This window comes from Limnobaculum zhutongyuii, from assembly GCF_004295645.1.
Classification (GTDB): domain Bacteria; phylum Pseudomonadota; class Gammaproteobacteria; order Enterobacterales; family Enterobacteriaceae; genus Limnobaculum; species Limnobaculum zhutongyuii.
Genome location: NZ_CP034752.1, coordinates 922,742 through 1,384,114, shown reverse-complemented (window position 1 = coordinate 1,384,114; position 461,373 = coordinate 922,742). Strand labels below are relative to the sequence as shown.

Genomic DNA, 461,373 nt, shown 5'->3' with positions numbered 1-461,373 from the left:
GTCTACTTTGTTCACCATCAGTTGCCGGTGACGATTCCGATTATTCTGGCGGTAGCCGTTACCCACTTTATTGCACAACGCTGGTGGGATAAGCGCGAAGGTTTCGTGTTCAATCAGGAAACGCTGGATAATATTGACCATAACGATCACAGCCGTCCGCCACTTATCTATGCATTATTGCCGGTGGTACCTTTAGTTTTGATTATTGGTTTCAGCCCCATCTTCCATTCCCACATCAAGATGGATGTCACCACGGCGATGATTATCAGTACTATTGTGGCCTTAGTGTTTGAGTACTTCAGATTAAAGAGTGCTAAAGCGGTAATGGACAGTTTTATGCTGTTCTTCGAGGGAATGGGTAAACAGTTTGTTCTGGTGGTTTCACTGATTGTGTGTGGTGAAGTCTTCGCCAACGGTTTACTGAAAGTCGGAGCAGTCGATACGCTGATTACCGCGGCGCAGAATGCAGGCTTCGGAGTAGGGGCGATGATCATTGTCATGAGCTTCATTCTTGCTCTGGCAGCGTTCCTGATGGGGTCCGGTAATGCAGCGTTCTTCTCCTTTGCGGCCTTAACACCTAAAATTGCGGCCTTCCTGAAAGTAGACGTGGTAACGCTGATTCTGCCAATGCAGATTATGACCAGCTTTGGGCGAACGGTTTCACCCATTACCGCTGCTATTGTTGCTATCGCGGGTATCGCCAACGTTTCTCCATTCCAGGTGGTAAAACGCACGGCAATTCCGATGGCAGTAGCGGCGATCGTTAACCTGGTAATGACCTTTATTTACCTTGGGTAACTATTTCAACCGATGTTACAAACTTGTATTAAAGGCGACTTATTAGTCGCCTTTTTCGTTTTCAGGAAAAAGTCTTTCTTAATCGCCTTATTGGCTATACGAATATCTGGCTGAAAGCTATGCTTACCAAAGGCCGTGTGGCGAAAAGAAGCAACACTAATATTTCCAGGATGTACCAGAAATGTTTCATGATGTGCGGAGTGTCAAAGAAAAACTTCTGTTACAACGGTGGTAAAAATATCTATTTCTGTCAGAATAGCCGCTTGATTGAGTTCAGTTATTTTTATGCTGACTCGATTTAGTTAGGTCGAGCAGTTTTATCTCTGTTTTGTGATTTGTATTAGTAAATGTTTGGTTGATGTTGACAAATTGTTGTAAAAAAGAGTAAAACTCCACGTTAATCATTGCGTAAGACAATGAAGCCCAACCAAGGCGCAGGCGTTTTATTTTTCCTTTTAATTGTCGTAGTCATCGGATTGGCTCTCCTGAGAACAAGCCGGTAAATACTATTTTTTCTAAGAGTAGTAAGAGCATATGCCTACAAGCACTGAAGTTTTCGCCCATAACTGGGCTTTTGCCGTATTTATTGTTATTGCGTTGGGCCTGTGTGCCTTCATGCTCACCGCCGCCTATTTCCTGGGTGGTCGTGCCAGAGCAAGAACCAAAAATACGCCATATGAATCAGGTATCGATGCCGTAGGGTCCGCACGTTTGCGCCTCTCTGCTAAATTCTATCTGGTTGCCATGTTCTTCGTTATCTTCGATGTTGAAGCCCTTTATCTGTTTGCCTGGTCTGTTTCTGTACGTGAAAGCGGCTGGATAGGTTTCATCGAAGCAGCCATTTTCATTTTTGTTCTTTTGGCCGGATTGTTTTATCTGGTGCGCATCGGTGCATTGGACTGGACGCCACAGCGTTCCAAACGGCAGCTTAAGAACAGCGCAAAAATTCCCAGTAACTTGCAGTAACAGCGAGGCTTGAAGATGAAATATACGCTCACTCGCGTAGATCTCGACGGTGAAAACGATCGTTATCCTCTACAAAAACAGGAAATTGTCACCGATCCCCTGGAACAGGATGCTCAAAAAGGCATCTTTATGGGCAAGCTCGATACTGCCCTGAATGATGTCGTTAACTGGGGGCGTAAAAACTCGCTCTGGCCTTTTAACTTCGGTCTGTCCTGTTGCTACGTTGAAATGGTAACCTCGTTTACCGCGGTTCATGACGTTTCTCGCTTTGGTGCGGAAGTACTGCGTGCTTCTCCGCGTCAGGCCGACTTTATGGTGGTTGCCGGAACCTGTTTCGTCAAAATGGCGCCGGTTATTCAGCGTCTGTACGATCAGATGTTGGAACCTAAATGGGTTATCTCGATGGGTGCGTGCGCCAACTCTGGCGGCATGTATGACATCTATTCCGTAGTACAAGGCGTTGATAAATTTATACCGGTTGATGTGTATATTCCCGGTTGTCCGCCGCGTCCGGAAGCCTACATGCAGGCACTCCTGTTATTACGTGATTCTATCGGTCAGGAACGTCGTCCGCTCTCTTGGGTGGTTGGCGAGCAGGGCGTGTATCGCAAAGAGATGCAGTCAGAAAAAGAACGCAAGCGCGCTGAGCGCATTGCCGTCACGAATCTGCGCACCCCTGACGAAATTTAACTTTAGCCAAAGCACCTGCCCGTTAATGCGGGTGTTTTAGCAACAGAATTTTATTTGAGTAATGAGCGGCGAAAACAACTATGACAGAACCGATGACGCAGGCGAGCGACCAACCCGCCTGGCAAACACGGGATCATCTCGATGATCCGGTAATAGGTGAACTGCACAACCGTTTTGGGCCAGACGCCTTTACCGTTCAGCCTACCCGTACTGGCGTGCCGGTGGTGTGGGTTAAACGTGAACAGCTTCTGGAGGTAATGACCTTCTTACGTAAGCAACCCAAGCCCTATGTCATGCTATTTGACTTGCATGGTATGGATGAACGTTTACGTACTCACCGCAACGGTTTACCGGCTGCGGATTTTTCCGTTTTCTACCACCTGATTTCTGTTGAGCGTAATAAAGACATTATGCTGAAAGTCGCTCTGGTGGAGAACGACCTGCATGTGCCGACCGTGACCGGCATTTTCCCTAACGCCAATTGGTATGAGCGTGAAACCTGGGAAATGTTTGGTATCACGATTGATGGCCACCCAAACCTGCGTCGTATCATGATGCCGGACACCTGGGAAGGGCATCCGCTGCGTAAAGATTATCCGGCGCGTGCGACAGAATTCGATCCTTTTGTCTTAACCAAGGCCAAAGAAGATCTGGAGATGGAATTACTAACCTTCAAACCTGAAGAGTGGGGTATGAAGCGTGGAACCAAAAATGAGGACTTTATGTTCCTCAACCTGGGTCCTAACCATCCATCTTCTCACGGTGCATTCCGTATCATTATGCAGTTGGACGGTGAAGAGATCGTCGATTGCGTACCGGATATCGGTTACCACCACCGCGGTGCAGAAAAAATGGGCGAGCGCCAGTCATGGCACAGTTACATTCCTTTTACTGACCGTATTGAATACCTGGGTGGCTGTATCAACGAAATGCCTTATGTACTGGCGGTTGAGAAGCTGGCAGGCATCGAAGTTCCGGACAAAGTGAAAACCATCCGGGTGATGCTGTCTGAACTGTTCCGTATTAACAGTCACCTGTTGTATATTTCCACCTATATTCAGGACGTTGGTGCGATGACACCCGTGTTCTACGCCTTTAGTGACCGCGCCCGTATTTATGACATCGTTGAAGCTATTACCGGTTTCCGTATGCACCCGGCCTGGTTCCGTATTGGCGGTGTCGCTCACGACCTGCCAAAAGGTTGGGAGAAGCTGCTAAAAGAATTCCTCGACTGGATGCCGAAGCGTCTTGACTCTTATGTAAAAGCCGCGCTGCAAAACACCATTCTGAAAGGCCGTACCGTTGGTGTGGCTCAGTACAGTGCAGAAGAAGCGCTGGCCTGGGGTGTGACCGGTGCCGGACTGCGCGCAACGGGTATCGACTTTGATGTGCGTAAAGCGCGTCCATACTCTGGCTATGAAAACTTCGAGTTTGAAGTGCCTGTCAGCTATAACGGCGACTGTTATGACCGTGTGATGCTGAAAGTGGAAGAGCTACGCCAGAGCCTGCGGATTCTGGAGCAGTGTCTGAATAACATGCCTGAAGGGCCGTTTAAAGCAGACCATCCACTGACTACGCCTCCACCGAAAGAGCGTTCATTGCAGCATATCGAAACCCTGATTACTCACTTCCTGCAAGTGTCCTGGGGTCCGGTAATGCCAGCAAACGAATCGTTCAGCATGGTGGAAGCCACCAAAGGGATCAATAGCTACTATCTGACCAGCGACGGCGGCACCATGAGCTACCGTACCCGGGTTCGTACACCGAGCTATGCGCATCTGCAGCAGATCCCGTCCGTCATTCGTGGCTGCCTGGTATCAGACTTAATTGTCTATCTGGGTAGTATTGATTTTGTTATGTCAGACGTGGATCGCTAGTTATGACCGATAAAGAAATTTTCACGCTGAGTGCGGAAGAGCTCGAAGCCATTGAGCACGAGAAACACCATTACGAAGATCCGCGCGCGGCATCGATTGAAGCACTGAAGCTGGTGCAGAAGAAACGCGGCTGGGTTCCTGATGGTGCCATTGGCGCAATTGCTGATGTATTAGGCATTCCTGCCAGTGACGTAGATGGTGTGGCCACCTTCTACAGCCAGATTTATCGTCGCCCGGTTGGCCGTCATGTGATTCGCTACTGCGACAGCGTAGTGTGTTATATCAATGGCTATCAGGGAATTCAGGCAGCGCTTGAGAGAAAGCTGGATATCAAGCCGGGCCAAACCACCTTTGATGGACGTTTCACCCTGTTGCCAACCTGCTGTTTAGGTAACTGTGACAAAGGGCCAAGTATGATGATCGATGAGGACACTCACGAACATCTGAAACCGGAAGATATTGAGAAACTACTGGAGCAATATCAATGAGCGGGCCAACATTTTTAGGTACTCAACGTATCCTGACGGAAGAGCAACATCCTCTGACCTGGCGCCTGCGAGCTGACCAGCAGCCGGTATGGTTTGATGAGTACCGTAGCAAAAGCGGTTATGTCGGTGCGGAAAAAGCCCTGAAGGGAATGGCGCCGGATGATGTGGTTTCTACTGTCAAAGACTCAGGCTTAAGCGGTCGCGGCGGCGCAGGTTTCTCCACGGGTCTTAAGTGGAGCCTGATGCCGAAAGACGAAAGCATGAATGTCCGTTATATCCTGTGTAACGCAGATGAGATGGAACCGGGCACTTATAAAGACCGTCTGCTGATGGAGCAACTGCCTCATTTGCTGGTTGAAGGTATGCTGATTGGCGGTTTTGCTCTGAAAGCCTATCGCGGTTATATCTTCCTGCGTGGTGAATATATTGAAGCAGCCGACCATCTGCGTCGTGCCATCGAAGAGGCAAAAAAAGCCGGCTTCTTGGGTAAGAACATTTTAGGCAGTGGATTTGATTTCGAACTGTTTGTTCATACCGGTGCAGGGCGTTATATCTGCGGTGAAGAAACCGCATTGATTAACTCGCTGGAAGGCCGTCGTGCTAACCCTCGCTCTAAGCCACCATTCCCGGCCACTTCCGGTGCATGGGGTAAACCAACCTGCGTAAATAACGTAGAAACCCTGTGTAACGTGCCTTCTATTGTTCAGCATGGTCCTGAGTGGTATCGCGGGCTGTCTGCCGGCAAGAGCCAGGATGCAGGAACTAAACTGATGGGCTTCTCTGGTCGGGTGAAGAATCCGGGCCTGTGGGAGTTACCTTTCGGGATTACCGCGCGTGAACTGCTGGAAGATTATGCTGGCGGTATGCAGGATGGTTTGAAGCTGAAAGCCTGGCAGCCGGGTGGAGCAGGAACCGATTTCCTCACTGATGCACATCTCGATTTACCAATGGACTTTGCCAATATTGCAAAAGCCGGTAGCCGTTTAGGTACCGCGTTGGCGATGGCCGTTGATGACAAAATTAGTATGGTTGGATTGACCCGCAATCTCGAAGAGTTCTTCGCGCGCGAATCCTGCGGCTGGTGTACGCCATGCCGTGACGGTTTACCGTGGAGCGTGAAAATTCTGACCGCACTGGAAAAGGGCGAAGGCCAGCCGGGTGATGTTGAAACCATTGAGCAGCTGTGTCGTTTCCTGTCGCCAGGCCACACTTTCTGCGCACTGGCGCCGGGAGCGGTTGAGCCGTTACAGAGTGCGATTAAGTATTTCCGTGAAGAGTTTGAAGCGGGTATTAAGGTGAAAACCTTTAATAACCTGAATCCAATCGCCGGGATCCAGCCAAACCTGTTGAAGCAGCGTTGGTAAGCGTCATTGATATATAAAGAAACGACGACGATCCGGGAACGAATTTTTTAAGTTATATGCCCGCTGTTGCGGGCTACAGGAAGCATGCTGACTATGGCAACGATTCATGTAGACGGCGAAGAATACGAAGTTGATGGTGCTGAGAACCTGCTGCAGGCATGTCTCTCACTGGGCCTCGATATTCCTTACTTTTGCTGGCATCCGGCGCTTGGTAGCGTCGGCGCTTGCCGCCAATGTGCGGTAAAGCAGTTCCAGGGGCCTGATGATAAACGCGGGCGTCTGGTTATGTCATGTATGACACCGGCATCTGACGGTAGCTATATTGCTATTGAAGATGAAGAAGCCAAAAAATTCCGCGAAGCCGTCGTGGAGTTCTTAATGGTAAACCACCCTCACGACTGTCCGGTCTGTGAGGAGGGCGGAAACTGTCATTTACAAGATATGACCGTTATGACCGGTCATAGCTTCCGCAAATATCGCTTTAATAAGCGTACGCACAACAATCAGGAGCTGGGGCCTTTCATTAACCATGAAATGAACCGCTGTATCGCCTGTTATCGCTGCGTTCGTTATTACAAAGATTATGCGGGCGGTGAAGACTTTGGCGTATATGGTTCCCATGACAACGTGTACTTTGGGCGTCAGGAAGACGGCACCCTGGAAAGCGAATTCTCCGGTAACCTGGTGGAAGTCTGTCCTACCGGTGTATTCACCGACAAGACTCACTCTGAGCGCTATAACCGTAAATGGGATATGCAGTTTGCCCCAAGCATTTGCCAACAGTGTAGCGTCGGCTGTAATACCAGCCCGGGCGAACGCTATGGTGAATTGCGCCGCATTGAGAACCGTTACAACGGTACGGTAAACCACTATTTCTTATGTGACCGCGGTCGTTTTGGCTACGGTTACGTTAACCTGAAAGATCGTCCACGCAGTCCGCAGCAGTTACGCGGTCAGGACTGGATTCACCTGAATCCGGAACAGGCGATGGAAGGTGCCGCAGACGTACTGCGTCAGTCTAAGAAAACCATTGGTATTGGTTCACCGCGTGCCAGTCTGGAAAGTAACTATGCGTTACGCCAACTGGTTGGCGCTGAGAACTACTCCAACGGTATTGAAGCCGGCGAATTAGCCCGGGTTCAACTGATGCAGAAAGTGCTGCGTGAAAGCGGTTTATATACCCCTTCACTGCGCGAGATGGAAGGCTATGATGCGGTGCTGGTACTGGGTGAAGATGTCACTCAAACTGGTGCGCGTATCGCTCTGGCACTGCGTCAGGCAGTGAAAGGCAAAGCTCGCGAGATGGCGGCTGCCCAGCGCGTTGCCGACTGGCAAATTGCTGCGGTACAGAACATTGGTCAACATGCGAAATATCCGCTGTTTGTGACCAATATTGATAGCACCCGTCTTGATGATGTTGCTGCCTGGAACTACAGCGCTTCCGTTGCCGAGCAGGCACGTTTAGGTTTTGCCATCGCACACGGCATCGACAGTTCTGCGCCAGCGGTAGCGGATTTACCGGCATCGTTAAAAAGCAAAGTGGACATCATCGTTCAGGCGCTGTCCGGTGCCAGAAAACCATTAATCGTTACTGGCAGCGGTGCTGGCAGTGAAGAAATTATTCAGGCAGCAACCAATATTGCACTGGCTCTGAAAAAGCAGGGTCTGGAAACCGGTATCACCTTTGTTGCGGCAGAAGCTAACAGCATGGGTGTGGCAATGATTGGTGGTAGTTCCATCGATGATGCATTGACTCAAATCGAAAGTGGTGAAGCCGATACCTTAATCGTGATGGAGAATGACTTATATCGTCATGCTTCCAGAGCGCGAATTGATGCGGCACTGGCCAAAATTGAAAATCTTATCGTCGTTGACCATCAGCGTACTGAAGTGATGGATAAAGCAACCCTGATTCTTTCTGCGGCAAGCTTCGCAGAAAGTGACGGTACGCTGGTGAATCAGGAAGGCCGTGCTCAGCGCTTCTTCCAGGTTTATGAACCTTCGTTCTACGATAAAGATGTTGCTCATAAGAGCTATATTCTGGAAAGCTGGCGCTGGCTGCATTCGCTGGACAGCGTGTATAACAGCCGTCGTCTTGACTGGACGCTGTTGGATCACGTGGTTAGCGCGGTGGCTCAAGAGTTCCCGCAACTGGCGGGTATCGTTAACGCCGCACCGGATGCGTCATTCCGTATTAAAGGTCTGAAAATTGCCCGTGAACCTCACCGTTACAGCGGTCGTACCGCAATGATGGCTGATGTCAGCGTGCATGAAAAACGTCAACCTCAGGATAATGACACTGCGTTTGCTTATTCAATGGAAGGCTATAGCGCACCTGAAGCCGATCGTCAGCAGATTCCGTTTGCCTGGGCTCCGGGCTGGAACTCCCCACAGGCGTGGAACAAATTCCAGTCTGAAGTGGGCGGGAAATTGCGTTCTGGCGATCCGGGTGTGCGTCTGATTGAGAAAGCGGAAAGCGGCGAACTGGCCTATTTTGATGCGGTAGTGAATGTAGCCGCTAACGGCGAAAACAGCTGGCAGGTAGCGCCTTATTACCACCTGTTTGGCAGTGACGAAATGTCACAGCGTTCCGATGTGATTCAGCAACGTATGCCAGAGGCTTATGTGATGTTGAATCCACAAGATGCCGCCAAACTGAGCGTCAATGTTGGTTCTGTCGTGGCGTTCAGCTGCGAAGGCTCCGACCTGAAGCTGCCGGTGAGAATCAGCGATGCGCTGGAAGCAGGTTTTATTGGTCTGCCTCTGGGCTTACCGGGCATTTCTCCTGCTCTGGTTGGCAAGCGCGTTGACAACCTGAAGGAGACGACGGTATGAGTTGGCTGACTCCGGAAGTGACGGATACTCTGATTGCTATCGGTAAAGCAGTGGTTATCCTGCTGGTAGTGGTAACCTGCGGTGCACTGATGAGTTTCGGTGAACGTCGCCTGTTATCTCTGTTTCAGGATCGTTATGGACCAAACCGCGTAGGGCCGTTTGGTTCACTGCAAATCGTGGCAGACATGATTAAGATGTTCTTCAAAGAGGACTGGGTTCCCAACTTCTCTGACAAGATGATCTTTACTCTGGCACCGATTATTGCCTTCAGCTCAATGTTACTGGCTTTCGCTATTGTACCGGTTACTCCAACCTGGGGTGTATCTGACCTGAATATCGGTATTCTGTTCTTCTTTATGCTGGCGGGTTTAGCGGTATATGCGGTGCTGTTTGCCGGTTGGTCAAGTAACAACAAATATGCTCTGTTAGGTGCCATGCGCGCCTCGGCGCAAACCCTGAGCTATGAAGTGTTCCTGGGCTTGTCGCTAATGGGTATTGTTGCAGTGACTGGCTCGTTTAACATGCGCGACATTGTAGAAGCACAGGCTGACGTCTGGTTTGTTATTCCTCAGTTCTTTGGCTTTGTCACCTTTGTGATAGCGGGCATCGCAGTATGTCACCGTCACCCATTTGACCAGCCGGAAGCGGAACAGGAGCTGGCTGACGGTTACCACATTGAATATTCCGGTATGAAGTTCGGTCTGTTCTTCGTGGGTGAATACGTCGGTATCGTAACCATTTCTGCCTTAATCGTGACGCTATTCTTTGGTGGCTGGCAGGGGCCGTTCTTACCACCGATTGTGTGGTTTGCACTGAAAACCGGCTTCTTCATGATGATGTTTATTCTGGTGCGGGCATCATTGCCTCGTCCACGTTATGACCAGGTGATGTCTTTTGGCTGGCGCGTTTGCTTGCCGTTGACGCTGTTGAACCTGCTGGTTACCGCAGCCATCATTCTGATTAAAGCGCAATAAGGGAGAGATAACCATGACATTAAAAGAGTTAGTGGTTGGTTTCGGTACCCAACTGCGCAGTCTGTGGATGATTTTCCTGCACGCGTTTCATAAGCGTGACACGAGAATGTACCCGGATGTACCTATTTACGTCCCGCCTCGTTACCGTGGCCGTATTGTTCTGACCCGCGATCCTGACGGAGAAGAGCGTTGCGTAGCCTGTAACCTGTGTGCGGTTGCCTGTCCGGTTGGCTGTATCTCGCTGCAAAAAGCGGAGATGCAGGATGGCCGTTGGTATCCGGAGTTTTTCCGCATTAACTTCTCACGCTGCATTTTCTGCGGCATGTGTGAAGAGGCTTGCCCGACTACGGCCATTCAGCTAACGCCAGACTTTGAAATGGCTGACTTTAAACGTCAGGATCTGGTGTATGAAAAAGAAGATCTGCTGATTTCTGGTCCGGGTAAATACCCTGAGTATAGCTTCTACCGTATGTCCGGTATGGCGATTGACGGCAAGGGTAAAGGCGAAGCGGAAAATGAATCTAAACCAATCGACCTGAAAAGTCTTTTACCCTAAAGGAGCGGAACGTGGAAGTTGCATTTTATATTTCAGCGGCCATTGCCGTTCTGGCAACGCTAAGGGTGATTACACATACCAATCCGGTGCATGCGCTGCTGTTTTTAATCGTCTCGCTGCTGGCTATTTCCTGCGTGTTTTTCTCGCTGGGAGCCTACTTTGCCGGTGCGCTTGAAATTATCGTTTACGCCGGGGCCATTATGGTGCTGTTCGTGTTCGTGGTGATGATGCTGAATCTTGGTGATTCAGTCACCCATCAGGAGCGTGAATGGCTGAAACCTGGCGTATGGCTTGGCCCTGCGGCACTGTGTCTGGTGCTGTTAGTGATCCTGTGCATTGGTATCTATAGCGCAGCGGGTCAACCTATTTATGGGGATATGGTAGACGCGAAACGAGTAGGTGTGAGCCTGTTCGGTCCTTACGTTCTTGCCGTTGAACTGGCTTCTATGCTGCTGTTAGCAGGTCTTGTTGTTGCTTACCACTTAGGTCGTGAGAACAAGAGTGCTGAAGCGTCGATTAACAAAACGGAGGAACAAGCATGATCCCATTGGAACATGGTCTGATACTGGCGGCGATTCTGTTCGCGCTGGGTCTGGCCGGGCTGCTGATCCGTCGTAATTTGTTATTCATGCTGATCAGCCTGGAAATCATGATCAACGCCGTAGCGTTGGCGTTTGTAGTGGCGGGTAGCTTTTGGCAACAGCCGGATGGACAGGTGATGTACATTCTGGTGATTAGCCTTGCAGCGGCAGAGGCCAGTATTGGTCTGGCGCTGTTATTACAGCTTCATCGTCGTCGTCAAACCCTGAATGTCGACTCTGTCAGTGAGATGCGCGGATGAACCAGAACCTACTATATCTAACAATTTTGCTACCGCTGCTGGGCTTTTTGCTGCTGGCATTCTCCCGCGGTCGCTGGTCTGAGAACACCTCTGCTACGGTGGGTGTGGGTTCTATCGGTCTGGCAGCTCTGGTTACGGCGTGGATAGTTTATAGCTTTGTCTCTCAGGGCAATCCGGCAGAAGTATCTCAACAGGTACTCTGGACCTGGATGAAAGTGGATAACTTCGATATCAGCGTGACGTTAACGCTGGATAGCCTGTCGGTCACTATGCTGTCAGTGGTGGTAGGCGTTGGCTTCTTCATTCACCTGTATGCCTCATGGTACATGCGTGGTGAAGAGGGGTATTCCCGTTTCTTTGCTTATACCAACCTGTTTATCGCCAGCATGGTGGTTTTGGTACTGGCCGACAACTTACTGCTGATGTATCTCGGCTGGGAAGGGGTAGGGCTGTGTAGTTACCTGTTAATTGGTTTCTACTATACCAATCCAAACAATGGCGCAGCGGCCATGAAAGCCTTTATCGTGACCCGCGTGGGTGACGTGTTCCTGGCCATTGGTCTGTTTATCCTGTTCCGTGAATTGGGTACGCTGAACATCCGTGAGATGCTGGAACTGGCTCCGCAGAAATTTGCCGCAGGTTCAACGGCGCTGAACTGGGCAACCCTGATGTTAGTGGGTGGTGCAGTAGGTAAATCAGCACAGTTACCGTTACAAACCTGGCTGGCCGATGCGATGGCGGGCCCAACACCGGTTTCTGCTCTGATCCACGCCGCGACCATGGTTACCGCGGGTGTCTATCTGATTGCCCGTACTAACGGTCTGTTCCTGCTGACGCCAGAGGTACTGAATCTGGTGGGTGTTATCGGTGGTGTGACATTGTTGCTGGCAGGTTTTGCAGCACTGGTTCAAACCGATATTAAACGTGTTCTGGCCTACTCAACCATGAGTCAACTGGGTTACATGTTCCTGGCGCTGGGCGTACAGGCATGGGACGCAGCAATCTTCCACCTGATGACTCACGCTTTCTTTAAAGCGCTGTTATTCCTGTCATCCGGCTCGGTGATTCTGGCTTGCCACCATGAGCAAAACATTTTCAAAATGGGTGGATTACGTAAGAAGATCCCTCTGGTGTATGTTTGCTTCCTGGTGGGTGGTGCCGCGCTGTCTGCATTACCAATGGTCACTTCCGGCTTCTTTAGTAAGGATAAGATCCTGTTTGAAGCCTATGCATCAGGCCACTTTAACTTAATGCTGGCAGGTTTAGTCGGGGCATTCCTGACCTCGCTGTATACCTTCCGCATGATCTTTATTGTGTTCCACGGTGAAGAGAAAACCGAAGCGCATTCAGTTGGTGGGATTTCCCATACTTTACCGCTGGTGGTGCTGCTGGTGTTATCAACCGCTGTGGGTGCTTTCCTGGCGCTGCCGCTGGACGGTGTGTTACCGGTTCGCGAATGGCCGGAAGAAGGCAAACTGATGTTAGAGATGATCTCCGGTGGTGTGGCGATTGTTGGTATCTTACTGGCGGCGGTGCTGTACCTTGGCAAACGTCAACTGGTTACCAGCATTGCACAAAGCGGACCGGGCAAACTGCTCTCTACCTGGTGGTATAACGCGTGGGGCTTCGACTGGCTGTATGACAAGGTGTTTGTTAAACCTTATCTGGCAGTGGCGAAGTTGTTACAGCGTGATCCACTGAACTCTCTGATGAACCTGACGGCGATGTTTGTCCGCTTATGTAACCGTACGATGGTAGTCAGTGAAAATGGTCTGTTGCGCTGGTACGCCGCGTCAATGGCTTTGGGTGCAGTGGTCGTATTGGCTCTGTTATTGTGGGTTTAACTGAATAACTTAACAAAAGAAAAATTTTGTAGTTTTTCAAATAAAGCTTATTCAAATAAAGGACATAAAACGCCATGCTACTACCTTGGCTAATACTTTTACCCTTTATCGGCGGCTTCCTTTGCTGGCCGAGCGAGCGCTTAGGTAAACAAGTGCCTCGTTATGTTGCGCTGATATCGATGGGGTTAACGCTGGTTCTCTCCCTGTATCTGTGGATGGAGAGCGGTTTTACCGTCACTTCTCCGCAGAACATGTGGCTGGCTGAACCATTCCGCGTAGACTGGATTCCAAGCCTTGGCATTCAGATCCATCTGGCATTAGATGGTCTGTCACTGCTGATGGTTGTATTGACGGCTTTTCTGGGGCTGCTGGCTATTCTCTGTTCATGGACAGAAGGTCAACGCTCACAGGGTTTCTTCCATTTAAACCTGCTGTGGATTCTTGGCGGGGTGATGGGGGTGTTCCTGGCGGTCGATATGTTCCTGTTCTTCTTCTTCTGGGAGATTATGCTGGTTCCGATGTACTTCCTGATTGCTCTCTGGGGGCATAAAGGATCTGACGGTAAAACCCGCATTAGCGCAGCGACTAAATTCTTTATTTATGCGCAGGCCAGCAGCCTGTTCATGTTGATTGCCATCGTTGGTCTGGTGTTTGTTCACTTCAAAGCCACCGGTGTGATGACCTTCAACTATGAAGACTTGCTGAATACGCCAATGTCTTACGAAGTGCAGTTCCTGCTGATGCTGGGCTTCTTTATCGCCTTTGCGATGAAAATGCCGGTAGTGCCACTGCACGGCTGGTTGCCGGATGCTCACAGTCAGGCACCAACCGCAGGTTCTGTTGACCTTGCCGGTCTGCTGTTGAAGACCGCTGCTTATGGTTTACTGCGTTTCAGTCTGCCGTTCTTCCCGGAAGCGTCTCATGCATTTGCGCCAATCGCTATGTGGCTGGGTGTGTTGGGGATCTTCTACGGTGCATGGATGGCGTTTGTTCAGACCGATATTAAACGTTTAATCGCTTACACCAGTATTTCCCATATGGGCTTTGTGATGATCGCTATCTATAGCGGCAGCGTATTGGCTTATCAGGGTGCGGTGGTGCAGATGATTGCTCACGGTCTGTCGGCTGCCGGTCTGTTTATCATCAGTGGTCAACTGTATGAGCGCCTGCATACGCGCGATATGCGTGAAATGGGTGGTCTGTGGAAGCGTATTCGTTATTTACCAGCGCTGTCGCTGTTCTTTGCCGTAGCGACGTTAGGTATGCCGGGAACCGGTAACTTCGTTGGTGAATTTATGATTCTGTTTGGAAGCTATCCGGTAGTTCCGGTTATTACCGTGGTGGCAACGTTTGGTTTGGTATTCGCATCAGTTTACTCACTGGTTATGATGCAACGTGCTTATTACGGTGCACCAAAATCTGATAAACCAATTGCAGGCATGAACGTGCGTGAGCTGTCCATGGTGCTGTTACTGGTGGTGTTGCTGGTACTGTTAGGCGTTTACCCTCAGCCGGTTCTGGATACGTCACACTCTGCGGTGAGCACCATTTCTCAATGGTATAACGCTGCGGCTTCCGTATCTCCAGACATGTCTATAGGAAAGTAAATCGCCATGACACTAACTGCACAACATATGCTTTCTCTATTACCGCTGTTAATCGTTGGATTGACCGTGGTGGTTGTGATGCTGTCCATTGCGTGGCGACGCGATCACTTCCTTAATGCAACGATTACGGTTATTGGCCTTAACGTTGCGCTGCTTTCGCTGTTTATTGTTGCACAGCAACCGGCAACGGATGTGACCCCGCTGTTACGAATCGATGGATTCTCAATCTTTTTCACCGCACTGGTGCTGCTGGCTAGTCTGGCAACCTGTACCTTTGCTTACCCATGGCTGAGTGGCTACCCGGATAATAAAGAAGAGTTTTATCTGCTGGTGCTGATCGCTGCATTGGGTGGGGTGGTATTGGCTGGTGCTAACCATCTGGCATCGCTGTTTATTGGTATTGAACTGCTTTCACTGCCGCTGTTTGGTCTGGTGGGTTATGCCTATCGCCAGCGCCGTTCACTGGAAGCGTCCATTAAATATATGGTGTTGTCTGCTGCAGCCTCTTCATTCTTACTGTTTGGTATGGCGCTGCTGTATGCGGGAACCGGTGGCTTGTCCTTCGCCGATCTCGGTCACAGCATGAGTGATAAAGTGCTGCATCAACCGTTGTTGATTGTTGGTCTGGGTATGATGCTGGTTGGTTTTGGCTTTAAGCTGTCGCTGGTGCCGTTCCAACTCTGGACGCCGGACGTTTATCAGGGTGCTCCGGCTCCGGTATCAACCTTTTTGGCTACCGCCAGTAAGATTGCTATCTTCGGTGCACTGGTGCGGATGTTTATGTATGCGCCGGTGGCTGATGGTGAGTCGGTTCGTACCGTATTGGCGATTATTGCCTTCTGTTCCATTCTGTTTGGTAACATTCTGGCACTGACCCAAAGCAACATTAAGCGGATGCTGGGTTACTCTTCTATCGCTCATTTGGGTTACCTGCTGGTAGCGCTGATTGCGGTTCAGGGTCATCAGTTATCAATTGAAACCATCAACGTCTATCTGGCCGGTTATCTGTTTGCCAGCCTGGGTGCGTTCGGTGTGGTCAGTCTGATGTCCAGCCCGTATACCGGCCCGGATGCTGAGTCTTTATATGCTTATCGCGGTCTGTTCTGGCATAAGCCAATTCTGTCTGCGGTGTTAACCGTGATGATGCTGTCTCTGGCCGGTGTGCCGATGACATTGGGCTTTATTGGTAAGTTCTATGTTATCGCAATCGGTGTGAGCGCTGACCTGTGGTGGTTAACCGTTACGGTAGTGGTAGGTAGTGCGATTGGTCTTTACTACTATCTGCGTACCATGGTCAGCCTGTATCTGGAAGCGCCGCAAGAGCGTCAGCGTGATACGCCAAGCAACTGGGCGTTAACCGCCGGTGGTGTGGTGGTTCTGCTGTCGGCATTATCGGTGCTGTTCTTCGGTCTGTATCCGGAGCCACTGATTAAGCTGGCACGGTATGCATTTCCGATGATGTAATAGTTTGTTGTTTTGAGAAAATACCGGCGATTTTGGCCGGTATTTTTCATTTATAGGTATCAGTTTCAGTGGATATTCCGACCGTAAAGGCTGTGAGAGTATATTGACGTTGTGCCCGGTCGGAAAACCATCAGTACTTGGCATTAGCGAGCATCGGGCATAGATTTCCTAGGGGCGCTTCGTTGGCTTACGCCAAGTCGACCCCAACGGCAATCTCTCCCGATGTTTGAATTTGCTGATAGCTCAAGACCAAGTGATAGTGGAACATTTTTTATCTGATTTTCGATTCAATCCACCGTATAATCCGTTGTTTTAAGTTTTATCTCCGAGAGGTTGTAGTGAAGCAAATATCTGAACTGGTGACGCAGCTGCATAAGCGCCTGCAAGAAGTTGCTCGCCCGGAACCAAGTCGGGAGCGTATTACCGTTTCCCTCACGCTTCAGCAACGTACCTCGTTACTCAGCTGGCTTGCGGCTCAGCCAGTTTTCCCACAGTTTTACTGGCGTCAGCGTGATGATTTAGAAGAGGCGGCGGTATGTGGTGAAGTGATCCGTTTTAATGATGCGGATTCTGCCCGTCAGTTTTTGATTTCTAATAACGTCGCCGATATGCGTATTTGGGGGTTGAATACCTTTGATCAGGTAGAAACGCCGTCATTAAACACGCCCAAAAGTGCATTGTTCCTGCCTCGTATTGAGCTGTTGCGGGATATAGATGGCGGTAAGCTGGTGGTGAACCTTTACAGTGAGACCTCGCTGGCTGACGATGTGGCTATTGCACTGAAAAGCATTGAGCAGTTAACTACCTCCAAACCGTTACCGGTACTTAATGTAACGGTCAATTCAGTACAGCATCAGCCAGAAAAGCAGGGGTGGTGCGATCTGTTAAATCAGGCACTAGCCGCTATTCAACAGGGGCAGTTTGAAAAAGTGGTGTTGGCGCGTAAATCAACATTATCACTAAATGAACCGCTAAATCCGGCAGCTTTTCTTAATGCCAGTGAGAAAGTTAATCACCATTGTTTCCACTTTATGATGCGGATGGATGATAAAACCGCATTTTTGGGTTCGTCTCCGGAATGCCTGTTTTTGCGGGTTGACCAACATCTGACTACCGAAGCGCTGGCGGGTACGGTGGCCAGTTCATCGGATAACCAACAGGCTAAACAACTGGGTGACTGGTTAATGCAGGATAAAAAGAATCAGCATGAAAACCTGTTGGTAGTTGATGATATTTGCCAGCGGTTGCAAGGCGGTATTCTGGCCATTGACGTTCTGCCTGCGGAGATTGTTCGCTTACGTAAGGTGCAGCATCTGCGTCGTTGTATTCATGCGGAGCTGGCGGTGGCTAATGATGCAGACAGTCTGCAACGGCTACAGCCAACGGCGGCAGTAGCCGGGCTTCCTCGTGAACCTGCCCGTCAGTTTATTTTGCAACATGAACCCTTTACTCGTGACTGGTACGCCGGTTCTGCCGGGTATATCTCTTTAAACCAAACCGAGTTCGCTGTTTCTCTGCGTTCTGCTTTGGTGGAAGGTCGTAATATCCATCTGTATGCCGGAGCCGGTATTGTCGCGGGTTCTGACCCCGAGCAGGAGTGGCTGGAGATAGAGAACAAAGCGGCGGGATTGAGAACGCTGCTGGAAGAATAAAGGGTGAAGCCATGAAATATTCAGCACTGGAATTGCGTTTTCCTCCACCGATTATCTTTGTTATTTCTCTGCTGATTATTGGCTTAATTAACGGGTGCTTTCCGTCATTCAGAATGGAATCTGCTCTGATGCTGGTGTTGTCCGGCTTCTGCTTTCTGGCGTCCGGTATTATTGGATTATCCAGCCTGGCAATGTTTTATCGCCAGAAGACCACAGTAAATCCCATTAATGTAACTTCGGCCACTACTCTGGTTGATACTGGACTGTATGCTTTTTCTCGTAATCCGATGTATCTGGCATTGGCTTTATTGCTGCTGAGTATCTGTTTCTGGTTGGGAAATCTGCTCGGATTGGTGGGGGTTGTGTTGTTTATTGCGTTTATCACTCGTTTTCAAATTATCCCGGAAGAAAGGGCTCTGTCTGAGATTTTTGGTGAAAACTATCAGCGTTATTGCCAACGTGTGCGGCGTTGGTTGTAATTTTTTTTTATCCATTTATTTTTTTGTCACATTAATCAGGTAAAAACAACGCGTTTTGTGAACAATGTCAAAATCTACGCGAGTAGATTTGATCTATCTACGCGGGTAGATAAACTTTGCAGCATAACGAAATGATTGAGTATCCTTAGTAATAGGATTGGTCAAATCGTTAGTTATATGGGCAAGCAGCACGCCGGATTCCGGCTGTTAATCTGTATTACACAGGGGATAACGAATGACAATAATAAATAGCTCTGAGTCATTACCTCAGGCTTCGTCAGAGATGACGGCGGCCGATGAGAGGCTGACAACGCAGGAAGGGCGTAAAGATTTCTGGCGGGCGACGTTTTCATGCTGGTTAGGAACCACCATGGAATATGCCGATTTCGCACTGTACGGGCTGGCGGCAGGTATCATTTTTGGTGATGTCTTCTTCCCAAATGCTACTCCGGTTGTGGCGCTAATCTCCAGCTTTGCTACCTATTCGGTGGGCTTTATTGCCCGACCTATTGGTGCGTTGTTGTTTGGCTGGTTGGGGGATCGTAAAGGACGTAAGTTAGTGATGGTGATTACTATCACGCTGATGGGGGCTTCAACCACCCTAATTGGCCTGATACCCAGTTATGCCACTATCGGTTTGTGGGCTCCGGGTTGCTTAGCCTTTCTGCGTTTTATGCAAGGGCTGGGGGCTGGTGCAGAACTTTCCGGTGGTGCCGTGATGTTGGGAGAGTATGCTCCGGCTGAGAAACGTGGTCTGGTATCATCAATCATTGCTCTGGGCTCTAACAGCGGTACTTTACTGGCGTCTTTAGTATGGTTGATTGTATTGCAGATGGATAAGCAGAGCTTGCTGGAGTGGGGATGGCGTATACCGTTCCTGTCCAGTATTTTGATTGCTGCGGTTGCGCTGTTTATTCGTCGCCATATGCGTGAAACACCGGTATTTGAGCGTCAAAAACAGGTTCTGGAAGAGCAGCGTCGTTTAGCCATGGAGAAAGGGCATCAGCAGGTTGCTGAGAAAGATACCCGTAGTTTCTGGAAACGTACCAAAGCCTTCTGGATTATGGTTGGTTTACGAATTGGTGAAAATGGACCTTCCTATCTGGCTCAGGGCTTTATTATTGGCTATGTGGCGAAAGTTCTGATGGTTGATAAGTCAGTACCCACCATGGCAGTATTTATCGCTTCATTGCTGGGCTTTTTGATTATTCCACTGGCCGGGTGGCTATCCGATCGGTTTGGTCGTCGAATTACCTATCGCTGGTTTTGTATTTTGCTGGTTCTGTATGCGTTTCCGGCCTTTATGCTGCTGGAAACCCGCGAACCGATTATTGTGATGATTACCATCATTGTTGGTATGGGACTGGCGTCACTGGGCATCTTTGGCGTACAGGCGGCATGGGGCGTTGAGCTGTTTGGTGTCACTAATCGTTATACCAAAATGGCGGTGGCTAAAGAGCTGGGTTCTATTATGTCGGGCGGAACGGCTCCGCTTGTGGCTTCGGCCATGCTGTCTTATACCGGTCACTGGTGGCCGATTGCGGTCTATTTCGTGTTTATGGCGGGTATCGGTTTAGTTGCAACCTTTTTTGCGCCGGAAACTCGGGGTCGCGACCTTAATCTGCCAGAAGATGCAATATAGCCTGATGTGTGCCGATTAATTCCCGACAAAATGATATGTTATTGTCTGAGTTGGGTATTTTTCCGGGACCAGGTTCGGTATCCTGTATAAAAGTCTGATAATCATAGTTATTTTTATCTGCCAGGCAGATTAAGTGAGTAACGCAGTGTTGAATCAACATTCTCGCCGCGTAACGCGTTCCGATGTGGCACGTGAAGCGGGGACATCGGTTGCCGTGGTTAGCTATGTCATCAATAACGGGCCGCGTCCGGTTGCAGAGGCAACCCGCGAGCGCGTGTTAGCGGCGATCAAGAAAACAGGATACCGGCCAAATGGCATTGCCAGAGCCTTAGCATCGGGAACCACCCGAACTTATGGTCTGGTTGTGCCAAATATTTCTAACCCATTTATTTCTTCAATGGCACATGCTCTCCAACAGGAGGCATTCACCCACGGTCAGGTATTGCTATTAGGGGATGCAGGAGATGACCGCCAACGCGAACTGGAATTAATTAATAATTTGTTGCACCGTCAGGTGGATGGATTGTTGTATACCAGCGTTGACCGTCATCCTTACATTGAGCTGATTCAGGCCAGCGGTACGCCATTTGTGATGCTGGATCGGGTCGACCCGGCACTTAAGGTAAGTGCCATTCGCGTAGATGAAAAAGCCGCGGCGTTTCAGGCGACCTCGCATCTGATTGAACACGGCTATCGCGATATTGCCATTATCTGTGGGCCGAGGGAGATGCTGAATACGCAGGATCGTATTAATGGCTGGCGTGACGCGCTGCAACAGAACGGTTTAACGGTTAACGAGCAGTGGATTTTCTCTACTGATTATACCCGAGAGGGCGGCTATCAGGCGGCAGAGCTAATGCTACAGGGCAAACTTCCCAGAGCTTTATTCGCGACCAACGAATTACAGGCCCTGGGGTGTTTACGAGCCCTGTCCGAGCGTTCTATTTCTGTACCTGATGAGCTGGCGCTGGTGTGCTTTAACGGTACCGTTGAATCACAATTTAACGTGCCTTCTTTAACCACTGTTCGTCAACCGGTGAGCAAAATGGCCAAAGCGGCGATTGAGATGCTGAAGAATTGGAATGATTCCCCTAACGTACAAGAGTTTGCCTTTGAGCTACAGATAGGCGAATCCTGCGGGTGTTCGTCACAGCGAAGGGTTCACTCGACTAAACTGAAAAGATAATTATGCGCTTAATAATTGATTGTGATCCGGGAAATGGTGTGGTCGGTGCCAATGTTGATGATGGTCTGGCTCTGGCTTTAGCCATTGCTGCACCGGATATTTCGCTGGAGTTGATTACTACGGTTTCTGGCAATACCCCCAGTATGGTGGGTTTTTCGGTGGCGCGTGCATTAGTAGAGCGTCTGGGGTTGAATATTCCGGTACGTCGGGGTGCTTCACAGGCATTGGTTGAACCGGCAGGCCCATGGCGGGATAAGCTGGATCATGGTGCAGAACGCAGCGGTCTGACTAACCTGTGGCAACAGGTACCAACGTTGCGCATGGCGGATTATGAAGCCCCGTTAGCAGCCCATGAAATTGGCAAGCTGATTTGCAGCAACCCCGGTGAAATTACCTTAGTGGCTATCGGACCATTAACCAATATTGCTCATGCTATCCAGCTCTATCCGGATTTGGTTCACCATGTGGCTGAAATTGTCATTATGGGCGGCGTATTTAATGTTGATGGGTATATTAAAGATACTAACTTTGGTGTCGACCCGGAAGCGGCCCATGTGGTATTGACCAGCGGTGCTAATATTACCCTGGTTCCTATGGATGCCACGGTACAAACGCAAATGCTGCATCAGGATTTAGATAAAATAGCGGAAATCGATACGCCGCTGTGTCACTTTCTGGTGGAAACCATACGACCATGGATGGATTACTCCATTCAAACTCGGGGTCTGCCCGGCTGCTGGATCCATGATGTTTTAGTGGTTGCCTGGTTGTTGGATCGCAGTGTGGCTACCTATACTTCTCGTTATGTTGATGTGGCACTGGAAGGCGTATTAACTCGCGGCACGACCTGGCAGCGGGATCCGCATAATCTTCGCTTAGATGTGGGTATCGCACCGGCACAGGGTAAACCGGTTACCGTGCTACAATCAGTTGATAATCAGAAGCTGTTGTCGATTATTCATCATAACTTGAATCATTATCGTTAATTCAACTATAAGCCTGAGGGCGTCGTCATCTGCGCCTTCTATTGCTATTTTTAAAGATTAAACAGGTGGTTTATTACATTCAATAAACAGGAGCGTTCTTCTGAAATTGAATAACAGGAATTTGCTATGCTGACCTTGCTTCATTTGCTCTCCTCTGTGGCCCTGTTAGTTTGGGGAACTCATATTGTTCGTACCGGTGTGATGCGGGTGTTTGGTTCCGATCTGCGTCGGATACTGAGCGCCAGCATTCAGAAAAAATGGCGGGCATTTATCGCCGGAGTAGGTGTAACTGCGCTGGTGCAAAGCAGCAATGCCACCGCATTATTGGTGATCTCTTTTGTCTCTCAGGGGCTGATTGGTTTAGCGCCAGCACTGGTGATTCTGTTAGGGGCTGATGTGGGTACGGCACTGATGGCGCGAGTGCTGACCTTCGATCTCTCCTGGCTATCGCCGCTGTTGATTCTGTTTGGTGTGATTACTTTTTTAAGCCAGAAGAAAACCCGTATCGGGCAAGTGGGCCGGGCTGGTATTGGACTGGGGCTGATTTTGCTGGCTCTGCAACTGATTGTCATTTCAGCCGAACCCATTACTCAGGCCAGCGCAGTACGGGAGGTTTTCTCCTCTCTGGCTGGTGATGCCGTTTTAGCGTTATTAATTGGCGCACTGTTTGCCATGGTGAGTTACTCCAGTCTGGCGGCAGTATTGCTAACCGCCACGCTGGCCGCCACCGGGCTGGTACCACTTAATATTGCGCTGTGTATTGTCATTGGTTCTAACCTGGGCAGCGGTTTCCTGGCTTTGCTTAGCAGCCGTGGGCAGGGGGCAACGTCACGACGTCTGGTATTGGGCAGTCTGCTGTTTAAGATTATTGGTTGCGTGCTGGTGGTGCCGTGGATTGCCGTACTGACTCAATGGCTGCGTCAGTACTCACTGCCTGCTGCGGAAGTGGTGATCTATTTCCACGTATTGTACAACCTGCTGCGCTGTATTTTGATGTTGCCACTGGTTAATCCAATGGCCCGTCTTACCACGCGCATGATAGCGGAAGACCCTGCAATAGCAGCTCAACTAACCCCTCGCTATCTTGACAGTGCGGCATTAGATACGCCATCGCTGGCGCTGGCCAATGCGGTACGGGAAACTCTGCGTCTGGGGGATGTGGTAGAGCAGATGCTGGTGGGCTTTAATGAAGTGTTAGCAGGGAATCAGCAGCACCGCCGTGAAGTGGCTCATTTGAAAGATGAAACAGATATGTTGTACGGTGCGATTAAGCTCTATCTGGCAAGACTGCCGCAAGAGAGTTTAAGCACGGTCGATTCCCGCCGTTGGGCCGAAATTATCGATACTGCGGTAAATCTGGAACAGGCAGGCGAGATTATCGACCGTATGACCTCTGAGGTATCCTCTAAATCGCTGGGAGTGCGCAAATCTTTTTCTTTAAAAGGCATGGAAGAACTCAATACCCTGTATTTACGTCTGGTTAAAAATCTGGACTTAGCCATGTCGGTATTTCTGTCCGGTGACATTGATAATGCTCGTCGCCTGCGTCGCGCCAAGCATCGCTTTCGCCTGCTGAATCAGCGTTACTCTTTGGGGCACGTAGAGCGCCTGCATCATAAGAATCTGCAAAGCATGGAGACCAGCTCACTGCATATGGGCTTACTGGCGGATATGAGAAGGCTTAATTCGCTGTTTTGCGCAGTGGCTTATTACGTGTTGGAAGTGCAGGATGAAGAGAGTCACTCTGATGGAGACGCAGGGGTAACTAACTAACAGAACTGTCAGATTTGTCAGTGATGGTAAAGGTTTGTCGAGGCCATTGATTCAATAGTGCTAACTGGATAATTTGTGGGAAATTTCTGTTTAATCAACGTCCCGTAAGTTAAAGGAATCGCTATGAACGTTAATTATCCGACGGCCTATGAAGTGGGCGATGTGGTATTTACCTGTATTGGCAATTTGCTGTTTCGCCAGGTTTCTGCCGCATCGGCATGCTGGAGTAACCACGTAGGGATTATTATCGGTCATGATGGCAAGGATTATATTGTGGCGGAGAGTAAAGTTCCGCTGTCCCAAACCACCACGCTGACTAAATTTGTTTCCCGTTCCGTTGATGGACGCTACGGCGTTCGTCGTCTGGAAGGGGATTAACCGAGCAACAAAAGCAGTCGCTGGTTGAAAAGGTGCCTGAACGTTTAAAAGTGCTGTATCACACCGGCTTTAAATATGAGTCCTCCCGCCAGTTTTGTTCCAAATTCGTGTTTGATCTTTATCGTGAAGGCTTGTCTATTTCGATAGGAAAAATTGAAACCTTTGACGCACTGCTCAGTAGTAATCCCGATGCGAAGCTACAATTCTGGCACTTTTGGTTTTTAGGGGCGATACCCTGGGATCGTAAAACCGTAACGCCAGCCAGTTTATGGTTCTATCCAACTCTGGTCCCTGTGTTTAACAGTCACCCTGATGCGAATGAAACCGAGCCTGACTGGTATTATCATTAAATTATTAATTCGTACTCTATGGATCGGAGATACCCGCCTTGGATAAAGATAACCAGGCCTCATTTAATGAGGTGATGTTATTTGTCAGAAATGAAGTTAGCCAATTTATTGACGCTCATCCCGGAGAGGTGTTCTCCGCGTTTGCCTTTGACTGTAACATTTGGGAAGGTGTTGAACTGAATTTATGCCTGACGACTCAGGGTTATCTGAATGAGATCCTGCATTACTATCAGACGGGTGCGCGTAAGGACTATTATCAGACAGACGAAGGTATTTTAAGCCTTAAATACAATACCGGGGACTGGAAGTATCAGTGTTTTAGCAGTATGAATTGTGTGGAAGACGAGGATTACCGCTATTTTGATACCAATGATAAACAGGAAAAATATCAGTACTGGATGAATCTGTTAGCACAAGTAATGAATGAGTTTTTGCAAACCCCGGAATATGCGGCTATTCCCAAGCTGCTGGATTTCAAAGTGTTGGTCTACGATCATGATGAAGATCCGGAAAGCAGTGAACTGCGGTTAACGGTTTTTGGCGATCGGCCTGCATTTCGTTTAAATTAGCGATGATTTTAGTCATCTGTAATCACCTGAAACTAAATGTATCTTAATGTTTCTGAACTTCCTCTATTGCCATAATTCATAACAATCATGCTACAGGCCAGACGGTTGAAAGGTTGCCACAGAGTGGGGATTAACTTAAAAATCAATACGTTTGCTGACAAACCCGCGCCATTCGGGCATTTCATTGTCGCCACTGCATGCTTAGTGTAATATATGTGACCATTATGGATTCTATTTTTCAGTTAAATCAATAGATTAAACTGATCTTCGGTGAACTCCCCATGTCGATAAGTGTGTTTAACCGCCGTTGGGCGGCAGTGCTATTAGAAACATTAACCCGCCACGGGGTTCAACATGTATGTATTGCACCGGGTTCCCGATCTACCTCTCTTACGCTGGAAGCGGCGGCTAACGCCAAAATAACCTGTCATACCCATTTTGATGAGCGCGGCCTTGGTCATCTGGCTCTTGGTATCGCTAAAGTTACCGGTCAGCCGGTTGCGGTGATTGTGACTTCCGGTACGGCAGTGGCAAATTTGTATCCTGCATTGATTGAAGCCAGCCTGACAGGGGAGCGTCTGGTTTTACTGACTGCCGATCGTCCACCTGAATTAATTGATTGTGGTGCTAATCAGGCCATTCGTCAGCAGGGTATTTTTGCTGACCATCCGGGTCAATCACTGTCATTACCCCGACCTACGCCAGATATTTCAGCCGCATGGCTGGCCTCAACGCTCGATCAAGCGCTAAGTGAACAGAAACAAGGGGCATTACATATTAACTGCCCGTTTGCAGAGCCGCTGTATGGCGGTGATGCTTCTGCCTATGCTGACTGGTCCAAAACCTTGGGCGACTGGTGGCAAGGCGATAAACCCTGGTTAATCAGCGATAACCAACGCATGGTGACACAACAGCCGGATTGGCCTCAGTGGCGGCAGCGTCGTGGTGTGGTGGTTGCGGCGCGCATGGGGGCAGAGCAGGGCGAACAGGTAGCCGCCTGGGCTAAACAGTTAGGCTGGCCCCTGCTAGCGGATGTGCTCTCCAGTAGCGGACAGCCATTACCCTGTGCGGATTTGTGGCTGAATAACCCCAAAGCGCAGGAGATACTGGCACAGGCAGAGATAGTGGTGCAATTTGGTGCCAGCCTGACGGGTAAGCGTATGCTGCAATGGCAAGCCAGCTGTTGTCCAAAAGAGTATTGGTTGATTGATAATATTAACGGGCGTTTAGATCCGGCGAATCATCGTGGTCGCCGTTTGGTGGCTGACATTAGCGAGTGGCTGAAACTGCATCCGGCAGAAGCCCTACAACCATGGGCTGACCAACTTACTATCTTAGCCACTCGGGTACGCGCTCATGTTACCGAATCTCTGGCACATCAGTTTGGTGAAGCGCAACTGGCTTGTCATTTAAGCGAGCTGTTGCCGGTAAACGGTGTGTTTTGGGCGGGTAATAGTCTGATTGTGCGGCTGATCGATGCATTGGCACAGTTACCGGCAGGCTATCCGGTATACAGTAACCGTGGAGCCAGTGGGATTGACGGTTTATTTTCCACTGCCGCAGGGGTTCAACGTGCGGCTGACAAGCCGATGCTGGCAGTACTGGGCGATATTTCCGCGCTGTACGATTTAAACTCTCTGGCGTTAATGAAACAATGTACTGCTCCGGTGGTATTGGTGGTGGTGAACAACGACGGTGGTTCGATTTTCTCACTTCTGCCAACGCCGGAAGCGGAAAGAGAACGTTTCTATCGCATGCCGCACGGCATAAACTTTGAGCATGCTGCGGCAATGTTTGGTTTAGCCTATGCCAATCCGAAAAGCTGGCAGGCGGTAAAACAAACCGTAGACGCTCACTGGCAACAGGGCGGAGTTCTACTGTTGGAATTACAGGTAGCTCCACACGATGGCGCTGAAACATTGCGTCAGTTAGTTAACGATGTGGTGAACTTCTGATGTTGGCAGTAACCCGTTATCCATCGGCTGCGGCAGATAACCATCAGCCCTGGCTGGTGTTTCTTCATGGATTACTGGGTGACAGGCAGGATTGGGGTAGCGTGTTACCTTATCTTAATCGCTGGTCTTGTCTCACTATTGATTTACCCGGCCACGGCAAGTCGCAAGATATTAGTGTTAACGGTTTTGAGCAGTTAAGTCAGCAACTGACTGAAACCCTGTTGGCCTGTAATATTAATCGCTATATTCTTATTGGTTACTCTCTCGGTGGTCGCGGTGCGATGTATCATACCTGCTTTGGTGAGAGTGATGGATTAGTCGGGCTGGTGGTCGAAGGGGGAAACCCAGGACTCAGTTCTGAATCGGAACGACAGGCGCGTTTACAGCATGACGGCCGCTGGGCTGAACAGTTTCGCCAGCAGCCGCTGTCAGAGGTGTTAGTTCAGTGGTATCAACAGCCGGTGTTTGCCAATCTGAGCGATCAAAGCCGCCAGCAGTTGATTTTGCGCCGTAGTCATAATCGTGGTGATAATGTGGCACAAATGCTGGAATCGACGTCGTTGGGCCGTCAGCCCCAAGTGGGCGAATTGTTAAATACGCGGTTGATACAGCGAAATATACCTTTTTGTTATCTCTGTGGTGAACAGGACGCAAAGTTTCAGCAAATTGCGCTTGAAAATCACTTTCCGCTGCGTATTGTAGCCGCAGCAGGTCATAATGCACATTCGGCGAACCCTGAAGGTTTTGCCGCACAGTTGCTTACATTTTTGAAGGAATGCTAATTATGCTTTATCCAAGTGAACAGGAACTCTACGCACCTATCGAATGGCAGGATTGCTCTGAAGGATTTCAGGATATTTATTACCATAAATCAGCCGACGGTATTGCAAAAATTACTATAAACCGTCCTGAAGTGCGTAACGCATTCCGTCCTCTGACCGTGAAAGAGATGATTCAGGCGTTAGCCGATGCCCGCTACGACGATCATATCGGTACTATTATTCTGACCGGTGAAGGTGATAAGGTGTTCTGTTCCGGCGGTGACCAGAAAGTGCGCGGCGATTACGGCGGTTATAAAGATGACAGCGGTACTCACCATCTGAACGTGCTGGATTTCCAACGCCAGATTCGCACCTGTCCTAAACCAATTATTGCCGCAGTCGCCGGTTACTCCATTGGTGGCGGTCATGTATTGCATATGATGTGCGACCTGACTATTGCCGCAGAAAACGCAATTTTCGGTCAGACTGGTCCTAAAGTCGGTTCTTTTGATGGCGGCTGGGGCGCTTCTTATATGGCTCGCATCGTTGGTCAGAAAAAAGCCCGTGAAATTTGGTTCCTGTGCCGTCAGTACAATGCTCAGGAAGCGCTGGATATGGGACTGGTTAACACCGTAGTTCCTGTTGCTGATTTAGAAAAAGAGACGGTTCGCTGGTGTCGTGAAATGCTGAGAAACAGCCCGATGGCGCTGCGCTGTCTGAAAGCGGCTCTGAATGCTGACTGTGATGGTCAGGCAGGTCTGCAAGAGCTGGCCGGTAACGCCACCATGCTGTTCTATATGACTGACGAAGGTCAGGAAGGGCGCAATGCGTTTAATGAGAAACGCCAGCCGGACTTCAGCAAATTTAAGCGTAATCCATAATGCGTAAAGTCGAACTCTACCGTTTTAGCCTGCCGATGGAGGCAGGGGTGATTCTGCGCAATCAACGGCTAAAAACGCGCGATGGCTTGCTGGTTTGCCTGACAGAGAATGGCAAACAGGGGTGGGGAGAGATCTCCCCATTACCGGAGTTTTCTGAAGAGACGTTGGAAGAGGCGGAAGCCGCTACACTGGGCTGGTTACACAGTTGGGTTAACGGCGAACAGGCGTTTGAAAGCGCACTGCCTTCCGTGGCTTTTGGTTTGAGCTGTGCGATGGGGGAGCTGTCAGGCTTTCTGCCGCAAAAAGCAGATTACCGCAAGGCACCATTGTGTAATGGCGATCCGGATGAACTGTTTGCCGTATTGGGCGCCATGCCGGGCGAAAAAGTGGCAAAAGTTAAAGTCGGCCTGTACGAAGCAGTTCGTGACGGCATGATTGTTAATCTGCTGCTGGAAGCCATTCCTGATTTGAAACTGCGTCTGGATGCCAATCGCAGCTGGACTCGTGCGAAAGCCGATGGTTTTGCCAAATATGTACAGCCTCAGTTCCGGGATCGCATTCAGTTTCTGGAAGAGCCTTGCAAAACCCGCGATGAATCTCGCGATTTCTCCCGTGAAACAGGCATTGCCATTGCATGGGATGAGAGTGTACGTGAAGCTGACTTTGTGGTGGAAGCAGAGCCAGGCGTTGCGGCGATTGTGATTAAACCAACGCTGGTGGGTAGCATTCAACGCTGCCATATGCTGATTGATCAGGCACACAAAGCAGGTTTAATTGCTGTTATCAGCTCATCGATTGAAACCAGCCTTGGTCTGACCCAGTTGGCAAGAATGGCCGCATGGCTGACACCGGATACCATTCCGGGGTTAGACACGTTGTCACTGATGCAATCGCAGTTGGTACGTCCGTGGCCTGACAGTGAACTCCCTGTGCTGGATGTTGATGCGCTGGAAGTGGTATGGCGTCGTTAACTTCAACGGTTTTTAGTCATTGGCCGTGGCAGCAGTGGGCAAGTGAACAGCCAAACGCCACGGCAATTATCAGAGAACAGCAGTCGGTCAGTTGGCGATGTTTAGCTGACGAGGTTAATGCCCTTTGTAACCTGTTTTATCATCATGGTGTTCGAGCCGGGCAGGGCGTAGCGTTGAACGGCAAAAACAGTCCTGAACTGTTGTTAGGGTATCTGGCGATCTTACAGCTGGGTGCCCGAGTTTTGCCGCTCAATCCTCAATTACCCGACGCATTACAGGCGCAACTGCTGCCGATCCTGAATATCGATTGGGGTTGGAGCAGCCATTCTTCGACGTGGCCGGACAGGGTTAAATCACTACCTTCATTCAGTATCGAGCAACTCTCCGTCAGCAATTTTGATACTCAATTGATGGCTGACTGGTCATCAGCACAGTCATTAACCATGACGCTAACTTCCGGTTCCAGTGGACTGCCAAAAGCGGCGGTACATACACCACAAGCCCATTTAGCCAATGCCGCCGGGTTGTTACAGCGGATGCCGTTCGAATCAGGTGACAGTTGGTTGCTCTCCTTACCGCTGTTTCATGTTTCCGGACAGGGGGTAATATGGCGGTGGTTGCAAAAAGGTGCCACTCTGGTGCAGCGTAATATGCACCCTTTAGATCGGGCACTGGCTGGCTGTACTCATGCTTCACTGGTACCAACTCAGCTTTGGCGTTTGCTGGAACAAGATGCCGATAAGTTAGTGCTTAAGCAGGTGTTGCTGGGGGGAGCATCTATTCCCGTTGAGTTAACCGAACGCGCACAACAGGCAGGAATCAGTTGCTGGTGCGGATATGGCATGACGGAAATGGCCTCTACTACTTGCGCCAAACCCGCCGACGCCACCGCTGGTGTAGGTGTACCTTTACCCGGCAGAGAATTACAACTGGTGGATAATGAAATCTGGCTGCGGGGTAGCGGTCAGGCGCTGGGTTACTGGCAGCAGGGCGAAATTCGGCCACTAAGCGACAGCCAGGGCTGGTTCCATACCCGCGATCGCGGTGAGATGCGAAACGGTGAGTTGTATATCTGCGGGCGTATGGATAACCTGTTTTTCAGCGGTGGGGAAGGCATTCAGCCGGAAGACATTGAGCGAGTACTGATATCCCATCCTCTGATTGAACAGGCGTTTGTGGTGCCGGTTGATGATGTGGAGTTTGGCCAGCGTCCGGTGGCGGTGGTTGATGCATTACCGGGGCTGGATTTATCTCAATTATCCGCATGGCTGGAAGGTAAAATAACCCGTTTTCAGATCCCGGATAGTTACTATGTTTTGCCTGCGGAGTTGAAGCAGGGGGGAATTAAGATCTCTCGGTTGGCGGTGAAGGAATGGGTTAAGTCGCTGAATAATGAGGTGGTGAAGTAGATTGGGCGGTTAATCAGGCGTATTTGTATTGATTTATCCTTGAGCTGAAATTCTGATAACCGTTATATGCCAGGGCGAATTAATGAACGAGAATCAAGCATTAGAAAAACTGTTTGAAGGTGTTGTTCCAGAAAGGTTCAGGGAAGTCCTCGATTTAGTTGAAAAGCATTCAGCACAATTCCGAAGAATTGGGGATAGAAGTGGCTTTAATCTTGATGCCGGAGCCTATGGCGTAATTCAGTTTACCCAAAGGTCTTTAGCTCAAATGTGGATTTTTGGCTTTGCATGTCTCGATTCCCTTCACTGTTATTCAGCAGTAATTGAACTAGCCTGGCGTTATAGTTTGAAATTCGATCTTAATGTGATCGAGGTTCTGTCAGAGCAGAAAGAAAAATATGACTGCTTTTCCAGAATCATTAAGTCTATAGAACAGTTAAACAACGCTGAAAGTGAAAACGATTTTGATTGGCCTGCTGTAATTCCCCAACCAGAAGAAGGAAAGCCTGAAAATATGGAACAGGCTGCCGTGTTCGATCTCGTTCTAATGGCGGGTGCGTATGTATTTCTGCATGAATTAAAGCACGTAATTTTTCAATCTGAAGGCAATGCTCCGGAAGATCCTCATGAGGAAGAAATGGCATGTGATTTTTTTGCTTCCCATATGATGTTGTCAAAAGTTGACGATTACTCAATTACAAGTGGTTATCCTGCAGATAAAGTGAGAATGAAGAGGTCGGCTGGAATAGCTCTCGGTAATGTATTTCTGGCTGTTGTTACACCTAAGCATAATTTAGGTGGAACGATAACTCATCCTCCAATTCACCAACGTTGGTCAGTCACTTTAGGAGAAATAGATTTAGAAGAGAGCGATAATTATTGGCTATTTTTTGCCTCGTTAGCGATTGCCTTAATAAAATATAAAGAAATCGATTTCCCACCGCAGCTTGTGACTAGTTATAAACAGTTAGCAATATCGTTAATTGAAGCGCTTGAAAAGGGCATCTGACAAATTGAACATTTGTATAGATTAATTGCTATTCTACATTTCGATGACCAAGGCATAGCTGTCCTATACCACTCTTAGACAACCAATAAATCTAACAATAATCCAACGATACTCAACTTAAATCATCCCGCCACACCACTTCCCGCCAGCCTCGAACGCTATTAATAAATCCGATCTTCTGCGCCTGTTGGAACTGTGCTTTGGTCAGAATCGCTTCCCGAATGGCTCCTGCCTGCAATAATGCCTGTCGTTCGGTTCCCGGCAAGAGACCACAAGAGATTGCCGGGGTTAGCCATTGTCCATCAATCAATAAAACCACATTACCATTTACAAACTCGGTGATTTCATCCCGCTGGTTGTATAGCAAAAACTCGTTGTCCAACGTAGCCGCAGGGTAGTGATCCCGCAGGGTGGTTTTATGGTAAAGCAGGTTATTATCGCTATGTACTGCAAAAGGAGCCCAGTTGGCGATCAATGGCTGAGTTAATGGTGTAATCGGATCACAACTTAGCGTTGCCTCACCGTTTTGTTCCAACAGCAGGCGAACTTTATATTCCCCTTGTTGGTAGCCAGTGGCTAACTGCTGTAACTGTTCTGTCAGCTTGTCGGCATCAAGCACAAAGTTAAAATAGCGGGCAGAAGCGGATAAACGTTTAAGATGCAGTGTTAACAGATGATAATCGCCATCCTTTAACAACAGGCTTTCCAGCAGTTGTTTGGGCAGAGTAACACCGCGCAAAACCTCGGCCTTGTTAATCACTTCCTGATACTCATTTTCTGCGGTGGAATCCCAGGTGATACCGCCGCCTACGCCATAACGGGCGATGCTTTTCTCGGTATCGATAATCACCGTGCGAATTGGAACGCTAAACAGGGCTTCTTTATCTGGCGTGATATAACCGATGGCCCCACAGTAGACTTCCCGGGGCTGTGGCTCAAGTTGAGATATTAAGCGCATCGTGCTGGCTTTGGGCGCTCCGGTAATTGAACCACAGGGAAATAGTGCGCGGAAAATATCGGTAAGGCTGGTTTGTTGACGCGTCTGAGCGCTAATGGTTGAGGTCATTTGCCAGACGGTAGGGTATTGTTCAATATCAAATAGCGCAGGTACTTTTACGCTACCGGCAATCGCCACCTGACTGATGTCGTTGCGTAGTAAATCAACGATCATCACGTTTTCTGCCCGATCTTTTTCTGAGGTTCTTAGCTGTTCCTGACGCATCAGATCGTCCTGAGCATCCAGACCTCTTTTAGCCGTTCCTTTCATTGGCTTAGCGGTGAGCGTACCCTGACGCCAGTGAAAAAACAGCTCCGGCGAAGCGGATAAAATTTTGAAACGGCCGATATCCAGACAGGCGGCATATTCAGCCTGCTGGGCGCTAAGCAGCTGCTGATAAAGTCGATAGTAGCCCTGTTCGCTGCACTCAGTGACTTCAGCTTCCAGTCGAATGGTGTAATTGGTTTGATAAGTATTACCCGCCTCAATTTCTGATTTGATGCGCAGAATTGCCTGACGGTATGCCTCTGTGGAGGTAGCCGGTTGCCATTCCGATAAAATATTCTCGAATAACTCTTCGGGGATATCAGAGGAGTCGTCAGTAAGTGGTTGCTGATACAGACCAAACCACAATAGCGGCATATCTCCCTGCGGTGGCGTTTGGTAATAGGACTGGAATGCAGCGGCGGCTTCATAAGAAAGATATCCGGCAGCGTACAGGCCGCTGTCTACGGCTTGCTCAACCTCTGCCAGCTTTGCTGTCACTTCACTGAGCTCAGAAGTAGTAATGACTTTTAGCGGGTGCTCAAACAGTTGAACCTGACGATTAAAATCAAAGCGTAATTTCATATCAGGCTCCTTCACTGGTGTAAGTGGTTACAAATTGCTGCAACAGCTTCAAACCACTTTCGGTCAGAATCGCCTCCGGGTGGAATTGTACTCCCTCAATTGGCCACTGTTTATGGCGCAGTCCCATAATAATACCGTTATGGGTTATCGCCGATATCTCCAGTTCTGGCGGCAGAGAAGAGGGCTCCACCATCAGAGAGTGGTAACGGGTAACCTGTAACGGGCTGGGAAGATGGTCAAACAGCGTACGGCCATCATGGGTAATTAATTCGGTTTTGCCATGGGTTGGCACCGGGCACTTAACAATACGTGCACCAAATGCCTGAGCAATTGCCTGATGACCAAGACAAACCCCCAGTAACGGAATGGCACCGGCAAAACTGCGAATTACCTCCAGCGTAATACCGGCATTCTCTGGTGTTCCGGGGCCGGGAGAAAGAATAATCGCCGCAGGCGCTAAAGCGGCGATTTCATCGAGCTGCAACTGGTCATTCTTGACGATCCTCACATCAGAATAAGACTGACAAAGATAATCGAGCAGGTTATAGCTGAAAGAGTCGTAGTTATCGATGAGCAGAATCATAAGTCAGGTATACCGCTGATGGCAGAAGGGCGAAGGGGTTATTCTAACCGATAGAGAGGGAATGGGAAGCCTGAAAAAGAAACCCGCCAGATTGCGCCAGCGGGTTCAGAGAGTCAGACTTGATTATAGCGCTGATGGCATTTTTACCATTTGACGTTAACGCCTACCTGACCACCCCAGGATTTATTATCCCGATCGTCAAGGGATTTGCTGTAACTACCGGCGGCAGAATATCCCATGCTGTCATTGTATTGATAGTTGGCGCCAACGCTGACTTCCGCCCAGGTACCGTTGGACGGTTGTTTCAACGTAGTAGAGTGTTTGCCGGTTTTATCCACGGCGTAGGTGGTGGCATCCCCCATAAACTCATGCCACACGTCGGTTTTTGCCCAGGTTCTCAGGTAATGGGGTTTGCTATCAGTATCCTTAGCTAATGACCAGTCACGGTTGACAAGCAAACCGGTGCGGGCACGCAGAGAATCATTTTGTTTAAAACTGAAACTACCGTGGTTGTCTTTGGCATCATCAAAGGAGATATGTTGGTAGGCCAGCTGTGCCTGTGGTTCCAGAGTGACGCCGTTATTGAAGTTAAAGGCATACCCACTCTCTACGGAGCCTAAAACACCGACACCGTTAGTGGAGAAGGTTTCGCTATGCTTTGAGGTCGCATCCACATCGTAGTAGGTGGTTTGTAATACGGTATCGGTATACCAGCTTTGTTGCCCCTGATGGGTCCAGTAGAGTCCGAGGCTATAGGCTTTAGTCACGGTTGATCCGGCATCCTGCCCACGATCGTTATTAATATCGGTTTCGGTATCACCGTAGCCGAAATAGACACCAGCGCGGTCCATGGATGAATCAGCGCCTTCACGACGGTAAATATCATGACCTAGCTGAATTCCCGACAGATAGGAGTCATATCCGGCACCGTTTTTCTCAATATTATTAGAGCCATGTTCCGTCTTCTTACCAATAATACGTCCCCAGGCTTCCGGAATATAATCAGAACTATCGGACCTGGTCTGTGCCTGTGTCTGAACGACCTTAGGTGTACACATGCCGGAAATCAGCAGTTCGACTTCCTCTTTTGCCGTCAGTCCCTCTTTTTTACAGGCATCGCCACCACTTTGCACGATTTGTGCCGGAGGTGGTGTATTGCGAGCGTGTTGTGGCCCCAGACGGGTGTCCAGAGAGCCTAGCATGGTGTAGGCATAGTCGTTGGCCACCGGGAAGACCGTTGAAGCCAATACGACCTCAGAACGGTAGTCAGTATTCAGATACCAGTTATTATTTGCCGTGTTGTACTCCAGCTCATAGTCCGATACCCCGAACAGTTGACGACCGGTGGAGAGTTGGAATGCGCCTGCGTCAGAATTACTCAGGCTTTCAACCACCAGGATTTTATTTTTTGGTGCGAGGGCTGTGTTTTCACCAAGATGATTGATTTCAACGGTGGTTGGTCCGCCGGTTCCCAGTCGCGCTGAGTCGACCACCATTACGTCTGAAAACAGTGATTTCCCTTTGTCATCGGCCTTCATATTGGCAACAACCCGACCACCGTTAGAGACAAATACGCCACCGCCATTTTTTCCTGGTGTGTGTCCTCCGGTAATCACCAGTGAGTTACCGGCACTAGTGGTTCCATCAGTCAGGTCAATCACTCCTGAATGGTCAAAACGTGTTACTCCCAGCATTTGTCCCTGGGTGAGAGTATCGGTGTTGGCATAACTTGAAGTGAGGTCTGCCGGTACATAAATTTCATTCGCACTGACCGGATTAATCGCATAGTTGGCGGAGTTTGCCAGAACTAAGGTTCCCTGGTTAATAAAGGTATTATTGCCGCCGTTGCCCATATCCACAGAGGCAATACCCCAACTGTCGCGTAATCCATCCCGATTGCTGTCAGAATAGTTACGCAGCAGGAAACAATTGTAGTTGTTGAGGGTGTTGTCAGCAGAACCAAATTGGGCCGAGCCGGTGAGTTGGTTATAGTTATTGATCGTGGTCTGTCCCGCGTTGGCGGTTGAGTAAATAACCCGATCGCTGATTGCATCAACCACACCATAGTTATTTACCGTCAGGCGAGTTTTCTCGCTGGAGACAGCACTACCAAGACCAATACCAAATGAATTACCACCGTGTACCATGGCGGTTTTTCCAATGTTGATATTACCGGTACCGGATAGCGACATGCCAATACCGCCAGCACCGTGTTCTGCATTGATAAAACCGTTATTGAAATTGATTTCTCCGACAGTTTTAGTATTACCCGTCGCTAAGTCATCAACCCAAATACCCACCCCCGTTGGCGTAATATCAGCAGATACCGGCGAAAGGGTGATGATCCCCGAATCGTAGGTTACGCTGGCTTTACCATTTGCACCGGTTGCGGCATAGATACCGTGATGGGTGCCCTCAGCGGAGCTTTGTCCGGCGTTAATCTGGTTAGTCGCCTGTACCGTTACGTTACCGGCTGCGGTGGTAGCCTGTATCCCGCTGCCGTCTGTGGCATTGATGGTTCCGGTATTACGTACCAAAAAGCTGCCAACAGGGCCGCTGCTTTCAGCGTACATACCGTGGCCCTGTGCGTTAATTTGACCCAGATTATCCATCAGCAGGCTCTTAGCTATCTGACCCTGAGCAGGCGCTAACTGAGCGCTCATACCACGGCTGCCGTCACCCAGCGTATCTATAGTGCTTTGATTTAGCATTTTGATATCACCGGTGTTGGTTTCAGCATGCATACCGTGAGCGGAGATACCGTTGGTCACCACGGCGGCATTATTATCAAGTCGACTGGTGCCTGCGTTTGACAGGGATGCAATGCCATGGCCGCCATCACCATAGGTGATAACCTGACTGTTGTTGATCGCTGACAGGTTGCCGGTATCGGTTTGGCCGAAAATCCCGTAGCTCTGAGCACCGTATGTGGTGACGCTACTTTGATTCACTGCATTGCTGATTCCGCTTTGACTAAGGGCAGCGACGCCGTAGGCTGATTGTCCATGGGTGGTGACAGTCGCAAGGTTAGTAGCCAGCGCAGAGCCAGTATCGGTTTGGGCAGAAATACCGTAACTGCTATCACCATAAGTTGTGACGTTGCTTTGATTGAGCGCCTCACTTTTTCCGCTCTTACTGATGGCACCAAGGCCATTGGCTGACTGTCCGTGAGTGGTTACATTGCCCATATTGAGCGCTAATGCGCTACCACTCTCGGTTTCAGCACGCATACCGTAGGCATTGTCACCTTCGGTAGTGATAACCTGCATTTCCAGATTGAGAGATATCGCCTGAGCCAACTGACTAAAGGCTGACAGGCCATAAGCATTATTACCGTAAGTGGTGACGGTGTTTTGGTTTTTCGCCAGCGCGGTGCCTTTGATATTCGAGGCATGAACACCAATGGCACCCTCTCCGTGGGTAGTGACCTGAGCATTGTTGATTGCTTCGGCACTATTACGTTGGCTTACCGCGCTTAAACCATAGCCATCAACACCAAAGGTTTCTACGTTTAGCTGGTTATAGGCCAGTGAGTCTCCACTTTCGCTTTCGGCGCTGACGCCACGAGCACCAGTACCATGAGTGATGACACTTTGGTTATTGATTGCCTGAGCATGGCTGGTTTTGCTGAAAGCGTGAATACCGTAGCTGTAATCACCTTCAGTTTCGATAGTGTTATCGTTTTGCGCCAGTGCATCAAGGTTACTGCTGGCCGCCAGACCGTGGCTATTATTACCGCGAGTAATAATGCTACCTGTGGCTTCGTTGTAGGCGTATGCCTGACTATTTTGGGTAATGGCATTGACGCCATAGGCGTTATCGCCACGGGTTTCGACATTTCCCTGATTGACCGCCTGCGCAACGCCTTGAGTACTTTCTGCATTTAATCCGTTGCTACCATTACCGGTGGTCAGAATTGAGTTTCTGTTGAGCGCATCGGCGCTGCTCTTACTGCTTAATGCGCTGACGCCATAAGCATTGTCACCATGGGTTTCAACCGTTCCATCATTAACGGCTAAGGCCTCAGCATTAACGCTGTAGGCATGTAAACCGTAGCTGCCTTTACCGTAGGTTTTAACTTCCGCATTATTATCATTTTGCACTACGGCGGTGTCATCCTGACTATAGGCGCTGACGCCGTGGGAATTTTCTCCGGATTTTGCCAAGATAACGCCGCCGGCGATTTCACTACCGGTAAGGATATTTCCTTTGTTGATAGCATAGGCTTTGTTGTGCTGGCTTTGAGCATTTAGTCCATCGGCATTATTACCCGCAGTGGTGATTGAACCGAGGTTTTCTGCCTGAGCTTCCCCATTGGTACTGCGGGCTGAGGCACCATTAGCACCGTGGCCGGAAGTGACTATCTGATTTAAATTGCTGACAACGGCCAGCGCCTGATAGCTTTGAGCCAGCAGGCCGTGAGCGTTATTTCCCTGAGTGTGGATAATACCGGTGGTGTCATTGAGTGCTGCCGCTTTCGCATCTTCACTAATGGCGCTGGCGCCATTACCCCCATCTCCAGTGGTCGATATGGTACCGGAGTTAATGGCTACTGCTTCTTCATGTGTACTTTGAGCGTAGGCGCCGTGAGCATCAGTCCCTGCCGTGTTGATGGTAGCATTAGCTTCATTGATGGCATTGGCTTTTCCATATTGACTGACCGCATTCATGCCATTGGCATTATCGCCCTGAGTGGTTATTTTTCCCTGATTGGTGGTGCTGGCCAAAGAGGTAAAACTGAACGCATTCATTCCATGAGCAGTATCACCGGCAGTTTTTATTTCACCGGTTGTGGTGTTAATTCCCACGGCTGTATTGAATATGCTGGTGGCATTAGCACCATGAGCCTGCCAGCCGTTGGTTTCAATTGAACCGGCATTACTGACCGTAGCTTGAGAGGTCAGGCTGAAAGCGAGCAGACCCTGGGCCAGCGCACCCTGCGTGGTAATACTGGCATTTTCCTCATTGGACGATTGTGCGGTAGAAAATAGCGATATTGACTGAGCTCCCATTGCACCCAGGCCGCTGGTAGTGATGTTGCCCTGATTGATTGTCGTTGCCGTATTAATAAGGCTCACTGCGCTTAATCCAGACCCAAAAAGACCATTGGTGGATATGGTTCCGCTGCTGGTGTTAATCGCCTGAGCGCTGGAAAGCACACTAACCGCGCTGGCTCCATGGCCGAAAACATCGAGCACACCGGTTGAAATCTCTCCGGCATTCTCTACTGACGCTGAGCCCAGAACACTGACTGCACTCAGACCATGGCCGAAGGGACCATTAACTGAGATTTTACCGGTTTCACTGTTATTGGCTGTTGCACTGCTTAACAGGCTAAAAGCGCTGGCTCCGTGACCGAAGATATCAAGCATACCGGTGGATATTTCCCCGGCATTTTCTGCGGATGCAGACCCAACAATACTGACTGCACTCAGGCCATGGCCTAAAGGCCCGTTAACCGAAATATTACCGGTTTCACCGTTAATGGCAGAAGCATTACCCAGCAGACTGAAAGAACTGGCGCCATGCCCCAGAATATCCAGTACGCCGGTGCTGACTTTACCGTGGTTTTCTGTTGTAGCGCTGCCAGCAATGCTGATAGCACTGACACCATGTCCTAACGGACCGTTAAGATTAACTTCAGCACCTTGTTCATTGGTTGCTTTAGCATTACCCATAATGCTAATAGCACTGGCACCGTGACCTAAAATGCCCAGTATGTTGGTTGATACTTTGCCGCTGTTTTTAGCCGTAGCATCGCCCATGACGCTAATCGCACTGGCTCCGCTGCTGAATGCACCATTCAGGCTGGCATTACCGCTATTCTCTGCAGTAGCGCCGCCGATAATGCTAATGGCGCTGGCTCCATGACCAAAAATATTCAGAATATTGGTAGAAACATCGCCGCTGTTTTTAGCGGATGCGTTACCAAGGATGGAAATCGCGCTGGCTCCACTACTCAGCGGATCATTAAGTTGAGCATTGCCGGTATTTTCTGCCGTAGCACTGCCCACAATGCTGATAGCGCTGGCGCCATGACCTAAAATATTCAGCAGATTAGTAGAAACATCACCACTGTTTTTAGCGGAGGCATTACCGAGAATGGATATGGCGCTGGCTCCGCTACTCAACGGACCATTAAGTTGAGCACTACCGGTATTTTCTGCGCTAGCGCCGCCCATAATGCTGATAGCGCTGGCTCCGTGACCAAATACGTCCAGAATATTGGTGGAGACGTCACCGCTGTTTTTAGCGGAGGCATTACCGAGAATAGAGATTGCACTGGCACCGCTGCTCAACAGGCTATTAAGTTGAGCATTACCAGTATTTTCTGCGGTAGCGCTACCCATAATGCTGATAGCACTAGCGCCATGACCAAACACATCAAGAATATTGGTGGTGACTTCACCGCTGTTTTTAGCGGATGCGTCACCGAGTATGGATATGGCACTGGCTCCGCTGCTCAACAGGCTATTTAGGTGAGCACTTCCCTGGTTTTCTGCGGTAGCGCTACCCATAATGCTGATAGCACTGGCTCCATGACCGAAAATATTCAAAATACCGGTAGAGACATCACCATTGTTTTGGGCCGTTGCACTGCCAATAAGCGCCATGGCGTTTGCACCACTACTGAGTGGTCCGTTAAGGCTGGCATTACCATAGTTAGTGGCACTGGCGCTCCCCAGTAAACTGATGGCGCTGGAGGCGTGATCAAAAATACTGAGTGCCGGGTTAGATACATTATTATAGTTAGTTGAACTGGTATCTAACAGGCCGACTTCCCCCAGATTGATAAATCCCAGATCCAGATTAATACCCAGCAGTCCGGGGGCCGCAGCATATTGCTGATTTTGAGGTGCTTCTGTAGCCGCAACGTTTTGAGCACTCAGATAAGTGCTGTTTGAAGATATACTGGATGAAGGATTCTCAGCAATAGTTTCGAAAGAAAATAGACTACTGGTGATAGCAATAGCTAATGTTTTCTTTAAATGATAATTAGACATAATTAGGTTCCATCCTAAACTATTAATTATTCAATATGGTTATCAATATGTGTTGTACGTATGTGTTGTTTTTTATGTTAAAGCTTTTATTGATTAAGTAATTAAATAATAAAATTTATGCTTAAATTTGATATTAAATACACGTAAAAGCCCTGTTTTAGCTGCTTGCGGCCTTTTTTTGGTTTCTGTTAATTTGAAATAATAACTTTGTGGATATTGAATTGAAAGTTAAATGGTGAAGAGTTTGTTTTATATTGATGATTATTTATTAATATTAAAATATTACTTATTTATTTATATAATTTGATAATCCAAGCCTTATTTTTTAATTTTAATTTTTATTTAATATATCTGAGGTGACTATTTTTGAGTGAGTTGTTGCTTGCTTTTGCTTATTATTGTTATTTATTGACTATTCAATACCTCTATAAAAAGACCCCCACCATTTGGTGGGGGTCTTATCTTCCGGTCAAAATCCAGGGATATAAACCCACGGATTATTTAGAGACTGAGTGAGTTATTTCATCTTTTTCAGCGCTTCAATAACGCCATTCCCATAGTCCGGATGAACTTTGGTAAACAGGTCGATTTGACGCTGACGAATGTTTTCCGGAACTTCACAGAGCTCTCCTGCAATACGCTTGAACATTCGTTGATGTTCTTCTTTGCTTAGCAGGTTAAACAGGGCGCGTGGTTGGCTGAAGTAATCGTCGTCTTCACGATGATTCCAGTGGTCAGCTGCACCTTCTAAAGTTAGCGGTGGTTCGCTAAAGTTTGGTTGCTCTTTAAATACACCAAAGCTGTTTGGCTCGTAAGTTGCGCCGTTACCGCTGTTGCCATCGATACGCATAGCACCATCACGATGGTAGTTATGGAATGGGCAGCGAGGGGCGTTAACCGGGATTTGATGATGGTTAATGCCTAAACGGTAACGATGAGCATCACCATAGGAGAACAGACGACCCTGTAACATTTTGTCCGGAGAGAAGCTTACGCCTGGTACCACGTTGGCCGGGTTCATCGCAACTTGCTCAACTTCAGCAAAGTAGTTATCCGGATTACGATTCAGTTCCATTACACCCACTTCAATCAGTGGTGCATCTTTATGTAACCAGACTTTAGTTAAGTCAAACGGGTTGTAAGGCAGTTTGGAAATTTCATTTTCCGGAATGATCTGTACAAACAGCTTCCAGCGAGGGAAGTTGCCGGCCGCGATGTTGTCATACAGGTCACGCTGTGAGCTTTCACGATCTTTACCAATCAGCGCTTCGGCTTCCTCATCCATCAGGTTCTCAATGCCTTGCTGGCAGCGGAAATGGAATTTAACCCAATAACGTTGGTTGTCTTCGCTGATAAAACTGAAAGTATGGCTGCCAAACCCATGCATATTGCGGTAAGACTTCGGTAGTCCACGGTCACTGAAGTCGATGGTTAACTGATGCAGAGATTCAGGTAACTGAGAGAAGAAATCCCACTTATAGGTTGGGTTACGCAGGTTAGTATGTGGGTCGCGTTTTACTACGTGGTTCAAGTCCGGGAATTTTAACGGGTCACGCAGATAGAAAACAGGGGTGTCGTTACCCACCAGATCCCAGTTGCCTTCTTCGGTATAGAATTTGATGGCAAAACCACGAATATCCCGTTCTGCATCGGCTGCACCGCGCTCACCGGCTACGGTAGAGAAGCGAACAAACAGATCGGTTTTTTTACCAATCTCAGAGAAAATTTTAGCGCGGGTATATTTGGTAATGTCATGTGTCACGGTAAAAGTACCGTAAGCACCGGAACCTTTAGCATGCATACGACGCTCAGGAATGACTTCGCGGTCAAAGTGAGCTAGTTTTTCAAGGAACCAGATATCCTGTAACAGCATCGGTCCTCTTGGTCCTGCGGTCATTACATTATTGTTATCAACTACCGGCACACCAGATGCCGTGGTTAGTTTCTTATCGCTCATCACGTTCTCCTGTTAAACATCAAAAAATTATCGTCATACTGACACAGAGCTAAAAACACCACTTCTTGGTTCTGTCACTGTTACTGCTACTATTAGTAAGGTTATGAGCCCAATATAGCCAATTGATACTACCTATTATGGTTATCAGTGTAGCCAATATATAAAAGTCGTGAACTTAACCGGTGTCATAAAGATATCGACAAATTTATAGCCGAGCCTTGCTGTACGGGCATTCTGTCGCCAATGGCGTTTAAATTGGATGGTTTTAATGTGTTGTGAACGTTTAATTTTTATAGAAGCTAAAACATAAAATTATCTTCTGTAAGCTTTTAGCCACGATTGGCATCATCATGGAGCCAAACCTGTATGATTAGACCATTGCTGTACTGTTTTAGTAAGAGGGATGTCAGGTGGTTATTTGTTTAAAATCAAAATTATGTCAATTAAAACTGTCAGTCTCACTATTTGTATTTCAAATAGTTAATTAAGGTTATTACTATTTTTTATTTGAGATAGAAGCCCCAAATTTTGCATTAAATAAAGAACTAACCACTATTTAAAGCGGTTTTAAGTTAATAATAAAAGCTGGGAAGCTGAGTAAATATTATTGTATTGATGGAGGGAGCATGGGCTTACAAGATCATGGACCTGATGCCGAGGTGATTTTCAGATTTAATGGAACGAGAAAAGGGCCCGCCTATAGTGGTTATCGCCCGGATCATTTAATTAAGGATGACTACCTGACCTGCGGAAAGCATGAATATATTGAGCCAATTATAGCGCTGCCGAATTCAGAGGTTCTTGGCACCATTACTTTTATGTCGCCCTCCAGTTATCCTCATTGCTTGTGGCCCGGAAAGATTATTACTTTTCAGGAAGGCCCTCATATTACGGGAACGGTGGAAATTATTAACATTCTGAACCCGCTGCTGGATGCCCAGCGACAGGATTAGTATTGTACAGATCTACTTGTAAGGGATATAAAAATGGGCTATCAGCACTGACTGATAGCCCATTTTTTAATAAGTTAACTCATGTTGATAATTACGTCTGCGGCAACCAGCCAAACACAATACCAAACTGAATCAGAATAATAGCGAAGCCAAAAGCCAGGGCAAGAAACAGCCCTAACGAACCGCCGGGAACGCGGTAACCGCCTTGATTTTGTTTACGGGATTGCATAACCAACATGGCCGGTAATAGCAGAGCCAGAATAGATAAGGCAATAGCCGCATAACCCAGCGCCATAATGAAGCCTTTCTGATAGAACAGGGCAAACATTAAAGGTGGCAGGAAGGTAATCAGCCCGGTTTGCAGACGGCCGGAGGTATTGTTAGCACGCTTAAACAGATCCGCCAGATAATCAAACAGCCCCAGCGCAACACCCAGGAAGGACGTCGCCAGTGCCAGAGCAGAGAACAGACGCACGGATATTTCAACGCTTGGGGTGTTTACCACTTCTTTAACTGCTTGCAGTAAACCATTTAAACCCGATTCGGCGGCAATAATACCCACAAAGGTGCTGGAGCTGATCGCACCCAGCGTTGCCAACTGCCATAAAATATAAGCAATCAGTGGGATGGCGCTGCCGATAATAAAGATTTTGCGTAGTTTCGCCACATCGCCATTCATATACTTAACAATGCTTGGGATACTGCCGTGGAAGCCAAAAGAGGTGAAAATCAACGGAATCGCCGAAATCGCAAGGCCTTGTTCCAGCGGTAATGTGGTCAGGTTAACTGCCTGTACGTGTGGGATCATCAGGGACAGCATGATCACCAGAAACACAATTTTTGCACTGAACAGGATGCGGTTAATCAGGTCAACGGAGTGAGTACCAATGCAGACAACGCCACCACCAATAATAGCGAACAGCAAAGGGCCTGAAACCGGAGGAAGATCCAGTCCCATAGAATCTTTCAGGCTGACAAACAGTAACTCGCCACCGCCGCTGATATAGGCAGCTACTAAGGCATACATCAAAAACAACATGGCGAAACCGGCAAGAAGATGGCCTTTAGCCCCCAGATAACGTTTAGCCAGAGTGCCAAGCCCATCATCAAAATGGCTGTGCTGATAAACTTCCACCAACAGCAACGCGGTGTAACACATCATCATCCATAAGATAACCAACATAGCAAAGGTGACGCCAAAACCGACGCCTGCCGCTGCCAGAGGCATGGCTAACATCCCTGCACCGATAGTGGTACCGGCAACGATAAATATACTACCCAGAGTGCGATTCCTCACACGGACCTCGATTTCTTTTAGTTATGTTAATCGGCTAGATAAGCACCAGTCAGGTGGCACTTTCTTATTACACAGTCATCAAAAACAGACGACGACCGGAAGACGAAGGTAGGGTATGTGAGATGAATGTGGGTGTCAAACTATTGATACGAAGTGTAATTTTATCTTTACATAAACTCACCAATTTGATTTAAATTTGGTCAGGGTGTCGGTTCTATCATCGTATTCGCTGCAATAATCTGGCTGTGCTATTTTTAGCTGATAAGCAGGTTCATCAGGCGTAACATAGTCGATATTATTTGCAGAGAATACAAAGAATAACCATAAACGGGAGTCATCGGATGTTAGTGGTAGAAATGTTAAGTACGGGAGATGAAGTTCTTCATGGGCAGATCGTGGATACCAATGCCGCCTGGCTGGCTGATTGCTTCTTTCAGCATGGGCTACCGCTCAGTACGCGAACAACGGTGGGTGATAATCTCGACAGTTTGGTAGATGTTTTACTGGAACGCAGTCTGTATGCCGATGTGTTAATCGTTAATGGTGGATTAGGGCCAACCAGTGATGACCTGAGCGCCCTGGCAGCGGCTACCGCCGCCGGTGAATCTCTGATTGAGCATCCGGAATGGATTGCCTGTATGGAGAGCTATTTTGCCGCTCGGGGCCGGGTAATGTCTGACACTAATCGCAAACAGGCAATGATTCCTGAGAGCGCGGAACTGGTTGATAACCCGGTGGGCACTGCCTGTGGTTTTGCGCTAACCATTAATGACTGCCTGATGTTTTTCACGCCAGGTGTGCCATCAGAGTTTAAAGTCATGGTTAACGATCAGATCCTACCACGTTTACGCCAGCGCTATAGTTTACCGCCATCGCCGCTCTGCTTACGTTTAACCAGTTTTGGCCGTACCGAGAGCAGTCTGGCTCAACAATTTGATGTCCTGACTCTGCCGGAAGGTTGCGTGATGGGCTATCGTTCTTCTATGCCTATTATTGAACTAAAGTTGACCGGTCCAGAAAGCCAGCGTCAGGAGATGTTAAGAAACTGGCAGATGGTTAAGCAAGGGGTTGAGGAGAACCTGTTGTATGAAGGGACGGAAGGGTTGCCGACCATTATTTCTCGTCAACTGATGGAACGCGGACTAAAGGTTGTACTGAGTGAGCAATTCAGTGCCGGTCTGCTTAGCTGGAATCTGTTTTCAGCTCAGGCCCCAATTATTCAGTCTGAAGTTAGGCCTTCAACTGAAACACTGAGCATTGAACGGTTACTGGAAGAAGCCAAACGAATGGCAACACAGCAACAGGCAGATATCAGCATTGCTATTGGATCTCGTCATGATGAGTGTTTGTCACTGGCGCTGGTCACTCCGAATGGCGGCTATGCTCAGCGTGTACGCTATATGCCTCGTAATCACAGTATTAAAGTTCAGCAGGATGTGAGCGTGACGCTGGCGCTGGATATGCTGTCGCGCTGGTTTAACCAGCGTCATGTTTTTGGCAGCTATGAGTGGTTGGAACAGGTGGAGACGTTAGCGCATTAGGTCCGGTAATATCCCGCTGTAAAATGCGAACGGCGGGAATTTATCCGTTATCCAAATTCTTGGGCATATTATTTTTTAAGATACTCCAGAACAGTTCCGCCGTTTTGTTCAGACGGGTATCCATTCGATATATGTAAGCCTGAATAGGAACGGTGAGTTCAGGCGTATCCAGACATACCAGTTTTTTCTCTTTTAGTTCGTCGACTACCGAATAGATAGGTAGCCAGGCGATACCGTGCCCATCCAGCGCCATATGCTTTAACAGTTCACTCATCGAGGACATAAATAGCGTGCGTGGCGCTATGGCTCCCACTTCTCCCAGACGACGATTCACTAAGCGCCCCATATAAGAAGCGCTGGTGTAGTTTAACAATGGTACTTCCGGCTGATAGATATCAAACAGCGGTTTGCCTTGCGCATCGGCAGCACAGACCGGATACAATTCAGATTCAAACACCTTCAGGCAGCAGAAGGGGGACTGCATCAGATCTTCATCGTAGAACGAGATAATAAAGTCACTTTTTCCTTCACGCAGAGTATTAACCACCTGTACCACATCAATGGCTTCAACATGATAAACAAATTCTCCGCCGTAGTCTGACAGTGAATGAACCAGTTTAGGGAGTAGCGTCAAAGACAGAGAGTGGGCTGCGGCAATTTTGATATTAGGAATACTTAATAAGTTATGACCGGAAAGCTCGCTAAGATTGCATTCTAACTGTTGAAGCAGGCTGCGGGTTTGGGAATGAAATAACTTTCCTTCTTCCGTTAACTGGAGAGGGGTCGTGGTGCGATCAAACAACTCGACGCCAATCGCTGACTCCAGCGCTTTTATCCGACGGCTAAAAGCCGGTTGCGAAATGTTTCGCTGTTCAGCGGCATGAGAAAAATGACGACAGGCTTCGAGGGTTAAAAAGTCATACAACCATTTTGTCTCTATATTTTTCATATTATCGCCTGCTGCATGATTAATTTTTTAATCGTTAATGTGTTTTCTTTGTTAATTAATTTCAGTTATTGTTATCGTTAATCTATTTGATTTTCACGATGTCGTTGTCATTTTATTATTATTGCTCTCTTTTTAGTATTAGTAGCTGATTAATACTTAAATCACCCATGGTTATTTGTATTTTGCATAGGCCCTTCGTTTTTAACATCAGGCTGATAATGTAATGATAAGTATCAGACTTGATGCTATGGGGTTCTGTGTCCTTATACTGGCATTAAACACCAATCTACGCCATAGCAAAAAAACAAATTGTGACCTGTCTTGATGCAGATTTTGCATCATGCCATACATACTTGCATTTCTCTTATTTGAATACACCTGATAAATATTGTTCATCAAATTCCGGGCTAAAGAAATATTAGCCATTAGTGTAAAAGATAAATAATAGTTAATAACGTTAAATATTATGGGTAACAGGTAATTCATCCATGTTTCCCCGTAATAATTAATTAAAGTTATTAAGGGGTGTTCATTGTGAAAGGTTTAATTGGTGTATTAGGTGGAATGGGGCCAGCTGCCACCGTTGATTTATTTAATAAGTTTGTTACTTATACGGCAGCGCATAACGATCAGGAACATATTCCATTAATTATCTCTTCTATTCCCGATATTCCGGATAGAACTGAAGCATTAATGCACCATGGAAAATCACCCCTTCCGGTGATGCAGGATTATTTGAAAAGACTCGAAGATGCAGGAGCTGAATGCATTGTTATCCCTTGTAATACTGCACATTATTGGTTTTCAGAGCTAAAAAATGCTTGTCATGTAGACATGCTAAGTATCGTTGAAACCACGATGAAAGAAGTTATTGCCTCAGGTAAAAAAAAGGTGGGATTATTGGCAACCAATGCCACTTTGTATATGGGATTATATCAAAAAAGTATTGAAGAACTGAATTTTGAATGTATCAGGCCGGATGAAAAGAATCAGATTAAAGTGATGGAAAGCATATATGCTTTAAAGTCTGGCGATAATCAATTAGCCGAATTTTTAATGAAAGAGCAAGCGGAACAGTTATTTGATCAAGGAGCTGAAATAATTGTTCTGGGTTGTACCGAAGTACCAGTAATACTCGCAGATGAAGTAAGAAATAACCCAAATAAATATATTGATTCAACAGGATCGTTAGTGCGTGCCGGAATTAAATGGTACGAAAATCGCGTGGGTAAAAATAACTTATTAATTTAATAATAACTAATTAATTAATCATATTGTCGGTCTGGTAAATAGTATCGACAAAATAATAACACATCGAATTATTTATAATTATCAATGGCAAATAATTGTCTATTGGAGCCTGTTATGGTTTGGTTAGAAATTATTGTGGTATTAGGTGCGATATTTTTTGGTATTCGCATGGGCGGGATTGGAATCGGATTGTGTGGGGGCCTGGGATTAGCCATATTAACCTTAGGTTTTGGATTATCGATCGGTTCACCGCCGGTTGACGTTATTCTGATTATTATGACCGTGGTAGTGGCTGCTTCGGCACTACAGGCCGCCGGTGGGATGGATTATTTGGTTCGGGTTGCCGGGGCATTTATGCGGCGCAATCCTAAATATATCAATATTATCGCTCCAATAATTACCTGGACCATGACCATTATGGCGGGGACGGGATTTATTGTTTTCTCAACGTTACCTGTTATTGCTGAAGTGGCAAAAGAGTCCGGTATTCGGCCTTCCAGAACGCTGGCGGGTTCTGTTGTGGCTTCTCAGATAGCCATTTCCGGTTCGCCAATCAGTGCGGCAATGGCAGCAATGCTGACCATTATGGAAGGTAACGGCATTACCTTTATTCAAGTGATGGCGGTATGTTTACCGGCATCATTTGTGGCAGCGATGGTGGCGGCTTTTATTGCTTCTCGTCAGGGTTGCGAACTTGAAGATGATGAAGTGTATCTGGAACGTTTACAGCAAGGTTTGGTACGTAAATACGAAGAGAAGAAAGGGAGGATACCAAAGGGGCGAAACTGTCTGTTGGTTTGTTCCTGCTGGCAACGGTAGCCATTGTTGTTCTGGCAGCCTTCCCACAACTGCGTCCGGGATTCGATATTGGTAAACCAATGGGAACCAGAGACATCATTATTATCTGTATGATGAGTGCCGCCTGTCTGATGGTGGTATTTTGTAAAACCTCAACCACCTCTATTGTTTTAGCGCCAACTTTTAGAGCGGGTATGAGTTCGGTAGCGGTTATTCTCGGTATTGTTACGTTGGGAACCACCTTCGTGGATGCTCATATGGTACAAATCAAGGAGATTGCCGGTGACGTATTGGCTCAATATCCAATGTTGCTGGCATTAGTACTGTTTGGTACCTGTGCACTGCTTTATTCTCAAGGGGCGACTACGCCGCTGATTATTCCACTGGCGGTGGCGTTGGGTGTTCCTACCTGGGCTATTCTTGCATCTTATGTGGCGGTTACCGGGGTATTCGTATTACCAACGTATCCGACGTCACTGGCTGCAATGGAGTTTGACACCACGGGTACGACTCGGGTGGGCAAATATGTATTAAACCACCCATTTATGCTGCCGGGGCTGGGTGGTATTGTCGCAGGTGTTGCTTTTGGCTTTATGCTGGCACCGATGGTGGTATAACCAATAAATCTTCTGTTTGTATCCAATTGAAATTAAAACACCGTGTAACAACGGTGTTTTTTTTATCGAAAAAGTGTGGAAATTTGATGTTAACTACGGAAATATTCAAATCACTAAACTATCATGCTGAAAAACTTAATTTTTAATTTAAGAAATAGGAGGAAAGGTGAAAGGAATCGGGATGTTATGTACCGGAGCGATCGGTTTTCTGCTGATGGCCTGCGTTGCTAAACCTGAGGTTTCTGCTTTATCACCCACGGTACCGGAAGCGGAAGAGGCGGTAAAAGCAGCATTTTTGCAAGATGCACAAGAGAACAGCACACCAATGGCCATGGATATGGTTAAAACCGATATTAGCCGGATGCATGTCACTGCCGTTGATGATTGTGAAGTTCAACAAGATGAAACTCTGATTTGTAACGTTTACTCTGATTTTCAGCCGGAAGGTTCTGACGAGGTTCGCAGCAATCTGGATAAGATTGGCTTTATGAAATCGGAAGAGCAGTGGGTAGCGATGTTGTTTGAACCATAAAAATGGCCTGTCTTAGACAGGCCATTTCAACTTTAGACATAACAAAATACTTAAAGCTCAAAATCACTCAAATCGTCAGCATTAACTTCAGAGTCAATCTGACCAACCAGATAAGAACTTACTTCAACTTCCTGAGGGGCTACCTGAACGTTGTCAGAAACTAACCAGGCGTTAATCCACGGAATTGGGTTGGAGCGGGTTTCAAATGGGAGTGTCAGACCAACCGCCTGCATACGAATATTGGTAATATATTCTACATACTGGCAAAGAATATCTTTGTTCAGACCAATCATAGAACCATCACGGAACAGATAGTCCGCCCACTCTTTTTCTTGCTGAGCAGCCAGAACAAACAGGTCGTAACATTGCTGTTCGCACTCTTTAGCTATCTCTACCATTTCCGGATCGTCATTGCCGGAACGCATCAAATTGATCATATGCTGAGTGCCGGTCAGGTGTAGCGCCTCATCACGGGCAATCAGTTTGATGATTTTGGCGTTACCTTCCATCAGTTCACGCTCAGCGAAGGCGAAAGAGCAGGCGAAGCTAACGTAGAAACGAATGGCTTCCAGCGCATTTACGCTCATCAGACAAAGATAAAGCTGCTTCTTAAGCGCACGTAAATTAACGGTAACCGATTTACCATTGACCTGATGGGTACCTTCTCCCAGCAGATGGTAGTAATTAGTCATGGTGATCAAGTCATCGTAATAACCAGAGATATCCTTGGCGCGCTTCAGGATCTCTTCGTTAGACACGATGTCATCAAACACAATCGCCGGATCGTTAACAATATTACGGATGATATGAGTGTAAGAACGTGAGTGAATAGTTTCAGAGAAAGACCAGGTTTCTACCCAGGTTTCCAGTTCAGGAATCGAAATCAGCGGCAGGAAGGCAACGTTAGGGCTGCGGCCCTGAATAGAATCCAGCAAGGTTTGATATTTCAGGTTACTGATAAAAATATGTTTTTCGTGGTCAGGCAGTGCCTGATAGTCAATACGATCGCGGGAAACGTCAACTTCTTCAGGACGCCAGAAGAAGGAGAGCTGTTTCTCAATCAGCTTTTCAAATAGTTCATGTTTTTGCTGGTCATAACGCGCGACGTTAACCGGTTGGCCAAAGAACATAGGTTCTTTTAGCTGGTCGTTCTTAGTCTGTGAGAACGTAGTGTAGGTATGAGGCATAATATATCCCTGTGATAGGGGGCAAATGCCCCCTGAAAATGATTAAATCTTACATGCGCCGCTTTCGCAGCCATCATCTTCTTGCTTAGCTGGCAGTAAATCTTCCTGAGAATCCTCGGCACCATCACGGGTGTTTTGGTAATAGAGGGTTTTCACGCCGTATTTATAGGCGGTCAGTAGATCTTTCAGTAGCTGTTTCATTGGTACTTTGCCGCCCGGGAAACGGGTTGGGTCATAGTTGGTATTGGCAGAAATAGACTGATCGATAAATTTCTGCATTAAACCAACAAGATGCAAGTAACCATCGTTGTTTGGCATATCCCACAGCAGCTCATAGCCATTGTTCAGTTTTTCATAGTCAGGTACGACCTGACGTAAAATACCATCTTTTGATGCTTTGATACTGATATAACCACGCGGTGGCTCAATGCCATTCGTCGCATTGGAGATTTGCGATGAAGTTTCAGAAGGCATTAGGGCCGAGAGCGTGGAGTTACGCAGGCCGTGAGTTTTGATACTCTGGCGTAGTGCTTCCCAGTCATAGCGCAATGGCTCATTGCACAGGGAGTCCAGGTCCTTCTTGTAGTTATCAATGGGCAGAATGCCCTGAGCATAACGCGTTTGATCAAACCACGGGCATGGACCCTGCTCACGAGCCAGTTCGTTAGAGGCTTTCAGCAAATAATACTGAATAGCTTCAAAGGCTCTGTGAGTCAGACCGTTTGCGCTGCCATCGGAATAACGAACGCCATTTTTCGCCAGATAATAAGCATAGTTAATGACGCCAATACCCAGAGTACGACGACCCATTGAACCAAGTTTAGCCGCCAGAATAGGGTAATCCTGATAGTCCAGCAGGGCATCCAGAGAGCGTACTGCCAGAGTTGCCAGCTCTTCTAACTCATCCAGGCTGTCAATAACACCCAGGTTAAAGGCAGAAAGCGTACAAAGGGCAATCTCGCCGTTTTCATCGTTAATATCGTTCAGCGGCTTGGTTGGTAGTGCAATTTCCAGGCACAGGTTTGACTGGCGTACAGGTGCAACAGCCGGATCAAACGGGCTATGGGTATTACAGTGGTCAACGTTCTGAATGTAGATACGACCGGTTGAAGCACGTTCCTGCATCATCAGAGAGAACAGTTCTACTGCTTTAACCTGACGCTGGCGAATGGATGAATCAGCTTCATATTTTACATACAGACGTTCAAATTCGTCCTGATCGGCGAAGAAGGCATCATATAGCCCCGGAACGTCAGACGGGCTGAACAGCGTAATGCTTTCGTTTTTCACCAGACGTTGATACATCAGTTTGTTTAACTGAACGCCGTAGTCCATATGACGAACGCGGTTTTCTTCTACGCCACGGTTATTTCTTAATACCAACAGACTTTCTACTTCCAGATGCCATAACGGATAGAACACCGTTGCTGCACCACCGCGTACGCCGCCCTGAGAGCAGGACTTAACCGCAGTCTGGAAGTGTTTATAGAATGGGATACAGCCCGTATGGAATGCTTCACCATTACGGATTGGGCTACCCTGAGCACGAATACGTCCCGCATTAATACCGATACCGGCACGTTGAGAAACGTATTTCACAATGGCACTGGAGGTCGCGTTAATGGAGTCCAGACTATCGCCGCACTCAATCAATACACAAGAGCTGAATTGACGGGTAGGGGTACGAACCCCCGCCATAATTGGCGTAGGCAGTGAAATTTTAAAGGTGGAAATCGCATCGTAAAAACGTTTTACGTAGTCAAGGCGAGTTTCGCGTGGATAACGGGAGAACAGACAGGCCGCTACCAGAATATAGAGGAACTGAGCACTTTCATAAACTTCACCGGTAACGCGGTTTTGGACCAGATATTTACCTTCCAGCTGTTTAACTGCTGCATAGGAGAAGTTCATATCACGCCAGTGGTCAATAAAGTCATTCATCTGCTCAAACTCTTCCTGAGTGTAATCTTCCAGCAGATGCTTATCGTATTTCCCTTTCTCAACCATGCTCTTTACGTGAGCATAGAGTGCAGGCGGTTCAAACTGGCCATAGGCTTTCTTACGCAAATGGAAGATAGCCAGACGAGCTGCCAAATATTGATAGTCCGGAGAATCACGCGAAATTAAGTCCGCTGCAGCACGGATAATCGTCTCATGGATGTCAGAAGTTCGGATACCATCGTAAAACTGAATGTGTGAACGAAGCTCAACCTGAGAAACGGAGACGTTGTGCAGACCTTCTGCAGCCCAATCAATGACCCGATGAATTTTATCGAGATTAATGCGTTCCTTGCGACCATCGCGTTTAGTGACTAATAGACTTTGATTCATAGCGTAATACTACCTTTCCGTGAGAATTTATGGCTTACACCAGCATGGGTAAAAGGTTTAAGGTGTAATTGCACGATAAAAACACAATATATAGTGGATGTTGTGTGCATGAGCTACAAGATAGTGGTCTATGAGGTTTTTTGCAAGTGAACAAAACAGGGAGTTTTTGTGGATAACTTTTGGGATAAGCGCGCTAAGTTCCCGTCTGGTCTTAGGTTATTATGATATTAGATGGTAAATAAATTTTTAACGGTTTGATGTAAAAATTTTTCAAACCGTTGTTTTCTTAAGCAGTCAAGAAATAAAAATGAGTTATGCAGAAAATATGTTGTTTAATAACCCTGTAACATTAGTGGTTATACCGCAGCTTCATTAGTGCAGTGCAGCATATAGTTCACATCAACATTACCGCCCAGCTTAAAGGTCTGTAATAGCGGATTATAGTGGAGCCCGGTAATGTGGCGATCGCGAAGCGTGGTCGTGTCGACCCAACTAATCAATTCCGAAGGGCGAATGAACTTATTAGCATCATGGGTTCCTTTGGGCACCATATTCATCACATATTCAGCGCCCACCACCAGCATTAACCAGGCTTTGGTATTGCGGTTAATGGTCGAGAAAAATACGTGGCCACCCGGCTTAACCAGCTTTGCACAAGCTCGAATAACCGAGGCAGGGTCGGGTACGTGTTCCAGCATCTCCATACAGGTTACGATGTCGTAATGACCCTGATTCTCCAGCGCGTGGGCTTCAACGGTTTGTTGAACATATTCGACAGGAACACCACTTTCTATGGCATGCAGACGGGCCACTAACAGGGGTTCCGAACCCATATCTAAACCGGTAACGTTAGCACCTTCTTTGGCCATACTTTCAGAAAGAATACCGCCGCCGCAGCCAACATCGAGGATTCTTTTACCAAAGATGCCATCAGCGCGTTGTTGAATGTAGTCCAGACGTAATGGATTAATTTGATGAAGGGGCTTAAATTCACCTTCGAGATCCCACCAGCGTGACGCTACGGCTTCAAATTTAGCAATCTCTTTCTGGTCAACGTTTTCTGATGAGTGCATAGGAGTTATCCAACAATTCGCTACAGGGCTGGCAATTATACATGAGTTTATCGTGAATGGGCTAGGTTGCATCGGGAGTTGATGCTTTTCATCACTAAGTGAAATCTATTTTGCATGAACGATTAAGCTGCCTTTTCTGGTGCAACACATGACTGGGGCGGCTGAGGGAGCAGCAGGAATAAATTAAACGCTATCATCTATACTTTTCGGGCAAGATAACGTGGTGAAAATTAGAAACAAGCCGCGAGATATGATATAATTTTGCACCTTTTCCGGGCTGATAATACATAGAGGGATAGCGGCTCCATGAGCGACCTTGCCAGAGAAATTATGCCGGTCAACATCGAAGATGAGCTTAAAAACTCATATCTTGATTATGCGATGTCCGTAATTGTTGGACGCGCATTACCAGATGTTCGAGACGGCCTGAAGCCAGTACACCGCCGCGTATTGTTCGCTATGAACGTACTTGGTAACGACTGGAACAAACCATATAAAAAATCGGCGCGTGTAGTTGGCGACGTAATCGGTAAATACCACCCACACGGGGATAGCGCGGTCTACGATACCATCGTTCGTATGGCCCAGCCGTTCTCATTACGCTATATGCTGGTTGATGGTCAGGGGAACTTCGGTTCTATTGACGGCGACTCAGCGGCGGCGATGCGTTATACCGAAATTCGTATGTCTAAAATGGCTCACGACCTGTTGGCGGATCTGGATAAAGAGACCGTTGACTTTGGGCCTAACTACGACGGAACAGAACAGATCCCTACGGTATTACCAACCAGAATTCCTAACCTGCTGGTTAATGGTTCTTCTGGTATCGCCGTTGGTATGGCAACCAACATACCACCTCATAACCTGGTGGAAGTCATTAATGGTTGTCTGGCCTTTATTGAGGATGAAAATATCAGTCTTGAAGGGCTGATGGAACACATCCCAGGTCCTGACTTCCCGACGGCAGCCATCATTAATGGTCGTCGCGGTATCGAAGAAGCTTACCGGACTGGCCGCGGTAAAATTTATATTCGTGCTCGTGCAGAAATCGAAGTTGATGAAAAAAGCGGTCGTGAAACCATTCTTGTTCACGAAATTCCTTATCAGGTGAACAAAGCTCGGTTAATTGAAAAGATTGCCGAGCTGGTAAAAGATAAAAAGGTTGAAGGCATCAGCGCACTACGCGACGAGTCTGATAAAGACGGTATGCGAGTTGTGATTGAAGTTAAGCGCGACGCGGTAGCGGAAGTGGTGCTGAATAATCTGTATTCACAAACTCAGCTTCAGGTCACCTTTGGTATCAACATGGTGGCACTCCATCAGGGGCAGCCAAAGCTGCTGGGCCTGAAAGAGATGCTGGAGGCGTTTGTTCGCCACCGCCGTGAAGTGGTTACCCGCCGGACTATTTTTGAACTGCGTAAAGCGCGTGAACGTGCACATATTCTGGAAGGTCTGGCTATCGCATTAGCCAACATCGATCCGATTATTGAGCTGATCCGTGCCGCAGCAACGCCAGCCGATGCAAAAATGGGTTTGTTGGCACGTCCATGGGAACTGGGTAACGTTGCTTCAATGCTTGAGCGCGCCGGTAACGATGCGGCTCGTCCTGAGTGGCTGGAACCAGAGTATGGTATTCGTGATGGCAAATATTACCTGACCGAGCAACAGGCTCAGGCGATCCTTGAGTTACGTTTACACCGTCTGACCGGTCTTGAGCATGAAAAACTGCTGGATGAGTATAAAGAGCTGCTGACACAAATTGCTGCACTGCTGTTTATTCTTGAAAGCCCGGAACGCCTGATGGAAGTTATCCGTGAAGAGCTTGAAGCGATTCGCGATCAGTATAACGACCCTCGCCGTACCGAGATTACTGCTAATACTGCCGATATTAATATTGAAGACCTGATTACTCAGGAAGATGTGGTTGTCACCTTGTCCCATCAGGGCTATGTCAAGTATCAACCGCTGTCTGACTATGAGGCTCAGCGTCGCGGTGGTAAAGGTAAGTCAGCGGCACGTATTAAAGAAGAAGACTTTATTGAGCGTCTGTTGGTGGCTAACACCCATGACACTATTTTGTGCTTCTCCAGCCGTGGTCGCCTGTACTGGTTAAAAGTTTATCAATTGCCAGAAGCCAGCCGTGGTGCTCGCGGTCGTCCTATTATTAATATTCTGCCGTTGGAACAGGATGAGCGTATTACCGCCATTCTGCCGGTACGCGAATATGAAGCTGGTCTGAATGTCTTTATGGCTACCGCCAATGGTACCGTGAAGAAAACTCAGCTGACCGAATTTAGCCGTCCACGCAGTGCCGGTATTATTGCCGTTAATCTGAATAAGGGTGATGAGCTGATTGGTGTTGATTTAACTGATGGCACTAATGAGATCATGCTGTTCTCTGCCGAAGGGAAGGTTGTTCGCTTCCTGGAAGAAGAGAAACTGGAAGATGGCACCATTAAAGGCGTGCGCCCAATGGGCCGTACCGCTGCCGGTGTACGTGGTATCAAACTGAGTGATGACGATCGCGTTGTTTCTCTGATTGTTCCACGCGGCGAAGGTGAAATTCTGACGGTAACGCAAAACGGCTACGGTAAACGTACCGGATTGTCTGATTATCCTACCAAGTCTCGTGCGACTCAGGGCGTAATCTCCATTAAAGTGAGTGAGCGTAATGGTCGTGTCGTAGGTGCGGTTCAGGTCGATCAGTGCGATCAGATTATGATGATTACTGATGCTGGTACTTTGGTTCGTACCCGCGTATCAGAAGTCAGCGTAGTGGGTCGTAATACTCATGGTGTTACTCTGATTCGTACTGCAGAAGACGAGAATGTTGTGGGCTTGCAACGCGTTGTTGAGCCAGAAGAAGATGATGATGAAAACATCTGCGGTGATGAAAACACCGAAGACATGCCAAATCAGCCATCGGATGATGCAACACCGGAGTCTGATGAAGAATAACCCTAGGGTTAGCCTCTTTTAACAGATAAAAAGCCCCCAATTTCTGATAAAGATTTGGGGGCTTTCTTTTTATTGATAGGCTTCAAACCAGTCTTCTGCACTTTCCCAGGTTTGTTGTAATATTTCAGTGACCAGCTCTTTATCGGTTTTCATCCCGCCCAATACGGTCACATCGTTAGCGCTACCACGCCTAACTCTGACGCGAACATCGGCAAAATGGCACCGCAGACGTTTTTCCAGCTCTTCTTTTAATGCGGCTTCTGCTCCACCCGGTAACGGATCTTCTTTGCGAATAGAAATTTCAACTTGCATTTTGAACCTCAGTAGCATCCATATAATACTGTATATATATATAGTATATTGAGGCAAATTTGCAATGCAACGGAAATTTTTTGTGGAATAGCTCCGGATAACAAAAAAATTGGTTGATAGCTATAGAAAGGCTGTAATAACAGGTGGTTATTCGAGGGGGAAGAAACTTGTTATGATGAATTAGCGACTAAATATCAGGAATATAAAAAATGGAATTGAATAAAAGAGTAGTGCCATGGCTGTTTACCGCACTTTTGCATATCTTTGTTGCACCCATACTCTGTGTTTTGATTGGTTGTATCATTTATGAGTTTCCTGATATTGGTGAAGCGCTGGTGGGCTTTCTGGGATTCGCCATGATGGTCGTTCCGCTGTTTGTGGCTTTTTTATTTGGTCTGATACCTTTTGGACTGTTGGCAATTCAAACTGGCTATATGCTGAGGGAAGGCTGGCCGTTTCATTGGGCCTGCTTGTGTAGTTTGTTATCCGGCGCATTTATCGGCCTTGTTGCCCCGATGATCGCTCAATCTACACCAGATGAAATGAATGGCCTGTTGATTTTATCGGTTAGTTTAACCGCCGGAATTTGCTATTGCGCCTGTTTTTGGCGATATAAGTCAAAATTACTTGTTACTGACCCTCAATAAAATCAAAAAAATAACCCGCTCTCTGGCGGGTTTTTTTGCATCTGAACGATGGAATAATAATCAGGCTCGAGCCTGGGACTCTTCTCGTAAAATGCGGTATAGCTCATCTTTAAGGCGTAATTTTTCCTTTTTCAAGGTGGCTATTTTGTCGTTAAGACTATTTCCACTCTGGGATTGCAAACGAAGGATTTCGTGGTCGAGGTCGTTATGTTTATCAAACAATGAATGGAAACGAGGGTGGGTTGTTTTAAGCTGAGTGATTAAATCACGGTACTCTGGAAACATAGTACATCCCTATTGTTAGCCTAACCGAAATTTAATTATACGAGTTCAAATAGTGTGTAAATCAGAGGGCGGTCACATAGTGAGCGGATGATGACGACAATTTAAAAAATGGCAGTCAGGACGACGACGGGCAGGTGCTTTTTTTACCGGCTGCTAAAATTGAAATAGTCATAATCCCCGACAGATACATGAGGCGTGCGATGAAAAGAGATCTTGAACTATTAGAAGTCATTTTATCGAAAGTTGAACAGCAACCGCAGGGCGCTCCATTTATTACCAATAAGGACTTTCCAAACCGCGATCCAGCGTTAGTTGCGGCTCATATTCAACTGTTATGTGATAAACACTATATTATGGCCGCACAGAATGGGGATGATAAATGGTCAATTTCACGTATTACTTTTGATGGATATGATTATCTGGAATTGCTACGGGAGAGTACGCTGACCTGATGCCTGTATTTAGTTTCTACATTTAAGCAGGGAAGGGCGCATCAGGCCGTATATATTGCCGCTTTCTCTGCTTCCCTCCAGAGATAAAAGACAATCACAAACATCAATGATGCGGCCCCTGCCCACTTAATTTTTTTAAATCAGTCAGTAATGCATTAATACTCTGGTAGGGAATAGCATTAAGGGTTTTCAGCTTACCTTTTTCGACAATGCCAAGCATATGCCGCCCGAACTCGCCATAAATAACCAATCCATCTGGTGGCAAAGTGGTAATGTCACCATCGTAGACAGTGATGGTAATCCCCTCATATTCAATAATATCCATAGGTCATCCCCTTTGTGCATCATCCGTGATGAATGAATAAAGCGACGCATTGGATACATGAATTAAATTGTAGCTGTGATTGTTTTCCTGAGGGATGTGATGAACGGTATAAATTGTGAGAGAAAATTACATGCAAAAAATAGTGAGTTTTAATAGGCGTATCAGAAATAGCTCGGGAAGTGATATTATTTGCTGTGATTACTGTAGTTCATATAATCAAAGTCAGAATTTATAGGTTTTAAATAAACTTTAACAAGGAAAGTTGATGATAAAATACATTGGCGTTTATGCTATCGCTCTTATCGTAATGATTACATCGGGCTATGTGTTTGGTAGCCGCTTTGAGCTCACGACGACTTTTATTAGCCTGACGTCGACGGCGATTGCCAGCTTGATTGCAGCGTTAATGTTTGCAAAGGGTAAAGCAAGAAAGCCTGTAAAAAAGGAGTGTGCTGTTTTTGCACTGACTACAGCTCTGATACATGCTCTGTTTCTTTTCCCTGTTTTCCTGATGGCAGAAAAGATAGGGCTACTATATTTTGATGGTTTTTCTGAAATGATCAAAATGAGCGTTCAATTTCTGATCGTATCAATCATTATAAATCCGGTGGTGTTTTATATTTTCACCCCTTCGCCGCTTAACAAAGTGGATTAATACGGTTTGAACAGGGGTTTGATAACCCTATTTTGTTATCAATAAATGCAGGCAATAAAAAAACCAACCATAGCAGGTTGGTTTTTTATTGGAATAATTTGGTCGGCACGAGAGGATTTGAACCTCCGACCCCTGACACCCCATGACAGTGCGCTACCAGGCTGCGCTACGTGCCGAAACTGGTGATTAATACTACCGTTTCTTGAATCTAATGCAAGACCCGGACGTTACGTTTGCTTTAGTTTTAATCAGTTAGCCATAAAACGCTTAACGTCAGTCAGTACTTGCAGCAGCAATGACAGGCTTGGTTTTTCTTTGTCGATCTGCTTAAAGTTAGCGTCATAGGCTTTATAGCGGCCATTAGCATTGATCAGGATAGTCTCATCTGGCGTAATGACCACCAGCTGTTTTGCATCGCCGGCGGTTACCCAAGGGTAACGACGCTGAGCAGTAAACAGGTCTTCACCCTGAGTGTAGGTGCTGGTGGCATTTTTAACATGCAGCAGCCGTTGCATCAGGGTAGCCATAATGTCGGTATGACCGGTCATTTTATCAATTTTTTGTGTCGGAGTTCCTGGCCAGTGAATAACTAGCGGAACCTGAAGCTGATAGCGGCTATAGTTTTGGCCAAAACCCTGAACGTTTTGATTCGTATCATTAAACTCAACGCCGTGTGCTGCAGTGATAACCACCACCGTTTTTTCTAACAAACCTTTATCAGAGATGGTTTGCATCACGCCGTCGATTTGTTGGTCTATGTCATTGACAGAATTACGATACTTGTTGATAAAGTCCGCAGGCGCTTTATTGGCGTTCGCATTCAAAATGCTATTGTTACTGTACTGAATATAAGAGAACCATGGAGTATTCCCGTTGGGCATATTCACCCATTCCTGCCACTGTTCCGTGGTTGCACTGTTGCTTTGAGCAACGGTTGGCGGCAAGGTAAAGTCAGATAACAGGGCCTGACGATAGAGTGGGCTTTTGAATCCGGATGCGGAGAATAAACCAAACTGATAGTTTTGCTGGCTTAATGCGGTAATCAGAGCGGAAGACTTTTTACTTGCCAGAATACTGTCAATATAGGTAGGTGATATACCGTAGAACAGGCCAAATAATCCTGTGTCCTGCATATTGCCGGAGCTGTAATGGCGAGTGAATTGAACATTGTTATCAGCCAGTGCTGACAGCTTTGGCATATCATCTTTCAGATTTTGATTACGAATACCATCCACTACGATCACTAATAAATTGTAGTTGGTTGCGCTATCGTTATAGCTCAGTTTGGCCAATGGGTATTCAATTTCAACGGCTTCAGGATTACCTTGTTGGGTCAACTTATCCTGATAAGCCTGGGCATCCAATAATCCATGTTTTTCCAGAAAACGACGGGCGGTCATTGGATAAGACAGCGGTAAATTTGCCCGCTGCATGGTAATCGGTCGATAGAAGTTAGCATCCGCCCAAATATAAGCCATATGGGTAAAGATAAAAGCGGTAATAAACAGCGCGGCTAATGGTTTACCGAATTTTTGCCGGTTCAGGCTGCGTAATTTCTGCCAGCTCCAGGTACCAAACAGTAGTTCAATCAAAAAGATGACAGGAATACAGATAAACAATAACTGCCAGTCACGCACCAGTTCGGTTTCATCTGGATTAATCAACAAACCCCAAACGGTAGGGTTAAGGTGCAAACGAAAACGGAAGAATACTTCGGTATCAATAAGTAATAGCGTGAGTCCGGCAGTCGCCAGAATGGCCGAAAGTACTCTCATCAGCCGCTGTGACATAATAATAAATGTCAGCGGAAACAGAATCAGAAGGTAGACGGCAAAGGTGATAAAACCGAAGTGCCCCAGCCAGCTTACCAGCGCATAAACGCGCCCCAGCAGGGTGCCGGGCCAGTCGGTAATGAACAAATAGCGGCTGCTCAGTACCAGGCTGAGAATAATATTAAAGAGAGCGAACCAGTGCCCCCAGCTAATCATCTGGGAGACTTTCTCTTTATATTGCTGACGGTTTGTCACCATATTCACTTTTGGGTAAACAAATTAATGGGCTTTATCATCTCTGATTGAAGCCTGTAAAGCCTCAATAAAAGATCGGACGATAGCAGGCCGGGCCGCAGGGGCAACGCTGGTATTAATCAGGTTGGTTACCATGTTACCTAAAACCATCAGAGAAAGGTCGGTAGGTGTCTGATTCTTTTCCAGAACATGAACCAATTCGCTTAATAACTTTTCTACCAGTTCATCACTGTAACGGGAAGCTTGTGGCATAAATTTGTGCTTAGTGTATTTATCAGGTGATTTAATGGCGTCTATCTTACCGTATCGATTGATTATTTTCTGTAGTTTATACAGAAAATCTTGTTTCTCTTCCGCGATTTTGCGAGGAAGTGCGAATAGTACTGCTTCAAATGGTGAAACAACAACCCTATAAATTATATAGTCTATAACGCGTAAGGATGCGAAGCATTTGGCTGTTGACAGATTTTGTTATGACACTGAAAGACGGCTCCTGCTATTATATTCCCATTATCACTGGGCATTTCAGTACAGTGCATATTCAGTCGTACAGAGGAGTCGTTATGAGTCTGGATCTTGACCAGATCGTTTTACATCAGTTGATTAAGCGTGATGAACAGACGCTTGATGTTGTGTTGCGTGATTCTCCATTAACCAATAATCAGGCCACAGAAGAGATGGTGGCTGAGTTGCATCGGGTCTATAGCGGAAAGAGTAAAGCTTTTGGGCTATTTAACGCTGAGAGTCAGTTTGCCGATGCACTTAAAGGTTGTCGTAAAGGGGAAGCGAGTTTTCTCGATTTTACCCGCAATAGCACTGAAATGTTGCGTAACGAATTAGCCAAATACCCCTTTGCTGAAGGCGGTATTGTGGTGTTCTGTCAGTATCGTTATCTGGCCGTTGAGTATTTATTGGTGGCGGTACTTACCAGCTGTAGCAGTATGTTGGTTAATGAACAACTGGATATTTCGACGACACATTATCTGGATATCGACAGGGCTGATATCGTTGCCCGCATTGATTTAACCGAATGGGAAACTAATCCTGAGTCGGTCCGTTATTTGACCTTTCTGAGAGGGCGGGTTGGCAGAAAAGTATCTGACTTTTTTATGGATTTTCTGGCGGCCAGCGAAGGTCTGGATGCTAAAGCGCAAAACCGTGGGCTGCTTCAGGCAGTAGATGATTATTGTGCTGAAGGTCAGCTGAATAAAAATGAGCGTCAGTCATATCGTCAACAGGTCTATACCTATTGTAACGGGCAACTGCAATCCGGTGAGGAAATTGCCATTGATGAGTTGGCAAAAGAGTTGCCGACCGTTGGTGAGAAAGATTTTCGTCAGTTTACTAATGATAATGGCTATGAGCTGGAAGAGCATTTTCCGGCAGACCGCAGCACGCTGCGCCAACTGACCAAATTCTCTGGTAGCGGTGGTGGAATTACGCTGGGCTTTGATGCGTTGCTATTGGGTGAAAGGGTATTTTGGGATCCGGCAACGGATACATTAACCATTAAAGGTCTACCGCCAAACCTGCGCGACCAGCTTCAACGACGTTTAAGCGGTGGAGATAATTAAGCGCTGATTCAGAGCCATAAAAAAACGCCGCTATGCGGCGTTTTTTACGTTCACTGCCGAATATCAGCAGCACTCATGACCGTTGGCAATTAAGCGCGAACGAAGTCGATATGAGCGAATTTTGGTTTGAACGGGTGACGTTGAGCAGCCTGGATTTTAACTTTAGCTGACTTGCCGTCGATAACCAGAGTCAGAACTTCTTCATAGAAGCCTGGTTTGGTTTGCATATTCATCAGAATATCTTGATCCAGAGCGATAGCTACTGGCTTCTCAGTTCCACCGTAAACGATAGCTGGGAACTTGTTAGCATGACGCAGGCGGCGGCTCGCACTCTTTCCCTGCTCGGTACGTACTTCAGCATTAATAGTAAACATTTTATTTTCTCTTAAAGAAATTAACTCCCGTTACAGGCGACCCAGCAACGAGGTGAGTGATCTGCTTATAAAGCGGACGGGATTCTAACGGAATTCACCGGGGACAGCAAACAAAACCGTTATTTTTACAGTTCATTGGCCCGACGATAGCGGCCCTGATAGTCAAACATCTTTTCGCGCACTCGCCAAAACTCGCCCCGTAAATAAGCGATAACAAAATCTGGATGACGCAGCCTTTCCTGCTGACGAATCACATCGCTGGCATTATTCCAGAGGAAAGGAACTCCGGGGGCCCGTTGATGAGGGCGAATAAATAATTGCTGAAAGGCGGTTCGCTGGGCCGGTGTTTTTAGCCGGAAGCGTTCCGTTACATCGGCTCCATCTTCATCGTAATAGGTGATGCTGAGCCATTCGCCTTTATCATCCTGCCCTCGTTTGAGTTGCATTCCACTACAGCGAAGTACTCTGGCATTTTTCAAACGTAAGGCATCTTTCAACATATCGTCAGGGTCCACCAGTATCGCCTGACACTGGTGACAGCGTCTTGCCGCGATATCGTTTTCTGCACCGCAATGAGGACAGGTTTTAAAACGGAATCGATAGTCACACTGTTGCCGATGACCTTCATCATCTTCCAGAATGCCCTGACAGCGACGACCAAAGTGCTCGATAATTTCCCCTGATGGCGTGCACTTTCCCCAGAAAGTATTGGCAAAACCACAGCCCGGACAAAATACCTGTACCGGCTGACTGTCGCTTTGTGGCCGACTGCTGCCCACTTCTGGTGTAAACAGGTCATAGGGGTTACCGGCATAGTCAAGTATCAGACAATCTTCTTTTCCTGGCGAGAGGCGTAATCCGCGGCCAATGATTTGTTGATACAGGCTGATTGACTCTGTAGGGCGCAGAATAGCAATCAGATCCACGTGTGGTGCATCAAAACCGGTAGTGAGTACCGCAACATTCACCAAAAAATGCAATTTTTGCTGTTTGAATTCATCTATCAAACGGTCTCGTTCATCCCCCGGCGTATCTGCACTAATAAAGGCAGCACGACCGGCAGGAAGCAAGCCATATATCTCTTTGGCATGCTCAACGGTAGCGGCAAATATCATTACCCCTTTACGCGTTTGGGCGTACTCCATAATCTGGCTGACGATATGGGGTGTAATTCGCTGCTGCTGTTTTAGCTCCCGATTGAGGTCTACCTCGCGGAACAGGCCATTACTGCTGGCTTCCAGACGGCTGAAGTCGTATTGGACGATGGGCATATCCAATCTTTCTGGCGGTACCAGAAAGTGATGTTTGATCATGTAGCGTAACGGCAGTTCATAGATGCAATCGCGGAACAGACAATTTTCATCACCGCGGATCATGCCGTGATAGTGATATTGGTAGATCCATCCCTGACCCAGTCGATAGGGGGTAGCAGTTAATCCTAACAGACAGAGTTTGGGATTTTGCTGACGTAAATGACCAATAATTTGTTGGTACTGACTGTCGCTGTCGTCACTGATACGGTGACATTCATCTATAATCAATAAAGAGAACGAGTCACTAAATGCAGCTAAATTTCGGGCAACGGACTGAATACTGCCGAATACCACTTTGGCGGAACTCTGTTTTTTATTTAATCCGGCAGAGAAAATATCGGCATCCAGTCCATAGGCGCAATATTTAGCGTGGTTTTGGGCAACCAATTCTTTGACATGCGCTAATACCAGTACTTTTCCCCGAGCCAGCCTTGCCAGCTCGGCGATCACCAGACTTTTTCCTGCACCCGTAGGCAAAACGATAACCGCCGGTTCCTGATGGGTGCGAAAATAGTTCAGGGTAGCCTCAACGGCTTCCTGCTGGTATGGCCGCAGTGTAAAAGCCATTAGTGATTGCAGATTTTATCAAAGTGGGTGGTAAAGCCACTGTCGGCGGGAATGAATTTACCTTTAGACGCTAAAAAATCAACCAGTTCAGCGGCAGTTAAATCTTGCTTTGAACAGGTATGAAAACGGGCATCGCTACCAAAACGTTGGTTGATGGCTTCAATAAGACTGGCAGTGGAATAGGGTTGTTGGGATGCAATCATCATCTCTAAAACCTGGTGACCATGAACAGAAGACATTTTTTCTCTCTTAAAATATTAACCATAAACTGAGCATATTATGCCTTTAGCGGCTATTGAGGGCGAGTGTTTATACTCAGGTTTGGTATACTGCACCGCCATTTCAACATCAGGTATTTATTGCATGCGTTTGGATAAGTTTTTGTCACAGCAGTTAGGGATCAGCCGCAATTTAGTGGGGCGGGAGCTAAGAGCCGGTCTGGTAACGATTAACGATGAAATCGTTAAGAGCGGTTCTTATAAAATTCAGCCAGAGGATGAAGTCGCCTATGACGGTAATATTCTGGTACAGCTTACCGGACCTCGTTATTTCATGCTGAACAAGCCTGAAGGATATGTCTGTTCCACCGACGATCCGGTAAATCCGACTATTATCTATTTTATTGATGAGCCGGTGGCGGATAAGCTACATGCAGCAGGGCGTCTGGATATGGATACCACCGGGTTGGTATTGCTGACGGATGATGGTCAATGGTCGCACCGGATTACTTCGCCACGCCATCACTGCGAAAAAACCTATCTGGTTACTCTGGAACTTCCATTGGCGGACAATACCGCCGAGCTGTTTACCGCCGGAGTTCAACTTCACGGTGAAAAGAACCTGACCAAGCCAGCGCAGTTGGAGCCGGTTGATGAAACAACCGTTCGTTTGACCATTTCAGAAGGGCGCTATCATCAGGTTAAAAGGATGTTTGCCGCCGTCGGTAATCATGTTGTGGCGTTACATCGTGAACGTATTGGCAATATCATTTTAGATTCGGATTTAGAACCGGGAGAATACCGGGCGTTGACTCAGCAAGAGATCGATAGCGTCGGCTCTACCCGATAAACGGATTTGCACTATGGTTCTGGTTGGCTATTGCCAATCAGAAGATCGCGACATGAACTAATAGGTTAATAGCGGGAGATTATTCTGCGTGTCTAATCCTGTATCACAATCAGATCCTCAATCATCAACAACTATGCCACCGGGCGTTTCTAAACGCTGGCTGATCTTTATTCTCGGCCTGCTGTCTATGCTGATGCCGCTGTCCATTGATATGTATTTACCGGCGATGCCGGGTATTGCGGCGGACTTTGGTGTTGGTGATGGTATGGTCCAACTCACCTTAAGCGCCTACATTATCGGTTTTGCTATTGGTCAGCTGTTTTACGGTCCAATGGCCGATAGCCTTGGACGTAAACCGGTCATCATTGGTGGGGTGTTGGTATTTTCTGTTGCCGCTGCGGGTTGTGCTTTATCACAGAGTGTAGAGCAAATAATTTTACTGCGCTGCCTGCATGGTTTGGCGGCGGCATCTGCCAGTGTAGTGATCAGTGCCTTGATGCGGGATATGTTCAGTAAGGATGAGTTTTCTCGCATGATGTCTTTTGTGACATTGGTGATGACGATTGCTCCTCTGATGGCGCCGATTATCGGTGGTTTTTTACTGGTGTGGATGAGCTGGCATGCCATTTTCTGGGTACTCAGTGCCGTCGCGTTAGTTGCTGTAGTGATGGTGAAATTCTGTATTCCGGAAACCTTGCAGAAGCAGAATCGACAGACGTTTAACTTTATGACCACGCTGCGTAATTTTGCCTCGTTATTTCGTCATCGTCGGGTTATCAGTTACATGCTGGCCAGTGCATTTTCATTTGCTGGTATGTTCTCTTTTTTAAGCGCCGGACCTTTTGTTTATATTGATTTGAATGGGGTATCGCCACAAAACTTTGGCTATTACTTTGCTCTGAATATTTTTTGTCTGTTTATTATGACCACCATTAATAGCCGCAATGTCAGACGATTGGGGGCCGCAAAAATGATACGCCTGGGCCTGACGGTTCAATTTGTTATGGGCATGTGGCTAGTGTTTGCTCAGCTGACAGGACTGGGGTTCTGGGCCATGGTGGTTGGTGTGGCGGGATATATGGGATGTATCTCAATGATCTCTTCTAATGCGATGGCAATCATTTTGGAAGACTTCCCTCATATGGCAGGTACGGCGGCTTCACTGGCGGGAACCTTGAGGTTTGGCGTAGGTGCGGCAGTGGGTGGAATACTGGCGTTAGTCACCTCTCAATCGGCCTGGCCGATGGTTATCTCAATGGCATGCTGTGTTATTGGCGCGGTATTTTTCTATTGGCGTTCTCTGGCTAAAAGTACACATTAATTTAACTAAAGTTTAAAAATCCCCCCCCGATCAAATGCCGCCACGATGGCGGCATAACCAATGCAAGACCTTTAGTGACGCTCGCGTATTATTCACTCTGTATTTATTTTAATTGAAAATTATTTTTAGAAAAATTAACACCAGACTTATGCTTAATAAAACATAGATATATTGGGGTATTAGTCGGTAAATTTTCTTAAAGAGTGTTTATGGTTGCTTTTCTTGATGTAAAGCTGAAACGATATTGAGGTTTATCAAATAAGCGAAAATTATTTATACAAAAACCGCATAATAAGGGCTTATGCTCTTTACCATGTGAGGAATTTGTGAAAAAATTGTATATTGTTTACAGTCACGTCGAGTGAGTACTATGAAGCTATCTGTTCTTCAGCGTTTACCTCAGTTCTACCATTGGTATGCCGGAGAGATAGGGAGCAGGGTGGAGCCCGCACTATTACCTGAATTATCGGATAAAACAGATAATGACGATAGCCTTATTGGTTTGAAGCTTCTGAGTTATCCCGATCGTCAGGCGTGGGAAGTGATGCATAAAATTAGTCAGTACCTGAACGGAATTGGTATTGAAAATAGCATCATAGAAAATGAAGGGGAACCTTGTCTGTTTATAAACTCTCAGGATGAGCCAATTGCACTATGCCGTTTGAAAAATATAGGTATTGCCATCGCTGATTTTATTCCAGTCAATCCTTCTTTTTAATTACCATCTTACTGCCCGTTTCTCTATACATCTTTGGTTAACTGAAGGTTAGCTGTCTGCTGTTAGTGAGAGTCTTCCAGCAGATTTTGTGTGTAGGGATGTTGTGGTGAATCAAATACGGTTTCACACTCTCCCTGCTCAACAATTTCCCCTTGGCGCATTACAATAATTTGATGGCAAAGCGAACGAATCACCTGTAAGTCATGGCTGATAAACAGGTAGGTTAGCTGATGTTGTTGTTGTAGCTTTTTCAACAACTCCAGAATTTGCGCCTGTACCGAACGATCCAGTGATGAGGTCGGTTCATCAAGGATCAGCAGTTCGGGTTGCAAAATCAGCGCTCTGGCAATCGAAATCCGCTGCCGCTGTCCACCAGAAAATTCGGTTGGATAGCGATGGCGGGTGGTCGGATCTAGTCCCACTTCCTGCATGGTGGCGATAACTTTTTCTTCCCGTTCCTGAGGTGTGAAGTGATGATGTACTTCCAGACCTTCAGCAATGATTTGGCTGATACTCAGGCGAGGGTTAAGGGCAGAGAATGGATCCTGAAATACAATCTGGATTCGACTGCGGTAAGGCAGCATTTGTCGCATATTTAATTTATGCAACGGCTGGCCATCAAACCAGATCTCGCCCTGAGATTTTAACAGGCGCAGTAGTGCCAGCCCGGTGGTGCTTTTCCCTGAGCCTGACTCACCAACCAGCCCCAGGCTTTCACCTTTACGAATATTGAAGCTAATACCGTTGACCACGGTATTATCGATTTTAGGTCTGAACAGACCGGCATTACGGGGGAAACCGATAGTCAGGTTTTTTATCTCCAGTAAGTTACGGTTGTTTTCCTGTGCCGGGAAAGGGCGACCTTTAGGTTCCGAATCCAGTAATTTTTGAGTATAGGGATGCTGAGGCTGGCTAAATAGCATGGTACGAGAATTTTGCTCAACCAGTTTTCCCTGACACATCACCGCTACGTTATCTGCCAGTTTGCGCACGATATTCAGGTCGTGGGTGATAAACAGTAAACTCATGTTCATCTCTTGCTTGAGTTCTTTCAACAGCAGCAGAATCTGTGCCTGAACCGTGACGTCCAGTGCGGTAGTTGGTTCATCGGCGATTAATAGCTTGGGTTTAGTCAGAATTGCCATGGCGATCATTACCCGCTGACGTTCTCCCCCGGAGAGCTGATGCGGATAGGCACTGAGACGTTTTTTAGCATCTCTCAGTCTGACGCGTTCAAGGACTTCAACAATCTCGTCTCTGGCGGCTTGCTTTCCCATACCGCGATGAATCAGCAGAACTTCAGACAGCTGTTTTTCAACGGTATGTAATGGATTGAGAGAAACCATGGGTTCCTGAAAAATCATCGAAATGCTGTTACCTCGATGATGGCGTAAAGTTTTATCATCCGCGTGCAGCAATGATTCACCATTAAACAGGATATTCCCTGTTGGGTAGACCACCGGTGGGGTAGGCAGCAGGCGTAAAACTGACAGGGCGGTTACGCTTTTTCCTGAGCCGGACTCACCTACCAGCGCCATGGTTTCACCTGCGGCCACCTGCAAAGAGATCTGGTCGACAACCCGATTTTCCTGACCGTTTTGTCTGAAGGCGATGCTCAGGTTTTGAATATCCAGTATTGGCGTAGTGGTCATATTAGTAGGCCTTAGCAGGGTCGAATGCATCACGAATAGCTTCACCGATAAAGATCAGCAGGGAGAGCAGCAGCGCCAGAACGATAAAACCGCTGATACCTAACCACGGTGCCTGAAGGTTATTTTTGCCCTGTAGCAGTAATCCACCTAATGAAGGGGAGCCCATCGGCAGGCCAAAACCCAGAAAGTCGAGAGAGGTTAGCAGGGTAATCGATGCACATAGCGTAAACGGTAAGTAAGTCAGGGTTGCTACCATGGCATTAGGTAGGATATGACGGCCCATAATGATTCGGTCTTTCACCCCCATGGCTCTGGCGGCTCTGACATAGTCAAAATTACGGGTGCGCAGAAACTCAGCCCGCACAATGCCTACCAATCCCATCCAACCAAACAGTACGGTGATGGCTAATAGCCACCAAAAGTTAGGCTGAATCACGCTGGACATCAAAATAATCAGGAACAGCGTGGGCATACCAGACCAGACTTCAATCAGCCGCTGGCCGACTAAATCAATCTTACCACCGTAATAGCCTTGAGTGGCGCCAACGGCAATACCTATCAGGCTGGAGATCAGCGTTAGCGACAGGCCAAACAGAATCGAGATGCGAAAGCCATAGAGAACATTAGCCAGTACATCCTGCCCACGGTCATCGGTTCCCAACAGATTAGACGTTGATGGCGGAGCCGGAAAAGGGGAGGGACTCTGGAAATTAATGGTGTCATAGCTAAAGCGAATGGGGGGCCAGATTGCCCAACCATTGCTATCAATCAGGTTAACCAGATAAGGATCGCGGTAATCTGTCTTGGTATTAAATTCTCCACCAAAAGTGGTTTCACTATAGTTAACCAAAAATGGTGTATATAGCTCACCTTTGTAGCTAACCAACAGCGGTTTGTCATTGGCAATCAATTCAGCAGCCATACTGATGATAAACAGAATGGCAAAGATCCATAGTGACCAATAACCGCGGCGATTACGTTTAAACTTAAGCCAGCGGGCCTGATTGATAGGGCTTAATCTGCTCATCCGCGTGCCTCAAAGTCAATTCTTGGATCAACCAATGTATAGGTGATATCGCTGATGATGCTTAACACTAAGCCAATCAGCGTGAAGATATACAAGGTTCCGAACATGACCGGATAGTCTCGTTGCAACGTCGCATCATAACCCAGTAACCCCAGCCCGTTGAGAGAGAAAATGACCTCAATCAGCAGCGAACCGGTAAAGAACATGCCAATAAAAGTGGCCGGGAAACTGGCAATTACCAGCAGCATGGCGTTTCTGAACACATGACCATACAGGATGCGTTTTTCTTCCAGACCTTTAGCTCTGGCAGTGGTGACATACTGTTTATGAATCTCATCCAGAAAGGAGTTCTTTGTTAGCATGGTCAGAGTGGCAAACCCACCAATGACCGTAGCCAGAACGGGCAATACGATATGCCACAGATAATCGGTAATTTTGCTATACCAGGGCAGGCTATCAAAATTATTAGAAACCAGACCACGCAGAGGGAACCAGTCAAGATAACCGCCTCCGGCAAACACAATAATTAACAAAATGGCGAACAGAAATGAGGGAATAGCATAACCAATAATAATCAGGCTGCTGCTCCAGATATCAAAAGCCGAACCGTTACGAACCGCCTTTTTAATGCCCAGAGGAATTGAGATAAGGTAGGTAATTAACATGCTCCATAACCCAAGGGTAATAGAGACCGGCATCGACTGTTTGATTAATTCCATCACCGATGCGCCACGAAACAAACTGTCACCAAAATCAAAGCGGATATAGTTCCACAACATCTCAAAGTAGCGCTGGTGCAGGGGTTTATCGAAGCCAAATCGTTTTTTAATGGCTTCAATAACTTCCGGATCAAGCCCTCTGGAGCCCTGATACTGACGATCGCCAACCGGCACCTGACCCATTTTAGCTCCACCGGTGAGATTAGGGCCGGAGCCGCCGCCAAAGCCGCTTTGATGTCCCAGTTCAATGGTGGCAATCGCTTGATCTACCGGTCCACCAGGCGCAATTTGCACAATAAAAAAGTTGAGGGTAATAATGGCCCACAGGGTTGGGATTAGTAGCAGTAGCCTGCGAAGTATATATCGGGTCATTCAGGCTCCTTAGCGACGCTGTTCGGGTAAATGGGCGGCTTTATTCACGTCATACCACCAGGTATCGATTCCCAGCGAGCTTTTCGGCCTGATTTCCGGCATAGAGTATTTATCCCAGTAGGCGAATCGGTCGTGATTGGAATACCACATTGGTATCATCAGATGATGCCAGGTCAGTACTCTGTCTAACGCTCTACCCAGAGACAATAATGGTTTTTCTTGCCCCTGATAGGTAGCGATAAGCTGGGTTAGCTCATCTACGGCAGGATCGCTAATTCCCGGTCTGTTATAAGTAGAGTTAATGTATGCGGAGTTCCAGAGGATCATCAAGGTGACTGGGGAAGGATACTCCATGGCGGAGTAACGCTGTGGGATCATATCAAAGTCACGAGAGCGTAAGCGGCTGACAAACTGTGAACTGTCGACATAGCGTGCTTCCATCTTAATGCCTAGTTTAGCCAGATTTTGCTGGAAGGGCAGAACATACATGGCATTACTTTCCATGCCACTTTGTAGTAATAATTCAAACGTAAATGGTTGACCGGTCTGGCTGTTGATCAGTTCTTTATCTTTGATTTCCCAGCCTGCTTCTTTTAATAGTTGAATTGCATGAAGCAGGTTTTTTCGACTATAACCGGAGCTATCGGTAACCGGTGGCTGGTAAGGATGGGTAAACACTTCAGCAGGGATTTTATCCTTCAGTGGTGTTAACCATGCCAGTTCATCTTTATCAGGGAGTCCGGTAGCGGCATAAACCGTATTTTGAAAGTAACTGCGCGGTTGCTGATAGGCGCTATAAAATAGTGCTTTATTCATCCAGTGAAAATCAAAAGCCAGCGTAATGGCTTCGCGTACTTTGGGGTTAGCGAAAATCGGTCGCTGAATATTAAAGGAGAGCCACCGGGTATCTTGTGCTGCCTGATTTTCCCAATCTTTTTTCACGATATAACCCAGGTCAAAGTTCTTGCCCTGATATTGGGTCGCCCACTTTTTTGGGGATGATTCAACGCGAAAATCATAGGCCCCGGCTTTAAATGCCTCTAACGCAACATTATCGTCCAGATAGTAGTCGTAACGTATGGTATCGAAATTATAGCGGCCTTTATTAACCGGCAGATCGGCAGCCCAATAGTTATTTACACGTTTATATACAATATATTGGCCCAGCTTATAGCTATCAATAGTATAAGGACCGCCGCTAAGAGGCGGTGCGTTTAACGGCTCGCCTAAATTGTGCTGTTGCCAGAATTTTTTTGAAAATACCGGCAGACCACCCACTAAGCCAAACATTTGCTCCCGATCTGGCTTTGGCAAATCAAAGCGCACGACAAGTGGTGACAGGGCCGTCACTTTGACCCCTTTATATACGCTGCGAAACTGTGGTACGCCTTCGGTCATGAATTTTTCAAAGGTATATACCACGTCTTCGGCGGTAATCGGCGTTCCATCCTGAAAACGAGCCTGAGGATTAATCTGAACTTCCATCCACTGATAGTTATCAACGTAACGGGCTGAGGTAGCGATAAGCGGATAAAGGCTGTTGATCTCATCTTCTGAAGAAGCAAACAGCGTATCACTGAGTCGTTCACTGCCATCCAGAGGATTACCGCGTAGCGCATAACGGTTGAAGTTATCATAAGTGCCGATAGCTGCGACGGTCAGTTGGCCCCCTTTAGGGGCCAGGGGATTGGTATAGTCAAAATGTTGGAAATTATCCGGGTACTTAGGGGAACCGATAAGCGAAAGAGTGGTTCCCTGTTTGATGACTGCTTGTTTATCTTCAGCGTAACTATCGGGGGAGGCGAATAGTGATGCAATACTTAAAATTAACAGAAGAGATGAGGTTGTAAGGTTCTTCCATTGATTTGACTGCAACATATTCATAAAGATTTCTGCTCAACATTAAGACCATGAGTTGTGCCGCTGACATTTTTAGCCTGTTAGTCAGACGGTTTCACAGTAGATGATACAAATTATCTTTTAGTATATAGCATGTTATTGAGGTGTGCGATAAAAGGGATGCTGGCAGAATAGGGAATCAAAACCGGTAGAACAATAGATAGACAAAAACCTGAGCTGAATAAATATTCAGCTCAGGTTTTTGATAGCGGATTAACCTTTGCTCAGGATACGGCGAGCCTGATGGTAACGCGTATTCCAGTATCGATCGTTCAGACTGGAAATCATCACACCACTGCTGGTGGACGCGTGTACAAAGTTATCGTTACCGATATAAATTCCAACGTGACGGCCAGTAGAGCCGGAACGGAATAGTACGATATCGCCAGGACGCAGTTTTTCGCGCTTAATTTGCTGACCTACGTTTTGTTGCATTGAGGTTGAACGCGGAAGCGCTAAACCAAACTGCTCACGAAACGTGATCTGAACAAAACTGGAACAGTCAACGCCGCTTTTATTAGTACCGCCCATGCGGTAGCGAACGCCTTTCCAGCCTGCGTATTGATTAAGAATCTTTGACTTAATGTCAACGTTCTTAACCATGGATTCGAATTCATCCTGAGTAGATTGTAGTGACAGTCCTTGTCTCTCATTTTGTGCCTGAGCATGCTTTGAATTAGATGCTTCAGCCGTTGAGGAGAGTGTGCCACAGCCAGATAACATTACGATTGCGGCTACGGCAGGCGCTAATCGTAGAACGTATCTCAGAATCGGTTGAGATTTGACCATTTTTGTGGAATTCCCGTGTAGTCCTTAACGACACCGTCGTTATAAAAAAGTGATTTACATGATCCGCCGCACAAGGCGTCAGATACTAATTTTTAACTGGCAGAAAGAGCAAAAGAGACTCCTGACATTGCCAATAGTACGCAATGCGCACGCACAAACGTTGGGAAGACTACTTGATTCGCTGTTTGATTGCGAGTTTTTTCTATCAGGAAAGCGTGCCAGAGCACATTTTTCGATCCCTGACGATCCGTTAAACCGGCAGCTAAAATAGCCACCGGCCTAAGTATAGTGCTAATTTCCTGGTTTGCCTTTACCGGGGATCGATCGATTGATGAAATTGATCGTTGCGTCGCTGGCTGGGGTTAATAGCCACCAGCTTAAACCAACGCAAGCCATACTTAATGCTCCGACATAAATATCGGTAAACCAATGAGCGCCAACCATAATTCTTGGCAGAGAGAAGATGATGACATAGCCAACGGCGATGCAAAACGCCCAGCGGGTAAAGTAGCGCAGCATAAAGGCGGCGTATATCATTAACATTAAACCGTGGTCTCCCGGGAAGCTATCCCGAGAAGAGTCCTTGGTTGGAATACCGGATAATTCGCTTACCCGATTGATATCCGTGAAGGTTAGCGTTGGGCTGGGACGCTCAACCGGTAATAAACGACCGGACTGGTTGAGCAATACCGCAGTTAATAACATCACAATACCCATGATGATCATCCAGCGTTTACCCGCAGCATCTTGTTTAACAAAGAAATAGAGAAAAAGTAATCCCATTGCTAAAAGGGATACGCTATCGAAGGCTCGATTATTGGTAATAGCCACCAGTTTTAAGAAACTGCTATTGGTCGCCAAATGCTGATTAAAGTAGTGAAAAATAGAAGAGTCGATTGGAAACCAGAAACCGTGGTTTTCTGGTAGATACCAAGAGAGGAATAAACCTATTCCAAATACATTTAACAGCAAAATTGCAGGGAGATTACGCAAACCCATCAAAATACCTTCAAAGTTAACCAATTAAAAATTTTGTTAAATAAATAGCATAGAATCTGTCTGGTGCTACAAATGGTCTGTTACAACATGTTAAATTCGTGCTTTTAGTAATGAGCTTTGCAGTTCATTCCACGGAGCATCACTGGTATGAATTAGTTCTACCCGACTATCCAGTGGCGCAACCGGTTGGGTTTCAATTTTAAAATCGAAGCCCTGGCGGTTAAAAATTAGCGTCCCTTCCGGGATACGCATAACGCCTTTAACACGCTCAACGGGGGAGAGGCGCACCCAATCAAGTAACTCTGCCGTTGAAAAACAGGTTTCGCCATCAAATATCCAACCACAGCTGGTATACCCCTGACCCTGATTCAGCGCCCGTCGCCATCCCTGATTTCCCGGTAAACTCAATGCTGCCAAACCGTTAGGCTTTGAGTGACTATGATGATGCGGACTGTCCGGTAAAGATTGCTGATTAGTGCGTTCTGTATTTAATAATGCACTGTCAATTTTTCCCTGTTCAATCAAATACAGGGGGCGGTTTAGCGGGTCCTGATTATGCCATTGGGTTAATGCAGCATTATCTTGCGGGCTATAGGTGTCAGATTTATTCGCTAAAATAATATCGGCAGCGGCTAACTGATCACGGAAGTTATCGTTTTCCAGGTAGCGAGGCTCAGAGAGCTGACGAGCATCAAGCAAACAGAACGTGGCTTGCAGCGTTAAAAAAGGCTGATAAACCTCAGAGGTTAGCAAACTCAGAATTTGTTTAGGGTGCCCCAATCCGGTCGGTTCGATTAGCAGACGGTCTGGTTTGTTCTGCTTTAACAACATGTTCAGACCCACTTGCATTGGCAATCCATTCACACAACACATACAGCCGCCTGGTATCTCTTTTAACGTAGCGCCACGATTAGCAAGCAGCGCTCCATCAATGCCAATTTCACCAAATTCGTTAACCAGAATGGCCCAGTTTTCATTTTCTGGTTTTTGCTGGAGTAAATGTTGAATGGTGGTGGTTTTGCCACTGCCGAGAAAGCCAGTTATGAGGTTAACGTTTGTCACAGAGAAGATGCCCTAAATTGAATGCATGAGAATGATAAGTAATGTGTGTGAAATAATCGAGAGATTATTAACACATTGCAGGCATGGATGAGCAAATGCAGCTATATCTTATAGGAGAACATTTGCATTAGCGTAAATGTTCGATCGCTTGTTATCCGTTCGAGCGTTGTAAATCATAACACATCGTTAATCGTCGATATAAGCAGGGCTCTTTGGTATCGAATGGATATGAATAATATACGGTGGGGAGATAACGGCTAAAGGTTCATGATAAGTAAACATGAGACTGGAGATATTGTGTATGAAATATCAACGCTGGTTTTTAGCAAAAGCAGGTTGGATATTGATTGCATGGACAGCGTCGTTATCAATGGCATCTGCAAGTGACGGTGGTCGCATTATTTTTACAGGTGCAGTAGTAGAAGAAGGATGTCAGCTTTCCAGCAGCCGGACTGAGGTTGTTCAAAGCTGCAATCGAGATAATCAGGTAGTGAAAAGTCATTTAGCAATTGGCAATATTGGGCAAAGTACTATGCTGATGCCGGCTAATGGTAACAATAAAATGAGTTTTCGCTGGATTGATAAGTCGAAAGGATTAGCGGTAACGGAAATCGAGTATAACTAATAATATTCGTCAGTTACTCAAGATTTATCTATGGATTTGAATTGAATAACGCCATCACGGTAATGTGATGGCGTTATTGTTTGTCTGTTAGTCGGCCCGGCCCATATAACGATGCTCAGGAATATGGATACGGATTTTTTCTCCTGAATCCAGATATTCTGGTACCTGAATAACCAATCCGGTACTCATCGTCGCCGGCTTGTTACGGGCACTGGCTGATGCACCTTTGATACCCGGAGCCGTTTCAATAATTTCCATATCAACGGTTTGTGGTAATTCCAGGGCAATAACGCGTCCTTCAACGGTTAATACCTGGATGCCAGGCATGCCACCTTCCGGAATAAACAGAAGCTCTTCTTCAATCTGCTCTTGCTTAAAGATATAAGGCGTATAGTCTTCATTATCCATAAAGACGTATTCGTCACCATCAATATAAGAAAAGGTAACCTGACGGCGGCTCAGGTTGATTTCTTCAATAATATCATCGCCTTTAAAACGTTCTTCAACTTTCAATCCGGTAACAATATCGGAAAAGCGCATTTTATACAGGGTACTGGCACCACGTGCACTTGGACTCTGTACTTCAATATCGCGTACCAGCAACATTTTACCGTTGTGGTTAACCGCCATACCGCGTTTTATCTCATTAGCTTTTGGCATAAAAATGACCTGTTCTCACTGATTAAATGACTGGCGACAAATTACTCGTGACGGATAAAACAGGCAAGCAGAATTCATCGTAAGAGAGAAAAAATCGCGGGGAGGAAAAGGCATCAGAAGCTGACGTGTTGTTTCTGATGCCAATAGGCGTTATTCGTAAACCGGGAGCAGGTTTAAGGTTGAGGCCACGTGAGCCACAATATTTATCAGGCCGAACAGAATAACGAAATAAACCATAACATTACCGCCAGGGGCATGGTAAGTCGCCTGTGGGAATTTTTTACGGCTGGCCCGAGCCAACATAGCCGGTACGATAACGGCCCAAATGGTTGCCGCCAGACCGGCAAAACCGATGGCATACAGGAAGCCATCAGGGAATAACAGAGCCGCTACTGTTGGTGGTACAAATGTCACCAGCGCTGATTTAGTGCGACCGGCTGGAGTATCTTCAAATTTAAAGAAGTCAGCAATGTAATCCAGTAACCCAAGGGAAACACCAAGGAAAGAACTGGCTAATGCCATATAAGAGAAGGCATTTAGCAGTTGCTTCACTAATGGGGTAACCACACCGTTATCTAGCTGGGCTAACAGGTTACCAATATTTCCGCCTTCAGCAATCACCTGCTTAAAGCCTGAGCGAGGAATATTGCCCTGAATAACGTACTGCCATAACAGGTAGATAACCAGTGCGATAAGGGTCCCAATCAGTAGGCTACGCACCACAGATTTTGCATCCTGATGGTAGTATTTGGCCAATCCAGGAATATTGCCGTGGTAACCAAACGATGCCAGTAAATAAGGGAATGCGGCTAATGCATAAGGCAGATATTCGGCATTGCTTTCATTACGGTTAAACAGAATTTCTGGTTGAACCTGAACAAACATATCGCTGACAGAGAAAACAAAGGTAATGACCATTCCGCCGATCAAAATAGTATTGATGCGGTCAACGGCTTTGGTGGATAACCAGACAATAAAGGCGACCAAAATAGCAAACAGCAATCCGGCCATGGTCTGGTTGATACTAAACACAGAAGTCAACGTATGGCTGATAATTGAACCACCGGCAGAGATGTAGGCATAGGTCAGAATATAAAGCACAAATGCAACCGACAGACCATTAATGCTATTCCAGATATTGCCTAACAGGCTTTTTACCATGGTATGAAAACTGGAGCCAACCGGGTAGTTAAGGTTGGCTTCCAGCAGCATCAGCCCGGACATAAACATACAAAACCAGGTATAAACCAGCATCAGGGTTGAACCACTGAACCAAACGCCAGAAGTGACAATAGGTATAGAGAACATACCGGCACCGACAGCGGTTCCGGCAATAATCATCGCGCCACCAAATACAGAAGGGCGTTTAATTGGCGTTGTTTGGGACATGTGTATGCTTTCCTGATTGGGTTATATTTACGTACTAGTCAAATGATACGTACTTGTATGCTTTTGTAAACAACTATTTCTTCATAATCCGTGGTGATAATGAGGGTAGTTATGGGAAGGAGAACTATTTTTGTCGCTGCCACGGTAAATAGCTGGTTATCGTCACGGCGTACTGCTATGGTCAGGCACCAGAATCGTTGATCGCGGATCGTTAAGATGGAATGTCGCACGGGTTGCGGAGCATGCTGTATCGGATTATCAATATCCAGTCCTATTCCCGGCATGCCAGACGGCAAACCGGCAGATATTCCCTGCATTCATCTCGATGAATCTTTTCGTTGTAAAATTTTCCATCATCCCGAACGCCCCAAAGTGTGTGCACAGTTAAAGCCCCGCGAAGATATGTGTTTTTCCAATAGAAATGACGCGCTCCGCTATTTACAGCAGTTGGAAATACTCACCTCACCTTAGTTGTTGTTTGCAGTGTTTTGCATCATGAGTCTCAAATATTCGGGGAATAATAGAGCAATTGAGCAAAAATAGCGCTAGAATCACCTGAAACGATCCACCAGCTGAAAACAGGGAAACGCATCTGCGTTTTTTGCTTTTCTGACGGTGTTGAAAAGCGGAACAGAAGCAAAAAAGAAGAAATAGATGAACAGACGTGTAGCAACCATAACCTTGAATCCGGCTTATGACTTAGTTGGTTATTGCCCAAATATTGTCTTGGGTGATGTCAATCGGGTTCGGACGGCAGGGTTACATGCGGCCGGTAAAGGCATTAACGTAGCAAAAGTACTGAAAGATCTGGGTATTGATGTCACCGTTGGTGGATTTCTTGGCAAAGAGAATCAGGATGGTTTTCAGCAACTGTTCAGTGAATTGGGGATTGCAAATCGATTTCAGGTGGTACCAGGCCGTACTCGTATCAACGTTAAACTGACAGAAGCCAGCAATGAAGTTACTGATTTCAACTTCTCTGGTTTTGAAGTTTGCCAGAATGACTGGCAGCGTTTTATGGCTGATTCCCTGTCATGGCTGGGGCAGTTCGATATGGTGGCAGTGAGCGGCAGTTTACCTGCAGGTGTCGATCCTGAATCATTTAGCGACTGGATGCGCCAACTGCGCAGCGTTTGCCCATGCATTATTTTTGATAGCAGCCGTGAGGCTTTTGCCGCCGGACTAAAAGCATCTCCGTGGTTGGTTAAACCGAATCGCCGTGAGCTGGAGATCTGGATGGGACGCCCATTGCCGACATTAGAAGATGTGGTTGAGGCAGCCCATGCATTGCGTGAAGATGGCATTGCTCATGTGGTGATATCTTTGGGCGTAGAAGGGGCATTGTGGGTTAATGCTTCCGGAGCCTGGCTGGCAAAACCACCAGTTTGTGAAGTAGTTAGTACCGTAGGCGCAGGCGACTCAATGGTTGGCGGTTTGATTTATGGTTTGCTGATGCGTGAATCCAGCGAACATACTTTACGATTAGCGACGGCGGTTGCGGTGCTGGCGGTGAGTCAGAGTAACGTTGGCATTAAAGATCGCATGCAGCTGGCATCAATGATGTCGCAGGTTGAGTTGAAACCGTTTAACTGATGATATTGATTAAATAAGTTATGCCATAGTGTTAGCGAGTTTAGTCAATTAGCATCTATGTCTATTCCAGTCGTAAAATCAGCGGCGCTTATATTGACTTTGTGCCCGATAGAAAGACCGGCAGTGCTCAGCTATTGAGTGCGCCGGGCCTGATGATTTAGAGCGTAATGAAACACCTTGCGGTGTTTCATCTTTCGGGCCACTGCAAGCACTTTTCAAACAGCCTCAGCCACTTTCTGTTGGCTCTTTAACCAAGCTATTTCATCTTTCCAGATATCCGGATTAATGGTTTCCAGAATCAGTGGAATATTATCAAAACGTTCATCACGCATAATGTAGCTGAAAACGGTTTTGCCGATATTTCCTTCACCCAGACTGTTATGGCGGTCAACCCGGCTGCCAAACTCGCTTTTAGCGTCATTCAGGTGCATGCCACGCAGATAATTAAATCCAACGATATCGCTGAAACGAGTAAAGGTTTTCTCACAATCGTCTTCAGTTCGCAGGTCATAACCTGCCGCAAAAGCATGACAGGTATCAATACAGACACCAACCCGACTTTTATCTTCAACATCATCAATGATGGCGGCCAGATGTTCAAACTTAAAACCTAAGTTACTGCCCTGACCAGCGGTGTTTTCTATTACAGCAACAACGTTTTGGGTTCGGTCTAACGCAATATTAATAGATTCAGCTATGCGTTTAAGGCATTCATCTTCATCAATCTGCATCAGATGGCTGCCGGGGTGAAAGTTCAACAACGTCAGGCCTAACTGTTGGCAGCGTTCCATTTCATCAATGAAGGCATCACGGGATTTCTGCAAGGCCTCTTCTACCGGATGGCCAAGATTAATCAAATAGCTGTCATGAGGTAAAATTTGAGCGGAGCTATAGTGATATTGCTCGCAAGCACTGCGAAAATCAGATATCACCTCTTCGGTTAGTGGTGCCGCTCGCCACTGGCGCTGGTTTTTGGTAAACAGCGCGAAGGCGGTTGCCTCAAGCTCATGGGCTCGGATAACTGCCTGATCTAATCCACCAGATGCACTAACGTGTGCGCCAACAAACTTCATATCTATTCTCCTGTATTGCCAGCCAATATTATCTCACACTTTAGGTAGCAACATCTATTAACAACTAATTAACGTTAACAGTAAACAGACAATCGGTTAAAGACCAAGATGATGAATGGCAAGATTAATAAGTGCGCCTCCCGCGATTAGCCAGACAAATAGCAGTGTGGCAAGTAATAGCGGTTTGATCCCCGCCTGGCGAATAGCGCTGAAGTGAGTGGTGAGTCCCAGTGCCGCCATTGCCATAGAGAGCAAAATGGTATCCAGGTCGATAAGGGTTTTTACTGCCACATGAGGAAGCAGATCCAGAGAATTAAACCCGGCAACCACGATAAACAGTACGGCGAACCAGGGAATCACGATAGCGCTTTTTTGTGCTGCCTGTGATGAGGCACTTTTCTCACTGCGATTGAGATAGCCGGAAAGTAGTAATAAGAAAGGTGCTAGCATCATAACGCGGATCATTTTGACAATGACTGCACTGTTGCCTGCATCGTCAGAAATGGCTCGACCAGCGGCCACGACCTGTGCCACCTCATGAATCGTAGAACCAATATAAATACCAAAGTCGTTATCAGAAAATCCTAACAGGTGATATTTCATTTCTAACTGATACAACCATGGATAAAGAAACATGGCGATAGTGCCAAAGATGACGACGGTTGCAACGGCCACCGCAACCTTACTGGATTCTGATTTAACGACCGGATCTGCCGCCATAATGGCTGCGGCACCACAAATACTGCTGCCTGCACCAATTAGCAGGGTGGTTTGCTTATCCAGACCAAAAAGATGTTTTCCCGCCCAACAAGCCAGAAAGAAGGTAGAGATCAGAGTAAGGGCATCAATAATAATACCACTGGTACCAACATCGGCAATTTGCTGAAAGGTCAGGCGAAAGCCATACAAAATGATACCCAGTCGCAATAATTTCTGTTTGGCTAAATGCACACCGGCGTCGCAAACAGAAGAGATGGCAGGGTAGACAAGGTTACCTAATACCATACCAATCACAATGGCCAGCGTTAAGGCACTGAGTCCCATCTGAGCGACTGCTGGTTGGTTTGCCGCATATATAGAGAGTAAAGTGATGGCACCAGTCAGTAATAAACCCGGCAACAGTGGCGTTGCTGATTTAAACATTGAAGGTTTTACCGTAGATAAATGACTCTGTTGCATATATGACGACCCGTCTGACAGTGAATAGGCTTACAAAAATAAAGTAATTGGCTATAAAAGAGAAATTGATTATATATTTATAACTAATCGAAATAAGTGGTAAGGAGCAGCAATGCACATCACCTTGCGTCAGCTTGAGATATTTGTCGAAGTGGTAAAAAGTGGTTCAACTACTCAGGCATCTTCCGTTTTAGCATTGTCACAGTCAGCGGTGAGTGCCGCGCTGGCGGATTTGGAAAAACAACTTGATGCCGCGTTGTTTGATCGCGTGGGCAAGCGATTGGTGGTAAATGAAAATGGCCGATTGCTCTATCCTAAGGCGCTCTCTTTATTGGAAAGAGCGATGGAGGTTGAGCGGCTTTTTCAACAGCAAGATGGCGCGTTGCGAATTGCAGCCAGTACCACCATTGGCAACTATATGTTGCCGGAGATGATTGCCACTTATCGTCAGGATTTTCAGTCCACACCGCTGGAGTTGATTGTCGCCAATAGCCGGGAAGTGATTCAGCTGGTCTCTGACTTTCGCGCGGATCTGGGGTTAATAGAAGGGCAGTGTCATAGCCCTGAACTGATATCTCGTCCATGGATGAGTGATGAGCTGGTGGTGTTTGCCGCGGCGGGACATGCGCTAGCCCAAAAGCCTGTGACAATAGATGACCTGATAAATGCACCATGGATATTACGTGAAGCTGGATCAGGTACCCGCGATGTGCTGGAACATAACCTAATGTCACACTTACCCGGAGCCAGACCCATATTAGAGCTGGGTAATTCCGAAGCAATTAAACACGCGGTTCGCCATGGTATTGGTATCAGTTGTTTGTCGCGCAGAGTCGTCGCAGAGCAGTTAGAAAGTGGTACTCTGGTTGAGTTAAAGATTCCGTTTGCTCCTCTTGAACGCAGGCTATATTTGATCTATCACCGTCAGAAACATATTTCTGCCAGCTTGCTACGTTTCTTATCTTATTGTCGGGTTGAGCCACATATACTGGCAGATATTCAACTATCTGATTAAATAATCATCAAAAACGTATTATAGGGTTTTGCTAATAAGATCTTCAGAATTATGAATGAATCTTATATTGAGAGGTTTGATGTTATCCCGCGATCTATCCTTTGCTACAATCGCGCTCTTTTTAGTAACAGACAAGCAAATAGATAGGTTAAGAATGGCTCTGGTCGATACAAAAGATTCAAAGGAAAAAAACGTGCCGGGATTGCGTCGGGTACTGAAAGCGCGTCATTTAACAATGATTGCCGTCGGTGGTTCGATCGGTACCGGTTTGTTTGTGGCATCCGGTGCGACTATTGCTCAGGCAGGTCCTGGCGGTGCACTACTTTCCTATGCGCTGATTGGCCTGATGGTTTATTTCTTAATGACCAGTCTGGGTGAGCTTGCTTCTTATATGCCAGTTTCTGGTTCATTTTCTACTTATGGTGCCAAATATGTTGAGCCAGGCTTTGGCTTCGCGCTGGGCTGGAACTATTGGTATAACTGGGCAGTAACCGTTGCTGTTGACTTAGTTGCTGCTCAATTAGTGATGCAGTATTGGTTCCCAGAGACGCCGTTTGGGTTGCCAAGTTGGATCTGGAGTGCGCTGTTCCTGAGTTTAATGTTCTTACTGAATTACATCTCAGTGAAAGGATTTGGTGAAGCCGAGTTCTGGTTTGCTCTGATTAAAGTGGTTACGGTAGTGATCTTTATTGGTCTTGGCTTGCTGATGATTTTTGGCATCATGAAAGGTGGACCAACTTCAGGCTGGCATAACTGGACTATCGGTGATGCGCCATTTGCCGGTGGTTTCTCGGCCATGATTGGTGTGGCCATGATCGTTGGCTTCTCTTTTCAGGGAACTGAGCTTATTGGTATCGCTGCGGGTGAATCAGCCGATCCAGCGCGTAATATTCCACGTGCTGTACGTCAGGTATTCTGGCGTATCCTGTTATTTTATATTTTTGCGATTCTGATTGTCAGCGTATTAATTCCTTATACTGACCCGAGTCTGTTACGCAATGATGAAACGGATATTAGTGTGAGTCCGTTTACGTTGGTATTCCAACATGCAGGTCTGTTATCTGCTGCGGCAGTGATGAATGCGGTTATTCTGACTTCGGTGCTTTCTGCCGGTAACTCTGGTATGTATGCTTCTACCCGTATGCTGTATGCTTTGGCTGCGGAAGGTAAAGCACCAAGGATTTTTGCTAAGTTATCTGCTGGCGGTGTACCGCGTAATGCATTAATAGCCACCACGGTTGTGGCAGGACTTTGTTTCCTGACCTCAATGTTTGGTAATCAGCAGGTTTATTTGTGGCTGTTGAATACTTCGGGAATGACAGGTTTTATTGCCTGGTTAGGTATTGCTATCAGTCATTACCGCTTCCGTCGTGGTTATATTGCGCAGGGACATTCACTGGATGCATTGCCATATCGTTCAGGCTTCTTCCCATTAGGACCAATTTTTGCTTTTGTATTGTGTTTGATTATTACTTTAGGGCAGAATTACCAAGCCTTCCTGGAAGACAATATTGACTGGGCAGGTGTTGCGGCTACTTATATAGGTATTCCGCTGTTTTTGGCAATTTGGTTTGGATATAAAATAATTAAAAGAACAAAATTTGTCCGCTATAAAGAGATGGATTTTCCCAAAACAGAAATCCGGGAAGAGTAATTAGTAACCATTATATTTAAGAGCGGCGTATTATACGCCGCTTTTTAGTAGAGATAGTCATCAGGATGTATTATTACTTTTGCGAATAAAACTCCAAAAGTGTGATCAACTTATTTGATGAATACTATATTCATATCTCTTTTCACGGTGTTATATTAAACTGTGCTAAGATTGGATAGGTTTCGCTTTGGCGAGGTTGTGCTGCTTTTCGTTTTGTATCTTTATTTGTAACCAGAACGATCTGAAGTTGTTTAGCGATACTCATTTTATTGCTTGCGTTATATGCGATCGACCTTGGTTTGTATCATGCGATACATCTATAATTTATAAAACTGCAATCAATTTTTTAAGGTAACAGATTGATGAAAAGAACATTGATGTTGGCCGCAGTAGGGCTGGTCCTTATTAGCATCAACGGTTGTGCGAAGTTCGAAAAAAAGAACACCCAACAGGCTAATAGTAACGAACAGTCGTATAACCAGCGTTTTCAGGGATGCCTTGTTCGTTTGGAGACATTAAAGAAGCTTGATTTTAACAGCTATAATCAAAGCAAGATGATGATGGACTCAAACATGGAAACGGCAACCAAGTATCTTGCTATGCGTTCAACATTGGGACCGGATACAGTGAATGTCATGGATAGCGTTTATCAGGCGAAACTTGCCAGAACCTGTCAGCATATTGATGGACAAATCTACTCATTATTGTTAGAGCAAGCGGACAGGAAATAATAGCTATGTTAATTAAACGTTATCACTGTGCATTGATTCTAAGCGTTTTAACACTAATGGTGACGGGTTGCGTCGACAAAAAACAAAACGATGACGCATCTTCTGCATTTGGTCAGCCAATCGATCCTTCGCAACAGAATATGTTAGGTGGTCTGCAGCAATATCTTTCTCAAATTCAAAAACAGGGAAATGCAGGCGACCAGATGGCTCAACGTCGGATGGGTGACATTCTTATTGCATCAGGTGAAAAAGCTCAGGGTCTGGGATGGATTAAGTCTTCAGCAATCGGTGGTAATGTTGATTCTCAGCTTCAACTGGCGGATATGTATGCGAACGGCGTAGATATGATGCCTAACTATGATGAAGCCTTTATTTGGTATAAAAAAGCCGCTGAGCAGGGTAATGCTCGTGCTCAGGGAGAAGTCGCTTCAGCCTATTTAAATGGTAAGGGTGTTGAGTTCAATCTGGAACAATCCATTTATTGGGATAGTCTGGCAGCCAAGCAAGGTATTGCTAACTCTCAGAATAACTTGGGTGCTGCCTATACTCATGGTGAAGGTGTTCCACAAGATCCGGAACAAGCCGTTTACTGGTATACCAAAGCTGCTAATCAGGGCGTTACTGAAGCACAGTTTAACTTAGCGGGTTCTTATTACTTAGGTCAGGGCGTAGCAAAAGACGATCAGCAAGCTTATGCCTGGTATGCGACCGTTGCTAAATATGGTGACAGTGATATTGCTGGTACTGCCAAAATGGTAATGGAAAAACTGACGCCGTCTCTGAGTAAAGAAGGTAAGCTGGCTTCCTCCAAGAGTCTGGCTCAGCAATACATTTCAATGTATTCACCAACAAGAAAAAATTTAGTTTTTACTGAATACTGATACTGTTTCAGATAGGGTCGGAAAGCCTGTATTGTCATTTAATGGATAATATAAGTTTTTCGGCCTTATTGTTTTAATTTGATACCTGCTGATAAATTCCTCTCGTTTATTCCCCACGCTTTTACTCTGTATGACTTATCTCTCCCTTTTAGTATCCCTTTGGCTTTTATGATTGATAATCATTCTCTTTTGCATTATTGTTTGCATCTTTGAATCTGTAGGGAAGAGGCATCATCTATGAAGCAACTTAATCATTCTCTGGCAAAACGTTTTAGTCTGTCCTTATTATTAGGCAGTTCGCTGTTATTCAGTGCGGGTGCATGGGCTGAAACTATTACCGATATAGCCGATCGTAAGGTTGAGCTCCCGAAGAAAGTCGATCGTATCTTATTGGGTGAAGGCCGCCTAATTTATGCTGTTGCGCTATTAGAGGGTGATAAGCCTCTGGACCGTATTGCTGGCTGGCAGGGTGATTTCCGTAAGCTTGATCCCCATACTTATGCTGCTTATAAAGCAAAATTCCCTGAGATTGATAAAATTCCTTTAATTGGTAACACCACCGCTGAAAGCATCAGTCCGGAAAAGGTTCTGACGCTTAAACCTGATGTCGCTATCTTTGGTTTGTCTGGTCATGGTCCGGGCCGTAGCAGTGAGCTGGTTACTCAGTTAGAAAAAGCCGGTGTACCGGTTGTATTCATTGATTTTCGTACTGCACCGCTGAAAAATACAGTGCCAAGTATGCGTATCCTCGGCAAAGCTTTGCAACGGGAAGAGCAGGCGGAGCGTTATATTAAGTTCTATCAGGATAACGTGGCTAAAATCACCAATGTCACCAAAGATATTCCTGAAGACCAAAAGCCAAAAGTCTTTATTGAGTTGAAAGCGGCTACCGCAGAAGATTGTTGTGGTACGGCAGGAAACGGTAATATGGGCGACTTTATTGATTTAGCCGGTGGCGCTAATATCGCTAAAAATTTATTACCGGGTGCCTTAGGTACCGTTAACCTGGAAAAAATCATCGCGACTAATCCGGATGTTTATATTGCCAGCGGTGCTCGCGGTGCAGATGCCAAAGGACCGGGTGTTAAACTGGGTGCGGATGTTTCCTATGATGTGGCTCGTGCAAGTCTGGAGAGCGCATTGAAACGTAAGGGCATTGATACGTTACCAGCGGTAAAAGAGGGTAGAACTTATGCCATCTGGCACAGCTTCTATAACTCACCCTATAATGTTCTGGCTATTCAGGAATTCGGTAAGTGGTTCTATCCTGAAAAATTTAAAGATATTAATACTAATGAGACCATGAAGACGCTGTATAAAGACTTCCTGGCCATTGAGCCAACAGGTACCTACTGGGTAGGTGCTGTCGGTGAAAATAATAAATAATCTATAAAGCAGCAATGGTTGTCATTGAATGAGCATAAGTAGCAATTCGGCAGTAAAAGCTAATACCCCGGCTGAAGTGGGTGTAATGGGTCGTTATCATCGCATTTTGCGTAAGCGCTTGATGATTTTAGCCATCGTTTTGCTGGCAATTATTGGATCTCTTGTGCTTGATTTTATCATGGGGCCTTCGGGCCTCACGATAGCAGAACTGTGGCAAACATTGTGGCATTCTGAAACGGTTGATGCCGGAACTCAGGTTATCGTTTGGGATATTCGCCTGCCTTATGCCCTGATGGCAATAGTGGTAGGAATGGCTTTGGGTTTGGCTGGTGCAGAAATGCAAACCATTCTGAATAACCCATTAGCCAGTCCCTTTACTTTAGGGGTTTCCTCTGCGGCTGCTTTCGGTGCGGCGCTAGCTATCGTATTGGGGATTGGTATCCCCGGCATTGATCCTCAATGGTTTATTTCTGCCAATGCGTTCATTTTTGCCTTACTGGCAGCGTTTATGCTGGATGCGGTAACTCGCTGGACAAGGGTTGCCACCTCGGGTGTCGTGCTGTTTGGTATTGCCCTGGTGTTTACCTTTAATGCATTGGTTTCCATGATGCAGTTTATCGCATCTGAAGATACGCTTCAGGGACTGGTTTTCTGGACGATGGGAAGCCTGGCGCGAGCAACCTGGATAAAATTAGGCATTCTGTTAGCGGTGTTCCTGGTTCTGTTCCCATGGTCAATGATGAACGCCTGGAAACTGACGGCGTTAAGATTAGGTGAAGACCGGGCAATCAGCTTTGGTATTGATGTTCGTCGTTTACGACTGACGACATTGCTGCGTATCAGTATGTTATCTGCTTTGGCGGTGGCATTTGTTGGGCCGATTGGTTTCATCGGTCTGGTTGCACCGCATATTGCCCGTCTGATTTTTGGTGAAGACCATCGCTTTTATCTGCCAGCCAGTGCTTTAATTGGTGCGTTGGTATTATCGATGGCCTCTGTAGCCTCTAAAAACTTGATTCCTGGTGTGATTATTCCGGTTGGTATTGTGACTTCATTAGTGGGTGTTCCATTCTTCCTGAGCATCATTTTGCGCCACAGAGGGCAGGTATGATGACTGGTTTACAAGCGAATCATTTTAATGCGGGTTACCCGAGAAAAAAAATCATCACTGACCTGTCGATCCCTGGGTTATCAAGAGGGGAAATTACTGTTCTGTTAGGTCCTAACGGTAGTGGTAAATCGACCTTATTACGTTCTTTTGCCGGATTGAATCACGCGACCGGTGAACTACTGCTGGATGGTCAGGATTTAATGAAACAGCCTTTTGCCCAACGGGCGAAAAGCGTGGTTTATCTGCCTCAATCATTGCCTGCCGGAGTGCATCTGCATGTGCTCGAATCTATCGTGGTTGCTCAGAGAGCTTCCGGTGGTAGCCATACAGAAAAAGGCGAAGCCGAAGTAATGGCACTGTTGCAACAGCTGGGTATTTCTCATCTGGCATTGAGCTATCTGGATCAACTTTCAGGTGGGCAGAAGCAATTAGTTGGCTTAGCCCAATCTCTGATTCGCCAACCGTCACTATTGTTGCTTGATGAACCATTAAGCGCATTGGATCTCAACTATCAATTTCATGTCATGGATTTGGTACGCAAAGAGACGATTAAACGCAATATCATCACGGTAGTGGTGGTTCATGATATCAATATCGCTTTGCATCATGCGGATCATGTTCTGATGCTGCAAAATGGCAATCTTATTGCTGATGGTAAACCTGACGAAGTGATCACACCTGAAAGCCTGGCGCAAGTTTACGGGGTTCGTGGTCGTATTGAACGCTGCTCTCAGGGGCGTCCACAGGTATTAATTGATGGTTTAGTCGAACATCCAATATATTGAATGCGTTAGTTGTTTATATTTTTGTTAAAAGTTAGATAGCGGTCGCAAAAAAACTTTAATCCCTTCGTAACGCTAATGATATTAATTATCATTAGCGTTCTTTTTTATTTTGTATTTACATTTATGGATGAAGGGATGAACACAAACACATTTAAATTTAATCCAATAAAATATGCTGGATTTTGTCTTCCGCTATTGGGGCTGGTTACTACACAGGCGGTAGCTGAAGAGAATGATAGCGGTAATGTAATGGTGGTGACAGCCTCCGGTGTTGAACAACGCTTTAAGGATGCGCCTGCCAGTATTTCTGTTGTGACCTCTGAACAGTTAGAAAAAGAGATGGGAACGGCATCAACCGATCTTGCCGATATTCTTGAACGCGTTGCAGGGGTAAGTAAAGCCATTGGTACTGACGTTAGTTCCGGTATTCAACTGCGCGGTATGCCTGCTTCCTATACATTGTTACTGGTAGATGGAAAACGTATTGGTTCCAGTAACGGCCTCAAGACCACCCAACAAAACTATTTTGATGATATTAACTGGATCCCAGTTGAATCTATTGAGCGCATTGAAATTGTTCGAGGCCCAATGTCTACGCTATATGGTTCTGATGCCATGGGTGGGGTAGTTAACATTATCACTAAAAAGAACAATAAAGAGTGGAACGGCGCTTTAACTATCGGTACTCGTCAGCCAGAAGATTCTAAAAGTGGTGAGACTACGACTTATACCGGTAGCGTTGGTGGCCCATTAGGCAATGGTTTTACGTTACGTATGAATGGCTCATGGAATAAACGTGATGCGGATAAAACCGATACCAGTGCTTTGCGTTGGGGGAGTGGTCAGGAAGGTAAGAAACGTTATAGCTATGGTGCAGATTTAAGTTGGGATATCACAGATAACCATCAGGTAAGTATTGGTACATTACAGGGAACGGAAGAGGGTATTCCTGGCGAGACTCTGGATGGTGATGAAGTTGGTTTACGTGGTATTTCCAAGCTGGAACGTGAAAACTATTCCGCCGCTTATCGTGGACTATTTGATTTTGGTAGCGTCAGATTAACCGCTTATGAGAATAAATATAAAAACTCAGCCAGCGATGTGCCGGTGATTTCAGGGGGAGCACTGGTAGGGACTGAAGATACCAAAATCCGAGGCAAAGATAAGATTATTGAAGGGGATATCAATCTACCTTTCGAGCTTTGGTTACCACACAATGTCACTATTGGTGGCCAGTGGATGAAAGAAGAGCTCAACAACCCAAGATCGATGGGCACCAATAAATATGCTGCCGCTTCTTATGGCAAACATACCGGAGAGGCAACCAGTAAAGGCGTATTTGTTGAAGATCAGATTGGGTTATTAGACGATCTGACGTTGACGCTGGGGGTTCGCTATGATGATACCGAATATGGCGATCAAACCACACCAAGAGCCTATCTGGTTTATCAGGCTAATGATTATTTGACATTGAAAGGCGGATATTCAGAAGGCTTCAAAGCGCCAACGATACGTCAGGCCAGTCCAGGTTTTGTTGAAGAGTCAAAAGGCGCTGGATGCAATGGTTATGCAGACTATACCGGTGGCGGCTGTTATATCGTCAGTAATGGCAATCTGAAGCCTGAAACTTCCGAAAACTGGGAAGTTGGTGCATTATTTAATTATGAAGGATGGGATGCAGGCATCACTTTCTTTGATAGTCGTTTCAAAAATAAATTAGCTACTGCGCCAATTGGCTATATCACCGGAGATAAATCGGGTCGTTACTGGTTAGAACGTGTGAACCTGGATTCCGCCAGAACTCAGGGCATTGAAGGTAATCTGAATATTCCTCTGATCAGTGAGCCAAAAGGCCAGTTCCTGCAGAAATTAACCTTACGTAATAACTATACCCGTATGATAAAAGCAGAGGACGATCAGGGTGTGATGCTGGTCACTACGCCTAAATTCACCAGTTATTCATCACTGGACTGGAGCGTAACGCAAGATCTTGATTTCTCATTCAGCGCTCATTATTACGGAAAAATGTTAGGCTTAAACAATAAAGCCGATCAGGAATCTCGCGGTAGTACTGCAACTGCGCGTATCAGAAATTCCTACACGCTTTATGGTTTATCTGGCCAATATAAGATAACTAAGAATTTCCGTTTTAATGCCGGTATCGATAACCTGTTCGATAAAGATCTTGTCTCTTCTGAGCCATCAGGAAGTGCTTCATCCGGTAATAACTATTATGTTCCTGGTAGAACTTACTACGCTTCAATAACGGCTTCATTCTGATAAAAGCAACCCGTTAACATGAAAAGCCGTGATAATTATCGCGGCTTTTTTACTGCTCGATCCTCCTGGTTCTCATCTGTCACTTTAATTCCTTAGTATTAACAATGTTAATTTAAATGTGTTTTTTTGTATCATTTTATTGATAATGATTATCATTTGTTTTAATGTGTTCACCCCATCAATCACATCGTATTTTTGAGATAAGTGGAAATTAATAACCATAGAATTCTAATGGGTATGATGGTGATGTGGTTTTTCTGGAATAGTGAGCATTTAATTCTAACTGTAAATAATAATCATTATAAAAAATTATTATCATTACCAATGGTAGAGGACTTAGATGACCAGGTTAGTGCTTAATCCAATGATTCGGGCAGGGATATTTGTACCAATTATATTTACCAGTACTTCGGTGTTGGCGGCGGAAGGTGACACTATGGTGGTAACGGCTTCAGCCGTGGAGCAGAACATCAAAGATGCGCCAGCCAGCATTAGTGTTATTACCGGTGAAGATTTACAAAAGAAACCGGTGCAAAATTTGAAGGATATTTTGCAGGAAGTACCGGGTATTCAGTTAACCAATGAAGGAGATAACCGTAAAGGTGTCAGTATTCGTGGACTGGATAGCGGCTATACGCTGATTCTGGTTGACGGTAAACGTGTAAATTCCCGCAATGCGGTGTTTCGCCATAACGATTATGACTTAAGCTGGGTTCCGGTTAATGCGATTGAACGCATTGAAGTGGTTCGTGGGCCAATGTCTTCACTGTACGGCTCTGATGCCTTGGGCGGTGTCGTTAATATCATTACTAAGAAGGTGAAAAAGAGTTGGACCGGTTCGGTCAGTGTTGATAGCACTATTCAGGAAAACCGAGATAAACGCGACAGTTTTAACACCAGTCTTTATGCCAGTGGGCCTTTGATTGACGATCTGCTATCGGTGAAGACCTATGGTAATTTTGCCCACCGGGATAAGGATAAGCCGAATAAGTCGGCAACCAGCGCCACTGGAATAACCGGGGCTATTGAAGGCTATAACAGCCGTGATGGTAATGTTGAATTCTCTGTCACACCCAATGACGACCATGAATTTCTGATGAACTACGGCTTTGACCGTCAGGACAGAGAGTCGAATTCACTGGATAAAACGCGTCTTGAGCGTCAAAACTATGGCCTTTCACATAATGGCCGCTGGGGATTTGCCAGTTCAGAATTGCGCTTTTATGGCGAGAAGATTGATAACTACACTACGCAAAAGCTGACATCGGAAAGCAACTCACTGGATGGTAAATTTATTCTGCCGATTGACGCTATTAATCAAACCATGACCTTTGGCGGTGAACTACGTCGCGATGAGTTAAAGGATCCAGTGAACCTGCAGGGAAGTGGCTCCACCTCTACCAAACAGCATGCACTGTTTCTGGAAGATGAATGGCGTATTTTTGATAATCTGGCACTAACGGCAGGAACCCGGGTCGATGACCATGAAGATTATGGTGACCACTGGAGCCCAAGAACCTATCTGGTATATAACGCAACCAATACAGTCACCTTAAAGGGTGGTTGGGCGAAAGCGTTCAAAGCACCTTCACTGTTACAGCTAAGTCCGGACTGGCAGTCTAACTCTTGTAGAGGGTCATGTATTATTTCTGGAACGCCAGACCTGAAACCAGAAACCAGTGAGAACTATGAACTTGGTGTGTATTATGCCGGAGATGACGGCATTCTGGATGGGGTGAGCGGCAGCGTTACGGTATTTGAAAATAATATTGAAGATATGATTAACATATCACGTACTGCTAATAAGGCGGATGCGGTCAATTATCCTAACTTTATTGGTCTTGACCCGACAACGGGCAAACCGATGTTTGCTTACTATAACGTAAATAAAGCGCGGGTTCGTGGAGTTGAAACCGAGGTGGCCGTTCCAATTAATGACGTCTGGAAAGTACGGTTAAATTACACCTATAACGATGCTCGCGACTTAAGCAACGGCGGCAATAAGCCACTGAAGGAGCGTCCATTCCATACCGCAAACGGTACGCTGGACTGGAAACCAACCGATGACTGGTCTTTCTATGCTTCAGCTAACTACACGGGTAAGCAACGTTCCATTACGCCAGCGGTATCTACTCCTGGGGGGTATGTGGTTTGGAACACCGGGGGAGCATATCAGGTAACGAAAAACCTGAAATTACGCGCCGGAATATTAAACCTGTTAGACAAAGAACTGGATAGGGATATTTACAGCTATAACGAAGAAGGTCGCCGTTATTTTGTGGCTGCGGATTATTCATTCTGATGTTATTGCTTAACTGAGTATTCAAATACCGAAGACTCAGAATTTTTCGACCGGGCAGGGGTAATATGAGTAATTGCTATTTACGGTGGAAATATTCTTTGAAGAGAAGGTAGAAATAATAAGGGCTATGAAATTTCATAGCCCTTATTTTTACACTGGAAAAGTTACTTAACCGACATTCCCGGTTGAGCGCCGCTATCCGGTGTTAACAGGAAGATATCGTTACCGCCAGGGCCTGCTGCCATGACCATGCCTTCTGACACGCCAAAACGCATCTTTCTTGGTGCCAGATTAGCCACCATCACCGTCAGACGGCCTTCAAGGGCTTTCGGGTCTGGATAGGCACTCTTGATACCAGAGAATACCTGGCGAATTTCACCGCCTAGGTCCAGAGTCAGGCGTAGCAGTTTGTCTGAACCTTCCACTTCTTCGGCCTGCTTGATTAACGCCACGCGCAAATCAACTTTAGCAAAATCATCAAAAGTAATGGTTTCAGCAATCGGCTCACGGACCTGTCGCTGCTGCTTTTGGCGCACCAGACTGCATAGCCTGTAGATCGGCTTTGGATGATTCAACCATCGCATCAACCTTATCACTATCAATGCGGTTAAATAGCGCTTTGAATCCGTTAACTTTATGACCTGATAACGGTTGTTCAATCTCATCCCAATGCAGTTCTTTATTCAGGAACGCTTCTGCACGTTCAGTCAGTGATGGCAGAACTGGTTTCAGATAGGTCATCAATACGCGGAACATATTGATACCCATCGAGCAAATTAGTTGCAGATCTTCATCCCGGCCTTCTTCTTTCGCTACTACCCATGGTGCCTGTTCATCAACGTAACGGTTAGCAATATCGGCCAGAGCCATAATTTCGCGAATCGCTTTGTTGAATTCACGCTGGTCATAGTATTCAGCAATGGTTTTTGCCGACTGGATAAAGGTTTTGTATAGCTCAGGATCGGCCAGTTTTGTGGATAATTGACCATCAAAACGTTTATTGATAAATCCGGCATTACGGGAGGCCAGATTAACCACTTTATTCACGATATCGGCATTAACGCGCTGTACAAAGTCTTCCAGATTGAGATCGATATCATCAATACGGGAAGAGAGCTTCGCCGCGTAGTAATAACGCAGACAGTCTGGATCCAGATGCTTCAGATAGGTACTTGCCTGAATAAAGGTACCGCGCGATTTAGACATCTTAGCGCCGTTAACCGTGACATAGCCATGTACAAACAGATTGCTTGGCTTACGGAACTGGCTGCCTTCCAGCATGGCTGGCCAGAACAGACTGTGGAAGTAGACAATATCTTTGCCGATAAAGTGATAAAGCTCGGCATCGGAACCTTCACGCCAGTATTCATCAAAACTTAAATCATCACGCTTGTTGCACAGGTTTTTAAATGAGCCCATGTAACCAATTGGCGCATCCAGCCAGACATAGAAGTATTTGCCCGGCGCATCCGGAATTTCAAAACCGAAGTAAGGGGCGTCGCGGGTGATATCCCACTGTTGCAGACCGGTATCAAACCACTCCTGCATTTTGTTCGCCACTTGTTCCTGCAAGGCACCTGAGCGAGTCCAGGCCTGCAGCATTTCCTGAAACGCAGGCAGATCAAAGAAGAAGTGCTCGGTTTCACGCATTTCTGGTGTTGCACCTGAAACGACAGAGCGCGGATTAATCAGCTCTGTAGGGCTGTAAGTGGCACCACAAACTTCACAGTTGTCACCGTATTGGTCTGGCGCTTTACATCTGGGGCAGGTGCCTTTTACAAATCGGTCCGGCAGGAACATTGATTTCTCAGGATCGTACAGCTGAGAAATGGTACGGTTTTTAATAAAACCGTTAGATTTTAACCGACCATAGATAAGCTCGGATAACTCACGGTTCTCTTCACTGTGTGTGGAGTGATAGTTATCGTAACTAATAGAGAAGCCTGCGAAATCCTTCTGGTGTTCAAGGCTCATCTCATCAATCATGCTCTCAGGGGTAACACCAAGTTGCTGAGCTTTCAGCATAATAGGTGTGCCGTGGGCATCATCAGCACAGATAAAGTTAACCTGGTGTCCACGCATTCGCTGATAACGGACCCAAATGTCTGCCTGAATATGCTCGAGAATATGACCGAGATGAATTGAACCGTTTGCGTATGGTAGCGCACAGGTCACCAGTATTTTTTTCGCGACTTGAGCCATAGTTAGTGTCTTATCTTTGTTAAGTGGAATGAATGGGAACCATTGATGTTAACTGATTGAATCACACACGGCTAGGTGCTATTTCCTTCTGATGACGATAATTTTTGATTGAGTGCAGGCATTGCTTCTTTTTTATGGATGAAACACTTTGTTGGAGGGGGAATAACTGCTGAACAAGGTTACGTGTTTTTATTCGTCATCTGTTATGCTAATAGGCAGTATGAGTCGCCATGCATGTATAGTCATGTTTGTCGTAAAACTAGCTGATAATAAAGAGGAGTAGGGATGAACCAACAATCCCAAGGGTCAGTGACGCCAGAAGCATTAAACCAACAGGTTACAGAGCTGCTCGCTACGTTCACCCATCCAACACTAAAGAAAAATTTGAGCCAGCTTAAAGCTCTTCATCACTGCGCAATGTTAGATAACGTATTACATATCGAACTGCACATGCCGTTTGCCTGGAAAACCGGGTTTGAAGCGTTAAAAGCAGAAAAAAGTGCTGAGCTGATTAAAGCCACTGGTGCCGCTTCGGTTGAATGGCGCCTGCATAATAACGTTGTCACTCTAAAACGTGCTAACGATCAGGCGGGAGTGAAAGGCGTAAAAAATATTATTGCTGTGAGTTCCGGTAAAGGTGGCGTGGGAAAATCCAGTACCGCGGTAAACTTGGCGCTGGCGCTGGCAGCCGAAGGTGTCAAAGTGGGCATTCTTGATGCTGACATTTATGGTCCTTCAATTCCAACCATGTTAGGTACGGCCAATGAGCGTCCAACCTCGCCGGACGGCGAGCATATGGCTCCTATTATGGCCCATGGTTTGGCAACTAACTCCATTGGTTATTTGGTGGAAGATGGGAATGCCATGGTATGGCGTGGGCCAATGGCCAGCAAAGCGTTGTTACAGCTGCTGCAGGATACCTTATGGCCTGATTTGGACTATCTGATCATTGATATGCCGCCGGGAACCGGTGATATTCAACTGACTCTGTCGCAGAACATTCCGGTGACGGGAGCGGTTATCGTTACTACTCCGCAGGATGTTGCATTAGTCGATGCGATGAAAGGGCTGGTGATGTTTGAGAAGGTTCACGTTCCGGTGTTGGGTATCGTTGAAAATATGAGCATTCATATTTGCAGCAATTGTGGTCATCAGGAAGCTATTTTCGGCACCGGTGGCGCAGAGAAGCTGATTGCTAAACACGGTAGTCAACTGTTAGGCCAATTACCGCTGCATATCACTATTCGTGAAGATCTGGATCGCGGTCAACCAACAGTGATTTCAAATCCGGACAGTGAATTTAGTGAACTGTATCGCCAGGTTGCGGCTAAGATTGCTGCGGAACTCTACTGGCAGGGACATACCATTCCATCTGAAATTAATATCAGAACCATGCTGTAATTTACCGCTTGTTTGAGATATCCCGGTGTTTGTTTTGGTGCCGGGATATTTCTGTCAAAATATTTTCTGTTTTTATCTCCACTTCATTTATGACGCCAGAGACGACATATTGCCGTTTTCGCTGGATAATAAAGCACCTGTTAGCGGAGTCCCGCTATTATTAAAGGGATACTCTGGCAAACTGATGATAATATATCGAGATTATTGGTTTTAATTATTTGAAATCATAGCAAGTACTGACGCGAAGCCACTAAAGCACAGGAGAGTTACCGCCATGAGATTATGCGATCGGGATATTGAAGCCTACCTTGATAGCGGCAAGCTTAAAATAACGCCCCGTCCGCCTGTTGAGCGAATTAATGGTGCAACCGTTGATGTTCGTTTAGGTAATCAGTTTCGCGTATTTCTTGGGCATACCGCCGCCTATATCGATCTGAGCGGGCCAAAAGAAGAAGTCTCGGCAGCTCTTGAGAAGGTAATGAGCGATGAAATCAATCTGACAGAGGATGAGCCTTTTTTTCTGCATCCGGGCGAGTTAGCTTTGGCCGTTACGCTGGAATCAGTATCGATTCCTGATGATATTGTCGGCTGGTTGGATGGGCGTTCTTCACTGGCGCGTTTAGGGTTGATGGTTCATGTTACCGCTCATCGAATCGATCCCGGTTGGCAGGGCAAGATTGTGCTGGAGTTTTATAATTCAGGTAAATTACCGTTAGCGTTGCGTCCGGGTATGGTAATCGGCGCATTGAGTTTTGAACCGTTGAGTGGGCCAGCCGCCCGGCCTTATCATCGTCGTGAAGATGCAAAATATAAAGGGCAGCAGGGCGCCGTAGCCAGCCGCATTGATAAAGACTAACTTATTAATTTGATGGATTAAATGTGCTAACCGTTGGGGACAGTATTCCATGAGACGATTCTTAACCACATTGGCGATTATTCTGGTAGTCGTTGTTGCCGGAATGACAGCGCTGATTTTATTGATTAATCCGAATGATTTTCGTGATTACATGGTGAAAAACGTCGAGGATAAAACCGGCTATCAGCTAAAAATTGAAGGGGACCTGCGTTGGCACGTTTGGCCTCAGTTAAGTATTCTGGCCGGACAGATGAGCCTGACAGCACCCGGTGCTTCTAAACCGATAATTGGTGCTGAGAATATGCGTTTGGATGTTGAGCTGTTCCCCCTGTTATCTCACCAGTTAATTGTTAAAAACGTGGTGTTAAAAGGCGGCGTTATTCAGCTAATTCCGGAAACGCAAAGCCAAAAATCACAGGATGCACCGATTGCTCCGGCAGGTACTCACGCGCCTAAGTCTCCGGCTGAATCAACAGCATCAGACTGGTCCCTTGAGTTAAGTAAGGTAAGAATTGCAGATAGCCTGTTAGTCTGGCAGCGTAGTGAAAACGATATTATCAATGTTCGGGATATTAATCTGACGCTTACCCGCACCGATACCCGTAAAGCAGATGTTACTGCCAAGGCGCGCATTAATCGCGACCAGCGAGAATTAAGTTTTTCACTGGATGGTGGACTCAATCTGAATCACTTTCCACAAGGGTTAGAACTGGCAGTTAATAGCCTTGATTATCAGTTGCAGGGAGCTGATATTCCAGTGGAAGGCATTCAGGGTAATGGTAGCTTTAATCTGTCTTATCTTAGTTCACCACCGGGCATGAAAATATCCCCGCTGGCGTTAACCTTTAACGGGAACCATGTAACCGCCGATATTTCTGCGACACTGGATGACACCCCGGTTTACACGCTGGCAGTGAAAGCAGATTCGCTGAATTTGGATCAGCTTTTTCCTCAGGCGGTAACTAAAGATAATAATGAAGAGGGAGCAATAGCCAGTGCCAAAGAAACGCCTGCGCCCGTGACGTCTTCTGCCAATGGATTAAGCATTCAGCCTGATTTAAGCTTTTTAAAGACCTTTAATGCTCAGTTGGATCTTGAGGTTAATAATCTGGTTTATCACGGTGTTCCAGCCAGCTCGGTTGTGATGAAGGGAAGCAATCAACAAGGTAAAGCAGTGATTGATTCTTTGCAGGCGGTTATTGCTGGTGGTTCTGTTAAAGCGACAGGAACCGTAGATGCAACCTCTGCGGTTCCCCAGATTACTGTTAAACCCACGATGCAGAACGTAGCGTTGGGGGATTTGCTGAAAACGCTGAATTATCCTCAAACCTTAACCGGAACAGTAACGGCTCAGGGTACTTTCAATAGCATAAATAGTAATTTCAATGATTTTGAAAAAGGCTGGCAAGGATATGCACATATCAATATCAATCAGGCCCGACTGCACGGGCTCAATATCCAACAGCTGATTCAGCAAGCGGCTTCCCGTAGCAACAGTGATGTGAAGGGAATGGAACATTATGAACGCTATACGGAAGTGAAAAATCTGGTGGTTGATACCGTTTTCAATCAGGGGCAACTGAAAGTGACCCGAATGAATGGCGCATCAGAGCTATTGACGGTAGCGGGAACCGGTGTATTGAACCTGCCTGCTAAATCCTGCGATATGAGATTAAATATCAAGGTAACGCAAGGCTGGCAGGGCAAGTCTGATATTGTCTCATTGCTGCAAAAGAGTGTGATTCCTTTACGCATTTATGGACCGTGGAACAAGCTGAACTATCAGTTGAACGTAGAACAAATTCTGAAAGACCAGCTGAAAGGGGAAGTGGGTAAAGCGATCGACAAGTGGCTGGATAAGAATAAAGACAAGCAAGAGAGCAAAGACATTCAGAAGCTGTTAGAAAAACTAAGATAACGATAAAAAAAGAAGGCGCATTATGCGCCTTCTTCATTTGTTCAGAGTAGGGTGTTTGTTAAGCGTTACTCATCTTCCAGTTCTGGTTCTGCCAGTGAAGTAATTCGAACCTTCAGAATACGGTGGCTGTTAACTTCCAACGGTTCATAAAGCCATTCACCAATTCTCACCTGTTCGCCCACGCCCGGGATATGCTGGGTATGTTCCATCAACAAACCGGCTAAAGTGTGATATTCGCGCTTCTCTTCAATTTCAATTGGAATATAAACCACCAGATCGTCCAGCGGCATATAGCCGTTGGCAATCCAGCTGCCATCAGCCTCATGTTGAATATCATGGCGAGCATCGATATTTTCACCATCAACAGGCAGATTACCGGCGATGGTTTCCATAACATCGGTCAGAGTAACAATACCTTCCACTGAACCAAATTCATCGACCACAAAAGCAAAGTGTGTTTTAGCTTTACGGAATTGTTCCAGCGCCATGAGTAAGGATACGGTTTCCGGGAATATCAACGGTTGTTTAATCAGCGAGCGGATATTTAAGTCCGGATGTTCTAAATGATGCTTTAGCAAATCATTAACGTGCACCACACCTAACGGTTCATCAACGGAACCATCTTCCGTTACCACCATTCGCGTATGCTGGTTTTTGTGTAGCAGCTGGCGAATGGTCTCTTCCGGCTCACTTAAATCCAGATTTTCAATATCATGACGAGAAGTCATGATACTGCCAACAGAGCGCTGAGCCATGCCTAATACACGTTCGATCATGCGACGTTCTTGTTGGTTAAACAGCCCGTCATCTTCTTTCGTATCGGCAATCAGATTTGCACTATAGTTATCCAGCTCGGCATCTTCGTGTTTTCCACTCAGCATACGCAGAACAGCTTCTGCAGTGCGCTGGCGTAGTGGACGGCTGGACGACAGATATTTACGGCGGTTGGCTATTGATAGTTGGTTAAATACTTCAATCAGAATAGAGAAACCAATCGCGGCGTACAGATAACCTTTCGGAATATGGAAGCCAAATCCGTCTGCTACCAGGCTGAAACCAATCATCAGCAGGAAGCTAAGACACAAAATAACGATGGTTGGATGTGCGTTTACAAAGCGTGTTAGTGGCTTACTGGCCAGTAACATCAGACCCATGGCGATACAGACGGCAATCATCATAACGGCCAGATGATCGACCATACCAACCGCGGTAATCACTGAGTCTAATGAGAATACGGCATCCAATACCACTATTTGCGCAACAACCGCCCAGAATTTGGCACCTTTTTGCTGGGTTTGATCGTCGTGGTCTTTCCCCTCTAACTGCTCATTCAATTCCATGGTTGCTTTAAACAGCAGGAACAGACCACCGATCAACATGATCAGGTCACGTCCACTAAAAGGATGTTCAAGCAGGTGGAAAAGCGGCGCGGTTAGCGTAGCAAGCCAGGAGATACTGGCAAGTAATCCCAGGCGCATCACTAATGCCAGAACCAAACCGACAACGCGTGCGCGGTCTCGTTGATGTTTAGGGAGCTTGTCAGCCAGAATGGCTATGAAGACGAGGTTATCAATACCCAGAACGATTTCGAGCACAACCAACGTTGCGAGGCCGGCCCAAATTGTTGGATCAGCGATCCATTCCATAAGTCAGGTGGTTACCTTCAGGTTACACAGCACATGCTGCTCGAATAATTGTATGGTGTAAACGCGATGACGACAATAATTTATGTCATTGTAAATCATAGCAGAAGTTAAAAAGTCTATTAATGTGGGACATTTTTCCTGTTTTTCGATAATAATCACTGGGTTTTATCACGCATAAATCACCATGAATTCATGGTAAAACCTGTACTAAAGCCAAACACTAACAGTAATAAGTTTAACGCCAGCAATTTCTGCAATAGCAATTTCTGTCGTACCAATTGCAACTTTGCTGGGGTATCATAATTGTTATGAATAAGTTGTTCACTTGTTGTTATTTTAACGGGTGGATTTGTCCGGTCAGCCAGGAGTTTTTATGTCTAAACAACAAATTGGTGTCGTTGGAATGGCGGTTATGGGCCGCAATTTGGCGTTGAATATTGAAAGTCGCGGTTATTCCGTTTCTATTTTTAACCGTTCCGGCGATAAAACCGATGAGGTTATTGCTGAGAATCCGGGTAAAAAACTGGTTCCTTGTTATAGCGTAGAAGAGTTTGTTAACTCGTTAGAAACCCCTCGTCGTATCTTATTAATGGTAAAAGCCGGTGAAGCAACGGATAAAACCATTGAATCGCTGAAGCCATATCTGGCTAAAGGCGACATATTGATTGATGGTGGTAACACCTACTACAAAGATACCATCCGTCGTAATAAAGAGTTATCCGCAGAAGGTTTCAACTTTATTGGTACCGGTGTGTCCGGTGGTGAAGAAGGGGCATTGAAAGGCCCTTCAATTATGCCTGGTGGGCAAAAAGAAGCCTATGAGTTGGTCGCGCCAATTCTGGAAAAAATCGCGGCCAGAGCCAACGGTGAGCCTTGTATCACTTATATCGGTTCAGACGGTGCCGGTCACTATGTCAAAATGGTGCATAACGGTATCGAATACGGCGATATGCAACTGATTGCAGAAGCTTATTCGCTGCTGAAGCAAGCGGTTGGCTTGTCTAATGCTGAACTGGCAGAAACCTTTACCGAATGGAATAAAGGCGAACTGGACAGCTATCTGGTAGAAATTACGGCTGATATCTTCCGTAAAAAAGATGAAGACGGTAACTATCTGGTAGACGTTATTCTGGACGAAGCAGCACAAAAAGGTACCGGTAAATGGACCAGCCAGAGCTCGCTGGATCTTGGCGTTCCATTATCGCTGATTACCGAGTCGGTATTTGCCCGTTTCCTTTCGGCGTTAAAAGACGAACGTGTTGCAGCTTCTAAAGTATTAACCGGTCCAAAAGCTCAGGCGTTTAGCGGTGATAAAGCAGAGTTTGTTGAGAAGGTTCGTCGTGCACTTTATCTGGGTAAAATCGTTTCTTATGCTCAAGGTTTCGCTCAACTGAAATCAGCTTCTGATGAATATAACTGGGATCTGAATTACGGTGAAATCGCTAAGATTTTCCGTGCCGGTTGTATTATTCGTGCTCAATTCCTGCAGAAAATCACGGATGCCTATGCTGAGAATGGTCAAATTGCCAACCTGCTGCTGGCCAGTTACTTCAAGAAAACAGCCGATGAATATCAACAGTCGCTGCGTGATGTCGTAGCCTATGCGGTACAGCATGGTATTCCAACGCCAACCCTGTCAGCGGCTATTGCTTACTATGATAGCTACCGTGCGGCAGTATTGCCTGCTAACCTGATTCAGGCGCAGCGTGACTACTTTGGTGCGCATACTTACAAGCGTACTGATAAAGAGGGTGTGTTCCATACCGAATGGATGGAATAATTGCTTCTTCAGTGAAATAAAAAAATCCGGCCTGGTCCGGATTTTTTATTGATACTCAATAATACAGAAAACTATCTTTTCAGTAGCAGATCGCGCTCGACTTACGTACTATCGTAGGCAGCTTTTATGATTCAAAACTGTTTATTTATTAAGTAAGGGTACTATGATGGAAAACGCTAAACCTTCATTTCAAAATGTGCTGGAATATGTACGCCTGTCTCGCCGTAAAAACAAACTGAAGCGTGAAATTGTGGATAATGAGAAGAAGATCCGTGACAACCAGAAACGCGTACTGCTACTGGAAAACCTGGGCGAGTATATCAAGCCAGGTATGAGTATTGAGGATATCCAGGCCATTATCGCTAATATGAAGAGCGATTATGAAGAGCGTGTGGATGAGTACATTATTAAAAATGCAGAATTGTCTAAAGAACGTCGTGATATTTCACAGAAAATGAAAGCGAAATCAGACGTTAAATAAAAGTTTATATCAGCCGATTATCAAAGCGAGATATAATTATTATTCGGATAAGCCCTCGAAATATTGAGGGTTTATTTTTAATGAAATCAATGAGTAAGATTAAAGTCTATTTTTTATCGGATATTTTTGATATATTATTTCTGATAAACCATCCTTAATAGAACTTATTTCTTACTAATAATAGTTTCTATTCCTCTGATTAAATAAATCAATTTTTAATTTTATGAATATATTCTCTATTGTTATCACTCTAATTTTAATTTGCTGTAAGTGAAAGTGGCTAATAATTTATTTAACGAATAAATATAATGAATCAAGCTAAAACAAATAATTCCATAATGATATTATTAATTTGATTAATTATAGTAATCAAATTAGTTACCTATTAAGCTAAATGTATAATTAAATGTACTTTAAGGGAATATAAATGCGTGAATTAAGCAGTAGTGAAATGGATGCAGTGAACGGTGGATGGGCGGCAAATTTTAGTGATGTGGTGGAAGGTGCTCTATGTGGTTTTGGTCAGGGTAGCCTGATTGGTTTTGTTGGTGGAGCCAAAGTAGGCGGTGAGATTAGCGGTATTTTAGGGCTTGGCCTTATCAGCTCATTAGGGGGAGCAATTATGGGAGGACTCATTGGTTCTTTTGCATTTCTCGGTGGAATGGTTTTAGGTAAGGATGAAATTAACGAACTGGCGAAAGAATATCGCGACGCTTACACGAGCTATTAATATTTGAGTTTTTAATTTGTATTTAACAGAGAGCATTGCTCTCTGTTTTTTTAATAAAAAAGCCATCTTTATAAGAGATGGCTTTAATATTTAACAGGGTAGAATAATATTAGTTGTTACGAATATACTCATCCATATCACTTTTCAGGTTATCAGATTTGGTTCCGAAGATAGCCTGAATACCTGAACCAGCAACCACCACACCGGCAGCGCCTAAACTTTTCAGCTTATCCTGATCTACTTGTGCAACATCTGCTACGCCAACGCGTAGTCGAGTAATACAAGCATCCAGATTAGTGATGTTACCTTTACCACCGAATGCGGCAACCAGTTCACGAGCCATATCGGTACTACTACCGCTGGCAGTTTCTACTGCAGAATCATCTTCACGGCCTGGCGTTTTCAGGTTCAGCTTGACGATAGCAAAGCGGAAAACCACATAGTAGAACAGGGCGTATAGAGGACCAAGGATAAAGAACATCCAGCCTTTGGTAGACAGGTGATAGAACAGAGTGAAGTCGATAGCACCGTGAGAGAAGGTCATACCGTGCTTAACGCCCAACAGGATAGTAATGACATAAGCTAAACCTGCTAATACCGCATGGATAACATACAGAACCGGAGCAACGAACAGGAAAGCAAACTCGATTGGTTCAGTAATACCAGTCAGGAATGAAGTCAGGGCTGCTGAAACCATGATCCCGCCCACTTTAGCGCGGTTCTCTGGTTTAGCCGTATGCCACATAGCTATTGCCGCTGCAGGTAAGCCCCACATTTTGAACAGATAACCACCGGCCATATTACCCGCAGTTTTATCACCTAAAAGGTAGCGTTGGATTTCACCCGTGATCCAGCGACCATTTTCAGCTTTACAGGCAGCTTCGCTGGCGATTGTTGTTACAATCTTACTATCAATAACGCAAGCCTGGCCTGCTTCATAGAAGAAAGGAACGTTCCAGATATGGTGTAAACCAAATGGAATTAATGAACGTTCAACTACGCCATAAATACCGAAGGCTAAAGCAGGGTTTTGGTAAGCGGCCCACTGAGAGAATGAACTGATGGCATTTCCAATTGGAGGCCAAATAAAGGAAAGCACAATACCCAGAGCAATACAGATGAAGCCAGTAATGATAGGGACAAAGCGCTTACCGGCAAAGAAACCTAAATAATCAGGTAACTGGATACGGTAGAAGCGATTAAACAGATAACCGGCCAGGCCACCAACTAAAATACCGCCCAGTACACCGGTATCAATTTTGGCAACGCCCAAAACTTCAGCCATTACGTTTAACGTTGCAGCCATAATGCCATATCCGACGATAGACGCCAGACCAGCAACACCGTCGTTATTGGTAAAACCAAGCGCTACACCGACAGCAAATAGTAGAGGCATCTGTTCAAAGATAGAGCCACCAGCCTGCTGCATTACTTTAGAAACAATAGTTGGTAACCAGCTAAAGTCAGCGGCACCTACACCGAGTAAAATACCGGCAATAGGTAACACTGATACTGGTAACATCAGTGCTTTACCGACTTTTTGCAAATTTGCAAAGAGATTTTTAAACATGGAAAGTGCTCCAGGATAACGTCTGTTTTAGTCAGGACGGTTTAAGAACAATGAGTCTGAATTTCAGGTCAGGGTATTTATTTCATAGCGTAAAATAAATACCTGGGACATAAGGTGATAGTTGTCACAATTTCTTAAAATTGTGTAAATATCGAACATAACTCAGTCACTATAAGCTATTTGGTTATTTTTCTAACCCTATAAAATCTATATAAAAATGAGATTAATGTGTCATAAATAGAGTATGAATAAGTATAGTCGCTGTAAATTTACTCGTTAAAAAAACGGGGGGAAAATAATCTTTTTTTGACTAAAAAGGGAATGGAAAAATTGCATCGTATTTAAGAGTTGCTAGCTGGCTGATTTTGTTATGAAAAAAAGATAATTTCATATGTATAAAAAAACAGTATTGACAAGCTTTTATAAAGGGTTAGATTGGTCTGTAACGCAGGCGCAATCAACCTTTCAGGTGATTTTGTAACGCTGGCGTTTGGTCTAAAAAACGCGATAAGGGCCTCGTAGTTAACGCATGTTAATGAGAAGAAGCCGCGATTTGGGTATCAATAATTGTCATTGCGGCAGAAGTCGGGTCACGAAGTTTAAAGTATCATCGCGTGCCGGGAACGAAAGGGCGCGTGACAGTTTCAGACTGATGATGAATTGAGAACCTGTTGCGTAGGTGGTGTACTGAGTTAGTTGAACCCAAGAAAACAAACTAACTTAATAGTTTAAATGTGCAGAAAATTATAGTGTTTCGGTCAATAAATCGGAGGGATTTTTAGCTATAAATACTTAATTTTTCTCTTATGTAAAACGTGTACATCTAGTTTTTAGTAGTAACGATCTGTTGAAGTATTAATGTTTAACTCACAATTTGTTTTACCCTAAAGCCCTGGCTAACTTTGGTCAGGGCTTTTTCATATCATAAATTCAAATAATGTTAATAAAATCATGTCATTATCCGTTGTTGGCAGTAGCTAATGTAATCTGTGCCGATCATTTTTTGATTGATATCATTAAGCATATCAATGAAACAGGCTAATTTAATTTTATTATTTAAAACAAAGTGGTGGTTTTTATGGCTTACCTGATATTGACGTTAGCGGCTATTTTTTGGGGAGGAAACTATGTCGTAGGTCACTTTCTGGTAAAAAATGCCGATCCGATCATTCTTTCTGAAGCCCGGTGGGCCATCACCGGGATATTACTGATGAGTCTTTATTGGCATCAAGTAAAAGCAAACAAGACAAAAATTAAAAACGCTATTTTTGTTATCCTGTTTCTGGCCATCTTTGGACAAGTGCTGTTTCCTTTAACTCTCTATATAGGTTTGCAATACACTTCTTCATTGAATGCGGCGATTTATATGTCCGCAACGCCATGTATGGTGTTACTTATTAATAAATTGATTTTCAAAGATAATATTACGCTAAATAATGTGATAGGGGTGTTGTTGAGCCTGATTGGAGTTGTCTATCTCATTTTAGAAGGGGAGGTGACAAATATTGAAGCTTTCCACGTGATGAACGTTGGTGATTTATGGGCTATGGGATCGGCACTAAGCTGGGCATTTTATTGTTCATTTCTGCGATTAAAAGATAAATCTATCTCTGGCAATGTTTTCGTTGCCGTAAGCTCTTCTCTTGGTGCAATAATACTCATTCCGGTGATGATGTTTTATATGGTATTCAATAACGTTGAGTTTGATGCTCAACATTACGTCAATATGAGTTTTATTGTGGGATTGCTGTATTTGGTTATTTTTCCGTCGTGGTTGGCCTATGTGTTCTGGAATAAAGGAATACAGGAGATCGGTGCAACTCGTGGAGAGGTCTATACCCATATCATCCCACTTTCTGGAGGGATATTAGCCATCCTGTTCCAGAATGTTCAACTGGAGTGGTTCCATGTTATGAGTGCGATGTTTATTGTACCTGGTATCTATCTGTGTTCTAAAAAAGTCAGGAAGAACTGATAGTTTTTGATATGACTAACGCTGTTATTTTTAATATTACTTAACTGTAGACAAAATGAAATATGAAATTTCTATTATACTCTTTGTTTTCTAAGGCTATTTTTCTGGTTTTTTCTTATTAAGTAGTGGCTGATACACGCTTTTGGTATTAAATTTATTTAATATCTCAATCCTATTTTATGTTGTTTTTTTGTTCTTTTAAAATAAAAATTAAGTAATTTACAACGCTTATGTGGAAATTTATATTTTTCATATTACTATCTATTTTTTTTAAGATCTGACTTACCATTTCCTTGTGGTGGTTAATGTTATTCTCTTCTGTTTTATTTTAACTTATTGTTGTTCAATTAATTAATAACTATTAATCGATTTTTTTGGTTTCATTTTTTATATAAATGTATTTTATTTTTAATGCGATATGGTTTTGTATTTTGTTTGTTTTATTCTTAATTTATTAAGTAATTTTTTATTTTTATTAATGTGTTAAATCTTAAATTAAATTAATTCCATTCAAAACAATCGGATGTAATTATTGTTAATTATCTGTTTAAATTCTTATGAACATGTCACGGGTATTGAGTTCCAAATTTTATATAGTATATTTCAACTGTCTTGAATTGATTGGTTGGTGAGTTTTTAAAACGCATTAGACTTTTTATTTTAATGGCGTCAAATATTAATATTCGAATAAAAATTGATTTTAGGCGGTTGGTTTTATACTAACCGACGGAACTCAATTATCTTAAGCGAATAAACAGGGAATGACATGGGGTCATGTCATAAATAGAAATGCATAAAATGGTTTACCATTTAATATGTAAAGGAAAATAGTATGAAAAAATATGTTATTTTTTCCACCGCTTTAGCTTGCACAGCTTTAAGTCCAATTGTTTTTGCTGAAGATGGTAAAGTCAATTTTAAAGGTACAATTTTGGAGTCAGCTTGTACTGTTGAAAGTAGCAGCCAGAATTTGGATGTTAATTTAGGTCGAGTTTCTAAAACTGTGTTTACTGCAGCAGGTGATACATCTTCGCCAATGCCATTTAGCTTGAAGTTAGAAAACTGCCCTACAGATGTTCTGACATCAGGTGTTGCTGTCCGTTTTGAAGGAACAACCGTATCTGGAAAAACCGATATTCTGGATATTACCGGTGGCGCTGCTGGTGTAGGTGTTCAAATTAAAGATAAAGCAGGTCAAAAAATTGTGTTAGGTTCTGAGTCTACAACTTACACCCCTCTTGTAGCTGGAGATAATACACTGGATTTTACTGCTTATTATGTATCAACCAGCACAACAGTTACGGCTGGTGCTGCTAATGCAGTAGCAAACTTCACCATTATTTATCCTTAATAATCAGATAAAACATTTCATAACTTAGTTAATAAATGAAAGTAAGGTCAGGAGAGTAATGCTCCTGACCCATCTTTACATCATTATTATTCAGGAATAATAAATGAAAAAAAGTATAAAACTATTAATAGCGACCTTGTTGATATCACTGAGTGGTATGGCTTATTCCGGCGTGATTATTGGTGGGACTCGTCTTATTTATGATGGCGGAAAAAAAGAATCCACAATTAATATCAGTAATCCTGATAATTCGGCTTATTTAATACAATCCTGGGTTGATAATCAGGACGGTGTAACAGAAAAAGCCCCCTTTGTTGTTACTCCACCATTATTTCGTTTAAATGGTGGTGGGCAAGAGAATGTATTACGCATTGTTAGAGCGGGTGGTGATTTACCACAAGATAAGGAATCCTTATTTTGGCTAAATATTAAATCAATTCCCTCTGCCGATAAAAAAGAGAATTCATTACAAATTGCAGTGAAAACGCGAATTAAATTATTTTATCGCCCCAAAGAATTAAGTGGAACTCTGGAAGAGGCTGCTCAGGAATTGAAATGGCAGCGCGACGGTAATGGTTTTAGCGTCACCAATAACTCTCCTTATTATATAACTTTTTTCACTATAAAGATTAATGGTTCCACCATTCCTGATTCTACGATGGTTGCTCCCCATTCCAGTACAAGTTTTAAATCATTAGCAAAAAATTCAAGTGGAAAGCTGAGTTGGCAAATCATCAATGACTATGGTGGTGTCAGTAAAACCTATACCGGAAACCTCTAAACGAATGGATTGATATCCATATATTGCCAGAAATTAAAGTTGGCGGGGTAAAAGTCATGTCTGAACAATGGAGTAATGTGTAATGAAAAGGATAATTAATAGACGCTCTAAAGTTATTGGTTCTTGCGGTTTCAGGCTGACATTACTTGCTTTTCATCTTGCCTTGTTGCTGGGAAATATTCATCAGGTTTGTGCTGAAGAGTATTTTAATCCGGCTTTATTATCTTTGGATAAGCAAGAACTAGCGGGTACCGATCTCAGCGTTTTTGAACAGGATGGTCCACAGGCGCCAGGTCAATATCGGGTTGATCTCTATCTTAATAATGAGATGGTGGAATCATTAGAGATTGATTTTCAGTTACAGAAAGATCAAGACGGAAAACAAACTCTGTTACCTTGCCTGAGTACCGGAATGCTTGAAGGATTGGGGGTCAAATCTGGACTGATTCCATCCACTAAAGATGACACTCAATGTGTCAATTTGACCCAAATAATTCCTTTGGCATCAACTGATTTTAATTTCAGTCAACAGCGCTTAAATTTAAGCATTCCTCAGGCTGGACTGAACGCTCAGGCACGCGGTTATGTATCACCTGACAAATTAGATCAGGGAATTAGTGCACTTTTACTGAACTATAGCTTTAGTGGTTCTAACAGCCGGATTAGTGACAGTAGTGCTCAAGATAGCAGCAATTATTATTTGAATTTGCGTTCGGGGCTTAATGCAGGGGCCTGGCGTTTGCGTAATTATTCAACCTGGAATCGGGATAGTGATGGAAATGATAAATGGGATTCCATCAATACTTACGTACAGCGCGACATTATTCCACTGAAAAGCCAGTTGGTTATCGGTGATAGCTATTCATCCAGCGATATGTTTGACAGCGTGCCTTTTCGCGGTGTTCAAGTCGCTTCTGATGATGATATGTTGCCCGATAGTATGCGTGGTTATTCCCCGGTGGTCAGAGGTATTGCCAATACCAATGCGCAAATCACTATTCATCAAAATGGTTATCAGATATATCAAAGCTATGTTCCTCCTGGCGCATTTGAAATCACCGATCTGTTTTCAACGACCAGCAGTGGCGATCTTACCGTTACGGTAAAAGAAGCGGACGGCACTGAACAGAATTTTACCGTGCCTTATGCGGCGGTTCCGGTCTTACAAAGAGAAGGACGTTTTAAATACAGTATTACTGGTGGGGAATACCGTTCTTCAAATTCAGATGTGGATAAGAAAGCGTTCGGTCAGTTAACCGCTATTTATGGTTTGCCGTGGAATACCACAATTTATGGTGGGACGCAGATTGCCAGTAATCAATACCAGTCTTTGCTATTCGGTCTGGGTAAAAATATGGGCACCATAGGAGCGTTGTCAATTGATGTGACTGACTCCAACGCTTCACTTAAAGATCAATCCAGCCAGCAGGGACAATCCTGGCGGGTACGCTATAACAAAAATTTTGTTGAAACCGGAACCAATTTTGCACTGGCAGGATATCGTTACTCCACATCAGGTTTTTATACCCTACAAGAGACGTTAAACAGTTATACCGGCAATTACGAAGTTGGAAATAGTTTTTACGATCATAAGAAAAGTCGTTCTGAGCTGATGTTAAGCCAACATCTGGGCAAAGTGACAGGTAGCCTATCGGTTAGTTTGATAAATGAAGATTACTGGAACGATCGGCGTAACACTCAGTCTGCCAGCATAGGCTATAGCAACAACTGGAACAGTATCAGCTATGGAATGAATTATACCTATAGCAAAAACAGTGCGGATAGTAACGGCGATAAAACCAATAATACCGATCAGATTTTCTCTTTAAATATCAGTGTTCCGCTAGATCGTTGGCTGTCCAATAGCTACGCCAATTACAGCCTGAGTAGTAGTCGCCATGGCAAAACTACAAATACCGTAGGTTTAGGTGGTACTGCGCTGGAAAATAATAACCTTAGTTATAACGTCAGTCAGGGATATACCAGTCAGGGCGAAGGGAGCAGTGGTAATGCTGGCGTGGATTATCGGGGAAGATATGGCAGGGTTAATGCTGGTTATAGTAACGACTCAAATATGCAACGGTTGAACTATGGGCTGGAAGGCGGCGTATTAGTGCATAGCGATGGCATTACTTTATCCCAATCACTGGGAGAAACGGTCGCGTTGGTAAAAGCCCCTGATGCTGATGACGTTGGTGTGACTAACAATACCGGCGTTCGTACCGACTGGCGTGGATATGCCGTCGTTCCTTATATGACGCCGTATCGCAAAAATGTAGTCACGCTGGATACCAGCTCTTTTGCCGATGATGTTGATATGACAATAGCCAGCCAAATGTTAACGCCCACTCGGGGCGCAGTAGTGCGTGCCGAATATAATACTAACGTCGGACAGCGGATGCTGATTACGTTATTACAGAAGGATAATCTGCCCGTTCCCTTTGGTGCAGTCGTCGCTGTGATGGGCGATAAAAAGAGTCAGGCGGGGATAGTTGGTGAAAATGGTCAGGTCTTTATGACCGGAATGGAAGCTAAAGGGCAACTGAAAGTTAAATGGGGTAATTCTTCATCTGAACAATGCTCTGTTGGTTATAACAATACGCAAGATACCCCTGAAACGGGAATTTATATGCTGAATACGGTGTGTGAATAGCGGTATGAATCGTAATTGTGATTGGCAAAATTATTGTTTTCAGTAAAGCAGTGTATGACGTTTAACAGGGAAATCAGACATGATGAAGACCAAATTTAATTGGCTAAAGTTATTATTTATTTTGACACTCGTTGGTCAGGATGGATGGGCAGAAAACGTAACGGTAAATATTCAGGGGCGAGTGTTAGCTTCACCCTGTGTGGTTGATACCGCAGTCCAGAGTGTGGATTTTGGCAAAATGTCAGCCCTCGATCTCCAGCAAGCGGGATCGTATTCTCCGGCAATTAAGAATTTTAGAATTACTGTTAAGGATTGTCCCGAAAGCACAACCTCCGTAACCGCTCAATTCTCTGGGCTACCTTATCCGGATGATAATTCGGGATATGGCAGTACGGGAAGCGCACAGAATATCGGTATAAAAGTGATACCGGCAAACTCAGTCTGGAGTGATAACTCTTTGTCACCAGTGGATGGGCGTTGGATTAAAGGTGTTTCATCAGTAACACATTCAGCCGATTTTGATTTTCTGGCTCGTGTTTATAGCGCTACTGGAAATGCAACATCAGGCAGCATTTCTGGTGCGATGTTGGTTACTTTTATATATGACTGATATTTATATAAATAATAAAAATATCGCCAGAGAGATAACGATACATAATAAAGTGTTAAGTGGAATATTAATATGAATCATAATGTTTATTGGCAAAAGGCAATCTATACCCTTTTGTTGCTCATTTCAGGGCTATTGTGTAGTGCAACAGCCAGTGCTGATTGCCTGTTCAATGATACTGGTAGAATTGATGGTACCATCAATTTACCGGCAACTATTTCAGTAAAAAGAAATGTTCAGCCGGGAACGACCATTTGGGATAGTGGTTGGTACAATACTGGTTCAACATCAATCAGATGTAATGAAAGTGGAAATAAGAATCGTATTGGTTATGAGTCCCCAATGACATCCGCTGATGGTTACAGCGGAGTTTATGTTACCAGCAATCCTTCTGTTGGCGTAAGGATAAGCTATTCAAATAACTCAAATACTTCAGGTGCACCTAAAGGGTATTATCCTCAGGTTGATATACCGTTTTCTCCTAATTTTCTTATTGGTACGACTTATACGCCAACATTTATGTATCGCGTAGAGCTGGTAGCAATTGATACTATTCAACCCATAGCCGTTACTATCCCTCAATCAGGACAGTTTGTTTATTATTACAGTAGTTTATTAAGCTCACGGTTTTTTATCGCAGGTACCACGAATATTGCGGTGCAGTCTTTAAGTTGTAATACCACAACGCCTAATGTTCCGGTCTCACTTGGAGACGTTTATGCGGGAACACTTAATCAAATTGGCCCAACAAGCACTGAAAATACCTTTAATGTTGATTTTAACTGTACCGGAAATGAAAGCGCTAAAATTGCGGCAACGTTGGAAGGTGTGCAGAGTACCGATGTGGGTGATGATAGTGTATTGGCATTAACTAATGAAGGTTCACCGGGAGTCGCTAGTGGTCTTGGCGTTCAAATACTTTATAACTCACAGCCATTAAGACTTAATCAGCCAATTGAGCTGGTAAATTCGGCGTTGACCACGGAACGAGTGACATTCAAAACTCGCTATTATCAAACTCTGACAAAAGTGATGCCGGGGCAAGCAAATAGTGTCGCTATTTTGAATGTTACCTATGAGTAACCATGGGTCGTTAATTTTATAAACCAAATTAACCAGGCTGAGGGCAGAAGTAGTCAGTGGAGTTAATTGATTAATGGTGACAGGGATGTGAATTAACGAGTTGTATCGCAGTGATGATAATCAGAAAGCAAAAAGCCCGCTAAAAAGCGGGCTTTTCTAAATATGGCTCCTCTGACTGGACTCGAACCAGTGACATACGGATTAACAGTCCGCCGTTCTACCGACTGAACTACAGAGGAATCGTGTGAACAGGGCGCATGATATCTGCCATTGCTAACACTGTCAACCGCTCAACATGGGAAAATAGCGCGTTTGCTTATACTTCGCCCAAAATGCCAGGTAATCGCTTCTGTTTTAGTCAGTTAGTTCAACTCTTGTTCATATAAATAACGGCAACAGTATCAGTCTTGCTGACATTATCGAACATATTCCTGCTCAGATTATATTTTTTAGATAAATTCTGTATTTAGCATAACTTTAGTCAGAAATAATATAAACTTAAGTTATCTTTAGCTAAAGATATGGTTGTTCACGGATAATGTCAGTTATTGTGTTGGTGTATTCAATATTTTTGATAATCCGTGAGTACTCTGAGTCAGGCAAACAGTAAGTGGTGAAATAGGTGCGGTTATTAAACTCAATCTCTTTAAAACTGATTGTGACATCGCTGTTTTTCTTCATATTAACCATCATGTTTGGTTTAGCCGTCTTTTTACAATACCGCAGTGAAAATCGTATCTTCGATAGCCTTAGCGACAAGCTGATTTCTGCTCATATCGAGTATGTTCACACTAATTTGTTTAATTTCCTGAAGGTACCCATACAGGCGAATGCCTCAGTTGAGATGACAATGCAAGAGCTATTGTCGGGGAGATGGCCAATCTGGATGAGTTTGAATCTCCATTGAAGGCGACTATGCAGCGAGTGTTCCCTTATTCCCCGCAGCTTAGTCTGGTAGCATTCGGTGCAGTGAATGGCGATTATATTGGCGTTAGCCGTGAAACTATTACCGATACTTATACGTTAATTTTAAAAGATAAACGAACTCAGGGTACCCTGAATTTCTATTCAGGTATGGATACCAAAAGTTCAATCATCAAAACCATAGATAAATACGATCCCCGAACTCGTCCCTGGTTCCGTGAGGTGAATACCAGTCGAAAGCCATCCTGGACCAGAGCATATTGGGATCTGGATGCTATCAGAGGCATTAGTATTTCATACAGCAGTCCTGTTTATGATATGGATAATCGCTATGTTGGCGTGGTATCAAGCGATATTAAGTTAAACAGATTTAACCGCTATCTGCAGCAGATCCCTAATTTGGGTAATGGGGTTATTTTTATTGTTAACGATAACAATGAAATTATTTCTCACTCAACAATAGAAAAACCGATTCTCAGACCAGAGAATAATCTGCCAGAACAGGAGCGTGCCCACCTGTTAACGCCAGAAAATAGTGAGAGTGCCATTATTCGCACCATTGCACCTTACTTATCTCATCCAGAACGTAGCAAAATGACCTTAAGTATCGATCGTGAAATCTACTACGGACGGATTGTCTCTTTCGGTAAAGAGTTAGGGTTAAATAACTGGCGTATTGTCGTTGCCATACCTCAAAGTGATTTTGTTGGTCAATTGAGTGATGAAAGAAAAACTACCTTCAGCATGATTTTTGTTATTTTTTTGCTGGGCGTCACTATGGCCTGGTTCATTCTTTCCCGAGTCACTAACCCAATTCAATATGTAGCCAGGCAGGCACGCCTGCTCGCCGGGCAAAAATGGTCTCCGGCACATCAATCTCGCTTTGAATTAAAAGAGATTAAGCAACTGAATGATGCCTTTAATGATATGTCATCGACGCTATCAACGGCATTCTCACGACTGGAGCATCAGGTTTATTATGATTCTGTAACCGGTTTGCTGAGTAAGGAAGGGCTACAGAAACAGCTTCAGGTATTGAGCATTCAGGAGAATGCTACGGTTTGGAAAGGTCTGATATTGCTCAGTCTGGATAATATTAATGCAGTGAATAATAGTCTTGGTTATCAAAAAGGCGAGGCTTTGCTGTGTGAGTTTGTTAAACAACTACAAGCCATTGTTCCTCCCCGGACATTATTAGCCAGAGTTAACGATATTGAGTTTGCCGTTTGTTATCCGGAAGGCTGTGGTTCTGAGAAAGCAGAAGATGAGATCGCCCGTTATGTGCATATTTATATCAACTCCCAAGGATGTGAGAGTGAACATCTATTATTTGCGGGAAATATAGGTTTGGTTAAAGAAGTCTTTGATGACCAAACGTTAGCGGTGATTTTAAGAAATGCCTCTGTTGCCCTGGAAGCAGCGAGAAAAAGAGGGGCTGGCGCTTTTGAAATTTATCGTCCGGAAATGATGAGCCGGGCGGTTGAAAATACTCAGATGCTAGCGGAACTCAATCAGGCCGAGTTAAATCAGGAATTGAGAGTCTATTTCCAACCGATAGTTGATTTACACAATCGCAAGGTTATAGGGGCTGAGGCGCTAATTCGCTGGCAGAGTAAAGCCTATGGCATGGTTCCCCCCTATATATTTATTCCACTGGCAGAAGAGTCGGGTTTAATTTTGTCGATTGGGCGCTGGGTATTGAGAGAATCCTGTCGACAACTGGCATTAAAAATAGCCTCCGGGTGGCCCGCCGATTTTAATATTCATATTAATGTCTCTGTCAGACAACTTTATCAGACTGATTTTTATAATCTTATTGTGGTAACGTTAAATGAATTCCAGTTGTCGGCCGGTAACCTGACGATAGAGTTAACGGAATCTATTTTGCTTGAGAAGGGCACGATTATCAGTGAACAGTTGGGGCGAATACGTGCATTGGGGGTTTCTGTCGCTATTGATGATTTTGGTTCAGGTTTTTCCAGTCTCTCCTATTTGCATCGTTTACAGTTCGACTGCCTGAAAATAGACCGGGATTTTGTTAGCGGTATTCTGGACAGTGCCAGAAACGAGGCAATCATTTCGTCCGTGATTCGCTTAGCGAAAGGGTTGAACGTTCCTCTTATTGCAGAAGGCATTGAAACCAAGGAAGTCGCTGACAGGCTCTATGAATTAGGTTGCCCGAGAGGGCAGGGATACTATTTTGGTCGCCCAATCCCGCTAGATGAATGGCAAACCCCGGGAGCAGAGAAGCAAATACAAAGCTGAAAAGCAAAAGGCCCGCTAAATAGCGGGCCTTTCTAAATATGGCTCCTCTGACTGGACTTGAACCAGTGACATACGGATTAACAGTCCGCCGTTCTACCGACTGAACTACAGAGGAATCGTGTGAACGGGGCGAATCATATCCATCTCTATTCAGGCTGTCAACGCTAAATTACTAACTTCAATTTGAGTGTTCATCAACTGAACAAATTGACGCGATGTTAGACAAAAATGACTGAATAATTCACGTGGTTATTTATCGGATAACACTTTTTTTAAAGTACTTTTAGCAGCAAAATCCCAATTGCCTTTATATACCAGATCGTCAATAACCCAACTATCATTTTGCTTAATCATTTTGATTTCATCAGCCCAGTGAAGAATATCTTTGCCTTGTTCTGTTCGGGTAAAATTAGCCTGTAAAGTCACGTTATTGGCACTGGGTAATACTGGAATAGAGGGGATATCAACAGATGTAGGGCCCTCGAACAGACTGGAGAATAGATCGCCATCGATCAGTGATGGTTTTTCATCAGGATGTTGCTTAATTTCATTCTGCTGTCGTTTTTTGGCATCTTCCAGCGATTGGTAGAGTTCTGTACTTATATAAGGTTTGAATGTAGTCAGTTGCGTATCAGTTGGAAGGCCTGCACTACCGTTAGCAAAGTACTGACTATAAAATTTTTGTGCTGTCATCGCCGGGTCATTAGAGCCATAGTGATGGCTGACGGTTGTTTCGGTCACTACACAACCGGCTAATGAGAAAGTAACTAATACACCGCATATTATTGATAACCAATACTTCATTTATACCTCTCACTTTGTCATTATTCATGCCTTATGACTAGAATATGTCCAGATTAACCCGTTTCAATGATAAGTATAGAAGAGCTTCTTCGGTTTGATACTGGCGATATTAGGTAAATGAGCAATGATATTGGGTCAGTAAACCGTGATTTAATCTAACCGCTTCTTCCCAATAGTAATGACGAAAATGTAGTAGAAAACAATAGTGTTGTAACCGGATTATTGGATGTTGTTCTTTCGAAATACGGTCGACTGGAACAGATTTATCTTTGATAGGTTCAGGTTTATTTAATCAGAGGTAGTAGCGAAGATAGAATAAAATTTATATAAGGTCACTATATAATAGCGGTATTTTTATCAATATACGTTAATAGTTATTTCATGATTAAAATTAAGTGTTGGAGGGTTTCTATCAGGCAATGATATATCTCTTTATATTATGCCTTATATCTATATGTTTTCTTATTATCATGAATATGTAACTTTAAATAAACCTTGTTACATAGTATTTACATATATCTCTTCATATATTGTATTTAATATGTTAGTTACGCGATTGTGAATATATACCAGAACGGCTTGATAAAGTGTACTTATTGGTAGTCCATTAGCTATCTTACGGAGATAGCTAACGCTAAACCATTATCGGGCTTACTAAATACATATAAATTATAAGTGTAAATAAGCACACTTAAGTCTTGGCCAGCTTATGGGCATAGCAAGCCAAATAAAGATAAATAACGAATAGCAATTCTTAATTTATTAAATAAATTATTTGACCTGAGACCAGATAGTTTTAGGTACTTTACCTAAGTCAAATAGTTTACCAGCTACTAATTCTGCACGGCGATGATCGGCAGCACGATACATATTAGCTAATACATTATTATCCACTAAAGAATAATTTAATTTATCATAAAGACGCTCTAAGCTATCGTGATTAGAGCATTTGCGGAACATCATTAAATAATCAATATCGCTCATTATATTTTACTTTAATTGCAGACTGAATTGAATGGTAGCCCAAGCGAGCTAAACTAGCATAAGTGAATGTTACGTTAGGTTATAAACTGCTTGGTGAATAATATTATACCAGAGTATCAACGGCATCATCCCGTTGACGCATATATAATAGTATGTCGGCAGAGAATGAACAAGCGTTTATAGTATTATTATTCTCTGCCGATGAGGGTTAGTAACTTAAACTTAAAATCTTTCGGACTTCAATTACTGAGATATCTTTATGTTCTCCCAGTGGTAATAAATTAAACCTTTTTAAATAGTTAATTGCTTCTTCAATTGCTGATTCAGGGATCCCGTAAGCTCTAAGATAAGTCGGAAGTCCCATATTTTCGAAGAATTGGCGAGTAAGCGTAATAGCACTATTTATACGCTCTTCTTCCGATCCTTCAGTGAGTTGCCATACTCTTTCTGCATATTGTAGTAGTTTTAGCCGTTTATTTTCTCTCTGCACGTCTAATACCGCAGGAAGAAGAATGGCTAATGTTTGAGCATGGTCAAGGCCGTGGTGGATAGTAAAATAGTATCCGATACGATGTGAAGCCCAATCTTGCGGTACACCGACGCCAATAAGACCATTAAGGGCCTGAGTAGCACTCCACATGATGGCCGCTCTGACATCGTAGTTTTCAGGCTCTTTTAGGGCTTTAGGGCCTTCTTCAATCAAGGTTAGCATTAGTCCTTCAGCGTAGCGGTCCTGAACTTTGCCATAGACTGGATAAGTCAAATATTGTTCGGCAACATGAACAAAAGCATCCACCACACCATTTGCCAATTGTTTGGTTGGAAGCGTGTAAGATTTTCTTGGGTCAAGAATAGCAAAGCGTGGGAAAAGTAACGGGTGTTTATGACTTAATTTAGCGTTGAGCGCCGTATTACTAATTACGGCTGTGCCATTCATCTCTGATCCAGTTGCGGGAAGGGTCAATACACATCCAATCGGTAATACTTGCTTTAATGGCGCGTTGCTAATCCACGTTTCCCAGGCATCCCCTTCAAAGTAAACGGCTGCGGCAATAAATTTCGTGCCATCGATGACTGAACCACCGCCAACCGCAATCAGATAATCTATTTTTTCCGCTTTTACAATCTCAACCGCTTTCATTAAGGTATCGTAATGGGGATTCGGTTCGATGCCACCAAACTCAATATATTTTCGTTTTCCCAATGATTGAATCACTTCATCAATGGTGCCGAATCGTTTAGCACTTCCGCCGCCGTAGGTAATAAGTACTTTGGCATCTTCAGGTAATTGAGTACCAAGATCTTTGATACGTTCAGTACCAAACATAATGCGAGTTGGGTTGTAATAATCGAAGTTAAACATATTCAGCACCATTGATTGTTGTCGTCAGTGATATGTTAATTCATATTGAAGCGTTCCATTAAAAAAAACGCATTAAATAACAAATCAAAATAGGTTGAGGCTTCAGGTTATTTAAACAGGATAAAGCTTAATACTGATTTCTTCCTATGTTTAGCAGTAGTTTTGTTTTTAACAAAAGGAATGACATATTGTTATCGATATCCATGTTAAATGCTAATGGACGATTTTAATGTGAAAATATACGGTGAAATAGTCAGAAGGCGTTCACAGACATCAGCGAATAAAAAAGTGATAAAAAAATAGCCAACCCGGAGGTTGGCTATAGATAAGCTATTTGCTATCGGTAACAACTATTTCAGGAATACGCCGCCTGAATCCCCCAGGCGCTGTTCGTTAGCCGCTGGTTTGGCTTTTGCCTTAGGTTTGGTTGACGTTGTCTTTTTGGCGGCAGGGGCTTTATTTTCACTCGGTAATGGCGCTGCTAAACGGGCAACGGCGCCTTTCTCGATAACATCGATCTTACCGCTTTCAACAATACCGTAAGAGATTTTGTCTTTAATGGTAGTGATCAGAATGGTCGCCACTTTCTCTTCAGCTGCACCCAGTACTTCCCCGGTATCCGGATCGACCAGTTGCTCACCTTGAGAATAGATATCAAAACGGTCACCGTCATAGACCATGGCTTCACCACGGTTGATAACGATCTGTCCGTTAGTCACTGCAACTACTTTGGCCGGTGTCAGCTTATTGACAATTTTATCGGCAATAACATCACTGATTTGCTTGCGGGCGGTTTCAATATATCTACCACCTTGTTCGAACACGCTGGAATCAGACCACTGAATACCATGAGTCGCTGCTTCCAATAATGAATAGCGTACGGTCACTTTCGTTCTGTGGGAGCTGCTAACGTCAAACTCGCCGGTTAAATCAACGCTGGTGACTTTAGTTGTGGTTTTTACACCGGCTTCAGTCACATTGATAACCAGAATATAGTCAGCAAGCAGGGCAGTTTGTCCTACGCTGGCGGCGTTATCTGAACGGCCTTCCAGCATTTTCTCTTCTTGAGCAAAAGCTTTTTCGTTGGTAGCACTGCGATCCAGCACGGTAAAACGCTGTGACTGTACGATGCGGTCAGTGATTTCCTGGCGAAGGGTATTCGCAAAGGCAGAACGGCTGCGGTTACCTGTAGTAATAATTGCTAAACGGTCACGTTGAGAAGATGCCTGTGAAGTTTTACGCTCAACTTTATCAACTTCAACAGTCAAGACAACGGTACAGCCTTTAGCATCACAATCACGGGTTTTGACTTTATATCCTTTAACGATACCCGCGCTTTGCGTGTTGATTTGAGCACTCTGACCTGCATTGACGGTAACATCACGATTACTGTTTGCTGCAGCGTTAATGTTGATATTTTCAGTATAAGTACTGTTGCCTTTCTTATTACTCAGAAAGGAATCATCTTTGTTTTGGTCGTCCTGAACGCTGGTACCTTTAACATCACCACTCGCATCACTTTTATCATTGATGCGAACATAGTTTCCAGCACGTTCTGACTGTGTTGAAACGGTCATTCCATTAACCTGACGAACGGCATCAGCCAACGCGGCATCAACTGCTTTTTCGTAGGTTTCACCGTATCCTTGTGCTTCAACGGTTTCAATTTTTGCATAAGCAGCAGATGAAAACGCGAAAAAAGCCACAAGTACCAGGATCCATTTTTTCATTCGGACATCCCTAATGGATTAAGTTGGTTTTGTAATGCTACCGTTCGAAGAAACCAGCAGCATTACGCCATACAATCATTACCAGCTGGCAGTACGGTTGTCGCCACGCTTGATGATTGGATATTCTTTTTCCCAATAGGCTAAACCATCGTCCAGATTGGTCAGGGTTAGCTGGAAATAGTACTCAACCTGTTGAGTACTGGAATTTACACGTTGATTCTGTTGAATGATCTTACCGGTTAAGGAGAAATCAGGAGCGATAACGCGTCCATCTTTCTTCACGGTTTTTTGGTTAACCATTTTTGACTTACGCAACTCACGAACTTTGCGGGTCATTTCATCTTCCGGACCATTAGCGTTAATGGCAGTGGTAACCACGAAACGCCCAGAGTTTAACAGGCTGGTACGAATTTTTTTGGTTAACTGATCGGTATCGATACGCTGATCGGTATCATTCACAATACCGGTTACGGTTAACACATAACGACCACCCTGAGGATGAACCAGCAGGTCAGAACTTAACATGTCATCAACCATATTAGTTGCTGCCATTTCAAAATCTTTGTAATCCAGTCCCATAACAGCAACGCTGTCATTTTTGCTGTCAACGTAGTAGGCGCCTTGTTCAGCACAGCCAACCAGAGAGAAAGCAACAGCCACAGCAAGAAGCGTTTTTTTGTTTAAAATTTTCATCATGAAAGTTCTCAATACAGTTTAATGATTAGAATGATAATTCTGCCTGTAAAACAGGGCTAGATAGCGTTTTTACTGGTTAACAAATTGACCTGTGGAACCGTATTCGCGTTCAACGCCCTTACATAAACCACCACCGGCTGAGGCGTTGCTGGTAAATCTACCTGAATCGCAGCGCCACCTGATGGATTAATCTGAAGCTGCCCATCTTTTGGCCATTTCACATAGGTTACCTGAAACTCGTAGGGTAAGGTATGCCAACTGCGAATATCTGCCTGTGTAGTGACCGCCTGAGCGATGCCAGTAAGAGCACCAAGTAATCTGACAGTCTTATTATCAGAGTTTCTCATCGAAGCCTGTGCGGCGGTTTTCAGTACTGCACGGGTCAACTCTTTGATCAGAATACCGGTAAATTCCGTTTTAAATTCGCCCTGAATAATTTTATCCATATTGGCGAAGGTTTCCGTTTGTCTCCCTCCGTTAACTGAAAGATAAGGATACGCCGGACTACCTGATTCAAGCACTGGTAATGCCATACCGGTATACACGACACGGCTGGTTACCAAAAATAATGGCAGATCGATACGACGTTCTACTTTATGAGCAGCAGTACCATTTTCAAACACAACCCAAACGCCCGGAGCAACTTTACGACCGGCATTAGCAAGGTTGAGATCGGCACGGATCTGCTTGCTACGGGTCAGAGCATAAGCCCGTTTCAGGCTCTCTTTGGCTTTATTCAGATCGGCAGCACTTTCATTATTAATTAAAAAGTACAGACCATGCAGGTAGAGCGACGCCGGATTGATATAACCGTCATAAGGAGCCCATTTAGCGACATCAACGCCTGAATCTCCCAGCCTTTCCATTGCACCAGAGTAAGTTTCGCCGAGGTTATTACTCTTCACGCTGTCTTTTTGCGCATTAATCTCTTTAGAGAAATATTCAGCCGCCCGGCGCTGGCGATCGTCTACCCGGTTCCACTCTACTCGGGCATCATTAAAATTAGCCTGCTGCCAAAAATTTAATGCTTTGTACGTGTTAACCATTACGCGGTCATATACCCTGGGGGTATAACTCATAATGTTATCGTTAACCACCATCGAAGCTGCCTGACTAAATCCGGATGCCGCCAGATTTTGTGTCTCATTTTCTTTAATTAGCGTTTCGCTAGTATCAAAAACTTTGGTTGAACGGTCCAGCTCGGTGTTCATTCGCAATAAAGCGCCGGCTTCAAGGGACCACAATAGCTCAGTGGCAATATCAGCGTCAGAAGAGACGCCTTCTTCCAGTGCAATTTTCTGTGCTAACTCGAGTTGTCCTTGCGAAAGCGAGTAGTCAAAGTTTTGACGTGATGGCGGATTCGAACAGGCAGCCAACGTGAAAACAATACCACTACAAAAAATAAAGCGTTTGATTTTATTATTCATATTATTTCTGTTGTATGGAGAAAGTCACGGGATTGCATAACAGGCATAATTAATCGAAGTGATATGCAATCATTGCGCAGTGTGATACTTCCTGTGTTTCGAAGTATATCTGCCTTTTTATGGGGGGGAAACTGAAAAGCCAGCTCCCAGTTTACCTCTTCCATTCCCCATGTTTTCCCTTGTTTCATCATTAACTAAACCTTTGCCAAAGCCGGTTAAACTCTTGCTGGTAAAAGGCTAAGAGCGTTGGTGAGTCAGTTATAAGAATATTCTCATAGTTATATTGGGATGCGCTTCGGGTCCAGTTAAAACTGCCGTTGAGCAAGTAGCGATTATCAAATATCGAAAACTTGTGATGCATATGGTACGGGCTATTATCCATCACAATTGAAATGCCTTTGCGCTGCAGATATTCAATATCACTGCCATCATCTTCAGATTTTTCATTATCGGTAATTATTCTGATCTGAACCTGACGTTGATGGGCTGCCAGAATGGATTCGGTAATGATATCGTCGGCGATAGTAAACACACAGATATCAACGTTTGATGTGGTTTGAGCCAATATTTCACAGATTTTTTTCCGGCAGGCATCTCCCGGTGAAAAACAGGCTGAAGAGGTTACTTTTTTGCGCTGGTTGGCGATATCAATGGTTTTGATCACCATTTCCAACCATTTTAATACCGGCTGTAGGTTTTCCGGCGCGGTATTTAATTGAGCCCGAACTAAATCAAAAGCACGATTACGCATAAACCCGGATTGCTCCGTATCCAGAACCTGACTTAATTCTCTCAGTTTTACGCGTTCGCCCTGACTTAACGTTAAATCCGCCAGAGTGCTTTCAAGGTAGTGTTCGAGTTCTTTATTATCCATAACCTTTTTTATCCATAAATCAATGAGATAAGCAAATAAGGGTTACTCACAAAAGCTTATGTATTCGAACGAAATTGCGGTGTATTTTAATTATTTTAGTTTCGAACGAGACGCCAGTATAAGGCGCTGATAGTTTGCGGTAATCAGACCGTAAAATAAAGACGTTAATGTCAAAATTGTTAGCTAAAACCAGAAGATTAGTTTTTTTGATGGAAAAGGTATAAGAGTGTGTTGTGATAATACCAGCCCGATAGGACTTTAGGCATATATTCGTCCTGAAATATGGTTTTATTAACCTCTTTATAAGGTTAAGGGGTGTTTGTATTATTGGTAGGAATAAGTTTTCGGGTTAGTAGTGCAAAACAGAGTCCAGCTACAGCCCCTGCAATATGGCCTTCAGTGGAAATATCCGGATCGCCAGGCAACAGACCAGAAGCCAACCCACCGTAATAAAGCAGAATTAATATCGCGTAAACAAAGTCGAGTAGTTTTCTTCGGGTAAATGCGTTTGCCAGCAATAACATCCATAAGCCAAATATCCAGCCGCTGGCACCAATATGAATAGCACTACGGGCAAAAATCCATACCAGTAGCCCGCCGAATAAAATAATAAAAGTGCTGGCAATAGCATAATAACGTACCGAGTGCGTTAATAATAAAGCACTCAATATAAGTAATATGGGTAAGTTACTTAATAAATGTTCCCAATCCCGATGTAAAAAAGGCGAAAATAGAATACCTAATAGCCCCTGAGCTGAGCGGGGGAGAATACCAAAATGGTTCAGAAACCCGCCTGTCAGAGAGTTTACCAGTTGTAAACCAACCAGAATGACAGTTATCAGGCTCAGGATTTTAATCCGCTGTTGTATCCACAGTTTCACTGTTGTTTTAATTCCTTAACGCCTGAACGCTTTCTACCAGATCGGCCAGTTGTGCAACAACTCGTCCACCTATATCGGTATTATCGCCGCCTAATGATTTATTTCTCATAAAGTCATGCTTAATTTGAACCCAGCGTTTTTCTTCTTCAGGAGACATCATATCGCGAATTTCAGCCAGTTTTAGCAGGTTTTCCTCTGCACCATTGGTTAGTAGTTGTGCTTCACCCAAGTAGTGATCGTCGATGATTCGACGTATTTCAGCCGGGTTCAGAACGGCTGAAATTTTCTCACTAAGCTTATTCATATTACGGTAGCTACCCTGCAGTTTGAACGCAGGTTCGGTGCGGTATTTATCCGATTGAGCGGCGCTGGCAATGTATTGTTGATTCACTTTTAGTACTACGTCACGCATGGCCATAATGCGTTCGAGAATAGCGACAATCTCACTGATTTCAGCTTCACTATATTGGTGACTAAGGGAATTGCTGGTGAAGGGCTTACCCAGTGCTTTATCAACCAACAGATAGAGATCGTTCATATCCCGCAGCGCCATTGGCGCCAGAACCGGATTAGAGGTCAGGCTGTTTTCGATATAGCTGAGAGCGAATGCCTCTTCCATACCACCCAATACTTCACCCAGATTATAAATATCAGCACGGTTTGCCAACATATCAGGGATTTTGAATACATCACCGGACTCGGTGTAAGGGTTACCGGCCATCACCACACAGAACTTTTTACCACGCATATCATAGGTTTTAGTCTTACCTTTCCAGACACCTTCAATACGTCGGGTTCCGTCACATAATGAGATGAATTTCTGTAAAAATTCCGCATGAGTATGTTGAATATCATCAACATATAACATCACGTTATTTCCCATCTCCAATGCCAGATTGAGTTTTTCTAACTCCTGACGAGCGGTAGCGTTAGGTGCCTGCTCCGGATCCAGTGACAGAACATCGTGGCCTAAGGCCGGACCATTGATTTTCATAAAAATCAGACCCAGACGGTTAGCAATATACTCCATCAAAGTCGTTTTACCGTAACCCGGCGGGGAGATCATTAACAGTAACCCCATCAGGTCAGTTCGTTTACCTTCACCAATGGCGCCAATCTGTTTTGCCAGGTTGTCGCCAATGATGGGCAAATAAACATCATTAATCAGTTTATTACGTACGAAAGAGCTGAGTGGGCGCGCTTTAAACTCATGTAAACGCAGCTCACTACGTTGCTGATTTAGCACCTGCTGTCTGACCGATTGATAACGCTGATAGGCGGGAATAAATACCTTACGCTGATAGCGCATACGGCTGAAGTAATCATCCAGACTTAGGGTTAGCGTCTGTTGTTGAATGCGCGGATGTTCTCCCATCAGATCGCTGACGCTGAAATGCAGATCAACTTCACTAAAGCGGGTGACGACTGATTTATCCAGTAACATAAGCACTACGGCTTCCGGGATATATTCAGTTAGTCCCAGATACTCTGGTAGTGTGCAGAGGCCTTTTAGCCAGTTTTCTATCAGGATCCAACGTTGGGATAAACGGTTGCCCAAATTTTGCTGTGAGTGATTAAAGTCACTCCACATATGGGCTTTTTCTAACTGAGCCTGTAACCCTTCTGACAGGGTACGGGCATATTTGCTAAAGCTGAACTCTAACGGCGTTCGCCCCAGAATCAGGCTAAGGTATTCAGCCGCCTGTGACTGCTGATATGACTGACAGGGAATAGGGTACTGTTCCAGAAACAGGCTAAGCTCTGCTTCTATTTCTGCCTGTAGATCCAACAGACCTGCATCGCTGCGAAACAGCTGCTTGATATTCAGACTGGTACGGGCTCGTTCTGGCCACAGAGCAGGTAATTCTTCTGAATATTTATGTTGCCATAGCAAAACGGCAAGGCTGCGGGCTAATGGATTAAAACGTAACAGATCGGCGCTTTCTCCAACCGGCAGTAGCTTGCGCAGAATCGCAACTGCATCATGATCGTGAATTCCTTTTTCATATCCCTCTTTATAACGAGGGGATGCGAAATCACGTACGGTTTTCTCCAACATTTCTGGCTGATTTTGCTGGGCTTTCAACAGGTCGAAAGTCAGGCCATCCTGCTCTTTACTGGCTGCATAGATCAGAGAATAAGCAAGATATTCAGCGCGATAAACTTCCGGCGACTCGGATTCAATGGCGATATTCCAGTAATCTTTCAGCGCTTCTAACTCTGAACTGTCGATAGGCTCCTGATAATCAGTACCGGTCAGATGCAGGTAAAGCTGTTCGCCCCGAGGCAGGATGGTGAGATCTAATTCCTGAGTATTGACGCTGAAACGATGACGTGGCCCCAGTTTGATAACACTGCCACCATCTTCAAAAATTTCTGATTTATCGCGCAGGCTGCGTATTGCCTGATCCCGTGCAGCTTTAAATTTGGCGTCAATATCGTCGGCTTTAACGCTGTCTTTCAGTTCCCGCAGGCGTTCAATAATCTCACGGGTTTTCAGCGATAATGGGTCGGCAGCAAAGAAGGCGTTCAGTTCATCCAGCGTCAGGAATTTAGCCGTTCTGCGCCGCAGGCTGTCTAACAGACGTTCAGCGGCGACCTGAAGGTTTTGTGATTTACGTTGGCGCTCATCCAACAACGATTGTTTATGCGTCTCGAAGGTTTCCAGCAGCTCTTCGCGTTTGCTAAGAATATCACCAAGAAACTCTTCCTGACCGCTGAACTGGCTCTCCAACTCTTCCAACTGAACCAGCAGGCGTGAAAGTTGCTCATCACAGCGTTCTGGGTCTGACGCCAGCGTTAAGGCATTGGTGATTCCCTGACTGAATAATTTAAATTGAGCGCCAAACTGTGCAACCGACTCAACAGAACCTTGTTCTTTACGGCGCTGCTGAAGACGAGCCCGGGCCTGATTCAGGCGAGCATAAATCTCTGAGATAGACTCAATAATACCGGTTTGCTGAGTGGTATCTTCAAACTTCAGTGAAGCCATCAGATTGGATAGCATATCCAGATCGGCAGACATTTTATCCATGCCCGCCAGCGGTTCATTGAGTTGGGCGCTGTTACGTGCTTCCTGAGTCTGTTTCTCCAGCTCTTGCAACTGTAAGGTGAATGGCTGTAGTGCTTTTTCGCTGGCGAGAAACTCTGCTGTAGCAAGTGAAATTCGCTCCTGACTGACGGTCAGTTGCTGTTCCATCTCATCCAGACTGGCTAAATCAATATAGCGATAATCGCGTAGGGTGATCAGGTGACCGCGTTGTACGTTCAGCTCATTTAGCGCATCAACAAACTGTTGGGCATTAACCCAGCTGTCCGGCAGCATGGCTGACAATAGCTGTTTCTGACGGCTGGTCGCTTCATTCATTGCCCGGGAAGACTGACGGCGAATGCTTTCTACTTTTTCATATTCGTCCAGTACCAGCTCACCGGTATTAGCAATCTCTTTCAGCAGAATGGAGGCATGCAGGCTATGTTCATCGTTCAGCCAGTAATAGATATCGATTAATCGCTTAGCATCCAGACAGAGTTTTTCATACAGCTGAGAGGAGATTTGCTGTTGTTCTATCTCTCGGGCGATGTGGTATAAATCAGAAATACCACGCACCAGTTCAGCATTACCGATACGACCAAAAAAGCTGTTTTTTGCTGGCTGAAGGGCAGCATACTCATCAGAATAGAAGGGGGTTTGCCAGACCTGCATTGGATGAATGCGGGTTGGTTCATCCGATTGCCCTTCAAATAGCACCATGCGGCCATCTTCCAGCATGGCATAACCATGACCGAATAAGGGGTTCTGCAGCTTACGTTCAATCATGTTGTAATTGAACAGGGCGATGCGGCCAAAGTTTGGTTCGTAAAATATATACAGAACATCTTCACCATTAGGTGAACGACGGATACGGCGAAAACGCATACCGGTCATTGGCTGATCGAAGGTTTTGTATTCACCGTTTTGCAGATAGTAACCGCCGGGGAAAATAATGCCGTGATCTTCCGGCAATTGAATACAGGCTAAACCTATAGCATCAATACGCTGAGCGGTTTGTGTCAGGGTGTTATACACCAGATAACGCCAGCTATCTTCCCGGTAGGGTAGGATCTTCAGCAGAATCAGACTGCCGGTTTGTGCGTACTCAATTTGAGCATCGTCCAGCGACTGAGTTTTATCCAGCACGGCCTCACGATAGATACCTAGGCCATCTTCGGTATTATTTTCACACTTGATCGTCAGGTCACCACCAATGGTTTCAACAAACACGGTATCCAGAATATTCATATGTGGATAACGGCCATTGACGGTATTTTCACGGGTAGTTTTATGCCATTCGAAGTCGTAGGCTGGCGGCAAAGCGATATCCCGTTCGCCGCGATTGTCGATATACTTAATCTCTTTTTTATCGCTGGAAATGGACCAGCGGAACACCCGAATATCGGTGATGCGCTCACCAATCTGGAAGCTTGCCAGAAGCTTACCGTCACGCTCTACCAGCTGTAATAACTGGGTGTTTTTATAATAGGTATACAGCTCATTGAAATCCTGAACAAAGCTGGTGATATTCAGGAAAGTTCCGGTCAGGGCAACGGATTCTACGTCATATTCACCGTTTTGCTCGGTTAAACGATACAGAGAGAAAACGTCTTCAATTCGGGTTTCTTTTTTCAGGCCAATAAATACGTTATAGCCAAACAGCAACCATTCACCAACGCGCACAATATCACGAGCAACGCAGTTATTTTCGGTACGAATGCGGATTCGACCGATAATATCCATCTGGCTTTTGCCAAATTCAGCCAGGCGCCGCTCGTTGAGGGTCCAGGCTTTTTCATGCAGTTGCTGGCCCTGTTCAGATAAACGTTTACGTAAAATATCGTAGGCACCACCTTCAGCGACGGCGTTATCCAGTAATTCCCGATCTCGATTATTCACTTGGTTATCTGACATGGCGTTTAACGTTCCCTTGATCAATGTTTGCTTGCGTCGCGTTAGTCACTGTTCCGTATGATGGCAAACGTCCTGTAGGGTGAAGCGCCATTATAGAATTCGGAGAAATTAACTAAGATAAATCGATTAAATAAACGGCTTATCTTAGTTAACGTTAAAAAATAACTGGCTACCGTAAATACTACGGTAGCCAGCCTGATTAATTACTCTTCAATAGAGCGAGAGCCTGGTGTAACCGTCGGTAGATTTCTGGCCGCGGTGAACTGCTGAATTAAATCGCGAACTTCCGGATTTTGCAGCAGACTTTCCAGATCCAGCTTTTGTCCTTCTTTGCTGCTCATCAGCTTTTGAACCACGTCTTGTACCAGTGGGCTCTTATCGACTACGCCATTAATGGCTTTACCAACGCTGAGCACTTTGGAGAAGGTATTAAAGAAGCTACCGTCACCACCCACGATATCAATATTGGTTTTGCTTAATGCCGCAGCCAGAACATCGGCCTGCTCTCTGGCGATCTCTTTATTTGCAGCAATAGAGGCCATTGCCTGCTCGAAGTGTTTTTCAAGCTGCATACGGAACTCTTCGTGCTCGCGAGCGGTAGTATTAAGGTTACCCATAGCGGTAAATTTATCGGTCAAACCATCTGCTTCAGCTTTCAGGCGCTGACGAACGACTTCTGCCTGTGCTGAACCTAACTGGCCTTCACCCCGGGCTTGTGCTGCCAGTTTCTCTTCCAGCACTTTAGCATCCGCCAGGCCCAGCTTCTCTTTGGCCAGCGCCTGTTGTTCATCACCGCGAGCCTGAGCCGTCAGTTTCTCTTCCAGTACTTTGGCTTCTGCCAGACCTTGTTTCTCAGAGGCGGCAGCCTGAGCTTCCTGAATACGAGCCTGTGCCAAACCTTTTTCCTGATTACCACGCGCTTCGGCCAGCAGTTTTTCAGCGGTGACATTAGCCTGCACTAAGCCTTCTTTCTCTTCAGCTTCGGCCTGAGCCTGACGAACCCGCGCTTCAGCTAAGCCCAGAGCCGCTTGTTCCGCTTCAATACCTTCAGCCATACGTTTTTTGGCTTCGGCCTGTTTCGCGGCGGCTTCCAGTTCAGCCTGAGCCATGGTGCTGATTTCCAGCGCTTTGTGTTTGGCGCTGTTTTCATCTGCTTCGGCTTGCTTAACCTGGCGCACCAGCTCTTGCTCGGCTTCTGCCTGTGCCTGAATAATGGTGACTTGCTTCTGACGGTCAGCATCAGAAACCATACGAACTTCTTTAATACGTTCTTCTTCCTGAGCGACGGTCTTTTCTACCGCGACACGTTCACGAATAACGTTGGCAATATTCTTCCGCTCTTCTTCCAGCGCTTTCTCTTTTTCAATACGCTGTAACTCAACTTCCCGCTCACGGGAGACGATTTCCAGATCTTTCGCGCGAGTCACTTTTTCGATTTCAATGGTGACGGCACGAGTACGGTTTTGCTGTGCAACTTCAACTTCACGCAGGCGGTTCTCTTCGCGGATCTCGATTTCTTGCTGAGTTTGAATACGAGCCTGCTCCGCTTTTAAACGCTCTTCTTCTTTTACACGCAGAGTTTCAGCCGCTTCGCGGGCACGAATACTTTCGATTTCACGCTGTTGGCGAGCTTCCGCATCAGCCTGCTGGCGTTCAAGTGCCAGGCTGGCTTCGCGGGTTTCCACGTTTTTCTTTTTAATCGCCAGTTCCTGATCGCGCTCTTTCTGGTTAGTTTCGATATTGTGAATGGCGGTAATTTCAGTAATTTTACGAATACCTTCGGAGTCGAAGATATTATTTGGATCAAGGGAGCTTTTCGGCGTTTGTTCCAGATAGTCAATGGCGACATCTTCTAATGCATAGCCGTTCAGATCTTTACCGATAACGTCTACGATACGGTCGCGAAAGTTCTGGCGATCTTCAAACAGTTTTGCCAGTTCAAACTGCTTACCTACCGTTTTTAGCGCTTCAGAGAATTTGGCGCTAAACAGGGTACTGACTGCCTGATGATCGGAAGCCCGATCGACACCAATGGCTTTAGCAACTTTTAATACGTCTTCAGTCGTTTCATTAACCCGCAAGTAGAAAGCGACAGTAATGTCAGCACGCAGGTTGTCTTTACAGATCAGGCCATCTTTACCGCGACGGTCAACTTCCAGCGTCAGTAAAGAGATACGCATAAACTCTTTCTTGTAGATAACTGGGTAAACTAACGCACCAGTGAAGTGAACCTTCGGCTGTGATGACATATCGTTGACGATCAGAGCTGTTCCTTGTGGCACTTTGATATAAAACGCTTTGAACAGTCCAAACAGGCCCAGAATTGCAACAATAATCACTGCAACAATGGTTAAGAACGGCATTAGTTCTGCCATAGCCATAGGTGTTTCTCCATGTTATTCAGGCTGTTGACTGGTTAATTACCGTCTCACGTGGCCTTAAGTTACTTTTGTTCATCCCTGAGTTGAGCAGGGGATTTTTATACTACTGATTAGATACAATAAACTGGCACAAGAAATGCACAGGAATCCAATGGATAAATAAGATGTTCCTGTAACAGGTTATTAAGATGTTTTCTGTTTTATAGCCGATTAAATTCAAGTTCGCTGACGACGTGATAACTGTTGGTTGCTGCGTCGTAACTGATCAACACCACGCGATCTCCTCTGGCAATGTCGGCATCTTGCGGTGCTCGAATTTGCAATATCAGACCGGCGCCGCCGTCTTCCATCAAGGCTTCTCCACGCTGTTCGGTTACTACGGAAGAACGCACTTCGGCAACTTTGCCAATCAGATTTTTAACCCCTTGCCCCTGTTTCATTTTGGCTAATTTGGGCTGTAAAGGTCTCAACAGAAAAGAGGTGACAAGCAGGGCAATAAAACCGATGAGAAACAGCGCTATGGTTCCCAGCAGATAGCGGAGAATGTCTGTTTCAATAAAACGCAGCATCAGATGGACAGTGAAATAACTGAGTAGCCAGCCGATTAAGGTAATGAAGGTGATAATGATAGTAAGGGGAATACCCGCCAGACCGAGTTTAGTCATCCAACCCGCCATGCCGGAAATATCACCGGCATCAATATCGGCGTCGATACCATCAATATTGAGAATGTCGATATCCAGCAGGCCAAAAGAGGCGCATATCCAGTAAAACAGGACGATAAGTAACAGGCCGCTGAAAATAATAACCGGAAACGTTAAACAGTTTTGTAAGAAGAGCGTCATTAGAGTCCTTTCTCAAACGGTGGCGATTACAAAATTGCCCTAAGTAAATCAGGTTTCAGCCTGCTTTGGTAGCTAAAATAGAGGCTTTTTTGATATTTATCGCAACAAAAAAAGAATAGCATCTCATATGTATCCGAATTGGTTGGATACTCTTCTGAATACAAGGTGTTAAAGATAGAAAAAGTTAACTTATTAAAAGATAAAATATTATTTTATACTATCGGCTAAATGTTAATGGTTAATGTAAAAGGTCAGGTTATGTTCAGGTACGGGCGTGTTATCTATTTTCTTATGCTATTTGTGATAGCAGGACTGTTTTCAGGCTGCGGTTCTGTTCACGAGCGCGGAAATTATTGGGTAGATGACAGTCATGCCGCGTTGGGTAATGAGCCTCGGGTTAATTTTTTGATTTTCCATTATACGGCGGAAGATGAAGCGAACTCATTAACCGTGCTGACGGGAGAAAATGTCAGTGTGCATTATCTGATCAATCCGCTGCCGGATGAGATATCGGGTAAACCCGTCGTGTTACAGCTGGTACCTGAAGATCGTAGAGCCTGGCATGCCGGGGCCAGCTTTTGGCGTGGTCGAATGAATTTGAATGATACTTCGATAGGAATTGAATTAGTTAATCCGGGCTATCACAAGGTGGGTACTGAACGGCGCTGGGAGCCCTATACCGATGAACAGATTGCGTTACTGATTACGTTATCGGATGACATAATCAAACGTAATCAGATTAAGCCTGAGAACGTGCTGGGGCACAGTGATATTTCTCCTCAGCGTAAGGTTGATCCTGGTCCGCTGTTTCCATGGCAAAAACTGGCACAGGCGGGAATTGGCGCGTGGCCGGATGCCAAACGAGTCACTCACTATCTGGCTATTCGTCAATTGGAGATAACTACTGATATTGCCGTACTGCAAAATAACCTGAATCGCTATGGTTATCAGGTACCTTTAACTGGGATGTTGGATGATGAAACCCGCAGGGTAGTAAAGGCATTTCAGATGCATTTCCGTCAGGCTGACTACTCAGGTATTCCGGATGCCGAAACCTTAGCTATTCTTGATGCTTTGTTAGAAAAATATCGCTCCTGATGAGCTGCCGCTTCGGAAAAGAAGCGGCAGACAGGATTAAGAACGATCTTTTTCGGTGTCAGACTGCTTATCTAACTGTTCAGCCAGCCAGGCGATTCGCTTTGCCATTCCTTTAAATATGAACAGATGAGCAGGCATCATCACAAACCAGTACAGTAGTCCACCGAAGCCCGCAGGGTGCCACCAGGCGCGAACGTCCAACTCTCTGAACTGTTTATTATCATTGATACTCAGTGTTAACCGGCCTAGTCCGGGAGCTTTCATGCCAAATAACATGGCTAACTGACGCAACGGTTTGATGGAAATAACTCGCCATGAGTCAACGTGGTCGCCTATCGCCAGTTGTTCCTTATCCGGCCTGCCATAGCGTTTATCTCCTCCAATCAGATCGTCCATCCAGCCACGGATATTCCACAGATAGTTTGCGTAGAAGTAACCATCTTTGCCGCCAATCTGTTGAATAACCTGCCACAGGCTTTCTGCACTGGCCTTGGTTTTTATGCTATAGCCAGCATGTTTAGGATAGAAAGCATAGCCAGGCCGCCAACGAGCTCTGGCTTCGGGGTCGTATCCCCAATCGGCAGAGTTTACCGCTGACTGCTCTTTATGCATGGTACTGATAACGGCTTCATCATAGTTGATCAATTTTTGTGGAATCAGCTGCTGTAAAGGCTCGGCGTCTGCCGGTAGGTTATGTTTTAAACCTTCAATCAGGGCCTTAGCGGTAGTGGTTGGAACAGTGGTAATCATATTCAACCAATATACAGAAATCAGCTGCGTTGGCAGTGGAATAGGGATAATCCAGCGTTTTTTGGCGGTGATTTTAATAAAGCGCTCAAACATATTCTGGTAGCTGATGTATTCCGGTCCGGCAACGTCAAAGATTCGGTTTTCTGATGAAGGATAATTAATAATTTCAGATAAATAGACCAGCAAGTTTTCCAACGCGACTGGTGACGATTTGGAGCGAACCCAGCGTGGCGGCGTAAGAATTGGCAGGCTATATACCATGTCGCGCATCACTTCAAAGGCGGCAGAACCAGCACCAATGATGATTCCTGCTCGTAGCTCAGTTACCGGAATGCCACTGTCACGTAATGTATCACCGGTGATTTGGCGCGCCAGTAAGTGTTGAGAAGAGACACTCTCTTTCGGCTGTATGGCCCCTAAAAAGACAATCTGTTTTACCGCGGATTGTTTTAAGGCCTGTTGCAGGTTTTGCGCGGCCATTTTTTCGCTATACAAAAAGTCAGCTTTTTCGCCCATGCTGTGAACCAGATAGTAGACCACATCAATGTTATCCAGTGCAGGAGCGATAGTTTCTGGTTTAAACAAATCGACATACTGGCAGTTAACATTAGGGATTTGCTGCTCTTTCAGCCACTCAATACGTCGTGCTGCCGCAGTGACATGATGCCCCTGCGCTGTCAGATAGGGGATAAGGTTTTGCCCGATATATCCGCTGGCTCCGAGGATTAATATACGTTGTGGCGTCATAGCGTGGCCCTGATATGTTTTTATTAGGTTAATAAATTGTTATCTGTTGTGAAGGGTAGCATAAGAAAGAAGAAATAGTTAGATTTTCAGGGGAATAGCAAAAACTAAGCGCTGGGTGTGGTGTTACAAAAAGGTGCTTGAAAATGGATCGCCAGCCAGAATCTAAAGTATTAATACTCTGTGATCTGACCGGCTATAGAGGGATATTATTGATAGCCCAAAATATCAGGCTACTTCAACATCTCCGGTTAACTGACAACTACAGGCCAGCACATAACCTTGGGCGATTTCATCTTCCGTCAGGCTCATTTGGCTGGTGGTGGTGTAATGACCTTTAACGATGAGGGTTTTGCATGAACCACATACCCCGGAACGACAGGCGGCAATAACCGGTACTTTATTTTGTTCCAGCGCGTATAGCAGGGTGGTACCTACCGGTGCAGTAAACTGCTGGTTAGTGTGAACCACCGAAATATTTAGCATTGGTTCATTACCGGTAATGCACTCGGCAGCAGTATGAAACTGTTCTTTATGAAAACGTTCACGGCTGACGCCTAACGCATAGCTGATAGCTTCTACCTGCTCCATATAGACCGCAGGGCCACAGGTCATGACGGTACGGGCATTAATATCACTGACTTTTTCAGCGATCAGTTCTTGTGAGATGCGACCAGACAGATAGCCCTCATTTGCCTGATGTTCAGCCATCAGATACAAGGTAAGTTGACTCGGATAACGTTGAACTAATTGCTGCCACTCCTGAGCAAATATCACATCTGCCGGAGTTCGCACATTATAAAAAACAATCAGATTGCTTTCGGGTTGATTGGCCAATAGCCAACGAGTCATTGACATAATTGGCGTCACGCCGCAGCCACCGGCCAGCATCAGATAACGTTTGTCTGTTACTTTAGCGCAGGTAAACTCGCCCTGAGCGTCAGAAAGCCACAGGGTATTGCCGGGTTTGACTTCCTGAGTTAACCAGGTGGAACCTTCACCTCCGGGTAATGTACGCACGGTTAAGGTAATGAATCGGCTTAATCCGGGAGACGAAGAGATAGTATAGGCTCTGAGGGTACTGTCACTATTGCGAATACTAACCAACGCATACTGGCCGGGAAGATAGGGATAGAAGTCCTGCGCAATGAGTTCCAGCGTCCAGACATCGGCGGTTTCTTGCCGGATACTGTGTATCTGCATAGCATTAGGACAAAGAGTTGTTGGCATTGTCATACGGTAAACTCGATTTATAAGGTGGAGGTGAGAAAGCTCACCTCCACGGGGTAATGACGAATCAGGCAGCCAGAATTTCGTTGATATCTTGTTCTACAGTAGTAATAGAACGCATACCAAAATTCTCTTTCAGTACGTTTAACAGGTTATCCGTCAGGAAGCCCGGAGCCGTTGGACCGGTGTAGATATCTTTAACCCCCAAAGCTAGCAAGGTCAGCAAGATGACGATAGCTTTTTGTTCAAACCATGAAAGTACCAGTGTCAGCGGTAGATCATTGACGGTACAACCCAGTTTTTCAGACAGCTTAACCGCCAGCATGATGGCTGAATATGCATCATTACATTGACCGACATCCAGTAAACGAGGCAACCCTTCCAGTGTGCCAAAGTCCAGTTTGTTAAAGCGGTACTTACCACAGGCCAGCGTCATAATCAGGCAATCTTGTGGCACGCTGCGGGCAAAATCGGTGTAATAACTACGTTCACCGCGGCTACCATCACAGCCACCAACCAGGAAAACATGGCGCAATTTTTTCTGTGACACTAAATCAATCACGGTATCTGCGGCATTGAGCAGAGTCTGACGACCAAAGCCAACGGTGATTAAGTGTTCGATTTCGCTATAAGGGAAACCTGCCAGTGACTGAGCCTGATTAATGATGGCGCTGAAATCATCACCTTCAAGATGTTTTGCACCCGGCCAGCCAACAATGCTGCGAGTCCAGATACGATCAATGTAATTACCCGGATTAGGGTCGATAATACAGTTTGAGGTCATCACGATAGGGCCAGGGAATTTCGCAAACTCGGTTTGCTGATTTTGCCAGCCGCTGCCGTAGTTACCCACCAGATGCTTATATTTGCGCAGTTCAGGATAGCCATGAGCTGGGAGCATTTCTCCATGGGTATAGATATTGATACCGGTGCCTTCTGTTTGTTGCAACAGCATTTGCAGGTCTTTCAGGTCATGACCCGAAATCAGAATCGCTTTACCGGCAACCGATTTAACGTTAACCGATGTTGGCGTAGGATCGCCATAAATGCTGGTTTCACCATGGTCAAGGATCGCCATGATTTTGAAATTCATTTTGCCAATGTTCATGGCGTTATCCAGTAAGGTGGCCATATCCGTTGGATTGGTACCTAACCATGCCATTAATTGATGATATTCAGCATAAATCTCATCATCATACTGGCCGAGAACTAACGCATGTTCCATATAGGCTGCAGCACCTTTCAGGCCATACAGACACAGCATACGCAAGCCGTGAATATCGTCACCAATTTCAGCTTTATCTTTGTTTAGCGCAAATTCAGTAGCCTGCTGCAAAATAGCTGGCAGAGTAGCAGCCAGTTGCAGGTTTGCCATTGGGTGATCCAGTTGCAGGTTGCTATCAATTACACGGCAGCGGTTGGCCAGAGATTCACGCAGGATAATGGCATCGCGGGCGTAGCCAATAATACGGTCAGATTCAAAGTTAACGTTAGTTAAGGTAGAGAAGAAGGCTTTTGGCGCAAAGGCATCAACATGGTGGTCGATAATGCCTAAATCCCGCGCTTTTACTGCCCATGCTGACAAGCCTTCCAACACGGCTACCAGCAAGTCTTGCAGGTCAGATACTTCAGCTGTTTTTCCACACATGCCTTGTGCATAAGAGCAGCCATTGCCGGCAGGGGTGCGGATCGTTTGTTCACATTGTACGCAGTACATAATCATGACACCTTTATAAATTGTATTTTAAATTCATGTTTATCATAAGGCGATGCGCTAAAGTTAAAAAGGTATTTTAAATGCAACTTTAGGTGTTGTTGATTTAAATCAAAAAACATTAAGTCTGAGAACAGTTTCGTCCACTAATAGTACAGTGTATATATATGCAGTTGTGCGAGTGGCCGAGCAAGAGGCGCTAGGGCGAGCGCCTCCTGCACCTCCGCGCCTCCGCACCTGAATTCAGGTCGCTTAGGCGACTTCCTTCCTCCTTCGTTCAGCTTTAACGCACCGGCACAGAGCCGCTCCCGGCGTCGCTGTGCCTCGAGCAGCATCCATGCTGCTCGTGCTAGCCTCTCTCAGTCGTCAGCTGAATTCCAGTGCTCCTGAAGGTCAAAGGATTGAAGGTCAAGAGCAACTTCAAGGGATACTTTAAGGAGCAGCAAAAAATGCCATCAACACCGGGGCCAGCAAACTAAGAATAAATCCATGTACGATTGCCGGGGGGATCATTTCAACGCCGCCGCTGCGTTGCAGTACCGGGAGGGTGAAATCCATGGAGGTTGCGCCACAAACGCCCAAGGCGGCGGAAGGACTGGAACGTACCAGAGTGGGAATTAGCATAATAGCTACCAGCTCTCTGGCGAGGTCATTAAAGAAAGCGGCGCTGCCGAGTACCGGACCAAGAGAGTCGGTAAGTAAAATACCCGACAGGGAATACCAGCCGTAAGCCGAAGAGATAGCCAGCCCATTTTTTATGGGTAAACCAAGTAGCAACGCCGCCAGCGCACCACCAGCTAATGCGCTGATAGTGACTACCAAAGCAATCACCATACCGCGTTTATTCAGCGTGATCTCTTTTAGCGTCATGCCACTGTTTCTAAGCTGAATACCCACCAGTAATAGCAAAAATATCAGCGCAAATTCGCTGGCTTGAGACGCGTAAGTAAACCAACTCCACTGGCTCAGTCCTAACAAAAAGCCGAATACCACTACCCCACAAAGCTGTAATGACTCAAGGGCCATATGAAGACGAGAAGGGAGCTTTTCCTGACGGTGATTATTCTTCCAGGGCCATTGTTTATCTAACAGCTTTAGAGCCAGTACATTGGCAGTAAAAATACAAACAAAAAATACGCCGGCATACAGAAAGATCATCTGCAAGTTAGCACTCAGGTTATCGAGAAACGCCAGACTAATGCCCATAAAAAATAGAATGACATATACCATCGCGCTTAACAGACGGTTGATACGCCGTAGCAGAGGCAGATTTTTGACTGGTATCAGATAACCGATAACCAGCGGTAGCAGAATAATAATAAGACCTGAGTACATAATATATTGGTAGTAAGCTGTCTGATTTCATTTGGTTTTTAGTTAACGAATTTATACGCTAACTAAAAGTGTGGGGGGAGTAAAGGGCCATTTACACAAGAATTAAACGATGAATCATTGCTATTCAGCCAGTTATTTTCATCGAGTTAATAGTTTTTGGCGTTGGCTAACATATAATTATCTTGTTACTCAGTAAATTATAGGTAAAACAAAACACGTTCTGCCGCTGGCTAAGAGAGATAATATGTATTTAGAGCGCGTTGAAATAGTAGGATTCAGAGGAATTAATCGCCTGTCGCTGACGTTGAATGAAAACGTGGTGTTAATTGGTGAAAATGCCTGGGGTAAGTCAAGCCTGCTGGATGCATTAACGCTGCTCTTTTCTCCCGGTAGCGATCTTTACTCTTTTAAGTTGCAGGATTTTCATTATCCGATGGGTAATGAATCGTCTCGTCAGGACCATTTGCATATGGTTCTTACTTTTTGTGCCCGGGAAGTCGATTCCCCGGATATGCCTAAATTCCGCAAGCTCTCTCCGTTATGGGTAAGAGGTAATGATGGTTTGTCTCGTATTCTCTATCGCCTGGAGGGAGAGGTTCAGAAAGAGGGGAATGTCATCACTAACCGCTCTTTTCTGGATGTCGCGGGTCATGCAATGGAACTGGGACATGTCGATGAATTAGCCCGGGAGATTGTTCGCCTACATCCGGTACTGCGATTACGGGATGCCCGCTTTGGTCGACGTTTCCGTCAGGAAACCGCGCAGTTGCAGGAACAGGAAAATGAAGCCTTAAGCCAGGAATTAGCCCGACTGGCGGAGGAGCTTGAGTGTAATCCTCAAAAGTTAAGTAATAAAGATTTGAAGCAAGGATTACAGGCGATTCATGCTTTACTTAAACACTATTTCATTGCGCTGAATGCCAAAGAAAGTAGCGAAAATATTCGCTACAAGGATGAGAAGTACCGGCATAACACGCAACTGTGGCAGTCGTTAAACTATCTGAATCAGCTTATTTCTGAACCTGAAAGCCGCAATATGCGCATGATTTTATTAGGCGTATTTTCCACGTTAATTCAGGCCAGAGGCACGGAAAACTTGGATGCTAAAGCAGTGCCTTTATTGCTGATTGAAGATCCTGAAAGTCGATTACATCCGATTATGCTATCAGCCGCCTGGGGATTGCTCAGTAACCTGCCTCTGCAAAAGATCACTACCACCAACTCAGGGGATTTGCTTTCTCTGGTACCTCTGGAAAGCGTTTATCGTCTGGTTCGTCAATCCAATCGGGTTGCTGCGTTTAGAATTGAATCCGGTGAGTTAAACATTCAGGAGCGTAGACGTATTTCATTTCATATCCGTTTAAACCGGGCTTCTTCACTGTTTGCCCGTAGCTGGCTGCTGGTGGAAGGGGAAACCGAGGTTTGGTTATTGACTGAGTTGGCTCGCCAGTGCGGATATCACTTTGAAATGGAAGGGATTAAGGTAATCGAGTTCGCTCAAAGTGGTTTACGACCCTTATTGAAATATGCCAGCAAGATGGGAATTGAGTGGCACGTGCTGGTAGACGGTGACGATGCCGGTAAAAAGTATGCCGACACGGTTCGTTCATTTATTAATGGTGGTGGAGACAGCGATCGGGAACGCCTGACTCAATTACCGGCGCTGGATATGGAAAACTTCATGTTCAAAGAAGGGTTTAGCAACGTTTATTACGATGCGGCAGGAATTCCTTCTAATGTTCATATGCCAATGCGTAAAATTATCAGTAAAGCGATTCAACACAGTTCTAAACCCGATCTGGCTATTGAGGTGGCTGAACGGGCAGGGCAACTGGGAACAGAAAGTATACCCCCGCTACTAAAGCGTATGTTTTCTCGTATTTTATGGCTGGCTCGAGGCAGGGCGGGTAATTAAGTTTTATTTATCACTTTAACGGTCTGAACGCAGTATGAATGGTTAATATTTCAGCGTTCAGGCCGTCATTTTGTATCCAAATGTTATTTTGTGTGACTTTCCTTTTTTACTTCCACTGCACAATATCCCTCAGTAACGAACTTTTTATTGCTTTAACAGGTCAAAACATTTTGATTATCATGCGATAAAAAGTCATTATTCAGTAATAGCAGTAACGGAAAAATCTGTGTACTGCCTGACGGTATATCCATAGATATATTCTTGCTCTGACAGCCAGAGCAATCTCAGATAGCGGTAATTGGGTCGGTAAATCTCGGCTCTACCGACGAAGTCAGGGGTGGTTTCACGTATAATCACCATTCTTTTATTAACTCAGGCAAACTATCTGACAGATATCCCATCAGGGTAAGTACCAGAGTAAAACGGCATGTTGGAAATGAATAATTTACGCGATTGGCTAAGCTTGGAAGAGCTGGCCGACTCAGAATTAGATGAGAAGCTGAAACAACCACCTCCGATGTATCAGGTTATACTGAATAATGATGACTATACGCCGATGGAATTTGTGGTGGAGGTGTTACAGAAATTCTTCTCCTATGACATTGAACGGGCAACACAATTGATGTTAGTCGTTCATTATCAAGGTAAGGCAACGTGTGGAGTCTTTACTGCAGAGATTGCAGAAACGAAGGTAACGCAAATTAATCGCTACGCGCGAGAGAATGAGCATCCATTGTTGTGTACGTTAGAAAAAGCCTGAAAAGGTCATTTATGTGGAGGTGCCCATGCTTAATCAAGAACTGGAACTCAGTCTCAACATGGCGTTTGCTACAGCCAGGGAACAGCGTCATGAATACCTGACCGTTGAACATCTGTTGCTGGCGTTATTGAGCAATCCGGCAGCGAGAGAGGCACTTGAAGCCTGTCAGGTAGATATTGTCGCGTTACATCACGAACTCGAGTCATTTATTGGACAGAATACCCCTCATTTACCTGAGGGCAGTCCCGAGTCTGAAACTCAGCCAACCCTGAGCTTCCAGCGGGTGCTGCAACGGGCTGTATTCCATGTTCAGTCATCTGGCAGAACCGAAGTCAGCGGCGCTAATGTGCTGGTGGCTATTTTTAGCGAACAAGAATCCCACGCGGCCTATTTACTGCGTAAACATGATGTCAGCCGTCTGGATATTGTGAACTTTATTTCTCACGGTACCCGTAAAGATGGTTCACAGGATGACATTGGGCCACAAGGCTCTATTCCCAGTGAAGATGAGCAAACCAGCGCAGAAGACCGCATGGATAACTTTACCTCTAATCTGAACCAACTGGCTCAGAATGGCAGTATCGATCCGTTGATTGGTCGGGAACTGGAGCTGGAACGTACCATTCAGGTTTTATGCCGCCGTCGTAAAAACAACCCACTATTAGTCGGGGAGTCCGGCGTTGGTAAAACCGCTATTGCCGAAGGACTGGCATGGCGGATTGTTCAGGGTGATGTTCCGGAGGCGGTAGCAGATTGTACCGTGTATTCTCTGGATATTGGCTCATTACTGGCTGGTACCAAATACCGTGGTGATTTTGAAAAACGCTTCAAAGCGCTTCTGAAACAGCTTGAAGCAGATAAAAACAGCATTCTGTTTATTGATGAAATCCACACCATTATTGGTGCCGGTGCGGCGTCAGGCGGTCAGGTTGATGTAGCAAACCTGATTAAACCGATGCTTTCCAATGGACGTATTCGGGTGATGGGTTCAACCACCTATCAGGAATTCAGCAATATCTTTGAAAAGGATCGTGCACTGGCACGCCGTTTCCAAAAAATCGATATTACTGAGCCGACCGCAGAAGAAACGGTGCAAATTCTTACCGGGCTGATGCCGAAGTATGAAAAACACCATGACGTGCGTTATACCGCTAAAGCGATTCGCGCAGCGGTTGAGCTGTCGGTGAAATATATTAACGACCGTCATCTGCCGGATAAAGCTATCGATGTTATCGATGAGGCAGGAGCCTATTGCCGCTTAATGCCAGCCAGCAAACGTAAGAAGACGGTCAATGTCAGCGATATCGAAACCATCGTTGCCCGTATTGCCCGCATTCCGGAAAAAACCGTTTCGGCTAATGATCGTACCGTATTGAAAACCTTAGCTGAACGCATGGGCATGATGATTTTCGGTCAGGACAAAGCGATTAATGCTTTAACTGAAGCCATCAAAATGAGCCGTGCAGGGTTAGGCGATGAGCGCAAGCCGGTAGGTTCGTTCTTGTTTGCCGGCCCAACCGGTGTGGGTAAAACCGAAGTTACCGTGCAGCTGGCAAAAGCGCTGGGCGTTGAGTTGCTACGTTTTGACATGTCTGAATACATGGAGCGTCACACCGTCAGCCGTTTGATTGGTGCGCCTCCTGGCTATGTAGGTTTTGACCAGGGTGGCTTACTTACCGATGCTGTGATTAAACATCCTCATTCGGTTCTACTGCTGGATGAGATTGAGAAGGCCCATCCGGATGTGTTTAACCTGCTATTGCAAGTGATGGATAACGGTACGCTGACGGATAACAACGGTCGTAAAGCCGATTTCCGTAATGTGATTCTGGTGATGACCACCAACGCAGGGGTTCAGGAAACTCAGCGCGAATCTATTGGCTTTAAACGTCAGGACAATCGCACTGATGCAATGGGTGAAATCAAACGTCTGTTTACACCGGAATTCCGTAACCGTTTAGACGGAATCATTTGGTTTAACCATCTGTCTGAGGAAGTGATTCAACTGGTGGTAGACAAGTTCATTGTAGAACTGCAGGCACAGTTGGATGCCAAAGGCATTTCTCTGGAAGTCAGTCAGGATGCTCGTCACTGGTTAGCTGAAAAAGGCTACGACAAAGCGATGGGGGCCCGTCCAATGGCCAGAGCTATTCAGGAACATTTGAAGAAACCACTAACTAATGAACTGTTGTTTGGTTCTTTAGTGAACGGTGGTTCAGTCAGTGTAACGCTGGATACTCAGGCAAATGACCTGGCTTATCGGTTTGAGAAAATGAAAAAACCGAAAATTGAGAAGGCCGTTCAGTAATCCATTAACCGTAAATAAAACGCCCTTGCCAACAGGTAAGGGCGCAGGAGATTAACTCCAACGGGTTCCGCAAGATGAATGCGGAGTACCGTTTATTAACGGCTACGGAAGATGATGCGGCCTTTACTCAGGTCGTACGGGGTCAGTTCGACAGTGACTTTGTCACCCGTCAGAATGCGGATATAGTTTTTACGCATCTTACCGGAGATATGGGCTGTAACCACGTGACCATTTTCCAGTTCAACGCGGAACATTGTGTTAGGCAACGTATCTAAGATCGTGCCTTGCATTTCAATATTGTCTTCTTTGGCCATCGAATCCTCTAGGTGTAACTACCTTAGTTTTTAACCGGCAAGATAATGCCGAAAAACGAGCAAAGAGTAAAGGACAGAGTGTAAAGAAAAGCAGGTTAAGCTGCTTTATTTTCACTCTGTTGGCTCATCATATGATGTTTTCAACGCAAATATTGAGGAGCCCAACAGGCCGGAGAGAGTGGCTGTTGCCGTAATTTGTATAAAAATTGTAAATAATCTGAGCGGGGGATCTCAGTCGCTCCCAATGACTCAGTATGGGGATTTAAAATCTGACAGTCGATTAATTTACCACCGTGGCGGATAAAATGCTGACAGAATACATATAAAGCCAGTTTGGATGCGTTAGTTTGCCGACTGAACATTGACTCACCACAAAATAGTGAACCTTGTTCAACACCGTACAACCCTCCCACCAGTTCCTGCTGATCCCATACTTCAACAGAATGTGCCACTCCCTGCAGGTAAAGCTGAATATAAGAACGCTGGATGGATGGATCAATCCAGGTTCCTTCATCTCGCTCATCGGCACAGGCTTCAATCACCTGATGAAACGCGGTATTTATCGTTACACTCAGGGATGTCTTATTAATAAACTTCATCATGCTGCGACTAATATGCAACTGTTCTGGTACCAGAATGGCCCGAGGATCGGGTGACCACCATAATATTGGGTCGTCAGGGCTGAACCAGGGAAAAATGCCATTATGATATGCATTCAGTAATCTCTCCGGGGAGAGGTCGCCACCCAGTGCCAGTAATCCATTAGGATCTTCCAAAGCATAGTCTACCGGCGGAAAATCGATGGAATCTGGCGATAGCTGAATCAGCGGCATAATAACGTATAACCTATCAAAAATTATCTCTCGGGATAATTATCAGACAAATAACAACGGCCGCTAGTTTAGCAGAAATGGGCGAGAGATAGGACAAATAGATTTCCGAACGGGAAAAATGACTAATTTTACCATTACGTAAGCATTGTATAATGCCCGCCAGCAACAAGTTATCGCGCATAATGCAGCAGGATATCGTCACAGAATTTAGGTGTGGAGCACCGAAGCTGAGGTTACAAGTGGGACTGCAATATAAATTGATTCAGACATTGGTGGCCGGGATGCTATTGGCTATTACCCATGTTGTCAGAGCCGGTTCGGATTCGGTGATGTCGACTTATACACCGGATTTGAAAACAGAAATCATCCGTATGTATTGGCTTAAAGAAGATGGAACGCCCTATAAAACCATCAATAATCTGCTGGATACGCAGGGGAAGAGCCGAAAAATTCATATGGTAATTAACGGCGGGATTTACAGTAAGAGCTATCAGCCTGAAGGGCTCTATATTGAGAAGGGAAAGGTGCTGAGTAAGCTGAATCGACAAAAAGGAAAAGGTAATTTCTTCATTCGTCCGGGCGGTGTATTTTCTGTGCGTAATGGCGTTGCACGTATTGATACGCTGGAAAAGTTTCGTTTAACACCAGTAGCGGATTTTGCCGTACAGTCTGGTCCGCTATTAATTAACAAAGGTGTGGTTAATAACAAGTTTAGCAATGCTTCTGAATCCCGAAAGATTCGACACGGTGTCGGAATAACAGACCAGGGAAAGGTGGTGTTTTTGCTCAGTAATCAGGCGATGAGTTTTTATGATTTTACTCACTATGCCCGCGACCAACTGAAGATAAAGGACTTACTCTATCTGGACGGCAGTATTTCTAAAATGTATACCCCTGAATCGCCGGTGTATTACCAACCTTACCCTTATGTCACCATGATTACCGTTGAGGCAAAATGACTCCCCGGCGACTTACCGGGGAGTGTGAGTGGGGAGATTAGCGTTGGTGAAAACGGTAATACTGACCTTGTTGTTCCAACAGCGTTTGATGTGTTCCTTGTTCAATAATTTGACCGGCATCCATCACATAGATTCGATTCATTCGTTCTAATCCTGACAGGCGGTGAGTTATCAGAATAACGCTCTTATGCTGACAGTGCTCTTTTAACAGCGTCAGAATCTGATGTTCGGTATTGGCATCCAATCCCTCAGTGGGTTCATCCAGCAGTATTAGCGGAGCTTTATGCAACAGTGCTCTGGCCAAACCAATGCGACGTTGTTCACCACCAGAAATTTGCCGACCACCTTCACCTATCCACGCATTAAGTCCATCCTGTTCCAGTAAAGCATCAAGACCTACTTTAATTAGCGCAGAAGTGAGTTGTTCGTCGCTGGCATCCGGAGCGGCCAATAATAAGTTGTCACGTAACGTAGCGCTAAAGATATGAACACGTTGGGTAACCACCACCATCATTTCCCGCAGTGTGGCTTCATCATAGTCGGCCAAAGGACGGTCGTTAAGACGAATAGTACCTTGTTGTGGGTCCCAGGCGCGGGTTAATAGTTGCAGCAGGGTGGACTTGCCACAACCGGTACGACCCAGTAGGGCGATATGCTCGCCGGATTGCAGGTTCAGTGAAACATTCTTTATTGCCGGGAAAGGCTGCTTTTCATAGGTGAAGCTTACATTATCCAGTGACAACGCAGCTTGCTCAGTGAAAGCTGTCTGATGATGTGGAAAGGTGACTTCCGGTTTTTGCTCAATTAACTGATTAACGCGTTCAGCAGAGGCCATCACCTGACCTAAATGCTGGAAGGCTCCGGCAACGGGAGCCAGTGCCTCAAAGGCAGCGAGAGAAATAAATACAAACAGGGCGATAAAGGCACCTGGCTGAGGATTATCACCAATACCGTCTGCTGCCATCCAGAGAATAAGCACAAATGTTAATCCAGATGCCACAATCATTAGCGACTGCAATGAGCCGGCTAATGAGGCCTGCTGTTTCTGCCGTTCTAACCAGCGAAGCTCGATCACATCCAGTTTTTGGCGAAAGGCCGTCAGAGCACCAAAAATAACCAGCTCAGACTGTCCCTGTAGCCATGAAGTGAGTTGCCCACGATAGTCACTGCGTAATGCAGTTAAATCGGCTCCAATAGGCTTACCGGCCCGATAAAAGATAGCCGGAATGGTGAACAGCAACACCAACATGATCAGACCAAGCGTAAGTGCCAGAGAGACATCCAACCAGCTCAAACCAAATGTCACCACCATGATAACGACAATAGCGCTGACCAGAGGCGAGATAAGCCGTAGGTAGAGGTGATCCAGTGTCTCTACATCTGCCACCAGTCGGTTAAGCAATTCAGCCTGACGGAAACGGGCGATACCGGCAGGAGAAAGTGGCATTAGCTTCTTAAACGTGAAGGTTCGCAGGTGAGCCAGAACACGGAAAGTGGCATCGTGGCTGACTAAACGCTCCGCGTAACGACCGGCAGTACGAAAAATGGCAGAACCGCGTACTCCGGCAGCCGGTAACATATAGTTAAACAGAATACCGGCAATACCAGCCAGTGCAGATGCAGCCAGAAACCATCCTGAAAGGGTTAACAGACCAATGCTGGCTAAAATAGTGACAATAGCCAGTACGATACCTAAAGAGAGACGAAACCAATGACGGCGATACAGAGCTAAAAATGGTAATAACGTTTTCATTTTCAGACCTCCGCATTTCGGTTGGACATCAGTGTAGCGAACGTGCCACCTGATTGATTGAGCGTCATAAAATCTCCCCGTTCAATGATTTCACCTTTATCCATCACCCAAATCTGATCGTACCCTTCAAGATCTTCAAGACGGTGAGTGACCAACAGAGTGGTCTGGTGGGATGAGGCTTCATTTAAAGCACTCATCACCAGACGCTCACTATTGGCGTCGAGACTGGCCGTAGGTTCATCCAACAGTAATAAGTGACAGGGTGATAATAACGCACGGGCAACGGCAACTCGCTGGGCCTGACCCACAGATAATCTGGCTGCCTGATCGCCAATTATGGTATCCAGTCCATCGGGAAGTTGTGTCACAAATTCATCAATATAGGCACGCTGTATTGCCAGCTTTAGAGCCTCATCGGAGGCCTGTGGATTCGATAATAAAATATTTCCACGCAGCGTTTGTTCCGGCAGGTGAGGGTTTTGCCCCACCCAACTGAGATTAGCTCGCCATGAGGCAGGACGAAGGGAACTCAATTCAATATCGTTGATGGTGATCGAACCCTGATAGGGTAAAAATCCTAATAACAAATTAAGCAGAGAGCTTTTACCTGCGCCACTGTGCCCGACAATGGCGATACGCTGGTTGGGCGTTAGGATAAAGTTGAGTGGACCAGCCAGACTTTTTCCCTGAGGGGAGAGGATATACAGGTCTGTTGCTTTAATGGTGATCTGGTCACATTCGGCTAAATCTTGAGTACCTTCACCGTTAGACTGTGTTGATTCTGACTGCAAAAAGGTTTGCAGAGATTCTGCGGCACCAATAGCCTGTGCTTTGGCATGGTAATAGGTTCCTAAATCCCGTAGCGGCTGGAAGAACTCCGGTGCCAGAATTAATACCAGGAATCCGGCAAATAACGTAACCGGTAAACCGTATGAGCCAAAATTTAGCTCTCCCAAATAGGAAAAACCAAAATAGACGGCGGCAACGGCAATCGAAACGGAGGCAAAAAACTCTAAAACGGCAGAAGAGAGGAAGGCCAGCTTTAACACATCCATGGTGCGGGAGCGAAAGTCTTCTGAAGCCTGTGCGATTTGTTCGGTTTCTGCTTCAGCCCGATGGAATAATCGCAATGTTTCCAGCCCCTTTAAGCGGTCAAGGAAGTTACCGCTTAGACGCGCCAGTGCAATAAAGTTACGCCGGTTGGCGTCTGCAGCCCCCATGCCAACCAATGCCATAAACATGGGGATAAGTGGGGCAGTAGCGAACAAAATCAGACCGGCTGTCCAGTTTATCGGAAATACTGCAGCCAGAATTAGCAGAGGAATCATCACCGCTAACATCATTTGAGGCTGATAGCGGGAGTAGAAATCCTGCATATCTTCAATTTGTTCAACAATCATGGTGGCCCAGCTACCTGCGGGTTTTCCCTGAATCCAGGCTGGACCAAGTTGTTCAAGGCGATTTAACACCTGACGACGAATGTGTTGACGTATTGCTGCGCCATACATAAAACCAACCCGCTCACGAAACCAGGCCAGCACTGCACGCAGCACGATAGTAACCACAATCAACAGGAAATAGTTAATTAACTCATTGCGGGGGATATTCTCGATAATCAGAGAGTGCAGCAGGGTTGCCAGTAACCAGGCTTGCGCAATAATTAACAATCCGCTGAGTAGTCCTAACAGGGTTGATATCCGTAACCAGCGCTGAGCCAGAATACCCTGAGACTTTAACCAACGTGTTAATTCACGTTGCCGTACCTTATTCATATTAGACATAAAATGTACTGGTTCTGATAACTAAAGTTGGGCCTAGGATACCATTAGTATCCATGAAACAAGAAGGCGGCCATGAGCCGCCTTGTTATGTTGTGTCACACTTTCAGATCACACAATAGCTATTAATTGTTATTTAACGTCTCAAGATAACGTTCGGCATCCAATGCAGCCATACAGCCACTGCCCGCAGAAGTAATGGCCTGACGATAAATATCATCGGCTACATCACCTGCTGCAAACACGCCCGGAATGCTGGTTTGAGTCGCATTTCCATGACTGCCTGACTGTACTTTCAGATAACCATCTTTCAGTTCCAGTTGGCCAGCAAACACTTCTGTATTCGGACGATGACCGATAGCAATGAACACGCCGGTCAGCGTTAACTCTTCGGTGACGTGAGTTTTGACATCTTTCATACGAACACCGGTAACGCCCATGTCATCACCTAATACTTCATCCAGCGTTCTGTCAGTATGCAGAATGATGTTGCCGTGACGAACTTTTTCCATTAACCGATCAATCAGTATTTTTTCTGCTCTAAAACTGTCTCTGCGATGAATCAGATGAACTTCTGCTGCGATGTTAGAGAGGTATAGCGCCTCTTCAACCGCAGTATTACCACCACCGACAACGGCAACTTTCTGGTTGCGATAGAAGAAGCCATCACAGGTTGCACAGGCGGAAACACCACGACCTTTAAACGCTTCTTCTGAAGGTAAGCCTAAATATTGGGCAGAAGCACCGGTAGCAACAATTAATGCGTCACAGGTGTACTCTTCACTGTCACCAAACAGACGAAAAGGTCGGGTTTGTAAATCAACACGATTAATATGGTCAATAATGACTTCAGTATTAAACTTCAGTGCATGTTCACGCATACGCTCCATCAATGCCGGGCCGGTTAAGCCTTCAGCATCACCAGGCCAGTTCTCAACATCGGTTGTTGTGGTTAATTGTCCACCCTGTTCAATACCGGTAATGAGTACAGGGCTAAGGTTCGCCCGGGCACCATAGACGGCTGCGGTATAACCTGCAGGACCAGAACCTAAAATAAGTAATTTACAATGTTTGGCCATGGCCATAATTCCTCTGTAGAAGTGAGGTCGGAAGATACATGCGATTGTAAGGAAAATAACGCATTAAAAAAAGTTATTAGCTACATTGTTACCAATCGCTGTGATAGCTTTTATCTATTAAAAATTGGTTTTTAGATTAAAAATGAAGCTGAAACGGATTTTTATAGAGAATTGTGCTTTTTTTTACTCATTTGCTTTGACAATAAGGTAGCTATTTGCGAAAACATTATTCTGTGATTACGCTGGTAATTATATTAATAAAGCAATGGTGCATAGATAAATTGGCAAGATGATAGATACATACTCTTTATTTATATAGATTGACCGCATAATACGATATGTTCAAATGCTAGTTTAGCGTAGAATTGTGGAACTTCGCGGATCACAATAGTGGTATGTTTTAGGTTGTTAGTTTTAGTTAATCCAGTTGATGTAATGCTTCGTTATTGTATGAAAAAGATAGCGAGAAACTGCCCGGTGGCAGATTTACCTGGTAACTACGAGATTGGCCTGAACGGAGGCGCCAGATATCTTTTGGATAGATAATGGTGTATCAGAAACAAGGAAGATATTGAGAGAAAAAAAATGGTAGACAATAAAAAACGCCCTAGCAAAGATCTTGATCGCATTGACCGTAACATTTTGAATGAATTACAACTGGATGGTCGCATTTCCAACGTTGAACTGTCAAAACGCGTTGGCTTATCTCCAACCCCATGTCTGGAGCGCGTACGTCGTCTGGAAAGACAAAAATTCATTCAAGGATATACGGCGTTATTAAATCCACATTATCTGGACGCATCGCTGTTGGTGTTTGTTGAAATTACCTTAAACCGTGGTGCGGCAGACGTGTTTGAACAGTTCAATACCGCTGTGCAAAAACTGGAAGAGATTCAGGAGTGTCATCTGGTATCCGGTGATTTTGACTACCTTCTGAAAACTCGCGTATCAGATATGTCTGCATACAGAAAGCTGTTAGGTGAGACGCTGTTGCGTTTACCGGGTGTAAACGATACGCGTACTTATGTGGTAATGGAAGAAGTCAAACAAAGCAACCACTTAGTTATCAAAACACGATAATTCATCGTTGCAGGTGCAAAATCTGCTAACTTCCGTTACACTCCTGTGTATTCATACAGTTTCAGCGCTGGGTACTCCTGGCGCTGCCGTTCTATTACTCGGTACTACGGTAACCTGGAGAGCCTTTCTTGAGCCAGGAATATATAGAAGATAAAGAGCCTAAGTTGAAGAAGTTAAGTAGCCGCCAGCGGCTTTTTGAAGCTGGTTTATTATTGGTGGTTATTTTTTCCATTTATCTTATGGTGGCGTTAATTAGTTTTAATCCTGCCGATCCTAGCTGGTCACAAACAGCCTGGCATGAACCTATTCATAATATAGGTGGTGAAACCGGAGCTTGGCTGGCAGATACCCTGTTATTTATTTTTGGGGTGCTGGCCTATGCCGTACCACCAATGATCGTTTTCCAATGCTGGATGCTGTATCGCCATGAGCGTGAGCAGAAAGCGGTTGATCTATTCTCTTTCTCACTACGCTTTATCGGGCTGTTAGCTCTGATTTTTTCATCATGTGGCCTGTCGGCTATCAGCATTGATGACTGGTACTATTTTGCCTCTGGCGGTGTGATTGGTAGTTTAATCAATAGTGCATTATTGCCCCATTTTAATAGCGTAGGTTCTACGCTGATTCTGTTAAGCGTATGGGCCGTAGGGCTAACGCTGTTTACCGGTTGGTCGTGGTTAACCATCGCAGAAAAGATTGGTGCCTTTGTTATGGGCATCCTGACCTTTGCCTCTAATAAAACGCGCAAAGAACGGGATGCTACCGATTATGACCGGGATGAGGTGAGTGACAGAGTTGTTGCTTCAACGAGAGGTACTGCTCCTTTTGCCACTGCAGCCACTGAGGATGTTCTGTTTACCGCACCAGGTGTCAGCGCCGATAATGAGTTAACGCCAGTTGATGATGAGGCAGAGATAAACGAACTACAGCAAGAGTTAATCTTTAGCCCGGCAATGGACGATCTGTCTGAGCCACAAGAATCCCCTGAGCCAGCACTATTTGGTTCAGCAGAAGACCTTGTGGCTGACAAGGAAGAGCACTGGAATAATCCAGCCGTTCCAAATGAACCTGAAATTACCGCTGAACCAACTATTTCTACGTCAGAACAACCGACAATCTCTTTTGGTCCGGCAACCTATACCTTCAGTAACTCTGAACCACAGACGGTAACGGTTAATCCGACCGAAACTCAGCGTAATGAGTTTACCAATCCTTATGCTCCGATTAACCCACCGGTTGTGGCTGATACACCACCAGATGAATCAACAGAACCTTTGGTACCGGGGAATTTCAGTGCCGTTGAACAAGATAATGTATCCACAAATGTAGACTCATTATCAAATGCCATGACTCTGGGTGCCGCCGCAGCGACAACGGCTGCAGCAGCAACGACTTCATCTGCACCTACTATTACCTTTACTCCTGTAGTGGGCAGTCAACCGCAGGTTAAACAAGGTGTTGGTCCGGAGTTCCCTCGTCCGAATCCTGTCCGTATTCCGACTCGTCGTGAGCTGGCTTCTTATGGTATTAAGCTGCCATCGCAACGAGAAGCTGAGCAACGCGAACGCGATCGTCTTAACCGTAATAAGCCAATGGTGAATGATTTCACCGTTAGTGAAGAAGACGATGAAGCGATGGAGCAAGAAGCTCTGAGAAGGGCGTTTGAAGAAGAACAGCGTCAACGTTACGGTGAACGTTATCAGGATGATGATAACGATGAGGATCTGGTAGATAACCCACTGTACGGTATCTCTGCCCGGGATGATGTTGATGATGAAGTGCCCGATGAGCGTCCGGTTGAACCACTGTTTACTTTACCTTCTCAGGTTGGTGATGTGGAACGTACTGACGATGTTCCTTTTGGTAATATCAATGACGTTACTCAGTCCGTTACTTCATCCTATGGTTATCAACAACCCGTTGAGCGTCCGGTAGCACCTGTACCACAGGCACCGGTTACACCGTCAGGCTATACGCAGCCTTCTCATGGTGTGAATGTAACCCCACAGACGTCATCGCCTTTCCAACCGGTAGCGCCTAAAGAAGAACCTCAACCGGCTCAGCCTTCAATGGATGGCTTAATTCACCCGTTCCTGATGCGCAATGAGCGACCGTTAGAGAAACCAACCACGCCACTACCATCTCTTGATTTGCTGGCTTCACCGCCGTTGAATCAGGATCCGGTGGATGTGGAAGCGTTAGAAGAGACTGCTCGTTTGCTGGAGCGTCGTCTGGCTGATTTCCGCGTTAAGGCACACGTGGTTGATATTTTACCGGGTCCGGTGATTACCCGTTTTGAATTAGATTTAGCACCGGGAGTGAAAGCGTCCCGAATTTCCAGTTTGGCACGAGATTTAGCTCGTTCGCTGTCGGTAACGGCGGTACGTGTAGTAGAGGTTATTCCAGGCAAACCTTATGTTGGTCTGGAATTGCCAAATGAACGTCGCCAAACGGTTTATATGCGTGAAGTGCTGGATACGCCAGAGTTTATGAATACACCTTCTCCACTTACCGTGGTGTTAGGTAAAGATATTTCAGGTCAGCCGGTGGTGGCCGATCTGGCCAAAATGCCTCACTTACTGGTAGCGGGTACCACCGGTTCTGGTAAATCGGTTGGTGTAAACGCCATGATTCTGAGCATGCTGTATAAAGCTAAGCCAGAAGATGTTCGCTTTATTATGATCGATCCGAAAATGCTGGAGTTATCAGTTTATGAGGGAATACCTCACCTGTTAACCGAAGTGGTTACCGATATGAAAGACGCCGCTAATGCGCTTCGCTGGTGTGTTGGCGAGATGGAGCGTCGCTATAAGTTGATGTCCGCTCTTGGGGTAAGAAACCTGGCGGGATACAACGAAAGAGTTGAAGAGGCTGAACGTCTGGGGCGTCCGATACCGGATCCATTCTGGAAGCCAAGTGAAAGTATGGATGTATCGCCGCCGATGCTAGAAAAACTGCCTTATATCGTCGTGCTGGTTGATGAATTTGCCGATCTAATGATGGCGGTAGGCAAGAAAGTTGAAGAACTGATTGCTCGTCTGGCTCAGAAGGCTCGTGCCGCCGGTATTCACCTGGTGCTGGCAACTCAGCGTCCTTCGGTGGATGTGATAACAGGTTTGATTAAAGCCAATATTCCAACACGCATGGCGTTTACCGTATCAAGTAAGATTGACTCACGTACTATCCTCGATCAGGGTGGGGCTGAATCCTTATTAGGTATGGGTGATATGCTCTATTTACCGCCTAACTCTTCGATGCCGGTGCGTGTTCACGGTGCTTTCGTGCGCGATCAGGAAGTTCATGCCGTGGTTCAGGACTGGAAAGCGCGTGGTCGTCCTCAGTATATTGACAGCATCACTGCAACTTCAGAAGAGGGTGAAGGTGGTTTTGGACTGGAAGCGGATGAAGAGCTTGATGCGTTGTTCGATCAGGCCGTGGCTTTTGTGGTGGAAAAGAAAAAACCATCAATATCCGGAATTCAGCGTCAGTTCCGCATTGGTTATAACCGTGCAGCGCGCATTATTGACCAAATGGAGGCTCAGGGTATTGTGAGTCCTCCGGGGCATAATGGAAACCGGGAGGTTTTAGCGCGCGGACAGTTTGATTAATCTAAGGCAACAACTGTTGTTTAAGGGCCGCAAAATGCGGCCCTTATGCTAACTGAAAAGATAAGTAAAAGATCATATACTTACTGCTTCGAGACTATACGCGACAGGTGATTGTCAGGTAGAGTTGGCGGTGATATTCAACGCGTTTAATTGACGCTTTATTGATAATAGATGGGAGTAATTGCAACAATGAAGAAATTATTTATCGCCTGTTGCCTGATGTCTGGTCTGGTGTCATCAGCCGTATTGGCCGATGCCCGTTCAGACTTGCAGAGTCGTTTAAATAAGGTGAATAGTTTTCATGCCAGTTTCTCTCAGTCGGTGAAAGATGCTGGCGGTGCTGCAATTCAACAGGGAGATGGTGAACTTTGGGTTAAGCGACCGAACCTGTTTCGTTGGCATATGACTTCACCTGATGAAAGTATTTTAGTATCTGATGGTAAAACACTGTGGTTTTTTAACCCGTTTGTTGAGCAAGCAACGGCAACCTGGTTGGATAGCGTTACCGGAGATACACCTTTTATGTTAATCACCCGTAACAGCGCCACTGACTGGAGCAAATACGATGTGGTGCAAAAAGGTGATGAGTTTGAGTTAAAGCCAAAGGCGGCCAAAGGTAACCTGAAAGCATTTTCGATTAATGTGACTGGTGATGGTGTCATTAAAGGTTTCGTTGCGGTAGAACAAGATGGACAACGCAGCACTTATACCTTGAAAGGCCAACAAAGCGGTTCGGTTGATGCTGCTAAATTTACCTTTACACCACCAAAAGGCGTGACCATCGACGATCAGCGCCAGTGAGGTCTTAGTGAGTACTCTGTCACTCGATTTCTCTCAGAATGAGTTTCAGCCTCTGGCCGCTCGCATGCGGCCGCGGACGCTGGCTGAATATATCGGTCAGCGTCATTTATTGTCTCCAGGTAAGCCATTACCTCGCGCAATAGAGGCTGGGCATCTGCACTCAATGATCCTTTGGGGACCACCGGGTACCGGAAAAACCACGCTGGCTGAGATTATCGGTCATTATGGTAATGCGGATATCGAACGAATATCCGCAGTAACCTCCGGTATTAAAGAGATTCGCGAATCTATTGAACGGGCGCGTAATAATCGCGATGCCGGTCGAAGAACCATTCTGTTTGTGGACGAAGTTCATCGTTTTAATAAGAGTCAGCAGGATGCTTTCCTGCCTCATGTAGAAGATGGCACCATTACTTTTATTGGCGCAACCACCGAAAACCCTTCATTTGAATTAAACTCGGCTCTGTTATCCAGAGCGAGAGTCTATTTGCTGAAATCTTTGGAAAGCGGTGATATTGAGCAAGTTCTGTTGCAGGCAATGAATGATGATGAACGGGGATATGGTAAACAGAATATTGTTTTACTTGATGAAACCCGACGCATGTTATCTGAATTGGTCGGCGGCGATGCCCGTCGGGCACTGAATAGCCTTGAGATGATGGCTGATATGGCTGAAATCTCTGCTGATGGTCAACGAGTTTTAACGCCTGAACTGTTAAAAGAGACCTCCGGTGAACGCAGCGCCCGTTTTGATAATAAAGGCGATCGTTATTACGACCTGATCTCAGCGTTACATAAATCGGTACGAGGTTCCGCACCTGATGCGGCACTTTACTGGTATGCCAGAATTATTACTGCCGGTGGCGACCCGTTGTATGTTGCCCGTCGTTTACTAGCTATTGCTTCAGAAGATGTAGGTAATGCTGATCCTCGCGGTATGCAAGTAGCGATTGCCGCCTGGGATTGCTTTACTCGCGTAGGTCCGGCAGAAGGCGAAAGAGCTATCGCGCAGGCGATTGTTTATCTGGCCTGTGCGCCAAAAAGCAACGCGGTATATAAAGCGTTTAAAGCTGCTATGCAGGATGCTCAGCATCAGAAAGATTTTGATGTCCCTGAACACTTGCGTAATGCCCCGACTAAATTGATGAAAGAAATGGGGCTTGGCGCAGAGTACCGTTATGCCCATGACGAGCCAAATGCTTACGCGGCAGGAGAGAGTTATTTCCCACCGGAAATGGCTGGTCAACGTTATTATTTTCCTGAGCCGCGTGGCTTAGAAACCAAGATTGCAGAAAAGCTGAGTTGGTTGGCTGAGCAGGATCAAAATAGCACCACAAAACGCTACCGTTAAGCTGTTGGTTGCGGTAAGGTAATTACGGAAAACTGTCTGCCGGGCTGCCAGTCAGCCGGTACGGCCATCGATTAATATTAAAAATATATAGGCATAGGATTAGCATGCTGGACCCGAATTTATTACGTAATGAGCTAGACGCAACTGCTGAAAAACTGGCTCGCAGAGGTTTTAAACTGGATGTAGATACTTTACGTAAGCAGGAAGAGCGCCGTAAGGTTTTGCAGGTTGAAACAGAATCATTACAAGCTGAACGTAATGCACGATCGAAGTCTATCGGTGAAGCTAAAGCTCGCGGTGAAGATATTGAAGCGGTGCGTCGTGAAGTTAACCTGTTGGGCGAAAAGCTGGATGCTGCTAAATCCGAGCTTGAGCAGTTACAGTCAGAGATTCACAATTCGGTATCCCTTATTCCTAATATTCCTGATGAATCAGTGCCATTTGGTAAAGATGAACATGACAATCTGGAAGTCAGCCGTTGGGGAGAGCCGCGCAAATTTGATTTCCCTATTCGCGATCATGTTGATTTAGGTGAAAGCAGCGGTGGATTAGATTTTGCTGCCGCAGTTAAGCTGACCGGTGCGCGCTTTGTGGTGATGAAAGGGCAAATTGCCCGTATGCACCGCGCTCTGGCTCACTTTATGTTAGACCTGCACACGACTCAACATGGCTATATGGAAACTTACGTTCCCTATCTGGTTAATCAGGCGACGTTGTTTGGTACCGGACAATTGCCTAAGTTTGGTGAAGACCTGTTCCACACCAAACCACTGACAGAAGAAGCCGAAACCAGTAACTATGGTTTGATTCCTACCGCAGAAGTTCCGGTTACTAACCTGGTACGTGATGAAATTCTGGATGAAGATCAGTTGCCATTGAAGATGACCGCTCATACACCATGTTTCCGCTCAGAGGCGGGTTCATATGGTCGTGATACTCGTGGTCTGATTCGTATGCACCAGTTTGATAAAGTTGAGCTGGTACAAATCGTTCGTCCTGAAGACTCTATGAATGCATTAGAAGAGTTGACTGGTCACGCAGAAAAAGTGTTGCAGTTACTGGGTCTGCCTTACCGTAAAGTTTTACTTTGTACCGGTGATATGGGCTTTGGCTCAAGAAAAACTTACGATCTGGAAGTTTGGGTTCCGGCACAGAATACATATCGTGAGATTTCTTCATGTTCTAACATGTGGGATTTCCAGGCTCGTCGTATGCAGGCGCGCTATCGCGGTAAGAGTGATAAGAAAACTACGCTGGTTCATACCTTAAATGGTTCAGGTCTGGCGGTGGGTCGTACTCTGGTTGCGATACTGGAAAACTATCAACAGGCTGATGGCCGTATTGAAGTGCCAGAAGTGCTGCGTCCATATATGGGCGGTCTGGAATATATCGGCTGATACGCTTTTAGCTAATCAAAAAAGCCTCGGATTTATTCCGAGGCTTTTTTATATATTTGAAATTATATGCATAATGAATGCGATATTATTCGTATGGCACACATATTGTTCGCTGAAAATTAATTTATATTTGTGGAGTAAACAAGAGATTATTATATTTTTCTAAGACAGATAAACGAAATTTCAGGATACTTATTTATCAAATATTAATTTATTCCTTCTGCCAAAGTTATTATCTTATTAATCATAAGCTGAAATATCACATAAGCTATTTCTTGCCTAATTGAAGTCTATAAATTTTACTAACACCTTCATGTTTTGATTATAGGATATATCATACACATTATAAAAATAAGAATCATTCTCGATAATTATTTATTATGTTATATAAAACATGATGTTAACTCCATTGATTTCTCATGTAATCATAATGTTATAACACGATGATTATTTATTCTAATTGAAGTGCTGGCTATTTTAATGCAGCGATAATTGATTGAACGCAATAATTGCTGGTGATGTTAACGTAGTATGTTAGTTGATAGATTAGGTAGGATCGAGTGTGTGAAATGGATGCAGATACCTTCATTGAATAAGTCATTGCTTATTCAGTCTGATTTTTTTTATTCCTGATATTAGCTATTGCTGACTACCTTTTATATTTTTACTTTTCCCACAGAGAAGCAATTTAACAGAAACCCATAATCTAACGATAAAATAACAGGTGATTTTATGAGCCTTGACGATCAGAAAAATCCAGTATTGATGCCGGTAAGCCGACGTAAATTCGTGCAAACCAGCGCATTGGGTGGCCTGGCAGTAGCGGCTGGTAGTGTTGCATTACCATTTGGTACCGCTAATGCAGAAGAAGCTGTCAGTAACAGTACTGCGCCAGAGGCTAAAACCGTCTGGAGTGCTTGTACCGTAAACTGCGGTAGCCGCTGCCCATTGCGTATGCATGTAGTAAATGGCGAAATTAAGTATGTTGAGACAGACAACACTGGTGATGATGTCTATCAGGACCATCAGGTTAGAGCCTGTCTGCGTGGTCGTTCAATGCGCCGTCGGGTCTACAATCCAGACCGTTTAAAATATCCAATGAAACGTGTTGGTAAGCGTGGTGAAGGTAAGTTTAAACGCATTACCTGGGAAGAGGCATATGATGAGATTGCCAATAACCTGAAGCGTATAATTAAGGATTACGGTAATGAAGCCGTTTATCTTCAGTATGCAACCGGTACATTAGGTGGAACGGTGACTCGTTCATGGCCACCAGGAACCTCACTGATTGCTCGCCTGATGAACTGTTGTGGTGGTTATCTGAATCACTATAACACTTACAGTACTGCTCAAATTACAACTGGCCTGAGCTATACCTATGGCGGTGGCTCTGGCAACAGTATTTCCGATATTGAAAATACCAAACTGGTGGTGATGTTTGGTAACAACCCGGCAGAAACTCGCATGAGTGGCGGTGGCATTACTTATCTGCTTGAGCAGGCCCGGGAAAAATCAAATGCCAGAATGATTGTCATTGACCCCCGCTATTGTGATACCGCAGCAGGGCGTGAAGATGAGTGGATTCCAATTACGCCGGGTACTGATGCAGCATTAGTTTCTGCACTGGCTTACGTGATGATCACTGAGAATTTAGTCGATCAACCATTCCTGGACAAATATTGCGTCGGCTATGATGAGAAAACGTTACCGGCAAGCGCCCCAAGTAATGGTCACTATAAAGCCTATATCCTGGGTGAAGGGGATGACGGTATTGCTAAAACCCCTGAGTGGGCATCTAAGATTACCGCGATTCCAGCCGATCGTATTATCAAATTAGCCCGTGAAATCGGTACTGCAAAACCGGCCTATATTTGTCAGGGTTGGGGTCCTCAACGTCATGCTAATGGTGAGCAGGTTGCCCGTTCGATTGCAGCATTAGCCTGCCTGACCGGTAATGTGGGAATTACGGGTGGTAACACCGGTGCTCGCGAAGGCTCTTACGCTATTCCATTTGTGCGTTTTCCAACGCTGGAAAACCCGGTTAAAGACAGCATCTCTTTCTTCCTGTGGACCGATGCGATTATGCGTGGCCCGGAAATGACAGCGACCCGTGATGGTGTACGTGGTACCGATAAGCTGAAGCAACCAATTAAATTTATCTGGAACTATGCTGGTAACAGCATGTTAAACCAACACTCAGATATTAATAAAACGCTGGAAATTCTTGGCGACGATACCAAATGTGAAATGGTCGTGGTAATTGAAAACCACATGACGGCCAGTGCTCGCTGCGCTGATATTTTACTGCCAGATCTAACCACTTCAGAGCAGATGGACTTCTGTCTGGATGCTTCATCAGGAAATATGGGGTATGTGATTTTTGCTGATAAAGCTGTTGAACCTCAGTTTGAATGCCGCTCTATCTATGAAATGACCACTGAGATTGCCAAGCGAATGGGGGGTTGAATCCCAGTTCACCGAAGGCCGTACTCAGGAAGAATGGTTACGCCATCTGTATCAGCTATCTTGTGAGAAAGATCCTCTACTGCCTACGTTTGAAGAGTTCCGCAAAATGGGAATCATTAAGCGTAAAGATCCGGCCGGGCACTTCATTGCCTATAAATCATTCCGTGATGATCCGCAGGCTAACCCACTCAGTACACCTTCAGGCAAAATCGAAATTTATTCAGAGCGTTTGGCTGAAATGGCTAAAACCTGGGAACTGCCAAAAGGTGATGTTATTTCTCCACTGCCTATTCATGTCTCGACTTTTGAAGGTGCAGACGATCCAATGCGTGAAAACTATCCACTGCAGTTGATCGGTTTCCACTATAAAGCACGTTGCCACTCTACTTACGGCAATATCGATGTATTGAAAGCGGCTGCGCGTCAGGAAGTGTGGATGAACCCCATTGATGCTCAGAAACGCGGTATTAAAAACGGTGACATGATCCGCATGTTCAATGACCGGGGTGAAACTCAGATTAACGTCAAAGTGACTCCGCGTATGATGCCAGGAGTCGTGGCATTAGGTGAGGGTGCCTGGTACACGCCAGACAGCAAAGGTGTCGACCATGCGGGTAGTATTAACGTGCTGACCACGCTTCGACCATCACCGCTGGCGAAAGGTAATCCTCAGCACACAAACTTAGTTGAAGTTGCGAAAGTTTAAGGAGCAGCCAATGACAACACAATATGGTTTTTTTATTGATTCAAGTCGTTGCACGGGCTGTAAAACCTGCGAACTGGCGTGTAAAGACTATAAAGATTTAACTCCGGATGTCAGTTTCCGTCGCATTTATGAATATGCCGGCGGCGACTGGCAAAAAGATGGTGATACCTGGAACTAAAACGTATTTGCCTACTATCTGTCCATTGCCTGTAACCACTGTAGCGATCCGGCCTGCGTTAAAGTTTGTCCAAGTGGCGCAATGCATAAGGATGAAAACGGTTTTGTACTGGTTAATGAAGAGGTTTGTATCGGCTGTCGTTATTGCCATATGGCTTGCCCATACGGTGCGCCACAATATAACGCGGCTAAAGGTCATATGACCAAGTGCGATGGTTGCCACGATCGAGTGATAAAAGAGGGTAAAAAGCCAATCTGCGTAGAGTCTTGTCCTTTACGTGCGCTGGACTTTGGGCCAATTGATGAACTGCGCGAGAAGCACGGTCGTCTGGCTGAGATTGCACCGTTACCGGCTGAAAAATATACCCGGCCGAATATTGTGCTGAAACCTAACGCCTGTAGCCGTCCTGTTGGTGACACTACCGGTCATTTATCCAATCCGAAGGAGGTTTAATATGGAACTGGGATGGCATGAATGGCCGCTGATGTTATTCACCGTACTGGGCCAGTGCGCTGTCGGTGGGTTTATCGTTTTAGGCCTGACACTTCTGTGCAACCAAACAACAGACGAACAGAGAAAATCGATTCATAAAGGGATGTTTTTCATCTGGGTTCTGATGGGTATTGCGTTTATTGCTTCAGTGATGCACCTGGGAACGATTGCTCGCGCTTTTAATTCGTTAAATCGCGTAGGTGAGTCAGGCCTGAGTAATGAGATTGCTTTGGGCTCTGCGTTCTTTGCCATTGGTGGCTTCTACTGGCTGATTGCAATACTGGGCAAGATGCCTCAGGCGCTGGGTAAAATCTGGTTGATTATTGGTATGGTTGCTGGCATAGCGTTTGTTTATGCTATGTGCCGCGTATATCAGATCGATACGGTACCAACCTGGCATAACGGTTATACCACGCTGAATTTCTTCCTGACGGTATTGATTGGTGGCCCGCTGTTGGGGTGCCTGCTGAAGAATCGTGACTGTAACTGCAGTGGAAAATTATTGGCAGCGGTAAGCGTTATTGCTTTTCTGGTCAGCATCGGCTCCGCCTTAATGCAAGGTAGTGAACTGGCAGGTATGCACAGCACCGTGACTTCAGCCATGGCGCTGGTCCCTCAGTTTGGTAAATTGATGGCATTACGTGTAGTTCTGGTCGCTATTGGTTTGGGACTGTGGATTTATCCAATGCTGAAAGGCAATAAACCAGGAACGTTGGCTATGTTAGCCGGATTCATTCTGGTGGTTTGCGGTGAAATCGTTGGTCGTGCGGTATTCTATAATCTGCATATGACCGTTGGTGTCACTTTTGGTGGTTAATCTGTAATACAATAAGCAGCGCTCGAAAGGGCGCTGTTTATTGAGTTTCCAACTGACAGAAAGGTTATTTATGACTTCTCCTGCTATACCAAGCCTTGCCGATCTTGATGATGTTTCATTAACGGGTCGGATGCTGGGAGCACTATTGTATTATGCTCCGGATCGGCCGGAAGTGCTTTCTCTGCTCGAATTGCTCAGTAATGATAACTGGCAAGAGGAATGGCCCTGTGGCGCTATGTCTGAGATCAGAACTGCCGCGGCGTTGATGAATACTGGATTAGAGACAGCGCATCGACAAACCCTGGATGAAGCCTATCAGCGTTTGTTTATTGGCCCGGATGCATTGCCCGCTCCACCATGGGGTTCGGTTTATCTGGATCGTGAGAGCGTAGTTTTTGGCAATTCAACGCTGGATCTACGCCAGTGGCAAGCCTCTTTGGGTATTGAGGTTCAACAGCAACAACGTGAACCGGAAGACCATATTGGTTTATTGTTAATGCTGGCTGCATGGTTGGCAGAAAATCAGTCTGAACAATTGTCCATCCTCCTGAGCGATCATCTGCTGCCGTGGAGCGGCCGCTTTTTGACTTTACTGGAAGAGAGGGCAGAGCATCCTTTCTATCAGGGGATTGCCCGGCTAACATCCACTACTTTGGCTCACTGGCAACAGCGTTTAAACGTTCCTGTAATCAGTAAGGATCTGTTTTTCTGATGGCTATCGATAGCCGTGATGAGAAATACTACAAAGCCTGGATGACTCACCATACGGTGAGTCGTCGGGGTTTACTCCGCGGCTTTTTTAAAGCCGGACAGCAAACTCAGGCTCGTATTGAACATCAGGATATTGCTCGTCAGACCGGCCGCCCTCCTCAGGCGATTATCGAGTCGCTATTCTTACGTTTGTGTAATGGCTGTGGTGAATGTGTATCGGCTTGTCCTTATGGAATTATCGCCATGAAGGAGGGCAAGGCTGAACTGCAAATTGAATATGCCAACTGTGATTTTTGCCATAAGTGCACAGACATATGTCAGACTGGTGCATTAGAGTCTCAAATTGTGCCGGATACTGGTTTGAAACCGGTGATCGGTACCAGCTGCCTGGGTCGAATGGATAATTTTTGCCGCCTGTGCGAAATGAGTTGCCCACAGCGGGCGATAATCTTTGATTCAGCTAATCAGGTAACAGTGGACAAAACACGATGTAACGGCTGTGGAAAGTGCAAACTGGCTTGTTATCATGGACATATTTCATTAACGCCTTTGAACTAGATTTGGTTCTCTATTGATATCATTAATGGTTATTTCCCTTCTTCTATATTCAACGTGTTTTTATAACAATAAAAACTAATGATTTAACGTAGAGTTAAAAAATATAATTCATTGTATTAAAAGAACTAATTAATATTATTTTCTTTTCAGAATGACCAATGTGTAACAATCATTTTTTTGCTAATTGACTTTTAAAATAACAGTGGGATGATGCGCAACATTATTTTTCCTTCCCCTGTTTTGGCATAAAAATGTCTGCGTTTAATCGTCCCGTGCTGTTACTGCTAGCCGGGCTGTTGTTATTTACAACATCAATGGCGGTATTGAATACGCTGGTTCCTCTCTGGTTAATTCATGAATCTTTAACTACCTGGCAAGTAGGTATTGTTGGTTCGTCCTATTTCGGCGGAAATTTATTGGGGACGCTGGTAGCGGGGTTCTGTATTAGCACTTTTGGTTTTAACCGAACCTATTACTATTCCTGCGCACTTTTTATTGCCGCCACGTTATTGCTGGGGCTATCTGTTGGCTTTGTTAGCTGGAGTCTGTGGCGCCTGTTAGCGGGAATTGCCTGTGCTGTTATTTGGGTAGTAGTAGAAAGTGCATTATTACGCAGTGGAACCATCAATACTCGTGGACTTTTACTTGCTGCCTATATGGTTATTTACTATGCGGGAACGCTGATAGGGCAGTTATTATTAGGCGTAATCCCAACCAATCTGAGTGAAATACTGCCTTGGGTGATTGGTTTACTGTTGCTGGCCATTTTACCATTACTGTTTGCTCGTTTTCCTAAACCAGAACACACTGATAAAAAGTTATCCGTATGGTTAATGTGGATGCGTCGCGATGCCCGATTGGGAATTACTGGTTGTATTATTTCTGGCGTGGTGATTGGTTCTCTGTATGGCCTGTTACCTATCTATCTTTCTCACGCAGGTTACAGAGACGCAGACGTTGGCTACTGGATTACGCTAATGGTGGGTGCGGGTATTGTTGGGCAGCTACCGGCAGGTAAACTGGTTGAACGTTATGGCAGGGTGTTTGTGCTGCGCATTCAAGTGTTTGCCATTATTGTTAGCTCAATGGTGATTATTAGCGGTTATCCCCTGGCTCCCGCACTATTTATATTAGGTTTTTCTGGCTTTACGCTCTATCCAGTGGCGATGGCGTGGGCTTGTGAAAAAGTGGATACCAGTGAACTGATAACCATGAATCAGACGCTTTTGTTAAGCTATACGGTAGGAAGTCTGGCAGGACCAGCGTTAACGGCTACATTAATGCAGCACTATTCCGACCGATTATTGTTTGTGGTGATAGCAGTGGCGGCAGCGATATTCTTAATAATGTTGTTTAACCGGGCGCAGCACCATCGTAATCCATTGGCGATGCAGTAAAGCTGAGGTGTTATTAATTTATAATTTATGATGGACTTGAGAGTGTTACAGAGCAGATAAATTGGCATCAATGAATATTCCGGTCGTAAAATCTGAAGTGTTTGTATTCAGTTTGTGCTCGACCGGAAGACCATATGTACTTAGTTGTGGAGTGCGTCGGGCATAGATTCCCTAGGGGCGCTCCGGCAGCTAAAGCTGCTACGACCCCAACGGCAATCTCTCCCTCCGATTGGCTATGCTAAAACATAAAACTGAATTAACTGACTTTATAATAAATCTGAGCCCGTAATTTATTACGGGCTTTTAGCATAAGTATGGCGTGAATATCAATAGATCACCTTGTGACCGTACTCTTCAAGGATGGATTTCACACGATCCATAATCTCTTTGGTCGGTGGTTTTACCCCATCAAGACCATATTCCTCGCCCATGGCAACCCACTTGTGTTTACCCAACTCATGGTAAGGGAGCAGCTCTATTTTTTCGATGTTAGTCATATTTTGGGTAAACTCACCAAGCATACGAGCAGATTTTTCATCATCAGACCAGCCGGGAACGACCACATAGCGAATCCAGGTTTTCTGGTTACGTTTAGCTAAATGACGAGCAAACTCCAGAGTACGGTGATTGGATACACCCACCAGATTCTGATGCACGCTATCATCCAGTTGCTTTAAATCCAGCATCACCAGATCGGTTACATCCAACAGCTCATCAATCACTGCATCATAACGACGAACAAAGCCGTTTGTATCGAGACAGGTATGAATCCCTTCTTCTTTACAGGCCCGGAACCAATCGCGAACAAATTCAGCCTGTAAAATAGCCTCACCACCGGATGCCGTAACACCACCACCAGAGGCATTCATAAAGTGACGATAGGTAACAATCTCTTTCATCAGATCGTCAACCGCCACTTCTTTACCGCCGTGGGTATCCCAGGTATCACGGTTGTGGCAGTAAAGACAGCGCATCAGACAACCCTGAAAAAAGACGATAAAACGAATTCCCGGACCGTCGACGGTACCGCAGGATTCAAATGAGTGAATGCGACCATTTACTGCTGACATTACGATGTACTCCAAAATTGACCCTCAAAACGGGCCCAACATGTTTGCTTCTGAGACAATCGGTCTCTGTCATTGAATAAGCGTTTGACCGGACTATCTGCTAATAATGATTTTCAGTCTACCAAATTAGCGGGTTGCTTTGGCTGAACCTCTATTCTATGACATTCTGGTTAAGATTTCTTTTAAAGCTGGTATTTTTATTGTTAATGAAAAAAGCCCTGCAAAATATTGCAGGGCTTCATTTTCAGAGCATTTTCAAACCAATCAAATTAGATAGTTTGAGTGAATGTCCGGGTAATAACGTCTTGTTGCTGTTCTTTAGTCAGTGAGTTAAAACGCACTGCATAACCAGATACGCGGATGGTTAACTGAGGATATTTCTCAGGATTTTCCATCGCGTCTAACAGCATTTCGCGGTTCATAACGTTAACGTTCAGGTGTTGACCACCTTCAATGCTGGCTTCGTGGTGGAAGTAACCATCCATCAGGCCTGCAAGGTTAGCTTTACGAACATCGTCATCTTTACCCAGTGCATTTGGAGCGATAGAGAAGGTATAAGAAATACCATCTTTTGCGTAAGCAAACGGCAGTTTAGCAACAGAAGTCAGAGAGGCAACAGCACCTTTCTGGTCACGACCGTGCATTGGGTTAGCACCTGGTCCGAATGGTGCGCCAGCGCGACGGCCATCTGGGGTGTTACCCGTTTTCTTACCATATACCACGTTAGAAGTGATGGTCAGAACAGATTGAGTAGGGATTGCGTGGCGATAGGTACGCAGTTTCTGAATTTTCTTCATGAAACGTTCTACCAGGTCACAGGCGATATCATCAACGCGAGAGTCGTTGTTACCGAACTGTGGATATTCACCTTCAATCTCAAAGTCAACTGCCAGGCCGTCTTCGTCACGGATTGGTTTAACTTTTGCGTACTTGATAGCAGACAGGGAGTCAGCTGCAACAGACAGACCAGCGATACCACATGCCATGGTGCGAACCACGTCACGATCGTGCAGAGCCATCAGGGCTGCTTCGTAGCTGTATTTATCATGCATATAGTGAATCACGTTCAGTGCAGTCACGTACTGTTTTGCTAACCAGTCCATGAAATGATCTAAACGGTCCATTACTTTGTCATAATCCAGTACTGCATCGGTCATTGCTGCTTCTTTTGGACCAACCTGGATCTTCATTTTTTCATCCATACCGCCGTTAATCGCATACAGCATGGTTTTAGCCAGGTTTGCACGAGCACCGAAGAACTGCATTTGCTTACCAACAATCATTGGGCTTACGCAGCAAGCGATAGCATAGTCATCGTTGTTAAAGTCAGGACGCATCAGGTCATCGTTCTCATACTGTACAGATGAGGTATCGATAGACACTTTAGCCGCATACTTTTTAAATGCGATTGGTAACTTCTCAGACCACAGGATGGTCATGTTTGGTTCCGGAGAAGGGCCCATGGTGTACAGCGTGTTCAGGAAACGGAAACTGGTTTTAGATACCAGAGTACGACCATCAACACCCATACCAGCCAGAGATTCTGTTGCCCAAATTGGGTCACCAGAGAAAAGCTCATCATATTCAGGAGTACGCAGGAAACGAACCATACGCAGCTTCATCACTAAATGGTCGATCAGCTCTTGAGCTTCGCTTTCAGTGATTAAGCCTTTTTTCATGTCACGTTCGATGTAAACGTCAAGGAACGTTGATACACGACCGAAGGACATTGCAGCACCGTTTTGTGATTTTACTGCTGCCAGATAGGCGAAGTAAGTCCACTGAACGGCTTCACGAGCGTTAGTTGCCGGAGCAGAAATATCACAGCCGTATTTCGCTGCCATTTCTTTCATTTGACCCAGTGCACGATGTTGCTCAGCAATCTCTTCGCGCAGTTGGATTGTCATTTCTAAGTCTTCACCGTTTTCCATTTTCTCTTGCAGAGACTGGAATTGAGCGTATTTGTCAGCCATCAGGAAGTCGATACCATAGACGGCTACGCGACGGTAGTCACCGATGATACGGCCACGGCCATAAGCATCTGGCAGACCGGTTAATACACCGGATTTACGGCAGTTCAGGATGTCTTTGGTATATACATCAAAAACGCCCTGGTTGTGAGTTTTACGGTATTCAGTGAAGATTTTTTTCAGTGATGGATCGAGTTCACGACCATACACCTGACAAGAACCTTCAACCATTTTAATGCCGCCAAATGGAATAATGGCACGCTTTAATGGCGCGTCGGTTTGTAAACCAACGATGGTTTCTAATTCTTTATTAATATAGCCAGCATCATGAGAGGTAATGGTTGAAGCTAGGTCAGTGTCAAAATCGACCGGCGCATGAGTGCGGTTTTCGATTTTGATGCCTTCCATCACTTTATCCCATAGCTTGTCAGTCGCATCAGTTGCGCCAGCCAGGAAAGATTCATCACCTTCATATGGGGTGTAGTTTTTTTGGATAAAGTCACGAACGTCAACATTATGTTTCCAGTCGCCTTCTTTAAATCCTTCCCACGCTTTGACAAACTTTTGGTTAAGCTCGGTCATTTTTTACCTACCTTTCGTATTCTAAGGAAATTGAATTAACCTTTTATTGAAGGAAGCGTCGAACTAGTGCTTCCCACCACGTAAATACATTGCCCAAAAAGGCAAACCTACCATTAACCCACCGATGATATTACCGATTGTCACGGGGATTAAGTTGTCTATAACAAAGTTACTAACAGTCAGGCTTGGAAATTGCTCCGGAGTGGCGTTAATCATGTGCCAGAACTCAGGAGATGCAAAATTCTTAATAACGATTCCCATTGGAATCATAAACATGTTTGCAATGCTGTGCTCAAAACCGCTGGCAACAAACATCGCTACTGGAAGGATCATTACCAGCATTTTATCGGTCAAACTGCGTCCGGCGTAACTCATCCATACTGCTAAACAGACCATCAGGTTAGCTAGTGTACCAAGAGCAACCGCTTCTACAAAGGTATGATGTAGTTTGTGGTCAGCCGTTTGAAGCACATTGAGCCCCCAGAGCCCGTTAGCGGCAGTGATTTGGCCTGCTAAAAATATAATAGCAACAAAGAATAGAGCGCCAACCAAATTGCCTAAATAAACATTGATCCAGTTACGAATCATTTGACCCCAGGTAATGTGATTGGTTGCTTTAGCAATACAGGTCATTACCGTTGAGGTGAAGAGGTCGGTGCCGCAGGCAACAACCAACATCAAACCTAAAGAGAAGCAGACGCCACCTAAAAATTTAGCCACGCCAAAAGGAACATTAGCCGTTCCGGTGGTAGCGGTAATATAGAAGACAAATGCGATGGAAATAAATGCACCAGCTAATATTGCTGAGCAGAATGTAATAGCTGGATGTTTTGTAGCTTTATATATTCCCGCATTCTCGGCAACCTGAGCCATGGCGGCGGGTGATAATGCTGCGATAGGATTATCTGTTTTCACGTAATAATATCTCTGCGCCTAAATAAAGACTGAAGACTAAATTGCTTGGTGATACTAACAAAGCAGTATACTGCAAAAATTGATACTGATCATGATGAGTAAAATGAATAATTGTAAAAAAGGACGTGAAAAAGTATTTTTTTGGCGTATCTAATTGATTAATTTACGTAAAAACTTTTTTAATGTTTGCAAAATAATTTTAATCAATAGCTGAAACGATATCTGATTCTGTTAATAAAATATAAATTATGTATTCGATTAAAATTTATTAATTAAATGTTTTTACTTTTATTTAACATTAATTCTTATTATTTTACTTTTAAAAGAGATGCTAACAAGACTCTCTATTTTTTATAAAGAGTCTTGTTATTTGGTCATTTAATTAAGACAACCGCTTAGCGGCCTGTAATTTGTTATAGGCCGCCAATAAAGAGCAGTGTGTAGGCAGTTGAGTTAAATCTTGATCTACATCAAAAATGCCATGAAAGCGTTGTATGCCGCGAATATTGTTCCACACGGTTGCTACAGTTTCTTCGCCATACATACGGTTGAAGGCTGGATTGTATTGCTCCGGATCGCGTTCTTCAGCGTCCACCTGCATCAACAATAGCGTTTGCAGGCAGCGATAATAGTTACGACGTTCTTCACTAAATAATGAAGCGTTGAACTCTTGAGTCCATTCCACCCAGCTCAACGCCTGATCTAAATCACCACCGGCAAGGGCCAGCATTGATTTTAGCTCACCCACGCGCAGGCTACTCCAAACGTTGTTAGAACCAGTTGCCATGCCCAGCAGCTCACGTACACGCACAAAGTCGTCCAGACCTTCCTGATCCAGTTGCTCAATTAAAGCCAGATACTCTTCAGGCTGCCACTGGCTGGACGGCAGACTTAAAATGGTATCTCTTAAGTGTTGGCCCATATTGTTATTGGCTAATACCAGGTCTTCAGCAGGGTAGATATCAGACATCCCCGGAGCCAGAATTCGGCAGGCGTCAACACCTAAATGGGTGTAATCAGCAATATAGACTTCCACTTCTTCTTTATTAAAGATAGCCATCATCGTGGCAAACTCTTCTTCAGACGTTCCACTGAAGTCCCAGCCAACAAATTCATAGTCGGCCTGCTGTTTAAACAGATCCCATGAAATTAAACCGCTGGAATCAATAAAGTGGGTTTCCAGATTGGCGTATTCGCCCACTTCTTCGTTATCAAATGTTGGCGCATTGAACACATCCAGATCTTTCAGACTGCGGCCCTGTAGCAGTTCGGTAACGGTACGTTCCAGAGCAACGCCAAAATCAGGGTGAGCACCAAACGAAGCAAAACAGGTTCCATTGGCGGGATTGAATAGCACAACACAGATAACAGGATACTGACCACCCAGCGAAGCATCATAAGCAAATATTGGGAAGCCTTCAGCTTCAAGTGTGGTTATTGCTTCTTTTACCTGAGGATAAAGGTTGATCATCGCCTGTGGGATTTCTGGCAGGCTAATAGCTTCAGCGATAATGCGATTTTTTACAAAACGTTCAAAAATTTCTGATAATGCCTGAACGTGCGCTTCACTGCGATTATTACCGGCAGACATCCCATTAGAGACATAAAGGTTGCCGATAATATTCATTGGAATGTACACCGTTTCCAGATCGGATTGACGAACAAACGGTAGGGCGCAGATGCCCCGATCGACATTGCCAGACTGTAAATCAACCAGTTCAGTGGCAGTCAGACTTTGGTCAGGATCATAGAAGGCATGTAAATGCGAATCTAATATACCTTTAGGTAAGCTGTTGTCCGCCGAAACAGGGAACCACTTTTCATTGGGATAGTGAACAAAAGCACTGTCAGCGATAGTTTTGCCTAAATAGAAATCTGCAAAAAAGTAGTTAGTCGATAACCGTTCAAAATATTCACCCAGCGCAGAAGCCAGCGCTGCTTTTCGGGTTGCACCTTTTCCGTTGGTAAAACAGAGTGGACAATCTTTATCACGTATATGTACCGACCAAACATTCGGAACCGGGTTAAGCCAGGACGCTTCTTCTATATTAAATCCTAATTGCGTTAGCTTTTGTTGAAAACGAGAGATGGAGTCTTCCAATGCTGCATCTTTACCAGGAATAAATGTTTGCGTTGTCGCAGGAGTGATTGTTTGCATTAATATTTAGGCTCTTGATTTTAATGGGGTTATCCATTTCTGTTTCGTCAATTTAACGATCCGGCATCATACGGGGTTTTTGGTCATAGCTCCATAGTGCGTAGTGCAATAATTAATTAGCTCAATGATTCAATAAATGTTAGTTCTCGGGCGTAATGTCACAGAAAAAAAATCAAATGCCCTGATAATATAGTGAGTTTCAGAATGTTAAGTGGTGAACTGCTGTCAGAGTTTAATTACGCCGCATCATGATTTTTGGTGTGAGTGATTATTTTAAGACTGATTGGAATTTTTATTGCTATTGAAGCTACTTTTCGCCGCTTCTGGTATTGGCTATTTAAATCGTATCAATAAATTATCCTAAATTTTACTTTAAAAATAACGTAGAGAGGAGATTAAGTATGTCAGTGTTTAAGAAGACTGCTCTTGGTGCTTTGCTTTGTTGTTTCACCGTGCCCGCGTTGGCAAAATTACCTACCATTACCGTTCTGGCTACGGGCGGAACCATTGCCGGTGGAGGCGTTTCAGAAACACAATCCAATTATGTTGCCGGGCAGTTTGGCGTTGAACGTTTGGTTGATGCAGTTCCTCAGTTAAAAGATATTGCGGATATTAAAGGTGAGCAGATTGTTAATATCGGTTCACAGGATATGAATGATGAAGTCTGGCTTAAGCTGGCCAAAACCATCAACGAACGCTGTGATAGCAGCGATGGTTTCGTGATTACTCACGGTACCGATACCATGGAAGAAACCTCTTACTTCCTTAACCTGACGGTAAAATGCAATAAACCCGTCGTGATGGTTGGCGCAATGCGCCCGGCTACCGCTATGAGTGCTGATGGTCCGTTCAACCTTTATAATGCAGTGGTCGTTGCCTCAGATAAAAACTCCGCAGGTCGTGGGGTGTTGGTTGCCATGAATGATGTGGTGGTTGGTGGTCGGGACGTGACTAAAACCAGTACCACTGGTGTCCAGACTTTCCAGGCCGTTAACTATGGACCACTGGGATATATCCACAATGGCAAGGTTGATTATCAGCGGATACCAACACGTGCTCATGCACCTGAGGCTCCGTTTGATGTCAGTAAACTGACTGAGCTACCAAAAGTCGACATTATCTATAGCTATGCTAATGCTTCGGCCGCACCGGTTAAAGCATTACTGGCGGATGGTACTAAAGGTATTGTTAGCGCTGGTGTAGGTAACGGTAACTTATATAAAACGGTATTTGATGCGCTGGTTAGTGCCAGAGAACAAGGCGCCGTAGTGGTTCGTTCTTCTCGTGTACCAACCGGTTCTACCACTCAGGATGCAGAAATTGATGATGTTAAATATGGTTTTGTTGCATCAGGTACGCTGAATCCACAAAAAGCGCGGGTGTTGTTACAGTTAGCATTAACCAAAACACAAGATCCGGTTGAAATTCAGAAGATGTTTAATGAGTATTAATAGATAAGTTCTTAATGCTTAGCTTTTAATAATAGCGGCTACCTGACTGATAAAGGTAGCCGCTATTTTTTTGCTTTCTGCAGATGACCGGAATATTTGCTGTTTCTCACCTAATGTCGATGAATATCGTTATTCAACCGCTGCTTTTGGTTAATTCATTCGCTTTCCTTGCTATATACAACATACTTTTCTACTTCTGAGTGCAGAGCCAATCCGACCTGGTCTGAAAAATTAATCAGAACTGATGCATAAAGCATTGCAGCAAAACTAAGTGAATGATAAAACCGATAATCCTATTTCTAAAAACTAATCCTTAATCTCTATCAGGGCGGTGAAGTAAATGGCACAGGTATTTAATTTTAGTGCAGGGCCGGCAATGTTACCGGTTGAAGTGTTACGTCAGGCACAGCAAGAACTTTGTGATTGGCAGGGGCTCGGCACATCGGTCATGGAAATTAGCCACCGCAGCAAAGAGTTTATTCAGGTAGCTGAAACGGCGGAACGCGACCTGCGCGATCTGATGAAGATTCCTGATAATTATAAAGTGCTGTTCAGCCATGGCGGCGCACGCGCTCAATTCGCAGCGATCCCATTAAATTTATTGGGTAATGCCACACAAGCGGATTATATTGATGGTGGCTATTGGGCCCACAGTGCCATTCAGGAAGCTGAAAAATACTGCACGCCAAATGTATTTGATGCAAAAACTCAAGTCGATGGTCTGTCAGCGATAAAACCAATGAAAGATTGGGTGTTGAGTGATAAATCTGCCTATGTTCATTTCTGCCCAAATGAGACGATTGACGGCATTGCTATTGACGAGCAACCTGATTTTGGCGATAGAGTTGTGATAGCGGACCTCTCCTCAACGATTTTATCTCGTCCGATTGATGTTAGCCGCTATGGTGTGATTTATGCCGGTGCCCAAAAGAATATCGGACCAGCAGGTATTACGGTGATCATCATACGTGAAGACTTGCTGGGCAAAGCCCGTAAAGAGACGCCATCCATTCTTGATTTTACCGTGTTGAATGAATATGACTCGATGTTCAATACCCCACCAACTTTTGCCTGGTACCTGTCCGGGTTGGTATTTAAATGGTTAAAAGCCCAGGGTGGATTGACAGAAATGGCTCGCCGTAACGAAGAGAAGGCATCACATCTGTATAGCGTTATTGATAACAGTGATTTCTATCGGAATGGTGTCGCTATCCCTAACCGTTCCTGGATGAACGTCCCATTCCAACTGGCCGATGGCACATTGGATAAGGTATTCCTGGAAGAGGCTCAGGTAGCTGGCTTACATGCGCTAAAAGGGCATCGTGTTCTGGGTGGAATGCGAGCGTCTATTTATAATGCAATGCCGCTGGCCGGTGTTCAGGCATTAACCCAGTTTATGGCTGATTTTGAACGACGTCATGGTTAATGATTGTTCGTTTATGACGGTGTAAATTCAATAGTAATAACCCACTGACAGGCGATTCAGATCCTCTGTCAGTGGGTTATTGTGTAGCCATATGAACATCAGACGAAAACTTATAATGATTGAGAGCTAACCCAATGAAAACAATAGGGCTTATCGGTGGTATGAGTTGGGAGTCAACTATCCCTTATTATCGCCATATTAATGAAACCATCCGTCATCATCTTGGCGGTTTACATTCGGCTAAGATTGTACTGTTGAGCGTTGATTTTCAGGAAATAGAACAGCTGCAACATCAAGGCGATTGGGCTGCCGCGGGTGAACATCTGGCCGAGGCTGCGCGTAAGCTAGAAGGCGCGGGTGCTGATTTTCTGGTTATCTGCACTAACACTATGCACAAAGTGTATGAAACGGTAGAGAAGGCAGTTGGGATTCCGGTTTGCCATATTGCCGATGCAACAGCTGAAGTTATTCTGGAAGATGGTATTAAGAAAGTGGGCCTGTTAGGCACTCGTTTTACCATGGAACAAGATTTCTATAAGGGACGCCTCAGTCGCCAACACGGCATTGAGGTTATCGTACCCGATGAAGCGGATCGTGAAATTGTGCACCGCGTTATTTATCAGGAGCTTTGTTTGGGCAAGATTGACGCGGAATCTCGTCATCAATTTAGCCGAATCATGCAACAGCTGGCAGATAAAGGCGCTCAGGGAATTATTCTGGGTTGTACCGAGATTGGTTTATTGGTTAGTGCCAAAGATGCCTCTGTACCTTTATATGACACCGCAGAGATACATGCCGTTCGCGCAGCGGAGCTTTCATTGAAAGCCTGAAGATAGCTGCAAATTAATTTTTACCGATTTGAATATTCAAAGCAGATAACAAGAGAACATTTACCCATGCTGGAATCGTTAACCCTACAACCCATTGCGAAATTTGATGGAACTATTAATTTGCCTGGTTCAAAAAGTGTTTCTAACCGGGCCTTACTCTTAGCTGCAATGGCGCAGGGCAAAACCCGACTGACCAATCTGTTAGACAGTGATGATGTCCGTCATATGCTTAATGCATTAAAAGCGCTGGGTGTTCATTATCAGTTATCTGATTGCCATACTATCTGCGATATCGAAGGTGTAGGTGGTCCATTAAAGGCCCATAGCGCATTAGAAATATTTTTGGGTAATGCCGGAACGGCCATGCGTCCACTGGCTGCAGCATTAAGTTTGGGGCAGGGCGATATCATTCTAACCGGTGAGCCCAGAATGAAAGAGCGTCCGATTGGTCATCTGGTCGATTCATTGCGTCAGGGTGGCGCGCAGATTGATTATCTTGAACAACAAAATTATCCACCGCTACGCCTGCATGGTGGATTTCAGGGCGGTAATATCTCTGTAGATGGTTCAGTCTCCAGCCAATTTTTAACTGCTTTGCTGATGACGGCACCACTGGCAACACAAGATACTCATATTACGATTAAAGGTGATTTAGTTTCAAAGCCTTATATCGAGATTACATTACATATGATGCGCGATTTTGGCGTTGAAGTGAGCCATGACAACTATCAGGTTTTCCATATTAAAGGGCAACAGCAGTATCGTGCCGTGGAACAATATCTGGTTGAAGGTGATGCTTCTTCGGCATCTTACTTCCTTGCTGCTGCCGCGATTAAGGGTGGTAGTGTACGGGTTACAGGTATCGGTAAAAACAGCGTTCAGGGTGATATTCGCTTCGCTGATGTGCTGGAAGCTATGGGAGCCAAAATCATTTGGGGCGATGATTTTATTGAATGTCAGCATGGTGAGCTAAACGGTATTGATATGGATATGAACCATATTCCTGATGCAGCGATGACTATTGCCACCACGGCACTGTTCGCTAAAGGGGAAACGCGTATTCGTAATATCTATAACTGGCGAGTTAAAGAGACCGATCGGCTCAGTGCAATGGCAACCGAGCTGAGAAAAGTAGGGGCAGAAGTAGAGGAAGGGGAAGATTACATCCGAGTCGTTCCACCTGTACATTTGAAACATGCGGAAATTGAAACTTATAACGATCACCGTATGGCGATGTGTTTTTCACTGGTTGCGTTATCAGATACGCCAGTGACCATTTTGGATCCAAAATGCACGGCTAAAACCTTTCCGGACTATTTTAAGCAGTTCGCTCGTTTGAGTCAGTTGGCATAATTTCATTGTTTCAGGTGATACAGACTTTAATTGTTTGTATCCTTCAGGCTATTGATAAACCAGATAAATTAGCATCAATAAATATTCCGGTCGTAAAATCTAATAGGTTTATGTTGGTTTTGTGCCCGACCGGAAGACCATTTCTCTCTCTTATTTCAGTCAATAAATGCGTTTAGTCTTCCTTTATTTATGTCCTTTTCTTATTGAAATATAAGCCATTGTTCTTTTTGCGTACCACCAGATCTAATACATAGCCTGTCAGTTAGCCGTGATGATGAGTATAATCACGGGATATGCTTCATTGAAGCACATCATGATTTTCTGGTTTAGAGGAGCTCGATATGACAGCAGTTGTGCCGGTAATAACCGTTGACGGCCCAAGCGGAGTGGGGAAAGGGACACTTTGTCAGGCTTTGGCTGAAAAACTGGGTTGGCATTTACTGGATTCAGGTGCTATTTATCGCGTTTTAGCATTAGCAGCACTGCATCATGAAGTGGATTTGGCCTCAGAAGAGGCACTGGTTCCTCTGGCTATTCATTTAGATGTCCGTTTTATTTCTGAACAAAACCAATTACAGGTGATTCTTGAGGGTGAAACGGTAACCAATGAAATTCGCAATGAAACCGTTGGAAATGCGGCGTCTCAAGTAGCGGCATTTCCACGGGTCAGAGAAGCACTGTTACGTCGTCAACGGGCATTTCGAGAGGCTCCCGGGCTGATCGCCGATGGCCGCGATATGGGAACGATTGTTTTTCCTGATGCGCCGGTAAAAATTTTTCTCGATGCGAGTGCGGAGGAGAGAGCCAGACGACGCATGCTACAGTTGCAGGAAAAGGGGCAGTGTGTTAAATTTGAACGTCTTTTGTCTGAGATACAGGAACGGGATTCCCGGGATCGTAATCGGGCGGTTGCACCCCTTGTCCCGGCAGCTGATGCGTTGATAATGGATTCAACCCATATGAGTGTTGATGACGTGATCGAACGTGCATTAGCTTATGTGCAAAGTGTGCTAAAATAATTCATGTCTACTGCTTATTTTTTAGGCAGTGGACTTTTTGTGAATAACTCTGTTGCATGGATGTAAGCAGGGTATGTATAACAACCCCATCGGGCCGGATGTCAGATGGACGTTAAATTTAAGAATCCTGAAGATTAATAACATGACTGAATCTTTTGCTCAACTCTTTGAAGAATCCCTGAATGAAATTGAAACCCGTCCGGGTTCGATTGTACGTGGCGTTGTTGTTGCTATTGATAAAGACGTTGTTCTGGTTGACGCGGGTCTGAAATCAGAATCTGCAATCCCAGTAGAACAGTTTAAAAACGCTCAGGGCGAACTGGAAATCCAGGTTGGTGACGAAGTAGACGTAGCGCTGGATGCTATCGAAGATGGTTTCGGTGAAACTCTGCTGTCTCGTGAGAAAGCTAAGCGTCATGAAGCTTGGATCACGCTGGAAAAAGCTTCTGAAGAAGCTGCAACTGTTATTGGTATTATCAATGGCAAGGTCAAAGGTGGATTTACCGTTGAGCTTAACGGCATTCGTGCGTTCTTACCAGGTTCACTGGTAGACGTTCGTCCTGTTCGTGACACGCTGCATTTAGAGGGCAAAGAGCTTGAGTTCAAGGTTATCAAACTTGACCAAAAACGTAACAACGTTGTTGTTTCTCGCCGTGCTGTAATCGAATCAGAAAACAGTGCAGAGCGCGATCAACTGCTGGAAAACCTGCAAGAAGGCATGGAAGTTAAAGGTATCGTTAAGAACCTTACTGACTACGGTGCATTCGTTGATCTGGGCGGCGTTGACGGCCTGTTACACATTACTGATATGGCATGGAAACGCGTTAAGCATCCTAGCGAAATCGTTAATGTTGGCGATGAAATCCTGGTTAAAGTTCTTAAGTTCGACCGCGATCGTACCCGTGTTTCACTGGGTCTGAAGCAGTTAGGCGAAGATCCATGGGTAGCTATTGCTAAGCGTTATCCGGAAGGTACTAAGCTGACTGGCCGCGTAACCAACCTGACTGATTACGGCTGCTTCGTTGAAATCGAAGAAGGCGTTGAAGGTCTGGTACACGTTTCAGAAATGGATTGGACCAACAAAAACATTCACCCATCTAAAGTTGTTAACGTGGGTGATGTGGTTGAAGTTATGGTTCTGGATATCGACGAAGAACGTCGTCGTATCTCCCTGGGTCTGAAGCAGTGCAAAATTAACCCATGGCAGCAATTCGCAGAAACCCATAACAAGGGCGAGCGTGTTGAAGGTAAGATCAAGTCAATCACTGACTTCGGTATCTTCATCGGCTTAGACGGCGGTATTGATGGTCTGGTTCACCTGTCTGACATCTCCTGGAACGTTGCCGGAGAAGAAGCGGTTCGTGACTATAAGAAAGGTGACGAAATCGCCGCTGTGGTTCTGCAAGTTGATGCAGAGCGTGAGCGTATCTCCTTAGGCGTTAAGCAATTAGCTGAAGATCCATTTAACAACTACCTGGCTAACAACAAGAAAGGTGCTATTGTTAAAGGGAAAGTTACAGCAGTTGACGCAAAAGGTGCTACAGTTGAATTAGCGGGTGGCGTTGAAGGTTACCTGCGTGCTTCTGATGCAAGCCGTGACCGTGTTGAAGATGCAACTACGGTTCTGAGCGTTGGTGATGAAGTTGAAGCTAAATACACCGGTGTTGATCGTAAAAACCGTGTAATCAGCCTGTCTGTGCGTGCTAAAGATGAAGCTGATGAGAAAGAAGCCGTTGCTACTGTTAATAACACTAACAGTGCTAAGCAAGAAGAAGGTGGATTCTCTAACGCTATGGCTGAAGCATTTAAAGCAGCTAAAGGCGAATAATGGCGAGGGGCAGCAATGCTGCCCCTTCGGTAGTTGAGCTGATAAGCTTGGAGGAACGATGACCAAGTCTGAACTTATAGAAAGACTCGCTAGTAGACACACTCATTTACCAACTAAATCAGTTGAAGATGCAGTGAAAGAGATGCTTGAACATATGGCTGTAACTTTGGCCGGCGGTGAACGCATCGAGATCCGTGGGTTTGGCAGTTTTTCTCTTCACTACCGTGCCCCGCGTGTTGGACGTAACCCTAAAACGGGTGAGAAAGTGGAACTGGAAAGCAAATATGTTCCTCACTTCAAACCAGGTAAAGAGTTACGCGATCGTGCGAATATTTACGGCTAATAACTCGTAAATCATTGCCTGTTTGATTTAATTGTAAAATCCGGACCAGTTAATCTGTTCCGGATTTTTTATTGGATCAAATTTTATAAACCGCCGAAAAATTCGATCGACCTCTTAATATCCATGTAACCATTGGCAAGTTATATAAAATATTGCCTTCCGGTTCGATGTTCTGTTTTTCTTCATTCATTGAGTAATAGATATCCGTTTATAAAGCTGAATAACAAAGCTGTATCAGGTGTTATTCAAGGATGTCCATTTTGCGTTCAGCACTTTCAATCGATCTCATTTCATATGCGTTGATTATTGGTACTTTACCTTTGCTGTTTCTTTCGCAGCTTCCTTCCTCATCAGTTTGGTGGGGGATTGCGGTGATTACTCTGTTGTGTGCTGGGTGTCGTGGAAATAAGCAAAGACTCCTGTCGATTGTATTGCTCAGTTTTTTATGGAGTACGCTGTATGCAGAAGGTGTTTATCGTCAGGTTGATAGTTATGTCGGACGTACAGCTCAGGTTCAGGGAGAAATAGTTAGCGCGCAGATAAATACACAAGAATCTCAGACTCTGTTGCTCCGGGTGAAGCAGATAGATGGTCAGTTATTGCCATGGACTGAATCTTTCACTTTACCACTTCATTTTTCGATGAACGATCAGGTAATTGCCCGGCAAATGGCTGCAGGGCAGCAATGGCAGTTAAAATTGTTATTCCGGGCAGTTCACAGTCGTTTAAATCAGGGCGGGTATGACCAGCAACGTAGAGCTATAGCTATTCATCAACCGTTGGTGGGGCAGGTGAAATCCGCAAAAATGCTCGATGAATCGATAGATATCCGACAGAAATTAATTAATCGGGTGCAACAAGTTATAGCGCCTTTAATAACACGAGATATTATTCTCGCTCTCGCATTTGGTGAGAGGGAAGGAATGTCATCGGAACGAAGGTTACTGTTTTTACAAACGGGAACCGCTCATTTGATGGCTATATCGGGTTTGCACATTTCTTTGGCCGCTCTGGTGGGTTGGGTCTTAGCCAGAGGTATACAATACTTTTTCTACAATCGTTATATAGGATTGTGGTTTCCGGTACTACTGGGATGGGTAACGGCTACGTTATACGTTTGGCTATCGGGGGCTAATCCACCCGCTCTAAGAGCCTTTTTAGCGCTTTCATTCTGGATGTTACTCCGAGCCAAAGGTATTAACTGGACGCCGTGGCAGGTGTGGTTACGCATCATTACGCTGTTATTGATATTCGATCCGCTGATGATTCTCTCAGACAGTTTATGGTTATCCTGCCTGGCGGTTGCCGGACTGATTTTTTGGTTTCAATGGGTACCTTTACCTGACTGGATAACTTTTCGTTATCGAGTGCTGGCTCGTTGGTTGCATCTACAATTAGCCATGATGATTCTACTTATGCCGGTGCAGCTTTTTATGTTTCATGGCATTAGCTGGACATCCTTACCCGCCAATCTTGTTGCAGTACCCGTGGTGTCGTTTGTAACCGTTCCGGCAATATTATTGGCACTACTCTTTTATTGGTTGCCATCACTGGCAATGCTATTTTGGTGGATTGCCGATTACTCGTTATCGGGCATACTGCTTATATTGGAAGAGTTGCATCAGGGATGGGGCAATTTTGCCAGTTCAATGCTGTTATTTAGCGGATTAGGCTGGCTACTGATAATATTCTGGCGCCTCTGGTTATGGCGCTGTGGGTTGTTTACCCCCTGGGTAACGTTCATCGCTATTCTGGTTCCGTTTTGGCAGAAACCTGCTGAAAAGTGGCGGATTGATATGTTGGATGTTGGTCATGGTTTAGCCGTGGTTATTCGACAGGGAGATCAGGCCATCATTTATGATACTGGTAATCGCAGGAATGGTGGCTCCATGGCAGAGAAAGAGATTCTGCCATTTCTGAATTGGCATCGTTTATCGCTGCTGGGCATAATTATCAGCCATCAGGATTTAGATCATATAGGTGGTTTGGAAATATTGCGGAAAGCCTATCCTGAAGCCTGGTTACGCACCCCGGTGATTTCATTAGGAAAACCTTGTCAACAGGGGGATAGCTGGCAATGGGGAAGTTTAACCTTTAATGTGCTTTGGCCTCCGGTTTTGGTTACTCGTTCATATAATGCCAACTCTTGTGTATTACGCATCAGCGATGATAAATACAGCGTATTGTTAACCGGAGATTTGGAAAGTATTCAGGAACTCAATCTGATTGAGCATTATGGCAATATGTTAAGCAGTGATATTTTACAGACGCCACACCACGGCAGCAAAAGTTCATCTACTGTCTCTTTTATACAAAGGGTTAATCCACAGGCTACATTAACGTCAGTATCGCGTTATAATCCCTGGCATCTTCCGGCTAAAAATGTGGAACAACGTTATAAACAGGCCCAAGTAGAGTGGATTTCTACTGCGAAATCCGGTCAGGTTAGTGTATTGTTTTATAAAGATAAATATAGAATATTAACCCTCAGAGAGCATTTTATGCCCCGTTGGTATCACCAGTGGTTTGGTTCTTTGCTTCATAATGAGTAGAATAACGCGCTATTTTGCATAATGTTGGTAACTAATGTTGAATGATAAAGACCTAACTACGTGGCAAACATTTGGTCGTTTATGGCCATTGATTAAGCCATTTAAGCTCGGATTAATTGTCGCTGCCGTGGCGCTGATTTTGAATGCCGGTACTGATGCCATGATGCTCTCATTATTAAAACCGTTATTGGATGATGGTTTTGGTAAAACGGGAAGCAGCGTATTAGTCTGGATGCCATTGGTTGTGCTTGGGCTGATGGTCATGCGCGGCATTACCAGCTATGTATCAACCTATTGTTTATCGTGGGTTTCAGGCAAAGTGGTGATGACCGTTCGGCGTCGACTCTTTGGCCATATGATGAATATGCCAGTTTCTTTTTTTGATCAACAGTCAACGGGAACGCTTCTGTCTCGTATTACTTACGATTCAGAGCAGGTCGCTTCTTCTTCCTCCGGTGCATTAATCACGGTGGTACGTGAAGGCGCGTATATTCTGGCGCTGTTTGGCATCATGTTTTATAACAGCTGGCAGCTATCTTTAATTTTGGTGATTCTGGCGCCGGTTGTGTCTTTTGTTATCCGTTTTGTTTCCAAACGTTTTCGTAGTATCAGTAAAAATATGCAAAACACGATGGGGCAGGTTACCGCCAGCGCTGAGCAGATGTTAAAAGGACATAAAGAAGTATTATTATTTGGCGGCCAGGATGTAGAAACCAATCGTTTTAATAAAGTCAGTAACAGAATGCGCCAACAGGGCATGAAGATGGTTGCTGCATCAGCTATATCCGATCCTATTGTCCAACTGATAGCCTCAACGGCATTGGCGATGGTGCTGTTTGCTGCCAGCTTCCCGAGCATTATGGATACGTTGACTGCGGGTACTATAACCGTGGTGTTCTCTTCAATGGTGGCATTAATGAAGCCACTTAAGTCGCTAACTAACGTTAATGCTCAATTTCAGCGTGGTATGGCTGCCTGTCAGACATTATTTGCCATTCTGGATATGGAAACAGAACAGGATACCGGAACCCTAAAAGTCGATCGGGTACAGGGTAATGTTGAACTACGCAATGTGACATTTACCTATCCAACCAAAGATGAACCCGCGTTAAGAAATATCAATCTGACAATCCCTGCCGGAAAGACAGTCGCATTAGTCGGCCGTTCTGGTTCAGGTAAATCAACCATAGCTAATTTATTAACGCGTTTTTATGACATTCAGGAAGGTGAAATTCTGATTGATGGTCATGAAATCCGTGAATATACCCTGGCATCGTTGCGTTCTCAGGTGGCGGTAGTTTCTCAAAACGTTCATCTGTTTAATGACACTATTGCTAATAATATCGCTTATGCCCGCACCACTGAATATTCTCGTGAGGATATAGAAAAGGCTGCCACCATGGCTTATGCCATGGATTTCATCAATAAGATGGACAATGGCCTGGATACGGTGATTGGTGAGAATGGGGTGTTGCTATCCGGTGGGCAACGCCAGCGTATTGCTATTGCCCGAGCATTATTAAGAGATAGCCCAATACTGATCCTTGATGAAGCTACCTCAGCGCTGGATACCGAATCAGAACGCGCTATTCAGGCTGCATTAGATGAGCTACAGAAAAATAGAACTTCTCTGGTGATAGCCCACCGACTGTCCACTATCGAAAAAGCAGATGAAATTCTGGTGATAGAAGATGGACGTATTGTCGAACGCGGTAATCATGAAACGCTGATTAAGAATGGTGGCGTTTATGCCCAGTTGCATCGGATGCAGTTTAGCCAATGATTGAACGCATCTGGTCCGGTAAATCCAAATTATATTTGTTGCTGTTGCCGCTTTCCTGGCTATATGGCTTGATTAGCGCTTTGAGACAGCTTGGATATCGTCGTGGCTGGTTAAAGTCATGGCGAGCGCCGGTACCGGTTGTGGTTGTTGGCAATTTGACCGCGGGCGGAAATGGAAAAACCCCAGTAGCGATTTGGCTAGTAGAGAGTTTACAACGTGAGGGAGTCCGTGTCGGTGTGGTATCCCGGGGATATGGCGGAAAATCTGCATACTATCCTCTGGTGTTGGATAAAAGCACCACAACGGAAGTTGCAGGAGACGAGCCGGTACTTATCTATCAGCGTACCGGTGTACCGGTAGCCGTTGCCCCTGTGCGTTCAGATGCGGTTAAAGCCTTGCTTAATCAATTTAAACTGGATGTCATCATCACTGATGATGGTTTACAACATTATGCGTTGCAGCGAGATGTTGAACTGGTGGTGGTTGATGGCGTTCGACGTTTTGGAAATGGCTGGTGGTTGCCTGCCGGTCCCATGCGGGAACGGGCAGGGCGTTTACGCTCGGTTGATGCTGTGATTACCAATGGGGGAAAAGCATGGGAAAATGAAATACCCATGGAGCTCAAACCGGGCGAAGCAATTAATCTACTGAGTGGTGATCGCTGTCAGGCTGTGGAGCTCACCCGGGTTATTGCAATGGCAGGAATCGGTCATCCTCCTCGTTTTTTTCAAACCTTAAACACACTCAATGTGCAACCTGAGCAAACCCATGCTTTTGCCGATCATCAGACATACACGGAGGCTTTATTGGCAAGGTTGGTCAACCCAGAACAAAGCCTGCTGATGACAGAAAAAGACGCGGTAAAGTGCCGGGCCTTTGCTCAAAAGAATTGGTGGTATTTACCCGTTAATGCTCTGCTTCCTGATGAAAGAGCGGAGAAGTTGTTAGCATTAATTATGAGTAAAATTGAAAAGAAATAGTCCCTCTCTGGTTTTATTGAATAACTAAAACACATCTTATTTAATCAAGTATCCATACGGCGTTTATCATTAAACCTTCGGGTGAAATATGATATTCTTGCCCATCACAAAGTTATGTTACTCGTCCGATAATAGAGGTCGTGCATGGATCATCGTTTGCTGGAAATCATTGCTTGCCCGGTTTGTAATGGGAAACTCACATTTAATAAAGAACATCAGGAACTGATTTGTAAGATTGATGGTTTAGCTTTTGCTGTTCGTGACGGTATTCCTGTATTGCTTGAAACAGAAGCGCGCAAACTGACATTAGATGAGAAAACAGCATGAGTTTTATTGCAATTATCCCTGCTCGTTACGCTTCTACTCGTTTACCTGGTAAGCCACTGGCGGATATCGCAGGTAAGCCAATGGTGGTTCACGTTATGGAAAGAGCACTGGAATCAGGCGCTTCCAGAGTGATAGTGGCAACCGACAATGTCGATGTACAAAAAGCCGTAGAAGCAGCCGGTGGTGAAGTTTGTCTTACCAGTCCGCATCATAATTCAGGAACAGAGCGTTTAGCCGAAGTCATCGAGCGTTATCAGTTCGGTGATGATGAAATTATTGTTAACGTTCAGGGTGATGAACCATTAGTGCCTCCGGTGATTATTCGCCAGGTTGCGCATAATCTGATTGGTGCTGATGCCGGTATGGCAACGCTGGCAGTGCCAATCACATCTGTTGAAGAAGCGTTTAACCCGAATGCGGTTAAAGTTGTTATCAACAGTGAAGGCTATGCGCTCTATTTTTCAAGGGCAACCATTCCCTGGGATCGCGAACGTTTTTCTGTTTCTCAGAAGGAAATTGGTGATTTCTATCTTCGCCATATAGGTATTTATGCTTACCGAGCAGGCTTTATTCGACGTTATATCAGCTGGGAACCAAGCCCACTTGAGCAAATAGAAATGCTGGAGCAACTGAGAGTGTTATGGTACGGCGAAAAGATTCACGTTGAAGCCGCGATTGAAGTACCTTCAGTGGGCGTTGATACTCCGGAAGATTTGGCTCGGGTTCGTGAAGTATTAGGTCATAAATAAGGTCTGGTTGAGTAGAAGATAAGCCGTTCAGGATGATTCCGAACGGCTTATTCAAATTACATAATGACTACTCTTTGATGGTTAGCCATAAATTCCCCAGCGTTTCGTACCATGCACGTTCGCTGTGCGATAAATAGAAAGCAGAAGGGAAGGCTTTTTCCCAGGGATTGAGAGGTCCTAATGTTGCAAGCTGATTGGCTGGGGCTGGAATAGGATTTAATCCCTCTTTCTGAAAAATACGCATTGCTCTGGGAAGGTGGTTAGCGGAGGTCACTAATAAGAGTGTTTTTTGCTGTGCTATCTGAGCGACTGCCTGTGCTTCCTCTATCGTATCTTTAGCCTGTGGCAAGACAATGATGTCTTGTTCAGGAACACCTAAACTTTCTGCCACTAATGCCGCGACTTTGGCATTAGGTAGAGGATTGGAAATAGCTTCTGCTCCGGTAAAAATCATTTTAGCGCCAGGGTGCTGGCGATAAAGACGAACACCTTCGGTGACTCTTGGCAAACTGTTAGGAAAAAGATTAGAGCTTGGGGCCCATTCCGGATTGTAAGTATAGCCACCGCCCAGAACCACAATATAGTCAATAGGCTCATTTTTTTGATAAGTAGCATACTGATTTTCGATCGGCATCAACAATCTGTCAGCAACCGGTTGGAGACTGAGTAGCAATAAACCAAGCCAACTGACCGTAAGTAGTGTTTTAGCGCTTTTTTGCCAACGGCTAAACCAAAGTAACAACAGCGCGATGGCCATTAGCAGTAGCAGAAAAGGTAAGGGAAGAAGCAAGTTGCCGATAATTTTTTTTAAAATAAATAGCATGTTTTTTCCGAAAAATAGGTGTTTTTTGTATAAAAAAACATCATCTGAATATCCAGACGGGACGAATAAGATTTATTCTATATCAGCCTGTGTCAAAATAGCAGGCTGATATAATGAGACACTCATTTGTGAGTTATGGTAATAAAGTCTGGCGGAGTCAATTTGAGAGCCACCAAAGATCGTAATTTTGATGATATTGCGGAAAAATTTTCTCGCAATATTTATGGCACGACAAAAGGCGAAATTCGTCAGGCAGTATTGTGGCAGGATCTCGAACATCTGTTGTCACTGATGCCTCAGCGACCATTGCGCATTCTTGATGCTGGTGGTGGTGAAGGCGCTATGGCCTGTGAGATGGCGGCGCGAGGGCATCAGGTTATTTTCTGTGATATTTCAGCCGAAATGTTGAAGCGGGCAGAATTGGCCGCAGCAGAAAAAGGTGTGAGCCAACAGATACAATTTATTCACTGTGCTGCAAAGGATGTATCAGATCATTTAGAACAGCCGGTAGATCTGGTATTGTTTCACGCAGTTTTAGAATGGGTTCAGGACCAGCGAGGTACGCTGGAAGCGCTGATCCAATGTCTGCAACCAGCGGGCATGTTATCATTGATGTTTTACAATTATAACGCACTGTTATTTCGTAATATTACGTTAGGTAATTTTGGCTATATTGAAGCCGGGATGCAAAAAAAGAAAAAGCGAACACTGTCACCTGACCGACCATTAGAACCTCAGCAGGTCTATAATTGGTTGGATGAAATGCAGATGGTTACCATCTGCAAGAGTGGAGTCCGGGTTTTTCATGATTACGCACAGAATAAACAACAACAACAGCAGCAGGATTTTGCTGCCTTGCTGGCACTGGAATTGCGCTATTGCCGACAAGAGCCGTTTGTCAGTTTGGGACGTTATATTCATGTGATAGCACAAAAGCCAAACGAGTCGAACGTAAAGGATGAACTATGAGTGATTTTTCCCAGACTGTACCGGAACTGGTCGCCTGGGCTCGTAAAAATGATTTTTCATTGTCGTTACCAACAGAACGTCTGGCATTTTTATTAGCCATTGCCACGCTGAACAGCGATCGGCTGGATGGTGAAATGAGTGAAGGCGAGCTGGTTGATGCATTCAGACACGTTAGCAAAGGGTTCGAGCAAACTCACGAAACCATTGCCGTGCGTGCCAACAATGCGATCAACGATATGGTGAAGCAACGACTTTTGAACCGTTTTACCAGTGAACTGGCAGATGGCAACGCTATCTATCGTTTAACGCCTTTAGGCATAGGTATTACGGATTATTATATTCGTCAGCGTGAATTCTCTTCACTGCGTCTCTCCATGCAGCTATCGATTGTTGCCCAGGAACTAAATCTGGCAGCCGAAGCAGCTGAAGAGGGCGGTGATGATTTCCATTGGCACCGAAACGTATTTGCTCCGCTTAAATACTCGGTTGCTGAAATTTTTGACAGTATTGATCTCACCCAGCGCATAATGGACGAGCAGCAGCAAAACGTAAAAGATGATATTGCGGCCCTGTTAGGCAAAGACTGGCGTGCCGCTATTTCAAGCTGTGAAGCCTTATTGATGGAAACTTCCGGTACTCTGCGGGAATTACAGGATACGCTGGAAGCCGCAGGGGATAAACTGCAGGCCAATTTATTGCGCATTCAGGATGCCACAATGAACAATTCTGAACTGCTGTTTGTTGATAAATTGGTATTGGATTTACAGTCCAAGCTGGATCGTATTATCAGTTGGGGGCAGCAGGCCATCGATCTGTGGATTGGCTACGATCGTCATATTCATAAATTTATCCGTACTGCGATAGATATGGATAAAAACCGAATCTTTTCTCAACGCTTACGCCAATCATTACAAACCTACTTTGACCAGCCATGGGCGTTAACTTACGCCAATGCCGAACGTCTGTTTGATATGCGTGATGAAGAGTTGGCTCTGCGTAGTGAAGAGGTGACCGGCGAGCTTCCGCCTGATTTAGAATTTGAAGAATTTACTGAAATGCGAGAGCAAATCGCAGCGCATATTGAAGTTGCTCTTGAGGTCTATCGACGGGATGCCCGACCGTTAGATCTTGGTGCAGTCATGCGTAGCTATTTGACTCAATTCCCACGCTCCCGCCACTTTGACGTAGCCCGACTGTTAGTCGATCAGGCCGTCAGACTTGGTGTAGCAGATGCTGATTTCTCCGGATTGCCTGCCGAATGGCAGTCGATTAACGATTACGGAGCCAAGGTGCAGGCCCATGTCATCGACAAATATTGAACAAATCATGCCGGCAAAGCTGGCTCAGGCAATCGCCAACTCACTTTTCCCGGCGCTTGATAGCCAATTACGCTCTGGCCGTCATATCGGCATTGATGAGCTGGATAATCATGCTTTTCTGATGGACTATCAGGATGAGCTGGAGTTGTTTTATCAACGCTATAACGTTGAGTTAATTCGGGCACCAGAAGGGTTTTTCTATTTGCGCCCTCGTTCTACTACGCTCATTTCTCGTTCTGTGCTGTCCGAGCTGGATATGATGGTAGGTAAGATCCTTTGTTATCTCTACCTCAGTCCGGAGCGATTAGCTCAGGAAGGCATTTTTAGCGGTCAGGAGCTGTATGAAGAGCTGATTTCGCTGGCGGATGAAAGCAAATTATTAAAATATGTCAACCAGCGTTCTACCGGTTCTGACCTTGACCGTCAAAAACTACAGGAAAAAGTACGGACTTCTCTTAACCGGCTGCGTCGTTTAGGCATGGTGACGTTTATGGGAACAGACAGTACTAAATTTCGAATTACCGAAGCAGTTTTCCGTTTTGGCGCGGATGTTCGCAGCAGTGATGACCCAAGAGAAGCGCAACTGCGCATGATTCGTGATGGTGAGGCAATGCCACTGGAAAACAGTTTGTCACTGTCTGATGACGACCAGAATAATGAAAACGTAGCGGATAGCGCGGAGGATGAACAGGAATGATTGAACGCGGTAAATTTCGCTCGCTAACATTGGTCAACTGGAATGGCTTTTTTGCCCGTACTTTTGATCTGGATGAGTTAGTCACCACACTTTCAGGTGGTAACGGGGCAGGGAAATCCACCACCATGGCGGCTTTCGTTACTGCTTTGATCCCCGATTTGACGCTGCTTCACTTCCGTAACACCACGGAGGCAGGTGCTACCAGTGGTTCCAGAGATAAGGGCCTTTACGGTAAGCTAAAAGCCGGTGTGTGTTACGCCACGTTGGATGTTGTTAACTCCCGTCATCAACGCGTTATTTGTGGGGTTCGCTTACAACAGGTTGCCGGTCGTGATAAGAAAGTCGATATCAAACCTTTTACTATTTCTGGTTTACCGGCAGCGATACAGCCAACTCAAATTTTGACCGAAACCGTTGGTGAACGTCAGGCCCGTGTTTTACCTCTGCCGGAGCTAAAAGAGCGGGTTGAAGCCATTGAAGGGGTTCAGTTTAAGCAATTTAACTCGATTGCTGATTACCACGCCCTAATGTTTGATTTGGGCGTTATTCCTAAGCGTTTACGCTCTTCTTCCGATCGTAGTAAGTTCTATCGTCTGATTGAAGCCTCGTTGTATGGTGGTATTTCCAGTGCCATTACCCGTTCGTTACGGGATTACCTGTTACCGGAAAACAGTGGGGTACGTAAAGCCTTCCAGGATATGGAATCAGCGCTGCGGGAAAACCGCATGACGCTTGAGGCTATTCGAGTCACTCAATCTGACCGCGACCTGTTTAAGCATCTGATCTCCGAAGCGACCTCGTATGTAGCGGCGGATTATATGCGCCATGCCAACGAACGTCGGGTTCATCTTGACGGCGCATTAGTGTTGCGTCGCGAGTTGCTTACCAGCCGTGCTCAATTGGTTACTGAACAGTATCGTCACGTTGAAATGGCGCGGGAGCTGGCCGAGCAGTCCGGTGCACAATCCGATCTTGAAATGGATTATCAGGCAGCCAGTGACCATCTCAATTTAGTGCAAACGGCAATGCGTCAGCAGGAGAAGATCGAGCGCTATCAAAGCGATTTAGATGAGCTGACTTACCGTTTGGAAGAGCAAAATGAAGTTGTTGCTGAATCCAATGAGCAACTGGCGGAATATCAGGCTCGTACTGAAGGTTCTGAGCTTGAAGTTGATGAACTAAAAAGCCAACTGGCTGACTATCAGCAAGCATTGGATGTTCAGCAAACCCGAGCTATTCAGTATCAACAGGCGTTAACCGCGCTGGAACGTGCACGGGAAGTGTGTCAGCTACCTGAGCTGACCGCAGACAATGCCGATGAATGGTTAGAGACCTTTACTGCTCGTGAACAAGAAGCTACTGAAGCATTGTTAGCGTTGGAGCAAAAACTTAGCGTGGCCGATGCGGCACACAGCCAGTTTGAAGAAGCTTATCAACTGGTGTGTAAAATGGCGGGTGAAGTCAGTCGGGCTGATGCCTGGAAGACTGCAAAAGATTTATTACGTGACTGGTCATCGCAGCAACATCAGGCCGAGCGAGTCAATGCGCTACGCATTCAGCTCTCTGAGCTGGAGCAGCGTTTACGTGAGCAACAAGATGCAGAGCGTTTATTGCAAGAGTTCTGCAAAAAAGCCGGACAAGACTATCAACTGGAAGAGTTAGAGGAAGTTCGTAGCGAACTGGAAATGCGTCTGGAAGAGTTGTCTCAGGGCGCTGCCAGCTTTGGTGAACAGAGAATGACGCTGCGTCAGGAACTGGAACAAGCCAATAGTCGTATTAAGCAGCTATCTGACAGAGCTCCAGTTTGGATCGCGGCTCAGGATGCTCTTACTCAGCTTAGCGAGCAGTGCGGTGAAAGTCTGGAAAGCAGCGCTCAAATTACCGAGCAAATGCAGTATTTGCTGGAGCGTGAACGTGAAACCACCGTTGAGCGCGACCAGATATCACAGCAAAAGAGTTTGGTTGAACAGCAAATTGAACGTCTGAGCCAACCAAGCGGTGCAGAAGACAGTCGTCTGCTGGCTTTAGCTGAACGTTTTGGTGGTGTGCTGTTATCTGAAATTTATGATGACGTGGTACTGGATGATGCACCTTATTTCTCCGCATTATACGGACCAGCTCGCCACGGTATCGTAGTACCGGATCTTTCTCTGTTACGTGAACACTTAGATTCTCTGGAAGATTGCCCTGAAGATCTGTATTTGATTGAAGGAGATCCTCAATCATTTGATGACAGCGTATTTGAAGCGGAAGAATTGACCGGCGCAATCGTGGTTAAAGTTTCCGATCGCCAGTGGCGTTATTCACGCTTCCCTGAAGTGCCGTTATTTGGTCGGGCAGCGCGTGAAAACCGTCTGGAAGTGTTGAGTGCAGAACGAGAAGAACTGGCAGAGCGTTATGCCACAATCTCTTTTGATGTTCAAAAAACGCAACGTTTACACCAAAGCTTTAGCCGTTTTGTTGGTACCCATCTTTCTGTGGTGTTTGAAAGTGACCCTGAAGCGGAGATTCGTCAGTTAACTTCCCGTCGTAATGAGGTTGAGCGCGAGCTGAATGGTCATGAAGGGCAAGAGCGCCAACATAAGCAGCAGCTTGATCAAACCAAAGAGAGCATCAGTCAGTTAAACCGCATCATGCCGCTGTTACACCTGATGGGGGATGATTCCCTGATTGAGCGTGTTGAAGTAATTCGGGAAGATCTGGAAGAGGCCCAGGAAGCCGCTCGCTATGTTCAACAGCATGGCAACACGTTAAATAAACTTGAGCCGTTAGTGTCCGTACTACAAAGCGACCCAACGCAACATGAGAATTTACAAGCCAGCTATGCTCAGGCACAAACTGTACAGCGCCAGGCCAAGCAACAGGCTTTCGCATTGACGGAAGTGGTACAGCGTCGGGTTCATTTCAGCTACAGCGATTCGGCCGGTATGCTGACGGAAAACTCTGATTTAAACGATAAGCTACGTCAGCGTCTGGAACAGGCGGAAACCGAACGTAGTCGCGCCAGAGAGCAGTTAAAATCCTATCAGGCTCAGGCTGCACAGTTTAATCAGGTATTAGCATCCCTTAAGAGTTCTTACGATGCTAAGCGCGATATGCTGAAAGAGTTAGGGCAGGAACTGCAAGATATTGGCGTTCAGGCCGATCCAAATGCAGAGGCCAGAGCTAAACAGCGTCGTGATGAGCTGTACGCCGGACTGCACCAAAATCGTCAGCGCTGTAATCAGTTGGAAAAACAAATTACCTTCTGTGAAGCCGAGATGGACAATTTACAGAAGCGTTTACGCAAAGCAGAACGTGAATATCATCAGATTCGTGAACAGGTGGTAACCGCGAAAGCCGGTTGGTGTCTGGTGATGCGTCTGGTTAAAGATAATGATGTCGAGCGTCGCTTGCATCGTCGTGAGTTAGCCTATATGGATGCAGAAGAGCTGCGTTCAATGTCGGATAAAGCATTAGGTGCATTGCGTCTGGCGGTGGCTGATAACGAACATTTACGTGATGTACTCAGAGCCTCAGAAGATCCGAAACGTCCTGAACGGAAAGTTCAGTTCTATATTGCGGTTTACCAGCATCTGCGTGAGCGTATTCGTCAGGATATTATTCGTACCGACGATCCGGTTGAAGCCATTGAACAAATGGAAATTGAACTGGCTCGTCTGACGGAAGAGCTGACTGCCCGTGAGCAGAAGCTGGCCATTAGTTCCAAGAGTGTGGCTAACATTATCCGCAAAACCATTCAGCGCGAACAGAACCGTATTCGCATGCTGAACCAGGGCTTGCAGGCCGTAGCCTTTGGTCAGGTTAAGAGCGTGCGTCTGAATGTTAATGTGCGTGAGGCTCATGCTACATTGCTTGAGGTGTTGTCAGAACAGCAAGAGCAGCATCAGGATCTGTTTAGCAGTAACCGTTTAACCTTCTCGGAAGCTTTAGCCAAACTCTATCAGCGTTTGAATCCGCATATCGATATGGGGCAGCGCACACCACAAACCATTGGTGAAGAGTTGTTGGATTACCGTAACTATCTTGAGTTGGAAGTTGAAGTATATCGTGGTTCTGATGGTTGGTTGCGTGCAGAAAGTGGCGCGTTATCAACCGGTGAAGCTATCGGTACCGGTATGTCGATTCTGGTGATGGTAGTCCAGAGCTGGGAAGAGGAGTCCAGACGGTTACGTGGTAAAGATATTTCTCCATGTCGTCTGTTGTTCCTTGATGAGGCGGCGCGTCTTGATGCTAACTCTATTGCGACACTGTTTGAGCTTTGCGATCGTTTAGAGATGCAACTGGTGATCGCCGCTCCGGAAAATATTAGTCCGGAGAAAGGAACAACCTATAAGCTGGTTCGTAAGGTATTCCAAAATCACGAACATGTTCATGTGGTTGGCCTTAAAGGGTTTGCAGCAGATAAAGAGCCTGCTAAAGTTGAAAGTGAGGCGAAAAAAAGTGATGAACCAGATGTTTCTGAAGAGTTGTTACAATAAATCAATATTAGATTATTGTTTATTGTTGTCTTGTTAAGATAATCTGTGTTTAAGGTCGCCGAAAGGCGGCCAATTTTTCGAATGCCAATTTATACAGGATGTTTGGTAGAAATGTTTTAATTAGAACGCATGTTTATCAAGCCATTTTAACGTTCAAATGGGGCATAGTGGCGATGGTCAATAATATGTTGGTAAAAGCAGGGGACAAAGGATGTTGTTGGTAAAGCGAAAAATTATTAAAAATTTAGCAGTAAAATGTACATTAACGGCGTTGATGGCATTCCCATTGGGTGGATGTGCAGCTGATGAAGACCTGAACAATCAGGCTCCAGCGGCTATTTCTGCCGAAGCGCCCGTAACAACCGAAGGTGAGCAGGCAGCAACAGCAGAAACGACAGCTGTTGAATTGCCGGTGCAAGACCCGGTTGTTGTTGCCCAAACGCGTGATGCATTACTGGCGGCATTACCTGCAGGGGTAACATTAAAGTTCATGCCTGAGTTAAGCTCGGTTTATACCACTTCAGAAATGAAATCCCTGTGGGAAGACGAGAAAGTTCAGAAACTGTTTGAGCAGCAACTAGCCGAAATGGCACTGGCGGGAATACAACCTCAGTTTGGTCAGTGGGCAAAATTACTCACTCAACCAGAGATTACGGGTATTGCCAGAGACGCCGTACTGTCTGACGCTCTGCTGGGCTATATGCATTTTGTTGAAGGTGTTAAAACTAACGGCAATCGTTGGTTATATAACAAAGGCTCTTACAAAATAGCCGCGCCTTCGGCCGAAATGATCGTCCAATGGCAACAGGCAGTAAAGAATGGCAATGCAGATAAGTTTATTCAGAGTTTAGCCCCACAAAATACCTTCTATAGCAAAATGCATGATTCATTAAAGCCATTAGTTGAAGATGTTCAACCGTGGCCACAAATGACACTTGCCAAACAAAGTCTGCGCCCGGGCAACAGCCATAAAGATGTTCCTGTATTGCGCGATATTCTGACGCGTAGTGGTCTTATTAAGGGTGATGGTGAGGCAACTTCTCACAATGCAACCGCAGAGGGAGAGACTTCCGCACCTAAGAAAAAGGTATCGCTGGTATACAGTGGTGAGCTGGTGGATGGCGTAAAACGTTTCCAACAAATGTATGGTATGGAAACAGACGGTGTCATCGGTAATACCACTCGTGAAGCGTTAAATATGGCCCCGCAAACTCGCGCAGCTATTTTAGCGCTGAATATCCAGCGTTTACGTTTATTACCAAATTCAATGGAACACGGTATCTTCGTTAATATTCCTGATTATTCACTGGCTTATTACGTGAATAGCGAATTGATTCTGGAGTCACGGGTTATTGTTGGTTCCGTAAAACGTAAAACGCCGTTAATGAGCAGTGCGTTAAACAACGTGGTCGTTAACCCGCCATGGAACGTTCCGGTTAAATTAATTCGTGAAGATTTGGTTCCTAAAGCTAAACGTGATGCTGAATACCTGAAGCGCGGTGGTTATACCGTTTATTCCGGTTGGGGCAAAGGCGCGACCGTAGTTGATCCAAGTACCATTGACTGGTCGGCGGGTGGAAATTACCGCTTACAGCAAGCTCCAGGTCGTGGTAATGCGTTAGGCCGCTTCAAGTTTAATATGCCGAATGATGATGCGATTTATTTACACGACACGCCTAATCATCGTTTGTTTGACAAAAATATGCGGGCATTAAGCTCAGGCTGTATTCGGGTTAATAAAGCCTCTGAACTGGCGAATATTTTGTTAAATGAAGTGGGTTGGGATGATAATAAAATCCAAAACACATTGAAACGCGGCAGCACAACCTATACCAATATTCGTGAAGAGATCCCTGTGCAGCTCTATTATATGACCTCTTGGGTGTCAAATAGTGGAACGCCTGAATTCCGTACTGATATTTATGGATATGACAGCGCGGCACAAGAAGGCATTAAAGAGTTACCTCAGGTAGAAAAATTATTGCGCTAATGCAGTAATCCTTTCATTTTTGTTGTCATAACATTATCTGTTCACGGGTGCTTACATTTAAGCACCCGTAGAAACAGTCAAAGTCTGGACTGTGAAGCATTAAAAGTTATGCTACATAGAGACTTAATATAGTATTCGTTTGTTTTTCTTCGCACTTTTGCTTACTACGCAGGTAGTGAAGCAATATGGCATAAATCAATTCATGTCAGTGGCTATTGAGTAACGAAATTATTTTGTAACCTGTTTTACTGAGTATAAATAGAATTATGGATAAAATTGATCATCACCGTCGTAAATGGCTGGCCATTAGCGGCGCAGCATTAGGTCTGGCACTTATTCCTGATGCGGCATTTGCTGCTTCCAGTACCTCAACGACAAAGAAAAGTAAGAGTGCATTACGTACCCGTACTTTGTTGGTTAAAAATATCAATACCAATGAAACAATTAAGTCTACTTACTTTAATGGTAAGAGTTATGACAAGACAGAGCTCTCTCGCTTAAATCATATTTTCCGCGATCGACGTAACGATCAAATTACCACTATTGATCCACAGCTTTACGATAAGCTTTATTATTTACAAAAGCAGTTTGGTAATAAGCAAATTGAACTTATTTGTGGCTATCGTAGCGTTGATTCCAATAATAGTATGCGTAGTCAGAAACGTGGAGTAGCAAAACACAGCTATCATACATTAGGTCAGGCGGCTGATATCCGTATTGATGGCGTATCGCTGAGAAGCTTAAGAGATGCGGCATTACAGATGAAATCCGGTGGGGTAGGTTATTACCCATCCAGTAATTTTGTACATGTTGATACCGGACCCGTTAGAGACTGGTAATTAAGGTTGTTCCCAGCATGAATTGAATAAGGCGTCTAATCAGACGCCTTATTTTATATAGAGAGCTAAACAAATCAGAAAGAAATGGTAATATGATTTATTGCTTAAAATAACAATCATATTAGCTATGAGGGAGAGCTTCTTTGAAATACAAAATTATTCCAGTCACACCTTTCCAGCAAAATTGCACATTATTGTGGTGTGAAGAAACTAAACTGGCTGTGATTGTTGATCCTGGCGGTGAGCCGGCGATATTAAGTAAGACCATTGAAGAGTTAGGCTTAAAGCTGGTTAAAGTATTATTGACTCATGGTCATTTAGATCACGTAGGTGCTGCCAGCAAGATGGCGCGACGTTACAGCGTGCCAATTGTTGGTCCTCATAAAGACGATGCCTTTTTACTGGAAACGCTGCTAGAGCAAAGCGCCCGTTTTGGTTTAGAACACAGTACACCGTTCGTACCGGATCGTTGGTTAGACGAAGGTGATACCGTCAAATTTGGTAATGTGGAGTTACTGGTTCGTCATACTCCGGGCCATACTCCAGGCCATGTTATTTTCTTCTCTGAATCAACCCGATTAGCTTCAGTGGGTGACGTGTTGTTCGCCGGTGGTATTGGCAGAACCGATTTCCCACGGGGTGATTATCAGGCATTAATCTCATCAATTCGGAATAAACTTTGGCCGCTGGGCAATGACGTTCAATTTATTCCGGGTCATGGACCAATGTCTACTTTTGGTGAAGAGAGAATGACTAATCCGTTTGTGGCCGATCGGATGTAATGAGATTACTGCTGAATATTAACCTGTGGCTAATATATAGATTAATTTATATAAAAATAGGTGAGTAAAAAGATGTATGTAAGGGGTTTGACAGATACTCTGTTGCTAAATGACATATTCAATCTCATCCTAAATAGTAGGGGCAGACACAGTAACGGCTGATTTTTTGGAACAGTAGTAAAAATAATGGGCCAGTTATTTCATTAACTGGCCCATCAACAGAATAAAACCACTCTTCAAACTTACAGCACCGCGACAATCGCCTCACACAGCGGAGCCATATTATCCAGCGTCATTCCAGCCACGTTAATTCGGCCAGAGTTAACCGCATAGATGGCATAATCGCTTCTCAAACGCAGCACCTGCTCTTGAGTCAGGCCGCTGAAGGAGAACATACCATTCTGTTGAATAATGAAGCTAAAGTCCTGCTGAGCGCCTTTTTCCTGTAGCGTATTAACAAACAGCTGACGCATGCGGTGAATACGCTGGCGCATATCCGTCAATTCTTGTTCCCAGGTAGCTCGTAGGGTAGGGTTACTCAAAATGGTGGCAACAATAGAAGCACCGTGAGCAGGAGGGTTGGAATAGTTAGCACGAATAACTGACTTCACCTGACTGAATGAACGTTCTGCGGTTTCGCTATCTGCTGCAACCAGAGTAAAAGCACCTACACGCTCGTTATACAGGCCAAAGTTCTTAGAGAAAGAGCTGGCAACAATCAATTCTGAATGAGTTGCGGCAAACAGGCGTAAGCCCTGAGCATCTTCTTCAAGGCCATTAGCAAAACCCTGATAGGCGAAGTCAAACAAAGGTAACCAACCGCGTTCAGCGGAAAGTTCAGCCAGCTTCTGCCATTGTTCAGCGGTAGGATCTATCCCGGTAGGGTTATGACAACAGCCATGGAACAACACCACATCGCCAGCCTGAGCTTGCGCTAAACTGGTTAACATACCGTCGAAATCTAATGCATGCTCTTCGGCGTTATAGTAGGTGTATTCAGGCGTTTCTAATCCTGCTGCCTGAAAAATATTTTTATGGTTTGGCCAGGTTGGGTTACTGATCCAAACGCGCTTCACATCCGTGTTGGAAGCAATAAAATCCGCGGCAATACGTAATGCACCAGTACCACCAGGGGCTTGTGCCGTACGGGCACGTTTCTCGCTAATAATTGAGCTACCGGCACCAAATAATAACTCCTGAGTGCAGGTGGCAAATGCCGGAATGCCTGCAATACCAAGGTAATTTTTGGTTTTTTCATTTTCCAGCAGATATTGCTCTGCTTTTTTTACGCATTCAAGAACCGGAGTCTGGCCCGTTTCATCTTTATATACCCCAATACCAAGATTAATTTTGCTTGGGCGGGTTTCAGCGTTATACAGCTCTCCCAATCCTAATATCGGGTCAGCGGGCGCAGCTTTAATATGTTCAAACATAGTTGATGGCTTCCATGAATCAGATTAATTGAGAAAAGCAGAAGTATAGCCAGAGTAACGCTAATTTATTGAGTTTGACAATGGTTTAGAATGAAAAAGTAATTAAAACTATAAAGCTGATGGATATATTGAAAAATCTAATAATCAACACCATCTGGTTAGCCAAAGAGTTTATCTTAGTTTATCTTAGTTTATCTCGCACATTAAAAAGGCACTCCGAAGAGTGCCTTTTGCATACCATCAAATAAGATGAATTAGAACTGGTAAACGATACCAACAGCTACGATATCATCAGTAGAGATACCAGCGGCATCAGTGAACTTGCTGTCATCAATTAAGTTGATTTTGTAGTCAACTTTAGTAGAGATGTTTTTGTTGAAGTAGTAAGTAGCACCAACATCAACATATTTCACTAAGTCCTGGCTACTACCGTAACCAACATAATCCAAGTCCTTACCTTTAGACTGAACGTAAGCTAAAGATGGCTGTAAACCGAAATCGAACTGGTACTGAGCTACAACTTCAATGTTTTGCGCTTTGTTAGCAACGTAGTTATTGCTGGTACCAAAACGAGTCATGTTGTAAGTCTGGCTGTACATAGCGGCTAAATAGATGTTGTTCGCATCGTATTTGATACCACCGGTAGCTGCGTTAGCGCGGTCGCCACGTAGGTCACCGGTTTGCAGATCGGTACGGTCAGATGAAGCGTAAGCAGCACCTAAAGACAGACCATTACCTAAGTTATATACAGAAGACAGACCCCAGCCGTCGCCGTTACGGTCAGAACCGTTACGGTCGCCAGAATCGTTACGGCCTTGATACTGAACAGCGAAGTTCAGACCATCAACCATACCGAAGAAGTTCTTGTTACGGTAAGTAGCCAGGTTACCAGCACGCTGAGTCATGAATACGTCAGTTTGCTGATAGCTGTCGCCACCGAATTCTGGCAGAACGTCAGTCCAGCCGCCGATGTCATACAGAACGCCGTAGTTACGACCGTAGTCGAAAGAACCTGCATCACCAGCTTTAATACCAGCATATGCCAGACGAGTTTTTTGAGTGTTGCCACCGTTGTTTTCTTGCTTGCTAGCGTTCAGCTCGGTTTGGTAGTAACCATAACCAACTACTTGATCGCTAACTTGGGTTTCACCACGCAGACCGAAACGAGCGTAAGTTTTGTCGCCGTCGTTGCCTTTGTCGTCAGAGAAATAGTGAGAACCCTGAATCTTGCCGGTAATGTCTAACTTGTTACCATCTTTGTTATACACTTCCGCTGCGTTTGCTGCACCAGCAACTAACAGAGCTGGTACGATCACTGCTAAAATTTTACGTTTCATCATTTTATTAACTTCCCTCATTGGAGTTGTCTGACATCTGCCACTGCTTCCAACTTTTATAGTTGGTAAACGTTGATGCCATTTTTTAAGCCACCCGCAGTTTTTCATTCGCAAGGCAGTTAATCTAGCCTTTAAATGCTACTAATATCCTAAAGAAGTTACAAGCGGAAAATAGGTATTTCGAATTGTGAATGCAATTGAACTTTGTGATAAGCATCTAATTTTTAAAAATCAAAAGGCCAAAATTACTGGCCTTTTGATTTTTGAGTGAAATTTAGACAATTTCTGTAGGTTTAGAAAGAGACGTTTCTTGGGGTTCTTGGGAACGGAATTACATCACGTACGTTTTGTACTCCGGTCACATAAGCAATTAAACGTTCGAAGCCTAAACCAAAGCCGGCATGTGGCACTGTACCGTAGCGACGCAGGTCACGATACCAACTGTAATCTTCTTTATTCATGCCCAATTCCGCCAGACGACGATCAAACTGCTCTAAACGTTCTTCACGTTGAGAACCACCGATGATTTCGCCGATGCCAGGGGCCAGAACGTCCATTGCTGCAACAGTTTTACCGTCTTCATTCATACGCATATAGAAGGCTTTAATATCTTTTGGATAGTTTTTAACTACCACTGGTGCTTTAAAGTGCTTCTCTGCTAAATAGCGTTCATGTTCAGAAGAGAGGTCAATACCCCAACTTACCGGATTTTCGAAGCTCTGACCGCTATTAATCAGAATTTCGATCGCATCGGTATAGTCAACCTGAGCAAAGTCAGAGGTTACAAATTTTTCCAGGCGAGAAATCGCTTCACTGTCTACGCGTTCTGCAAAGAAGGCCATATCATCAGCGCGCTCTTCTAAAACCGCTTTGAAAACATACTTCAGCATACTTTCTGCCAGTGCAGCAATATCGTTCAGGTTAGCAAAAGCAACCTCTGGCTCAACCATCCAGAATTCAGCCAGATGACGACTGGTGTTAGAGTTTTCTGCACGGAACGTTGGACCAAAGGTATAGATTTTGGACAACGCACAGGCATAAGTCTCACCGTTTAACTGGCCTGATACCGTCAGGAATGACTCACTGCCGAAGAAGTCCTGGCTGAAATCAACCGCTCCTTTATCGTTGCGCGGCAGGTTTTCCAGATCCAGAGTGGAAACACGGAACATCTCACCGGCACCTTCCGTATCAGCAGCAGTAATAATAGGGGTGGATACCCAAAAATAACCCTGCTCATCAAAGAAACGGTGAATTGCCTGCGCAAGGGTGTGTCTGACACGAGCTACGGCACCAATAATATTGGTACGCGGGCGCAGGTGAGCAACTTCACGCAAATATTCAATAGTATGGCGTTTAGCCGCCATTGGATAAGTATCCGGATCGTCAATCCAGCCGGTTACCTGAACTCCAGTAGCCTGCAGTTCAAAAGATTGGCCGTCACCCGGAGATGCAGTGACTTTACCTGTAACAATCACTGAACAACCGGTAGTCAGGCGTAATACTTCATCCTGATAATTAGGCAGAGAATTATTGATGACAGCCTGTAATGGATTAAAGCACGAACCGTCATAAACGGTCAGAAAGGATATACCGGCTTTAGAATCACGCCGGGTACGTACCCAACCGCGTACGGTGACTTCGCTGTCAACCGCGGCACGGCCTTGCAGTACGTCGACTACAGGCACTACGCTCATAAATTTCTCTCTTATGATGTTAAATTATCTGAATTTTATTCCAGGCCGCTTTGTATTCATCGCAACCTGACTCTGTAATTACTTGCTGCATGTTAACTGACATCCAGAAAACAGCAATCACCGTCATACAACATCGGGTATTCGCTTAAAAGTAGAGGTACTTTTAGCGAGATGGCCTATTGAATGCCGGGGTAATTGATAAAGGTACTAAAAAAAGCCGCCTTTTTACAATAGAAGGGCGGCTTTTCTTTTCATTTACTACATTTATGTAGTGAATTAATTGCCTCGTTTCACCAGCGGTAAATTGAAGGCTTTATGTAATGCTTTGACAAACGCTTTATCCTGACAGATGGTTTTCCCCGGGCTGTCCGACAGTTTCGCTACAGGCTTACCATTACATTGAATCAGTTTTATCACGATATTCAGTGGACTGACATTGGGAATGTCGCAGGTGAGACGAGTTCCAATACCGAAGACCAATTTAATCCGGGTATGAAACCGTTTGTACAACGCCAGAGCTTTATCCAGATCGAGGTTATCAGAAAACACTAACATTTTAGTTAATGGGTCGATTCCTAAATTCTGATAGTGAGCAATGGCTTTTTCGCCCCATTCAAACGGATCGCCAGAGTCATGTCGTAGCCCTTCATACTGGCTGGCAAACTGAATGCCGAAATCACGTAAGAAGGCATCCATGGTAATACAGTCCGTCAGTGCGATTCCCAACAGATCAGGATACTCATCCAGCCAACCCTGTAAAGCAGCACGTTGGCTGTTGGCCAGAACCGGGCTTATCTGTTGAAAAGCCTGAAACCACTCATGGGCCTGAGTACCTATTGGTGAAAGATTCAGGCGACGAGCCAGATCGTAATTACTGGTTCCTGCCATATAAGGAGAAAATTCTTGTTGCAACAGATGAACAATATCCCGCTGAACCGCTTTGCTATAACGACGGCGAGTACCAAAATCAGAGATTCTGAATTGCGACAGATCGACATCAGCATAATCCTGACGGAAGCGGGCTAATTTCTCTTTTAAATGTGAAATAGCCTGTTCGCTACCTACATCGGGCGTTCTGTGACGATGTATGGTTTCGCTAATTACCGCTAACAGGGGAACTTCCCACAGAATAGTTTCATACCACAGTCCGGTAATACGAACTTTTAGTCGACCTTTCTCGTTGCTTACTTGCACCTGAGCCGGATTAAAGCGGAAGGTTTTTAACCAATCGAGATAATCCTGCTGAAAAAAGGGCAGTGAGGTCAGATATTGATACTCATCTTCAGTTAATGCCAAATCACGCATTAATGATATCTGCTGGCGGATTTCATCTGCATATTCACCCAGAAGATCTTCGCTGCGACAGCGAAACTCTGCGACCACAGTGGTATTACGATAACGATGGAAAACGGCCTGCTGCATATGCAGCTTATAAGCATCGGTATCTAATAATGACGTAAGGATGGGGGTTGCCTGTTGTTTCATGTTGCGGTTACTGTTTTCTCATTAGGTGACGCACTGAAATATCCAGAGAGTATACCTTTAATATCAGGTTAATAAACCCAGAAAATGTGCGGTTTCCACTCTGACTTTCTATTCAGTCAGGCACAATACTGAATAACTTCCGTGAAGAAAATGATTATTTTTCGTGTTTAACCGGTTGGAGTTTTGCATCTGATTGTTAAGAAGCATAGACTCAAATGATAAATTAATTGAACAACATCGTTTTTCTTATATAGGTTTTTTATGACTCAGAAACCACAAGCTAAGTACCGTCAGGATTACCGCAAGCCTGACTTCACTATCACCGATATTGATTTATCCTTTGATTTAGCACCAGAAACCACTCAGGTAACGGCAATCAGTCAGGTTCAACGTCAGGGTGAGAAAGAGGCGCCATTAGTATTAGACGGTGAAAATCTGACATTAATTTCCATCAGTGTGAATGATACTCCCTGGACTCACTACCAACAGCAGGAAGGTAAACTGGTATTAGAACAACTGCCAGACAACTTCACACTGAAGATTATTAATGAAATTCATCCTGCCGCTAACAGTGCTCTGGAAGGGCTATACCTTTCTGGTGAGGCTTTGTGTACTCAGTGCGAAGCTGAAGGTTTCCGCCATATTACCTATTATCTCGACCGTCCGGATGTTTTGGCTCGTTTTACCACGCGCATTGTGGCGGATAAACAGACTTACCCTTATTTATTGTCGAACGGTAATCGCATTGCGCAGGGAGATTTGGATGATGGTCGTCATTGGGTGCAATGGCAGGACCCTTTCCCTAAACCTTGTTACCTGTTTGCGCTGGTGGCCGGTGACTTTGACGTATTAAGAGATACATTTATTACCTGTTCAGGCAGAAGTGTGGCGTTGGAATTGTTTGTCGATCGTGGAAATATCGATCGCGCCGACTGGGCAATGACTTCACTAAAAAATTCCATGAAGTGGGATGAGCAACGTTTTGGTCTGGAGTATGACTTAGATATTTATATGATCGTTGCCGTTGATTTCTTCAATATGGGCGCGATGGAAAATAAAGGACTAAACGTATTTAACTCCAAATATGTGTTAGCTAAGGCTGAAACAGCCACCGATAAAGATTATTTGAATATTGAATCGGTAATCGGTCACGAGTACTTCCATAACTGGACGGGAAATCGGGTTACCTGCCGGGACTGGTTCCAGCTTAGCCTGAAAGAGGGGCTAACGGTTTTCCGCGATCAGGAGTTCAGTTCCGATTTGGGCTCTCGTGCAGTAAATCGTATTGACTCAGTACGCGTTATGCGTGGAGCGCAGTTTGCTGAAGATGCCAGCCCAATGGCGCATCCAATTCGTCCTGATAAAGTTATTGAGATGAATAACTTCTATACTCTGACGGTGTATGAAAAAGGCTCGGAAGTGATCCGTATGATGCATACTTTACTGGGAGAAGAGAAATTTCAGGCGGGAATGAAGCTCTATTTCCAACGTCATGATGGCAGTGCAGCCACCTGTGATGATTTTGTTCAGGCGATGGAAGATGCATCCGGTATTGACTTAACGCTATTCCGTCGCTGGTATAGCCAGTCAGGAACGCCACAGTTAACGGTGCGCGACAGCTACGATAGTGCAAAACAGCAATATACTTTGACCGTTAGTCAATTTACGCCACCAACTCAGGATCAGGCGGAAAAACTACCGTTACATATTCCATTGAGTATTGAGCTGTATACCGATAGTGGCGAAGTTATCCCACTATATTCCGCAGGGAAACCGGTAAATTCAGTGCTGAATATTACTCAGGCCGAACAAACGCTGGTGTTTGAGCGCGTACCACAGCAACCGATAATCTCTTTATTAAGAGAGTTTTCTGCGCCGGTTAAATTGGATTACCCTTATACCGATAAGCAACTGGCATTTTTAATGCAGCATTCCACCAATGATTTTTCCCGTTGGGATGCAGCACAAATGCTGTTGGCAAAATATATCAAAGAGAATGTCACCCGATTACAGAAAGGTGAGGCGTTTGAATTACCTTTGCATGTGATTGATGCTTTCCGCGCTATTTTATTAAGCGACCAATTAGATCCGGCACTGGCAGCGCTGATATTAAGCCTGCCGTCAGAAAATGAGATGTCAGAACTTTTTGATATTATCGATCCTGACGCTATTCATCAGGTCAGAGGTGAATTAGTTAACTGTTTTGCTCAAGAGATGCAGGATGAGTGGCTGGCGGTTTATTTAGCTAACAGAACTGATGAATATCGTATTGAACACAGTGATATTGCCAAGCGAGCATTAAGTAATACTTGCCTCGGCTATTTAGCATTTACCGAAACTGAGTTTGCTAATAATCTTATTGGCCAGCAGTATCATCAGGCTAATAATATGACCGACGCATTAGCGGCATTATCCGCTGCCGTTGCCGCACAATTACCGTGTCGCGATAAATTGATGCAGATATTTGATGAGCGTTGGCATCAGGATGGTTTGGTGATGGATAAATGGTTTATATTGCAGGCCAGCAGTCCTGATAATGCGGTGCTTAACAATATTAAAGCATTATTAAATCATCGTTCTTTTAGTATGAATAATCCAAACCGGATCCGTTCATTAATTGGCGCTTTTGCCTCTACCAATCCCTCTGCATTCCATGCTAAAGATGGGAGTGGATATGCATTTTTAACTGAAATTCTGACTGAACTGAATCAGAAAAACCCACAGGTTGCTTCACGTCTGATTGAGCCATTAATACGCCTTGGTCGTTACGATCGGAAACGTCAGGTATTAATGCGTAATGCGTTGGAGAAATTGACAAAACTGGATAATCTCTCCGGCGATCTATTTGAGAAGATCAGTAAAACGCTAAATGGTGAATAATTCCCTTTGACCTGAAAGGCCGGCGATGATGTCGGCTTTTTTATACATGCTTTACGCATAAATGCTCGATTTCCTGTAATTGATCATTTCTTTTAGCACGCCAATGCTGAATAATATGTCTCCGGTCGATAGCCCGGACTAAAAACCAATCCCATCGGGCTGCGTGAGTTGTCATTTTGGGCAGGTTTTTAAGGAGAAGTATGTTTTACCCTTTCATCAGAAAAGCACTGTTTCAGCTCGATCCAGAGCAGGCACATGAGTTTACCTTTCGCTTACTTCACCGTATTAATGGTACGCCATTACAGTGTCTTATTCGCCAGTCTGTTCCCAATAAACCCGTTAACTGCATGGGACTTAATTTTAAAAATCCATTGGGCTTAGCCGCCGGTTTGGATAAAGACGGTGAATGTATTGATGCTTTTGGAGCAATGGGATTTGGGTCTATTGAAGTCGGTACTGTTACGCCAAAGCCACAGTCAGGAAATGAAAAGCCAAGGTTATATCGGATCGTATCGGCAGAAGGGTTGATCAACCGAATGGGGTTTAATAATCTCGGCGTTGATAATCTGGTAGAGAATATTAAGAAGACACGCTTTGACGGAATTATCGGTGTAAATATTGGTAAAAATAAAGTTACGCCGGTAGAGCAGGGTAAAGATGACTATTTGATTTGTATGGATAAAGTATATCCATATGCCGGTTATATTGCGGTAAATATATCTTCTCCAAATACGCCAGGATTAAGAACATTACAATATAGTGAGGCGTTGGATGATCTATTAGCGGCAATTAAGAATAAGCAACTTGAATTAGAAAAGCGTCATGCTAAATATGTTCCCATTGCCGTAAAGATCGCCCCGGATCTTTCTGAAGAAGAATTGATCCAGGTAGCTGATAGTTTAATTCGGCACAATATCGATGGTGTAATTGCAACCAATACCACATTAGATCGGAAATTAGTTGATGGATTAATTAATAGCGATCAATCTGGCGGATTAAGTGGTCGACCTTTACAGCTTCGTAGCACTGAGATCATTCGTCGTTTATCCACAGAACTTAAAGGGAAACTGCCTATTATTGGCGTCGGTGGAATAGACTCATTAACCTCTGCCAGAGAGAAACTGGAAGCAGGGTCTTCATTAATCCAAATATATTCCGGCTTTATTTATAAAGGTCCGGGACTGGTGAAAGAAATTCTCACACATATTTAATCTTATTTCTTATTAATTGATCACCGGGGGTTTATTTTTTCTCCCGGTTGTTCTATATTTTAAGCGTTTGTGATTGCGTTTATATTGTTAGTCATAATTATCAGAATCTTTATCCAGTTAATTAGATAATATTGGACGTTATCTGGGATAAAGATTGAATTAAATAAGCTTCATAGTTTAAGGAAAGTGTAATGAGGATTAAGCCAGATGATAACTGGCGCTGGTATTTTGACGATGAACACGATCGGTTAATGTTAGATTTATCTAATGATATGATTTTCCGCTCTCGGTTCCCGGCCAAAATGTTGACGCCTGATGCGTTTACCGAATCCGCATTTTGTGTTGATGATGCCGCGCTATTTTTTGAATTAGAAGAACGCTGCCGTTGCTTACCTTTAACTAATGACCAGCGTGCGGAATTAAATTTAAATGCGCTGACGGCTTATCGTTTTTTAAAGCCATTGATGCCGAAGAGTTGGTATTTCGTTCAGCAGAGAGTGGAATTACAGCCTCAGAATAACGAGATAGTTGCCGTTACCCTGATTGATAGCGGTGAGACGGTGTTATTGCTGGTGGTTGATGCTGGAGAGAACGCCAGCCTGTGTCTGGTGGCTCAGCCTTATCTGGCGCTCTCTGGTAAAGCTCTGCAACTGGGTGATGCAATTAAAGTGATGCACGACAGAATGAGTGCCGTAAGTATCATCAGCCAGGATTCTTCCCCGGACTATCTGCTCGCACAAGCAGTATAACCAAACTAGCTTAACTCATTAAGCTAGTTTGATATTGCCTTTTGGTATGCAACTACAGGCAAGGACCGAGCCATCTCTTTTTATTGCGCCTTTTCGCATGGCACTTACCTCTCCCGTTTCCAGTTTGATTCTACAACACCCACATATACCCGCCCGACAAGAGTAGGGAATTTGAATACCGTTTTGCTCCAGTTGTTCCAGTAATACCTGCTGATTATTACCAATAAAGGTGTGCTCACCATAGCTGATCACCACATCTTTTGGTTCCACTTGCTCAGGCTCAAGCACTTCCACAGGGTCTTTGGATTTATAGACTCTGGCAGGATGGGTCGCCAGTACTTCAATCGAATCACCTAAACGAATAACGCCATGATTTCGGGCAATCATATTCTGACCAAAATCCACGTCGCCATTTTCTGCAGTTCTGAACTGTTGAAGGGTGCGTAAAGGTTCACCCTGAGGATGTTTACGACCATTTTCAGTATTTACGGTGGTTAAAACACAGCGACTGCAGGGTTTAACTAAATCAAAAATAACTTCACCAATACGAATGGTTTGCCAGCTATCTTCCGCAAATGGTGCGGCATCGCGAATAATCAGATTAGGGCGGAATTGCTCAATCACAATACTGCCCAGGCAGCGCGACTGTAGTACCTGAAATGAAGTCTCATTGATTAGCAAGTATGGGAAACCATCGGCAAAAGAGAGGGGCACTTCAGGACGGTTCTTTACCCGACGAGTAAGTTCCGGACCCACCCAGCGAAGCTGTACTTCCTTATTTAAATAACTGCTTAACCATTGATTGATGCTGTCAGGAGCAATATGAGCCGTAAAATGGTTTCCCCAAACTTCGGTTGGAGAAAGGGTTTGAGAAAAATCACTAAAACCGACCATTTTACTTTGCCCATCGGGCGCAGTAATCGATACACCGTTAATCAGTAATGCAGGAATAAAGCGAACTAACTGTGGATACTGTCGGGCGGTAATAAATGTTCCATTCGGGTCGGTCACCATAAAAATACGGTCAAATGCCAAACCACTTTCACCAACCTGAGCATGAGAAAGCTCCAGACCCCTCATTGATTTAACCGGATGAACATATAAACGAGAAAGAGTAACCACGTAACAACTCCATTGATAGCAGGTGAAGCTCACAGACGCCAGAAGCTAACGATATGATATGGCAGCATAAATTAATATGTAACCTGAGGAGTATCGACACTGAACGGCGGTGATTCGAGATTTCACTAATTAATAGAGGGTAACTTTATGACAAAGCGCATGGATTGGCTATAATGCACCACTATTTTTATTATGCGGTGTAACCTTATGATCTCTCTGTTTGCCAGTACGGCGCGTGGGCTGGAAGAATTATTAAAAACTGAGCTGGAAGCGCTGGGGGCAAGTGCCTGTAAAGTGGTGCAGGGCGGTGTGCATTTTGAAGGTGACGAACGCCTGATGTATACCAGTTTGCTATGGAGCCGGTTAGCTTCACGCATTCTGTTGCCGTTAAGCGAATTCCGCGTATACAGCGATATGGATCTGTATCTTGGCGTTAATGCCATTAACTGGCCTTCTCTGTTTGGGGTTGATAAAACCTTTGCCGTTAATTTCACCGGCACCAACGAAGAGATTCGCAATAGCCAGTATGGCGCTTTGAAAGTGAAAGATGCCATTGTTGACAGCTTTACACGTAAAGTTCAACAGCGCCCGGATGTGGCAAAAGTTCAGCCTGATATTCGTATCAACGTCTATTTGCAAAAAGATCGTGCCAATGTTGCCATTGACTTAAGCGGTGATGGTTTACATCAACGTGGATATCGCGATATGGCAGGTCAGGCCCCGTTAAAAGAAAACCTGGCGGCGGCAATTGTGATGCGTTCTGGCTGGCAGCCAGAAACACCAATGGTTGATCCAATGTGCGGCTCCGGTACTTTGTTAATTGAAGCCGCTATGGTGGCGGCTGATATCGCTCCGGGCCTGCGTCGTGACTATTGGGGTTTTAATCAATGGCTTGGGCATAATGCAGAGCTATGGCGTGAATTGCTGGCTGAAGCACAGGTTAGAGCCAGCCGTGGCATCAATAAAATCCAATCACGTTTCTATGGTTATGATCACGATCGTCGTGTCATTGAGATTGCTAAAAACAATGCTCGTCGCGCGGGTGTTGCCAGCCTGATTCAGTTTGAAACTCAGGAGTTAACTCGTTTAACCAATCCATTACCGGCAGATCAAAAGGGAACGGTACTCAGTAACCCTCCCTATGGCGAACGTTTGGATAGTGAACCCGCACTGATTGCCTTACACAGTGCGCTGGGCCAGATAATGAAGCGCGACTTTGGCGGCTGGAACCTCTCTTTATTCAGCGCATCACCAGAACTGTTAAGCTGCCTGCAACTGCGGGCAGGGCGCCAGTTTAAAGCGAAGAATGGTCCGCTGGACTGCGTACAGAAAAATTACTCTCTGGCTGAAAATAGTGAAAGAAGCTTGTCTCAGGGCGATCATTCCACAGGGATTGACGGTGAGAGAAATGCTGAGCAATCGGTACAGATAGCGGCAGATTTTGCCAACCGGCTGCGAAAAAATGTGAAAAAGCTGGAGAAATGGGCAAAACAGGAAGGTATTGAGTGCTATCGTCTTTATGATGCCGATTTGCCTGAGTATAACCTGGCGCTCGATCGTTACGGCAGTAAATATGTTTTACAGGAATACGCACCGCCAAAAACAGTTGATCCACAAAAAGCACGTCAACGCCTGTTTGATGCTATCAATGCCACATTGGCGGTTCTGGAATTACCTGCCAGCGCATTGATTTTAAAAGTCCGCGAAAGACAGAAAGGCAAAAGTCAGTATGAAAAACTGGCACAGAAGGGCGATTTCTTCCTGGTCAATGAGTTTGGCGCTAAGTTGTGGGTTAACCTGACTGACTATCTGGATACTGGCCTGTTCCTCGACCATCGCATTGCGCGCCGAATGTTGGGGCAGATGAGCCGTGGTAAAGATTTCCTTAATCTGTTTGCCTATACCGGTTCAGCCAGTGTACATGCCGGAATCGGCGGTGCGCGTACCACCACTACGGTTGATATGTCGCGTACCTATCTGGAATGGGCGGAACGTAATCTGCGGGCTAATGATTTGGTTGGCCGACAACATCGGTTGATTCAGGCGGATTGTCTGGGTTGGATGCATGAAACGAATGAACAGTTCGATGTGATCTTTATCGATCCACCAACGTTCTCCAACTCTAAACGGATGGAAAACAGTTTTGATGTGCAACGTGACCATCTGGCTTTAATGGCGGATTTGAAAAGAATGCTGCGCCCTGGTGGCACCATCATGTTCTCCAACAATAAACGTGGCTTTAAGATGGATATGGATGGCTTAGCTAAACTGAAACTCAGTGCGCAAGAAATTTCCGAAAAAACGTTGTCTGCCGATTTTGCCCGTAACCGACAAATTCATAATTGCTGGCTGGTGTCTCATGCCGGTGAGGAAAAGTAACAGATGTCTTTAATTAATATGTCAGGTGCATGGCTGTCATTCAGCGATGCGCCATTATTGGATAATACTGAACTGCATATTGAACCCGGTGAACGCGTTTGTCTGGTTGGGCGTAACGGTGCAGGTAAATCTACGTTATTAAAAATTCTGAACCGCGAAGTGCCGCTGGACGATGGACAACTGGTATTTGAGCAGGATATCGTCGTTGCTCGCCTGCAACAGGACCCACCTCGTAACGTGGAAGGAAGCGTTTTTGATTTTGTGGCCGAAGGTGTTGAGAAGCAGGCTGAACAGTTAAAAGAGTATCACCACCTGTCTCAACTGGTGGGTAGCGATCCCAGCGAACAAAACCTGAAGAGATTAGCCAGTTTACAAGAGATGCTGGAACATCAGGGAAGCTGGCTGATTGATAGCCATATTCGCGCGGTGTTGGCGAAGCTGGAGTTGGTAGCCGATGCACCGTTGTCATCCTTATCTGGTGGTTGGTTGCGTAAAGCCGCACTTGCTCGCGCTTTGGTATCTTCCCCTGATGTATTGTTGCTTGATGAGCCAACGAACCATCTGGATATTGAAACTATCTCCTGGCTGGAAGAGTTTTTGAAAGAGTTTGATGGCAGCATTGTCTTTATCTCTCATGACCGTTCATTTATTCGCAGTATGGCAACCCGTATTGTTGATTTAGATCGCGGTAAGCTGGTGTCCTGGCCCGGTAATTACGATCTTTATCTGGAAGGAAAAGAAGAGGCATTGCGGGTTGAAGAGCTACAAAACGCGGAGTTTGATCGCCGGCTGGCTCAGGAAGAGGTTTGGATCCGCCAAGGGATCAAAGCGCGTCGTACCCGTAATGAAGGACGTGTTCGTGCATTGAAAGCGATGCGCAATGAACATGCTGCTCGCCGTAATACCATGGGTACAGCGAAAATGCAGGTGGAAGAGTCGCTGCGTTCCGGAAAAATTATTTTTGAACTGGAGAATGTTAGTTACAGCGTGGCAGGAAAAACGCTGGTAAAAGATTTTTCAGTTCAGGTTCAGCGTGGCGATAAGATCGCACTGATTGGCCCAAATGGCTGTGGTAAAACCACCTTGTTGAAGCTGATGCTACAACAGCTACAGCCAGACAGCGGTAAGGTACGTTGTGGGACAAAGCTGGAAGTCGCCTATTTCGATCAGCATCGGGCCGAATTGGATCCAGATAAAACCGTTATTGATAATCTGGCGGATGGTAAACAGGAAGTGATGGTTAATGGGCGTTCCCGTCACGTGCTGGGTTATTTGCAGGATTTTCTATTTCATCCTAAGCGCGCCATGACACCGGTGCGGGCGTTGTCTGGTGGGGAGCGCAATCGCCTGTTACTGGCGCGGTTATTTTTGAAACCCAGCAACCTATTGATTCTCGATGAACCAACCAACGACCTGGATATCGAAACCCTGGAACTGCTGGAAGAGTTATTAAATGACTATAGCGGTACCGTATTGTTGGTAAGCCACGATAGACAATTTGTTGATAACTCGGTAACAGACTGCTGGATTTTTGAAGGGCAGGGAGTCATTAAACAATATGTTGGTGGTTATTTCGATGCTCATCATCAACAGGCCAATGCCAAAGAGTTGCGAACTCCTGTTTCTGCTCCAGAATCTAAACCTGTAGCACAAAAAGCGGAAGAAAAGAAACGCACTAACAATAAACTAAGCTACAACCAACAGCGTGAACTGGAGGGATTACCCGCCAAAATAGAGCAGTTGGAGGCAGAAGTCGCTGAGTTTCAGGCTAAAGTTAGTGATGCTTCATTCTTTAACCAACCTCATGAAGTCACGCAAAAAGTATTGATGGATCTAGCAACGAAAGAACAAGAGTTTGAACAGGCATTCCTACGTTGGGAAGAACTGGAATCTCAGAAAAACGGATAATCCAAAAGACAAAACCTGTGTTAAATGCTGTAAAAACAGGCGGTTGATAATATTAAATCAATTTTTTGATAAACTTTATTAACCGATAAAATAAATAATATGATAAATGTATTATTCAGAATGATAGTAAATATGGCATTTTTCAACCTTGATTGAAGATGTGTTTCAACGTAATGGATTATACTGAGTGTGCTAATGGGTGTTCTCTCTGAATGATAAAAGGTGGTAGCAATGTGTACTGATGCGGGTTGTTCCCATGCATCACTGCCACGGGTAAATATCAAACAGACCCATGGCGATGCGGTAACGGTAGAAGAATCTAACGATAAGCTGGTGTTATGCCCACAATGTGACTGGATGGTCAAGCTTCCTGATATTAAACAGGGAGATAAAGCAGTTTGCCCACGCTGCCATACCACTTTAAGTGCTCTGTGGGTGGAGCCTGTTTTACAACCGGTCAGTTGTGCTATCAGTGCACTTATCATGTTGGTGTTTGCCAACCTGTTCCCATTCATCAATATGCAAGTTTCAGGTATCTACAATCAGATAAAGTTGATGGAGATACCTGAAGCAATGATGAGTGACGATTACGCCAGTCTGGCAACGTTATTCATTATTTTTATTCAGCTTATTCCGGCATTTTGTATGGTTGCCATCATTTTGCTGTGCCTGAAAGTCAGGCTACCTTATCGCTTGAAAGTGATTATGGGACGGATTATCTATCTCGCCAAAGTTTGGTGTATGGTGGAAATCTTTCTGGTTGGGGTGCTGGTAAGTTTCGTAAAACTAATGGCTTATGGTGATATTGGCATTGGTCCCAGTTTCGTACCTTATTGCCTGTTTTGTTTACTTCAGGTACGCGCATTTCAGTGTCTGGATCGTTACTGGCTATGGCAAACTATTCAGCCGGCGCCGGAACTACCTCATACACCTCAGGTTGGTCTATCCGGTATGGAACAAGGGCTAAGGTCCTGTTCATGCTGTATGGCTATTTTACCTATAGATGAACATCAATGCCCGCGTTGCCATACCGTTGGTTATGCCAGACGTCGCAATAGTTTGCAGTGGACTCTCGCACTATTGGTGACATCCATTATGCTTTATATACCCGCCAATATATTGCCCATCATGGTGACTGAAGTCTTAGGGAACCCAATGGCATCCAATATTATTTCTGGTGTTATTATCCTCTGGGAAGATGGTTCTTATCCTGTTTCGTTGGTGATATTTATTGCCAGCATTATGGTTCCTACTTTAAAGATAATGGCTATCGGCTGGCTGTGTTATGACGCCTCCGGAGCCGGAAAATTAGGCAATAAGCTAGACCGTGAGAAGATGCATTATCTGTACGAAGTGGTCGAGTTTGTTGGTCGATGGTCGATGATAGACGTATTTGTGATAGGGGTTTTGTCTGCCTTGGTTCGAATGGGGCGATTGATGAGCATCTATCCTGATGTTGGTGCAGTACTGTTTGCTATGGTGGTTATTCTAACCATGATTGCGGCTATGATGTTTGATCCCCGTCTTTTGTGGGATCGTAAAAAAATGATTAACCAATAAGGAGCCTGAGCGTGCAGGATAGTCATCAGGACGTAGCAAAAATTGAAAAAATAAAGCGCTGGTCACCCGTGTGGATTATTCCTATCGTGACAGTGCTTATTGGTGCCTGGATCCTTTTTTACCATTTTAGTACTCAGGGGCCGGTTGTTACTCTGATCACCACTAATGCTGAAGGTATTGAAGCAGGCAAAACAGCTATTAAGAGCCGTAACGTTGGGATCGGTATCGTAGAGAGCGTGTCTTTAAGCGACGATTTGAAGCAAGTCGTTGTCACCGCTCGTTTGCATGATGGAATGGTTAAACTGCTCAATAAAGGTACAGTCTTTTGGGTGGTAAAACCCCAAATTGGCCGGGAAGGGGTATCGGGTTTAAACACTCTGCTTTCCGGGGCTTATATTGAGCTACTTCCGGGACATGATAAACAGGAACAGGATAAATTTACTCTGGAGGAGAATGCGCCTTTAGCTTCGGCTGATACAAAAGGATTGCGTGTTTCACTGGAGAGTAAACAGCCAAGCCGCCTGAATGCTGGCGATCCGGTACTGTTTCGTGGTTTTCGCGTAGGTACTGTAGAGAGCAGTGAATTCGATCCAAAAGAACGGGTAATGCGTTATAGCCTGTTTATTATGGATGCTTATCGTGGATTAGTGACCAGTAACGTTCGCTTCTGGCAAGACAGCGGTATTGCGTTTGATATGTCATCACAAGGGGTTCGGGTTGAAATGGCCTCGCTGGATACCTTGGTAGCCGGAGGCATTAGTTTCGACTTACCAAACGGTTGGGCTCAGGGCGATCCTGTTAAAGATAATGACGAGTTTGAGCTTTATTCCGATCAGAAGAGTATTCAGGAGTCGTTGTATACCCGACATGAAGATTTCTTACTCTATTTTGAAGATTCTATTCGTGGCTTGCAACCAGGGGCGCCGGTTGAATTCAGGGGGATCAGGGTTGGTACTGTTTCAGAGGTACCGTTCTATATGCCTGAATTGAAGATGACAAATAATAATTACTATGTGCCAGTCCTGATTCGTATTGAACCCGATCGAATTCAAAATCGATTTGGCAAAGATTTTGATATGAAGGCACATCTGTTGGCATCAGTAGATGCTAATGGTCTGAGAGCATCATTGAAATCAGGCAACCTGTTAACAGGTGCGCTGTTTGTTGATCTCGATTTCCATAAAGACGCAAAACCGTGGAAAGGGCCAAAAGAGGTGTACGGACATCCATTGATTCCAACCATGTCAGGTGGATTGGCTGAAATTCAAAAACGTCTAATGACGGTATTGGATAAAGTTAATAACATGCCAGTTGAACCAATGCTGGCAGAGATGACCAATACCTTAAAAGAAACGCGTACCATGATGAATAATCTGAATGCGATATTGTCCAGCAAAGAGGTTAATAGCCTGCCTAAAGATATGCAGAAAACTCTCACCGAGTTGAATCGTAGCCTGAAAGGGCTTCAGCCGGGCTCAACGGCATATAGCACTATGGTTGCGGATATGCAGCGTTTGGATCAGGTTATGCGTGAATTGCAGCCAATATTGCAAAAACTGAATCAGAAGAGTAACGCACTGGTATTTGAAGCACCAAGTGCTAATGACCCTACGCCAAAAAAGGCCAATAACCAATGATGAAATGGACTATTGCAACTCTTGCGCTGTTATTGAGCGCCTGTAGCAGCCAGTCGCAGGTATCCTATTATCAACTGCCACCGGTGAGTGCGGCTAAAACCAGTTCGGCTGCTATTGCGGTTAACTCTGGCAAGCAGTTGTGGATTGAAAATGTTACGGTGGCAGATTTTCTTAGTGGAACCGGTATTGCTTATCAAACCAGCAATGTGAAATACACCATAGCCAATAACAATCTTTGGGGTAGTAGCCTGGAGCAGCAATTAAAACAAGCATTAACCGATAATTTAAACGCCCAACTCAACGGTTGGGTTGTGTCTGCACAACCTATTGGTGGAAGTAGCGATGTGGATGTGTTGCGCGTAACGGTAAACGGATTCCACGGTCGTTATGACGGTTATGCTGTGGTTAGTGGTTATTGGATATTGCAACATGGGACCCAAATTATTCGTCGTCCTTTTGATATTGAGATGCCGCTACAAAAAGATGGTTATGATGAATTGGTTCATGTTTTGGCTAATGCCTGGCAACAAGAAGCAGTGCAAATAGCAAAAGCACTAAAGAATTAAACGATAAATCAATGTAATGAGAACATTACACGTTAATTAGTAACGAATAATGTGTAAATCAGGGGGTAGTGATGAAATTAAGTCGTATTGTTTGGCGTTCATGTATTTTAGGTGCCGTATTGGTTGTTCCTGTCGCTAATGCGGATACCTGGTCTATTGGGGCCGGAGCAGCAGTAGAGATGTATCCTTATAAAGGTGTTGATAATAAGATATCGCCTTTACCAACGATTGTTTATGAAGGAGAACACTTCTACATTCGAGGTATCGGTGCTGGTGCTTATGTCTGGAAAGATAGCCAGAATCAACTGTCACTGGATCTCTATTACTCACCATTACGTTTCCGTGCTAGTAAAAGTGACGATCGTCAGATGAAAAAGCTGGATAATCGTGACTCAACAATGATGGGCGGAGTCAGCTATAAGCATACGGCTGACTGGGGTACTATCAGAACTTCATTCTCGGCGGATATGCTGGACGAAAGTAATGGTCTGCGTGCTGATATTGCTTACTTGCATCCTTTCGTGCTGAATGATTTAAAAATTACTCCGGGAGTGGGTGCTGCCTGGTATAGCAGCAACTTTAATGATTACTACTATGGTATATCTGGTAAAGAATCTGCGCGTAGTGGTCTGGATAAATATGAAGCCAACAGCAGTTGGTCTCCTTATGCTGAATTGACCGCAACCTATAAGATCAATAATAGCTGGAGTACCTACGCGACAGGCCGTTATACCCGTCTGGCCAGTGAAGTGAAAGATAGCCCAATGGTTGATAGGTCGTATTCAGCCCTTGTTGCTGGTGGTGTGACTTATACTTTCTAATATCGATTAACTAAAAGATTTATTCTTTTATAAAACCGGTCAATAAATTGACCGGTTTTATTTTGCCCAAACTATTTATTATGCTGGTTCGTTTTTATGACAACGAATAGTCATCGATAGATACTGTGGTTTGTCGCTATGTACTTCAATCGGTTGATGGGCATTGGCAGTCTCAACGCAGACCATCGTTTTATAACCATCGTTTTCCATATCTTTCATACCGCTGGCACCTTCAGCCGCCGGGTTCCAGGTCACAACATCACTGGCATTACGGTGATGAACTTCAATGCTGCGGCCAAAGACCGGATCCTGAATCAAACTAAAGGCTTCTGGCTGGCTGTAAACACGATCTACAGGGCCGGCAAAAGTGAGCGTTTTATCATTGGTATCATGTTCACTACTCGTGATGGTATCGAGATAGTGAGAACCTAATCCGGATATGCTGATTTGAGAAATATCGGCAATATTGAAATAAGTATGAAGGGCGGAGGTGATTGAGTAATCACCATGGGACTCCAGCTCAATTTCACAGGTAGTACCGAGCTTAATACGAGCGATAAGGCAAAAAGAGTGAGGCCATATTTTGCGTGTTTGTTCATTGTCTTCTAAAGAGAAGGTGAGCCAAACTGATTCTTCGTTTGCATCATGTGCAGTCAATTGCCACAGCTCATTTCTGGCAAAGCCATGAGCAGGGGAGGCGACTTTACCAAACCAGGGCCAACAAACAGGAACCCCACCACGAATTGCGATACCTTGTTTAAAGTGGCTGGCTTTGCTTAACCAGATGACAGGTTCTTCACCATTAGGCTGCCATGACAATAGATGGGCACCCTGTAGTGCAATAGCGCCTCTGGCTTTAGGGTGATTAACCACAATAATGGCTAATTCATCTTTTTTACGCAGGGTTAAATAGGGAGTTAATTGCTGTTCTATCGGTAATGAAAAGAGAAAGTCTGACATAGCGTTGCCCTTCTAATCATAGCTAATTTGCAACTTGATACGGTGCTAATAAAAAAGGGCAGCGATTACGCTGCCCTCTTGAATCAGAACGATTGATGTCTCTTATTTAGAAACGTGAGCAATCAGGTCTAATACTTTATTTGAATAACCGATTTCGTTATCGTACCAGGCAACAACTTTCACGAAGTGGTCGTTCAGAGAGATACCTGCTTTGGCATCAAACACAGAAGTGCATTTTTCGCCCAGGAAGTCAGTAGAAACAACGTCATCTTCGGTGTAACCCAGAATACCTTTCAGAGCACCTTCAGAAGCAGATTTCATTGCTTCACAGATATCTTTGTAAGAAGCTGCTTTGTCTAAACGTGCAGTTAAGTCAACTACAGACACATCTGGAGTTGGAACACGGAAAGACATACCGGTTAATTTACCGTTCAGTGAAGGAATAACTTTACCTACTGCTTTAGCTGCACCGGTAGAAGAAGGGATGATGTTCTGAGCTGCACCGCGGCCGCCGCGCCAGTCTTTATGAGACGGGCCATCAACAGTTTTCTGCGTTGCAGTTGTTGCGTGAACAGTGGTCATCAGCGCTTCAACAATGCCGAATTTGTCGTGCAGAACTTTAGCAACTGGAGCCAGACAGTTAGTAGTACAAGAAGCGTTAGAAACGATGTCCTGACCAGCATAGGTAGAATCGTTCACACCCATAACGAACATAGGAGTATCGTCTTTAGATGGGCCAGTTAACACAACTTTTTTAGCGCCAGCGGTGATGTGCTTACGAGCAGTTGCATCATCCAGGAACAGGCCAGTTGCTTCAGCAACAACATCAACGCCAACTTCGTTCCATTTCAGGTTTGCTGGATCTCTTTCCGCGGTGACACGGATTTTCTTACCATTAACGATTAACTGACCGTCTTTCACTTCAACGGTGCCTTTGAAACGACCGTGTGTAGAGTCATACTTCAGCATGTAAGCCATGTATTCAGCGTCGAGCAAGTCGTTGATTGCAACGATTTCAATGTCAGTGCGTTCTTGTGCAGCACGGAATACGAAGCGACCGATACGGCCAAAACCGTTAATACCTACTTTGATAGTCATATTGTTCCACCAGCTTGTTTGTTAGTGAATGAAGTGAATTTAAAACCTGCCAGTAAAATTACAAAAACCTTGCAAAACGTCAAGCGGAATCGTGTCAATCATTGTCAGCAATCACAAAAAAAGTCTGAGTACAAGTGAGAAACGGACGCAGTTTTGCTGGTTTTTTGTGCTTTTCAGGCGGTCTATCGGGTGCCGATTTTTCAATTATAACCCCATTCGATACGAATTGGGTAATTATTGCTGTTTTGCCTCTGAAAATGATGGTTTTAACGATAAATAATCTGCCGTTTTGTTAATTTATTGTTATAATTGAAGGGCTGAAGGCTATTTTTATTATAACTGATTTTTTAGGTGTTAAAATGAGTAACTCATTGAATAATAAAATTAAAGAATTAACTGATATCCAACGCTATGTCACTCAGGAACGAGGCACTGAAGCCCCTTTTACCGGGCATCTTTTGCACAATAAATTGGTAGGAGTATACCATTGCGTATGTTGTGATTCGCCGCTGTTTTACTCCGATACTAAGTTTGACTCAGGTTGTGGATGGCCTAGTTTCTTTGAAGCTATAACGCCGGATGCTGTTCGTTATATTGATGATTACTCACATAATATGCATCGTGTTGAGATTCGTTGTAATCACTGTGATGCACATTTAGGGCATGTATTTCCGGATGGCCCACCACCGACCGGAAAGCGTTATTGCATCAATTCAGCATCAATGGTTTTTGTCGATGAGCAGAGCGGAGAGAAGAGCATCGGTTAATTTGTATCCGAATATTAACAAAATCGATTCAGCTCAATATTCAAACTAAAAATGAACAAAATGAAAAGAAAGATGAGAAGCGTGGGTTATTTTCCCGTGCTTCTCAACCTGCTATTTATAGATCATGGAGTTGAACGATTTTGGCGCCTTTGCTTGCCATTTCATGAAAGGCTTTCTCGCTGTCATCAGCGGCCAGATTGACACCACGACATCCATCTGCAATAACGTCTGCCTGATAACCTAATTCCAGAGCATCCAGAACGGTAAATTTGACGCAATAATCAGTGGCTAATCCCAGTATCGTCAGATGCTGAATATTTTCACTATCCAGCCATTGATTAAGCTCTGTTGCTGAGCGCTTGCCATTATCAAAGAAAGCACTGTAGCTATCGATTTCGGGGTCTTGTCCTTTATAAATATGTTTGCTGATATATTGCTGTTCTAACCGTGGATGCAGTGATGCACCCGAAGTGTTCTGAACACAATGTATTGGCCACCAGACTTGTGTTAGCCCATTGAGTGTTCCAATCTCACCGGGTTGAGCTCCAGAATTAGTAGCAAAACTCTTATGATTTGCCGGATGCCAGTCCAGCGTAGCAATAATGGGCCAGCCACGTTGATGAAAAAGCTGCATAGCCTGATTGGCAATATCAATAACCGCATCCCCGTCATGAACGGCAAGGGCGCCATTCAGGCAAAAATCATTTTGCAGATCGACCAGAAGCAAAGCCTTCTTCATGGTAACTCCCTCAATGGTTATTCATTTTCTGTTAATTCACCACGCAGACTTTTCTGCATTAACGTTCTGATTTGATGAGTGGGAAGGTCCAGACTCAACAAAAAATGCAGTTTTGTCAATGTTGCTTCAACGGTCATATCAAAGCCGCTAAGGACACCAGCATGAGCTAATGCATTACCTGTAGTATAACCCTCCATGTTTACTCTTCCTGAAAGGCATTGAGTCAAATTAATGACGATAATGCCTCGTTCTGTGGAGTCACGCAGTTCTTGTAACAAATCGGGATCTTGTGGGGCATTACCAACGCCGTATGAGCGTAAAATTAACGCTTTAACCGGTTGGCGCAGGAAGTTGCGAATAATCTCAGCTGAAATCCCCGGATAGATAGTAACAACACCGATTGGTTGGGGAGCGATAGCATGCACTTTTAATGCACCGTGACAGGGGAGTGTATCCGGTACAGTCAGACGTTTAATATGGATACCTGCTTCCAGTAATACGGGGTAATTTGGTGAAGCAAAGGCGTCAAAACCATCGGCATGAACTTTAGTGGTGCGATTGCCGCGAAACAGTTTGTTATTAAAGAATAAGCAAACTTCATTGATCGGGTAATTAGCAGCGACATACAGTGCATTGAGCAGATTAATTTGCCCGTCAGACCTTAATTCAGCTAAAGGGATTTGCGACCCGGTCACGATAACCGGTTTTGCTAAATTCTCCAGCATAAATGAGAGCGCTGATGCGGTAAACGCCATGGTATCTGTGCCGTGCAAAATAACGAAACCATCATACAGATGATAATTTTTCTGAATATCATCAGCAATATGCTGCCAGTCCTGTGGCGTCATATCCGATGAATCAATTAAAGGCTGATATTCGTGAATAACAAAGGTCGGCATTTCATCGCGATGAAACTCTGGCATTTGTGCCAGCTGCTTTTGCAAATGGCCGGAAGCAGGGATATATCCGTGTTCTGAGCGCAACATACCAATTGTTCCACCGGTATAAGCGACATAAATCGATTTTTTTTGCTTATTTTGCATGAGAATTCAGACCATAAATCGGAAAGTGTGGGGATTATAGAAAATTAAATTGAAGAATAAAATGTATTCAACGAATAGAAAAAGGCCCGGTAATAAACCGGGCCTGAAAGAAGAATCATTAATCAGAATCTTTACTGTGCATAGCTACAGCTTAAACAGTAAATATAACGATGACCGGGATCGTTCATATTGCCAAAGAAGCCCGGTTGTTTATTGATATCCTCAGCGACCTGACGTAGTGGCGCAGGAAGTTCAATTTTCACCGTTGCTGGTAACAGGGCGTTGACGGATGCGGAAACTTGACCCAACAAAATTTCTCTGACGGTTGGTTCAGTAACTGTCCATTTGATTTCATAGTCTTTCAGTTTGGCCAGCTCTGCCGCTTTTTTAATGGCATCGTCGAAATCCCCCAGTTGATCGACCAGTCCGTTAGATTTGGCGTCAGAACCAATCCAGACTCTACCCTGAGCAATGCTGTCAACTTCTGCCGGTGTTTTATGGCGAGACTTTGCTACCAGATTGATAAAGGTTCTGTAACCATTTTCAATGGTTAGCTGCATCATTTCAGAGAATTGCGGCGGCAAGGCTTTAGTCATTGTTGCATCGGCTAATGGTGAGGTAGAAACACCATCAGTATGAACGCCAATAGCATCCAGCGAGTTTTCAAATGTATTGATAACGCCAAAAATACCAATAGAACCGGTTAAGGTGCTTGGACTGGAGATGATGTAATCCGCAGGCGTAGAAATCCAGTAGCCACCCGAAGCGGCCATTCCACCCATAGAAACCACAACGGGTTTGCCGGCGTCTTTCAGTGCCTGAACTTCTGAACGAATCATTTCCGACGCAGTAACACTGCCACCAGGGCTATTTACTCGCAGAACGATAGTTTTAATTTTGTCGTTAAGACGAGCTGCCCGCAACTGTTTGGCCGTAGTATCACCGCCAACCATGCCTGGCATTTCAGGACCATCGACAATAGCGCCATTGGCAAAAACGACTGCAATTTCGGGTAGTTTGGCTCTTTCAAGGCTTGGTTCAGTCATCTGATAGTTATAGATGCTAATAAAGTTATAGTTCTTATTTTGCTGATCCCAGCCAAAAGTCTCTTTCAGCATTTTCTCTACCGCTGAGCGGGAAGATATTTCATCCACCAGCTTATTCTTTAGAGCGAATGCCGCGGTATCACCATCGCTGGCCTTTAATTGCTGAATTAGCTGAGCCGGTTCCGGATAGAGTTCTGCAATCGAAATATTACGATTTGCAGCCACATCGGTCATATAGTTGGACCACAGTGTATTCACCCAACGACTATCGGACTGGCGGGCTTCCGGAGACATATTGTCGCGAATAAAAGGTTCAACGGCAGATTTATAGGTCCCTACACGAAAAATATTGGTGGTGACTTTTAACTTGTCCAGTAGCGATTTGTAATAGAGATTATTGGTGGAAATACCGGTTAATAACACTGAACCTTGAGGAGATAAATAGATCTTGTTGGCAAAGCTGGCCAGATAATATTGCCCCTGAGAGTAACTATCCCCAATGGCATAAATAGGTTTTCCGCTATCGCGAAATTCTTTTAATGCTTTACCGATATAACGCAGGGAAGGTTGATCTGCGCCGATGAAATTACCCAAAGACAGAACCATTCCGCTAATTTTGTCATCGTCTTTAGCCTGGCGTATCTGTTTTACAATATCGAACAGGGAGTTTTCCTGAACGTCTTTATTGCTGCCAATCAACTCTTGTCCCAACTGACGCAATTTACTGTCAGAACTTAAGCTATCCACCACGGTGCCGCTGAGATTAACCAGCAAGGCTCCTTTTTCTGGCTGAATAGTGGAGTCTTGTACCTGTATGTAAAGTGCGAAACCAATCAGCAGAACAAAGAAAAAGATCAGATTACAAACAGCCTGGCGAATAAAATTAATAACCCGCCAGGAGAATTTAAATATGGTTGCAAAAATTTGCCATAGTGCCCGCATGTATACTCCATTCATTGAGCGGTAAAAAACATTGTTGGATATCCTAAAGCCTGATGATAGAAAAGTCAGTGTTAAATAACCAATTGGTTACGTTATTTTTGTGTTCGTAACAAATAATTAACCTTACAATAGGCAATTACCTGTTTGTCTGGAGAATTTTATGGATTCATTAGAACTGTTACTTAACCGCCGTTCCGCTTCACGCTTATCTGAACCTGCACCTCAAGGGGAAGCGTTGCAGAACATTATTCGGGCAGGTATGAGAGCACCCGATCATGGAACCCTGGAGCCTTGGCGTTTTATCATTATTGAAGGTGAAGCCCGTAGCCGGTTTGCAGATGTTTTACTGGCGGCAGCGGTAGATGCTGGTCAGGATGAGTCAGTACAGGAAAAATCGCAGAAGGGACCGTTCCGGGCCCCAATGATCATTACGGTAGTGGCCCATTGCACCGAGCATCATAAAGTACCTCGTTGGGAGCAAATAGCTTCAGCAAGCTGTGCCGTTCAGGCAATGCAAATGGCCGCGGTGGCTCAGGGTTTTGGTGGTATTTGGCGTAGTGGTTTCTGGACTGAACATCCGATCGTCAGAGAGGCCTTTGGCTGTCGTGAACAGGATATGATTGTTGGTTTCCTTTATTTGGGTACACCACTAATGCAACCGGCTAAAGTGAAAGCACCAGACACCTCACCTTTTGTTTCTTACTTCCCGAGTTGACCGTTTTCGGGTACGTATAAATAGCGTACCCGAGAAATTCCATCGCATTTATCCCTTTCCGTATGCTGAAATCTGAGCAATATATCCACGATCGGCATGGTATGACTTATCAATAGTGGCGAGTCGCGGTACTATATACGCTTGATCTCCGTTTGCCACTTCAGGCCGAAAAGAGGATTTGATATATGACAGAGCAAAATGTTCGTTTAACTCAGTACAGTCATGGAGCCGGTTGTGGCTGCAAAATCTCCCCAAAAGTACTGGAAACGATCCTGCATTCTGAGCAAGAGAAGTTTATCGATCCTCATCTGTTAGTGGGTAATGAAACCCGTGATGATGCAGCGGTTTATGATATTGGTAACGGCATTGGTATTATCAGTACTACCGATTTCTTTATGCCTATTGTTGACGATCCTTTCGATTTTGGGCGAATTGCGGCAACTAATGCTATCAGTGATATTTATGCCATGGGGGGAAAACCCATTATGGCGATTGCTATTCTTGGTTGGCCAATCAATAAACTGGCCCCTGAAATTGCCCAGAAAGTGATCGACGGAGGTCGTTATGTTTGCCAACAGGCGGGTATAGCGCTGGCGGGTGGCCACTCAATCGATGCTCCGGAACCGATTTTTGGTCTGGCTGTTACCGGCATGGTGAGCACCGAACAAATTAAGAAAAACAGCGCCGCGACTGCTGGTTGTAAGCTGTTTCTGACTAAGCCATTAGGCATTGGCGTGCTGACTACTGCAGAGAAGAAAAGTAAGTTGCAGCCACAACATCAGGGCATAGCAACGGAAACCATGTGTCAGCTGAATAAGCCCGGTGCAGAGTTTGCTAAAGTTGAAGGCGTAACGGCGATGACCGACGTGACCGGTTTTGGTCTGCTGGGGCATTTAAGTGAAATATGTCAGGGTTCGGGACTACAGGCCAATATCTGGTTTGATGCAGTGCCAAAACTACCGGATGTAGAACAGTATATTGCCGAAGGTTGTGTTCCGGGAGGAACACAACGTAACTTTGACAGTTACGGACATCTTATTGGTTCATTGACTGACTTACAGCGTAACTTGCTGTGTGATCCACAAACGTCTGGTGGACTGTTAATTGCCGTTACCACAGAGGCGGAAGCTGAAGTACAGAAAATTGCTGAACAATACCAAATTACACTAACGGCAATTGGTGAGTTGCTTGCTCCCAAGCAAGGCCGTGCATTGATTGAGGTTGGTTAATGTCGGCCAATAACAGTGCTGATTATCAGCAGATATTTCTTCATGACATTCCATTAATTGATGTACGAGCTCCGGTTGAGTTTGCTCAGGGCGCATTTACTGGTGCGACTAATTTGCCGCTGATGACAAATGAAGAGCGCCATGCGGTTGGCATTTGCTATAAACAGCACGGACAAAAAGCAGCGATTGAGTTGGGTGAGCAATTGGTCAGCGGTGATGTTCGTGAACAGCGAATTGCCCAATGGCGTACTTTTTGCCAGCAGAATCCTCAGGGATATATATATTGCCTGCGTGGTGGCTTACGCTCCCATATTACCCAGCGGTGGCTAAAAGAGTCTGGTGTTGATTATCCACTGGTGAAAGGTGGATATAAAGCCATGCGTAATTTTCTGATAAAGGTGAATCAACAGGTTGCTACCATGCCGCTAAAAGTGATTGGCGGAAATACCGGTAGTGGCAAAACCCGATTAGTGAAAGCGTTACCCTTTGGCATTGATTTAGAAGGAGCCGCCAGACATCGTGGTTCTTCTTTTGGCAGAACGCTGGAAAGTCAAAGTACCCAGATAAACTTTGAGAATCGTGTGGCCGTCTCTTTACTCAAAAAACAACATCAGGGCATTTGTCGCTGGGTAGTTGAAGATGAGGGTAAAACTATTGGTTCTAACCATGTGCCGCTGGAAATCTATGAATCAATGCAAACGGCAAGTTTAGTGGTTATCGAAGATCCTTTTGAACTACGCTTGTTGCGTTTGAAAGAAGAGTATATCGATACCATGAGCGCGGGGTTTCAGCAGCAATATGGAGAAGATGATGGGTGGGTACGTTTTAGCCATTATCTTCATCATAGCCTGTTTGCGATTCGTAAAAGATTGGGAATGGAACGTTATCAGACGCTGCTGAATGAGCTGGATAGTGCACTACATCATCAACAGATGGGACAGGGCAGTGATAAACATGAAAACTGGCTGGTGCCGCTGTTAATTGAGTATTATGACCCTATGTATAGCTATCAATTAAGTAAAAAATCCGATCGTATTATTTTCCGGGGAGATTATAACGCTGTCCGTGATTTTCTGTTGAATGATAACCACTGATGCGCTTATTTATTGCCGAAAAACCGAGTCTGGCACGGGCTATTGCAGATGTACTGCCAAAACCACATAAACGTCAGGATGGCTTTATTGTGTGTGGTAACGATCAGGTGGTTACCTGGTGCGTTGGGCATTTGCTTGAACAAGCTCAACCCGATCAATATGACGCTCGCTATGCGCGTTGGTCACTTTCTGATTTACCCATTATTCCTGAAAAATGGCAGCTAAAACCGAGAGATTCGGTAACCAAACAGTTGAATGTGATTAAGCGACTACTAGCGGAAGCTAATGAAGTGGTACACGCAGGAGACCCTGACCGCGAAGGACAGTTGTTGGTTGATGAAGTTTTAGATTACCTGGAGCTTGATGCTGAAAAGCGTCAGCAAGTGCGTCGTTGCCTGATTAATGACCTTAACCCACAGGCCGTAACCCGAGCTATAGATAAGTTAAGGGATAACCGCGAATTTATTCCACTCTGTGTTTCTGCGTTAGCGCGCGCCCGGGCTGATTGGCTGTATGGTATCAATATGACCAGAGCCTATACGTTGCTTGGTCGTAATGCCGGGTATAACGGCGTATTGTCCGTTGGCAGAGTACAAACACCGGTGTTAGGTCTGGTGGTTCGACGGGATGAAGAGATTGAGAATTTTATTCCGAAAGATTTTTTTGAAGTAAAAGCACATATCGTTACTCCGGCAGAAGAGCGTTTTACCGCTATCTGGCAACCCAGCGATTCCTGTGAGTCTTTTCAGGATGAAGAAGGGCGCTTGATTAACCGGAATTTAGCTGAGCACGTGGTTAAACGTATCACCGGTCAGCCTGCTTTTGTCACTGAATATAACGATAAACGGGAAAATGATGTAGCACCGTTGCCTTTCTCGCTTTCAGCCTTGCAGATTGAGGCAGCTAAACGTTTTGGCTTTAGTGCTCAGCAAGTACTGGATCTCTGTCAGCGGTTATATGAAACCCACAAGCTAATTACCTATCCTCGTTCCGATAGCCGCTATTTGCCGGAAGAACACTTTGCCGATCGCCATGCAGTGATCGCTGCGATAGAGACTCATCAGCCTGATATCTTTCCATTACCGGTGGTTGATAGCGAAAAACGTAATCGCTGTTGGGATGATAAAAAAGTTGATGCTCACCACGCGATTATTCCTACGGCGCGTAGTTCATCTGTTTCTTTATCGGCGGACGAGCAGAAAATTTATCAGCTGGTATCTCTTCAGTATTTAATGCAGTTTTGCCCGGATGCTATTTACCGCAAATGCGTGATTGAACTGGATATTGCTGGTGGTAAATTTATTGCTAAAGCACGTTTTCTGGCTGAAGCCGGTTGGCGCATGCTGTTAGGTAGTAAAGAGCGTGATGAAGAGAATGAGGGAACGCCATTACCGGTAGTAAACAAAGGTGATGAATTACTGTGTGAGCAGGGAGAAGTGGTGGCGAAGCAGACTCAACCACCGCGCCCATTTACTGATGCATCTTTGCTGTCAGCGATGACGGGTATCGCCCGTTTTGTGCAAGATAAAGATTTAAAGAAAATATTACGGGCAACGGATGGATTAGGTACAGAAGCAACCCGAGCCGGTATTATTGAACTGCTATTTAAACGTCGCTTTTTGCAAAAGAAAGGGCGGACGATTACCTCAACAGAAGCGGGCAGGGCGCTGATTCATTGCTTACCTGAAATTGCGGCTCGTCCTGATATGACCGCTCATTGGGAATCTACGCTAACTCAAATTAGTGAAAAGCAGTGTCGTTATCAGGATTTTATGCAGCCAATGGTAGTGACCCTGCAAGATTTGATTGCTCAGGCAAAGCGCAATCGGATGCCTCAAGTCTTTAAAAATATACAGCAGACAACGGAAGTTGAAGAAACTAAACCGAAGAAAAAACGGGCTAAATCCAGTAAGAAGAAAAGTGAGGAGTAACCGTTACCCCGAAAGCTTATGTTTGTTGATAAGCTAAAAGTAGCGGGATATCTGCAGGGGCCAGCTGATAATTCAACGCTTCATCTGGCGTGACCCAACAAAAGTTGGTGTGACAACGTAATTGGATCTCGCCTTGCCAGGCAACCACTTTCCAAGCCTGTAGTTGAATAATGCGTTCTGGCTGTTGAATGGTACTGGTAGCAATATAGTCAGTAACCTGAATATGATTAATATTCAGCTCTTCTTCTAACTCTCTGACTAATGCCTGTACCGGCGTTTCATTCTGTTCTATTTTTCCACCAGGAAATTCCCAATAGCCAGCGAGATCGCTTTGTCTATCCCGTTGAGCAATCAGAATACGCTGATGCTGTTGCATAATGGCCGCGACGACATTAATTATTTTCATATTGATTAATCAGAGAGAAGAGCCAGACCGATTAAAGCAACCGGTCTGGTTAAACAATATCAGAGCTTAAATTCAGCCCAGATAGGTGCATGATCGGATGGTTTCTCCATGGACCGGATATCATAATCAATACCGGTAGAAACACAGAGTGGAGCCAGAGACTGACTGGCGAGTATCAGATCGATACGTAAACCTCGGTTATCATCAAAACCACTGGAACGATAGTCAAACCATGAATAGCGATCGTTAGTTTCCTGATTAGCCTGACGGAAGGTATCAACTAGTCCCCAATTGAGAAGTTTCTCCATCCATTCGCGTTCTTCAGGTAAGAAAGAACATTTTCCTGTGCGTAACCAACGTTTGCGGTTTTCTTCCCCGATACCGATATCCAGATCGGTAGTGCTGATATTCATATCACCCATGATCACAACAGGATTTGTTGGATTAAGGTGTTGCTCCAGATAGGATTGCAGATCGGCATAGAATTTTTGCTTAGCCGGGAACTTAATCGCATGATCCCGGCTTTCGCCCTGAGGAAAATAGCCGTTAATCACGGTTAGCAGGCCTGCTGGTGTTTCTATATCAGCCATGATAATACGGCGTTGTGCCTCTTCATCATCAGTGGGAAATCCCTTTCTGACTTCGACAGGCTGCGCTTTGGTTAGCAGCGCTACGCCATAATGTCCTTTTTGACCATGATAAAAGACGTGATAGCCATACTGGCTGACTTCCTCAAGAGGAAACATATCATCGTGAACTTTTGTTTCCTGCAACCCGATGACATCCGGTTGATGTTGCTCAATGATTGCTGCGAGTTGATGAGGTCTGGCTCTTAGCCCATTGATATTAAATGATATAAACTTCATGATTAAGCATCTTTTATCTGTCAGAAATAGGGATTAATGGTAACAGAAATTGAGAACAATTGTTATCGGGCCATCCGGATAAGATGACCCAATACAATTTCTACTATTTGGCCCAGCGGTTAAGGTTATGCGGCTGATATTGATCAAACTGATTGAGCAGGTCATGGGCCGAATCACTGATTAACAGGGTATTCAGGTAGCTCTGGCGCACAAAGCCTTCATCCGCCACATGTTGTAAGAATTGGCTCATTGGCGAGTAGAAATTTTGAATATTAAGCAGGCCAACCGGATTGGTGTGATAGCCTATCTGGCTCCAAGTCCATACCTCAAACAGCTCTTCAAGCGTACCGATACCGCCAGGAAGAGCGATAAATCCGTCTGCCAGTTCACTCATACGTGCTTTACGAATATGCATGTCAGGAACGACTTCCAGCTCGGTAATGCCGTGGTGAGCTGTTTCCGCTTCAACTAAACGTTCAGGGATAACTCCGGTAACTTGACCACCCGCATCTAATACCGCGTTGGCCAAAATACCCATCAATCCTTTATTACCGCCGCCATATATCAGACGACGACCTTGTTCAGCGATTGCTATTCCCAGTTGTTGCGCCGCTTCGGCATAGGCAGGATTATTTCCGGTGCTGGCACCACAATAAACACATATATTCTTACGCATGAGACACCCTGATAAATTAAAACAAGGGGGTTGTATAGCCTATTTAGACCAGCGCTTCAAGGTAGAGGTGAAAATTATTGTTAAAAAGTAGGGGAGTAGATGGTGGTGGGAGAAGGATTCGAACCTTCGAAGTCTGTGACGGCAGATTTACAGTCTGCTCCCTTTGGCCGCTCGGGAATCCCACCATAGGATATACATATTGGCTCTGTCATGAACGACAGGGACGCGCATCATAGCAGAAGCTTCAGCCGTGTAAAGTATTGATGTGGAAATAATGATTGTTTGTTGTTTTTTTCAGCATGAAATGCAGATTATTCGAACTTAATGGAAATGGCGGTGCTTTACCACCGCCATTTATATCATTGCGAAAGTGCTTAAAGAATGACGGTTCTGTTTCCGTAAACAAATACGCGTTGTCCCAGAACCCGATATAATCCGTGGCTCAGCACATTTTTTTCAACGTCTCGCCCGGCACGCATCATGTCTTCAGCACTGTATGTGTGATCTACATGAATAACGTCCTGCATGATAATGGGCCCTTCATCTAAATTATCGTTTACGAAATGAGCTGTCGCGCCGATGATCTTCACCCCACGCTCGTAAGCCTGATGATAAGGGCGAGCGCCAATAAAAGCAGGTAAGAATGAGTGATGAATATTAATTATCCGGTTTGGATAATGGCGCACAAAATCAGGCGTAAGGATGCGCATATACTTAGCCAGAACGACATAATCTGGGTTAATACTGTCAATCATTTCAACCACTTGTTTATCATGGTCTTCACGAGTTAGCCCTTCATGACTGAGCAAATGAAAGGGGATATCAAAGCGCTCAACCAGCGTACGCAACGTATCGTGGTTGCCGATAACGGCAGCGATTTCTACATCAAGTCCACCGTATACACTCTTCATCAAAAGATCGCCCAGACAGTGGGCTTCTTTGGTGACTAAAATAACTATTTTTTGTCTTCCCGCTTCATTTAATTCACGGACAGAGCCTTCTGGTAAGGCATCATCAAGGTCGGCCAGCAACGTTTCATCATTGAAGAATCCTTCCAGCTCGGTACGCATAAAAAAGCGTCCGGTACGATGATCAACAAACTCATTATTTTGAACAATATTCAGTTGGTGCTTGTAACAGATGTTAGTTATTTTTGCGATCAGACCTTTAGCATCAGGACAAATCGTACGGAGTATTTTTCTTTGCATGGCGCACTTAACCTTTGATGTATTTGCTATTTTATCACTATGGGATAAATCGTTATTCAGCATAACGAATAATTTTATTCGGTTATTTCCCACAACATTTTTTATATTTTTTCATTGAACCACAGGGGCATAGCTCATTACGACCAACCTGAGGCTTAATGCCTGAAGTATAATACCAGCTTCCATGCAGTTTGATAAAATGAGAACGCTCGTGGAGTGAATGCTGTTGCTGTGTCTGAGTATCAAGATATTTAGCAACAAACTCAACATAGCTTTCATTGCCTTGTTCTGTAGTTGCAACAATATTTAATCCAAGCCATTGGGTATGTTCAAAACTATGGGCAATGTGAAGCCGCGCGCGATAAATGACAGGTATTTACTGTGATAAATCGCCGCGCTTTCATTTTCCAATGGTGCAATTGAATTACAGTATTATGCATCTGGTTGTATCGGCCATTCAATATCTGGTGCTGTACTGGTATCAATTCGAGTTAATAACACTCGGTAGACCTTCCAAGCTTTCAACGTTGCCACTTCTTCAGTCGAGGCTATATCGAGCTCAATAGCATCTGATAATGGGTTAATAATTAATGTTGCTGTTGAAAGTAATGTTGTTTTCTTCAAATTAGCTTCAGCTATAAGCTCGTCTTTTGATGGAGCTGGTCTATCAATAAGGACAGGCTGGCCATTTTCGATTGAAATAATTTTCCCGTCAGCCTGCCCGTTAATTAATTCCGCATGTTTTTCTACACTGACTTCAACAGCGTTATTGGGAATATCTGTATTTAACACTGAATCATAGAAACCAATTGGGTCGGGTGAAAAAAATATAGTCATATTAGTATCCTATCGCTTATTAGTATCCTATCGCTATGTATCGACCACCCAGTCCGGGTGATGCTGTCCGTGAAACAATAGTGGATCGTGAGCCGGGGCAAGCCGCAATATATGTAACAGCACCTGATGCGGGGGTGTAATCCATCGTTACAGCAGCATGTAGAAATGCGGTGGGAAACGTCACGGGCAGCATAGTTGTAGTATCGCCACTGATTGTACTAACACCGCCCCATTGAATAATTAACCCAGACGGCAGTTTTTGCCAACCTCCATTAAACGCAGGATTAAAAGACCAACTGGGAGCTAGTCTTAACACGGCATCACCGGTTGCGTGCCACACTTTAACTTGTTCAACAATGAAGGTCGCGCTCTCAGTAGGTTTTAACGTGAGAGTTGTTACTGTTGACATAGGGATGGATATACTGTTGGATGAGTTTCCAACGGAAATGGTGATATTGGTATCTTTCACATTCCAGATAGTTATTGTTTGACCACAACCCACGATATTACTTATATCAGGTAATGTGTAGGCTGATGGTGAGCTATAGTCCACCCAAAAACGAGCTCCAAATTGTGCTGTGGTTATCTTGCTAGTAGTTAACAGACTTACATTACTATAAAAATTACCTTTGCTCTGTAGAGTTTTGGGGTTAACAACTTTCTCTGTACTTCCCCCGTCAAGTACCTCACTTACTGTCGCAAAAGGAATACTACTCAATTTACTATCAGCTAAATCATATGCCTTCTTTACGGCACTGGCAGTAGCTGCATCAGTACTTGAGTCACTGTTCGTTGCTGAGCTTAATTTAACAATACCCGCCGTTGTCGTTGAGGCCGCCCCAGTTTTACCATCTAGCGCCTTTTTTAAATAAGCAGTCCGGTTAGTCAGGTTGCGTAACGGTGCATTCATAACTCCACCGGGGCCACCTAATGCCCGGTCAGACGTTTCTAGCTGTCTAACTCCTTCCCATGCTTCTTGCTCTGGTAAATCAGCCATTGGATATGCTCCCTAAGTTATATTGGCCATCAAGGTATTTGGTACCATCAAGACGGAATGCCGCCTCCTGGTAGTCGAGACTTTCTAAGTAGCTTCGGGCAGGTGTAAAAGCGATAATAGCTTTGCGTAAGTTGTCGGCCTGATCGTTGGTAATGGCCTCTTTTAGGATTATCCGGTATCTGGCCCAAGCTGAACCATCACCCAGCACATGAGAACCATCGAGCAGAACGGAGCCGTCCAACGTCCAGTCATAGATGTTTTCTATCAGCTCAACTTCACCGAACCCAAACCGTCTTATGACCTCACGAACTGCCCAAGGGGTGCCTTTATAGCGGTGAAGCTCGATAGCACCTTTAATCAGGCTACGTTTTGCATCGTCAGATTCAACTAACTCCCATCCATCACCTAACAGGCTGAACTGTTCGGCTAAAAAAGGGAAAACGGCAGAGTTAACAAGGTCAATCAAGTAAACCAGAACAACTTCCAGCTCCAGTTCATCAAATATCTCTTCAGCCATCTGACTGAGAGCTGCAAAACGAATATCACCGGCTAATGGGGGCGATATATGGCTGCTATTCATCACTGATACCTACGGGAAGAACCTGAATGCCAGTACAGACTGCCCATTCATAAGGTTTAACGACACGTTTAGTCGGGCTATTCAATGTGATGTCATATATGCCAGAAACAGAAAGCGTTTTGCTTACCTGATGAGGAACAATATCAATCCCAAGCCTCAGCGCTCTTGCCGTTTCCCATGCTGTTATCGCTTTTTCAGCAAGGCTGATTGTTGTGGTGACATCAGCGGAGCGGTACAACGTCAATTCAGCGTTAATATCGTATTCAACTATCTCAGGCACCTTGACTAAAACACGGTCATTGATAGGACGTTTTTTCTCAGAACTGAGCTTGGTTTCAATAAGCTGAATGAGCTCCACTGTTGGAAGCCCATCTTTGGTTAATGGGTATATCCAAACTTGCCCTGGCGGTATGCGGTTATCCAAATCAGGGCCAAGAACGACCACATCAATAATGGATTGGTGAACGGATAAGGCGTGAAACTTATAAGCGCCATAACTCCCGGCGCTGGTATAACCTTCAGGTGCCAACATCATCCGCTCACGTAATGCCGGCGTGGTTTCCTCATCATCACCGCCAGCGGTAGTACTGATATTACTGACCAATAAACCCGCATCCAGAAAACGTTCTGATTTGTTGATTTTGCCGGGGAGATATCCATTACCCTGTTGGCCAACAACCTGGCAGGTTGCGCTAACATCCGCCGACAATGAGCCAGCAGGAATAACAACATCCAAATCCGTACTGAAGGAAACGCTACCATCTTCATTACCGACGACAGTAAACATAGGAATGAAAATATCCTGAGTAATGGCTGCATCGAATTGCCAACGTAACGTACAGCGTGCTGGTTGTGCGGGCAAACGGATAACACCAACCAACTCCGCCAGGTAATCAATAATGGGGGCTTCACTGAAGCGGGGTAGCATTTGTTCCCCAGTGTGTTGAATTCTGGCTAATGTACGGGTTTTGGCATAAGCCAGTAGATTAATAAACAGATGCTCAATCTGAGCCGGGTACAATTTTTTACCTGATATCTCTTCATATCGGGTAATCAAATCCAGCTCAATAGCTTTGGGGTCAATGCTGACAAACTCAGGTGGTGCTAGTTCGCTCATAAGCGACCTCACTTTCTTCTATACCGTCTGCCACTTTCCATTTAACGCGTAAGGTGACCTTGGAACTGTCTATATCAACAATAACCTGAATAACTGTTACTCTCGGCTCCCAGCGCTTAATAGCCTCCACAGACTCACGGACAAGGTAAGGTGTGATGAGATTGGCTGGCCAGTCGATGTACTTATTGATATCAGAACCAAACTCAGGCCGATGTGGGTCACTCCCTTTAGGTGTTAATAGAATGACCCGAATCGCCTGGTTTAAATCCGACAAGCCTTCAACGACAGAACCGGGAATTCCCAGTTCTGGTTGCCAATGCGCTGATGTGATGGAGTTCAGTATTTTCATACGGCTATGATAGCTGGATGGGGGAATACTGATTTTAATGAAGGTTAAAAAGACTTATTGCGGCTGGCCCGTTGATGATGAACCTGTTTGAATGCCGGGATGAGTATGGTTTTTTAATGAGATACCATCGGCGATAACATCACCCGTCACATTAACAACACCAATAACCGTTGTACCGCCAGCTCCTGCATTAATGGCTACACCTGATGCGGCATTGATTGTGACACCAGCAGCGGCGTTAATCGTTACGCCTGCCGGAGCGGTTATATTCACAGTGCCTTCTGAGATACTGAGATCCAGCTTATGCTCTGAGGGGGAATAAGAAAATTTTGTACCATCCTTATATTCCATATAATCAGTATCATCATCCTCGATAGGTGGCGGTTCCGCCTCAGAATAAACAGCGCCAAGTAATACACCACCTACACCATCATCTTTAAGAAGGATAGCAACCGGCGTACCCAGTTCGACAGGACAACGGCGCTTTGATTTTTTGGAGTATCCCTGTGGGACTTGTAACCAATAAGAGGTCAGCCCATTTTCATGAAGGTCAACCCGGATACGACAGGTTTTAGCGTTCCATGCGGAGACAGTGCCATATTCAAGATTCATTTTTTCCCCATTTGTCCATTCTTCACATCATAGATAACGACTTTCTTTTTAGGTGTGGATGTAGATGATGTGGACTTAGATTTATCCGCTTTGACAGTGACAATATCGGCCTCTCGGATGCGGCAGATATCCAGGGCGGTATTCCATCCCCCGGAACGGTCTAATTGGTGCTGTGCAGATTGGATAAGGTAGTCACCATTCAGTTCACCACCGGCTTCCAGTGTGATTGAATTACCACTGAGATAATTAGGATTACCCATTAAATCAATATTGCCGCCAGTACGCTCTCGGTTAGCTTTTGCCAGTTCTGCCTGAGCCTTAGCCGTGGCCACTTCAGGAGAAGTCGAACGGGTTGAGGTTTTGATGGTGTCGGCGCTGGTTGTTGACTTGCTAACGCTAGAGTCTTTCGCCGTCATTTCACCGTTCTTAACATCATAAGTAACGGTCTTGTTCTTAGCGGGATCGTGTGACTTAACCTCCACCGCTTTGGGTACCTGTTTAATCTGGTCACGAATATGGCCACCGGAAATATCTGTTAACTTGAAGGTGGCCACAGAGGAAAGGCGTAAAAGCTCAGAAATGGCATGAAAAATTAGCTTACTGCCTTCAATTTTGAAAGCATAGTCATATTCATCAGCCAGTTTTTTAAGAAACTCAATATCAGACTCTTGCTGCGTCAACCGGTCTAAAGCGATAGGTTCAATAGCGCCAACTAAGGTTAGACCCTGACGATCTGCTATTTGTTTAGCGATTTTATCCAGCGTCATTTTTTCATAGGCACGGGCAGTTTTCGTTCTGACTGAATTCTTGATACCTACCGCCTGAGCGGTAATGGTCACCGTGCTGGGTGAGAACTGAAAATCGATATCGTTAATCTCGAAAACGCCAATCTGGCGGCGTTCCTCTCCCAACCACCCCAGCTCAAAGGTCAGTTCATCACCCTGGCCGGGATACCATTCGCCATACCAACGGCCGTCAATATTTTCTAACGCAATAGACAACTCATCAGCCTGACCACTAAGAAAATCGGTATAAGTAATCGATATCAGGTAAGCAGCCAATTCACTGCTGATGTCTTTCTTTTCATATAAAAGCCGAAAATCAGACACCGGCACGTTATTTTTTATGACTTCCATGGCGGCATTCCTACTGAAGATGGTTTGCTTTCCAACAGCGGGATAGCAATGGTTATTCCAGCCTTAAATGTGGGTGTGATGGCCACATGGCGATTAGCGGCAATGATTTGAGGATAAAGATAAGCATCGCCATAATAGCGCCAGGCGAGTTGATCCCAACGTTCACCCTCAGTCGTGATATGAAACCGGTATTGCTGGGTCATGATAATAGTCTCCGGGTGGCCACGCCGACGCTCAGCGCCAGCGCGTTGGAACTGGCGTTTTCCAATGAACTTGAGGCATTACCCATGCTATCTGCCGCACTATCGAGACGATCCCAAATCGATAAACTGTCATCTTTCAGATAATCTACAGCCTGGCGTACATCATCCAATGCCTGTTTACCGGCATCGACGAGCTCTTGGCCATCTCTGAACACATCCGCTAAACCTGATAACTGTTCCAGTGGCCCGATAGCGCCACCGGTAATTGATGACAGTTCGGAGAGCGCGCCTAGCACTGATAGTGGATTTTCTTTAATCTCGTGATAAGCATCGATACCCGCATTAATCACATTCATGGCGGTCTTGGCATAGCCGATCGCTTCCTGAGCCATATTCTTCAGGTCAGTTCCGGTCTTAGCATCAACATAGGTCAGAAGAGAACCCAGCAATCCTTCACCCGGTGCCGCACGGGTAAATTCACCGGTATATTCTCTTAATGTCAGACTGACCGTGGCAGAGCGAATACGGCCACCCGGAGTGGTGGTGTTGGCGTTGGTATCAACGTTGGCGATGACATACGGCACTTTATAATCACCATCCCCCATAACCAGCGCCATGGGTTCATGTTTTTCTTTTGCTTCCCTGAGTAAACGTAACTGAGTTTCGGTCTTTACCAGATGGGAATGGAACAGAACTTCAAAGGTAATCTCATCCAGTTCGTCGCCGACATACTCCAGTTTTGGCTTACCTTGAATAAGGGCGTGTTCGGCCCACGTCACCGACGAACGATGGCCATAGGCATGGGGGCTGCTCAGAATATCAAATGAAAAATCACCTAAAATGGCCCAGCGTTTCATCCGTTAATTCCTTTATAAGCACTGCGATTAGTACGATGTTCATACTCTTTCATCAGCCTCTCAAACTCGCTGAAGCTCATCTTTAATGCATCGTTAACCTGTGACCTAACATCACTATTACCCTGAACGGTAATCTGAGGGGCAAACGTGATGCTCATTCCTGATGATGAACTGGCGAACTGTTGACTGCGAATAGCATCGGCACCCGGAGACTGAATACCTGGTACATTATTATTGAGTAAGTTGGGGGCTGATAAGGTTGGGCTGGCCAGAGGGATGTTCGTGGCTGAAGCTAAATCGAGAGCCGCTTTACCAACCATCCCAGATTGATTGTCGATACCAATAGCAGCACCTTCAGAAATGTTTTCCCCAAAGCCAATGAACACTTTGCTGGGGGAATTAATACCTAACTGCTCTTTAAACCACCCACTGACAGAGCTACCGACACTGGTAATAGAATCTTTAACAGCGGCCATCTTGCTGGTAATACCGCTGATTAAACCATCTAGCAGCGCTTTCCCTGCATCGGCAAATGAACCAGGTAGTTCAACGCCAAACCAGCTTAAGACGCTGCTGAATAGGCCCTTGAACATACTCAGTGGAGACCAACTGGTGATTTTATCTGAAGCGCTCTGAATACCACTGCTGACCGAACCGGTGATAGTGTCCCAAGTATTACTGAACCAGTCGGAGATACTTCCCCAGACCGTTCTGATAGTTTCCATCGGTGACCAGGCGAACGCGGCTTTAATCCCTTCTGAGACTAAACCGACTGCTTTGAACATAAGCTTCAAGGGGAGTAAAACAATATTGATGGCTTGGCCTAACACCTGACCAAATGACCGCCCAGCGTCCTTGGCGTTCGTCAGTTCCTGAGCCGTAGAGTTGACGGGCTCAAATAACTTAGTAACCCAATCCCAGGCTTTGGATACCCATTCAACCAGCGGCTTAAACAGCTCGCCGACAGGGCCAAAGACTTCAGTAAAGGCGGCACCGATAGGCTCAACGGCTTCGGCAATACCCTCAAATACACCGCTAAAAAAGGCTTTGATGGGTTGCCAGTACTTGTAAATCAGCAATGCGGCCACGGCAATAGCCCCAATCACCAACCCTATAGGGCTTAAGAACATCATTCGCCCAACGCTGGCAAAGGTTTTACCGAGTGTGGTCACTGATGCCGCTATACCAGGGAATACACTGCTGAATCTTGTGCCGGTGGCAGACCCTAGTAACATACGAGCCCGGAATAGCTCTAACTTGGCACTGCTATTAGCCAGCGCAACGTTCAACATGGCCATCGGAGATTTGACAAAAAAGTTCATGCCCCAGGATGCACCCAATGTGGCCACTTTAAGAGCCACGACAGCCGTAGCGGCTCCAACTAGACCAGCAACCAACTTAGGGTTTGCGGCTATCCACTCGGATAAATTTCCAATAATTGGCAACAGCGTATCCACCAACTGGATGACTGGTGGTAACAATGCATCACCCACAGTAATGGAGAGCTCTTTTAGGGTGTTACCAAAGGCTTTAAACTTCTCCATGGGTGAGTCCATACGTAAATCAGCGGTTTGTTGTAATGTACCGGCTGACTCACCACTAGACTTTCCACCATCGCGAATACGGTCATACTCTTCTTTATTCTGCCGGTACCCCAGCACCATATTGACCTGATTGTTATCCTTGAAAATTTCAGATAGGCCAAATTTCTCCATTAGCTCAGCTTGTTTTTCCGCATTTCCCTTGTACTTGCTCATCTCAGCCATACCCGCTTCGCCGAGTCTTTTCTCTAAGAAGCCGCTAGCGATATGCATACTGGCTTCAAACTCGCTATATCCATCAGCCACGGCTTTTTGCATCGAAGCCTGATAATCAAACTCTTTGTTGGGGTCGATAGTTTTGTAGGCACTTGAGAACGCTTGTGCTCGTTTATCGCTGTTCATTTCTGTCAACCAGCCTTTTAGACCGGCCATGGCATTTTCGGCTCCCATCGTGCCATCACCAATTTGTAAGGTGGCGGCAATATCACCCAAGGAATTCATGCCTAGCTTATTTTTCTTAATTTCATCACCAAGCTGGCCAATGGCATTAAACATATTAGCCATGCCATAACCGCCTTGCTTACCCGACCAAATCAGTTGATCAAGCGCCTGGCGCATTTGCTCTTCACTGCCAACGCCCATATCTCGTAATGCCAGAAACGACTCGGCACCTTGATCCATGCTGACGCGTAGCCCGGTGACGGCCTTTCCGAGTAATGGGGTATAAGCCTGGATCTCCTCCATGCTACTGCCGCCTTCCACCAACTGGCCGACACCCACCGAGAGTTCCATATGGCCTTGGTTCGTGCCTTTTACCGCATCTCGAACGACTTTACCCAGTTGGGCTTCATCTTCAGCGCTTAAGCTGCCTTTGATCCGTGCATCCCTCAAGCTATCTTTAAGTTCGGCACTACGGCCAACGCTCTCCCTGAGCATGGTGGCATTCCCCCAGGCCGCAGCGGCGGTACCTATCATTTCCCCGCCCATAGCCTGGCGCTGATCGGCTAACGCCTTTTGTTTGGCCATGGCGGCATTGAGCTTGGTTTGTTTGGTTCTTAATCGGTCAAGGGATTGGCCCAGGCGCTCATATTGGGTACGCAGTGCTTGAATATTACGGGTGGGGTGGCTCAGAGCCCGGCTCATAATCTGGCCTAGGCGCTGCTGGCGCTGGGATAAGGCTTCAGTGGTTCGGCCTAGCCGGTTAACGGTAGTATTGGCATTACCAAAAACAGAGCTAAAGGCGTTATCAAGCACCGCTCCCAGGCGTAGACCTACAGAGATAGTATTACTCATAACGCCTCTATATTATTGATTCATCGCTTCAATGCGCTGGTTATTCCGCTCTTGAGCCAGTTCAAACCACCGCCAGTATTCGTCAACAAAACTCAGGTTATCTATCTCAGCCGGTGACAATCGAAATTCGAGTACCAGCCATTCATCGATAGACTGTAAGTTTTCAGGACTCGTCGGTAGATTCTCCACATAAGTTGCGAAAGGTTTTTGATACCTAAGCGCTATCAGCCAGCGTTAGTGCATCAATATCTTCCATCGTCAGACCAGTCAAAAGAGCAAATAGAAAGGTTTCCGAATCAGCCTGTTCTTTGCTATGGCGCTGGGCTTTACGCATGTCACCACGGGTAGGTACACGCATAACCAGTTCACTTAGGGTTTCGCCGGTACCGAGGGTAAGAGAACGTAATAAAGGGATTTTGGTATCAGTGAGAAAATCAGCTTTCTTGCTCATATTCAGGCTCCAGAAGAGAACTAAAAGGAAAAACTATTGAGCCCTGATTCTGTAGCTTATTGATTGACAGTTATTTTAGCGGGGTTTAAAAAAACACCCGGAACATGTCCGGGTATTTGAGCAGTAATGTGAATACTGACTATTGGCCAATATTAGCTCGATATTTAGCAAGTTGGTCTTTACCATCCACCCGATAAATATTGGTGAGGTAATCTAACATCAAAGTCTCTTTCCCATTCACGAGCTGTCTGATTGATGTCACGCTAAAGGGTGTTTCAAACGTTGTCGCCTCTCGGGGTTTATAACTACCGAGTTGGTATTCTTTGAATGCTACCGTCATGAGTGTAACGAGGGGCAACTGATCAACTCACCCCTGGCTTGTATGCACGTCAATATTGCTACGGCATTGCAGAGAAACTGTTGTAAACGGCGTAGCAATTTTACTGACGGCATCTTGATAAAGGGAGTTCCAGACTATCTTTCCCTCCACCTTATCTAAACCATCGGGCAGTTCAATCACACCAACAAGTCCAAGGCCGTTAAAGTCGGACATGACCGTTTTGACACTGCCTAAATCAACTTCAGATGCTTTTGCCAGATAGCTGTTACCGTCAAGATAAACCGCCGCATTATTAATTCTGTGCGCTTGAAAACCCGCCATAATCAGTTACCTCCTTTCAGGGCTGCAAGATATTCACCGGTAATCTCTGACTCATACGTGATGCGCTCCATGGGTGGTGGCGGTGTCATCTTGTACTGAAACAGGACATTTCCCAGTTCTAATTGAGTTTGAGGGTTGCGTTCTGCGTCATACCAGCACTCGCCACCCAATAGTGCGCCATCACCAATCAGCTTTCTAAAGAACTGATTGACCGATTCAACGATGGCATCAATGACGGCCTGTGTGATGGGGCATATCCACAAACTGTAGGGATGAATAGCGGATACTCTCATCAATGATGTCTTTAACCCGACGAACCGGAGATGAAGTTCTTCATATGGGTCGTCGATGGCCAGGCTGCGGAGCGGTTTCCCCAGGAACGTAAACCGGTACCAAAACTGTTGAAGACAGTCACGATGCCATTTTCATTCAGAAGATTGGACTTCACTATTCGGGTCATCAATACGGGCAGACAGTGAACGTTCAGCACCGACAATACCTTTAAACTCCGTATTGGATGGACTCCACCAGTAGCCGCGCTCAAGGTCTTTTGCGGCCATAAGCCCGGCTTGGCGCTGTGACATTGGTTCTAAAAAGTTACTATTGGTCGCTGAATCATAGACCTTCAGATGTGGGTAACAGAGAATAGCCCGATCGCTGGAGGTCGCAAAGTTGATAGTACCCATCGGGCCACGACCACTGATAGCCTGATTAGGCGTGGTACCAATCGGTGCATCGATTAATGCCATAGCACCATATTTATCAGCAGCGGCAATCAGCTCAGTACTGACACTGTTTAAGGTACTAAAGCCCGGTGCAATAATGAGTTTGGCAAAGAAACCATATCGGTTATAGGCATCTTCCAGCGCATTTAAGCCGGTGCGATTTCCAGCCGCATTAACTGCACCAATAATCTCAGCCGGTGTCACTTTACTTGGATCGGCATAGGTATAGTCAACCATGACGGTGCCTTTTGCCGGAATACTGCCAGTGGTCATTCGGATCAACTCACCAGTGACCAGATTGATGGTGTAATCCGTATCTACCACATGAGTGACGTTATCGGCTTTTACGACAGCAGAAATAATGGCGGCATGAGGTAGAGAGGCCCGATTATTCACACCAAAGGTTATTGAATGGCCAGTGGCCTCATTACGGTGTTTATCCGGGTCAAGGACGTTAATGATAAAAACGGTACCGGCACCATGATCGTAAATGGCTTTCAGGGCATACGGGATAGAGAAATTGCTTAACCGAGGGCCGAATTCAGCACCGGCGCTTTCAGACAAACACAGAGTTAAATCATTAACTGGCCCACAAGGCGCTGTACCAATTAGCCCAATAACAGCGGATTTAACCACACGGATGGCGCGAGGCCCATTTTCAATTTCAAGGGTTTCAACGCCGTGTAAGAAGTTAGCGGCCATCGTCTTTTTGCTCCTTGGTTTTCGCCTCACCTTTGACGGTTTTAGCGACAGGTGCCAGTGGTGTTAACAGCTTTTGGGCTATTAACGTTTGGGTATATTCATGCTCACTGGGTAACTCTACAGAAAGGCCCGGATAGAGCATGATGTCCTTTTCTTGCTCTGTACCATTAGAGTCAATAAAGCGTACAGTGACGCTACTTTGCGGCCCGTGATACACATAGGGTGTAAATTTCATGGAATATCCTCATAAGCCAAATGGGGTGAAATGCCCATATCGGCCTGTATCTGATTAGTCTTGGTCGTAAAATCCAGAGCGTATTGCCACACCCCAGCGTTCTGAGCCAAAAAGGACTCACTGACAGGTTTAAGCGATACATCACAGTGAGGGGGTATCCAGCCGGTTAGGGTTAATCGCAGTTTATCCAGATAAGCGATAACGCCGGCTTTACCGTGTAACTGGCGAAACATCAGCGTGAGGGGAATGGTCATCTCACGATTCATCCAGGTACTGTCTATCGCCTCATTGGTCGCAAAGCTGCTGCGGGAATAACTGATAAGTACTGCTCCAACAGGATGATTAAGACGATAGTTAGCGGGTTGCTCAGGAAAATACTCGATCGCCAGCTCCCGGCCATGAACCTCTTTCAATCGGTTTAAAATGCCATCTAAGATGTCAATCGTGATACTCATCGCCATTTCTCCAGCGTGCTCTTTCCCCATAGGCGTTTAGATGCCGAAACTCTAAATACGCTAGGCGCATTGGTTTCAACCACGGTATCGTCTATTTTGACATTCAGGGAGATGGCACCTTTCTGGATCTGGCTTAAGGTATCCAGGGCATCCTTTTTGCCATCTTTGACCACTTCCGGCATAGCCCCTTCAGGACGGCGCTGATAAAGCCAGTAACGGGCCAGATACACTACTGCATCACGAATGATGGTCGGAACGGATGACAATGGCAGAGGGTAACGAGAGACTAAATAACCGTCTGCCAGCTCTTCTGCATAGTTGATCGCATCCTCCAAAACGGCTGCATCATAATTTTCCGACGCTGGATCATCGTGGGATAGCCAGATTAGCGTTTGTTTGGGAACTGCCCGTTCCAAATCACTCAGTGTGCAGTAGCGCATGGCCGTTTCCTTAGCTCATCTTCAGTTCAACAAGGGCTTCAGGGTAAGTACAAATGGCCAGCGGGTTAGCCTGGGCTTCTAAATCCCAGCCTTTACCCATGCTGCGTTCTTCCGCTTTGGCATATAACGCTAAACCAATGGTGTTGACCGTCTCGTTGTAGTTCGCCGGGGCGTTGTACATCTTATAGACACCGCCTTTGGCGATAGGAAAGACTCGCGCAACCTTGTCCGAAAGGAAGTTTTGATTGGATACCGTGGCGTTATACTCTTCAAATTCGATACCACCGAACGTAAAGCCTTTACGCATATCACCACCAAGGCGATCGGCCGCTTCCTGATAGTTGGCATAGGCTTTTTGTACATTAGGGTGAGCAACAAAGGCATCAAACCAGTCCTTGCCACAGAACGCCTTATAACCTGTCACCAGTGCGCCGGTCAGCTTTGACTCACTATGGCGTTTAGCATCCGTTAGAAGCTTACGGACATCGGTATCTTCTACGCTGAAAGGTACATCAATGCTTTTTTGTGTTACGCCAAACTCTTTATACAGGTCATAGATAACGGAGCCATCAGAATCCAAAATACGGCCACACAAGGCACCAACACGTTGGAATTCACGGGTGACTTCCAGGCTGTTTTTCATCGTTTCCAGCTTATTGTTGATGGTTTGTGCCTGATAGTCAGTTGCATCGTTGTCGCCAAAGGAATTAAAGTTTTGCAAGTCAGACGGTAACAATTGAGCTGAAGCGGGTAAGTGGGTAGTTTCAAAAGTACGGCGTTTGGCCTTACTGTTTTTAACCTGCGTTGGATCTTCATCACGGCCAATATTCTTGACCAGGAATAAACGACCATCACGGCTTTCAATCAGAACGGACGTGGTGGCAATCCCTTCTTCTTCAAAAATACCCAATTCACCCGCACGGGTCGGGATGGCTGGGATTTTATTGATGGCTGCCGTTAGCGTAGTAACGGTAAACATATCTGCTAAATTCATTCTCTTTTTCCTTTATGCCTTAAGTGGCTAAACAGGGGTTAAAGCTGCTCTCTGGCAATAATGCCCAGCGCTTCCAACTCGGTGTATGCCGTGGTCTTTTGTGCATCAGTAACACCTTCAGGCCACACCAGACCATCAATGGCCACCACGGCACCACGTGCAATCACTGCACCAAGACGTTCACCAGTCGTGGTATCGATATGCTGTGCCAATACGGCAGCGGCTTTTTTTGCAGCACCTGTGCCCGCTAAATCAATGGCATAATATTTACCGGAGACTTTGGCCAGAACGGTTCCCAGCTCATATTTTTTATCCGCTACAATCATGCCCCGGTCTTTTGTCCAACCCGGTTTCACTTCAACCAACAGAACATCACTTAATACTTTCGGTTCGTTATAGGTAGTCATAATTTAAGGTGCTCCTACTTATTACGGCTGGCGCGGCGTTCTGCATCAGCTAATAGTGGGTTAACAGAGGTGTTTTTTCGGCGCTGAGCTTTTCCGGGCCACTTCGCTAAAATCCACTACATCAGGTAAAGAACGAATAAACGCCTGAAGAGCTGGCGTAAGCGGTTTGTTCTTACCACCTTCACTAAATTCCAACTTACTGGTACCGCGCTTTTTAGATGCGGCTTTAAGCATGGCTCTAACGGCTGCACGGTGGCTAGGCTTAACCTTGCGACGAATCACTTCGGCAAAATCAGCACTCTCACCATCAATTTCCAGCTCTTCCGCTTGTTCCAGTAGCTCTTCGTTTTCTGCTTTTAATCGCTGATTTTCTTCCGACACAGCCACTAACTGAGCGGCGACTTCCGGTAAAATTTCATCCGCACCGGCATCCTGAATAGCGGCAGCACCTTCTTCGGTAATGATTTCAGCGGCCTTTTCTTCACCCAGCTCTTTAGTCAGAAAAGCGACTAGTCGCGCCAGCAAACCTTTTTTATCGGTTGGATTAGCTGCATCAGCCATATTGGTATCCTCATTAAGATTTTCGTTAAAACACACAATACCTTGTCCACCATCCGCAAATTCAATCGCCTTCAACCCCTTTACGGCAGGTGGCATAGCCCCCAGAAAACCAACGTGGCGCAGGTAATAAACGCCAGGTACTGGATTACTAGGTTCATCCGGTTCGTAAAAGGAAGGTGATATCTTTTTAAATCGGGCAGAACGGACGAGTTCAGCAAATGCCTCATCAACCTGATGGGGTTCAATGAAGAGCCCTTCAGGTGTGGCAATCATTTGCTTTACCCAACCATAGGCAGGGTTATTGTGTTTCGGGTGGCCAACAACCAGCGGTGCTTCATGCAGATCCATATTGTAGGCGCGAACGGTGGCTTCAAAGTCTTTCAGGGTGAAAGAGATAGGTTCGCCTTCCATCGGCTGATGGGTACCAGGCTTAAAGATATGGATAAGTTTGGACATTAATATTCACCATGCTGTTGTTAGTCATGGCTACCATGTCAAATTATCCGGTTTGGTGATTTTAATCGGGGTTAAATAAGAGACTGAGAGATAGAGATTTAACGAATCCGTAAAGGGTAGATAAGAATGGCGGCTGAAGTGGGCCTATATCGATTTATAATAGCCTTTTAGCGATGTAAACGAGCAAAGACAGATAAAGGCTGGTTAAACAGGTGAAAACAGCTTAGCCCGCCTTAAATTGGCGATTAATCTGATGTTCCCGCTGCTCTGGCTAAATGGTTAGACAGCAGATTCAATAATATCTTCCTCATCTTCAGACGACAGACCGATGTAGGGCCGTGCTTCAATATCCCCCCAGGGCAGAGGTACACCATACCGAGTTTGACCATATTGGCCTTTTTTCGCCCCAAAATGTTGGGTGCCGCCGTACTCCATTAGCGAACCAAGCAGCACGTGATTAGCATCAGACTGGTAGTTAATCTGAGTAGACAGGCTCCGAGTATCACCAATCAGTGGCCTGGTATCCCGCTTATTGGCCAGCGTCACGTCACTGTTTGCGGCCCATTGTTCACCTAATGGCCCCATACCCACTTCAAAACGGCGGCGGGTACTGTTAAGCAGGATTTCACCGATGTTTTTAAATACCGGTGTCAGGTCTAAACCCGCCTGTTCAATCTGGCTCAGTAGTTGGTTAACCGGCGCACTGTCGAGTTGTACGGTAATTTTGGCCATAACTATGCTTGATCCATTTCAATATAGGTACCGGAGGCGGTTGGCTTCGCTCGAACGTTCCACGATTTACCTGAAATATTCACAACGGTTTGCCTCTCACCCTGACTGTTCTGCTGCCACTGGGCGTTATCTAGCTGGGTTTGGAGCTGGCGAAAGTCAGATGGACTTAAATCAGGGTATTGAGTCCGTAGCTTCATGATAGATTGTCGGCTTAAGGTCAGCACCGGGCTCTTAACCGCCATTTCGACCATTTGCTTACTGTTCATCACAGCCACAGGCCATTCCCCCTTCAGACGACCATTGTAAAATGACAGAAACACATCAGAATTAATGAGTTTTTCGACGTTCTTTCTGGCAATGGCTGAATCCAGAGTATTGAGTTTCTGCTTATTGGCTGCCAGGGCATTTTGGGTGGCGCTCTTACCGGGGGTATAGTCAAATCCGGGCATCACACCTTCAGGAACCAGACGTTGTTCACCGGTATTGGTATCGGTATAAAGCTGAGTTTTTCGGGCTGGGGCTGTATCCGGGCCGGTTTTACCCAGTTTTTTCAAATCCCGCTCACTACAGGATTCGACAATACAGTTACACCCGAAACCGTTCGGGGGATAATGTTCATCCCAGAAGGGATCATCGGCAGGAAGCACCAAATTATGCCATTTGGCGTGCTCTTCTCTGGGGTTAATCACTGAACGGTGAAGATAACGCCAGTAAGGGCGTTCTGCTAAAACATCTGGGTCGGTAAGCTGAGCATAACGACCCGCTGCATGGGATGATTTCAGGTTTTGAGTATAGATAACCTCGGTGCGCCAGGCTTTACCGGCTTTACTGCCTTCACCCGTCCAGCCTTTCCAACCTTGTTTCTCTACTACCTGATCAAAGTTCTGACGGAACCACTGGATGCTCTTACCTTCATCAATAACACTTTGCATCGCCTTCTTCAGGTCATTAACCAAATCAGCTTTCATCGCACCGGCTACAATAAAACCATGGTCATGCTGTTCTCTGGAAATATCATCCCAGCGCTCACTGGGGATAGCTAGCTTCTGTTTGAAGTAATCACTCTGCTGGTTAAACTTTTGCCCGAAAACACCTTTAACGGCCATTATTCACCTCATCACGACCTTGTAAGTTAATCACGGTAAATGCGCTGGCCATCGCTTGGGCTAGCTCATCTTCAGACAGATTATCAAACTCAGCCAATAGCCGTTCCTGAAGCTCTTCCATATTCTTGGCTTTCTCTGCAAAACTGCGAATACGCTCAATCCAGCCATCAATAATGGGTTGAGTCTCCCGGCTTAATTGGTCTGCGACAGCTGCCACGGTATCGTTGGGCTTTTTCGGTTTTTCAGCAAATGAGGGATAGCCCATACCGGCTGATGGTGGAAGCTGTTCACCTAGATCGCCTTCTTTTAAGTTATATTCGCGAATGAAGTATTCGTTGGTAAAATTAGCGCCAGCCGTTTTAAGGATTTGATCGCGTTCGGCTTGAGTTTTATCAATCGTTTCCGGCGACCACATAGACCAGACTGGAGGCTCTTCTTCCTCAGAGAAATTGAGCTCAACGGTCCAGCGGGTTAAGGTGTTCATGGCTTCTGTCACCAGTTCGGCATCAGCATCCCTGATATCTTCAGTCACTGTTAGTCCTGCCTGAGCACTCGCATTGGTGGTATCGGCTTCCGTTGTCTGATTCGTTCCTGTCAGGGCAATACTGACTTCAGAACGGCAGAACATCATAAGGCGTTCATAGATATCGGCGCTGCTGCCTTTACCTGCGGCTTCTAGGATTTCAATAGAACTGTCGTCAGGAATAGCGGCAACGGCATCCTGAACCATTGCTTCAAGGCTATCCAGTAACGCATCCACCTCTGTATTATGGGTATTGCGTGGGTGTTTACCGACCAGGAATGGGCTACCGTACTTCTCGGTAAACTTGAGCCAGAACTCGAATCCACCACGCTTAAATGTGGTTGGCCAGAAACAACGGCTCAGGTCAGCAATGCCGTAAGGGTTCTCATAGGTAGCATCTTGGCGAACTAAGATAAACTTACGCTCAGGTAATAAAATACCGTCTTTATCCTCTTTGGTACGCATACGCAGACGGTTTTCATCATCAAAGAAAAACCACTCCGCAGGCTTGGCCACTACGTCCACCGGCACAATCTTGTCATCAACATCAGACCACATCACCTCAAGCGGAGTGTAGCCATAGAGTGGTGCATCTAATGCATCACTGATGACGGTTCTCATTTTTAGCTTAGAAAAGACCTTTTCAACAAAGTCTGCGACCTGCGTTTGTGACTGTTCCCGGTCAAAACCGTATTCAAGGGCAAGAACGGCTGACTTACGGCGACGAACGCAACCACCTACGTGAGCATCAGCCGTCAAATCACGATAAACCTCGATACTTTTGCCCATTTTACGCAGGACAAGATCGGGATTTTGTAATTTTCCACTAATCCCTAATGAGCCATTAACGCGTGAACGGGTCGCTACAGCCTCTTTGGATGGTCTGTTTAGCTCGGAGAAAGAGACAAACTCATTCGGACTAACCCAAATACCCTGACTCATTATTTGTATCCTTTTAACAGTTGTGTGGTTGCCCGTTTACCACGTGAATGGGCCTTGACCGGGCCTTTACTCATTTCAATGGAGGCATACCAGGCTAAAACCAGTGCAATGGCCGTGTCACCATGGCGATAGAGCTCTGGTTCTTTCAAATCTTCTTTGCGAACAGACGACAGCATAGGAATACCGTCAATCTCTTCTATGGAGTGAATATCCTGTTTGACGTTATCGTCAGCGGGTAAGGTGATAATGCCGTCCTCAAATCCCTGGATCATCTTAGGCATCCACGTGCCATACCATGAGCGGCTTAAACTGACCTGAGCAATGCGGTCATGACCAAATTCGTCAGCGGTATATTCAGCCAATGTCTGGCCGGGGCCGGTAGCATCCATCGCACCAGAGAAGCGTTGAATAGCCCGGAGTAAATGCCAGAGGATTTGCTCCTGCTGGCGAGTGGGCACCTTGTGCATTTCGATAATTAGGGGCACATCACGGTAAAGGTTTGGCAAGGTGGCCATCAGTAAAATGGATGAAAAGTCACGATGCCGGGCAAAGTCATCACCAAAGGAATAACGTAAGTTTTTATCTAACCTAGCGATAACCGGATCTAGATAACGCTTGATCCAGTCTTCAGCAAAAGCGGTTCGCTCAAACATGGGCTTTTTAGCAAAGTCATCATCCAGAACCAGACGTAGCACCACGCGATCGGGACTGGGTGGCATGGCGTTTTCAATCCAGACACCCGGAATACACACACCATTACCATCACGCGGAATAGCATCAAGTTCCTCACGCATTGCCGCTTTACGGGGGCCATACGCGTTACGAATCCGGGTATACCAGGCTTTTTTGCTTTCGACTGTTGGGACTTCACCTTTCATGAAACAAACGCGCTCAAAGAGTCCGTTCGCCACAGCATCATCAAACGTCACCCGATATACAGAGGCATCAGGCCCATAAAGACCATTTTCAATATCATTAACAAACTGATTGAATGGATTACTTTTACCCTTGTGGGAAGAGATAACGATAATGCGCCCACCCCAAATTAGCAGGGCAGTAGCTGCATCCAGTACCCCTTGAACATCTTGATGGAATGCCGCTTCATCAATAATAACCAACCCTTGTAAACCTCGGATATTCGCTGGGCGGGATGAGAGTGCGACAACCTGATAACCGGATGAATAGCGGATACGGTAAGCGGTTATATGGCGGGTTTTACCGTTCTCATCCTGATCTTCAAATAAGAACTCTTCGATGCTGGAAACTGAAGCACTTTGCTGTTCCGCAATAACACGGGAGAATTTGGCACAGTACCCAATGAACTCTAAGCCTTTTTCCTTGGTATCACCGATATAGAAGACATCCATACCCCCAATCGCTTTCTGTGATGCCGCTGTCAGTACCGCCTCAAAGCCAAAGGCAAAGGTAATACCGGTACGTCTCCCTTTAGGTACGGCGAGAATAGAGGTTTTAATCTTCAAAACCTCAATCTGGTGCGCCATCAGCACACCCTCAGCCGTTGGGTTAAAGTTATTGGGAATATCACGCGCACGGGACGGTAATTCGTCCCATTCAATAACACGTAAGGTTGAGGCTAGCGGCTTCATCACTTGATCCCCAAGATTTTCTCACGCCAGAATTGAACGGCATTCTCATCCAGCCCTTGAGCTTTCGCTTCTTTTTGAAGGTTTGACTCTTGCTCACGCAAGAGCTTATCTCGAGTGACTTTCTCAATTTCCTGACGCTCTTTGAGGCTCATGGTTCGGGCCTGCATGGCTGCTCTAGCTGCACGAGATAGCTCACCCACTTCTTTAATTGAAATATCATCGCGCTCGTGGGCATTGAAGGCTGCTCGGGTGGCCAAAGTTGTTACTGCCTGAGCTAATAGCGCACCGGCTTTATCACCAATACCATCCCCCAGTTCATCAACCAGAACGCGGGATGCGGTCTCTATTTCCCTTAGGCTTTGAGTCATTTCCTCAAAGCCAGCACGGTAGCGGTAGAGACTAGAACGGCTTGGTGCATCAGTTTGTGGGTATTTAGCCCTGATATTCTCCAACATTTCATCCAGCGTTAGTCGGTCATCGCGTAGCAACTGTTCAATATGACTACGAACAGAAGGATCAAGTTTGTGGATGGTGGATTTACGTCCCATGATTAAGCCCCCGGACGCTTCACGCCAGGCACAATGGCACGGCCTGAAGAGACATCAAGACCTCTTGGTGTGAGAGTTGCTACAACAACCGTACCAATATCATTCAATGACACCAGACCTTGTTCCTGAAGCCAGTACAATTCACTTTTGATAGCATCACGGCTGGGATAATGGCCATACTGGCTTAAAGCGCTGTATAAAACTGAACTGTTAGCGCTGTATGCGGGCAGTTCTGCCAGTAATCGCAACATCACTAACCGTTGGTCTTCTCTTAAAAACTCGGCATAACTCATGATTGCTTGCTCCTCATCAGGTAGTCATTAACGCGATCAAGCCCTTTTACTAGCGGTTGCATGGTTTCACGCATACCTTGCATTTCTGCCCGGATGGCTTTCATATCCCCATGTAAATCATTTACCAGATTCTGTGACGGGGTATGGCGGATCTGCTCTTCCAGGGCAATAATCCGGGTTCGGAGTTCTAACAGTTCCTTACCGCTGGCAGATTGCCGACTCATCAGCCATGAATAGATACCGATGGCCGCTGTGACTAACCATTGCATGGCACTGAAGCTAAAATTCATATCAGTGAAGTTCATCGTCTCATCCTTTTTTCTTCCATCTGCTGGCAGTCAACACAGAGGGTTGTGCTTGGCAGTAACTGGCGGCGCTTTTCTGGTATAGCGTCACCACAAGCTAGGCATGTTAGGCTGCCAATGCCTTTTGGCTGCTGATTACGTGCTATTAGTGCGCGTTCCCGTTGCTGAGTTTCCAGCTCACTAGCGCGATCAATGTCGTCCATCGTCTGAATCCTGTAGATAATTAAGTAACTCAACGTAGCGCCCGGCACACAGGCCATAGCCGTCATAAGCCTGTTTTAATGCAATAACGATAGCGTCATCACCGTTGTTCTCCGGTGCTGGCAGAGGGAGACAGCCCACTGCCAATGCCGCTGGTAGCAGCCTGATTGGCTCGTAGTCTGGCCTGTTCAAGTTGGTGCATGACATCAGGAGGAAACTCACAGCGATTGCGAGTAACGGTTTTAAGTACATAGCGGATCTCCTGAGTACTATGTTGGTCAGCAGCCGTTCGGGCCGCTATTTTTACCGACAGGGTTTTGCTGGCTCGGTTTGCATTAGTTGCCAACTGCTGGCTGGCAGATACAAACTGACTCAACTGGCTTTGTGCCGATTCAGCTTTACCTTGAGCGCAATCCAATTGGCCTTGGGATAATCCCTGTTGGTAGTAATAGCGGGAGAAACCCAGCACCAGAGCAATAACGCTGAAAATGAGGTATATCGTTCTTAATCGCATACACCGCCCCCCCAGCCAGCATCCTGATATAGCGGTTGCCAGCGGTTAATGATTCGCTCTGGATAACCCCGATTTTCCTTAAAGTTGGCAGCGCTGCGCCCGGCATTAACATACTCAACCGAGCCCCAATAACGGCTGGCATCAAGTCCCTGAGCCGCTGCCTTCTTCTTGTCACGTTGAACCCAACCCAAACCACCGTTGTAGGCGCTTAGCGTGAAGGCCCAGCGGTCACAATCGGTCTGCGCGGAGATACGCTGGTAATGCCATCGGTTATAGATAACCAGCGCTTGTAGAGCCCACATCGGGTTATAGGGTTGATTACCGTCGAGGCGATCAGGATAGGTACCGGCAATCCACTTTGATGTTCCTGGCATGAACTGAGCTAAGCCGATAGCACCGACTGGCGAACGGGCATCAGTGCGCCAGCGGCTTTCTTGATGGATTTGGGCAGCGAAAGTGGCTACCGGTGCATCCAGTCCCCATTCAGCATGAGAAACGCGGATAAGGTCGCGCTTATAACGGGCCGCATCAGCCGGTATTGTTGAAGCCAGCACCGGGTGACAGGCCGTTATCAATAAGATGAATAAGATAACGGCTCTCATGATTACAGCCCCAGTGTTACGCCAAGAATAACGGCCATGACGACAATCGCCCGGCGTAACAGAACAGCGGCGAAGATACGCTGATAACCACTAATTACCGGGTATTCAGGTTCAAGTTTATCCACTCCGTTAATCGGGTGAGCACTGATAGCTTTCCAGTTATCAACCAAGTAACTACCGGGGCTGGCATAAGGAAATAATGCCCGGTCTAAGTGATACCCGATCACCGCAGCTAAGGAGACCAGAGAAAGCTTATAGAGGGTGACAGGTAACTGCTGTGGTGACAGAACGGCGATAACGCCGAGCAGGATGACGGTGGCTAACGCCCAGGTCAGTAAACGATGTTGGCGGACACTTTTTAATAACGACATGATTTAAACCCCAATAAAATTGAAAACACCGCCATAGTAGGCGGTGCTGGGGTTTTGGTATTTTAGCCGTGATTAAAACTGAATCAATTCATGAAAGAGTTGAAATAATAATATAGAAACGTCTTCCTGTTTCAATCAGATAAGTAAGACTCAATGTAGCCATAAATATAACAACGGTAAAAATTTGGCTTACAAAGTTATCACTAACAAGCAGGCTAATTATTGAACAAACAATAAGTGATAATAAGATCGAACATGTGAAAAATGTATCACTAATCAATCTATTATAGTGACCAGTTCGCCTCATGTTTGCGATCAACGTTCTGTCCATAATAGCCGTGATTAAGGCCATTGCTGTGATAAGAAATCCTAGTAATGTTCCAGACAAACCAATAAGAACACTAGCGATGCTGCGTAGCTCACTATAATTGATACTCTTACCAAAACGCCAGAAAACGTAACCCAATAGAATACTGAGAAGTATTCTAGGTAAGAGCGTTTTCCAACGTACCAAAATAGCCATCGATATCCTCTTGGCAATCACGTTTTGCATCATCAATCAATCGATACATAGTACCACTAGGAGGAAAACGTGCATTAGTTTCGACTGATTGAAATGAAATTATGCGATCGGCAATCAAATCTATAGGGTATTCAATGCCATCTTCAATAACTTGCGCTTTAGCGGTTGTTGCACCTGAACTAGCAAAGGCCCGTAATGCTTGTTTAATACGATCAGCTAGGGCACCCGCAGAGTCTCCTCTCCTTGAATTAATACCTAGCTCTAGACGGAGACTATCAGCTGACATATGGTCCATCATATCAATAGTTTGTCGACCAAAGTCATCATCTGGATATAATTCAGGATTAGTAGGTCTTGGAATACTAACACTAATTTTTTTTACAGTTGTATTACCATTCATTAATCGCCGGATGGCATCCGTTTTCAAGACGGGGTTTAATTTTACTTTGATGCCTAACAGATTACTTAAGAAAGTTGCTAAATGTTTAGCCCCGCCAGCATGTGAATTATTGTGCCAACCAAGAAGTCGATGATTTCTGTAGTACACAAAAAAATTCTTCTCAATAATACCTTCGTTTTCGTCTAATTCTATATCTTCAGCTGGGCTTCCCACCTCGCCAATCTCGGGCACATCTGTTGTACGGAACTTTCGGAACTCACCAACAAAAGATAATGGTCGATTCCGATCTCGTAATCCCCAAATATCTCTTGTTATCCCACCTGAGTTTAATGAAGTTTCCGCACCTTCCTCGGTAATAGCTGAAAACACTTCCCAAGGAGAAGGGTAATCTGCGGTAATAGTCATATCTAGTTGAAAAAATTCAATTTTATATTTTCTTTCGGAACTTGCACTATTAACCATGATTCCCCTCTTATGAATACGTCTAATTTATTAGATTATAAATAACATATAATTAGTAGAGATAAAGCCTCGTAAAAATACTAGCAACTCAATTAGTAAGATCTGTATCAATTAATTAGTCATCATCTGGTGGATAGTTTTTTAATGCGTTACTAAAAACACAACAAGCAGCTAAAGAAATCAAAAATGCCACACTAGCATACCCATTAAAATCCTTATCTGAGTAAGCAAGAAAGAGCACACTGACTACCAGAGCAAAAAGAGCAATTCTGAACCGGCCTAATAGTCGGTTTCTTATTATCTTTCTTATTAGCCTTTCTCTCTGTATTCGATTGTGCTCATCTTCACAGTGCCGACACTATTCCCGACCAGCACTAAGAAGACGGTCTTCACAGCGAGGACAAACATCAGGTGCCGCATGCTCATGGTAATCACGCCCAGCTGCCCGATTATTATCCCCATAAATATTAAAGCCAGACATCAATTACCTCCCTAAGTGCTATTTCTTCCGTTCGTTATAGTTTCTTCCTGCTACTCGGTTACCACTACCAGAAACAGTGATACCTGCACTTTTATTTTCATTAGATTCTGGCTTGTAATCGTCAGTGGTTTTATCTGCCATATCCACACTTAACAGCAATTGCATAACTTCCATCTTAGTTTTTAGGTCAGCGCATCGGAAACGCTGTATCAATTCCCATTCGTCCTTGTTGAGGCGGTAAGTTGGTGGGGCCATAGTGAATGGTTCTTCATCCCGGCTTTCGTCGTCATCATCGCCAATAGAGGCTATTGTTTGAGCGACGTAGGCATCCGGCTTGAATATACCTAGTCTTTTCGCCTCGGCACGAGTCATTCGTTTTCCTGTAAGAACATACTGAATATCCACACCAATGTTTGCAATTGACGACATGTAGTTGGAGTCAGGTGTTCTTTCATTTTTTTCATAATTTATTTGCGCGCCTCGCTTTACACCACCGGCATTAGCTAACTCTTCTTGACTTAGAGATAAGCGAATCCTTTCTGATTTTAATCGCTCGCCAAATGTCTTCATATGAATACTATTCTCTTGACATGTTCTCATTTGAGTACAATAATGATACTAAAGTGATGATTAAGTATTCCATAAATAAAGGAGAAGCACTATGCAAAAGATAATGACGCCAGAACAGGTGAAAGCTCAGTTCCATGCTAACGGAACCACTATCCACGGTTGGGCGCAGGAGCATGGTTTTAAAACTAGTTATGTTTACGCGGTTTTAAATGGTCGGATGAAAGCCCGGTTTGGTACGGCACATGAAATTGCGGTTGCTTTGGGTTTGAAAGCTAAAGTTCAGGCAGCTTAGAGGGCTTTTATATGACACACCAACAGAGTTTTTCATGCCGGTTGTTAAGATTGAAAGAACAGCTAGGTATTCAACATGATAAAGATATTGCTGTACTACTTGGTTTAGGTGTCACTGCTTTTTCCGGAAGAAAAGAAAGAGGTTCATTTCCAGTTAACCATCTGTTGGCATTAGCAGCCAAGCGCCCCGATTTACATATTGATTTCACGTATGTATTGAATGGTGAACCACCTATTTCATCTGAAATTTCATCAAAAAATATTGATATTAATAAATTGTCTGCGGATGAATTAGAGCTACTCAATATCTTTAGTCAATTATCACTGACCCAGAAAGTTCATTTAGTGGGGTTTATTACCAATCAACTTGGAGTGGAGGCCAGAGTATGAAGACAACTTCAACATCAGGTTCTCGTGTTCTGAGAGTATTAAAAGCCGTTAAGGGTTATACCCTGACTGGCATTTCAAACAGTGCAATAGCTGAAGCTATTGATGATTCTCCATCTAATGTGAGCCGGGCCCTGAGCGTACTGATTGAGGAAGGCCTAGTTATCAAACTTGATAACGGCCTATTTGCCCACAGTACTGAAATGCTACGAATCGCACAGGCTCATGCAGAGCATGTTGCCAATTTGCAGAACCGAATCCAAGAAACAAACCAGCGGATTATGTCTGGAATCAGTCAATAAGGGCTATTTATGAAAGTGAAAATTTATAACGCTAACGATGTATTGAAACAGCAAAGTGAAGAGCCTGATTACCAGTCATCGGCGGTGGAAGATGAGATTGTGACTAATCAAAATCTGATGGCGACTGTTCAGGCTGAATATAACTATGAGCGCGATCTGGTTAATCAGCTTTTAGGTCAGGCTCAAATGGCTAATGCATTTGCTCAATTTTCCAAGACTGTCTTGACTTCTAAATTAGCTTTCGTCAAGGAAAACAAGCTATACCGGGCTATTGCTGGAAAGAAAAACCAAGACGGTCTTGAGTTTTCAGGTACGTGGGAAGAATTTTGTAATCTTCTCGGCTGGACTCCAGAACATGCGAATGAGTCAATCGCTAACTTGAACTCTTTTGGGGAAGAGGCGCTTGAATCGATGTCTCGCATGGGTATTGGTTATCGCGAGTTACGTCAATATCGGCGCTTACCTGAAAATGAAAAAATAGCGCTCATCGAACTAGCAAAGATTGGAGATAAAGAGTCATTGGTTGAATTCGCTGAGGAGATTTTTACCAAGCATACCAAAGAAAAAGAAGAGCTTAAGAAGAAAGTTGATGATACCCAGGCCGACTATAACGCCCTTCAAAAGCGTAATACCGACATCAGCAAAGAAAAAGAAGAAATGGGCCTGAAGCTTAACAAGTACGAGCTAAAAACGATCCCTTTAGATGAGCGCCTTGAGCCCTTAAAAGTTCAGATAACCCAGACCCAGGCTGAAGTAGATACCTTATTTAATGAGTATCGTCAGCACATTGAGATGATGGAAAAATTGCAGTTTGAAGCAATGGAAAATGACCCTAATTATGACCCTGAAGCACCGTTCCAGTTGCCTGAAGCGCTACATAACACCTTATTAATACTCAACGGGGCGTTAGTCATCACACTCTCACAGACTAAGCGCATGTACAAAGACCTGTGGGACAAATTTGGTGACGAAATAGAAACCGCTGGCGGTCGATTTGACCAGGTTATGAGTGATATTCGCACGTCTGATATGTAACTTGGAGTGTTGCTATGTCTACTAGTCCCGAAATTCACAGCTACCTAATTGAACTGGCCAAAAAACTGGATTTAGCAGTTCATGGGCAGCGAGGAAGCATTATTGAAGAGGCTCAGGAGTTTTTAGGCTGGCCCCCACAGACTATTTATCGTCGATTAAAACAACAGTGTGGCTGGAAGTGTGAACGTAAAACCCGTTCTGATAAAGGTAAAACCAGCGTATCTCGTGATGCCTTAATTGTCTTAGGTGCTGCCAGTCGTGAGTCTGTTCGTGATAACGGTAAGCAAACCTTATTCACTACCACTGCTCGGGGAATGCTGGAACAAAATGGCCATGAGTTCGGCGTGTCAAACTCTCAGCTTAACCGGCTATTACGCTCACGTAAGCTTAACGTGAAAGCCCAAATGCAGGTTAATCCTGTTCAGGCATTACGGGCTTTACATCCTAATCATGTTCATGAAGTCGATCCGTCTCTTTGCCTGATTTATTACATGAAAAATAAGCAGTACATCATGCGGGAGCGTGAGTTTTATAAGAACAAGCTGGAGAACTACGCCAAAATTAAATACAAGGTGTGGCGTTATACCTTATATGACCGTGCTTCTGGCCATTTTGTCCCTTGGTACGTGGAATCAGCCGGTGAAAATCAGCATGTTCTGTTCCAGTTCCTGATGTTTGCCTGGAGTAAGCAGGATAGTCGGCTATTTCATGGTGTACCGAAGATTATCTATTGGGATAAGGGTTCAGCGAACACTTCTAGCGCCATTAAAAATTTACTCGATCACCTAGAAGTGACCTATTTGGAGCATGAAGCTGGTAACGCGCGAGCCAAAGGCGGCGTTGAGAACGCTAATAACATCATTGAAACTCAGTTTGAAAGCCGTCTGCGCTTTGAGCCCGTGGAAGATATAGCCCAACTGAATAAGGCGGCTACAGCCTGGGCGGAGGCTTATAACGCTAATCGTATTCCGGGGCAAGATACCCGTCTAAATAGACGTGGATTGGCTGAACCGATATCTCGCCATGACCTATGGCAACTGATTCGGGCCGATGAACTGCGCTTATTGCCTTCTATTGAGGTTTGTCAGGCATTAATGACCAGTAAAGAGCAGGAGCGTACCGTTCGTAATGATATGACCATTGGTTTTAAACATCCTCAATCCGACCAGTCTTTAGCTTACTCATTAAAGGGGCTGGATGGCGTAACCGTTAAGGATAAGGTTTACGTTCGGGCGCTTGTTTATGGTGATTGTGCCATTCAGATCCAGGCTCCGAGATATGACGGTGAAATGCTGATCTATCGTGTCGAACCTGAGCGCAACTATGACCGTTTTGGCCAGCTACTGGATGCCGCTGTCATTGGTGAAGAATACAAATCTCAGCCGGAGACCATCATTGAGCAAGCATCCAAAGAAATGGATGAACTGGCTTATCCAGGCCAAACCCCAGAAGAAGTTAAAAAGTCACGCGCTAAACAGGCTGTACCGTTTAGCGGCTTAAATGCCCACGGTTACTTCAATGATATTGAGCATCCAACTTACTTACCTAAGCAAGGTACGGAGATTGATACACCGGAGCACCTAAAAACGCCGGTATCAATGCTATCAGCTACCGCCGCCATGCTAAGAATTTCCGGTGCTATTGGCCGTAGCCTGAGTGTTGACGAGAACAAATGGTTGGCCAGTCGGTATAAAGATGGTCTTCCTGAAGACAGTATTCAGTCAGTTATCCAGCTATTTACCCAGCCAGTTGCCGCTGTTCAGGATACTGGCACCACCGGTTTACGAGCGATTTAAGGACGGATTTATGGCGTTAAATCTAAAGCGAATGATGAGCAAGCTAAGTATGAAGCAAACAGAGCTTGCCCGTCAGATTAAGTACAAAAACGGTACCTTAAGCCAGGCCGCCGTTAACCTGATCATTAACCACAACCTTTGGCCCCGTAGCATTGACAAGGAAACAATAAAGAAACAGGTAGAAGATGCCTTAGTTAACAAAGGGCTAAAAGAAGAGTTTTTAGTTGATGTATTTGAAGAAGAAACTGGTGCAGAGGGAATCTTGGCGGACAACCCTGCACCAGTAGACACCCCACTAGGAAAAAAGGAGTCCACCCATATGTTACTACGTAAACATACGCTAAGTCGCGCAACCCGCGCCCACTTCCGTATTCTGCGCGATCCGTTCACCGATGAAATGCAGTCAGACAGTGACGTTTTTCTGTCTGACGATATCCGCTATGTGCGGGAGGCCATGCGTCAAACCGCTAAATATGGCGGTATGTTGGCGGTTATCGGTGAGTCAGGTGCCGGTAAGTCAACGTTACGCCAAGACCTTATCGAATGGATTAACGTCAACCATGAACCGATCACGGTTATCGAACCTTATGTTCTGGGTATGGAAGATAATGAAGTTAAAGGTAAGGCGCTGAAGAGTGTTGATATTAGCGGTGCCATTGTTAATGCCATTGACCCACAGGCTAAACCTCGCCGTTCTGCCGAGGCACGTGCGCGTCAGATGCACGATTTACTGAAAGCCAGCGCCTTAACTGGGCGTAAGCATGTATTGATCATCGAAGAGGCGCACGGTCTACCTATCCCAACCTTGAAGCACCTGAAGCGCTTTTATGAGCTTCAGGAAGGCTTTAAAAAGTTACTGGCCATTATCTTAATCGGCCAGACAGAGCTTCAGTACAAGCTTTCCGAGTTCAATCCAGAGGTGCGTGAGGTTGTTCAGCGTACCGAGATTGTTAACCTCAAGCCGCTGGATTTAAAGGTTGAGGAATACATTAAGCATAAATTTACCTGTATCAATATTGACTATACCACTCTGTTTGAGCCCAGCGCTTTTGATGAAATCCTCAATCGGTTACGTATCAGCGTTACTGATGGTCGGGGCTCTTCCAGAGGCGTAAAAGTACGTTCTCTTTGTTACCCGCTGGCGGTGAATAATCTGGTTACCGGTGCGCTGAATCTGGCCTGTCGCATTGGTGCGCCAAAAGTCACCGGTGAGCTAATCATCGAGTCAGTGAAAACGCGGGAGGATATCTAATATGGATAGTCTTCAGCGTTCTGAAGCCAACAGTAATATCCCAGTTGCCTGGACATCTGAAAATGAGCTAGCTGGTCTAGGGCTTATGCATGGTGACATCTGGGAGCAGCCGAAGAATAAGGATGATATTCCCTTGTACCGTAATCCTTTTTCTCGGGTACCTGCTGATAATAGTCTTCATCGCCTTACTGGTGCTGATGTTATGCATTATCGGAAAATTCCTTTGGTTGACCGGTTAGTCATATGGGGCTCAGCCATTGGAATTATTGTCATCGCTGTTATCGGTCTTCTCAGAGGTGCGGCATGATCGCCTATTGTTTTGCTAGTGGCGTCATCGAGTTCGGGCAGCGATTACCAAATGGGGCACTCCCAATTATCTCTGGGAAAGCGCGCAATGTCCGAGACTTAATTGGCGTTCATGCCCGTCACGCCTATGACGGCCAAACATTATTAGTACCTGGTATTCCTGAAGCTATTGACCAGCACGAAGGACTCGACGCATTACAGGCATTTATTAACAGAATTAAACCTGAACTTGAGGAGATGAATGATGAAACAAATTCCTGATGGATATATGAAAGACCGTAAAGGTCGTTTAGTCCCTGTAACTCAAGTTTCAGCTTATGACCTTGAGATGGATACGTTCGTAAGAGCTCAGATTATTAAAGCTCGTGAAATCAATGAAAACTTAAAAGCCTTTAAAACAAAGACATTTGATGAGTGCTATGCCTGGTTAGATTTAGTGGCTGAAAAATATCAGCGCACCCTTGGTGGCCAGAAAGGCAACATCACGTTTAGCACATTTGATGGCGCTGAGCAGATTCGGATATCGGTTCAGGATTCACTGACGTTCGGGCCAGAGCTACAGATAGCTAAAGACATTATTGATGAATGCCTGTCTGAGTGGGCCAAGGGGGCAAATGAAAACCTACAGGCATTGATTACCGATGCATTTGAGGTCGATAAAGAAGGCCAGCTTAATACTGCCCGTATTCTCTCCCTGCGTCGGATAAAGATTAACGATCCGCGCTGGCTTCAGGCTATGGAAGCTATTGCCGATTCATTACAGGTGGCTGTCTCTAAAACCTATCTGAACTTCAGGGAACAGGCTGATGATGGCCGGATGGTTCATATTCCTTTAGATATTGCGGGGGTGTGATATGTCATCTTTTAAGGACACTATTCCCTATCTAAGTCTGGATCAGTTGAATGACTTCAAAAACGTTATATTGCAGGCCATAGCAGATAAAAAAGGCGAGGAAACTCGCGTTGTTTGGCAAGTACTGAATGGCCATATCACTATTGGTAACTTTCATTCTGATAATTATAGTGATGCTCTGGATTGTTTAATTCAAGCGGCTTCTAAGTCCTATTCTAAGGATAAAAATGCTCTGGCTGAGTTGCAATTTTCTATCGAGGTCATTCGCGTTCCAGTGAGCGAATATGACAATTGGTTCAAATGGAATCGCTAGGTGAAAGGTGAATGACATGGAAAGAGGAAAACTGATTCAGCTTATTCAGATTGCTAAAGCGCAACTTTGTTTAGATGAGGATGTTTACCGTTCTATCCTGGCTAAGCTGACAGCAAAAGCCTCATTACGGGAAATGTCTCCGAAGCAGCTTAGTATCGTTTTAGACCACTTAAAGGGGCTAGGTTTTAAGGTTCGCGCCAAGGTACCAAATCAAGCTAATTCACTACGCCCACAGCTTGAGTTAATCCGTTCGCTTTGGCATGGGCTGGCTAAACGTGGTGTTGTCAAAAACGGCACCGAATCAGCCCTAAACCACTTCATTAAACGTATGGTTAAAGTAGATACGCTACAATGGCTGGATAAACGTAAAGCCAGCATTGTGATTGAGCACCTTAAGCAATGGTCATCGAGAACGGAGGCTACAAAATGAGTAAGGCAGCCCAAGATCGACTGTTTAAAAGTAAGGGGCCAGAGTTACTGGTGAACCTAGCTGATCATGTAACAGACAGCGTGAAAGATGTGCTCGGTGTTTCAGGTATAACGGCTGAGCACCTTGGCCAAGAAGTGGCGCTACGGATGTCTCAGGTATGGTGTGGGCAGTTGATTTACTTTCCGTCAGGTACTCAGCTTAAGAGTGCCCAAACTCACCTACAAATCTTCGAGGCTTTTAATGGCCGTAACCACGATGAAGTTGCTACTAAATTCGGCGTGAGTGTTCAGCACGTATATAAGGTGGTAAAATTGATTCGTAAAGAGACGCTCAGAGATATGCAAGGTGACCTGTTTTCTGGTGATTCTAATGAATTACCAAAAGAGTAACGGTAAAACAAAAAGAGACTCAGAATTGTTTGGGTCTCTTTAAAAAATTGAGCCTGATTTTTATTGCAGCCCTTGCAATCCTCTTACAAAACTCTTTCCTTTATGTTCCTGTATATTCCGGTATGTTTCGGAATTATCACAGTACAGTCCATTTAATTATCATGTTCTATCTCAAGATTATTTCAGGATTGGTAATGAGTAACCTAATAACATCAGAAGACTATAAATAATAAATTTCTTGATAAGATGAACGATAAACCAATGAGAAGCACCCTAACAATAAGTGGGTGCTTCAAGATAGGGTTCTCTTTACTGCCCGTAATAAGCATTCTTACCATGCTTACGCAGATAGTGTTTATCCAACAACTCCTGCTGCATTTCACCTAAATCTGGCGTTAGCTGGCAGGTAAACAGATTCATATAAGCAATCTCTTCCAGCACCACGGCGTTATGCACAGCATTGTCCGGATCTGTTCCCCAGGCAAAAGGACCGTGAGAATTAACCAACACCGCCGGAATATCTTTAGCGTTGATCCCCAAAACTTTAAACGTTTCGATAATCACATTACCGGTTTCCAGTTCATACTCTCCGGCTATTTCTGCCGGTGTCATTCTTCTGGTACAAGGAATTGGGCCATAGAAATAGTCTGCGTGGGTGGTTCCCCATGCAGGTAAATCGCGTCCGGCCTGCGCCCAAATAGTGGCATGGCGAGAGTGAGTATGCACAATTCCACCAATCTCAGGGAATGCCCGATACAACGCCAGATGAGTTTCGGTATCTGATGAAGGCTTTTTGCTGCCTTCTACAGCTTTTCCGGTTTCCAGACTCACTACCACCATATCGTCAGCGGTCATATGTTCATACTCAACACCTGACGGCTTAATCACCATCACGCCGCGTTCACGATCGACTCCGCTGACATTTCCCCAGGTAAAGGTCACTAAATGATGACGGGGTAAAGCCAGATTAGCCTCTAAAACCTGTTTCTTTAGTTGCTGATACATATTCGTTTGCCTTTTAATCTTTTCTTTCTAAATTAGCAGTTAAATTCAGCTCACTACTGAAAGAGAATTGCCCCCGGACAGTGATGCCTGAGGGCCAACTTGATTACTCTTTCAATTCAAACATCAATCGTTATCAATATGATGCTTGGTTTATTACCCGATATCGCTTAGCGACACAGCTTGTAATAAACCTCATTCCAGCGAATTTCATTCTTAAATGCCGGAATCTCAGTGTCCTGACCGATCACCAGCATCTCAATGCCGCACATTTCAGCATAGATACGCAGATGCTCAACATCCAGAGCCTGAGTGAATACTGTATGGTGCGCACCGCCAGCCAGAATCCAGGCTTCAACCGCGACATCCAGCGATGGATGAGTTTTCCATACTGCATGAGCAACCGGAAGCTTAGGCAGGTCATGTGGTGGCTTAACGGTATCAACCGTATTCACCAGCAGGCGGAAACGATCGCCCATATCAATCAGACTGGCGTTCAGCGCCGGGCCAGCCGGTGCAGAGAAGATCAAACGCGCCGGATCGTCTTTACCACCAATACCCAGATGCTGAACATCCAGCAGAGGTTTCTCTTCGCTGGCGATGGATGGGCAAACTTCCAGCATATGAGAACCTAATACCAGGTCATTACCCGCCGCAAAGTTATAGGTGTAGTCTTCCATAAAGGAAGTGCCGCCTTTCATGCCGCTTGCCATAACCTTCATAATGCGCAGCAGCGCAGCAGTTTTCCAGTCGCCTTCGGCACCAAAACCATAGCCCTGTTGCATTAAGCGCTGTACTGATAGTCCTGGCAGCTGTTTTAATCCGTATAGGTTTTCAAAGGTCGTGGTGAAAGCGCCAAACTTACCCTGCTCCAGAAATTTCTTCAGGCCCAGTTCAATACGGGCAGCATCCAGCAGATTACTGCGTTTAGCACCATTGACTTTAACCACATCAGTCAGACGATAAGTGGCTTCATACTCTTCCACCAATGCATCGATCTCACCTTTAGAAACGGCATCTACCACCGATACCAGATCCCCTAAGCCATAACCGTTTACCGCATAACCAAATTTGATCTGTGCAGAAACCTTGTTGCCTTCCGTTACCGCAACTTCACGCATATTGTCGCCAAAGCGGGCAACCTTCAGGTTTTTACTTTCATAAATACCGGCAGCAACACGCATCCAGCGATCCAGCTTGTGGTGTACTTCTTTATCTTTCCATGAGCCCACTACCGCGGTGTACTCATTACGCATACGTGCACCAATGAAACCGAACTCACGACCGCCGTGGGCAGTTTGGTTCAGGTTCATAAAGTCCATATCAATGGTGCCCCATGGAATTTCATTGCTGTATTGGGTATGGAGTTGTAATAACGGCTTTTCCAGCAGGCTTAAACCGGCAATCCACATTCTGGCTGGAGAGAAAGTGTGTAACCAGGTAACGATACCCACGCAGCTTTGGGCGTAGTTTGCTTCCCGGCACAGGTTTACAATCTCATCCGGTGTGGTCGCCAGCGGTTTGATCACTAACTTGATCGGCAATCCAGCTTGTTTATTTAAACCATCAACCACTTCCTGAGCCTGTTGACTCACCTGTTGCAGTGTTTTTGGCCCATACAGATGTTGACTACCGATAACAAACCAAACTTCTAACTGATTAAAGACGTTCATATAAACTCCTATAGAGAGCCTGCTTTTCAGCAGGCTAATTCAAAATTGAGTACCGTATTATTCAGCTTTGGCCGCATAGCAAGGCTCTGCGACTTTGCCCCACTGCTGATAGCGCTGATAAAGTTTTTCATACTGCGCGGCACGCTGTGGATCCGGCGTCAACGTGCGTTCAATTGGGCTAGCCATGTGTTGTTGAGCATCCTGAATAGTGGCGTGAACACCGGCGGCAACCGCAGCAAAAATGGCGGCCCCCAGGGCACAGCACTGATCGGACTCAACGATTTGCAGCGGGCGATTCATTACGTCAGTACAAACCTGCATGATCACCGGAGATTTACGAGCAATACCACCTAATGCCAGTACGTTTTCCACCGGAATATCCTGATCGACAAAACACTCCATAATGGCGCGAGCACCAAATGCCGTAGAGGCAATAAATCCACCAAACAGGGTTGGTGCATCGGTACCGAGGTTTAAATCTGTGATGACACCTTTCAGGCGCTGGTTGGCAAATGGCGTTCTGCGGCCGTTGAACCAGTCAAGCACCACCGGTAGCTTTTCCAGTGAGGTTTGTTGAGCCCAGGCTTCCGTTAAAGCAGGTAATAAATTAGATTCGATTTGCTTCAGTGCTGGCGCTAATTCAGGGTTCTGCGCTGCGGCATGATTCAGCGGCCAAGACAGCAAGCGGCTAAACCAGGCATACATATCACCGAAGGCGGACTGTCCGGCCTCCATACCAATAAGGCCCGGAATCACGCTACCATCGACCTGACCACAAATGCCTGCAACGGCACGGTCACCCACCAGTTGGTAATCTGCCAGCAGGATGTCGCAGGTAGAAGTGCCAATCACTTTCACCAACGTATAGGGTTGAGCACCCGCTCCCACGGCGCCCATATGGCAGTCAAACTCACCACCAGAGATCATGACATTTTCTGGCAAGCCTAAACGTGCAGCCCATTCTTTAGTGATCTGCCCTACCGGTTTCTCAGCGGTGTGAGTTTCAGTAAACATGGGATAAGTCAGGTCATTAACCAGAATAGGATCTAATGCCTGTAAAAAATCACGCGGCGGCAAACCATTCCAGTCCATATGCCACAATGCTTTATGACCCGCAGCACAACGGCTACGCTTAAGATTAGTTGGCGCCTGAGTACCGCTTAATAACGCGGGAACCCAGTCGCACAGTTCAACCCAGGAAGTTGCAGCGTTACGTACAGCGGCATCCGCACGGGAAACATGCAAGATTTTGGCCCAGAACCATTCAGATGAATAAACACCACCAATATAGCGCGTATAGTCATCAAACTTACCGCTATGGCACAGGCGGTTAATCTCTTCGGCTTCTTCAATAGAGGTGTGGTCTTTCCATAACACGAACATCGCATTCGGGTTATCGGCAAACTCAGGACGCAGGGCTAATACTCGTCCCTCATTATCAATGGGAGCTGGCGTTGAACCGGTAGTATCGACACCAATACCCACGATAGTTTTACGCTGCTCTGGTGTCAGCATGGCAACCACGGCTTTAATCGCCTGTTCCATCGACTCAATATAATCCTGAGGATGGTGGCGGAACTGATTATCAGATGGTTTACAAAATAGTCCCTGCTTCCAGCGCGGATAATAGACGACTTCGGTTGCAATCTCGGAGCCTTCTATGCAGTCAACAGCCAAAGCGCGAACAGAGTCACTACCGAAGTCAAGCCCAAGAGCAATAGCGCCTTTTGACATAAAAACCTCATATACGAATTAATGGTGATTTTTGTTTGGGGATACCATAAAAAAATCCCATCAAATCGGCGAGGATGCATTAGCTAGAAATATGCACAATCTTGCTTTCTTAAGATGGAGTGTGATCTACCTCAAAATCAAAATACATCACTTTTCCACTGAATATATGAACGATCTTGCTGTAATTCTCAATTGTGATGGCGCTCTAAAAAATCATATCGAATAAACGTTAAAACTTACGCCACTTTGTTATGGATTATATATGAACAGGCTTAAAAATGGCGTCAGTAAGCGTGTTAAATAAAAATCCGTTGTTATAACAATAGTAGATCTCGCTGAGTCAATATCATAAATACAGCCAATTAGGCTATATAGACCAAGTACAGGAGAGATAGAACATATGCATAAATTTACTAAGGCCCTTGCTGTTGTAGGATTGTCGGCGATTATGTCACATTCAGCTATCGCTGAAACGATGAAGCTCGGCTTTCTGGTTAAACAACCTGAAGAACCTTGGTTCCAAACCGAGTGGGCATTTGCGGATAAAGCAGGTAAAGATCTCGGTTTTGACGTAATTAAAATTGCGGTTCCGGACGGCGAAAAAACCCTGAACGCTATTGATAGCCTGGCGGCTAACGGAGCGAAAGGTTTTGTTATTTGTACCCCGGATCCAAAATTAGGGCCGGCAATTATTGCTAAAGCCAAAAGCTACAACCTGAAGGTTATTACCGTTGATGACCAGTTCGTTAACGCTAAGGGTAAACCGATGGATACGGTTCCTCTGGTCATGATGGCCGCCACAAAAATTGGTGAGCGTCAGGGCGAAGAGTTATGGAAAGAGATGACCAAACGTAAGTGGAACATCGCTGAAACCGGCGTAATGGCGATTACCTCTAACGAACTGGATACCGCTCGTCGCCGTACCTCTGGCTCTATGGATGCGCTGAAAGCTGCTGGTTTCCCTGAGAAACAAATTTATCAGGTACCGAGCAAATCAAACGATATCCCGGGCTCCTTTGATGCAGCTAACTCCATGTTAGTACAACATCCGGAAGTGAAAAACTGGCTAATCGTTGGCTTTAACGACAACACCATTCTGGGTGGCGTACGTGCAACAGAAGGTCAGAATTTCAAACCTGAAAACGTTATCGGTATTGGTATCAACGGTGTGGATGCGGTAAACGAGCTGTCAAAAGCTAACGCTACCGGCTTCTACGGTTCACTGTTACCAAGCCCGGACGTACACGGCTATAAGAGTATTGAAATGCTCTACAACTGGGAAACCAAAGGTGTTGAGCCAGCTAAATTCACTGAAGTTACCGATGTAGTACTGCTTACTCGCGAAAACTTCAAAGTTGAGCTGCAAAAGAAAGGACTGTAATTGTCCATTGGGCAGATGGTTAACCATCTGCCCACTTTATACGACACCGTATTATCGAAAAATATACTTATTCCGTCAGTCGCTTCTTTTGGGCCGTTTACAATTAAAAGCCCCCTGCGGATAAGTGGTACGAGCATTAAGGAACTTATTATGCCTACGCTGCAATCACCTTATCTCGAGTTTTGTCAAATCAGTAAAACGTTTCCAGGCGTAAAAGCACTGCAAAACATTAGCTTTGACTGTCATCCAGGTCAGGTTCATGCGCTGATGGGAGAGAATGGAGCTGGAAAATCAACGCTGCTTAAAATACTCAGCGGCAACTATATCCCAACTACGGGTGAAATTAAGGTTAAGGGGCAACCGGTAAAATTCAATAACACCATGGATGCCCTGAATTCCGGTATTGCCATTATTTATCAGGAACTACATTTGATTCCTGAAATGACCGTCGCTGAAAACATCTATTTAGGGCAATTGCCAACCAAAGGCGGCGTGGTCAATAAAAAAATCCTCAACTATGAGGCACGTATTCAACTGGAGCATTTGGGGCTGGATATCGACCCAAATACGCCACTGAAGTATCTCTCCATCGGCCAATGGCAAATGGTGGAAATAGCCAAGGCACTGGCGCGTAACGCCAAGATCATTGCCTTTGATGAGCCAACCAGCTCACTGTCTGCCAGAGAGATCGAACAGCTATTCCGTGTTATTCGCGAGCTCCGTGCTGAAGGTCGGGTCATTCTGTATGTATCCCACCGTATGGAAGAGATCTTTGCCCTTAGCGATGCCATTACCGTCTTTAAAGATGGCTGTTATATGAAAACCTTCACCGACATTCCTAACCTGACCCATGACGAACTGGTTCAAACCATGGTTGGACGTGATATTGGTGACATCTATGGCTATAGCCCTCGTCCTTTAGGGGATGTGCGCTTTGAACTGAAAAATGTTAAAGCGCCGGGCGTTAAGCACCCCATTAGTTTTCAGGTACGTCAGGGTGAAATTGTCGGTTTATTCGGTCTGGTCGGTGCTGGCCGCAGTGAATTATTAAAATCACTCTTTGGCGCTACTCGCATTACCGGTGGTAGCGTCGAGCTGGATGGCAAAACGCTGAATATTAGCTCCCCTATCGAAGGTATCAGTCAGGGCATCATGTTATGTCCGGAAGACCGTAAAGCCGAAGGCATCATTCCGGTTCACTCAGTAAAAGACAATATCAATATCAGCGCTCGTCGCAAAACCCTTAGCGCAGGCTGCCTGATCAATAACAGTTGGGAGAACAGCAACGCCGACAGGCGTATTCGTGAACTCAACATCAAAACCCCATCGGCAGAACAGCTGATTATGAACCTGTCAGGTGGTAATCAACAAAAAGCCATTCTTGGCCGCTGGTTATCCGAAGAGATGAAAGTGATTTTGTTAGATGAACCAACGCGCGGTATTGACGTTGGCGCTAAACACGAAATCTATAACGTTATTTATGAACTCGCAAAACAGGGTATTGCCGTTGTCTTTGCCTCCAGTGACTTACCGGAAGTTCTTGGTCTTGCCGATCGTATTCTGGTAATGCGTGAAGGTGCGCTGTCAGGGGAATTAACCCATGACGACGCTACCGAAGGGAAAGCCCTGAGTTTAGCCATGTTAAATACCACCGCTGATGCGGTTGCCTAAGAGAAGGAAAATCTTCATGTCGATAACAACTACAACCCCATCCCCGGCAAAAACATCGGCTAGCGATAAAGGCAATAGCCTGAGCCGTATCTGGGATAGCTACGGTATGCTGGTAGTGTTCGCCGTACTGTTTATTGCCTGTATGGTCTTTGTTCCTAACTTTGCCTCCTGGATTAATATGCGCGGTCTGGGTCTGGCTATTTCCATGTCCGGCATGGTGGCCTGCGGCATGCTGTTCTGTCTGGCATCCGGTGACTTTGACCTGTCCGTCGCCTCAGTCATTGCCTGTGCTGGCGTAACGACGGCGGTAGTCATCAACCATACAGAAAGCCTGGCTATCGGTATCGGTGCTGGTTTATTACTGGGCCTGGCATTTGGCTTACTCAACGGCTTCGTCATTGCCCGTTTGAAAATTAACGCCCTGATTACCACCCTTGCCACTATGCAAATTGCCCGTGGTTTAGCCTATATCATCTCCGATGGTAAAGCGGTAGGTATCGAAGATGAGCGTTTCTTTGAGTTAGGTAACACCAGTTGGTTTAGCATTCCGGTTCCAATCTGGATCACCCTGTTCTGCTTTATTCTGTTTGGCTTCCTGCTAAATAAAACCACCTTTGGTCGTAATACTCTGGCCGTTGGTGGTAATGAAGAAGCCGCGCGTCTGGCCGGTGTACCGGTAATTCGTACTAAGATCATCATTTTCGCGCTGACAGGTTTAATCTCTGCGGCGGCAGGTATTATCTTAGCCTCGCGGATGACCAGCGGACAGCCAATGACCTCTATGGGTTATGAGTTAATTGTTATCTCTGCTTGTGTACTGGGTGGAGTTTCACTAAAAGGTGGTATTGGTAAAATATCTTATGTTATTGCTGGTGTTCTGATTCTGGGTACGGTAGAAAACGCGATGAACCTGTTAAATATTTCGCCATTCTATCAATACGTTGTACGTGGTCTGATCCTTCTGGCTGCGGTTATCTTCGACCGCTATAAGCAACTGGCGAAACAAAAAGTATAATTACCCCATCACCATACCGGGTTAAACCCGGTATGGTATGTTACACCGTCTAATGTCAGCCTGAGGAGGTAAGATTGTACCAGCGGATTGTCTCTGACTCACAACCTAACCCACTATTACCCGGATACTCCTTTAACGCCTATTTGGTGGCCGGGCTGACACCCATCGTCACTGATGGTCCTCTCGATTTTTTTATTGACCGCCCTAACGGCATGAAGGGCTATATCCTGAACTTAACCATTAAAGGTCAGGGGCAAATTTTTGACGGTGAGAATGCGTTTTATTGTAATCCCGGCGATATGCTGTTATTTCAGCCAAAAGAGGCTCACTATTATGGCCGCTCACCTAACAGTGATTGCTGGTATCACCGTTGGATCTACTTTCGTCCCCGCGCCTACTGGGCCGACTGGCTGGAGTGGTATAGCCAGACGAATCGTGTTGGTCGTCTGACATTACCGACAGAAGCCCTACAGGCAGAGTTTGAGCAACTGTTTACCTCTATCGAACAAACCCATCAGTCCGGCAGACGCCTGTCTGAAGAGCTCTCGATGAACCTGCTGGAAAGATTACTGCTACGTTGCATTGAAGAAGACCCTCAATCACCGCAAAAAATTATGGATCCGCGAATTATCGAAGCCTGTCAGTATATGACCAGCAACTTATCGGATGATGTACGTATTGAAGATATTGCTAACCATGTTTGTCTCTCCCCTTCCCGTCTGGCACATCTTTTTCGCGAGCAGGTCGGTATTAATATGCTGCGCTGGCGTGAAGACCAGCGAGTCATTCGCGCCAAATTACTACTGCAAACGACTCAGGAATCTATCGCCAGCGTGGGGCGTATTGTGGGCTATGACGATCAGCTCTATTTCTCCCGCGTGTTTCGCAAACGTGTCGGTGTTAGCCCCAGTGATTTCCGCCGTAGAAATATGGAACTGACTACTTACCCTGATGCAGATAACCCGATGTCGGCAGAAGTAACGCTTTAAGCACAAACTAAACGGGGTCAGTTGCCTCACTGACCCCGTTTAGTTTGTATATTTAAGATATCTTTTTCTCTCATTCATTATTATATATATTAGTTTCTCGTTTCAGCTTTTATATTAAACTACTCTTTTATTTCTGATATTCAGATCATTTTCCCTAATGGTATAAATAATAATTAGCAGCCAAAACATCTATCAATAAGTAAACGATTAAATAATCTTAATCATTTATAACTTGAATAAACGATATAAAATTTCAGATAGCAGATAAAATAACCAACCTTAATTGTGATCCAAGTCTCAAAATAGAATGGCGGCGTTTATATCCATATAAATAGCCAATAAATACATAACGATTTAAGCATTAAAACTCTACAGTCCTGTGGCGGAAAGGAGTATTGACGGGGTTTATAGACAACATTTTAAAATCTTCGATACTATCCATAATTATTTTATAGCCAACTTTTACATAAAAAGGCACCTTAATTACGGTAAATTCACTCCTTTATCGCTGAATATGATGTAACTGTGCGCAAAAAAGAAATGGGTATTTTGTTTATCTCTGCATAAACAAAATCATTAACGTGAATTATTTTTACCACCAGCCCGAGGTATGAAATGAGTAAAATGAATTTGGCTAAACTATTATCCGCCAGTTTATTGGGGTTAATGGTTTGTTCTACCGCCGCAATGGCAAAAGAAGTTGAAGTCGTTAATATTTCCAAAATTGGTGGCATGCCATGGTTTAACCGGATGGGTGAAGGGGTAACCAATGCAGGAAAAGATTTGGGAATTAAAGCCTATCAGGTTGGTCCATCCAGTACTGATGCGCCTCAACAGGTTAAAATCATTGAAGATTTAATCGCCAAGAAAGTCTCCGCTATTACTATCGTGCCAAATGACGCCGATGTGTTGGAGCCGGTATTCAAAAAAGCCCGTAGTGAAGGCATTGTGGTATTAACCAATGAATCTCCAGGACAGCCAAGCGCTAACTGGGACGTTGAAATCATCGACAATGAAAAATTTGCTGCCGATAACGTAGAAGAAATGGCAAAAGCCATGGGCGGCAAAGGCGGTTACGTCATCTATGTTGGTAGCCTGACCGTCCCTCAGCACAACCTGTGGGCCGATCTGTTTGTTAAATATCAGAAAGAACACTATCCGGAAATGTTTGAAGTTACCAGCCGTATGCCGGTAGCAGAAAACATTGATGATGCTCGCCGCACTACGCTGGATCTGATGAAAGCCTACCCGGCGATGAAAGGGGTTGTCGCCTTTGGTTCACAAGGCCCTATCGGTGCTGGCCGTGCCGTTAAAGAGAAACGTGCTCGCGGTAAAGTTTTCGTTTACGGCATGATGATCCCATCTCAGGCTGCATCACTGATTAAAAGCGGTGATATAGCCATGGGCGTCACTTACGACCCGGCTTCCGCAGGTTATGCGCTGACCGCCGTTGCTAACAAAATTCTTAAAGGCGAAGAGATTACCAAAGATCTGGATATTCCAAATCTGGGTAAAGCTGATGTAGATATGGATAAACGCATTATCAAATTCCATAAAGTTCTGCGCGTCACCAAAGAAAACATCGATAGTCTGTATTAATCGCTCCACCTCCCCTGCCGGTAACCCACGGCAGGGGAAGCAAAAACACAGCAGTTTGCTACAAATGGGTGACAAGTTAACAAGAGGTAAAAATGGAACCCTTTATTTCACTGGGTAATATCAGCAAAACCTTCTATGGTGTTAAGGCGCTGGATAACATTGCCCTGACGCTGTTACCGGGAGAAGTTCACTGTCTGGCCGGGCAAAATGGTTGTGGAAAATCTACGCTGATTAAAATTATTTCTGGCGTTTACCAGCCGGACGCGGGGGCAGAAATTACCATCAATGGTAAATCATACTCTCACCTTTCCCCGATTGATTCAGTGAAAGCCGGTATTCAGGTTATCTATCAGGATCTATCGCTGTTTCCCAATTTAACCGTTGCTGAAAACATCGGCATTAACCAATATCACCATAATTTATTGGTTAATAAGCGTGAAATTCGCCGAATTGCCGAACTTACTATTAAAAGCATCGATGCCCAACTGGATCTTGATGCCACCGTCGAATCTCTGCCCATCGCCCAGCGCCAAATTGTCGCTATTTGCCGGGCGCTGTCGCAAGAAGCCAAACTGATTATTATGGATGAACCTACCGCCTCTCTGACGATGCAGGAAGTAAAAGGCTTATTACGGGTGGTTCATGACCTGAAAAAAAGAAATATTTGCGTAGTCTTCGTTAGCCACCGGTTAGACGAAGTAATGGAAATCTCCGATCGCATTACCGTATTAAAAGATGGCAAGCTGGTAGGCACTTACCCGGCGACAGAAATCGATAATAAAAAACTGGCCTTTCTGATGACCGGTAAAGAGTTCTCCTACGCGGTACTGCCACCCATTAAGGAAAAGGATGCTGTCGCGTTGGAAGTGAAAAATCTCTGCCGCGGTCAGGAATATAACCAGATATCCTTCAGCCTGCATAAAGGCGAAATTGTCGCCATTACCGGCCTGCTTGGCGCGGGCCGCACTGAGCTTTGCCTTAGCCTGTTTGGCCTCACTAAACCTGATTCGGGTGAAATCCTGCTGGAAGGAAAATCGATTAATTTCGCCAGTAATCGGGAAGCAATTAAAGCCGGGATTGGTTACGTATCCGAAGACCGGATGAGTACAGGACTCGTGATGGAACAATCCATCAATGACAACATTATCTCCACGGTACTGAATCGTTTGAAAACCCCACTTCAACTGCTAAATAGACCAAAGGCCGACAGCGTCGTGGTAGATTTAGTTGAACAGTTAACGATAAAGATCGGCAGCGTAAATCTACCGGTTAATACCCTTTCGGGTGGTAATGCCCAGCGGGTTGCCATTGCCAAATGGTTAGCTATCAATCCTAAAGTTCTGATCCTTGACTCCCCCACTGTTGGGGTCGATATCGCCAATAAGGCAGGTATTTATCAGATTATCTCTGCGCTATCACAAAAAGGTATTGCGGTGCTGATGATCACCGATGAAATCGATGAAGCCTTCTTTAATAGCCACCGGATTTTAGTGATGCGTAAAGGTGAAATCACCGCAGAATATTTACCGGGTGAAACAACAGAAGCGGCCCTGGCAGAGGTGGTCAATGGTTAATAAATTAGGCATCAAGCCACATGAACTGTTTTTGAGCTTAACCATTCTGGTGATTGGTGGTTATCTCTCTTTTGCCAGTCCGGACTTTATGACCTTTGGCAATATTTACGATCTGGTCAATAACTACGCCATGCTGACCATACTGGCCTGCGGCCTGTTTATTGTTCTGATCTCCGGTGGTATTGATATCTCTTTCCCGGCAATGACCATTATTTCCCAATATGTGATGGTTACTTTGATTCAGGGTACTACCGGTAACTTTGCCATTGCTTTCGCCCTGTCCGGCGGTATTGGTTTGCTATTGGGTATGGTTAACGCGGTGTTGGTTAACCGGCTTAAAGTTCCTTCTATTATTATCACTATCTCAACCCTGAACATCTTCTACGGATTGCTGCTCTATCTCACCAAAGGCGTATGGTTATACAGTTATCCGGAGTGGTTTGAACAAGGCGTTATGCTGTTCAAATTCACCGCAGCAGATGGTTATGATTATGGTTTAAGCCTGCAAATTATCACCCTGATTGTGGTGATTGCCCTAACCGGCATCATCATGAATAAGACCAGCATCGGCCGAATGATCTACGCCATGGGTGGCAACAAAGAAGCCGCTTCCCGTATGGGTTTTGGCATCTTTAAACTTCAGCTGTTTGTGTATGGCTATATGGGATTAATGTCCGGGGTAGCGGGAGTGGTGCAGTCTGCAACGGTTTTAACCGTGGCTCCGGATTCACTGTTGGGCTATGAGCTAACAGTACTGGCTGCTGTTGTATTAGGCGGTACCAGCATTGTGGGTGGACGAGGAACGCTGTTAGGGACTTTGTTAGGGGTTATTTTGTTGGCTGTACTACAGAATGGCCTGAACTTACTGGGGATTTCCTCTTACTGGCATACTGTGGTTACCGGTTTGGTGATCGTTATTAGCGTCAGTATGACGGCCTGGAGCCAGCGTAAAGGTCAGGGGGTATAACCATGAGCGCAAGAAAAGTAAAAGATAATGTAGAGATTTACCTGAGTCTGCTGATTGGGCTGGTAGTGATTACCTTCAGTTTTCTGATCCCTGATATTTTCTGGTCATCCGCTAACTTTCAGTCTATTGCCTCACAAATGCCGGTACTTGGGGTATTGGCACTGGCAATGGCCATTACCATGCTCACCGGGGGAATTAACCTGTCGATTATTGCCACCATGAACGCCTGTGGATTGGTGATGGCCTGGGTAGCCACCAATTATCCGCCGAGTGTTGGCAGTATAGCGCTGGTACTGCTTGCGGGTTTAGCCATGGCTATCGTTATCGGCAGTGTAAATGGTTTTCTGATTGCGGTAGTCAGAGTTTCTCCTATTCTGGCAACGCTCGGCATTATGACATTGCTGAACGGGATTAATATTTTGATATCCCGCGGCTCGGCTATTTCTAATTTCCCTGACTATATTCTGGCGATTAACAGCACTAATCTGTTGGGCATTCCGGTACCACTGTTAGTCTTTTTAGCCGTGGTTGCTGTGATATGGGTAATTCTGGAGAAATCCGCGTTTGGTCGTACCATCTATCTGATCGGTTCTAATGAACAGGCAACCCATTACTCCGGTATTAACACCCGTAAAACCATCGTTTGGGTATACATTCTATCGTCCATACTCTGTGTGGTTGCTGCACTGTTGATGATGTCTAAACTCAACTCTGCCAAAGCATCCTATGGGGAATCCTACCTACTGGTGTCGATTCTGGCGGCAGTATTAGGTGGTATAAATCCGGACGGTGGGTTTGGTAAAGTATTTGGCATGGTGATGGCACTGATTTTATTACAGATGCTGGAAAGCGGGCTAAATATTCTGGGAGTAAGCAGTTACATTACGATGGCATTGTGGGGCGGGTTATTACTGGCGTTCATCTTCCTGAAGGGCATTAACCTCTCCACACTGTTTGGTCGCTAAACCAAATAATGTTGATAAGACGATGGCCCGGAATCAATATTCCGGGCCATATAAAAATTGCAGTTCAATAGCGATTATCTTCTGACTCTTCTCTTCTTACTCTTTTTATTCTTTTTGACGCTCTTATTATCAGCAACTTCCAGCTTGGTAAACACCGGGGATGCATAACTCTCTACCGAAACGCCATTCAGCGAATAGCCGTTCAGGTTACACCCATCCCCTTTAACTACAGTATCAGGCTGCTGTATCACCTTAGTTTTCATGCCGTTTAATACAAAAACTTGCTGGTCTGAAACTCTGATAGTGTATTTATCCCGAACGTGCAGTTTCCGGCTATAGTCGTACAGAGAAAAGTTATTTTCACCGGATTTAAAGCTGTAGGTATCAACGTGTAAAGTAAACAGATCGATAATTTCTCCATCCCGTTCATGCTTTACTGCCACTTCTTTTAGTTCATCATAAGTAAAACCGGAGAAGGAAAAATCAATACCGCCCAGTGTTTCAACTTGCGCGCAATACTCGGCAAACTCAAGCTGCTGCTGCTCATACCCGTTACTGCATCCGCTTAACAGAATGCCAGCACCCATAAACAGCGGTAATAATCGGGAATAATTTTTCCGCACAACAGCCTTACTCATACAAACTCCATTTCAATTAAACCAGACAGCTCAGCGGCACTGTCTGGCATTGGGTTCATTCCCTTAGTCGCGAAAGTTATTAAACTGGAACGGTTGCCCTAACTCAGCACCTCTCACCAGAGCCATTGCACCTTGTAAGTCATCACGGGATTTGCCGGTAACGCGTACCTGATCGCCCTGAATTTGAGCCTGCACTTTCAGTTTATTATCTTTGATCAGCTTAATAATTTTTTTAGCAACGTCACTTTCAATACCTTGCTTGAGTTTAACCTCTACGCTGTATGTTTTGCCGCTGTGTACCATCTCATCAGGGATTTCTAACGCCCCGGCATCAATACCGCGTTTAGCAAACTTATCGCGCAGAATATCCAGCAATTGCTGAACTTGAAACTCAGACTCGCTGGCAACCTTAACGCTTTCATTCTTCTCATTCAGCTCAAAACTGGCGGGAATGTTACGGAAATCCCAACGGTTGGTCAGTTCACGACTGGCATTCTCCACCGCATTGCGGACTTCAGGCATATCAATTTCAGATACAATATCGAAAGATGGCATAACTTCTTCCTTTTTTATGATGGCTCTTTTAATAACAAATAATGTTATGCATGATAACGGTTATATTCACGCCTGCACAACCTATCAGGCAGACAATCTTATTGATTAAGGAGTACTAAATGGCACCTAGAGCACTGGTTTGCCTGGCTCACGGCACTGAGGAAACCGAAGCGGTTACCACCATTGACCTGCTGGTTCGCGGTGGAATCGAGGTTATCACCGCCAGCGTCGAAGGGGATGGTTGTCTGAATATTGTCTGTTCCCGGGGAGTAAAATTAGTTGCCGATCATGCATTGGTTGATATTGCCGATGAACATTTTGATGTGGTCGTCCTTCCTGGTGGTGTAAAAGGTGCCGAATGCTTTCGGGATAGTCCACTGTTAGTAGAAAGAGTTCGCCAGACTCATCTTAGCGGTAATATTGTCGCCGCCATTTGTGCAGCTCCGGCTCTGGTACTGGAACACCACAAGCTGTTTCCTGTAGGGAATATGGCGGTTAACCCGGGTTTTAAACATATGAACCCGGAGAATAAATGGGTGGACCGCCGGGTCAACTATGATGAACGTGTTAATCTGGTCACCAGTCAAGGGCCTGGAACTTCAATCGATTTTGGTCTGAAATTAATTGAGCTATTAGTCAACCGCGATAAAGCCGCAGAAGTTGCCGAGCAACTTATCGTCGCACCGGGAATATATGCCTATCTTTAAGGCGTTTTGCGGAGCGCCTCTGCTCCGCACCCTACTCTTTTTTGATTAAACATTGAGGTGTCTTTAGTCAGCGATAATTTTTGCTGATTCAATATTGTTAATCAGCAAAAAAATATATTTCCTGCACTTTACTTGTGCATTTTTGCACTATAATAAGCCAAAACAAATAAGAAATAATAAAGCAGCTCAAAAAAGCAAATCGTTTAATTAAAGAATAATTTATTGCTTTAAAATAAACATGAATGATTAAAAAGGTTATTATTATTTTTCAAACAACAAAATCAGTTCAATTTTCAACCTAATTAAATGTTATACCTGTAATATCATCCATCCTTAGACTGCACCGATCATGTGCAATATATTTGATAAATAACATATAATTCATGTGGTTTATAAGTTTCCTTAATGTCAATTAACTGAAAATTAAATTTATTCAAGATACATCTTGTGAAGCAAACATCCGTGTTGTATTTCTGGTATTTAAATAAACTTATTTAGATTAATCATAATAATACTCCCACATAACCTCACCCTTGATTTCTTATTAAAAACGTACAGAAACATTTATATTTATTCTTTATCCTTTATTTACATTTTATTAATAACCAGAAATTTATTTAATTACTAAGCTCAAACTGCAAGTAACGGGATTTAATCTCACACCTTGTTTTTATCATTATCACCACAGGCCATAATATATGAAAAAAGTAATAGCAGTGCTCATCTCAACCATCGTTGCTGCCGGTGCAGCTCATGGGGCCGAAATCTATAACAAGGACGGAAATAAACTGAACCTGTATGGAAAAATAGATGGTTTACATTACTTCTCATCGGACAACAGTCAGGATGGCGATGCAACTTACACCCGTTTTGGTATTAAAGGTGAAACTCAGGTCAACGAAGATGTGGTTGGCTTTGGACAGTGGGAATATAACGTTCTTGCCAGTAACACAGAAGGTAGCAGCAATCAAAGCTTCACCCGACTGGCTTATGCCGGAATAAAACACCGTATCGCCGGTTCGCTGGATTATGGCCGTAACTACGGTATTTTATACGATGTAGAGGGCTGGACCGACGTACTGCCAGAATTTGGTGGTGACAGTTATACCGGGGCAGATAACTATATGGTAAGCCGCGCTAACGGCGTCGCTACCTACCGTAATACCGATCTGTTTGGTCAGGTTGAAGGCTTGAATTTTGCCGTTCAATACCAGGGCAAGAATGATGGACAAAATTGTGAAGAATCCGGTGGAACTTCCGTATGTGAAAACCTGAGCCGTAACCCCCACGATGTTCAACATCAAAATGGCGATGGTTGGGGTATCTCTTCCACCTACGATATTGGCGAAGGCATCAGCTTAGGTGCGGCCTACAGTTCATCTAACCGTACCGGAGAGCAAAAAACCACAGGTGGTAACATTGCCGGTGGAGACAAAGCCCAAGCCTGGACAACTGGTCTGCGTTATAACGCCAATAACGTCTATCTGGCGGCCATGTATTCAGAAACCAATAACATGACACCCTACGGCGGTGATGGCATCGCAAACAAAACTCAAAACTACGAAGTGGTCGCGCAGTATCAGTTTGAGTTCGGTTTAGCCCCTTCTCTTGCCTATCTGCAATCTAAGGGCAAAGACTTAAACACCAATAATGGACAATACAACGGCAATCAGGATCTGGTGAAATATGCTGATGTTGGCGTAACCCAATACTTCAACAAAAACTTCTCAGCTTATGTGGACTACAAAATCAACCTGTTAGACGACAACAGTTTCTACAAGGATAACGGTATATCTACCGATAACATTGTAGCGACCGGTTTGGTGTATCAGTTCTGATATTTAACCTGAGATCTTGTTGTTAGGTCTTGATCTTAAAAGAGCACTGGAATTCAGCTGACGACTGAGTGAGGGTAGCACGCCAAACAGGGATGTTTGGCGAGGCACTGTTTCGCCTGGAGCGAATCAGTGCCGGTGCGTAAGCCCGAACGAAGAAGGAAGGAAGTCGCGCAGCGACCTGGATTCGGGTGCGAAGGCGCGGAGGTGCAGGAGGCGTTCGCCATAACGCCTCTTGCTCGGCCACTTCACCGCTGTTGATTAGAACTTTGCACTATTTGTGGACGAAACAAACTCTGCACGTACAGAAACATTCATTTATCGCTGTGTGCGATAAACCTTCACATTACTATACCCCTGCTCCTGCAAATACAGCGCCTGCAAACGGCTCATCACACCACGATCGCAATACAGCAGATAGGTTTTAGATTTATCCAGTTCGCTAAAAGCGGTTCCCAACTTGTAGAACGGAATATGTTTTATGCTAACTTCATTCAACTTCAGCGGGCTGGTTTCATGCTCGTCTGATGAACGAATATCGATAATCACATCATTACTGCCAAACGCGGCTACCGTTTCTACTTCAGTGATTTGCTGTTGGGTCTGTTCTGCTATTTGGCGAATATCAATATTCACCGCCTGCTCAACAACTTTATCCAGAATACCGAAGTCAAAGTTTGCCTCTTCAGCCTCAATCTTAGCCTTCACAGCCTTCACCGTTGGGCTTTTTGAGATCACACCGCAAAACTCAGGCATAGTTTTGGCAAAATCTTCGGTACCAATCTGGCGAGCCATATTAATAATGTGCTCTTTATCATGGGAAATCAGCGGACGCAGAATCAGCGTATCGGAGGCATTATCAATTAAACGCAGGTTGGTTAAGGTTTGGCTGGAAACCTGACCCAATGCTTCACCGGTGACAATCGCCTGAACACCATAGCGCTCAGCAATCGCTGAAGAAGCTCTGACCATCATACGTTTAAGCACCACGCCCATTTGGCCATCATCCACTTTTTCCAGAATTTCACTCACCACCGGAGCAAAATCAACGGAAATAAAGCGAACCTTATGGGAGCTACCAAACCGACTCCAGATATAGTGAGCTACCTGCTTAACCCCAATTTCATGGGTTGCACCACCTAAATTGAAGAAGCAGTAATGAACCCGGCAACCACGGCGCATCAGCATATAGCTGGAAACACCAGAGTCGAAACCACCGGAAATCAGTGACAGTACATCTTCCTGAGTACCAATAGGGAAACCACCCAGACCTTCATAACGAGCCTGTACCATAATCAGGCGATCGTCTTCGATCTCTAAACGTACAGTCACGTCAGGGTTAGTCAGATTCACTTTTGCCGACTCAATATGCTGGTTTAAACCACCACCAACGTAGCGTTCCACATCCTGAGAGTTAAAATCTTGTTTGCCTCGGCGTTTCACCCGCACACAAAACGTTTTACCTTCTAACTGTTCACGATAGTTCGCCAGTGTCTGTTCGAAGATATTGTGCATATCGGTATAGGGGGTTTCATCCACTTCAAGAATGTGATGAATACCAGGAATTCGCGTCAGTGCATCCCGAATAATCGGGCCGTTAGCCGGATCTTTGGTTCTGACTTCCAGAAAGTCCCAATGGCGAACCACCGCACACTCCTCAATACGCTGCCTTAAAACGTTACGCACGTTTCCGGTCAGAATTTTGATAAAGCGCATACGCACAGACTGGCTTTTGATAGTAATTTCAGGGAACAGCTTAATGATAAACTTCATGATAGTTGCGAGTACTTACGTCGTTAAATCGAATGAAAAGGATGATAGATTTCTGGGCGTGGAGTATACACCCGGAAAGGCAATCGGCGCACTAAACAATCTGCGCCGGAAGAATATTTCATGGATTTCTATCTGAGATTAGCTGGAACAGGAGATTTCCAGTCGTTTTCCCCAGTCTGGTGGAAGCTCGGCTAAATCACTAAATTCCGGGGAGTCGGCATAAGGATTCATTAATCCTTGATGAATATGGGCCAGCACGCTGATATCTTCTTTTTCAGCCGCTTCTATCGCTTTTTGGGCCAGATAATTACGTAATATTCGCTGCGGATTAGCGTTTTTCATTACCTGTTGACGCTGTGCATCATCCACCTGTTCCTGCTGCAGACGCTTACGCCATGCCTGATACCAACTATCAAAATTCTGACGGTCAATAAACTCATCACGCAAGGCTATATTTGTACTTGCTTGCTCAACATCGCTTAACAAACGGAAAGTATGGGTATAATCGCGCTTCTCTTTTGCCATCATATCTAACAGCTGATTCAACAGATCATTATCCTGTGGATCCTGAGTGAAAAAGCCCAGTTTTGCCCTCATCAATCGACCATAGGCTGCCATCAACGCGGGTTCATATGCGGCTAAACCAGCCTGTAGTTGTTCCATCGTCATTAAACCAGACAGAGCATTCGCCAATCGGTGTAAATTCCAGTAAGCCACCGCAGGTTGATTACTAAAGGCATAGCGCCCCTGATAATCACTATGGTTACAGATGTATTCCGGAGAGTAATCATCCAGAAAACCATAGGGACCAAAATCAATAGTGATGCCCAAAATCGACATATTGTCAGTGTTCATAACGCCATGAGCAAAGCCTACTGACTGCCAGAGTGCGATCATTTCAGCCGTTCGCTCAGCAATATCTTTAAACCAGAGGAAGTAGCGTTCTGGTTGCTCCAGCCATTGAGGCCAATGGTGTCGAATCGCGTAATCCGCCAATTGCTGCACCTGCTCCTGCTGATTACGGCGATAGAAATGTTCGAAATGACCAAAGCGAATATGGCTTTCGGAAATTCGCATTAACATCGCTCCCGGCTCAGGCTGTTCGCGAAACACCGGTTGTTCACTGGTCACAATGGATAATGCACGGGTAGTTGGTATACCTAAATAATGAAGTGCCTCTGAAGCTAAAAACTCCCTGACTACCGATCGCAGTACGGCCCTGCCATCCCCCATACGCGAGTAGGGCGTCAGACCTGCACCTTTCAGATGCCAGTCCATCTTTTTTCCGCTGTCGGTTAGTTGCTCGCCCAATAAAATTCCACGACCATCACCCAGTTGTCCGGCCCAAACGCCAAACTGATGGCCGCTGTATACCTGAGCCAGCGGTTTCATTCCTGCCAGTAACGTTTCCCCTGACCATATTTTCTGGTTATCACCGGAAAACAGTGAGTCCTCCAACCCCAGCTCTTTTGCTAAGGGTTTACTGTGATATAGCAACCGAGCCTGACTCAGCGGCGTTGGCAGTAACTCGGAATAAAAACCCGGTAGTTCATCGTAATAGGAATGAATAAATTTTGGCATAGTTGACATAGTTGGCACTGGCATCGATATCAATTGAGATAAAACCAGTGTAGTGCCCGAGTGAAGGAATTAACACCAACCAACTGTAGGGGATTATGACTTTCAGTAGAATTTCTCTTCCCAGCCCCTGCCATTCGGGCCTCACTCCTTATGAGTAAAATATTGATAATATGTACCACTGCACAATTTCATGGTTAATTATCATTTTTATGAGTCATTTAATGGTAAACTCCAGCTTATAACTTAGGTATTATTTAACCATAGCCGACAAAATAATCAGCATCGTTGGTATGAGCGGTGTATTATCGGTGCAATGTCCTGCATCCTTGCTGAATTTGCACGGGTTGATGCTTTCAAAGCCCGCTAATGCGGTTATTTATTAAAGATAACATTTAATCGAAGCCACTATTAGATATGCCAAAAATGCCGAAAAAAACGCCTCAGCCAGCCAGTTTTGAAACTGCATTAGGTGAGCTGGAACAAATTGTGAATCGTCTTGAAAATGGCGACCTCCCACTGGAAGAAGCATTAAACGAGTTTGAGCGCGGTATTCAGCTGGCGCGTCAGGGTCAACAGCAATTACAACAGGCTGAACAACGGGTTCAGATCCTGTTAAACAGCGATCCTGAAGCCCCGTTGTCTCCTTTTAATCAGGATGAAGCCTGATGTCATCTTTTACTCAGCTTCAATCAGAACATCGCCAGCGTGTTGATCGGGCGCTGGAACTCTATCTTTCTACCTTACCGTTCAATCAGGCACCTTTAGTAGAAGCCATGCGATATGGCGCCCTGCTGGGGGGAAAGCGTCTGCGACCATTTTTGGTCTATGCAACCGGTGAAATGCTCGGTTTAAGTACTGAAAATATGGATGCTCCGGCAGCAGCCATTGAGTGTATTCATGCCTATTCACTGATTCATGACGACTTACCTGCGATGGATGATGACGATTTACGTCGTGGTCAGCCAACCTGCCATATTAAATTTGGTGAAGCACACGCCATTCTGGCGGGTGATGCGTTACAGACGCTGGCCTTCTCTATTCTGAGCGATGCATCAATGCCCGATGTGCAAACCACTTCCCGTCTGGCAATGATTAGTGAACTGGCCCGTGCCAGCGGTGCCGCCGGTATGTGTGCCGGACAGGCCCTGGATCTGGAAGCAGAAAAGAAAAAAACGAATCTAGAAGAACTGGAACGTATTCACCGCCATAAAACCGGCGCGTTGATTCGTTCCGCTATTCGCCTTGCCGCACTGGCTGCTGGTGAACGCGGTAAAGCTATCCTGCCAATTCTGGACCGCTATGCTAATGCCATTGGCTTAGCCTTTCAGGTACAGGACGACATTCTCGATGTAGTAGGTGCTACAGAGAAGACGGGTAAGCGTCAGGGGTCCGATTTACAACACGAAAAGAGCACCTACCCTGCCCTGCTTGGAATCGAAGGCGCACAGGCTAAAGCGCTGGATCTGTACCGGGAAGCGATGGATGCACTATCGGAATTAGCATCACAGTCTTATAATACGGCTTCGCTGGAAGCACTGGCCGGTTTTGTTATCGAGCGAGATAACTAAACTGCACATTTAAGCAAATAATTTTAGACGAGTTTTGGATGAGTCTTGATATAAATCGATATCCATTGTTGGCGTTAGTTAATAGCCCCGACGACCTGCGCCTGATATCAAAAGATAACCTACCGAAGCTCTGTGATGAGCTACGTGAATATCTGCTGAACAGCGTCAGTCGCTCCAGCGGTCATCTGGCTTCTGGCCTGGGTACCGTGGAACTGACCGTGGCGTTACACTACGTCTATAATACGCCATTCGACCATATCGTCTGGGATGTGGGCCATCAGGCTTATCCCCATAAGATCCTGACCGGTCGCCGCGATCAAATGCCCACTATTCGTCAAAAAGATGGGCTACACCCTTTTCCATGGCGCGAAGAGAGTGAATATGACGTGCTGTCAGTGGGCCACTCTTCCACATCCATCAGTGCCAGTCTGGGGTTAGCTATTGCTGCCCAGCGTGAAGCTAAAGGCCGTCACGTTGCCTGTGTTATTGGCGACGGTGCAATTACCGCCGGTATGGCGTTTGAAGCCATGAACCACGCCGGTGACGTTAAACCCGATATGCTGGTTATCCTGAACGACAATGAAATGTCGATTTCAGAAAACGTCGGCGCTCTGAATAATCATTTAGCTCAAATTCTCTCCGGTAAGCTTTACTCCACTCTGCGCGAAAGCGGAAAGATGGTGCTATCTGGCTTACCGCCAATCAAAGAACTGGTTAAACGCACCGAAGAGCACCTGAAAGGTATGGTGGTACCGGGTACGCTGTTTGAAGAGTTCGGTTTTAACTATATTGGCCCGGTTGACGGGCACGACGTACAGGCGCTGGTCCAAACCCTGAAAAATATGCGTAGCCTGAAAGGGCCTCAATTACTGCATATCATGACCAAAAAGGGTAAAGGCTACGCGCCAGCAGAGAAAGACCCTATTGGCTGGCATGGTGTGCCGAAGTTCGATCCGGCAACCGGTACTCAGCAAAAAGGCGGTAGCGCTCATCCAAGCTATTCCAGCGTATTTGGCGACTGGTTATGTGAAACAGCGGCTAATGACAAAAAACTAATGGCGGTTACGCCAGCCATGCGTGAAGGTTCAGGTATGGTGCGTTTTTCTCGCGAATATCCGGATCAGTATTTTGACGTTGCTATCGCTGAACAGCATGCGGTTACGTTTGCGGCCGGGCTGGCAATCGGTGGATATAACCCCGTTGTGGCGATTTACTCTACTTTCTTGCAGCGGGCATACGATCAGGTTATCCACGATGTGGCTATCCAGAAACTCCCGGTGATGTTTGCCATCGATCGCGGTGGCATTGTTGGAGCCGATGGCCCAACCCATCAGGGTGCTTTTGATCTCAGCTATTTACGCTGTATCCCTGAAATGGTGGTGATGACCCCAAGCGATGAAAACGAATGTCGCCAAATGCTGTATACCGGCTATCACTATCAGGACGGTCCGGTTGCGGTACGCTATCCACGAGGTAACGGTATTGGTGTTGAACTGGAACCGCTTGCCATATTACCGATGGGGAAAGCTAAAGTTCGTCGTAACGGTGAAAAAGTAGCAATTCTTAACTTTGGTACCTTGTTGCCAGACGCACTACAGGCTGCCGAGCAGTTAAATGCGACAGTTGTGGATATGCGTTTTGTTAAGCCGTTAGATGAATCATTGATTCTTGAGCTTGCCGAGTCCCACGATGAACTCATCACACTGGAAGAAAACGCCATTATGGGCGGTGCCGGTAGTGGTGTGAATGAACTGCTGATGGCGCATCGTAAAGCAGTTCCGGTATTGAATCTTGGCTTACCTGATGAGTTTATCGCTCAGGGTGGACAGGATGAGGTTCGGGCGGGGTTAGGGCTTGATGCCGAGGGGATTGTTGCGCAGTATCGGGAATGGGGTAATAAGTAGTACTTTGGCTGATTGTTTTGCAAATCGGCTTCTGAGGGTATTCCGGCCGTAATAGCTATGTGGTTATATGATCGCTGTGCCCGGCCGGAAGACCATCTGTACTTAAACCTAGCGTGCGTCGGGCCTAGATTCCCTAGGGGCAGTTACAAAACACCTTCGGTGTTTTGCCCTTCGGGCCAGCGCAAGCGCTGTTCAAACAGGCTTTGCCTGTTTGTCGTTGGCTTACGCCAAGTCGACCCCAACGGCAATCTCTCCCTCCGATTGAATTCGGCTAAAAGACAAAAAACTCAAAACCAAAACCAAAACCAAAACCAAAACCAAAACCAAAACCAAAACCAAAACCAAAACCAAAACCAAAACCAAATATATATTCAGGGGCAACGCCCCTGAATACTAACCAATCTTTTGATCTTCAGGAGCACTGGAATTCAGCTGACGACTGAGAGAGAGGGTAGCACGCCAAACATCCATGTTTGGCGAGGCATGGCTTCGTCTGGAACGAATCCATGCCGGTGCGTTAAGGCCGAACGAAGAAGGAAGGTAGTCACATAGCGACCTGAATTCGTGTGCGAAGGCGCGGAGGTGCAGGAGGCGTTCGCCTTAACGCCTCTTGCTCGGCCGCCGCACAGCCGTTGAGAAAGAAACGACATTATTTGCGGACGAAATCTACTCAAATCTTAATATTACTCACGAAAGTGATCATACCCACTCCCCTCAAACTCCACCGTCCGATTCCCATCCAACAACTGCAATCCACCATTGGCAGTAATCTGCCCAATACAGTGATAAGGAATACCTAAACCAGAAAGTGCAGTATCCAGAGCACCACGGTTATCTTCTGGTACGGTAAAGCATAGTTCGTAGTCTTCACCTCCGGTCAGTGCCCAGCGAATCGCCTGTTCGCGGCTGCAGTTGTCCGTCAGTGCTGATGAAAAGACTAATCGATCGAGATGGATTCTGGCTCCACAACCGCTGGCTTTCAGAATATGACCTAAATCCGGTAACAGACCGTCAGATATATCAATAGCTGCCGTGGCTAACTGACGCATGCCCTGCCCCATTAAGATACGCGGCTGGGGGCGGAGATGACGTTTTACCAGATAGTTTCGCTGTTCCTGATTTTTGACTTCCAGCTTACCCTGCAAAATAGCCAGGCCGGCTGCGCTATCACCGGGCCAGCCGGTCACGTAGATCCAGTGTCCGGCCTTAGCGCCACTGCGGGTTAGTTGCTTATCTATTGGTACCCAACCGTTAATGGTTAACGTCAGGCTGAGTGGACCTTTAGTGGTATCACCACCTATTAGCTGCATTCCGTAGTAGTCCAGCAATCCAAACAGGCTTTCGCTAAAGCTGGCTAACCAGAGTTCATCGACTTCAGGCAAGGTTAATGCCAGAGAAACCCAGGCAGGATCGGCTCCCATCGCTGCCAGATCGCTTAAGTTAACCGCCAGACACTTGTAGCCTAAATCAGCAGGATCGATATCAGGAAGAAAATGGATGCCGGACACCAGTGTGTCGGTACTAATAGCCAGATACTGTTTTTGTGAAGGGATAAGTAAGGCACAATCATCACCAATCCCCAACAACACGTCTTTACGAATGGTACTTTGCCGATTGAAATAGCGGGCAATAACGTCAAATTCACTGCACGACATAATAGCGGTACTCCAGTCGAACTTAACAATAAGGCCGGCATTGCCGGCCTTATCAGAACTCTTAATGGTGAATCAGGATAAGACTCATTGCTTGGCGTTACGTACGCGCAAACGAGGAACCACTTTATCCAGTACGCCATTAACAAATTTATGGCTGTCATCAGCACCAAAGATTTTGGCTAACTCAATAGCCTCATTGATAACGACTTTATAAGGGATATCTTCACGCTTGCTCAGTTCGTAAACGGCAACGCGTAAAATGGCTCTCTCAATTTGGCCCAGCTCATCCAGAGTACGGGACAGATAAGGTGCCATCAATTTATCCAGTTCACCCGCATGGGTGGCCGCGCCAGAAAACAGCTCACGGAAGTAAGTTAAATCAACATCTTTAACATCCTGTTCCGTCAGAAATTGTAATTCAACATCGGCAATATCATTTTTGGATAATTGCCAGGAGTATAACGCCTGAACGGCGCACTCGCGGGCGCGGCGACGAGCTGCAGGTTTCACAGGGTTTCCCTCAAATCTTAGTCAGACAATCAATGTTTACAGCTGGGTGTAACCCATGCTTACGCTTTGATTGCCTTAATTACATTAATCATTTCCAGTGCGGTCATGGCCGCTTCGGCACCTTTGTTACCGGCTTTGGTCCCGGCACGTTCGATAGCCTGTTCAATATTTTCTGTTGTCAGTACGCCGAAAGAAACCGGAATTTGGCTCTCCATGGCAACGCTGGATAAACCAGAGCTACATTCACCAGCAACATACTCAAAGTGTGCAGTACCACCGCGAATAACAGTACCCAGCGCAATAACCGCATCATAACGACCGGTATCTGCCAGAGTGCGAACCGCTAAAGGCAATTCATAAGCACCCGGTACCCAAACAACAGTGATATTTGAATCAGAAACCTGACCAATACGTTTTAATGCATCAATAGCCCCTTCCAGCAGACTATCGTTAATAAAATTGTTAAAACGAGCAATAGCAATGGCAACACGGGCTTGTGGTGCTGCAACAATACCTTCGATAACGTTCATAAAAGTATATCCTTGGTTTCTTGATTCAATAACCCGACAAGGGGGCGGATTCTATCATATTCTTTCAGTTGTGGCGCTGCGGATTTGCTATCTGCGCACAATTACTGCAACTAACTGCGAGGCACAAGGCATAAACGTAAGTCCTCACCGACCTGCTGCACATGCTGTATTCTAAATTCAGGTGCCTGAGACAGTTGGCTGAGGCCGGGAAGTTTACATAACCCATGGGCATCATCGCCCAGCAGTTTAGGGGCCAGGTATAATACCAGCTCATCCACTACACCCGCCTGTAATAAAGCACCGGCAATGGTTGGCCCTGCTTCAGTCCAGACAGTATTTATCTGACGACGTCCCAGTTGCATCATCAACACAACCAGATCGATTCCTCCCTGATAAGCAGGAACAATAAGCTGTTCAACGTTATCAGGCCAGACTTCATCGCCTTTGTGGGTACGCACTAACCAGATATCACCAGGTAGTGAAAACAGTTTGAGATCCGGCGTTAAACGATTCTGACTGTCCAGAATCACTCTGATAGGCTGACGCAATAAGCTTTTAGGGTAAATATCGTGAGTTTGACGGTCCAGCTCTTCCCAACGCACATTTAACGATGGGTTATCGGCCAGCACTGTAGCGCTGGTGCTTAATATAGCTGAACTCTGTGCTCTGAACTGCTGAACATCGCGACGGGAATCTACCGAGGTGATCCACTGACTTTCACCTGAAGCCATGGCCGTTTTGCCATCCAGCGAAGCCGCCAGCTTAAGCTGAAGATAAGGAAAACCGGTGCGCATGCGTTTAAAGAAACCGCGATTAACCGCTTCGGCTTCTGTCATCATCACACCATGTTCAACGTCAATTCCTGCCTGCTGTAAGCGATACAGGCCACGACCAGCCACTTCAGGATTAGGGTCCTGCATCGCAGCAACCACCCGCTTAACCCCGGCATTAATCAGCGCATCTGCACAAGGAGGGGTACGTCCGTGATGGCTGCAAGGCTCCAGCGTAACGTAGGCCGTTGCTCCCCGCGCTTTTTCTCCAGCCATGCTTAACGCATGAACTTCAGCATGCGGTTCGCCTGCCCGGTGATGGTATCCCTCGCCAACGATTTCTCCATCACGCACCAGCACACAGCCAACGTTAGGATTAGGCGTGGTGGTAAAACGCCCTTGCCAGGCCAGCTCAAGCGCTCGTGACATATATTTTGCGTCATTCTGCATAGGGCAATCAGTCCTGTAGTTTGGCGATCTCTTCACCAAATTCTCGAATATCTTCAAAACTACGGTAAACCGAAGCAAAACGAATATAGGCAACCTTATCTAATTTTTTCAAAGCATCCATCACCAGGTTGCCCACCAGGGATGCCAGAACCTCGCGTTCGCCAGTAGCACGTAATTGAGACTTAATATGGCTGATGGCCATCTCAATATCATCGGAATTAACCGGCCGTTTCTCCAACGCCTTTAACATACCCCGACGTAATTTCTCTTCGTCAAAGGGCTCGCGAATTTCATTGCTTTTAATCACTCGTGGCATTACCAGTTCTGCCACTTCAAACGTAGTAAAGCGCTCATGGCAAACTAAACATTGGCGGCGGCGGCGTACCTGAGAGCCATCGCCGACCAGACGCGAATCAATGACTTTGGTATCAACGGCGGCACAAAAAGGGCAATGCATAACATCTCCTGAAAATATTTCCGGGGAAAAGCATACTCATATATTGATCTACCATTTTAAACGCCCCAGCTAAATAGTGATATAGCTAAGGCCCAGAAAGCGGATAATTAATGATAATCAATACCGGTTGAATATATCAGTAATCTTGTTTTAAAAAAGTGGATTGCCAAATATTCAGGCTTTCACCATTTTATCTTCAATAACGACCCAGCGCTTATGGATCCATAATGACAGCAACATAATGGCCCCTCCCGCCAGGGTTTTTCCCCATTCAGGCTGTTCCTGCCAGATAAGAAAATTCACCATCAAGCCAACGGGTATCATGGCATTATTCATGATTGCCAGCGTACCGGCATCCACTTTTCCGGCACCATAATTCCACATAAAGTATCCTATGCCAGAAGCACCCAACCCCAACCAGACCAATATTCCCCACTGCACGGAAGTGGTTGGTAATTGTTCGACATTCCCCAACAATAGCCATGCCACAATGGCCACACATAACGCCCCTAAATAAAACAATGCGCTACTCTGTCGTGAAGGCATTGGATAAAGCTCCATTGCACGCTTATAGCCAACTTGCCCTAACGCAAAGAAAAAGTTAGCAGTTTGGATGATTAACATACCAAACCAGAAATTCTCTCTTGGATGACTGAAGTTAATTACGCCAGCACCCAGCACCGCTAACAAAGCGCTAAACAGGTAACCCCAACGCAGAGATTGCCCCTTCAGCAAATCGTAAATCAGTGTGACGTAAATTGGCATAGTAATGCCAAACAACAACACTTCCGGCACGGTTAAATAGAGAAATGACTGATAGTAAAACAGATACATAATTCCCAGCTGACATGCTCCTGCTGCCATAAAAGCGATACAGGCTTTAACACTTGTGCCACTAAAACGCATGAACGGTACAAACAAGAGTGTAGCTAAACCAACCCGCATCAGAATAGAGAACCAGGGATCAACCTGCCCCGCCAGATAAACGCCAATCAGGCTAAATGAGAACGACCAGATAACAGTAGTAACAATTAAAAACGGCATGACCACTCCAAAGTGAATAGCGAATTAACCAAAAAGAATGTCAGGCCGGGATACCGCGTGACGGATAGCCTCGATGAGCAACGATAGCTGTTCAGGCTGAATAATATAGGGAGGCATTAAGTAGATCAGTTTGCCAAATGGCCGAATCCATACACCCTGAGCCACAAAGAATTTTTGCAGGCTGGCCATATCAATCGGTTTAGTCACTTCAACCACACCAATCGCTCCCAGTACTCTCACCTGCTGTACATAAGGGGAATCTTCCAGTGGGCGTAATCCTTGTTCCAGCACATCAGCAATTTGGGACACCTGAGACTGCCAGTGATTTTCAGCCAGCAGATCTAAACTGGCGCAGGCAACCGCACAGGCCAGAGGGTTAGCCATAAACGTAGGACCGTGCATAAAACATCCAGCCTCTCCCTGACTGATGACTTCAGCCACATTACGCGTTGTCATCACCGCAGAGAGCGTCATATAGCCTCCGGTTAGCGCCTTGCCTACACACTGAATATCCGGCGAAATACCGGCATGTTGACAGGCAAACAGCTTGCCGGTACGACCAAAGCCTGTCGCAATTTCATCAGTAATCATCAGAATCTGATATTGATCGCAGAGCTGGCGTATACGTTTGAGATATTCAGGATGATAAAAACGCATTCCTCCAGCGCCCTGCACTATAGGTTCCAGAATAACGGCGGCAATATCTTGTTGGTGCTGTTCCATCAAACGGGAAAAAGAGTCCATCGCCCCTTCCTGCCATTCGCCAGAAAACGGAATATCCAACCTATCGGCAAACAAATTTTGCGGTAAAAAACCCTGATACAGGCTATGCATCGAGTTGTGTGGATCGCACACCGACATAGCCCCAAAAGTGTCGCCATGATAACCGTGACGCAAAGCCAGAAACTGATGTCGCTGTTCTCCCTTGCTCTGCCAGTATTGCAGTGCCATTTTCATTGCAACTTCAACGGCAACCGAGCCGGAATCTGCCAGAAAAACCGTTTCCAGTTCAGGTTCAGTGATTTCAATCAGGCGACGACACAATTCAATAGCGGGCTGATGAGTAATACCACCAAACATCACATGTGCCATTTTGACTAACTGTTGGCTGACTGCCTGATTCAATATGGGGTGGTTATAACCATGAATAGCGGCCCACCAGGATGACATCCCATCAACTAACTCAGAGCCATTCTGCAAAAAGAGTGAAGCTCCCTGAGCAGAACTTACCGGATAACAAGGCAATGGCTGAATCATCGAAGTATAGGGGTGCCAGATATGGCGCTGGTCAAATTGGATATCTGAAAACATAAAAAAACAACCGTAAACTAAATTGACATAAAATTAGTTTACAATTAAAGTTTTTCAAAACCAACAGATTATTGATCGGACCACCTATGAATCAGACTGAACGCTGGAGCGCAGCACAAACCCAGGCCCTTTTTGAGACACCGTTACTTGAATTACTTTTCACCGCACAACAGGTGCACCGCGAGCACTTCGATCCCCGGCAAATTCAGGTCAGCACCTTGTTATCCATCAAAACCGGTAACTGTCCTGAGGACTGTAAATACTGTCCGCAAAGTGCACGTTATAAAACCGGTCTGGCCACAGAAGCATTAATGGCAGTAGAACAGGTACTGGAATCAGCTCGTCAGGCAAAAGCCGCCGGTTCAGGACGCTTTTGTATGGGAGCCGCATGGAAAAATCCCCATGAACGCGACTTGCCCTATCTGGAACAGATGATCCGTGGTGTAAAAGCGCTGGGAATGGAAAGTTGTATGACGTTAGGTTCACTGACGCCTTCTCAGGCAGAAAGGTTAAAGCAAGCCGGACTGGATTATTACAACCACAATCTGGACACCTCACCGGAATACTATGACCAGATTATTACCACTCGCAGCTATCAGGAACGGCTAAATACGCTGGACTATGTGCGTCAGGCGGGTATTAAAGTCTGCTCTGGTGGTATCCTCGGGCTGGGAGAATCAGTCACCGACCGCGCTGGTTTATTACGTCAGTTAGCCAATATGCCGGAACCGCCGGAGAGTGTACCGATCAACATGCTGGTTAAAGTCGCGGGTACACCGTTGGATAACCTGCCTGATATCGATCCTTTCGAGTTTATTCGCACTATCGCGATAGCGCGCATTATGATGCCACATTCTTACGTCCGTCTGTCCGCCGGTCGCGAACAGATGAATGAGCAAACTCAGGCTATGTGCTTTATGGCAGGCGCTAACTCCATTTTCTATGGCTGTAAATTACTCACTACCCCTAACCCGGAACAAAACAGCGACCTGAAGCTATTTGGTAAACTGGGACTAAACCCTGAAACTCAGCAAATAGAACAAACCCACACCGAACAATTGGTAAAAATGGCTAAACAGCTAAATGAGTCAGACACCGAGTTTTATTACAATGCAGCCTTATAACGCCGGAGAGAATGATATGAGCCATACCTGGTTTATCACCGGCACCGATACGGATGCAGGAAAAACAGTCGCCAGCAGAGCGCTGTTACAGTCATTTTCAGCCCGTCATTATCAGGTTGCTGGTTACAAACCTGTAGCCTCCGGCAGTCAGCTAACCAAAGATGGATTACGCAATCAGGATGCCCTGATTTTGCAGCAATATTCATCCGGAAAATTAGACTACCATCAGGTTAATCCGGTGACATTCCTTCATCCAACATCACCCCATATCGCCAGCCGCTTAGTATCACAACCAATACAGCCATCACTACTGTCATCCGGATTAGCCAGCTTACAGCAAAAAAGTGAGGTGGTGATTGTTGAAGGTGCCGGAGGATGGTTTACGCCTGTTGATGAACAATATTCCCTGTCTGATTGGGTTATCGCCGAGCAGTTACTGGTGGTGATGGTGGTAGGGATCAAGCTGGGTTGTATCAATCATGCTTTATTAACTCAACAGGCACTGCTGAGTGCCGGGGTGAATTTTAGCGGTTGGATAGCCAATAGCGTACAGCCAGACTATCTTCACTATGATGATTATATGAGTACCCTGAAAAAACGGATCATCGCCCCATTGCTGGGTGAAATCCCTTATTTGCCGAACCTTTCATCACTCCCTTCATTAGGGCAATACATCGACAGCTCGCTGCTGCTGCCTGAATAAAAATTCAAAGCAATAAAAAACCCTCATATCACTATGAGGGTTTTCTGTTCAATCATCATTATCGATTAAGGCAGCATGGAAGGCTGATCGGCGCCCTCTTTTTCCACTTTGGTTGGTAACATGTGTTCACGCTTCACGCCCATCTTCAGCGCCATATAGGCCGCTACCCAGATGGATGATGCCGTACCCAGCAAAATACCAATAGCCAGTGATTCAGAGAAGCCTTTCAACATCTCGCCACCAAAGAATAACAGACACAGAACCGCCAGCAAGGTGGTACCCGATGTCATCAACGTCCGGCTCAGTGTTTGAGTCAGGGAAACGTTCATAATTTCATAAGGGGTACCGCGACGGATCTTACGGAAGTTCTCACGCATCCGGTCAAATACTACGATGGTATCGTTCAGTGAGTAACCGATAATCGACAGCATTGCTGCAACGATAGTCAGGTCTACTTCGCGCTGGAATAACGAGATGATCCCTAAGGTAATCACCACGTCATGCGCCAGTGCAAATACTGCACCTGCCGCCAGACGCCATTCAAAACGAAATCCAACATAGATAAGGATACAGAGTAAACAAACGATAATCGCCATCAGACCAGACTGTGCCAATTCGGCACCAACGCTTGGTCCAACAAACTCAATACGCTTAACTTCTGCACCTTCATCGGCGTTGCTGTGAACGATATCCAGAATCTTGCCGCTCAGAACTTCGCTGTTCATACCTTCGATAGGTGCCATACGAATCATAACATCACGGCTACTACCAAAGTTTTGAACGATAGGATCTTTGAAGCCCTGCGCATTCAGGTCAGCACGCACTTTTTCCAGGTCTATCGGATGGGTTAATTTAACTTCAATCACGGTACCACCGGTGAAGTCTAAGCCCCAGTTAAACCCTTTCATGCCCATGATGACAAATGATGCAACCACAAGAATCATAGAAATAGCAAAAGCGGCATTACCCACGCGCAGGAAGTCATAGACCCTGCGACCGTGGTTAAGCTGCTCTACTTTATATTCCTCTGCCACAACAGACTCCTTAAATAGACAGCTTGGTAATACGCTTGCCGCCGTACGCCAGGTTAACAATGGCGCGCGTACCTACAATCGCAGTGAACATGGAAGTCAATACGCCGATAGACAGCGTAATGGCAAAGCCTTTAATCGAACCAGTACCTACAGCGTACAGAATCGCGGCAGTAATCAGCGTAGTCAGGTTAGCATCCAAAATACTGCTGAATGCGCCCTTATACCCTTCATGAATCGCCTGTTGGACACTTCGTCCATTTTTCAGCTCTTCTTTTATCCGCTCGTTAATCAGTACGTTAGCATCAACCGCCATACCTACCGTCAGTACAATACCGGCAATGCCCGGCATACTTAGCGTTGCCCCCGGCAACAGCGACATGGTACCAACAATAAGAATAACGTTAACCACCAGTGCCGCACTGGCCATCAGGCCAAATACGCGATACACCAGCAGCATAAAGATCACCGATACCATCAGACCCCAGAAACAAGCTTCCAGACCCTGAGTAATATTCTGCTGCCCCATTGATGGACCAATAGTACGCTCTTCAACAATCTGAATTGGCGCGATCAGTGCACCCGCGCGCAGTAGCAGTGAAAGCTGACGAGCTTCAGCGGCATTATCAATACCGGTAATGCGGAAGCTGTTGCCCAGACGAGACTGAATGGTCGCAACGTTGATCACTTCTTCTTGTTTTTCAAGAATCGATCTACCGTTAGCATCCTTCTTACCGCTGTCTTTATACTCTACAAACACCGTGGCCATATTCTTGCCAATGCTGTCTTTAGTAAAGTTAGACATGATATTACCACCGGCGCTGTCCAGAGAAATGTTCACCTGTGGGCGTCCATACTCATCGCTGCTGGAAGTAGAATCGGTAATGTGATCGCCGGTCAGAACCACTTTCTTGTATAACACCACAGGGGAGTTATCACGGCGGTACTTCACTTCAGATTTACTACGGTCGCGACCGCGTAATACCGAAGCGGCATCAATGCTGGTATTTACCAGACGGAACTCAAGTGTCGCTGTTGCACCTAAAATCTCTTTAGCGCGGGCGGTATCCTGAATACCGGGTAATTCAACCACGATACGGTCAGCACCCTGACGCTGAACCACTGGCTCTGCAACACCTAGCTGGTTTACCCGGTTACGCAGAATGTTAACGTTTTGCTGAACCGCATATTCGCGTGCTTCACTTAAACGTTCTGCGGTCATCTGGGTGGTAAAGCTGTTGTTGGAACCCGGAGTAATAATCAGATCGCGGTGACGAGGCGTCAGAAAATCAATCGCTTTAGTACGCGTATCCGCATCAGGAAAACGAGCCTCAACGCCGAAGTTGCTGCTTTTCACTATTTCAGAATAAGCAATACCTTCGGTATGAAGTTCACTTTCAATAGAATCTTGCGTTTGCTCTTGCAGCTTGGACATTGCGGTATCCATGTCCACTTCCATCAGGAAGTGCACACCACCGCGCAGGTCTAGGCCCAGTTTCATTGGCTCTGCGCCAATTGTCTGTAGCCAGGCTGGTGTAGCCGGAGCAAGGTTTAATGCAATAACAAACTGATTTCCCAGCGATTCTGACAGGATTTCCCGAGCCCGTAGCTGAACATCAGTATTATCAAACCGTACCAGTAAAGAACCATTCTCTTCCAGCGCTGCCGATTTGATAACAATATTCTGTTGCTTCAGTGCATCTTCTACCTGACCCAACGTAGCAGTACTGGCGGTGCCACCGCGCACCCCAGTAATCTGAATCGCCGGATCCTCACCATAAATGTTAGGAAGCGCATAAAGCAAACCGATGCCGATCACAAAGACCAGCATCAGATACTTCCATAAAGGATAACGGTTTAACACAATAGTAGTTTCCCTTCGGGAAAATCAAAAAGTATAGCGCTCAAATTAGAGCGCTTTCATTGTGCCTTTAGGCAATACAGCCGCAACGAAGTCACGTTTGATGGTTACTTCAGTTGTATCATTCAGAGCAATAACGATGTAGCCAGTATCAGAAACTTTAGATACGCGACCCACTAACCCACCGGTGGTTAATACTTCATCACCTTTAGTAATGGAACTCATCAGGTTCTTATGATCTTTAGCACGCTTCTGCTGTGGGCGCAGGATCATAAAATAGAAGATCAAACCGAAAACTACCAGCATGATAACTAAAGAATATGGGCTGCCTTGAGCTGGTGCACCGGCTGCGGCCACTGCGTCAGAAATAAAAAGACTCATTAATGAGATTCCTCTGTTGTTATGTTGATGAATATATGAATTATTTAACTAATGGCGGAACAGCTTTACCTATCCGCTCATAAAAATCAGTAACAAAGCGCTCTAATGTACCTTGCTCAATGGCCTCACGCAAACCTGCCATTAAACGCTGGTAGTATCTCAGGTTATGAATGGTATTTAACCGCGCACCCAATATTTCATTACAGCGATCAAGATGATGCAGATATGCCCGACTGTAATGGCGACAGGTGTAACAGTCACAGTGTTCATCAAGCGTAGCGGTATCATCTTTATGTTTTGCATTACGGATTTTAACCACTCCATCCGTAACAAACAAATGTCCATTGCGCGCATTGCGCGTTGGCATCACACAATCAAACATGTCGATGCCCCGGCGAACTCCCTCCACCAGATCTTCCGGTTTCCCAACCCCCATCAAATAGCGAGGTTTATCTTCCGGAATTTGAGGACAAACATGCTCTAAAATGCGATGCATATCCTCTTTTGGCTCACCAACGGCCAAACCGCCGACAGCGTAACCGTCAAACCCTATCTCTACCAGCCCTTTTACAGAAACGTCACGTAAATCTTCGTAAACACTGCCCTGAATAATACCAAACAGCGCATTTTTATTATTCAGTTCATCAAAGCGTTGACGGCTACGTTTCGCCCAGCGTAAGGACATCTCCATGGAGCGTTTCGCATAATCCCAGTCTGCCGGATATGGCGTACACTCATCGAAGATCATCACGATATCAGAGCCGAGATCGTATTGAATTTCCATCGATTTTTCCGGGCTAAGGAATATCGAGTCACCATTAATAGGGTTACGGAAATTCACTCCTTCTTCGGTGATTTTGCGGATATCTCCCAGGCTAAACACCTGAAAACCACCGGAGTCGGTCAGAATAGGACCATGCCACTGCATAAAATCGTGCAGATCGCCATGCTTACGCATGATCTCCTGCCCCGGACGTAACCATAAGTGAAAGGTGTTGCCCAGAATGATTTGAGCACCAGTGTCTTTCACCTCTTCGGGCGTCATGCCTTTCACCGTACCGTAGGTACCGACTGGCATAAACGCCGGTGTCTCTACCGTGCCGCGTTCAAAAACTAAACGACCGCGTCTGGCGCGACCATCTTTTGTCTGTAATTCAAACTTCACGTAAAACCTCCGCCACCAGATAAACAGTCTGGAGCTTGTTTCTGTTAATTACGATTTCCCACCAGGGATTTCATTAATCGCTTCCGGATTACGGGTAATGAACATAGCATCCCCATAGCTAAAGAAACGGTATTGCTTCTCGACCGCCTGCTGATATGCCCGCATCGTATTGCTGTAACCGGCAAATGCCGATACCAGCATGATTAGCGTTGATTCAGGCAGGTGAAAATTAGTAATCAAAGTATCAATAACCCGGAACTGATAGCCGGGATAAATAAAGATGCTGGTATCGCCAAAAAATGGCTCAATTAAGTCTTGTTTCGCTGCCTGAGCCGCGCTTTCCAGCGATCTGACCGAAGTGGTTCCCACCGCAATGACTTTATTGCCCCGGGCTTTACAAGCTAATACGGCATCGACCACTGATTGTGGAACTTCTGCGTACTCAGCATGCATCACATGTTGTTTGATATCATCAACCCGCACCGGCTGGAAGGTTCCTGCTCCTACATGCAGGGTAACGAATTCCATATTGACCCCTTTGGCACGCAATGCTTCCAATAGCGGCTCATCAAAGTGTAAGCCTGCCGTTGGTGCAGCGACCGCGCCGGGGCGCTGGCTGTAAACCGTTTGATAAAGTTCACGGTCAGCATCTTCATCGGGTCTGTCAATATAGGGTGGTAATGGCATATGCCCGGCGGCATTAAGAATCGTCAGAACATCGCGGCCATCGGTAAAATGAAGCTCAAATAACGCATCGTGACGTGCTGCCATAATGGCCGGAATAGATTCATCATCTCCCAGCAATAGCTCTGTTCCCGGTTTTGGTGCTTTAGAAGCACGAACGTGGGCCAGTACTCTTCTATCGTCCAACACTCGTTCAACCAGAACTTCAATTTTCCCACCGCTGGCTTTCTTGCCAAACAGTCGTGCCGGAATCACTCTGGTATTATTAAATACCAGTAAATCACCGGGGTTTAGCTTATTCAGCACATCGGTAAATGTGTCATCAGAGAGTGTGCCGCTAATACCGTCGAGAGAAAGCATACGACAAGCGCTGCGTTCCGCCTGAGGGTAGCGGGCAATTAAGGATTCAGGAAGTTCAAATGAAAAATCAGTAACGCGCATGGGTTTTCAAATCTCAAAAAACAAGCGGCTTAGTCTAGAGCCAGTCGGATAAGGCTGCAACATATAAGGCAATAAAAGTATAAGAAAACCAGTAATAATCGACTTACTTCGCATAGTCTGGCAATCAAAGATGATAATAAAGCATATCAGTGATGTCAGATTACACTATAATTACCCCATGAATTTTCTTGCTCACCTTCATTTAGCCTCACTGGCCGACAGTTCCCTGTTAGGAAATCTGTTGGCCGATTTTGTACGCGGTAATCCTGACGGAGAATATGCTCCTGAAGTGGTTAACGGCATTATGCTGCATCGGCGTATCGATAAACTTACCGATAATCTTGAACCGGTGAGAGAGGCCCGTCGTCTGTTTAGCCAGCCTCATTATCGGGTGGCCCCTATTGCATTAGATGTACTCTGGGACCATTTTCTGGCCCGACATTGGGAACAGCTTGAGAATACGATGCCGCTGGTCGATTTTGTTGCTCAGGCGAAAAACAACATCGTTCCTCATTTATCAGAAACACCCCAAGGGTTCCAGCATATCAATCAGTATATCTGGAGAGATCGCTGGCTGGAGCGTTATGCTGAGCTGCCATTCATTGCTGATACCTTGCATAATATGGCCATTCGCCGCCCACGGCTGGAGGCGCTAAGCTACTGTATCGAGGATATTCAGCAACATTATCACCCATTAGAAGAGACATTCTTGCACTTCTACCCACAGATGATGGCGCAGGCAAAAGCAAAACAATTATAGCACTTTCATTTAGTTAGCTAACAAAGCTAAAGTAAATTACCGTATAGCCGCTTTACAGGGTATGATGTTATGGTTATGTTTACCATCTGTAATAAGTGCCCTGATTAACCATAGGCGGAAGCTATCTCAACAATCGGTCTGATATGCTTTGCGATCGATACCTTACTGCCTATACTGGCACACAAACTTTATTCCCTTATTTATCAACCTAATTGACAGGAGAGTTATTATGGTTCTGGTTACTCGCCAAGCCCCTGATTTTACTGCTGCAGCTGTTCTTGGTAACGGCGAAATCGTTGAAAACTTCAATTTGAAGAATCATCTGAATGGCAAAGCAGCTGTGCTGTTCTTCTGGCCAATGGACTTTACTTTCGTATGTCCTTCTGAACTGATCGCTTTCGACCACCGTTATGAAGAATTCAAAAAACGCGGTATCGAAGTTGTTGGTATCTCTTTCGATTCAGAGTTCGTACACAACGCATGGCGTAAAACCCCAGTAGACAACGGCGGCATCGGCGAAGTTAAATACGCAATGGTTGCTGACGTTAAGCGTGAAATCCAACAAGCATACGGTATCGAGCATCCAGATGCTGGCGTTGCTTTACGTGCATCTTTCCTGATCGACAAAAACGGTGTTGTTCGTCACCAGGTAGTTAACGACCTGCCACTGGGCCGTAACATCGACGAAATGATCCGTATGGTTGACGCACTGCAATTCCACGAAGAGCACGGTCAAGTGTGCCCAGCTCAGTGGGAAAAAGGTCAGGAAGGCATGAACGCATCTCCGGATGGCGTTGCTAAGTTCCTGTCTCAGAACGCTGGCAAGCTGTAATTAGCTGCTTGTTCTGATTCTGATATTGAAAAGAGCCGCGATGCGGCTCTTTTTTTTGGGTATTAGTTAGCCATTGTTTTTAGCTTTTGGCCTTGACCTTAGCTTTTGTCTTTGCCCTTCACTATGAGCACTTGAATTCAGCTGACGACTGAGAGAGGGTAGCACGCCAAACATGGATGTTTGGCGAGGCACTGCTTCGCCGGGAGCGAATCAGTGCCGGTGCGTAAGCCCGAACGAAGGAGGAAGGAAGTCGCCTAAGCGACCTGAATTCCTGTGCGAAAGCGTGGGAGTGCAGAGGGGGGTCGCTAACCCCCTCTGCTCGGCCGTTACACTGGCGTTGAGGTAAACTCAACACTATTACGGACGAAACTTACACCAAGACCAACATACCCAACAAAAAATGGCCACGATTATCGGGGCCATTTTCAACTAAATCCAACTAACAGCAGCAATTAACCTGCTTTCTTCGATCCCATACCCTTCAAATAATAAACTGCTACCAGCAGTGCTATCCAGGCAAAACCTACATACAGCGAGATACGCGTAGTTGGGAAGTAACCAATCAGGCCGATGATGCCAAACAGGAAGATCAGAGCGATAACAGAAGTGGTAGTCCCACCGCGTAGAGGGAAATCCAACTTGCTGATTTGATCTGGCGTTAACTTACGACGGAAGCCAATTTGTGACAGCAGGATCATAATCCATACCCATACGGTGGCAAAGGTTGCCAGCGAAGCAATAATCACAAAAACGTCTTCAGGAATAATGTAGTTCAGGTAAGCCGCAACCAACAGGCCTGCCATCATAAACAGTACGGTAATCCACGGTACACCGCGTTTAGACAGCGTAGTGAACATTTTTGGTGCCTGACCCTGCTCAGCCAAACCGTACAGCATACGCCCTACGCCAAATACGTCACTGTTAATTGCTGAAAGTGAAGCGGTAATGACCACAAAGTTCAGAATGCCGGCTGCGGCGGTAATACCCAGATTTTCAAAGGTTAGAACAAATGGGCTACCATGAGTACCTACCTGATTCCACGGGTAGATAGACATAATAACGAACAGCGTACCCACATAGAAAATCAGAATACGGAAAGGTACGGAGTTAATCGCTTTTGGAATAGTCTTCTTCGGATCTTCAGCTTCACCAGCGGTGATACCGATAATCTCAATACCACCATAAGCAAACATCACCATTTGCAGAGACAGAATCATACCAATAAAGCCATTGGCGAAGAATCCGCCATTGGTCCATAAGTTATGAATACCCGTTGGCTCACCCTGATTACCAAAGCCCCAAATGATGATCCCAATACCTGCCAGAATCATAATAATAATGGTGGCAACTTTGATGAACGACAGCCAGAACTCAAACTCACCGAATACTTTGACGTGCACCAGATTAATCGCACCGATAATCAGCACCACACTCAGTGCCCATACCCAAAGCTCGACGTTCGGGAACCAGAAACTCATATACAAACCAAAAGCCGTCACATCGGCAATGGCTACAATCAGAATCTCAAAGCAGTAGGTCCAACCGGTGATATATCCCGCTAATGGCCCCAGATAATCCTGTGCATAGCGGGAAAAAGCGCCAGCCTGCGGGTTATGAACGGACATCTCCCCCAGCGCTCGCATAATAATAAAGGCAAAAACACCACCGATAAGATAGGCCAATAAAACACTAGGCCCGGCCATTTTTATTGCACTTGCAGAACCGTAGAACAATCCGGTTCCTATCGCTGACCCCAACGCCATAAAACGGATATGACGAGCGGTTAAGCCTCGTTTAAGTTTATTGGTTTGATTTTCCATGCCGAAGTTACTCGTATTTTCTCGTTATAACGCCGCAGATTGAGACCGCGGCGTTTATTATCAGTAAATAATACCCTGTCTTAAATTACGTTCTGGTTGCTTCCTGATGCAAAGGCATTAAGCGATCGACAATGACTGCAATCACTAATGTTATAACCGCAGGAGGTAGCCATGCCAGCCCCTGCTGTGCGCCAGGAAGATTATCAATCCAGCTCGGTAAAATGTGCGCAATTGCTGATGCTTTGATGCCATCCAAAATACCGACCGCTGATGTTACCAGCATTACCGGGATCATAATACGACTTTCAGAACGCCACATGCGACTGGTAAAGCTTAATACAACCAACGCGATACAAGGAGGATAAATTGCAGTTAATACCGGAACCGAGAACTGGATCAGATGACTTAGCCCTAAATTAGAGACCACCATGGAGAAAATAGCCAGAATAAAGACCAGTGTACGATAGGACAACGGCAGTAATTTAGAGAAAAACTCCGCACAGGCGCAAGTTAAACCAATTGCGGTAACCATACAGGCAATAAAGATCATTGCTGCCAGAAAGAAGCTACCAAAGCCACCAAAGGTGTGTTGAATATAGGCATGAAGAATCACTGCACCATTAGTCGCATCAGGTACCAGAGAACCACTGCCAGAACCTAGATTGAACAGGCTCAAATAGACCAGCGTCAAACCAATACCCGCTATCAGACCAGCGACGACCGTATAACGCGTTAATAATGTAGGACTGGAAACACCGCGAGAACGGGCCGCATTAACAATAATGATGCCAAACACCAGCGCCCCTAAGGTATCCATGGTCAGATAACCTTCAACAAACCCTTTGGAGAATGGGATATTCTGATAAACCTGTATCGCTGGTAGATGCTCCCCGGCAGGCCATAGCAGTGCAGCAATACCTAAAACCGCCAGTGAGATAATTTTTAACGGGGCCAGAAAACGCCCAACGGTGTCCAGCAGTTTGCCCGGATAGAGAGAAACCAGAATCACCAGCGAAAAATAGACCAGACTATAAATGAACAACGGTAAACTACTGTCTTTATTGGATAATAGTGGTGCAATACCCAGCTCAAACGATACCGTCGTGGTACGCGGCGTGGCAAACAAAGGGCCTACTGCTAAATAGCAGATGGTCGCCAGCAATAACCCTGCTTTATGACCTATCGGAGAACTGAGCGCTTCAATACCCCCGCCCACTCTGGCCAGTGCAATCACGGTAACTACCGGCAAACCCACAGCAGTTAACAGAAAACCTAATGACGCAATCCAAACGTTTTCACCAGACTGTAACCCTACCATTGGAGGGAAAATAATATTGCCGGCACCCACAAACAGGGCAAACGTCATAAAGCCTAAGGCGATAATATCTTTAGAACTCAGTTGTTTCATATTAAACCATTACATATTTATTGAATCATCCGCCAGAAATGTTGTTTTTTTCACATCGCAAATGCGTTGTATTAACCCCGTTTAACAGCACAGTGGCCTGCCTTAATGGCATTTTAACAACATTAAATTGGATAATTTATATACTAAAAAAGATGATTTTGTGGTGATTCCACCAATAACGGCGCTAAGTAAACACAATAATAGCCATAGAAAACAAGTCTTATTGGCGATCACAGAACAATTATCTAAACAAAGGTTAAATAGCAGTCTGAATGACACGCATTTTAGCATAAAAATCTATTAATTCATTCACGATTAGCTCATTTTTTAATCTTAAATAAAAACCGTTGCTTAGGGTTATTTTACTTTCGAAAGTATCCGTTGAAATTTTCAGTCCAGAAAATATCTAACGGTGTAATTGAGAGGATTGAGGATTTTACTGCGGTCACAATAATCCCACAGAACATCCACCAATTTTTACTTCATCTGTGGATTCTGCTATCAGGTCAAAGGCAGATAAGATAGTTTATTCAGGTAACGGTATTGAAGGTAAACGATGACAGTCACAACACAAGGCGCCGCAATGAAATTTAAGCCATTACGCTGGAGCGATGACTTCATGTATCAGGCAATTCTGAATCACGAGCAGAAGTATGATGGCAAATTTCTTACCTGTGTAAAATCAACGGGTATCTATTGCCTGCCCTCTTGCCCGGCCAGAAAGCCTTTGCTAAAAAACATTCGCTTTCTGGCAACGGAACAGGAAGCCGTCGCCGAAGGATTCAGAATCTGTAAACGCTGTCGTCCCGATCTGTTTTACCGGGGAGAAAGCGTTGATGAAAATCTGTTTATTGAGATGCTATCCCGTATTCGCACCTGTCCCTCCTCATTTACCAGCGTCAACTCACTGGCCAAAAGCTGCGGGATCAGTACCACTAAACTTAATGAGTTAATTCGCCTGCATGCCCATCTTTCACCCGCTGATTTACTCAATCGTGAACGGATCAACGCAGCCTGTATTGAGCTGATTCATTCATCACAGCGTATTCTGGATGTTGGTCTGACCGTTGGTTTTGAAAGCGAAGCCAGTTTTCATCGGCAATTTGCTGCCCACATGTCCATGACGCCCAACGCCTGGCGCTTATTGAATAACAGCAATGAATTTACGCTAAAATTGCCCGATGACTTCAGCCCTGATTACGCCTGGCGCTACCATTTGCGTGATAAAGAGAGTCTTTCTGAATATCTTGATGAGACTGGTTTTACTAAAGCGCTGTGGGTTCATGGGTATCCAGTGGTTATTCATCTGCATATTGATGAGCATACTGCCTGTTGCCGTTGGACGCTTCCTGAGGAATTTACCACCAATAATGAACAACCTGTGGGAGTAGAAATTCATCGGCAGGTGATGCTGTTGCTGGGGCTGAATACCGATGTGCAAGGGTTTCGCAGCAGTGCCCGACAAAACAAACATATGGCACGATTAATTGAATCCTGTTCTGCCATCTATGTCCCTATGACGGCCAATCCTTTTGAATCGCTGGTATGGGCAATTATTGGTCAGCAAATCAACCTGACCTTTGCCGCAACATTACGGCAGGCGCTGATTCAATTAGCCGGCCCGGTCATCGGGCAAAACGGATTTCGTATTCACCCTTCTGCCAAAGAAATAGCAGCGCTGGAACCGCATCAACTCACCGACATTCGATTTTCTCAATCGAAAGCTCAGTACCTTATCGGCGTTGCTAAAGCGATTGTCAGTGGAGAACTCGATTTGGAGCAATTAGCTCTGGGTTCTGCTGTTGTGGCTGAAAGAAAACTGTGTGAATTAAAAGGCATCGGCCCCTGGACCGCTCGTTATACGCTAATGCGCGGTATGGGATTTGCCGACTGCGTTCCGGTTGGGGATAGTGGCCTTTACACTGCCCTACAGCAATTCTACCAGTTAGATAGCCGCCCCAATGCGGCTGAAACCGAACAGTTAATGAAACCATTTAGTCCATTCCGTACACAGGCAACCACCTGTTTATGGGAAAGCCTGAGGAAAAAATCATGAGACCAATGAGCAAGAGTCTGATAAACGCCAAAACGATTGGTATCTTTGACAGCCAGTTTGGTTCGCTGTCTGCCTGGCTAGATGAGTCAGATAAACTTATTCGTCTGTCATTTCATACCCAAAAGGATCTGGAATATGCGAAACGGCTTGAAGTGGCACGTGATGATCATAAAGTCGAGTTTGTTGCCCGCCAAATCCGTGAGTATCAGCAAGGCGAAAGAGTCGATTTTGATTTACCGATTAATCTTTATGGTACGCCATTTCAGATAAAAGTCTGGAATGAACTGTGCAATATTCCATTTGGCGAAACCATAAGTTACCAAACTCTGGCAACCCGAGTCGGCAATCCAAAAGCCTCCCGGGCAGTCGGAGCTGCTAACGGAAATAATCCGGTCAGCCTGATTATTCCTTGTCATCGAGTGATCGGAAGTGACGGTTCGTTAACCGGTTATGAAGGCGGAATACCCATTAAAGAAAAGCTATTAGCTTTTGAGAAACAAAATGCCGGTTAATGATGCCCTAAATGGCCCCACAGGACGCTGACAACACATCATGGTAATATCAAGGAATTAATGATTATACTCGGAGCATTACCGACATTTTATGGTTAAAACGCTGCTGTTATTTATTGCTACTGCTTTAGCGGAAATTGTTGGCTGCTTTCTCCCCTATTTATGGTTAAGAAAGTCAGCCCCGATTTGGATATTGTTACCCGCTGTCGGTAGCCTGGCGCTATTTGTCTGGCTGTTAAGCCTTCATCCTGCCGCCAGCGGTCGGGTTTATGCTGCCTACGGTGGTATCTATATTGCTACCGCACTGGTTTGGTTAAGGCTGGTGGATGGCATCAGACTATCAATGTATGACTGGCTGGGTGCCACAGTGGTTTTGGCTGGCGTATTAATTTTAGTTTCTGGCTGGAAAGCCTGAAGTTCAGTATTTCCCACATAATATCCCTTGCCCGGCTGTTACACATCGCCGGGCAAGGTAGAATTTACAGATGAAGCATTCTCTATACTAACGGTATCTGTTTTTAACGCAGTTTCTTCACCATCAGCACTTCACATGCATGATGACCACTCGCCCCAACCCTTTCCTCCACATACTCAAACCCCACTGATTCATACAATTTCAGGGACGCTTTTAGCGTTGCGGTACTCTCCAGATAGCAATAGGCATAACCCTGCTGACGGGCGAATTCCAACGCAGTAATCACCATACGGCGGGCAATACCCATGCCCCGGACAGACGGTAAGAAATAGAGCTTCTGTAATTCACAATATCCATCCTCCATTGATGCGATACCGACACCACCGGATACGATGCCATCCAGTTCAACGACCCAATAAGCACTGCCCTGCTGGTTATATACATCTGATAGTTGATGAAGTATTGGATCGGAGAAGCTAAAACCTTCTTGCCCTAACAAACCATATTCGCCAAATACGGACATGATAATCTCAGCAAGCGCTGCATTATCTCTGGCTTCAATTGGGCGAATGGTAATGGTTCTGGAAGACTGTCTGGCGACACTCTGTATCGCTGAGACATATTTCTTCATTGAAGACATCAACGTTTGATACTCATCTGAACCCAGTTGCTGAAGAATTTTGGCGTTGTAAGCATTAGCCAGACTATTCAGTTGTTCCAACTGTTTCCTGCCAGCTTTGGTTAACTGGTTCAACGTGCTGCGGCCATCAACCGGGTTAGGATATATCTCTATCAACCCCTGCTGTTTTAACCCTTGCAGAATACGGCTCACGCTGGATTTATCGACCTTAAGTACTGTCGCCAGTTCCAGGCCAGATAAAGGATGTTCATCAAGTTCAATCAGACTATGGGCCTGCAAAGGGGAAAGCTGAGTTCCGCTCACCCACTTATCCATTACCCCCAGTTCTCTGACTAAAATTCTTGATAGAAAGCGTAAAGATGTTGGTTCCATATCGCACTCAAATATAGTACTTAATATCAACTTAATTTAGTTGATATTAACAACCAATTCAATATCCAGCGATAAAAAAATTAAATCGGTGCAATAACAAATCAATGATTGATTATTGTTGAAAAAATCAGCTATAACAGAAGTGCTCCCACCCGATTAAGCCAATTCACCGACCAGAAGGTATGACTTATGCCTGATACATCACAGATTATTGCATTTTCAATTTTGTCTTTAGGCATGGCATTAACGCCTGGTCCAAATATGTTGTATCTGGTCTCTCGTTCTATCTCTCAAGGGCGGGTTGCCGGGTTGATCTCATTAACCGGTGTTGCTCTGGGCTTTGTGTTGTATATGTTATGTGCCGCTTTTGGTATCACTACGCTTATGCTGGCAGTGCCTTATGCTTATGAAGCCCTATGCTTTGGTGGGATGATCTACTTACTGTATCTGGCATGGCAGGCTGTTAAGCCCGGTGGGCGTTCACCATTTCAGGTCAAAAGTTTACCTAAAGACAGCCCTAAGAAGCTGTTCACTATGGGGTTTATCACTAACTTGCTCAACCCCAAGATCGCCATAATGTATTTGTCCCTGTTGCCACAGTTTATTACGCCTGACCACGGTAGCGTACTAACACAGTCACTGGTTTTGGGTTCAATCCAAATTGTTACCAGCGTCACCATCAACGCAATGATTGCGATTATGGCGGGTTCTATTGCCGGTTTTCTAACGGGAAGACCCGCATGGATGCTGGTTCAGCGCTGGTTGATGGGCACAGTTCTTGCCGGTCTGGCGGTAAGAATGGCATTTGAAGCGCGCAGATAATGTTCAATGGTTCATTATCCACATAATAATTATTGTTTATCTTTATAATTTCACTTATAAATTATTCCGTTATCAAAACTAGTCTATATTTATTCAGGTGTGGATTATCAACTTATTAATGGAGTGATTATGGGTAAGGTATTAATTGTCTCATTGCTATCTCTGTTTGTGCTGGCTGGTTGTAACAGCGCACCAGAGGTAGGCAACTGGTCAAAGGCAGGCGCATCAGCACAAACCGCTGACACTGACCGGGTCCAGTGTGAGAAAGAGAGCAGATCGTCTGCCAATAACAGCTATCATTCCGACCCACTCAATGAAACTGGTTCCGATGAAACCGTGAATAAAATTCTGGTGAAAGAACAACAGCAAGTTGATCTGGTTGGTGAATGCATGCGTGAAAAAGGCTATACCAACTTTTAAGCTAACATTGCTGCAAACAAAAAACCCGCCGTTAGCGGGTTTTTTGTTTTAAGTTGGCAGAACAATTAACGACGAATTAAATCATCACCGAAGCCAATCCACTTATAAGTGGTTAATGCTTCCAGCCCCATCGGGCCACGAGCGTGAAGCTTCTGTGTACTAACAGCAACCTCAGCCCCTAAACCAAACTGCCCACCATCGGTGAAGCGTGTGCTGGCATTAACATATACCGCCGCAGAATCCACCTCATTAACGAAACGGTCGGCATTGATCAGAGAGCGCGTTAAAATAGCATCCGAGTGAGCGCTACCGTGTAAACGAATATGTTCAATCGCTTCATCCAACCCTTCAACAACGGCAACGTTCAGATCCAGTGACAGCCATTCGTTGTCATACTCTTCATCATTTACCTGTACAACTTTCACTTCCCCACCGCTGAGGTACATCATCGCTTCAGGTGAAGCATGTAGCGTTACACCACAGGAGTGCATTTTCTCTGCCAGCTTAGGCAGAAAAGTCGAGGCAATCGCACGATGTACCAGTAACGTTTCCAGAGTATTACAGGTGCTTGGGCGCTGAGTTTTTGCATTCTCAATAATCATCAGCGCTTTATCAAAATCTGCACACTCATCAACAAAGGTATGACAAACGCCAATGCCGCCGATAATCACAGGAATCGTGGAATTTTCTTTACATAACTTATGCAGTGCAGCCCCACCACGAGGAATGATCATATCAACATAACGGTCGAGTTTAAGCAGCTCATTGATTAATGCGCGATCCGGATTATCAATGGATTGCACTGCCGCTGCCGGTAAACCACATTTTTTAAGCGCCAGTTGAATCACTTCAACCATCGCCTGATTGGTATTTACCGTCTCTTTTCCACCGCGCAGAATCACTGCATTACCGGTTTTCAGACATAACGAAGCAACATCAATAGTGACATTAGGGCGCGACTCATAAATTACCCCGACCACACCAAGAGGAACCCGACGGCGCTGTAACTGCAGACCGCTGTCCATCAATGCCCCATCGATAATATGACCAACAGGATCGGTTAGACGGTAAACGTGACGCACATCATTGGCAATTGATGCCAGGCGGGATGGCGTCAACATCAGACGATCGATCATCGCCTCGCTCAGGCCAGCCTGTTGTGCATTCGCGATATCTTTTTCATTCGCAGCCAAAATAGTATCGCTGTTAGCTTCCAGTGTGTCAGCCATCACGGCCAGCGCCTGGTTTTTCTTGGCTGAACTCAACACCGCTAATTGATAAGATGCCTTTTTAGCGGCCATCCCCATTTGCTCTAACATTGCTAATACTCCTAGTTGATGATCATGTCGTCGCGGTGAACTGCAACCGAACCATATTCATAACCTAATATTTCATCAATTTTCTGAGAATGGTGCCCTGCAATCATACGCAATGCGTCACTGTTATAACGCGCTACACCGTGGGCCAAATCACGCCCGGACAGATCGCGAATACGAATAACCTCGCCGCGAGAAAAGTCGCCTTTTACCTGCTTAATACCTTTCGGCAACAGCGAACTTCCCCGCTCCAGCATGGCCTGAACAGCACCATCATCAATGGTAATTTCACCCGCTGGCGGTGCACCAAAAATCCAACGTTTGCGGTTCTCAAGAGGTGATGTCTGAGCATGGAAGCGTGTACCAACAGAGATATCATTGATCACATCGCCAATCACTCCTGGCTTGCTACCTGCGGCAATGACCACCTCAATCCCGGCTCTGCCTGCAACATCGGCTGCCTGTAATTTCGTTGCCATCCCCCCAGTTCCCAGTCCGGATATGCTGTCACCGGCAATAGCCCTCAGAGCACTATCAATACTGTGAACTTCACGAATTAATTCTGCGTCCGGATTATGGCGAGGATCGGCAGTAAATAATCCCGACTGATCGGTTAGCAGCAATAGCTTATCGGCTCCACCGAGAATCGCTGCCAGCGCAGAAAGATTATCATTGTCACCGACTTTAATTTCTGCCGTCGCTACTGCATCATTCTCATTAATCACCGGAACAATTTGGTTATCCAGCAGAGCCTGCATCATATCGCGCGCATTTAAAAAGCGTTCACGATCTTCCAGATCGGCACGGGTAAGCAGCATCTGGCCAATATTGATGCCATAAATTGAGAACAGTTGTTCCCAAAGCTGAATTAATCGACTTTGCCCTACTGCCGCCAGCAATTGCTTGGAAGCAATGGTCGCGGGCAATTCGGGGTAACCAAGATGCTCACGTCCGGCGGCAATTGCGCCAGAAGTGACGATAATAATGCGATGACCAAGTGCATGCTGTTGCGCACACTGACGCACTAATTCAACAATATGGGCACGGTTTAAACGCAGTGACCCGCCTGTAAGTACGCTGGTTCCCAGTTTAACCACCAACGTTTGGCTGCTATTCATAATGTTCTGCCGTTGAATATCAAGAAAGGATGCAAGAAGACCTTTTTAGCAGGTGTGACGCGTTATGCCAACAGGCATAACGCGAAATAGGCGAGATTTGGAGAAAAAATTGATCAGACGGAAAGTTTATCCGGACTTTTTGCTAATTCAGTCTGGGCTTGCCGAAAACTGAGTTTAATCGATGTCAGATAGTCCTGAAGTTTTTGCTGAAAGGCGTGCAAATTTTGCTCAACTTCCTGTTGAATATCCGCATCCTTGATAGTTTTTACCTGCCACTCACCGACTTTATCAAACAGTCCGATTTGGCAACTGTAAGTGAAGCCCTGTTCATCAGCTTCAATATCCATCCACCATCCCCAAAACTCTCTTTTTTCCGGGGCTGGCTTGCTGCTAACGCAGACAGCCCAACAATCAAAAAAATAGTGATTCCCTTTACATTGAGACTCCCTGATATACGGTCCCAGAGTGATAAATTCTTTAATCAGCTTGTTTCTTGAATGACCATTTGCTAATAGCATGATGTAGCCCCAGTAAATTATAATTTAACAACTAGTTAACAGCCGCCGAGGATATTAGCATAACTTTTGATTAATCCACTCGCTTAATTGTTCCAGCCCGCTATTTAAATTACTGAGTAATGGCGTCGAAGCGACAGTGATTAATTTTCCATCACCAGTAGAAGACACTATCAGCTTTGATTCTGATAATGGGCTGAAAACGTCCTTCTCAAAACTGACTGAACACATAGGAATTGGACAGCGCCGCCCCAACAACCCTTGCGTTTTCAGCGAGTAGCGGCTTAGCTCGGTATGTAATAAATTATCGGTGGTTGAATCCATCTTCAGGCGGCTGGCGATCATATCCCGATAGACAATTGGCGTCTTAAGCTGGGTTTCTTTATTCACAAACAAATCGTGAACAATCGGGCCCAGACAGGCGACACCACGCAGACGGCGTGACTCCAGATATCCCAGACGAACTGCCACATTTGCGCCAAAACGTATGCCCAACGCTACGACACGCTGATGATCAATCCAGGGCACCTGATCCAACTGATTCAGCACCTGCTGATGGAGCAAACTGGTATCTTCGGTTAAGGTCCAGCGAGATGAAAAACCAAGGGAAGGTAAATCAACACACAGCATCGCAATGCCTTTTGGTGCCAGATAATTCACAAACAGAGGATAATAATCGTTCTGTAAATTATCTAATCCTCCGCACAATAACACCGTCGGATGTGGCCCTTTTCCCTTAGAAGGAATATGCAGAAAACCGGTCAGATTACCGCCATCAACTTTAAAATCGATAGATTTCAGCTCAAAGGGTAAATAGTTTGCGGCTTCTTTATAGGCTCTGTCAGCCAATAGCTCCGCCTGCTCCGCTAACTGATCGCCTCGCAAGTGAGGATAGCTGGCAATGCTGTAGAAATGAGAAGCTTTTAACCAGTAACTGCCAGCCGTTATCGGATCCTGACACGCCAGATCTAAGGCTTTTTTCTGCCAGACCATGCCCTCTTTTGCCCACTCGTAAATCCAGTTACCACCCCGATAGCCAACAACCGTATCTAATAGCCCTTCATCCGTTCGTTCATTAGGAGAAGCGGCGATACGTGCCAGAACTTCTTCAGCTTCGATAGGATCAACACCACGCCAGGACCATATGGTTTTATTGATCATACGATACCAGTTGGACTGGGTTTCTCCTTCCAGCGACGATTGAATACTGGCATTGGTTTGTTCTATACGCTTAACCAGCGTTGAGGTTTCCGGATGTTTAAAAGAGGGTTTAAACAGCACTTCTGAAAGATTAGCTTTTGGCATGATGGTGCAACAATCTCCTGTACAGGCTTATGTTTATTACTCGGCCTGAATAACATGATTTCACCAGTGTACCCAATAAATGGTAGCAGATGAAGTCAACAACTGGATAATTACACAGCCTTACTTTTCACTACCAATATAAGTATTAGAACAATTAACAACTGACGTATTAATCGGAAATAACCCAAGTCAACATGTTATATATATAAGTTATATTTTAATTACCACTTAAATTAATTTTCATTAATAAAAATACTTTTGTCTCAATATTTAAAGTTAGACTAACATCTAATATTAATTAATCACATCGTGTTTGACACGGTTGAAATTAATACCCCACAAAAATTATATTGATAATTTAATAAATTGATTTATAAGATAAAAATAATTTAAAAGCATAAAAAAACCATTCAAAAAAACAGAAAACCGCCAATATATAGCACTGAAGCTAAAAATATCATTATGTTTAATTGAAGATTTTAGAATCATTACTATATTCATAGATATCTGAACAGAAATAACCTATCAGATTGAAAATGCAAATCACAACACCTCCATTTTTATTGCGGTGGGAAATAGATCGTCATTTAAATATGCTTTAGTCATCTTGGGAGCAAAGACATGAAGAAAGTTTTTCTTGCATTAACCTGCATAACATCACTCGTCAGTTCAGCCACTGTCTTTGCTGCAGGCAATGGCCAGGTAAGCGGTACATTAGGCGTGCAACTAACTATTACTAATGGTTGTGCAATTAATGGCAATAGCGTTCAGGGTTCACCAACGGGATTGGGTACACTGGACTTTGGTAGTCATTCTACATTAGCTAATAATATTACAGCACAATCAGCCAGCAGCAGCAGTGGCACCATCAAAGTTCAATGTACTAATACTCTACCCTATACCGTCACTCTGGACAGTGGCGAACATCCTACCGGTACACAACGTCGTTTGGCACAGGGAACTGAATTTATCAATTACAACCTCTATCAGGATTCCCTACGCGCCGTACTTTGGGAAGATACAACACTGTTAAGCAGAACCTCAACTGGCGCACCTGATGATCTGACCGTATATGGTTTGGTACCACCACAAAATACACCATCAGCGGGCATCTACTCGGATACCGTTCTGGTTACTGTGGACTGGTAATCTCCAACTTTAGCCACGTGTACGCAACGAGTATCAGGGGTAACAATGCATCTTTGGTTTAAAGCCTGTCAGTGCATCTTATTGGTAATCAATATTATTACCCCCTTATCGGCGTTGGCAGTAACAATAAAATCTGCAACGGTTTCCATTACTGCTAACGTCATTCCCGCCTGCAGTGCGGGTTCTACCACCGGAGGAACCACAACCTTTGGTGTCATGAATTTTGGTACTCACAGTACATTAAGTCGAGAGATTAAGCTGATTGGACAAAGCAACGCCGGAGCCATTCTGGTGCAGTGTGCACCCGGAGTTAATTATCAAATTGTTTTAGGAGCAGGAAAAAGCGGCAATGTAGCACAGCGCTATATGACAGGCAGTCAGTCCGGTCAACGGGTCAGCTATAACCTCTATAGTGACGCTAACTACACCGCTATCTGGGACGATACTCAAGGTATTACTAAAACCGCTAACGGCCTGCAGGAATGGGTCAATGTGTATGGATATATTCCTGCACAATCAACTCCGGTAGCCGATAGCTATACCGACACGGTGCAAGTAACAGTAAGTTGGTAATAAAAATGAGAACCACTATTCCTGCTTTTATGATCGTTATTTCTACTCTGGGTCTGATTCTGACTTGCCTCGCCATGGCTACTGTGGTTTACGCAGACACTCGAACCAAAGACGTCAAAATCAATGCCACCATCACTGCTGGCTGCATTCTTGGCTCAGCGGGCAATGATGCTACCAGCTTTGGCAGTAATCAATTTTGGTAACAACATCTCCTCACTGTTCAGCAATATCGATGTGACATCAATACAAAACGCCGGCTCAATCATGGTGAGATGTACACCAAAAACCAATGTCACGTTGGGGATCGACAGCGGATTGAACAGCGGAGGGGCTATTGGTACTGGTCGGTTAATGAAACTCACCACGGGTACCAACACCCTGAAATATCAGCTCTACCAGGATAGCAATCGTTCCACCATTTGGGGAAATGGCAGCAATGGCGGACAAACTTTGATGGTCGTGAGCGATGGTAGCGTACAAAAAATCGATATTTATGCTCGTCTGTTTGCCTCTGCCTCGCTACCCGCTGTGGGGCAATACAACGATACCGTACTAATTACCGTTAGTTATTAAACTATTATGTTTACGGATGAAAGATCTATGACACTGATAAAACGACCTGTATTACTGATCACTTCTACCCTACTGTTTTTCTGTTTTTATTTTCAATCACTGTCTTATGCCGGTTCAATTCTTATCTGGCCAATCGATCCGGTTATTGAAGATGAACAAAATGCTACAGCTATCTGGTTGGAGAATCAGGATAGTAAACCCGCCTATATGCAAATTCGGGTGCTGGAGTGGCAACAAAGCTCCGGTGAAAACCAATATCAACGGCAGTCGGACATTTCGGTTAGCCCACCTTTCGTTCTGATTGAGCCGGGAAAACGTCAGATGGTTCGTCTGGTAAAAAATATCAAAATCCCGGCAAATCAGGAAAAAGCCTATCGAATTCTGGTGGATGAAACGCCAAGAGCTAAAAAAGATAGTGAGCCAGAGGATAGCCAGAGTGTCAGTATCGGTGTGAAATTCCAAATGCGTTACTCCATTCCACTGTTTGTTAGCGGTCAGGGGATTTGGACCAATCCTGATTACAACAAAAACAGAGACATTAAAACAGCAACGACGCCGGAACTCAGTTACCAGATAAGCAATCTGAATGGGCAATCTTATCTTAACGTCAGGAATGACGGTAAGGTTCATGCTCGCCTGTCAAAATTGAGCAGTTTATCCGGAAACAAAGCTACAACGCTGGTAGATGGTCTGGTGGGATATGTACTGCCCGGTTCGGCCATGAGTTTCCCTGTTTCTAAAAACAGTCGGGCTTCGAGCTATGACAAGCTACAGGCGCTGATTAATAACGATCCCGATCCGGTTCAACTACTCAAACGCTAGCGCCGGTCAAGATGATAATTAACACAGCAAGAGAATTTGATTTCAGTGTGTTTCTGCGCGACACACTGTTTAACAAAGTCTTATTGCCTTTGAATATTTTACTGGTTTCCCTGCCGCTAATGGCTGTATCACCGACGCCATCAGCGAGCGAGTCATCGCTATCAGAGAGGCCGGATGCGCCACCGCGTCCGGTTTCTGATACCGATGCGCTGCCAGAAATGTCACTGATGTTAGAAATTGTCATTAATGGCCGTCAGACACAAGATGTCACTCCCGTTGCTTACCGTTCGGGCCATTACTACATCACCGCTGAAGCCTTTAATCGCCTCGATTTACCGCTAAAAATTACCGATGCCCCGGAAGTTGAAATCGATACGCTTAAAGATGTGCAAGCCAGTTATGAAAGTAATACTCAGCAATTGTTAATCACGGTGCCATCCGACTGGCTGCCTGAACAGAAAATAAAAGATTATAAAGCCCAATCCTTTGAGCAGGCAGAAAGCACGCTTGGCCTTCTGTTTAACTATGATATCTATGCCAGCCATAACTCTGGCGACACAGAAAGTAATGCCGTTTCTGCCTATACCGAACAGCGTTTATTAGGTGCCATCGGTGTTCTTTCTAATAATGGTGTCTATAACCAGAATCTGAATTCAGACACCAATAGCAGTACTAACAACCGCTACCTTCGTTATGACACCAAATGGTATTACAACGATGAAAAACACATGCTGAAATACAGCATTGGCGACATTATTACCGATGCGCTTCCCTGGAGTACTTCCATTCGCCTTGGTGGGCTACAGATTGGTCGTAATTTCTCAACCCGTCCGGATTTAATTACTTACCCCTTACCACAGTTCGCCGGACAGGCAGCCGTCCCCAGCGCTGTTGATGTTTACATCGATAGTTACAAGTACTCCAGCTCCAATGTAAACCCTGGTCCCTTTACCATTGAAACCGTGCCTTACATTAATGGGGCTGGTAATGCTAACGTGGTGGTAACCGATCCTTTAGGCCGTCAGGTTAATACGTCAGTATCGTTTTACGTTTCCAGCGAGCTGTTACAGCAAGGGCTGAGTGACTTTAGCCTGTCAGCGGGAAAGATACGTAATAACTACGGCTTAAAGAATTTTGATTATGATAATAATGCCGCCAGCGCCACCCTGCGCTATGGTTTAACAAACTGGATGACGCTGGAAGGTCGGGCAGAAGGAGCCAGTCAGTTAAATGTTGAAGGCGTGGGTGCCAATATTAAACTTGGCTCCTTTGGTGTTTTAAGTGGTTCATACAGTCAAAGCCATGCACAAAAAGACGCGTTTCAGGCAGTAAATGCCCCCACACTATCGCCTGATATTGCACCGTCTGAAAATCACTCTCTCAATGGCAATCAAAGCTCTGTTGGTTATTCTTACACTCAACGTTATTTCGGAGTCAATGCTCAGAGAGTCATTCGTCGCGATGGTTATGGCGATCTTTCCAGCTATAAAAGTACCTACCGCTTAGACAAACAGGTTGACCAAATTACGGCTAACACCTCTTTTGACCAATATGGTTCTATCGGTGTTGGCTACTTTGATGTCCATCAGTCTGATAATCATCGCTTTCGATTGCTAAACCTGTCTTACAGTACCCCTCTGTTTAAAAACAGCAGCCTGTATGCTTCGGTTAACCGTGAGATTGGCGCTTCCAGTTACAGTGCGCAGATCATTATTAGCCTTCCATTAGGTGATTGGGGCGGCGCTTCTGTCAGTTCCAGCCGTGATGAAAACAATAACTGGCACATCAGGCTAACTATAACCGGGCTGCGCCTACTGACGGCGGATTGGGATGGAGCCTCTCCTATGCTAAAAACCCTTCCGGACAGACGGATTACAAACAGGCCAGTCTTGACCTCTCGGCACGCAAAATGCGCCTTCAGGGAGGGATTTATGGCAGTGACCAACAAACCTACTGGGGCGAAGTCAGCGGTTCAGTGGTGGCGATTAAACAAAATCTCTACGCCTCCAGAACCATTAGTGACTCCTTTGCCTTAATCTCAACCACTGGTTATCCGGATATTCCGGTGCGTTATGAAAACCAACCGCTGGGGAAAACCGATAGTAATGGATACTTACTGATTCCAACGGTTACCTCATATACCCATGGAAAATATGAAATTGATCCAATAGGGTTACCTGCCGATGTAAAAGTTCCGGTGGTTGAACAATACCGTTCGGTCAAACAAAGCAGCGGAACCGTTATTGAATTTCCTGTCAGCAAGATCTTACCGGCCACCCTGACGCTGGTGGATAGCAACGGTACTCCACTCCCCAGAGGCAGCATTATCTATTTAAACGGCCAGGATAATGTGAGCTATGTCGGTTGGGATGGGGATTCCTATCTGGAAAATATTGCCGCAGAAAATAATTTAGTGGTTCAACGAGCGGATAACCGTGCTCAATGCTACGTTCACTTTACGTTACCAACACCAGAGCCCACAGGGGTCATTACGCTAAATACGCTGGTGTGTTCAGAAGAAGGAAAGCCATGAAGAACATATACAGCAAGCTATTACCGTTAATCTTAACGCGCTATATGATTCCGTGGGTCATTCTGTTTATTCTGCTCATGGCATCTCCGCTACAGGCTGCTACCTGCAGAATTACCGCCAGTCCCACACCAGAAGATCTTGGAACCACCAGCTCATTTAACGTCAATAGCGCCAATGGGCTAAGCACCTCCGGACCAGGTGGTATCGCCTGCTCAGGGCTAAGTATCGACCTGTTATCCGGTAGTGTATTAACCGGAACCTTGAAAACCACCACCAATAATATGAATCTGGTTAATACTCAAATTCCCGGTGCCAAAATTCCTTATATGCTATACGCCGATAACACCACCAGTTACCCTTTTATCAAAGATCAAAGCGTAAACTATGGTGCCGGCGGTCTTAATATTCTTAATTTGCTGGTGGTTGGGTTAGGTGGATCGACGACGATTTATACCAAAACTACCCCACTACAAAACATTCCTGCCGGAACCTATACGGATACCGTGACCATCTACTGGTATTCTAAAATGTGTCTGGCTAATCTGTTAGGCGCCTGTGTCAGTTTGTCCCCTCCTGACGAAGGTACCAGCACTATTCAGATCAAGCTGATTGTGACTAAAGATTGTCAAATCATCACCACCACCAATGTTGATTTTGGCAGCAGTGCTTTTGTCGATCAATTTCCGATAAAAGCAAACAATACAGTAACGCTCACATGCTCCGCTCAAACCCCCTATAAGACCTACTTCACTAATGGTGATAACTACAGCGATCCCTGGCGGCAAATGAAAAGTTCAGGAAACAATGTCCTGCAATACAATATCTATTACCCCGACAACACCACGGTTTGGAATAGCCTGTCCAAGTTATCCGGTTCCGGTAATGGACTGAGCCAAAGCCTGACCTACTCGGCAATCATTAACCCCAATCAACCAGCACAACCCGCTGGCAGTTATAGTGATACCGTCCAGTTTGTCGTGGAATATTAAGAAGTAATAAGTTATGTTTCCGGTGATTGTTTTTCATACAAGGAAAAATAGAGATGGGTAACCCCAATAACATCACCAAAGTAGCCGATCTGTGCGACGCTTTTAGCGATCGCGTTCGGGTATTTGCGCCATTGTTCACTGACTTTGGTGGAAAAACCGAATTTCATGGCCCGGTAGCAACAGTAAAGTGTTTTGAAGATAACTCTCTGGTAAAAAGCTTAAGCTTAACGCCCGGCAACGGCAGAATTATGGTGGTTGACGGTGGAGGAAGCGCACGCTGCGCACTGCTGGGGGATAATCTGGCGGCAAATTTAATTAACAATGGCTGGCAGGGAGCGATTATCTACGGTTATATCCGCGATAAAGCAGAACTGGCTCAAATGCCGGTTGGTATTAAAGCGCTTGGTGCTATCCCGTTACGTTCTGCCCAGAAATCAGCAGGAACAACGGGAGAATCCGTAGAATTCGCCGGCCAGATAATCCAGGAAGGTGATTATATCTATGCTGACGACGACGGTATTATCATTCTCAATCCTGCCTGAAAACAACAAAGCCCGGTATTAACCGGGCTTTGTATCAGAATCTGATAATCAGCAATCGCCAATCGGCTTCACAAATGCGACGCCCATGTCCCACGGCTGCTCAATCCAGGTGTCCTGTGGAATATCAACCACATAGTCATCCACCAGCGGCTTACCTGCAGGTTTAGCGAAAATAGTCACAAAGTGAGCTTTTGGATACATATCGCGAATGGCTTTAGCGGTACTGCCGGTATCCACTAAATCATCGATCACAATAAAGCCTTCACCATCACCTTCAGCACGCTTCAGAATTTTCATTTCGCGCTGATTATCATGGTCATAGCTGGAGATACAAACGGTATCTACATAACGGATGCTTAATTCGCGAGCCAGTAACGCAGCAGGTACTAAACCTCCACGACTCACAGCAATGATACCTTTCCATTGCTCTTTCGGCAGTAAGCGACGAGCTAGCTTACGGGCTTCAATCTGCAACATATCCCAAGTGACGACGTATTTTTCGCTCATATAAATCGAATCCCAGCCAGTAAATAATGGCTTCTATAATAATCAGGGGGAAAAAAGTTGCAGCAGATTATAAAGAGACACGCCGATAAAAACCAGCGGTTATATCAGAGAAAAATAAACTAATTGCCCCAAACCCGCATTGATTCAGTCAGCTTAGTCTGTTGGGGAATCCTTCAATATCCGGGCAATTTTATCTGCCAATGTCAGTGGTTTTGTCATCGGAGCAAAGCGTTCTACCTTACGTCCTTCATCGCTAATCAGAAATTTGGTGAAGTTCCATTTGATCGCCTGATGTCCCAATAAGCCCGGAGCCTGTGACTTTAGATAACCAAACAAAGGATGAGCACCAGAACCATTGACTTCAACTTTGGCAAACATCGGGAAACTGACCCCATAGTTAAGCTGACAAAAAGCCTCAATCTCCTGATTACTGCCCTTCTCCTGCTGACCAAACTGATTACAGGGAAACCCTAAGACCATCAGTCCCTCAGCCCTGTATCGTTGCCACAATTGTTCCAGCTCCTCGTATTGCGGCGTAAACCCACATTCGCTGGCGGTATTAACCACCAGTATCGCTTTCGCCGTAAAATCTGCCATAGTTTTTGTTTCACCATGGATGTTAACCAGTGGAATAGAAAATAGTTGGCTCGGCACAAAGCACTCCCGTTAGTCAGATAATCAATCTCTATTATAGTGAATAAACGCTCTTTTCAACGCACACGAACTAAAACAACCATAATTCCGGTCTGATAACGGCTAATATTCTGCCCTGTTCGCTTTTAAGCAGTGAGAAAAGAGCAAAATATAGACAAACAACACGATATATACGCCAAATTCTATGCTTTCAATGTTATTCTGTTGCAGAAGAAATTAAAAATAACCATGTTATCGTTACCCTAATCTTATTGATAACAGCATCGGCATTCCTCGCCGTTGACCAGAAGATTGTTACAGGAGACTTATCGTGTCTGATTTAGCTCAACTTTCGCCACAGCATCTATGGCAACACTTCGCAAAAATTTGTTCAATTCCTCATCCATCTAAACATGAAGAAGCCTTAGCGCAATACATTGTTAACTGGGCGAAAGAAAAAAAACTGCATGCTGAACGCGATGCTGTCGGTAATATACTGATCCGTAAGCCAGCCACTCCGGGTATGGAAAATCGTAAGTCTGTCGTTTTACAGGCTCACCTGGATATGGTTCCACAGAAGAATAACGACACCGAGCACGATTTCGAAAAAGACCCAATTCAAACTTATGTCGATGGCCAATGGTTAAAGGCTCGTGGAACCACGCTGGGTGCCGATAATGGTATTGGTATGGCATCCGCTCTGGCGGTGTTATCCGATGACACATTAACCCACGGTCCGATTGAAGTTCTGTTAACCATGACCGAAGAAACCGGCATGGATGGCGCTTTTGGCCTGCAACCAAACTGGCTACAAAGTGAAATCCTGATTAACACTGACTCCGAAACCGAAGGTGAAATCTATATGGGCTGCGCCGGTGGCGTAGACTGTATTACAAGATTGCCATTGACCCGTGAAGCAGTACCGGCAGGTAACCAACTGTTTAAACTCTCATTAAAAGGGTTAAAAGGCGGTCACTCTGGTGGTGACATTCATCTGGGTTTAGGTAATGCCAACAAGCTGATGGCTCGTTTTCTGACAACTCATGCTAAAGCGCTACAAATCCGTCTGCTCTCTTTCAATGGCGGCACCCTGCGTAACGCTATTCCACGTGAAGCCACCGTGGTATTAAGCCTGCCGCCTGCTAATGCTGAAGCACTGAAAAAAGCCGGTGCCGACTATCTGGCCCTGATAAATCATGAACTGGCTGCCGTTGAAAAAAATATGGCACTGCTGGTTGAACCAACTGAATGTGGTTTACAGGCTCTGTCGCTGGATAGTCAGTCACGTCTGATTGGCCTGATTAACGCCAGTCCTAACGGCGTAGTTCGCATGAGCGACTCCGTTAAAGGCGTGGTAGAAACCTCCCTGAACGTTGGTGTGGTGAGCACCGAGCAGGATCATGCGCAGGTTCTCTATCTGATCCGTTCATTAATCGACAGCGGTAAAGAGTATGTGGTTGAAGTACTGACTTCATTAGGCGAATTAGCCGGTGCAGAAGTGAATGCTAAAGGCGGTTACCCAGGCTGGCAGCCAGACCCGGCATCACCGGTTATGAATCTGGTACGCGAAAGCTATAAAAAGCTATTTGATACCACACCTCATATTATGGTGATCCATGCTGGTCTGGAGTGCGGTTTGTTCAAGCGCCCTTACCCTGAAATGGATATGGTCTCTATTGGGCCAACCATCACTGGTGCACACTCTCCCGATGAGCAAGTCCATATTGCCAGCGTTGGTCGCTACTGGCAGTTGCTGACTCAGGTATTAAAATCAATTCCTGAACGCAACTGATTTATCTTAATGTAAAAATAACGGCGGAAAATCCGCCGTTATTTTTTTGTCTGAATTGAAATAAAGTTTCTCTGCTCAGCTGTTTTCATTACCTACCTGAACGTTACGAGAATAGCGCCAGCTGTTTTTCTATCTGGGGATCCACCAACGTCACATGTAAACCAACCAGCCTGACTCCCCGATTCTGGCGTCGTTCCTGCCAGACCTGTTCAGCTACGTTCAACAAATCGCTTCTGTCCAGCCTTTGCCAGACATGCTCCTGAGTGGTTAACTGAAAATCATTAAACTTCAGCTTTACACCCTGGCGGGCAATGCGTAAATCAGGCCTGACATTACTTAAGCGACGTTCCAGCTCCGGATACAAACGTTCAATAACGCTCAGGCAACTTTGCCAGTCGTGAATATCTTCCGATAAGGTAGTTTCCACACCAATAGATTTACGCTGACGATCGCTACACACTTCCCGATGATCGATGCCATTACAACGTTCATGCAGGATGCGACCAAATTTACCAAATCGATTGAGTAAGGTGGCTAAATCAAAATCCTGAACATCTTTGCAGGTATGCAAACCTAAATCCGCCAGCTTTTTCCCGGTTACGGCTCCTACACCAGAAATTTTGGTTAAGGGCAACGTTGATAAGAATTCCTCTATACGCTCAGGGGCTATCACAAACTGACCGTTAGGTTTATTAATATCTGATGCTATTTTTGCCAAAAACTTGATAGATGCCACTCCGGCAGATGCAGTCAGTTTCAACTCTTGATGAATTGTAGCCCGAATATCCTGAGCGATTAATGTGGCAGAACCATTAAACATTGGACAATCCGTAACGTCCAGATAGGCTTCATCCAGTGAAAGTGGTTCAATAATCGAAGTATAACGCTGAAATATACGCTGAATATGTTTGGAGATATCTTTATATATCTCCATGCGTCCAGGCAAAACCTTAAGATGAGGGCACAATTTCAATGCCTGAGCGACCGGCATGGCACTATGTACGCCATAACGACGGGCAATATAATTAGCCGTGCTGATAACCCCACGCTGTTCCCTACGGCCGCCAACAGCCATAGGAATATTCACCAACGAAGGATCGTCCCGCATTTCTACGGCTGCATAAAAGCAATCCATATCGATATGTATGATTTTACGCACGTCATACTCCCACCACAAAAACACTGTATAAATATACAGAATGCAGCATTATCTCTCAAGTGAAATGAGCGCCAGAGAATCAAGGAGTTATTATTTTCTGCTTAAATGTCTCAGAATAGTGCTCGGTAAAACCCGTATCTGACTGAGTAATTATCATCACCGGCAATTGCTGCTGATTTGCCAGTTCCATACCTTTTTCCAGCCCCAATACGCCAATAGCCGTTGAGAATCCATCAGCGGTCATACAAGACGGACTTAATACCGTCACCGAAACTATTTCATTGGAAACCGGCCAGCCGGTGCGTGGATCAATGGTATGGGAATAACGAACGCCATTAATTTCAAAATAATTGCGGTAATTCCCTGAGGTAGCAACAGACATATCACCAGGTGCAATCACTTCCTGCACTTGTTGTTCAAGACCTGCCGTTGGCTTCTCAATAGCAATACGCCAGGGTTGCTGACGTTCGTTTTGTCCTTTGGTTCTTACCTCACCGCCGATATCTACCAGATAGTTGTTAATGCCCACTAATTCCAGATATTCCGCCACCACATCCACACCATACCCTTTGGCAATGGCAGAGAGGTCGAGATAGAGCTCAGGTATCTTCTTTATCAAACCATCGCCTTCCACTTTCAGCTTATCCATGCCGACCCAAGCCTTACGCTGTTGTAGCTCTGCATCTGAAGGAAGCTGGTCTTTATGCTCTTCAGGTCCGAATCCCCAAAGATTCACCAAAGGCCCAACGCTAATATCCAAAGCGCCTTCGGTGAGCTGATTTATCCGCACAGCTTCATTAATGACCTTTATCGTTGCTGCAGAAACAGAAAAAACCTGATTAATATTACGGTATTGATTAAATCGGCTTAATTCAGATTCCGGACGATAGGTGGACATCTGGTTATTGACATTTTCTAATAAAATATCAATTTGTTTTTGTAATTCAGCACGTTCAGGGGCTTTTGAGTGCTCAATATATTTTATTGAATAATAAGTTCCCATTGTTTTGCCATTAATAGCAGACTGTTGAGGTTCACATCCTGAAATATAAAACACCGTTATAAAAACCAATAATCGCATCAATAGATTAGAAAAAATATTCAAAGAAAACACCTCAACATACATATTATTAAAAACAAAAAGTCACACATTGTTATATAAAAATATTATTTATTCCGACTTATCCCTATTACACTACCTGAAAATAAATTGGTTAAAATAACATCAATTTATATTTCATTAACAGGTAAGTTTATATAATTAACAACAGGGACACAAATGAGCAAATACTTATTCCTGCTCAGCGTATTGCTATTTTCATCAGTATCCTTTTATTCCGCAGCAGAATCACAGGTAATACCGGTAACCAGGCAATCTATCGCTCCATCAGAGAAACAAAAACTATTAGGCCTTCCGGTATATATTCGTATTATTAAGGAAGAACATAAACTTGAGCTATTTATTAAAAATAAAAATAGCTATCAACACATTAGAACTTATTTAATTTGTAGTTATTCAGGTGGGCTAGGTCCTAAAAAGCGTCAGGGTGATTATAAAAGTCCGGAAGGATTCTATCAAATAACCGCCAACAGTTTGAATCCTAATAGTAAGTATTATCGCGCATTTAATATTGGCTATCCTAACCAATATGACAGGGCTCATGGTTTTACTGGTAACTATCTAATGATACATGGAGCCTGTGTCTCTGCCGGTTGCTATGCTATGACCGATGAGCAAATTGCCGAGATTTATCAATTCGTCGAAGCCGCAATGAAAAACGGTCAACAACAGGTGAATATCAATATTTTCCCATTTCGTATGACCAACGAAAATATGCGTCGCCATCAAGATTCTGAGTATCAGGAGTTCTGGCAGCAGTTAAAGGCTGGCTATGACTATTTTGAAACTACTCATCAACCCCCAAATATTTCTGTTGTTGATGGTCGTTATGCTTTGGTTGGACCCGAAATACCACAAAGTCAGTATATGTATGCCAGCAATATCCCCAGAAATACTGAGGAATACATTGGTAAGTTTAGCTATCGTTAAAAACAGAACAATACTAATAAACGGACAGGAAGATAGCCCTACTTTTCTGTCCGTTCTATTAGCCCTATATAATTATAATAATATCAAATAATTAAATAGAACCTGTCTGAGCTATTACCTTTCCTAAAAACCGCTTTTCGAGACATCACACAAAACGAGCATTTGCCATAAAAATAATTATTCTTTTTTTATTATCTGACTTACACTACTCGCCAGAAAATAGACTATAAATACAACAATATTAAATTAATTAGCCACGGATATATGTTTTTAACAACGGGAAGAAAAATGAGCAAATCTCTATTCATGCTCAGCGTATTGCTACTGTCGCCAGTGTCGTTCTATTCAAATGCGCAGTCCGTTCAGCCGCTGACTGAACAACAATCTACTATGCAACCAGAAAAACAGCGGCTACTGGGCTTACCGGTTTATGTTCGCATTATAAAAGAAGATAAAGTTCTGGAACTGTTTGTTAAAAATCAGGGTGCTTATCAGTTAGTGCAAACTTACCCTATCTGTAACTATTCAGGTGGTCTTGGTCCTAAGCGCTATCAGGGTGACTTTAAAAGCCCGGAGGGGTTTTATCAGGTAACCATGCAAAGCCTGAATCCAAACAGTAAATTTTATCGTTCTTTCAATCTTGGTTACCCTAATCAATACGATCAGGAGCATGGATTTACCGGTAAGCATCTTATGGTACACGGTGACTGTGTATCTACCGGTTGTTATGCCATGAATAACCAACAGATTTCCGAAATTTATCAGTTTATCGAGTATGCGTTGATCAACGGACAACCTCAGGTGGAAGTTAATATCTTCCCATTCCGTATGACCAACGATAAATTAAATAGCTACAGTCACTCCGTACATTATGAGTTTTGGCAGCAGTTGAAAGTTGGCTATGACTTCTTTGAAAAAACCCATCAGCCACCAAATATGATTGTCAGCAATGGGCGTTATAATCTTGCTCCGCAGGGGTTATTAGCCAACAATCCGCCAAAAACTAACCCTGCGAATCCTTTCGCTGCTCGTTAAGAGCAATTAAATAATACGTTCACCAAAATGAAACAGGGCAAATTCTCCTTCAGGGATTTTTTGCCACTGTTCATTTCCGGTTAACGGCTGAGTCGCAATTAAAGTAACAATATCGTTTGGTGTAGTTTCACGCTGAAAGTCGATCTCCACATCTTCATCTAATAATGTTGCTTTGCCAAAAGGCGCCCGCCGCGTTAGCCAGTACAGGTTGGTTGAGCAGTAGGCCATGACATAGTGCCCGTCAGAAAGCAGCATATTAAATACGCCCTTCTTTCTTAATTGAGCAGCGCAAGAAGCGATAAAACGGAATACCGCAGGCCAGTTGGATGGTCGACGAGGATAACGCTGCTTAAGCTGTTGTAGGATCCAGCAAAATGCATATTCACTGTCGGTTTCACCAATTGGCTGAAAGAATGGAGTTTTCAGGCTCCGATATCCCTTTAATTGACCGTTGTGGGCAAAGGTCCAATTACGCCCCCAGAGTTCGCGCGTAAAAGGATGGGTATTTTCCAATGCTACCGCTCCCCGATTGGCCTGGCGGATATGGGAAATTACCGCACATGACTTAATCGGGTACTCTTGCACCAATTTAGCAATCGGCGAGTTATAACTGGGTTGTGGATCGCGGAAAGTTCGACATCCTTTCCCTTCATAAAAGGTAATACCCCAACCATCTTTATGTGGGCCCGTACGGCCGCCGCGCTGTATCAGCCCGGTAAAGCTGAAACAGATATCGGTCGGCACATTGGCACTCATTCCAAGTAATTCACACATACCGACCTCTCATCAACACTTACCAAAGTAAGCTATTTCACCATCTCTTTTTCAACTAACAGCATCAGGATATGGATAACTTTAATATGCACTTCTTGAATACGGTCCGCATAGCCAAAATGAGGAACCCTAATCTCAACATCGGCCAGACCATCCATTTTACCGCCATCTTTTCCCGTCAACACAATAACTTTCATGCCTTTTTCGCGAGCAGCATCAATAGCCCTTAAGATATTGGCTGAATTGCCAGAGGTGGATAACCCAAACAGCACATCCCCTTCCCGACCAACCGCTTCCAGATAACGGGAAAAAATGTAGTCATAACCGAAGTCATTACTAACGCAGGAGATATGGCTGGGATCGGAAATAGCAATAGCAGGATAACCAGGCCGGTTTTCACGGTAACGTCCGGTTAGCTCTTCAGCAAAATGCATGGCATCACAATGAGAACCACCATTACCACAAGAGAGCACTTTACCACCGGCTTTAAATGAATCGGCCAGTAGCAGAGCCGCACGCTGCACAGATTCAATGTTTGCATCGTCGCTGAGGAACTTTTGTAATACCTGAGCCGCTTCATTCAGCTCGCTGCGGATTAAATCCTGATACATGAAAAACCTCTTTATAGATAAAGTGTAGTGAATCAGCTTCGATCAGTGTAACGGATAGCAATAGCAGGGAGAAGTGCAATAAGCGCTATCTTCCATTCAATTAAGCTGTTTTATGCTTATTCAGGAACGATTTAAGCTATACGTTCGTGCCAGCTGCTGACGGTTCTCAGTCCAGATGATTGGCAAAAGTAAAATCGATGAAAAAGCGCCGGCAATCATCGCCAGTATCCACAGTGTGGTGCACAAACTACGAAGATTATGAGACCAGTCAGCCCGATAACTGAATATCATCAATATGCTGGTAAGCAGTGCCGCAATAACACTACCGGCATAAAATAAATTCACCGACTCTTCCGCAGCACCGATTGCTCCGGTAACAATCACCAGATAAACAACAACGCAAACAAGACTCAACCAGTAATTTGGTTTTTCTCGCCCCAGTTGAAACTGTTCTGCTACTTTGATTAATTCCGAGCGATAATCTCCGGCAGAAAATGGGTCAATCCATCCAAAACGGCTCCCCTGAGAATAGAGCACTTTTTTCCCTCGTTTAATAACCGCAGAAGACGCTGAACTCAGGGCAACCTCACTTCCCCCTTTCTTCCAGATTAATTCAACATCAGGGATATGTTCAGACAATGCCTGAAAAAAACGGGTAATAAATTCAGGATCAAATCGTTTTTTGAATAGTAATTTTAAAAACCACATAAATTCCTTCAAATCAGGCAACAGGCTATCAGGTTAATTTACAGGAAGACGAAGAAGAATAGAAACCGCTGTATAAGCTAAATGCAGTAAGAAACAAAACTATAGACGAAAAAAATCCCCTGAGCGTTTAACTCAAGGGATTGAAATTAGTGGCGGAACGGACGGGACTCGAACCCGCGACCCCCTGCGTGACAGGCAGGTATTCTAACCAACTGAACTACCGCTCCACATAGCTTTCATAAGAAAGCGGAGTGATAGTAAGGTTCCCTGTGCCGGTAGTCAATGAATTTTTACTAAAACAGATTCAACTGCACATTAATTCAACGAAGTGCTTAAAAATTATTAATTTACCGTCTCGCCATCCGTAGCAGGACGCCAAAGACAACAGCCGCCTTTTTTACTAATCAGATCTAAACGGGACTCATGAGCTTCAATTTCTGCTTCATTCGCATAAACAACTTTTAGCGCACTTTCAGCACGTACAACGCGTTGAATTTCAGCACCCCGTGTCTGTGCCTGATTCTCACCTTCCAAAGAGAATGACAGTGAAGTCTGTCCACCTGTCATGGTCAGATAGACCTCTGCCAGGATCTCGGCATCCAGTAAAGCGCCGTGCAACGTTCTGCGACTATTATCTATATCCAGACGACTACAGAGAGCATCCAGGCTATTTCGTTTACCCGGAAACATCTTACGAGCCATCATCAGTGAGTCAGTAACCGTACAAAACGACTCTACTTTGGGATAATCGCTGCGCAACATGCGAAACTCATGGTCCATAAAGCCAACGTCGAACGATGCGTTATGGATAACCAGCTCTGCGCCATTGATAAAATTAAAGAAATCATCGGCAATTTCAGCAAACGTCGGTTTATCAGCCAAAAATTCATCACTGATACCGTGAACGCCATAAGCTTCAGGATCTACCAGACGATCTGGTTTGACGTATACATGAAAATGCCTACCGGTTAAACGACGGTTAATCACTTCAACCGCACCTATCTCAATAATTCGGTGACCTTCATAGTGTACGCCGACCATGTTCATACCGGTTGTTTCGGTATCAAGAACAATCTGTCGTGTAATTTCAGTGCTTATTGATTCCATTTTGTGTCAGACTTACCGTTTTAAACTTTAATGACGAGTCTACCAGATATGCTTAAACAGGTAGAGATATTCACCGATGGCTCTTGTCTGGGAAACCCAGGACCAGGAGGCTATGGTGCTATTTTACGCTATAAACAGCATGAGAAAACCCTCAGTGCCGGATATTTCCTTACCACCAATAACCGTATGGAATTATTGGCGGCAATTACTGCGCTGGAATCCCTGACGGCCTCTTGTCAGGTTTCCCTCAGTACGGATAGCCAATATGTACGGCAAGGGATCATGAGCTGGATCCATAACTGGAAAAAACGCGGCTGGAAAACTGCCGATAAAAAACCTGTCAAAAACGTCGATTTATGGCAACGTCTCGATCAGACGATTATTCGCCACAATGTTGAATGGCACTGGGTTAAAGGCCATGCGGGACACGAAGAAAATGAGCGTTGTGACCAACTGGCACGTGCCGCTGCGGAACAACCGACCTTAACCGACGAAGGCTATACGCCTGAGAATAAGTAAGCATAATGGTTAATCTCCATTATGCATATTTTTAGTCGCCCCTACTGCTCCGGACCTGACACGAAACCGCTTTTTAAAGGCTGAAAGCGGATTCAACGTCAACGGAATCGTTCGTTTACGAGCAACGATCAACGTTTGGCAACCAAAAGCTGGAATGTGTGAGCTTAGAAATCCTCCGCACAGGCCATTCCAGGGCATATTCTGAAAACTTGCCTGATGTAGCACTTCATAGTTAAGCAAACTAAGCCAATCGATCATACGCATTCTGGTAAACATTCTACTGGTATAAGGATGTTTTTTCCTTATCACCGGAATCAGTTTACCTGCCCCAACCAGGCTAAAAGGATTAAATCCACTCACGACCAACCAACCGTCATCGACCAGAACTCTGTCAACTTCACGTAAAATACGATGTGGGTCTTCCGAATAGGCTAAAGTATCAGCTAACAGGCAAGCATCCAGTGATTTATCTAAGAAGGGAAGATTCAGGCTATCTGCATATACCTGAATATTATTACCTGACTCCGAAGCGTTAACATGGTGAGCAATTTGACACTTGCTGGTATCAATTTCTGCACTAAGATTTCCTAACTTCAGCAAATGAAGACCAAATAATTTCGGCCACAACGGATCCAGCTGTTGTTCCAGAGCACGGCGATAACTATTACCATAAGATAACTCATTCCAAGACGCTGGCGATGTTACAATCGTTTCTGTTCGGGCAGCTCTCATGAAGTATTATCTCTTTTATAATATGACTTTCATCGTCAGGGGACCATTATGCATCTTATCAGTATTCCCGCCTTTCAGGACAATTACATTTGGCTGCTAACCACCAAACAGCAAACGGGTATTATAGTTGACCCTGGTGAAGCTTTACCGGTTATTCAACAGTTAGAACAACAACAAATAACACCCACAGCAATCCTTCTGACGCATCATCACAACGACCATACTGGCGGTGTCGCAGAATTGATTAGACATTACCCAGCACTGAAAGTTTATGGTCCGCAGGAAACTCAGAGTAAAGGAGCGCAGTTTATCGTCAGAGAAGGCGATAATATCGATATCAACGGTATGTGCTTCAGTGTAATTGAAGTTCCCGGTCATACTGCAGGACATGTGGCATTCTATTCAGCCCCATATCTGTTTTGCGGCGACACACTCTTCTCTGCCGGGTGCGGGCGAATTTTTGAAGGTACACCAGAACAGATGTATCAGTCGATACAAAAGCTGGATGCTCTACCTGACACCACAAAAGTGTGCTGTGCTCACGAATATACAATCTCAAATCTACGTTTCGCAAACTATGTTTTACCAGAAAATATCGAAATAGAAACATATTTGAAACATATCATCGATATAAGGTCAAAAAGTCAGCCTTCTGTGCCAACAGAGCTAAAAACTGAAAGAACAATTAACCTATATCTTAAATGTCATCAACTTGATTTAAAAAGAAAGTTAGGCATGGATGATCCAACTATACAACCTTGGCAAGTTTTTAAGCGATTAAGAGAGATGAAAGACAATTATTAACGCTTTTGATTGAGTTATTTGGTTAGCCAAAGTATTATCGGTCGACTTTTAATCAACGATGATAATTGATATACATGAAGGCAAAAGCGATCTTATTTGCTTCTGTATTGCTTGTTGGTTGCCAGGCGTCGAATAAAGATGCTTCCCAATCTGCAAGCAATCAGAATCCTCCTTCAGCCAATAGCCTCGCTGCAGCAGGAGATCTCGACTGGCTAATGGGCCCTGATGGTCAAACAGAAAGAGAGCTGTGGCAAGTCGTCAGTGAAGGGCTGGAGATGGACATTCCGGATAACGAGCGTATCCGTGAACAAAAAGAGTACTATCTCAATAATAAGCGTTATCTACAAAATGTAACATTACGGGCTGAACCGTATATGTACTGGATCATTAGCCAAATTAAAGAACGTCATTTGCCAATGGAACTGGTGCTGTTACCTATTGTAGAGAGCGCTTTTAATCCCCATGCTACCTCGTCAGCCAGTGCTGCCGGTATATGGCAATTTATTCCCACCACAGGCCGTTATTATGGTCTGAAACAAGATAAATGGTATGACGGACGTCGTGACGTTGCAGAATCCACAACTGCTGCGCTGGATATGCTGGAACGCCTGAATATCATGTTTGAAGGTGACTGGTTACAGGCTATTGCTGCATATAACTGCGGTGAAGGCCGGGTTCTGCGCGCCATTAAGGAAAATGAAGCAAAAGGATTACCTACCGACTATTGGTCACTGAATTTACCGCGTGAAACACAGCTTTACGTGCCTAAGTTACTTGCCTTGACTGATATGGTTAAGCATAACGAGCGCTACGCTCTGTCGCTACCAAGCAGTAATTTAGACCGTGCGCTTACCCGTGTTGAAGTTGGTCAGCAAATTGAATTGGCTCAGGCGGCTAAAATGTCAGGCGTGCCATTAACCAAGCTGCAAACATACAATGCAGGTTATAAGCACAATGTCACCTCACCAGATGGCCCTCACGCCATTATGCTACCTACATCTAATGCAAAGCAGCTTGAAGAATCATTGAGCAGCGGTGATATTAATTTGGTTAACTGGGGTGAGCATAAAGTCGTTAACGGCGAAACCATTGAGATATTGGCCAGACGTTACGGAATTACTGCCGATTCTATCCGTCAGGCAAACAATCTGACGGCTCAAGTGAGTGCTGGTCAGGTAATTACATTACCAATTTCTGGCGAGTATATTAATCAAATTGCTACACAGCAAACGCAGATAGCAAGTAACAGTAGTAGGTCTGCGTCAAAAGTTAAATATACCGTACGAGCAGGAGACACCCTGTCTTCTATTGCTAAGCGCCATAACGTTAAATCCAGCGATATTCAGAGTTGGAATAAACTGGGTAAAAATAGCAAGCTGAAACCAGGTCAGTCATTACAACTGGCCAGTAATGCTACGAGTACCAGAACTGGTAATACTAAAAACAGCAGTGCTAAAAGCAGTAAGAATAATAGCAGCATCACCTATCGTATTCGCAAAGGTGACTCATTAGCCAGCATAGCTAAGCGTCATAATGTGAATATTAATGATGTGTTGAAGTGGAATAGCAAAGTAACTGCTAACCGACTCCAACCGGGCAGTACGCTGACATTATATAAGCGCTAATATATCATTCTCCACGCTAGCCTGTTATGGGTTAGCGTGGAATCTTACTAAAAGCGGGTTGTGATCCGACGCCTGAGTTACCAGCACCGAAGCCTCTTCCACTTGTAATCCCCGATAGAAAACAAAGTCCAGCGGTCGACCAAATGCTTTTTTACGCCAGTCATTAGAGAAACGCACTTCCTGTAACCCAGTCAGTGTGGAAAATCGATATAGCGAATGCAGACGTTGTCGGCTCCAGGCATTAAAATCACCGGCTAATATTACCGGGCCTTTGTGCTGTAAGATTTGCTCCCCTATAGGTTTCAATTGCTGTTGATAAATATCGACGCCAAGACTGAAATTAACCGCATGGATATTAGCCACCATCAACTGTCGTCCATCATCCAGTGGATATACCGTTACCAGAGCCGATTTAGACAACCGCAATAATGGCTCTCTTTCCCGCAGAGGGCAACAATAGACTGGATTAGCTGAAGCAAGCGTCATAACCCCTGAAGAGTATTGAGGCATAATAATCGCCGGAACTTGATCCGCAGCTAAATAGTTAGAAGTAGCAAAATTGATCAATTCAGGGGTTGTCTGTGCTTCCTGTAAGAGAACTAACTGACTTTCCAGACCGTGTTTTTTAAGCACATTCAGCCAGTTTGCGCGCTGCTGTTTGAAGATATTCCATACCATAACGCTTAACGCACCGTTAGTCGGTAACGCTTGTAATGGCGCAATAGTTTGGCTTAGCTCACCTATAATTCCTGGAAAAATACGTTCTGCAGGCGAGCCGGCTGAATACCTCATTGCAAAATTCTTTTTTCGCACAGTTTAAGCCTATGGTTAAAAATGCAGTTCCTGCAGTGACAAATCCGAATTTACATCTCAATAAGAAGAATGCTTTAGATTGTTATAGGGATTAAGAGACAGAAACTCAATGGCAAATAGAGAATAAAAACGTAAAGATTAGTCATGATGCTAATCATATCACGCTAAACGGATTCATGGAGGATAAATGACCATAGCAAAAAGGCCTGCATAAGCAGGCCTTTCTATATTTAAGTGGCGGAACGGACGGGACTCGAACCCGCGACCCCCTGCGTGACAGGCAGGTATTCTAACCAACTGAACTACCGCTCCACCGATTCTTTTTCATTACAAGAACAAATCATCTTGTAATCTATATTTAAAGCCTGGCAGTTCCCTACTCTCGCATGGGGAAGCCCCACACTACCATCGGCGCTACGGCGTTTCACTTCTGAGTTCGGCATGGGGTCAGGTGGGACCACCGCGCTGTCGCCGCCAGGCATATTCTGTACATGAACCGTTGTATGTCAATATCACTATCCACACAACCATCCATTTCAATCCTGAACATTCGCTGAAATTCGACTTCTCTCTCTCAATCTCATCTCACCAAAACACCTTCGGTGTTGTAAGGTTAAGTCTCACGGTTCATTAGTATCGGTTAGCTCAACGTATCGCTACGCTTACACACCCGACCTATCAACGTCATAGTCTTTAACGTTCCTTCAGTGGACTCTGGGTCCAAGGGAAGACTCATCTCGAGGCAAGTTTCCCGCTTAGATGCTTTCAGCGGTTATCTTTTCCGCACGTAGCTACCGGGCAATGCCATTGGCATGACAACCCGAACACCAGTGGTGCGTTCACTCCGGTCCTCTCGTACTAGGAGCAACCCCTCTCAATCTTCCAGCGCCCACGGCAGATAGGGACCGAACTGTCTCACGACGTTCTAAACCCAGCTCGCGTACCACTTTAAACGGCGAACAGCCGTACCCTTGGGACCTACTTCAGCCCCAGGATGTGATGAGCCGACATCGAGGTGCCAAACACCGCCGTCGATATGAACTCTTGGGCGGTATCAGCCTGTTATCCCCGGAGTACCTTTTATCCGTTGAGCGATGGCCCTTCCATTCAGAACCACCGGATCACTAAGACCTACTTTCGTACCTGCTCGAGCCGTCACTCTCGCAGTCAAGCTAGCTTATGCCTTTGCACTAACCTCACGATGTCCGACCGTGATTAGCTAACCTTCGTGCTCCTCCGTTACTCTTTGGGAGGAGACCGCCCCAGTCAAACTACCCACCAGACACTGTCCTCAACCCGGATCACGGGCCAAAGTTAGAACATCAAACATTAAAGGGTGGTATTTCAAGGTTGGCTCCACGATGACTGGCGTCACCGCTTCAAAGCCTCCCACCTATCCTACACATCAAGGCTCAATGTTCAGTGTCAAGCTATAGTAAAGGTTCACGGGGTCTTTCCGTCTTGCCGCGGGTACACAGCATCTTCACTGCGAGTTCAATTTCACTGAGTCTCGGGTGGAGACAGCCTGGCCATCATTACGCCATTCGTGCAGGTCGGAACTTACCCGACAAGGAATTTCGCTACCTTAGGACCGTTATAGTTACGGCCGCCGTTTACTGGGGCTTCGATCAAGAGCTTCGCTTACGCTAACCCCATCAATTAACCTTCCAGCACCGGGCAGGCGTCACACCGTATACGTCCACTTTCGTGTTTGCACAGTGCTGTGTTTTTAATAAACAGTTGCAGCCAGCTGGTATCTTCGACTGGCTTCAGCTCCATGGGTAAACCACTTCACCTAATGCCAGCGTGCCTTCTCCCGAAGTTACGGCACCATTTTGCCTAGTTCCTTCACCCGAGTTCTCTCAAGCGCCTGAGTATTCTCTACCTGACCACCTGTGTCGGTTTGGGGTACGATTTAATGTTACCTGGAGCTTAGAGGCTTTTCCTGGAAGCAGGGCATCAACTACTTCACCACCGTAGTGGCTCGTCATCACGCCTCAGTGTTAATAAGCAATCGGATTTACCTAATCACTCCACCTACACGCTTAAACCGGGACAACCGTCGCCCGGATAGCCTAGCCTTCTTCGTCCCCCCTTCGCAGTAACACCAAGTACAGGAATATTAACCTGTTTCCCATCGACTACGCCTTTCGGCCTCGCCTTAGGGGTCGACTCACCCTGCCCCGATTAACGTTGGACAGGAACCCTTGGTCTTCCGGCGAGCGGGCTTTTCACCCGCTTTATCGTTACTTATGTCAGCATTCGCACTTCTGATACCTCCAGCAGACCTCACAGTCCACCTTCGCAGGCTTACAGAACGCTCCCCTACCCAACAATATTTTCATATCGCTGCCGCAGCTTCGGTGCATGGTTTAGCCCCGTTACATCTTCCGCGCAGGCCGACTCGACCAGTGAGCTATTACGCTTTCTTTAAATGATGGCTGCTTCTAAGCCAACATCCTGGCTGTCTGTGCCTTCCCACATCGTTTCCCACTTAACCATGACTTTGGGACCTTAGCTGGCGGTCTGGGTTGTTTCCCTCTTCACGACGGACGTTAGCACCCGCCGTGTGTCTCCCGTGATAACATTCTTCGGTATTCGGAGTTTGCATCGAGTTGGTAAGCCGGGATGGCCCCCTAGTCGAAACAGTGCTCTACCCCCGAAGATGAGTTCACGAGGCGCTACCTAAATAGCTTTCGGGGAGAACCAGCTATCTCCCGGTTTGATTGGCCTTTCACCCCCAGCCACAGGTCATCCGCTAATTTTTCAACATTAGTCGGTTCGGTCCTCCAGTTAGTGTTACCCAACCTTCAACCTGCCCATGGCTAGATCACCGGGTTTCGGGTCTATACCTTGCAACTTGACGCCCAGTTAAGACTCGGTTTCCCTACGGCTCCCCTATTCGGTTAACCTTGCTACAAAATATAAGTCGCTGACCCATTATACAAAAGGTACGCAGTCACACCCCAAAGGGTGCTCCCACTGCTTGTACGTACACGGTTTCAGGTTCTGTTTCACTCCCCTCGCCGGGGTTCTTTTCGCCTTTCCCTCACGGTACTGGTTCACTATCGGTCAGTCAGGAGTATTTAGCCTTGGAGGATGGTCCCCCCATATTCAGACAGGATGTCACGTGTCCCGCCTTACTCATCGAACTCACAATCTGTGCATTTTGGTGTACGGGACTATCACCCTGTACCGTGCGACTTTCCAGACGCTTCCACTAACACACAAACTGATTCAGGTTCTGGGCTCCTCCCCGTTCGCTCGCCGCTACTGGGGGAATCTCGGTTGATTTCTTTTCCTCGGGGTACTTAGATGTTTCAGTTCCCCCGGTTCGCCTCATACGACTATGTATTCATCGTATGATAGTGCAACGAATTGCACTGGGTTTCCCCATTCGGGTATCGCCGGTTATAACGGTTCATATCACCTTACCGACGCTTATCGCAGATTAGCACGCCCTTCATCGCCTCTGACTGCCTAGGCATCCACCGTGTACGCTTAGTCACTTAACCTCACAACCCGAAGGTGTCTCGAAAGACAACATTCTAAAGTTGCAAACAATTGAGAGACTCGCTCAGTCCACTACATGTCAGTGTATTACTCATGTATGGCTGAGGATTCAAATTTCAGCTTGTTCCGGATTGTTAAAGAGCAAATATCTCAAACATGGCTCAGTAAGCCAGTTTTGAGATATTCATCGACAATGTCTTTCACCCATTATCAGCAAGTGGCGTCCCCTAGGGGATTCGAACCCCTGTTACCGCCGTGAAAGGGCGGTGTCCTAGGCCTCTAGACGAAGGGGACACAGATATGTCAGCTTCGCAGACGCTTTGCTCTCTTTTTATTTCATCAGACAATCTGTGTGGACACTGCACGCAACTGCATATCTTTCAGGTAAGGAGGTGATCCAACCGCAGGTTCCCCTACGGTTACCTTGTTACGACTTCACCCCAGTCATGAATCACAAAGTGGTAAGCGCCCTCCCGAAGGTTAAGCTACCTACTTCTTTTGCAACCCACTCCCATGGTGTGACGGGCGGTGTGTACAAGGCCCGGGAACGTATTCACCGTAGCATTCTGATCTACGATTACTAGCGATTCCGACTTCATGGAGTCGAGTTGCAGACTCCAATCCGGACTACGACGTACTTTATGAGGTCCGCATGCTCTCGCGAGGTAGCTTCTCTTTGTATACGCCATTGTAGCACGTGTGTAGCCCTACTCGTAAGGGCCATGATGACTTGACGTCATCCCCACCTTCCTCCGGTTTATCACCGGCAGTCTCCTTTGAGTTCCCACCATTACGTGCTGGCAACAAAGGATAGGGGTTGCGCTCGTTGCGGGACTTAACCCAACATTTCACAACACGAGCTGACGACAGCCATGCAGCACCTGTCTCAGAGCTCCCGAAGGCACTAAAGCATCTCTGCTAAATTCTCTGGATGTCAAGAGTAGGTAAGGTTCTTCGCGTTGCATCGAATTAAACCACATGCTCCACCGCTTGTGCGGGCCCCCGTCAATTCATTTGAGTTTTAACCTTGCGGCCGTACTCCCCAGGCGGTCGACTTAACGCGTTAGCTCCGGAAGCCACTCCTCAAGGGAACAACCTCCAAGTCGACATCGTTTACAGCGTGGACTACCAGGGTATCTAATCCTGTTTGCTCCCCACGCTTTCGCACCTGAGCGTCAGTCTTTGTCCAGGGGGCCGCCTTCGCCACCGGTATTCCTCCACATCTCTACGCATTTCACCGCTACACATGGAATTCTACCCCCCTCTACAAGACTCTAGCTTGCCAGTTTCGGATGCAGTTCCCAGGTTAAGCCCGGGGATTTCACATCCGACTTGACAAACCGCCTGCGTGCGCTTTACGCCCAGTAATTCCGATTAACGCTTGCACCCTCCGTATTACCGCGGCTGCTGGCACGGAGTTAGCCGGTGCTTCTTCTGTGGGTAACGTCAATACATGGTGCTATTAACACCACATCCTTCCTCCCCACTGAAAGTGCTTTACAACCCTAAGGCCTTCTTCACACACGCGGCATGGCTGCATCAGGGTTTCCCCCATTGTGCAATATTCCCCACTGCTGCCTCCCGTAGGAGTCTGGGCCGTGTCTCAGTCCCAGTGTGGCTGGTCATCCTCTCAGACCAGCTAGGGATCGTCGCCTAGGTGAGCCATTACCCCACCTACTAGCTAATCCCATCTGGGTTCATCTGATGGCGCGAGGCCCGAAGGTCCCCCGCTTTGGTCTTGCGACGTTACGCGGTATTAGCTACCGTTTCCAGTAGTTATCCCCCTCCATCAGGCAGATCCCCAGACATTACTCACCCGTCCGCCGCTCGTCACCCAAGGAGCAAGCTCCTCTGTGCTACCGCCCGACTTGCATGTGTTAGGCCTGCCGCCAGCGTTCAATCTGAGCCATGATCAAACTCTTCAATTAAAAGCTTGATGCTCAAAGATTACTTTCAATAATTCAAATGAATTACTGTCTGGTCACTCTTTAAGACTTGGTATTTTTTTGTGTCGTTACACCGAAGTGTAATGACGTGAGATACCGTCTTGTGAGTGCCCACACAGATTGTCTGATAAATTGTTAAAGAGCGATGTTGCGGCGAAAAACTTCCCGCAACACGGGCTGCGTATACTACGCTTTCCCGCGTCAGAGTCAAGTGTTAAATCACAGATTTATGCACGATAACGTCTGAACTGAAGCGGCTGTTGCCGTGTCAGTGGAGGCGCATTATAGAGTCATTAATGTGAATAGCAAGCGTTAAATAAACTTTTTTACTATTACATTTAAATTTGTACTAATTATCGACTAAATTGACCTGACTTAATAGCATTTGGTAATGCTGTAAGGCTGTCTAACACCATATCTGCCAAGGCTTCACCTTCTGGTGTAACAGGTTTCCCCGTTCTAACCAGAACTTTGTGCCCTACACCAGCATTTATTGCCGCCTGCATATCTTCGGGTTTATCCCCTACCATATAAGAAGCGGCCATATCGATATTTAACTCTTTCTGTGCTGATAACAACATACCGGGCTGTGGTTTACGGCAATCGCAAGTTTGGGCGAACTCACTAACCGTTCCTTCCGGATGATGTGGACAATAATAGATGCCATCCAGATCTACATCACGATCCGCCAGCGACCAATCCATCCATTCAGTCAGAGTCATAAACTGTTCCTCTGTGAATTTTCCTCTGGCTATGCCAGATTGATTGGTTACCAAAACTAAAGCAAAACCCATTTTTTTCAGCTCAGCGCAGGCTTCAATTACCCCATCAATAAACTGAAACTGATCTATTTCATGAACGTACCCATGGTCAATATTAATTGTCCCGTCCCGGTCAAGAAAAACTGCTGGTATAGAATTCGCCACGTAATTACTCCTGATGGCTATTGATATGTCATTAGTATCTCATGATTGTACTCACAGAAAGAACCTTTCGATAGATCCAAAATTGGTTGACTTAGACGTCTAGACGCCTTAGCATCCATTCAATCACTCAGCTTTTTGCTGAGTTCTGTTTTATTAACGGTCATTATTCTTTCATGAAGAATAGTTATCGGAATGGTCTCAATATAAGAAAAATATGATTAAACTTCAGAATATTACCAAAATATTCCAGCAAAAGAACCTGACTATCACGGCGCTTTCTGACGTGAGTCTCCATGTTCCTGCCGGACAAATCTATGGCGTTATCGGTGCTTCAGGTGCCGGTAAAAGTACGCTGATTCGCTGTGTGAATTTACTTGAGCGGCCAACTTCAGGTCGGGTCTTGGTGGATAATCAGGATTTGACTGCCCTTGATTCGACGGGCTTGACCAAAGCACGCCGTCAGATCGGCATGATATTTCAACACTTCAATTTACTCTCTTCCCGTACGGTGTCCGGTAACGTCGCTCTGCCATTAGAGCTGGACAATATGCCATCAGCGGAAAGAAATAAGCGCGTAGCAGAGCTATTAGATCTGGTTGGGCTAAGCGACAAGCATGATACCTATCCTGCCAACCTGTCCGGTGGACAGAAGCAACGTGTAGCTATTGCCCGAGCTCTCGCCAGCAATCCTAAAATTCTGCTGTGTGACGAAGCAACCAGTGCGCTGGATCCGGCAACCACGCGTTCGATTCTTGAACTATTAAAAGATATCAACCGCCGTTTAGGATTAACAATTCTGTTAATTACCCATGAAATGGATGTGGTAAAACGCATTTGCGATCAGGTTGCAGTTATTAGCGATGGCAAATTGATTGAACAGGACAGCGTTAGTGCTATGTTCTCTCATCCTAAAACACCATTGGCTCAACAATTTATTCAGTCAACGCTGCATCTGGATATTCCGGATGATTACTCCGAACGTTTGAGCCCGGAACAGAAAGAGAATACCCACCCATTATTGCGTCTGGAGTTTACCGGACAATCAGTGGATGCGCCGTTGCTCTCTGAGGTGGCCCGTAGTTATAACATTAATAACAACATTATCAGTGCCCAGATGGATTATGCCGGTGGCGTTAAATTTGGTGTCATGCTGACTGAGATTCACGGTACGCAGGAAGAAACCGCGGCTGCAATCCAGTTCCTTCAAGATCACCATGTAAAAGTTGAGGTATTAGGTTATGTCTGAGGCAATGATGTGGATGATGGGTAAAGCCACCTGGGAAACCATCGTCATGACTTTTACATCTGGTTTTTTTGGCTTTGTCATTGGCCTTCCGGCCGGTGTACTACTCTATATCACCAGACCGGGGCAAATTCTTGAGAATCCTACGCTTCATCGTGGACTATCAGCAGTAATCAACGTGTTTCGTTCCATTCCGTTTATTATTCTGATCGTATGGATTATTCCATTTACCACCATTGTTGCTGGCACCTTTATCGGTTTAAAAGCCGCACTGGTTCCACTGAGTATCGGGGCGGCTCCGTTTATTGCCCGCATGGTGGAAAACACCCTGCTGGAAATTCCAAGCGGTTTAGTTGAAGCTGCCCGAGCAATGGGTGCAACCCCATTACAAATTATTCGTAAAGTTTTGCTTCCTGAAGCATTACCCGGATTAATTAACAGTGCCACCATTACGCTTATTACCCTACTGGGATATTCAGCCATGGGTGGAGCCGTTGGCGCAGGTGGCTTAGGTCAACTAGGCTATCAATATGGATATGTCAGATATGACGCAACAGTGATGAATACTGTTCTTATTCTGTTAGTTATATTGGTTTATATCATTCAGTTCTGTGGTGACCGTCTTGTCAAAGCCGCTACTCATAAATAACGGTTAGTGACAAAAAGTAAATTGTGCTGCTTGCAGCGTATTGATAATAGAGAGAAATAATATGCTATTTAAGTTTAAAACCTTTGCCGCAGTTGGTGCTCTTATTGGATCTCTCGCGCTGGCGGGATGCGGACAGGAAGAGAAAAACCCTAATCACATCAAAGTTGGCGTTATTGTTGGTGCTGAATTAAAAGTTGCTGAAGTCGCTAAACAAGTGGCAAAAGACAAATATGGTCTGGAAGTAGAACTGGTGTCATTTAATGACTATGTGCTGCCAAACGAAGCGTTAAGCAAAGGTGATATTGACCTGAATGCTTTTCAGCATAAGCCATATTTAGACCAGCAAATGAAAGAGCGCGGCTATAAGTTAGCGGTTGTGGGCACCACTTTTGTTTATCCGATTGCGGCCTACTCCAAGAAGATCAAATCTATCGATGAAATTCAGGATGGCGCGCAAATCGCAGTACCTAACGATCCAACCAACCTTGGTCGTTCTCTGTTGTTATTACAAAAACAGGGTCTGATTAAGTTGAAAGAGGGTGTTGGCCTGATGCCTACCGTACTGGATGTGGTTGAGAATCCAAAACATCTGAAGATCATCGAACTGGAAGCACCACAGTTACCACGTTCTTTGGATGACAATCAGGTGACTCTGGCGATTATCAATACTGCTTATTCCAGCCAGATTGGTTTAACTCCAACTAAAGATGGCATCTTCGTTGAAGATAAAGATTCTCCTTACGTGAACATCATCGTTTCCCGTGAAGATAATAAAGACTCTGAAAACGTGAAGAAATTCGTTCAGGCATTCCATTCTGACGAAGTATTCAACGCTGCAGATAAAGAGTTTAAAGGTGGCGCAATTAAAGGTTGGTAATCCTTTAATTAGTTATCCTCATTTCTCAATAATATATTTAAGGGCAGATATTCTTATCTGCCCTTTTTATTCGTTAGTTTTCATCTTATCCTTAGTCCTGTTTTTATTTATACTTTCCGTTACTTTTAGTGACTGGCCCTCTTATTTCAGGCCTCTACCTTTATCAAGGATATCCAATGCGAATTCTCACGCTTTGCCTGTTTGCACTTTTTCTGGGCGGCTGTGCCCAGTCCGGACCTTCAGCACCAGAATTAGAACCAGTGAAGCTTTATAAAACTGAAGCTGAGCTTTCCGGAGCTTCATTTAAAGAGATGGGATTAGTTTCTGGCGATTCCTGTCAGTTTACCGCTCAGGATAGCCCGCCAAGCATTACGTCAGCCATGCTGAGTATGCAGAAAAGAGCGGCCTATAAAGAGGCCAATGCGGTGTTATTACATCGTTGCGAAATGATGTCTTCGGTTCCGGGTTGCTATCAGGTTGCAGTTTGTGAAGGCACTGCGCTGCATATCAATTTTTAAATGACTGGGCTACATATCGAACCGATAGGCGTTATTCGTTCGCCTTATAAAGAAAAATTTGCCGTTCCCCGCCAGCCGGGCTTAGTGCAGGATGGGGGCGGTGAATTGCTGTTGCTGCCGCCCTATAACCAGCCTGAAGCAGTACGTGGGTTAGAACAGTTCAGCCATATCTGGTTATTGTTTGTATTTCACCAAACTCAAGACGGCGGATGGCGACCAACGGTGCGACCGCCCCGTTTAGGCGGCAATGCCAGAATGGGGGTTTTCGCTACCCGATCTACGTTTCGTCCTAACCCTATTGGCATGTCACTGATTGAACTAAAAGGTATACGTCAGGAAGGTGCTGATATTATCCTGCAACTTGGCAGCCTGGATTTGGTTGACGGAACTCCCGTCGTTGATATCAAACCCTATTTGCCTTTTGCCGAAAGTATTCCTGATGCTCAGGCCGGATTTGCCCAATTGGCACCTGATGCCAGCATGCCCGTCAGTTTTGCTGCCGAGGCGGAACGGGTTCTGCAAAAAGAGAGCCGTGCTTTGCCTCATCTGCGCCGTTTTATTACTCAGGTATTAGCTCAGGACCCGCGCCCTGCCTATCGAAAAAATGAACCGCAGATTAGGGAGTTTGCCGTACACTTAATGGAGTTTAACGTGCGCTGGCGTGTGGAAAATGGACAAGCGACCGTTATTGCTATCGATAAACGCTAGAAATTCCCGTTCCTCTCTTTTGAGAGAGGATAGTCACTGATACACTAAGTCACTTTTTTATTTATCAGGCTTATTCTGTGTTTGCTTTATCAGATTCCGCTTCACTGATAAACAGCGCTGAAAAACTGCCATTATCTGAAGATTAAATGGAAGCACTACAACATGCGTACTAGTCAATATTTGCTCTCTACTCTGAAAGAGACACCTGCTGACGCTGAAGTCATTAGCCACCAGCTAATGCTCCGCGCCGGGATGATCCGTAAACTGGCTTCAGGTCTTTATACCTGGTTGCCTACCGGTCTGCGCGTTCTGAGAAAAGTTGAAACTATCATTCGCGAAGAGATGAACAACGCCGGTGCTATTGAGATCTCCATGCCGGTAGTTCAACCCGCCGACTTATGGCAGGAGAGTGGTCGCTGGGAGCAATATGGTCCGGAACTGTTACGTCTTGTCGACAGAGGTGAGCGTCCATTTGTATTGGGGCCAACCCATGAAGAAGTCATCACCGATCTGGTGCGTAATGAGATCAGCTCTTATAAGCAATTACCGCTGAATTTCTTCCAGATTCAAACTAAATTCCGTGATGAAGTTCGCCCACGCTTTGGTGTGATGCGTTCGCGGGAATTCATCATGAAAGATGCGTACTCGTTCCATACCACGCAAGAATCCTTGCAACTAACCTATGACAAAATGTACGACGCCTATAGCAAGAGCTTTACCCGTATGGGACTGGATTTCCGCCCGGTGCTGGCTGATACCGGCTCTATTGGCGGTAGCTCTTCTCATGAATTCCAGGTACTGGCTGGCAGTGGTGAAGATGATGTTGTTTTCTCCACTGATTCAGACTACACCGCTAATATGGAACTGGCAGAGGCTGTAGCGCCATCTACAGGACGTGCCGCACCATCAGAAGAACTGCGTCTGGTCGATACGCCTGATGCTAAAACTATTAATGAGTTAGTTGAACAGTTTAATTTACCGGTTGAGAAAACAGTCAAAACGCTGCTGGTTCATGCCGCAGAAGAGAGCGGTCATAAGCTAATCGCGCTTTTAGTTCGTGGCGATCATGAACTGAACGAAGTGAAAGCACAAAACCAGCCGCTGGTTGCCAGCCCACTGACTTTTGCTTCAGAAGAAGAGATTCGTGCAGCTATTGGTGCAGGTCCGGGTTCTTTAGGCCCAATCAAGATGCCAGTGCCAATGATCGTTGACCGTTCTGTTGCTGTTATGAGTGATTTTGGCGCTGGTGCTAATATCGACCATAAACACTACTTCGGCATTAACTGGGAACGGGACCTGCCACTGCCTGCTACGGTTGCTGATATTCGTAACGTCGTGATTGGTGACCCAAGCCCGGACGGCAAAGGTACTTTACTGATCAAACGCGGTATTGAAGTTGGTCATATCTTCCAGCTTGGTACTAAATATTCTGAAGCAATGAAGGCAACTGTTCAGGGTGAAGATGGTCGTAACCTGACGATGACGATGGGTTGTTATGGTATCGGTGTAACCCGTGTAGTAGCGGCTTCCATTGAACAAAATCATGATGAGCGCGGTATCATTTGGCCAGATGCGATTGCACCGTTCTCTGTGGTTATCGTACCAATGAACATGCATAAATCTTTCCGCGTTCAGGAAGTCGCAGAGCAGTTATATGAAACGCTGCGCGCTAAAGGCGTTGATGTACTACTGGATGACCGTAAAGAGCGCCCTGGTGTGATGTTTGCCGATATGGAACTGATTGGTGTACCACATACCGTGGTTATCGGCGATCGTAACCTGGACAATAACGAAGTTGAATATAAGCATCGTCGTGCTGGTGATAAGCAAATGATTAAAAGCGATGAAATCGTATCGTTCCTGCTGTCACAAATACAGCCTGCTTAATTGACGATAGGTTATCAGTAAAAAGTCCCGCTACGGCGGGACTTTTTTATCTTCAGTAATCCACTTTTCCACGCAGGTTTTTAGTTTCACCCCGCCGAACTTTACTCTCCAGCCGTTTACGTTTGGCATTTTTGCTCGGTGCGGTTGCCCTACGCACTTTTTGAAATCGGGTTGCTTCCTGAATCAATGTGGTTAACCGGGCTAATGCCGCTTCACGATTTTGTTCCTGACTGCGATACTCTTGCGCCTTAATAATCACCACACCGTCACTGGTGACCAGATGACTATTCAAGGCCAGTAAACGTTGTTTATAAAACTCAGGCAGGCTGGAGGCATGAATATCAAATTTCAGATGAATAGCCGTCGACGTTTTATTTACGTGCTGCCCACCTGCACCCTGAGCGCGAATTGCCGTTAAGACAATCTCGTCATCAGGAATAGTGACACCAGCCGAAATAACCAAACCCATTATTTATTCACCCAGTGTTTTCCAGGTATCAAATGTCAGTTCAACATTATTCTGATTGTCTGACAGCCAGATAGCGCCATCCTGAATGGTCGCCTGTAATTGCATATTGCGAGTACACATTGAAGTCAGTTGTTTTAATTGCGCATCATCCAGAAAGCGCACCAATAAATTACGGTGGGAAACCAGCTTGCTTTCATTTTGCTGCCACCAAACTTTGGCCGCACGTTCACTGTAAGCATAGAGCACAACTTGCTCTGATTGATGGCACGCTTTTCTCAATCGTTTCTCTTCCGGCAGACCCAGCTCAACCCACAGAACAATGCCATTGTGATCGTTATGCAGCCAGATTTCCGGTTCATCATCGGCACACAGACCTTTGGTAAAAGATAAGCGTTCGTTCGCATGACATATCCAGGCCAGCAGCCGTAACATCATTCTTTGCTCGGTTTCTGACGGATGCTGTGCCAGCGTTAACACCGTGTCGGAATAAACCTGACGATCCATGTCCGCAATATTAACGGTCGCTTTGTAGATTGTTGCTTTTAATGCCATGAAGAAATGCCAGTATAAATAAATGAAATGGCGGCTAGTGTAACCAATTCGCTAAGGGAACACATCGTTAATCCAATCAAGGGAGGCTATCTGCCATTTCAGATCGCCATGAACCTTACGGTTTTTCTTACAACATCACCATGTTAACCCAATAGCAGTATCATCTCTTTTGTCAGTAAACCTTGACAAATTTATTCACTAAACCACCCGCAAGTAGCTGATATAAAGAATCACAACTATGCTATAGTCAGCACTGAAATTAATGATGAGCAAACTCTGATATTGATTTAGCGTTGTAAGATAACGCCTGTAACACAAAGATTAGCTGCAAAGGAGGAGGGATTATGCAGAAATACAGCGAACCCGTTCGTCGTAAATATGCGCAAATAGCCAGCGGCGATCTTGGATACGTATCCGATGCGTTAGGATGTGTATTAAAAACATTAGACGATATAGCAGCTGATGAAACGCTATCGTCTGCCGTTAGGGAACAAGCGGCCTATGCTGCCGCTAATTTACTGGTGAGTGATTATGGTGATGACTAAAAAAGAGTACCAACCCATAAACTGTGATGACTATGATAATTTAGAGCTCGCCTGTCAGCACCATTTAGTCCTTGAGATTAAGTTAGAAGATGGTGAGAAATTGGAGGCGAAAGCCTGCGATTTGTTATTGCGCAAAAAGGTTGAGTATCTGATTGTTGAAGTCGGTGGTGAACAAAGAGAGCTAAGACTCGATTGCATTGTTTATTTTAGCCATCCAACAATTGGTAAAATAGAAATCAGTCTGGCGGACTGATTCATCTAAAACGGGCCCTGTTATCACGGCCCGTTTTATTTTCACCTGAGTATCGACTACTTCTCACCTAAGCTGGCGTAATAAGCCGCCAAATCGGCAATATCCTGATCGGAAAGACTACGTACATATCCAACCATAACCACCGCCATACCTCCGGTTCTCTCCCCTTTCTTATAGGCATGCATTGAGTTATCCAGATAGACCTCATTTTGCCCGGCAAGGTTCGGATAGGTTGGGATAGAGATTTTGCCATCAACGCCGTGACAGCTGGCACATCTTGCTGATTTAGCTTTACCCGCAGCAGCATCACCAGCAGCCTGCACAGAGAAACTAAACAGTAATGCGCAGGATAGTAACAATAACGCTTTTTTCATTATTTTGACCTCTGTAAACCACATTGCTTTTCAATAAAATAGTGTAGATGAATTTAGTACCGGACCGTTAATATGATTTTTTCCGATACAAGATATTCCAGCCAACATCGTCTCCCTGCCGCTGACCTTCAACCGTAACAAAAACACCTAATGCGGCAATCAGGTTATCATCATAAAACAGCAGTGGTGTTCTTTGCCGCAACCAGACGGGCACGCCCAGTTCCTGCCAAAGCTTTTTCAGACTGCGGGAATGTGTACGACCTGTTATCTGGATGTTCAGGTTTCCCGGTGCTGAAAAACGCACGCTAATCCGTTCATCCGCTTTTGGACGACGAACCGTTTCGCCCGACTCATCTGGCATCAACACGCCTAATGAATCAGGGAGTAATAATGTTGATTGTCCATCCCACTCCAGTTGGATGTCATCAACTGGCTGCATGGCGGGCAATAAATATAAGCGCTGTCGATAGCGACGAATTTGGTATTCACCCAATTTCAGCATTGGCTCTGCATCTTGTTGGCTAAGAGCGACTTCGCACCACAACTTTTCCAGCTGTTCCTGTGACGGCATCATCATCTTATGTTGGCTCAACCAACGACGTAACAGTGCCCGACGCTGAATATCAGAAACAGATGACAAACCATCAATATCAATAGCACCATCGGAATCCACTAAGCGGGAAAGAACAGGTGCGAGAAGCTCATCCAGTAACTGCTCTTGCTCTGCGCATAAGCTGGCACTGCGAGACACCATGCGGGAAAACTGAGGCCAACGCTGTTCCAGAACGGGCAAAACATTTAAACGCAGAAAATTACGGTCAAAGCGAGCATCCTGATTACTATCGTCATCAACCCAGCGAAGTTTTTGAATTCTGGCGTAAGCCTCAATTTGCTGGCGGGAAACATTAAGCAGTGGCCTCACCTGCTGACAACGCCCAAACGCAATTCTTTCCGGCATGGCAGATAAACCCGCCGGGCCACTGCCACGTTTTAGTGCCAGTAAAAAGGTTTCACACTGATCGTCTCTGTGCTGCGCCGTTACCAGAATATCATTATCAGATAACAGATGGTTCAGCGCCTGATAGCGAGCCTCTCTGGCCGCGGCTTCAATACCTGCCAGAGAAGGATCAACGCTAACATAAGCCACCTGTAATGGAATATTCCATTGCTCACACTGCAATCGGCAATGTTCAGCCCATTCCTCTGCATGCTTGCTCAGGCCATGATGTACATATACTGCCTTTAACATTAACCCTGGTCTTAGCTTCTCTTTGATTGTCATCAGCACATGCAGTAATACCGTCGAGTCAATGCCACCGCTGAATGCCACCAGAATGTGATCATCATATTTCAGCGTTGCATCAACCTGTTGTATAACCTTATCGCACAGTACTTCATCAGACATTTAGGGTTACCTGTAAAAAGAGATACCGTATGTTAATCAAAATACCATTGTATAACGAGAAACTTACTCACTCTCTTCATAAAGTTCTAACGGCAATCCATCCGGATCGTTGAAGAAGGTAAAACGTTTTTCGGTATAAGGGTCGACACGAATCGCCTCATACTTCACTCCTGCCGCGGCCAGTTGGGTTACAGCAAGATCTAAATCCCGCACGCTAAAAGCTAAATGTCTCAAACCACAGGCTTCCGGTTGAGTTGGTCTGGCTGGAGGATGTGGGAAAGAAAATAGCTCTATCTGATAGTTTCCATTAATGGCCAGATCGGCTTTCCATGATTGGCGTTCTGCACGATAGTGTTCAGCTAACAACTGAAAACCTAATGTATGACAATAAAACTGCTTACTACGCTCATAATCTGCACAAATGACTGCTATATGGTGTATTTTTTCAACTTTAAGCATCAGAGCATTCCAAATAATAAAATTATAATCAATTAAATCAGTATATTGAAAATCATCATACAATAATCAATTTGTGTTATTTTTCTTATTAACACGATTCAGCTCACTGAATACTAAAACCATAACTACTAGAATCCGCGGCTAAATCAAAACGATAGACACAATATAAGGTATAGCCATGTCTGAATCTCTCTCCTTTATATTAGGAGTTATTCCTCTGGTCGCGTTAATTGTAATGATTTTGAAGATAAAAACCCCTATACATTATGCGGTTATTATTTCTTTAATTATTACTTTGGTTCTTGCCGGCTTCTTCTGGAAAACACCAATACAGAACCTCTCCATGTCAGCACTTTATGGAGCGTCCAAAGGGCTGTGGCCAATTATCATTGTTATTCTTGGCGCTATTTATAGCTACAACCTGATGCTGAAAACCGGCAGCATGGATGTGATAAAAAACGTTCTGGCCAACATCAGTGATGATAAACGTATCCAGATTTTGCTTATTTCCTGGTGCTTTGGTGGCTTTTTGGAAGCCGCAGCAGGTTATGGTACAGCCGTAGCTATCCCTATTGGTATCCTGATTGCTTTAGGGTTTAACCCGCTAAAAGCAGCGATCGCCTCATTGATAGTGAATACCGTACCTACCGCCTTTGGTGCTGTTGGTATCCCGGTTTCTATTCTGGCAGAACAAACAGGATTACCGGTACGAGAGCTTAGCAGCATGATTATTATACAATTATCGCTGTTCAATATCTTACTCCCTTTCGTCATTGTTGCTATTACCGGTAATGGTATTAAAGCCATTAAAGGTGTGTTCTTTATTACGCTGATGTGTGGCGTAAGCACCCTGATCCCTCAATATTTCGTCGCCACCTATCTTGGCGCTGAACTACCGGCTTTTGCGGGTAGCCTGGTCAGTATGCTGGTGACTATTTTCCTGGCAAAACGTCATAAAGCATCGCAAAAAGAACAACCCGAACAGCCAGAAGCTGAGAAGCAGCACTATTCCCGCTCTGCTCTGATGCGTGCCAGCGCCATCTATCTGCTGACATTCCTGTTTATTCTGCTGTGTTCCCCGCTATTCCCATCTATTAAAAATAGCGTAGGGCAACTTTCCAGCGTAATTCCTTATGCGCTTAGTGACAGTCAGGTTCTGAAGCTGAAAGTTGAATGGTTAAGCACCCCTGGCGTACTGATTATTATCGCTACTTTTATTGGCGGAATGATTCAGGGTGCCAGAATGTCAACCATGCTGTCCGTACTCTGGGCTACCGTAGTACAGCTGAAAAATTCCATCATTGCCATTACCGCTATCGTTGCGATGGCAACGGTTATGGACACCAGCGGTATGATTAATGATATCGCCAATACGCTGGTTAACGTCACCGGCATCGGTTATATCTTTATTGCCCCGATGATTGGTGCATTGGGTACCTTTGTTACCGGCAGTGATACCAACTCCAACGTGCTGTTTGGCAAACTACAGACCAGCGCCGCAACTCAGTTAGGTATTGATCCAATCCTGCTGGCAGCTGCCAACACCTCCGGAGCAACCGGTGGCAAAATGATCTCTCCTCAAAGTATTGCCATCGCCGTTTCAGCAACCCGAATGGATGGACAAAGCAGTGCCATCATGTCAGGGACCCTTAAGTACTGTGCGATTTATATTATTATTCTTGGCCTGAAAATTGGTGCTATGTACTATTTGTTTTATTCATAATACAAATCACATACAACACATTTAGGCAGTGATAGAATTCGTTCCCGATTGTTACCGGCCACCACACTGGCGGCCGGTATATCAGCCCCAAAATGATGCGCTAACGGAATACTCATTATGATAATCGCTGGAAAAGCGGCCGTCAGCCATATGCATCTCTATGTTTTCGGAGTGACTATTGTATGAAAGTAAATTTTTATGTTACCTGCATCGGTGACGCACTGAAGGCCAATATGGCTCGTGATAGCGTACTGCTGCTGGAACAGCTGGGATGTGAAGTGCTTTTTCCTGAACGTCAGGGATGCTGTGGCCAACCGGCGCTCAACAGCGGCTATGTCAATGATGCCAAACCGGCGATGAAATCTTTGATTTCCGCCTTTGAAGATAATGATTACCCGATAGTGTCTCCTGCCGGCTCTTGTACCTATGCCATTAAAAGCTATCCAACCCATCTGGCTGATGAACCTGAATGGGCTGCCAGAGCACAGGCGGTTGCCGATCGTATGCAGGATTTAACCAGCTTTATCGTCCACCAACTTGGCGTAGTCAATGTGGGTGCTCGCTTACCGGGAAAAGCGGTTTACCATCCATCGTGCAGTCTGTTTCGTAAGCTTGGTGTGAAAGATGAGCCTATTGCCCTGCTAAATAATGTTGAAGGTCTGGAGCTGTTGCCAATCGTTAACCAGGAAACCTGCTGTGGTTTCGGCGGTACTTTCTCCGTCAAGATGTCTGAAATTTCCGGTGAAATGGTGAAAGAAAAAGTTCAGCACATCATGGATGTGGAACCAGACTACCTGATTGGTGCAGACACCAGTTGCCTGATAAATATCAGTGGACGACTGACACGTGAAAAGCGTCCGGTAAAAGTGATGCATATCGCTGAAGTGTTAATGAGCCGCTAAGGGGATATCTCATGTCGATGAAAACCAGCAACATAGATTTTAAACCGCGCATCAAAGCAGAGATGGAAGACACCATCATGCGTAAAGCGGTAGCAATGGCCCAGGAACGTATCGGCGCCAACCGCCAGATTATGGTTAACGAATTGGGCCACTGGGAAGAGTGGCGCGATCGCGCAGAGCAAATTCGTAACCATGTGCTTGAAAACCTTGATGCCTATCTGTATCAGCTGTCAGAAAAAGTGACGGAAAACGGCGGCCATGTTTATTTCGCCAAGACCAAAGAAGAAGCCACCGACTATATTCGCGATATCGCCCGCCAGAAACAGGCAAAAAAGGTGGTGAAATCAAAATCCATGGTTACCGAAGAAATTGGTCTGAACCATGTATTGCAAGCTGAAGGTATTGAGGTAGTTGAAACTGACCTTGGTGAATATATTCTTCAGGTAGATAACGATCCGCCATCCCATATTGTGGTACCGGCAATCCATAAAGATCGCTATCAGATTCAAAAAGTTCTGCATGAAAAACTGGGATATGATGGCCCTGAAACACCAGAAGCCATGACGCTGTTTATCCGCGAACGCATTCGTAAAGACTTTCTGGAAGCCGATATTGGCATCAGCGGTTGTAACTTTGCGGTAGCAGAAACCGGTAGTATCTGTCTGGTCACCAATGAAGGCAACCTGCGTATGGCTACTACTCTGCCTAAAACGCATATTGCCGTGATGGGAATGGAGCGTATCGCCCCAACCTTTGAAGAAGTTGATGTACTGATTACACTGTTGTGTCGCAGCGCAGTAGGTACTCGCTTAACCAGCTATAACACCTGGTTAACCGGCCCTCGAGAAGCAGGACATGTTGATGGTCCGCAAGAGTTCCATTTAGTTATCGTTGATAATGGCCGCTCAAAAATTCTCGGCTCAGAATTTAAAGATGTTCTACGCTGCATTCGTTGCGGAGCCTGTCTGAATACCTGTCCGGCTTATCGCCAGATTGGTGGTCACGGCTATGGTTCTATCTATCCCGGCCCGATTGGCGCAGTGATCTCGCCTCTGTTGGGTGGCTATGAAGATTTCCACGACCTGCCTTATGCCTGCTCATTATGTAATGCCTGTAATCAGGTATGCCCGGTAAAAATCCCGCTGGCTCAACTGATCGTTAAACACCGCCGGGTTATGGCAGAAACTGGCCTGACACCAAAAGGTGAGCGTCGTTTCACTCGTTTGTTTAATTACGCTAACGCCCATCCTGCCCTGTGGAAAGTGGGTATGACTATGGGTGCCAAAATGGCTAACTGGATGATTAAAGACGGTAAAGTGTCGCTTAAAATTGACGTACTCAACGACTGGATGGATGCCCGTGACTTACCGGCGCCAGACGGCGAAGGGTTCCGCAGTTGGTTTAAGCGTCATCAGGCTGAGAGGAATAAGTAATCATGTTAATTAATCAACAAAACCGTACTGCATTTCTGGATGAGATTGCTCATCAGTTAGGACGTGAAGTGCGTAAAACGCCATCTGAAAGTAAGCCGCCGGTAAACAGCTATCCTCAAACCCGCCTGACAGATAAAACTCAGGATGAGCTTTGTCAGGAGTTTATGGAATTTGCCAGCACTCAGAAAGTAAAGTGTGTATTGAGTCGTCCTGAGGGGTTAATTGGCGATCTTATGTCCCTGTGCGACGAATACGGTGGTACGCCAGTCATTATCAGCGGCGATCAACGTTTGGCGGATTTAGGTATCACTACTGCATTAAAAGAGCAGTTTGACGCCTGGGAGTGGGACCCAGACAAAGGCGAAGAGAACATCCACATGGCGGAGAAAGCCAAAGTGGGTATTGCCTATGCTGAAGCGGGTCTGACTGAATCCGGTGGTGTGGTGCTATTTTCTGCACCAGAGCGAGGCCGTTCCGTTAGCCTGCTGCCAGAAACGTCCATCTTCGTACTACGTAAAAGCACTATACTGCCACGCGTAGCTCAAATGGCTCAACGCCTTCATCATATGGCGCAGGCGGGCGAACGGATGCCATCCTGTATCAATCTGATTGGCGGCCCAAGCTCCACAGCCGACATTGAGTTAATCAAAGTGTTTGGCGTTCACGGTCCGGTGCATGCTGCCTATGTGGTACTGGAAGACTGCTAACTGAATGATATGACTGTGGCAGGGAGGTCGTTTTCCCTGCCCTTTTCTTCCACTCATTATTTCTGCTCTGTCCGCTATACATCTACTGGTGGCTCAAACATACTTATCAATCAGGCCATTCATCAGGATATACAACGAAATGTCAGAAAAACAAACTCATCATGATTTGGTAGAGCGGCAGTTTGGTGAACAGGCTAATGCCTACCTGACCAGTACCGTACACGCTCAGGGCGCTGACTTACAGAAGTTAGCCCATATACTGCATTCACAATCACAGGCTAACGTTTTGGATATTGGCTGCGGAGCCGGACACGTTAGCTTTACCGCTGCCCCACTGGTTCACAGCATCATTGCCTATGACCTGAGTACAGACATGCTTGATGCGGTACTTAAGGGGGCGTCTGAGCGTCAAATATCCAATATTCAAACTGCCTGTGGTATCGCTGAATCACTGCCTTTTGAGTCGAATAGCTTTGATATTATTCTCAGCCGCTACTCCGCGCACCATTGGCAAAATGTGAGTATGGCGCTAAATGAAGTTTATCGGGTGTTAAAGCCTGGTGGTAAAGTGGTGTTTATGGACGTTGTCTCTCCGGGTAATCCGGTTTTAGATATCTACTTGCAAACGGTAGAAGCCCTGAGAGATCGCTCCCATGTCCGCGACTATAGCCTTGCTGAATGGAGCCGATTTATAAATGAATCGGGTCTGGCTCTCAGTGAAGTATCCACTGACCGTTTACAGTTAGAGTTCAGCAGTTGGACGCAACGTATGCGTACGCCACAACACTATATTGATGCCATCAGAGCTTTTCAGCAGGAAGCCTCACAGGAAGTAAAAAGCTATTTTGCCATTGGTGCTGATGGCACCTTCTCCACCGATATCGCTATGTTTATCGGTCATAAAAACTAACCTCACGGTTAAGTAACAATATTCAGACAATAAAAAAACCCGCGAATGATAAAGTCCGCGGGTTTTTATTTATTCAAGAATCAACTATCAGCAGTAACCATAGCCCATCAGACGTTGATAACGGCGGTCCTGTAAAGACTCCGTATCCAGCTCATCCAGCTCAGACAGATCTGACAGCAGTTTAGCCTTCAGCGATGCCGCCATCGCTTCCGGATTACGGTGCGCACCACCCAGAGGTTCAGGTACGACAGCATCAATCAAACCCAACTCTTTCAGGCGGGGGGCGATAATACCCATAGCTTCAGCCGCCAGAGGTGCTTTATCTGCGCTCTTCCACAGAATAGAGGCACAGCCTTCCGGTGAAATAACAGAATAGGTGCTGTATTGCAGCATATTCACTTTATCACCAACACCAATAGCCAGTGCACCACCGGAACCACCTTCACCGATAACGGTACAAATGACCGGCACTTTCAGGCGAGACATTTCACGTAAGTTACGGGCAATCGCTTCTGACTGGCCACGCTCTTCTGCACCAACACCCGGATAAGCTCCCGGTGTATCAATAAAGGTGATAATTGGCAGATTAAAACGCTCAGCCATTTCCATCAGGCGTAACGCTTTACGATAGCCCTCCGGTGCCGGCATGCCGAAGTTACGGCGAATTTTTTCTTTGGTTTCGCGGCCTTTTTGGTGACCAATAATCATCACCGGACGGCCATCCAGACGCGCCATGCCACCAACGATAGCTTTGTCGTCAGCATAAGCACGATCGCCAGCTAACTCATCAAAGTCAGTAAAAATATGCTGAATATAATCCAGGGTGTAAGGTCTGCGTGGATGACGGGCAAGCTGTGCAATCTGCCACGCTCCAAGCTCAGAGAAAATTTTATTCGTCAGTTCAAGGCTTTTCTCATGCAGACGCTTAACCTCTTCATCAAGGTTAATATCCAATTTTTCGTCTTGAAGACTGATTGCCTTCAGCGAATCGATTTTCGCTTCTAATTCAGCAATCGGCTGTTCAAAATCCAGAAAATTCAGACTCATAGCATTCCTATTTTAGTCAAATTCCAATTCTACCTGAGCATTACCCACAAGCGTTCTCAGGTCTATCAGCAAACGTTCGGTTGGCGTTACCCGCCATGCTGTACCAAATTTAAGCCGTGCCCGGGCATCTTCCCGCTGGTAATACAGATGTACTGGAATCGTCCCCGATCGATGGGGTTCCAACGATTCACGAAGACGGTTTAAAAGCTGGTCATCAATTTGCCTGTCCATCAACGAGATGGCAAGTCCGCGAGCATATTTTTCTCGCGCTTCACTGATGTCCATTAATTCGCGGACCATCATTTTAAGCCCGCCGCTAAAATCATCAAAGCTGACCTGTCCGGTCGCTATCAGGATTCGATCTTTTTCCAGCAAATGCTGGTACTTTTCAAGTGCCTCAGAGAATAGCATGACTTCAAGGCGACCGGAACGATCATCCAACGTACAAATACCAATTCTGTTACCACGCTTAGTGGTCATCACTCTGGCAGCTACGACTAAACCAACGGCAACAATGGTTTTACCACGTTCTGTCGGGTGCATATCTTTCAGACGAATGCCGCCAGTATAGCGTTCCAATTCTTTCAGATATTGCGTGATTGGGTGCCCGGTAAGATAGAGACCCAGCGTTTCACGCTCACCATCTAATATTACCTGCTCTGGCCATGGTGCCACATTAGCATAGGCTTTCTCAACATGCTCGGGTTCTTCTGCCAACACCCCAAACATATCGGCCTGCCCCAACGCTTCTGCTTTAGCATGCTGGTCCGCTGCCTTCATGGCTTCGGTCAAAGAGTGCATCAATGCCGCACGATGCGGCCCCAACCGGTCGAATGCCCCAGCCATTATCAGCTTTTCCAACACCCGCTTGTTTAAGCGCTTAGTGTCAGAGCGGGCGCACAGGTCAAACAACTCTTTAAAGTAACCGCCCTGATTCCGTGCTTCAATTATAGCTTCTATTGGACCTTCGCCAACGCCTTTAATTGCACCAATACCGTAAACAATTTCACCGTCATCATTCACGTGGAAATGGTACAGGCCGCTGTTGATATCCGGCGGTAGCACTTTTAGCCCCATACGCAGGCATTCATCTACCAGGCCTACTACTTTCTCAGTGTTATCCATATCGGCAGTCATTACCGCCGCCATAAACTCAGCCGGATAGTGTGCTTTCAACCACAGTGTCTGATAAGAAACTAATGCATAAGCCGCAGAGTGAGATTTGTTAAAACCATAACCGGCAAACTTCTCCACCAGGTCAAAGATTTTCATCGACAGTTCGCCGTCGATGCCCATCCTCTCTGCACCCTCTTTAAATACCGAGCGCTGCTTGGCCATCTCTTCCGGCTTTTTCTTACCCATTGCGCGGCGCAACATATCCGCGCCACCCAGAGTATAACCAGCCAGCACCTGTGCAATCTGCATAACCTGTTCCTGATACAGGATAATGCCATAGGTCGGTTCAAGTACCGGTTTCAGAGATTCATGTTGCCACTGAATATCAGGGTAGGAAATCGCTTCGCGCCCATGCTTACGGTCGATAAAGTTATCTACCATGCCGGATTGCAAAGGCCCCGGGCGGAACAGTGCTACCAGAGCGATCATATCTTCGAAGCAGTCGGGCTTCAGACGTTTGATCAGATCTTTCATACCGCGGGATTCAAGTTGGAATACCGCGGTAGTTTCTGATCGTTGCAGCATGTCGAAACTTTTTTGGTCGGCCAGTGGAATAGCACTGATATCGATAGGTTCCTGACCGGCTTTCGCCCGACGAGCATTGATCATGCCCAACGCCCAGTCAATAATGGTCAGTGTACGCAGCCCCAGGAAGTCAAACTTCACCAGACCCGCATATTCCACATCGTTTTTATCAAACTGGGTAACCGGGAATTGCCCTTCCGCATCACAGTATAGCGGGGCGAAATCGGTGATTTTGGTTGGAGAAATAACCACACCACCGGCATGTTTACCGGCGTTACGCGTTACCCCTTCCAGCTGGCGCGCCATATCGATTAGCGCCTTAACCTCTTCATCCGCTTCATACAGTTCTGGCAACTGAGGTTCCGCCGCAAACGCTTTTTCCAGCGTCATGCCCGGGTCCATCGGAATCAGTTTTGATATGCGATCGACAAAACCATAAGGATGCCCCAGTACCCGGCCTACATCGCGAATAACCGCTTTTGCCGCCATGGTACCGAAGGTAATAATTTGTGATACCGCATCGCGACCGTACATTTCAGAAACGTGGTCAATAACCCGGTCGCGCTTCTCCATACAGAAGTCAACGTCGAAGTCAGGCATCGAAACCCGTTCCGGGTTAAGGAAACGTTCAAACAGCAGGTCAAATTCCAATGGATCCAGATCGGTAATACCCAGCGCATAAGCCACCAAAGACCCCGCACCAGAGCCACGACCAGGCCCAACGGGTACGTCGTTATCTTTGGACCACTGGATAAACTCCATCACTATCAGGAAGTAACCGGGAAATCCCATCTGGTTAATAACCTGCAGTTCAATATCCAAACGCTCATCGTATTCAGGACGTCGTTCTGCTCTGAGAGCAGGATCGGGATATAAAAACTCCAGGCGTTTTTCCAGCCCCTCTTTGGAACGGGCAACCAGAAAATCTTCGGTGGTCATCTCACCGGTTGGAAATTGCGGCAGGAAATATTCGCCTAAACGAATGGTCACGTTACAGCGTTTAGCAATCTCAACGCTATTTATCAACGCTTCAGGTAGGTCGGAGAAGAGTTCACACATCTCCTCTTCACTGCGCAGATATTGCTGAGCACTGTATTTTTTCGGGCGCTTAGGGTCATCCAGCGTAAAACCATCATGAATCGCTACCCGGATTTCATGAGCATCGAAATCAGAGACATCGATAAATTTAACATCGTTTGTAGCAACAACCGGAATTCCTTCCCGGGTAGCCAGTTCGACAGCAGCATGAAGATAAACCTCTTCTTCATCTCTTCCGGTTCGAACCAATTCCAGATAGTAGTTGTCCGGGAAGTGGGTACGATAAAACTGTAAGCACTCATCAACTAAATGCTGATTGCCACGCAGCAACGATTGTCCGACATCACCAAAGCGCGCACCGGAAAGCAAGATCAGGCCATATTTATATTCTATCAACCAGTCGCGATCGATAACCGGGCCACCCTGAACATAACCACGTTGATACGCTTTGGATATCAGCATAGTCAGGTTCTGATAGCCTTCATTGTTAGCTGCCAGAACGGTAATTTCCGTTAGCTCATCACCAAAGGTTTCACTTTGAACCCGGAAATCTGCACCGATAATAGGTTTAATACCAGCGCCGTGCGCAGAACCATAAAACTTAACCAGTCCGCACAGGTTAGTAAAATCGGTAATCGCCATCGCTGGCATACCCAGAGCCGCCACCTTTTTCACTAACGGGCCCACTTTGGCTAATCCATCAATCATGGAGAAGTCACTGTGAATACGCAGATGAATAAAACGAGGTTCAGCCATATCAGATACCAGCTATCAGATTACAAACATTGTCAGGATACATCAGAAAAATCATAGCAGACTTATTCCAGCCCTAAAGCACGTCTGACCGGAGCAAAGCTGCGACGATATTCTTCTGTCGCACCATGTTCCGCTAACTTCTCCAAATGCAGGGCGGTAGGATACCCTTTATGTTGAGCAAATCCATACTGTGGAAAACGCAGATCTAACTCCGTCATTTCACGATCGCGTGTCACTTTAGCCAGTATAGATGCAGCACTTATTTCGGCTACCCGGCTATCCCCTTTAACCACCGCCAGTGAAGACATAGGTAATTTAGGGCAACGGTTACCGTCAATCAGTACAAAGTCGGGCTGAATATGCAGGCCGGCTACTGCACGTTGCATAGCCAGCATAGTAGCATGCAAAATATTTAACCGATCGATTTCTTCTGGTTCTGCGCGTCCCAGACTCCAGCTTAACGCTTTATCTTTAATTTCGTCGAACAGAGAAAGTCGCTTCTTTTCGCTCAGCTTTTTAGAATCCGCTAAACCAACAATGGGATTAGCCGGATCGAGAATGACAGCGGCAGTAACAACTGCTCCCACTAACGGCCCGCGTCCAACTTCATCAACGCCGGCAATTCGGTTTGCCGCAGGATAAACAAAGGGATCAACGATGATAGTTTTTGCCATCAGGATTAGTGCTCCTTGCCGTCTGTCTGAGTTGGGAGATAACCCGCCAACTCTAAAACAGCCTGCGCTGCCTGACTGTCCGCATCACAACGAATACTCTGATGCAACTCAGTAAAAGTCTGCTTCAGAGCTCGGGTATGGTCATTGTCATTATTCAGCAAAGGGGTCAGTGATGTAGCCAGCTTCTCAGGCGTACAATCATCTTGCAGCAATTCCGTTACCAATTCCCTACCCGCCAGTAGATTCGGCAGTGATACATAAGGTGTTTTGATCAGCCGTTTGGCCAACCAGAAAGTAAACGGTTTCATACGGTAACCAACCACCATTGGGCACTTGGCTAACATGCACTCCAGCGCAGCAGTGCCGGAAGCCAGTAAAGCTGCATCACTGGCTATCATAGAGCTACGCGCCTGACCATCCAGTAATCTCACCTTCAGCTCGGGAGCGACTTCTGATTTAATTCGTTCAAACTGCTCGCGACGTTTGGCATTAACCAATGGCACCAACACTTCTAATTCCGGGTAGGTCTCTCTCAGCAACATGGCCGTTTTCAGAAAATCAGCGCTGAGCATTTCCACTTCAGCATTACGACTGCCCGGTAATAAAGCCAGGCAATGAACGTTATCCGCAATGCCTAGCTGCTCTCTGGCTGCATGGCGATCGGGAACCAATGGCATCGCATCCGCCATGGTATGACCAATAAAACGGCAGGGAACCTGATAACGATCGTAGAAAGCTTTTTCAAACGGCAAAAATGCCAATACCAGATTGGTTGAACGACCGATTTTAAACACCCTGTTCTGGCGCCATGCCCATACAGAGGGGCTAACGTAGTGAATCGTTTTAATGCCACGCTGCTTTAAACGCCCCTCAAGGGTAATATTAAAATCAGGTGCATCAATGCCTACAAATACATCAGGCTTCAACTCACTAAAACGCTGGGTCAGTTCTTTGCGGATTTTCAATAATCGGGGAAGACGTTCCAGAACCTCAACCACTCCCATTACTGCCAGCTCTTCCATTTCAAACCAGGCTTCACAGCCTTCGGCTTGCATTAATGGGCCAGCAACGCCTACAAAACGTGCATCAGGGTATTGGTCTTTTAAAGCACGAATCAGACCTGCACCAAGAATATCGCCGGAGGTTTCCCCGGCGACTAATCCAATGGTAAGAGGACGCGACTGCATAGTTTAACGAATGATGCCGCGAGTAGAGCGGCTAAAGAAATCAACAAACAGCTGAACGGCAGGCTGTTGTTTTGCCAGCTCTTCAATTTCTGGTTTCACTTCATCCAGCGTTTTACCGCTGCGATAAAGCAACTTATATGCATTACGAATGGCATGCAGCGCATCTTTCTCAAAACCACGACGCTTCAAACCTTCAATATTGACGCCAAACGGCGTGGCATGGTTACCCTGAGCAATAACGTAAGGAGGAACATCCTGAGCAACGCCTGAGCAACCGCCAACCATAACGTGAGCACCAATAACACAGAACTGATGAATAGCCGTCATGCCGCCAATAATAGCGAAGTCATCAATCTCAACGTGTCCTGCCAACGTCGCGTTATTCGCCAGAATACAGCGATTACCGATACGGCAATCATGAGCAACATGCGCATTGATCATTAAAAGGTTATCGCTACCGATCTTAGTTAAACCACCGCCTTGTACGGTACCCCGATGGATAGTCACGCTTTCACGGATACGGTTGCGATCGCCAATCTCTACGCGGGTTGGTTCACCTGCATATTTCAGATCCTGATTCACTTCACCAACGGAAGCGAACTGATAAATCTGGTTATCTGCACCAATTTTTGTGACGCCGTTAACCACAACATGAGATTTGAGTACGGTACCCGGTCCAATTTCGACCTGAGAACCAACCCAGCAAAACGGGCCAATATGAACATTAGCTCCGATGACCGCACCCTCTTCAACGATTGAAGTTGGGTGAATAAAGGCGGTGTTATCAATCACAGTATTAAGACTCCCGACGACGAGCGCACATCATGTCAGCTTCACAAGCGATTTCGCCATCAACTTTAGCGACACCACGGAAGCGAGCTACACCACGGCGCTCTTTAATAAACTCAACCTCAAGGACCAATTGATCCCCAGGTAAGACAGGACGCTTAAAGCGAGCATTATCAACAGCTGCAAAATAGTAAAGCTCACCTGGTTCTAAACGACCAAGGCTCTTAAACGCTAAAATGCCGGTTGCCTGGGCCATTGCTTCCAGAATCAGTACGCCAGGGAAAATCGGCTTACCGGGAAAATGTCCCTGGAAGAAAGGCTCATTTACAGAGACGTTTTTGATCGCTCTTAAAAATTTACCTTTATCAAAATCTAATACCCGGTCCACGAGCAAAAATGGATAACGATGAGGTAGTAAGCTCAGTATCTCTTCAATATCCAGAGTACGATTGTCAGTAGTCAAAATGCTCATCCTGTCTTCAAAACTAAACTGATTGTATCAACAACGCGGCCTGCTTTTAGTCTTGAGGACTATAAAACAGGCCGCGAATAAAATTATAAAAATCAATGGAATAACGACTGTTTTCTTAAACTTATATCAGCTATTTACCATCAACTTTCCGTTCAACGGCTTTCAGGCGTTTGCTCATTTCGTTAATATTTAACACCAGAGCTGCTGTCTTACGCCACTCTTTATTACTCTGAAGTGGAATACCAGAAGAATAAATTCCCGGTTCAGTGATGGGGCGCATCACCATTCCCATTCCGGTAACAACGGCTTTATCACAGATTTCCATATGACCATTAATAACGCTGGCACCACCAATCTGGCAGTATTTGCCAATCGTCAGACTGCCCGCCATAATCACGCCACCGGCAACTGCAGTATTGTCGCCAATTATCACGTTATGCGCAATCTGACATTGGTTATCAATGATCACACCATTGCCAATAATCGTATCATCCAGCGCACCACGATCGATAGTTGTGCAGGCACCGATTTCAACGTTATCACCAATTCTGACCGTTCCTAACTGAGGGATCTTAATCCAGTTTCCACGCTCATTAGCATAGCCAAAACCATCTGCGCCAATAACGGTACCGGATTGAACTAAACCACCTGAACCAATCACCACTTCATGATAAATAGTGACATTAGCCCACAAGCGAGTACCTGCGCCTATACGTGCGTTTTTACCGACAAAACACCCGGCACCAATCACGACGTTATCACCCAGCACGACACCGCTTTCAATAACAGCATTCGCACCAATGGAAACATTCTGCCCCAATGTGGCACTTTCAGCAATCACTGCGGTTGGCGCAATATCCTGGGCAGGAGAAGGTGTGGTATCCAGTAACTGAGCCATACGTGCGTAGCTGAGGTAAGGATTCTTCACAACTAACGCAGTCAAATGTGAACAGAAAGGAAGATTTTCTTCGCTCAGCACCACGGCACTGGCCTCACAGGTCAAAAGCTGTTCCTGATAACGGCTATTAGACAGAAAAGTGATCTGTCCTTTTTTGGCAGATGTCATTGATGCAACACCGGTGATGACGATATCGCCATCACCGTGTATTTCTGCCCCCAAATGTTCTGCTAAATCAGCTAAACGAATGGAGTGCATAACTTATTTTACCTGCGCTAAAACTTTTTCAGTGATGTCGCTATCAGAGTTTACATAGAATGCAGCATCTGCTTTAACAACAACTGAATAACCATCTTTTTCAGCAACAGTTTTCACTGCGTCCTGAACTTTAGCAACTAACTTGTTCATTTCTTCAGCTTCACGACGACGGCTGTCCTGAGTAAAGGCTGCAGCTTTTTGCTGGAATGCCTTAATATCATTTTCCAGCTTAGTACGATCGGCTGCTTTCATTGAACCACCGCTAGTTTGCAGTTTTTTCACTTTATCCTGAGCAGCTTTCTCTTCAGATTGCAGAGCCGTAGCACGAGATTTGAACTCGCTTTCCAGCTTTTTAGCTACTGCTTCACGCTCTGGCATCTTTTGTAAAATGCTCATCACATCAACAACAGCAACTTTATCGGCCGCCTGAACGCCCGCTGAAGCAACCATAGCTAAACCTAAACCTGCAGCACATAACCACTTTTTCAATTTGAACTCCTTACTATAATTGCTATCGAGTTGAACTCGCTGTTTGTTACTACCTAACTCAGAACGATTACCAGGTGGTACCAATGTTGAACTGGAACTGTTCTGACCTATCTCCCTCATACTTCTCCAGTGGGTTAGCATAGGAGAACACTAATGGGCCCAGTGGAGACATCCACTGTAACGCCACACCTGCAGAAGTACGGATATTGCCTGCTTCGCTGTAGTCCGGAATGCCCGCAGCTCTTGTTGCATCGGTATTTTTCCAGTTGGTATCCCAAACTGTACCGGCATCAAAGAACACTGAGGTCCGCAGAGAGTTAGCATATTTATCGTCAACAAACGGCGTTGGGAAAATAAACTCTGCGCTGGCAACGCCCATTGCGTTACCACCAACTGCATCGCTGTCACGTTCTAAATAGCAGTTTGCACTGGTATTTGGTGTTGAACAGCCGCGAATATAAACCGCTTTAGGACCGATGTTATTAGAACGAAAACCACGAACAGTACTTGAACCACCTGCATAGAAGTTGTCGTAGAATGGCATTTCTTTACCACCCAGACCATCGCCGTAACCAGCACGTAAACGTCCCAACAGAACCCATTTATCATTACTATCAATCGGATAGTAAGTAGCACTGTCAAAGGTGACTTTATAGTACTCGTTGTCTGAACCCGGAATAGTCACTTTACCATTCACGCCAGCACGACTACCGGACGTTGGGAAATAACCACGGTTCAGGCTGTTATAGCTCCAACCTGCAGTAAAGAAGAAATCATTCGCTTTGTAATCAGCATCGCTGTTCAGGCTTGGTGTTTCACCAACTGACTCCAGATAACGCCACATACCAATCTGCGGTTGCATATCCGTCAGATCGTTATGTACATAATCCAGACCGAAGCGTAATGAGTTATTCTCATTAATTGGGAAGCCTAGCGTAGTGCCAAGACCATAGCTGCTCTTGCTATAATCAGACAGGTCAGCATCATCCGCGTTAAATTTATCGTAGAAAATCCGTCCGCCTAAGCTTACACCATCTACGGTAAAGTAAGGTTCGGTGACTGACAGCTCAACATAGGTACGGTAATCGTTTTTAGTACCGTTGATACCAACGCTCTTACCCGTTCCCATCCAGTTGTCTTGCTGTAAACCAACCTGGAAGCTCACGCCACTTTCCGTACCGTATCCCACACCGAAGTTGAAGGTACCGGTGTTACGCTCTTTCACTTTGTACACCACATCAACTTGATCTGGCATCCCCGGAACACGCTCGGTTTCTACATCAACCGTTTCAAAATAACCTAAACGGTTTAAACGCTCTTTACCTTGCTCAACCTGATCGTTACCTAACCATGCACCTTCCATCTGACGCATTTCACGGCGCAGTACGGAATCTTTACTGACATCGTTACCTTCAAAGCGGATACGACGCACGTAGAAACGGTTACCCGCATCAACGCTGATATGTAACTTAACGGTTTGAGCGTTGTCATCAATTTCAGGCTGGGTAGCTACCCGTGGATAAGCATAGCCATAACGGCCCAACATTTTCTTAATGCTGTCTTCAACCTGAGTCACTTTACTGCCGTTGTACAATTCGCCTGGATTCACTTTCGCCAGTTCTTCAACTTCTGCACCACGACCAGCCAGATTGCCTTTCACTTCAACACCGGAAAGTTTGTACTGCTTACCTTCGGTCACATTGATAGTGATATAAATGCTCTTCTTATCCGGTGTCAGACTCACGTTGGTGGAATCAATATTGAAACGGGCGTAGCCGCGATCCAAATAGAAACTACGTAACGCTTCAAGGTCACCTGATAATTTTTGTTTCTGATAATTGCGATCGCCAATAAAGTTCCACCAAGGAACCTCATCGCGCAATTGGAAGCGGCTAACCAGCTCTTCTGTAGAGAAAGCGTTGTTACCAACAATATTGATTTGCTGAATAGTGGCTGATGCACCTTCAGTAAAGACTAATTTTAAATCTACGCGGTTACGCGGTAATGGAGTGACAACGGCTTTTACTGAAGCGCTGTATTTACCTACGCTATAGTAAAAATCCTCCAGCCCTTTCTCCATGGAACTCAGAGTGGTTCTGTCCAGCGCTTCACCAACCCGAACACCGGAAGACTCCATGTTCTGTTTAAGCATGTCGTCTTTCACCGATTTATTACCGGAGAAAGTGATGCTTGCAATGGTTGGACGCTCTTTCACCTGAACAATCAAGGTACTGCCATCACGCAGTACTCGCACATCCTCGAAGTTCCCGGAAGCGAATAAGGCTCGGATAGTGTTCCCGATGTCATTATCGTCGATAGTGTCACCAACACGGACAGGCATATTTAACAATGCAGCCCCTGTGGCAACGCGCTGTAATCCTTCGAAACGAATGTCTTTTACGACAAACCCATCGGCACCGTATGCGGTGGCGCTGCCAAACAGCAGCGACGCTAGAAGCAACTTTTTCATCGCCATCGTTATAATCTGTTAACCCTAACCAAATTCTCTAGCCGTAAAAGCGTGAGAAGTCATTGAAAAGTGCAAGTCCCATCAACAGTACCAATAAGATTGCCCCAACACGATAACTGTAGTCCTGAACTCTTTCAGATACCGGTTTACCTGTTATCTTTTCTATAGCTAAAAACACAAGATGCCCCCCGTCTAACACGGGCAGAGGGAATAGATTGATTATGCCTAAGTTAACGCTGATAAGCGCTAAAAACATTAGATAATAAACCAAACCATATCCTGCTGAGATTCCAGCACCCTGGGCTATCGATATCGGACCGCTCAGATTTTTTAACTGCACGTCACCCGTTATCAATTTACCCAGCATTTTGACTGTTAATTTAGTCAATTGCCATGTTTTATCACTTGCCTGATAAATAGCAGTAAACACACTGTACTGACGAGTAATTTTATACTCATCCGGCAGTGGTATCACCTTCGGCGATATCCCGGCGAAGCCTTTAGTGGCTCCATCCTCGGATGTCTTTGCTTCCGGCGTCAGAACTAAAGAGTGGCTCGCGCCATTTCTTTCTATTACTAACTCTATAGGAACATTTGGGCTTTGGCTGACCAGCTTGACAAACTCAGCCCACTGTCCGAAATCTTTACCGTTGATCTTAACCAGTCTGTCACCAGCCTGTAAACCTGCCTTTTCTGAGGCGGAACCAGGTTGAACCACATCCAGTACTGGTTCTATTTGAGGAAGTTTAGGTACAAAACCCAAGCTTCTTATCGGATCCTGCTTCTCTGGATCAAACTTCCAACCGGTAAGATTCACGGTTTTGGTTTGGTCCAGTGTAGTACCAAATGGTGCAACGGTAAGCTCCATTTGGCTTTCGCCGATTTGACCTACTAACGCCAGACGAACTGAATCCCAATCAGGCGTTTCGATACCATTAACGGCTTTTAGTTCCATTCCTGCAGAAATATTTGCTTGTGCAGCAATAGATTGGGGTTCAACTTCGCCAATTACCGGACGTAAACTTGGCACCCCAATAATAAACACCAGCCAGTAGGCAAACACAGCAAACAAAAAGTTGGCTATTGGACCGGCAGCAATGATCGCTGCGCGTTGGCATACGGTCTTATTATTAAATGCCTGACTGCGGTATTGAGGTTCAACCTCTTCTGCCCGCTCGTCCAGCATTTTTACATAACCACCAAGTGGAATCATCGCGACAACGTATTCGGTGCCCCGCTTGTCAGTACGTCGCCATATCGCTTTACCAAAACCGATAGAGAAACGAATAACCTTTACTCCACAGCGGCGTGCGACCCAAAAGTGGCCAAACTCATGTACTGTCACCAAAATACCCAGCGCGACAATAAACGCAGCTACGGTTCCAACAATATTCATAGGCGATTGCTATTCCGTCTAACCTTTAAAAACCAGGAAAATCAAACAGGCAAAAACCGGGATTGCCGCAGTCAGGCTATCAATCCGGTCAAGAACACCACCATGACCTGGAATTAAATTGCCGCTGTCTTTAATACCGGCTTCGCGCTTAAACATACTTTCGGTTAAGTCGCCCAGGACAGAGGCCAAGACCGCCAGCACTGAACTGATTAATAACGTATTTAAAGAGATATGCAATGGTGCATACAGACTAAACAGCCATGCCAGCAGTGCAGATGATATTAACCCACCCACTAATCCTTCCAGCGTTTTACCCGGAGAGACTTTGGGTGCCAGTTTATGTTTGCCGAACAGACGCCCAAATGCATAGGCTCCGGAGTCAGCTCCCCAGACCAGGAACATAACGTACAGTAACCACCAGGCTCCAGTATAGCTATTTTCTTCAAAACCATACTGACGTAATGTCAGCATTCCCCAAAAAAATGGCACTATCGTCAGAACACCAAAAATCAGACGCAGAAAACGGGAATGTTTCCAGAACTGTGCAGAAGCCGGATAAAACAGCACCATCAGCAGTGCCAGAACCCACCAGCCCAACGAAGCCAATAGAAAACCTTCAACTGCCGGATGCAACAGCATGGGCAATGGGGAAATGTAGGTTGGCCAATATAGCGCAAACAGACCAATACCACAGATAACCGCCAGTGTAACGCGTTGCACTGGTGTTCCCATACCAGCTAACTGTCCCCACTCCCATGCAGCCAACATGCAAATCGCAATAGTCATAATGGCGAAAGGCAAAGGCGGCAACATAAACAATGCTGCAATAACAAGAGGAATAAGAATCAACGCGGTAATGATGCGTGACTTTAACACGAGAACCTCCTACAGTTCCTAAATACTCGCGGGTTCAGTCCCACCAAAACGGCGTTCGCGTTGTGCAAATGCATTGAGCGCACCTTCAAATACAAGTTCATCAAAATCAGGCCACAGCACTTCCGTAAAATAGAGCTCTGCGTAAGCTATCTGCCACAGCAAAAAATTACTTATCCGATGTTCTCCACCGGTCCTGATCACTAAATCTACCGGGGCCAAATCACACAAATTGATGTGCTGGCTCACCATCTGTTCGCTGATATCATCAGGTTCGATATCACCGTTTTTTACCTGTTGTGCGATTTGCTGAACCGCCTGAATAATATCCCAGCGCCCACCATAATTGGCGGCAATATTTAATGTCAGCCCAGTATTGGCTTCAGTTATCGCCTCAGAGCGCTGAATACGCCCTTGTAAGCGTTCACTAAAACGTCCGGTATCACCGATAATTTTTAAACGAACATTATGTTTATGTAAGCTCTTTACCTCTTTGTCCAGAGCTCGAATAAAAAGCTCCATTAAGGCAGTCACTTCTTGAGGTGGGCGATTCCAGTTCTCGCTACTGAATGCATAAAGCGTTAGTGCTTCAATACCGTTATTAACGGCGAAACTCACAGCTCTGCGTACAGCTTTTGCACCTTCCTGGTGACCAAAGATTCTCATTTTACCTAACTGCTTAGCCCAACGCCCGTTGCCATCCATAATAATAGCAACATGACGGGGTACAGAGGCTTTAGGGTTATTCACTTGCTGTTTAGCGGGCGACATAACTTGTTAGAATTCCTCAGCTAAAAATAGAACAACCGTAAGAGACTGTTGTTTTTCTTGCGCAAAAAAGCCGTGAACTCTTCACGGCCCGAAAAAACAGCTCGTTAACGCGCTTTTCTACCGCCCAAATCCATGGATCGGATAGCTTAAACCGCATGATGAAACAAACTATACCATTTAGCCCCAATTGGAACAAATCAACCATTGTTAATGATTCCATGATGCAATAATTTGGTCTGCCTGCACTCTGGCCCATGAATCTATAGCTAAAACCTCATCAATACTGTGAGGTTCCGCATGAACCAGTGACGCCATCACTCGGTTATTAATAGCGGCAATATCAGTAAACCCAATTTTACCCTGTAAAAATGCACCAACGCTACACTCATTGGCAGCATTTAACGTTGTTGTTGCTGCCTGACCTGCATGACTGGCCTCAATGGCTAATTTCAGGCAAGGATAGCGGTCAAAATCAGGCTGCTCAAACGTCAGTGCGCCGATACTGCAAAAATCCAGATGATTAACGCCGGATGCCACCCGATTTGGATAAGCCATAGCGTGAGCAATTGGCGTACGCATATCCGGTGTTCCCAATTGCGCAATCACGCTGCCATCATGATAACGCACCATTGAGTGGATAACCGATTGAGGATGAATTAACACTTCCATCTGCTCTGGCGCAGCATTAAACAACCAACGAGCCTCAATGTATTCCAGCCCCTTATTCATCATAGTTGCTGAATCGACAGAAATCTTGCGTCCCATTGACCAATTAGGATGTGCACACGCCTGATCCGGCGTCATGTGCCTCAATTGTTCCACTGCTGTCGTTCTGAAAGGCCCACCTGACCCGGTTAATACAATACGGGTAATGCCCTGCTCTTCTAATGAAGCACAACCAAGATCTTGTTGAACCGCTTCAGGCATGCTCTGAAAAATAGCATTATGCTCACTGTCAATTGGCAAGAGTTGTGCCCCAGACTGGGCAACGGCATCCATAAACAGACGACCGCAAGTAACCAGCGACTCTTTATTGGCCAATAATACCTGTTTGCCTGCTCTTATCGCGGCCAAAGTCGGTAACAGACCGACAGCCCCCACGATGGCGGCCATCACTTGATCAACTTCAGCATCTTCAGCCAATTCGCAAGCGGCCTGAATACCACTGACCACTTCTGTTTTCATCCCTTCAGATTTAAGGATGGTACGTAACTGTTGTGCTGAGCTTTCATCGGCCATCGAAGCAAAGCGGGGGGTAAACTCCCGACACTGCTGCGCCATTTTTTCAACATTGCTACCGGCAACTAATGCAAACACACTGAATAAATGTGGATTTTCCCGGACTACCGACAATGTACTGTGACCAATAGACCCCGTCGATCCAAGAATAGTTATCTTTTTCATTAGGCTAATTCATTATCACTGACAAATACGCTGGTATTTCGGCAGAAACGCGCCTGTCGAAATTGAATGCTGCACATATTACTCTTTTCATAGTGAAGAGATCACTAATTAACTTAGTCGGCTGAACCGCGTTATCTCTCGTTTTGTAAAAAAAAAGCCCGGTGCTGGTAACAGCCACCGGGCCATAATTCAAAACAGAATCAGAACGCCATTAACTCTGCTTCTTTCTCAGTTAATGCTTCATCCACTTTCTTGATATAAATATCAGTCAGTTTTTGAATCTCATCCTGTGTTTTACGCTCATCATCTTCGCTGATCTCTTTATCTTTCAGCAGCGCTTTAACTTTATCGTTAGCATCACGACGAACGTTACGGATAGAAACACGACCTTGTTCTGCTTCGTTACGCACAACTTTAGTCAAATCCTTACGACGTTCTTCAGTTAACGGAGGAAGTGGAACACGAATAACTGTGCCCGCAGAAGATGGATTTAAGCCTAAATCAGCCGACATAATCGCTTTTTCAACCGCCGGACCTAAGCTACGGTCAAACACGGTAATAGCTAAAGTACGGGAATCTTCAACCACTACGTTGGCTAACTGACGCAAAGGGGTTGCTGAACCATAGTAATCAACCTGAACACCATCAAGAATGCTTGGATGAGCACGGCCAGTACGAACTTTGCTGATATGTGTTTTAAACATTTCCAGGCACTTTTCCATGCGTACCTGAGCATCTTGTCTAATATCGTTAATCACGTTGCTAACCTTTTAATGCTAGTAATATGGTGGGCCACGCCTTATGCATAGCCCGCGAATAAGAAATTTGCTACTTTGCTTCAACACTCATCTTCAGCCTGAAGAGAAGCATACTATAAGCTTTTATTTCACCGCCGCGCTGAATTATTCAGTCGGTTTGGTAATTAACGTCCCTTCAGCTTCGCCCATTACTACACGGCGTAAGGCGCCAGGCTTATTCATATTAAATACGCGAATCGGTAAGTTATGATCGCGAGCCAGTGTAAATGCCGCCAGATCCATCACTTTCAGTTCACGTTCTAATACATCCTGATAGCTCAGGGTTTCATACAAAGTCGCTTCCGGGTTTTTCACTGGATCGTCAGAGAACACGCCGTCAACTTTAGTCGCTTTCAGTACTACGTCTGCTTCGATTTCAATGCCGCGTAAACAGGCAGCAGAATCGGTAGTAAAGAATGGATTACCGGTACCCGCAGAGAAAATAACTACTCGACCATGACGCAGCAGGCTGATAGCTTCTGCCCAGCTGTAATCATCACAGACGCCGTTAAGAGGGATAGCAGACATCAGACGAGCGTTCACATAGGCACGATGTAGCGCATCACGCATAGCCAGTCCGTTCATTACGGTAGCTAACATTCCCATGTGGTCGCCCACTACACGGTTCATACCGGCTTTTGCCAGGCCTGCGCCGCGAAATAGATTGCCGCCACCAATAACTACACCAACCTGAATGCCTAACTCGACCAGCTCTTTAATCTCTTGTGCCATGCGGTCTAACACACTGGCATCAATGCCAAAACCTTCAGAGCCCTGTAAGGCTTCGCCACTTAATTTAAGTAGGATTCTTTGATATACGGGTTTCGCGTTAGTAGCCATAGTCTTGTTTCCTGGTTGGCTGTTTATAATGGTCTGTTTATTCTAAAAAAACGGACCGATATGGTGATCGATCCGCCTTTATGCATCAAGCTAAGTTTACTTAGTCATCGCAGCAACTTCTGCTGCAAAGTCTACTTCTACTTTCTCAATACCTTCACCCACTTCGAAGCGGATAAATTGTACAACGCCAGCTTTCTTCTCTTTCAGCAGATCGCCAACGGTTTTGCTTGGGTCCATAACGAAAGCCTGACCAGTCAGAGAGATCTCACCGGTGAACTTACGCATACGGCCTTCAACCATTTTCTCAGCGATTTCGCGAGGTTTGCCAGATTGCATAGCGATGTCGATCTGGATTTCGTGCTCACGAGTAACTACTTCAGCAGGTACGTCGTCTGGAGAAACGAATTCAGGCTTGCTTGCAGCAATGTGCATAGCAACATGCTTAACCAGCTCATCATCAGTAGTACCGGTTGCAGAAACCAGAACACCGATACGCGCGCCGTGCATGTAAGCGCCCAGTCTGTCGCCTTTAACTACTTCAACGCGACGAATATTGATGTTCTCACCAATTTTCGCTACCAGCGCAGTACGCTGCTCTTCAAATTTTGCTTTTAATACTTCAACATCACTGATGTTTTCAGCCAGTGCTGCATCAACAGCTGCGTTAGCAAAAGCCAGGAAACCGGCATCTTTAGCTACGAAGTCAGTTTCACAGTTAACTTCCATGATGACGCCAACTTTGGCATCAGCAGCGATTTTAGTCAGGATAACGCCTTCAGCAGCTACACGACCAGCTTTCTTAGCCGCTTTTGCCTGACCTGATTTACGCATGTTGTCGATAGCCAGCTCGATATCGCCATTTGCTTCAACCAGCGCTTTCTTACATTCCATCATACCAGCACCGGTACGATCGCGAAGTTCTTTTACTAGAGCTGCAGTAATTTCAGCCATTCTCTTTATCCTCGGTTATTCTTTGTCGGATGTTCTGTTGCATAAATAAGCAAAAAGGGAGCCTGCAAAGGCCCCCTAACCAACATATCTAATACCTGGTTAATAAGGGCTCTCTAATGGAGCACGCCTTATTACTCTGCTTCGATGAAGCTTTCTTCTACAGCCTGAACGCCCTGGTCTGAACGACCTTCACGTACGGTTGCAGCAACAGCGCCAAGGTACAGTTGTACTGCACGGATAGCATCATCGTTACCAGGGATAACGAAGTTAACACCGTCCGGATCAGAGTTAGTATCAACAACAGCAAATACAGGGATACCCAGGTTGTTTGCTTCTTTGATAGCAATGTGTTCGTGATCGGCATCGATAACGAAAATTGCATCAGGCAGGCCGCCCATGTCTTTGATACCACCCAGGCTGTTCTCAAGCTTTTCCATTTCACGAGTACGCATCAGCGCTTCTTTCTTGGTCAGCTTATCGAAAGTACCATCTTGTGCCTGGACTTCTAATTCTTTCAAACGTTTGATTGACTGACGAACGGTTTTCCAGTTAGTCAGCATGCCACCTAACCAACGGTGGTTAACGTAGAATTGGTTGCAGCTCTTTGCAGCTTCTTTTACTGGCTCGGATGCAGCGCGTTTAGTACCAACAAACAGGATTTTGCCTTTGTGAGACGCGATCTTGCCTAACTCAGCCAGAGCTTCGTTAAACATTGGTACAGTTTTTTCAAGGTTGATGATATGAACTTTGTTACGAGCACCGAAGATGAAAGGTTTCATTTTCGGGTTCCAGTAACGTGTCTGGTGACCAAAGTGTACACCAGCCTTGAGCATATCGCGCATTGATACAGTTGCCATTATTACCTCTATGAGTAAAGTTTGGGGTTATGCCTCCACGTATCCCATAACGCCGACCCCTGAACAATAATATTCCGGAGCACCCCGCCGTATGTGTCGATACGTGTGTGTTATAACGTTGATTAATGTTAGTGGAGATCTCATTGCCTAAGAACACAACAGAGTGATGTTAATAGTGCGGATTTCCGGCGCGCTTTATACCATAAAAGTGGCAATAAATGCCACTACTTACTATGAGTAATAGCGAAAAAACTATGGGAAAAGCGAAAAAAGCACCGCATCACACACTTTAACTTAGCGTGATGCGGAACGATTTATCTTAAGTCTAGTTTAGTTACGGATGATTTTCCCATCCTGATATACCCATTTTCCATCCACCATGGTGCGAACTACCTGACCAACCATCTCCATGCCGGTGAAGGGGCAAGATTTACCGCGGGTCAGCATGGCGTGTGGGTCAACAACCCACTCCTTTTTCGGGTCGATAAGCACCAGATCTGCCAGGCCGCCAACGCTCAGATGACCACGATCTTTCCAGTCAAATGCGGCGGCCGGGCCCGCGGTCATTTTGTGAATCAGTGCCTGCAAGTTCCACTGTCCGGTCTGTACCAGACAGCTATGCAGCACGCTAAATGCGGTTTCAAATCCGGCAAATCCGCAAGGTGCTTCATTAAACTCACAGTCTTTCTCTTCATAAGCGTGTGGCGCGTGGTCTGTGGCAATGGCATCCAGGGTGCCGTCTTTCAAACCTTCAATTAATGCGACAATATGTTCATTGGTACGCAGAGGCGGGTTAACTTTGAATGCAGAATCGAAAGACTCGATTGTTTTGTCCACCAGACACAGATGGTGTGGCGTAACTTCAGCAGTAACTTTAATGCCTTTAGCCTTAGCTTCACGAATTAAATCTACCGCTCCTTTACTACTCACATGGGCAATATGCACATGCCCACCGGTCATTTCCGCCAGCATAATTTCACGGGATACTGCAATATTCTCTGCTTCAGCAGGACGACCTTTCAGGCCCAGCTTGGCAGAAACACAACCTTCATGCATAACGCCATCGGCGACCAGACAACAATCTTCTGAGTGAGAAATCACCGGCAAATTAAACATGCTGGCATATTCCAGCGCAGCACGCATCAGGCGGCCATCATTAACATAATAACCATCATCAGAAAATGCTCTGGCTCCCGCCTGTGCCATATCACCAATTTCTGACAGCTCTTTACCTTCCAGACCTTTAGTCACTGCGCCGGTAATTTCTACCCGCACGACCGCATCGGTCTGAATTTTATGTTTCATACCGGCGACAATAATCGCCTGATCGATAACCGGACGAGTATTAGCCATGGTCAGAATAGTGGTAAAACCACCCGCGGCGGCCGACGCAGTACCGGTTAACAGATCTTCTTTTGCTTCTTGCCCTGGTTCACGCAAATGGCAATGGATATCAATAAAGCCAGGGCTGACAACTAATCCGCTGGCATCAATAACTTCATCGTTCGCTTCTGCACTCAGTGATTTTCCAACCGCTGCCACTTTTCCGTTGGCAATACGAATATCCAGCACATCATCTAAACCATTAGCAGGATCGATCAGGTGACCATTTTTAATTAACCACTGTGCCATTATGCTTGTACCCCATCAGCTAAAGTTAAAGATAGAACTGCCATTCTGACTGCCACACCGTTATTCACCTGCTCTTCAATGGCCGAGAAACGCCCATAAGCCACATCCGGTGATATTTCCAGACCACGGTTCATTGGGCCAGGGTGCATCACTAATACATTCTCTTTTGCCAGTTTCAAACGTTCGTCGTTAATACCGAAAATACGGGCATATTCACGCGGCGTTGGGAATAATCCCTTCTTCTGGCGTTCCAGTTGAATACGTAATACGTTGACGACGTCCGCATCCGCAATGGCATCTTCCACACGGTGATGGATGGTGACACCCATATCCAACATTTCTTTAGGAATTAAGGTCTTTGGTCCGCCTAAATGAACTTCCGCGCCCATTTTCAGCAAACCCCAGATATTTGATCGAGCTACCCGGCTATGCAGAATGTCACCCACAATAGCGACTTTCTTACCGGCTATAGAGCCGTGATGCTGGCGAATGGTTAACAGGTCTAATAGACCCTGAGTGGGATGTTCATGCGCCCCATCACCGGCGTTAATCACTACGGCCTTAACATAGCGGGTTGCATATTGAGCGGCCCCTTCAGCACTGTGACGCATGACAATGGCATCAACACCCATTGCCTGAACGGTTAACAGGGTATCTCTCAGGCTTTCACCCTTAGCAACGCTGGAGGTAGAGGCGGCAATATTAATCACATCGGCACCCAGATATTTGCCGGCCAACTCAAAGGATGAGCGTGTTCTGGTACTATTTTCAAAGAAGACGTTAACGATTGCTTTTCCGCGCAAAGTAGATAATTTCTTGATGTCTTGCTTAGTTACCTTTTTCATTTCATCCGCGGTATTCAACACACGTTCGATATCCGCCACCGACATGTGTTCCAACCCTAAAATATGTTGGCCTCGCATTATATTTTTCGCTCCTCTGTTGAAATTTGAATCAAAAAAAACCCCCAATCTAATACTTGTTAGTATCTGATTAGGGGTTGATATCAACCTTTTTAGCTATGTGTACTCTCATCCTGCTTTGCCCAATTTACTATTAAGTGGTTTTAAAAACCTCTTACCTCACACTAAAGATAAAAGACAGCGCTCAAACCTTCTTAATTTATCAGATATTAAACCCTAGTCAATAAGTATTAGTTAGCAGTCTTCATTTTTTATTTTTCAACACACATTACCCCTTATTATTGAAGGGTTATTAATACGATAAATTTGGTTCTCTTTTGCAGGACTGATACCATATTCAGATCGTGAATTGATTATCGTTGTCAGTTAACCCTGCGTCCCTTGAGCTTCGTTATGTGCTGACTCCTATCATTAGTGGACAATTTTATGGCTATTTCTATCAAAACCCCTGAAGACATTGCAAAAATGCGTGTGGCTGGTCGTCTGGCCGCTGAAGTCTTAGAAATGATCGAACAGTACGTTAAGCCTGGCGTAACTACCGGCGAACTGGATCGTATTTGTCATGACTATATTACCAACACTCAGCAAGCAGTTTCTGCCTGCCTTGGGTATCATGGTTTTCCTAAGTCTGTCTGTATCTCCGTGAACGAAGTGGTATGTCACGGTATTCCCAGCGATGACAAAAAGCTGAAAGATGGCGATATCGTTAATATTGACGTTACCGTAATCAAAGATGGCTTCCATGGTGATACCTCAAAAATGTATTTTGTTGGTAAACAAACCATTCTGGGTGAACGCCTGTGTCGTGTAACTCAGGAAAGTTTATATCTGGCTTTAAAAATGATTAAGCCAGGTATTCGCCTGCGCACACTGGGTAAAGCTATTCAGCAATATGTTGAAAAGCAAGGTTTCTCGGTAGTCAGAGAGTATTGCGGTCATGGCATTGGTGAAGGGTTTCATGAAGAACCTCAGGTACTGCATTATGATGCAGATGACGGTGGCGTAGTATTGCAGAAAGGTATGACTTTTACCGTTGAGCCGATGGTTAACGCCGGTGATTTCCGTATTCGTACCATGAACGATGGCTGGACGGTAAAAACCAAAGATCGCAGCCTATCTGCCCAATATGAACACATGATTGCCGTTACTGATACCGGTTGTGAGATTCTGACCCTGCGGAAGGATGACACGATTGAGGCTATTTTGACGCCAGAAGCGTAATCCTCTGCTTTAGTATAATTTTTTGTTAAATGGCTGACTTTGGTTGGCCATTTTTGTTGTTGGGTCTGGAGTATATTTTAAATTAACCTTGAGGACATTCCGCTCAAGCACCAAGGTGATATGAGCAACATCGTTTTTACGGTCGGAATATTCTCAATTGCAGATTGATTAAGTTTGTCATCAGTCTGAAACACCTTACGGTGTTTCAGACTAACTCGAATGTAAACCTTACAGTTTATCCTGCATACGTTTTATCGCTTTATCATAAGCCGGATTGTCTTTTTGCTGTTTAGCTAATTTGAAGTGACGTAAAGCTTCTGCGTTATTGCCTGACTGCTCATAGATACGAGCAATATTGAAATAGGATGCCGCTTTAACCGTATTAGCATTATTACCATTAGCTAACGCTATCGCCTTGCGGTTAGCCCAAATAGCTTCAGCAACACGATTTTGTTTTTGATAGGCCAGACCTAAATTGCTGTATGCCTGACTGTAGGTTCCATCCTGCTCAATAGCTTGTTGATACAAACTCACTGCATCAGCCAGTTTATTCGCGTGATAAGCAGCTTCACCGCTGGCATTCAGCGCATGAGCCGCTGAACTATTTATTGGCTGGGCACTCACGGGGGTAGCAGTAGAACTATCGTTCAAAAGTGGTGTTAGGGCTGGTCCAACAGACGGTCGGTCCGATCCACCTGAGGACAGGGAAGTCAATGTATTGATATCTTCAAGATCCCCATTAGGATTTAAACGAAAGACCGTCCACAGATTACCAGTATGGCTAACAGGAACATCGTAAGTACGCACTAATGACTGACCGACATAAACAAAGACTTTCGCTTTGCTGGCAGACAATGCACTGCTGCCAGAATCAGAACGGTTAGTAAAATCGTGCACTGCGTAAACATAGCTTTGGCCAAATTGCTTTTTCTGAATGGTAATGGTTTCAGGTCCATAGCTATCAGTATCATCAACGTCTAACTCTGCATCATCACCCTGCTTATCTTCAAAGAAGATATGATTACCTGAGTAGACTAAGTGAGAATCCAAATCTTCAGGTTTTTCCCCCCAACTTAAAACAATACGCATCCCGTCCAGATTTTGCATTACCGGGCTCATGGCATAGGTCAACCCGTTGCATGGGCACTTAACCACTAAATCTGAAAAACCACTTTTTTTGATAATCAGCAAACTGTCACCGGTAGCAGAAAAAGGACTATTCAGAGTCACATTTCCCTGAGCATCGGTGTTACCCACGATGCTCTGCTCACCATTCTTTTGCAGTACAACTTCTGCACCGGAAATACGTTTATCTTTAATTGTTGCGTCCAACACGTTAACCGTTACTGAATCAGCCAAAATAACAGGGGAAAAAAGAGCAACAAATAAAGAAATTATCAGAGGACGAAAACCCAGCATAAAAAATCCTTTTATATAACAGACAAATAGATTACGTCACTTAAGATGCACACATAATAGTGTCACACATGAAATTCAGTAGCGATTTTAATACATTGAATATACAAGGGCGAATCAATAATGTGGAATTTCTCTTGTATCGTTCTCTTCAGGGCTATGCTTGATTAGTTATGTTATTAATAACTCTCTCGTTGTGTTTTCTATGCTTTCATCTGGCGAATTTTCAGGTTTACAGGTAGCTTAAGTAGTAGGGAGTTGTCCTTTGCGGCAACGATTGATTATTTCGTGATTAACTCCGCTATCAAAAGGTTATTGTCACTATGTTTGAGCACGTTTTGCTGAAAAAGCCCTGCGATCCTTCCTGTTTAAGTAACAGCGAATTGACGTTACCCAATTTAAAGCAGGAGTTGGAACGTTTTCAGGTCTGGTTGAAGGAAGCTTTTGCAGCAGATGTGGCGGTCGATGAGCTGTTGAAAGCACGCTCGGATTATATAGACCACTTGCTACAGCGGCTCTGGCTCTTTCACGGTTTTATTAAGCCAACGGCAAAAGGATTGGCTAATCGCAGCGGGCTCGTGCTAATTGCTGTTGGTGGCTACGGCCGTAGCGAACTACATCCGCTTTCTGATATTGATATTTTAATTCTCAGTGATCAGCCATTAAATGAAGAACAATCTCAACGGGTTGGAGAAATCATCACCTTACTGTGGGATTTAAAACTGGAGGTGGGCCATAGCGTGCGCACGCTGGAACAGTGTCTGGAAGAGAGTATTGCCGATCTGACTGTAGCCACCAATCTGATTGAATCACGATTAATTTGTGGTGATGTCGCACTGTTTCTCTCACTACAAAAACATATTTTCGGACAGGAAATCTGGCCATCAGATACCTTCTTTCACGCCAAGTGTCAGGAGCAGGAAGAGCGCCACCAGCGTTATCATGGTACCAGCTATAATCTTGAACCCGATATTAAAGCCAGCCCCGGGGGCTTAAGGGATATTCATACTTTGCTGTGGGTGGCTCGTCGCCATTTTGGCGCGACGTCTCTTGATGAGATGGTGAGCTTTGGTTTTTTAACCCCCGCAGAGTGCACCGAGCTGGAAGAGTGTCAGGCTTTTTTATGGCGAATTCGTTTTGCCCTGCATTTAATTCTACCGCGCTACGACAACCGACTGCTGTTCGATCGTCAACTCAGTGTTGCTACCCTCTTGGGCTATAAAGGCGAAGGTAACCAGCCAATCGAGCGCATGATGAAGGATTATTATCGCGTTACCCGTCGGGTTGCAGAACTTAATCATATGTTGTTGCAGCTGTTTGATGAGGCGATTTTAGCCGTTGACCATACCGATAAGCCGCAAATTCTGGATGAACGTTTTCAACTACGCGGCCAGTTGATTGATTTACGCGATCCAAATCTGTTTATCGAACAGCCGGAAACCATTTTAGGGCTGTTCTATCGCTTGGTCAGTAATCCCGATATTAAAGGTATTTACTCAACCACTTTGCGCCATCTGCGCTATGCTCGCCGCCATTTGAAGCAGCCGCTGTGCGAGTTACCCGCCGCTCGTCAGTTGTTTATGGCCATTTTACGCCATCCTGGTGCCGTCAAGCGGGCTATTGTGCCAATGCATCGCCACAGCGTACTGGCAGCCTATATGCCGCAATGGGGGAAGATTGTTGGCCAGATGCAGTTTGATCTGTTCCACGTCTATACCGTTGATGAACATACTATTCGGGTGTTACTAAAACTGGAAAGCTTTGCCGATGAAGAGACGCGTCAGGCTCACCCTCTGTGCGTGGAGCTTTTCCCCCGTTTGCCAAAACAGTCATTATTACTAATGGCCGCCCTGTTTCATGATATCGCCAAAGGCCGTGGAGGTGACCACTCCACTCTCGGTGCTGAAGATGCGAAAGATTTTGCCACCTTGCACGATCTCAACTCTAACGAAGTTGATTTAGTCAGTTGGCTGGTCAGACAGCATCTGTTGATGTCGGTAACCGCTCAACGCCGTGATATACAAGATCCGGAAGTTATTCAGCAGTTTGCTACCGAAGTACAAACAGAAACCCGATTGCACTATCTGATTTGCCTTACCGTAGCTGATATCTGTGCCACTAACGAACCGTTATGGAATAGCTGGAAGCAGAGCCTGTTGCGTGAACTCTATTTCGCGACAGAAAAACAGTTGCGTCGCGGCATGCAATATCGACCAGACTTAAGAGAACGCGTTCGGCACCACCGTGCCCAGGCACTGGCTCTGTTACGACGGGATAATATCGACGAGGCCGCTTTGCATAATCTCTGGAGCCGATGCCGGGCCGACTATTTTCTACGCCATACGCCGGGCCAGTTAGCCTGGCATGCCCGCCATCTGGTCAATCATAAATCCGATAAGCCACTGGTGCTTATCAGTCCTACCCCTAACAGGGGTGGAACAGAAATCTTTATTTATAGCCATGACCGACCTTACCTGTTTGCCGCAACCGTTGGTGAACTGGACAGAAAAAACCTGAGTGTTCACGATGCTCAAATTTTTACTAATCGTGATGAGATGGCAATGGACAGCTTTATCGTTCTGGAACCTAACGGCAAGCCACTGACCCCAGACCGTCACCAGGCTATTCGGGAAGGGTTGGAGCAAGCGCTAACACAGCCGGTGTATGAACGCCCACGCCCGCGTATGCTATCTTCTAAACTTCGCCACTTTAATGTCGCGACTCATGTAACTTTCTTACGAGGTCATAGTGAGCGACGGACTTATATGGAACTGGTTGCCCTTGACCAGCCAGGGTTGTTAGCCAGAGTCGGCGAAGTTTTTGCCGATTTAGGATTATCGCTGCACAGTGCGCGCATCTCCACTATTGGAGAACGGGTTGAAGACTTATTCATTCTCACAAACAGTGAACGAACAGCGTTATCTTCTGAAATTTGCGAACTTTTGAAACAAAGGTTGACAGAAACCCTGAATCCAACGGATAAATATGGCCCCAAATAATACTTCCTTAAATACACGACATCAGGAAAAGAGATGCAGCAGTTAAAAACCGTTATAGAAACCGCCTTTGAGCGCCGTGCTGAAATTACTCCGGCGAATGCAGATACCGTTCTTCGTGAAGCTGTTAAGCAAACCATTGCTAAATTAGACAGCGGTGAATTACGCGTTGCCGAAAAAATCAACGGTGAGTGGGTCACACATCAGTGGCTGAAAAAAGCGGTTCTGCTTTCGTTCCGTATTAACGACAATGTCGTCATGGATGGCGCTGAATCCCGCTATTTCGATAAAGTTCCAATGAAATTTGCCGATTATGATGCCGCACGTTTTCAACGTGAAGGTTTCCGCGTAGTTCCACCAGCCAGCGTTCGTCAGGGGGCTTTTATTGCCCGTAACACGGTGCTGATGCCATCTTATGTCAACATTGGTGCTTACGTTGATGAAGGTTCCATGGTTGATACCTGGGCAACCGTAGGTTCCTGTGCCCAAATCGGTAAAAATGTTCACCTGTCTGGCGGTGTGGGTATCGGTGGTGTACTTGAACCACTGCAAGCCAACCCAACCATTATTGAAGATAACTGTTTTATCGGCGCCCGCTCTGAGGTTGTTGAAGGCGTGATCGTTGAAGAAGGTTCCGTTATCTCTATGGGTGTTTACCTCGGTCAAAGCACCCGTATTTACGATCGTGAAACCGGAGAAATCCATTATGGCCGCGTTCCGGCTGGCTCAGTCGTGGTTTCAGGTAACCTGCCGTCTAAAGATGGCAAATACAGCCTGTACTGTGCGGTTATCGTGAAAAAGGTAGATGCCAAGACTCGCGGTAAAGTGGGAATCAACGAGCTGTTACGGACGATTGATTAATCATTCTCACTGATATAAATCAAATTCAAAACGCGGGTATTACCCGCGTTTTCATTTCAATAAACTCAAGCTAAAAATCACCCCAAAACTCAATATACTTTGGCTCTTCTGCCGCATCAAAACGCTCTGGCAGTGAAAAACTAAATTCATGTGCAAAATAGCTTGCCAGATCGTAACCGTAATAGATGATATCCATCTGATAGACGGAAAATACCGGATTGCCGACTTCATCAGGTATAGCGGGAATATAGCGATGAGAATAGATTGGGATAAGTTTAGGGTAAGTATAGAAATATTGACTGACAATAACTTTTCTCTCTTCTGCACTCGCCGGCCTTTCTCCCCATGATGGCTCCCAATAGCTATTATTCTCCACATCAAACAACATTCCTTCCAACGGCCAGTTAATACGCTGTTCAAGCTGCTGTTTTTCTTCAGGGGAATGCAAACCTGCTCGCCAGTTTACAAACCGGTCTGAGACAGGTAGTGCCATTTGAAGAAATTGCTTCAGGTCAGGAGGAAAAGTGACTTGAAACACATCCTTAATCTTAACCAGCTCATCATCCGTTAAGCCCTCAGCAAAGCTAACGCCGCTCTGTTTCAGACGCTTAATCAGTAATGTTATCTGTGAAATATTCATGATGTTACGCCAATCCCCAGTTTAATGAGCCTTCACGATTAATATTTAAATACCAGTTCTTATCAAGCCGCTTGTCCGAGTACTCTTCATTTAGCAGAGAGGTTGCCTTCCTGATAATCTCCGCCACTTTCCCCGGCGTTAGCGGTTTTAGCTGAAAATAATCTCTCGCCCTGTCTTGCTGCTACGGTGTAACGGCATTGATGATATCACCGTAAAATAGCCATGGATTATGAAACTGATAATGCACCGTTAACCAGGGATAAGCTTTTCGCCCGGCAACCCAGACGCGTAAAAAAAGGTAGTCACCATTCGCCGCATCAGGATCCCATAAAACTCGCCAGAAAAAATCGCAGCCATCTACGTGAATCCGACGTAACTTCATACGCATGTTTATTCCTTTTTAAACATTAGGGTAGTGATTGATATCCCCTGCTATAATAATTATTACACCGTCATAAAAATAAATCAGGAAGGTTTTCTTATGTACGATAATCTCACCAGTCTCGGTATTACTAATCCTAAACAGATCGACCGCTATAGCCTGCGTCAGGAAGCCAGTAACGATATTTTAAAAATCTATTTCCGTAAGGAAAAAGGTGAATTTTTTGCCAAGAGCGTCAAATTCAAATATCCACGCCAGCGCAAAACCGTTTTAGCTAATCCAGGTGCAGAAAAATCCTATAAAGAAGTCCATGAAATCAGCCCTAATCTTCGCCACGTTATTGAGGAACTTGATAAGATTTGTCACGGGGAACGTATTGAGGTCGACATAAAGAAAAAGATTCTTTCCGATCTGCGCCATCTCGAACAGGTTGTTACCCACAAGATTGCTGAGATCGAAGCCGATCTGGAAAAACTGACGGAAAAAGAGAATGGTAGATAAGTACCGTCCGGCAAGATAATCTTTAATCCTGACGCGGTATACAGAAAGTAAAAATCCACCTTAAGTAACCGGTGGATTTTTACTCTACAACTCGATGGCTATATCAAGAAACCCTGCCTAAACCAGACCACCCCAATGTTTAATCCAGTCGGCAGCGAATACCTCCGGTTCAGAGACTTCACTTGAATCAATAATCAATACATCCCCAAGCCGGGTCGCGCCTTGTTCCTGCAACAATGCATCAAACTTTTTACCCGCACCGCAGAAGTTCTCATAGTTACTATCTCCCAGTGCAATTACGCCATAACGTAACCCTGGTTGATGTCCTAAAGAATCTTTAATGTCATAAAATAGCGGCTCAATAGAGCCAGGCAAATCGCCCTGTCCGGTAGTTGAAGTCACCACCAGCACATGCTCCCGCTCATAGTTCTGCCACTCATCCAGAGTGCCTTCATCAAACAAAGCAACATCATGCCCTTGTTCTTGTAACAGGGTTTGAGCTTCTTCAGCAACCATCTGGGCATTACCGTATACGGTACCAACAAAAATTCCTATTTTTGCCATCGCTTTTTCTCTCAATTTTAACGGGTTATCTGACAGAACTATCCTGAGTTATTGCCAAATTAATTTCAACCCCATTATATTCAGGGCATTGCGAGGCCCATCCAAATTCTGTCATTAAGTTCTGCCAGCGAGAATCCCAGGGTGCGGAAATCAATAATGGTTGATGAGTAACCGGATGTTGAAGTGCTAAATGGCTGGCATGTAGCATCAAACCCTGACAGCCAAAATGTTCAGCCACCGCACGATTATGGCGTAAATCGCCATAGGCGCTATCACCAATAATTGGATGGAAAATATGTTTCATATGGCGTCGGAGTTGATGCTTACGACCCGTTTGAGGGGTAAGCTCAACCAGGCTATAGCGTGCGGTATCATATGGCCCAACGGCAATCGGCACCTCGACCTGTGATAATCCCCGGTAATGGCTAATAGCAGGCTGAGCCTCTTTATCTTGTTTAGCAAACTTATCGGCAATCTTATCCAGATGTTCTACCAGAGGGTAGTCAATGGTATCGGCTTCATGAACATGCCCTCTAACTACTGCATGATAAACCTTATTGAGCTGATGATGTTCAAACTGCTGAGACATTTGACGGGCCACCTCGTTGGAGAGCGCCATCAACAGCACGCCGGACGTTGGTCGATCAAGGCGGTGTACGGTGAAAACATGTTGACCAATCTGGTCACGCACCGTTTGCATTACCACCACTTTTTCATGACGATCAAGCCAACTGCGATGAACTAACCAGCCGGAAGGTTTGTTTACTGCCACCAGATGTTCATCCTGATACAAAATATCCAGCATTAGAGGACTTCTTTATTAAGTAATTGATCGATTCGATAGAGGGCATCAATCAGAGATTGATGATTTTCAGCGCGCGGACTGAATGCTTCTTCAAAATAAGGTGCAATGGCAATACGCGCGGGTAATGGATTATGCCCTTCTACCAGTGCCCGCATACGAGGAATAAATACCCACTGTAGCCACGTCTCAGGCGACATAGTATCAATGCAGAAAGGTTCATTACTTTCGAATACGCTAAGTTCAGGTGCACAAGAACTCCATAATGCTTGCTCCTGCATCAACTGCTCGATTTCACCCAGCAATTGCCAAACCTGATTATCTAAACTCATTATGTTCTCTTGAAATTGACACGACAGACGGATCTGAAAGGCTGAAAAAGGAGGCTTATCATATCACTTTGAGAATGGTGGGTAAAAAACCAAATATTGAGGGACAAAAACAAGAAAGGCCCACTGTAATCTACAGTGGGCCTGGTGCGTTATATAGCTTATCCGGCTATGCGCGTTGCTTCCCTGCTCAATCCTTGAAAAATTGTCCTGTCGGTTATCCTAACCTTGCTATCCTTTGCAGCGTCCTACTTTCTTCCTTGTCTCGTCATCCTGCATCATCCTGATGCTCTTCCTTGCTAGTCGTCCTGACCCCCTACACTCCGGTAGGTACTCATTCTCCATCCTGGAGGTGTCCGCTAGTTTTTTCCTTAAACTTTCCTGTGCTACCATCCTGATAGCGTCAATCCCTGATTGTCTTCCTGACTTTCTACATTCCTGGTAGAATTGGTTTTCATCCTGAAACTGTCCGTTAGTTCTATCCTGAACTATCCTTCATCTTCCTGATGATATCCTGAGCTCTTCCTAAGCGAATCCACTTGCTTTATCCTAAAGCCGTATCATCCTGATACAGTCCTTATTCCTGAGCTCCCTTTCGATGGACATAGAATCGCTTAATTTCCTCTGTCTCACAATATACCCTGTGAGACTTACATCCAGCAGAACAGCTTGCAAGCACCCCGAACTCAACTTAACCAATTGATATTTATATTCATTATAAAAACATTATTTTAAAAATTGACGATATGTCTCACAGGGCTTGTAGGATATATCTCACAAGGTAGCGCGCATCTATTGTAAGACTCGCATCCTATTTACTTCGGAAGATATACCTGCGGTTCGAGTTTTTGCATAAATACGCTCAATGATTCAGCCAGCGTTTCCCGCTTAGTGGTGCCAAAATGTTCAAGCACTACCTCACCAGACAGATTACACAGAGAGACCATTTCCATTTCTGAATCTGTCGTAGCAATAAATAGCGTAGGAACCAGTTTTAACCTGCGCTGTGTCACCAGATGCCCAATCAGATTTTCCTGCAGTCGAATGAAGTCTTCATCACTCCAAACCTGAATCAGCGATAGTTCCAGGCCGTCAAAACGAGCGGCCATATCTCCGGCATATTGTGAGGTATAAAATTGAGCGCCCTCTTCTCTTAGCGATATATTCAGTGCACGTTCAACATTAGCCAGAGAGGGCTCAGAGCCAAAAGGTTGAGGTAACCAGAGCACAGACTCATCCTGAGTACGAACAATGCAAGGAGAGGCTACGCCATACAGCATTTCACTGGCAGGTTCATGGCCCGTCTTTTGCTGCCACAAATTAATAAAAGAGGTGGTGAACTGGGTTAAAGCGGAGATTACGGGATATGTCATATTTATCTCAAAGATTGCGTTACACTATATGGCAAATTTTCAATGATTATAGCGTTATTCCCTCTCGGGGGTAACCGTGGAGTAAGAGTATGACTTCCCATTATCAAGATAATCAGGCGCTATCAGCCCTTACACTGGGTAAAGAAACCGCCTATATCGACCATTATGACGCCTCGTTACTACAGCCTGTTCCGCGCAGTTTGAATCGTGATCCACTGGGATTAAGCGCTACCGCCCTGCCTTTTCACGGCGCTGATATCTGGACGCTATACGAACTCTCCTGGCTTAACAGCCGCGGGTTGCCGCAGGTGGCCGTTGGTGAAGTTCATATTGATGCAAACAGCATAAATCTGGTTGAGTCAAAAAGTTTTAAACTTTATCTCAACAGCTTCAATCAAACCTCGCTTGACAGTTGGGAAGATGTTCAGCAGGTACTCACGCGTGATTTATCGCTGTGTGCTCAAGGCAATGTCAGCGTCAAACTGTTTCGTCTGGAGCAGTTGACCGGTGAGAGCATTGGCGCTTTTGATGGCGAATGTATTGACGATCAACCCATCGAAATTACCCACTACGACTTTGATGATAAATTGCTGGAACGGGCGACAGAGAAAGACACTCCCCTGGTTGAAGAAACGTTGGTCAGTCACCTGCTAAAATCCAACTGTCTGATTACTCACCAGCCTGACTGGGGTTCAGTAGAGATTCGCTATCGTGGTCCCCAAATTAACCGCGAGGCACTGTTGCGCTATATTGTCTCTTTCCGTCACCATAACGAATTTCATGAACAGTGCGTAGAACGCATCTTCAATGATATTCAACGCTATTGCCATCCTGAAAGCCTCAGCGTGTATGCCCGTTATACTCGCAGGGGTGGGCTGGACATTAATCCTTATCGGACAAATACTCAATTTGAACCCCAGACCAAACGGCTGGCCAGACAATAGCCTGAATAGCTTGTCCAAAGTATAAAAACAACAGAGATAGTGCGATAAATCATAATATTAAGTGATACTTCGCAATATTTATGTAAATGACAGTAAAAAGCACAAGATTACCGTGAATGGTTTCCAGAACATCAGTAAAGTAGGGAGACTTAGGTAAAAACGGTAAGTACTATTATCTGAACAAACAGAAAAGCTTGCCGTTACTCTTTTAGCAAACTTTTCAATAACCTCAACGTTAGGGAGTTGGTTTGATTACACATATTAGCCCACCATTAGGTTCTATGGACCTGCTGTCACAGCTTGAGGTGGATACATTAAAAAGAACTGCCAGCAGTAATCTCTATCATTTATTTCGTAATTGTTCGTTGGCTGTACTGAATGCCGGCAGCAAAACAGACAACAGTAAAGAGTTACTGGACCGTTATAAATCATTTGATATTAACGTTCTGCGTCGGGAGCGCGGCGTTAAGCTAGAGCTGATTAATCCACCAGAAGAAGCCTTCGTCGATGGGCGCCTGATCCATTCAATCCAGGCTAACCTGTTTGCGGTTTTACGCGACATTCTGTTTGTTCATGGTCAGCTTACTCAGGCATTACAACACCAGAGAATGGATCCTGATAATTCAGTTCATTTAACTAATCTGGTATTTTTCATCTTGCGCAACGCACGTGCCCTGCACGTTGGTGAAGAGCCCAATATGGTCGTTTGCTGGGGCGGACACTCAATTAACGAAACTGAGTATCTGTATGCCCGTAAAGTAGGCAATCAATTAGGGTTACGTAAACTCAATATCTGTACCGGATGTGGCCCGGGAGCTATGGAAGCACCAATGAAAGGTGCTGCGGTTGGTCATGCCCAACAAGCTTACAAAGATAGCCGGTTTATTGGTTTAACCGAGCCATCAATTATTGCCGCTGAGCCACCGAATCCATTAGTTAATGAACTGCTCATCATGCCGGACATTGAAAAACGTCTGGAAGCTTTTGTGCGCATTGCTCACGGTATTGTGATTTTCCCTGGCGGTGTTGGTACCGCAGAGGAATTGCTTTATCTGCTAGGCATCCTGATGAACCCGGAAAATAAGGATCAGAAACTTCCGCTGGTACTTACTGGTCCAAAAGAGAGTGCCGATTATTTCGAAGTGCTGGACCAGTTTGTCCAGAGTACTTTAGGTGAACAGGCACGTAAGCACTATAAAATCATCATCGACGATCCGGAAGAAGTGGCTCGAGTAATGAAAAACGGTATGTCCGCGGTAAAAGAAAACCGCCGTGCGACCGGGGATGCCTACAGCTTTAACTGGTCCATTAAGATTGCCCCAGACCTACAGCACCCATTTGAACCAAGCCATGAAAATATGGCCAACCTGAACCTTTACCCTAATCAGCCACCAGAGCAATTAGCGGCGGCACTACGCAGAGCCTTTTCTGGCATAGTCGCAGGGAACGTAAAAGATGTGGGTATTCAGGCTATTGAGCAATATGGCCGCTACAAGATTCATGGCGATCCACAAATGATGAAAGACATGGACAAACTACTGCAAGGCTTTGTGGCACAACACCGCATGAAGTTGCCGGGTTCGGTTTATACCCCTTGTTATGAGATCTGTACTTAATCAACCTCGCGCCATAACCATTAACTCTGCCGGAGATGACTCCGGCAGCTTACGGATAAGCGAAACCTATGCCTATACACCTGTTGATTGTCGATGCCCTCAACCTGATTCGCCGTATTCATGCGGTACAGGATTCCCCTTGCGCGCCCACTTGTGTACGCGCTCTGGAACAGCTTATTCAGCACAGCAGTCCTACCCATGCCGTTGCCGTTTTTGATGATGAACAACGCAATACTGGTTGGCGTCATACGCTGTATCCCGACTATAAGGCGGGTCGTTCGCCAATGCCGGAGTCGCTGGTACATGAATTACCACAGCTAAAAACAGCATTCGAACAGGCTGGTGTAACATGTTGGCAATCCAGCGGAGATGAAGCGGACGATCTGGCCGCAACGCTGGCGCATCATATCAGCCAGAGAGGCTACCAGGTGACCATCGTGTCAACAGATAAAGGTTATTGCCAACTGTTAGCGCCTACCTTACGTATTCGCGACTATTTTCAAAAACGCTGGCTGGATGTTCCCTTTATTGAACAGGAATTTGGCGTTAAACCAGCTCAATTAACTGATTTCTGGGGACTGGCAGGTATTAGCAGCAGTAAGATCCCTGGCATCGCAGGAATTGGCCCCAAAGCGGCGGCAACGCTACTTAGCCAGTATGAAACGCTGGATGGCATTTACCAACAGATAGATAGCGTACCGGATAAATGGCGTAAGAAGTTAATTGAACATAAAGATCTGGCTTATCTGTGCCGGGAAATCGCCACGTTAAAGCAAGATATCCATTTAGAGGGAAATCTTCAGCAGCTTAGACTAAATGACAATAAGATGAATGAAGATAGCCCCAATTAAACAAAAAGCCCCGCAGTATTTTTACCACAGGGCTAAATTGTACGCTCTTTTATCAACGCTTAATCGCGCTCATCACGTCGACCGGGTATTGAAGCCCAAATACGACGAACATGAACCGTAACCTCTTCACGATCGTGATAAAGCTGCTTTGCATTAATTTGTGCGTTAATGCCATTCTCTTTTAGCTTATCTTCAATGGCTTTTAAATTCTGACACACTTCTTCGTAGCGCTTTTTCATTGGTAGCTTCAGGTTGAAGATGGCCTCGCGGCACCAACCCTTGATTAGCCAGTCAGCCATCAGGTTAGCCACTCGCCAGGGTTTTTCCACCATGTCGCACACCACCCAATAGTTTGTTGAGTTGCTCGGTTCATAGCGGAATCCATCTTCACGATGATGGGTTACCTGGCCGGTATCCATAATGCTTTGAGCCATAGGGCCATTATCTACCGCATCTATCATCATGCTGCGCTGAACTAACTGATAGGTCCAACCGCCAGGGCAGGCACCAAGATCGACCGCTCTCATACCGCTGGCTAAACGTTCTTCCCATTCATCGGCAGGAATAAACACATGAAATGCTTCTTCCAGCTTAAGGGTTGAACGGCTGGGAGCCTCTGCCGGAAATTTCAGACGAGGGATGCCCATAAAGAACGGTGAATTATTGTTGCTGTATGAGTAGCCAACATAGCAGCAACCGCTGGCAATAAAAAACACATGAACCACCGGGCGACGCAAATTCTCTTTCGCCAGCATAATTCCGCGTTCACGCATGACCTGTCGTAATGGTACCGTCAGTTTGCGACAAAACTTCAATAGCTCTTTGCCATCATTCGTATCAGGTACTTCTACCCGTACTTCACCGGCATTCTCTACCACGCCCTGTATCATGCCGACGATAGGAGAAACACGATCTTCTACCGGTAAATCTTTCAACAGATCGCCAACAACCAGCATCTGACGGGCAAAAATTAGCGAACTAAAAGGAAGCTCTTTTACCAGACGATCCGCATCTTCATGCTGATAACATTCAAACAGCACATAGCCACTGTTATCTTTGACCCGGGGAAAGCCATAAACTTCCAGCTTAGCCGCTTTTTCTGTAATCTCTGCCGCACATTCTTTCTCGAATCCCGGGCGACAATACAACGCTACTTTATTCACTATTCAACCTTTTTACTCAGGCGTAATGCACCAACCAGCAGCAGAGCCCAACCAATTAAAAAACAAAAACCGCCAAGTGGCGTGATATAAGGCCACATGCCAATAGAAGTCAGCGCCAGCCAATACAGGCTTCCGCTAAACAACACCATACCTACGGCAAGAAAAGCCGCGCTGCGTCTGAACCAAATGTTATCCCGAAACTGGACAGCAACCCCTAAAGCTAATAATGCCAGAGTATGCATCCCCTGATAATCAAGACCGGTACGCAGCCACGCCATTTGCTTAACATCCAGAATCTTACTCAAACCGTGAGCACCAAACGCCCCAAGAGATACAAAAATAAAGCCGCTTATGGCGGCAAGTACCAGAATCCAACGACTATTCATTGTCATTTATACCTTTAAATGTAAGCGCTATAGCCAAACCTGCTGGAATTCTACCGGTAAATCCAACTTTATATAATCACTGTTTTGATTTTTGATGAGATCTATTCTTCATAGCGCAGATAAACGCTCTGCTGCTCGCTACTGGCAAGTGCCAGAATCCACTCACGAAACGAGGCAATTTTACCTAATTCGGCCTGACTCTCATGACACACCAAATAGAATGCATTTTTACTGGCTAATGCATGATTAAATGGACAAACCAAACGACCTGATTCAATTTCCGCTAATGCCAGAACGTTATTTACCACTGCCACACCCTGACCATGAACGGCAGCCTGAACCACCATTGCCGTATGGCTAAAAATCGGCCCCTGCTGCACATTGATATGCTGCAAGCCTAACTGTCGAATATATGCCTGCCAGTCTCGTCGGGAGGCATCATGCAACAAAGTATGATGCTCCAGCGCCTCTGGCGAGGTCAGCGGATGGGCACCCATCATCAACGTAGGAGAACAGACCGGAATCAAATACTCAGCATACAGCGCTTCAACTCTTAATCCCGACCAGTTACCGCGACCATAAAAAATTGCCACATCCACATCATCCGAGATTTTCCATTCATCGCGATCGATAGCCTGAATCCGTACGTCAATTTCCGGATGAAGTTGATGAAACCCTGACAGACGCGGTACCAGCCACTGAATAGCAAAACTGGTTGGAACGCTAACCGTTAATGCCCCTTTCGCACTGCGCACCTGTAATTTGCGTGTAGCTTCATTAAGAGAGGCAAAAATCTCTTTTATATCTAAATAATAACTTTGCCCTTCTTCCGTCAGCAACAGAGAGCGATTACGACGCCGAAAAAGCTTAAGGCCGAGAAAATCTTCCAACGATTTAATTTGATGGCTAACTGCGGCCTGTGTCACAAAAAGCTCTTCGGAAGCTTTAGTAAAGCTAAGGTGGCGAGCGGCGGAATCAAATACCCTTAATGCGTTTAATGGAGGTAATCGCTTCATAAGATTGATAATACTTCCCAGCTCTGGTGATAATTGGCGAATTGCTTAGCTATTTTAGCTATTCACGCATTAGTTTTTCTAATGCGTTACATTATAAATTGTCCGTTGTACATATACCAGCAAATACCTATAGTGATGGCACTTCCTAAGCCGGAACGAAAAATGTGTTTTTTGAATGAAGGGCGCATTTTGGCTTTGTGGTTGTGATGTTGTGTTTGCTAATTTTCCTGACATTTGTCAGGTGCAATCATTAATTCACTGATTCACTGATTTCTTTGGGTTAATGATGATTTTATTTTCTGAACATTTACCCTGTCTGTCCATAGTGATTACAGTAGCACCGCCAAGGCGGTGCTTTTTTTTATTCTGTTTTTGAACAAGCAACGATGTAATTAGTATTGCTGCTTAACATACTCTTTCATTTCGCTCTGTTTTATCTGCTTTTCACCGTCAAAGCGGGTTTCATAAGTCACCATACCGGTGCTCTCATCAACCTGTGGCTCTCCCACCGTGATAACTTTTGTGCCATCTTGCATAGTCATCTCATAATGGCTGGAACAGCCAGCTAAGCCTAACGTGAGAGCCAGTGCGGCAGAGGCAAGAATAAAACGTTTCATAAACTATTCCTTACGGTTAAACAGGTTGTACCCTAAATAATTCGAGGGCAGGAACGCAACCAACGTACCTGCAACTTGAAGTATGGCTGGCATATTACGTCAGATAAAAGCCATACCATCATCTTAAATCTCTTTAACTATCTTCTGAAAAGCCTCTGACTGCAAATAAAATTAGCGGCAATTAATGGTGTTCTTTCAACTCGCGGCTAGTACAATCAGAGTTATTGCAGACAAATGCTATCAACATTTAATACCCACAGCGAATGGCCTCCTATGAAATCGTTTAATCCAGATTTATTTCGCCAACAGTTTCCAGCTCTGAGTGAAGCAGGATGTTATCTGGACAGTGCAGCAACCGCACTTAAACCTCTGTCAATGATTAACGCAACCAAAGAATACTATGCCCATAATGGCGCCACCGTGCATCGTAGCGCCCATACGGCTGCGCAACAGGCTACCGAGCTGTTTGATAACGCCCGCCGATTAGTGGCCCAACTACTTAATGCCGCCAGTGAACAGCAAATCGTCTGGACTAAAGGCACAACTGAAGCCATTAATCTGGTTGCTCAAAGCTATGCCCGGCCCCGCCTGCAACCGGGCGATGAGATCATTGTCACCGAGTCAGAACACCACTCGAACCTTATTCCGTGGCTCATGGTTGCCAAACAGACTGGTGCAAAAGTGGTTAAATTACCACTCAATAAGTGGTTTATGCCCGACCTCAGCCAGTTACCAACATTGCTAACCAGTAAAACTAAAATTCTGGCTATCGGCCATATGTCTAACGTCACCGGAGGTTGCCCGGACCTGCGAATGGCCATCACGCTGGCTCATCAAAATGGCGTTATTGTTATGGTGGATGGCGCACAAGGTGTAGTGCACTCGCCACCGGATGTTCAACAATTGGATGTCGACTTCTATGCTTTCTCGGCCCATAAACTCTATGGCCCAACCGGCATTGGGGCACTGTACGGTAAAGCGGCACTATTAGCTGAAATGTCCCCCTGGCAGGGCGGCGGAAAAATGCTGACTCAGGCATCCTTCGATGGTTTTGAAGCTCAGCCTGTTCCTGAATGTTTTGAGGCAGGTACACCTAACATTGCCGGTGTGATCGGGGTTGGTGCCACTTTGTCATGGCTTAATACTCAGGATGTTGCTGAAGCAGAGCGTTATGCCTGTGCGCTGGCCCAAGCCGCCTACGATCAGTTGTCATCCATTCCTGGTTTTATCAGCTATCGGGCACCCGGCAGTAGCCTGCTGGCATTTAATATTGAAGGCTTTCACCACAGTGATGTTGCTACTTTGCTTTCAGAACAAGGCGTAGCGATTCGCTCCGGACAGCATTGTGCTCAACCGCTGCTGGATGCCATTGGAGTAAGCGGCACGCTGAGGGCTTCCTTTGCCCCTTACAATCAACTGGCCGATGTAGATCGGTTGTATGATGCGTTAACCCACGCACTTTCACTACTGGAGTAATCATGCTGGCCCCACACCCTTTTGGTACCGATATTGGTACAGAACAACTGCTCAACCTGTTTAGTGATAAAAAGCAGTGGGAAGATCGCTATCGCCAGCTTATCCAGCTATCAAAGCTGTTACCGCCGTTGCCGGAAGCATTAAAACAGCAACAACTGGAACTAAAAGGCTGTGAAAACCGGGTCTGGTTGGGACATCAACTCAATGAAGATGGTACTCTGCACTTCTACGGCGACAGCGAAGGAAGAATTGTAAAAGGCATTCTGGCGATCCTGCTCGCCCAAATTGAAGGCCAAACGCCACAGAGCATTGTGAAACTCGACCTGATGCAATTATTCGATCGGCTCGGAATTCACCAACAGCTCAGCGCTTCCCGCTCTCAGGGGTTGGATTCGCTGGTTAACACCATAGAGAAAATAGCCCTTCTCTATATTTAATAGCGTGAGGTTTTATTCACTCACACTAACGTTATCTCAAGGATGAATAATGAAAATTATCCAGGCACTACTGCTATCAGTCTCATTAAGTTTCGCCGCCCATGCCAGCATGGAAATGACCACGGTTGAACCCATTAAAGGACAAATCTCTATCGATGTCCCTAAAGGGTTTACTTTGATGGCTGACGATATGTTGAAACGCAAATATCCTTCAGAAAACCGGCCTAAAATTGTTTACACCAATGAATCAGGTACGGTGAATGTTGCGGTTAACCATACCCAAATGCCGCTGGATGACAACAAACTGGATGGCTTAAAAGACTTTATGCTGGAAAGTATGAAGAATTACCAACCTCAGGCAAAAGAGGTAATGGTAGATAACAAGAAGGCCTACATTCTTGATTTTATCTCCCGTGCGACAGATACCGATATCCATAACCTGATGTTAATCACCCCTTATAATGGCACTGTGCTCTTCGTAACGTTTAATACCACGAAAGAAGAGGAAGCCAACTATCTGGAAGCCGGAAAGTCATCATTGATGTCGATAAAATTTAAATAATGATTTGAATATATAGCCTGTAGAGGCGAGTGTTTTTCTACGCCACAGGCTATAACTCATTATTTCAGCTACTGATTTCTTGCCGCTTTGGCCAACATCTTTTTCAGCGCATGAGAAACCGCAACAAAACCAAATGATGCAGTAACCATGGTAATCGCGCCAAACCCTGAAGCACAATCCATTCTTTTCGGCCCTTCTGCAGTACTTTTTACCGCACAAACGCTACCGTCAGCCTGTGGATACACCAACTGTTCAGTTGAAAATACGCAGTCGATACCCAGCTTACCTTTGCCATTTTTAACCACGCCAAAATCACTTTTCAGACGTTCACGAAGTTTCGCTGCCAGCGGGTCCTGAATGGTTTTTGCCAAATCAACCACCTGAATTTGTGTCGGGTCGATCTGTCCCCCGGCACCTCCGGTGGTCACTACCGGAATTTTATTGCGGCGACAATAAGCCAGTAATGCGGCTTTAGGGCGAATGCTGTCAATAGCATCAATAACATAGTCAAACTGCTTAGTCAGATATTCAGCCACGTTATCAGCGGTAATAAAGTCATCAATACAGGTCACTTCACATTCTGGATTGATTTCAGCAATCCGGCGAGCCATCACTTCACCTTTAGGTTGTCCTACCGTCTGGCGTAGTGCATGAATTTGGCGGTTAGTATTAGTAACACAGACATCATCCATATCAATCAATGTGATATGGCCAATACCGCTACGAGCCAGTGCTTCTGCCGCCCAGGAACCCACACCACCAATGCCAATAACACAAACGTGAGCCTGTGAAAAAAGTGTCAGCGCAGACTGCCCATACAAACGGGCAACGCCACTAAAACGTTGTAAATAGGCATCGGAGTAGACAGCAGACATGGTGACCTCATATTGGGTATAGCATTGGGTTGCCAGATAACAGGTTCCGCAAACCAGAAACGGATTTGATAACGATATATATGCGGCGAGGAGTAGGATATATCCCACTCCCCGCCGATAAGTTTAATGGATTTAACAACAGGAGAAAAATAGTCTGTTGTTAAATGTTTCGTGGTAGTCGATTAATTCGATGCCGATAAAAGCGGTGAATCAGAAGGCGCGCTCAGCACCCACACCCGTCCATAGTGATTATAAAAACCTGCCGCATGTCCGGCTTCATCACCAATACCCTGATAAATATCAAAGTGATGGCCTTTAATAGCACCACCCACATCCAGTGCGATCATCAGACGCATTTCATACTTACCGGTAAACTTACCATTATTATCCAGTAAAGGAACCTCAGCCAGAATGGTGGTGCCCGGCGGAATCAATGTTTTATCTGAAGCCACTGACGCCTTGGCGATCAATGGAACCGCACTGGCTCCTTTCACCGGCGCAGAATGTCGTGGTTTAAAGAACACAAAGGAAGGATTTTGCTCCAGCAATTCTCTGACTTCTGCTTCACTATGTTGTTCTGTCCAACGTTTGATAGCCTGCATGGACATCTCTTCACGCGGCACTTCATTACGGTCAATCAGCACTTTACCAATACTGTTATAAGCACGTCCGTTTTTACCAGAATAGGCAAAGAATACCAGAGGCGTGCCATCACCAAAGTCAACATAGGCGCTGCCCTGCACTTCCATCATGAAGTTATCCACTAATGAATTGCTATAAGCTAACTCCAGATTTAAGCCATCGAGCGCACCGGCGTAAATGCCTGCACGATCGGGTAAACGACGCATATTCTTACTTTTCTTTGGCATCGCATACAGAGGGTATTTAAACTCGCCCTGACGGGTGTGACGGGCATGAATCACTGGCGTGTAATAGCCGGTAAACTGAACGTTTCCGTAGTTATCCACCCCTTCCATTTGATAAGCGCCAAGCTTGAACTGGGATAGCTGAGGGCCTTCTGCGCCAGAGACCATCCACTGAAAAATTGCCTGATAGGTATCACGGTGTTTGTTATACAGCGACGGAGAAACCTGACTAATTTCATAAACCTGTTGAGCAAAATCTTTACCGTTAACCGGTTTGTTTTTAGCATTTGGGTTATTGACTAAACCAAATGTATGACTCAGCTTACCGTCTTTATATTGTTGTCCACGATCGGTCGGCCGTGACTCACATCCTGCAAGTAACGCAATAACGACACCACCCAGTATAAATTTTACCCAACGTCCTTTCATTATATCGCCGCCTACCTTTGATTAACCGCTGATCTGTTGCTGTGGAACAATACCAAAGCCTCCAGTATAAAGGAAAGCGCTTATAAAAAAAGTAACGATAACGAAATGATGAAAAGTTAATCAATCGTAAAATTCAAACCTACTATTTTGTTATTTTAAAGAAAAATAGCTTGCAACCTGAACCACAGAGAGTATTATGCGCCTCCTACGGACGCGGGGTGGAGCAGCCTGGTAGCTCGTCGGGCTCATAACCCGAAGGTCGTCAGTTCAAATCTGGCCCCCGCAACCAACTTAATACTATGCCAAGGTATTAAGGCAGAAACATCTTCTGTTGTAGCATCAAGTCTTATTCGGACGCGGGGTGGAGCAGCCCGGTAGCTCGTCGGGCTCATAACCCGAAGGTCGTCAGTTCAAATCTGGCCCCCGCAACCAATCCGATATATTTCGTGCTAGCGTATTAAAACAGAAATGAGTTCTATTGTAGTATCAAGTCTTTTTCGGACGCGGGGTGGAGCAGCCCGGTAGCTCGTCGGGCTCATAACCCGAAGGTCGTCAGTTCAAATCTGGCCCCCACAACCAATCCGAATCATTAATCTCCTACTCCCTTCCAGCATTTATTTTCTTATCAGCTTTATCGCTATTTTCCTGTGCTACGCTTAAATTCAGTCAGTTAGAATTTTGGTTGTTTATACGGGTAACTTATTGATGAAAATGTCCCCATTTGCTTTTAGTCTGACAGACTGGAGTAATGTAGAAAAAACTGAACATCAGGGTGAGACAGGCACTGCCTGGTGGCAAACCCGCTTTTTCGGTGAAGAACAAAATAAAATTCGTGTTCGGCTGGTTGAGTATTCTGCAGAATATCTTGCTGATCACTGGTGTAGCAAAGGGCACGTGCTGTTCTGTCTGGAAGGTGAGCTGGAAACGACGCTTGATGATGGACGTAAGTTCGTACTAACACCGGGGGTAAGCTATCAGGTTGGTGACAATGCCGAAGCGCATCAATCCTATACCAAAACCGGTGCTCGCCTGCTAATCGTTGATTAATATTTTATCGTTGCAAAATAGGCCTTAATACCGGCAAAAACGGATTCAGCGATCTGCTGTTGGAATTTTGCCGTTTTCAACTTGCGCTCCTCTTCCAGATTGGAAATAAACGCAGTCTCAATCAGAATAGAGGGAATATCCGGCGCTTTAAGTACCGCAAATCCGGCCTGTTCAATTTTATTCTTATGCAGCTTGTTTACCCGCCCCATACGCGTCAGTACTTCTTTACCAAATTTAAGGCTGCTATTGATAGTAGCGGTTTGCACCAGATCGAAAATTGTGTGGTCAAGGTAACGGTCACCACTTTTACTCACCCCACCGATCTGATCCGCTTCGTTCTGAGTTTGTGCCAGATACTTAGCCGCGCTGCTGGTTGCTCCCTTGGTAGACAAAGCAAACACCGAAGAGCCATTAGCTGAACGGTTAGTAAAAGCATCCGCATGAATAGAGATAAACAAATCTGCCTTTTGCGCTCTGGCTTTAGCTACCCGTACTTTTAAAGGTATAAACACGTCTTCATTGCGGGTCATATATACCTTCATCCCCGGCTCTTTCTGGATCAGGGTACGTAAACGGCGTGCAATTTGCAGAACAATATTCTTCTCTTTGGTGCCACGCTTGCCAATAGCGCCCGGATCCTCGCCACCATGTCCCGGATCGAGCATGATAACCAGAGGACGGTCACGCCCCGCCTTTCCAGCCTGTGGAGATGAAGTCGGCTGCTCTTTTTCCAACTCGCCCAGATTGTACTCTTTCAACAGCGCCAGCAGCGGATCGTCAGGTTCTGAAGAGCCGCCGTTAGCCGGATACAGATCAACCACCAGACGGTTTTTAAATTCAGCAATCGGCTTTAAGGTAAACAGATTAGGATTAATATTTTGCTTTAATTCCAGTACAAGACGAACAGTATTGGGATCATGTTGCCCTACTCGCGCCAGTTTCAGATAAGGATCGTTATTTTGTACCTGACCAGAGACCGCTTTTAGCACACTGTTTAAATGGACATTCTCAATATCAATCACCAAACGATTCGGATTGGATAAAGCAAACTGCTTGTACTTTAACGGAATCGTTGACTCCAGCGTAACTCGCGTATAGGTCGAAGAAGGCCATACGCGCACCGCAACAATGCTGGCCGCAGAGGCAGCAATGCCAACGCCACTTACACTCAATAACCACGTCGCAGCGGCTCCCTGCAACAAACGGCGGCGTAAATAATTGGGCTTAGAGCTAGACATGATTCTCCGAAATAAAACAAACGACGGTTGTACCGATAAAATAAAGCTGGCGTAAAACTCTACCGAAGTGAAGCTGTGCTGTCACGTTTTACATGCGTGTTATCTGCTTGTGAGCATAACTTTGATATGAAAATACGTGAAAATAAGCACATAATGCTTAAACGCGCCGAAGACTAATCAATTTTATTCAGTTCGTCTATTGAATAATCCCTCACTAAATCACTTTTGAATAAATTTTCTACTTGCCAGAACACCTCAAATAGAATAAAAATACAAAAATTACGAATTATTATGCAATAGAGGTTAATCATGAAGGAACGCAGCACTGAATTGGTTGAAGGCTTTCGCCATTCGGTTCCTTATATTAATGCCCACCGGGGCAAGACCTTTGTCATCATGTTAGGTGGCGAGGCCATTGAGCATGATAATTTCGGCAATATCATCAGTGATATAGGCTTACTTCATAGTCTGGGTATTCAACTGGTGGTGGTCTATGGCGCTCGTCCACAAATCGATGCCAACCTGGCGGTACACAATAAGCCCTCGGTTTACCACAAACACACCCGGGTAACTGACGCTGAATCGCTGGAGCTGGTAAAGCAAGCCGCCGGTCGTCTTCAGCTGGATATCACCGCCCGCCTCTCCATGAGTCTGAATAATACTCCATTGCAGGGTGCTCATATCAACGTCGTCAGCGGTAATTTCGTAATCTCCCAGCCTTTGGGGGTGGATGATGGCATCGACTACTGCCATAGCGGACGTATACGCCGGATTGATGAAGAAGCTATTCAACGCCAGTTAAGCAGCGGAGCGATCGTCCTGTTAGGGCCAGTGGCGGTTTCTGTTACCGGCGAGAGTTTTAATCTCACTTCAGAAGAGGTAGCAACTCAACTGGCTATCAAGCTGAAAGCGGAGAAAATGATTGGTTTCTGTTCTTCCCAAGGGGTAGAAGACGAAAAGGGAAATATTCTGCCTGAACTGTTTCCTAACGATGCACAGACCTATCTGGATCAGCATGAAGCTCAGGGTGATTACAACTCCGGTACGGTACGCTTTCTGCGTGGTGCAATCAAAGCCTGCCGCAGTGGGGTTCGTCGCTGCCATTTGATTAGCTATCAGGAAAGCGGAGCGCTATTGCAAGAGCTATTCTCCCGCGATGGTATCGGTACGCAAATCGTTATGGAGAGTGCGGAACAGGTACGTCGGGCAACCATTCGCGATATTGGCGGTATCCTGGAGCTGATTCGCCCTCTGGAACAACAGGGCATTCTGGTTCGCCGTTCAAGAGAGCAGTTGGAGATGGAAATTGATAAATTCACCATCATCGAACGAGATAATATGACCATCGCCTGCGCGGCTCTCTATCCTTTCCCGGAAGAAAAAATTGGTGAAATGGCCTGCGTTGCCGTTCATCCCAACTACCGCAGTTCATTACGCGGTGAAATACTGCTGGAGAAAATCAGCGGACAAGCACGCCTGATGGGGCTGGAGAAGCTGTTTGTACTCACAACCCACAGTATTCACTGGTTCCAGGAACGTGGATTTATGCCAGCGGACATCGATGTTCTGCCAATGAAAAAGCAGGCTTTATACAATTACCAGCGGCGGTCTAAAATTTTAGTTACGCCGGTTTAAGTTTTAGTAACCTTTCTGGATTTTACCGGATGGCCTCAGGCCATCCGGTAATGTTTTTCAGATTGTGGGCGAACTTATCTCTTTAAATTTCAGTAAACATTCCGGGCATAAAAGCGATAAAAAATACCGTCCCCGTCCCCGGCAGAAAAGGCCTGTTTCCCATCTTCAGCCTGTATCAACTACACTTCAGACATCGTTAACTGAATACTCATTTGATAATAATACTCATTTACATTGATGCCACACATTCATATCAGGTACACTCTGCATAGCAATAAAGCTATCCCTCTGATTATCCTGACGAATAGAAAGGTTATATAATGAAAAAAATCTTCTCTCTGTTGGCTGCGACTACGCTGCTGACCACGCTGGCAGGCTGTGACCAGAAATCAGCAACCAGTGATGCGATAACGCCAGCAACCACCCAAACGCAGTCGCAACCAACCGCTGAACCAGAAACGAATACTGTTAAGGTCGACCATCCACAGGGAACGACCGAAGTGCATAAAAATCCAAATAATGTGGTCACATTTGATTTTGGTACACTGGATACTTTAGACGCGTTAGGTGTAACTTCAGTTCGCGCTCTGCCAACCAAAAGCATCCCGGCTTATTTGTCAAAGTATGCCAACGATAGCATTATCAATGCTGGCAATATGAAGCAGCCAGACCTTGAAGCCATTAAACCATTAAATCCTGAATTGATTATTATCACCGGCCGTCAGGGGAAATCTTACGAATCGTTAAGCGAAGTTGCACCCACCCTAAACTTAAGCATCAATAACAAACTCTATCTGGACTCATTTAAGAAAAATGTCCTGACCCTTGGACAAATCTTTGGCAAAACTGAACAGGCAGAAAACGGCTTAGCCGTGCTGGATAAGAAAATTGCCGAATCCAGAAAGAAAGCCGAAGCCTCTGGTCAAAGTGCTATCGTATTGGTGCACTACAATGGCAAACTTTCCGCTTCTGCCACCAATGGCTACGCCACCATTATTCATCAGGTGCTTGGGGTTAAAAAAGCGGATACCAATCTGGGTGAAGAACGTCAGTCCGGTACTCCAGATTATTTACTGGAAAAAAATCCTGACATCATCTTTATTGTCGACCGCAATGAAGCCATTGGTGAAGGCAAAATGGATCGTAGTCTGATGGAAGATGACAAAATTAAGCAAACTAACGCGTTTCGTAAAGGCAAGATTGTCTATCTCAAGCCTGACTTATGGTATCTGTCCGGCGGCGGGTTGGAGAATTTAAGCCTGCAAATTGACGAAATTAATACCGCAATTCAATAATATTGACTCATGGCCGGCCAACACCGGCCATGACTATTTTTTCTCTTACAGCACGGTTAAATCATCACCCTGTAAACGTTCTGCCAGTCCGCTATGGCGTTCTGTTGGGGTAGCAACAGCTGACAATAGAATATTCTCATTGGCAAACAGCGTTAGTTTCTGACGCGCCCGGGTAATTGCGGTATATACCAACTCCCGACTTAGCAAAGGCGTAAAGGTATCCGGCAATACCAACACCGTATGGTCAAACTCCGAGCCCTGAGATTTATGTACTGTCATCACATAAGCCGTTTCACAATCAGGTAAACGACTTGGTTGTATCGCTTTTAACGAACCATCAGACAATTGGAAATAAACTCTCATCCCCCCCTCCGATGTCATTAACGCAATACCAATATCTCCGTTATACAAACCCAGCGAGCTATCATTTCGATTAATCATCACCGGGCGGCCTGAATACCAGAGTCCTGCACTATCGCTTGATTTGCTAATCAAACGCTTGGCCTGCAAAGCTTGTTCAATACGAATATTTAGGCCTTCAACGCCAAAAGGTCCATTACGTAATGCACACAGCAAACGGAACTGGTTAAATCGCGCCAGAATATCCCTAGGCTGTCCAGATTTAATCTGGCTGAGATAATCCCGATAACCATCAACACATACTTCCAATAGATAGAGATAATCTTCCGGCGTTTTAACCGAAAACCATCCTAAATCGCTATAGTCCTGACTAAAGCAGCTAATGGCAGCTCTTCCCTCACCCTGATTAACCGCTAACGCCAGTTGACCAATGCCTGAGTGTTGGTGGAAACGATAACTCTTTTTCAAAAGACATAAGTTGTCTCTAACGGCTACCGCCTGCGGTAAATCTACGGGAGAAATATCAAAACCGGTCAGGTTTGATAGCTCAGCGGCGCGCTGCCGACTGTAGCCTTGTTCTGCAAATCGGCAGATATCACCTAAAACTGCGCCCGCCTCAACAGAAGCCAACTGGTCCCGATCGCCAAGCAAAATCAGACGAGCATGCTCCGGCAAAGCCTCGATCAAACGAGCCATCATGGGTAAGTCAACCATTGAAGCCTCATCCACGATCAGCACATCAAGGTGTAGCGGATTATCTTTGTGGTAACGTAAACGGCGGCTATGAGACTGAACCCCCAATAAACGATGGAGAGTAGAGGCCTCGGTGGGCATCTGTTGACGCCAGCTATCTGCCAATGGTAATCCCTGAATAGCTTGCCCTAACGACTCGGTTAGCCGTGCTGCGGCTTTCCCCGTCGGTGCCGCCAGCGCAATACGTAAGCGTTTATCCCCGGAAAGCTGCAACAGCACCGCCAGTAATCTTGCCACGGTGGTAGTTTTCCCGGTGCCCGGTCCGCCAGAAATAATCGACACCTGACGAGTTACCGCAACCGCTGCCGCGACCTTTTGCCAGTTAATCACATCTGCAGTGGGTGAAAAATACTTGTCCAGTACGGGCCGCAAAACGTCAATTGACTGTTGTATCTGGCTATCAGCCATACTACTTTGGTACAGAAAGAAGCTGGCAATTAACCCTTCATCCCGCCACATCCGTTGCAGGTAAAGTCGCTCATGTTGCACAACCAACGGCGCAGGCAAGTTACCATTGCTAACTGCATCTGCAGACTCCAGGGTCAGGATTAAATCAGCAAACTGTGGATTTCCAGCTTTATGCCAGACTTCGGCTGCCAGCTCAGGATGTCGACCATCAAACAGCGTAGCCTGATTGAAATGACGTAAAAACAGACATACGTGACCTGCACCTGTTTCTGCACTCAGACAGGCAATTAACAATGCCAGGCAAGGGTTATCCCCGGCTAATAAACGGGCTAATTGAATATCCAGTGGCCTCAGAAGAGAAACATCCACTGCTTTTTGCAACAGACTAAACATCAGGCGATCGCCTCCTGACCGCTAAACAGGCGATCTAATCCATCCACCAGCGCCCATTCAGGCCGACAATGAAATACCCCTTGCCCTGGCCTATCTTTCTCAATACCGCGCAGAAAAAGATAGAACACCCCACCGAAATGACGCTGATAATCGTAATCAGCAATACGATGGCGTAAGTAACGATGAAGTGCCAGTGAATAAAGTTGATACTGGAGATCGTAACGATGATCGCACATAGCGTCAGCCATTGCCTGTGGGGTATAGGATTCTGCACTTTCTCCCAACCAGTTAGACTTATAGTCCAGCAAGTAATAGCGCCCCTGCCAGCAAAATACCAGATCAATAAATCCCTTTAACATACCCTGAACCTGCCGAAAAACCAGCTCCGGACAGCGGGCAGACAGTGGGTCATAATGCTTAACCAAAGCGTCTAAACGTTCTGCCTGCAACAATGGGCCAATGGGTAAATAGAACTGGAGTTCAGCCTGACGCTCGGCCGCTGAAATATCCTTTAAACGTATCCCTTGTTCATCTAATGGCGAAGAGAGAATAGTTTCTAACCATTGCTGCAAAACGGGCGTCCAGTGACTTTCCAGCCCTTGTAACAGCACTTTTTCATTTAATTCATCACTGTTTATTGGCTGGGTAAAATCGACATTCTCCAGCAAATCATGCAGAAAAGTTCCCGGTGCTGCACCTTTTGGAAAAGTATGGGGGGACAACAACAGCTGAGCACTTTCACCCTTTTCTCCTGCGGCATCGGTATCAAAACGCGGCAATAAGTCGTAGTGATGGGAAGCCCCCTGCTGCTGCAAACCTGAATAACTGGTAACACGCCAGCTGTTTTGACGCTGGCCGGTAAAAATACGGGCTGTCAGTAGCTCTGGCTGTAATTGATTATCCTGCCACAGTGCCGCATCCATCTCTGTGGCCGAATACCATTGAATACCATCATGTTGTCCCAGTTCCTGCAAAGCATCGGCTAAAAAAGCAGCGTTACCCGGTTGCCCGCGCTGTAGTAAATATCCCATCGCGCTGCGATGTATATCAGAATTACCCTGTCGCCGGTTTCCTGAATACAGCGGCGTTACGCCAATGCTGCAATGATAAACCGAACGAGTAAGTGCCACATAAAGCAAACGCAAATCTTCAGCCAGACGCTCTTCTTCGGCCAAAGTTAGCGAATCCTCACTTTGCTGTAAATCCAGCATGGCTGAGAAAGTTTCACGGTCGTGATAAAGCGCCTGATTCTGCTGGCGAAAGCCACAAATGAAGGGTAGCCAGACCAGTGGGTACTCTAATCCTTTCGATTTATGAATAGTCACCACTCTCACCAGATTGCGATCGCTCTCCAGCCTCAGCTGTTGGCTATCTGAACGATCGTTAGGCTGAGTTATCTGCTGCGCTAACCAGCGTACCAGTGAGTGTTCACTCTCCAGCTTTAGTGAGGCTTCCTGCAACAGTTCACCAATGTGCATAATGTCAGTTAATCGGCGTTCCCCACCCAGCGTCACCAGCAGATTCTCCGCCAGTTGCCGCCGAGACATCACCTCTCGCAACATGGGCAATACACCGCGCTTTAACCAAAGCTGGCGATAGCCACTAAATTCTTCTACCAGTCGGTCCCATTCCCGTTCATCCCGATTAATATCATCAATCTGGCGGGCATCCAGCCCCAACAGGCTACTGGCCAAAGCGCTACGCAATGTTCTCTCTTTCTCCGGTGCCAAAACCGCCTGTAAGAGCCACAGAACGTCTTTGGCTTCCGGTGTGGTAAACACACTCTCCCGGTTAGATAGATAGACAGAAGGTATGCCTAAGGCGCTTAATGCATCCCTCACCAGTGAGGCCTCTTTACCGGTACGCACTAAAATAGCAATATCGGCCGCTACGACTGGCTGGCGCCGTGTACCACTCACTAACCATGCCCGCTGCTGTTGCCCTGCGGTCAGCCACTCCCGGATCTGCACGGCACAACAACGAGCCATAAACTGCTGGTATTCATTAAGACCACAACCTTCCCCCGGCTGTAACCACAAAGAGACGGCCGGCTGGTTATCGCCATCCAGTTCAAAGCTCAGATATTGGTTTTTTTCTGCCGCCTTAACCGGCAGAAAAGGTATTTGTTGAAAAATGAAGGGAGCGGGCAGTTGCTGAAATAGTTGATTAACTGAACTCACCATGGATGAGGAAGAGCGCCAGTTAGTCTCCATAGTGTAGTGGTTACTTACTTCATTTCTGGCCTGCATATAGGTAAAAATATCCGCACCACGAAAGGCATAAATCGCCTGCTTAGGATCCCCTATCAGTAATAAACCGGTATCTTCGCGGCCACCATAAAGCTTATGGAATATACGGTACTGCTGTGGGTCGGTATCCTGAAACTCATCAATCATTGCTACCGGATAGCGCTGCCTGATAGCCTGCGCCAAAGCCTCTGCCCCGGAGCGCTGTAAAGCTGAGTCTAACCGACTTAACAGATCGTCAAACCCCATTTCAGCACGCCGACGTTTTTCTTGCTGAACCGACAGGCGAACTTCGCTAATGGCTTTTGACAAGATGAGATCGCGCAGGGTCAAAGGCTCAGAATAGATCAAATCAACGGCAGTAAATAAAGGGTCTACCGGCGCTTCACCTTTTTTAGTTTTTTCATACAGCACCGATTGGCGAAAATTATTCAGCTCTTTGGGCAGCGTATAGTCCTGAGTCTCCTGCTCTGCCCACATATTAACCTTTTGCAGCCAGTTGGGCAGATGTTTAGTGCTATAGCTACGTTTATCTACCCCGGACTGACTGATTAATGACTCCAGTCCGGAAAACGATGCACGCCACTGTTGTTTTAGAGATTCGATGCGCTCAATAATCTGCTGATGCCGCAGCAGGATATCATCCAGAGACGACGGCTGAAGTAACTGAGGGGCTTCCCCGTGCAAATAGGGCATGACGTCTGCCAGCAAACGCTCTGGCCCACCCCACTCGGTGCTTATCGCCTGTGCAACAGGTAGAGGTAAGGGGTAACAGTGACGACGCCAGAAATCCGCGACCGCCTGGCGTCTTAAGGGAAGCTCATCTTCAATGAGCGATTGCTCAAACAAAACGCCTGATTCAAAAGCATTATGGCTCAGCATACGCTGACAAAAACTGTGAATGGTATAAATAGCTGCTTCATCCATTTGGCGTTCGGCAGCCAATAATAAATCGCTTGCTTCTTCTTTATCCGCTAACTCTGTCAACAATTGCAACAGCAACGGATCGCTGCTGTCATTACGAATACAGGCAATACGTAAACGGTGAATATTATCCCGGATACGGTTACGTAGCTCTTCTGTTGCCGCTTCGGTAAAAGTTACAACCAGTATCTCTTCCACCGAAAGCTTACGAGGGTAAGCTGCTTGCTGCCCCAGTCCCAACAGTAAACGCAAATAAAGCACCGCAAGAGTATAGGTTTTTCCCGTTCCTGCTGATGCTTCTATTAAACGCTCCCCAAACAGAGGGAGCGTTAATGGATCTAACCTTAAAGGTTGTGCAACCGTCATTATCACTGAGCCTTCACCGGCAAGGTTTTCTGCAATGATGAGGCATCTTTATACACATCCCAACCTTTTAGCTCTGCATATTGGGTTTTCAGATCGCCCTGTCCCATAATTTGAGACAATACTGCCAGCCCTTTACGCTCTATCACCGCCTGTTGATAGAAGGTTTGAATATCCTGTTTAGTCAGTTTTTTCACCTGCTCCAATACCTTTTTACGCGTATCAAAGCGGTCATTACCACGGCTGAAATCATTAAGATAAAGGGCCGTTTCCTCATCCATGGTCTGTGGACGCTGCTCCAGTTCATTAACTAACGCCTGACGATACTGATTAAAATCTTTATCGCTAAGGGCCGAAAGTTTCTTATCTGCCATCTGGTAGAAATTCAGATAACGTTCTTCCAAATGAGCCGGCGTCTGATTATTACTTTGCAGCAAGAACCCAACCCCCCATTGACGACCAACGGTCATCGGGAAAGCAAATACCGCATAACCAAGCTGCTCTTCCGTTCTTAACTGATTATAAAACCACGGCTGAATAATCTGAGTTAACAGGCTGCTGCGAGCCATACTAGTCACTTCGTCATAGCCGTCAGGAATATACACTGCTGCCAGCGCAGAATCAGTGCTGCTTCCTGCTTTCATCAGGTTAGCCTGTTGGGTTTTATCTACCACCACATTCTGGCCATGCCACCAGCCAGAGCCCTGGCAACCCAGCTGTTTACTAATGCTCAACGCCATGGTTTTCACCTGTTCCTGAGTCATATCACCCAGCACAAACATTTCCGGTGAACTGTTCGCCAACAGTTGATTGCGGTATTGAATAATGTCATCCACTTTAATGTCAGACATAAGCTTACGACGTTCATCACGCTCAGTATAAGGAACCTGAGAAATCGCTCTGACCGGTTGCAGTGCCAGCTCATAAGCCTTGCCTTTTTCCGCCGCTTCCATCTGATCGCGATACCACGATTTGGCCTGTTCCAACTCTTCCGGCGTTACGGTAAAGCTGCGGTATTGTTCAAGCAACTCACTAACCAGACGAGGCAAGTGCTGGCTAAAACCTGATGCCGAAAACTGCAAACCGTTGTTAGCTGAAGAGGAGAAACTGATCCCCCCAACGGAAGCCTGATAGCTGAGTTGGGACAACGCCTGCTCAGACAAATAGTCCGTTAAGGCAAACATCACCTGATTACGTGCGCTGTCCTGGGCTTTGGCATTACGTAAAGCCAGCGTCACATTGACTTTCGGGTCATCGGCAAAGTATTTACTTGGGATATACCAGGCACGGTTATTAGCTTCGTTTAGAACCAACTGAGGCTGTTTCGCTTTATTTTCTGCCACCAGATTAAAATTATCCGGGATATACGGGTTCAGTGCAGGCAGGCTCAGCTTGATTTGCTGCTCTTCTGCCTTCCAACGTTCAATCTGTTCAGGTTTAATTCGATCGACCTGATAAGGTGCCTCAACGAAATAGGCGGTCTTATTGTGAGGCTCATCCGGGCTGATAAACCATATGCGTGCGGCCTCTGGCGTCATTTCATCCAGACGAGCAGCAATGGCTTTTGGATCGTATTTATCCGCCAGATAATCAGAATCCAAAATATTTTGGATCGGAATATTCAGCATGGTGTCGGATAACCATTCGACATAATCCATATCGCGGGTAATGGATGGATAACGGAAATCCAGTTTTAGTACATGGGCAATTTCATCAAAGTAATCCTGGCGAATGCCTTCCTGACGGATCATTTTCAGATAATCAAACACTGCCGCAATCACCTTATCGCGATTAGCCTGGCCTTTATCCGTTAACGAAATACCAATACTGAATACGCCACCGTTACGGTCAACAACTGGATTAACACCGGCACCAATATTGTCTGCCAGCCCTTGCTTACGCAACCAGTCCGACAGGGTATTCTCACTGCGGTTACCAATTAAATAGCTTATATAGGTATCGGTTTTACTGCGAAACTCCGACACATTGTTAGCTATACGAAACTCAATACGCAGCTGTTTACGCGGTTGGGCTGGTACATAGTGAATAATCAGCCCTTTCTCTTTTTCAGTAGCTGCCGGTACAGTAATGGCAGGAACCGTTGCGTTATGGTTACTGATTCGACCATAGGTGTCGTTTGCCAGTTTAGCTAAATCCGCTAAAGATTGATTACCATATAAAACCCCAACCATCAGATTGGCAGAATAGTAACGTTGATAAAAAGCTTTCAGTTCATCCTGCAGTTTGCTGCCCGGCTTGTCTTTTAGGGTTTCCAGATTACCGCCAGAAAAACGTGAGGTCGGGTGAGCGGGATTTAGCGTTTCTGAACCGACTTGCCCAATACGCATACCATCACGTGAGCGGGCCATGGTTAACTCTGCATTCACCGCATTACGTTCACGATCGGCGTATACCGGATCCAACAAAGGTTCGGCAATGGCATCAGCCAGACGATCAACCGCCGGAGCCAATGCGTCATTTTCTACTTCAAGATAGAATGCCGTACGGTAAGATGCGGTACTAGCATTATGGCTGCCGCCGTGTTTTTTAAGGAATTCAGAAATGCTATCCGGCTCCGGGTAACGCTTTGAACCCATCAAAACCATATGTTCCAGATAGTGAGCCAGTCCCAACTGACTGTCAGGGTCTTCCAGTGAACCTACCGGTAAGGCCAGAGCCGCCAACGATTTACTGGCAAGGTTATCGGATACCAGTAATACCGTCATGCCATTATCTAATTTAATCGCCTGATACTCGCGGGCATCTCCCGCACTTTTTTGTATTTCCTCAGGCAATGGCTTCCAACCCTGAGCCGCAAACGTCAGAGGGGCCCAACAAGACAACATCAGTATGGTGCCTGCGATCCAGGCATGTAACTTACGCATTAAATTTCCTTCTGGAATGACCGAATAACAACCAATACAGACAATGGACAACATAGCGGATCGTTGCACCTGCCCCACGCATCAGGCAAAACTTGCTCCTCTGCCCATCACCGTCCAACAATGAATTGGACAGTCCGGTCGCTGAGGGTTCACTTTTTTAGTCAGATTTTTCTAATCGATAACGCATTAACGTTAGTAAATAGGGCTGACTGTCGCTAATAATCTGTTGATAATGTTTGTCGTCCAATATTCTAAACAATCTCATCAGGTAAGGGTCTTCTCCTTCGCCGCTGACCTGCGGGCCACCTTGCCACGCCTGAATCAGCTTCTGCCTGGCTTTTTGCTGCGCTGCCTCATCCCAACAAATTTGACCGGCAGATACATCATAGCAACTTTCCAGCCAGGCCCATGCACTCTTCGGCAACAATAACAACGGTGATTTCATCCCCTGTTGATACCCTTTCAGCCACTCAGAGAGATGCTTTTCTGCCTCTTTCTCACTAAATGAAGCAAAACGCCACTCGGTTCCATCCCGACCATACATTCGGCTTTCACCCTGACCACCGCTGATACAATAGATCAGATGTTCCAGCCAAAGGGATATCCCATCAGCCACCGTCAATTTTGCTGGTCGCCAGCGTAACAGACCATCTTGCTGTACCTGATTTAGCCAGCCGCTAACCGTAATACCATCGATCCGCTTTTCAAACTCAATATTATCAAAAGGTAATTTTTGCTGTTTAACCCGATCAGCCAGTTCAGTCATATCCTGCATCTGCCCCTGCCAGAATAACTCACCGAAAGCGCCAAACGGCAACGTTCCGGCAGCACGAAAGCGAGCAAAAAGCTGTTCAGGATCTTTTTCTTCAATCAGGCAGTTAAGCAATAAGGTATTAAGCTGATAGCGCTGCAAATTTTCTACTAAAAATGGCTCTTCGTCCGGAAGCTCTGGCTCATCAAACGTAAAGTTCACATTTAACCGTTGCTGAAAGAACGCCCGTACCGGATTACGGTAAAAACGACGCAGTCCATCCAGCTCAATCTGTTCAAGCGCGATCTCATCCAGCGGTTGTCCAAATTCACCATGAGCCACTCCTCGCCGTTCTGCGGCAGGTAGCCATTCACTGGCGTAGCTTTGCTGTTCGCTACCCTCGATAAAATTCTGCTCACTAAACGGAACCCGGGCATGATGACATAACAAATGTTGATAGACTGCTTGCGCGCTTTTCTCCAGATCGCTGGCGATATCTGCTGCCAGTACATGGCTTTGAGCAATGTACTCCAGTAATTCAGTTACCAGAACGGAAGGATAACGAGGGCTGTTATCCTGAATAGATTGACCAATGTAGCTGATATACAGTTTTTGCTGGGCTGACAATAAAGCTTCAAGGAACAGGTAGCGGTCATCATCACGTCGGCTGCGGTCCCCTTTACGCGGCTGTTCAGCCATCAGGTCAAAACCCAGTGGAGGTAATGTGCGTGGATAAACACCATCATTCATCCCCAGCAGGCATACCACCTTAAAAGGAATGGAGCGCATAGGCATCAGAGTACAGAAGTTTATCGGGCCGGCTAAAAAACGCTGGCTGATACGTTCATTATCCAACCGGGAAGCCAAATCATCTTTTAAAACGGTGAGTGGAATTTCCTGGCTATAATTAGCCTCCAGACCAAAACCAATTTGTTTTTGCCACTGTTGTTCAATCAGAGCCAATACGGGTTCAGTTTCTACATCGGTAATAAAAAATGCTTCTGTCAGCTCATGGCAATAAGGCAGCCATTCCGCCAGCGTGTGAGACGCCATCAGGCGTTTGCGCCATATGGATAGTTGCATCAAAAACTCAGCCAGTTGCCCCGCTAAAACGGCAATAAGACCGCTGGACTCATCGTAAGGCAAAATGCCCTGATAGTCGCCACTTTGGCTATCCATCGCATAGCCTAATAACATACGGGTCAAACCAAAGCGCCAGGTATGTTGCCCCGTAGGCGGCAAGTCAAAATCGCTGACCATGTCATCATCCAGTCCCCAGCGAATACCAGCCTCTTCAACCCATTGCCTTAATACACGCAGCCCATCTTCATCAATCTGAAAGCGCTCGGCTAAGGCAGGCACTTCCAGCAGCGTCAGAATATCCTCTGCACTAAAACGGCTTTCAGGTAAGTCCAACAGCATTAAAAATGCACTCAGTACCGGATGCGCCTGACTGGCACTGCGGTCAGAAATCGCATAAGGCAAATAACGCTCTGGTGGAGCATTGCCAAAAACCGCCTCAACATATGGCGTGTAGTTGTCGATATCCGCCACCATCACAATGATGTCCCGCAGCGTCAGGGTTGGGTCATCATCCAGCATGGCCAACAATTGATCGTACAACACTTCAACTTCCCGTTGAGCACTATGACAAACGTGAACACCGATCGAACGATCGTTAGGATCGAGCAACTGTTTATCCTGACTATTCAACGGAGAGTTCGGATTGTTAATCACCAGCGCCCGATCGTCTAACTGAAGAATATCCCACTGAATACGGTGTAACAGCCGCTCTTGTTCAATATCAACAAAAGCATCAACTTCCTGCATTTTATCCAATTGAGCCAGCAGATAGAGGTTATCACGCCCAAGTTTTCCCCAACTGGCCAGCAGAGGATTACTCAACTGTTGATTACCCTGCTCATCAAACAGCAAGTCAGCCTGCTCAGGGTGGCGAAATAACGCAATATTCTGCTGATCATTTATCTTATTTCGTTTGCGAGCCTGCAACTTAGCCAGAAAAGCATAATCCTGAATGTCTCCCCAGTAGTAGCGGCAAGGGTTGGTAAACATCAGGTGAATATCAATATGCTGACCCAGCGCCTGCAAAGCCTGTAAATACACCGGCGGAAGCGCAGATATTCCGCATATAAATACTCGGGAAGGAAGCTTATCCGGTGAAAAATCGGGATGATTAAGCGTATCAATAAAACGTTGATACAGATTTGCCCGATGCCAACCCGGTTGCTGTAAAGCATGGGTATACTCGGTCAAGGCTCGCCAGAGAGGTGCCTGCCAGATTTGAGCTTCATTCAAGCCCTCAACCAGCTCTTGTTGCTCCCAGCTACGCAACCATTCAGGTCGATAGACTAAATACTGGTCAAACAGATCTGCAATACGCCCGGCTAACTGGTGGCATTTACGCAGATCGTCATCATCGCTTAAGTAGCGTGATAGCGCGGCAAATTCGGATTGTTGCAACATTGAAGGCAGCAGCCACATCAGCTTCCATGTCATGGCATCTTTACTGAATGCGCTCTCTTTCGGTATGCCGGGCAAAACCTGTTGAAACATCTGCCAGATAAACGATGCCGGTAATGGGAATTCAATATTCGCCGCAATACCTAACTCAGTTGCCAACTCTATTTGCAACCACTGCGCCATACCGTGGCTCTGAACCAGAATAATCTCTCGCTCAAAGGGATTGGGTAACGGTTTACCGGCAATCAACGCGGTGGTCAGCGTTTTTAACAGGTCAAGCTGGTTTGAGTGGTAAACCGTAAACATCCGGGCTCCTGAAGTTGTAAACGTCCCGTTTTAACTAAAAAATCGGGTTAATGTCATTGATATGACCATTTGCTGGGTACAATTTTCAATCTTCTTGCTGATGGTGTAAAGCAAGCAATGGATAACTCTCTATTTATCCTGTTAATCCACGTGTTGTTACCAATATTATCAACCATAGCACGAACCATTGTTCTTCATCTGATTGAGGCTGCTATATTAGTTAACGTATTTACTAATCATGCTATCAACGAATATTGACTGCACGTTGATATTTAACAAATTTCGAGCTTTATCGAAAAATAATTCTGTCGCGTAGCTTACTTCACATATCCGGAGGTGTCAGACATGAGTCAATTATTTACCCCAATAAAACTGGGGCCCGTTGTATTACCCAACCGTATTGTTATTGCGCCAATGTGCCAGTATTCCGCCGTGGATGGTAAAGCAACAGAATGGCATACCATTCATCTTGGTCAGTTAGCCTTTTCCGGCTCGGGATTATTGATTGTTGAAGCCACTGCGGTTGAGCCGGAAGGTCGTATTTCTCCCGGGGACCTTGGATTATGGAACGATGAAACGGAACAGGCTTTAGCTACCACTGTACAAGCCGTGAAGAAATATTCCGCTATGCCGTTAGGTATCCAGTTGGCCCATGCTGGTCGAAAAGCATCGATGCCAGTTCCCTGGCAACCGGGCCCGGCAGTAACACCAGAAAATGGTGGCTGGCAGCCTGTCGCCCCTTCCGCTATTCCATTTGATAAACATTCTGCTCAACCAAAAGCGCTGACTCAGGAACGCATTGCTTCCATCATTGCTTCATTTGCCCACTCGGCTAAACGGGCCGATAAACTGGGATTTGACGTCATCGAAATCCATGCTGCCCACGGCTATCTGCTGCATGAGTTCTTATCGCCAATTTCAAACCATCGGGAAGATGAATACGGCGGATCGCTGGAAAATCGTATGCGCCTGACGCTGGAAGTTTTTTCCGCGATTCGTAAGGTATTGCCGGAGAATAAAGCCGTAGGTGTGCGAATTTCTGCCAGCGACTGGGTGGAAAATGGTTGGGATCTACAGCAGTCATTAACCCTTTGCCATAAACTGAAAGAACTGGGCTGCGACTATATTCATGTATCCAGCGGTGGCCTGTCAGCTCAGCAGCACATTCCTCTCAGCCCTAACTATCAGGTTCCCTTTGCCCGTAAAATTAAGGCAGAAGTAGGCATGCCAACCATCGCCGTAGGTCTGATTACGGAACCAGAACAGGCAGAAGCCATTATTGCCACAGGTGAAGCAGATATGGTCGCACTGGCCAGAGGTATCTTATATAACCCTCATTGGCCATGGCATGCCGCAGCGGCACTTGGCGCGCAAGTTAGTGTACCAAAGCAGTATTGGCGTTCGCAGCCCCATCGAGTTAAGGGACTGTTTACTGAAGATTAATACGTCCTTAGCCGCTTTCATCGCTCAAGTTCACCTGCTGGTGAAAGCGGTTAGTAAAATGACTGACTATTGATTAACCTGCTCATCACATTGCCACTTCTCCAGTTCAACCTCCGACTTTCCCACTATAATCACCTGCGCCATAATTTTCATACAGCCGTTGCCCATAGAGGTCGTTTGAATATTCAGATGCCATTGTCCTGATTTAAGCCTTGGTTCCTGTTCTATGGTTTCAGGGTAGAGATCTAATGCCTGAGCTGCCAATCGCCATGCATATTGGCTATCGCTATAGAGATTAAATTGTGCCAATAACACTTGCTGATAACGCAACAAACCCATAATGGTAATGGAAAACAGCAACATTGAGATAAGGACTTCCAACAGGCTAAATCCTCCCTGCCGGGATCTATTTAAGGAGAGCATTCTGCTGCTACCTTAAGTGGACAGAAATCTATTCTCCCATCAGCAAATGGCTGTAGTCTTATCCCCTCAGGAGAAGCTTGCGTGTCAAACTTACCCGCCAACTGAAACAGTAGCAATGGAGGCTGGTTATTCCCCATATTTCCCTCTCCCCGAACCAGAATGTCAGTCTCATTAAGCTGACGAATACAGGATGAGAGTTGATAGTTTTCGACCTTGCGGCATTGCCACTCACTGCTTACCCCCGCCCAACGTTGGGATAACGCCCAGGAAAGCGATGAGAGAGCCTGATGATATGCACGAAAATAACGCCGTTCATCCGCATAAATCTTCACCTGAACCAGCAACTGTTCGCTCTGTCCTTTAAGCATTAAAGTACCAAACAGCATCAACAACATGACCATAACAATAGTGCTATACCCTTGCTGATTACTTATTAAGCAAGTTCGACTTTTCAGCATTTCAGCGCATCCCTCTCACTCTTAGCGTTAAACGTCGTTTCACCGATGGCCAACGTTTCCAGTGTCCCTCCAGCGTTATCAAATAATAGGCTGCGCTTTTCCCTGCCCCCTTCAGCGCTCTGTCTCCGGGCTGAACAGAAAAGTGAGTAATAACTATTTCAGCGGGATCCAATAACTTCTCCCACCCATTACCATGGCACTCTTTAGCGCTACGATGTTGTTCAATACTGTTGTTCAACCAACGGTAGGCAAAATGTTCCGCCGTTGTAGAGTCAATGGGGTCGATGACGCCATTATGGTTAAGGTCATAACGGATGATAATGCAACTGCCCACAGCCGACAGTGAATGCTGGCTGATAGAAACCGCTTCAGACACCCGCTCTTTTCCGCCTTTAAACAGAAATCCTGCCCGACGTAGGTCCTTTGCTATAGTGATGAGCACCTGTTCCATAGATTGTTCCAGACGGTACAAGCGATACAGCGTCAAACTCTGCCGCTGTAATGCCGGATACATGGCAGCAACGCTCACTATCATCATGCTACCAATCAGCATGGCTATCAGCATCTCTGCTAATGAAAAACCAGTCTGTGATTTTGCTACTGGCATGGGGAGAGCCCTGGCAGATAGGGCTGTTGACCATTGATACTTTCGCTACAGCGACGTAATCGTCCTTTAGCCGACAGAATGACTTTCACTCTTCCTGCCTGATTAGATACCACAATATGCCCGGTACCTGCGGTATTCCGTATACCATAAAATCCAAAACCAATATCAGAATGGCTGACCTCTAAATTAAGAGACGGCTCTGGCAAAACAAAACGTAGCCCACTGTCAGTATCACATTCACCATTGCGCTTTGTTTGACTGGCAGCCACACAGCCTCTGGCTCCCTGCTTACCTACCTGTAATAAATAAGTCTGATTACGCCAGTTAGCCGCCGCCTGGGCTCTGGTCAGAAAAGCCAGAAGTCGCGCGCTGCTCTGCTCTAATACCGCCCGCTGTCGATAGTTTTGCCAACTGGAAATTCCCGTCGCGGAGAGAATAGCCGTAATGGCGATAACCAGTAGGATTTCAATTAGCGTCATACCTTGTTGTCCATCAGGTAAATATCGTTTCATAACGCAACGGTAAAACGGTTTTAAACAAGGCAACAGAAGGAGGAAAAAAAGATGGGAGACATCGCCAGATATATCAATGCAACAACATGATGGTTAAATAAACTTTCGAGCCATATCGCAATAAATTGGATAAAAAAATCCCCGACAGGGCTTGCCATATCGGGGATAGATTATTGATGAACTAATTTATTACTTAAATCGCCACCGGCGCCTTAATTCCCGGATGCGGGTCATAACCTTCAATCTCAAAATCATCAAACTGATAATCAAAAATAGAGGCTGGTTTGCGTTTAATCACCAGTTTAGGCAACGCTCGCGGCTCACGACTAAGCTGCAAATGAGTTTGTTCCATATGGTTCATATACAGATGGGTATCCCCACCGGTCCAGACGAAGTCCCCCACTTCCAGATCGCACTGCTGCGCCATCATATGAACCAGTAATGCATAGCTGGCGATATTAAATGGTAAACCCAGGAATACGTCACAAGAACGCTGGTAAAGCTGACAGGATAACTTGCCATCCGCCACATAAAACTGGAAGAAGGCATGGCAAGGAGCCAGTGCCATTTGATCTAACTCACCAACGTTCCAGGCAGAAACAATAATGCGGCGCGAGTCCGGATCTTGTTTCAGCTGTTCAACCACTTTAGTGATTTGGTCAATCTGACGACCATCTGCCGCACCCCAGGCGCGCCATTGCTTACCATAAACTGGCCCTAAATCCCCGTTATCATCTGCCCATTCATCCCAAATAGAGACATTATTTTCATGCAGATAAGCAACGTTAGTTTCACCTTTCAGGAACCATAACAATTCATGAATAATAGAGCGAATATGGCAACGCTTGGTGGTCACCAGCGGAAAACCATCCTGCAAATTGAAACGCATCTGATGACCAAAGATCGACAGCGTACCGGTACCGGTGCGGTCAGATTTATTTGTGCCCTCATTCAGGACTTTTTGCATTAATTCCAGATACTGTTTCATGGTTATCCTATGCTTGTTGTTTCGAAGTCTGCGGACGGCGGTACGCCCAAACCATCATCAAAATACCGATAATGATCATTGGTAAAGAGAGTAATTGCCCCATACTGAAGAAGTTACTAAACAACCCCAGTTGAGCATCCGGCTGGCGGAAGAATTCAATAATGAAACGGAATGAACCATAACCAATCAGGAACAGACCTGACACACTACCGATTGGGCGTTTTTTCTGAATAAACAGGTTCAGAATCACAAACAGAACGATACCTTCCAGGCACATCTCGTACAGTTGAGACATGTGGCGTGGCAACATCCCATCTTGCATAAAGGGTAGCCACTGAGGGTTCTGAGCAGCAAACAGTTGATCCGCAGCTCTGGAAGTAGGGAAGCGCATAGCCCAGGAGAAATCGGTTACTCGTCCCCACAACTCACCATTAATAAAGTTGCCTAAACGCCCAACGCCTAAACCAAACGGAATCAACGGAGCGATAAAATCGGAAACCTGAAAGAAAGTGCGTTTGGTTCGGTGAGCAAACCAGAACATCACTGCAATCACGCCCAGTAAACCACCGTGGAATGACATTCCGCCTTCCCATACCTTAAACAGATACAGTGGATTGGCTAAAAAGCTGGGGAAGTCATAAAACAGAACGTATCCTAATCGACCACCAACGAAGACACCCAGGAAACCGGTATACAGCATGGTTTCAACTTCATCTTTAGTCCAGCCACTGCCCGGCTGCTTAGCCCGGCGATTCGCCAGCCATAGGGCAAAAACAAACCCTATCAGATACATCATGCCGTACCAGCGCAAAGAGAGGGGTAATGTTGGTTCTAAAGAAAAAATGACCGGGTCAAATTTAGGAAATTCCAAGAAATTAGAGTTCATCACTCACCATTTAGTACGAGTTCAATATTGGATTGGGGTTTAGTTGACACTGTTCGACTTAATATAAGTCCGAATCTGGCTATCATACCATAGCCGGGAAAACATTCATCAGAACAGGCAAGTTATTCACATTCATTTACTTTTCAACATATCAACTGACAAACGCTTATCCCATCAGGCTAAAATAAATTAGCCCCACGAGATTGTGAGGCTAACGAATTTATTCACCTGCCCTCATCCCTTTTTACGGCGATGGGGAGGATGTGTTCGCTGAGGTTTTGCTTCCTGCAATAACATCACGACCGGTGAGAACTCTTTCATCACCCGACGGTAAACATCGCGTTTAAAAGAGACTACCTGACGAACCGGATACCAGTAGCTAACCCAGCGCCAGCCATCAAACTCTGGTGTGCCACTGCGTTGCATATTGATATCTGCTTCACTGCTTAACAGCTGTAACAAAAACCATTTTTGCTTCTGACCAATACAAACGGGCTTGGTATCCCAACGCACCAAACGTTTAGGTAACTTATATCGTAACCAGTTTCGTGTATAACTCAGGATCCGCACATCTTTTCGACTCAGTCCAACTTCCTCGAAAAGCTCTCGGTACATTGCCTGTTCTGGCGTTTCTCCGGGGTTTATTCCCCCTTGTGGAAACTGCCAGGAATGTTGACCAAAACGTCTGGCCCACAAAACTTGTCCTTGTTTATTACAAATTACGATACCAACATTCGGGCGGTAGCCATCATCATCGATCACTGGACTACCTCAAATAAGCATAAATCTTAAAGATGGTCTGATTGTTTCATACTACGCACAAGCGGTAAACCTCTGCTTTATGTCTGAGGTGTGATAATCAACCTGAGAATAACTTGACACGATACGCAAAGTTATGAACAGGAATGTGTTGCCAGTCGTCAGGTTATTCACTTTTACTGTGGATATCTATGTGAAGAACCAGATAACAATGTGGGTAGAACTTTCTTAAACTCATTATTTCAACAGTAATTAAAATTCATTAATGTTATTATATTTCAATAAAATATTGAGTTTTACACAGCAAGATAAATCCCTTTACTCACCGTTATACTATCCGCTAATTTATTCATGCACAAAAAATGTCCTCCGCCGTTTTTATCCACAGCACCTGATAAAAACTTGAACGATATCCCGGCTTATGCGTAAAAAAAACCTTTCGTCAAGGTAAAAAACCGTATCCACAATGAGCATTTTTATAGTTATCCAAGGAAGCTGTGGATAACATAGTGTAAGATCCTGTTCACTGTCGGTGGCTTATCGCATATAAATTCCGATATGATAGATAAACTTAGTCAGTAAAAAATAAAAATAATTTTATAAATCATGTCATTATAATAGTTATCCTCAGATATTTGACGACTGATAAATCTGCTGAAAATTATTGTTTGATTATTGAACAGAAAATTGAATAAACAGAAATGGGCCTTTGATGTACAACAATCTACTGCCACCTAACACTCCTGATAGCGAACAGCAGCTATACCAGCGTGCTCTCGCACTGGCGGGTTATACCATGAAAGAACTGGCAGAGGCCGCTGGATTACCTATTCCGGAAAATCTGAAACGGGACAAAGGCTGGGTTGGGATGCTGCTGGAACACTATCTTGGTGCCTGCGCTGGTAGCAAAGCAGAACAAGACTTCCCACATCTGGGAGTGGAATTAAAAACTATTCCTGTTAATGCCCAAGGCAAACCGCTGGAAACAACCTTTGTTTGTGTAGCGCCTCTTATCGGTAATATCGGTATTACCTGGGAGAATAGCTATCTGCGTAAAAAACTGCGTAGGGTGCTGTGGGTACCAGTAGAGGGAGAACGGAATAAGCCCTTAGCTCAGCGCCGTGTAGGAACCGCTTTATTATGGAGTCCGGATATCCATGAAGAGCAACAGCTAAGACGCGATTGGGAAGAGCTAATGGACTTAATTGTGTTAGGCAAAGTGGAATCAATAACCGCTCGCCATGGAGAAATATTACAAATACGCCCTAAAGCTGCCAATAGCCGGGCCTTAACAGAAGCCATTGGTGAATTTGGGCAACCCATTACCACTCTGCCTCGTGGGTTTTATTTGAAAAAAGAATTCACCGCAACACTATTATCAAAACACTTTAAAATATAAGCAACAACTTATATAAAACTAAGATTAATTATCATTTAAAATAAAAAAACCTTATCGATATAAGACAAAGCCACACTTAAAAAATAACACTTTCTGGTAATTACCAAATTTTTACCATATCAAAACTAAATTTAATCACATAAAAAACAATAATATACAATAGCAACGCTTTAAATGATTAAATAATATATAGAAAGCACCATATCCATAGTGTATTATTTCTCATGAAACCATCATATACACCAATAACTCAATAGTTTATTGAAATATACTGTGCGATTAATACCCTGCTCAGCTAAAGGGATGAATTTTTTTTCAAAAACAGATTAGCTTTATTTATAATTTATTAAAAATAAAGCTATCTCATATTTAATCAACAAACTATTAGCTACCTAATTAAAGGGACTTAAAATATGAAAAAAGCAACGCTTATCGCTTTAACGACTCTTTCACTCACCTATGCAGCATCAGTCAGTGCCAATAATACGGTTAAATTTTTGGGTGAAGTCAGTACTCAAACCTGTACCGTTGATATCAATGGTATTTCAAGTAACCCTATGATCTTACTGCCAACGGTTCCAGCCAGCGCATTAGCTGTTCAGGGCGGCACTGCTGGCGCGACTAAATTCACGGTAAATCTGACAGGTTGTACATCTGAAGGCACAGCAACAACAATTAAAACCGTTTTCCTGGCTAACAATGTGACCGCTAACGGTAACTTAGGTAATACCGGTAGCGCTACCGATGTTTCCATTAATTTGCTCGATTCCAATGGTTCCACCCCTCTGGACTTCACTTCCGGATTTGCCACAACTACAGCAATGACATTGGCCAGTGGTGCAACCTCTACATCTCAAGAGCTGACCGCACAATACTATGCTGAGAGCACTTCGGTCTCTGCCGGTTCCGTGATTACCAGTGCGCAATACGCGATTACTTATCCATAAATAACCGTCAAATATTTGTTCCGGGGTAAGAGCGAGAATAACTTTCGCAGGATTCCCCGGAATTAATCACGTGATATTTCTTTACAGGAAGCAAAGCAATGTCGTTACTCTACCGATTATTAAAGCGCAGCAGAGCATTATTACTGTGCGCCTTGGTCATCAGCCAATATAGTCATGCAAGCGTTATCATGAATGGTAACCGCATCATCTATCCCGCTTCTGCTAAAGAAAAGACGTTGCAGTTTACCAATCAGGACCCTCATCCTAATCTGGTACAAATTTGGCTGGATATTAATAACCCGCGTTCAACCCCAACAACAGCCGATGCGCCTTTTGTCGCTACACCACAAGTGTTTCGTATGGAACCCAACTTCAGGTCAGGCTGTCCGATTAATGTTTACGGGTGCAGGATTGCCGCTGGATCGCGAATCGGTATTCTATTTTAACTTTCAGCAAATTCCGTCAGTTAAGTCAGCGGATAAAGATAAAAATAAATTACTCCTTTTAGTCTCTAATCGACTCAAGGTTTTTTATCGCCCCGACTCATTACCCGGATCGTCAGACAAAATTAGTGATGAACTGATTTTTTCAGTGAAAAAAATTCAGGGGAAAATGCATCTGGTGGTGAATAATCCAACCGCCTATCACGCTAATTTTACTCAGGCCACTATCACTACGGCCGGTAAATCCGTCAATGTCCCGGATGTCACCATGGTTGCGCCTAAATCAGAGATATCCTGGCCGATAAAATCGTCTATTAACGTGAATAACTCATCCGTTCTCCAGTATAAATTGGTAAATGATTACGGTGTTGAAATCAAAGGCAAGTATCAATTCTGATTGCCCAACTACACAGGAAGTGTAGAGACGAGACGATGGATTATTTAACCAAATACGCTCACCGGGTCACACAACATAGTCTGTTGTTATCATTGATAACAGGGCTGACATATACCCCGGTATCCTATGCCAATGCGCCACAGCTTGATATCAGTGATGATGAATACAGCTTTGACGAATCCCTGCTTAAAGGCAGTAATCTGGTAATACCGGACATCTCTCGTTTCAATAAAGTAGAAAGCATTGTTCCGGGGCAGTATCAGGTAGATATTTATCTCAACAACGTATTTGTTGGCAGTAATAATGTTACTTTTGTCAGTACAGACAACAATAAAGTTTTGCCCTGTTTATCCAGAGAACTACTAATCAAAACCGGTGTTCGCGATTCTTCCATTGATGAAAATACTCAGAATGCAACAAATGAGAATGACTGTGTTATTCCCGAGCAACAAATTGACGGTGCCAGCAGTCATTTTCAGTTTACTGAATTACGTCTGAATTTAAGCATTCCGAAAAAGTTAATGAACCATCGTCCACGAGGCTATATCAGCCCGGAATCGCTCTCCAGCGGAGAAACTATTGGTTTTGTTAACTATAGCCTGAATCAGTATCACGTCGCCTATAAGAATAGTGCCGCCAGCGATCTGGACTCTACCTACGCCAACATCAATGCCGGTGCCAACTTAGGATTATGGCGCTATCGTCAACAATCTTTTTATAACAATCAGACCGGTCAGGAAAGTCGCTTCACCACAACACGTCGTTATGTGCAGCGTGCGATAGAACCCTTAGGCAGTGAAATGATGCTTGGTGAAGGTTTTACCAGCGGGCGTTATTTTTCTGGTTTAGGTTATCGTGGGCTTGAACTGGCTTCTGACGACCGTATGTTGCCGGAATCGCAGCGTGGCTATGCTCCGTCGGTACATGGTATTGCCAAAACCAATGCTAATGTAGTTATTCGTCAGGGTGAGAATATTATCTATCAGTCAACGGTAGCCCCGGGCCCTTTTGAGATTAATGATTTAAACGCCACCAACTATGCCGGCGATCTGGACGTTAGCGTGACGGAAGCCGACGGCAGCGTGAGTACATTTCGGGTACCCTTTTCTGCGGTAGCCGAATCACTGCGACCCAATATTTCACGCTACTCTCTGGTAGTGGGAAAAACTCGTTACGTTGGGGATAGCGACCTGTTTGGTGAAGCCAGCTATCGCCGCGGTATCAGTAACGCCATCACCGCCAACAGCGCATTTCGTTTAGCGGATGGCTATCAGGCCACCATGCTTGGTGGCGTTTATACCAGCCAGTTAGGTGCATTTGGCCTGGATGCCACCTATTCCCGCGCTCAGCTACCAAATAGCAATGACCAATCCGGCTGGATGCTTCATCTTTCCTACAGTAAAACCTACAGCCCAACCAACACGACTCTCTCCATCGGTGGATATCAGTACTCCACCAATGGCTATCGTGAATTAAACGATGTACTGGGCGTTCGTCAGGCCGAAAAATCGGGAGATGACTGGCAGTCATCGACCTATATGCAGAAATCTCGTCTTGAAGGCTCCATCAATCAGTCTCTCGACTGGGCTGGCAATATCTATCTTTCCGCTTCAACTCAAAACTATCGCGGAGGAAAAGCCCGGGATAAGCAATTACAGCTTGGATACTCCAAAGTGTTCCAGAATGGTGTTTCATTTAATCTGTCGGTCGCCCGAACACATAATGGTGGCTACTTTAATAGCCCCTACACTAACAGCGAGGGCTACAGCCAAAATGATAACAATAGCGCCTCGGAAACTAACACCGCATTCTCTATCTCCATCCCGCTGGGACGAAGCTCTTATGCGCCAATCCTTACCGGCACGTTGAATCGTTCAGGTAATTCGGGAACCGCTTATCAGACCTCGTTATCCGGAACCATGGGCGAAAAACGAGACATTAGCTATGGCGTGAATGTCTCCACTGACAGCCACCAGCACCAGACAGTATGGAATGGTAGCTTACAGACCCGCAGTTCTGTTGCCACACTGGGAGCATCTGCCTCAACCGCCAGTGATTACTGGCAAGCATCGGGTTCTGTTCAGGGCGCAATGGCATTACATAGTGGAGGTCTTACCCTTGGTCCCTATGTTGGAGATACCTTTGCACTGGTTGAAGCTAAAGGTGCTAAGGGTGCCAGAGTGATGGGTGGACAAGGTGCCCAAATTGATAGTTTTGGCTATGCTTTAGTCCCGGCATTAACGCCTTATCGCTACAATACTATCGCACTGGACCCCGAAGGGATGAACAGCCATAGCGAATTGCAGGATGCACAGAAACGCATAGCTCCTTATGCTGGCGCCACCGTAAAAGTGAATTTTAAAACGGTATCAGGATATGCTCTGTTAATCACAATACAGCAGCCTGAAGGAAGTGAACCTATTCCCATGGGAGCCGATGTGTATGATCAGCAGGATAAGGTTATTGGTATGGTCGGTCAGGGCAATCAGGCTTATCTTCGTTCAGATAATACCGATGGGTATCTTATCGTCCGCTGGGGAACACAGCCCAACCAGCAATGCCAATTACATTATGACCTGTCACAACAAGATACTGACAAACCGCTGATAGTATTAACCGGTCAATGCCAATAACAGAATTGAATAGAGTAATAACCACTATGAAAAATCATCACTCTCTATTTGCCAGCCCTCCGCTTTTTGCTGTCGCGCTAATGGCTCTATTCTGGTCAAATCTGTCCGAAGCCCAATGCAGAAGGGTCACCCCCCATATCGACTCCGGATGTGATAGCTGTGGTCTTGGCCTGGGCTTAGGTAAAGTGAATATTACCGACAACTATCTGCAACCCGTTGGTACGCCTTTGGGTAGCTCAGTGGTTAATTTCACCTCAGCAACCAAATACCCTGATCCCAATAAAGTGCTCTATCAGTGTGACCTGACGGATAAAGACGATATCTATGAAGTTTTTGCCACCAATGGCGATGATAGGGTTGGGGGATATTATGAACAGGGCATCAACGATGGCTATCCGGATATTACGCCACCTATATTCCCTATGTAGCGATTAAGCTGACACACTTAAACTCGGGCATTGTATTCAGTCGCACCTGGCAATCGGCACCGTTAACCAACTACGAGGTTGTTGGTGACAAAATCAACATTCGGGTAAGAGACCTCAGTCCGGTACGCGCTGAGTTAATTAAAATCAGTACACTGCCGGGAAGAGGAAAAAGTAACTATTGCGGTTATTCAGCCTCCAATCCACTCACCGGCATGGCATCAACTACCGGGCCGTCAACCTATACCTGCATTCAGCCTAATGGCTATATTCTATTTTCAGGGCCAGGAATTGCGGCACAAACCCCCGGAACAGACAGCGCAGATGAATTTGGCACCTGGGGTACTGGTCGTTGGAATGCTATGGGTATGGGAACCGCACCGCAATCAACCATTAGCTATACCGCAACCTGCGTTGCCCGAAACGTTACTCCATTAGTCGTTTTCCCAACCATCTCTGCGACACAGCTCAATAATGGCGAAACAGTACAAAGCAATCTGAATATTACCATTGAATGCAGTAACTCTGCGGTTTCTGGTGTCGCCACGGGCAATACCGCCATGGGATTACAAACCTCTCTGGAAGGTTATAACGCGGCTCAACAGCTAGGTTTGGTCAACAACAGTGGAGGAGTCAGCTATTTGCTATCCAGCGGTTATGGTACTGATAATTCAATAGCTACCGGAGTGGGAATTCGACTGCAAAATGCCAGCACTGGCGTCAGAATGAATTTTCTTGGCTGGAGCGCCTGTACCTCTTCCGGCTGCCCAAGCGGTGACAGTGCCGGATGGTATCCGGTATTAGCCGGAGCCAGCGGGAGCGGCAGTAGCAACAGCGGTTACAATAACTACACCACTACCCTTCAGGCCACGTTGGAAAAACTACCGGGAAAAACTGCAACCGCCGGAAAAGTAGACGCCACCGCCTATGTACTGGTTAAAGTGCAATAACATGATGGTAAAGAGAATGAAGAGATATGGCCTGACACTGCTGCTCTGTATGGGGTTCATCTCTGGGTTGGCACCGGCTAACGCAGGGATTATGCCGGCATCAACGCGCATTATTTACCAGGAAGGTACCACAGAACAAAGCCTGATGCTGGCCAATACCAATCCCTATCCTGTGATGGTACAAACGTGGATTGATAACGGGGCAATCGATGGAACCCCGGAAAAAGCCGATGCGCCATATATTGCTTTGCCTGCTGTATTTCGCATGCAGCCAAATACCATGCAGGGACTGCGCATTATTTATAATCAGCGCCCGCTGCCAAAAGATCGTGAGTCCGTGTTCTGGCTCAATCTGTATGAGGTTCCCCCAACAAAGTCTGAGCGTTCATCCCCTTCATCTAAAGTGAAAATGACGATGAATACTCAGATGAAGATTTTCTACCGGCCAAAAAGCCTGAAAGAAAAGCCACAAAACTGGGCGGAGAACATGCAATTTTCACTGTTTCGTCGTGGAGACATGCTGGTTGTTCGCTGCACCAACCCAACCCCCTACTTTGCCTCTTTTGCTTCTCTCAAGTTAGACATCTCGGGCAAGCAATATGCCAGCGAACAAAAGCTGGATATGATGACGCCACCCTTTGAACGGGCAGAATATGAATTTAAGCACCCCGCAATGCGCAATGTATCCGGCACGGTAAACTTACAGTTTCAGCTAATTGATGATAACGGATTTAATCAGGCGGGTAGTCAGACAGTAACGGTCAATACCGTAGAGCGCTAACAAGCTTGTTATATTGAAATTAAAAGACGTTTATCGAATGGAAAGTCTTCTGCCGCGAGTTTAAATCACGCGGCAGAAGTTTAGATGAATCAGCCTCTCTGACGTCTCAGTTGTACCAACCACAACCCGCCAATAGATACCACCATCAGTCCACCAAACACACAACCAATGGCGACCACCGGCATATCCACTTTAACCGCCAGTGTATAGAGCCCCAGCATCAGCAACATCGCTGTGTTTTCACCGAAGTTTTGCACCGCAACTGCATTACCTGCACCAACCGTCTGTTTTCCCCGATGCTGCAACAACGTATTCAGCGGTACAATAAAGAACCCGCCGAAAATACCAATCACCATCAGAATGGCATAAGAGAGTGGCAGACTGCCCTGCAATACAAAAACCACCACTCCAACGCCCAGCAGAACCCCGGCGGGAATACAGCGATTTACCGTATCCAGCGTAATCCATTTTGCGGCAGCAGCAGCGCCAATCACGATACCAACCGCCACCATGGCATTGAGTAGCGTTGGCGTCAGCAGTCCTTCAATATGTAAAGCAATAGGTACCCACAGAATCAGCAGGAAGCGCAGAGTAATACCCGCCCCCCAAAACAGGCTGGTGCCAACCAGAGACATACGGGTACCCTGATCGTTCCACAATATCTTCGCCGAGTCGGCAAAACGAACGACCATCTCTTTCAAATTCCAGCGCATCCCCGGACGAGCAGCCTGCAAACGAGGAATAAAACAGTTTGCCACCACGGCACCGGCATAAACTCCGCAACACACCGCCAGAGCCAGATAAGGGCTAATATCCACCAGCCAGCCTCCGGCTAAAGATCCCACCAGAATTGCTGCCAGCGTTGAAGACTCAATCAAACCATTGGCTTTCACTAACTGATCGCCATGGGTAATTTCGCCAAGAATGCCGTACTTCGCCGGAGAATAGGCCGTTGCGCCTATTCCTACCAGGGTATAACCAAAAAATGGATCCAAACCGCCAATAATGATGGCCGCGCCCAACAGCTTGATACCGTTGGCTACCATCATCACTCGCCCTTTGGAGAAGCTATCGGCAATCTGTCCGACAAACGGAGCCAGCACCACATAAGCCACAATAAACAGCATTTGCAACGTGGAATGACTCCAGAGTGGATAAGCTTTCTGAATCAGAACGCCCAAAGTAGCAAAAAATAGCGCACTATCGCCGAAAGCGGATAAAAACTGTGCGCTGGTGACCGCCACCATTGCGCGATTCAGCAATGGTTTTGGCGTCACATCAATGGTGGTCATAATGGCTCCACGGCCTCTTCAGCCAGTTTACGCAGGGAAACAAAATCTGGCTTACCGCTGCCCAGCAGAGGAAGAGATTTAAGTACACGAATATCGCGCGGTACCGCCAACGCAGGTAAACCCAGTTCCTGAGCCGCACGGTTTAGGGCATCACGGGCTAAATCCGCAGTGGTAGTAAACAGAACGATAGATTCGCCTTTTGAGGCATCGCTACGCACCGTTGCCGCATGCTCTGCATCCGGCGCCACTTTCTTGGCAATCGCTTCAACGCTTTCCAGTGAAACCATCTCACCGGCCACTTTAGCAAAGCGCTTCACCCGACCTTTAATGGTACAGAAACCATCATTATCAAATGAGACGATATCACCAGTGTCGTACCAGCCAGCTTCCATTTCGCCCTGAGCGTTTTCTGCCGTTGGTGTCTCCAGCACTCCCGGATTTTCTACTCGCAGATAGCCCTTCATGATATTGGGGCCCATAACCTGTAAACGGCCGCCCTCTTCAATACCCGGTACGGTAATCAGCCGCGAATGGATACCCGGCAGTAACTTACCGACAGTATGGGATTTAGCCGCCATTGGCACGTTAATTGCCACTACGGGTGCGCACTCCGTTACCCCATAACCTTCCAGAATACGGATACCAAATTTCTCCTGCCACAGCTCACGCGTAGCTGTGGACAGCTTCTCTGCACCCGCCACCACATAGCGCAGTCTGGCAAAGTCATAAGGATGAGCAAAGCGAGCATAGTTATTCAGGAACGTTGGGGTACCAAACATCACATTACAGTTTTGGTCATACACCAACTCAGGCACTACCCGATAATGGAGCGGGCTGGGATAAAGAAAGATTCGACTACCGGTCATTAATGGTGTCAATAACCCTGCCGTCAGGCCAAAGGCATGAAACAGCGGCAAGGCAGACATAAACTTATCCTGCGCAGTAAAGTCAGCCACAGTACGAATTTGTTCAACGTTCGCTAACAGGCTGTCATGGGAATGGACCACCCCTTTCGGGTTGCCTTCTGAACCGGAGGTAAACAGAATAATTGCTGCGTCGTCAGGTTTCTGTTTCACCATCGCCATACGAGGGAATAGCAGGTGTTTCAGCACCCAAAATTTATCTTCTCCGGTAACGGTATCTTTCAGGTCTTCAAGGAAATACCACTTAGCGCCGGTCACTTGCTCTGCCAGATAGGTTAGCTTTCCTTTTTCAAGAAACTGACGAGAGGTCACAATGGTCTTTATTTGCGCGGCTTTTAGCGCACTTTCCAGGCCATTAACACCCGCAGTATAATTCAGCATTGCCGGAACCCGACCGCTCAACGAACAACCAAAAATGGTTGCCGCAGTCACCACGGTATTTGGCAGCAGTAATCCTACATGCTCCCCTGGCTCACTCAGTTTGCTGATAATACGACTCAAACCCAGCGACTTCTTCAGCAGGGTACGATATGAGTCATTTTTCATTGAGATATCAGCAATACAGGTCTTACCGATGCCATAGCGTGTATGAGCTTCCAGCAGTGCTTCATACAATGTCATACGCTGGCGGGTTGCCATACGGGCATCCATCATAATTTGATGCAGGCAAACTCCCGCTAATTTACGACGCTGAGCCGCCTTCGGCGCATCCGGCATCGGAACCCGGGTTGGGGGCAGAACGTGAATATTAACCTGTGGAAACAGACGCAGTTTAAATACGCCTTTTAAGCGGCTCAGAAAGCTAAACTCAAGACCTTCCAGCCAAATAGGAATTACCGTCGCCTGAGAACGTGCCGCAACAAAAGCCGCACCATCATAAATCTTCATTAAAGAACCGGTAACCGTAATACGACCTTCCGGGAAAATAACGATCGGACGCCCGTGCTCAATTTGTCGCACCAGGGTTTTAATTGACATCGGTTTGGAAGGGTCGAGGGGAACAATATCCACATAAGGCATTAAGATGCGGATAAACCAGCGCTCGGTGTACAGGCTATACACAGCAAAAACCGGTTTAACCGGTAAGAATAACGCCAGTAGAATGCCATCAATAAAGGAGAGATGGTTTGGGGTTATCAGTATGCGTTCCTGTTTAAAGCAATCTGTATCGCCATAAACACGTACGCGAAAACATAAGCGACATAACGCTCTTAAAATCCGTAAAACCATTACTATCTCCCTATCGGACAACGCGATATGCGTTGATACCTCCATTTCCAGGTTAAGACAATCTATTTTTATTGCTGTTCGCGATTAATCGTTTAATCGAATAAAAAACCAGCAATAATATCCTGAAGTAAAAAAAAACCTACGCATCCGCGTAGGTCGGTGTAATCCAGTAAATGGTTCTGACGTTGCCGCCAGAGATTCACCAATAAATACCTCTGGGATCTCAAATCTAGTCCATGGTATAGCAGACATCCAGCCAGAAAAGGCTACATAGGTGCACAAAGTGTAACGAAGCATGTAATTTTTGTATTTTCGTCAATTTTGTGACTTTCCATATTGCTAATACCCCTGTTTTCCGTGAGACTTCACGATGTAAACGTTTTCTTTTATTCCGGCTGACGAGGCAAATTATGGCGACAATTAAAGACGTAGCAAAACTGGCAGGCGTTTCCGTTGCCACGGTCTCCCGCGTCATTAATAACTCGCCAAAAGCCCGGGGGGCTACTCGTGAATCGGTACTCAGCGCCATGGAGCAGCTGCAGTACCACCCCAATGCCAATGCCAGAGCGCTGGCTCGCCAAACGACAGGTACCATTGGTCTGATCGTTTCCGACGTTTCCGATCCCTTCTTTGGCATTATGGTAAAAGCCACAGAACAAGTCGCCAGCGACAGCGGTAACTTTTTGCTGATTGGTAATGGCTATCATGATGAGCATAAAGAGCGTCAGGCCATTGAACAGCTTATCCGCCATCAGTGCGCCGCATTAGTGGTTCATGCCAAAGCTATGCATGACGAAGAGTTACGGGGATTAATGAACCATATTCCCGGGATGGTACTTATTAATCGTATTCTTCCTGGACTGGAATCCCGCTGTATTGCTCTGGACGATCGCTACGGATCTCACCTTGCTACGCAATATCTGATTCAACAGGGGCATCGTAATATTGGCATTATCTGTTCTGACCATAAGATATCCGATGCGGAAGATCGCCTTCAGGGCTATCTGGATGCCCTGACGGAACACCAAATCACGATAAATACTAAACGCATTGCCTACGCCTCGCCGGACGAAAGCGGCGGCGAGAAAGCGCTGATAGAGCTGTTGGAAAGAAACCAACAGCTCAGCGCAGTCGTCTGCTATAACGACACCATGGCGGCGGGCGCCCTCTCGGTACTTAGCGATAATAATATTCAGGTACCTGAACAAATATCACTGATTGGTTTTGATGATGTACTCATTGCCCACTACCTGCGCCCGGGGTTAACCACCATTCGTTATCCGGTGGTTTCGATGGCAAAACAGGCGGCGGAACTGGCACTGGCATTGACACAAAGGAAAACCCTGGCGGATGTTACAAATCTATTCCACCCTACATTGGTAAAAAGACACTCAGTTGCACAATTGTTGTAACCATTATGGTGAAAGAGCGTTTTAACCCGAGTTAGTTTTGCTCAATAAAAGCCATCTGGTTTTGATTAGCGACTATTTGAAATTGAACAGTGACAAAAACCTACACACCAGCCTTTTTACTGCGCTCCCAAGCTTACTCAAACCATCAAATGATTAACCACATAGCTAAAAATTTCGATCCGCCTTCCTGATTTTTATTCCTGCACTTTCCTCTTATTTTATTCATCCCATAATGTCATTCAGTTCCAATAAGTATGTTTGCTTATATGGTCAAGGCAACGCTGACTTCTGACCAAAGATAGTGCCAGCAAAATAGAGTGTGATGTTTTTATGAGTATTACCATGTTAAAATTAATAGGAGTTATTAAATGTTATTAAACGAGGTAATTCTTATGAGTTCTCATACTAAACAGACTATCAGCGCTCAAATTCCCATTGAGCTGGCACATGCTGTTGAGAAGCTGGCGATAGAATTGGATCGTTCCAAAAGCTGGATTATAAAAGAGGCATTGCTCTCCATGTTGGCAGAAAGAGAGCGGCGGCATCAAAGCGTGCTGGCAGGCCTGGCTGATGTAGATGCCGGTCGTGTGGTTAGTCATTCAGATATGATTGATTTTACTAACCGTCTAAAGAAATCCTGCTAGATGGAAATTTACTGGACCCTGAAAGCTCGGGACGATCTGGAACGCATATATCGTTTTGCCCTTCAATACAGCCGGCAACACGCTGATGAGGTTTTAGATCGTCTGATAACAGGCAGTTCTGGTCTTATAACTTATCCGGCGATTGGCGTACCGCAAACGCGCTATCAACCGCGCGAAGTAAGAAAAGTTTTGTTCGACGACTATGAGATCCACTATGAAGTTAAAGATAGTGATATTTTTATCGTGGATATCTGGCATACGAAAGAAGAGCACTAACGTTCAAACAAAGGCGTCAGGCCAAAGCTCGCTTTGAGCACAAAACTATACATCCATCTCAATAATTCCCCTTAGTGACACGATTCATTTATCACTATTGAACATCCATATTTTACAATTAATACACATCAATATAAAAATTATAACATTTGGCATATCTATACCTGTGAGGTTTTATGAACTGGCGGATAGGTATCGGTGGCCGGCTATTGTTTGCTTTCTCGCTGTTAGCAACCATGACCCTGATTGCTACCGGTTTAAGTTTCCGTAGCCATGCGGAACTCGAATCTCGCCTGTCGGATTTACATCAGAAACATATCGGTGCTTTATTTGCCGCCACTCAATTAAATGACCAGAGTCGGCAAATTGTTAGTCAGGCTTCAGCCCTGTCAATGGCAGAACGCCAAAGTGAACGAGAGCAGGTAAAAGATGAACTGCTCGATACGCTCAATCACATGGAAGATTGGATGAGGCAGTTGCCCGACAAGCAACGCTACTTTCTGGAGCTGAATACTCAGATCCGACAGACAATAATGGTGCTGTATAAAGTAACCACCCAGCGGGCAACTTTTGCTGCCAGCGCACTCCAACACAGCCAAAAATTGAATGAAACCTTCGAAGATTGGCGGCAGACATTAACTCCCTCAAACATAACCAGCCAACTCTGGTATCTTGAATTAGCCTTTCTGGCGGGTTATGTCGAAAAAGTCTCTGCGGCACAAAGCTTCAACGAGCTGGACTATACTTTTTTGCGTATTGAAGAGATAAGTCAGCATATTGCCGAATCGGCGGCAAAAGATAAAACCTTACTACAGGACAAATATCAGCAGTTACTCAGCCTGTTAGCCAAGATTTCGCGTGAAGGCCCGATGTTTCATGACAAAAACCAGGAATTGGATCTCTCTTATCAACAATCATTTCTGGTACTCAATAACCAACGTCATGTTCAGCAACTAGCCCGACAAATCTCCTACTACAGCCATGAAATTAACCAATTGATTGATAATGAATTATCGGCAGCTACGCAATCCGTCGCTCAGGCAAGTCGCCTCACTCTCGGCTTATCCCTGTTAAGCCTGATAATGGTTATCACCCTTTCCTGGCTATATGTACGCCGTAATATTCTGAATCGTATTCGTACCCTACAGGCCAATATGCAGGCTATTGCAAATGGGCACCTTAATACGCCAATTGTTATCAGCGGTAATGATGAGATCAGCGGAATGGCTCAGGATTTGGCCTTTTTCCAACAATCCGCTCTGCTGGCAGAGCAGACCCATCGCCAGCTGCAATCAGAGATGGATGAACGTCATCAGGCAGAACAACAGTTGATGCAAACCCAGCGGGAATTGGTACAGGCCGGTAAGCTGGCGGCACTGGGTCAGTTGAGTGTCTCTATCACTCATGAGATCAATCAGCCGCTGGCGGCCATGCGTAACTATATTTTTAGCCTCGAACACTATTTGCAACAGAACAACGTGCCGCAGGTTCGTCGAAAGATCGAGCAGGTTGGTGAGCTATTGGATAAGGTGAACAATATCACCCACAATCTGAAAAGCTTTGCTCGTAAAGCGGATAACGACCTGTCTCCGGTACATCTTCATACCGTCATTAATGCAGCCGTCGAACTGTTACAGGTTGATAATAAAGGCATTAAATTGCAGGTACAGCCGCTGTGTCAGAATCAATCCGGACAGCAGATTGATACAGTCTGGGTGGCGGCAGAGGCCATACGGCTGGAACAGGTGCTGATTAACTTACTGTCAAATGCCATTGATGCACTACATACAGTTTCCGAACCGGAAATCGTTCTGACCTGGCGAACGCTGGATCATTGGGTTGAATTACTGGTGATTGATAATGGCTGTGGTATTGAACCAGAACATACCGAACGCATTTTTGACCCGTTCTTCTCGCTGAAATCAACCACTAATGGTCTCGGACTGGGATTATCCATCAGCTATAACATCGTTCAGGACCTGTGCGGTCAGTTAAAGCTTCTCAATAGCTACGCTGGTTATACCTGCTTTTCGCTAAAGCTACTGCACTCAATAGCGCCGGTTGCTGCCAGTCATTAGGAGTATGTATGAATATTGAAGTGATCATTATTGATGACGAGCCCTGCATGACTGAAAGTCTGGGGGAAATGCTAACCATTGCGGGTTTCCAGCCCAGAGCTTTTGGTCAGGCCCGTCACGCGCTGGAGTATCTGGCACTCAGCCGGGAATGCATTGTACTCAGTGATATTCGCATGCCTGAAATGGATGGATTAACCTTGCTATCGGCTATTCAACAACTTGACAGCCAACTGCCGGTGATCCTGATGAGCGGCCACGCGGATATTCCCCTGGCTATTCAGGCCATGAAACAAGGGGCTCAGGATTTTCTGGAGAAGCCGATCAAAACCGAGCAGCTATTTCAGCAACTACATCTGGCGTTGAATCGCCGTCAGGCTTATCTGCAGATGCATCATAAGGCGACGGATAATGAGTATCTGACCCAGAAAATCATTGGTCGTTCTCCGGCTATTCAACACCTGCGGCAACAGACATCCGTGCTGGCTCAGGCTCAGGTTGATACCCTAATTTATGGTGAAACCGGTAGCGGAAAGGACGTAGTGGCAGAAGCTATACATCACAGTGGACCCAGAGCCCACAAGCCTTTTATTGCCATTAACTGTGGCGCTATGCCGGAAAATCTGCTGGAAAGTGAGCTGTTTGGGCATGAAGCAGGCTCTTTTACCGGCGCTCAAAAACGACATATTGGTAAAGTAGAAGCGGCTAATGGAGGAACCCTGTTCCTTGATGAAATTGAAAGTATGCCGCTGGCGGCCCAGATTCGTCTGCTGCGCGTACTACAAACCCGCACCATTGAGCGCGTAGGCAGCCACCAGCTAATTCCGGTGGATATCCACGTGCTGGCTGCCAGTAAGATGGATCTCACTCATCTCAGCCGTCAGGGGCTATTTCGTAGCGATTTGCTATATCGATTAAACGTGGCTAATTTACATATTCCTCCGCTACGCGAGCGGGAAAATGACATCCTGCTACTGTTTGAATATTTCTGCCAACAGGCCGCCCGGCAATATCAGAGGGAAGTTCCCTCAATTAAACCCAGCCAGCAAAACAAGCTGCTTAACTATCTGTGGCCCGGCAATGTGCGGGAGCTGATTAATGTTGCTAACCGTTATGTATTAGGCATTTCCGGCGACGGTATCAATTTGAATGAAGAAAACATTGCAACTACCGCAGAGTCTGAACTAAATGATCTTGAATATCATCTTGATAGTTATGAAAAGAGCATCCTGATTTCTACGCTGGAAACCTGTGCAGGAGAACTCAGTGAAGTGGCGATGCGCCTCAATCTGACCCGCAAGACCCTGTATCGAAAAATGAAGAAACATGGACTGGATAAACGATACTTTCGGGATCTTGATGGGACAATGTTGTCTTCCTGATTCAGCCAAAAAGGACAAAATTGTCCAGTAAACTCGCCCCTGTCAGGAATATTTCTCAAATATACAGAAGATTTTGTTAATTTAATGTTGGCATTGTTATTGCAAAGTTAAATATGAATTCCCCAAAAATGCATGATGTGACGATCGCGACAGGACGTCTTAATAAAAAAAACGACTACCCTAACCCGCATGAATGAGGATGTAACAATGACCAAAATAACAACCAGAGTCTTATTCTACTGGCTGACCGTACAAATGATCCTGGCGGCTGGACTGCTGTTCTCATCCGCCATGGCTGCTGACTGTAGTTACAGAGGCGATCTGGACGACCGCTACTGTGATGAAAACCGTGATATGGTGGCAGATACGCCCACCGACCCCAAAGAGCTGAAAAATCCCGGAACCTTAGTATTTAGCTATACGCCGGTAGAAGATCCGGCAGTGTATAAAGATGCCTTCGCTGACTTCCAGAAATACCTGTCCGACAAAACCGGTAAAAAAGTGATCTATTACTCTGTTCACTCTAACTCGGCTCAGGTTGAAGCAATGCGTTCTGGTCGTCTGCATATTGCCGGTTTCTCTACCGGTCCAACAGGCTATGCCGTCAACTTAGCTGGTTATGTCCCTATCGCGGTTAAAGGCACAGAAAAAGAGTTTCAGGGTTACAACCTGATTGTGCTGGTAAAAGCCGATAGTCCATACAAAACTATGGACGACTTAAAAGGTAAAGTGGTTGCTCACACCTCCGTTTCCTCCAACTCAGGTAACCTGGCGCCTCGTGCCCTGTTCCCAAAAATCGGCATCACTCCGGATGAAGACTACAAAGTGGTTTACTCCGGTAAACATGACCAATCGGTTATGGGAGTCCTCAGCGGTGACTATGATGCGGCACCCGTTGCATCAGACGTTTACGAGCGCATGGTTGAGGCAGGTCGCGTGAAAGCTAAAGACTTCCGCACCATCTATACCAGCGCGCGCTTCCCAACCTCTGCTTTTGGTTATGCTTACGATCTGGATCCTGAACTGGTAGCCAAAATAAAAGCGGCCTTTGCCTCTTATCGCTTCCCACCAGAAATGCAGGAAACCTTTGGTGGTGCTGACCGTTTCTATCCAATTAACTATAAAGATGACTGGCAGGTAGTACGTGATATTGCCTTTGCTACCGGCACCGCCTATAGCAAAAACGGCCTGCAACAGTTAGCTGAAAAAGAAGCCGCTGACGCCGCTAAAAAACGTCAGGCTGAATCGGCTGGTGCCAAAGCACAGTAATTCGCCACTCTCCCATATTCATTATCACCAATCGGGATAGCCCAAGGCTATCCCGCAGGAGGCCCGTTGCCATGTCTATGTCACCATCGCTTTCACCACAAAATTCGCTACACAATTACCTCAGCATCCGGCAGCTTAATCATGCCTATCGGGCAGGAAAACCGATTCTGAAAGACATCAATATCGATATTGACCAGCCCGGTATTGTGGCCATTATCGGTCCATCCGGTACCGGAAAAAGCACCCTGCTACGCTGCATCAATCGCCTGATTACGCCAACTACCGGAGAGATTCTGTTTCAGCATGCGGATTTGGTTAAAGTTCAGGGTAAAGCCTTGCGTCATCTGCGCCGCCAGATAGGCATGGTGTTTCAGGAATACAATCTGGTAGAACGCCTGAGCGTGATTGAAAACGTATTAACCGGACGCCTTGGCTATATGAATGCCTGGCAGGCGTGGCGGCGCAAATTTTTACAGGAAGATATCGATCGCGCCTTTGAACTGTTAGGTCATGTTGGGCTAACAGAATTCGCTACCCAACGGGCGGATAGTCTGTCCGGAGGCCAGCGTCAACGGGTAGGTATCGCCAGAGCATTAATGCAAAATCCTCATATTCTGCTGGCCGATGAGCCAACCTCATCTCTAGACCCGAAAACCGCAGTAGAAATTATGGAGCTGATGGATAAGCTGGCGGCCAGCAAGGGCATTCCTACTCTGGTTAATATTCATGATGTAAAACTGGCCCAGCGTTTTGCCAAACGCATCATCGGCATGAGCGGTGGACGCGTAGTTTACGACGGCCCGGCTCAGGGCATCACCGACACCCACCTGAAAGAAATCTACGGAGGTGAGTCATGGCTGGTGTAACTCCCTATTCAAATCCGTTTAAAACTAATTGGTTGATGCGCGCTGGTACTCTGGTGGTAGCGGGATATATTCTGTATGCGTTCAGTACCATGGGGCTCAATTTCCAGCGCATGGCTATCGGTATGGAACACGCCGAACGCCTGCTCAGTCGTATGTTTCCACCCAATTTTGAACGTTGGGAACTGCTGCTGCACGATTTAATGGAGAGCCTGCAAATAGCGATTATCGCCAGCGCAGTTGGCATTATTATTTCACTGTTTGTCGGGCTGTTTGCCGCCCGAAACCTGATGCCCAATATTATCAGTGCGCCAGCACGAGTGGTGATTGCGGTTTGTCGTACTTTCCATCCGGTAATTATCGCTATTTTATTTGTGAAATCAGTGGGTTTTGGCGCACTGGCAGGGATTCTAACCCTCATCGTCGCTTCTATTGGTTTTATCGCTAAACTGTTTGCTGAGGCGATTGAAGAAATATCCCTTAAACAGGTAGAAGCCATCCGGGCCACCGGAGCCAGCTTTGTCAGCCTGATTCTGTTTGCGGTACTGCCGCAGGTTTTTTCCCGCTTTATCGGTTTTTCGACCTACCAGTTAGACTCAAACCTGCGTAACTCTACCATGGTTGGTTTGGTGGGTGCCGGTGGTCTGGGCGGTACGCTGTTCTCCGCCTTCCAGCGTTTTGATTACGACTTCGTCACCGCTATTCTGCTCACCATTATTGCTCTGATTCTGCTGGGTGAAGCCCTGTCTAATCTGGTACGGAGGGTCTTTTCATCATGACAGCCTTACCTGTAACTTCCTCACCTCAAACGGACGCTATGACTATGAATACTGCTCCGGCCAACTATCAGCGCTTTACGCCGCTCCAGCGGGCGGCCCGCTATTTAGTCTATGTCATCATGCTGGCATCGCTGTTTGCTTCGCTAAGAACCGTTGAGGTCATTCCTGAGTTTCTTTACGATGCACCGACCCAAATGGCCGATATGTTTGAACGCATGTGGCCACTGGATGTAGCCGCTTATCCAGGCACCATCCATCAGGCGTTAATGGAAACCCTGAATATTGCCACGCTGGGTACTTTGCTTTGTCTGATACTGGCGGTACTCCTGGCGCTGCTGAACGCCCGTAATGTGATGCCGTCGAGAATCGTTAACTGGCTGGCGCAAACCTGTCTGGTAACATCCCGCTCGGTTAACTCGCTGGTATGGGCACTACTGTTCGTGGCTATTTTCGGCCCCGGAACTATTGCTGGTGTTCTGGCAGTAGCGCTGCGCTCCGTTGGTTTTGTGGGTAAACTGCTGGCAGAAGCGTTAGAAGAGATCAATATGGGCAGTATTGAAGCGTTGAAAGCAACGGGGGCTTCAATGCCCAGTATTCTGGTAAAAGGTTACTGGCCACAGGTAGTACCCGCATTCTTCAGTATTGTGCTGTTTCGTTGGGATATTAACGTGCGAGAATCTGCGGTGCTTGGTTTAGTGGGCGCAGGCGGCATTGGCGTAGTACTTAACGATGCGATGAACCTGTTCCAGTGGCAATTAGTAGCAACCAT

391 protein-coding genes, 10 tRNA genes, 3 rRNA genes and 9 pseudogenes (2 of these 413 only partly in view) are annotated in these 461,373 nt (G+C 45.6%); 210 read left to right on the top strand and 203 right to left on the bottom strand.

Annotation, left to right across the window (positions count from 1 at the left end; translation table 11 throughout):
• The 28 genes and pseudogenes from dcuC to EKN56_RS05640 all read left to right on the top strand — a co-directional run.
• Nucleotides 1–798, top strand: the 3' portion of a protein-coding gene (gene dcuC / locus EKN56_RS05775; protein WP_130590935.1) for a C4-dicarboxylate transporter DcuC. The gene continues 570 nt to the left of window position 1, outside the view; only the last 798 of its 1,368 coding nucleotides appear in the window; its start codon lies off the left edge, out of view; it ends in the stop codon at nt 796–798.
• 534 nt (nt 799–1,332) lie between these two features.
• A complete protein-coding gene (locus tag EKN56_RS05770) occupies nt 1,333–1,764 on the top strand; it encodes an NADH-quinone oxidoreductase subunit A (RefSeq protein ID WP_108901847.1) in 432 nt (143 codons plus the stop codon).
• 15 nt (nt 1,765–1,779) lie between these two features.
• Nucleotides 1,780–2,454: a NuoB/complex I 20 kDa subunit family protein gene (locus EKN56_RS05765; protein ID WP_108901848.1), complete on the top strand. Its 675-nt coding sequence runs from the start codon at nt 1,780–1,782 to the stop codon at nt 2,452–2,454.
• Nucleotides 2,455–2,534: 80 nt separating this feature from the next.
• The gene (gene nuoC, locus EKN56_RS05760) at nt 2,535–4,331 is read left to right on the top strand and encodes an NADH-quinone oxidoreductase subunit C/D (protein ID WP_130590934.1); all 1,797 of its coding nucleotides are present in this window, start codon (nt 2,535–2,537) and stop codon (nt 4,329–4,331) included.
• A 2-nt stretch (nt 4,332–4,333) separates the two neighbouring features.
• Entirely contained in the window at nt 4,334–4,819 is a 486-nt protein-coding gene (nuoE, locus tag EKN56_RS05755) for an NADH-quinone oxidoreductase subunit NuoE (RefSeq protein ID WP_130590933.1), read from the top strand.
• Nucleotides 4,816–6,183, top strand: a complete 1,368-nt coding sequence (nuoF, locus tag EKN56_RS05750) for an NADH-quinone oxidoreductase subunit NuoF (RefSeq protein ID WP_130590932.1) — start codon at nt 4,816–4,818, stop codon at nt 6,181–6,183. The genes nuoE and nuoF overlap by 4 nt, the downstream gene beginning before the upstream one ends.
• 93 nt (nt 6,184–6,276) lie before the next feature.
• The gene (gene nuoG / locus EKN56_RS05745) at nt 6,277–9,018 is read left to right on the top strand and encodes an NADH-quinone oxidoreductase subunit NuoG (protein WP_130590931.1); all 2,742 of its coding nucleotides are present in this window, start codon (nt 6,277–6,279) and stop codon (nt 9,016–9,018) included.
• Nucleotides 9,015–9,992 (top strand): NADH-quinone oxidoreductase subunit NuoH, encoded by a 978-nt coding sequence (gene nuoH / locus EKN56_RS05740; RefSeq protein WP_130590930.1) that lies wholly within the window; start codon nt 9,015–9,017, stop codon nt 9,990–9,992. Before nuoG ends, nuoH begins: the two co-directional genes overlap by 4 nt.
• A 13-nt stretch (nt 9,993–10,005) precedes the next feature.
• A complete protein-coding gene (nuoI, locus tag EKN56_RS05735) occupies nt 10,006–10,548 on the top strand; it encodes an NADH-quinone oxidoreductase subunit NuoI (protein ID WP_108901853.1) in 543 nt (180 codons plus the stop codon).
• Nucleotides 10,549–10,559: 11 nt separating this feature from the next.
• A complete protein-coding gene (gene nuoJ, locus EKN56_RS05730; protein ID WP_130590929.1) occupies nt 10,560–11,090 on the top strand; it encodes an NADH-quinone oxidoreductase subunit J in 531 nt (176 codons plus the stop codon).
• The gene (gene nuoK / locus EKN56_RS05725) at nt 11,087–11,389 is read left to right on the top strand and encodes an NADH-quinone oxidoreductase subunit NuoK (protein WP_108901855.1); all 303 of its coding nucleotides are present in this window, start codon (nt 11,087–11,089) and stop codon (nt 11,387–11,389) included. Before nuoJ ends, nuoK begins: the two co-directional genes overlap by 4 nt.
• Nucleotides 11,386–13,233, top strand: a complete 1,848-nt coding sequence (gene nuoL / locus EKN56_RS05720) for an NADH-quinone oxidoreductase subunit L (RefSeq protein WP_130590928.1) — start codon at nt 11,386–11,388, stop codon at nt 13,231–13,233. The genes nuoK and nuoL overlap by 4 nt, the downstream gene beginning before the upstream one ends.
• A gap of 74 nt (nt 13,234–13,307) precedes the next feature.
• Nucleotides 13,308–14,840, top strand: a complete 1,533-nt coding sequence (nuoM, locus tag EKN56_RS05715; protein ID WP_130590927.1) for an NADH-quinone oxidoreductase subunit M — start codon at nt 13,308–13,310, stop codon at nt 14,838–14,840.
• 6 nt (nt 14,841–14,846) lie between these two features.
• On the top strand, nt 14,847–16,304 hold the full coding sequence (nuoN, locus tag EKN56_RS05710; protein ID WP_130590926.1) for an NADH-quinone oxidoreductase subunit NuoN: 1,458 nt from the start codon (nt 14,847–14,849) through the stop codon (nt 16,302–16,304).
• Nucleotides 16,305–16,642: 338 nt separating this feature from the next.
• Nucleotides 16,643–17,956, top strand: a complete 1,314-nt coding sequence (gene menF / locus EKN56_RS05705; protein WP_130590925.1) for an isochorismate synthase MenF — start codon at nt 16,643–16,645, stop codon at nt 17,954–17,956.
• 11 nt (nt 17,957–17,967) lie between these two features.
• Nucleotides 17,968–18,435: a methyltransferase family protein gene (locus EKN56_RS05700; protein WP_130590924.1), complete on the top strand. Its 468-nt coding sequence runs from the start codon at nt 17,968–17,970 to the stop codon at nt 18,433–18,435.
• 235 nt (nt 18,436–18,670) lie between these two features.
• Nucleotides 18,671–20,077 carry an MFS transporter gene (locus EKN56_RS05695; protein ID WP_130590923.1) on the top strand — a complete coding sequence of 469 codons (1,407 nt, stop codon included), beginning with the start codon at nt 18,671–18,673 and terminating at the stop codon, nt 20,075–20,077.
• A gap of 133 nt (nt 20,078–20,210) precedes the next feature.
• The gene (locus tag EKN56_RS05690) at nt 20,211–21,263 is read left to right on the top strand and encodes a LacI family DNA-binding transcriptional regulator (protein ID WP_407656526.1); all 1,053 of its coding nucleotides are present in this window, start codon (nt 20,211–20,213) and stop codon (nt 21,261–21,263) included.
• 2 nt (nt 21,264–21,265) lie between these two features.
• Complete coding sequence (locus tag EKN56_RS05685; RefSeq protein WP_130590922.1) at nt 21,266–22,249, top strand: nucleoside hydrolase; 984 nt, start codon at nt 21,266–21,268, stop codon at nt 22,247–22,249.
• A gap of 126 nt (nt 22,250–22,375) precedes the next feature.
• The gene (locus EKN56_RS05680) at nt 22,376–24,022 is read left to right on the top strand and encodes a Na/Pi cotransporter family protein (protein ID WP_130590921.1); all 1,647 of its coding nucleotides are present in this window, start codon (nt 22,376–22,378) and stop codon (nt 24,020–24,022) included.
• Nucleotides 24,023–24,145: 123 nt separating this feature from the next.
• Nucleotides 24,146–24,750, top strand: a pseudogene (locus tag EKN56_RS05675) (YebB family permuted papain-like enzyme).
• 38 nt (nt 24,751–24,788) lie between these two features.
• A complete protein-coding gene (locus EKN56_RS05670) occupies nt 24,789–25,319 on the top strand; it encodes a DUF4303 domain-containing protein (RefSeq protein ID WP_130590920.1) in 531 nt (176 codons plus the stop codon).
• 281 nt (nt 25,320–25,600) lie between these two features.
• Nucleotides 25,601–27,274, top strand: a complete 1,674-nt coding sequence (menD, locus tag EKN56_RS05665) for a 2-succinyl-5-enolpyruvyl-6-hydroxy-3-cyclohexene-1-carboxylic-acid synthase (protein WP_130590919.1) — start codon at nt 25,601–25,603, stop codon at nt 27,272–27,274.
• Nucleotides 27,274–28,056: a 2-succinyl-6-hydroxy-2,4-cyclohexadiene-1-carboxylate synthase gene (gene menH / locus EKN56_RS05660; protein WP_130590918.1), complete on the top strand. Its 783-nt coding sequence runs from the start codon at nt 27,274–27,276 to the stop codon at nt 28,054–28,056. The genes menD and menH overlap by 1 nt, the downstream gene beginning before the upstream one ends.
• Before the next feature lie 2 nt (nt 28,057–28,058).
• Nucleotides 28,059–28,916 (top strand): 1,4-dihydroxy-2-naphthoyl-CoA synthase, encoded by an 858-nt coding sequence (gene menB, locus EKN56_RS05655; RefSeq protein WP_130590917.1) that lies wholly within the window; start codon nt 28,059–28,061, stop codon nt 28,914–28,916.
• Nucleotides 28,916–29,887, top strand: a complete 972-nt coding sequence (gene menC, locus EKN56_RS05650; RefSeq protein ID WP_130590916.1) for an o-succinylbenzoate synthase — start codon at nt 28,916–28,918, stop codon at nt 29,885–29,887. Before menB ends, menC begins: the two co-directional genes overlap by 1 nt.
• Entirely contained in the window at nt 29,875–31,296 is a 1,422-nt protein-coding gene (menE, locus tag EKN56_RS05645; protein ID WP_130590915.1) for an o-succinylbenzoate--CoA ligase, read from the top strand. Before menC ends, menE begins: the two co-directional genes overlap by 13 nt.
• A gap of 82 nt (nt 31,297–31,378) precedes the next feature.
• A complete protein-coding gene (locus EKN56_RS05640) occupies nt 31,379–32,302 on the top strand; it encodes a phage exclusion protein Lit family protein (RefSeq protein ID WP_130590914.1) in 924 nt (307 codons plus the stop codon).
• A gap of 112 nt (nt 32,303–32,414) precedes the next feature.
• On the opposite strand, the gene pabB is transcribed toward EKN56_RS05640, so the two are convergent.
• The 4 genes from pabB to EKN56_RS05620 all read right to left on the bottom strand — a co-directional run bounded on the left by pabB (nt 32,415) and on the right by EKN56_RS05620 (nt 43,692).
• A complete protein-coding gene (pabB, locus tag EKN56_RS05635; RefSeq protein WP_130590913.1) occupies nt 32,415–34,148 on the bottom strand; it encodes an aminodeoxychorismate synthase component I in 1,734 nt (577 codons plus the stop codon).
• A gap of 1 nt (nt 34,149) precedes the next feature.
• Nucleotides 34,150–34,731 carry an anthranilate synthase component II gene (locus EKN56_RS05630; protein WP_130590912.1) on the bottom strand — a complete coding sequence of 194 codons (582 nt, stop codon included), beginning with the start codon at nt 34,729–34,731 and terminating at the stop codon, nt 34,150–34,152.
• A 143-nt stretch (nt 34,732–34,874) separates the two neighbouring features.
• The gene (locus EKN56_RS05625) at nt 34,875–41,735 is read right to left on the bottom strand and encodes an autotransporter outer membrane beta-barrel domain-containing protein (RefSeq protein ID WP_130590911.1); all 6,861 of its coding nucleotides are present in this window, start codon (nt 41,733–41,735) and stop codon (nt 34,875–34,877) included.
• 517 nt (nt 41,736–42,252) lie between these two features.
• Complete coding sequence (locus EKN56_RS05620) at nt 42,253–43,692, bottom strand: catalase (RefSeq protein WP_168189612.1); 1,440 nt, start codon at nt 43,690–43,692, stop codon at nt 42,253–42,255.
• Nucleotides 43,693–44,318: 626 nt separating this feature from the next.
• Here EKN56_RS05620 and EKN56_RS05615 point away from each other — a divergent pair.
• A complete protein-coding gene (locus EKN56_RS05615; RefSeq protein WP_130590909.1) occupies nt 44,319–44,645 on the top strand; it encodes a hypothetical protein in 327 nt (108 codons plus the stop codon).
• A gap of 91 nt (nt 44,646–44,736) precedes the next feature.
• On the opposite strand, the gene tyrP is transcribed toward EKN56_RS05615, so the two are convergent.
• Nucleotides 44,737–45,942 carry a tyrosine transporter TyrP gene (tyrP, locus tag EKN56_RS05610; RefSeq protein WP_130590908.1) on the bottom strand — a complete coding sequence of 402 codons (1,206 nt, stop codon included), beginning with the start codon at nt 45,940–45,942 and terminating at the stop codon, nt 44,737–44,739.
• Nucleotides 45,943–46,283: 341 nt separating this feature from the next.
• Here tyrP and EKN56_RS05605 point away from each other — a divergent pair, with 341 nt between their 5' ends.
• Nucleotides 46,284–47,483 (top strand): nicotinamide mononucleotide deamidase-related protein YfaY, encoded by a 1,200-nt coding sequence (locus EKN56_RS05605; RefSeq protein WP_130590907.1) that lies wholly within the window; start codon nt 46,284–46,286, stop codon nt 47,481–47,483.
• 40 nt (nt 47,484–47,523) lie between these two features.
• Here EKN56_RS05605 and hypT read toward each other — a convergent pair whose 3' ends face one another.
• Complete coding sequence (gene hypT / locus EKN56_RS05600; protein ID WP_130590906.1) at nt 47,524–48,432, bottom strand: hypochlorite stress DNA-binding transcriptional regulator HypT; 909 nt, start codon at nt 48,430–48,432, stop codon at nt 47,524–47,526.
• Nucleotides 48,433–48,966: 534 nt separating this feature from the next.
• Here hypT and cuyB point away from each other — a divergent pair.
• The 3 genes and pseudogenes from cuyB (at nt 48,967) to EKN56_RS05585 (ending at nt 51,630) form a co-directional block, all read left to right on the top strand.
• Nucleotides 48,967–49,683 (top strand): cysteate racemase, encoded by a 717-nt coding sequence (gene cuyB / locus EKN56_RS05595; RefSeq protein ID WP_130590905.1) that lies wholly within the window; start codon nt 48,967–48,969, stop codon nt 49,681–49,683.
• 114 nt (nt 49,684–49,797) lie between these two features.
• Nucleotides 49,798–51,098 (top strand): annotated as a pseudogene (locus tag EKN56_RS05590) (anaerobic C4-dicarboxylate transporter).
• Nucleotides 51,099–51,264: 166 nt separating this feature from the next.
• Nucleotides 51,265–51,630, top strand: coding sequence for a hypothetical protein (locus EKN56_RS05585; RefSeq protein ID WP_130590904.1), 366 nt, complete (start codon nt 51,265–51,267; stop codon nt 51,628–51,630).
• A gap of 50 nt (nt 51,631–51,680) precedes the next feature.
• Here the strand turns inward: EKN56_RS05585 and nrdB are convergent, their stop codons facing one another.
• The 3 genes from nrdB to ubiG all read right to left on the bottom strand — a co-directional run bounded on the left by nrdB (nt 51,681) and on the right by ubiG (nt 56,221).
• Nucleotides 51,681–52,817, bottom strand: a complete 1,137-nt coding sequence (gene nrdB, locus EKN56_RS05580; RefSeq protein WP_130590903.1) for a class Ia ribonucleoside-diphosphate reductase subunit beta — start codon at nt 52,815–52,817, stop codon at nt 51,681–51,683.
• A gap of 42 nt (nt 52,818–52,859) precedes the next feature.
• Nucleotides 52,860–55,148, bottom strand: coding sequence for a class 1a ribonucleoside-diphosphate reductase subunit alpha (nrdA, locus tag EKN56_RS05575; RefSeq protein WP_130590902.1), 2,289 nt, complete (start codon nt 55,146–55,148; stop codon nt 52,860–52,862).
• A gap of 356 nt (nt 55,149–55,504) precedes the next feature.
• Nucleotides 55,505–56,221 (bottom strand): bifunctional 2-polyprenyl-6-hydroxyphenol methylase/3-demethylubiquinol 3-O-methyltransferase UbiG, encoded by a 717-nt coding sequence (gene ubiG / locus EKN56_RS05570; protein ID WP_130590901.1) that lies wholly within the window; start codon nt 56,219–56,221, stop codon nt 55,505–55,507.
• Nucleotides 56,222–56,527: 306 nt separating this feature from the next.
• Here ubiG and gyrA point away from each other — a divergent pair, with 306 nt between their 5' ends.
• Complete coding sequence (gene gyrA, locus EKN56_RS05565) at nt 56,528–59,179, top strand: DNA topoisomerase (ATP-hydrolyzing) subunit A (protein WP_130590900.1); 2,652 nt, start codon at nt 56,528–56,530, stop codon at nt 59,177–59,179.
• Between the two features lie 69 nt (nt 59,180–59,248).
• On the opposite strand, the gene EKN56_RS05560 is transcribed toward gyrA, so the two are convergent.
• Nucleotides 59,249–59,491, bottom strand: coding sequence for a DinI-like family protein (locus EKN56_RS05560; RefSeq protein ID WP_130590899.1), 243 nt, complete (start codon nt 59,489–59,491; stop codon nt 59,249–59,251).
• 209 nt (nt 59,492–59,700) lie between these two features.
• Between EKN56_RS05560 and EKN56_RS05555 the strand changes: the two genes are divergently transcribed.
• The gene (locus EKN56_RS05555) at nt 59,701–60,138 is read left to right on the top strand and encodes a hypothetical protein (protein WP_130590898.1); all 438 of its coding nucleotides are present in this window, start codon (nt 59,701–59,703) and stop codon (nt 60,136–60,138) included.
• A gap of 60 nt (nt 60,139–60,198) precedes the next feature.
• Here the strand turns inward: EKN56_RS05555 and EKN56_RS05550 are convergent, their stop codons facing one another.
• The gene (locus EKN56_RS05550) at nt 60,199–60,423 is read right to left on the bottom strand and encodes a DUF465 domain-containing protein (protein ID WP_130590897.1); all 225 of its coding nucleotides are present in this window, start codon (nt 60,421–60,423) and stop codon (nt 60,199–60,201) included.
• A 200-nt stretch (nt 60,424–60,623) separates the two neighbouring features.
• Here EKN56_RS05550 and EKN56_RS05545 point away from each other — a divergent pair, with 200 nt between their 5' ends.
• The gene (locus tag EKN56_RS05545; RefSeq protein WP_168189611.1) at nt 60,624–60,875 is read left to right on the top strand and encodes a DUF2513 domain-containing protein; all 252 of its coding nucleotides are present in this window, start codon (nt 60,624–60,626) and stop codon (nt 60,873–60,875) included.
• A 103-nt stretch (nt 60,876–60,978) separates the two neighbouring features.
• Here EKN56_RS05545 and EKN56_RS05540 read toward each other — a convergent pair whose 3' ends face one another.
• Nucleotides 60,979–61,200: a hypothetical protein gene (locus EKN56_RS05540; RefSeq protein ID WP_130590895.1), complete on the bottom strand. Its 222-nt coding sequence runs from the start codon at nt 61,198–61,200 to the stop codon at nt 60,979–60,981.
• Nucleotides 61,201–61,465: 265 nt separating this feature from the next.
• Between EKN56_RS05540 and EKN56_RS05535 the strand changes: the two genes are divergently transcribed.
• Nucleotides 61,466–61,855, top strand: coding sequence for a hypothetical protein (locus tag EKN56_RS05535; protein ID WP_130590894.1), 390 nt, complete (start codon nt 61,466–61,468; stop codon nt 61,853–61,855).
• Between the two features lie 99 nt (nt 61,856–61,954).
• Here the strand turns inward: EKN56_RS05535 and EKN56_RS05530 are convergent.
• The 3 genes from EKN56_RS05530 to EKN56_RS05520 all read right to left on the bottom strand — a co-directional run bounded on the left by EKN56_RS05530 (nt 61,955) and on the right by EKN56_RS05520 (nt 64,134).
• Nucleotides 61,955–62,031: transfer RNA gene (locus EKN56_RS05530), tRNA-Pro, on the bottom strand.
• A gap of 72 nt (nt 62,032–62,103) precedes the next feature.
• Entirely contained in the window at nt 62,104–63,885 is a 1,782-nt protein-coding gene (yejM, locus tag EKN56_RS05525) for an LPS biosynthesis-modulating metalloenzyme YejM (RefSeq protein WP_130590893.1), read from the bottom strand.
• A gap of 21 nt (nt 63,886–63,906) precedes the next feature.
• Nucleotides 63,907–64,134 carry a YejL family protein gene (locus EKN56_RS05520; RefSeq protein ID WP_130590892.1) on the bottom strand — a complete coding sequence of 76 codons (228 nt, stop codon included), beginning with the start codon at nt 64,132–64,134 and terminating at the stop codon, nt 63,907–63,909.
• 311 nt (nt 64,135–64,445) lie between these two features.
• Here EKN56_RS05520 and yejK point away from each other — a divergent pair, with 311 nt between their 5' ends.
• A complete protein-coding gene (gene yejK, locus EKN56_RS05515; protein ID WP_130590891.1) occupies nt 64,446–65,456 on the top strand; it encodes a nucleoid-associated protein YejK in 1,011 nt (336 codons plus the stop codon).
• Nucleotides 65,457–65,545: 89 nt separating this feature from the next.
• Here yejK and rplY read toward each other — a convergent pair whose 3' ends face one another.
• From rplY to EKN56_RS05500, 3 genes are all read right to left on the bottom strand, one after another.
• Nucleotides 65,546–65,830: a 50S ribosomal protein L25 gene (gene rplY / locus EKN56_RS05510; RefSeq protein WP_130590890.1), complete on the bottom strand. Its 285-nt coding sequence runs from the start codon at nt 65,828–65,830 to the stop codon at nt 65,546–65,548.
• 125 nt (nt 65,831–65,955) lie between these two features.
• The gene (locus EKN56_RS05505) at nt 65,956–67,710 is read right to left on the bottom strand and encodes a DEAD/DEAH box helicase (protein ID WP_130590889.1); all 1,755 of its coding nucleotides are present in this window, start codon (nt 67,708–67,710) and stop codon (nt 65,956–65,958) included.
• Complete coding sequence (locus tag EKN56_RS05500; RefSeq protein ID WP_130590888.1) at nt 67,710–67,949, bottom strand: YecH family metal-binding protein; 240 nt, start codon at nt 67,947–67,949, stop codon at nt 67,710–67,712. The genes EKN56_RS05505 and EKN56_RS05500 overlap by 1 nt, the downstream gene beginning before the upstream one ends.
• A 124-nt stretch (nt 67,950–68,073) precedes the next feature.
• On the opposite strand from EKN56_RS05500, the gene rsuA reads away from it, so the two are divergent.
• The 3 genes from rsuA to EKN56_RS05485 all read left to right on the top strand — a co-directional run bounded on the left by rsuA (nt 68,074) and on the right by EKN56_RS05485 (nt 70,817).
• Nucleotides 68,074–68,778, top strand: a complete 705-nt coding sequence (rsuA, locus tag EKN56_RS05495) for a 16S rRNA pseudouridine(516) synthase RsuA (protein WP_130590887.1) — start codon at nt 68,074–68,076, stop codon at nt 68,776–68,778.
• 133 nt (nt 68,779–68,911) lie between these two features.
• Nucleotides 68,912–70,099, top strand: a complete 1,188-nt coding sequence (locus EKN56_RS05490) for a Bcr/CflA family multidrug efflux MFS transporter (RefSeq protein WP_130593606.1) — start codon at nt 68,912–68,914, stop codon at nt 70,097–70,099.
• A gap of 370 nt (nt 70,100–70,469) precedes the next feature.
• Entirely contained in the window at nt 70,470–70,817 is a 348-nt protein-coding gene (locus tag EKN56_RS05485) for a YejG family protein (protein ID WP_313770510.1), read from the top strand.
• Between the two features lie 62 nt (nt 70,818–70,879).
• Here EKN56_RS05485 and yejF read toward each other — a convergent pair whose 3' ends face one another.
• The 7 genes from yejF to EKN56_RS05450 form a co-directional block, all read right to left on the bottom strand.
• Nucleotides 70,880–72,469 carry a microcin C ABC transporter ATP-binding protein YejF gene (gene yejF / locus EKN56_RS05480; protein ID WP_130590885.1) on the bottom strand — a complete coding sequence of 530 codons (1,590 nt, stop codon included), beginning with the start codon at nt 72,467–72,469 and terminating at the stop codon, nt 70,880–70,882.
• A 1-nt stretch (nt 72,470) separates the two neighbouring features.
• Nucleotides 72,471–73,496 (bottom strand): ABC transporter permease, encoded by a 1,026-nt coding sequence (locus EKN56_RS05475; protein WP_130590884.1) that lies wholly within the window; start codon nt 73,494–73,496, stop codon nt 72,471–72,473.
• Nucleotides 73,493–74,587 (bottom strand): microcin C ABC transporter permease YejB, encoded by a 1,095-nt coding sequence (locus EKN56_RS05470; RefSeq protein WP_130590883.1) that lies wholly within the window; start codon nt 74,585–74,587, stop codon nt 73,493–73,495. Before EKN56_RS05470 ends, EKN56_RS05475 begins: the two co-directional genes overlap by 4 nt.
• Before the next feature lie 9 nt (nt 74,588–74,596).
• On the bottom strand, nt 74,597–76,465 hold the full coding sequence (locus EKN56_RS05465; RefSeq protein WP_130593605.1) for an extracellular solute-binding protein: 1,869 nt from the start codon (nt 76,463–76,465) through the stop codon (nt 74,597–74,599).
• Between the two features lie 234 nt (nt 76,466–76,699).
• Nucleotides 76,700–77,275, bottom strand: a complete 576-nt coding sequence (mepS, locus tag EKN56_RS05460) for a bifunctional murein DD-endopeptidase/murein LD-carboxypeptidase (protein ID WP_130590882.1) — start codon at nt 77,273–77,275, stop codon at nt 76,700–76,702.
• Between the two features lie 291 nt (nt 77,276–77,566).
• Nucleotides 77,567–78,274: a phosphatase PAP2 family protein gene (locus EKN56_RS05455; protein WP_130590881.1), complete on the bottom strand. Its 708-nt coding sequence runs from the start codon at nt 78,272–78,274 to the stop codon at nt 77,567–77,569.
• A 90-nt stretch (nt 78,275–78,364) separates the two neighbouring features.
• The gene (locus EKN56_RS05450; RefSeq protein ID WP_130590880.1) at nt 78,365–79,336 is read right to left on the bottom strand and encodes a CobW family GTP-binding protein; all 972 of its coding nucleotides are present in this window, start codon (nt 79,334–79,336) and stop codon (nt 78,365–78,367) included.
• A 301-nt stretch (nt 79,337–79,637) separates the two neighbouring features.
• On the opposite strand from EKN56_RS05450, the gene EKN56_RS05445 reads away from it, so the two are divergent.
• Entirely contained in the window at nt 79,638–79,961 is a 324-nt protein-coding gene (locus tag EKN56_RS05445) for a hypothetical protein (RefSeq protein WP_130590879.1), read from the top strand.
• 87 nt (nt 79,962–80,048) lie between these two features.
• On the opposite strand, the gene efpL is transcribed toward EKN56_RS05445, so the two are convergent.
• Both efpL and mtr read right to left on the bottom strand, forming a co-directional pair.
• Nucleotides 80,049–80,621, bottom strand: coding sequence for an elongation factor P-like protein EfpL (gene efpL / locus EKN56_RS05440; protein WP_130590878.1), 573 nt, complete (start codon nt 80,619–80,621; stop codon nt 80,049–80,051).
• 150 nt (nt 80,622–80,771) lie between these two features.
• Nucleotides 80,772–82,010, bottom strand: a complete 1,239-nt coding sequence (gene mtr, locus EKN56_RS05435; RefSeq protein WP_130590877.1) for a tryptophan permease — start codon at nt 82,008–82,010, stop codon at nt 80,772–80,774.
• A gap of 216 nt (nt 82,011–82,226) precedes the next feature.
• Here mtr and EKN56_RS05430 point away from each other — a divergent pair, with 216 nt between their 5' ends.
• Nucleotides 82,227–82,481 carry a YkgJ family cysteine cluster protein gene (locus tag EKN56_RS05430; RefSeq protein WP_130590876.1) on the top strand — a complete coding sequence of 85 codons (255 nt, stop codon included), beginning with the start codon at nt 82,227–82,229 and terminating at the stop codon, nt 82,479–82,481.
• A 183-nt stretch (nt 82,482–82,664) separates the two neighbouring features.
• Nucleotides 82,665–83,603: a 1-phosphofructokinase gene (fruK, locus tag EKN56_RS05425; protein WP_130590875.1), complete on the top strand. Its 939-nt coding sequence runs from the start codon at nt 82,665–82,667 to the stop codon at nt 83,601–83,603.
• Between the two features lie 215 nt (nt 83,604–83,818).
• On the opposite strand, the gene nfo is transcribed toward fruK, so the two are convergent.
• Nucleotides 83,819–84,676 carry a deoxyribonuclease IV gene (gene nfo / locus EKN56_RS05420; RefSeq protein ID WP_130590874.1) on the bottom strand — a complete coding sequence of 286 codons (858 nt, stop codon included), beginning with the start codon at nt 84,674–84,676 and terminating at the stop codon, nt 83,819–83,821.
• A gap of 96 nt (nt 84,677–84,772) precedes the next feature.
• A complete protein-coding gene (locus EKN56_RS05415; protein ID WP_130590873.1) occupies nt 84,773–85,855 on the bottom strand; it encodes a YeiH family protein in 1,083 nt (360 codons plus the stop codon).
• A gap of 112 nt (nt 85,856–85,967) precedes the next feature.
• Between EKN56_RS05415 and yieE the strand changes: the two genes are divergently transcribed.
• The 9 genes from yieE (at nt 85,968) to cirA (ending at nt 98,000) form a co-directional block, all read left to right on the top strand.
• A complete protein-coding gene (gene yieE / locus EKN56_RS05410) occupies nt 85,968–86,870 on the top strand; it encodes a DNA-binding transcriptional regulator YeiE (protein ID WP_130590872.1) in 903 nt (300 codons plus the stop codon).
• Nucleotides 86,871–87,024: 154 nt separating this feature from the next.
• Nucleotides 87,025–88,524 carry an amino acid permease gene (locus tag EKN56_RS05405; RefSeq protein WP_130590871.1) on the top strand — a complete coding sequence of 500 codons (1,500 nt, stop codon included), beginning with the start codon at nt 87,025–87,027 and terminating at the stop codon, nt 88,522–88,524.
• A 362-nt stretch (nt 88,525–88,886) separates the two neighbouring features.
• Nucleotides 88,887–89,255 (top strand): hypothetical protein, encoded by a 369-nt coding sequence (locus EKN56_RS05400; RefSeq protein WP_130590870.1) that lies wholly within the window; start codon nt 88,887–88,889, stop codon nt 89,253–89,255.
• A 5-nt stretch (nt 89,256–89,260) separates the two neighbouring features.
• On the top strand, nt 89,261–90,136 hold the full coding sequence (locus EKN56_RS05395) for a tetratricopeptide repeat protein (protein ID WP_130590869.1): 876 nt from the start codon (nt 89,261–89,263) through the stop codon (nt 90,134–90,136).
• A 237-nt stretch (nt 90,137–90,373) separates the two neighbouring features.
• Nucleotides 90,374–91,522: an ABC transporter substrate-binding protein gene (locus EKN56_RS05390; protein ID WP_130590868.1), complete on the top strand. Its 1,149-nt coding sequence runs from the start codon at nt 90,374–90,376 to the stop codon at nt 91,520–91,522.
• A gap of 28 nt (nt 91,523–91,550) precedes the next feature.
• A complete protein-coding gene (locus tag EKN56_RS05385) occupies nt 91,551–92,633 on the top strand; it encodes a FecCD family ABC transporter permease (protein ID WP_130590867.1) in 1,083 nt (360 codons plus the stop codon).
• The gene (locus EKN56_RS05380; protein ID WP_130590866.1) at nt 92,630–93,418 is read left to right on the top strand and encodes an ABC transporter ATP-binding protein; all 789 of its coding nucleotides are present in this window, start codon (nt 92,630–92,632) and stop codon (nt 93,416–93,418) included. The genes EKN56_RS05385 and EKN56_RS05380 overlap by 4 nt, the downstream gene beginning before the upstream one ends.
• Before the next feature lie 135 nt (nt 93,419–93,553).
• Entirely contained in the window at nt 93,554–95,698 is a 2,145-nt protein-coding gene (locus tag EKN56_RS05375; RefSeq protein WP_246019970.1) for a TonB-dependent receptor domain-containing protein, read from the top strand.
• A gap of 340 nt (nt 95,699–96,038) precedes the next feature.
• Nucleotides 96,039–98,000, top strand: a complete 1,962-nt coding sequence (gene cirA, locus EKN56_RS05370) for a catecholate siderophore receptor CirA (protein WP_130590864.1) — start codon at nt 96,039–96,041, stop codon at nt 97,998–98,000.
• Nucleotides 98,001–98,164: 164 nt separating this feature from the next.
• Here cirA and metG read toward each other — a convergent pair.
• A pseudogene (metG, locus tag EKN56_RS05365) lies at nt 98,165–100,202 on the bottom strand (methionine--tRNA ligase).
• Nucleotides 100,203–100,487: 285 nt separating this feature from the next.
• Here metG and apbC point away from each other — a divergent pair.
• The 3 genes from apbC (at nt 100,488) to asmA (ending at nt 104,377) form a co-directional block, all read left to right on the top strand.
• On the top strand, nt 100,488–101,603 hold the full coding sequence (gene apbC, locus EKN56_RS05360) for an iron-sulfur cluster carrier protein ApbC (protein ID WP_130590863.1): 1,116 nt from the start codon (nt 100,488–100,490) through the stop codon (nt 101,601–101,603).
• 274 nt (nt 101,604–101,877) lie between these two features.
• Nucleotides 101,878–102,459: a dCTP deaminase gene (gene dcd / locus EKN56_RS05355; protein WP_130590862.1), complete on the top strand. Its 582-nt coding sequence runs from the start codon at nt 101,878–101,880 to the stop codon at nt 102,457–102,459.
• Between the two features lie 49 nt (nt 102,460–102,508).
• Complete coding sequence (gene asmA / locus EKN56_RS05350) at nt 102,509–104,377, top strand: outer membrane assembly protein AsmA (RefSeq protein ID WP_130590861.1); 1,869 nt, start codon at nt 102,509–102,511, stop codon at nt 104,375–104,377.
• Nucleotides 104,378–104,442: 65 nt separating this feature from the next.
• Here the strand turns inward: asmA and EKN56_RS05345 are convergent, their stop codons facing one another.
• On the bottom strand, nt 104,443–106,023 hold the full coding sequence (locus EKN56_RS05345; RefSeq protein ID WP_130590860.1) for a TerC family protein: 1,581 nt from the start codon (nt 106,021–106,023) through the stop codon (nt 104,443–104,445).
• A 373-nt stretch (nt 106,024–106,396) separates the two neighbouring features.
• Here EKN56_RS05345 and gndA point away from each other — a divergent pair, with 373 nt between their 5' ends.
• From gndA to EKN56_RS05330, 3 genes are all read left to right on the top strand, one after another.
• Nucleotides 106,397–107,803 (top strand): NADP-dependent phosphogluconate dehydrogenase, encoded by a 1,407-nt coding sequence (gene gndA / locus EKN56_RS05340; protein ID WP_130590859.1) that lies wholly within the window; start codon nt 106,397–106,399, stop codon nt 107,801–107,803.
• Between the two features lie 166 nt (nt 107,804–107,969).
• Complete coding sequence (gene tmaR, locus EKN56_RS05335) at nt 107,970–108,284, top strand: PTS system regulator TmaR (RefSeq protein ID WP_108901911.1); 315 nt, start codon at nt 107,970–107,972, stop codon at nt 108,282–108,284.
• A 427-nt stretch (nt 108,285–108,711) separates the two neighbouring features.
• Complete coding sequence (locus EKN56_RS05330) at nt 108,712–109,014, top strand: Blp family class II bacteriocin (RefSeq protein WP_130590858.1); 303 nt, start codon at nt 108,712–108,714, stop codon at nt 109,012–109,014.
• A 109-nt stretch (nt 109,015–109,123) separates the two neighbouring features.
• On the opposite strand, the gene ptsG is transcribed toward EKN56_RS05330, so the two are convergent.
• The gene (gene ptsG / locus EKN56_RS05325; RefSeq protein ID WP_130590857.1) at nt 109,124–110,584 is read right to left on the bottom strand and encodes a PTS glucose transporter subunit IIBC; all 1,461 of its coding nucleotides are present in this window, start codon (nt 110,582–110,584) and stop codon (nt 109,124–109,126) included.
• A 1,078-nt stretch (nt 110,585–111,662) separates the two neighbouring features.
• Between ptsG and EKN56_RS05320 the strand changes: the two genes are divergently transcribed.
• From EKN56_RS05320 to EKN56_RS05295, 6 genes are all read left to right on the top strand, one after another.
• A complete protein-coding gene (locus EKN56_RS05320) occupies nt 111,663–112,559 on the top strand; it encodes a DMT family transporter (RefSeq protein ID WP_130590856.1) in 897 nt (298 codons plus the stop codon).
• A gap of 832 nt (nt 112,560–113,391) precedes the next feature.
• On the top strand, nt 113,392–113,910 hold the full coding sequence (locus EKN56_RS05315; RefSeq protein ID WP_130590855.1) for a fimbrial protein: 519 nt from the start codon (nt 113,392–113,394) through the stop codon (nt 113,908–113,910).
• Between the two features lie 103 nt (nt 113,911–114,013).
• Nucleotides 114,014–114,691 carry a fimbrial biogenesis chaperone gene (locus EKN56_RS05310; protein ID WP_130590854.1) on the top strand — a complete coding sequence of 226 codons (678 nt, stop codon included), beginning with the start codon at nt 114,014–114,016 and terminating at the stop codon, nt 114,689–114,691.
• 82 nt (nt 114,692–114,773) lie between these two features.
• Nucleotides 114,774–117,344 carry a fimbria/pilus outer membrane usher protein gene (locus tag EKN56_RS05305; RefSeq protein ID WP_130590853.1) on the top strand — a complete coding sequence of 857 codons (2,571 nt, stop codon included), beginning with the start codon at nt 114,774–114,776 and terminating at the stop codon, nt 117,342–117,344.
• Between the two features lie 79 nt (nt 117,345–117,423).
• Nucleotides 117,424–117,954: a fimbrial protein gene (locus tag EKN56_RS05300; protein WP_130590852.1), complete on the top strand. Its 531-nt coding sequence runs from the start codon at nt 117,424–117,426 to the stop codon at nt 117,952–117,954.
• A gap of 72 nt (nt 117,955–118,026) precedes the next feature.
• Entirely contained in the window at nt 118,027–119,037 is a 1,011-nt protein-coding gene (locus tag EKN56_RS05295; protein ID WP_130590851.1) for a fimbrial protein, read from the top strand.
• A gap of 163 nt (nt 119,038–119,200) precedes the next feature.
• Here the strand turns inward: EKN56_RS05295 and EKN56_RS05290 are convergent.
• Nucleotides 119,201–119,276, bottom strand: a tRNA-Asn gene (locus EKN56_RS05290).
• Between the two features lie 634 nt (nt 119,277–119,910).
• Between EKN56_RS05290 and EKN56_RS05285 the strand changes: the two genes are divergently transcribed.
• A complete protein-coding gene (locus EKN56_RS05285) occupies nt 119,911–122,226 on the top strand; it encodes a bifunctional diguanylate cyclase/phosphodiesterase (RefSeq protein WP_130590850.1) in 2,316 nt (771 codons plus the stop codon).
• Nucleotides 122,227–122,265: 39 nt separating this feature from the next.
• Here the strand turns inward: EKN56_RS05285 and EKN56_RS05280 are convergent.
• The 12 genes from EKN56_RS05280 to EKN56_RS05225 form a co-directional block, all read right to left on the bottom strand.
• Nucleotides 122,266–122,341, bottom strand: a tRNA-Asn gene (locus tag EKN56_RS05280).
• Nucleotides 122,342–122,475: 134 nt separating this feature from the next.
• Nucleotides 122,476–123,030: a DUF3828 domain-containing protein gene (locus tag EKN56_RS05275; protein WP_130590849.1), complete on the bottom strand. Its 555-nt coding sequence runs from the start codon at nt 123,028–123,030 to the stop codon at nt 122,476–122,478.
• Between the two features lie 771 nt (nt 123,031–123,801).
• A complete protein-coding gene (ydgT, locus tag EKN56_RS05270) occupies nt 123,802–124,014 on the bottom strand; it encodes a transcription modulator YdgT (protein ID WP_130590848.1) in 213 nt (70 codons plus the stop codon).
• Between the two features lie 208 nt (nt 124,015–124,222).
• A complete protein-coding gene (locus tag EKN56_RS05265) occupies nt 124,223–125,377 on the bottom strand; it encodes an iron-containing alcohol dehydrogenase (protein ID WP_130590847.1) in 1,155 nt (384 codons plus the stop codon).
• Between the two features lie 350 nt (nt 125,378–125,727).
• Nucleotides 125,728–127,107: a hypothetical protein gene (locus EKN56_RS05260; protein WP_130590846.1), complete on the bottom strand. Its 1,380-nt coding sequence runs from the start codon at nt 127,105–127,107 to the stop codon at nt 125,728–125,730.
• A 78-nt stretch (nt 127,108–127,185) separates the two neighbouring features.
• Nucleotides 127,186–127,803 (bottom strand): penicillin-binding protein activator LpoB, encoded by a 618-nt coding sequence (gene lpoB, locus EKN56_RS05255; RefSeq protein WP_210405336.1) that lies wholly within the window; start codon nt 127,801–127,803, stop codon nt 127,186–127,188.
• Between the two features lie 56 nt (nt 127,804–127,859).
• A complete protein-coding gene (locus EKN56_RS05250; protein ID WP_130590845.1) occupies nt 127,860–129,230 on the bottom strand; it encodes a COG3014 family protein in 1,371 nt (456 codons plus the stop codon).
• A 190-nt stretch (nt 129,231–129,420) separates the two neighbouring features.
• The gene (locus EKN56_RS05245) at nt 129,421–130,104 is read right to left on the bottom strand and encodes a phospholipase D-like domain-containing protein (RefSeq protein WP_130590844.1); all 684 of its coding nucleotides are present in this window, start codon (nt 130,102–130,104) and stop codon (nt 129,421–129,423) included.
• A gap of 308 nt (nt 130,105–130,412) precedes the next feature.
• A complete protein-coding gene (locus EKN56_RS05240; protein ID WP_130590843.1) occupies nt 130,413–130,985 on the bottom strand; it encodes a rhomboid family intramembrane serine protease in 573 nt (190 codons plus the stop codon).
• A gap of 7 nt (nt 130,986–130,992) precedes the next feature.
• Nucleotides 130,993–135,930 (bottom strand): DNA repair ATPase, encoded by a 4,938-nt coding sequence (locus tag EKN56_RS05235; RefSeq protein ID WP_130590842.1) that lies wholly within the window; start codon nt 135,928–135,930, stop codon nt 130,993–130,995.
• 203 nt (nt 135,931–136,133) lie between these two features.
• The gene (locus EKN56_RS05230; protein ID WP_130590841.1) at nt 136,134–138,311 is read right to left on the bottom strand and encodes a hypothetical protein; all 2,178 of its coding nucleotides are present in this window, start codon (nt 138,309–138,311) and stop codon (nt 136,134–136,136) included.
• A gap of 200 nt (nt 138,312–138,511) precedes the next feature.
• Nucleotides 138,512–139,156: an NfeD family protein gene (locus EKN56_RS05225; RefSeq protein WP_130590840.1), complete on the bottom strand. Its 645-nt coding sequence runs from the start codon at nt 139,154–139,156 to the stop codon at nt 138,512–138,514.
• Between the two features lie 258 nt (nt 139,157–139,414).
• Between EKN56_RS05225 and EKN56_RS05220 the strand changes: the two genes are divergently transcribed.
• Nucleotides 139,415–140,254: an N-acetylmuramoyl-L-alanine amidase gene (locus EKN56_RS05220; protein WP_130590839.1), complete on the top strand. Its 840-nt coding sequence runs from the start codon at nt 139,415–139,417 to the stop codon at nt 140,252–140,254.
• A 36-nt stretch (nt 140,255–140,290) separates the two neighbouring features.
• On the opposite strand, the gene EKN56_RS05215 is transcribed toward EKN56_RS05220, so the two are convergent.
• The 4 genes from EKN56_RS05215 to EKN56_RS05200 form a co-directional block, all read right to left on the bottom strand.
• Nucleotides 140,291–141,751 (bottom strand): DUF2867 domain-containing protein, encoded by a 1,461-nt coding sequence (locus EKN56_RS05215; protein WP_130590838.1) that lies wholly within the window; start codon nt 141,749–141,751, stop codon nt 140,291–140,293.
• A 225-nt stretch (nt 141,752–141,976) separates the two neighbouring features.
• Complete coding sequence (hcr, locus tag EKN56_RS05210) at nt 141,977–142,984, bottom strand: NADH oxidoreductase (protein WP_130590837.1); 1,008 nt, start codon at nt 142,982–142,984, stop codon at nt 141,977–141,979.
• 61 nt (nt 142,985–143,045) lie between these two features.
• Nucleotides 143,046–144,695 carry a hydroxylamine reductase gene (gene hcp, locus EKN56_RS05205; RefSeq protein WP_130590836.1) on the bottom strand — a complete coding sequence of 550 codons (1,650 nt, stop codon included), beginning with the start codon at nt 144,693–144,695 and terminating at the stop codon, nt 143,046–143,048.
• 429 nt (nt 144,696–145,124) lie between these two features.
• The gene (locus EKN56_RS05200; protein ID WP_130590835.1) at nt 145,125–146,027 is read right to left on the bottom strand and encodes a lysine exporter LysO family protein; all 903 of its coding nucleotides are present in this window, start codon (nt 146,025–146,027) and stop codon (nt 145,125–145,127) included.
• 244 nt (nt 146,028–146,271) lie between these two features.
• On the opposite strand from EKN56_RS05200, the gene EKN56_RS05195 reads away from it, so the two are divergent.
• The 3 genes from EKN56_RS05195 (at nt 146,272) to clpA (ending at nt 151,010) form a co-directional block, all read left to right on the top strand.
• Entirely contained in the window at nt 146,272–147,942 is a 1,671-nt protein-coding gene (locus tag EKN56_RS05195; RefSeq protein ID WP_130590834.1) for an ATP-dependent nuclease, read from the top strand.
• Nucleotides 147,943–148,378: 436 nt separating this feature from the next.
• On the top strand, nt 148,379–148,702 hold the full coding sequence (clpS, locus tag EKN56_RS05190; RefSeq protein WP_108901932.1) for an ATP-dependent Clp protease adapter ClpS: 324 nt from the start codon (nt 148,379–148,381) through the stop codon (nt 148,700–148,702).
• A 25-nt stretch (nt 148,703–148,727) separates the two neighbouring features.
• Entirely contained in the window at nt 148,728–151,010 is a 2,283-nt protein-coding gene (gene clpA, locus EKN56_RS05185) for an ATP-dependent Clp protease ATP-binding subunit ClpA (RefSeq protein WP_130590833.1), read from the top strand.
• A 95-nt stretch (nt 151,011–151,105) separates the two neighbouring features.
• On the opposite strand, the gene infA is transcribed toward clpA, so the two are convergent.
• Together infA and aat are read right to left on the bottom strand one after the other, a co-directional pair.
• Nucleotides 151,106–151,324 (bottom strand): translation initiation factor IF-1, encoded by a 219-nt coding sequence (gene infA, locus EKN56_RS05180; RefSeq protein ID WP_029093554.1) that lies wholly within the window; start codon nt 151,322–151,324, stop codon nt 151,106–151,108.
• 140 nt (nt 151,325–151,464) lie between these two features.
• Nucleotides 151,465–152,157, bottom strand: coding sequence for a leucyl/phenylalanyl-tRNA--protein transferase (aat, locus tag EKN56_RS05175; protein WP_130590832.1), 693 nt, complete (start codon nt 152,155–152,157; stop codon nt 151,465–151,467).
• A 239-nt stretch (nt 152,158–152,396) separates the two neighbouring features.
• Between aat and EKN56_RS05170 the strand changes: the two genes are divergently transcribed.
• Nucleotides 152,397–153,116, top strand: coding sequence for a phosphodiester glycosidase family protein (locus EKN56_RS05170; RefSeq protein WP_168189610.1), 720 nt, complete (start codon nt 152,397–152,399; stop codon nt 153,114–153,116).
• Between the two features lie 37 nt (nt 153,117–153,153).
• Here the strand turns inward: EKN56_RS05170 and cydC are convergent, their stop codons facing one another.
• From cydC to trxB, 3 genes are all read right to left on the bottom strand, one after another.
• Nucleotides 153,154–154,869, bottom strand: coding sequence for a heme ABC transporter ATP-binding protein/permease CydC (cydC, locus tag EKN56_RS05165; RefSeq protein WP_130590830.1), 1,716 nt, complete (start codon nt 154,867–154,869; stop codon nt 153,154–153,156).
• Between the two features lie 2 nt (nt 154,870–154,871).
• Nucleotides 154,872–156,641 (bottom strand): heme ABC transporter permease/ATP-binding protein CydD, encoded by a 1,770-nt coding sequence (cydD, locus tag EKN56_RS05160; RefSeq protein WP_130593603.1) that lies wholly within the window; start codon nt 156,639–156,641, stop codon nt 154,872–154,874.
• Nucleotides 156,642–156,772: 131 nt separating this feature from the next.
• Nucleotides 156,773–157,732, bottom strand: a complete 960-nt coding sequence (gene trxB, locus EKN56_RS05155; protein WP_130590829.1) for a thioredoxin-disulfide reductase — start codon at nt 157,730–157,732, stop codon at nt 156,773–156,775.
• Nucleotides 157,733–158,311: 579 nt separating this feature from the next.
• Here trxB and lrp point away from each other — a divergent pair.
• The 11 genes and pseudogenes from lrp to EKN56_RS05100 all read left to right on the top strand — a co-directional run bounded on the left by lrp (nt 158,312) and on the right by EKN56_RS05100 (nt 173,288).
• The gene (gene lrp / locus EKN56_RS05150) at nt 158,312–158,806 is read left to right on the top strand and encodes a leucine-responsive transcriptional regulator Lrp (protein WP_047781371.1); all 495 of its coding nucleotides are present in this window, start codon (nt 158,312–158,314) and stop codon (nt 158,804–158,806) included.
• Between the two features lie 128 nt (nt 158,807–158,934).
• Nucleotides 158,935–162,414, top strand: a complete 3,480-nt coding sequence (locus EKN56_RS05145; RefSeq protein WP_130590828.1) for a DNA translocase FtsK 4TM domain-containing protein — start codon at nt 158,935–158,937, stop codon at nt 162,412–162,414.
• A gap of 189 nt (nt 162,415–162,603) precedes the next feature.
• Entirely contained in the window at nt 162,604–163,215 is a 612-nt protein-coding gene (gene lolA / locus EKN56_RS05140) for an outer membrane lipoprotein chaperone LolA (RefSeq protein ID WP_130590827.1), read from the top strand.
• 7 nt (nt 163,216–163,222) lie between these two features.
• Nucleotides 163,223–164,566 (top strand): replication-associated recombination protein A, encoded by a 1,344-nt coding sequence (locus EKN56_RS05135; protein ID WP_130590826.1) that lies wholly within the window; start codon nt 163,223–163,225, stop codon nt 164,564–164,566.
• 104 nt (nt 164,567–164,670) lie between these two features.
• Nucleotides 164,671–165,963 carry a serine--tRNA ligase gene (gene serS / locus EKN56_RS05130; protein WP_130590825.1) on the top strand — a complete coding sequence of 431 codons (1,293 nt, stop codon included), beginning with the start codon at nt 164,671–164,673 and terminating at the stop codon, nt 165,961–165,963.
• 732 nt (nt 165,964–166,695) lie between these two features.
• Nucleotides 166,696–169,135: pseudogene (locus EKN56_RS05125) on the top strand (DmsA/YnfE/YnfF family dimethyl sulfoxide reductase).
• A 10-nt stretch (nt 169,136–169,145) separates the two neighbouring features.
• Nucleotides 169,146–169,766: pseudogene (locus tag EKN56_RS05120) on the top strand (DMSO/selenate family reductase complex B subunit).
• 1 nt (nt 169,767) lies between these two features.
• The gene (locus EKN56_RS05115) at nt 169,768–170,622 is read left to right on the top strand and encodes a DmsC/YnfH family molybdoenzyme membrane anchor subunit (RefSeq protein ID WP_130590824.1); all 855 of its coding nucleotides are present in this window, start codon (nt 169,768–169,770) and stop codon (nt 170,620–170,622) included.
• Nucleotides 170,623–170,692: 70 nt separating this feature from the next.
• Nucleotides 170,693–171,334, top strand: a complete 642-nt coding sequence (dmsD, locus tag EKN56_RS05110; protein ID WP_130590823.1) for a Tat proofreading chaperone DmsD — start codon at nt 170,693–170,695, stop codon at nt 171,332–171,334.
• A complete protein-coding gene (gene napF, locus EKN56_RS05105) occupies nt 171,334–171,891 on the top strand; it encodes a ferredoxin-type protein NapF (RefSeq protein ID WP_130590822.1) in 558 nt (185 codons plus the stop codon). Before dmsD ends, napF begins: the two co-directional genes overlap by 1 nt.
• Nucleotides 171,892–172,142: 251 nt before the next feature.
• Nucleotides 172,143–173,288: an MFS transporter gene (locus tag EKN56_RS05100; RefSeq protein WP_130590821.1), complete on the top strand. Its 1,146-nt coding sequence runs from the start codon at nt 172,143–172,145 to the stop codon at nt 173,286–173,288.
• 326 nt (nt 173,289–173,614) lie between these two features.
• Here the strand turns inward: EKN56_RS05100 and pflA are convergent, their stop codons facing one another.
• From pflA to ycaO, 4 genes are all read right to left on the bottom strand, one after another.
• Nucleotides 173,615–174,358: a pyruvate formate lyase 1-activating protein gene (gene pflA / locus EKN56_RS05095; RefSeq protein WP_130590820.1), complete on the bottom strand. Its 744-nt coding sequence runs from the start codon at nt 174,356–174,358 to the stop codon at nt 173,615–173,617.
• Nucleotides 174,359–174,627: 269 nt separating this feature from the next.
• Nucleotides 174,628–176,910: a formate C-acetyltransferase gene (pflB, locus tag EKN56_RS05090; RefSeq protein WP_130590819.1), complete on the bottom strand. Its 2,283-nt coding sequence runs from the start codon at nt 176,908–176,910 to the stop codon at nt 174,628–174,630.
• A gap of 63 nt (nt 176,911–176,973) precedes the next feature.
• Nucleotides 176,974–177,825 (bottom strand): formate transporter FocA, encoded by an 852-nt coding sequence (focA, locus tag EKN56_RS05085; protein WP_130590818.1) that lies wholly within the window; start codon nt 177,823–177,825, stop codon nt 176,974–176,976.
• 382 nt (nt 177,826–178,207) lie between these two features.
• Nucleotides 178,208–179,983 carry a 30S ribosomal protein S12 methylthiotransferase accessory factor YcaO gene (gene ycaO / locus EKN56_RS05080; protein WP_130590817.1) on the bottom strand — a complete coding sequence of 592 codons (1,776 nt, stop codon included), beginning with the start codon at nt 179,981–179,983 and terminating at the stop codon, nt 178,208–178,210.
• Nucleotides 179,984–180,384: 401 nt separating this feature from the next.
• On the opposite strand from ycaO, the gene ansB reads away from it, so the two are divergent.
• The 12 genes from ansB to kdsB all read left to right on the top strand — a co-directional run bounded on the left by ansB (nt 180,385) and on the right by kdsB (nt 194,624).
• Nucleotides 180,385–181,434: an L-asparaginase 2 gene (ansB, locus tag EKN56_RS05075; RefSeq protein WP_130590816.1), complete on the top strand. Its 1,050-nt coding sequence runs from the start codon at nt 180,385–180,387 to the stop codon at nt 181,432–181,434.
• 340 nt (nt 181,435–181,774) lie between these two features.
• Nucleotides 181,775–182,860, top strand: coding sequence for a 3-phosphoserine/phosphohydroxythreonine transaminase (serC, locus tag EKN56_RS05070; protein WP_130590815.1), 1,086 nt, complete (start codon nt 181,775–181,777; stop codon nt 182,858–182,860).
• A gap of 134 nt (nt 182,861–182,994) precedes the next feature.
• Entirely contained in the window at nt 182,995–183,690 is a 696-nt protein-coding gene (locus EKN56_RS05065; protein ID WP_130590814.1) for an aspartate/glutamate racemase family protein, read from the top strand.
• A gap of 66 nt (nt 183,691–183,756) precedes the next feature.
• Entirely contained in the window at nt 183,757–185,043 is a 1,287-nt protein-coding gene (aroA, locus tag EKN56_RS05060) for a 3-phosphoshikimate 1-carboxyvinyltransferase (RefSeq protein WP_130590813.1), read from the top strand.
• Nucleotides 185,044–185,384: 341 nt separating this feature from the next.
• On the top strand, nt 185,385–186,062 hold the full coding sequence (gene cmk / locus EKN56_RS05055; RefSeq protein ID WP_130590812.1) for a (d)CMP kinase: 678 nt from the start codon (nt 185,385–185,387) through the stop codon (nt 186,060–186,062).
• 142 nt (nt 186,063–186,204) lie between these two features.
• Nucleotides 186,205–187,890, top strand: coding sequence for a 30S ribosomal protein S1 (rpsA, locus tag EKN56_RS05050; RefSeq protein ID WP_130590811.1), 1,686 nt, complete (start codon nt 186,205–186,207; stop codon nt 187,888–187,890).
• A gap of 58 nt (nt 187,891–187,948) precedes the next feature.
• Nucleotides 187,949–188,233, top strand: a complete 285-nt coding sequence (ihfB, locus tag EKN56_RS05045) for an integration host factor subunit beta (RefSeq protein WP_130590810.1) — start codon at nt 187,949–187,951, stop codon at nt 188,231–188,233.
• A gap of 251 nt (nt 188,234–188,484) precedes the next feature.
• Nucleotides 188,485–190,785, top strand: coding sequence for a DNA internalization-related competence protein ComEC/Rec2 (locus EKN56_RS05040; protein ID WP_130590809.1), 2,301 nt, complete (start codon nt 188,485–188,487; stop codon nt 190,783–190,785).
• Between the two features lie 34 nt (nt 190,786–190,819).
• Nucleotides 190,820–192,568, top strand: coding sequence for a lipid A ABC transporter ATP-binding protein/permease MsbA (gene msbA / locus EKN56_RS05035; RefSeq protein ID WP_130590808.1), 1,749 nt, complete (start codon nt 190,820–190,822; stop codon nt 192,566–192,568).
• Entirely contained in the window at nt 192,565–193,548 is a 984-nt protein-coding gene (gene lpxK, locus EKN56_RS05030) for a tetraacyldisaccharide 4'-kinase (protein WP_130590807.1), read from the top strand. The genes msbA and lpxK overlap by 4 nt, the downstream gene beginning before the upstream one ends.
• A 144-nt stretch (nt 193,549–193,692) precedes the next feature.
• Nucleotides 193,693–193,875 (top strand): Trm112 family protein, encoded by a 183-nt coding sequence (locus EKN56_RS05025; protein ID WP_130590806.1) that lies wholly within the window; start codon nt 193,693–193,695, stop codon nt 193,873–193,875.
• Nucleotides 193,872–194,624: a 3-deoxy-manno-octulosonate cytidylyltransferase gene (kdsB, locus tag EKN56_RS05020; protein ID WP_130590805.1), complete on the top strand. Its 753-nt coding sequence runs from the start codon at nt 193,872–193,874 to the stop codon at nt 194,622–194,624. Before EKN56_RS05025 ends, kdsB begins: the two co-directional genes overlap by 4 nt.
• A gap of 67 nt (nt 194,625–194,691) precedes the next feature.
• Here the strand turns inward: kdsB and elyC are convergent, their stop codons facing one another.
• Complete coding sequence (gene elyC, locus EKN56_RS05015) at nt 194,692–195,447, bottom strand: envelope biogenesis factor ElyC (RefSeq protein ID WP_130590804.1); 756 nt, start codon at nt 195,445–195,447, stop codon at nt 194,692–194,694.
• A 162-nt stretch (nt 195,448–195,609) separates the two neighbouring features.
• Here elyC and cmoM point away from each other — a divergent pair, with 162 nt between their 5' ends.
• The 7 genes from cmoM (at nt 195,610) to EKN56_RS04980 (ending at nt 206,524) form a co-directional block, all read left to right on the top strand.
• On the top strand, nt 195,610–196,416 hold the full coding sequence (cmoM, locus tag EKN56_RS05010; RefSeq protein ID WP_246019968.1) for a tRNA uridine 5-oxyacetic acid(34) methyltransferase CmoM: 807 nt from the start codon (nt 195,610–195,612) through the stop codon (nt 196,414–196,416).
• A complete protein-coding gene (mukF, locus tag EKN56_RS05005; RefSeq protein WP_130590802.1) occupies nt 196,413–197,735 on the top strand; it encodes a chromosome partition protein MukF in 1,323 nt (440 codons plus the stop codon). Before cmoM ends, mukF begins: the two co-directional genes overlap by 4 nt.
• Entirely contained in the window at nt 197,716–198,432 is a 717-nt protein-coding gene (gene mukE / locus EKN56_RS05000; protein ID WP_130590801.1) for a chromosome partition protein MukE, read from the top strand. Before mukF ends, mukE begins: the two co-directional genes overlap by 20 nt.
• Complete coding sequence (gene mukB / locus EKN56_RS04995; RefSeq protein WP_130590800.1) at nt 198,429–202,913, top strand: chromosome partition protein MukB; 4,485 nt, start codon at nt 198,429–198,431, stop codon at nt 202,911–202,913. The genes mukE and mukB overlap by 4 nt, the downstream gene beginning before the upstream one ends.
• A gap of 211 nt (nt 202,914–203,124) precedes the next feature.
• Nucleotides 203,125–204,903, top strand: coding sequence for a L,D-transpeptidase (gene ldtD, locus EKN56_RS04990; RefSeq protein ID WP_130590799.1), 1,779 nt, complete (start codon nt 203,125–203,127; stop codon nt 204,901–204,903).
• A gap of 266 nt (nt 204,904–205,169) precedes the next feature.
• Nucleotides 205,170–205,742 carry a YcbK family protein gene (locus EKN56_RS04985; RefSeq protein ID WP_130590798.1) on the top strand — a complete coding sequence of 191 codons (573 nt, stop codon included), beginning with the start codon at nt 205,170–205,172 and terminating at the stop codon, nt 205,740–205,742.
• Between the two features lie 143 nt (nt 205,743–205,885).
• Entirely contained in the window at nt 205,886–206,524 is a 639-nt protein-coding gene (locus EKN56_RS04980) for an MBL fold metallo-hydrolase (protein WP_130590797.1), read from the top strand.
• Nucleotides 206,525–206,766: 242 nt separating this feature from the next.
• On the opposite strand, the gene EKN56_RS04975 is transcribed toward EKN56_RS04980, so the two are convergent.
• The 4 genes from EKN56_RS04975 to pncB all read right to left on the bottom strand — a co-directional run bounded on the left by EKN56_RS04975 (nt 206,767) and on the right by pncB (nt 212,473).
• On the bottom strand, nt 206,767–207,957 hold the full coding sequence (locus EKN56_RS04975; RefSeq protein ID WP_130590796.1) for an amino acid aminotransferase: 1,191 nt from the start codon (nt 207,955–207,957) through the stop codon (nt 206,767–206,769).
• Nucleotides 207,958–208,211: 254 nt separating this feature from the next.
• Entirely contained in the window at nt 208,212–209,294 is a 1,083-nt protein-coding gene (gene ompC / locus EKN56_RS04970) for a porin OmpC (protein WP_130593602.1), read from the bottom strand.
• Between the two features lie 293 nt (nt 209,295–209,587).
• Entirely contained in the window at nt 209,588–210,988 is a 1,401-nt protein-coding gene (gene asnS / locus EKN56_RS04965) for an asparagine--tRNA ligase (RefSeq protein ID WP_130590795.1), read from the bottom strand.
• A gap of 276 nt (nt 210,989–211,264) precedes the next feature.
• A complete protein-coding gene (pncB, locus tag EKN56_RS04960; protein ID WP_130590794.1) occupies nt 211,265–212,473 on the bottom strand; it encodes a nicotinate phosphoribosyltransferase in 1,209 nt (402 codons plus the stop codon).
• Between the two features lie 261 nt (nt 212,474–212,734).
• Here pncB and pepN point away from each other — a divergent pair, with 261 nt between their 5' ends.
• From pepN to EKN56_RS04945, 3 genes are all read left to right on the top strand, one after another.
• Nucleotides 212,735–215,353, top strand: a complete 2,619-nt coding sequence (pepN, locus tag EKN56_RS04955; RefSeq protein WP_130590793.1) for an aminopeptidase N — start codon at nt 212,735–212,737, stop codon at nt 215,351–215,353.
• A 200-nt stretch (nt 215,354–215,553) separates the two neighbouring features.
• Nucleotides 215,554–216,564: a quinone-dependent dihydroorotate dehydrogenase gene (gene pyrD / locus EKN56_RS04950; protein ID WP_130590792.1), complete on the top strand. Its 1,011-nt coding sequence runs from the start codon at nt 215,554–215,556 to the stop codon at nt 216,562–216,564.
• Nucleotides 216,565–216,755: 191 nt separating this feature from the next.
• On the top strand, nt 216,756–217,313 hold the full coding sequence (locus tag EKN56_RS04945) for a cell division protein ZapC (RefSeq protein ID WP_130590791.1): 558 nt from the start codon (nt 216,756–216,758) through the stop codon (nt 217,311–217,313).
• A gap of 18 nt (nt 217,314–217,331) precedes the next feature.
• Here EKN56_RS04945 and EKN56_RS04940 read toward each other — a convergent pair whose 3' ends face one another.
• Nucleotides 217,332–218,435, bottom strand: a complete 1,104-nt coding sequence (locus EKN56_RS04940; protein ID WP_130590790.1) for a YcbX family protein — start codon at nt 218,433–218,435, stop codon at nt 217,332–217,334.
• A gap of 207 nt (nt 218,436–218,642) precedes the next feature.
• On the opposite strand from EKN56_RS04940, the gene rlmKL reads away from it, so the two are divergent.
• The 6 genes from rlmKL (at nt 218,643) to EKN56_RS04910 (ending at nt 227,306) form a co-directional block, all read left to right on the top strand.
• Nucleotides 218,643–220,814, top strand: coding sequence for a bifunctional 23S rRNA (guanine(2069)-N(7))-methyltransferase RlmK/23S rRNA (guanine(2445)-N(2))-methyltransferase RlmL (gene rlmKL / locus EKN56_RS04935; RefSeq protein WP_130590789.1), 2,172 nt, complete (start codon nt 218,643–218,645; stop codon nt 220,812–220,814).
• 3 nt (nt 220,815–220,817) lie between these two features.
• The gene (locus tag EKN56_RS04930) at nt 220,818–222,722 is read left to right on the top strand and encodes an ABC transporter ATP-binding protein (protein ID WP_130590788.1); all 1,905 of its coding nucleotides are present in this window, start codon (nt 220,818–220,820) and stop codon (nt 222,720–222,722) included.
• Nucleotides 222,723–223,079: 357 nt separating this feature from the next.
• Nucleotides 223,080–224,282, top strand: coding sequence for a membrane integrity-associated transporter subunit PqiA (pqiA, locus tag EKN56_RS04925; protein ID WP_246020053.1), 1,203 nt, complete (start codon nt 223,080–223,082; stop codon nt 224,280–224,282).
• Nucleotides 224,283–224,293: 11 nt separating this feature from the next.
• On the top strand, nt 224,294–225,919 hold the full coding sequence (gene pqiB, locus EKN56_RS04920; protein WP_130590786.1) for an intermembrane transport protein PqiB: 1,626 nt from the start codon (nt 224,294–224,296) through the stop codon (nt 225,917–225,919).
• Nucleotides 225,916–226,485, top strand: a complete 570-nt coding sequence (gene pqiC / locus EKN56_RS04915) for a membrane integrity-associated transporter subunit PqiC (protein WP_130590785.1) — start codon at nt 225,916–225,918, stop codon at nt 226,483–226,485. Before pqiB ends, pqiC begins: the two co-directional genes overlap by 4 nt.
• A gap of 71 nt (nt 226,486–226,556) precedes the next feature.
• Nucleotides 226,557–227,306 (top strand): MipA/OmpV family protein, encoded by a 750-nt coding sequence (locus tag EKN56_RS04910; RefSeq protein WP_130590784.1) that lies wholly within the window; start codon nt 226,557–226,559, stop codon nt 227,304–227,306.
• 78 nt (nt 227,307–227,384) lie between these two features.
• On the opposite strand, the gene EKN56_RS04905 is transcribed toward EKN56_RS04910, so the two are convergent.
• Together EKN56_RS04905 and gapA are read right to left on the bottom strand one after the other, a co-directional pair.
• Nucleotides 227,385–228,266, bottom strand: a complete 882-nt coding sequence (locus tag EKN56_RS04905) for a D-hexose-6-phosphate mutarotase (RefSeq protein WP_130590783.1) — start codon at nt 228,264–228,266, stop codon at nt 227,385–227,387.
• Between the two features lie 102 nt (nt 228,267–228,368).
• Nucleotides 228,369–229,364: a glyceraldehyde-3-phosphate dehydrogenase gene (gapA, locus tag EKN56_RS04900; RefSeq protein WP_130590782.1), complete on the bottom strand. Its 996-nt coding sequence runs from the start codon at nt 229,362–229,364 to the stop codon at nt 228,369–228,371.
• Nucleotides 229,365–229,723: 359 nt separating this feature from the next.
• On the opposite strand from gapA, the gene msrB reads away from it, so the two are divergent.
• Nucleotides 229,724–230,131: a peptide-methionine (R)-S-oxide reductase MsrB gene (gene msrB / locus EKN56_RS04895; RefSeq protein ID WP_130590781.1), complete on the top strand. Its 408-nt coding sequence runs from the start codon at nt 229,724–229,726 to the stop codon at nt 230,129–230,131.
• A 115-nt stretch (nt 230,132–230,246) separates the two neighbouring features.
• Here the strand turns inward: msrB and pncA are convergent, their stop codons facing one another.
• The 3 genes from pncA to sppA all read right to left on the bottom strand — a co-directional run bounded on the left by pncA (nt 230,247) and on the right by sppA (nt 233,901).
• A complete protein-coding gene (gene pncA / locus EKN56_RS04890) occupies nt 230,247–230,870 on the bottom strand; it encodes a bifunctional nicotinamidase/pyrazinamidase (protein ID WP_130590780.1) in 624 nt (207 codons plus the stop codon).
• Between the two features lie 17 nt (nt 230,871–230,887).
• Nucleotides 230,888–231,913 carry an asparaginase gene (gene ansA / locus EKN56_RS04885; protein ID WP_130590779.1) on the bottom strand — a complete coding sequence of 342 codons (1,026 nt, stop codon included), beginning with the start codon at nt 231,911–231,913 and terminating at the stop codon, nt 230,888–230,890.
• A gap of 131 nt (nt 231,914–232,044) precedes the next feature.
• On the bottom strand, nt 232,045–233,901 hold the full coding sequence (gene sppA / locus EKN56_RS04880; protein WP_130590778.1) for a signal peptide peptidase SppA: 1,857 nt from the start codon (nt 233,899–233,901) through the stop codon (nt 232,045–232,047).
• Nucleotides 233,902–234,061: 160 nt separating this feature from the next.
• On the opposite strand from sppA, the gene EKN56_RS04875 reads away from it, so the two are divergent.
• The 4 genes from EKN56_RS04875 (at nt 234,062) to EKN56_RS04860 (ending at nt 238,870) form a co-directional block, all read left to right on the top strand.
• Nucleotides 234,062–234,616, top strand: coding sequence for an NAD(P)H nitroreductase (locus EKN56_RS04875; protein WP_130590777.1), 555 nt, complete (start codon nt 234,062–234,064; stop codon nt 234,614–234,616).
• A 185-nt stretch (nt 234,617–234,801) separates the two neighbouring features.
• A complete protein-coding gene (gene selD, locus EKN56_RS04870; protein ID WP_130590776.1) occupies nt 234,802–235,845 on the top strand; it encodes a selenide, water dikinase SelD in 1,044 nt (347 codons plus the stop codon).
• Nucleotides 235,845–236,939: a tRNA 2-selenouridine(34) synthase MnmH gene (gene mnmH, locus EKN56_RS04865; RefSeq protein WP_130590775.1), complete on the top strand. Its 1,095-nt coding sequence runs from the start codon at nt 235,845–235,847 to the stop codon at nt 236,937–236,939. Before selD ends, mnmH begins: the two co-directional genes overlap by 1 nt.
• Entirely contained in the window at nt 236,939–238,870 is a 1,932-nt protein-coding gene (locus EKN56_RS04860) for a DNA topoisomerase III (protein ID WP_168189609.1), read from the top strand. Before mnmH ends, EKN56_RS04860 begins: the two co-directional genes overlap by 1 nt.
• A 16-nt stretch (nt 238,871–238,886) precedes the next feature.
• On the opposite strand, the gene EKN56_RS04855 is transcribed toward EKN56_RS04860, so the two are convergent.
• From EKN56_RS04855 to EKN56_RS04670, 40 genes and pseudogenes are all read right to left on the bottom strand, one after another.
• Nucleotides 238,887–239,276: a pyrimidine (deoxy)nucleoside triphosphate diphosphatase gene (locus EKN56_RS04855; protein ID WP_130590773.1), complete on the bottom strand. Its 390-nt coding sequence runs from the start codon at nt 239,274–239,276 to the stop codon at nt 238,887–238,889.
• Between the two features lie 59 nt (nt 239,277–239,335).
• Nucleotides 239,336–240,142 carry an exodeoxyribonuclease III gene (gene xthA / locus EKN56_RS04850; protein WP_130590772.1) on the bottom strand — a complete coding sequence of 269 codons (807 nt, stop codon included), beginning with the start codon at nt 240,140–240,142 and terminating at the stop codon, nt 239,336–239,338.
• Between the two features lie 103 nt (nt 240,143–240,245).
• The gene (locus tag EKN56_RS04845) at nt 240,246–240,818 is read right to left on the bottom strand and encodes an LOG family protein (RefSeq protein WP_130590771.1); all 573 of its coding nucleotides are present in this window, start codon (nt 240,816–240,818) and stop codon (nt 240,246–240,248) included.
• Nucleotides 240,819–240,918: 100 nt separating this feature from the next.
• Nucleotides 240,919–241,003 (bottom strand) — tRNA-Tyr (locus EKN56_RS04840).
• 189 nt (nt 241,004–241,192) lie between these two features.
• The gene (gene purU, locus EKN56_RS04835; protein ID WP_130590770.1) at nt 241,193–242,026 is read right to left on the bottom strand and encodes a formyltetrahydrofolate deformylase; all 834 of its coding nucleotides are present in this window, start codon (nt 242,024–242,026) and stop codon (nt 241,193–241,195) included.
• Between the two features lie 82 nt (nt 242,027–242,108).
• Nucleotides 242,109–242,372, bottom strand: a complete 264-nt coding sequence (locus tag EKN56_RS21125; protein WP_260676949.1) for a YchJ family metal-binding protein — start codon at nt 242,370–242,372, stop codon at nt 242,109–242,111.
• Between the two features lie 86 nt (nt 242,373–242,458).
• Nucleotides 242,459–242,863, bottom strand: a complete 405-nt coding sequence (locus EKN56_RS04825; protein ID WP_130590769.1) for a tail fiber assembly protein — start codon at nt 242,861–242,863, stop codon at nt 242,459–242,461.
• A gap of 19 nt (nt 242,864–242,882) precedes the next feature.
• The gene (locus EKN56_RS04820) at nt 242,883–243,860 is read right to left on the bottom strand and encodes a phage tail protein (RefSeq protein ID WP_130590768.1); all 978 of its coding nucleotides are present in this window, start codon (nt 243,858–243,860) and stop codon (nt 242,883–242,885) included.
• Nucleotides 243,853–244,440 (bottom strand): phage tail protein I, encoded by a 588-nt coding sequence (locus tag EKN56_RS04815; protein WP_130590767.1) that lies wholly within the window; start codon nt 244,438–244,440, stop codon nt 243,853–243,855. The genes EKN56_RS04820 and EKN56_RS04815 overlap by 8 nt, the downstream gene beginning before the upstream one ends.
• Complete coding sequence (locus EKN56_RS04810; RefSeq protein WP_130590766.1) at nt 244,433–245,557, bottom strand: baseplate assembly protein; 1,125 nt, start codon at nt 245,555–245,557, stop codon at nt 244,433–244,435. Before EKN56_RS04810 ends, EKN56_RS04815 begins: the two co-directional genes overlap by 8 nt.
• Nucleotides 245,535–245,906, bottom strand: coding sequence for a GPW/gp25 family protein (locus EKN56_RS04805; RefSeq protein WP_130590765.1), 372 nt, complete (start codon nt 245,904–245,906; stop codon nt 245,535–245,537). The genes EKN56_RS04810 and EKN56_RS04805 overlap by 23 nt, the downstream gene beginning before the upstream one ends.
• A 54-nt stretch (nt 245,907–245,960) precedes the next feature.
• Complete coding sequence (locus EKN56_RS04800) at nt 245,961–246,518, bottom strand: phage baseplate assembly protein V (protein ID WP_130590764.1); 558 nt, start codon at nt 246,516–246,518, stop codon at nt 245,961–245,963.
• Nucleotides 246,515–247,654 (bottom strand): phage late control D family protein, encoded by a 1,140-nt coding sequence (locus tag EKN56_RS04795; RefSeq protein ID WP_130590763.1) that lies wholly within the window; start codon nt 247,652–247,654, stop codon nt 246,515–246,517. The genes EKN56_RS04800 and EKN56_RS04795 overlap by 4 nt, the downstream gene beginning before the upstream one ends.
• Nucleotides 247,642–247,857, bottom strand: a complete 216-nt coding sequence (locus tag EKN56_RS04790; RefSeq protein ID WP_130590762.1) for a tail protein X — start codon at nt 247,855–247,857, stop codon at nt 247,642–247,644. The genes EKN56_RS04795 and EKN56_RS04790 overlap by 13 nt, the downstream gene beginning before the upstream one ends.
• Nucleotides 247,854–248,714 carry a phage tail protein gene (locus tag EKN56_RS04785; RefSeq protein WP_130590761.1) on the bottom strand — a complete coding sequence of 287 codons (861 nt, stop codon included), beginning with the start codon at nt 248,712–248,714 and terminating at the stop codon, nt 247,854–247,856. Before EKN56_RS04785 ends, EKN56_RS04790 begins: the two co-directional genes overlap by 4 nt.
• On the bottom strand, nt 248,711–251,548 hold the full coding sequence (locus EKN56_RS04780) for a phage tail tape measure protein (RefSeq protein WP_130590760.1): 2,838 nt from the start codon (nt 251,546–251,548) through the stop codon (nt 248,711–248,713). Before EKN56_RS04780 ends, EKN56_RS04785 begins: the two co-directional genes overlap by 4 nt.
• A gap of 214 nt (nt 251,549–251,762) precedes the next feature.
• Nucleotides 251,763–251,999, bottom strand: coding sequence for a phage tail assembly protein (locus tag EKN56_RS04775; RefSeq protein WP_130590759.1), 237 nt, complete (start codon nt 251,997–251,999; stop codon nt 251,763–251,765).
• 139 nt (nt 252,000–252,138) lie between these two features.
• Nucleotides 252,139–252,660 (bottom strand): annotated as a pseudogene (locus EKN56_RS04770) (phage major tail tube protein).
• Between the two features lie 2 nt (nt 252,661–252,662).
• Nucleotides 252,663–254,087, bottom strand: a pseudogene (locus EKN56_RS04765) (phage tail sheath subtilisin-like domain-containing protein).
• Complete coding sequence (locus tag EKN56_RS04760) at nt 254,077–254,322, bottom strand: hypothetical protein (protein ID WP_210405335.1); 246 nt, start codon at nt 254,320–254,322, stop codon at nt 254,077–254,079. Before EKN56_RS04760 ends, EKN56_RS04765 begins: the two are co-directional and overlap by 11 nt.
• The gene (locus EKN56_RS04755) at nt 254,319–254,777 is read right to left on the bottom strand and encodes a Gp37 family protein (protein ID WP_210405334.1); all 459 of its coding nucleotides are present in this window, start codon (nt 254,775–254,777) and stop codon (nt 254,319–254,321) included. The genes EKN56_RS04760 and EKN56_RS04755 overlap by 4 nt, the downstream gene beginning before the upstream one ends.
• Nucleotides 254,774–255,217 (bottom strand): gp436 family protein, encoded by a 444-nt coding sequence (locus tag EKN56_RS04750; RefSeq protein ID WP_130590757.1) that lies wholly within the window; start codon nt 255,215–255,217, stop codon nt 254,774–254,776. The genes EKN56_RS04755 and EKN56_RS04750 overlap by 4 nt, the downstream gene beginning before the upstream one ends.
• A gap of 10 nt (nt 255,218–255,227) precedes the next feature.
• Nucleotides 255,228–256,211, bottom strand: a complete 984-nt coding sequence (locus EKN56_RS04745; RefSeq protein WP_130590756.1) for a major capsid protein — start codon at nt 256,209–256,211, stop codon at nt 255,228–255,230.
• 38 nt (nt 256,212–256,249) lie between these two features.
• Nucleotides 256,250–256,618, bottom strand: coding sequence for a head decoration protein (locus EKN56_RS04740; RefSeq protein WP_130590755.1), 369 nt, complete (start codon nt 256,616–256,618; stop codon nt 256,250–256,252).
• Nucleotides 256,619–256,678: 60 nt separating this feature from the next.
• Nucleotides 256,679–257,635, bottom strand: a complete 957-nt coding sequence (locus EKN56_RS04735; RefSeq protein ID WP_130590754.1) for a peptidase — start codon at nt 257,633–257,635, stop codon at nt 256,679–256,681.
• Between the two features lie 279 nt (nt 257,636–257,914).
• The gene (locus tag EKN56_RS04730) at nt 257,915–258,367 is read right to left on the bottom strand and encodes a phage virion morphogenesis protein (protein ID WP_130590753.1); all 453 of its coding nucleotides are present in this window, start codon (nt 258,365–258,367) and stop codon (nt 257,915–257,917) included.
• 2 nt (nt 258,368–258,369) lie between these two features.
• Nucleotides 258,370–259,473 carry a phage head morphogenesis protein gene (locus tag EKN56_RS04725; protein ID WP_130590752.1) on the bottom strand — a complete coding sequence of 368 codons (1,104 nt, stop codon included), beginning with the start codon at nt 259,471–259,473 and terminating at the stop codon, nt 258,370–258,372.
• Entirely contained in the window at nt 259,463–260,938 is a 1,476-nt protein-coding gene (locus EKN56_RS04720) for a DUF935 domain-containing protein (RefSeq protein WP_130590751.1), read from the bottom strand. The genes EKN56_RS04725 and EKN56_RS04720 overlap by 11 nt, the downstream gene beginning before the upstream one ends.
• Nucleotides 260,938–262,545: a hypothetical protein gene (locus EKN56_RS04715; protein WP_130590750.1), complete on the bottom strand. Its 1,608-nt coding sequence runs from the start codon at nt 262,543–262,545 to the stop codon at nt 260,938–260,940. The genes EKN56_RS04720 and EKN56_RS04715 overlap by 1 nt, the downstream gene beginning before the upstream one ends.
• The gene (locus EKN56_RS04710) at nt 262,545–263,093 is read right to left on the bottom strand and encodes a phage protein Gp27 family protein (protein WP_130590749.1); all 549 of its coding nucleotides are present in this window, start codon (nt 263,091–263,093) and stop codon (nt 262,545–262,547) included. The genes EKN56_RS04715 and EKN56_RS04710 overlap by 1 nt, the downstream gene beginning before the upstream one ends.
• A 2-nt stretch (nt 263,094–263,095) precedes the next feature.
• On the bottom strand, nt 263,096–263,386 hold the full coding sequence (locus EKN56_RS04705; RefSeq protein ID WP_130590748.1) for a VpaChn25_0724 family phage protein: 291 nt from the start codon (nt 263,384–263,386) through the stop codon (nt 263,096–263,098).
• Entirely contained in the window at nt 263,383–263,691 is a 309-nt protein-coding gene (locus tag EKN56_RS04700) for a DUF2730 domain-containing protein (protein WP_130590747.1), read from the bottom strand. Before EKN56_RS04700 ends, EKN56_RS04705 begins: the two co-directional genes overlap by 4 nt.
• Nucleotides 263,688–263,894 carry a TraR/DksA family transcriptional regulator gene (locus EKN56_RS04695; protein WP_130590746.1) on the bottom strand — a complete coding sequence of 69 codons (207 nt, stop codon included), beginning with the start codon at nt 263,892–263,894 and terminating at the stop codon, nt 263,688–263,690. The genes EKN56_RS04700 and EKN56_RS04695 overlap by 4 nt, the downstream gene beginning before the upstream one ends.
• Nucleotides 263,881–264,033, bottom strand: coding sequence for a hypothetical protein (locus tag EKN56_RS20865; protein WP_168189566.1), 153 nt, complete (start codon nt 264,031–264,033; stop codon nt 263,881–263,883). The genes EKN56_RS04695 and EKN56_RS20865 overlap by 14 nt, the downstream gene beginning before the upstream one ends.
• Nucleotides 263,993–264,406: a hypothetical protein gene (locus EKN56_RS04690; protein ID WP_130590745.1), complete on the bottom strand. Its 414-nt coding sequence runs from the start codon at nt 264,404–264,406 to the stop codon at nt 263,993–263,995. Before EKN56_RS04690 ends, EKN56_RS20865 begins: the two co-directional genes overlap by 41 nt.
• Nucleotides 264,397–265,008: a transglycosylase SLT domain-containing protein gene (locus EKN56_RS04685; protein WP_130590744.1), complete on the bottom strand. Its 612-nt coding sequence runs from the start codon at nt 265,006–265,008 to the stop codon at nt 264,397–264,399. Before EKN56_RS04685 ends, EKN56_RS04690 begins: the two co-directional genes overlap by 10 nt.
• A gap of 2 nt (nt 265,009–265,010) precedes the next feature.
• A complete protein-coding gene (locus EKN56_RS04680) occupies nt 265,011–265,379 on the bottom strand; it encodes a putative holin (RefSeq protein ID WP_130590743.1) in 369 nt (122 codons plus the stop codon).
• Between the two features lie 485 nt (nt 265,380–265,864).
• Complete coding sequence (locus EKN56_RS04675) at nt 265,865–266,764, bottom strand: DUF6731 family protein (protein ID WP_130590742.1); 900 nt, start codon at nt 266,762–266,764, stop codon at nt 265,865–265,867.
• A gap of 358 nt (nt 266,765–267,122) precedes the next feature.
• The gene (locus EKN56_RS21445) at nt 267,123–267,245 is read right to left on the bottom strand and encodes a hypothetical protein (protein WP_260676987.1); all 123 of its coding nucleotides are present in this window, start codon (nt 267,243–267,245) and stop codon (nt 267,123–267,125) included.
• 18 nt (nt 267,246–267,263) lie between these two features.
• A complete protein-coding gene (locus tag EKN56_RS04670; RefSeq protein WP_130590741.1) occupies nt 267,264–267,815 on the bottom strand; it encodes a helix-turn-helix domain-containing protein in 552 nt (183 codons plus the stop codon).
• A 91-nt stretch (nt 267,816–267,906) separates the two neighbouring features.
• On the opposite strand from EKN56_RS04670, the gene EKN56_RS04665 reads away from it, so the two are divergent.
• From EKN56_RS04665 to EKN56_RS04610, 12 genes are read left to right on the top strand one after another with little or no spacing between them, the layout of a single operon-like run.
• Nucleotides 267,907–268,107 (top strand): DNA-binding protein, encoded by a 201-nt coding sequence (locus tag EKN56_RS04665; RefSeq protein WP_407656522.1) that lies wholly within the window; start codon nt 267,907–267,909, stop codon nt 268,105–268,107.
• A gap of 11 nt (nt 268,108–268,118) precedes the next feature.
• Entirely contained in the window at nt 268,119–268,496 is a 378-nt protein-coding gene (locus EKN56_RS04660) for a helix-turn-helix domain-containing protein (RefSeq protein WP_130590740.1), read from the top strand.
• On the top strand, nt 268,493–268,795 hold the full coding sequence (locus tag EKN56_RS04655; RefSeq protein ID WP_130590739.1) for a helix-turn-helix domain-containing protein: 303 nt from the start codon (nt 268,493–268,495) through the stop codon (nt 268,793–268,795). The genes EKN56_RS04660 and EKN56_RS04655 overlap by 4 nt, the downstream gene beginning before the upstream one ends.
• A gap of 9 nt (nt 268,796–268,804) precedes the next feature.
• The gene (locus EKN56_RS04650; protein WP_130590738.1) at nt 268,805–269,830 is read left to right on the top strand and encodes a hypothetical protein; all 1,026 of its coding nucleotides are present in this window, start codon (nt 268,805–268,807) and stop codon (nt 269,828–269,830) included.
• A gap of 14 nt (nt 269,831–269,844) precedes the next feature.
• Nucleotides 269,845–271,626, top strand: coding sequence for a DDE-type integrase/transposase/recombinase (locus EKN56_RS04645; RefSeq protein WP_130590737.1), 1,782 nt, complete (start codon nt 269,845–269,847; stop codon nt 271,624–271,626).
• Nucleotides 271,627–271,636: 10 nt separating this feature from the next.
• A complete protein-coding gene (locus EKN56_RS04640) occupies nt 271,637–272,878 on the top strand; it encodes an ExeA family protein (RefSeq protein WP_130590736.1) in 1,242 nt (413 codons plus the stop codon).
• 1 nt (nt 272,879) lies between these two features.
• Complete coding sequence (locus EKN56_RS04635) at nt 272,880–273,185, top strand: hypothetical protein (RefSeq protein WP_130590735.1); 306 nt, start codon at nt 272,880–272,882, stop codon at nt 273,183–273,185.
• Nucleotides 273,182–273,445 (top strand): host nuclease inhibitor protein, encoded by a 264-nt coding sequence (locus EKN56_RS04630; protein WP_130590734.1) that lies wholly within the window; start codon nt 273,182–273,184, stop codon nt 273,443–273,445. The genes EKN56_RS04635 and EKN56_RS04630 overlap by 4 nt, the downstream gene beginning before the upstream one ends.
• Nucleotides 273,426–274,037: a DUF3164 family protein gene (locus tag EKN56_RS04625; RefSeq protein ID WP_130590733.1), complete on the top strand. Its 612-nt coding sequence runs from the start codon at nt 273,426–273,428 to the stop codon at nt 274,035–274,037. The genes EKN56_RS04630 and EKN56_RS04625 overlap by 20 nt, the downstream gene beginning before the upstream one ends.
• Nucleotide 274,038: 1 nt before the next feature.
• The gene (locus EKN56_RS04620) at nt 274,039–274,350 is read left to right on the top strand and encodes a hypothetical protein (protein WP_130590732.1); all 312 of its coding nucleotides are present in this window, start codon (nt 274,039–274,041) and stop codon (nt 274,348–274,350) included.
• Nucleotides 274,351–274,366: 16 nt separating this feature from the next.
• Nucleotides 274,367–274,780, top strand: coding sequence for a gp16 family protein (locus tag EKN56_RS04615; protein ID WP_130590731.1), 414 nt, complete (start codon nt 274,367–274,369; stop codon nt 274,778–274,780).
• Complete coding sequence (locus EKN56_RS04610; protein WP_130590730.1) at nt 274,777–275,169, top strand: Mor transcription activator family protein; 393 nt, start codon at nt 274,777–274,779, stop codon at nt 275,167–275,169. The genes EKN56_RS04615 and EKN56_RS04610 overlap by 4 nt, the downstream gene beginning before the upstream one ends.
• A gap of 309 nt (nt 275,170–275,478) precedes the next feature.
• On the opposite strand, the gene araD is transcribed toward EKN56_RS04610, so the two are convergent.
• The 3 genes from araD to EKN56_RS04595 form a co-directional block, all read right to left on the bottom strand.
• A complete protein-coding gene (gene araD / locus EKN56_RS04605) occupies nt 275,479–276,174 on the bottom strand; it encodes an L-ribulose-5-phosphate 4-epimerase (RefSeq protein ID WP_130590729.1) in 696 nt (231 codons plus the stop codon).
• 167 nt (nt 276,175–276,341) lie between these two features.
• A complete protein-coding gene (araA, locus tag EKN56_RS04600; protein ID WP_130590728.1) occupies nt 276,342–277,844 on the bottom strand; it encodes an L-arabinose isomerase in 1,503 nt (500 codons plus the stop codon).
• A gap of 57 nt (nt 277,845–277,901) precedes the next feature.
• On the bottom strand, nt 277,902–279,578 hold the full coding sequence (locus EKN56_RS04595; protein WP_130590727.1) for a ribulokinase: 1,677 nt from the start codon (nt 279,576–279,578) through the stop codon (nt 277,902–277,904).
• Nucleotides 279,579–279,978: 400 nt separating this feature from the next.
• Here EKN56_RS04595 and EKN56_RS04590 point away from each other — a divergent pair, with 400 nt between their 5' ends.
• The 8 genes from EKN56_RS04590 (at nt 279,979) to EKN56_RS04555 (ending at nt 289,739) form a co-directional block, all read left to right on the top strand.
• A complete protein-coding gene (locus EKN56_RS04590; protein ID WP_130590726.1) occupies nt 279,979–280,959 on the top strand; it encodes an arabinose ABC transporter substrate-binding protein in 981 nt (326 codons plus the stop codon).
• A 150-nt stretch (nt 280,960–281,109) separates the two neighbouring features.
• Nucleotides 281,110–282,630, top strand: coding sequence for an L-arabinose ABC transporter ATP-binding protein AraG (gene araG, locus EKN56_RS04585; RefSeq protein WP_130590725.1), 1,521 nt, complete (start codon nt 281,110–281,112; stop codon nt 282,628–282,630).
• A gap of 16 nt (nt 282,631–282,646) precedes the next feature.
• Nucleotides 282,647–283,645 (top strand): L-arabinose ABC transporter permease AraH, encoded by a 999-nt coding sequence (araH, locus tag EKN56_RS04580; protein WP_130590724.1) that lies wholly within the window; start codon nt 282,647–282,649, stop codon nt 283,643–283,645.
• Between the two features lie 74 nt (nt 283,646–283,719).
• The gene (gene araC, locus EKN56_RS04575) at nt 283,720–284,634 is read left to right on the top strand and encodes an arabinose operon transcriptional regulator AraC (protein ID WP_130590723.1); all 915 of its coding nucleotides are present in this window, start codon (nt 283,720–283,722) and stop codon (nt 284,632–284,634) included.
• 615 nt (nt 284,635–285,249) lie between these two features.
• A complete protein-coding gene (locus tag EKN56_RS04570; RefSeq protein ID WP_130590722.1) occupies nt 285,250–286,233 on the top strand; it encodes an autoinducer 2 ABC transporter substrate-binding protein in 984 nt (327 codons plus the stop codon).
• A gap of 92 nt (nt 286,234–286,325) precedes the next feature.
• Entirely contained in the window at nt 286,326–287,807 is a 1,482-nt protein-coding gene (locus EKN56_RS04565) for a sugar ABC transporter ATP-binding protein (RefSeq protein WP_130590721.1), read from the top strand.
• Nucleotides 287,800–288,774, top strand: a complete 975-nt coding sequence (locus EKN56_RS04560) for an ABC transporter permease (RefSeq protein WP_130590720.1) — start codon at nt 287,800–287,802, stop codon at nt 288,772–288,774. The genes EKN56_RS04565 and EKN56_RS04560 overlap by 8 nt, the downstream gene beginning before the upstream one ends.
• A 2-nt stretch (nt 288,775–288,776) precedes the next feature.
• Nucleotides 288,777–289,739, top strand: coding sequence for an ABC transporter permease (locus EKN56_RS04555; protein ID WP_130590719.1), 963 nt, complete (start codon nt 288,777–288,779; stop codon nt 289,737–289,739).
• Nucleotides 289,740–289,813: 74 nt separating this feature from the next.
• Here the strand turns inward: EKN56_RS04555 and EKN56_RS04550 are convergent, their stop codons facing one another.
• A complete protein-coding gene (locus tag EKN56_RS04550; RefSeq protein WP_130590718.1) occupies nt 289,814–290,377 on the bottom strand; it encodes a hypothetical protein in 564 nt (187 codons plus the stop codon).
• A 63-nt stretch (nt 290,378–290,440) separates the two neighbouring features.
• The gene (locus tag EKN56_RS04545) at nt 290,441–290,932 is read right to left on the bottom strand and encodes a YajQ family cyclic di-GMP-binding protein (protein WP_130590717.1); all 492 of its coding nucleotides are present in this window, start codon (nt 290,930–290,932) and stop codon (nt 290,441–290,443) included.
• 119 nt (nt 290,933–291,051) lie between these two features.
• Here EKN56_RS04545 and yajL point away from each other — a divergent pair, with 119 nt between their 5' ends.
• Nucleotides 291,052–291,639, top strand: coding sequence for a protein deglycase YajL (yajL, locus tag EKN56_RS04540; protein WP_130590716.1), 588 nt, complete (start codon nt 291,052–291,054; stop codon nt 291,637–291,639).
• Nucleotides 291,640–292,337: 698 nt separating this feature from the next.
• Nucleotides 292,338–293,477, top strand: coding sequence for a porin OmpC (ompC, locus tag EKN56_RS04535; protein WP_130590715.1), 1,140 nt, complete (start codon nt 292,338–292,340; stop codon nt 293,475–293,477).
• Nucleotides 293,478–293,792: 315 nt separating this feature from the next.
• Here the strand turns inward: ompC (EKN56_RS04535) and thiI are convergent, their stop codons facing one another.
• Both thiI and EKN56_RS04525 read right to left on the bottom strand, forming a co-directional pair.
• On the bottom strand, nt 293,793–295,247 hold the full coding sequence (thiI, locus tag EKN56_RS04530; RefSeq protein WP_130590714.1) for a tRNA uracil 4-sulfurtransferase ThiI: 1,455 nt from the start codon (nt 295,245–295,247) through the stop codon (nt 293,793–293,795).
• A 138-nt stretch (nt 295,248–295,385) separates the two neighbouring features.
• Nucleotides 295,386–296,828 (bottom strand): protein adenylyltransferase SelO, encoded by a 1,443-nt coding sequence (locus EKN56_RS04525; RefSeq protein ID WP_130593599.1) that lies wholly within the window; start codon nt 296,826–296,828, stop codon nt 295,386–295,388.
• A gap of 423 nt (nt 296,829–297,251) precedes the next feature.
• On the opposite strand from EKN56_RS04525, the gene xseB reads away from it, so the two are divergent.
• The 3 genes from xseB to dxs are packed head-to-tail and all read left to right on the top strand — an operon-like array spanning nt 297,252 to nt 300,300.
• The gene (gene xseB / locus EKN56_RS04520) at nt 297,252–297,494 is read left to right on the top strand and encodes an exodeoxyribonuclease VII small subunit (RefSeq protein ID WP_130590713.1); all 243 of its coding nucleotides are present in this window, start codon (nt 297,252–297,254) and stop codon (nt 297,492–297,494) included.
• On the top strand, nt 297,494–298,396 hold the full coding sequence (gene ispA / locus EKN56_RS04515) for a (2E,6E)-farnesyl diphosphate synthase (protein ID WP_130590712.1): 903 nt from the start codon (nt 297,494–297,496) through the stop codon (nt 298,394–298,396). The genes xseB and ispA overlap by 1 nt, the downstream gene beginning before the upstream one ends.
• 38 nt (nt 298,397–298,434) lie before the next feature.
• Nucleotides 298,435–300,300: a 1-deoxy-D-xylulose-5-phosphate synthase gene (gene dxs / locus EKN56_RS04510; protein WP_130590711.1), complete on the top strand. Its 1,866-nt coding sequence runs from the start codon at nt 298,435–298,437 to the stop codon at nt 300,298–300,300.
• Nucleotides 300,301–300,983: 683 nt separating this feature from the next.
• On the opposite strand, the gene thiL is transcribed toward dxs, so the two are convergent.
• The 7 genes from thiL to bioA form a co-directional block, all read right to left on the bottom strand.
• The gene (gene thiL, locus EKN56_RS04505; RefSeq protein ID WP_130590710.1) at nt 300,984–301,955 is read right to left on the bottom strand and encodes a thiamine-phosphate kinase; all 972 of its coding nucleotides are present in this window, start codon (nt 301,953–301,955) and stop codon (nt 300,984–300,986) included.
• Nucleotides 301,956–302,039: 84 nt separating this feature from the next.
• Complete coding sequence (nusB, locus tag EKN56_RS04500; RefSeq protein ID WP_130590709.1) at nt 302,040–302,465, bottom strand: transcription antitermination factor NusB; 426 nt, start codon at nt 302,463–302,465, stop codon at nt 302,040–302,042.
• Nucleotides 302,466–302,524: 59 nt separating this feature from the next.
• Complete coding sequence (gene ribH / locus EKN56_RS04495; RefSeq protein ID WP_130590708.1) at nt 302,525–302,995, bottom strand: 6,7-dimethyl-8-ribityllumazine synthase; 471 nt, start codon at nt 302,993–302,995, stop codon at nt 302,525–302,527.
• A gap of 110 nt (nt 302,996–303,105) precedes the next feature.
• On the bottom strand, nt 303,106–304,215 hold the full coding sequence (gene ribD, locus EKN56_RS04490; protein WP_130590707.1) for a bifunctional diaminohydroxyphosphoribosylaminopyrimidine deaminase/5-amino-6-(5-phosphoribosylamino)uracil reductase RibD: 1,110 nt from the start codon (nt 304,213–304,215) through the stop codon (nt 303,106–303,108).
• Nucleotides 304,216–304,222: 7 nt separating this feature from the next.
• Nucleotides 304,223–304,672: a transcriptional regulator NrdR gene (gene nrdR, locus EKN56_RS04485; protein WP_130590706.1), complete on the bottom strand. Its 450-nt coding sequence runs from the start codon at nt 304,670–304,672 to the stop codon at nt 304,223–304,225.
• Nucleotides 304,673–304,846: 174 nt separating this feature from the next.
• Complete coding sequence (locus EKN56_RS04480; RefSeq protein ID WP_130590705.1) at nt 304,847–305,716, bottom strand: DMT family transporter; 870 nt, start codon at nt 305,714–305,716, stop codon at nt 304,847–304,849.
• Between the two features lie 24 nt (nt 305,717–305,740).
• Nucleotides 305,741–307,027 (bottom strand): adenosylmethionine--8-amino-7-oxononanoate transaminase, encoded by a 1,287-nt coding sequence (gene bioA / locus EKN56_RS04475; protein WP_130590704.1) that lies wholly within the window; start codon nt 307,025–307,027, stop codon nt 305,741–305,743.
• A gap of 86 nt (nt 307,028–307,113) precedes the next feature.
• On the opposite strand from bioA, the gene bioB reads away from it, so the two are divergent.
• Both bioB and bioD read left to right on the top strand, forming a co-directional pair.
• Entirely contained in the window at nt 307,114–308,151 is a 1,038-nt protein-coding gene (gene bioB / locus EKN56_RS04470; protein ID WP_130590703.1) for a biotin synthase BioB, read from the top strand.
• A 16-nt stretch (nt 308,152–308,167) separates the two neighbouring features.
• A complete protein-coding gene (bioD, locus tag EKN56_RS04465) occupies nt 308,168–308,854 on the top strand; it encodes a dethiobiotin synthase (RefSeq protein WP_130590702.1) in 687 nt (228 codons plus the stop codon).
• Nucleotides 308,855–308,919: 65 nt separating this feature from the next.
• Here the strand turns inward: bioD and secF are convergent, their stop codons facing one another.
• From secF to queA, 5 genes are read right to left on the bottom strand one after another with little or no spacing between them, the layout of a single operon-like run.
• The gene (secF, locus tag EKN56_RS04460; protein ID WP_130590701.1) at nt 308,920–309,888 is read right to left on the bottom strand and encodes a protein translocase subunit SecF; all 969 of its coding nucleotides are present in this window, start codon (nt 309,886–309,888) and stop codon (nt 308,920–308,922) included.
• Nucleotides 309,889–309,898: 10 nt separating this feature from the next.
• Nucleotides 309,899–311,749 carry a protein translocase subunit SecD gene (secD, locus tag EKN56_RS04455; RefSeq protein WP_130590700.1) on the bottom strand — a complete coding sequence of 617 codons (1,851 nt, stop codon included), beginning with the start codon at nt 311,747–311,749 and terminating at the stop codon, nt 309,899–309,901.
• 45 nt (nt 311,750–311,794) lie between these two features.
• Nucleotides 311,795–312,127: a preprotein translocase subunit YajC gene (gene yajC / locus EKN56_RS04450; protein ID WP_130590699.1), complete on the bottom strand. Its 333-nt coding sequence runs from the start codon at nt 312,125–312,127 to the stop codon at nt 311,795–311,797.
• Between the two features lie 40 nt (nt 312,128–312,167).
• Entirely contained in the window at nt 312,168–313,292 is a 1,125-nt protein-coding gene (gene tgt, locus EKN56_RS04445; RefSeq protein ID WP_130590698.1) for a tRNA guanosine(34) transglycosylase Tgt, read from the bottom strand.
• Nucleotides 313,293–313,340: 48 nt separating this feature from the next.
• Nucleotides 313,341–314,417 carry a tRNA preQ1(34) S-adenosylmethionine ribosyltransferase-isomerase QueA gene (gene queA, locus EKN56_RS04440; RefSeq protein ID WP_130590697.1) on the bottom strand — a complete coding sequence of 359 codons (1,077 nt, stop codon included), beginning with the start codon at nt 314,415–314,417 and terminating at the stop codon, nt 313,341–313,343.
• A gap of 178 nt (nt 314,418–314,595) precedes the next feature.
• Between queA and EKN56_RS04435 the strand changes: the two genes are divergently transcribed.
• Together EKN56_RS04435 and EKN56_RS04430 are read left to right on the top strand one after the other, a co-directional pair.
• On the top strand, nt 314,596–315,177 hold the full coding sequence (locus tag EKN56_RS04435; RefSeq protein WP_130593598.1) for an acyl carrier protein phosphodiesterase: 582 nt from the start codon (nt 314,596–314,598) through the stop codon (nt 315,175–315,177).
• Between the two features lie 229 nt (nt 315,178–315,406).
• Nucleotides 315,407–316,009, top strand: a complete 603-nt coding sequence (locus tag EKN56_RS04430; RefSeq protein WP_130590696.1) for a peroxiredoxin C — start codon at nt 315,407–315,409, stop codon at nt 316,007–316,009.
• 452 nt (nt 316,010–316,461) lie between these two features.
• On the opposite strand, the gene proY is transcribed toward EKN56_RS04430, so the two are convergent.
• Together proY and brnQ are read right to left on the bottom strand one after the other, a co-directional pair.
• Complete coding sequence (proY, locus tag EKN56_RS04425) at nt 316,462–317,829, bottom strand: proline-specific permease ProY (RefSeq protein WP_130590695.1); 1,368 nt, start codon at nt 317,827–317,829, stop codon at nt 316,462–316,464.
• Nucleotides 317,830–317,914: 85 nt separating this feature from the next.
• Complete coding sequence (gene brnQ / locus EKN56_RS04420; protein WP_130590694.1) at nt 317,915–319,237, bottom strand: branched-chain amino acid transport system II carrier protein; 1,323 nt, start codon at nt 319,235–319,237, stop codon at nt 317,915–317,917.
• A 583-nt stretch (nt 319,238–319,820) separates the two neighbouring features.
• Between brnQ and EKN56_RS04415 the strand changes: the two genes are divergently transcribed.
• The 3 genes from EKN56_RS04415 to EKN56_RS04405 all read left to right on the top strand — a co-directional run bounded on the left by EKN56_RS04415 (nt 319,821) and on the right by EKN56_RS04405 (nt 322,220).
• Nucleotides 319,821–321,293, top strand: a complete 1,473-nt coding sequence (locus EKN56_RS04415) for a DNA-3-methyladenine glycosylase 2 family protein (RefSeq protein ID WP_168189608.1) — start codon at nt 319,821–319,823, stop codon at nt 321,291–321,293.
• Nucleotides 321,290–321,805: a methylated-DNA--[protein]-cysteine S-methyltransferase gene (locus tag EKN56_RS04410; RefSeq protein WP_210405333.1), complete on the top strand. Its 516-nt coding sequence runs from the start codon at nt 321,290–321,292 to the stop codon at nt 321,803–321,805. The genes EKN56_RS04415 and EKN56_RS04410 overlap by 4 nt, the downstream gene beginning before the upstream one ends.
• A 91-nt stretch (nt 321,806–321,896) precedes the next feature.
• Entirely contained in the window at nt 321,897–322,220 is a 324-nt protein-coding gene (locus EKN56_RS04405; protein WP_130590692.1) for a YnfA family protein, read from the top strand.
• Between the two features lie 103 nt (nt 322,221–322,323).
• Here the strand turns inward: EKN56_RS04405 and EKN56_RS04400 are convergent, their stop codons facing one another.
• A complete protein-coding gene (locus EKN56_RS04400) occupies nt 322,324–323,232 on the bottom strand; it encodes a bifunctional helix-turn-helix transcriptional regulator/GNAT family N-acetyltransferase (RefSeq protein WP_130590691.1) in 909 nt (302 codons plus the stop codon).
• Between the two features lie 189 nt (nt 323,233–323,421).
• On the opposite strand from EKN56_RS04400, the gene EKN56_RS04395 reads away from it, so the two are divergent.
• Both EKN56_RS04395 and EKN56_RS04390 read left to right on the top strand, forming a co-directional pair.
• Nucleotides 323,422–324,054, top strand: coding sequence for a LysE family translocator (locus EKN56_RS04395; RefSeq protein ID WP_130590690.1), 633 nt, complete (start codon nt 323,422–323,424; stop codon nt 324,052–324,054).
• A gap of 129 nt (nt 324,055–324,183) precedes the next feature.
• A complete protein-coding gene (locus EKN56_RS04390) occupies nt 324,184–324,474 on the top strand; it encodes a hypothetical protein (protein ID WP_130590689.1) in 291 nt (96 codons plus the stop codon).
• A 65-nt stretch (nt 324,475–324,539) separates the two neighbouring features.
• On the opposite strand, the gene proA is transcribed toward EKN56_RS04390, so the two are convergent.
• The 4 genes from proA to frsA all read right to left on the bottom strand — a co-directional run bounded on the left by proA (nt 324,540) and on the right by frsA (nt 328,728).
• On the bottom strand, nt 324,540–325,793 hold the full coding sequence (proA, locus tag EKN56_RS04385; RefSeq protein WP_130590688.1) for a glutamate-5-semialdehyde dehydrogenase: 1,254 nt from the start codon (nt 325,791–325,793) through the stop codon (nt 324,540–324,542).
• An 11-nt stretch (nt 325,794–325,804) separates the two neighbouring features.
• Nucleotides 325,805–326,908 (bottom strand): glutamate 5-kinase, encoded by a 1,104-nt coding sequence (gene proB / locus EKN56_RS04380; protein WP_130590687.1) that lies wholly within the window; start codon nt 326,906–326,908, stop codon nt 325,805–325,807.
• A gap of 113 nt (nt 326,909–327,021) precedes the next feature.
• Nucleotides 327,022–327,426 (bottom strand): sigma factor-binding protein Crl, encoded by a 405-nt coding sequence (crl, locus tag EKN56_RS04375; protein WP_130590686.1) that lies wholly within the window; start codon nt 327,424–327,426, stop codon nt 327,022–327,024.
• 54 nt (nt 327,427–327,480) lie between these two features.
• The gene (gene frsA / locus EKN56_RS04370) at nt 327,481–328,728 is read right to left on the bottom strand and encodes an esterase FrsA (protein WP_130590685.1); all 1,248 of its coding nucleotides are present in this window, start codon (nt 328,726–328,728) and stop codon (nt 327,481–327,483) included.
• Between the two features lie 621 nt (nt 328,729–329,349).
• On the opposite strand from frsA, the gene EKN56_RS04365 reads away from it, so the two are divergent.
• From EKN56_RS04365 to rraA, 9 genes and pseudogenes are all read left to right on the top strand, one after another.
• Nucleotides 329,350–329,877: a Csu type fimbrial protein gene (locus EKN56_RS04365; protein WP_130590684.1), complete on the top strand. Its 528-nt coding sequence runs from the start codon at nt 329,350–329,352 to the stop codon at nt 329,875–329,877.
• Nucleotides 329,878–329,922: 45 nt separating this feature from the next.
• Entirely contained in the window at nt 329,923–330,450 is a 528-nt protein-coding gene (locus tag EKN56_RS04360) for a Csu type fimbrial protein (RefSeq protein WP_130590683.1), read from the top strand.
• A gap of 5 nt (nt 330,451–330,455) precedes the next feature.
• Nucleotides 330,456–330,653: a hypothetical protein gene (locus EKN56_RS20860; protein ID WP_142665320.1), complete on the top strand. Its 198-nt coding sequence runs from the start codon at nt 330,456–330,458 to the stop codon at nt 330,651–330,653.
• On the top strand, nt 330,631–331,023 hold the full coding sequence (locus EKN56_RS04355; RefSeq protein WP_168189607.1) for a Csu type fimbrial protein: 393 nt from the start codon (nt 330,631–330,633) through the stop codon (nt 331,021–331,023). Before EKN56_RS20860 ends, EKN56_RS04355 begins: the two co-directional genes overlap by 23 nt.
• A gap of 27 nt (nt 331,024–331,050) precedes the next feature.
• Complete coding sequence (locus EKN56_RS04350; protein ID WP_130590681.1) at nt 331,051–331,845, top strand: fimbrial biogenesis chaperone; 795 nt, start codon at nt 331,051–331,053, stop codon at nt 331,843–331,845.
• An 11-nt stretch (nt 331,846–331,856) separates the two neighbouring features.
• Nucleotides 331,857–333,572, top strand: a pseudogene (locus EKN56_RS21545) (fimbria/pilus outer membrane usher protein); the annotation flags it as partial.
• Nucleotides 333,573–333,670: 98 nt separating this feature from the next.
• On the top strand, nt 333,671–334,378 hold the full coding sequence (locus EKN56_RS21440; protein ID WP_260676982.1) for a FimD/PapC C-terminal domain-containing protein: 708 nt from the start codon (nt 333,671–333,673) through the stop codon (nt 334,376–334,378).
• The gene (locus EKN56_RS04340; protein WP_168189606.1) at nt 334,375–335,367 is read left to right on the top strand and encodes a Csu type fimbrial protein; all 993 of its coding nucleotides are present in this window, start codon (nt 334,375–334,377) and stop codon (nt 335,365–335,367) included. Before EKN56_RS21440 ends, EKN56_RS04340 begins: the two co-directional genes overlap by 4 nt.
• Before the next feature lie 53 nt (nt 335,368–335,420).
• Complete coding sequence (rraA, locus tag EKN56_RS04335) at nt 335,421–335,909, top strand: ribonuclease E activity regulator RraA (RefSeq protein ID WP_130590679.1); 489 nt, start codon at nt 335,421–335,423, stop codon at nt 335,907–335,909.
• Nucleotides 335,910–335,957: 48 nt separating this feature from the next.
• On the opposite strand, the gene gpt is transcribed toward rraA, so the two are convergent.
• Both gpt and EKN56_RS04325 read right to left on the bottom strand, forming a co-directional pair.
• Nucleotides 335,958–336,416 (bottom strand): xanthine phosphoribosyltransferase, encoded by a 459-nt coding sequence (gpt, locus tag EKN56_RS04330; RefSeq protein WP_108901759.1) that lies wholly within the window; start codon nt 336,414–336,416, stop codon nt 335,958–335,960.
• Between the two features lie 153 nt (nt 336,417–336,569).
• Complete coding sequence (locus EKN56_RS04325) at nt 336,570–337,070, bottom strand: glutathione peroxidase (RefSeq protein ID WP_130590678.1); 501 nt, start codon at nt 337,068–337,070, stop codon at nt 336,570–336,572.
• A 310-nt stretch (nt 337,071–337,380) separates the two neighbouring features.
• Between EKN56_RS04325 and EKN56_RS04320 the strand changes: the two genes are divergently transcribed.
• A complete protein-coding gene (locus tag EKN56_RS04320) occupies nt 337,381–338,841 on the top strand; it encodes an aminoacyl-histidine dipeptidase (protein WP_130590677.1) in 1,461 nt (486 codons plus the stop codon).
• 103 nt (nt 338,842–338,944) lie between these two features.
• On the opposite strand, the gene dinB is transcribed toward EKN56_RS04320, so the two are convergent.
• Nucleotides 338,945–340,000 (bottom strand): DNA polymerase IV, encoded by a 1,056-nt coding sequence (gene dinB / locus EKN56_RS04315; protein ID WP_130590676.1) that lies wholly within the window; start codon nt 339,998–340,000, stop codon nt 338,945–338,947.
• 79 nt (nt 340,001–340,079) lie between these two features.
• A complete protein-coding gene (locus tag EKN56_RS04310; RefSeq protein ID WP_130593596.1) occupies nt 340,080–341,081 on the bottom strand; it encodes an FAD:protein FMN transferase in 1,002 nt (333 codons plus the stop codon).
• A 198-nt stretch (nt 341,082–341,279) separates the two neighbouring features.
• Between EKN56_RS04310 and EKN56_RS04305 the strand changes: the two genes are divergently transcribed.
• Both EKN56_RS04305 and EKN56_RS04300 read left to right on the top strand, forming a co-directional pair.
• The gene (locus EKN56_RS04305; protein WP_130590675.1) at nt 341,280–342,050 is read left to right on the top strand and encodes a L,D-transpeptidase family protein; all 771 of its coding nucleotides are present in this window, start codon (nt 341,280–341,282) and stop codon (nt 342,048–342,050) included.
• A 288-nt stretch (nt 342,051–342,338) separates the two neighbouring features.
• Nucleotides 342,339–343,085, top strand: coding sequence for a L,D-transpeptidase family protein (locus EKN56_RS04300; RefSeq protein ID WP_130590674.1), 747 nt, complete (start codon nt 342,339–342,341; stop codon nt 343,083–343,085).
• Between the two features lie 6 nt (nt 343,086–343,091).
• Here EKN56_RS04300 and EKN56_RS04295 read toward each other — a convergent pair whose 3' ends face one another.
• The 5 genes from EKN56_RS04295 to dnaQ form a co-directional block, all read right to left on the bottom strand.
• The gene (locus EKN56_RS04295; protein WP_130590673.1) at nt 343,092–343,859 is read right to left on the bottom strand and encodes a class II glutamine amidotransferase; all 768 of its coding nucleotides are present in this window, start codon (nt 343,857–343,859) and stop codon (nt 343,092–343,094) included.
• A 32-nt stretch (nt 343,860–343,891) separates the two neighbouring features.
• Entirely contained in the window at nt 343,892–344,470 is a 579-nt protein-coding gene (gene lpcA / locus EKN56_RS04290) for a D-sedoheptulose 7-phosphate isomerase (protein ID WP_130590672.1), read from the bottom strand.
• A 120-nt stretch (nt 344,471–344,590) separates the two neighbouring features.
• Nucleotides 344,591–345,178 carry a hypothetical protein gene (locus EKN56_RS04285; RefSeq protein ID WP_130590671.1) on the bottom strand — a complete coding sequence of 196 codons (588 nt, stop codon included), beginning with the start codon at nt 345,176–345,178 and terminating at the stop codon, nt 344,591–344,593.
• Nucleotides 345,179–345,328: 150 nt separating this feature from the next.
• Nucleotides 345,329–345,405: transfer RNA gene (locus tag EKN56_RS04280), tRNA-Asp, on the bottom strand.
• Between the two features lie 115 nt (nt 345,406–345,520).
• Complete coding sequence (dnaQ, locus tag EKN56_RS04275; RefSeq protein ID WP_130593595.1) at nt 345,521–346,276, bottom strand: DNA polymerase III subunit epsilon; 756 nt, start codon at nt 346,274–346,276, stop codon at nt 345,521–345,523.
• Between the two features lie 57 nt (nt 346,277–346,333).
• Between dnaQ and rnhA the strand changes: the two genes are divergently transcribed.
• Complete coding sequence (gene rnhA / locus EKN56_RS04270; RefSeq protein WP_130590670.1) at nt 346,334–346,804, top strand: ribonuclease HI; 471 nt, start codon at nt 346,334–346,336, stop codon at nt 346,802–346,804.
• A 9-nt stretch (nt 346,805–346,813) separates the two neighbouring features.
• On the opposite strand, the gene EKN56_RS04265 is transcribed toward rnhA, so the two are convergent.
• The gene (locus tag EKN56_RS04265; protein WP_130590669.1) at nt 346,814–347,536 is read right to left on the bottom strand and encodes a class I SAM-dependent methyltransferase; all 723 of its coding nucleotides are present in this window, start codon (nt 347,534–347,536) and stop codon (nt 346,814–346,816) included.
• A gap of 48 nt (nt 347,537–347,584) precedes the next feature.
• Between EKN56_RS04265 and gloB the strand changes: the two genes are divergently transcribed.
• Together gloB and mltD are read left to right on the top strand one after the other, a co-directional pair.
• Nucleotides 347,585–348,340 (top strand): hydroxyacylglutathione hydrolase, encoded by a 756-nt coding sequence (gene gloB, locus EKN56_RS04260; protein WP_130590668.1) that lies wholly within the window; start codon nt 347,585–347,587, stop codon nt 348,338–348,340.
• 74 nt (nt 348,341–348,414) lie between these two features.
• Nucleotides 348,415–349,965, top strand: a complete 1,551-nt coding sequence (mltD, locus tag EKN56_RS04255; RefSeq protein ID WP_130590667.1) for a murein transglycosylase D — start codon at nt 348,415–348,417, stop codon at nt 349,963–349,965.
• A gap of 24 nt (nt 349,966–349,989) precedes the next feature.
• On the opposite strand, the gene EKN56_RS04250 is transcribed toward mltD, so the two are convergent.
• The 7 genes from EKN56_RS04250 to gmhB form a co-directional block, all read right to left on the bottom strand.
• A complete protein-coding gene (locus tag EKN56_RS04250) occupies nt 349,990–350,778 on the bottom strand; it encodes an endonuclease/exonuclease/phosphatase family protein (protein ID WP_130590666.1) in 789 nt (262 codons plus the stop codon).
• Between the two features lie 235 nt (nt 350,779–351,013).
• Nucleotides 351,014–351,090, bottom strand: a tRNA-Asp gene (locus EKN56_RS04245).
• A gap of 51 nt (nt 351,091–351,141) precedes the next feature.
• Nucleotides 351,142–351,257, bottom strand: a 5S ribosomal RNA gene (rrf, locus tag EKN56_RS04240).
• Between the two features lie 130 nt (nt 351,258–351,387).
• Nucleotides 351,388–354,293 (bottom strand): 23S ribosomal RNA (locus tag EKN56_RS04235).
• A 216-nt stretch (nt 354,294–354,509) separates the two neighbouring features.
• Nucleotides 354,510–354,585 (bottom strand) — tRNA-Glu (locus tag EKN56_RS04230).
• Between the two features lie 91 nt (nt 354,586–354,676).
• Nucleotides 354,677–356,219 (bottom strand): 16S ribosomal RNA (locus EKN56_RS04225).
• Together the 16S, 23S and 5S rRNA genes with 2 tRNA genes alongside form the textbook arrangement of a ribosomal RNA operon.
• 371 nt (nt 356,220–356,590) lie before the next feature.
• A complete protein-coding gene (gmhB, locus tag EKN56_RS04220; protein ID WP_130590665.1) occupies nt 356,591–357,163 on the bottom strand; it encodes a D-glycero-beta-D-manno-heptose 1,7-bisphosphate 7-phosphatase in 573 nt (190 codons plus the stop codon).
• Nucleotides 357,164–357,377: 214 nt separating this feature from the next.
• On the opposite strand from gmhB, the gene metN reads away from it, so the two are divergent.
• From metN to proS, 6 genes are all read left to right on the top strand, one after another.
• Nucleotides 357,378–358,409 carry a methionine ABC transporter ATP-binding protein MetN gene (gene metN, locus EKN56_RS04215; RefSeq protein ID WP_130590664.1) on the top strand — a complete coding sequence of 344 codons (1,032 nt, stop codon included), beginning with the start codon at nt 357,378–357,380 and terminating at the stop codon, nt 358,407–358,409.
• Nucleotides 358,402–359,055 (top strand): methionine ABC transporter permease MetI, encoded by a 654-nt coding sequence (locus EKN56_RS04210; protein WP_130590663.1) that lies wholly within the window; start codon nt 358,402–358,404, stop codon nt 359,053–359,055. Before metN ends, EKN56_RS04210 begins: the two co-directional genes overlap by 8 nt.
• Before the next feature lie 61 nt (nt 359,056–359,116).
• Nucleotides 359,117–359,932, top strand: coding sequence for a MetQ/NlpA family lipoprotein (locus tag EKN56_RS04205; RefSeq protein ID WP_130590662.1), 816 nt, complete (start codon nt 359,117–359,119; stop codon nt 359,930–359,932).
• Between the two features lie 176 nt (nt 359,933–360,108).
• Nucleotides 360,109–360,450: an Rcs stress response system protein RcsF gene (gene rcsF / locus EKN56_RS04200; protein ID WP_130590661.1), complete on the top strand. Its 342-nt coding sequence runs from the start codon at nt 360,109–360,111 to the stop codon at nt 360,448–360,450.
• A complete protein-coding gene (gene tsaA, locus EKN56_RS04195; RefSeq protein WP_130590660.1) occupies nt 360,451–361,158 on the top strand; it encodes a tRNA (N6-threonylcarbamoyladenosine(37)-N6)-methyltransferase TrmO in 708 nt (235 codons plus the stop codon).
• Between the two features lie 162 nt (nt 361,159–361,320).
• Nucleotides 361,321–363,045 (top strand): proline--tRNA ligase, encoded by a 1,725-nt coding sequence (proS, locus tag EKN56_RS04190; protein WP_130590659.1) that lies wholly within the window; start codon nt 361,321–361,323, stop codon nt 363,043–363,045.
• Between the two features lie 52 nt (nt 363,046–363,097).
• Here the strand turns inward: proS and arfB are convergent, their stop codons facing one another.
• On the bottom strand, nt 363,098–363,514 hold the full coding sequence (gene arfB, locus EKN56_RS04185) for an alternative ribosome rescue aminoacyl-tRNA hydrolase ArfB (protein WP_130590658.1): 417 nt from the start codon (nt 363,512–363,514) through the stop codon (nt 363,098–363,100).
• A 3-nt stretch (nt 363,515–363,517) separates the two neighbouring features.
• Nucleotides 363,518–364,066, bottom strand: a complete 549-nt coding sequence (locus tag EKN56_RS04180) for a YaeQ family protein (RefSeq protein ID WP_130590657.1) — start codon at nt 364,064–364,066, stop codon at nt 363,518–363,520.
• A 344-nt stretch (nt 364,067–364,410) separates the two neighbouring features.
• Here EKN56_RS04180 and EKN56_RS04175 point away from each other — a divergent pair, with 344 nt between their 5' ends.
• Together EKN56_RS04175 and rof are read left to right on the top strand one after the other, a co-directional pair.
• Nucleotides 364,411–364,611, top strand: coding sequence for a YaeP family protein (locus EKN56_RS04175; protein WP_108901554.1), 201 nt, complete (start codon nt 364,411–364,413; stop codon nt 364,609–364,611).
• Nucleotides 364,604–364,864 (top strand): Rho-binding antiterminator, encoded by a 261-nt coding sequence (rof, locus tag EKN56_RS04170; RefSeq protein WP_130593594.1) that lies wholly within the window; start codon nt 364,604–364,606, stop codon nt 364,862–364,864. Before EKN56_RS04175 ends, rof begins: the two co-directional genes overlap by 8 nt.
• 56 nt (nt 364,865–364,920) lie before the next feature.
• Here the strand turns inward: rof and EKN56_RS04165 are convergent, their stop codons facing one another.
• The 3 genes from EKN56_RS04165 to EKN56_RS04155 form a co-directional block, all read right to left on the bottom strand.
• Nucleotides 364,921–365,238, bottom strand: a complete 318-nt coding sequence (locus tag EKN56_RS04165; RefSeq protein ID WP_130590656.1) for a c-type cytochrome — start codon at nt 365,236–365,238, stop codon at nt 364,921–364,923.
• 67 nt (nt 365,239–365,305) lie between these two features.
• The gene (tilS, locus tag EKN56_RS04160; RefSeq protein ID WP_130590655.1) at nt 365,306–366,643 is read right to left on the bottom strand and encodes a tRNA lysidine(34) synthetase TilS; all 1,338 of its coding nucleotides are present in this window, start codon (nt 366,641–366,643) and stop codon (nt 365,306–365,308) included.
• Nucleotides 366,644–366,706: 63 nt separating this feature from the next.
• Nucleotides 366,707–367,102 carry a VOC family protein gene (locus EKN56_RS04155; RefSeq protein ID WP_130590654.1) on the bottom strand — a complete coding sequence of 132 codons (396 nt, stop codon included), beginning with the start codon at nt 367,100–367,102 and terminating at the stop codon, nt 366,707–366,709.
• Between the two features lie 178 nt (nt 367,103–367,280).
• Here EKN56_RS04155 and EKN56_RS04150 point away from each other — a divergent pair, with 178 nt between their 5' ends.
• From EKN56_RS04150 to EKN56_RS04130, 5 genes are all read left to right on the top strand, one after another.
• The gene (locus EKN56_RS04150) at nt 367,281–368,825 is read left to right on the top strand and encodes an L-lactate permease (RefSeq protein WP_130590653.1); all 1,545 of its coding nucleotides are present in this window, start codon (nt 367,281–367,283) and stop codon (nt 368,823–368,825) included.
• A gap of 182 nt (nt 368,826–369,007) precedes the next feature.
• On the top strand, nt 369,008–369,727 hold the full coding sequence (locus EKN56_RS04145; RefSeq protein ID WP_130590652.1) for a (Fe-S)-binding protein: 720 nt from the start codon (nt 369,008–369,010) through the stop codon (nt 369,725–369,727).
• Nucleotides 369,728–369,738: 11 nt separating this feature from the next.
• A complete protein-coding gene (locus tag EKN56_RS04140; RefSeq protein ID WP_130590651.1) occupies nt 369,739–371,160 on the top strand; it encodes a LutB/LldF family L-lactate oxidation iron-sulfur protein in 1,422 nt (473 codons plus the stop codon).
• 2 nt (nt 371,161–371,162) lie between these two features.
• On the top strand, nt 371,163–371,867 hold the full coding sequence (locus EKN56_RS04135; RefSeq protein WP_130590650.1) for a LutC/YkgG family protein: 705 nt from the start codon (nt 371,163–371,165) through the stop codon (nt 371,865–371,867).
• 139 nt (nt 371,868–372,006) lie between these two features.
• Complete coding sequence (locus EKN56_RS04130) at nt 372,007–372,777, top strand: class I SAM-dependent methyltransferase (protein WP_130590649.1); 771 nt, start codon at nt 372,007–372,009, stop codon at nt 372,775–372,777.
• Nucleotides 372,778–372,864: 87 nt separating this feature from the next.
• On the opposite strand, the gene accA is transcribed toward EKN56_RS04130, so the two are convergent.
• From accA to EKN56_RS04035, 19 genes are all read right to left on the bottom strand, one after another.
• Entirely contained in the window at nt 372,865–373,824 is a 960-nt protein-coding gene (accA, locus tag EKN56_RS04125) for an acetyl-CoA carboxylase carboxyl transferase subunit alpha (protein WP_130590648.1), read from the bottom strand.
• A 12-nt stretch (nt 373,825–373,836) separates the two neighbouring features.
• Entirely contained in the window at nt 373,837–377,319 is a 3,483-nt protein-coding gene (gene dnaE / locus EKN56_RS04120; protein WP_130590647.1) for a DNA polymerase III subunit alpha, read from the bottom strand.
• Between the two features lie 62 nt (nt 377,320–377,381).
• Nucleotides 377,382–377,978: a ribonuclease HII gene (gene rnhB / locus EKN56_RS04115; RefSeq protein ID WP_130593593.1), complete on the bottom strand. Its 597-nt coding sequence runs from the start codon at nt 377,976–377,978 to the stop codon at nt 377,382–377,384.
• 20 nt (nt 377,979–377,998) lie between these two features.
• Nucleotides 377,999–379,180: a lipid-A-disaccharide synthase gene (lpxB, locus tag EKN56_RS04110; protein WP_130590646.1), complete on the bottom strand. Its 1,182-nt coding sequence runs from the start codon at nt 379,178–379,180 to the stop codon at nt 377,999–378,001.
• 3 nt (nt 379,181–379,183) lie between these two features.
• The gene (gene lpxA, locus EKN56_RS04105; protein WP_130590645.1) at nt 379,184–379,972 is read right to left on the bottom strand and encodes an acyl-ACP--UDP-N-acetylglucosamine O-acyltransferase; all 789 of its coding nucleotides are present in this window, start codon (nt 379,970–379,972) and stop codon (nt 379,184–379,186) included.
• 4 nt (nt 379,973–379,976) lie between these two features.
• On the bottom strand, nt 379,977–380,441 hold the full coding sequence (fabZ, locus tag EKN56_RS04100; RefSeq protein ID WP_179038269.1) for a 3-hydroxyacyl-ACP dehydratase FabZ: 465 nt from the start codon (nt 380,439–380,441) through the stop codon (nt 379,977–379,979).
• A gap of 130 nt (nt 380,442–380,571) precedes the next feature.
• The gene (gene lpxD, locus EKN56_RS04095) at nt 380,572–381,597 is read right to left on the bottom strand and encodes a UDP-3-O-(3-hydroxymyristoyl)glucosamine N-acyltransferase (protein WP_130590644.1); all 1,026 of its coding nucleotides are present in this window, start codon (nt 381,595–381,597) and stop codon (nt 380,572–380,574) included.
• A 3-nt stretch (nt 381,598–381,600) separates the two neighbouring features.
• Nucleotides 381,601–382,086, bottom strand: coding sequence for an OmpH family outer membrane protein (locus EKN56_RS04090; RefSeq protein ID WP_168189603.1), 486 nt, complete (start codon nt 382,084–382,086; stop codon nt 381,601–381,603).
• Nucleotides 382,087–382,153: 67 nt separating this feature from the next.
• Nucleotides 382,154–384,562: an outer membrane protein assembly factor BamA gene (gene bamA, locus EKN56_RS04085; protein ID WP_130590642.1), complete on the bottom strand. Its 2,409-nt coding sequence runs from the start codon at nt 384,560–384,562 to the stop codon at nt 382,154–382,156.
• A gap of 31 nt (nt 384,563–384,593) precedes the next feature.
• The gene (gene rseP, locus EKN56_RS04080) at nt 384,594–385,952 is read right to left on the bottom strand and encodes a sigma E protease regulator RseP (protein ID WP_130590641.1); all 1,359 of its coding nucleotides are present in this window, start codon (nt 385,950–385,952) and stop codon (nt 384,594–384,596) included.
• An 18-nt stretch (nt 385,953–385,970) separates the two neighbouring features.
• The gene (gene cdsA / locus EKN56_RS04075) at nt 385,971–386,828 is read right to left on the bottom strand and encodes a phosphatidate cytidylyltransferase (protein ID WP_130590640.1); all 858 of its coding nucleotides are present in this window, start codon (nt 386,826–386,828) and stop codon (nt 385,971–385,973) included.
• Between the two features lie 18 nt (nt 386,829–386,846).
• Nucleotides 386,847–387,596 (bottom strand): (2E,6E)-farnesyl-diphosphate-specific ditrans,polycis-undecaprenyl-diphosphate synthase, encoded by a 750-nt coding sequence (gene ispU / locus EKN56_RS04070; protein WP_130590639.1) that lies wholly within the window; start codon nt 387,594–387,596, stop codon nt 386,847–386,849.
• Nucleotides 387,597–387,803: 207 nt separating this feature from the next.
• The gene (gene ispC, locus EKN56_RS04065) at nt 387,804–389,000 is read right to left on the bottom strand and encodes a 1-deoxy-D-xylulose-5-phosphate reductoisomerase (RefSeq protein ID WP_130590638.1); all 1,197 of its coding nucleotides are present in this window, start codon (nt 388,998–389,000) and stop codon (nt 387,804–387,806) included.
• 200 nt (nt 389,001–389,200) lie between these two features.
• Entirely contained in the window at nt 389,201–389,758 is a 558-nt protein-coding gene (gene frr / locus EKN56_RS04060; RefSeq protein ID WP_130590637.1) for a ribosome recycling factor, read from the bottom strand.
• Nucleotides 389,759–389,902: 144 nt separating this feature from the next.
• A complete protein-coding gene (pyrH, locus tag EKN56_RS04055) occupies nt 389,903–390,637 on the bottom strand; it encodes a UMP kinase (protein ID WP_130590636.1) in 735 nt (244 codons plus the stop codon).
• Nucleotides 390,638–390,733: 96 nt separating this feature from the next.
• The gene (gene tsf, locus EKN56_RS04050) at nt 390,734–391,588 is read right to left on the bottom strand and encodes a translation elongation factor Ts (protein ID WP_130590635.1); all 855 of its coding nucleotides are present in this window, start codon (nt 391,586–391,588) and stop codon (nt 390,734–390,736) included.
• Nucleotides 391,589–391,719: 131 nt separating this feature from the next.
• Nucleotides 391,720–392,445, bottom strand: a complete 726-nt coding sequence (gene rpsB / locus EKN56_RS04045) for a 30S ribosomal protein S2 (RefSeq protein WP_130590634.1) — start codon at nt 392,443–392,445, stop codon at nt 391,720–391,722.
• A gap of 330 nt (nt 392,446–392,775) precedes the next feature.
• Nucleotides 392,776–394,077, bottom strand: coding sequence for a dihydroorotase (locus EKN56_RS04040; protein WP_130590633.1), 1,302 nt, complete (start codon nt 394,075–394,077; stop codon nt 392,776–392,778).
• Nucleotides 394,077–395,000, bottom strand: a complete 924-nt coding sequence (locus tag EKN56_RS04035; RefSeq protein ID WP_130590632.1) for an aspartate carbamoyltransferase catalytic subunit — start codon at nt 394,998–395,000, stop codon at nt 394,077–394,079. Before EKN56_RS04035 ends, EKN56_RS04040 begins: the two co-directional genes overlap by 1 nt.
• A 426-nt stretch (nt 395,001–395,426) precedes the next feature.
• On the opposite strand from EKN56_RS04035, the gene map reads away from it, so the two are divergent.
• Nucleotides 395,427–396,221 (top strand): type I methionyl aminopeptidase, encoded by a 795-nt coding sequence (gene map / locus EKN56_RS04030; protein WP_130590631.1) that lies wholly within the window; start codon nt 395,427–395,429, stop codon nt 396,219–396,221.
• A gap of 228 nt (nt 396,222–396,449) precedes the next feature.
• Here the strand turns inward: map and EKN56_RS04025 are convergent, their stop codons facing one another.
• Nucleotides 396,450–397,640 (bottom strand): tetratricopeptide repeat protein, encoded by a 1,191-nt coding sequence (locus tag EKN56_RS04025; protein ID WP_130590630.1) that lies wholly within the window; start codon nt 397,638–397,640, stop codon nt 396,450–396,452.
• A gap of 320 nt (nt 397,641–397,960) precedes the next feature.
• Here EKN56_RS04025 and glnD point away from each other — a divergent pair, with 320 nt between their 5' ends.
• Nucleotides 397,961–400,636 (top strand): bifunctional uridylyltransferase/uridylyl-removing protein GlnD, encoded by a 2,676-nt coding sequence (gene glnD / locus EKN56_RS04020; RefSeq protein ID WP_130590629.1) that lies wholly within the window; start codon nt 397,961–397,963, stop codon nt 400,634–400,636.
• 33 nt (nt 400,637–400,669) lie between these two features.
• On the top strand, nt 400,670–401,494 hold the full coding sequence (gene dapD / locus EKN56_RS04015) for a 2,3,4,5-tetrahydropyridine-2,6-dicarboxylate N-succinyltransferase (RefSeq protein ID WP_130590628.1): 825 nt from the start codon (nt 400,670–400,672) through the stop codon (nt 401,492–401,494).
• A gap of 70 nt (nt 401,495–401,564) precedes the next feature.
• On the opposite strand, the gene EKN56_RS04010 is transcribed toward dapD, so the two are convergent.
• Together EKN56_RS04010 and EKN56_RS04005 are read right to left on the bottom strand one after the other, a co-directional pair.
• Nucleotides 401,565–402,134, bottom strand: coding sequence for an SMI1/KNR4 family protein (locus EKN56_RS04010; RefSeq protein WP_130590627.1), 570 nt, complete (start codon nt 402,132–402,134; stop codon nt 401,565–401,567).
• 181 nt (nt 402,135–402,315) lie between these two features.
• A complete protein-coding gene (locus tag EKN56_RS04005) occupies nt 402,316–402,522 on the bottom strand; it encodes a hypothetical protein (RefSeq protein WP_130590626.1) in 207 nt (68 codons plus the stop codon).
• 93 nt (nt 402,523–402,615) lie between these two features.
• On the opposite strand from EKN56_RS04005, the gene EKN56_RS04000 reads away from it, so the two are divergent.
• The gene (locus tag EKN56_RS04000; protein WP_130590625.1) at nt 402,616–403,017 is read left to right on the top strand and encodes a DUF3461 family protein; all 402 of its coding nucleotides are present in this window, start codon (nt 402,616–402,618) and stop codon (nt 403,015–403,017) included.
• A 117-nt stretch (nt 403,018–403,134) separates the two neighbouring features.
• Here EKN56_RS04000 and EKN56_RS03995 read toward each other — a convergent pair whose 3' ends face one another.
• The 4 genes from EKN56_RS03995 to syd form a co-directional block, all read right to left on the bottom strand.
• Complete coding sequence (locus EKN56_RS03995) at nt 403,135–403,581, bottom strand: flavodoxin (protein ID WP_130590624.1); 447 nt, start codon at nt 403,579–403,581, stop codon at nt 403,135–403,137.
• 25 nt (nt 403,582–403,606) lie between these two features.
• Nucleotides 403,607–404,386, bottom strand: a complete 780-nt coding sequence (gene truC / locus EKN56_RS03990; RefSeq protein WP_130590623.1) for a tRNA pseudouridine(65) synthase TruC — start codon at nt 404,384–404,386, stop codon at nt 403,607–403,609.
• Nucleotides 404,386–404,715, bottom strand: a complete 330-nt coding sequence (locus tag EKN56_RS03985) for a YqcC family protein (RefSeq protein WP_130590622.1) — start codon at nt 404,713–404,715, stop codon at nt 404,386–404,388. The genes truC and EKN56_RS03985 overlap by 1 nt, the downstream gene beginning before the upstream one ends.
• 812 nt (nt 404,716–405,527) lie before the next feature.
• On the bottom strand, nt 405,528–406,085 hold the full coding sequence (gene syd / locus EKN56_RS03980) for a SecY-interacting protein (RefSeq protein ID WP_130590621.1): 558 nt from the start codon (nt 406,083–406,085) through the stop codon (nt 405,528–405,530).
• Between the two features lie 89 nt (nt 406,086–406,174).
• Between syd and queF the strand changes: the two genes are divergently transcribed.
• From queF to xni, 3 genes are all read left to right on the top strand, one after another.
• Nucleotides 406,175–407,029 carry an NADPH-dependent 7-cyano-7-deazaguanine reductase QueF gene (queF, locus tag EKN56_RS03975; protein WP_130590620.1) on the top strand — a complete coding sequence of 285 codons (855 nt, stop codon included), beginning with the start codon at nt 406,175–406,177 and terminating at the stop codon, nt 407,027–407,029.
• 248 nt (nt 407,030–407,277) lie between these two features.
• Complete coding sequence (ppnN, locus tag EKN56_RS03970; RefSeq protein WP_130590619.1) at nt 407,278–408,645, top strand: nucleotide 5'-monophosphate nucleosidase PpnN; 1,368 nt, start codon at nt 407,278–407,280, stop codon at nt 408,643–408,645.
• A 68-nt stretch (nt 408,646–408,713) separates the two neighbouring features.
• A complete protein-coding gene (gene xni, locus EKN56_RS03965; protein ID WP_130590618.1) occupies nt 408,714–409,496 on the top strand; it encodes a flap endonuclease Xni in 783 nt (260 codons plus the stop codon).
• 59 nt (nt 409,497–409,555) lie between these two features.
• Here the strand turns inward: xni and rlmM are convergent, their stop codons facing one another.
• From rlmM to EKN56_RS03945, 4 genes are all read right to left on the bottom strand, one after another.
• Entirely contained in the window at nt 409,556–410,659 is a 1,104-nt protein-coding gene (gene rlmM / locus EKN56_RS03960) for a 23S rRNA (cytidine(2498)-2'-O)-methyltransferase RlmM (protein WP_168189602.1), read from the bottom strand.
• Complete coding sequence (locus EKN56_RS03955; protein WP_130590616.1) at nt 410,659–411,045, bottom strand: DUF423 domain-containing protein; 387 nt, start codon at nt 411,043–411,045, stop codon at nt 410,659–410,661. Before EKN56_RS03955 ends, rlmM begins: the two co-directional genes overlap by 1 nt.
• 101 nt (nt 411,046–411,146) lie before the next feature.
• Nucleotides 411,147–412,061, bottom strand: a complete 915-nt coding sequence (locus EKN56_RS03950) for a transcriptional regulator GcvA (protein WP_130590615.1) — start codon at nt 412,059–412,061, stop codon at nt 411,147–411,149.
• A 392-nt stretch (nt 412,062–412,453) separates the two neighbouring features.
• Nucleotides 412,454–412,678, bottom strand: coding sequence for a YgdI/YgdR family lipoprotein (locus tag EKN56_RS03945; RefSeq protein ID WP_130590614.1), 225 nt, complete (start codon nt 412,676–412,678; stop codon nt 412,454–412,456).
• A gap of 273 nt (nt 412,679–412,951) precedes the next feature.
• On the opposite strand from EKN56_RS03945, the gene csdA reads away from it, so the two are divergent.
• Genes csdA through EKN56_RS03930 form a run of 3 tightly spaced genes read left to right on the top strand, consistent with a single transcriptional unit; the run spans nt 412,952 to nt 415,153 of the window.
• Nucleotides 412,952–414,154, top strand: coding sequence for a cysteine desulfurase CsdA (gene csdA, locus EKN56_RS03940; RefSeq protein ID WP_130590613.1), 1,203 nt, complete (start codon nt 412,952–412,954; stop codon nt 414,152–414,154).
• Entirely contained in the window at nt 414,154–414,591 is a 438-nt protein-coding gene (gene csdE / locus EKN56_RS03935) for a cysteine desulfurase sulfur acceptor subunit CsdE (protein ID WP_130590612.1), read from the top strand. The genes csdA and csdE overlap by 1 nt, the downstream gene beginning before the upstream one ends.
• Nucleotides 414,592–414,640: 49 nt before the next feature.
• Nucleotides 414,641–415,153: a hypothetical protein gene (locus EKN56_RS03930; protein WP_130590611.1), complete on the top strand. Its 513-nt coding sequence runs from the start codon at nt 414,641–414,643 to the stop codon at nt 415,151–415,153.
• A gap of 68 nt (nt 415,154–415,221) precedes the next feature.
• Here the strand turns inward: EKN56_RS03930 and tcdA are convergent, their stop codons facing one another.
• Both tcdA and mltA read right to left on the bottom strand, forming a co-directional pair.
• The gene (tcdA, locus tag EKN56_RS03925; RefSeq protein ID WP_130590610.1) at nt 415,222–416,028 is read right to left on the bottom strand and encodes a tRNA cyclic N6-threonylcarbamoyladenosine(37) synthase TcdA; all 807 of its coding nucleotides are present in this window, start codon (nt 416,026–416,028) and stop codon (nt 415,222–415,224) included.
• 182 nt (nt 416,029–416,210) lie between these two features.
• Nucleotides 416,211–417,323, bottom strand: a complete 1,113-nt coding sequence (gene mltA / locus EKN56_RS03920; RefSeq protein ID WP_130590609.1) for a murein transglycosylase A — start codon at nt 417,321–417,323, stop codon at nt 416,211–416,213.
• Between the two features lie 212 nt (nt 417,324–417,535).
• On the opposite strand from mltA, the gene EKN56_RS03915 reads away from it, so the two are divergent.
• The 4 genes from EKN56_RS03915 to EKN56_RS03900 all read left to right on the top strand — a co-directional run bounded on the left by EKN56_RS03915 (nt 417,536) and on the right by EKN56_RS03900 (nt 418,370).
• Nucleotides 417,536–417,612, top strand: a tRNA-Met gene (locus tag EKN56_RS03915).
• A 66-nt stretch (nt 417,613–417,678) separates the two neighbouring features.
• Nucleotides 417,679–417,755 (top strand) — tRNA-Met (locus EKN56_RS03910).
• Nucleotides 417,756–417,825: 70 nt separating this feature from the next.
• Nucleotides 417,826–417,902 (top strand) — tRNA-Met (locus tag EKN56_RS03905).
• A 126-nt stretch (nt 417,903–418,028) separates the two neighbouring features.
• Complete coding sequence (locus EKN56_RS03900) at nt 418,029–418,370, top strand: DHCW motif cupin fold protein (RefSeq protein WP_130590608.1); 342 nt, start codon at nt 418,029–418,031, stop codon at nt 418,368–418,370.
• Here EKN56_RS03900 and amiC read toward each other — a convergent pair.
• Nucleotides 418,367–419,608, bottom strand: coding sequence for an N-acetylmuramoyl-L-alanine amidase AmiC (gene amiC / locus EKN56_RS03895; protein ID WP_130590607.1), 1,242 nt, complete (start codon nt 419,606–419,608; stop codon nt 418,367–418,369). The genes EKN56_RS03900 and amiC overlap by 4 nt on opposite strands.
• A 306-nt stretch (nt 419,609–419,914) precedes the next feature.
• Here amiC and argA point away from each other — a divergent pair, with 306 nt between their 5' ends.
• Together argA and EKN56_RS03885 are read left to right on the top strand one after the other, a co-directional pair.
• Nucleotides 419,915–421,243, top strand: coding sequence for an amino-acid N-acetyltransferase (gene argA / locus EKN56_RS03890; protein WP_168189700.1), 1,329 nt, complete (start codon nt 419,915–419,917; stop codon nt 421,241–421,243).
• A 320-nt stretch (nt 421,244–421,563) separates the two neighbouring features.
• Nucleotides 421,564–422,538 carry a siderophore ABC transporter substrate-binding protein gene (locus tag EKN56_RS03885; protein ID WP_130590605.1) on the top strand — a complete coding sequence of 325 codons (975 nt, stop codon included), beginning with the start codon at nt 421,564–421,566 and terminating at the stop codon, nt 422,536–422,538.
• 45 nt (nt 422,539–422,583) lie between these two features.
• Here EKN56_RS03885 and recD read toward each other — a convergent pair whose 3' ends face one another.
• From recD to recC, 4 genes are all read right to left on the bottom strand, one after another.
• Nucleotides 422,584–424,452, bottom strand: a complete 1,869-nt coding sequence (recD, locus tag EKN56_RS03880; protein WP_130590604.1) for an exodeoxyribonuclease V subunit alpha — start codon at nt 424,450–424,452, stop codon at nt 422,584–422,586.
• On the bottom strand, nt 424,452–427,988 hold the full coding sequence (recB, locus tag EKN56_RS03875; protein WP_130590603.1) for an exodeoxyribonuclease V subunit beta: 3,537 nt from the start codon (nt 427,986–427,988) through the stop codon (nt 424,452–424,454). The genes recD and recB overlap by 1 nt, the downstream gene beginning before the upstream one ends.
• Before the next feature lie 2 nt (nt 427,989–427,990).
• Entirely contained in the window at nt 427,991–430,870 is a 2,880-nt protein-coding gene (ptrA, locus tag EKN56_RS03870; protein WP_130590602.1) for a pitrilysin, read from the bottom strand.
• Between the two features lie 157 nt (nt 430,871–431,027).
• Entirely contained in the window at nt 431,028–434,408 is a 3,381-nt protein-coding gene (gene recC, locus EKN56_RS03865; protein ID WP_130590601.1) for an exodeoxyribonuclease V subunit gamma, read from the bottom strand.
• A gap of 345 nt (nt 434,409–434,753) precedes the next feature.
• Here recC and EKN56_RS03860 point away from each other — a divergent pair, with 345 nt between their 5' ends.
• Nucleotides 434,754–435,851, top strand: coding sequence for an NADH:flavin oxidoreductase/NADH oxidase (locus EKN56_RS03860; RefSeq protein ID WP_130590600.1), 1,098 nt, complete (start codon nt 434,754–434,756; stop codon nt 435,849–435,851).
• Between the two features lie 66 nt (nt 435,852–435,917).
• Here the strand turns inward: EKN56_RS03860 and EKN56_RS03855 are convergent, their stop codons facing one another.
• The 7 genes from EKN56_RS03855 to rppH form a co-directional block, all read right to left on the bottom strand.
• Nucleotides 435,918–436,274, bottom strand: a complete 357-nt coding sequence (locus tag EKN56_RS03855) for a prepilin-type N-terminal cleavage/methylation domain-containing protein (protein WP_130593592.1) — start codon at nt 436,272–436,274, stop codon at nt 435,918–435,920.
• A complete protein-coding gene (locus tag EKN56_RS03850; protein ID WP_130590599.1) occupies nt 436,262–436,732 on the bottom strand; it encodes a YgdB family protein in 471 nt (156 codons plus the stop codon). Before EKN56_RS03850 ends, EKN56_RS03855 begins: the two co-directional genes overlap by 13 nt.
• Before the next feature lies 1 nt (nt 436,733).
• Nucleotides 436,734–437,339, bottom strand: coding sequence for a prepilin peptidase-dependent protein (locus EKN56_RS03845; protein ID WP_130590598.1), 606 nt, complete (start codon nt 437,337–437,339; stop codon nt 436,734–436,736).
• Complete coding sequence (locus tag EKN56_RS03840; RefSeq protein ID WP_130590597.1) at nt 437,330–437,851, bottom strand: prepilin-type N-terminal cleavage/methylation domain-containing protein; 522 nt, start codon at nt 437,849–437,851, stop codon at nt 437,330–437,332. The genes EKN56_RS03845 and EKN56_RS03840 overlap by 10 nt, the downstream gene beginning before the upstream one ends.
• Nucleotides 437,852–438,044: 193 nt before the next feature.
• Complete coding sequence (thyA, locus tag EKN56_RS03835) at nt 438,045–438,839, bottom strand: thymidylate synthase (RefSeq protein ID WP_130590596.1); 795 nt, start codon at nt 438,837–438,839, stop codon at nt 438,045–438,047.
• Between the two features lie 7 nt (nt 438,840–438,846).
• Complete coding sequence (lgt, locus tag EKN56_RS03830; RefSeq protein WP_130590595.1) at nt 438,847–439,725, bottom strand: prolipoprotein diacylglyceryl transferase; 879 nt, start codon at nt 439,723–439,725, stop codon at nt 438,847–438,849.
• A gap of 234 nt (nt 439,726–439,959) precedes the next feature.
• Nucleotides 439,960–440,487, bottom strand: coding sequence for an RNA pyrophosphohydrolase (gene rppH / locus EKN56_RS03825; protein WP_130590594.1), 528 nt, complete (start codon nt 440,485–440,487; stop codon nt 439,960–439,962).
• Nucleotides 440,488–441,196: 709 nt separating this feature from the next.
• Between rppH and mutH the strand changes: the two genes are divergently transcribed.
• From mutH to EKN56_RS03795, 7 genes and pseudogenes are all read left to right on the top strand, one after another.
• Entirely contained in the window at nt 441,197–441,883 is a 687-nt protein-coding gene (gene mutH / locus EKN56_RS03820) for a DNA mismatch repair endonuclease MutH (protein WP_130590593.1), read from the top strand.
• 413 nt (nt 441,884–442,296) lie between these two features.
• Nucleotides 442,297–442,830: a fimbrial protein gene (locus tag EKN56_RS03815; RefSeq protein ID WP_130590592.1), complete on the top strand. Its 534-nt coding sequence runs from the start codon at nt 442,297–442,299 to the stop codon at nt 442,828–442,830.
• Between the two features lie 98 nt (nt 442,831–442,928).
• Nucleotides 442,929–443,276: a fimbrial biogenesis chaperone gene (locus EKN56_RS21110; RefSeq protein ID WP_246019963.1), complete on the top strand. Its 348-nt coding sequence runs from the start codon at nt 442,929–442,931 to the stop codon at nt 443,274–443,276.
• A complete protein-coding gene (locus EKN56_RS21105) occupies nt 443,224–443,670 on the top strand; it encodes a fimbrial biogenesis chaperone (RefSeq protein ID WP_246019961.1) in 447 nt (148 codons plus the stop codon). The genes EKN56_RS21110 and EKN56_RS21105 overlap by 53 nt, the downstream gene beginning before the upstream one ends.
• Nucleotides 443,671–443,705: 35 nt before the next feature.
• Nucleotides 443,706–446,303: a fimbria/pilus outer membrane usher protein gene (locus EKN56_RS03805; RefSeq protein WP_130590591.1), complete on the top strand. Its 2,598-nt coding sequence runs from the start codon at nt 443,706–443,708 to the stop codon at nt 446,301–446,303.
• 80 nt (nt 446,304–446,383) lie between these two features.
• Nucleotides 446,384–447,678, top strand: a pseudogene (locus tag EKN56_RS03800) (fimbrial protein).
• Between the two features lie 16 nt (nt 447,679–447,694).
• The gene (locus EKN56_RS03795) at nt 447,695–448,459 is read left to right on the top strand and encodes a fimbrial biogenesis chaperone (RefSeq protein ID WP_168189599.1); all 765 of its coding nucleotides are present in this window, start codon (nt 447,695–447,697) and stop codon (nt 448,457–448,459) included.
• An 89-nt stretch (nt 448,460–448,548) separates the two neighbouring features.
• Here the strand turns inward: EKN56_RS03795 and lplT are convergent, their stop codons facing one another.
• Nucleotides 448,549–449,751 (bottom strand): lysophospholipid transporter LplT, encoded by a 1,203-nt coding sequence (gene lplT / locus EKN56_RS03790; RefSeq protein WP_130590589.1) that lies wholly within the window; start codon nt 449,749–449,751, stop codon nt 448,549–448,551.
• Complete coding sequence (aas, locus tag EKN56_RS03785; protein ID WP_130590588.1) at nt 449,748–451,904, bottom strand: bifunctional acyl-ACP--phospholipid O-acyltransferase/long-chain-fatty-acid--ACP ligase; 2,157 nt, start codon at nt 451,902–451,904, stop codon at nt 449,748–449,750. Before aas ends, lplT begins: the two co-directional genes overlap by 4 nt.
• Before the next feature lie 410 nt (nt 451,905–452,314).
• Between aas and galR the strand changes: the two genes are divergently transcribed.
• From galR to phnE (EKN56_RS03740), 9 genes are all read left to right on the top strand, one after another.
• Nucleotides 452,315–453,316: an HTH-type transcriptional regulator GalR gene (gene galR / locus EKN56_RS03780; protein WP_130590587.1), complete on the top strand. Its 1,002-nt coding sequence runs from the start codon at nt 452,315–452,317 to the stop codon at nt 453,314–453,316.
• 392 nt (nt 453,317–453,708) lie between these two features.
• Nucleotides 453,709–453,960: a CopG family ribbon-helix-helix protein gene (locus tag EKN56_RS03775; RefSeq protein WP_130590586.1), complete on the top strand. Its 252-nt coding sequence runs from the start codon at nt 453,709–453,711 to the stop codon at nt 453,958–453,960.
• Nucleotides 453,961–454,236, top strand: a complete 276-nt coding sequence (locus tag EKN56_RS03770) for a type II toxin-antitoxin system RelE/ParE family toxin (RefSeq protein ID WP_130590585.1) — start codon at nt 453,961–453,963, stop codon at nt 454,234–454,236.
• A gap of 176 nt (nt 454,237–454,412) precedes the next feature.
• The gene (locus tag EKN56_RS03765; RefSeq protein WP_130590584.1) at nt 454,413–456,314 is read left to right on the top strand and encodes an ATP-binding protein; all 1,902 of its coding nucleotides are present in this window, start codon (nt 454,413–454,415) and stop codon (nt 456,312–456,314) included.
• An 8-nt stretch (nt 456,315–456,322) separates the two neighbouring features.
• A complete protein-coding gene (locus tag EKN56_RS03760) occupies nt 456,323–457,693 on the top strand; it encodes a sigma-54-dependent transcriptional regulator (RefSeq protein WP_130590583.1) in 1,371 nt (456 codons plus the stop codon).
• Between the two features lie 207 nt (nt 457,694–457,900).
• Entirely contained in the window at nt 457,901–458,962 is a 1,062-nt protein-coding gene (phnD, locus tag EKN56_RS03755) for a phosphate/phosphite/phosphonate ABC transporter substrate-binding protein (protein WP_130590582.1), read from the top strand.
• Nucleotides 458,963–459,033: 71 nt separating this feature from the next.
• Nucleotides 459,034–459,828 carry a phosphonate ABC transporter ATP-binding protein gene (gene phnC, locus EKN56_RS03750; protein ID WP_210405332.1) on the top strand — a complete coding sequence of 265 codons (795 nt, stop codon included), beginning with the start codon at nt 459,034–459,036 and terminating at the stop codon, nt 459,826–459,828.
• Nucleotides 459,816–460,604 carry a phosphonate ABC transporter, permease protein PhnE gene (phnE, locus tag EKN56_RS03745; protein ID WP_130590581.1) on the top strand — a complete coding sequence of 263 codons (789 nt, stop codon included), beginning with the start codon at nt 459,816–459,818 and terminating at the stop codon, nt 460,602–460,604. The genes phnC and phnE (EKN56_RS03745) overlap by 13 nt, the downstream gene beginning before the upstream one ends.
• 38 nt (nt 460,605–460,642) lie before the next feature.
• A protein-coding gene (gene phnE, locus EKN56_RS03740; RefSeq protein WP_210405331.1) for a phosphonate ABC transporter, permease protein PhnE crosses the window boundary here: on the top strand, nt 460,643–461,373 show its 5' portion. Its footprint extends 73 nt past the window's final position; only the first 731 of its 804 coding nucleotides appear in the window; it begins with the start codon at nt 460,643–460,645; its stop codon lies beyond the right edge, outside the window.

What these genes read in the sequence shown, in the direction of transcription:
- EKN56_RS05770 (WP_108901847.1), top strand. Translation starts at nt 1,333, where the DNA reads ATGCCTACAAGCACTGAAGTTTTCGCCCATAACTGGGCTTTTGCCGTA.
- EKN56_RS05765 (WP_108901848.1), top strand. Translation starts at nt 1,780, where the DNA reads ATGAAATATACGCTCACTCGCGTAGATCTCGACGGTGAAAACGATCGT.
- nuoC (WP_130590934.1), top strand. Translation starts at nt 2,535, where the DNA reads ATGACAGAACCGATGACGCAGGCGAGCGACCAACCCGCCTGGCAAACA.
- nuoE (WP_130590933.1), top strand. Translation starts at nt 4,334, where the DNA reads ATGACCGATAAAGAAATTTTCACGCTGAGTGCGGAAGAGCTCGAAGCC.
- nuoF (WP_130590932.1), top strand. Translation starts at nt 4,816, where the DNA reads ATGAGCGGGCCAACATTTTTAGGTACTCAACGTATCCTGACGGAAGAG.
- nuoG (WP_130590931.1), top strand. Translation starts at nt 6,277, where the DNA reads ATGGCAACGATTCATGTAGACGGCGAAGAATACGAAGTTGATGGTGCT.
- nuoH (WP_130590930.1), top strand. Translation starts at nt 9,015, where the DNA reads ATGAGTTGGCTGACTCCGGAAGTGACGGATACTCTGATTGCTATCGGT.
- nuoI (WP_108901853.1), top strand. Translation starts at nt 10,006, where the DNA reads ATGACATTAAAAGAGTTAGTGGTTGGTTTCGGTACCCAACTGCGCAGT.
- nuoK (WP_108901855.1), top strand. Translation starts at nt 11,087, where the DNA reads ATGATCCCATTGGAACATGGTCTGATACTGGCGGCGATTCTGTTCGCG.
- nuoL (WP_130590928.1), top strand. Translation starts at nt 11,386, where the DNA reads ATGAACCAGAACCTACTATATCTAACAATTTTGCTACCGCTGCTGGGC.
- nuoM (WP_130590927.1), top strand. Translation starts at nt 13,308, where the DNA reads ATGCTACTACCTTGGCTAATACTTTTACCCTTTATCGGCGGCTTCCTT.
- nuoN (WP_130590926.1), top strand. Translation starts at nt 14,847, where the DNA reads ATGACACTAACTGCACAACATATGCTTTCTCTATTACCGCTGTTAATC.
- EKN56_RS05700 (WP_130590924.1), top strand. Translation starts at nt 17,968, where the DNA reads ATGAAATATTCAGCACTGGAATTGCGTTTTCCTCCACCGATTATCTTT.
- EKN56_RS05695 (WP_130590923.1), top strand. Translation starts at nt 18,671, where the DNA reads ATGACAATAATAAATAGCTCTGAGTCATTACCTCAGGCTTCGTCAGAG.
- EKN56_RS05685 (WP_130590922.1), top strand. Translation starts at nt 21,266, where the DNA reads ATGCGCTTAATAATTGATTGTGATCCGGGAAATGGTGTGGTCGGTGCC.
- EKN56_RS05680 (WP_130590921.1), top strand. Translation starts at nt 22,376, where the DNA reads ATGCTGACCTTGCTTCATTTGCTCTCCTCTGTGGCCCTGTTAGTTTGG.
- menD (WP_130590919.1), top strand. Translation starts at nt 25,601, where the DNA reads ATGTCGATAAGTGTGTTTAACCGCCGTTGGGCGGCAGTGCTATTAGAA.
- menH (WP_130590918.1), top strand. Translation starts at nt 27,274, where the DNA reads ATGTTGGCAGTAACCCGTTATCCATCGGCTGCGGCAGATAACCATCAG.
- menB (WP_130590917.1), top strand. Translation starts at nt 28,059, where the DNA reads ATGCTTTATCCAAGTGAACAGGAACTCTACGCACCTATCGAATGGCAG.
- menC (WP_130590916.1), top strand. Translation starts at nt 28,916, where the DNA reads ATGCGTAAAGTCGAACTCTACCGTTTTAGCCTGCCGATGGAGGCAGGG.
- menE (WP_130590915.1), top strand. Translation starts at nt 29,875, where the DNA reads ATGGCGTCGTTAACTTCAACGGTTTTTAGTCATTGGCCGTGGCAGCAG.
- EKN56_RS05640 (WP_130590914.1), top strand. Translation starts at nt 31,379, where the DNA reads ATGAACGAGAATCAAGCATTAGAAAAACTGTTTGAAGGTGTTGTTCCA.
- pabB (WP_130590913.1), bottom strand. Translation starts at nt 34,148, where the DNA reads ATGAAATTACGCTTTGATTTTAATCGTCAGGTTCAACTGTTTGAGCAC.
- EKN56_RS05630 (WP_130590912.1), bottom strand. Translation starts at nt 34,731, where the DNA reads ATGATTCTGCTCATCGATAACTACGACTCTTTCAGCTATAACCTGCTC.
- EKN56_RS05625 (WP_130590911.1), bottom strand. Translation starts at nt 41,735, where the DNA reads ATGTCTAATTATCATTTAAAGAAAACATTAGCTATTGCTATCACCAGT.
- EKN56_RS05620 (WP_168189612.1), bottom strand. Translation starts at nt 43,692, where the DNA reads ATGAGCGATAAGAAACTAACCACGGCATCTGGTGTGCCGGTAGTTGAT.
- EKN56_RS05615 (WP_130590909.1), top strand. Translation starts at nt 44,319, where the DNA reads ATGGGCTTACAAGATCATGGACCTGATGCCGAGGTGATTTTCAGATTT.
- EKN56_RS05605 (WP_130590907.1), top strand. Translation starts at nt 46,284, where the DNA reads ATGTTAGTGGTAGAAATGTTAAGTACGGGAGATGAAGTTCTTCATGGG.
- hypT (WP_130590906.1), bottom strand. Translation starts at nt 48,432, where the DNA reads ATGAAAAATATAGAGACAAAATGGTTGTATGACTTTTTAACCCTCGAA.
- nrdB (WP_130590903.1), bottom strand. Translation starts at nt 52,817, where the DNA reads ATGCCTCATACCTACACTACGTTCTCACAGACTAAGAACGACCAGCTA.
- nrdA (WP_130590902.1), bottom strand. Translation starts at nt 55,148, where the DNA reads ATGAATCAAAGTCTATTAGTCACTAAACGCGATGGTCGCAAGGAACGC.
- ubiG (WP_130590901.1), bottom strand. Translation starts at nt 56,221, where the DNA reads ATGCACTCATCAGAAAACGTTGACCAGAAAGAGATTGCTAAATTTGAA.
- gyrA (WP_130590900.1), top strand. Translation starts at nt 56,528, where the DNA reads ATGAGCGACCTTGCCAGAGAAATTATGCCGGTCAACATCGAAGATGAG.
- EKN56_RS05560 (WP_130590899.1), bottom strand. Translation starts at nt 59,491, where the DNA reads ATGCAAGTTGAAATTTCTATTCGCAAAGAAGATCCGTTACCGGGTGGA.
- EKN56_RS05555 (WP_130590898.1), top strand. Translation starts at nt 59,701, where the DNA reads ATGGAATTGAATAAAAGAGTAGTGCCATGGCTGTTTACCGCACTTTTG.
- EKN56_RS05550 (WP_130590897.1), bottom strand. Translation starts at nt 60,423, where the DNA reads ATGTTTCCAGAGTACCGTGATTTAATCACTCAGCTTAAAACAACCCAC.
- EKN56_RS05545 (WP_168189611.1), top strand. Translation starts at nt 60,624, where the DNA reads ATGAAAAGAGATCTTGAACTATTAGAAGTCATTTTATCGAAAGTTGAA.
- EKN56_RS05540 (WP_130590895.1), bottom strand. Translation starts at nt 61,200, where the DNA reads ATGGATATTATTGAATATGAGGGGATTACCATCACTGTCTACGATGGT.
- EKN56_RS05535 (WP_130590894.1), top strand. Translation starts at nt 61,466, where the DNA reads ATGATAAAATACATTGGCGTTTATGCTATCGCTCTTATCGTAATGATT.
- yejM (WP_130590893.1), bottom strand. Translation starts at nt 63,885, where the DNA reads ATGGTGACAAACCGTCAGCAATATAAAGAGAAAGTCTCCCAGATGATT.
- EKN56_RS05520 (WP_130590892.1), bottom strand. Translation starts at nt 64,134, where the DNA reads ATGCCACAAGCTTCCCGTTACAGTGATGAACTGGTAGAAAAGTTATTA.
- yejK (WP_130590891.1), top strand. Translation starts at nt 64,446, where the DNA reads ATGAGTCTGGATCTTGACCAGATCGTTTTACATCAGTTGATTAAGCGT.
- rplY (WP_130590890.1), bottom strand. Translation starts at nt 65,830, where the DNA reads ATGTTTACTATTAATGCTGAAGTACGTACCGAGCAGGGAAAGAGTGCG.
- EKN56_RS05505 (WP_130590889.1), bottom strand. Translation starts at nt 67,710, where the DNA reads ATGGCTTTTACACTGCGGCCATACCAGCAGGAAGCCGTTGAGGCTACC.
- EKN56_RS05500 (WP_130590888.1), bottom strand. Translation starts at nt 67,949, where the DNA reads ATGTCTTCTGTTCATGGTCACCAGGTTTTAGAGATGATGATTGCATCC.
- rsuA (WP_130590887.1), top strand. Translation starts at nt 68,074, where the DNA reads ATGCGTTTGGATAAGTTTTTGTCACAGCAGTTAGGGATCAGCCGCAAT.
- EKN56_RS05490 (WP_130593606.1), top strand. Translation starts at nt 68,912, where the DNA reads ATGCCACCGGGCGTTTCTAAACGCTGGCTGATCTTTATTCTCGGCCTG.
- EKN56_RS05485 (WP_313770510.1), top strand. Translation starts at nt 70,470, where the DNA reads ATGAAGCTATCTGTTCTTCAGCGTTTACCTCAGTTCTACCATTGGTAT.
- yejF (WP_130590885.1), bottom strand. Translation starts at nt 72,469, where the DNA reads ATGACCACTACGCCAATACTGGATATTCAAAACCTGAGCATCGCCTTC.
- EKN56_RS05475 (WP_130590884.1), bottom strand. Translation starts at nt 73,496, where the DNA reads ATGAGCAGATTAAGCCCTATCAATCAGGCCCGCTGGCTTAAGTTTAAA.
- EKN56_RS05470 (WP_130590883.1), bottom strand. Translation starts at nt 74,587, where the DNA reads ATGACCCGATATATACTTCGCAGGCTACTGCTACTAATCCCAACCCTG.
- EKN56_RS05465 (WP_130593605.1), bottom strand. Translation starts at nt 76,465, where the DNA reads ATGTTGCAGTCAAATCAATGGAAGAACCTTACAACCTCATCTCTTCTG.
- mepS (WP_130590882.1), bottom strand. Translation starts at nt 77,275, where the DNA reads ATGGTCAAATCTCAACCGATTCTGAGATACGTTCTACGATTAGCGCCT.
- EKN56_RS05455 (WP_130590881.1), bottom strand. Translation starts at nt 78,274, where the DNA reads ATGGGTTTGCGTAATCTCCCTGCAATTTTGCTGTTAAATGTATTTGGA.
- EKN56_RS05445 (WP_130590879.1), top strand. Translation starts at nt 79,638, where the DNA reads ATGAAATATCAACGCTGGTTTTTAGCAAAAGCAGGTTGGATATTGATT.
- efpL (WP_130590878.1), bottom strand. Translation starts at nt 80,621, where the DNA reads ATGCCAAAAGCTAATGAGATAAAACGCGGTATGGCGGTTAACCACAAC.
- mtr (WP_130590877.1), bottom strand. Translation starts at nt 82,010, where the DNA reads ATGTCCCAAACAACGCCAATTAAACGCCCTTCTGTATTTGGTGGCGCG.
- EKN56_RS05430 (WP_130590876.1), top strand. Translation starts at nt 82,227, where the DNA reads ATGGAATGTCGCACGGGTTGCGGAGCATGCTGTATCGGATTATCAATA.
- fruK (WP_130590875.1), top strand. Translation starts at nt 82,665, where the DNA reads ATGAACAGACGTGTAGCAACCATAACCTTGAATCCGGCTTATGACTTA.
- nfo (WP_130590874.1), bottom strand. Translation starts at nt 84,676, where the DNA reads ATGAAGTTTGTTGGCGCACACGTTAGTGCATCTGGTGGATTAGATCAG.
- EKN56_RS05415 (WP_130590873.1), bottom strand. Translation starts at nt 85,855, where the DNA reads ATGCAACAGAGTCATTTATCTACGGTAAAACCTTCAATGTTTAAATCA.
- yieE (WP_130590872.1), top strand. Translation starts at nt 85,968, where the DNA reads ATGCACATCACCTTGCGTCAGCTTGAGATATTTGTCGAAGTGGTAAAA.
- EKN56_RS05405 (WP_130590871.1), top strand. Translation starts at nt 87,025, where the DNA reads ATGGCTCTGGTCGATACAAAAGATTCAAAGGAAAAAAACGTGCCGGGA.
- EKN56_RS05400 (WP_130590870.1), top strand. Translation starts at nt 88,887, where the DNA reads ATGAAAAGAACATTGATGTTGGCCGCAGTAGGGCTGGTCCTTATTAGC.
- EKN56_RS05395 (WP_130590869.1), top strand. Translation starts at nt 89,261, where the DNA reads ATGTTAATTAAACGTTATCACTGTGCATTGATTCTAAGCGTTTTAACA.
- EKN56_RS05390 (WP_130590868.1), top strand. Translation starts at nt 90,374, where the DNA reads ATGAAGCAACTTAATCATTCTCTGGCAAAACGTTTTAGTCTGTCCTTA.
- EKN56_RS05385 (WP_130590867.1), top strand. Translation starts at nt 91,551, where the DNA reads ATGAGCATAAGTAGCAATTCGGCAGTAAAAGCTAATACCCCGGCTGAA.
- EKN56_RS05380 (WP_130590866.1), top strand. Translation starts at nt 92,630, where the DNA reads ATGATGACTGGTTTACAAGCGAATCATTTTAATGCGGGTTACCCGAGA.
- EKN56_RS05375 (WP_246019970.1), top strand. Translation starts at nt 93,554, where the DNA reads ATGAACACAAACACATTTAAATTTAATCCAATAAAATATGCTGGATTT.
- cirA (WP_130590864.1), top strand. Translation starts at nt 96,039, where the DNA reads ATGACCAGGTTAGTGCTTAATCCAATGATTCGGGCAGGGATATTTGTA.
- apbC (WP_130590863.1), top strand. Translation starts at nt 100,488, where the DNA reads ATGAACCAACAATCCCAAGGGTCAGTGACGCCAGAAGCATTAAACCAA.
- dcd (WP_130590862.1), top strand. Translation starts at nt 101,878, where the DNA reads ATGAGATTATGCGATCGGGATATTGAAGCCTACCTTGATAGCGGCAAG.
- asmA (WP_130590861.1), top strand. Translation starts at nt 102,509, where the DNA reads ATGAGACGATTCTTAACCACATTGGCGATTATTCTGGTAGTCGTTGTT.
- EKN56_RS05345 (WP_130590860.1), bottom strand. Translation starts at nt 106,023, where the DNA reads ATGGAATGGATCGCTGATCCAACAATTTGGGCCGGCCTCGCAACGTTG.
- gndA (WP_130590859.1), top strand. Translation starts at nt 106,397, where the DNA reads ATGTCTAAACAACAAATTGGTGTCGTTGGAATGGCGGTTATGGGCCGC.
- tmaR (WP_108901911.1), top strand. Translation starts at nt 107,970, where the DNA reads ATGGAAAACGCTAAACCTTCATTTCAAAATGTGCTGGAATATGTACGC.
- EKN56_RS05330 (WP_130590858.1), top strand. Translation starts at nt 108,712, where the DNA reads ATGCGTGAATTAAGCAGTAGTGAAATGGATGCAGTGAACGGTGGATGG.
- ptsG (WP_130590857.1), bottom strand. Translation starts at nt 110,584, where the DNA reads ATGTTTAAAAATCTCTTTGCAAATTTGCAAAAAGTCGGTAAAGCACTG.
- EKN56_RS05320 (WP_130590856.1), top strand. Translation starts at nt 111,663, where the DNA reads ATGGCTTACCTGATATTGACGTTAGCGGCTATTTTTTGGGGAGGAAAC.
- EKN56_RS05315 (WP_130590855.1), top strand. Translation starts at nt 113,392, where the DNA reads ATGAAAAAATATGTTATTTTTTCCACCGCTTTAGCTTGCACAGCTTTA.
- EKN56_RS05310 (WP_130590854.1), top strand. Translation starts at nt 114,014, where the DNA reads ATGAAAAAAAGTATAAAACTATTAATAGCGACCTTGTTGATATCACTG.
- EKN56_RS05305 (WP_130590853.1), top strand. Translation starts at nt 114,774, where the DNA reads ATGAAAAGGATAATTAATAGACGCTCTAAAGTTATTGGTTCTTGCGGT.
- EKN56_RS05300 (WP_130590852.1), top strand. Translation starts at nt 117,424, where the DNA reads ATGATGAAGACCAAATTTAATTGGCTAAAGTTATTATTTATTTTGACA.
- EKN56_RS05295 (WP_130590851.1), top strand. Translation starts at nt 118,027, where the DNA reads ATGAATCATAATGTTTATTGGCAAAAGGCAATCTATACCCTTTTGTTG.
- EKN56_RS05285 (WP_130590850.1), top strand. Translation starts at nt 119,911, where the DNA reads ATGGCCAATCTGGATGAGTTTGAATCTCCATTGAAGGCGACTATGCAG.
- EKN56_RS05275 (WP_130590849.1), bottom strand. Translation starts at nt 123,030, where the DNA reads ATGAAGTATTGGTTATCAATAATATGCGGTGTATTAGTTACTTTCTCA.
- ydgT (WP_130590848.1), bottom strand. Translation starts at nt 124,014, where the DNA reads ATGAGCGATATTGATTATTTAATGATGTTCCGCAAATGCTCTAATCAC.
- EKN56_RS05265 (WP_130590847.1), bottom strand. Translation starts at nt 125,377, where the DNA reads ATGTTTAACTTCGATTATTACAACCCAACTCGCATTATGTTTGGTACT.
- EKN56_RS05260 (WP_130590846.1), bottom strand. Translation starts at nt 127,107, where the DNA reads ATGAAAAAATGGATCCTGGTACTTGTGGCTTTTTTCGCGTTTTCATCT.
- lpoB (WP_210405336.1), bottom strand. Translation starts at nt 127,803, where the DNA reads ATGATGAAAATTTTAAACAAAAAAACGCTTCTTGCTGTGGCTGTTGCT.
- EKN56_RS05250 (WP_130590845.1), bottom strand. Translation starts at nt 129,230, where the DNA reads ATGAATAATAAAATCAAACGCTTTATTTTTTGTAGTGGTATTGTTTTC.
- EKN56_RS05245 (WP_130590844.1), bottom strand. Translation starts at nt 130,104, where the DNA reads ATGGATAATAAAGAACTCGAACACTACCTTGAAAGCACTCTGGCGGAT.
- EKN56_RS05235 (WP_130590842.1), bottom strand. Translation starts at nt 135,930, where the DNA reads ATGTCAGATAACCAAGTGAATAATCGAGATCGGGAATTACTGGATAAC.
- EKN56_RS05230 (WP_130590841.1), bottom strand. Translation starts at nt 138,311, where the DNA reads ATGGCTATGGCAGAACTAATGCCGTTCTTAACCATTGTTGCAGTGATT.
- EKN56_RS05225 (WP_130590840.1), bottom strand. Translation starts at nt 139,156, where the DNA reads ATGACGCTCTTCTTACAAAACTGTTTAACGTTTCCGGTTATTATTTTC.
- EKN56_RS05220 (WP_130590839.1), top strand. Translation starts at nt 139,415, where the DNA reads ATGTTCAGGTACGGGCGTGTTATCTATTTTCTTATGCTATTTGTGATA.
- EKN56_RS05215 (WP_130590838.1), bottom strand. Translation starts at nt 141,751, where the DNA reads ATGACGCCACAACGTATATTAATCCTCGGAGCCAGCGGATATATCGGG.
- hcr (WP_130590837.1), bottom strand. Translation starts at nt 142,984, where the DNA reads ATGACAATGCCAACAACTCTTTGTCCTAATGCTATGCAGATACACAGT.
- hcp (WP_130590836.1), bottom strand. Translation starts at nt 144,695, where the DNA reads ATGTACTGCGTACAATGTGAACAAACGATCCGCACCCCTGCCGGCAAT.
- EKN56_RS05200 (WP_130590835.1), bottom strand. Translation starts at nt 146,027, where the DNA reads ATGTACTCAGGTCTTATTATTATTCTGCTACCGCTGGTTATCGGTTAT.
- EKN56_RS05195 (WP_130590834.1), top strand. Translation starts at nt 146,272, where the DNA reads ATGTATTTAGAGCGCGTTGAAATAGTAGGATTCAGAGGAATTAATCGC.
- clpS (WP_108901932.1), top strand. Translation starts at nt 148,379, where the DNA reads ATGAATAATTTACGCGATTGGCTAAGCTTGGAAGAGCTGGCCGACTCA.
- clpA (WP_130590833.1), top strand. Translation starts at nt 148,728, where the DNA reads ATGCTTAATCAAGAACTGGAACTCAGTCTCAACATGGCGTTTGCTACA.
- infA (WP_029093554.1), bottom strand. Translation starts at nt 151,324, where the DNA reads ATGGCCAAAGAAGACAATATTGAAATGCAAGGCACGATCTTAGATACG.
- aat (WP_130590832.1), bottom strand. Translation starts at nt 152,157, where the DNA reads ATGCCGCTGATTCAGCTATCGCCAGATTCCATCGATTTTCCGCCGGTA.
- cydC (WP_130590830.1), bottom strand. Translation starts at nt 154,869, where the DNA reads ATGAAAACGTTATTACCATTTTTAGCTCTGTATCGCCGTCATTGGTTT.
- cydD (WP_130593603.1), bottom strand. Translation starts at nt 156,641, where the DNA reads ATGAATAAGGTACGGCAACGTGAATTAACACGTTGGTTAAAGTCTCAG.
- trxB (WP_130590829.1), bottom strand. Translation starts at nt 157,732, where the DNA reads ATGGCCATGGCCAAACATTGTAAATTACTTATTTTAGGTTCTGGTCCT.
- lrp (WP_047781371.1), top strand. Translation starts at nt 158,312, where the DNA reads ATGGTAGACAATAAAAAACGCCCTAGCAAAGATCTTGATCGCATTGAC.
- lolA (WP_130590827.1), top strand. Translation starts at nt 162,604, where the DNA reads ATGAAGAAATTATTTATCGCCTGTTGCCTGATGTCTGGTCTGGTGTCA.
- serS (WP_130590825.1), top strand. Translation starts at nt 164,671, where the DNA reads ATGCTGGACCCGAATTTATTACGTAATGAGCTAGACGCAACTGCTGAA.
- EKN56_RS05115 (WP_130590824.1), top strand. Translation starts at nt 169,768, where the DNA reads ATGGAACTGGGATGGCATGAATGGCCGCTGATGTTATTCACCGTACTG.
- dmsD (WP_130590823.1), top strand. Translation starts at nt 170,693, where the DNA reads ATGACTTCTCCTGCTATACCAAGCCTTGCCGATCTTGATGATGTTTCA.
- napF (WP_130590822.1), top strand. Translation starts at nt 171,334, where the DNA reads ATGGCTATCGATAGCCGTGATGAGAAATACTACAAAGCCTGGATGACT.
- EKN56_RS05100 (WP_130590821.1), top strand. Translation starts at nt 172,143, where the DNA reads ATGTCTGCGTTTAATCGTCCCGTGCTGTTACTGCTAGCCGGGCTGTTG.
- pflA (WP_130590820.1), bottom strand. Translation starts at nt 174,358, where the DNA reads ATGTCAGCAGTAAATGGTCGCATTCACTCATTTGAATCCTGCGGTACC.
- pflB (WP_130590819.1), bottom strand. Translation starts at nt 176,910, where the DNA reads ATGACCGAGCTTAACCAAAAGTTTGTCAAAGCGTGGGAAGGATTTAAA.
- ycaO (WP_130590817.1), bottom strand. Translation starts at nt 179,983, where the DNA reads ATGCAAACAATCACTCCTGCGACAACGCAAACATTTATTCCTGGTAAA.
- ansB (WP_130590816.1), top strand. Translation starts at nt 180,385, where the DNA reads ATGTCAGTGTTTAAGAAGACTGCTCTTGGTGCTTTGCTTTGTTGTTTC.
- serC (WP_130590815.1), top strand. Translation starts at nt 181,775, where the DNA reads ATGGCACAGGTATTTAATTTTAGTGCAGGGCCGGCAATGTTACCGGTT.
- EKN56_RS05065 (WP_130590814.1), top strand. Translation starts at nt 182,995, where the DNA reads ATGAAAACAATAGGGCTTATCGGTGGTATGAGTTGGGAGTCAACTATC.
- aroA (WP_130590813.1), top strand. Translation starts at nt 183,757, where the DNA reads ATGCTGGAATCGTTAACCCTACAACCCATTGCGAAATTTGATGGAACT.
- cmk (WP_130590812.1), top strand. Translation starts at nt 185,385, where the DNA reads ATGACAGCAGTTGTGCCGGTAATAACCGTTGACGGCCCAAGCGGAGTG.
- rpsA (WP_130590811.1), top strand. Translation starts at nt 186,205, where the DNA reads ATGACTGAATCTTTTGCTCAACTCTTTGAAGAATCCCTGAATGAAATT.
- ihfB (WP_130590810.1), top strand. Translation starts at nt 187,949, where the DNA reads ATGACCAAGTCTGAACTTATAGAAAGACTCGCTAGTAGACACACTCAT.
- EKN56_RS05040 (WP_130590809.1), top strand. Translation starts at nt 188,485, where the DNA reads ATGTCCATTTTGCGTTCAGCACTTTCAATCGATCTCATTTCATATGCG.
- msbA (WP_130590808.1), top strand. Translation starts at nt 190,820, where the DNA reads ATGTTGAATGATAAAGACCTAACTACGTGGCAAACATTTGGTCGTTTA.
- lpxK (WP_130590807.1), top strand. Translation starts at nt 192,565, where the DNA reads ATGATTGAACGCATCTGGTCCGGTAAATCCAAATTATATTTGTTGCTG.
- EKN56_RS05025 (WP_130590806.1), top strand. Translation starts at nt 193,693, where the DNA reads ATGGATCATCGTTTGCTGGAAATCATTGCTTGCCCGGTTTGTAATGGG.
- kdsB (WP_130590805.1), top strand. Translation starts at nt 193,872, where the DNA reads ATGAGTTTTATTGCAATTATCCCTGCTCGTTACGCTTCTACTCGTTTA.
- elyC (WP_130590804.1), bottom strand. Translation starts at nt 195,447, where the DNA reads ATGCTATTTATTTTAAAAAAAATTATCGGCAACTTGCTTCTTCCCTTA.
- mukF (WP_130590802.1), top strand. Translation starts at nt 196,413, where the DNA reads ATGAGTGATTTTTCCCAGACTGTACCGGAACTGGTCGCCTGGGCTCGT.
- mukE (WP_130590801.1), top strand. Translation starts at nt 197,716, where the DNA reads ATGTCATCGACAAATATTGAACAAATCATGCCGGCAAAGCTGGCTCAG.
- mukB (WP_130590800.1), top strand. Translation starts at nt 198,429, where the DNA reads ATGATTGAACGCGGTAAATTTCGCTCGCTAACATTGGTCAACTGGAAT.
- ldtD (WP_130590799.1), top strand. Translation starts at nt 203,125, where the DNA reads ATGTTGTTGGTAAAGCGAAAAATTATTAAAAATTTAGCAGTAAAATGT.
- EKN56_RS04985 (WP_130590798.1), top strand. Translation starts at nt 205,170, where the DNA reads ATGGATAAAATTGATCATCACCGTCGTAAATGGCTGGCCATTAGCGGC.
- EKN56_RS04975 (WP_130590796.1), bottom strand. Translation starts at nt 207,957, where the DNA reads ATGTTTGAACATATTAAAGCTGCGCCCGCTGACCCGATATTAGGATTG.
- ompC (WP_130593602.1), bottom strand. Translation starts at nt 209,294, where the DNA reads ATGAAACGTAAAATTTTAGCAGTGATCGTACCAGCTCTGTTAGTTGCT.
- asnS (WP_130590795.1), bottom strand. Translation starts at nt 210,988, where the DNA reads ATGAGCGTAGTGCCTGTAGTCGACGTACTGCAAGGCCGTGCCGCGGTT.
- pncB (WP_130590794.1), bottom strand. Translation starts at nt 212,473, where the DNA reads ATGAAACAACAGGCAACCCCCATCCTTACGTCATTATTAGATACCGAT.
- pepN (WP_130590793.1), top strand. Translation starts at nt 212,735, where the DNA reads ATGACTCAGAAACCACAAGCTAAGTACCGTCAGGATTACCGCAAGCCT.
- pyrD (WP_130590792.1), top strand. Translation starts at nt 215,554, where the DNA reads ATGTTTTACCCTTTCATCAGAAAAGCACTGTTTCAGCTCGATCCAGAG.
- EKN56_RS04945 (WP_130590791.1), top strand. Translation starts at nt 216,756, where the DNA reads ATGAGGATTAAGCCAGATGATAACTGGCGCTGGTATTTTGACGATGAA.
- rlmKL (WP_130590789.1), top strand. Translation starts at nt 218,643, where the DNA reads ATGATCTCTCTGTTTGCCAGTACGGCGCGTGGGCTGGAAGAATTATTA.
- EKN56_RS04930 (WP_130590788.1), top strand. Translation starts at nt 220,818, where the DNA reads ATGTCTTTAATTAATATGTCAGGTGCATGGCTGTCATTCAGCGATGCG.
- pqiA (WP_246020053.1), top strand. Translation starts at nt 223,080, where the DNA reads ATGGTCAAGCTTCCTGATATTAAACAGGGAGATAAAGCAGTTTGCCCA.
- pqiC (WP_130590785.1), top strand. Translation starts at nt 225,916, where the DNA reads ATGATGAAATGGACTATTGCAACTCTTGCGCTGTTATTGAGCGCCTGT.
- EKN56_RS04910 (WP_130590784.1), top strand. Translation starts at nt 226,557, where the DNA reads ATGAAATTAAGTCGTATTGTTTGGCGTTCATGTATTTTAGGTGCCGTA.
- EKN56_RS04905 (WP_130590783.1), bottom strand. Translation starts at nt 228,266, where the DNA reads ATGTCAGACTTTCTCTTTTCATTACCGATAGAACAGCAATTAACTCCC.
- gapA (WP_130590782.1), bottom strand. Translation starts at nt 229,364, where the DNA reads ATGACTATCAAAGTAGGTATTAACGGTTTTGGCCGTATCGGTCGCTTC.
- msrB (WP_130590781.1), top strand. Translation starts at nt 229,724, where the DNA reads ATGAGTAACTCATTGAATAATAAAATTAAAGAATTAACTGATATCCAA.
- pncA (WP_130590780.1), bottom strand. Translation starts at nt 230,870, where the DNA reads ATGAAGAAGGCTTTGCTTCTGGTCGATCTGCAAAATGATTTTTGCCTG.
- ansA (WP_130590779.1), bottom strand. Translation starts at nt 231,913, where the DNA reads ATGCAAAATAAGCAAAAAAAATCGATTTATGTCGCTTATACCGGTGGA.
- sppA (WP_130590778.1), bottom strand. Translation starts at nt 233,901, where the DNA reads ATGCGGGCACTATGGCAAATTTTTGCAACCATATTTAAATTCTCCTGG.
- EKN56_RS04875 (WP_130590777.1), top strand. Translation starts at nt 234,062, where the DNA reads ATGGATTCATTAGAACTGTTACTTAACCGCCGTTCCGCTTCACGCTTA.
- selD (WP_130590776.1), top strand. Translation starts at nt 234,802, where the DNA reads ATGACAGAGCAAAATGTTCGTTTAACTCAGTACAGTCATGGAGCCGGT.
- mnmH (WP_130590775.1), top strand. Translation starts at nt 235,845, where the DNA reads ATGTCGGCCAATAACAGTGCTGATTATCAGCAGATATTTCTTCATGAC.
- EKN56_RS04860 (WP_168189609.1), top strand. Translation starts at nt 236,939, where the DNA reads ATGCGCTTATTTATTGCCGAAAAACCGAGTCTGGCACGGGCTATTGCA.
- EKN56_RS04855 (WP_130590773.1), bottom strand. Translation starts at nt 239,276, where the DNA reads ATGAAAATAATTAATGTCGTCGCGGCCATTATGCAACAGCATCAGCGT.
- xthA (WP_130590772.1), bottom strand. Translation starts at nt 240,142, where the DNA reads ATGAAGTTTATATCATTTAATATCAATGGGCTAAGAGCCAGACCTCAT.
- EKN56_RS04845 (WP_130590771.1), bottom strand. Translation starts at nt 240,818, where the DNA reads ATGCGTAAGAATATATGTGTTTATTGTGGTGCCAGCACCGGAAATAAT.
- purU (WP_130590770.1), bottom strand. Translation starts at nt 242,026, where the DNA reads ATGCAAAGAAAAATACTCCGTACGATTTGTCCTGATGCTAAAGGTCTG.
- EKN56_RS04825 (WP_130590769.1), bottom strand. Translation starts at nt 242,863, where the DNA reads ATGACTATATTTTTTTCACCCGACCCAATTGGTTTCTATGATTCAGTG.
- EKN56_RS04820 (WP_130590768.1), bottom strand. Translation starts at nt 243,860, where the DNA reads ATGGCTGATTTACCAGAGCAAGAAGCATGGGAAGGAGTTAGACAGCTA.
- EKN56_RS04815 (WP_130590767.1), bottom strand. Translation starts at nt 244,440, where the DNA reads ATGAATAGCAGCCATATATCGCCCCCATTAGCCGGTGATATTCGTTTT.
- EKN56_RS04810 (WP_130590766.1), bottom strand. Translation starts at nt 245,557, where the DNA reads ATGAGCGAACTAGCACCACCTGAGTTTGTCAGCATTGACCCCAAAGCT.
- EKN56_RS04805 (WP_130590765.1), bottom strand. Translation starts at nt 245,906, where the DNA reads ATGAAAATACTGAACTCCATCACATCAGCGCATTGGCAACCAGAACTG.
- EKN56_RS04800 (WP_130590764.1), bottom strand. Translation starts at nt 246,518, where the DNA reads ATGAATCTTGAATATGGCACTGTCTCCGCATGGAACGCTAAAACCTGT.
- EKN56_RS04795 (WP_130590763.1), bottom strand. Translation starts at nt 247,654, where the DNA reads ATGGAAGTCATAAAAAATAACGTGCCGGTGTCTGATTTTCGGCTTTTA.
- EKN56_RS04790 (WP_130590762.1), bottom strand. Translation starts at nt 247,857, where the DNA reads ATGACCCAGCAATACCGGTTTCATATCACGACTGAGGGTGAACGTTGG.
- EKN56_RS04785 (WP_130590761.1), bottom strand. Translation starts at nt 248,714, where the DNA reads ATGAAACGCTGGGCCATTTTAGGTGATTTTTCATTTGATATTCTGAGC.
- EKN56_RS04780 (WP_130590760.1), bottom strand. Translation starts at nt 251,548, where the DNA reads ATGAGTAATACTATCTCTGTAGGTCTACGCCTGGGAGCGGTGCTTGAT.
- EKN56_RS04775 (WP_130590759.1), bottom strand. Translation starts at nt 251,999, where the DNA reads ATGAGCAAGAAAGCTGATTTTCTCACTGATACCAAAATCCCTTTATTA.
- EKN56_RS04760 (WP_210405335.1), bottom strand. Translation starts at nt 254,322, where the DNA reads ATGAAATTTACACCCTATGTGTATCACGGGCCGCAAAGTAGCGTCACT.
- EKN56_RS04755 (WP_210405334.1), bottom strand. Translation starts at nt 254,777, where the DNA reads ATGAGTATCACGATTGACATCTTAGATGGCATTTTAAACCGATTGAAA.
- EKN56_RS04750 (WP_130590757.1), bottom strand. Translation starts at nt 255,217, where the DNA reads ATGCGCTACTGCACACTGAGTGATTTGGAACGGGCAGTTCCCAAACAA.
- EKN56_RS04745 (WP_130590756.1), bottom strand. Translation starts at nt 256,211, where the DNA reads ATGAATTTAGCAGATATGTTTACCGTTACTACGCTAACGGCAGCCATC.
- EKN56_RS04740 (WP_130590755.1), bottom strand. Translation starts at nt 256,618, where the DNA reads ATGACTACCTATAACGAACCGAAAGTATTAAGTGATGTTCTGTTGGTT.
- EKN56_RS04735 (WP_130590754.1), bottom strand. Translation starts at nt 257,635, where the DNA reads ATGTCCAAACTTATCCATATCTTTAAGCCTGGTACCCATCAGCCGATG.
- EKN56_RS04730 (WP_130590753.1), bottom strand. Translation starts at nt 258,367, where the DNA reads ATGGCCAAAATTACCGTACAACTCGACAGTGCGCCGGTTAACCAACTA.
- EKN56_RS04725 (WP_130590752.1), bottom strand. Translation starts at nt 259,473, where the DNA reads ATGGCCGTTAAAGGTGTTTTCGGGCAAAAGTTTAACCAGCAGAGTGAT.
- EKN56_RS04720 (WP_130590751.1), bottom strand. Translation starts at nt 260,938, where the DNA reads ATGAGTCAGGGTATTTGGGTTAGTCCGAATGAGTTTGTCTCTTTCTCC.
- EKN56_RS04715 (WP_130590750.1), bottom strand. Translation starts at nt 262,545, where the DNA reads ATGAAGCCGCTAGCCTCAACCTTACGTGTTATTGAATGGGACGAATTA.
- EKN56_RS04710 (WP_130590749.1), bottom strand. Translation starts at nt 263,093, where the DNA reads ATGGGACGTAAATCCACCATCCACAAACTTGATCCTTCTGTTCGTAGT.
- EKN56_RS04705 (WP_130590748.1), bottom strand. Translation starts at nt 263,386, where the DNA reads ATGAGTTATGCCGAGTTTTTAAGAGAAGACCAACGGTTAGTGATGTTG.
- EKN56_RS04700 (WP_130590747.1), bottom strand. Translation starts at nt 263,691, where the DNA reads ATGAACTTCACTGATATGAATTTTAGCTTCAGTGCCATGCAATGGTTA.
- EKN56_RS04695 (WP_130590746.1), bottom strand. Translation starts at nt 263,894, where the DNA reads ATGGACGACATTGATCGCGCTAGTGAGCTGGAAACTCAGCAACGGGAA.
- EKN56_RS04690 (WP_130590745.1), bottom strand. Translation starts at nt 264,406, where the DNA reads ATGCGATTAAGAACGATATACCTCATTTTCAGCGTTATTGCTCTGGTG.
- EKN56_RS04685 (WP_130590744.1), bottom strand. Translation starts at nt 265,008, where the DNA reads ATGAGAGCCGTTATCTTATTCATCTTATTGATAACGGCCTGTCACCCG.
- EKN56_RS04680 (WP_130590743.1), bottom strand. Translation starts at nt 265,379, where the DNA reads ATGTCGTTATTAAAAAGTGTCCGCCAACATCGTTTACTGACCTGGGCG.
- EKN56_RS04675 (WP_130590742.1), bottom strand. Translation starts at nt 266,764, where the DNA reads ATGGTTAATAGTGCAAGTTCCGAAAGAAAATATAAAATTGAATTTTTT.
- EKN56_RS21445 (WP_260676987.1), bottom strand. Translation starts at nt 267,245, where the DNA reads ATGTCTGGCTTTAATATTTATGGGGATAATAATCGGGCAGCTGGGCGT.
- EKN56_RS04670 (WP_130590741.1), bottom strand. Translation starts at nt 267,815, where the DNA reads ATGAAGACATTTGGCGAGCGATTAAAATCAGAAAGGATTCGCTTATCT.
- EKN56_RS04665 (WP_407656522.1), top strand. Translation starts at nt 267,907, where the DNA reads ATGCAAAAGATAATGACGCCAGAACAGGTGAAAGCTCAGTTCCATGCT.
- EKN56_RS04660 (WP_130590740.1), top strand. Translation starts at nt 268,119, where the DNA reads ATGACACACCAACAGAGTTTTTCATGCCGGTTGTTAAGATTGAAAGAA.
- EKN56_RS04655 (WP_130590739.1), top strand. Translation starts at nt 268,493, where the DNA reads ATGAAGACAACTTCAACATCAGGTTCTCGTGTTCTGAGAGTATTAAAA.
- EKN56_RS04650 (WP_130590738.1), top strand. Translation starts at nt 268,805, where the DNA reads ATGAAAGTGAAAATTTATAACGCTAACGATGTATTGAAACAGCAAAGT.
- EKN56_RS04645 (WP_130590737.1), top strand. Translation starts at nt 269,845, where the DNA reads ATGTCTACTAGTCCCGAAATTCACAGCTACCTAATTGAACTGGCCAAA.
- EKN56_RS04640 (WP_130590736.1), top strand. Translation starts at nt 271,637, where the DNA reads ATGGCGTTAAATCTAAAGCGAATGATGAGCAAGCTAAGTATGAAGCAA.
- EKN56_RS04635 (WP_130590735.1), top strand. Translation starts at nt 272,880, where the DNA reads ATGGATAGTCTTCAGCGTTCTGAAGCCAACAGTAATATCCCAGTTGCC.
- EKN56_RS04630 (WP_130590734.1), top strand. Translation starts at nt 273,182, where the DNA reads ATGATCGCCTATTGTTTTGCTAGTGGCGTCATCGAGTTCGGGCAGCGA.
- EKN56_RS04625 (WP_130590733.1), top strand. Translation starts at nt 273,426, where the DNA reads ATGATGAAACAAATTCCTGATGGATATATGAAAGACCGTAAAGGTCGT.
- EKN56_RS04620 (WP_130590732.1), top strand. Translation starts at nt 274,039, where the DNA reads ATGTCATCTTTTAAGGACACTATTCCCTATCTAAGTCTGGATCAGTTG.
- EKN56_RS04615 (WP_130590731.1), top strand. Translation starts at nt 274,367, where the DNA reads ATGGAAAGAGGAAAACTGATTCAGCTTATTCAGATTGCTAAAGCGCAA.
- EKN56_RS04610 (WP_130590730.1), top strand. Translation starts at nt 274,777, where the DNA reads ATGAGTAAGGCAGCCCAAGATCGACTGTTTAAAAGTAAGGGGCCAGAG.
- araD (WP_130590729.1), bottom strand. Translation starts at nt 276,174, where the DNA reads ATGTATCAGCAACTAAAGAAACAGGTTTTAGAGGCTAATCTGGCTTTA.
- araA (WP_130590728.1), bottom strand. Translation starts at nt 277,844, where the DNA reads ATGAACGTCTTTAATCAGTTAGAAGTTTGGTTTGTTATCGGTAGTCAA.
- EKN56_RS04595 (WP_130590727.1), bottom strand. Translation starts at nt 279,578, where the DNA reads ATGTCAAAAGGCGCTATTGCTCTTGGGCTTGACTTCGGTAGTGACTCT.
- EKN56_RS04590 (WP_130590726.1), top strand. Translation starts at nt 279,979, where the DNA reads ATGCATAAATTTACTAAGGCCCTTGCTGTTGTAGGATTGTCGGCGATT.
- araG (WP_130590725.1), top strand. Translation starts at nt 281,110, where the DNA reads ATGCCTACGCTGCAATCACCTTATCTCGAGTTTTGTCAAATCAGTAAA.
- araH (WP_130590724.1), top strand. Translation starts at nt 282,647, where the DNA reads ATGTCGATAACAACTACAACCCCATCCCCGGCAAAAACATCGGCTAGC.
- EKN56_RS04570 (WP_130590722.1), top strand. Translation starts at nt 285,250, where the DNA reads ATGAGTAAAATGAATTTGGCTAAACTATTATCCGCCAGTTTATTGGGG.
- EKN56_RS04565 (WP_130590721.1), top strand. Translation starts at nt 286,326, where the DNA reads ATGGAACCCTTTATTTCACTGGGTAATATCAGCAAAACCTTCTATGGT.
- EKN56_RS04560 (WP_130590720.1), top strand. Translation starts at nt 287,800, where the DNA reads ATGGTTAATAAATTAGGCATCAAGCCACATGAACTGTTTTTGAGCTTA.
- EKN56_RS04555 (WP_130590719.1), top strand. Translation starts at nt 288,777, where the DNA reads ATGAGCGCAAGAAAAGTAAAAGATAATGTAGAGATTTACCTGAGTCTG.
- EKN56_RS04550 (WP_130590718.1), bottom strand. Translation starts at nt 290,377, where the DNA reads ATGAGTAAGGCTGTTGTGCGGAAAAATTATTCCCGATTATTACCGCTG.
- EKN56_RS04545 (WP_130590717.1), bottom strand. Translation starts at nt 290,932, where the DNA reads ATGCCATCTTTCGATATTGTATCTGAAATTGATATGCCTGAAGTCCGC.
- yajL (WP_130590716.1), top strand. Translation starts at nt 291,052, where the DNA reads ATGGCACCTAGAGCACTGGTTTGCCTGGCTCACGGCACTGAGGAAACC.
- ompC (WP_130590715.1), top strand. Translation starts at nt 292,338, where the DNA reads ATGAAAAAAGTAATAGCAGTGCTCATCTCAACCATCGTTGCTGCCGGT.
- thiI (WP_130590714.1), bottom strand. Translation starts at nt 295,247, where the DNA reads ATGAAGTTTATCATTAAGCTGTTCCCTGAAATTACTATCAAAAGCCAG.
- EKN56_RS04525 (WP_130593599.1), bottom strand. Translation starts at nt 296,828, where the DNA reads ATGCCAAAATTTATTCATTCCTATTACGATGAACTACCGGGTTTTTAT.
- xseB (WP_130590713.1), top strand. Translation starts at nt 297,252, where the DNA reads ATGCCGAAAAAAACGCCTCAGCCAGCCAGTTTTGAAACTGCATTAGGT.
- ispA (WP_130590712.1), top strand. Translation starts at nt 297,494, where the DNA reads ATGTCATCTTTTACTCAGCTTCAATCAGAACATCGCCAGCGTGTTGAT.
- dxs (WP_130590711.1), top strand. Translation starts at nt 298,435, where the DNA reads ATGAGTCTTGATATAAATCGATATCCATTGTTGGCGTTAGTTAATAGC.
- thiL (WP_130590710.1), bottom strand. Translation starts at nt 301,955, where the DNA reads ATGTCGTGCAGTGAATTTGACGTTATTGCCCGCTATTTCAATCGGCAA.
- ribH (WP_130590708.1), bottom strand. Translation starts at nt 302,995, where the DNA reads ATGAACGTTATCGAAGGTATTGTTGCAGCACCACAAGCCCGTGTTGCC.
- ribD (WP_130590707.1), bottom strand. Translation starts at nt 304,215, where the DNA reads ATGCAGAATGACGCAAAATATATGTCACGAGCGCTTGAGCTGGCCTGG.
- nrdR (WP_130590706.1), bottom strand. Translation starts at nt 304,672, where the DNA reads ATGCATTGCCCTTTTTGTGCCGCCGTTGATACCAAAGTCATTGATTCG.
- EKN56_RS04480 (WP_130590705.1), bottom strand. Translation starts at nt 305,716, where the DNA reads ATGCCGTTTTTAATTGTTACTACTGTTATCTGGTCGTTCTCATTTAGC.
- bioA (WP_130590704.1), bottom strand. Translation starts at nt 307,027, where the DNA reads ATGTTTTCAGATATCCAATTTGACCAGCGCCATATCTGGCACCCCTAT.
- bioB (WP_130590703.1), top strand. Translation starts at nt 307,114, where the DNA reads ATGAATCAGACTGAACGCTGGAGCGCAGCACAAACCCAGGCCCTTTTT.
- bioD (WP_130590702.1), top strand. Translation starts at nt 308,168, where the DNA reads ATGAGCCATACCTGGTTTATCACCGGCACCGATACGGATGCAGGAAAA.
- yajC (WP_130590699.1), bottom strand. Translation starts at nt 312,127, where the DNA reads ATGAGTCTTTTTATTTCTGACGCAGTGGCCGCAGCCGGTGCACCAGCT.
- queA (WP_130590697.1), bottom strand. Translation starts at nt 314,417, where the DNA reads ATGCGCGTTACTGATTTTTCATTTGAACTTCCTGAATCCTTAATTGCC.
- EKN56_RS04435 (WP_130593598.1), top strand. Translation starts at nt 314,596, where the DNA reads ATGAATTTTCTTGCTCACCTTCATTTAGCCTCACTGGCCGACAGTTCC.
- EKN56_RS04430 (WP_130590696.1), top strand. Translation starts at nt 315,407, where the DNA reads ATGGTTCTGGTTACTCGCCAAGCCCCTGATTTTACTGCTGCAGCTGTT.
- proY (WP_130590695.1), bottom strand. Translation starts at nt 317,829, where the DNA reads ATGGAAAATCAAACCAATAAACTTAAACGAGGCTTAACCGCTCGTCAT.
- brnQ (WP_130590694.1), bottom strand. Translation starts at nt 319,237, where the DNA reads ATGAAACAACTGAGTTCTAAAGATATTATCGCCTTAGGCTTTATGACG.
- EKN56_RS04415 (WP_168189608.1), top strand. Translation starts at nt 319,821, where the DNA reads ATGAAATTTAAGCCATTACGCTGGAGCGATGACTTCATGTATCAGGCA.
- EKN56_RS04410 (WP_210405333.1), top strand. Translation starts at nt 321,290, where the DNA reads ATGAGACCAATGAGCAAGAGTCTGATAAACGCCAAAACGATTGGTATC.
- EKN56_RS04405 (WP_130590692.1), top strand. Translation starts at nt 321,897, where the DNA reads ATGGTTAAAACGCTGCTGTTATTTATTGCTACTGCTTTAGCGGAAATT.
- EKN56_RS04400 (WP_130590691.1), bottom strand. Translation starts at nt 323,232, where the DNA reads ATGGAACCAACATCTTTACGCTTTCTATCAAGAATTTTAGTCAGAGAA.
- EKN56_RS04395 (WP_130590690.1), top strand. Translation starts at nt 323,422, where the DNA reads ATGCCTGATACATCACAGATTATTGCATTTTCAATTTTGTCTTTAGGC.
- EKN56_RS04390 (WP_130590689.1), top strand. Translation starts at nt 324,184, where the DNA reads ATGGGTAAGGTATTAATTGTCTCATTGCTATCTCTGTTTGTGCTGGCT.
- proA (WP_130590688.1), bottom strand. Translation starts at nt 325,793, where the DNA reads ATGTTAGAGCAAATGGGGATGGCCGCTAAAAAGGCATCTTATCAATTA.
- proB (WP_130590687.1), bottom strand. Translation starts at nt 326,908, where the DNA reads ATGAATAGCAGCCAAACGTTGGTGGTTAAACTGGGAACCAGCGTACTT.
- crl (WP_130590686.1), bottom strand. Translation starts at nt 327,426, where the DNA reads ATGCTATTAGCAAATGGTCATTCAAGAAACAAGCTGATTAAAGAATTT.
- frsA (WP_130590685.1), bottom strand. Translation starts at nt 328,728, where the DNA reads ATGCCAAAAGCTAATCTTTCAGAAGTGCTGTTTAAACCCTCTTTTAAA.
- EKN56_RS04365 (WP_130590684.1), top strand. Translation starts at nt 329,350, where the DNA reads ATGAAGAAAGTTTTTCTTGCATTAACCTGCATAACATCACTCGTCAGT.
- EKN56_RS04360 (WP_130590683.1), top strand. Translation starts at nt 329,923, where the DNA reads ATGCATCTTTGGTTTAAAGCCTGTCAGTGCATCTTATTGGTAATCAAT.
- EKN56_RS20860 (WP_142665320.1), top strand. Translation starts at nt 330,456, where the DNA reads ATGAGAACCACTATTCCTGCTTTTATGATCGTTATTTCTACTCTGGGT.
- EKN56_RS04350 (WP_130590681.1), top strand. Translation starts at nt 331,051, where the DNA reads ATGACACTGATAAAACGACCTGTATTACTGATCACTTCTACCCTACTG.
- EKN56_RS04340 (WP_168189606.1), top strand. Translation starts at nt 334,375, where the DNA reads ATGAAGAACATATACAGCAAGCTATTACCGTTAATCTTAACGCGCTAT.
- rraA (WP_130590679.1), top strand. Translation starts at nt 335,421, where the DNA reads ATGGGTAACCCCAATAACATCACCAAAGTAGCCGATCTGTGCGACGCT.
- gpt (WP_108901759.1), bottom strand. Translation starts at nt 336,416, where the DNA reads ATGAGCGAAAAATACGTCGTCACTTGGGATATGTTGCAGATTGAAGCC.
- EKN56_RS04310 (WP_130593596.1), bottom strand. Translation starts at nt 341,081, where the DNA reads ATGCGATTATTGGTTTTTATAACGGTGTTTTATATTTCAGGATGTGAA.
- EKN56_RS04305 (WP_130590675.1), top strand. Translation starts at nt 341,280, where the DNA reads ATGAGCAAATACTTATTCCTGCTCAGCGTATTGCTATTTTCATCAGTA.
- EKN56_RS04300 (WP_130590674.1), top strand. Translation starts at nt 342,339, where the DNA reads ATGAGCAAATCTCTATTCATGCTCAGCGTATTGCTACTGTCGCCAGTG.
- EKN56_RS04295 (WP_130590673.1), bottom strand. Translation starts at nt 343,859, where the DNA reads ATGTGTGAATTACTTGGAATGAGTGCCAATGTGCCGACCGATATCTGT.
- lpcA (WP_130590672.1), bottom strand. Translation starts at nt 344,470, where the DNA reads ATGTATCAGGATTTAATCCGCAGCGAGCTGAATGAAGCGGCTCAGGTA.
- EKN56_RS04285 (WP_130590671.1), bottom strand. Translation starts at nt 345,178, where the DNA reads ATGTGGTTTTTAAAATTACTATTCAAAAAACGATTTGATCCTGAATTT.
- rnhA (WP_130590670.1), top strand. Translation starts at nt 346,334, where the DNA reads ATGCTTAAACAGGTAGAGATATTCACCGATGGCTCTTGTCTGGGAAAC.
- EKN56_RS04265 (WP_130590669.1), bottom strand. Translation starts at nt 347,536, where the DNA reads ATGAGAGCTGCCCGAACAGAAACGATTGTAACATCGCCAGCGTCTTGG.
- gloB (WP_130590668.1), top strand. Translation starts at nt 347,585, where the DNA reads ATGCATCTTATCAGTATTCCCGCCTTTCAGGACAATTACATTTGGCTG.
- mltD (WP_130590667.1), top strand. Translation starts at nt 348,415, where the DNA reads ATGAAGGCAAAAGCGATCTTATTTGCTTCTGTATTGCTTGTTGGTTGC.
- metN (WP_130590664.1), top strand. Translation starts at nt 357,378, where the DNA reads ATGATTAAACTTCAGAATATTACCAAAATATTCCAGCAAAAGAACCTG.
- EKN56_RS04210 (WP_130590663.1), top strand. Translation starts at nt 358,402, where the DNA reads ATGTCTGAGGCAATGATGTGGATGATGGGTAAAGCCACCTGGGAAACC.
- EKN56_RS04205 (WP_130590662.1), top strand. Translation starts at nt 359,117, where the DNA reads ATGCTATTTAAGTTTAAAACCTTTGCCGCAGTTGGTGCTCTTATTGGA.
- rcsF (WP_130590661.1), top strand. Translation starts at nt 360,109, where the DNA reads ATGCGAATTCTCACGCTTTGCCTGTTTGCACTTTTTCTGGGCGGCTGT.
- tsaA (WP_130590660.1), top strand. Translation starts at nt 360,451, where the DNA reads ATGACTGGGCTACATATCGAACCGATAGGCGTTATTCGTTCGCCTTAT.
- proS (WP_130590659.1), top strand. Translation starts at nt 361,321, where the DNA reads ATGCGTACTAGTCAATATTTGCTCTCTACTCTGAAAGAGACACCTGCT.
- arfB (WP_130590658.1), bottom strand. Translation starts at nt 363,514, where the DNA reads ATGGGTTTGGTTATTTCGGCTGGTGTCACTATTCCTGATGACGAGATT.
- EKN56_RS04180 (WP_130590657.1), bottom strand. Translation starts at nt 364,066, where the DNA reads ATGGCATTAAAAGCAACAATCTACAAAGCGACCGTTAATATTGCGGAC.
- EKN56_RS04175 (WP_108901554.1), top strand. Translation starts at nt 364,411, where the DNA reads ATGCAGAAATACAGCGAACCCGTTCGTCGTAAATATGCGCAAATAGCC.
- rof (WP_130593594.1), top strand. Translation starts at nt 364,604, where the DNA reads ATGACTAAAAAAGAGTACCAACCCATAAACTGTGATGACTATGATAAT.
- EKN56_RS04165 (WP_130590656.1), bottom strand. Translation starts at nt 365,238, where the DNA reads ATGAAAAAAGCGTTATTGTTACTATCCTGCGCATTACTGTTTAGTTTC.
- tilS (WP_130590655.1), bottom strand. Translation starts at nt 366,643, where the DNA reads ATGTCTGATGAAGTACTGTGCGATAAGGTTATACAACAGGTTGATGCA.
- EKN56_RS04155 (WP_130590654.1), bottom strand. Translation starts at nt 367,102, where the DNA reads ATGCTTAAAGTTGAAAAAATACACCATATAGCAGTCATTTGTGCAGAT.
- EKN56_RS04150 (WP_130590653.1), top strand. Translation starts at nt 367,281, where the DNA reads ATGTCTGAATCTCTCTCCTTTATATTAGGAGTTATTCCTCTGGTCGCG.
- EKN56_RS04145 (WP_130590652.1), top strand. Translation starts at nt 369,008, where the DNA reads ATGAAAGTAAATTTTTATGTTACCTGCATCGGTGACGCACTGAAGGCC.
- EKN56_RS04140 (WP_130590651.1), top strand. Translation starts at nt 369,739, where the DNA reads ATGTCGATGAAAACCAGCAACATAGATTTTAAACCGCGCATCAAAGCA.
- EKN56_RS04135 (WP_130590650.1), top strand. Translation starts at nt 371,163, where the DNA reads ATGTTAATTAATCAACAAAACCGTACTGCATTTCTGGATGAGATTGCT.
- EKN56_RS04130 (WP_130590649.1), top strand. Translation starts at nt 372,007, where the DNA reads ATGTCAGAAAAACAAACTCATCATGATTTGGTAGAGCGGCAGTTTGGT.
- accA (WP_130590648.1), bottom strand. Translation starts at nt 373,824, where the DNA reads ATGAGTCTGAATTTTCTGGATTTTGAACAGCCGATTGCTGAATTAGAA.
- dnaE (WP_130590647.1), bottom strand. Translation starts at nt 377,319, where the DNA reads ATGGCTGAACCTCGTTTTATTCATCTGCGTATTCACAGTGACTTCTCC.
- lpxB (WP_130590646.1), bottom strand. Translation starts at nt 379,180, where the DNA reads ATGCAGTCGCGTCCTCTTACCATTGGATTAGTCGCCGGGGAAACCTCC.
- fabZ (WP_179038269.1), bottom strand. Translation starts at nt 380,441, where the DNA reads ATGAGCATTTTGACTACTGACAATCGTACTCTGGATATTGAAGAGATA.
- lpxD (WP_130590644.1), bottom strand. Translation starts at nt 381,597, where the DNA reads ATGCACTCCATTCGTTTAGCTGATTTAGCAGAACATTTGGGGGCAGAA.
- bamA (WP_130590642.1), bottom strand. Translation starts at nt 384,562, where the DNA reads ATGGCGATGAAAAAGTTGCTTCTAGCGTCGCTGCTGTTTGGCAGCGCC.
- rseP (WP_130590641.1), bottom strand. Translation starts at nt 385,952, where the DNA reads ATGAATATTGTTGGAACCGTAGCTGCGTTTATTGTCGCGCTGGGTATT.
- ispU (WP_130590639.1), bottom strand. Translation starts at nt 387,596, where the DNA reads ATGTCGCCCGCTAAACAGCAAGTGAATAACCCTAAAGCCTCTGTACCC.
- ispC (WP_130590638.1), bottom strand. Translation starts at nt 389,000, where the DNA reads ATGAAAAAGATAACTATTCTTGGATCGACGGGGTCTATTGGTCACAGT.
- pyrH (WP_130590636.1), bottom strand. Translation starts at nt 390,637, where the DNA reads ATGGCTACTAACGCGAAACCCGTATATCAAAGAATCCTACTTAAATTA.
- tsf (WP_130590635.1), bottom strand. Translation starts at nt 391,588, where the DNA reads ATGGCTGAAATTACTGCAGCTCTAGTAAAAGAACTTCGCGATCGTACC.
- rpsB (WP_130590634.1), bottom strand. Translation starts at nt 392,445, where the DNA reads ATGGCAACTGTATCAATGCGCGATATGCTCAAGGCTGGTGTACACTTT.
- EKN56_RS04040 (WP_130590633.1), bottom strand. Translation starts at nt 394,077, where the DNA reads ATGGCACAGTGGTTAATTAAAAATGGTCACCTGATCGATCCTGCTAAT.
- EKN56_RS04035 (WP_130590632.1), bottom strand. Translation starts at nt 395,000, where the DNA reads ATGCGAGGCCAACATATTTTAGGGTTGGAACACATGTCGGTGGCGGAT.
- map (WP_130590631.1), top strand. Translation starts at nt 395,427, where the DNA reads ATGGCTATTTCTATCAAAACCCCTGAAGACATTGCAAAAATGCGTGTG.
- EKN56_RS04025 (WP_130590630.1), bottom strand. Translation starts at nt 397,640, where the DNA reads ATGCTGGGTTTTCGTCCTCTGATAATTTCTTTATTTGTTGCTCTTTTT.
- glnD (WP_130590629.1), top strand. Translation starts at nt 397,961, where the DNA reads ATGTTTGAGCACGTTTTGCTGAAAAAGCCCTGCGATCCTTCCTGTTTA.
- dapD (WP_130590628.1), top strand. Translation starts at nt 400,670, where the DNA reads ATGCAGCAGTTAAAAACCGTTATAGAAACCGCCTTTGAGCGCCGTGCT.
- EKN56_RS04010 (WP_130590627.1), bottom strand. Translation starts at nt 402,134, where the DNA reads ATGAATATTTCACAGATAACATTACTGATTAAGCGTCTGAAACAGAGC.
- EKN56_RS04005 (WP_130590626.1), bottom strand. Translation starts at nt 402,522, where the DNA reads ATGCGTATGAAGTTACGTCGGATTCACGTAGATGGCTGCGATTTTTTC.
- EKN56_RS04000 (WP_130590625.1), top strand. Translation starts at nt 402,616, where the DNA reads ATGTACGATAATCTCACCAGTCTCGGTATTACTAATCCTAAACAGATC.
- EKN56_RS03995 (WP_130590624.1), bottom strand. Translation starts at nt 403,581, where the DNA reads ATGGCAAAAATAGGAATTTTTGTTGGTACCGTATACGGTAATGCCCAG.
- truC (WP_130590623.1), bottom strand. Translation starts at nt 404,386, where the DNA reads ATGCTGGATATTTTGTATCAGGATGAACATCTGGTGGCAGTAAACAAA.
- EKN56_RS03985 (WP_130590622.1), bottom strand. Translation starts at nt 404,715, where the DNA reads ATGAGTTTAGATAATCAGGTTTGGCAATTGCTGGGTGAAATCGAGCAG.
- syd (WP_130590621.1), bottom strand. Translation starts at nt 406,085, where the DNA reads ATGACATATCCCGTAATCTCCGCTTTAACCCAGTTCACCACCTCTTTT.
- queF (WP_130590620.1), top strand. Translation starts at nt 406,175, where the DNA reads ATGACTTCCCATTATCAAGATAATCAGGCGCTATCAGCCCTTACACTG.
- xni (WP_130590618.1), top strand. Translation starts at nt 408,714, where the DNA reads ATGCCTATACACCTGTTGATTGTCGATGCCCTCAACCTGATTCGCCGT.
- EKN56_RS03955 (WP_130590616.1), bottom strand. Translation starts at nt 411,045, where the DNA reads ATGAATAGTCGTTGGATTCTGGTACTTGCCGCCATAAGCGGCTTTATT.
- EKN56_RS03950 (WP_130590615.1), bottom strand. Translation starts at nt 412,061, where the DNA reads ATGAAGCGATTACCTCCATTAAACGCATTAAGGGTATTTGATTCCGCC.
- EKN56_RS03945 (WP_130590614.1), bottom strand. Translation starts at nt 412,678, where the DNA reads ATGAAACGTTTTATTCTTGCCTCTGCCGCACTGGCTCTCACGTTAGGC.
- csdA (WP_130590613.1), top strand. Translation starts at nt 412,952, where the DNA reads ATGAAATCGTTTAATCCAGATTTATTTCGCCAACAGTTTCCAGCTCTG.
- EKN56_RS03930 (WP_130590611.1), top strand. Translation starts at nt 414,641, where the DNA reads ATGAAAATTATCCAGGCACTACTGCTATCAGTCTCATTAAGTTTCGCC.
- tcdA (WP_130590610.1), bottom strand. Translation starts at nt 416,028, where the DNA reads ATGTCTGCTGTCTACTCCGATGCCTATTTACAACGTTTTAGTGGCGTT.
- mltA (WP_130590609.1), bottom strand. Translation starts at nt 417,323, where the DNA reads ATGAAAGGACGTTGGGTAAAATTTATACTGGGTGGTGTCGTTATTGCG.
- EKN56_RS03900 (WP_130590608.1), top strand. Translation starts at nt 418,029, where the DNA reads ATGAAAATGTCCCCATTTGCTTTTAGTCTGACAGACTGGAGTAATGTA.
- amiC (WP_130590607.1), bottom strand. Translation starts at nt 419,608, where the DNA reads ATGTCTAGCTCTAAGCCCAATTATTTACGCCGCCGTTTGTTGCAGGGA.
- EKN56_RS03885 (WP_130590605.1), top strand. Translation starts at nt 421,564, where the DNA reads ATGAAAAAAATCTTCTCTCTGTTGGCTGCGACTACGCTGCTGACCACG.
- recD (WP_130590604.1), bottom strand. Translation starts at nt 424,452, where the DNA reads ATGTTTAGTCTGTTGCAAAAAGCAGTGGATGTTTCTCTTCTGAGGCCA.
- recB (WP_130590603.1), bottom strand. Translation starts at nt 427,988, where the DNA reads ATGACGGTTGCACAACCTTTAAGGTTAGATCCATTAACGCTCCCTCTG.
- ptrA (WP_130590602.1), bottom strand. Translation starts at nt 430,870, where the DNA reads ATGCGTAAGTTACATGCCTGGATCGCAGGCACCATACTGATGTTGTCT.
- recC (WP_130590601.1), bottom strand. Translation starts at nt 434,408, where the DNA reads ATGTTTACGGTTTACCACTCAAACCAGCTTGACCTGTTAAAAACGCTG.
- EKN56_RS03860 (WP_130590600.1), top strand. Translation starts at nt 434,754, where the DNA reads ATGAGTCAATTATTTACCCCAATAAAACTGGGGCCCGTTGTATTACCC.
- EKN56_RS03855 (WP_130593592.1), bottom strand. Translation starts at nt 436,274, where the DNA reads ATGCTCTCCTTAAATAGATCCCGGCAGGGAGGATTTAGCCTGTTGGAA.
- EKN56_RS03850 (WP_130590599.1), bottom strand. Translation starts at nt 436,732, where the DNA reads ATGCTGAAAAGTCGAACTTGCTTAATAAGTAATCAGCAAGGGTATAGC.
- EKN56_RS03845 (WP_130590598.1), bottom strand. Translation starts at nt 437,339, where the DNA reads ATGCCAGTAGCAAAATCACAGACTGGTTTTTCATTAGCAGAGATGCTG.
- EKN56_RS03840 (WP_130590597.1), bottom strand. Translation starts at nt 437,851, where the DNA reads ATGAAACGATATTTACCTGATGGACAACAAGGTATGACGCTAATTGAA.
- thyA (WP_130590596.1), bottom strand. Translation starts at nt 438,839, where the DNA reads ATGAAACAGTATCTGGAATTAATGCAAAAAGTCCTGAATGAGGGCACA.
- lgt (WP_130590595.1), bottom strand. Translation starts at nt 439,725, where the DNA reads ATGAACTCTAATTTCTTGGAATTTCCTAAATTTGACCCGGTCATTTTT.
- mutH (WP_130590593.1), top strand. Translation starts at nt 441,197, where the DNA reads ATGTACAACAATCTACTGCCACCTAACACTCCTGATAGCGAACAGCAG.
- EKN56_RS03815 (WP_130590592.1), top strand. Translation starts at nt 442,297, where the DNA reads ATGAAAAAAGCAACGCTTATCGCTTTAACGACTCTTTCACTCACCTAT.
- EKN56_RS21110 (WP_246019963.1), top strand. Translation starts at nt 442,929, where the DNA reads ATGTCGTTACTCTACCGATTATTAAAGCGCAGCAGAGCATTATTACTG.
- EKN56_RS21105 (WP_246019961.1), top strand. Translation starts at nt 443,224, where the DNA reads ATGTTTACGGGTGCAGGATTGCCGCTGGATCGCGAATCGGTATTCTAT.
- EKN56_RS03805 (WP_130590591.1), top strand. Translation starts at nt 443,706, where the DNA reads ATGGATTATTTAACCAAATACGCTCACCGGGTCACACAACATAGTCTG.
- EKN56_RS03795 (WP_168189599.1), top strand. Translation starts at nt 447,695, where the DNA reads ATGAAGAGATATGGCCTGACACTGCTGCTCTGTATGGGGTTCATCTCT.
- lplT (WP_130590589.1), bottom strand. Translation starts at nt 449,751, where the DNA reads ATGACCACCATTGATGTGACGCCAAAACCATTGCTGAATCGCGCAATG.
- aas (WP_130590588.1), bottom strand. Translation starts at nt 451,904, where the DNA reads ATGGTTTTACGGATTTTAAGAGCGTTATGTCGCTTATGTTTTCGCGTA.
- galR (WP_130590587.1), top strand. Translation starts at nt 452,315, where the DNA reads ATGGCGACAATTAAAGACGTAGCAAAACTGGCAGGCGTTTCCGTTGCC.
- EKN56_RS03775 (WP_130590586.1), top strand. Translation starts at nt 453,709, where the DNA reads ATGAGTTCTCATACTAAACAGACTATCAGCGCTCAAATTCCCATTGAG.
- EKN56_RS03770 (WP_130590585.1), top strand. Translation starts at nt 453,961, where the DNA reads ATGGAAATTTACTGGACCCTGAAAGCTCGGGACGATCTGGAACGCATA.
- EKN56_RS03765 (WP_130590584.1), top strand. Translation starts at nt 454,413, where the DNA reads ATGAACTGGCGGATAGGTATCGGTGGCCGGCTATTGTTTGCTTTCTCG.
- EKN56_RS03760 (WP_130590583.1), top strand. Translation starts at nt 456,323, where the DNA reads ATGAATATTGAAGTGATCATTATTGATGACGAGCCCTGCATGACTGAA.
- phnD (WP_130590582.1), top strand. Translation starts at nt 457,901, where the DNA reads ATGACCAAAATAACAACCAGAGTCTTATTCTACTGGCTGACCGTACAA.
- phnC (WP_210405332.1), top strand. Translation starts at nt 459,034, where the DNA reads ATGTCTATGTCACCATCGCTTTCACCACAAAATTCGCTACACAATTAC.
- phnE (WP_130590581.1), top strand. Translation starts at nt 459,816, where the DNA reads ATGGCTGGTGTAACTCCCTATTCAAATCCGTTTAAAACTAATTGGTTG.